Annotated in this window: 440 protein-coding genes, 5 tRNA genes, 1 pseudogene and 2 riboswitches (1 of these 448 cut by a window edge); of the genes and pseudogenes, 129 read left to right on the top strand and 317 right to left on the bottom strand. The window is 71.0% G+C overall.

The features are described 5' to 3' along the window. Positions 1–287: 287 nt before the first annotated feature. Positions 288–1211: a LysR family transcriptional regulator gene (locus tag KSO98_RS00005; protein ID WP_225282713.1), complete on the bottom strand. Its 924-nt coding sequence runs from the start codon at positions 1209–1211 to the stop codon at positions 288–290. 75 nt (positions 1212–1286) lie between these two features. Between KSO98_RS00005 and KSO98_RS00010 the strand changes: the two genes are divergently transcribed. Then, a complete protein-coding gene (locus tag KSO98_RS00010) occupies positions 1287–2621 on the top strand; it encodes an FAD-dependent oxidoreductase (RefSeq protein WP_225282714.1) in 1335 nt (444 codons plus the stop codon). A gap of 101 nt (positions 2622–2722) precedes the next feature. On the opposite strand, the gene KSO98_RS00015 is transcribed toward KSO98_RS00010, so the two are convergent. Beyond that, entirely contained in the window at positions 2723–3562 is an 840-nt protein-coding gene (locus tag KSO98_RS00015; RefSeq protein ID WP_225282715.1) for an SMP-30/gluconolactonase/LRE family protein, read from the bottom strand. A gap of 67 nt (positions 3563–3629) precedes the next feature. Beyond that, on the bottom strand, positions 3630–4643 hold the full coding sequence (locus KSO98_RS00020; protein WP_225282716.1) for a hypothetical protein: 1014 nt from the start codon (positions 4641–4643) through the stop codon (positions 3630–3632). 65 nt (positions 4644–4708) lie between these two features. Between KSO98_RS00020 and KSO98_RS00025 the strand changes: the two genes are divergently transcribed. After that, on the top strand, positions 4709–5323 hold the full coding sequence (locus KSO98_RS00025) for an FMN-binding negative transcriptional regulator (protein ID WP_225282717.1): 615 nt from the start codon (positions 4709–4711) through the stop codon (positions 5321–5323). Between the two features lie 164 nt (positions 5324–5487). On the opposite strand, the gene guaA is transcribed toward KSO98_RS00025, so the two are convergent. The 21 genes from guaA to KSO98_RS00130 form a co-directional block, all read right to left on the bottom strand. Further along, complete coding sequence (gene guaA, locus KSO98_RS00030) at positions 5488–7077, bottom strand: glutamine-hydrolyzing GMP synthase (RefSeq protein WP_225282718.1); 1590 nt, start codon at positions 7075–7077, stop codon at positions 5488–5490. A 368-nt stretch (positions 7078–7445) separates the two neighbouring features. Continuing rightward, a complete protein-coding gene (locus tag KSO98_RS00035; RefSeq protein WP_225282719.1) occupies positions 7446–9191 on the bottom strand; it encodes a GMC oxidoreductase in 1746 nt (581 codons plus the stop codon). Beyond that, positions 9184–10800, bottom strand: coding sequence for a succinic semialdehyde dehydrogenase (locus tag KSO98_RS00040; RefSeq protein WP_225282720.1), 1617 nt, complete (start codon positions 10798–10800; stop codon positions 9184–9186). The genes KSO98_RS00035 and KSO98_RS00040 overlap by 8 nt, the downstream gene beginning before the upstream one ends. An 83-nt stretch (positions 10801–10883) precedes the next feature. After that, complete coding sequence (locus KSO98_RS00045; protein WP_225282721.1) at positions 10884–12116, bottom strand: type II secretion system F family protein; 1233 nt, start codon at positions 12114–12116, stop codon at positions 10884–10886. 3 nt (positions 12117–12119) lie between these two features. Continuing rightward, entirely contained in the window at positions 12120–13259 is a 1140-nt protein-coding gene (locus KSO98_RS00050; RefSeq protein ID WP_308012716.1) for a type IV pilus twitching motility protein PilT, read from the bottom strand. Then, positions 13246–14883 carry a GspE/PulE family protein gene (locus tag KSO98_RS00055; RefSeq protein WP_225282722.1) on the bottom strand — a complete coding sequence of 546 codons (1638 nt, stop codon included), beginning with the start codon at positions 14881–14883 and terminating at the stop codon, positions 13246–13248. Before KSO98_RS00055 ends, KSO98_RS00050 begins: the two co-directional genes overlap by 14 nt. 14 nt (positions 14884–14897) lie before the next feature. After that, a complete protein-coding gene (locus KSO98_RS00060) occupies positions 14898–15488 on the bottom strand; it encodes a hypothetical protein (protein WP_225282723.1) in 591 nt (196 codons plus the stop codon). Further along, positions 15485–16189 carry a hypothetical protein gene (locus tag KSO98_RS00065; protein ID WP_225282724.1) on the bottom strand — a complete coding sequence of 235 codons (705 nt, stop codon included), beginning with the start codon at positions 16187–16189 and terminating at the stop codon, positions 15485–15487. Before KSO98_RS00065 ends, KSO98_RS00060 begins: the two co-directional genes overlap by 4 nt. Then, a complete protein-coding gene (gene pilM, locus KSO98_RS00070; RefSeq protein ID WP_225282725.1) occupies positions 16186–17193 on the bottom strand; it encodes a type IV pilus biogenesis protein PilM in 1008 nt (335 codons plus the stop codon). The genes KSO98_RS00065 and pilM overlap by 4 nt, the downstream gene beginning before the upstream one ends. Positions 17194–17220: 27 nt before the next feature. Beyond that, the gene (locus KSO98_RS00075; protein WP_225282726.1) at positions 17221–18012 is read right to left on the bottom strand and encodes a prepilin peptidase; all 792 of its coding nucleotides are present in this window, start codon (positions 18010–18012) and stop codon (positions 17221–17223) included. Then, entirely contained in the window at positions 18000–19766 is a 1767-nt protein-coding gene (locus KSO98_RS00080) for a hypothetical protein (RefSeq protein ID WP_225282727.1), read from the bottom strand. The genes KSO98_RS00075 and KSO98_RS00080 overlap by 13 nt, the downstream gene beginning before the upstream one ends. 47 nt (positions 19767–19813) lie before the next feature. Beyond that, a complete protein-coding gene (locus tag KSO98_RS00085) occupies positions 19814–20353 on the bottom strand; it encodes a type II secretion system protein (protein ID WP_225282728.1) in 540 nt (179 codons plus the stop codon). Further along, positions 20350–20793, bottom strand: a complete 444-nt coding sequence (locus tag KSO98_RS00090; protein WP_225282729.1) for a prepilin-type N-terminal cleavage/methylation domain-containing protein — start codon at positions 20791–20793, stop codon at positions 20350–20352. The genes KSO98_RS00085 and KSO98_RS00090 overlap by 4 nt, the downstream gene beginning before the upstream one ends. Further along, positions 20793–21164, bottom strand: a complete 372-nt coding sequence (locus KSO98_RS19015) for a prepilin-type N-terminal cleavage/methylation domain-containing protein (protein ID WP_225282730.1) — start codon at positions 21162–21164, stop codon at positions 20793–20795. The genes KSO98_RS00090 and KSO98_RS19015 overlap by 1 nt, the downstream gene beginning before the upstream one ends. Before the next feature lie 139 nt (positions 21165–21303). Continuing rightward, positions 21304–23043 (bottom strand): glycerol-3-phosphate dehydrogenase/oxidase, encoded by a 1740-nt coding sequence (locus KSO98_RS00100; protein ID WP_225282731.1) that lies wholly within the window; start codon positions 23041–23043, stop codon positions 21304–21306. Between the two features lie 93 nt (positions 23044–23136). Beyond that, on the bottom strand, positions 23137–24363 hold the full coding sequence (locus KSO98_RS00105) for an acyl-CoA dehydrogenase family protein (RefSeq protein ID WP_225282732.1): 1227 nt from the start codon (positions 24361–24363) through the stop codon (positions 23137–23139). A 13-nt stretch (positions 24364–24376) separates the two neighbouring features. Next, complete coding sequence (locus tag KSO98_RS00110) at positions 24377–25402, bottom strand: phosphotransferase family protein (protein ID WP_225282733.1); 1026 nt, start codon at positions 25400–25402, stop codon at positions 24377–24379. Then, the gene (locus KSO98_RS00115) at positions 25399–26064 is read right to left on the bottom strand and encodes an HAD family hydrolase (RefSeq protein WP_225282734.1); all 666 of its coding nucleotides are present in this window, start codon (positions 26062–26064) and stop codon (positions 25399–25401) included. The genes KSO98_RS00110 and KSO98_RS00115 overlap by 4 nt, the downstream gene beginning before the upstream one ends. Continuing rightward, a complete protein-coding gene (locus KSO98_RS00120) occupies positions 26061–27044 on the bottom strand; it encodes an NADPH:quinone oxidoreductase family protein (RefSeq protein WP_225282735.1) in 984 nt (327 codons plus the stop codon). Before KSO98_RS00120 ends, KSO98_RS00115 begins: the two co-directional genes overlap by 4 nt. Beyond that, positions 27041–27820: an SDR family NAD(P)-dependent oxidoreductase gene (locus tag KSO98_RS00125; RefSeq protein ID WP_225282736.1), complete on the bottom strand. Its 780-nt coding sequence runs from the start codon at positions 27818–27820 to the stop codon at positions 27041–27043. Before KSO98_RS00125 ends, KSO98_RS00120 begins: the two co-directional genes overlap by 4 nt. Next, on the bottom strand, positions 27820–28578 hold the full coding sequence (locus tag KSO98_RS00130; RefSeq protein WP_225282737.1) for an SDR family oxidoreductase: 759 nt from the start codon (positions 28576–28578) through the stop codon (positions 27820–27822). The genes KSO98_RS00125 and KSO98_RS00130 overlap by 1 nt, the downstream gene beginning before the upstream one ends. Before the next feature lie 121 nt (positions 28579–28699). Here KSO98_RS00130 and KSO98_RS00135 point away from each other — a divergent pair, with 121 nt between their 5' ends. Beyond that, positions 28700–29302, top strand: a complete 603-nt coding sequence (locus tag KSO98_RS00135) for a TetR/AcrR family transcriptional regulator (protein WP_225282738.1) — start codon at positions 28700–28702, stop codon at positions 29300–29302. Here the strand turns inward: KSO98_RS00135 and KSO98_RS00140 are convergent. From KSO98_RS00140 to guaB, 3 genes are all read right to left on the bottom strand, one after another. After that, the gene (locus KSO98_RS00140; RefSeq protein WP_225282739.1) at positions 29299–30405 is read right to left on the bottom strand and encodes a GuaB3 family IMP dehydrogenase-related protein; all 1107 of its coding nucleotides are present in this window, start codon (positions 30403–30405) and stop codon (positions 29299–29301) included. The genes KSO98_RS00135 and KSO98_RS00140 overlap by 4 nt on opposite strands. Positions 30406–30452: 47 nt before the next feature. Continuing rightward, on the bottom strand, positions 30453–30797 hold the full coding sequence (locus KSO98_RS00145; RefSeq protein WP_225282740.1) for an MmyB family transcriptional regulator: 345 nt from the start codon (positions 30795–30797) through the stop codon (positions 30453–30455). A gap of 122 nt (positions 30798–30919) precedes the next feature. Continuing rightward, on the bottom strand, positions 30920–32419 hold the full coding sequence (gene guaB / locus KSO98_RS00150) for an IMP dehydrogenase (RefSeq protein WP_225282741.1): 1500 nt from the start codon (positions 32417–32419) through the stop codon (positions 30920–30922). A gap of 82 nt (positions 32420–32501) precedes the next feature. Between guaB and KSO98_RS00155 the strand changes: the two genes are divergently transcribed. Together KSO98_RS00155 and KSO98_RS00160 are read left to right on the top strand one after the other, a co-directional pair. Then, positions 32502–33083, top strand: a complete 582-nt coding sequence (locus KSO98_RS00155) for a SigE family RNA polymerase sigma factor (protein WP_225282742.1) — start codon at positions 32502–32504, stop codon at positions 33081–33083. Further along, positions 33080–34300 carry a hypothetical protein gene (locus KSO98_RS00160; protein ID WP_225282743.1) on the top strand — a complete coding sequence of 407 codons (1221 nt, stop codon included), beginning with the start codon at positions 33080–33082 and terminating at the stop codon, positions 34298–34300. The genes KSO98_RS00155 and KSO98_RS00160 overlap by 4 nt, the downstream gene beginning before the upstream one ends. Positions 34301–34391: 91 nt before the next feature. On the opposite strand, the gene KSO98_RS00165 is transcribed toward KSO98_RS00160, so the two are convergent. Beyond that, the gene (locus tag KSO98_RS00165; protein WP_225282744.1) at positions 34392–35075 is read right to left on the bottom strand and encodes a type 1 glutamine amidotransferase domain-containing protein; all 684 of its coding nucleotides are present in this window, start codon (positions 35073–35075) and stop codon (positions 34392–34394) included. Between the two features lie 82 nt (positions 35076–35157). Here KSO98_RS00165 and KSO98_RS00170 point away from each other — a divergent pair, with 82 nt between their 5' ends. Then, positions 35158–36066: a LysR family transcriptional regulator gene (locus tag KSO98_RS00170; protein WP_225282745.1), complete on the top strand. Its 909-nt coding sequence runs from the start codon at positions 35158–35160 to the stop codon at positions 36064–36066. Between the two features lie 7 nt (positions 36067–36073). Here KSO98_RS00170 and KSO98_RS00175 read toward each other — a convergent pair whose 3' ends face one another. Further along, positions 36074–36967, bottom strand: a complete 894-nt coding sequence (locus tag KSO98_RS00175; RefSeq protein WP_225282746.1) for a GNAT family N-acetyltransferase — start codon at positions 36965–36967, stop codon at positions 36074–36076. Between the two features lie 97 nt (positions 36968–37064). Between KSO98_RS00175 and KSO98_RS00180 the strand changes: the two genes are divergently transcribed. Then, positions 37065–37784, top strand: a complete 720-nt coding sequence (locus tag KSO98_RS00180) for a CPBP family intramembrane glutamic endopeptidase (RefSeq protein WP_225282747.1) — start codon at positions 37065–37067, stop codon at positions 37782–37784. Here the strand turns inward: KSO98_RS00180 and KSO98_RS00185 are convergent. The 4 genes from KSO98_RS00185 to groES all read right to left on the bottom strand — a co-directional run bounded on the left by KSO98_RS00185 (position 37781) and on the right by groES (position 42005). After that, complete coding sequence (locus tag KSO98_RS00185; RefSeq protein WP_225282748.1) at positions 37781–38698, bottom strand: NAD(P)H-binding protein; 918 nt, start codon at positions 38696–38698, stop codon at positions 37781–37783. The two genes, KSO98_RS00180 and KSO98_RS00185, sit on opposite strands and share 4 nt — an antisense overlap. Next, a complete protein-coding gene (locus KSO98_RS00190; RefSeq protein WP_225282749.1) occupies positions 38695–39975 on the bottom strand; it encodes a flavin monoamine oxidase family protein in 1281 nt (426 codons plus the stop codon). Before KSO98_RS00190 ends, KSO98_RS00185 begins: the two co-directional genes overlap by 4 nt. Before the next feature lie 114 nt (positions 39976–40089). After that, a complete protein-coding gene (gene groL, locus KSO98_RS00195; RefSeq protein WP_225282750.1) occupies positions 40090–41712 on the bottom strand; it encodes a chaperonin GroEL in 1623 nt (540 codons plus the stop codon). Continuing rightward, entirely contained in the window at positions 41712–42005 is a 294-nt protein-coding gene (gene groES, locus KSO98_RS00200; RefSeq protein ID WP_225282751.1) for a co-chaperone GroES, read from the bottom strand. The genes groL (KSO98_RS00195) and groES overlap by 1 nt, the downstream gene beginning before the upstream one ends. A gap of 188 nt (positions 42006–42193) precedes the next feature. On the opposite strand from groES, the gene KSO98_RS00205 reads away from it, so the two are divergent. Both KSO98_RS00205 and KSO98_RS00210 read left to right on the top strand, forming a co-directional pair. After that, positions 42194–43393, top strand: a complete 1200-nt coding sequence (locus KSO98_RS00205) for a THUMP-like domain-containing protein (protein WP_225282752.1) — start codon at positions 42194–42196, stop codon at positions 43391–43393. A gap of 108 nt (positions 43394–43501) precedes the next feature. After that, positions 43502–45625, top strand: coding sequence for an MMPL family transporter (locus tag KSO98_RS00210; protein WP_225282753.1), 2124 nt, complete (start codon positions 43502–43504; stop codon positions 45623–45625). 115 nt (positions 45626–45740) lie between these two features. Here the strand turns inward: KSO98_RS00210 and tsaD are convergent, their stop codons facing one another. After that, positions 45741–46790: a tRNA (adenosine(37)-N6)-threonylcarbamoyltransferase complex transferase subunit TsaD gene (gene tsaD / locus KSO98_RS00215; RefSeq protein ID WP_225282754.1), complete on the bottom strand. Its 1050-nt coding sequence runs from the start codon at positions 46788–46790 to the stop codon at positions 45741–45743. 142 nt (positions 46791–46932) lie between these two features. Between tsaD and KSO98_RS00220 the strand changes: the two genes are divergently transcribed. Then, entirely contained in the window at positions 46933–48912 is a 1980-nt protein-coding gene (locus KSO98_RS00220) for an HAD family acid phosphatase (protein WP_225282755.1), read from the top strand. Here the strand turns inward: KSO98_RS00220 and rimI are convergent. From rimI to glmS, 8 genes are all read right to left on the bottom strand, one after another. Beyond that, complete coding sequence (gene rimI / locus KSO98_RS00225; RefSeq protein ID WP_225282756.1) at positions 48909–49352, bottom strand: ribosomal protein S18-alanine N-acetyltransferase; 444 nt, start codon at positions 49350–49352, stop codon at positions 48909–48911. The two genes, KSO98_RS00220 and rimI, sit on opposite strands and share 4 nt — an antisense overlap. Positions 49353–49362: 10 nt before the next feature. Continuing rightward, a complete protein-coding gene (gene tsaB / locus KSO98_RS00230; protein ID WP_225282757.1) occupies positions 49363–49992 on the bottom strand; it encodes a tRNA (adenosine(37)-N6)-threonylcarbamoyltransferase complex dimerization subunit type 1 TsaB in 630 nt (209 codons plus the stop codon). After that, a complete protein-coding gene (tsaE, locus tag KSO98_RS00235) occupies positions 49989–50942 on the bottom strand; it encodes a tRNA (adenosine(37)-N6)-threonylcarbamoyltransferase complex ATPase subunit type 1 TsaE (protein WP_225282758.1) in 954 nt (317 codons plus the stop codon). Before tsaE ends, tsaB begins: the two co-directional genes overlap by 4 nt. Further along, entirely contained in the window at positions 50939–51988 is a 1050-nt protein-coding gene (locus KSO98_RS00240; protein ID WP_225282759.1) for an alpha/beta fold hydrolase, read from the bottom strand. The genes tsaE and KSO98_RS00240 overlap by 4 nt, the downstream gene beginning before the upstream one ends. Positions 51989–52082: 94 nt before the next feature. Then, a complete protein-coding gene (alr, locus tag KSO98_RS00250; protein ID WP_225282760.1) occupies positions 52083–53216 on the bottom strand; it encodes an alanine racemase in 1134 nt (377 codons plus the stop codon). 12 nt (positions 53217–53228) lie between these two features. Continuing rightward, positions 53229–54632 carry an NAD(P)H-hydrate dehydratase gene (locus tag KSO98_RS00255; protein ID WP_225282761.1) on the bottom strand — a complete coding sequence of 468 codons (1404 nt, stop codon included), beginning with the start codon at positions 54630–54632 and terminating at the stop codon, positions 53229–53231. A gap of 40 nt (positions 54633–54672) precedes the next feature. Continuing rightward, on the bottom strand, positions 54673–55026 hold the full coding sequence (locus KSO98_RS00260; protein ID WP_225282762.1) for a holo-ACP synthase: 354 nt from the start codon (positions 55024–55026) through the stop codon (positions 54673–54675). A gap of 55 nt (positions 55027–55081) precedes the next feature. Beyond that, positions 55082–56926 (bottom strand): glutamine--fructose-6-phosphate transaminase (isomerizing), encoded by a 1845-nt coding sequence (glmS, locus tag KSO98_RS00265; protein ID WP_225282763.1) that lies wholly within the window; start codon positions 56924–56926, stop codon positions 55082–55084. Between the two features lie 66 nt (positions 56927–56992). Here glmS and coaA point away from each other — a divergent pair, with 66 nt between their 5' ends. After that, positions 56993–57976 (top strand): type I pantothenate kinase, encoded by a 984-nt coding sequence (gene coaA, locus KSO98_RS00270; protein WP_225282764.1) that lies wholly within the window; start codon positions 56993–56995, stop codon positions 57974–57976. A gap of 86 nt (positions 57977–58062) precedes the next feature. Here the strand turns inward: coaA and glmM are convergent, their stop codons facing one another. From glmM to rplM, 3 genes are read right to left on the bottom strand one after another with little or no spacing between them, the layout of a single operon-like run. After that, positions 58063–59424 carry a phosphoglucosamine mutase gene (glmM, locus tag KSO98_RS00275; RefSeq protein WP_225282765.1) on the bottom strand — a complete coding sequence of 454 codons (1362 nt, stop codon included), beginning with the start codon at positions 59422–59424 and terminating at the stop codon, positions 58063–58065. Positions 59425–59442: 18 nt separating this feature from the next. Beyond that, positions 59443–59952: a 30S ribosomal protein S9 gene (gene rpsI / locus KSO98_RS00280; RefSeq protein ID WP_225282766.1), complete on the bottom strand. Its 510-nt coding sequence runs from the start codon at positions 59950–59952 to the stop codon at positions 59443–59445. 17 nt (positions 59953–59969) lie between these two features. Beyond that, the gene (rplM, locus tag KSO98_RS00285; protein WP_225282767.1) at positions 59970–60413 is read right to left on the bottom strand and encodes a 50S ribosomal protein L13; all 444 of its coding nucleotides are present in this window, start codon (positions 60411–60413) and stop codon (positions 59970–59972) included. 216 nt (positions 60414–60629) lie between these two features. Here rplM and KSO98_RS00290 point away from each other — a divergent pair, with 216 nt between their 5' ends. From KSO98_RS00290 to KSO98_RS00315, 6 genes are all read left to right on the top strand, one after another. After that, positions 60630–61919, top strand: a complete 1290-nt coding sequence (locus KSO98_RS00290) for a citrate synthase (protein WP_225282768.1) — start codon at positions 60630–60632, stop codon at positions 61917–61919. Positions 61920–61960: 41 nt separating this feature from the next. Then, complete coding sequence (locus KSO98_RS00295; protein WP_225282769.1) at positions 61961–62563, top strand: HAD family hydrolase; 603 nt, start codon at positions 61961–61963, stop codon at positions 62561–62563. Positions 62564–62637: 74 nt separating this feature from the next. Next, the gene (gene wecB / locus KSO98_RS00300; RefSeq protein ID WP_225282770.1) at positions 62638–63807 is read left to right on the top strand and encodes a non-hydrolyzing UDP-N-acetylglucosamine 2-epimerase; all 1170 of its coding nucleotides are present in this window, start codon (positions 62638–62640) and stop codon (positions 63805–63807) included. 8 nt (positions 63808–63815) lie between these two features. Continuing rightward, complete coding sequence (gene wecC, locus KSO98_RS00305; RefSeq protein WP_225282771.1) at positions 63816–65057, top strand: UDP-N-acetyl-D-mannosamine dehydrogenase; 1242 nt, start codon at positions 63816–63818, stop codon at positions 65055–65057. Between the two features lie 32 nt (positions 65058–65089). Beyond that, the gene (locus KSO98_RS00310; RefSeq protein WP_225282772.1) at positions 65090–66022 is read left to right on the top strand and encodes a hypothetical protein; all 933 of its coding nucleotides are present in this window, start codon (positions 65090–65092) and stop codon (positions 66020–66022) included. 8 nt (positions 66023–66030) lie between these two features. Further along, positions 66031–68187 (top strand): glycosyltransferase, encoded by a 2157-nt coding sequence (locus KSO98_RS00315; RefSeq protein WP_225282773.1) that lies wholly within the window; start codon positions 66031–66033, stop codon positions 68185–68187. 33 nt (positions 68188–68220) lie between these two features. Here KSO98_RS00315 and KSO98_RS00320 read toward each other — a convergent pair whose 3' ends face one another. Next, positions 68221–69540 carry a M1 family metallopeptidase gene (locus tag KSO98_RS00320; protein WP_225282774.1) on the bottom strand — a complete coding sequence of 440 codons (1320 nt, stop codon included), beginning with the start codon at positions 69538–69540 and terminating at the stop codon, positions 68221–68223. A gap of 113 nt (positions 69541–69653) precedes the next feature. Here KSO98_RS00320 and KSO98_RS00325 point away from each other — a divergent pair, with 113 nt between their 5' ends. Then, positions 69654–70325 (top strand): hypothetical protein, encoded by a 672-nt coding sequence (locus KSO98_RS00325; protein WP_225282775.1) that lies wholly within the window; start codon positions 69654–69656, stop codon positions 70323–70325. A gap of 59 nt (positions 70326–70384) precedes the next feature. On the opposite strand, the gene KSO98_RS00330 is transcribed toward KSO98_RS00325, so the two are convergent. Further along, on the bottom strand, positions 70385–74218 hold the full coding sequence (locus KSO98_RS00330) for a Pls/PosA family non-ribosomal peptide synthetase (RefSeq protein ID WP_225282776.1): 3834 nt from the start codon (positions 74216–74218) through the stop codon (positions 70385–70387). 126 nt (positions 74219–74344) lie between these two features. On the opposite strand from KSO98_RS00330, the gene KSO98_RS00335 reads away from it, so the two are divergent. From KSO98_RS00335 to KSO98_RS00350, 4 genes are all read left to right on the top strand, one after another. Further along, complete coding sequence (locus KSO98_RS00335; protein ID WP_225282777.1) at positions 74345–75829, top strand: S1C family serine protease; 1485 nt, start codon at positions 74345–74347, stop codon at positions 75827–75829. A gap of 70 nt (positions 75830–75899) precedes the next feature. Next, positions 75900–77270 carry a dihydrolipoyl dehydrogenase family protein gene (locus KSO98_RS00340; RefSeq protein WP_225282778.1) on the top strand — a complete coding sequence of 457 codons (1371 nt, stop codon included), beginning with the start codon at positions 75900–75902 and terminating at the stop codon, positions 77268–77270. Between the two features lie 11 nt (positions 77271–77281). Beyond that, positions 77282–78208, top strand: a complete 927-nt coding sequence (locus KSO98_RS00345) for an alpha/beta hydrolase (protein WP_225282779.1) — start codon at positions 77282–77284, stop codon at positions 78206–78208. A 52-nt stretch (positions 78209–78260) separates the two neighbouring features. Continuing rightward, on the top strand, positions 78261–79577 hold the full coding sequence (locus KSO98_RS00350) for a cytochrome P450 (protein ID WP_225282780.1): 1317 nt from the start codon (positions 78261–78263) through the stop codon (positions 79575–79577). Here KSO98_RS00350 and KSO98_RS00355 read toward each other — a convergent pair. Beyond that, positions 79574–80224 (bottom strand): class I SAM-dependent methyltransferase, encoded by a 651-nt coding sequence (locus KSO98_RS00355; RefSeq protein ID WP_225282781.1) that lies wholly within the window; start codon positions 80222–80224, stop codon positions 79574–79576. The two genes, KSO98_RS00350 and KSO98_RS00355, sit on opposite strands and share 4 nt — an antisense overlap. Beyond that, positions 80221–81060 (bottom strand): tRNA pseudouridine(38-40) synthase TruA, encoded by an 840-nt coding sequence (gene truA, locus KSO98_RS00360; RefSeq protein ID WP_225282782.1) that lies wholly within the window; start codon positions 81058–81060, stop codon positions 80221–80223. The genes KSO98_RS00355 and truA overlap by 4 nt, the downstream gene beginning before the upstream one ends. Before the next feature lie 188 nt (positions 81061–81248). On the opposite strand from truA, the gene KSO98_RS00365 reads away from it, so the two are divergent. Next, positions 81249–81824, top strand: coding sequence for a hypothetical protein (locus KSO98_RS00365; protein WP_225282783.1), 576 nt, complete (start codon positions 81249–81251; stop codon positions 81822–81824). A gap of 66 nt (positions 81825–81890) precedes the next feature. On the opposite strand, the gene KSO98_RS18355 is transcribed toward KSO98_RS00365, so the two are convergent. From KSO98_RS18355 to rpsJ, 33 genes are all read right to left on the bottom strand, one after another. Further along, positions 81891–82925, bottom strand: coding sequence for a methyl-accepting chemotaxis protein (locus KSO98_RS18355; RefSeq protein ID WP_308012717.1), 1035 nt, complete (start codon positions 82923–82925; stop codon positions 81891–81893). A 202-nt stretch (positions 82926–83127) separates the two neighbouring features. Further along, positions 83128–83685 (bottom strand): 50S ribosomal protein L17, encoded by a 558-nt coding sequence (gene rplQ / locus KSO98_RS00375; RefSeq protein ID WP_225282784.1) that lies wholly within the window; start codon positions 83683–83685, stop codon positions 83128–83130. A 114-nt stretch (positions 83686–83799) separates the two neighbouring features. Next, a complete protein-coding gene (locus KSO98_RS00380) occupies positions 83800–84816 on the bottom strand; it encodes a DNA-directed RNA polymerase subunit alpha (RefSeq protein WP_225282785.1) in 1017 nt (338 codons plus the stop codon). 115 nt (positions 84817–84931) lie between these two features. After that, a complete protein-coding gene (rpsD, locus tag KSO98_RS00385; protein WP_225282786.1) occupies positions 84932–85540 on the bottom strand; it encodes a 30S ribosomal protein S4 in 609 nt (202 codons plus the stop codon). Between the two features lie 32 nt (positions 85541–85572). Further along, a complete protein-coding gene (gene rpsK, locus KSO98_RS00390) occupies positions 85573–85980 on the bottom strand; it encodes a 30S ribosomal protein S11 (protein ID WP_225282787.1) in 408 nt (135 codons plus the stop codon). A gap of 77 nt (positions 85981–86057) precedes the next feature. Then, positions 86058–86435 (bottom strand): 30S ribosomal protein S13, encoded by a 378-nt coding sequence (rpsM, locus tag KSO98_RS00395; RefSeq protein ID WP_225282788.1) that lies wholly within the window; start codon positions 86433–86435, stop codon positions 86058–86060. Between the two features lie 171 nt (positions 86436–86606). Further along, complete coding sequence (rpmJ, locus tag KSO98_RS00400) at positions 86607–86720, bottom strand: 50S ribosomal protein L36 (RefSeq protein ID WP_004008316.1); 114 nt, start codon at positions 86718–86720, stop codon at positions 86607–86609. 102 nt (positions 86721–86822) lie between these two features. After that, a complete protein-coding gene (gene infA, locus KSO98_RS00405; RefSeq protein ID WP_026145687.1) occupies positions 86823–87044 on the bottom strand; it encodes a translation initiation factor IF-1 in 222 nt (73 codons plus the stop codon). A gap of 205 nt (positions 87045–87249) precedes the next feature. Next, entirely contained in the window at positions 87250–88287 is a 1038-nt protein-coding gene (locus tag KSO98_RS00410; RefSeq protein ID WP_225282789.1) for an LLM class flavin-dependent oxidoreductase, read from the bottom strand. Between the two features lie 44 nt (positions 88288–88331). Continuing rightward, the gene (gene map, locus KSO98_RS00415) at positions 88332–89144 is read right to left on the bottom strand and encodes a type I methionyl aminopeptidase (protein ID WP_372457758.1); all 813 of its coding nucleotides are present in this window, start codon (positions 89142–89144) and stop codon (positions 88332–88334) included. An 11-nt stretch (positions 89145–89155) separates the two neighbouring features. Beyond that, positions 89156–89731, bottom strand: coding sequence for an adenylate kinase (locus KSO98_RS00420; RefSeq protein WP_225282791.1), 576 nt, complete (start codon positions 89729–89731; stop codon positions 89156–89158). Then, positions 89731–91035, bottom strand: a complete 1305-nt coding sequence (gene secY, locus KSO98_RS00425; protein ID WP_225282792.1) for a preprotein translocase subunit SecY — start codon at positions 91033–91035, stop codon at positions 89731–89733. The genes KSO98_RS00420 and secY overlap by 1 nt, the downstream gene beginning before the upstream one ends. 152 nt (positions 91036–91187) lie before the next feature. Continuing rightward, positions 91188–91628 carry a 50S ribosomal protein L15 gene (rplO, locus tag KSO98_RS00430; RefSeq protein WP_225282793.1) on the bottom strand — a complete coding sequence of 147 codons (441 nt, stop codon included), beginning with the start codon at positions 91626–91628 and terminating at the stop codon, positions 91188–91190. Position 91629: 1 nt separating this feature from the next. Further along, positions 91630–91812 carry a 50S ribosomal protein L30 gene (gene rpmD, locus KSO98_RS00435; RefSeq protein ID WP_225282794.1) on the bottom strand — a complete coding sequence of 61 codons (183 nt, stop codon included), beginning with the start codon at positions 91810–91812 and terminating at the stop codon, positions 91630–91632. Then, positions 91812–92435 (bottom strand): 30S ribosomal protein S5, encoded by a 624-nt coding sequence (gene rpsE, locus KSO98_RS00440; protein WP_225282795.1) that lies wholly within the window; start codon positions 92433–92435, stop codon positions 91812–91814. The genes rpmD and rpsE overlap by 1 nt, the downstream gene beginning before the upstream one ends. A gap of 32 nt (positions 92436–92467) precedes the next feature. Further along, positions 92468–92851 (bottom strand): 50S ribosomal protein L18, encoded by a 384-nt coding sequence (rplR, locus tag KSO98_RS00445; protein WP_225282796.1) that lies wholly within the window; start codon positions 92849–92851, stop codon positions 92468–92470. Then, positions 92851–93390, bottom strand: a complete 540-nt coding sequence (gene rplF / locus KSO98_RS00450) for a 50S ribosomal protein L6 (RefSeq protein ID WP_225282797.1) — start codon at positions 93388–93390, stop codon at positions 92851–92853. The genes rplR and rplF overlap by 1 nt, the downstream gene beginning before the upstream one ends. 28 nt (positions 93391–93418) lie before the next feature. Then, entirely contained in the window at positions 93419–93826 is a 408-nt protein-coding gene (rpsH, locus tag KSO98_RS00455) for a 30S ribosomal protein S8 (protein ID WP_225282798.1), read from the bottom strand. A gap of 74 nt (positions 93827–93900) precedes the next feature. Beyond that, positions 93901–94086, bottom strand: a complete 186-nt coding sequence (locus tag KSO98_RS00460; protein ID WP_225282799.1) for a type Z 30S ribosomal protein S14 — start codon at positions 94084–94086, stop codon at positions 93901–93903. 1 nt (position 94087) lies between these two features. Then, positions 94088–94657, bottom strand: coding sequence for a 50S ribosomal protein L5 (gene rplE, locus KSO98_RS00465; RefSeq protein ID WP_225282800.1), 570 nt, complete (start codon positions 94655–94657; stop codon positions 94088–94090). A gap of 1 nt (position 94658) precedes the next feature. Next, positions 94659–95021: a 50S ribosomal protein L24 gene (rplX, locus tag KSO98_RS00470; protein WP_225282801.1), complete on the bottom strand. Its 363-nt coding sequence runs from the start codon at positions 95019–95021 to the stop codon at positions 94659–94661. Further along, complete coding sequence (rplN, locus tag KSO98_RS00475) at positions 95021–95389, bottom strand: 50S ribosomal protein L14 (protein WP_225282802.1); 369 nt, start codon at positions 95387–95389, stop codon at positions 95021–95023. Before rplN ends, rplX begins: the two co-directional genes overlap by 1 nt. Before the next feature lie 197 nt (positions 95390–95586). Beyond that, positions 95587–95859, bottom strand: coding sequence for a 30S ribosomal protein S17 (gene rpsQ / locus KSO98_RS00480; protein ID WP_225282803.1), 273 nt, complete (start codon positions 95857–95859; stop codon positions 95587–95589). Continuing rightward, the gene (gene rpmC / locus KSO98_RS00485) at positions 95856–96101 is read right to left on the bottom strand and encodes a 50S ribosomal protein L29 (protein WP_225282804.1); all 246 of its coding nucleotides are present in this window, start codon (positions 96099–96101) and stop codon (positions 95856–95858) included. The genes rpsQ and rpmC overlap by 4 nt, the downstream gene beginning before the upstream one ends. Then, on the bottom strand, positions 96101–96520 hold the full coding sequence (gene rplP / locus KSO98_RS00490; RefSeq protein ID WP_225282805.1) for a 50S ribosomal protein L16: 420 nt from the start codon (positions 96518–96520) through the stop codon (positions 96101–96103). The genes rpmC and rplP overlap by 1 nt, the downstream gene beginning before the upstream one ends. A 5-nt stretch (positions 96521–96525) precedes the next feature. Beyond that, positions 96526–97344 (bottom strand): 30S ribosomal protein S3, encoded by an 819-nt coding sequence (gene rpsC, locus KSO98_RS00495; protein ID WP_225282806.1) that lies wholly within the window; start codon positions 97342–97344, stop codon positions 96526–96528. Then, positions 97344–97766: a 50S ribosomal protein L22 gene (rplV, locus tag KSO98_RS00500; RefSeq protein ID WP_225282807.1), complete on the bottom strand. Its 423-nt coding sequence runs from the start codon at positions 97764–97766 to the stop codon at positions 97344–97346. Before rplV ends, rpsC begins: the two co-directional genes overlap by 1 nt. Then, entirely contained in the window at positions 97763–98044 is a 282-nt protein-coding gene (gene rpsS, locus KSO98_RS00505) for a 30S ribosomal protein S19 (protein ID WP_107700753.1), read from the bottom strand. Before rpsS ends, rplV begins: the two co-directional genes overlap by 4 nt. Before the next feature lie 5 nt (positions 98045–98049). Next, a complete protein-coding gene (gene rplB / locus KSO98_RS00510; protein ID WP_225282808.1) occupies positions 98050–98886 on the bottom strand; it encodes a 50S ribosomal protein L2 in 837 nt (278 codons plus the stop codon). Continuing rightward, complete coding sequence (rplW, locus tag KSO98_RS00515) at positions 98886–99188, bottom strand: 50S ribosomal protein L23 (RefSeq protein ID WP_225282809.1); 303 nt, start codon at positions 99186–99188, stop codon at positions 98886–98888. The genes rplB and rplW overlap by 1 nt, the downstream gene beginning before the upstream one ends. Next, positions 99185–99859 carry a 50S ribosomal protein L4 gene (rplD, locus tag KSO98_RS00520; RefSeq protein WP_225282810.1) on the bottom strand — a complete coding sequence of 225 codons (675 nt, stop codon included), beginning with the start codon at positions 99857–99859 and terminating at the stop codon, positions 99185–99187. Before rplD ends, rplW begins: the two co-directional genes overlap by 4 nt. 2 nt (positions 99860–99861) lie before the next feature. Next, positions 99862–100518, bottom strand: a complete 657-nt coding sequence (rplC, locus tag KSO98_RS00525) for a 50S ribosomal protein L3 (protein ID WP_225282811.1) — start codon at positions 100516–100518, stop codon at positions 99862–99864. A gap of 10 nt (positions 100519–100528) precedes the next feature. Beyond that, a complete protein-coding gene (gene rpsJ / locus KSO98_RS00530) occupies positions 100529–100837 on the bottom strand; it encodes a 30S ribosomal protein S10 (RefSeq protein WP_008360994.1) in 309 nt (102 codons plus the stop codon). A gap of 569 nt (positions 100838–101406) precedes the next feature. On the opposite strand from rpsJ, the gene KSO98_RS00535 reads away from it, so the two are divergent. The 3 genes from KSO98_RS00535 (at position 101407) to KSO98_RS00545 (ending at position 104734) form a co-directional block, all read left to right on the top strand. Beyond that, positions 101407–102780, top strand: a complete 1374-nt coding sequence (locus tag KSO98_RS00535; protein WP_225282812.1) for an ABC transporter substrate-binding protein — start codon at positions 101407–101409, stop codon at positions 102778–102780. A 95-nt stretch (positions 102781–102875) separates the two neighbouring features. After that, complete coding sequence (locus KSO98_RS00540) at positions 102876–103820, top strand: carbohydrate ABC transporter permease (RefSeq protein WP_225282813.1); 945 nt, start codon at positions 102876–102878, stop codon at positions 103818–103820. Then, complete coding sequence (locus KSO98_RS00545; protein ID WP_225282814.1) at positions 103817–104734, top strand: carbohydrate ABC transporter permease; 918 nt, start codon at positions 103817–103819, stop codon at positions 104732–104734. Before KSO98_RS00540 ends, KSO98_RS00545 begins: the two co-directional genes overlap by 4 nt. 98 nt (positions 104735–104832) lie before the next feature. Here the strand turns inward: KSO98_RS00545 and KSO98_RS00550 are convergent, their stop codons facing one another. The 6 genes from KSO98_RS00550 to trmB form a co-directional block, all read right to left on the bottom strand. Beyond that, positions 104833–106233, bottom strand: coding sequence for a GH1 family beta-glucosidase (locus tag KSO98_RS00550; protein WP_225282815.1), 1401 nt, complete (start codon positions 106231–106233; stop codon positions 104833–104835). After that, entirely contained in the window at positions 106230–107069 is an 840-nt protein-coding gene (locus KSO98_RS00555; protein ID WP_225282816.1) for a carbohydrate ABC transporter permease, read from the bottom strand. The genes KSO98_RS00550 and KSO98_RS00555 overlap by 4 nt, the downstream gene beginning before the upstream one ends. Continuing rightward, entirely contained in the window at positions 107069–108046 is a 978-nt protein-coding gene (locus KSO98_RS00560; protein ID WP_225282817.1) for a carbohydrate ABC transporter permease, read from the bottom strand. Before KSO98_RS00560 ends, KSO98_RS00555 begins: the two co-directional genes overlap by 1 nt. Continuing rightward, complete coding sequence (locus KSO98_RS00565; protein ID WP_225282818.1) at positions 108046–109404, bottom strand: ABC transporter substrate-binding protein; 1359 nt, start codon at positions 109402–109404, stop codon at positions 108046–108048. The genes KSO98_RS00560 and KSO98_RS00565 overlap by 1 nt, the downstream gene beginning before the upstream one ends. A gap of 170 nt (positions 109405–109574) precedes the next feature. Next, positions 109575–110615: a LacI family DNA-binding transcriptional regulator gene (locus tag KSO98_RS00570; protein WP_225282819.1), complete on the bottom strand. Its 1041-nt coding sequence runs from the start codon at positions 110613–110615 to the stop codon at positions 109575–109577. A 19-nt stretch (positions 110616–110634) separates the two neighbouring features. Then, positions 110635–111351, bottom strand: a complete 717-nt coding sequence (gene trmB / locus KSO98_RS00575; RefSeq protein WP_225282820.1) for a tRNA (guanosine(46)-N7)-methyltransferase TrmB — start codon at positions 111349–111351, stop codon at positions 110635–110637. A gap of 72 nt (positions 111352–111423) precedes the next feature. Here trmB and KSO98_RS00580 point away from each other — a divergent pair, with 72 nt between their 5' ends. Continuing rightward, a complete protein-coding gene (locus KSO98_RS00580) occupies positions 111424–112236 on the top strand; it encodes a LamG domain-containing protein (RefSeq protein WP_225282821.1) in 813 nt (270 codons plus the stop codon). A 102-nt stretch (positions 112237–112338) separates the two neighbouring features. Here the strand turns inward: KSO98_RS00580 and tuf are convergent, their stop codons facing one another. The 6 genes from tuf to KSO98_RS00610 form a co-directional block, all read right to left on the bottom strand. Continuing rightward, the gene (gene tuf / locus KSO98_RS00585; RefSeq protein WP_225282822.1) at positions 112339–113532 is read right to left on the bottom strand and encodes an elongation factor Tu; all 1194 of its coding nucleotides are present in this window, start codon (positions 113530–113532) and stop codon (positions 112339–112341) included. 73 nt (positions 113533–113605) lie between these two features. Further along, a complete protein-coding gene (gene fusA / locus KSO98_RS00590) occupies positions 113606–115729 on the bottom strand; it encodes an elongation factor G (RefSeq protein ID WP_225282823.1) in 2124 nt (707 codons plus the stop codon). A gap of 74 nt (positions 115730–115803) precedes the next feature. After that, complete coding sequence (gene rpsG / locus KSO98_RS00595) at positions 115804–116274, bottom strand: 30S ribosomal protein S7 (RefSeq protein ID WP_225282824.1); 471 nt, start codon at positions 116272–116274, stop codon at positions 115804–115806. A 1-nt stretch (position 116275) separates the two neighbouring features. Further along, a complete protein-coding gene (gene rpsL / locus KSO98_RS00600) occupies positions 116276–116647 on the bottom strand; it encodes a 30S ribosomal protein S12 (RefSeq protein WP_225282825.1) in 372 nt (123 codons plus the stop codon). Between the two features lie 88 nt (positions 116648–116735). Continuing rightward, positions 116736–118052: an MFS transporter gene (locus KSO98_RS00605; RefSeq protein WP_225282826.1), complete on the bottom strand. Its 1317-nt coding sequence runs from the start codon at positions 118050–118052 to the stop codon at positions 116736–116738. After that, complete coding sequence (locus KSO98_RS00610; protein ID WP_225282827.1) at positions 118049–118489, bottom strand: MarR family winged helix-turn-helix transcriptional regulator; 441 nt, start codon at positions 118487–118489, stop codon at positions 118049–118051. Before KSO98_RS00610 ends, KSO98_RS00605 begins: the two co-directional genes overlap by 4 nt. A gap of 67 nt (positions 118490–118556) precedes the next feature. Between KSO98_RS00610 and KSO98_RS00615 the strand changes: the two genes are divergently transcribed. After that, a complete protein-coding gene (locus KSO98_RS00615; protein WP_225282828.1) occupies positions 118557–118802 on the top strand; it encodes a DUF2530 domain-containing protein in 246 nt (81 codons plus the stop codon). Here the strand turns inward: KSO98_RS00615 and KSO98_RS00620 are convergent, their stop codons facing one another. Further along, positions 118803–119579, bottom strand: coding sequence for a DUF3027 domain-containing protein (locus KSO98_RS00620; RefSeq protein WP_225282829.1), 777 nt, complete (start codon positions 119577–119579; stop codon positions 118803–118805). Between the two features lie 291 nt (positions 119580–119870). Between KSO98_RS00620 and KSO98_RS00625 the strand changes: the two genes are divergently transcribed. Continuing rightward, positions 119871–121289, top strand: coding sequence for an MFS transporter (locus KSO98_RS00625; RefSeq protein WP_225282830.1), 1419 nt, complete (start codon positions 119871–119873; stop codon positions 121287–121289). 55 nt (positions 121290–121344) lie between these two features. On the opposite strand, the gene KSO98_RS00630 is transcribed toward KSO98_RS00625, so the two are convergent. The 3 genes from KSO98_RS00630 to KSO98_RS00640 form a co-directional block, all read right to left on the bottom strand. Then, positions 121345–121743 (bottom strand): cold-shock protein, encoded by a 399-nt coding sequence (locus tag KSO98_RS00630; RefSeq protein ID WP_225282831.1) that lies wholly within the window; start codon positions 121741–121743, stop codon positions 121345–121347. Between the two features lie 64 nt (positions 121744–121807). Beyond that, entirely contained in the window at positions 121808–122509 is a 702-nt protein-coding gene (locus KSO98_RS00635; protein WP_225282832.1) for a M50 family metallopeptidase, read from the bottom strand. Next, a complete protein-coding gene (locus tag KSO98_RS00640; protein WP_225282833.1) occupies positions 122506–123162 on the bottom strand; it encodes an HAD family hydrolase in 657 nt (218 codons plus the stop codon). The genes KSO98_RS00635 and KSO98_RS00640 overlap by 4 nt, the downstream gene beginning before the upstream one ends. Before the next feature lie 56 nt (positions 123163–123218). On the opposite strand from KSO98_RS00640, the gene lepB reads away from it, so the two are divergent. Further along, complete coding sequence (gene lepB / locus KSO98_RS00645) at positions 123219–123956, top strand: signal peptidase I (RefSeq protein ID WP_225282834.1); 738 nt, start codon at positions 123219–123221, stop codon at positions 123954–123956. 12 nt (positions 123957–123968) lie between these two features. Here the strand turns inward: lepB and KSO98_RS18365 are convergent, their stop codons facing one another. Next, the gene (locus tag KSO98_RS18365) at positions 123969–125462 is read right to left on the bottom strand and encodes an FHA domain-containing protein (protein ID WP_308012718.1); all 1494 of its coding nucleotides are present in this window, start codon (positions 125460–125462) and stop codon (positions 123969–123971) included. A gap of 24 nt (positions 125463–125486) precedes the next feature. On the opposite strand from KSO98_RS18365, the gene KSO98_RS00655 reads away from it, so the two are divergent. The 3 genes from KSO98_RS00655 to KSO98_RS00665 all read left to right on the top strand — a co-directional run bounded on the left by KSO98_RS00655 (position 125487) and on the right by KSO98_RS00665 (position 129657). Further along, complete coding sequence (locus KSO98_RS00655; RefSeq protein WP_225282835.1) at positions 125487–127469, top strand: helicase-associated domain-containing protein; 1983 nt, start codon at positions 125487–125489, stop codon at positions 127467–127469. Between the two features lie 97 nt (positions 127470–127566). Continuing rightward, positions 127567–129216, top strand: a complete 1650-nt coding sequence (locus tag KSO98_RS00660; RefSeq protein ID WP_225282836.1) for a DNA repair helicase XPB — start codon at positions 127567–127569, stop codon at positions 129214–129216. Between the two features lie 168 nt (positions 129217–129384). Beyond that, a complete protein-coding gene (locus tag KSO98_RS00665; RefSeq protein WP_225282837.1) occupies positions 129385–129657 on the top strand; it encodes a hypothetical protein in 273 nt (90 codons plus the stop codon). 36 nt (positions 129658–129693) lie between these two features. On the opposite strand, the gene KSO98_RS00670 is transcribed toward KSO98_RS00665, so the two are convergent. Further along, positions 129694–130251, bottom strand: coding sequence for a hemerythrin domain-containing protein (locus KSO98_RS00670; RefSeq protein ID WP_225282838.1), 558 nt, complete (start codon positions 130249–130251; stop codon positions 129694–129696). Positions 130252–130292: 41 nt separating this feature from the next. On the opposite strand from KSO98_RS00670, the gene KSO98_RS00675 reads away from it, so the two are divergent. Beyond that, a complete protein-coding gene (locus KSO98_RS00675) occupies positions 130293–131258 on the top strand; it encodes an alpha/beta hydrolase (RefSeq protein WP_225282839.1) in 966 nt (321 codons plus the stop codon). Between the two features lie 25 nt (positions 131259–131283). Here KSO98_RS00675 and KSO98_RS00680 read toward each other — a convergent pair whose 3' ends face one another. Further along, positions 131284–131958, bottom strand: coding sequence for a SprT family zinc-dependent metalloprotease (locus tag KSO98_RS00680; protein ID WP_225282840.1), 675 nt, complete (start codon positions 131956–131958; stop codon positions 131284–131286). Between the two features lie 74 nt (positions 131959–132032). Here KSO98_RS00680 and KSO98_RS00685 point away from each other — a divergent pair, with 74 nt between their 5' ends. After that, entirely contained in the window at positions 132033–133043 is a 1011-nt protein-coding gene (locus KSO98_RS00685) for a YihY/virulence factor BrkB family protein (protein ID WP_225282841.1), read from the top strand. A 55-nt stretch (positions 133044–133098) separates the two neighbouring features. Next, entirely contained in the window at positions 133099–133560 is a 462-nt protein-coding gene (locus KSO98_RS00690; protein ID WP_225282842.1) for a DUF4383 domain-containing protein, read from the top strand. Positions 133561–133635: 75 nt separating this feature from the next. Here KSO98_RS00690 and KSO98_RS00695 read toward each other — a convergent pair whose 3' ends face one another. Beyond that, the gene (locus tag KSO98_RS00695; protein ID WP_225282843.1) at positions 133636–134421 is read right to left on the bottom strand and encodes an endo alpha-1,4 polygalactosaminidase; all 786 of its coding nucleotides are present in this window, start codon (positions 134419–134421) and stop codon (positions 133636–133638) included. Positions 134422–134447: 26 nt separating this feature from the next. Between KSO98_RS00695 and KSO98_RS00700 the strand changes: the two genes are divergently transcribed. Then, positions 134448–135026: a hypothetical protein gene (locus KSO98_RS00700; protein ID WP_225282844.1), complete on the top strand. Its 579-nt coding sequence runs from the start codon at positions 134448–134450 to the stop codon at positions 135024–135026. Positions 135027–135210: 184 nt separating this feature from the next. Here KSO98_RS00700 and KSO98_RS00705 read toward each other — a convergent pair whose 3' ends face one another. From KSO98_RS00705 to KSO98_RS00715, 3 genes are all read right to left on the bottom strand, one after another. Continuing rightward, positions 135211–136353, bottom strand: a complete 1143-nt coding sequence (locus tag KSO98_RS00705; RefSeq protein WP_225282845.1) for an adenosylhomocysteinase — start codon at positions 136351–136353, stop codon at positions 135211–135213. Positions 136354–136697: 344 nt separating this feature from the next. Beyond that, complete coding sequence (locus KSO98_RS00710) at positions 136698–137540, bottom strand: hypothetical protein (protein WP_225282846.1); 843 nt, start codon at positions 137538–137540, stop codon at positions 136698–136700. A gap of 76 nt (positions 137541–137616) precedes the next feature. Continuing rightward, complete coding sequence (locus tag KSO98_RS00715) at positions 137617–138552, bottom strand: nuclease-related domain-containing protein (protein WP_225282847.1); 936 nt, start codon at positions 138550–138552, stop codon at positions 137617–137619. Positions 138553–138755: 203 nt separating this feature from the next. Between KSO98_RS00715 and KSO98_RS00720 the strand changes: the two genes are divergently transcribed. Then, positions 138756–139007: a helix-turn-helix domain-containing protein gene (locus tag KSO98_RS00720; protein WP_225282848.1), complete on the top strand. Its 252-nt coding sequence runs from the start codon at positions 138756–138758 to the stop codon at positions 139005–139007. Then, the gene (locus tag KSO98_RS00725; RefSeq protein WP_225282849.1) at positions 139007–139969 is read left to right on the top strand and encodes a YDG/SRA domain-containing protein; all 963 of its coding nucleotides are present in this window, start codon (positions 139007–139009) and stop codon (positions 139967–139969) included. Before KSO98_RS00720 ends, KSO98_RS00725 begins: the two co-directional genes overlap by 1 nt. Before the next feature lie 330 nt (positions 139970–140299). On the opposite strand, the gene KSO98_RS00730 is transcribed toward KSO98_RS00725, so the two are convergent. Together KSO98_RS00730 and nrdR are read right to left on the bottom strand one after the other, a co-directional pair. Further along, complete coding sequence (locus KSO98_RS00730; protein ID WP_225282850.1) at positions 140300–143170, bottom strand: vitamin B12-dependent ribonucleotide reductase; 2871 nt, start codon at positions 143168–143170, stop codon at positions 140300–140302. A 135-nt stretch (positions 143171–143305) separates the two neighbouring features. Continuing rightward, positions 143306–143770, bottom strand: coding sequence for a transcriptional regulator NrdR (nrdR, locus tag KSO98_RS00735; protein WP_225282851.1), 465 nt, complete (start codon positions 143768–143770; stop codon positions 143306–143308). A 264-nt stretch (positions 143771–144034) separates the two neighbouring features. Between nrdR and KSO98_RS00740 the strand changes: the two genes are divergently transcribed. Continuing rightward, a complete protein-coding gene (locus tag KSO98_RS00740) occupies positions 144035–144391 on the top strand; it encodes a hypothetical protein (RefSeq protein ID WP_225282852.1) in 357 nt (118 codons plus the stop codon). Here KSO98_RS00740 and KSO98_RS00745 read toward each other — a convergent pair. Continuing rightward, positions 144333–144719, bottom strand: coding sequence for a LysM peptidoglycan-binding domain-containing protein (locus KSO98_RS00745; protein ID WP_225282853.1), 387 nt, complete (start codon positions 144717–144719; stop codon positions 144333–144335). The two genes, KSO98_RS00740 and KSO98_RS00745, sit on opposite strands and share 59 nt — an antisense overlap. Before the next feature lie 224 nt (positions 144720–144943). Between KSO98_RS00745 and lexA the strand changes: the two genes are divergently transcribed. From lexA to KSO98_RS00780, 7 genes are all read left to right on the top strand, one after another. Continuing rightward, positions 144944–145672 carry a transcriptional repressor LexA gene (lexA, locus tag KSO98_RS00750; RefSeq protein ID WP_225282854.1) on the top strand — a complete coding sequence of 243 codons (729 nt, stop codon included), beginning with the start codon at positions 144944–144946 and terminating at the stop codon, positions 145670–145672. Positions 145673–145789: 117 nt separating this feature from the next. Beyond that, positions 145790–146575, top strand: a complete 786-nt coding sequence (locus KSO98_RS00755) for a phosphatase PAP2 family protein (protein ID WP_225282855.1) — start codon at positions 145790–145792, stop codon at positions 146573–146575. Beyond that, entirely contained in the window at positions 146572–148092 is a 1521-nt protein-coding gene (locus KSO98_RS00760) for an MXAN_6640 family putative metalloprotease (RefSeq protein ID WP_225282856.1), read from the top strand. The genes KSO98_RS00755 and KSO98_RS00760 overlap by 4 nt, the downstream gene beginning before the upstream one ends. Continuing rightward, positions 148089–150023 carry an ATP-dependent DNA helicase gene (locus KSO98_RS00765; protein WP_225282857.1) on the top strand — a complete coding sequence of 645 codons (1935 nt, stop codon included), beginning with the start codon at positions 148089–148091 and terminating at the stop codon, positions 150021–150023. Before KSO98_RS00760 ends, KSO98_RS00765 begins: the two co-directional genes overlap by 4 nt. Before the next feature lie 227 nt (positions 150024–150250). Further along, positions 150251–151453: a phosphoglycerate dehydrogenase gene (gene serA / locus KSO98_RS00770; RefSeq protein WP_225282858.1), complete on the top strand. Its 1203-nt coding sequence runs from the start codon at positions 150251–150253 to the stop codon at positions 151451–151453. A 113-nt stretch (positions 151454–151566) separates the two neighbouring features. After that, on the top strand, positions 151567–152745 hold the full coding sequence (locus KSO98_RS00775) for an MFS transporter (protein ID WP_225282859.1): 1179 nt from the start codon (positions 151567–151569) through the stop codon (positions 152743–152745). Positions 152746–152767: 22 nt separating this feature from the next. Next, a complete protein-coding gene (locus KSO98_RS00780) occupies positions 152768–153112 on the top strand; it encodes a DUF8819 family protein (protein WP_225282860.1) in 345 nt (114 codons plus the stop codon). 14 nt (positions 153113–153126) lie between these two features. Here the strand turns inward: KSO98_RS00780 and KSO98_RS00785 are convergent, their stop codons facing one another. After that, positions 153127–153804: a GntR family transcriptional regulator gene (locus tag KSO98_RS00785; RefSeq protein ID WP_225282861.1), complete on the bottom strand. Its 678-nt coding sequence runs from the start codon at positions 153802–153804 to the stop codon at positions 153127–153129. Between the two features lie 129 nt (positions 153805–153933). Here KSO98_RS00785 and KSO98_RS00790 point away from each other — a divergent pair, with 129 nt between their 5' ends. Further along, positions 153934–154557 (top strand): alpha-ketoglutarate-dependent dioxygenase AlkB, encoded by a 624-nt coding sequence (locus tag KSO98_RS00790; RefSeq protein WP_225282862.1) that lies wholly within the window; start codon positions 153934–153936, stop codon positions 154555–154557. Positions 154558–154566: 9 nt separating this feature from the next. On the opposite strand, the gene KSO98_RS00795 is transcribed toward KSO98_RS00790, so the two are convergent. From KSO98_RS00795 to KSO98_RS00825, 7 genes are all read right to left on the bottom strand, one after another. Then, the gene (locus tag KSO98_RS00795; RefSeq protein ID WP_225282863.1) at positions 154567–155478 is read right to left on the bottom strand and encodes an exonuclease/endonuclease/phosphatase family protein; all 912 of its coding nucleotides are present in this window, start codon (positions 155476–155478) and stop codon (positions 154567–154569) included. A 37-nt stretch (positions 155479–155515) separates the two neighbouring features. Further along, positions 155516–156076 (bottom strand): LemA family protein, encoded by a 561-nt coding sequence (locus KSO98_RS00800; RefSeq protein WP_225282864.1) that lies wholly within the window; start codon positions 156074–156076, stop codon positions 155516–155518. 23 nt (positions 156077–156099) lie between these two features. After that, a complete protein-coding gene (locus KSO98_RS00805) occupies positions 156100–157884 on the bottom strand; it encodes a DUF2207 domain-containing protein (RefSeq protein ID WP_225282865.1) in 1785 nt (594 codons plus the stop codon). Positions 157885–157975: 91 nt separating this feature from the next. Beyond that, positions 157976–158677 carry an SRPBCC family protein gene (locus KSO98_RS00810; protein WP_225282866.1) on the bottom strand — a complete coding sequence of 234 codons (702 nt, stop codon included), beginning with the start codon at positions 158675–158677 and terminating at the stop codon, positions 157976–157978. 4 nt (positions 158678–158681) lie between these two features. Next, positions 158682–159545, bottom strand: coding sequence for an FAD binding domain-containing protein (locus KSO98_RS00815; protein WP_225282867.1), 864 nt, complete (start codon positions 159543–159545; stop codon positions 158682–158684). Further along, a complete protein-coding gene (locus tag KSO98_RS00820; protein ID WP_225282868.1) occupies positions 159542–162046 on the bottom strand; it encodes a xanthine dehydrogenase family protein molybdopterin-binding subunit in 2505 nt (834 codons plus the stop codon). Before KSO98_RS00820 ends, KSO98_RS00815 begins: the two co-directional genes overlap by 4 nt. Next, positions 162043–162528 (bottom strand): (2Fe-2S)-binding protein, encoded by a 486-nt coding sequence (locus tag KSO98_RS00825; protein ID WP_225282869.1) that lies wholly within the window; start codon positions 162526–162528, stop codon positions 162043–162045. Before KSO98_RS00825 ends, KSO98_RS00820 begins: the two co-directional genes overlap by 4 nt. A gap of 89 nt (positions 162529–162617) precedes the next feature. On the opposite strand from KSO98_RS00825, the gene KSO98_RS00830 reads away from it, so the two are divergent. Genes KSO98_RS00830 through KSO98_RS00840 form a run of 3 tightly spaced genes read left to right on the top strand, consistent with a single transcriptional unit; the run spans position 162618 to position 165549 of the window. Continuing rightward, positions 162618–163478: a tryptophan 2,3-dioxygenase gene (locus KSO98_RS00830; RefSeq protein ID WP_225282870.1), complete on the top strand. Its 861-nt coding sequence runs from the start codon at positions 162618–162620 to the stop codon at positions 163476–163478. Beyond that, positions 163475–164338 (top strand): amidohydrolase family protein, encoded by an 864-nt coding sequence (locus KSO98_RS00835; RefSeq protein WP_225282871.1) that lies wholly within the window; start codon positions 163475–163477, stop codon positions 164336–164338. Before KSO98_RS00830 ends, KSO98_RS00835 begins: the two co-directional genes overlap by 4 nt. After that, positions 164335–165549, top strand: a complete 1215-nt coding sequence (locus KSO98_RS00840; RefSeq protein ID WP_225282872.1) for a kynureninase — start codon at positions 164335–164337, stop codon at positions 165547–165549. The genes KSO98_RS00835 and KSO98_RS00840 overlap by 4 nt, the downstream gene beginning before the upstream one ends. A gap of 6 nt (positions 165550–165555) precedes the next feature. Here KSO98_RS00840 and KSO98_RS00845 read toward each other — a convergent pair whose 3' ends face one another. The 3 genes from KSO98_RS00845 to KSO98_RS00855 all read right to left on the bottom strand — a co-directional run bounded on the left by KSO98_RS00845 (position 165556) and on the right by KSO98_RS00855 (position 170641). Next, a complete protein-coding gene (locus tag KSO98_RS00845) occupies positions 165556–166788 on the bottom strand; it encodes a helix-turn-helix domain-containing protein (RefSeq protein ID WP_225282873.1) in 1233 nt (410 codons plus the stop codon). A gap of 83 nt (positions 166789–166871) precedes the next feature. Beyond that, complete coding sequence (locus KSO98_RS00850) at positions 166872–170036, bottom strand: glucan 1,4-alpha-glucosidase (RefSeq protein WP_225282874.1); 3165 nt, start codon at positions 170034–170036, stop codon at positions 166872–166874. Positions 170037–170161: 125 nt separating this feature from the next. Beyond that, positions 170162–170641 (bottom strand): hypothetical protein, encoded by a 480-nt coding sequence (locus tag KSO98_RS00855; protein WP_225282875.1) that lies wholly within the window; start codon positions 170639–170641, stop codon positions 170162–170164. Positions 170642–170717: 76 nt separating this feature from the next. Between KSO98_RS00855 and KSO98_RS00860 the strand changes: the two genes are divergently transcribed. Beyond that, positions 170718–171167: an SRPBCC family protein gene (locus tag KSO98_RS00860; RefSeq protein WP_225282876.1), complete on the top strand. Its 450-nt coding sequence runs from the start codon at positions 170718–170720 to the stop codon at positions 171165–171167. A gap of 4 nt (positions 171168–171171) precedes the next feature. Continuing rightward, the gene (locus KSO98_RS00865) at positions 171172–172755 is read left to right on the top strand and encodes a phytoene desaturase family protein (RefSeq protein WP_225282877.1); all 1584 of its coding nucleotides are present in this window, start codon (positions 171172–171174) and stop codon (positions 172753–172755) included. A 90-nt stretch (positions 172756–172845) separates the two neighbouring features. Here KSO98_RS00865 and groL (KSO98_RS00870) read toward each other — a convergent pair whose 3' ends face one another. The 3 genes from groL (KSO98_RS00870) to KSO98_RS00880 all read right to left on the bottom strand — a co-directional run bounded on the left by groL (KSO98_RS00870) (position 172846) and on the right by KSO98_RS00880 (position 176426). Next, a complete protein-coding gene (gene groL, locus KSO98_RS00870; RefSeq protein ID WP_225282878.1) occupies positions 172846–174474 on the bottom strand; it encodes a chaperonin GroEL in 1629 nt (542 codons plus the stop codon). Positions 174475–174679: 205 nt separating this feature from the next. Next, the gene (locus tag KSO98_RS00875) at positions 174680–175759 is read right to left on the bottom strand and encodes a sensor histidine kinase (protein WP_225282879.1); all 1080 of its coding nucleotides are present in this window, start codon (positions 175757–175759) and stop codon (positions 174680–174682) included. Next, positions 175752–176426 carry a response regulator transcription factor gene (locus KSO98_RS00880; RefSeq protein ID WP_225282880.1) on the bottom strand — a complete coding sequence of 225 codons (675 nt, stop codon included), beginning with the start codon at positions 176424–176426 and terminating at the stop codon, positions 175752–175754. Before KSO98_RS00880 ends, KSO98_RS00875 begins: the two co-directional genes overlap by 8 nt. Before the next feature lie 87 nt (positions 176427–176513). Between KSO98_RS00880 and KSO98_RS00885 the strand changes: the two genes are divergently transcribed. Both KSO98_RS00885 and KSO98_RS00890 read left to right on the top strand, forming a co-directional pair. Beyond that, the gene (locus tag KSO98_RS00885) at positions 176514–177185 is read left to right on the top strand and encodes a D-alanyl-D-alanine carboxypeptidase family protein (protein ID WP_225282881.1); all 672 of its coding nucleotides are present in this window, start codon (positions 176514–176516) and stop codon (positions 177183–177185) included. Then, a complete protein-coding gene (locus KSO98_RS00890; RefSeq protein ID WP_225282882.1) occupies positions 177182–177748 on the top strand; it encodes a VanZ family protein in 567 nt (188 codons plus the stop codon). Before KSO98_RS00885 ends, KSO98_RS00890 begins: the two co-directional genes overlap by 4 nt. Here KSO98_RS00890 and KSO98_RS00895 read toward each other — a convergent pair. The 6 genes from KSO98_RS00895 to napA form a co-directional block, all read right to left on the bottom strand. After that, positions 177735–178274, bottom strand: a complete 540-nt coding sequence (locus KSO98_RS00895) for a GNAT family N-acetyltransferase (RefSeq protein WP_225282883.1) — start codon at positions 178272–178274, stop codon at positions 177735–177737. The genes KSO98_RS00890 and KSO98_RS00895 overlap by 14 nt on opposite strands. Before the next feature lie 20 nt (positions 178275–178294). Further along, on the bottom strand, positions 178295–179227 hold the full coding sequence (locus KSO98_RS00900) for an SGNH/GDSL hydrolase family protein (protein WP_225282884.1): 933 nt from the start codon (positions 179225–179227) through the stop codon (positions 178295–178297). Positions 179228–179453: 226 nt separating this feature from the next. Next, a complete protein-coding gene (gene thrC / locus KSO98_RS00905; RefSeq protein WP_225282885.1) occupies positions 179454–180728 on the bottom strand; it encodes a threonine synthase in 1275 nt (424 codons plus the stop codon). Between the two features lie 9 nt (positions 180729–180737). After that, positions 180738–180877, bottom strand: a riboswitch (SAM riboswitch). Positions 180878–180963: 86 nt separating this feature from the next. After that, positions 180964–181806, bottom strand: a complete 843-nt coding sequence (gene otsB, locus KSO98_RS00910) for a trehalose-phosphatase (protein WP_225282886.1) — start codon at positions 181804–181806, stop codon at positions 180964–180966. A 41-nt stretch (positions 181807–181847) separates the two neighbouring features. After that, on the bottom strand, positions 181848–182357 hold the full coding sequence (locus KSO98_RS00915; RefSeq protein WP_225282887.1) for a LytR C-terminal domain-containing protein: 510 nt from the start codon (positions 182355–182357) through the stop codon (positions 181848–181850). A 2-nt stretch (positions 182358–182359) separates the two neighbouring features. Further along, complete coding sequence (gene napA, locus KSO98_RS00920) at positions 182360–182653, bottom strand: nucleoid-associated protein NapA (protein ID WP_225282888.1); 294 nt, start codon at positions 182651–182653, stop codon at positions 182360–182362. A gap of 116 nt (positions 182654–182769) precedes the next feature. Between napA and KSO98_RS00925 the strand changes: the two genes are divergently transcribed. Together KSO98_RS00925 and KSO98_RS00930 are read left to right on the top strand one after the other, a co-directional pair. Continuing rightward, positions 182770–183831, top strand: a complete 1062-nt coding sequence (locus tag KSO98_RS00925) for a Gfo/Idh/MocA family protein (RefSeq protein WP_225282889.1) — start codon at positions 182770–182772, stop codon at positions 183829–183831. 44 nt (positions 183832–183875) lie between these two features. After that, positions 183876–185300 (top strand): alpha,alpha-trehalose-phosphate synthase (UDP-forming), encoded by a 1425-nt coding sequence (locus KSO98_RS00930; RefSeq protein ID WP_372457754.1) that lies wholly within the window; start codon positions 183876–183878, stop codon positions 185298–185300. Here the strand turns inward: KSO98_RS00930 and KSO98_RS00935 are convergent. Further along, positions 185297–186844: an FMN-binding glutamate synthase family protein gene (locus KSO98_RS00935; protein ID WP_225282891.1), complete on the bottom strand. Its 1548-nt coding sequence runs from the start codon at positions 186842–186844 to the stop codon at positions 185297–185299. The genes KSO98_RS00930 and KSO98_RS00935 overlap by 4 nt on opposite strands. 65 nt (positions 186845–186909) lie before the next feature. Here KSO98_RS00935 and KSO98_RS00940 point away from each other — a divergent pair, with 65 nt between their 5' ends. Next, positions 186910–188136, top strand: coding sequence for an alpha/beta fold hydrolase (locus tag KSO98_RS00940; RefSeq protein ID WP_225282892.1), 1227 nt, complete (start codon positions 186910–186912; stop codon positions 188134–188136). On the opposite strand, the gene KSO98_RS00945 is transcribed toward KSO98_RS00940, so the two are convergent. Next, a complete protein-coding gene (locus KSO98_RS00945; RefSeq protein ID WP_225282893.1) occupies positions 188126–189124 on the bottom strand; it encodes a TIGR03560 family F420-dependent LLM class oxidoreductase in 999 nt (332 codons plus the stop codon). The genes KSO98_RS00940 and KSO98_RS00945 overlap by 11 nt on opposite strands. Positions 189125–189219: 95 nt before the next feature. Here KSO98_RS00945 and KSO98_RS00950 point away from each other — a divergent pair, with 95 nt between their 5' ends. The 3 genes from KSO98_RS00950 to pdxY are packed head-to-tail and all read left to right on the top strand — an operon-like array spanning position 189220 to position 191563. Next, a complete protein-coding gene (locus tag KSO98_RS00950; RefSeq protein WP_225283417.1) occupies positions 189220–189873 on the top strand; it encodes a uracil-DNA glycosylase in 654 nt (217 codons plus the stop codon). Positions 189874–189914: 41 nt separating this feature from the next. Continuing rightward, positions 189915–190691, top strand: coding sequence for a dioxygenase family protein (locus tag KSO98_RS00955; RefSeq protein ID WP_225282894.1), 777 nt, complete (start codon positions 189915–189917; stop codon positions 190689–190691). 23 nt (positions 190692–190714) lie between these two features. After that, positions 190715–191563 (top strand): pyridoxal kinase PdxY, encoded by an 849-nt coding sequence (pdxY, locus tag KSO98_RS00960; RefSeq protein WP_225282895.1) that lies wholly within the window; start codon positions 190715–190717, stop codon positions 191561–191563. Between the two features lie 6 nt (positions 191564–191569). Here pdxY and KSO98_RS00965 read toward each other — a convergent pair whose 3' ends face one another. Both KSO98_RS00965 and KSO98_RS00970 read right to left on the bottom strand, forming a co-directional pair. After that, the gene (locus KSO98_RS00965; protein ID WP_225282896.1) at positions 191570–192142 is read right to left on the bottom strand and encodes a dienelactone hydrolase family protein; all 573 of its coding nucleotides are present in this window, start codon (positions 192140–192142) and stop codon (positions 191570–191572) included. A 37-nt stretch (positions 192143–192179) separates the two neighbouring features. After that, positions 192180–192255, bottom strand: a tRNA-Thr gene (locus KSO98_RS00970). Positions 192256–192313: 58 nt separating this feature from the next. On the opposite strand from KSO98_RS00970, the gene KSO98_RS00975 reads away from it, so the two are divergent. After that, positions 192314–194086 (top strand): glycoside hydrolase family 13 protein, encoded by a 1773-nt coding sequence (locus KSO98_RS00975; protein ID WP_225282897.1) that lies wholly within the window; start codon positions 192314–192316, stop codon positions 194084–194086. A 68-nt stretch (positions 194087–194154) separates the two neighbouring features. Continuing rightward, the gene (locus KSO98_RS00980) at positions 194155–195366 is read left to right on the top strand and encodes a DUF4032 domain-containing protein (protein WP_225282898.1); all 1212 of its coding nucleotides are present in this window, start codon (positions 194155–194157) and stop codon (positions 195364–195366) included. Here the strand turns inward: KSO98_RS00980 and KSO98_RS00985 are convergent. The 5 genes from KSO98_RS00985 to KSO98_RS01005 form a co-directional block, all read right to left on the bottom strand. Next, a complete protein-coding gene (locus KSO98_RS00985) occupies positions 195347–196903 on the bottom strand; it encodes a metallophosphoesterase (protein WP_225282899.1) in 1557 nt (518 codons plus the stop codon). The genes KSO98_RS00980 and KSO98_RS00985 overlap by 20 nt on opposite strands. A 2-nt stretch (positions 196904–196905) precedes the next feature. Next, positions 196906–197892: a 23S rRNA (guanosine(2251)-2'-O)-methyltransferase RlmB gene (rlmB, locus tag KSO98_RS00990; protein ID WP_225282900.1), complete on the bottom strand. Its 987-nt coding sequence runs from the start codon at positions 197890–197892 to the stop codon at positions 196906–196908. 1 nt (position 197893) lies between these two features. Further along, positions 197894–199321, bottom strand: a complete 1428-nt coding sequence (gene cysS / locus KSO98_RS00995; RefSeq protein ID WP_225282901.1) for a cysteine--tRNA ligase — start codon at positions 199319–199321, stop codon at positions 197894–197896. A 151-nt stretch (positions 199322–199472) separates the two neighbouring features. Beyond that, complete coding sequence (locus KSO98_RS01000; protein WP_225282902.1) at positions 199473–200213, bottom strand: hypothetical protein; 741 nt, start codon at positions 200211–200213, stop codon at positions 199473–199475. 87 nt (positions 200214–200300) lie between these two features. After that, positions 200301–201803, bottom strand: coding sequence for a molybdopterin-dependent oxidoreductase (locus KSO98_RS01005; protein ID WP_225282903.1), 1503 nt, complete (start codon positions 201801–201803; stop codon positions 200301–200303). A 55-nt stretch (positions 201804–201858) separates the two neighbouring features. Between KSO98_RS01005 and ispF the strand changes: the two genes are divergently transcribed. Further along, the gene (gene ispF, locus KSO98_RS01010; protein ID WP_225282904.1) at positions 201859–202392 is read left to right on the top strand and encodes a 2-C-methyl-D-erythritol 2,4-cyclodiphosphate synthase; all 534 of its coding nucleotides are present in this window, start codon (positions 201859–201861) and stop codon (positions 202390–202392) included. Continuing rightward, on the top strand, positions 202389–203060 hold the full coding sequence (locus KSO98_RS01015) for an IspD/TarI family cytidylyltransferase (RefSeq protein ID WP_225282905.1): 672 nt from the start codon (positions 202389–202391) through the stop codon (positions 203058–203060). The genes ispF and KSO98_RS01015 overlap by 4 nt, the downstream gene beginning before the upstream one ends. Before the next feature lie 30 nt (positions 203061–203090). On the opposite strand, the gene KSO98_RS01020 is transcribed toward KSO98_RS01015, so the two are convergent. Next, entirely contained in the window at positions 203091–203621 is a 531-nt protein-coding gene (locus tag KSO98_RS01020) for a 2-C-methyl-D-erythritol 4-phosphate cytidylyltransferase (protein ID WP_225282906.1), read from the bottom strand. 26 nt (positions 203622–203647) lie between these two features. After that, positions 203648–204133 (bottom strand): CarD family transcriptional regulator, encoded by a 486-nt coding sequence (locus tag KSO98_RS01025; protein WP_225282907.1) that lies wholly within the window; start codon positions 204131–204133, stop codon positions 203648–203650. A gap of 202 nt (positions 204134–204335) precedes the next feature. Here KSO98_RS01025 and KSO98_RS01030 point away from each other — a divergent pair, with 202 nt between their 5' ends. From KSO98_RS01030 to KSO98_RS01040, 3 genes are all read left to right on the top strand, one after another. Next, positions 204336–205058 (top strand): UbiA family prenyltransferase, encoded by a 723-nt coding sequence (locus KSO98_RS01030; RefSeq protein WP_225282908.1) that lies wholly within the window; start codon positions 204336–204338, stop codon positions 205056–205058. A 93-nt stretch (positions 205059–205151) separates the two neighbouring features. Beyond that, positions 205152–205799 (top strand): hypothetical protein, encoded by a 648-nt coding sequence (locus tag KSO98_RS01035; RefSeq protein ID WP_225282909.1) that lies wholly within the window; start codon positions 205152–205154, stop codon positions 205797–205799. Continuing rightward, positions 205799–206554 (top strand): phosphoglyceromutase, encoded by a 756-nt coding sequence (locus KSO98_RS01040; RefSeq protein ID WP_225282910.1) that lies wholly within the window; start codon positions 205799–205801, stop codon positions 206552–206554. The genes KSO98_RS01035 and KSO98_RS01040 overlap by 1 nt, the downstream gene beginning before the upstream one ends. Positions 206555–206734: 180 nt before the next feature. Here KSO98_RS01040 and phoU read toward each other — a convergent pair whose 3' ends face one another. Beyond that, the gene (gene phoU / locus KSO98_RS01045) at positions 206735–207385 is read right to left on the bottom strand and encodes a phosphate signaling complex protein PhoU (RefSeq protein ID WP_225282911.1); all 651 of its coding nucleotides are present in this window, start codon (positions 207383–207385) and stop codon (positions 206735–206737) included. Between the two features lie 122 nt (positions 207386–207507). On the opposite strand from phoU, the gene KSO98_RS01050 reads away from it, so the two are divergent. Beyond that, positions 207508–208686: a sensor histidine kinase gene (locus KSO98_RS01050; protein WP_225282912.1), complete on the top strand. Its 1179-nt coding sequence runs from the start codon at positions 207508–207510 to the stop codon at positions 208684–208686. Beyond that, entirely contained in the window at positions 208683–209360 is a 678-nt protein-coding gene (locus KSO98_RS01055) for a response regulator (protein ID WP_225282913.1), read from the top strand. Before KSO98_RS01050 ends, KSO98_RS01055 begins: the two co-directional genes overlap by 4 nt. Positions 209361–209444: 84 nt before the next feature. Here KSO98_RS01055 and fgd read toward each other — a convergent pair whose 3' ends face one another. Beyond that, on the bottom strand, positions 209445–210452 hold the full coding sequence (fgd, locus tag KSO98_RS01060) for a glucose-6-phosphate dehydrogenase (coenzyme-F420) (protein WP_225282914.1): 1008 nt from the start codon (positions 210450–210452) through the stop codon (positions 209445–209447). A gap of 47 nt (positions 210453–210499) precedes the next feature. Here fgd and KSO98_RS01065 point away from each other — a divergent pair, with 47 nt between their 5' ends. Then, complete coding sequence (locus KSO98_RS01065) at positions 210500–211618, top strand: CaiB/BaiF CoA transferase family protein (protein WP_225282915.1); 1119 nt, start codon at positions 210500–210502, stop codon at positions 211616–211618. A gap of 104 nt (positions 211619–211722) precedes the next feature. Here KSO98_RS01065 and typA read toward each other — a convergent pair whose 3' ends face one another. Next, positions 211723–213615, bottom strand: coding sequence for a translational GTPase TypA (gene typA / locus KSO98_RS01070; protein ID WP_225282916.1), 1893 nt, complete (start codon positions 213613–213615; stop codon positions 211723–211725). A gap of 113 nt (positions 213616–213728) precedes the next feature. On the opposite strand from typA, the gene KSO98_RS01075 reads away from it, so the two are divergent. Genes KSO98_RS01075 through KSO98_RS01085 form a run of 3 tightly spaced genes read left to right on the top strand, consistent with a single transcriptional unit; the run spans position 213729 to position 215492 of the window. Beyond that, entirely contained in the window at positions 213729–214187 is a 459-nt protein-coding gene (locus KSO98_RS01075; RefSeq protein WP_225282917.1) for a PPOX class F420-dependent oxidoreductase, read from the top strand. Between the two features lie 40 nt (positions 214188–214227). After that, complete coding sequence (locus KSO98_RS01080; protein WP_225282918.1) at positions 214228–215220, top strand: M4 family metallopeptidase; 993 nt, start codon at positions 214228–214230, stop codon at positions 215218–215220. Then, on the top strand, positions 215217–215492 hold the full coding sequence (locus tag KSO98_RS01085; protein ID WP_225282919.1) for a protealysin inhibitor emfourin: 276 nt from the start codon (positions 215217–215219) through the stop codon (positions 215490–215492). The genes KSO98_RS01080 and KSO98_RS01085 overlap by 4 nt, the downstream gene beginning before the upstream one ends. A gap of 9 nt (positions 215493–215501) precedes the next feature. Here KSO98_RS01085 and KSO98_RS01090 read toward each other — a convergent pair whose 3' ends face one another. Together KSO98_RS01090 and KSO98_RS01095 are read right to left on the bottom strand one after the other, a co-directional pair. Beyond that, positions 215502–216200, bottom strand: coding sequence for an aspartate/glutamate racemase family protein (locus KSO98_RS01090; RefSeq protein ID WP_225282920.1), 699 nt, complete (start codon positions 216198–216200; stop codon positions 215502–215504). A gap of 108 nt (positions 216201–216308) precedes the next feature. Beyond that, a complete protein-coding gene (locus KSO98_RS01095; protein ID WP_225282921.1) occupies positions 216309–217052 on the bottom strand; it encodes an SDR family NAD(P)-dependent oxidoreductase in 744 nt (247 codons plus the stop codon). Positions 217053–217172: 120 nt separating this feature from the next. Here KSO98_RS01095 and mshA point away from each other — a divergent pair, with 120 nt between their 5' ends. Continuing rightward, entirely contained in the window at positions 217173–218414 is a 1242-nt protein-coding gene (gene mshA, locus KSO98_RS01100; RefSeq protein ID WP_225282922.1) for a D-inositol-3-phosphate glycosyltransferase, read from the top strand. Beyond that, positions 218411–218902 (top strand): type III secretion system chaperone family protein, encoded by a 492-nt coding sequence (locus KSO98_RS01105; protein WP_225282923.1) that lies wholly within the window; start codon positions 218411–218413, stop codon positions 218900–218902. The genes mshA and KSO98_RS01105 overlap by 4 nt, the downstream gene beginning before the upstream one ends. A gap of 72 nt (positions 218903–218974) precedes the next feature. Here KSO98_RS01105 and KSO98_RS01110 read toward each other — a convergent pair whose 3' ends face one another. Next, on the bottom strand, positions 218975–219853 hold the full coding sequence (locus KSO98_RS01110) for a DMT family transporter (protein ID WP_225282924.1): 879 nt from the start codon (positions 219851–219853) through the stop codon (positions 218975–218977). Between the two features lie 89 nt (positions 219854–219942). Here KSO98_RS01110 and KSO98_RS01115 point away from each other — a divergent pair, with 89 nt between their 5' ends. Next, positions 219943–220434 (top strand): MarR family winged helix-turn-helix transcriptional regulator, encoded by a 492-nt coding sequence (locus KSO98_RS01115; RefSeq protein ID WP_225282925.1) that lies wholly within the window; start codon positions 219943–219945, stop codon positions 220432–220434. Here KSO98_RS01115 and KSO98_RS01120 read toward each other — a convergent pair. Continuing rightward, complete coding sequence (locus KSO98_RS01120) at positions 220422–221192, bottom strand: GTP pyrophosphokinase (RefSeq protein WP_225282926.1); 771 nt, start codon at positions 221190–221192, stop codon at positions 220422–220424. The two genes, KSO98_RS01115 and KSO98_RS01120, sit on opposite strands and share 13 nt — an antisense overlap. Before the next feature lie 132 nt (positions 221193–221324). On the opposite strand from KSO98_RS01120, the gene icmF reads away from it, so the two are divergent. Together icmF and KSO98_RS01130 are read left to right on the top strand one after the other, a co-directional pair. Continuing rightward, positions 221325–224432, top strand: a complete 3108-nt coding sequence (icmF, locus tag KSO98_RS01125; protein WP_225282927.1) for a fused isobutyryl-CoA mutase/GTPase IcmF — start codon at positions 221325–221327, stop codon at positions 224430–224432. A 30-nt stretch (positions 224433–224462) separates the two neighbouring features. Beyond that, positions 224463–225218 (top strand): helical backbone metal receptor, encoded by a 756-nt coding sequence (locus tag KSO98_RS01130; protein WP_225282928.1) that lies wholly within the window; start codon positions 224463–224465, stop codon positions 225216–225218. Here KSO98_RS01130 and KSO98_RS01135 read toward each other — a convergent pair. The 3 genes from KSO98_RS01135 to KSO98_RS01145 are packed head-to-tail and all read right to left on the bottom strand — an operon-like array spanning position 225211 to position 227326. Then, positions 225211–225990, bottom strand: coding sequence for an enoyl-CoA hydratase-related protein (locus KSO98_RS01135; RefSeq protein ID WP_225282929.1), 780 nt, complete (start codon positions 225988–225990; stop codon positions 225211–225213). The two genes, KSO98_RS01130 and KSO98_RS01135, sit on opposite strands and share 8 nt — an antisense overlap. After that, entirely contained in the window at positions 225987–226544 is a 558-nt protein-coding gene (locus tag KSO98_RS01140) for a dihydrofolate reductase family protein (RefSeq protein WP_225282930.1), read from the bottom strand. The genes KSO98_RS01135 and KSO98_RS01140 overlap by 4 nt, the downstream gene beginning before the upstream one ends. Further along, positions 226541–227326: an N-acetylmuramoyl-L-alanine amidase family protein gene (locus tag KSO98_RS01145; RefSeq protein WP_225282931.1), complete on the bottom strand. Its 786-nt coding sequence runs from the start codon at positions 227324–227326 to the stop codon at positions 226541–226543. Before KSO98_RS01145 ends, KSO98_RS01140 begins: the two co-directional genes overlap by 4 nt. 38 nt (positions 227327–227364) lie before the next feature. Between KSO98_RS01145 and galE the strand changes: the two genes are divergently transcribed. Further along, on the top strand, positions 227365–228345 hold the full coding sequence (gene galE / locus KSO98_RS01150; protein WP_225282932.1) for a UDP-glucose 4-epimerase GalE: 981 nt from the start codon (positions 227365–227367) through the stop codon (positions 228343–228345). 13 nt (positions 228346–228358) lie between these two features. Here the strand turns inward: galE and KSO98_RS01155 are convergent, their stop codons facing one another. From KSO98_RS01155 to KSO98_RS01170, 4 genes are all read right to left on the bottom strand, one after another. Beyond that, positions 228359–228643 carry a DUF2516 family protein gene (locus tag KSO98_RS01155; RefSeq protein ID WP_225282933.1) on the bottom strand — a complete coding sequence of 95 codons (285 nt, stop codon included), beginning with the start codon at positions 228641–228643 and terminating at the stop codon, positions 228359–228361. A 104-nt stretch (positions 228644–228747) separates the two neighbouring features. Continuing rightward, positions 228748–229221: a hypothetical protein gene (locus tag KSO98_RS01160; protein WP_225282934.1), complete on the bottom strand. Its 474-nt coding sequence runs from the start codon at positions 229219–229221 to the stop codon at positions 228748–228750. Then, complete coding sequence (locus tag KSO98_RS01165; protein WP_225282935.1) at positions 229221–229613, bottom strand: helix-turn-helix domain-containing protein; 393 nt, start codon at positions 229611–229613, stop codon at positions 229221–229223. Before KSO98_RS01165 ends, KSO98_RS01160 begins: the two co-directional genes overlap by 1 nt. Before the next feature lie 91 nt (positions 229614–229704). Beyond that, positions 229705–230637, bottom strand: coding sequence for an asparaginase (locus tag KSO98_RS01170; protein ID WP_225282936.1), 933 nt, complete (start codon positions 230635–230637; stop codon positions 229705–229707). A 31-nt stretch (positions 230638–230668) separates the two neighbouring features. Here KSO98_RS01170 and cysC point away from each other — a divergent pair, with 31 nt between their 5' ends. Further along, positions 230669–231655: an adenylyl-sulfate kinase gene (gene cysC / locus KSO98_RS01175; protein WP_225282937.1), complete on the top strand. Its 987-nt coding sequence runs from the start codon at positions 230669–230671 to the stop codon at positions 231653–231655. A gap of 46 nt (positions 231656–231701) precedes the next feature. Then, the gene (locus KSO98_RS01180; protein WP_225282938.1) at positions 231702–232646 is read left to right on the top strand and encodes a sulfite exporter TauE/SafE family protein; all 945 of its coding nucleotides are present in this window, start codon (positions 231702–231704) and stop codon (positions 232644–232646) included. A 2-nt stretch (positions 232647–232648) separates the two neighbouring features. On the opposite strand, the gene KSO98_RS01185 is transcribed toward KSO98_RS01180, so the two are convergent. The 10 genes from KSO98_RS01185 to KSO98_RS01230 form a co-directional block, all read right to left on the bottom strand. Next, complete coding sequence (locus tag KSO98_RS01185; RefSeq protein WP_225282939.1) at positions 232649–234397, bottom strand: glycoside hydrolase domain-containing protein; 1749 nt, start codon at positions 234395–234397, stop codon at positions 232649–232651. Between the two features lie 57 nt (positions 234398–234454). Next, positions 234455–235873 carry a glycoside hydrolase domain-containing protein gene (locus KSO98_RS01190; protein WP_225282940.1) on the bottom strand — a complete coding sequence of 473 codons (1419 nt, stop codon included), beginning with the start codon at positions 235871–235873 and terminating at the stop codon, positions 234455–234457. A gap of 123 nt (positions 235874–235996) precedes the next feature. Further along, a complete protein-coding gene (locus KSO98_RS01195; RefSeq protein WP_225282941.1) occupies positions 235997–237064 on the bottom strand; it encodes a UDP-N-acetylmuramate dehydrogenase in 1068 nt (355 codons plus the stop codon). Beyond that, positions 237057–237449, bottom strand: a complete 393-nt coding sequence (locus KSO98_RS01200) for a MaoC/PaaZ C-terminal domain-containing protein (protein WP_225282942.1) — start codon at positions 237447–237449, stop codon at positions 237057–237059. The genes KSO98_RS01195 and KSO98_RS01200 overlap by 8 nt, the downstream gene beginning before the upstream one ends. Then, on the bottom strand, positions 237446–237847 hold the full coding sequence (locus tag KSO98_RS01205; RefSeq protein WP_225282943.1) for an FAS1-like dehydratase domain-containing protein: 402 nt from the start codon (positions 237845–237847) through the stop codon (positions 237446–237448). Before KSO98_RS01205 ends, KSO98_RS01200 begins: the two co-directional genes overlap by 4 nt. Positions 237848–237996: 149 nt before the next feature. Then, the gene (rpmG, locus tag KSO98_RS01210; RefSeq protein ID WP_225282944.1) at positions 237997–238167 is read right to left on the bottom strand and encodes a 50S ribosomal protein L33; all 171 of its coding nucleotides are present in this window, start codon (positions 238165–238167) and stop codon (positions 237997–237999) included. A 36-nt stretch (positions 238168–238203) separates the two neighbouring features. Then, positions 238204–238280: transfer RNA gene (locus tag KSO98_RS01215), tRNA-Met, on the bottom strand. A 57-nt stretch (positions 238281–238337) separates the two neighbouring features. Then, positions 238338–238410 (bottom strand) — tRNA-Thr (locus tag KSO98_RS01220). Between the two features lie 73 nt (positions 238411–238483). Then, entirely contained in the window at positions 238484–239881 is a 1398-nt protein-coding gene (locus KSO98_RS01225) for an amidase (protein WP_225282945.1), read from the bottom strand. Positions 239882–239909: 28 nt separating this feature from the next. Continuing rightward, on the bottom strand, positions 239910–241076 hold the full coding sequence (locus tag KSO98_RS01230) for an ROK family protein (protein ID WP_225282946.1): 1167 nt from the start codon (positions 241074–241076) through the stop codon (positions 239910–239912). Positions 241077–241161: 85 nt separating this feature from the next. Between KSO98_RS01230 and zwf the strand changes: the two genes are divergently transcribed. The 4 genes from zwf to KSO98_RS01250 all read left to right on the top strand — a co-directional run bounded on the left by zwf (position 241162) and on the right by KSO98_RS01250 (position 245837). Further along, positions 241162–242634, top strand: coding sequence for a glucose-6-phosphate dehydrogenase (gene zwf, locus KSO98_RS01235; RefSeq protein ID WP_225282947.1), 1473 nt, complete (start codon positions 241162–241164; stop codon positions 242632–242634). After that, positions 242634–244490 carry a phosphogluconate dehydratase gene (gene edd, locus KSO98_RS01240; RefSeq protein WP_225282948.1) on the top strand — a complete coding sequence of 619 codons (1857 nt, stop codon included), beginning with the start codon at positions 242634–242636 and terminating at the stop codon, positions 244488–244490. The genes zwf and edd overlap by 1 nt, the downstream gene beginning before the upstream one ends. Then, on the top strand, positions 244483–245106 hold the full coding sequence (gene eda / locus KSO98_RS01245) for a bifunctional 4-hydroxy-2-oxoglutarate aldolase/2-dehydro-3-deoxy-phosphogluconate aldolase (protein ID WP_225282949.1): 624 nt from the start codon (positions 244483–244485) through the stop codon (positions 245104–245106). Before edd ends, eda begins: the two co-directional genes overlap by 8 nt. A gap of 173 nt (positions 245107–245279) precedes the next feature. Then, a complete protein-coding gene (locus KSO98_RS01250) occupies positions 245280–245837 on the top strand; it encodes a DNA-3-methyladenine glycosylase I (RefSeq protein ID WP_225282950.1) in 558 nt (185 codons plus the stop codon). A 48-nt stretch (positions 245838–245885) separates the two neighbouring features. Here the strand turns inward: KSO98_RS01250 and KSO98_RS01255 are convergent, their stop codons facing one another. The 5 genes from KSO98_RS01255 to KSO98_RS01275 form a co-directional block, all read right to left on the bottom strand. Further along, positions 245886–246884 carry a pirin family protein gene (locus tag KSO98_RS01255; protein ID WP_225282951.1) on the bottom strand — a complete coding sequence of 333 codons (999 nt, stop codon included), beginning with the start codon at positions 246882–246884 and terminating at the stop codon, positions 245886–245888. Further along, on the bottom strand, positions 246881–248143 hold the full coding sequence (mptB, locus tag KSO98_RS01260; protein ID WP_225282952.1) for a polyprenol phosphomannose-dependent alpha 1,6 mannosyltransferase MptB: 1263 nt from the start codon (positions 248141–248143) through the stop codon (positions 246881–246883). Before mptB ends, KSO98_RS01255 begins: the two co-directional genes overlap by 4 nt. 179 nt (positions 248144–248322) lie before the next feature. Beyond that, the gene (locus tag KSO98_RS01265) at positions 248323–248970 is read right to left on the bottom strand and encodes a hypothetical protein (RefSeq protein ID WP_225282953.1); all 648 of its coding nucleotides are present in this window, start codon (positions 248968–248970) and stop codon (positions 248323–248325) included. A 1-nt stretch (position 248971) separates the two neighbouring features. Beyond that, on the bottom strand, positions 248972–250201 hold the full coding sequence (locus tag KSO98_RS01270; protein WP_225282954.1) for an NRAMP family divalent metal transporter: 1230 nt from the start codon (positions 250199–250201) through the stop codon (positions 248972–248974). After that, a complete protein-coding gene (locus tag KSO98_RS01275) occupies positions 250198–250662 on the bottom strand; it encodes a hypothetical protein (RefSeq protein WP_225282955.1) in 465 nt (154 codons plus the stop codon). Before KSO98_RS01275 ends, KSO98_RS01270 begins: the two co-directional genes overlap by 4 nt. 89 nt (positions 250663–250751) lie before the next feature. Between KSO98_RS01275 and KSO98_RS01280 the strand changes: the two genes are divergently transcribed. Then, positions 250752–252893, top strand: coding sequence for a catalase (locus KSO98_RS01280; RefSeq protein WP_225282957.1), 2142 nt, complete (start codon positions 250752–250754; stop codon positions 252891–252893). Between the two features lie 99 nt (positions 252894–252992). On the opposite strand, the gene KSO98_RS01285 is transcribed toward KSO98_RS01280, so the two are convergent. The 7 genes from KSO98_RS01285 to KSO98_RS01315 are packed head-to-tail and all read right to left on the bottom strand — an operon-like array spanning position 252993 to position 260990. Next, a complete protein-coding gene (locus tag KSO98_RS01285) occupies positions 252993–253190 on the bottom strand; it encodes a CDGSH iron-sulfur domain-containing protein (RefSeq protein WP_225282959.1) in 198 nt (65 codons plus the stop codon). Next, a complete protein-coding gene (locus KSO98_RS01290; RefSeq protein WP_225282961.1) occupies positions 253187–254137 on the bottom strand; it encodes an iron-containing redox enzyme family protein in 951 nt (316 codons plus the stop codon). The genes KSO98_RS01285 and KSO98_RS01290 overlap by 4 nt, the downstream gene beginning before the upstream one ends. After that, on the bottom strand, positions 254137–254304 hold the full coding sequence (locus KSO98_RS01295; protein ID WP_225282963.1) for a hypothetical protein: 168 nt from the start codon (positions 254302–254304) through the stop codon (positions 254137–254139). Before KSO98_RS01295 ends, KSO98_RS01290 begins: the two co-directional genes overlap by 1 nt. Positions 254305–254342: 38 nt before the next feature. Next, positions 254343–256091, bottom strand: coding sequence for a malto-oligosyltrehalose trehalohydrolase (treZ, locus tag KSO98_RS01300; RefSeq protein ID WP_225282965.1), 1749 nt, complete (start codon positions 256089–256091; stop codon positions 254343–254345). Next, entirely contained in the window at positions 256088–258439 is a 2352-nt protein-coding gene (treY, locus tag KSO98_RS01305) for a malto-oligosyltrehalose synthase (RefSeq protein ID WP_225282966.1), read from the bottom strand. Before treY ends, treZ begins: the two co-directional genes overlap by 4 nt. Next, positions 258439–260616, bottom strand: coding sequence for a glycogen debranching protein GlgX (gene glgX, locus KSO98_RS01310; protein WP_225282968.1), 2178 nt, complete (start codon positions 260614–260616; stop codon positions 258439–258441). The genes treY and glgX overlap by 1 nt, the downstream gene beginning before the upstream one ends. A gap of 56 nt (positions 260617–260672) precedes the next feature. Further along, positions 260673–260990, bottom strand: coding sequence for an STAS domain-containing protein (locus KSO98_RS01315; protein ID WP_225282970.1), 318 nt, complete (start codon positions 260988–260990; stop codon positions 260673–260675). A 95-nt stretch (positions 260991–261085) separates the two neighbouring features. On the opposite strand from KSO98_RS01315, the gene KSO98_RS01320 reads away from it, so the two are divergent. Then, entirely contained in the window at positions 261086–261979 is an 894-nt protein-coding gene (locus KSO98_RS01320) for an oxygenase MpaB family protein (protein WP_225282972.1), read from the top strand. Between the two features lie 15 nt (positions 261980–261994). Here the strand turns inward: KSO98_RS01320 and KSO98_RS01325 are convergent, their stop codons facing one another. Beyond that, positions 261995–262876 carry a serine protein kinase RIO gene (locus KSO98_RS01325; protein ID WP_225282974.1) on the bottom strand — a complete coding sequence of 294 codons (882 nt, stop codon included), beginning with the start codon at positions 262874–262876 and terminating at the stop codon, positions 261995–261997. A 260-nt stretch (positions 262877–263136) separates the two neighbouring features. Here KSO98_RS01325 and KSO98_RS01330 point away from each other — a divergent pair, with 260 nt between their 5' ends. The 3 genes from KSO98_RS01330 (at position 263137) to KSO98_RS01340 (ending at position 265789) form a co-directional block, all read left to right on the top strand. Continuing rightward, positions 263137–263979: an alpha/beta fold hydrolase gene (locus KSO98_RS01330; RefSeq protein ID WP_225282975.1), complete on the top strand. Its 843-nt coding sequence runs from the start codon at positions 263137–263139 to the stop codon at positions 263977–263979. A gap of 101 nt (positions 263980–264080) precedes the next feature. Further along, on the top strand, positions 264081–265127 hold the full coding sequence (locus tag KSO98_RS01335; RefSeq protein WP_225282976.1) for a lysylphosphatidylglycerol synthase domain-containing protein: 1047 nt from the start codon (positions 264081–264083) through the stop codon (positions 265125–265127). A gap of 182 nt (positions 265128–265309) precedes the next feature. Continuing rightward, a complete protein-coding gene (locus KSO98_RS01340; protein ID WP_225282977.1) occupies positions 265310–265789 on the top strand; it encodes an endonuclease in 480 nt (159 codons plus the stop codon). Here KSO98_RS01340 and KSO98_RS01345 read toward each other — a convergent pair. The 3 genes from KSO98_RS01345 to KSO98_RS01355 all read right to left on the bottom strand — a co-directional run bounded on the left by KSO98_RS01345 (position 265770) and on the right by KSO98_RS01355 (position 267573). Next, positions 265770–266651, bottom strand: coding sequence for an NAD(P)H-hydrate dehydratase (locus KSO98_RS01345; protein ID WP_225282978.1), 882 nt, complete (start codon positions 266649–266651; stop codon positions 265770–265772). The two genes, KSO98_RS01340 and KSO98_RS01345, sit on opposite strands and share 20 nt — an antisense overlap. Continuing rightward, positions 266648–267373, bottom strand: a complete 726-nt coding sequence (locus tag KSO98_RS01350; RefSeq protein WP_225282979.1) for a histidine phosphatase family protein — start codon at positions 267371–267373, stop codon at positions 266648–266650. Before KSO98_RS01350 ends, KSO98_RS01345 begins: the two co-directional genes overlap by 4 nt. 116 nt (positions 267374–267489) lie before the next feature. Next, a tRNA-Tyr gene (locus KSO98_RS01355) sits at positions 267490–267573 on the bottom strand. Between the two features lie 85 nt (positions 267574–267658). Here KSO98_RS01355 and KSO98_RS01360 point away from each other — a divergent pair. Beyond that, complete coding sequence (locus KSO98_RS01360; protein WP_225282980.1) at positions 267659–268150, top strand: YajQ family cyclic di-GMP-binding protein; 492 nt, start codon at positions 267659–267661, stop codon at positions 268148–268150. A 24-nt stretch (positions 268151–268174) separates the two neighbouring features. Here KSO98_RS01360 and KSO98_RS01365 read toward each other — a convergent pair whose 3' ends face one another. Beyond that, a complete protein-coding gene (locus KSO98_RS01365) occupies positions 268175–269674 on the bottom strand; it encodes a GDSL-type esterase/lipase family protein (protein WP_225282981.1) in 1500 nt (499 codons plus the stop codon). Between the two features lie 148 nt (positions 269675–269822). On the opposite strand from KSO98_RS01365, the gene KSO98_RS01370 reads away from it, so the two are divergent. Then, positions 269823–270791, top strand: a complete 969-nt coding sequence (locus KSO98_RS01370) for a hypothetical protein (RefSeq protein ID WP_225282983.1) — start codon at positions 269823–269825, stop codon at positions 270789–270791. A 47-nt stretch (positions 270792–270838) separates the two neighbouring features. After that, on the top strand, positions 270839–271297 hold the full coding sequence (locus tag KSO98_RS01375) for an RrF2 family transcriptional regulator (protein WP_225282985.1): 459 nt from the start codon (positions 270839–270841) through the stop codon (positions 271295–271297). Between the two features lie 97 nt (positions 271298–271394). Here the strand turns inward: KSO98_RS01375 and KSO98_RS01380 are convergent, their stop codons facing one another. Genes KSO98_RS01380 through KSO98_RS01395 form a run of 4 tightly spaced genes read right to left on the bottom strand, consistent with a single transcriptional unit; the run spans position 271395 to position 275176 of the window. Beyond that, complete coding sequence (locus KSO98_RS01380; protein ID WP_225282987.1) at positions 271395–272351, bottom strand: sulfate/molybdate ABC transporter ATP-binding protein; 957 nt, start codon at positions 272349–272351, stop codon at positions 271395–271397. Then, positions 272348–273271 carry a sulfate ABC transporter permease gene (locus tag KSO98_RS01385; RefSeq protein WP_225282988.1) on the bottom strand — a complete coding sequence of 308 codons (924 nt, stop codon included), beginning with the start codon at positions 273269–273271 and terminating at the stop codon, positions 272348–272350. Before KSO98_RS01385 ends, KSO98_RS01380 begins: the two co-directional genes overlap by 4 nt. After that, the gene (cysT, locus tag KSO98_RS01390; RefSeq protein WP_225282989.1) at positions 273264–274151 is read right to left on the bottom strand and encodes a sulfate ABC transporter permease subunit CysT; all 888 of its coding nucleotides are present in this window, start codon (positions 274149–274151) and stop codon (positions 273264–273266) included. Before cysT ends, KSO98_RS01385 begins: the two co-directional genes overlap by 8 nt. Beyond that, on the bottom strand, positions 274148–275176 hold the full coding sequence (locus tag KSO98_RS01395) for a sulfate ABC transporter substrate-binding protein (RefSeq protein WP_225282990.1): 1029 nt from the start codon (positions 275174–275176) through the stop codon (positions 274148–274150). The genes cysT and KSO98_RS01395 overlap by 4 nt, the downstream gene beginning before the upstream one ends. A 197-nt stretch (positions 275177–275373) precedes the next feature. Here KSO98_RS01395 and KSO98_RS01400 point away from each other — a divergent pair, with 197 nt between their 5' ends. Next, positions 275374–277272, top strand: a complete 1899-nt coding sequence (locus KSO98_RS01400; protein ID WP_225282991.1) for a 2-oxoacid:acceptor oxidoreductase subunit alpha — start codon at positions 275374–275376, stop codon at positions 277270–277272. Beyond that, entirely contained in the window at positions 277272–278372 is a 1101-nt protein-coding gene (locus tag KSO98_RS01405; protein WP_225282992.1) for a 2-oxoacid:ferredoxin oxidoreductase subunit beta, read from the top strand. Before KSO98_RS01400 ends, KSO98_RS01405 begins: the two co-directional genes overlap by 1 nt. Positions 278373–278431: 59 nt before the next feature. Here the strand turns inward: KSO98_RS01405 and KSO98_RS01410 are convergent, their stop codons facing one another. The 5 genes and pseudogenes from KSO98_RS01410 to KSO98_RS18760 all read right to left on the bottom strand — a co-directional run. Then, positions 278432–278935 carry a hypothetical protein gene (locus KSO98_RS01410; RefSeq protein ID WP_225282993.1) on the bottom strand — a complete coding sequence of 168 codons (504 nt, stop codon included), beginning with the start codon at positions 278933–278935 and terminating at the stop codon, positions 278432–278434. 233 nt (positions 278936–279168) lie between these two features. Further along, positions 279169–279921 (bottom strand): hypothetical protein, encoded by a 753-nt coding sequence (locus KSO98_RS01415; protein ID WP_225282994.1) that lies wholly within the window; start codon positions 279919–279921, stop codon positions 279169–279171. Then, the gene (locus KSO98_RS01420; protein WP_225282995.1) at positions 279918–280640 is read right to left on the bottom strand and encodes a hypothetical protein; all 723 of its coding nucleotides are present in this window, start codon (positions 280638–280640) and stop codon (positions 279918–279920) included. The genes KSO98_RS01415 and KSO98_RS01420 overlap by 4 nt, the downstream gene beginning before the upstream one ends. Before the next feature lie 110 nt (positions 280641–280750). After that, positions 280751–281632 (bottom strand): EamA family transporter RarD, encoded by an 882-nt coding sequence (gene rarD / locus KSO98_RS01425; protein ID WP_225282997.1) that lies wholly within the window; start codon positions 281630–281632, stop codon positions 280751–280753. Between the two features lie 592 nt (positions 281633–282224). Then, positions 282225–282767: pseudogene (locus KSO98_RS18760) on the bottom strand (FAD-binding oxidoreductase); the annotation flags it as partial. Between KSO98_RS18760 and KSO98_RS01435 the strand changes: the two are divergent. After that, entirely contained in the window at positions 282716–283156 is a 441-nt protein-coding gene (locus KSO98_RS01435) for a helix-turn-helix transcriptional regulator (RefSeq protein WP_225282999.1), read from the top strand. The pseudogene KSO98_RS18760 and the gene KSO98_RS01435 sit on opposite strands and share 52 nt — an antisense overlap. A 40-nt stretch (positions 283157–283196) precedes the next feature. Here KSO98_RS01435 and KSO98_RS01440 read toward each other — a convergent pair whose 3' ends face one another. From KSO98_RS01440 to KSO98_RS01520, 18 genes are all read right to left on the bottom strand, one after another. After that, positions 283197–284195, bottom strand: a complete 999-nt coding sequence (locus tag KSO98_RS01440; protein ID WP_225283001.1) for a polyprenyl synthetase family protein — start codon at positions 284193–284195, stop codon at positions 283197–283199. After that, a complete protein-coding gene (nuoN, locus tag KSO98_RS01445) occupies positions 284192–285778 on the bottom strand; it encodes an NADH-quinone oxidoreductase subunit NuoN (protein ID WP_225283003.1) in 1587 nt (528 codons plus the stop codon). Before nuoN ends, KSO98_RS01440 begins: the two co-directional genes overlap by 4 nt. Next, positions 285775–287238, bottom strand: a complete 1464-nt coding sequence (locus tag KSO98_RS01450) for an NADH-quinone oxidoreductase subunit M (RefSeq protein WP_225283005.1) — start codon at positions 287236–287238, stop codon at positions 285775–285777. Before KSO98_RS01450 ends, nuoN begins: the two co-directional genes overlap by 4 nt. Beyond that, positions 287235–289106 (bottom strand): NADH-quinone oxidoreductase subunit L, encoded by a 1872-nt coding sequence (nuoL, locus tag KSO98_RS01455; RefSeq protein WP_372457755.1) that lies wholly within the window; start codon positions 289104–289106, stop codon positions 287235–287237. Before nuoL ends, KSO98_RS01450 begins: the two co-directional genes overlap by 4 nt. Beyond that, entirely contained in the window at positions 289103–289405 is a 303-nt protein-coding gene (gene nuoK / locus KSO98_RS01460; RefSeq protein ID WP_225283007.1) for an NADH-quinone oxidoreductase subunit NuoK, read from the bottom strand. Before nuoK ends, nuoL begins: the two co-directional genes overlap by 4 nt. Further along, complete coding sequence (locus KSO98_RS01465; RefSeq protein ID WP_225283008.1) at positions 289398–290120, bottom strand: NADH-quinone oxidoreductase subunit J; 723 nt, start codon at positions 290118–290120, stop codon at positions 289398–289400. Before KSO98_RS01465 ends, nuoK begins: the two co-directional genes overlap by 8 nt. Beyond that, a complete protein-coding gene (gene nuoI / locus KSO98_RS01470; RefSeq protein ID WP_225283009.1) occupies positions 290117–290638 on the bottom strand; it encodes an NADH-quinone oxidoreductase subunit NuoI in 522 nt (173 codons plus the stop codon). Before nuoI ends, KSO98_RS01465 begins: the two co-directional genes overlap by 4 nt. Then, positions 290638–291924, bottom strand: a complete 1287-nt coding sequence (gene nuoH, locus KSO98_RS01475) for an NADH-quinone oxidoreductase subunit NuoH (RefSeq protein WP_225283010.1) — start codon at positions 291922–291924, stop codon at positions 290638–290640. Before nuoH ends, nuoI begins: the two co-directional genes overlap by 1 nt. Further along, a complete protein-coding gene (locus KSO98_RS01480) occupies positions 291921–294146 on the bottom strand; it encodes an NADH-quinone oxidoreductase subunit G (protein WP_225283418.1) in 2226 nt (741 codons plus the stop codon). The genes nuoH and KSO98_RS01480 overlap by 4 nt, the downstream gene beginning before the upstream one ends. 32 nt (positions 294147–294178) lie before the next feature. After that, positions 294179–295465 carry an NADH-quinone oxidoreductase subunit NuoF gene (nuoF, locus tag KSO98_RS01485; RefSeq protein WP_225283011.1) on the bottom strand — a complete coding sequence of 429 codons (1287 nt, stop codon included), beginning with the start codon at positions 295463–295465 and terminating at the stop codon, positions 294179–294181. Next, a complete protein-coding gene (locus tag KSO98_RS18375) occupies positions 295462–295590 on the bottom strand; it encodes a hypothetical protein (protein ID WP_263642196.1) in 129 nt (42 codons plus the stop codon). Before KSO98_RS18375 ends, nuoF begins: the two co-directional genes overlap by 4 nt. Beyond that, positions 295583–296269: an NADH-quinone oxidoreductase subunit NuoE gene (gene nuoE / locus KSO98_RS01490; protein WP_225283012.1), complete on the bottom strand. Its 687-nt coding sequence runs from the start codon at positions 296267–296269 to the stop codon at positions 295583–295585. The genes KSO98_RS18375 and nuoE overlap by 8 nt, the downstream gene beginning before the upstream one ends. Positions 296270–296324: 55 nt before the next feature. Continuing rightward, positions 296325–297662: an NADH-quinone oxidoreductase subunit D gene (locus KSO98_RS01495; protein WP_225283014.1), complete on the bottom strand. Its 1338-nt coding sequence runs from the start codon at positions 297660–297662 to the stop codon at positions 296325–296327. Positions 297663–297816: 154 nt separating this feature from the next. Beyond that, entirely contained in the window at positions 297817–298509 is a 693-nt protein-coding gene (locus tag KSO98_RS01500) for an NADH-quinone oxidoreductase subunit C (protein WP_225283015.1), read from the bottom strand. Beyond that, entirely contained in the window at positions 298506–299060 is a 555-nt protein-coding gene (locus KSO98_RS01505) for a NuoB/complex I 20 kDa subunit family protein (RefSeq protein WP_225283017.1), read from the bottom strand. Before KSO98_RS01505 ends, KSO98_RS01500 begins: the two co-directional genes overlap by 4 nt. A gap of 9 nt (positions 299061–299069) precedes the next feature. Beyond that, positions 299070–299426 (bottom strand): NADH-quinone oxidoreductase subunit A, encoded by a 357-nt coding sequence (locus KSO98_RS01510; RefSeq protein WP_225283019.1) that lies wholly within the window; start codon positions 299424–299426, stop codon positions 299070–299072. 170 nt (positions 299427–299596) lie between these two features. Then, on the bottom strand, positions 299597–300286 hold the full coding sequence (locus KSO98_RS01515) for a demethylmenaquinone methyltransferase (RefSeq protein ID WP_225283021.1): 690 nt from the start codon (positions 300284–300286) through the stop codon (positions 299597–299599). Between the two features lie 7 nt (positions 300287–300293). Next, the gene (locus tag KSO98_RS01520) at positions 300294–300911 is read right to left on the bottom strand and encodes a hypothetical protein (RefSeq protein WP_225283023.1); all 618 of its coding nucleotides are present in this window, start codon (positions 300909–300911) and stop codon (positions 300294–300296) included. A gap of 93 nt (positions 300912–301004) precedes the next feature. Between KSO98_RS01520 and KSO98_RS01525 the strand changes: the two genes are divergently transcribed. After that, positions 301005–302318 (top strand): isochorismate synthase, encoded by a 1314-nt coding sequence (locus KSO98_RS01525; protein WP_225283025.1) that lies wholly within the window; start codon positions 301005–301007, stop codon positions 302316–302318. 11 nt (positions 302319–302329) lie between these two features. On the opposite strand, the gene KSO98_RS01530 is transcribed toward KSO98_RS01525, so the two are convergent. From KSO98_RS01530 to KSO98_RS01560, 7 genes are all read right to left on the bottom strand, one after another. Further along, a complete protein-coding gene (locus tag KSO98_RS01530; protein ID WP_225283027.1) occupies positions 302330–302608 on the bottom strand; it encodes a YciI family protein in 279 nt (92 codons plus the stop codon). Next, on the bottom strand, positions 302608–303243 hold the full coding sequence (locus tag KSO98_RS01535) for an MBL fold metallo-hydrolase (protein WP_225283029.1): 636 nt from the start codon (positions 303241–303243) through the stop codon (positions 302608–302610). The genes KSO98_RS01530 and KSO98_RS01535 overlap by 1 nt, the downstream gene beginning before the upstream one ends. 42 nt (positions 303244–303285) lie before the next feature. Next, positions 303286–303468 carry a DUF5999 family protein gene (locus KSO98_RS01540; protein WP_225283030.1) on the bottom strand — a complete coding sequence of 61 codons (183 nt, stop codon included), beginning with the start codon at positions 303466–303468 and terminating at the stop codon, positions 303286–303288. Positions 303469–303630: 162 nt separating this feature from the next. After that, positions 303631–305511 (bottom strand): Na+/H+ antiporter, encoded by a 1881-nt coding sequence (locus tag KSO98_RS01545; protein WP_225283033.1) that lies wholly within the window; start codon positions 305509–305511, stop codon positions 303631–303633. A gap of 27 nt (positions 305512–305538) precedes the next feature. Next, entirely contained in the window at positions 305539–307197 is a 1659-nt protein-coding gene (menD, locus tag KSO98_RS01550) for a 2-succinyl-5-enolpyruvyl-6-hydroxy-3-cyclohexene-1-carboxylic-acid synthase (protein ID WP_225283035.1), read from the bottom strand. Beyond that, positions 307178–308128 carry an o-succinylbenzoate synthase gene (locus KSO98_RS01555; RefSeq protein ID WP_225283038.1) on the bottom strand — a complete coding sequence of 317 codons (951 nt, stop codon included), beginning with the start codon at positions 308126–308128 and terminating at the stop codon, positions 307178–307180. The genes menD and KSO98_RS01555 overlap by 20 nt, the downstream gene beginning before the upstream one ends. After that, positions 308125–309135, bottom strand: coding sequence for an AMP-binding protein (locus KSO98_RS01560; RefSeq protein WP_225283039.1), 1011 nt, complete (start codon positions 309133–309135; stop codon positions 308125–308127). The genes KSO98_RS01555 and KSO98_RS01560 overlap by 4 nt, the downstream gene beginning before the upstream one ends. Before the next feature lie 35 nt (positions 309136–309170). Here KSO98_RS01560 and KSO98_RS01565 point away from each other — a divergent pair, with 35 nt between their 5' ends. Then, positions 309171–310469: an MFS transporter gene (locus KSO98_RS01565; protein ID WP_225283040.1), complete on the top strand. Its 1299-nt coding sequence runs from the start codon at positions 309171–309173 to the stop codon at positions 310467–310469. 15 nt (positions 310470–310484) lie between these two features. Here the strand turns inward: KSO98_RS01565 and KSO98_RS01570 are convergent, their stop codons facing one another. The 8 genes from KSO98_RS01570 to hemL all read right to left on the bottom strand — a co-directional run bounded on the left by KSO98_RS01570 (position 310485) and on the right by hemL (position 317723). Beyond that, the gene (locus KSO98_RS01570) at positions 310485–311357 is read right to left on the bottom strand and encodes a 1,4-dihydroxy-2-naphthoate polyprenyltransferase (RefSeq protein WP_225283041.1); all 873 of its coding nucleotides are present in this window, start codon (positions 311355–311357) and stop codon (positions 310485–310487) included. A gap of 185 nt (positions 311358–311542) precedes the next feature. After that, positions 311543–311818, bottom strand: coding sequence for a DUF4229 domain-containing protein (locus KSO98_RS01575; RefSeq protein WP_225283042.1), 276 nt, complete (start codon positions 311816–311818; stop codon positions 311543–311545). Next, the gene (gene ccsB, locus KSO98_RS01580) at positions 311815–312828 is read right to left on the bottom strand and encodes a c-type cytochrome biogenesis protein CcsB (RefSeq protein WP_225283043.1); all 1014 of its coding nucleotides are present in this window, start codon (positions 312826–312828) and stop codon (positions 311815–311817) included. Before ccsB ends, KSO98_RS01575 begins: the two co-directional genes overlap by 4 nt. Next, a complete protein-coding gene (gene resB / locus KSO98_RS01585) occupies positions 312825–314381 on the bottom strand; it encodes a cytochrome c biogenesis protein ResB (protein ID WP_225283044.1) in 1557 nt (518 codons plus the stop codon). Before resB ends, ccsB begins: the two co-directional genes overlap by 4 nt. Then, entirely contained in the window at positions 314378–315136 is a 759-nt protein-coding gene (locus KSO98_RS01590; protein WP_225283045.1) for a cytochrome c biogenesis CcdA family protein, read from the bottom strand. Before KSO98_RS01590 ends, resB begins: the two co-directional genes overlap by 4 nt. Next, positions 315129–315722 carry a TlpA disulfide reductase family protein gene (locus KSO98_RS01595; protein WP_225283046.1) on the bottom strand — a complete coding sequence of 198 codons (594 nt, stop codon included), beginning with the start codon at positions 315720–315722 and terminating at the stop codon, positions 315129–315131. Before KSO98_RS01595 ends, KSO98_RS01590 begins: the two co-directional genes overlap by 8 nt. 1 nt (position 315723) lies before the next feature. Continuing rightward, positions 315724–316398, bottom strand: coding sequence for a histidine phosphatase family protein (locus KSO98_RS01600; protein WP_225283047.1), 675 nt, complete (start codon positions 316396–316398; stop codon positions 315724–315726). Next, positions 316395–317723 (bottom strand): glutamate-1-semialdehyde 2,1-aminomutase, encoded by a 1329-nt coding sequence (gene hemL, locus KSO98_RS01605; RefSeq protein WP_225283049.1) that lies wholly within the window; start codon positions 317721–317723, stop codon positions 316395–316397. The genes KSO98_RS01600 and hemL overlap by 4 nt, the downstream gene beginning before the upstream one ends. A 254-nt stretch (positions 317724–317977) precedes the next feature. On the opposite strand from hemL, the gene KSO98_RS01610 reads away from it, so the two are divergent. After that, entirely contained in the window at positions 317978–319231 is a 1254-nt protein-coding gene (locus tag KSO98_RS01610; RefSeq protein WP_225283050.1) for a lytic transglycosylase domain-containing protein, read from the top strand. Between the two features lie 128 nt (positions 319232–319359). Here KSO98_RS01610 and hemB read toward each other — a convergent pair whose 3' ends face one another. The 6 genes from hemB to KSO98_RS01640 form a co-directional block, all read right to left on the bottom strand. Beyond that, the gene (gene hemB / locus KSO98_RS01615) at positions 319360–320346 is read right to left on the bottom strand and encodes a porphobilinogen synthase (protein WP_225283051.1); all 987 of its coding nucleotides are present in this window, start codon (positions 320344–320346) and stop codon (positions 319360–319362) included. A 108-nt stretch (positions 320347–320454) separates the two neighbouring features. After that, positions 320455–322089, bottom strand: coding sequence for a bifunctional uroporphyrinogen-III C-methyltransferase/uroporphyrinogen-III synthase (locus KSO98_RS01620; RefSeq protein WP_225283052.1), 1635 nt, complete (start codon positions 322087–322089; stop codon positions 320455–320457). Between the two features lie 85 nt (positions 322090–322174). Beyond that, complete coding sequence (hemC, locus tag KSO98_RS01625; RefSeq protein WP_225283053.1) at positions 322175–323119, bottom strand: hydroxymethylbilane synthase; 945 nt, start codon at positions 323117–323119, stop codon at positions 322175–322177. After that, positions 323116–324402 (bottom strand): glutamyl-tRNA reductase, encoded by a 1287-nt coding sequence (locus tag KSO98_RS01630; protein WP_225283054.1) that lies wholly within the window; start codon positions 324400–324402, stop codon positions 323116–323118. The genes hemC and KSO98_RS01630 overlap by 4 nt, the downstream gene beginning before the upstream one ends. Positions 324403–324484: 82 nt before the next feature. Next, positions 324485–325144 carry a redox-sensing transcriptional repressor Rex gene (locus KSO98_RS01635; protein ID WP_225283055.1) on the bottom strand — a complete coding sequence of 220 codons (660 nt, stop codon included), beginning with the start codon at positions 325142–325144 and terminating at the stop codon, positions 324485–324487. Positions 325145–325251: 107 nt separating this feature from the next. Beyond that, a complete protein-coding gene (locus tag KSO98_RS01640; RefSeq protein WP_225283056.1) occupies positions 325252–325488 on the bottom strand; it encodes a glutaredoxin family protein in 237 nt (78 codons plus the stop codon). Between the two features lie 210 nt (positions 325489–325698). On the opposite strand from KSO98_RS01640, the gene KSO98_RS01645 reads away from it, so the two are divergent. The 3 genes from KSO98_RS01645 (at position 325699) to KSO98_RS01655 (ending at position 328910) form a co-directional block, all read left to right on the top strand. Further along, positions 325699–326607, top strand: a complete 909-nt coding sequence (locus tag KSO98_RS01645) for an HAD family hydrolase (RefSeq protein WP_225283057.1) — start codon at positions 325699–325701, stop codon at positions 326605–326607. A gap of 154 nt (positions 326608–326761) precedes the next feature. Then, on the top strand, positions 326762–327547 hold the full coding sequence (locus tag KSO98_RS01650) for a sigma-70 family RNA polymerase sigma factor (RefSeq protein ID WP_225283059.1): 786 nt from the start codon (positions 326762–326764) through the stop codon (positions 327545–327547). 127 nt (positions 327548–327674) lie between these two features. Then, a complete protein-coding gene (locus KSO98_RS01655; RefSeq protein WP_225283060.1) occupies positions 327675–328910 on the top strand; it encodes a DUF5667 domain-containing protein in 1236 nt (411 codons plus the stop codon). Here KSO98_RS01655 and KSO98_RS01660 read toward each other — a convergent pair whose 3' ends face one another. The 17 genes from KSO98_RS01660 to KSO98_RS01740 all read right to left on the bottom strand — a co-directional run bounded on the left by KSO98_RS01660 (position 328911) and on the right by KSO98_RS01740 (position 342318). Further along, the gene (locus tag KSO98_RS01660) at positions 328911–330050 is read right to left on the bottom strand and encodes a lysophospholipid acyltransferase family protein (RefSeq protein WP_225283061.1); all 1140 of its coding nucleotides are present in this window, start codon (positions 330048–330050) and stop codon (positions 328911–328913) included. It lies immediately after the preceding gene. Continuing rightward, the gene (locus KSO98_RS01665; RefSeq protein WP_225283062.1) at positions 330043–331080 is read right to left on the bottom strand and encodes an NAD-dependent epimerase/dehydratase family protein; all 1038 of its coding nucleotides are present in this window, start codon (positions 331078–331080) and stop codon (positions 330043–330045) included. The genes KSO98_RS01660 and KSO98_RS01665 overlap by 8 nt, the downstream gene beginning before the upstream one ends. Positions 331081–331113: 33 nt before the next feature. Continuing rightward, positions 331114–331215: a 30S ribosomal protein bS22 gene (locus KSO98_RS01670; protein ID WP_017933175.1), complete on the bottom strand. Its 102-nt coding sequence runs from the start codon at positions 331213–331215 to the stop codon at positions 331114–331116. Positions 331216–331321: 106 nt separating this feature from the next. Continuing rightward, positions 331322–331528 (bottom strand): helix-turn-helix domain-containing protein, encoded by a 207-nt coding sequence (locus KSO98_RS01675; RefSeq protein ID WP_225283063.1) that lies wholly within the window; start codon positions 331526–331528, stop codon positions 331322–331324. Positions 331529–331701: 173 nt separating this feature from the next. Then, complete coding sequence (locus KSO98_RS01680) at positions 331702–332883, bottom strand: acetoin utilization protein AcuC (RefSeq protein ID WP_225283064.1); 1182 nt, start codon at positions 332881–332883, stop codon at positions 331702–331704. Positions 332884–332900: 17 nt separating this feature from the next. Continuing rightward, a complete protein-coding gene (gene proC / locus KSO98_RS01685) occupies positions 332901–333701 on the bottom strand; it encodes a pyrroline-5-carboxylate reductase (protein ID WP_225283065.1) in 801 nt (266 codons plus the stop codon). 19 nt (positions 333702–333720) lie between these two features. Further along, positions 333721–334461, bottom strand: coding sequence for an ABC transporter permease (locus KSO98_RS01690; protein ID WP_225283066.1), 741 nt, complete (start codon positions 334459–334461; stop codon positions 333721–333723). Then, the gene (locus tag KSO98_RS01695; protein ID WP_225283068.1) at positions 334458–335153 is read right to left on the bottom strand and encodes an ABC transporter ATP-binding protein; all 696 of its coding nucleotides are present in this window, start codon (positions 335151–335153) and stop codon (positions 334458–334460) included. The genes KSO98_RS01690 and KSO98_RS01695 overlap by 4 nt, the downstream gene beginning before the upstream one ends. Next, a complete protein-coding gene (locus KSO98_RS01700; RefSeq protein WP_225283070.1) occupies positions 335150–335926 on the bottom strand; it encodes a sugar phosphate isomerase/epimerase family protein in 777 nt (258 codons plus the stop codon). Before KSO98_RS01700 ends, KSO98_RS01695 begins: the two co-directional genes overlap by 4 nt. An 18-nt stretch (positions 335927–335944) precedes the next feature. Beyond that, positions 335945–336889, bottom strand: a complete 945-nt coding sequence (locus tag KSO98_RS01705) for a Ppx/GppA family phosphatase (RefSeq protein ID WP_225283071.1) — start codon at positions 336887–336889, stop codon at positions 335945–335947. A gap of 36 nt (positions 336890–336925) precedes the next feature. Then, positions 336926–338053: a sensor histidine kinase gene (locus tag KSO98_RS01710; RefSeq protein ID WP_225283073.1), complete on the bottom strand. Its 1128-nt coding sequence runs from the start codon at positions 338051–338053 to the stop codon at positions 336926–336928. Then, positions 338050–338730, bottom strand: coding sequence for a response regulator transcription factor (locus KSO98_RS01715; RefSeq protein ID WP_225283074.1), 681 nt, complete (start codon positions 338728–338730; stop codon positions 338050–338052). The genes KSO98_RS01710 and KSO98_RS01715 overlap by 4 nt, the downstream gene beginning before the upstream one ends. Further along, positions 338705–339151: a hypothetical protein gene (locus tag KSO98_RS01720; RefSeq protein ID WP_225283075.1), complete on the bottom strand. Its 447-nt coding sequence runs from the start codon at positions 339149–339151 to the stop codon at positions 338705–338707. The genes KSO98_RS01715 and KSO98_RS01720 overlap by 26 nt, the downstream gene beginning before the upstream one ends. Further along, positions 339151–340323: a molybdopterin-dependent oxidoreductase gene (locus tag KSO98_RS01725; protein ID WP_225283076.1), complete on the bottom strand. Its 1173-nt coding sequence runs from the start codon at positions 340321–340323 to the stop codon at positions 339151–339153. Before KSO98_RS01725 ends, KSO98_RS01720 begins: the two co-directional genes overlap by 1 nt. Beyond that, positions 340320–340970, bottom strand: a complete 651-nt coding sequence (locus KSO98_RS01730) for a class I SAM-dependent methyltransferase (protein ID WP_225283077.1) — start codon at positions 340968–340970, stop codon at positions 340320–340322. The genes KSO98_RS01725 and KSO98_RS01730 overlap by 4 nt, the downstream gene beginning before the upstream one ends. Further along, entirely contained in the window at positions 340967–341644 is a 678-nt protein-coding gene (locus KSO98_RS01735) for a TIGR04282 family arsenosugar biosynthesis glycosyltransferase (protein WP_225283078.1), read from the bottom strand. Before KSO98_RS01735 ends, KSO98_RS01730 begins: the two co-directional genes overlap by 4 nt. After that, a complete protein-coding gene (locus tag KSO98_RS01740; RefSeq protein ID WP_225283079.1) occupies positions 341641–342318 on the bottom strand; it encodes a glycosyltransferase family 2 protein in 678 nt (225 codons plus the stop codon). The genes KSO98_RS01735 and KSO98_RS01740 overlap by 4 nt, the downstream gene beginning before the upstream one ends. 112 nt (positions 342319–342430) lie before the next feature. Between KSO98_RS01740 and KSO98_RS01745 the strand changes: the two genes are divergently transcribed. After that, complete coding sequence (locus tag KSO98_RS01745) at positions 342431–343762, top strand: hypothetical protein (RefSeq protein ID WP_225283080.1); 1332 nt, start codon at positions 342431–342433, stop codon at positions 343760–343762. Between the two features lie 3 nt (positions 343763–343765). On the opposite strand, the gene KSO98_RS01750 is transcribed toward KSO98_RS01745, so the two are convergent. Then, complete coding sequence (locus tag KSO98_RS01750) at positions 343766–344818, bottom strand: NAD-dependent epimerase/dehydratase family protein (protein ID WP_225283081.1); 1053 nt, start codon at positions 344816–344818, stop codon at positions 343766–343768. Continuing rightward, positions 344818–345642 carry an S-methyl-5'-thioadenosine phosphorylase gene (locus tag KSO98_RS01755; protein WP_225283082.1) on the bottom strand — a complete coding sequence of 275 codons (825 nt, stop codon included), beginning with the start codon at positions 345640–345642 and terminating at the stop codon, positions 344818–344820. Before KSO98_RS01755 ends, KSO98_RS01750 begins: the two co-directional genes overlap by 1 nt. Positions 345643–345745: 103 nt before the next feature. Between KSO98_RS01755 and KSO98_RS01760 the strand changes: the two genes are divergently transcribed. From KSO98_RS01760 to KSO98_RS01770, 3 genes are all read left to right on the top strand, one after another. After that, positions 345746–346507: a DUF3109 family protein gene (locus tag KSO98_RS01760; protein ID WP_225283084.1), complete on the top strand. Its 762-nt coding sequence runs from the start codon at positions 345746–345748 to the stop codon at positions 346505–346507. A gap of 72 nt (positions 346508–346579) precedes the next feature. Further along, positions 346580–347236, top strand: a complete 657-nt coding sequence (locus KSO98_RS01765) for a VOC family protein (protein ID WP_225283085.1) — start codon at positions 346580–346582, stop codon at positions 347234–347236. Positions 347237–347238: 2 nt separating this feature from the next. Next, a complete protein-coding gene (locus tag KSO98_RS01770; RefSeq protein ID WP_225283086.1) occupies positions 347239–347928 on the top strand; it encodes a class I SAM-dependent methyltransferase in 690 nt (229 codons plus the stop codon). Between the two features lie 3 nt (positions 347929–347931). On the opposite strand, the gene disA is transcribed toward KSO98_RS01770, so the two are convergent. Together disA and radA are read right to left on the bottom strand one after the other, a co-directional pair. Then, on the bottom strand, positions 347932–349014 hold the full coding sequence (gene disA / locus KSO98_RS01775; RefSeq protein ID WP_225283087.1) for a DNA integrity scanning diadenylate cyclase DisA: 1083 nt from the start codon (positions 349012–349014) through the stop codon (positions 347932–347934). 113 nt (positions 349015–349127) lie between these two features. Beyond that, complete coding sequence (gene radA, locus KSO98_RS01780) at positions 349128–350540, bottom strand: DNA repair protein RadA (RefSeq protein WP_225283088.1); 1413 nt, start codon at positions 350538–350540, stop codon at positions 349128–349130. Positions 350541–350680: 140 nt separating this feature from the next. On the opposite strand from radA, the gene KSO98_RS01785 reads away from it, so the two are divergent. Together KSO98_RS01785 and KSO98_RS01790 are read left to right on the top strand one after the other, a co-directional pair. After that, positions 350681–351709, top strand: coding sequence for a LacI family DNA-binding transcriptional regulator (locus KSO98_RS01785; protein WP_225283089.1), 1029 nt, complete (start codon positions 350681–350683; stop codon positions 351707–351709). A 1-nt stretch (position 351710) separates the two neighbouring features. Next, positions 351711–352196, top strand: coding sequence for a nitroreductase/quinone reductase family protein (locus tag KSO98_RS01790; RefSeq protein ID WP_225283090.1), 486 nt, complete (start codon positions 351711–351713; stop codon positions 352194–352196). Here the strand turns inward: KSO98_RS01790 and KSO98_RS01795 are convergent, their stop codons facing one another. After that, complete coding sequence (locus tag KSO98_RS01795; protein ID WP_225283091.1) at positions 352197–352967, bottom strand: hypothetical protein; 771 nt, start codon at positions 352965–352967, stop codon at positions 352197–352199. A 74-nt stretch (positions 352968–353041) separates the two neighbouring features. On the opposite strand from KSO98_RS01795, the gene KSO98_RS01800 reads away from it, so the two are divergent. After that, positions 353042–353911 (top strand): HhH-GPD family protein, encoded by an 870-nt coding sequence (locus KSO98_RS01800; protein WP_225283092.1) that lies wholly within the window; start codon positions 353042–353044, stop codon positions 353909–353911. A gap of 142 nt (positions 353912–354053) precedes the next feature. Here KSO98_RS01800 and KSO98_RS01805 read toward each other — a convergent pair whose 3' ends face one another. The 9 genes from KSO98_RS01805 to KSO98_RS01845 form a co-directional block, all read right to left on the bottom strand. Beyond that, entirely contained in the window at positions 354054–356612 is a 2559-nt protein-coding gene (locus KSO98_RS01805; RefSeq protein WP_225283094.1) for an ATP-dependent Clp protease ATP-binding subunit, read from the bottom strand. A gap of 200 nt (positions 356613–356812) precedes the next feature. After that, entirely contained in the window at positions 356813–357151 is a 339-nt protein-coding gene (locus tag KSO98_RS01810) for a histone-like nucleoid-structuring protein Lsr2 (RefSeq protein ID WP_225283096.1), read from the bottom strand. 93 nt (positions 357152–357244) lie between these two features. Further along, positions 357245–358024: a type III pantothenate kinase gene (locus KSO98_RS01815; protein WP_225283098.1), complete on the bottom strand. Its 780-nt coding sequence runs from the start codon at positions 358022–358024 to the stop codon at positions 357245–357247. Positions 358025–358028: 4 nt separating this feature from the next. Beyond that, a complete protein-coding gene (nadC, locus tag KSO98_RS01820; protein ID WP_225283100.1) occupies positions 358029–358940 on the bottom strand; it encodes a carboxylating nicotinate-nucleotide diphosphorylase in 912 nt (303 codons plus the stop codon). Next, positions 358937–360589, bottom strand: a complete 1653-nt coding sequence (locus KSO98_RS01825) for an L-aspartate oxidase (protein WP_225283102.1) — start codon at positions 360587–360589, stop codon at positions 358937–358939. The genes nadC and KSO98_RS01825 overlap by 4 nt, the downstream gene beginning before the upstream one ends. 22 nt (positions 360590–360611) lie before the next feature. Further along, positions 360612–361037, bottom strand: a complete 426-nt coding sequence (panD, locus tag KSO98_RS01830; protein WP_225283104.1) for an aspartate 1-decarboxylase — start codon at positions 361035–361037, stop codon at positions 360612–360614. 1 nt (position 361038) lies between these two features. After that, positions 361039–361911, bottom strand: a complete 873-nt coding sequence (gene panC, locus KSO98_RS01835) for a pantoate--beta-alanine ligase (protein ID WP_225283105.1) — start codon at positions 361909–361911, stop codon at positions 361039–361041. Then, the gene (locus tag KSO98_RS01840) at positions 361908–362819 is read right to left on the bottom strand and encodes a Rossmann-like and DUF2520 domain-containing protein (RefSeq protein ID WP_225283106.1); all 912 of its coding nucleotides are present in this window, start codon (positions 362817–362819) and stop codon (positions 361908–361910) included. The genes panC and KSO98_RS01840 overlap by 4 nt, the downstream gene beginning before the upstream one ends. A 140-nt stretch (positions 362820–362959) precedes the next feature. Further along, positions 362960–363997: a sulfotransferase family protein gene (locus tag KSO98_RS01845; protein ID WP_225283107.1), complete on the bottom strand. Its 1038-nt coding sequence runs from the start codon at positions 363995–363997 to the stop codon at positions 362960–362962. Between the two features lie 63 nt (positions 363998–364060). Between KSO98_RS01845 and KSO98_RS01850 the strand changes: the two genes are divergently transcribed. After that, a complete protein-coding gene (locus KSO98_RS01850; RefSeq protein WP_225283108.1) occupies positions 364061–365476 on the top strand; it encodes a bifunctional cytidylyltransferase/SDR family oxidoreductase in 1416 nt (471 codons plus the stop codon). Positions 365477–365724: 248 nt separating this feature from the next. After that, positions 365725–366561, top strand: coding sequence for a sulfotransferase family protein (locus tag KSO98_RS01855; protein WP_225283109.1), 837 nt, complete (start codon positions 365725–365727; stop codon positions 366559–366561). Positions 366562–366633: 72 nt separating this feature from the next. Here the strand turns inward: KSO98_RS01855 and KSO98_RS01860 are convergent, their stop codons facing one another. From KSO98_RS01860 to KSO98_RS01875, 4 genes are all read right to left on the bottom strand, one after another. Further along, positions 366634–367614 (bottom strand): sulfotransferase family protein, encoded by a 981-nt coding sequence (locus tag KSO98_RS01860; RefSeq protein ID WP_225283110.1) that lies wholly within the window; start codon positions 367612–367614, stop codon positions 366634–366636. Positions 367615–367685: 71 nt separating this feature from the next. Next, on the bottom strand, positions 367686–368801 hold the full coding sequence (locus tag KSO98_RS01865; RefSeq protein ID WP_225283111.1) for a hypothetical protein: 1116 nt from the start codon (positions 368799–368801) through the stop codon (positions 367686–367688). A gap of 10 nt (positions 368802–368811) precedes the next feature. After that, a complete protein-coding gene (locus KSO98_RS01870; RefSeq protein WP_225283112.1) occupies positions 368812–372387 on the bottom strand; it encodes a bifunctional glycosyltransferase/CDP-glycerol:glycerophosphate glycerophosphotransferase in 3576 nt (1191 codons plus the stop codon). Between the two features lie 40 nt (positions 372388–372427). Beyond that, on the bottom strand, positions 372428–375037 hold the full coding sequence (locus KSO98_RS01875) for a bifunctional glycosyltransferase/CDP-glycerol:glycerophosphate glycerophosphotransferase (RefSeq protein ID WP_225283113.1): 2610 nt from the start codon (positions 375035–375037) through the stop codon (positions 372428–372430). Between the two features lie 46 nt (positions 375038–375083). Here KSO98_RS01875 and KSO98_RS01880 point away from each other — a divergent pair, with 46 nt between their 5' ends. Both KSO98_RS01880 and KSO98_RS01885 read left to right on the top strand, forming a co-directional pair. Continuing rightward, positions 375084–378119 carry a bifunctional glycosyltransferase/CDP-glycerol:glycerophosphate glycerophosphotransferase gene (locus KSO98_RS01880; RefSeq protein ID WP_225283115.1) on the top strand — a complete coding sequence of 1012 codons (3036 nt, stop codon included), beginning with the start codon at positions 375084–375086 and terminating at the stop codon, positions 378117–378119. A 64-nt stretch (positions 378120–378183) separates the two neighbouring features. Continuing rightward, positions 378184–378531, top strand: coding sequence for a phosphomannose isomerase type II C-terminal cupin domain (locus KSO98_RS01885; RefSeq protein WP_372457756.1), 348 nt, complete (start codon positions 378184–378186; stop codon positions 378529–378531). A 41-nt stretch (positions 378532–378572) separates the two neighbouring features. Here KSO98_RS01885 and KSO98_RS01890 read toward each other — a convergent pair whose 3' ends face one another. From KSO98_RS01890 to folP, 8 genes are all read right to left on the bottom strand, one after another. Next, a complete protein-coding gene (locus KSO98_RS01890; protein WP_225283116.1) occupies positions 378573–379982 on the bottom strand; it encodes a hypothetical protein in 1410 nt (469 codons plus the stop codon). Continuing rightward, the gene (locus tag KSO98_RS01895; RefSeq protein WP_225283117.1) at positions 379982–382576 is read right to left on the bottom strand and encodes a bifunctional glycosyltransferase/CDP-glycerol:glycerophosphate glycerophosphotransferase; all 2595 of its coding nucleotides are present in this window, start codon (positions 382574–382576) and stop codon (positions 379982–379984) included. Before KSO98_RS01895 ends, KSO98_RS01890 begins: the two co-directional genes overlap by 1 nt. Before the next feature lie 9 nt (positions 382577–382585). Beyond that, the gene (locus KSO98_RS01900; RefSeq protein WP_225283118.1) at positions 382586–384682 is read right to left on the bottom strand and encodes an acyltransferase family protein; all 2097 of its coding nucleotides are present in this window, start codon (positions 384680–384682) and stop codon (positions 382586–382588) included. A 67-nt stretch (positions 384683–384749) separates the two neighbouring features. After that, positions 384750–385331 (bottom strand): hypothetical protein, encoded by a 582-nt coding sequence (locus KSO98_RS01905; protein WP_225283119.1) that lies wholly within the window; start codon positions 385329–385331, stop codon positions 384750–384752. Positions 385332–385341: 10 nt separating this feature from the next. Continuing rightward, complete coding sequence (locus KSO98_RS01910) at positions 385342–385812, bottom strand: DUF3180 domain-containing protein (protein ID WP_225283120.1); 471 nt, start codon at positions 385810–385812, stop codon at positions 385342–385344. Further along, entirely contained in the window at positions 385809–386378 is a 570-nt protein-coding gene (gene folK / locus KSO98_RS01915) for a 2-amino-4-hydroxy-6-hydroxymethyldihydropteridine diphosphokinase (protein ID WP_225283121.1), read from the bottom strand. The genes KSO98_RS01910 and folK overlap by 4 nt, the downstream gene beginning before the upstream one ends. Next, complete coding sequence (gene folB / locus KSO98_RS01920) at positions 386375–386740, bottom strand: dihydroneopterin aldolase (protein WP_225283122.1); 366 nt, start codon at positions 386738–386740, stop codon at positions 386375–386377. Before folB ends, folK begins: the two co-directional genes overlap by 4 nt. Beyond that, positions 386737–387531, bottom strand: a complete 795-nt coding sequence (gene folP, locus KSO98_RS01925; protein WP_225283420.1) for a dihydropteroate synthase — start codon at positions 387529–387531, stop codon at positions 386737–386739. Before folP ends, folB begins: the two co-directional genes overlap by 4 nt. A 126-nt stretch (positions 387532–387657) precedes the next feature. Between folP and KSO98_RS01930 the strand changes: the two genes are divergently transcribed. Further along, positions 387658–389853, top strand: a complete 2196-nt coding sequence (locus tag KSO98_RS01930) for a methyl-accepting chemotaxis protein (RefSeq protein WP_225283123.1) — start codon at positions 387658–387660, stop codon at positions 389851–389853. Between the two features lie 75 nt (positions 389854–389928). Here KSO98_RS01930 and folE read toward each other — a convergent pair whose 3' ends face one another. The 7 genes from folE to dacB all read right to left on the bottom strand — a co-directional run bounded on the left by folE (position 389929) and on the right by dacB (position 397501). Continuing rightward, positions 389929–390567 carry a GTP cyclohydrolase I FolE gene (gene folE, locus KSO98_RS01935; protein ID WP_225283124.1) on the bottom strand — a complete coding sequence of 213 codons (639 nt, stop codon included), beginning with the start codon at positions 390565–390567 and terminating at the stop codon, positions 389929–389931. After that, positions 390512–392572, bottom strand: coding sequence for an ATP-dependent zinc metalloprotease FtsH (gene ftsH / locus KSO98_RS01940; RefSeq protein WP_225283125.1), 2061 nt, complete (start codon positions 392570–392572; stop codon positions 390512–390514). Before ftsH ends, folE begins: the two co-directional genes overlap by 56 nt. 122 nt (positions 392573–392694) lie before the next feature. Next, complete coding sequence (gene hpt, locus KSO98_RS01945; RefSeq protein ID WP_225283126.1) at positions 392695–393246, bottom strand: hypoxanthine phosphoribosyltransferase; 552 nt, start codon at positions 393244–393246, stop codon at positions 392695–392697. Between the two features lie 265 nt (positions 393247–393511). Continuing rightward, a complete protein-coding gene (locus KSO98_RS01950; protein ID WP_225283127.1) occupies positions 393512–393931 on the bottom strand; it encodes a globin domain-containing protein in 420 nt (139 codons plus the stop codon). A gap of 39 nt (positions 393932–393970) precedes the next feature. Further along, a complete protein-coding gene (gene tilS / locus KSO98_RS01955) occupies positions 393971–395017 on the bottom strand; it encodes a tRNA lysidine(34) synthetase TilS (RefSeq protein ID WP_225283128.1) in 1047 nt (348 codons plus the stop codon). Further along, positions 395014–396072, bottom strand: coding sequence for an Rv3626c family coenzyme F420 biosynthesis-associated protein (locus tag KSO98_RS01960; RefSeq protein ID WP_225283129.1), 1059 nt, complete (start codon positions 396070–396072; stop codon positions 395014–395016). Before KSO98_RS01960 ends, tilS begins: the two co-directional genes overlap by 4 nt. A gap of 10 nt (positions 396073–396082) precedes the next feature. Continuing rightward, positions 396083–397501 carry a D-alanyl-D-alanine carboxypeptidase/D-alanyl-D-alanine endopeptidase gene (dacB, locus tag KSO98_RS01965; protein WP_225283130.1) on the bottom strand — a complete coding sequence of 473 codons (1419 nt, stop codon included), beginning with the start codon at positions 397499–397501 and terminating at the stop codon, positions 396083–396085. A 76-nt stretch (positions 397502–397577) separates the two neighbouring features. Between dacB and KSO98_RS01970 the strand changes: the two genes are divergently transcribed. Next, entirely contained in the window at positions 397578–398069 is a 492-nt protein-coding gene (locus KSO98_RS01970) for an inorganic diphosphatase (protein ID WP_308012721.1), read from the top strand. 124 nt (positions 398070–398193) lie between these two features. Here the strand turns inward: KSO98_RS01970 and KSO98_RS01975 are convergent, their stop codons facing one another. The 11 genes from KSO98_RS01975 to KSO98_RS02025 all read right to left on the bottom strand — a co-directional run bounded on the left by KSO98_RS01975 (position 398194) and on the right by KSO98_RS02025 (position 409475). After that, positions 398194–398760, bottom strand: coding sequence for a hypothetical protein (locus KSO98_RS01975; protein ID WP_225283131.1), 567 nt, complete (start codon positions 398758–398760; stop codon positions 398194–398196). Beyond that, the gene (locus KSO98_RS01980; protein ID WP_225283132.1) at positions 398760–400685 is read right to left on the bottom strand and encodes an acyl-CoA dehydrogenase family protein; all 1926 of its coding nucleotides are present in this window, start codon (positions 400683–400685) and stop codon (positions 398760–398762) included. Before KSO98_RS01980 ends, KSO98_RS01975 begins: the two co-directional genes overlap by 1 nt. Positions 400686–400731: 46 nt before the next feature. Continuing rightward, entirely contained in the window at positions 400732–402045 is a 1314-nt protein-coding gene (locus KSO98_RS18765) for an NlpC/P60 family protein (RefSeq protein ID WP_225283133.1), read from the bottom strand. Positions 402046–402166: 121 nt separating this feature from the next. Then, a complete protein-coding gene (locus KSO98_RS01990; protein WP_225283134.1) occupies positions 402167–403225 on the bottom strand; it encodes a phosphatase PAP2 family protein in 1059 nt (352 codons plus the stop codon). Between the two features lie 10 nt (positions 403226–403235). After that, entirely contained in the window at positions 403236–404246 is a 1011-nt protein-coding gene (locus tag KSO98_RS01995) for an ABC transporter ATP-binding protein (protein WP_225283135.1), read from the bottom strand. Beyond that, positions 404243–405889, bottom strand: coding sequence for an ABC transporter permease (locus KSO98_RS02000; RefSeq protein WP_225283136.1), 1647 nt, complete (start codon positions 405887–405889; stop codon positions 404243–404245). Before KSO98_RS02000 ends, KSO98_RS01995 begins: the two co-directional genes overlap by 4 nt. Beyond that, entirely contained in the window at positions 405853–406953 is a 1101-nt protein-coding gene (locus tag KSO98_RS02005; RefSeq protein ID WP_225283137.1) for a thiamine ABC transporter substrate-binding protein, read from the bottom strand. The genes KSO98_RS02000 and KSO98_RS02005 overlap by 37 nt, the downstream gene beginning before the upstream one ends. Further along, positions 406943–407050, bottom strand: a riboswitch (TPP riboswitch). (Overlaps the previous gene by 11 nt.) 8 nt (positions 407051–407058) lie before the next feature. After that, entirely contained in the window at positions 407059–407490 is a 432-nt protein-coding gene (locus tag KSO98_RS02010) for a DNA/RNA non-specific endonuclease (RefSeq protein WP_225283138.1), read from the bottom strand. A 148-nt stretch (positions 407491–407638) separates the two neighbouring features. Further along, positions 407639–408694: an MBL fold metallo-hydrolase gene (locus tag KSO98_RS02015; RefSeq protein WP_225283139.1), complete on the bottom strand. Its 1056-nt coding sequence runs from the start codon at positions 408692–408694 to the stop codon at positions 407639–407641. Further along, complete coding sequence (locus tag KSO98_RS02020) at positions 408691–409119, bottom strand: hypothetical protein (protein ID WP_225283141.1); 429 nt, start codon at positions 409117–409119, stop codon at positions 408691–408693. The genes KSO98_RS02015 and KSO98_RS02020 overlap by 4 nt, the downstream gene beginning before the upstream one ends. After that, positions 409116–409475 (bottom strand): hypothetical protein, encoded by a 360-nt coding sequence (locus tag KSO98_RS02025; RefSeq protein ID WP_225283143.1) that lies wholly within the window; start codon positions 409473–409475, stop codon positions 409116–409118. Before KSO98_RS02025 ends, KSO98_RS02020 begins: the two co-directional genes overlap by 4 nt. 16 nt (positions 409476–409491) lie before the next feature. Between KSO98_RS02025 and KSO98_RS02030 the strand changes: the two genes are divergently transcribed. Further along, positions 409492–410238, top strand: coding sequence for a putative protein N(5)-glutamine methyltransferase (locus tag KSO98_RS02030; protein WP_225283144.1), 747 nt, complete (start codon positions 409492–409494; stop codon positions 410236–410238). Positions 410239–410422: 184 nt separating this feature from the next. Here KSO98_RS02030 and cds1 read toward each other — a convergent pair whose 3' ends face one another. Both cds1 and KSO98_RS02040 read right to left on the bottom strand, forming a co-directional pair. Beyond that, positions 410423–411523, bottom strand: coding sequence for an L-cysteine desulfhydrase Cds1 (cds1, locus tag KSO98_RS02035; protein WP_225283145.1), 1101 nt, complete (start codon positions 411521–411523; stop codon positions 410423–410425). Between the two features lie 18 nt (positions 411524–411541). Then, positions 411542–413164 (bottom strand): AMP-binding protein, encoded by a 1623-nt coding sequence (locus KSO98_RS02040; RefSeq protein WP_225283146.1) that lies wholly within the window; start codon positions 413162–413164, stop codon positions 411542–411544. Between the two features lie 107 nt (positions 413165–413271). On the opposite strand from KSO98_RS02040, the gene mqo reads away from it, so the two are divergent. Next, on the top strand, positions 413272–414786 hold the full coding sequence (gene mqo / locus KSO98_RS02045) for a malate dehydrogenase (quinone) (RefSeq protein WP_225283147.1): 1515 nt from the start codon (positions 413272–413274) through the stop codon (positions 414784–414786). 70 nt (positions 414787–414856) lie between these two features. On the opposite strand, the gene KSO98_RS02050 is transcribed toward mqo, so the two are convergent. Both KSO98_RS02050 and KSO98_RS02055 read right to left on the bottom strand, forming a co-directional pair. After that, on the bottom strand, positions 414857–415645 hold the full coding sequence (locus tag KSO98_RS02050; protein ID WP_225283148.1) for a sigma-70 family RNA polymerase sigma factor: 789 nt from the start codon (positions 415643–415645) through the stop codon (positions 414857–414859). Between the two features lie 105 nt (positions 415646–415750). Beyond that, the gene (locus tag KSO98_RS02055; RefSeq protein ID WP_225283149.1) at positions 415751–416347 is read right to left on the bottom strand and encodes a response regulator transcription factor; all 597 of its coding nucleotides are present in this window, start codon (positions 416345–416347) and stop codon (positions 415751–415753) included. A 27-nt stretch (positions 416348–416374) separates the two neighbouring features. Between KSO98_RS02055 and purU the strand changes: the two genes are divergently transcribed. From purU to KSO98_RS02070, 3 genes are all read left to right on the top strand, one after another. Continuing rightward, on the top strand, positions 416375–417223 hold the full coding sequence (purU, locus tag KSO98_RS02060; protein ID WP_225283150.1) for a formyltetrahydrofolate deformylase: 849 nt from the start codon (positions 416375–416377) through the stop codon (positions 417221–417223). 90 nt (positions 417224–417313) lie between these two features. Beyond that, a complete protein-coding gene (locus KSO98_RS02065) occupies positions 417314–418126 on the top strand; it encodes an alpha/beta fold hydrolase (protein WP_225283151.1) in 813 nt (270 codons plus the stop codon). Beyond that, positions 418123–419634, top strand: coding sequence for a flavin-containing monooxygenase (locus KSO98_RS02070; RefSeq protein ID WP_225283152.1), 1512 nt, complete (start codon positions 418123–418125; stop codon positions 419632–419634). The genes KSO98_RS02065 and KSO98_RS02070 overlap by 4 nt, the downstream gene beginning before the upstream one ends. Here KSO98_RS02070 and KSO98_RS02075 read toward each other — a convergent pair. The 7 genes from KSO98_RS02075 to hutH form a co-directional block, all read right to left on the bottom strand. Next, positions 419631–420461: a hypothetical protein gene (locus tag KSO98_RS02075; RefSeq protein WP_225283154.1), complete on the bottom strand. Its 831-nt coding sequence runs from the start codon at positions 420459–420461 to the stop codon at positions 419631–419633. The two genes, KSO98_RS02070 and KSO98_RS02075, sit on opposite strands and share 4 nt — an antisense overlap. Before the next feature lie 61 nt (positions 420462–420522). Continuing rightward, positions 420523–421809: a Glu/Leu/Phe/Val family dehydrogenase gene (locus KSO98_RS02080; RefSeq protein WP_225283155.1), complete on the bottom strand. Its 1287-nt coding sequence runs from the start codon at positions 421807–421809 to the stop codon at positions 420523–420525. Positions 421810–421904: 95 nt separating this feature from the next. Continuing rightward, a complete protein-coding gene (hutI, locus tag KSO98_RS02085) occupies positions 421905–423077 on the bottom strand; it encodes an imidazolonepropionase (protein ID WP_225283157.1) in 1173 nt (390 codons plus the stop codon). Continuing rightward, positions 423074–424396: a formimidoylglutamate deiminase gene (locus KSO98_RS02090; protein WP_225283159.1), complete on the bottom strand. Its 1323-nt coding sequence runs from the start codon at positions 424394–424396 to the stop codon at positions 423074–423076. The genes hutI and KSO98_RS02090 overlap by 4 nt, the downstream gene beginning before the upstream one ends. Next, a complete protein-coding gene (locus KSO98_RS02095; protein ID WP_225283161.1) occupies positions 424393–425619 on the bottom strand; it encodes an allantoate amidohydrolase in 1227 nt (408 codons plus the stop codon). The genes KSO98_RS02090 and KSO98_RS02095 overlap by 4 nt, the downstream gene beginning before the upstream one ends. A 5-nt stretch (positions 425620–425624) precedes the next feature. Then, positions 425625–427316: a urocanate hydratase gene (gene hutU, locus KSO98_RS02100; protein ID WP_225283163.1), complete on the bottom strand. Its 1692-nt coding sequence runs from the start codon at positions 427314–427316 to the stop codon at positions 425625–425627. Next, on the bottom strand, positions 427313–428869 hold the full coding sequence (gene hutH, locus KSO98_RS02105) for a histidine ammonia-lyase (RefSeq protein WP_225283164.1): 1557 nt from the start codon (positions 428867–428869) through the stop codon (positions 427313–427315). The genes hutU and hutH overlap by 4 nt, the downstream gene beginning before the upstream one ends. Positions 428870–428995: 126 nt before the next feature. Between hutH and KSO98_RS02110 the strand changes: the two genes are divergently transcribed. From KSO98_RS02110 to KSO98_RS02120, 3 genes are all read left to right on the top strand, one after another. After that, positions 428996–429745: an IclR family transcriptional regulator gene (locus KSO98_RS02110; RefSeq protein WP_225283165.1), complete on the top strand. Its 750-nt coding sequence runs from the start codon at positions 428996–428998 to the stop codon at positions 429743–429745. A 149-nt stretch (positions 429746–429894) separates the two neighbouring features. Continuing rightward, positions 429895–431313 (top strand): purine-cytosine permease family protein, encoded by a 1419-nt coding sequence (locus tag KSO98_RS02115; protein WP_225283166.1) that lies wholly within the window; start codon positions 429895–429897, stop codon positions 431311–431313. Positions 431314–431393: 80 nt separating this feature from the next. Beyond that, positions 431394–431912, top strand: coding sequence for a HutD/Ves family protein (locus KSO98_RS02120; protein ID WP_225283167.1), 519 nt, complete (start codon positions 431394–431396; stop codon positions 431910–431912). 136 nt (positions 431913–432048) lie between these two features. Here KSO98_RS02120 and KSO98_RS02125 read toward each other — a convergent pair. From KSO98_RS02125 to topA, 6 genes are all read right to left on the bottom strand, one after another. Next, a tRNA-Thr gene (locus KSO98_RS02125) sits at positions 432049–432124 on the bottom strand. Between the two features lie 75 nt (positions 432125–432199). After that, a complete protein-coding gene (locus KSO98_RS02130) occupies positions 432200–433756 on the bottom strand; it encodes an alpha/beta hydrolase (RefSeq protein ID WP_225283168.1) in 1557 nt (518 codons plus the stop codon). Further along, a complete protein-coding gene (locus tag KSO98_RS02135; protein ID WP_225283169.1) occupies positions 433753–434883 on the bottom strand; it encodes a DNA polymerase III subunit delta' in 1131 nt (376 codons plus the stop codon). Before KSO98_RS02135 ends, KSO98_RS02130 begins: the two co-directional genes overlap by 4 nt. Then, positions 434880–435539 carry a dTMP kinase gene (tmk, locus tag KSO98_RS02140; RefSeq protein WP_225283170.1) on the bottom strand — a complete coding sequence of 220 codons (660 nt, stop codon included), beginning with the start codon at positions 435537–435539 and terminating at the stop codon, positions 434880–434882. Before tmk ends, KSO98_RS02135 begins: the two co-directional genes overlap by 4 nt. Before the next feature lie 10 nt (positions 435540–435549). Then, the gene (locus tag KSO98_RS02145) at positions 435550–436389 is read right to left on the bottom strand and encodes an alpha/beta hydrolase family protein (RefSeq protein ID WP_225283171.1); all 840 of its coding nucleotides are present in this window, start codon (positions 436387–436389) and stop codon (positions 435550–435552) included. Further along, on the bottom strand, positions 436386–439085 hold the full coding sequence (topA, locus tag KSO98_RS02150; RefSeq protein ID WP_225283173.1) for a type I DNA topoisomerase: 2700 nt from the start codon (positions 439083–439085) through the stop codon (positions 436386–436388). The genes KSO98_RS02145 and topA overlap by 4 nt, the downstream gene beginning before the upstream one ends. Before the next feature lie 109 nt (positions 439086–439194). Between topA and KSO98_RS02155 the strand changes: the two genes are divergently transcribed. Next, positions 439195–439857 carry a hypothetical protein gene (locus tag KSO98_RS02155; protein WP_225283174.1) on the top strand — a complete coding sequence of 221 codons (663 nt, stop codon included), beginning with the start codon at positions 439195–439197 and terminating at the stop codon, positions 439855–439857. A 12-nt stretch (positions 439858–439869) separates the two neighbouring features. On the opposite strand, the gene KSO98_RS02160 is transcribed toward KSO98_RS02155, so the two are convergent. Together KSO98_RS02160 and KSO98_RS02165 are read right to left on the bottom strand one after the other, a co-directional pair. Then, a complete protein-coding gene (locus tag KSO98_RS02160; RefSeq protein ID WP_225283176.1) occupies positions 439870–441360 on the bottom strand; it encodes a DUF7059 domain-containing protein in 1491 nt (496 codons plus the stop codon). 116 nt (positions 441361–441476) lie between these two features. Continuing rightward, positions 441477–441815: an anti-sigma factor antagonist gene (locus KSO98_RS02165; protein ID WP_225283177.1), complete on the bottom strand. Its 339-nt coding sequence runs from the start codon at positions 441813–441815 to the stop codon at positions 441477–441479. A gap of 179 nt (positions 441816–441994) precedes the next feature. On the opposite strand from KSO98_RS02165, the gene sftH reads away from it, so the two are divergent. Both sftH and KSO98_RS02175 read left to right on the top strand, forming a co-directional pair. After that, a complete protein-coding gene (gene sftH, locus KSO98_RS02170; RefSeq protein ID WP_225283424.1) occupies positions 441995–444289 on the top strand; it encodes a DEAD/DEAH box helicase in 2295 nt (764 codons plus the stop codon). Between the two features lie 9 nt (positions 444290–444298). Beyond that, positions 444299–444595 carry a hypothetical protein gene (locus KSO98_RS02175; RefSeq protein WP_225283179.1) on the top strand — a complete coding sequence of 99 codons (297 nt, stop codon included), beginning with the start codon at positions 444299–444301 and terminating at the stop codon, positions 444593–444595. A gap of 19 nt (positions 444596–444614) precedes the next feature. On the opposite strand, the gene KSO98_RS02180 is transcribed toward KSO98_RS02175, so the two are convergent. The 7 genes from KSO98_RS02180 to ssd all read right to left on the bottom strand — a co-directional run bounded on the left by KSO98_RS02180 (position 444615) and on the right by ssd (position 449430). Continuing rightward, positions 444615–444974 (bottom strand): Rv3654c family TadE-like protein, encoded by a 360-nt coding sequence (locus KSO98_RS02180; protein ID WP_225283180.1) that lies wholly within the window; start codon positions 444972–444974, stop codon positions 444615–444617. Then, positions 444971–445333 (bottom strand): TadE family type IV pilus minor pilin, encoded by a 363-nt coding sequence (locus tag KSO98_RS02185; protein WP_225283181.1) that lies wholly within the window; start codon positions 445331–445333, stop codon positions 444971–444973. The genes KSO98_RS02180 and KSO98_RS02185 overlap by 4 nt, the downstream gene beginning before the upstream one ends. Positions 445334–445339: 6 nt before the next feature. Next, positions 445340–445522, bottom strand: coding sequence for a DUF4244 domain-containing protein (locus KSO98_RS02190; protein WP_225283182.1), 183 nt, complete (start codon positions 445520–445522; stop codon positions 445340–445342). 188 nt (positions 445523–445710) lie between these two features. Further along, a complete protein-coding gene (locus KSO98_RS02195; RefSeq protein WP_225283183.1) occupies positions 445711–446451 on the bottom strand; it encodes a type II secretion system F family protein in 741 nt (246 codons plus the stop codon). Next, a complete protein-coding gene (locus KSO98_RS02200) occupies positions 446448–447218 on the bottom strand; it encodes a type II secretion system F family protein (RefSeq protein WP_225283184.1) in 771 nt (256 codons plus the stop codon). The genes KSO98_RS02195 and KSO98_RS02200 overlap by 4 nt, the downstream gene beginning before the upstream one ends. Further along, positions 447218–448381 (bottom strand): TadA family conjugal transfer-associated ATPase, encoded by a 1164-nt coding sequence (locus KSO98_RS02205; RefSeq protein ID WP_225283185.1) that lies wholly within the window; start codon positions 448379–448381, stop codon positions 447218–447220. Before KSO98_RS02205 ends, KSO98_RS02200 begins: the two co-directional genes overlap by 1 nt. Next, a complete protein-coding gene (ssd, locus tag KSO98_RS02210; RefSeq protein WP_225283187.1) occupies positions 448378–449430 on the bottom strand; it encodes a septum site-determining protein Ssd in 1053 nt (350 codons plus the stop codon). The genes KSO98_RS02205 and ssd overlap by 4 nt, the downstream gene beginning before the upstream one ends. Positions 449431–449551: 121 nt before the next feature. Here ssd and KSO98_RS02215 point away from each other — a divergent pair, with 121 nt between their 5' ends. Further along, positions 449552–450361 (top strand): HAD family hydrolase, encoded by an 810-nt coding sequence (locus tag KSO98_RS02215; RefSeq protein WP_225283188.1) that lies wholly within the window; start codon positions 449552–449554, stop codon positions 450359–450361. A 253-nt stretch (positions 450362–450614) separates the two neighbouring features. Here KSO98_RS02215 and KSO98_RS02220 read toward each other — a convergent pair whose 3' ends face one another. After that, positions 450615–451343, bottom strand: coding sequence for a Fic family protein (locus KSO98_RS02220; RefSeq protein ID WP_225283189.1), 729 nt, complete (start codon positions 451341–451343; stop codon positions 450615–450617). Between the two features lie 35 nt (positions 451344–451378). Between KSO98_RS02220 and KSO98_RS02225 the strand changes: the two genes are divergently transcribed. Continuing rightward, positions 451379–452338 carry a class I SAM-dependent methyltransferase gene (locus KSO98_RS02225; protein ID WP_225283191.1) on the top strand — a complete coding sequence of 320 codons (960 nt, stop codon included), beginning with the start codon at positions 451379–451381 and terminating at the stop codon, positions 452336–452338. Here the strand turns inward: KSO98_RS02225 and KSO98_RS02230 are convergent. Beyond that, positions 452322–452788: the 3' portion of a sirohydrochlorin chelatase gene (locus KSO98_RS02230; protein WP_225283192.1), read on the bottom strand. 247 nt of this gene lie beyond the right edge of the window; only the last 467 of its 714 coding nucleotides appear in the window; the start codon falls outside the window, past its right edge; the stop codon is at positions 452322–452324. The genes KSO98_RS02225 and KSO98_RS02230 overlap by 17 nt on opposite strands.

Genomic DNA, 452788 nt, shown 5'->3' on the forward strand with positions numbered 1-452788 from the left:
CAAAATTAATTCGTCGACTATTTGACACACTGTTGAGTTCTCAAGAATCACACGCGCACCGTGGCTCGAGCCGCTACTTGCTGCTCTCCCCTGCGGGGCTTATGTCTGAACTTTATCCCAGCCCCTCGTTTCCACCAATTCGGCGGACCCGATCAAGCCTTTCGATAAAGTGCCATCCGCAGGATCGGGACCCTTCCGGATCCCTGCCCCGCTCGTGGCGACTCGGAGAACAGTACGCACGCGGCGCACACATGCCAAATCGCGACGGCGGCCCGCGTGAGCCACGCTCAGGCGGGGTGATCAGCGGCCCAGGAGACCAGGTCGCGCGCTGCTCCGTACGGGGGTTGTACCCCTCCGCGCCAGACGGCATGCAGGCGTCGGGTGAGATCGAGGCCCGCGACGTTGATCTTCACCAACCGCCCCAGGGCGAGGTCCTCGCGGATGGCGTGCGCGCCGACGGCTGCCGGACCCGCACCGGCGGCGACGGCGGCCCGCACGGCGGCCGTGCTCGAGAGCTCCAGCGCCGGGCCGACCGTGCCGAGGTCCTGCAGAGCGCGGTCGAGCACCATCCGCGTGCCCGACCCCGGCTCGCGTACGACGAGAGGGGTGGCGGCGAGGGTGGTCGCGCTGACTCGGCGGCTCGGCTTGGTCACCCAGGGGTGCTTGGGCCCGACCACGACGACGAGCGTGTCGGTGCCGACCAGGCGGTGGTGGAGGTCGGCGGGGGCGTCGGGACCCTCGACGAAGCCCAGGTCCACCTCCCCCGTACGCACGAGGCTCTCGACGCGCTCGCTGTTGGTCGCGGTCATCGTCACCTCGGTGGGCGTGAGTCCCGCATGGATCTGGCGCGCGCGCAGGGCGACCAGCCAACCCGGCAGCAGGTGCTCGGCGATGGTGAGACTCGCAGCGATGGTGAGGTGACCGCGTCGATCCGCCCTGAGGGCGGCGATGCCGGCGTCCATCTGAGCAGCGGCCGCGAGCACGGCGCCCGACCACTGCACCAGCAGCTCACCGGTCGGGGTGAGGAGCGAGCCGCGCCGGCTGCGATCGACCAGAGAGGCGCCGACGAGCGACTCCATCGTGCGCAGCCGCGAGGAGGCCGCCTGCTGGGTGATGCCGAGCTCGGCGGCCGCGGCGCTGAGGCTCCCCGTCTCCGAGACCAGCACGAGCAGCTCGAGCGCGCGCAACTCGGGAACATGGGGGCCCAACATGGCACAAGGCTACCTTGTGACCCCACAACCACAACCTCGTTCTGTGGAGAACCATCCATACGAGAGAATGAGTGCATGAGCATTCGAGTAGCCATCGTCGGCGGCGGTCCGGCAGGCATCTACGCAGCAGACATCCTCACCAAGTCTGAGGCGGACGTGTCGGTCGACATCCTCGAGCGGCTGCCCGCCCCGTTCGGCCTGGTCCGGTACGGCGTCGCCCCGGATCACCCGCGCATCAAGGAGATCATCAAGGCCCTGGACCGCGTCCTGGCCAAGGACGAGATCCGCTTCCTCGGCAACGTCAACTACGGCGTCGACGTGAAGCTCGACGACCTGCGCGAGTTCTACGACGCGATCGTCTTCTCCACCGGCGCCAAGGCCGACCGCGAGCTGGGCATCCCGGGCGAGGAGCACTCGATCGGTGCGGCCGACTTCGTCTCCTGGTACGACGCCCACCCCGACGACGCCCCCACCTGGGACTTCGAGGGCGCGACCTCGGTCGCCGTCGTCGGCGTCGGGAACGTCGCGCTGGACGTCGCCCGCGTGCTGGCGAAGACCGCCGAGGAGATGCTGGTGACCGACATCCCGGTCCAGGTCTACGAGGGTCTCAAGGCCAAGCAGATCACCGACGTGCATGTCTTCGCCCGTCGCGGCCCGGCGTACGCGAAGTTCTCGCCCCTGGAGCTGCGCGAGCTCAACCACTCGCCCAACGTCGAGGTGATCGTTCACCCCGAGGGCTTCGACGTGGACGAGCACGGCATGGAACACATCGGCAAGCACAAGGCCCAGAAGATGGTGCTCGACACCCTCGCCAACTGGGTGGGTCGCGACGAGGTCGGCAAGCCGCACCGCATCCACCTGCACTTCGCCGAGGCGCCGGCCGAGATCGTCGCCGTCGACGGCAAGGTCACCGCGTTCAAGACCGAGCGCACCCACTCCCCCAACGCCGACGGCAACGTCGAGGGCACCGGCGAGATCACCGAGTGGCCCGTCGGCCAGGTCTACCGTGCCATCGGCTACAAGTCCGAGGCGCTGCCCGGCCTGCCGTGGGACCCCCGCAACGCGGTCATCCCCAACGACGGCGGCAAGGTCCTCGACCTGGACGGCAACCACATCCCCGGCCTGTTCACCACGGGCTGGATCAAGCGCGGCCCGGTCGGGCTCATCGGCCACACCAAGAGCGACGCCGCCGAGACCGTCGGCCACCTCCTGGCGACGACCACCGAGACGGCGCCGCAGCGCTCCCCCGAGGCGGTCGACGCCTACTTCGCTGAGCGCGGCGTGAACGTCTTCACCCACGAGCACTGGGTCACGCTCGACGCCCACGAGATCGCCACCGGCGAGTCGCAGGAGCGCGTACGGGTCAAGGTCGCGACCCGCGAGGCGATGCTCGAGGCCGGTCAGGGCTGACCAACGGGCCGCGCGAAGCGCGCCCGGCCTGACCTCCCCGCCCGAACACGAGAGCGCCCCGGACACCGAGTGTCCGGGGCGCTCTTCGGTGTGCGGGGGAATCAGGCGAACGCGTGCACCGGAGCGCCGGCGACGCCGACCTCGACCGCCAGCACCTGGCCGGCGTGCTCCTCGGGCTGCGGCCGGTCCTTCTTCGAGGTGGTGATGAAGAGGGTGCGCCCGTCCGGGCCGCCGAAGGCGCAGGACGTGGGGTTGGCGACGCCGACCTCGATGACCTCGACGAGGGTGCCGGCCGCGTCGAAGTGGCGGACCTGCCCGCCGGACCAGACCGCGACCCACAGGCCCCCGTCCTCGTCCATCGCCATCCCGTCGGGGTAGCCCGACTCGAGCTGGATGTGGACCACGCGCTCGCCGAAGGCGCCCGTGACCGGGTCGACCTCGTAGGCGTAGATCTGCTGGTGCGGGCTGTCGGCGTGGAAGGCCGTACGGCCGTCAGGCGTCCAGACCAGGCCGTTGGGGATCGAGACCGGGTCGCGGACCACGTCGACGCTCAGGTCGGTGTTGAGGCGGTAGAGGGTGCCGCCGTCGATGCGTTCGTCGTAGTTCATGTTGCCGACGTACAGGCGACCCGAGGGGTCGACGCCGCCGTCGTTCATCCGCCGCTGGGGATCGTCGGAGACCGGGATCTCCTTGAGCGGGCACAGGTCCTCATCGAGGAGTGCGAAGCCGCGCTCGAACGCCATCACGTAGCCGCCCTCCGCGCGGGCGCGGATCACGGCCGCGACGTCACTGACGTGGGTCTTCATCCAGTGGGAACCGACGACGGTGTGCACGTCGCCACGGGTGATGTCCACGTAGCGCAGCGCGCCGATGCTCAGGTCCCAGAAGGAACCCTCACCGTGGTAGACGGACGGGTCGCCGAGCCAGGTCTGGGAGGTCACGAGGCAGCACGATAGAACGCTCTCAGGAGCGTGCGCGAACCCCGGTGCGGCTACTGGCGCGTAGGTCTCAGCCCTCGAGGAGGGCGCGCGCTGCAGGAGACCCGTAGAAGGCTGCGAGACGGGGCCGGACGAGCTCGTCGAGCAGTCCCGCCCGGTCGAGACCGGCGATGAGCGACGGCACGAACCGCTCGGCCTCCTCGACCAGATCGGCCCGGTCGAGCCCGAACTCCGCCAGCAGCTCGGTCACGGGCATCGCGCCGTAGGTGTCGAAGAAGTGATCGATGCCGGCCTCCACGACGGCGGTGATGTACGGCGAGGTCCGCAGATCGAGCCAGACCGCGTACAGCGCCGAGCAGAGGTCGATGAGCTGCTCGTCGGAGATGGCGCCGGTGAGCGCCGCGACCGGCTGCTCGGCCATCGCGTCCCAGATCTCGAGGACCGCCGCGCGCAGCTCGTCGTCGTCGAGGGTGGCACGGTCCCCCAGGTAGCCGAGCAGCGCGGCCGCGCCGTGCTCGGCGAGCTCCCGGCTGCGTCGGTCCAGTCCCTCGACGGCCCCGCCCGCGACCCGCTCGCCGATCCCGATGCCGGCGGCGATGCCCGGCAGCCTGCGACCGATCCGCAGACCCTGCCGCACCCCACCCGTGGCGATGCCGTGGACCAGGCCGCCGACGCCGGCCTGGAGACCCGGGGCCGCGACCAGGCTGCGCAGCAGCTGGGTGCGCAGCGTGCGGAGCTCGGAGACGACCGTGACCAGCTCCGCCACCTGGCGACGATCGACGAGGTCGCCGAGTCGCGTCTGGTTGGCGGGGTGCGCACGCACGCGCCCGGCGATCTCGGCGGCGACGTCGGGGATCGCGCCGGGGAGTCGATGCTCGGCGACGTACTTGCCCGCGACGCCCTTGACCTGGTCGCGCTGGACGACGTCGTCGAGCCGTACGGCGTCCGCCGGACCCAGCACGCGATCGATCGCCTCGACGGCGAGTTCGAGACCACGCTCGCGCAGCGCCGTCACCTCGAAGGCGACGTGCGCCTCCAGGAGTCGCCCTGCCAGGTCCTGCTCCGCCCCACGCGCCTCGCTCATGCGGCGACCATAGACGAGATCAGGAGGCTGACCCGCGACGTGTGCGACCTGGGATGATGCGCCCTATGTATGTGCCACGCTTCAACGCCGTCACCGACGAGGCCGAGATCCGGGCGCTGGTGGCCGACGTCGGCGCGGGTGAGCTGATCACCGTCGGGCCGGACGGGTTCCCGATGGCGACCCGGCTGCCGTTGATCTGGCGCGAGGACCGGGTGCTCCTGCATCTGGCCATCGCCAATCCGCACTGGCGCGCGATCTCGGCCGGCCAGCCGGCGCTGATGGTGGTGACCGGGCCGGAGGCGTACGTCTCCCCGTCGTTCTACCCCTCGAAGGCGGAGCACGGCCGGGTCGTGCCGACCTGGAACTACTCCGCCGTCCATCTCACGGGGCGTCTGACCGTCCACACCGACCCCGCGTGGCTGCGTGAGCAGGTCGGGCTCCTGACCGACGCGAGGGAGGCCTCGAGCAGCGAGCCGTGGAAGGTCGCGGATGCCCCGGCGTCCTTCATCGACCAGCAGCTCAAGGCGATCGTCGGCCTCGAGATGGCCGTCGAGCGGGTCGAGGGCAAGGCGAAGCTGAGCCAGAACCGGTCAGCAGAGGACCGGGTCGGCGTGATCGCCGGCCTGCGCGCCTCAGGCGCGCGCCGCGACGCCGCCGTCGCCGACGCGATGGACCGCTGACATGCGGAGCGCCGCGGTCACCTGGTGACCGCGGCGCTCACCGCACGAGCCGGCTCGGGGTCGCGGCCTCGCTCACTCCCATGCGCGCTGCGCGCGCTGCTCGCTCGCTCGGCACACGAGACCGAGGACACTCGCTTCGCTCGGCCCTCGTCTCGCGGCCTCGCTCACTCCCATTCGATCGTGCCCGGGGGCTTGGAGGTCACGTCGATGACCACGCGGTTGACCTCGGCCACCTCGTTGGTGATGCGGGTCGAGATGCGCTCGACCAGCTCGAAGGGGAGGCGGGCCCAGTCCGCGGTCATGGCGTCCTCGGAGGTGACCGGGCGCAGCACGATCGGGTGACCGTACGTACGGCCGTCGCCCTGCACGCCGACCGAGCGGACGTCCGCGAGCAGCACGACCGGCATCTGCCAGATCTCATGGTCGATGCCGGAGCCGGCCATCTCCTCACGGGCGATCGCGTCGGCCTGGCGCAGGATGTCGAGACGCTCGCGGGTGACCTCGCCGATGATCCGGATGCCGAGGCCGGGGCCCGGGAAGGGCTGGCGCTGGACGATCTCGGTCGGCAGGCCGAGCTGGTCGCCGACCGCGCGGACCTCGTCCTTGAAGAGCGTGCGCAGCGGCTCCACGAGCTCGAACTCGATGTCGTCCGGAAGGCCGCCGACGTTGTGGTGCGACTTGATCGTGGAGGTGCCGGTGCCGCCACCCGACTCGACGACGTCGGGGTAGAGCGTGCCCTGGACCAGGAAGCCGACCGTGGTGCCCTCCGGGGCGCTGCGGATGATGTCGGCCTGCGCGCCCTCGAAGGAGCGGATGAACTCGCGACCGATGATCTTGCGCTTGGTCTCGGGGTCGGAGACGCCGGCCAGCGCGTCGAGGAACTGCTTCTCGGCGTCGACGACGACCAGCTTGGCGCCGGTGGCGGCGACGAAGTCGCGCTCGACCTGCTCGGACTCGCCCTGCCGCATCAGGCCGTGGTCGACGTACACGCAGGTGAGGCGGTCGCCGATGGCCTTCTGCACGATCGCCGCGGCGACGGCGGAGTCGACCCCGCCGGACAGGCCGCAGATGGCGCGACCGGTCTCGCCGATCTGCTCGCGGATCCGCTCGATCTGCTCCTCGGCGATGTTGCCGATCGTCCAGGTCTGGCGGCAGCCGGCGATGTCCCAGAGGAAGTGCTCGAGCACCCGCTGGCCGTGCTCGGAGTGCAGCACCTCGGGGTGCCACTGGACGCCGGCCAGGCCCTTGTCCACGTTCTCGAAGGCCGCGACCGGGGTGACGGTGGTGGAGGCGAGGACGTCGAAGCCCGCCGGAGCCTCGGTGACCGAGTCGCCGTGCGACATCCAGACGTTGTGCTCGGCCGGGATGCCGGAGAGCAGGGTGCCGCCGGCGGAGATGCTCACCGGGGTGCGGCCGTACTCGCGGGCGCCGGTCGCCGACACGGTGCCGCCGAGGCCCTTGGCCATCAGCTGGAAGCCGTAGCACATGCCGAACACGGGGGTGCCGGCCGTGAAGAGCGCGTCGTCGATCGCGGGGGCGCCGTCCTCGTACACCGAGGAGGGGCCGCCCGACAGGATGATCGCCTTCGGCTGCTTGGCGAGCATGTCGGCCACCGACATGGTGTGCGGCACGATCTCGGAGTAGACCCGCGCCTCGCGGACCCGTCGGGCGATCAGCTGCGCGTACTGCGCGCCGAAGTCGACGACGAGGACCAGGTCGTGCTCATGCTCGGCCAGCGCGAGGGCGTCAGTCATGAGCGGATCCTACCGAGGCGGGCGCACCGCGCCGAACCGTCGACGACGCCCGGACGTAACCACCGGCCGGGGTGGGCGTCTCGTGGTGCGTGCGGCCCCAAGGCCGAGGAGCGAGGCCGATCTTGGGAGCGGAGCGATCGGCGATGCGACGAGAACGCCGGGGACGCTCCACCACGAGGCACCCACCAAATGCACCAGGACCCGGCCGGGGAGGGAGGGTGGCCGGGTCCTGATCGTCCACGCAACTGATGGACAGCGCCTGGACCTAAAGACCCGGACAGTTAAGGGAGGGAGCAATCCGGGTCTGCTGCTCCAACGAGGCGCAGCAGACCCGGTTACGGACTGATCCGGAATTTCTGAAAAGAAAATCAGCTGATGCCGACGATGGGCAGTCGCAGGGCTGCCGGGGCGCTCGGCGGGACCGCCGGACGGTGCGGGTTGACCGGGTCGATCCGGCGGTAGTCGGTGCCCAGCACCGGCCGGGTGTCGCTCTCGCCCTTGTTGGGCCAGAAGGCCATCGCCCGCTCCGCCTGGGCGGTGATCGTCAGCGACGGGTTCACCCCGAGGTTGGCCGAGATGGCGGAGCCGTCGACCACGTGGAGGCCGTCGTACCCGTACAGGCGCTGGTAGGGGTCGACCACGCCGCTGGCCGGGGAGTCGCCGATCGCGCAGCCGCCGATGAAGTGCGCGGTCATGGGGACGTTGAACGGCTCACCGATGGTGCCGCCGGCGTAGCCCTCCCCCGCCTCGGTCGTCATGTGCTTGGCCATCATCCGGGCGCCCTCGTTGGCGGCGGGGATCCAGGTCGGGTTCGGCTCACCGTGGCCCTGCTTGGAGGTGAGCTTCCAGCCGAGCGCCGACTTCTTGGGGTAGACGGTGATCGAGTTGTCCTTGGCCTGCATGACCAGCAGCACGACCATCCGCTCCGACCAGTGCTTGAAGTCGTAGAGCTTGGTGAGGTTGCCGGCCATGAGCTGCTTGCCCATCTCCTTGACCCAGCGCGCCTTGCGGCCGGGGCCGCCGTCGGTGAGGACGGTCTGCAGCAGCGACATCGCGTTCGAGCCGTGGCCGTAGCGCACCGGCTCGAAGTGGGTCTCGGCGTCGGGGTGGATCGAGGAGGTGATCGCCACGCCCTCGGTGTAGTCGATCTCGAGGTCGGGTGCGATCGCGCCGAGGATCGCCTCGGAGTTGGTGCGGGTCAGCTCACCGAGCCGGTCGGAGATGAGCGGCAGGTCGCCGGTCGCCTTGAGCTTGTGCAGCAGCTTCTGGGTGCCGATCGCGGCGGCGCTGAACACGACCTGGTCGGCGGTGAAGACCTTGACGGCCGTACGACGCGAGAGCTTCGCCTTGGTCCAGCGGGTGTGCACCTCGTAGCCGCCGCCGGCGCGCGGGACGACACGCGTGACCGTGGTGAGCGGGTGGATCTCGGCGCCGTTCTTCTCCGCCAGGTGCAGGTAGTTCTTCACCAGCGTGTTCTTGGCGTTGTGGCGACAGCCGACCATGCACTCGCCGCACTGCGTGCAGGTCGTACGGGTCGGGCCCTCACCGCCGAAGAACGGGTCGGCCACGTCGGTGCCGGCGGGGACGCCGTCCTCACCGAAGAAGACCCCGACGGGCGCCTGGTGGTAGGTCTCGGAGACCCCCATGTCCGCAGCGACCTTCTGCATGATCCGGTCCGCCGGGGTGATGTGCGGGTTCACCACCACGCCGAGCATCCGCTTGGCCTGGTCGTAGTAGGGAGCGAGCTCCGACTTCCAGTCGGTGATGTGCGCCCACGACTTGTCGTTGTAGAAGGGGTCGAGCGGCTCGTACAGGGTGTTGGCGTAGACCAGCGAGCCGCCGCCGACGCCGGCACCCGCGAGGATCAGGCAGTCGCGCACCAGATCGATGCGCTGGATGCCGTAGCAGCCGATCGCGGGGTTGAAGAGGAACCTCTTCAGGTCCCACGAGGTGTCGGCGAAGTCGTCGTCGTCAAGCCGCGCCCCGGCCTCCAGGACGCCGACCGAATAGCCCTTCTCGGTCAGGCGCAGCGCGCTCACCGAGCCGCCGAAGCCGGAGCCGATGACCAGGACGTCGTAGTGCTTGCCGCCCTTGTTGCTGACCGCCTCAGGCACGACCCACCGCCTTGAGGGCGCGCAGCGACGAGGTCATGAGCTTGGCGTACGCCTCGTCGGACATCCCGAACATCGGGCTCATCCGGACGAGCCGCTGAGTGGCGACCGACTGGGTCTCGGTGTAGCGCAGCAGGCCCTCGGCGCCCTGGCGGCGACCGGTGCCGGACTCGCGGAAACCGCCCATCGGGGCGTCCAGGCTGGCGAAGGTCGCCGCGAACGCCTCGTTGATGTTGACGGTGCCGGCCTTGACCCGGGCCGCGAGGCGGCGGGCGCGGGCGGTGTCGCGGCTGTAGATCGAGGCGTTGAGGCCGTACTCGCCTTCGTTGGCGCGATCGACCGCCTCCTCGTCGCTCGTCACGCGGTAGATCGAGACCACCGGGCCGAAGGTCTCCGTGCCGAAGCAGGTCATCGCGGGCGTGACGCCCTCGAGGATGGTCGGCTCGAAGAAGTACGGGGACAGGTCGGGACGGGCCTTGCCGCCGGTGAGGACCGTGGCACCCTGGGCGACCGCGTCATCGACGTGCGCGACGGCGTTGTCGAGCTGGTCCTGGCTGATCAGGGAGCCCATGTCGTTCTCCCACGACAGGGTCGCGCCGAGGGTCATCGCCTGCGTACGGGCCACGAAGCGCTCCACGAAGCGGTCGTAGATCGCGTCGGCGACGTACATCCGCTCGATCGAGACGCACAGCTGACCAGTGTTGGAGAAGACGGCCCGGGTGGCACCCTCGGCGGCCTTCTCGATGTCGGCGTCCGCGAGCACGAGCATGGCGTTCTTGCCGCCGAGCTCCAGGGAGCTGCCGATCAGGCGCTCGGCGCACTGCTTGCCGATGATCTTGCCCGTCGCGGTCGAGCCGGTGAAGCAGATGTAGTCGGCGCGGTCGATGATCGAGGTGCCGACCTTGGAGCCGGGACCCGCGACGACCATCCACAGGTCCCGGGGCAGGCCGGCCTCCTCGAGCAGCTCGGCGCCGAGGAGCGCGGTGAGCATGGTCTGGGAGTCGGGCTTGGCGACCACGGCGTTGCCGGCGGCGATCGCGGCCAGGCCGTCGCACAGGCCGAGGGTAAACGGGTAGTTCCACGGCGAGATGATGCCGACCACGCCCTTGGGGACGTGGTTGACGTCGATCCGGGTCAGCGCCGGGAAGACACCCGGGCGACGCTCGGAGCGCAGGTGCTTGGCGGTGGTGCGCCCGTAGTAGCGCGCGGTGAGCGCGATGTGCAGCGGCTCGTCGAAGGCGTGCTTGCGTGCCTTGCCGGTCTCCAGCACGATCAGGTCGAGGATCTCCTCCTGGCGCGCCAGCACCAGGTCGTGGAGACGGAGCAGGACACGCTCGCGGTCCTTGACGGGCGTACGCGCCCACTTCTCCTGCGCGACGCGGGCGCGCGCGAAGGCCTCCTCGACGTCGGCGTCGCTCGACTGCGGGATGTGCGCGAGCGGTGCGCCGTCGAGCGGCGAGAGCACCTCCTTGGCCTCACCGGTGGTCGCCAGCACGCGGGCGGTGAGGCGGGCGACGTAGCCCGGGTCCAGCGCGTAGGTCGCCGCCGGGTCGTGCTCCGGGTCGCGCGGACCCTCGACGAGCGGCTGGTGATCGGGGTTGGGGGCACTCATGTACCGAGAGTATGTGAAGCTCGGCACGCGTGGCTACTGGTTGGTAGGAACACGCTGTCGCGGATATCTCGGCCGGGCGCCGGTCACTGCTGCTGCAGGTGGGAGTAGAGCGAGAACAGCGGCAGGTAGAGCGCGATCACCATGCCACCGATGACCACGCCGAGGACCACGATCATCAGCGGCTCGATGGCTGCGGAGAGCTGGTCGGCGGCCGTCTCGACCTCCTTGTCGTAGAAGTCGCCGATCGAGTCCATCATCGCGGCCAGCGATCCGGACTCCTCGCCGACCGCGGCCATCTGGGCGACCATGCTCGGGAAGATCGGGTGGTCGGCCAGCGGCGCGGAGAAGGACCGGCCGCGGGCCATGGAGGCGCGCACGTCGTCGACCGCGTCGGCCACGACCGTGTTGTTCGCGGCCTGTCCCACGACCGCCAGCGCCTGGAGCATCGGCACGCCGGCCGAGAGCATCATCGACAGGTTCCGCGCGAAGCGGGAGATGGCGATCTTCCGGTTGAGTGGGCCGAAGACCGGCAGGCGCAGCTTGAGGGGATCCATGCGACGCCGGACGGCGTCGTCGTAGCGGTGCCGCGCCCACCAGATCCCGCTCCCGACGCCGAGCACGACCAGGAGCGGCAGCAGCCACACCGTGCTGTGCGAGGCCGTGATGAGGATCCGGGTCGGAAGCGGCAGCGCGGCGCCCATCGAGGTGAACATCCGCTCGAAGACGGGGACCACGAAGAGCATCATCACGACGACTGCGACCGCGGCGACGCCGGCGACCACCACCGGGTAGGTCATCGCACCGCGCACCTTCTGACGGAGCTCGACCTCGGCGGCGAAGGTGTCCGCGACCGAGCGCATCGAGCGCGCGAGGAAGCCACCCATCTCGCTGACCCGGACCATGTTGACCATCAGGGGCGGGAACACTCGGTGATGTCGGGCGAGCGCTCCGGAGAACGAGGCGCCTGCCTCGACGTCGGCATGCACGGTGGCCAGCGCCTGACGCAGCCGGTCGTCCTCCGTCTGCTCGACCACCACGGCAAGGGCGCGCAGCAGCGGGAGGCCGGCGTCGAGCAGGGTGGAGAGCTGGCGGGCGAAGACCGCGAGGGCCTTCGGCTTCACGCCGCCCTCGAGGCCGGGGATCCGGATCTCCATGTTGAGCCCGGTCTTCGAGACCGGGGCGACGCTGAGCGGGATCAGCCCCTGGTTGCGCAGCTTGTGCGCGACCGCCCCGGGACTGGGCGCCTCCATCGTGCCCTTGATCGACGAGCCGCCCGCCCTGGTGACGGCCTCATAGGTGAACTCCTGGGTGCTCATCACTCACCAGCGCGAGGACGGGTCCGTGGTGGTGATCGGCTCGGCCCACTCGTCGCCGTACGCGGCGCTGGCGCGCCCGCCCATCCCGAGCAGTGCGGAGGCGTCGACCATCACCGCGGCGGCCTCGGTGCGATCGACGCGCCCCTCCCCCACCAGTCGGCGCAGGTCCTGGTCGAGGGTGTGCATCTGATAGGCCGAGCCGGTCTGCATCACCGAGTACAGCTGAGCCACGTCGCCCTCGCGGATGAGATTGGCGACCGCCGTGGTGCGCACCAGCACCTCGGTCGCCACCACCCGCCCGTGCCCGCCGGCGTGCGGCAGCAGCGTCTGGCTGATCACGCCCTGGAGGGTGTCGGCCAGCTGGATCCGGATCTGGGCCTGGTGGTCGCCGGGGAAGACGTCGATGATCCGGTTGATCGTCGAGGCGGCGCCCTGGGTGTGCAGGGTGCCCAGCACCAGGTGGCCGGTCTCGGCGGCGGTCAGCGCGATCTCGATGGTCTCGCGGTCGCGCAGCTCGCCGATCAGGATGACGTCGGGGTCCTGGCGCAGGACCCGGCGCAGCGCCTCGGCGAACGAGCGGGTGTCGCTGCCGACCTCACGCTGAGTGACCAGCGCCTTCTTGCTGCGGTGCAGGTACTCGATGGGGTCCTCGATCGTGACGATGTGGACCGCCTTCTCCCGGTTGACGATGTCGACCATCGCGGCCAGCGTCGTCGACTTGCCCGAGCCGGTCGGGCCGGTGACCAGCACCAGCCCGCGCGGATGGAGTGCCAGCTCGCGGGCGATCTCGGGCACGCCGAGCTGCTCGAGGGCGGGCAGGCTGGTCGGGACCAGTCGGAACGCGGCCGCCACCGTCCCGCGCTGGCGGTGCACGTTCACCCGGAATCGGCCGACGCCCGCGAGGGAGTACGGCATGTCGAGCTCGCCGGAGTCCACGTACTCCTGGCGCTGGTGGTTGGTCATCACCCCGATGAGCTGCTCCTCCAACCAGGCCGGCTTGAGGGGCTCCTCCTCCCACCCCCGGACGGGGGCGAGGGCGTTGTTGAGCCGTACGAGGGGCGGTGATCCGGCCACGAAGTGGACGTCGGAGGCGCCCTCCCGTGCGGCCTCGGCCAGGACCCGGTCCAGGTCAGTTTGCGACACGGAGAACCTCCTCGAGTGTGGTGATGCCGGCGAGCACCTTGGCGAATCCGTCCTCGCGGAGCGGGACCATCCCCTGCTCCAGGGCCGTGCGGCGCAGGTCGGCCGCTGCCGAGCGCAGCACCGCGAGTCGTTCGATCTCAGGGCTGACGGTCATCACCTCGTGCAGGGCGACCCGCCCCCGGTAGCCGGTGCCGGAGCAGAAGCTGCACCCGACGGCGCGATAGAGCGCGAGCTCGCCATCGCTCGGGACCGGCAGGCCGACGGCCGCGACCACCTCCCGCTCGGGGACGTACCGCTCGCGGCAGCGCACGCACAGCCGCCGGGCGAGCCGCTGGGCGACCACCGCGTTGAGCGCGGTGCCGACCAGGTAGGGCTCGACCCCGATCTCGGTCAGGCGGGTGATCGCGCTGGGCGCGTCGTTGGTGTGCAGGGTCGACAGCACCAGGTGGCCCGTCAGCGAGGCCTCGACGGTGATCGTCGCGGTCTCGCGGTCGCGGATCTCGCCGACCAGCAGGATGTCGGGGTCGGCGCGCAGGATCGCGCGCAGCGCGTTGTCGAAGGTGAGGCCGGCCCTCGGGTTGACCTGCATCTGGTTGACCCCGGCCAGGCGGTACTCGACCGGGTCCTCGACGGTGATCGCGTTGAGCTCGGGCTTCGCGATCTCCGCGAGGGTCGTGTAGAGCGTGGTCGACTTGCCGGACCCGGTCGGCCCGGTCGCCAGGATCATCCCGAAGGGCCGGGTGATCGCCTCGGTGTAGCGGCGCAGGTTCGTCGGCGAGAGCTGGAGGTCCTGGAGCCGGCGCGACTCCGCGGAGTGGTCGAGGATCCGCATCACGACCTTCTCGCCCCACACCGTGGGCAGGGTGGCGACCCGCAGGTCGACCGTACGGCCCTCGTGCTTGACCGACATCCGCCCGTCCTGCGGCTTGCGGCGCTCGGCGATGTCGAGCTCGCTCATGATCTTCAGGCGGCTGATGACGCCGTCCATGATCGAGCGGTCGGCGCTCTGCATCTCGTGCAGGACGCCGTCGATGCGCAGCCGGACCTTCAGGTCGGAGCCGGTCGGCTCCACATGGATGTCGGAGGCCCGGTCGGCGATCGCCTGGCCGATGAGGAGGCTGACGAAGCGCACCACCGGGGCGTCCGGGTCCTCGGTCTCCTCCCCCTTCGCACTGGGCGCCGCCGACTGCTCGAGGGCCGCGGAGATCTGGGAGAGCTCGCTGTCCGAGCGCAGGTAGCGGTTGATCGCCTGGGTCATCGCCACCTCGGTGACGACCGCAGGGCGCACGATCAGGCCGGTCACGCTGGCCACGTCGTCGATGGCGAGGATGTCGCCCGGATCCGTCATCGCCAGGGTGAGCCGGTCGCCGGTGCGCGCGAGCGCCATCACCCGCCGGCGCCGGCACAGCGCCGGCGGCACCACCGCCACGATCTGCGGGTCGAGGGTGAGCGCGCCGAGATCGACGAAGGTGAGTCCGTGCTGCTCAGCCAGGGCCTGCGCGAACTGCTGCTCGGTGATCCGGCCGTGCCCGATGACCTGCTGGCGCAGCCGGTCGCCCTCCCCGTACTGGCGGACCAGCTCGTCGAGCTCGTCGGGGAAGAGCAGCCCACCGCGGCGGAGCACCTCGGCGACGCCTCTCACCCGGTCGCCCCCATCATGAAGACCCGGCCCTCGACCGTGAGCGTCGCGACCCCGCCCTGGGCCGCGCCCGGCTCGAGGGTCGCGTGATCGATCGCGAGCAGGCGGGGACCGGCCCGCAGCTTCTGCAGGACCTGGGCGGCATCGGCCGAGCGGCCCAGCGCGACGACCATCGTCACCGGGACCGACTGGAAGCCCGTGGTCGCCGCCTGGCCGGACGCCGGGGTGGGTTGCGTGCCGGCGCCGGCGCCCGGCGTGCCGTCACCGGACTCACCGGGCGTGATCGAGACCAGCACGGCGCCCCCGGGCAGCCGTGAGGCCACGTCGATGAGCTGCTCCAGGTGAGGTCCGGAGGCGATCTGCTGCTTGAGGTCGGCGACCTCGGACTGGAGCGCGGGCAGCTTCGACCGCTGCTGGGCGTAGGCCGCGATCAGCGCCTGCTGGGTGTTGTTCTGGATGGCGACCGAGTCCCGTTCCTGGCGACTCTGGCTCGCCTGGTCGAGCCGCGGCAGGACGCCCAGAAGGATCCCGGCGAGGAGGACGGCAACGGCGAGGACCGCGCCGAGCAGGGTGATGGTCTGCTTGGTCATCGGCTCGTCCCGTCGTAGGCATGCGATAACACGCTGTCGTCGAAGTAGACCGATGTCGTCGAGACGTAGCTCGCGCTCGAGGACGAGGCGAGGTTGGACATGTCGGCGCCGAGGACGCCGGGCACATGGGTGAAGCTGCCGATGATCGCTCGCTGGTCCAGCGGCTGCATGCTCGTCACCTTGACCGTCACGCCGACCCTGGCGGCTGCCGGGACCGCCGGCGCGAGACCGGCCGCCCCGTCCGTACCGGCCCGGGCCGCCGCGATGCTGCTCGCGTCGCCGACGACGGCGTCGAAGCCGCCGATGCGGGCGCCCCGGGGAAGGACGGCCTGCAGCGCACCGACCACCCGCACCCAGTTCACGTCGTCCTTCATCCCCTCGGCACGCTTCGCCTCGTACGTGGCCTTCTCGCCGGTCGCGGTGGCGACGTCCTGGTAGGCGGCGACCTGCCCGGCCAGCGCGGTGGTCCGGCTCCGCTCGGCGTCGAGGTCGCTCTGCGCCGAGCGCTCGAGCAGGACGGCGGCCAGCACGGCGACCAGGACCACGGCCACTGCGGCGACCACCACCACGGTCCAGCGCCGGGCGAGCAGTGCCTGCTCGCGGCGGGCGCGCTCGGCCGGAGGGAGCAGGTTGACCTGCGGCACGGCGCCGTAGACGAGTGCGGGCGCCCGGTTGCGTGTGCGCGTCAGGGTCATGCTCATGACCGGCTCCTCAGGGCCAACCCGACGGGCGTGACGAGGCTCAGCAGGCCGGTGCCGTCACGCGGCGAGCGCTGCGTCCCGATCACGTCGCCGACGGTGAGGTGCTTGCTGGGGATCCCGACGATGCGGTCGAGCGCGGGCAGGATCTGGTCGTGGCACGCGCCCTCGCCGCAGAGGTAGAGCTCGTCGAGGGTCTCGTCGGGATGGCGACCGACGTAGAACTCCACGGTGCTGCGCACGCGCAGCGCGAAGTCGTCGACCAACCGGGCCTCGGCGGCCGCCTCGGGGCTGCCGGCGCGCGGGCCCCCGAGCATCGGAGCGTCGTCCGGCTCGGCCCGATGACGGCCGAGCTCGCTGTCACGGACGGGGACCCCGCCCGGCACGATCCGTACGAGCAACGGAGCACCGGCCCGCATGACCACCAGGTAGCTGGTGTGGGCGCCGATGTGGGTGACCAGCACGGTCCGCTCGGGGTCGACGTGTCGGCTCGCGGCACGGACCAGGCCGAAGGGAGCCAGATCGACCGCGTCGACGGTGAGGTTGGCCCGGCGGACGGTGTCGATCAGCTCCGTGATCATGTCGGCGACGGCCACCACGAGCAGGCCGCGGACGTCTCCGCCCTCGTCACCGTCGGGGGCGACCGGATAGAAGTCAAGGACCGCCTCGTCGACCGGCACCGGCAGCATGTCCTGGACCTGGAACGGCAGGGCGCGCCGGATCTGCTCGAGGGCGAGTGCCGGGACCTTGTGGTCGCGGACCAGGATGCGGCGGTTGCCCAGGCCGAGCACGACCCGCTTGGTGGAGAATCCGGCATCGGTCCACAGCTGACGCAGCGCGAGCGCGACGGCATCGGCGTCGATGATCTCCGAGTCGCCGGCGGCGCCGGGCGGGAGCGGGACCTCGCCGTACCGGACGAGGGTCGGGTTCTTGGCCGAGGGGCGCCGGATCTCGGCGGCCCGGACGCACTCCTCGACGATCGTCAGTCCCACGACGGTCTCAGCCACGCCGCCTCCGCTCCTGGTGTCCGGTGTTCACGCCAGCCCGCTCACCTGCAGGTAACCGGTTGCCACAGGGGTGCCCAGCAACAGCCCGACCCATCCCCCCGCGAGCATCCACGGCCCGAACGCCAGGCCGCTGTGGCGGCCCGCACGGCCCGTGCTGATCAGCGCGATGCCGTACCCGCCGGCAAGCACGAACGCCGCGAAGCCACCCACCACCAGCGCGGCCCAGCCGACGTATCCGGTGACGAGTCCGATCAGGCCGGCCAGCTTCACGTCGCCACGCCCCATGCCATCGGGGCGCACCCGGTGCACGAGGTAGTAGCCGCCGCCCAGCAGCACCAGACCGGCCAGCCCGCGGACGAGGGGGCGCAGGTCCCCGGTGGTGGCGGAGGCGGTGGTGAGCAGGACTGCCGCGATGACGTACGAGGGGCCGACGATCGCGTCAGGAAGACGATGGGTGCGCACGTCGATCACCGCGAGGGCGATGCTGGCTGCGGCGAAGAGGCACAGGGCGGCACCGAGCGCACCCGGCCCGGCCCAGGCGGTCACGGCGACGAACGCGAGCGCGGTCGCCATTTCGATGAGCGGGTAACGCGGTGGGATCGGGGCACGACAGTCGTGGCAGCGGCCGCGCAGCAGCAACCACGACACCACCGGCACGTTGTGCCGCGGCCGGATCCGGGCGTCGCAGTGCGGGCAGTGGCTCGCGATGAGCAGCGACTCCCCGCGGGGCACGCGCACGATCACGACGTTGAGGAAGCTGCCGACGGCCAGCCCCAGGAGGCCGGCCACCGCGCCCGAGAAGACCGCTAGGGCGTCCATCGCGGCTCCGTCTGTCGGTTCGCGCTGTCCGCGACGGTGGTCGAGGGCACCAGCACAGGAGGGACGACCGGCCCGGGGATGGTGACGGGCACCGTCCCGCCTCCGGTGACGGTGGAGCCGGGCACGCCGATCGGGGTGTAGGTGATGGTGTTGTTGCCGCCGGCGGGATCGGGGTAGCCGGCCACGATCTGTCCCGCCCAGGACACCGTGCCGATCGCCAGCGTGCACGGGGTGTAGGCGATCCCGGTGACGCCGAGCCCCAGCGTCGCGCCGTAGATGGTGGAGCCGGTCGGCCCCGACGGACAGGTCGGGGCGTTGTCCGAGGAGGTGGGGTCCGGGACGATCAGGTTGAACGTGCGGGTCCCGGTGCCGGCCACCTTCGCGGTCAGGCTCTGCGCGGCGTACGCCTTCGCGATGAAGGTGACGTCGGTCTTGAGGGTGAAGGTGACGCCGTACAGGTTGATGCCGCTGGGGCAGGCCGTGGCGTCGATGACCGTCGGCTGGGTCAGGTTGTTGATCGCGGTGACCAGGGACGCCTTGTTCTGGTAGTCGCAGTCGCTGGTGCTGGCCGTGGCCACCGTCCAGCCGGTCTTCGTCCAGGCGCTCGGCGCCCATGGGACCTCCAGCCAGCTCGCGAAGCCCGCCTCGGGCGGGTCGGTGAAGTCGACGGCCGCCAGGCCCTTGACCCCGGTCTTGGGCACGGGCGTCGCGGTGCAGGGCGAGCAGGTGCCGGCGAGCTGGATCGAGGTCGCCTTCACGGTGCCGACGCCGCCGATGGAGGTCTCGCCCGTGCCGGTGGCGATGATCGAGCCGGTGACCGTCGTCAGATCGACCTGGCACAGCGCGCCCCCGATGCGCACGTTGCCGCCCACGGTCTTGCTGCTGGAGCTGCTGCCGGTGAACGCCGACCCGGTGGCGCCGCTGCCCTTGCAGTCGATCGCGCCGTCGCCGCGTGCGACCACGTCACCGGTGACCTTGACGCTGTTGTTGAGCTGGACGCCCCCGTCGGCCTTGATGCTGCCGCCGACCTGGGCGCCCTCCACCCGGACGGTGCCGGTCGTCGAGACGACGTCGCCACCGACCTGGTTGGTCAGGTTGTGGATGTAGACATCGCCCTTGGCGACGATGCTGCCGGTCACGCGACACTGGTTGGACAGGTCGACGCTGCCGTTGCCGACGATGAGGTCGCCGTCGATGACCGAGCTGCCGTTGCAGTTGAAGCTGCCCGCGCCGAGGACGACGTCCCCGGTCACCTTCACGTTGGGGATGCTGATGCTGTTGTTGCCGCCCTCGAGGATCGCGCCGTCGATCGCGGTGAGCGTGGTCGTCGACGTGGTGCTGCCGCCGGTGGGCGTGAGGGTACGGGTGAAGCGGTACCAGGCGAGGACCGACTTGGTGGCCGTGCCGGCGGTGCCCAGTGAGGCGATCCCGACGTAGCCGTCGGTCGCGCCGGCGACCGGCGGGCATCCGGTCGATGCGGGCGGGCTGGTGGGCAGTGTCGACGGATCAGTCGTCGCGACCCAGAAGGTCTGGGCGCGGAAGGAGCCGGTGGAGACGCTGCCGGGGTAGACGTAGCCGGGCGTGGAGTTGCACCCGCCGCCGCGCACCTTGGCGTAGGTGTCGTCGCGGCCGGCCTCGGCTGCGGAGAGCGCTTGGAGCTGGAACTCGTCCTCTCCGGTCTGCTTGCTGCCGAAGATGCTGGCGGTGGCGACGGCACCCATCACGGTCGCGCAGAGGACCACGAGGATAACCACGATCACCAACGCTGCGCCGCGCTCAGAGGTGCGCTGGTCGGTCCGGGTCACGGGCACGCCACCCCCGCTCCACCCGATGCCCGGCGATACACGCTGCTCACCAGGTCCGTCGCGCCCTTGGTGCTCCGCATGGAGAGGCTGTAGCGAACACCGGTCGTGGTCCCGCTCGCGGGGAGGGGGGCGAAGTAGTTGGCCGAGCCGATCGGCGCGACCCACACGTCGCTCTCCGAGGTGAGGTTCGCAGTGGTGCCGCCGGCCGTGAGCTGCAGCTCGTCCCGGCCAGAAACGGTTCCGACCGCGAAGGTCTTGCAGGCCGACGACGCACCGCTGCCGACCCGCAGCGTGACGGTGCGAGGGTCGACGACCTTGATCCACGACGCACCGCGTACGGCCTGCTCGAGGGCGGTCGTGAACGCACGCCCGCGGGTCGCGGTCTTGGTCGCTCCGACGACCTGGTCCTGGCTACGCAAGGTGTTGATGAGGGTGAAGGCGGAGATCACCGCGACGATGCCGGTCAGTCCAGCAACGACGATGAGTTCGATGAGCGCCACGCCGCGCTCTCTGTGCTCGACGGCAGTCATCGTCATCCGGTCATGTAGATGAGCGTCGAGGCGGTCGCCAGACAGCCGTCGGGCAGCGGATGCACGCATCGCGCCGGGTCGGTGCCGACTCGGACCGCCCACACCGTGACGCTCGCGGTGAACTGTGCCGTGCATGGTCCGGCGAGAGTAAGGACGAGCTCCATGGTCGGCGAGGTCGCCGGGTAGGGCGTCCGGTTCGCCTGGAGCCCGGCGAGGTTGCGGCACGACGGCGTCGCGCGCGCCTGCTCCAGCAGCGCCGAGACCTGGCGGGTCGCGGTCGCGCGCACGACACTCGCCGAACTCGCCCGCACTCCCTGGAGCAGCATCGGGAGCGTTGCGAGCGCCAGGATGGCGAGCAACATCATCGCGATCACGACCTCGACGAGGGTGAACCCGGCGTCCGGCCGGTCGGGCGCGATGCCCGCCGTCCGGGCGACGCGTGGCATCAGCAGCCGGGGCCCGAGGTGCCGGTCTTGGAGTCCTTGACCGCCTTGACGCACATGTCGTTGAGCGTCGTCCCGGTGACCGTCACGGTGGCCCCGCTCTTGACCGAGGTGCTGACGGTCGCGGCGGCCGGGGTGGCGGCGTCGCCGTTGGCGACCGCAGCTGCTACCTCGCTCGCGGCGTTCGCCGCGATGGCGTTAGCGGCGTTCTGCTTCGCTTTGTCCTGGATGTTGTTGTAGACGGGAATCGCGATCGCCACCAAGATGCCCAGGATCACGATGACGATGATCAGCTCGATGAGCGAGAAGCCGCGCTCGGCGTCCCGACGTCGGTTGAGGCGGCTGAGTGAGTCGGTGAACGATGCGTCATGCATGGTGCTTCTCCTCGAATGCGGGCCCGGTCCCTGAATTGCGGAGCCATGTGTGAGCGGCAAGTACCCCATTTTGGGTAGATACCATTCCCGACCGACCCGCGTTCCCCACGCGGCATGGTGCGCGGCCCCGCGCCCGGACTCAGACCAGGTCGTCGACCCGACGGCGGGCCTCGTCGGCCTCCTCGTCGGTGACCATCGTCTGGCTGGCGCGCTCGGCGGCGACGCGGTGGAGGTACCACTCCACCTGGCGGTCGACCTCGGCCTTGTCCCAGCCGAGGTGCGCGGCCATCAGCCGCGCGACGCCCGGGGCGGCGCCCACGCCGCGGTCGAAGGACTCGATCGAGATGCGCGTCCGTCGGGCGAGGACGTCCTCGAGGTGGCGCGCGCCCTCGTGGGTGACGGCGTAGACGACCTCGGCGGCGAGGTAGTCCTCCGCGCCCTCGAGCGGCTCGGCGAGCGTGCGGTGGGCCTGGATGAGCTCGAGGATCTCGTCGATCAGGCCGCCGTAGCGGCGCAGCAGGTGATCGATCCGGGCGACGTGCAGCCCCGATCGACGGGCCAGCAGCACCCGCTGGTTGGAGCGGGTCTCGAAGCCGTCGGCGCCGAGCAGCGGGACCCGGTCGGTGATCGACTCCTGCACGTGCAGCTCGGTGGTGGTGCGCAGCGAGTGCACGGCCGCATCCACCGCGTCCTTCGCCATCACCCGGTAGGTGGTCAGCTTGCCGCCGGCGATCATCACGAGGCCCGGCACCGGGGTGACGACGGTGTGCTCGCGCGAGATCTTCGAGGTCGGCTCGGACTCGCCCGAGAGCAGCGGCCGCAGGCCGGCGTACACGCCCTCGACGTCCTCGTGGCCGAGCGGCTCGCGCAGGATCGCGTTGACGTGGTCGAGCACGTAGTCGATGTCGGCCTTGCTGGCGGCCGGGTGCGCCAGGTCGTACGTCCACGGGGTGTCGGTGGTGCCGATGATCCAGTGCCGGCCCCACGGGATGACGAAGAGGACCGACTTCTCGGTGCGCACGATGAAGCCGGACTCGCTGCGGATCCGGTCGCGGGGCACGACGAGGTGGATGCCCTTGGACGCCTGGACGTGCAGCGCGCCGCGGCCGCCGACCATCTCCTGGATGTCGTCGGTCCATACGCCGGCGGCGTTGACGACGGTCTTGGCGCGGATGGTGTGCGTGGTACCGCGCTCGAGGTCGATCGCGGTCGCGCCGACGACCCGCTCCCCCTCGCGCAGGAAGCCGGTGACGCGCATCCGGGTGGCGACGTGCGCCCCATGTCGAGCAGCGGTGCGCGCCAACATCATGACGAGGCGCGCGTCGTCGACCTGCGCGTCGTAGTACTGGATCGCACCGGTGATGGTGTCGGTGCGGAAGTCCGGCGCGATCCTGCTGACGCTGCGCCGGGTGAGGTGGCGGTGCCGCGGGACGCCGGTGGACCCGCCGGAGAGGAGCGAGCCGGTGAAGGCCATACCGTCGTAGAGCGCCAGGCCGCTGCCGATGTAGCCGCGCTCCCAGATCGGATGGGTGAGCGGGTAGAGGAACGGCACCGGTCGGACGAGGTGCGGCGCGAGGCGGGTGAGCAGCAGACCGCGCTCCTGGAGGGCCTCGCGGACCAGCGCGAAGTCCATCATCTCCAGGTAGCGCAGGCCGCCGTGGATGAGCTTGGAGCTGCGCGAGGAGGTGCCGGAGGCGAGGTCGCGCTGCTCGAGCAGGCCGACCGAGAGGCCGCGGGTGACCGCATCGAGCGCCACTCCGGCGCCGACCACTCCCCCGCCGACGACGAGGACGTCGAGCTCGTGCTCGCCGCGGGCGCCCGTCATGGCGGCGAGCGCGTCGCTACGGGCGTCGGGACTGAGCACTCCGGGCGCGGTCATGCGCCCAGTCTGTCAGCCGACCGGGCCTTGTAACGCGGTGTTCGCCGCTCTTGTGCGGTGTTGCAGCACCGCAGAAGAGCATGTAACACCGCGTTACAAGGAACGCCGTGCCTGCTGCCGCCGCAGCTCGGCCTTGGCCAGCGCGTTCTTGTGCACCTCGTCGGGGCCGTCGGCGAAGCGGAGCGTCCGGATGCCGGCGTACGCCTTGGCCAGCGGGAAGTCCTGCGAGAGGCCGCCGGCGCCGTGGGCCTGGATCGCCTTGTCGAGGATCCACTGCACGGTGGCCGGGGTAGCGATCTTGATCGCCTGAATCTCGGTGTGTGCGCCCTTGTTGCCGACGGTGTCCATCAGCCAGGCGGTCTTGAGGACCAGCAGGCGCAGCTGCTCGATCCGGACGCGCGACTCGGCGATCCAGTCGCGGATCACGCCCTGCTCGGCAAGCGGGCGCCCGAACGCCACCCGGCTCTCCACCCGGGCGCACATCAGCTCGATCGCCCGCTCGGCCAGGCCGATGGAGCGCATGCAGTGGTGGATCCGGCCGGGGCCGAGGCGGGCCTGCGCTATCGCGAAGCCCATCCCCTCCGCGCCGATCAGGTTGGCGGCGGGGACGCGGGCGTCCTCGAAGACGATCTCGGCGTGGCCCCCGTGGTCGTGGTCGTCGTAGCCGAAGACCTCCATCCCGCGCGTGACGGTGACGCCGGGGGTGTCGCGCGGGACGAGGATCATCGACTGCTGCCGGTGGCGTTCCGCGGTGGGATCGGTCTTGCCCATCACGATGAAGATCGTGGCGTTGGGGTTCATCGCCCCGGTGATCCACCACTTGCGGCCGTTGAGGACGTACGCGTCGCCGTCCTGGGTGATCGAGGTGGCGATGTTGGTGGCATCGGACGAGGCGACGTCCGGCTCCGTCATGGCGAACGCGCTGCGGATCTCGCCGGACAGCAGCGGGGCGAGCCACTGCTCCTTCTGCTCCTCGGTGCCGAAGTCGTGCAGGAGCTCCATGTTGCCGGTGTCGGGCGCGGCGCAGTTGAAGACGGCCGGGGCGAGCGCGCTGCGGCCGGTGATCTCTGCGAGCGGCGCGTACTGCAGGTTGGTCAGGCCCGCACCCTCCGCACCGGGGAGGAAGAGGTTCCACAGCCCGCGCGACTTCGCCTCGGCGCGGAGGTCGCCGAGGATCGCGGTGCTGTCCCACGCCCAGGGGTTGTCGAGCGCGGCGAGCTGCTCCTCGAAGACCGCCTCGGCGGGCTCGATGTGGCTGGCCATGAGGTCGAGCAACGTGGAGCGCAGCTCCTCGGTACGGGCGTCGTGCGCGAAGTCCATGATCTCTCCGTAGTCAGTTGTCGAGCGCGTCGAGGCCGGCGGCCAGCAGCGGGTGGATCGCCTCGCCGATGTGGTCGAAGCCGGGGCCCACGGTCTGGCCCTGCAAGTAGCGGTAGTGGATGCCCTCGAGGATCGCGGCCAGCTTGAAGGCGGCCAGCCCGAGGTAGAAGCCGAAGTGGGTCAGGTCGCGACCGCCGCCGGCCGCGTAGCGGGTGAGGATCTCGTCCTCGGTGAGGTAGCCCGGAGCCGCGGCGACGTCGGAGACGAGCGCGCCGGCGGCGGCGCCGAGGCGCTGGTAGAGCAGCATCAGCGCCAGGTCGGTGAGCGGGTCGCCGAGCGTGGCCATCTCCCAGTCGAGCACGGCGGTCAGCCGGTCGCCACGCTCGGGTGTCGCGTCGATGAGGACATTGTCGAGCCGGTAGTCGCCATGCACGATCCCCGGCGCGGACTCCGGCGGCACCCCGGCGGAGAGGCGCGCGTACAACTCCTCGGCAGCCGGCAGGTCGCGCGAGTGCGAGGCGTCGAGCTGCTTCTTCCAGCGCGCCACCTGGCGGGCGAGGAAGCCCTCGGCCCGGCCGAAGTCGCCCAGCCCGACGGACACCGGGTCGATCCGGTGCAGCGCCGCGAGCGTGTCGACCAGGCGGGTGGTGATCGCGCGGACCCGCTCCGCGCCCAGCGGCGCGAGCTCCTCTGCCAAACGGTACGGCGTGCCCTCGACCCGGTCCATCACGTAGAACGGAGCACCCAGGATCGCCAGGTCCTCGCACAGCGCGTACGTGGTCGGCACGGGCACCTCGGTGTCGCGCAGCGCCGTCATCACGCGGTACTCGCGGGCCATGTCGTGGGCGGTCGCGAGCACGTGGCCCAGTGGCGGGCGGCGCACGATCCAGCCACGGGCACCGTCGGTGACCTGGTAGGTCAGGTTGGACTTGCCGCCCGCGATCAGCGTTGCGCTGAGCCCGCCCGCGAGCGGGCCGACGTGGTCGGGCCACCAGGCGGTGAGCGCGGTGAGGTCGAGGCCGGGCAGGTCCTGGGTCATGCGGAGGCCTCCGAGGTCGGGCTCAGGTCGGGGATCAGGGCGGCGAGGGCCGTACGGGTGGTGGCGGCATCGGTGTGAAGCAGACCGCGCATGCCGATCGCCTCGGCGCCCTCGATGTTCGGCCCGGCGTCGTCGATGAACACCGCGGTGGCGGGGTCGGTGATGCCGAGGCGCTCGAGGGTCATCCGGTAGATCTCCGGGCCGGGCTTGCGCAGCCCGACCTCGCCGGAGATCACCACGACGTCCATCAGCGCGGTGAGCCGCTCGCGCGGGTAGGTGTTGCCCCAGCTGTTGGACAGCAACGCGGTGCGGACACCGGCGGCGCGCAGGTCGGCGACGAGCTCGTACATCCGCTCGTCGTCGCCCATGGCGGCGAAGAGCCGCCGCAGGACCCCGGTCGGCTCGACCGGGGTGCCGTCGAAGGTGGTCAGCCGGGCCGCGAGCAGGGCACCGAACTCCTGCGCGGAGAGCTCGCCGGTCTCGAGGCGGTGGATCGGGGTGCCGTCCTCGGCGTTGCGGCCGAGCCACTCCTTCAGCGCGGCGGACAAGGAGTCGGGACGGATCCCGTCCGCCGCCAGCCAGGCCGTGATCGAGTCTGCGACCGGGGTGGTCAGGACGCCGCCGTAGTCGAAGACGACCGCGTCGATGACGGGATCGGTCACGGGACGAACACCACCCTGCCGACGGTCTCGCCGTCGGCGAGCCGTTGCACGCCGTCGGCCACCTGGTCGAGGCCGAGGCGCTCGCTGACCAGCGGCTTCACCAGGCCCTGGGCCGCGAGGTCGGTGAGGTCGTCGTGGCACCGGCGCACCAGCGCGGGGTCCATCGCGTTGTAGAGACCCCAGTGCAGCCCGACGATCGCGTAGTTCTTGATCAGGGCGTGGTTGAGCGCGGCCTGCTGGATGGTGCCTCCGGCGAAGCCGATCACCAGGATCCGCCCCTCGAAGGCGATGCACTTGGTGGAGCGGTCGTACGTCTCGCCCCCGACCGGGTCGTAGATGACGTCGGCGCCGCGGCCGCCGGTCTGCTCCTTCACCACCTGCACGAAGTCCTCGGTGTGTCGATCGACGACCACGTCGGCGCCCAGCGCGCGGGCGACCTCGGCCTTGGCCGGCCCACCGACGACGCCGATGACCTTCGCGCCGGCCGCCTTGCCGAGCTGGATCGCGGCACTGCCGACGCCCCCGGCGGCGGCATGCACGAGCAGGGTCTCCCCCGCCTGCAGGCGAGCGCGCCGGTGCAGCGCGAACCACCCGGTCTGGTAGCCGATGAAGAGCGACGCCGCCTCCGCGTCGTCCAGCGCCGCCGGCGCGGGGAAGGCCATCGAGGCCTCGAGCAGGGCGAGCTCGGCGAAGCCGCCGTACGGGAGCGTCGGGGCGCCGATCACCCGGTCGCCGACCGCGAGCCCGGTGACGCCCTCGCCGAGGGCGACCACCTCGCCGCACAGCTCGATGCCGGGGGTGAACGGCAGCTCGGGGCGCACCTGGTACAGACCGCGGCACATCAGCGCGTCGGGGAAGTTGGCCGGCACCGCGAGCACGCGCACCAGCACCTGGCCCTTGCCGGGGGTGGGGTCGGGCAGTTCGAGCCGCCGCAGCACGTCCATGGGCTCGCCGAGCTCGGCGACCTGCCAGGCCTTCATCGCTGGGCCCCCTCGATCTTCTGCTGGAGGCGGTTCATGCCGCCGAGCCACGCGTCGGTGTTGGTCGCGCGAGCGGCGTAGTAGCCGCCCACCTCCGGGTGCGGCAGGACCAGGAAGCGGTCGTCGCCGAGCGCCTCCCAGGTCAGCTCCGCCACGGCCTCCGGCTCGATCGCGCTGTCGCGCGACAGCAGCGCCTCGAGGTCGCCGGATCGGGCGAGCATGTCGGTCCGTACGCCCTGGGGGCAGATCGCCTGCACCACGATCCCGCGGTGGCGGTAGGTGATCGAGAGCCACTCGGCGAAGGCGAGCGCGCCGTGCTTGCTCACCGAGTAGGCCGGGGCGCCGATCATCGTCAGCAGGCCGGCGGCCGAGGCGGTCACGACGAAGCGGCCCGAGCCGCGCTCGATCCACTCCGGCACCAGCAGCCGGGCGGCGCGTACGTGAGCCATCACGTTGAGCTCGTGGGTGTCCGACCAGTCCTGCTCGCTCATCCCCAGGCCCCGCCCGCGGTCGATGCCGGCGTTGCCGAACCATGCGTCGATGCCGCCGAGCTCGTCGCGGGCGACCTCGATGAGCGCCTCGATCCCGGCCTCGGTGGCGACGTTCGCCGGGACGGCATGGGCGCCGATCTCGTGCGCGACCTCGGCCAGCTCGGCGCCGTCGCGGTCGTTGATCACGACCTGGCAGCCGCCCTCGACCAGCCGTACGGCGAGCGCGCGACCGATCCCACGGGCAGCACCCGTGACGACGACCCTGGACCCGGGGGCCAGGCTCATCAGATCGCGCCGGAGGCGACGGTGACGCCGCCGTCGACGGTCACCAGCTGGCCGGTCATCCAGCCGGCGTCGGCCGAGAGCAGGAAGGACACCACGCTCGCGATGTCCTCCGGGACGCCGAGCCGCTTGAGCGGGTAGGGCGCCGAGACCTCCTCCTCGCGGCCTTCGTAGAGCAGCTTCGCGAAGTCGGTCTTCACCACGGCCGGCAGCACGGCGTTGATCCGGATGTTCGGACCGAGCTCGACGGCGAGCTCCTGGGTGATGTAGTTGAGCATCGCCTTGCTGGCGCCGTAGAGCGCGATCAGCGGCGTGGGGCCGAGACCGGCGACCGAGGAGACGTTGACGATCGCGCCACCGTGCTCCTTCATCCAGGCGCGGCGGACCTGCTGGACCAGGGTGACCCCGGCGAAGCAGTTGACGTCGATGGTCTTGCGGGCCGACTCGAGGTCCATCCGGAGCAGGCCACCGGCGACCGGGTTGATGCCGGCGTTGTTGACAAGCAGGTCGGCGCTGCCGAAGGACTCGATCGCGCGGGCGACGACCTCGACCTGGTGGTCGGTGTCGTCCACGCGGCCGGCGATGCCGAGCGCGTGCTCGGGTCCGCCGAGTGCGGCCACGGCCTCGTCGAGGGTGTCCTGTTTGCGGGCGGTGATCACCACCCGCGCGCCGTCGGCCACCAGCCGCTGCGCGATCCCGAACCCGATCCCCCGGCTCGCCCCGGTGACGATCGCCGTCCTGCCCTCGAACCGTGCGGCCACGCGGCCCTCCTTCGTGGATGGTCATCTGACTAAGCGCTCGCTTAGGATAGCCACGATGCCCCACCACAAGGCGCGGGGTCAACACCCAGATGCACCCCGGCCGACGGGGTCAGGAGGACCGATGAGCGCGTTGCCGGAGAGCGCCGGACGGGGCGATGCCACCCGCGCCCGCCTGCTCGACGCGGCGGTCGAGGCGTTCGGCGCGAAGGGCTTCCACGGCACGACGACACGCGACATCGCCAGCGCCGCCGGGATGAGTCCGGCGGCCGTCTACGTGCACCACCGCTCCAAGGAGGAGCTCCTGCACGTCATCTCCCGCGACGGGCACCAGACCACCCTCGACCTGGTCCGCGCGGCAGCCGGCATCGCGGGGTCGCCGAGCGAGCGGCTGGCCGCGATCGCGCGCGACTTCGGGCGCCACCACGCGGAGGGGCATACGTGGGCGCGGATCGTGAACTACGAGCTCGAGGCGCTCTCCCCGCCGCACCGCGAGGAGATCCGCGGGCTGCGGATCGCCATCGAGGAGGAGGTGCGCGGTGTCATCGAGGCCGGCGTGGCCACCGGCGAGTTCGACGTGGCCGATGTCGGCATGGCGACGACCGCCGTGCTCTCGCTCGGCATCGACATCGCCCGCTGGTACCGCGACGACGGCCGGTGGACGCCCGACGACGTCGGCGTCCACATGGCGGCGCTGGCGCTCCGCCTCGTCGGCGCCGGCCGCTAGGCCAGGACGACCTCGACGCGCTGGAACTCCTTGACGTCGGTGTAGCCGGTGGTCGCCATCGAGCGCTTGAGGGCGCCGATGAGGTTCATCGTGCCGTCGGCGACGTGCGAGGGACCCATCAGGATCTCCTCGAGGCTCCCGACGGTCTCGAACTCGACGCGCGCACCGCGCGGCAGGTCCTGGTGGTGCGCCTCGGCACCCCAGTGGAAGCCACGGCCCGGCGCGTCGGAGGCGCGGGCGAACGGCGAGCCGACCATGACGGCGTCCGCGCCGCAGGCGATCGCCTTGGCGATGTCGCCGGAGCGGCCGATGGAGCCGTCGGCGATGACGTGGACGTAGCGGCCGCCCGACTCGTCGAGGTAGTCGCGGCGGGCAGCGGCGACGTCGGCGACGGCCGAGGCCATCGGGACGGAGATGCCGAGGACCGTACGGGTGGTGTGGGCGGCGCCGCCCCCGAAGCCGACGAGCACGCCGGCCGCACCGGTGCGCATCAGGTGGAGCGCGGCCTGGTGGGTGGCACAGCCGCCGACGATCACCGGGACGTCGAGCTCGTAGATGAACTCCTTGAGGTTGAGCGGCTCGGCGTGGCCGCTCACGTGCTCGGCGGAGACGGTGGTGCCACGGATGACGAAGAGGTCGACGCCGGCGTCGGTGACGGTCTTCGCGAACTCCTTGGTCCGCTGCGGGCTCAGCGAGCCGGCGACGGTGACGCCGCTGGCGCGGACCTCGCGCAGGCGCTCGGTGATGAGCTCGGCCTTGATCGGCTCGGTATAGATCTCCTGCAGGCGACGCGTCGCGTCGGCCCCACGCAGGTGGGCGACCTCCTCGAGCAGCGGCTCGGGGTTCTCGTACCGCGTCCAGATGCCCTCGAGGTTGAGCACGCCCAGGCCGCCGAGCTGGCCCATCCTGATCGCGGTCGCCGGCGACATCACCGAGTCCATCGGCGCGGCCAGGACGGGGATGTCGAAGCGGTAGGCGTCGATCTGCCAGTCCGTGCTGACCTCTTCGGGGTCACGCGTGCGGCGGCTCGGCACGATCGCCACGTCGTCGAAGGAGTAGGCCCGGCGGGCGCGCTTCGCGCGGCCGATCTCAATCTCGGTCACCGGGGCAGTCTAATGAGCCGGTACGGCTCACGCCCCATCACCGACTTTCAGCCGCGCGCGAGAAGGGCGAGACCGTCGGCCGTGGCCGAGCCCGGCGCCGCGGTGTAGAGCACCATCCGCTGGCTGCTGTCGGCGATCAGCAACGCCTCGTAGGAGAGGTCCAGCCGTCGGACGACCGGATGGGCGAAGCTCTTGAGTCCGTAGCCGCAGTCGAACACCGGGTGCTCGGTCCCAAGCGTTGCGAACCAGCTGCTGCGCTGGGCGAGCTCGCCGACCAACAGGCTCAGCTTCCGGTCGTCGGGGAAGAGACCGTCGCCCTGCCCAGCGTCGGAGCGGGCCTCGGTTTCGGCGGCGGGCCCGTACGCGCTGACACCACCCGAAATCGAAGACACGCACCGGACCAACGTGGTCCGGTGCGTGCGATCGCAAGGCGGAGGAGCGAAGGCGGCCTCGAGCGAAGCGGGCCGTCGAGCCACGACGACGCAGCGAGCGTGCGTGCCGGGCCGCGTTGGGGTCAGCCGTGGTAGTTCGGGGCCTCTACTGTGACCTGGACGTCGTGCGGGTGGCTCTCCTTGAGCGAGGCGGAGGTGATCCGCATGAAGCGGCCCTTCTCCTGCAGCTCGGGGATGGTGCGCGCGCCCACGTAGAACATGGTCTGGTGCAGGCCGCCGACGAGCTGGTGGGCGACGGTCGACAGGTTGCCCTTGAAGGGCACCTGACCCTCGACGCCCTCGGGGACGATCATGTCGTCGCTGGTGACCTCGGCCTGGAAGTAGCGGTCCTTGGAGTAGGACTTCTTGCCGCGCGAGGACATCGCGCCCATCGAGCCCATCCCGCGGTAGGCCTTGAACTGCTTGCCGTTGATCAGGAGCAGGTCACCCGGCGTCTCGGCGACACCGGCGAGCATCGAGCCCAGCATCACCGACTCGGCGCCGGCGACGATGGCCTTGCCGATCTCGCCGGAGTAGCGCAGGCCACCGTCGGCGATGACCGGGACGCCGGCCGGCTTCGCGGCGAGGCTCGCCTCGTAGACCGCGCTGACCTGCGGGACGCCGACACCGGTGACGACGCGGGTGGTGCAGATCGAGCCCGGGCCGACGCCGACCTTGATCGCGTCCGCGCCCGCGTCGACGAAGGACTGCGCGCCCTCCTTGGTCGCGACGTTGCCGCCGATGACCTGGACGTGCCGGGTGGCCGGGTCGGTCTTGAGGCGCTTGACCATGTCGATGAGCATCCGGACGTTGCCGTGCGCGGTGTCGGCGACGAGCACGTCGACGCCGGCCTCGATCAGCGTGGTCGCACGCTGCCAGGCGTCACCGAAGTAGCCGATCGCGGCACCGACGAGCAGACGACCGTCGGCGTCGTACGAGGCGTTGGGGAACTGCTCGCCCTTGACGAAGTCCTTGACCGTGATCAGGCCGGTGAGCTTGCCGTCGTCGTCGATCAGCGGGAGACGCTCGCGCTTGTGCTGGCGCAGCAGCGCGGTGGCGTCCTCTCGCGAGATGCCGGCGGGGCCGGTGAACAGCGGCATCGGGGTCATGATCTCGCTGACCTTGGTGCCGGCCCACTCCGCGACCGGGGTGAAGCGCAGGTCGCGGTTGGTGATGATGCCGAGGAGCTTGTTGCCGGCGTCGACGACCGGGAGACCCGAGACCCGGAACTCACCACAGATGCGGTCGAGCTCCTCGAGCGTCGCGTCGGGCCCGATGGTGACGGGGTTGGAGATGATCCCGGTCTGGGTCCGCTTGACGAGGTCGACCTGGTAGGCCTGGTCCTCGATCGAGAGGTTGCGGTGCAGGACGCCGATGCCGCCCTGGCGCGCCATCGCGATCGCCATCCGCGACTCGGTGACGGTGTCCATGGCGGCGGAGATGAGCGGGACCTTCAGCGAGATCTCGCGGGTGAGGCGGCTCGTGGTGTCGATCTCGTCCGGGGCCAGGTCCGAGTAACCCGGCAGCAGCAGGACGTCGTCGTAGGTCAGACCGAGGGTCGCGAACTTCTCCGGGAGCTCCATGACGAAATCCTACGGGCGCAGCCCATCACGCAGCGAAACGACGAGAATGCAACCTGCCGCACATGAAATGCGTGTGATGGGCATGAAGCAGCATGTGGAGCTCGAGTCGCGGGAGGTGAGCATGCGCCGACCCCGGACGGACACGGCGGCCGCCGACTTCACGGCCTGGGTCGCGGCGCGCCACCCCGCCCTGCATCGCACCGCGTACCTCCTGTGCGCAGGCGATGCGCACAGCGCCGACGACCTCACCCAGCAGACCCTCGCGAAGCTCTACCTCGCCTGGGGCCGGATCCAGGACCGCACGCAGATCGACGCGTACGCCCGCCGGATCATGGTCAACGAGCACCGCTCGACCTGGCGGCGCGCGTGGAAGCGGCGGGAGGTGGTCTCCGAGCAGCTCCCCGAGCGGCCGGTCCCCGGGCGGGAGTACGACGGCCAGGGCGATGCGGTCTGGCGGCTGGTCCAGACGCTGCCACCGAAACAGCGCGCCGTGGTCGTGCTGCGCTACTACGACGACCTGAGCGAGGCCGAGATCGCCGCCGCGCTCGGCATCTCGCCGGGCACGGTGAAGTCCCAGGCCTCCCGGGCGCTGGCCACCTTGCGCCAGCGCGTCCCCGACCATCCCCAGATCGACACTCCTGACGACAGGAGGGAGGCACGATGAACGACCGTCTCGAGGACCAGCTGCGCTCCTCGCTCAACCGCACCGCCGACGCCCGCCCGGCCTCGGCCCCCGACCTGGGCGACGTCTTCGGCCGTGCCCGCACGATCCGGCGCCGCCGGACGGGACTCGTGGCCGGCGTGGCCGCCGCCGCCGTGCTGGCTGTGGTCGTCCCGACCGCGGTCATCATGAGCAGCGACGACAGCGGCCAGCACGGGATCGCGCCATCCACCTCGACGCCCGACCCGTCGCAGGTCTCGACCCCGACCTCGGAGCCCAGCGCCACGGCCGCCACCGATGCGCCGACGGGTCTGGGCATCGGCGGTGTGTCCATCGGCGAGCACACCGCGTGGAGCTATCTCGACCCGCAGCAGCATCTGCACGCGGGCGGCGCCTCCATCCCGGCCGGGCTGCTCAAGCATGACGGGGCACCCCTGCAGGGCTTCACGCCCTACCACGGCGGCTGGATCACGACGTACGACCTCGCGACGGTGGTCTCCGACAACACCGGCAAGATCCTCCAGCAGGGCAAGGGCGGCAGTCTCGCGGTCTCCTCCGACGGCACCCGCGCGGCCTGGCAGATCGGCAACACGGTCACTGCCGGCATCGCCAGCGGGATGAGCGACGCCGAGTCGACCTGGCACCTGAAGCAGGATGAGACCCTGCAGGGCTTCCTCGGCGACGGCCCCGTGGTGAGCGCCGGCAACGGCTCCTTCACCGTGCTGGGCCCGCAGGGCAGGCGCACGACTATCGCCTCCGAGGTGCTGACGACGACGGCGTCGGACGCGGCGGACCTCGTCGGCGGCGTCCTCGGCAGCCCGGCGACCACGTACGAGGGGGCGGTCGCCGACGGCACCACGGGGCAGACCCTGTGGCACAACGAGTGGCGGCCGATGGCGTTCAGCCCCGACGGGAGGTACGTGGCCGCGGTGCCGGTCGGCGACAACGGCGACCCGTCCGCGTACGCCATCCTGGACGCCCGCAGCGGCGCGGTCATCGCGCAGACCCCTGACTCGATCGCCAACAAGGTCTACCTCGGCTGGCAGGTCGTCTGGGAGAGCGACGACTCGATCCTGTTCCAGGGCTTCGAGGCCGGCGGCGAGCGCCGCGCCGCCCTGCTTCGCCTCACCACCGACGGCCTGTTCAACCAGGCCAGCGAGCCGCTGAAGCCCGTGACCACCGACCAGGGCGAGGTCAGCTTCGTCCTGATGACCCCCTGAGGTCGAGAGGTCACTTCCTGCGGGTTGAGAGGTCACTTCTCGGGCATCGAGAAGTGACCTCTCGAGCCACAAGAAGTGACCTCTCGACGGATCAGGCCAGGGCGTCGACGAGGAGCTTGCCGACGCTCTCGCTGGACTGCGGGTTCTGGCCGCTGATCAGGTTGCCGTCGACGACGACGTGGTCGCCCCACGCGTCGCCGACCTCGACGTCGCCGCCGCGCTCCCGCAGCGAGCTCTCGAGCAGGAACGGCGCCTTGTCGGCGAGGCCGCCCTGGCGCTCCTCCTCGTCCGAGAAGGCGGTGAAGCGGCGACCGGCGAAAGCCCAGGTGCCGTCGGCGCGGTCGGCCGACAGCAGCGCAGCGGCACCGTGGCACACGACCGCGAGGGGCAGACCCGCGTCGAGCGCGCTGATGAGCACCTTGCCGGAGGCCGGGTCGGTGGCGAGGTCCTGCATCGGGCCGTGGCCGCCCGGGTAGTAGACGGCGCCGAAGGCGGTCGCGTCGACGCCGGCCAGATCGATCGGGTGGGTCAGCGCGTCGATCGCGGCCAGCTCGGGGCGGACGTCGACGCCGCCGGTGTAGTCGGGTGCCAGGCTCGCCTCGTCGACGACCGGGACGACAGCGCCCGGGGTCGCGACGACGACGTCGTGGCCGGCGGCGACCAGCGCGCGGTACGGCGCCAGCACCTCCTCGGCCCAGTAGCCGGTGGCGTGCTCGGTGCCGTCGTTGAGCGTCCAGGTGCGGGCGCCGGTGATCGCGAAGAGAACGGTGGACATCTGCTTCCTCCAACTGTGTCTGTGGTGCGGTACGTGGTGCTCAACGGCGCAACAGCGCCGCCTACTCCGATACCTTGTCGATATGAGCGATAGGAGAACCGATGGGTTGGACGACCTGACCCGCTGGCGTACCTTCCTTGCCGTCCACCAGTCGCGCTCCATCTCCGGGGCCGCCAGGGCCCTGGGTCTCGCCCAGCCCTCGGCCAGTGCCCAGATCAGCGCCCTGGAAGCCGCTCTCGGTCAGCCGCTCTTCGAGCGGCACGCCCGCGGGGTGGTCCCCACGGCGTACGCCGATGAGCTCGCCGGCCGCCTGGCCGCTCCCTTCGCCGCCGTCGGCTCGGCGCTGGTCGACACCCTCGGCCCGGTGCTCGGCGGCGCCGCGCACCCGCTGCTGCGCCTGGGCGGTCCGGCCGAGCTCCTCGCCGAGGTCGCCGCCCCGGCGCTCGCTCCCCTGGTCCGCGACGGCGTGCAGCTGCAGATCACGCCCGGATTGACCGACGACCTCCTCGACGCCTTGCGCGACGGCCGGCTCGACCTGGTGATCGCCACCTCGCGCCCGAAGGGGCGGAGCCTGCGCGCGGAGCCGCTCGCGGACGAGGAGCTGGTCCTGGTCGGCCCGGCGGGCGGCTCGCTCACCGAGGTGCGGTCGCCGGCGGACCTCGCCGGCACGGCTCTGATCGCGTACGCGGCCGACGTGCCCCTGCTGCGCCGCTTCTGGCGGCACGCGTTCGCGGTCCGCCTCGAGGTCGCCCCGTCGCTGACGGTCCCCGACCTGCGGGCCGTGCGCGCCGCGGTCGTGGCCGGCGCGGGCGTCTCGGTCCTCCCCCGCTACCTGGCGCAGCGCGACCTCGTCGAGGGGCGGCTGCTCGACCTGCACCCGAGCGACGACCCGCCGATCAGCACGACCTATCTGGTGACGCGTGGCGACCCGCCCGCGGCCACCCGGTGCGCCGCCGCGGCCCTGCGCGCCGCGACCCGTACGTGGGGCTGAGCCGGACTCAGCGCACCAGCGGCTTGAGCCGCGCCACCGGCACCCGGACGGTCAGCTCGTCCGAGCTCAGCCGGATGAGGCCGCGCAGCCCGGCAGCCAGCACGAGCGGCAGGACGGCGGGGTCCTCGGCGGCGGTGGTGATGACGAGCGCCTCGGCGCCGCGCCCTCGCGCCAGCCGCGCCGCGTCGACGAGGAGCTGGGTGCCGATCCCGCGCCGCCGCCACGCGGGCTCGACGATGAGCGAGATGCCGTACGTGATCTCGTCGTCGCCCTGGGGCCCCGAGATCAGCGTGACCCGACCGACCGCGTCGTGGCCGGCGTAGGCGGTCACCGCGGTCCCGTCGACGATGTACTCCAGGCTGGTCGTACCCGCCTGCGCGGGATCCACCGCATCGCGGCCCGCGGAGCGCCGCAGGGAGTCGCTGACCAGGTCGGCGAGCGCGGCGCCACGGGCGTGCTCCGTGGCGGTGAACGGCGTCCGGCGGCGGACGTGCACCACCATCTCGCCCACCGTCATCTCCATGACGTCGAGCTCCTCGTCGTCACCGCCTCGCGGCTCGGCCGCGGTGTCGAACAGGCGCGAGACCACCTCGGGGAAGGACATCGGACGCTCGATGATCATCTGTGCGGCCCGGATGTAGCGGGTCGGCTGATCCATCAGCGCCGCCTCTCGCGAGGGCAGCACGACCGTACGGCTCCCGCCGCTCTCGTCGACGAGCTCGATCAGGCGCGGCGCCTCCCAGCCGTACGGGGTCCGCACGATCAGCTCGTCGGTGACCTCCCCGATGCCGGGGAAGACCTGGAAGCCGAGGATGTTGACGCCGGCGTCGCCGCATCGCCGGGCGAGTGCGGCCAGGGTCCCGGGCCGGTCGGGGAGGGTGGTTCGTACGCGCCAGAGCATGGCTCGATCCTTCCGGGCCGTTGTTGCGACGATGTTTCTCCCACGCAACGCATCGGGAAGCGCATCGGGAACGTCCCTGCGGTTAACCTCCCCGGGCATGGGTGCTGTCCTCTCCTGGCTGCGCCGCTCCCTGTGGGAGACGGTGCCCCGCGACCACCGCGAGTCGCGGGCACGGCTGCGCCGCCGGCAGTGGGTCACCGCGATCTTCGCGCTCCTGGGGGCAGTGGTGCTGGGCGTGACCCTGCGCATCGAGCCCGGGAGCCCCTGGTTCTATCCCGCCACGCTCGCGCTCGCCGCGGTCTGGGTCGGGGGCGCCTTCGCCTCGGGACCGCTCCACCTGGGCCGCATCGGGACGCGACGCGGAGCCGGGCACGGACCCGACCGAGCTCTGGGCCGACCCCTGCTCGCCCCGGCGGTCGTCGGCCTGGGACTGGCGGGGGTCTTCACCGTCGGCGCGCTCGTCGTACGCGAGATCCCGTACCTGGGCGACCGGGTCGCGGGAGTGCTGGACTACACCGGCGAGGGATCGCTGCCGATCCTGATCGGCGTGGCTTCCCTCAACGGCGTGGCCGAGGAGCTCTTCTTCCGCGGCGCGCTCTACGCCGCGGTGACGCGCCGACCGGTCCTGTGGACCACGCTGGCCTACACCGCGGTCACGCTCGCGACGGGCAACGTCATGCTCGCGCTCGCCGCCGCGATCCTCGGGGTCGTGGTCGGACTGGAGCGTCGTGCCTCCGGCGGCATCCTGGCGCCGGTCGTGACCCATGTGAGCTGGTCGCTGATCATGCTGCTCGTCCTGCCGCCGCTGTTCGGCTAGGGCTTCTCCCCCGCCCGCAGCCGCTCGCCGAGCGCGAGGCGCACCGCCTCCCGATAGCCCAGCGGCTCACCCGGGACGAGGTCGCGGATCGAGGTGTCGTTCTGCAACACCTCGTTGCGCATCGAGTCGATCAGGTTGCGTGCCGTGGTGGGATCCACGTCGGTCACCAGCGAGATCCAGTACGAGGACAGCCGCGGCGTGAGCACCGGCACCTCCACGATCGGCAGCGGTGAGCCGTTGATCTCCTCCGCCGCCTGCTGCAGCATCGCGGTGTAGGTGAGCCGATCGGCGCCGCCGATCTCGAAGGTGCGCCCGTACGCCTCGGCGTTGCCGACGACGCCGACCAGGTAGCGGATGACGTCGTCGATGGCGATCGGCTGGGTGCGGGTGGTCGCCCAGTGCGGCACCACCATCGCGGGCAGGTTCTTGACCAGCTGCCGGGTCAGCTCCCACGAGATGCCGCCGGCGCCGACGATGATCGCCGCACGCAGCACGGTGAGCGGCACCTCGGTGGCGGCGAGCAGGCCTTCGACCTCCCGCCGCGAGCGCAGGTGTGCCGAGAGGTCCTTCTCGCCGCCGAGTCCGCCGAGGTAGACCAGCTGCTGGATGCCGGCCTCCTCGGCCGCGGCCGCGAAGGCGCTCGCCGCGTCGGCGTCGCGCTGCTCGAAGTCGGCCTCGCCGAGCGAGTGCACCAGGTAGAGCGCCACGTCCACGCCGTCGAGCGCGGCGCGCAGGGAGTCGGGCTGGCCGACGTCGCCGTAGACGGCCTCGCCGGCACCCGTGTAGTCGTCGGGATGGCGCGTCATCGCGCGGACGCGGCGGCCGGCCTGCTCGAGCGCAGGCGCGAGTCGGCTGCCGACGAATCCGGTGGCGCCGGTCAGCAGGACGCTCAGCCCCTCGGCCGGCGCGCTCACGACGCCCGCCCCAGCGAGGCCAGGACCGCACGGGCCGCTCGTGCGCCGCTCACCAGCGCGCCCTGGGTGGAGGCGGTGTCGCGGTGGTCGCCGCACACCAGCGTCACCTCGTCCACCTCCTGTGGGGCACGTACGCACAGCGGTGCCGGTTGGGCGGGCAGAGCGTGTGGCACCGCGTCTCGGCGCAGCAGCGTCAGCGCGCTCCCGGTGGTGCCCAGCATCGTGGCGGTGTGCCGGCGGATGTCCGGCTCGGGCACCGGGTCCGATCCCGGTGGCAACAGGCTCGTGGCCTGGACGAGGTGGCGCCCCGCGGGCGCATAGCTGGGCGCCGCCGCGGAGACGACGCAGGCGTTGACCGCAGGACCCCTGGTGCTGCGCACGTCGAGATGCAGGATGCCCGTGTCCTCCGGCCGCTCGTCGGTGGCGTACCAGTCGGTGACCAGGCCCTTCGCGGCCGGCGCGGCGAGCCTCTCCCTGCCCAGGAGCGCCTCGGCCGCCCACGCGTCGGTCGCCACCACGACCCGATCCGCGGTGACCGTGCCGACCGCGGTGCGTACCCGGGCGCGCGTCCCGTCGCGTTCGATCTGCTCGACCCGCGCGCCGAGGCGGACCCGGTGAGCCAGGGGTTCGGCGAGTGCCTGCGGCAGGGCCTGCATGCCGTCCCGGGGCAGTCCGGGGGTGCCGCGGGCGAAGCTGCGCAGGAGCATCAGCACGAAGGCCGTGGAGGTCTGCCCCTCGTCCTCCAGGATCACGCCCGCCAGGTAGCGCTGGAGGGTCGCGCGCAGCAGGCCGCGGGCGCCGGCGCGATCCAGCGACTCCTGGAGCGACACGTCGGGCCGGGCGGCGAGGAGATGCGCGGCGAGACCGTGCTCCTTCGCGATACCGGTGGCCAGGGGCGCGGCCCAGCGCCCGAGGGCCCAGAGCTCGGTCGGCCTCGGCAGCACGGCGAGCGCGCTCGGAGCGGCGAGCCGCGGTGCGCGCAGCGGGTCGGCGAGGGTGCGCACGCCGTCGTCGCTGAGCACCCGCGCCCCGGCGGGGAACGACTGAAGCGCCAGCGCCTCGACGTCGAGGGCCGCGCGGAGTGCGGGGTAGGCCGGGTTGGCGACCTGGAACCCGCGGTCGAGCAGGAATCCGTCGACGCGGTCGGTGCGGACCCGGCCCCCGACGCCGTCATCGGCCTCCAGGACCGCCACGTCGATCCCCGCCGCCTGCAGCAGGCCGGCGCAGCGCAGTCCGGCCATGCCGGCGCCGATCACGATCACCTCGACGTCGTCCATGAGGAGGCTGTGCCCCGGCCGGGCCCCGGCCACACCTCACGCGGCGAAGTCACTCCGGACGGACGAACGCCCCGACTGCCGAGGCAGCCGGGGCGTCCGGGTGGAGCTGGTGGATCAGTGACCGTGGCCGTGACCGTGACCGGTGGCCGCAGCGGGCTCCTCGTCCACGGGCTTCTCCACGATCAGCGTCTCCGTCGTGAGCAGCATCGCGGCGATGGAGGTCGCGTTGATGAGCGCCGAGCGGGTGACCTTGACCGGGTCGATGACGCCCTGGGCGACCAGGTCGCCGTACTCGCCGGTGGCGCCGTTCCAGCCGTTGCCGACGCCGGCCTCACGGACCTTGGAGACCACGACGTAGCCGTTCTCGCCGCCGTTCTCCGCGATCCAGCGCAGCGGCTCGTCGACCGACTTGCGCACGATGCGCACGCCGGCAGCCTCGTCGCCCTCGAAGCCGAGGTCACCCTCGAGCACCGAGACGGCGTGCACCAGAGCCGAGCCACCGCCGGGGACGATGCCCTCCTCGATCGCGGCGCGCGTCGCGGAGACGGCGTCCTCGATCCGGTGCTTCTTCTCCTTGAGCTCGACCTCGGTGTGAGCGCCGACCTTGATCACGCAGACGCCGCCGGCGAGCTTGGCGAGGCGCTCCTGGAGCTTCTCGCGGTCCCAGTCGGAGTCGGTGTTCTCGGCCTCGGCCTTGATCTGGTTGACGCGACCGCTGACAGCGGCCGGGTCGCCGGCGCCGTCGACGATGGTGGTGTTGTCCTTCGTCGCCACGATGCGACGGGCCTGGCCGAGGTGCTCCAGGCCGACCTGGTCGAGCTTGAGCCCGACCTCGGGCGCGACGACCTGACCACCGGTCAGGACGGCGATGTCCTCCATGATCGCCTTGCGGCGGTCACCGAAGGCGGGGCTCTTGACCGCGACGGCGTTGAACGTGCCGCGGATCTTGTTCACCACGAGGGTGGACAGGGCCTCGCCCTCGACGTCCTCAGCGAGGATGAAGAGCGGCTTGCCGGACTGCATGACCTTCTCGAGGACCGGGAGGAGCTCCTGGATCGAGGAGATCTTGCCCTGCACGAGCAGGATGTACGGGTCGTCGAGGACCGCCTCCTGGCGCTCCGCGTCGGTGACGAAGTACGCCGAGATGTAGCCCTTGTCGAACTGCATGCCCTCGGTGAACTCCAGCTCGGTGGCGGGAGTGTTCGACTCCTCGACGGTGATGACACCGTCCTTGCCGACCTTGCTGAACGCCTCGGCGAGCAGCTCGCCGATGTGGCTGTCACGGCTGGAGATGGTCGCGACGGAGGCCATGTCGGACTCGTCGTTGACCGGGCGGGCCGCTGCGAGGAGCGCCTCGCTGACCTTCGCCGCGGCGGCGTCCATGCCGCGCTTGAGACCCATCGGGTTGACGCCCGCGGCGACCGCGCGCAGACCCTCGTGGACCATCGCCTGGGCGAGGACCGTCGCGGTGGTCGTACCGTCACCGGCGACGTCGTTGGTCTTGGTGGCGACCTCCTTGGTGAGCTGCGCACCAAGGTTCTCGAACGGGTCGTCGAGCTCGATCTCGCGAGCGACGGTGACACCGTCGTTCGTGATCGTCGGCGCGCCCCACTTCTTGTCGAGGACGACGTAGCGGCCCTTCGGGCCGAGCGTCACCTTGACGGCGTTGGCGAGGGCGTCGACGCCGCGCTCGAGGGCGCGGCGGGCGTTCTCGTCGAACTCGAGGATCTTCGGCATCAGCCGATCACCGCGAGGATGTCGCGGGCGCCGAGGATGAGGAACTCCTCGCCGGCGTACTTGACCTCGGTGCCGCCGTACTTGCTGTAGATGACCTTGTCACCGACAGCGACGTCGAGCGGGACGCGGTTGCCGTTGTCGTCGACACGACCGGGGCCGACAGCGAGGACCTCGCCCTCCTGCGGCTTCTCCTTGGCGGTGTCCGGGATGACCAGGCCGGAGGCGGTGGTCTGCTCGGCCTCGACCTGCTTGATGACGATGCGGTCCTCGAGCGGCTTGATGTTGATCGACACGATGTCGACCTCCCCTTCACACAGATGTATGGGTGATGAACGTCTGTGCCTGCGGCTCCCGGCCACGCCGTCGCGGGGGTCGTGTCCGTGTCGCAGGCGCTGGCACACTCGATGCGAGAGTGCCAGGCACGACGTTAGCACTCAGCTATAACGAGTGCCAGAGTCGGGCTCACTGCGAGAATGTGCGCGTGGACCTCGACGCCTTCGACTGGCTGCTCACCGATCCCGGCCAGCAGGTCCTGGCCCGCGCCGTGGCGCTCGGGACAGAGACGCGCGGGGATCCTCTCAAGGCTCAGTCCGCGCTGAGACGGGAGTTCGCCGACGTCGAGGCGTCGTACGTCGCGGTGGCGATGAGCCAGGCTTCGCTGCGGGCGAAAGCGGTGGCGAAGTTCGGCGACCTCGCGGCGTCGATGTACTTCACGCCGGACGGGCTCGAGCAGGCCACCCGGCTCCCGGTCGCCGAGCACCGGGCCGCGCGGCTGGTCGCCTTCGAGGCCGCCTCGGCGATCGACCTGGGCTGCGGGATCGGCGGCGACCTGGTCGCGATGGCGCGGGCCGGCATCACCGCCGCGGGCGTGGACCTCGATCCCGAGCGGGTGGCGGTCGCGCGCGCCAACCTCGCCGCCCTCGGCCTGTCGGGCGCGGTGATGGTGGCCGACGCGACCGAGGTCGACCACTCCCCCTTCGCGGTCGCCTTCGCCGATCCGGCCCGGCGTACGAACAACCGCTCCCGCGGGCGGGTGATGGACACGGAGGGCTGGACGCCGCCGTGGCCGTTCGTCCTCGAGCTCCTCGCCCGCGACGCGTGCGTGAAGGTCGCGCCGGGCGTCCCGCACGAGCTGATCCCGGCCGGTGTGGAGGCAGAGTTCGTCAGCGACCACGGCGAGGTCAAGGAGGCCGCGCTGTGGTCGGGGAGCCTGGCGACCGTACGCCGGCGCGCCACCGTGCTCGGCGACGGCGGGCTCGCCACCCTGACCGACGAGGACGACCCGGGCGCCGAGGCGGTCGGGGTGCGCGCCGTCGGCGAGTTCCTCTACGAGCCCGACGGTGCCGTCATCCGCGCCGGCCTGGTGACCGCCGTCGCCGCGGGGGTCGGGGGCGGCCTGCTGGACGAGCAGATCGCCTATGTCACCGCCGACGAGGCCTTCCGTACGCCCTTCGCCCGCGGCTATCGCGTGGTCGAGGAGCTGCCCTATCGCGAGCGGGCGCTCCGTGCGGCGCTGCGCGAGCGGGGCGTCGGGCGGCTGACCATCAAGAAGCGGGGGGTCGCGATCGTGCCCGAGGAGCTGCGCCGACGGCTCTCCCCGCAGGGTCCGAACGAGGCCACGATCGTGCTGACCCGGGTCGCCGACGAAGGCACCTGCCTGCTGGTCCAGCCGCTTACGTGACACATGTCAGGGGGCCCGCGTGAGGTTGGTCCTGAATACCCCTGAGTGACCCCTGAGATCCCCCTGACTCGGAAGTGATTGTCGCCTGACTCCATTAGGTTTGGGCGCATGTTCGGAGCTCTAGGACGCCTTGCTGCGCGTCGACCCTGGTACATCATCGCCTCGTGGGTGGTCCTCACGGTCCTGGTCGTGGCGTTGGCGCCCGGCCTGAAGTCCACGACGGACCAGTCCGACTTCCTGCCCAGCCACTACGAGTCGATCCAGGCCACCAACCTGATGACCGACGCCTTCCCGCAGCACAACGACTCCGGCGCGACGATCGTGTTCTCACGTACGGACGGCGTGGCGCTGAGCGGGGACGACCTCACCAAGGCGGGCACCATCGCGAAGGGTCTCGACCTGGGCTCCGACTTCACCGACGTCGGTGAGGTGACGCCCTCGCCGACCAAGCAGGTCGCGATCGTCAACATCGGCATCGGTCGCAACGTGACCGGTCAGGACCAGCGCGACTTCGACCAGGTCGTGGACATGCGCAAGCAGCTGACGAAGGCCACCGACGGCACCGCTCTCAAGGCGCAGACAACGGGCACGCTCCCCCAGTCGTACGACCAGTCGCAGTCGGGCAAGAGCGCCGAGGCGATCGTCATGCTCGCGACGATCCTGCTGATCCTGATCCTGCTCGGCGTGATCTTCCGCAGCGTCCTGGCCGCGATCACCCCGATCGTCATCGTCGGCGTCGTGTTCGCCGTGGCCAACGGCTTCATCGGCATCGCCGCCGAGCTGTTCGACCTCAAGGCCGACAGCTCGCTGACCGTCATCCTCGGCGTCGTGCTCTTCGGCATCGGCACCGACTACTTCCTCTTCTACCTCTTCCGCTTCCGCGAGCTGCGCCGCAAGGGCGCCGACCACAAGGAGGCCATCCTCGGTGGCGTGGAGCGCGCCGGAGAGGCGATCGCCTCCGCCGGTGGTGCCGTCATCGTCGCGTTCCTGACGCTCGCGCTCTCCTCGCTCGGCATGTTCCGCTCGATGGGTCCGGCGCTCGCGATCGCCGTCGCGGTCATGCTCGTCGCGGCGCTGACGCTGGTCCCCGCGGTCGTCAACGTGCTCGGCAAGGCGTTCTTCTGGCCCTCGAAGAAGTGGGCTCAGGAGCCCAAGGACAACAAGGGCTTCTCCGCCATCGGCCAGTCATTGGGCAAGCGCCCGGCCCGCTTCGCGCTCGTCTCGGGCGGCCTGCTGGTGATCCTCACGCTGTTCATCAGCGGCTTCAACCCGAGCTTCGACCTCGGCTCCTCGCAGTCCGCTGCGAACGTCGAGTCGGCCCAGGCGACCAAGACGATGGAGGACGGCGGCCTCTCGGCCGGCGCCACCCAGCCGACGCCCGTCCTGCTGACCTCTGACAGCAAGCTCGACCCGGCCACGTTCCCCGCCTTCTCCGCGGCACTCGCCAAGGTCCCCGGCGTCGCCGCGGTGGCTCCGCAGGCCCTCCCCTCGCCCGACGGCAAGACCACGATGTTCATCGTGACGCTGAAGGCCGACCCGTCGTCCGACGCCGCGATCTCCACGGTGAAGGACGGGCTGCGTCCGGCCGCCCACGACGCCGCCCCCACCGGCACCACCGCGAAGGTCGGCGGCATCACGTCGGTATTCGTCGACTTCCAGGCCGCGATGAACCGCGACTACCGGGTGGTCTTCCCGGTCGCCGCGATCATCATCATGCTGATCCTCGGCCTCGTGCTCCGCTCGCTGGTCGCGCCGTGGTACCTCATGCTGTCGGTCGCGCTGGGGTTCGGCGCGACCCTCGGCTCGGCAGTCATCGTCTTCCAGCACATCAAGGGCGACGAGGGCCTGCTCTTCATGCTGCCGATCATGATCTACCTGTTCGTGGTCGCGCTCGGCACCGACTACAACATCCTCATGCTGACCCGACTGCGTGAGGAGGCCCGCGAGGGCAAGGATCCCCGCGAGGCGGCGGCCGAGGCCGTCAAGCACGCCGGCCCGACGATCGCCGTGGCCGGCCTGATCCTGGCCGGCACGTTCGCCTCGCTGATGCTGGGCGGCAACAGCTTCCTGCTGACGCTCGGCTTCTCGATCGCCTTCGGCATCCTCATCGCCGCGTTCGTCATGGCGATGTTCTTCACCCCGGCGATCACCGCGCTCCTGGGTCACCGCGCCTGGTGGCCGGGTCACGCCGACGAGGCGAAGCACGAGGAGAAGGAGCTGGTCGAGGCCTGAGCCTCGCCGCACCCCGCCGAGATCGAGGCGTCACCTTCGGGTGGCGCCTCGATCCCTTTGTCCGCTCGCCCCGCAGAAAGTGACCGCTCGAGCCTCGAGAAGTGACCTCTCGACGTCAGGCCAGGACGTGGGTGACCGGCTGGGAGGAGTCGGCCGGGAGGTCGAGCGCGGAGGGCGTACGGCCGCGGGCGACCATCTCCGAGCCGAGTGCGGCGACCATGGCGCCGTTGTCGGTGCACAGCCCCGGGCGCGGGACCCGGATCCGGATGCCCAGCTTGCTCGCCCGCTCCTCGGCCAGCACACGCAGGCGGGAGTTGGCGGCGACGCCGCCCCCGATCACGATCTCGTCGATGCCCTCCGAGGAGGCGGCATCGAGCGCCTTGCGGACCAGTACGTCGCAGACCGCCTCCTGGAAGGAGGCGGCGACGTCGGCGACCGGGACCGGCTCACCAGAGCGCTCGCGGGCCTCGACCCAGCGGGCGACGGCGGTCTTGAGGCCCGAGAAGGAGAAGTCGAAGCGGTGCCGCTCGAGGTCCTTCCTGGTGGTCAGCCCACGCGGGAAGTCGATCGCTATCGAGGAGCCGGAGACGGCCGTACGGTCGATGACCGGCCCGCCGGGGAAGCCGAGACCGAGCAGCCGGGCGACCTTGTCGAAGGCCTCCCCCGCGGCATCGTCGATGGTGGCACCCATCGGCTGGATGTCGCCGGTGACATCGCCGACGCGCAGCAGCGAGGAGTGGCCGCCGGAGACCAGCATCGCCAGGCAGGGCTCGGGCAGCGCGCCGTGCTGGAGCTGATCGACGGCGACGTGGGCGGCGAGGTGGTTGACGCCGTACAGCGGCTTGTCGAGACCGATCGCGAGCGCCTTCGCGGCCGCGACGCCGACCAGCAGCGCGCCCGCCAGGCCCGGTCCGGCGGTGACGGCGATCGCGTCCACGTCGCGCAGCGCGATCCCGGCCGTGTCGCAGGCCCGCTCGATGGTCGGGACCATCGCCTCCAGGTGCGCCCGGGAGGCGACCTCGGGCACGACGCCGCCGAAGCGCGCGTGCTCCTCGACGCTGCTCGCGACCGCATCGGCCAGCAGCGAGTGGCCACGGACGATGCCGATGCCGGTCTCGTCGCACGAGGTCTCGATGCCGAGGACGAGCGGTTCGGAGGAGGCCATGAGGACCATTGTGCCGATGCGCCCGCGCAACGGCGCGATCGGCCGTCATCAATCGTGACCCTTGTGACGCACGGCCGTCACATGGTGTCTTTACTGTCAGCGAATTCACCTCGCGTTCATCTCGGCCACCACGGAGGCATTCATGAGAGTCACCCGTCCCGCCGTCACGATCGCCGCGTGCGCGGCGCTCGTGACGACGATGGTCACCGGAGCGCCCGCGCACGCCGCGGATCCGCTCAGCCCTGCGACCAGCTTCAGCTTCACCGTCAACCAGGACGGCACCGTCGTGGCGCCGACCGACGGCGGTGCCATCCCGAACATCGACTCCGTCAAGTCGACCCTCCGGGCGTACTACGGCACCGGCACCACCAAGGTGGACGACCCGGCGTACGTCTTCGCCACGGATGGACTCGACGGTGACGACGTCTCCACCGTCCCGCAGAAGACGTACCTGCCGAACCTGGACACCTCCCCGTACGCCACGAACACCAAGGCGGTGGCCGACGCCATCGACGCCGCACTCCCGGACGCGCCCGCGGCCAACACGGCGGTCGTGTTCGACGTCGACTCCACGCTGCTGAGCGACTACGGCAACGAGGAGGACATGAGCTTCAACTACTCACCCGCGGTCAACGCGATCTGGGTCAATCACGAGCTCTTCCCCGCAGTGGCGGGGATGCCGGCGCTGCTGCGGAAGCTCGCAGGCCAGGGCTACAAGATCTATGGCATCACCGGTCGGCCCGCGGCGCAGGAGACCCACACCCTCGGCAACCTCGTCAAGGCCGGCTACACCAGCGACGGCACCGCCACCGGCACGCCGTTGTTCGACGGCGACACGCTCTTCACCAAGGACCTGGCCAACCAGCCGTGGGTCGACTGCACCGCCGACGGCAGTGCTGCGACCGCATGCTCGACGGTCGAGTACAAGGCGCTGACCCGCAAGCACATCCAGGACACCGACGGCGTCACGATCGCGATGAACGTCGGCGACCAGTGGAGCGATCTCGAGGGCGGCTACGCCGCGAAGTCCCAGAAGGTGCCCAACCCGAGCTACTTCCTGCCCTCGGCCGACATCACCGGCGCCCCGGCGGGCGACAGCGCCATGGTGCTGCCGAAGATGTACACGATGGCCCCGGACGGCTCCGGCGGCCCGACCGCGACCGACGGTGACGCGATCCCCAACGAGGGTGCCGTGGTCAGCCTGATCCGGGCGTACTACAACGCACCGTCCTCCGGCGCGAACAAGGGCATCGCCGACAAGACGACGTCGCCGTACATCACCCAGCTGACCGCCCTCGAGGCGAGCTGGACCCCGAAGATCACCACCGCATGCCAGCAGGGCGTCGCCACGGCGGCCGCGACCCGGCTCGCCGGCTCCAAGGCGACGGCCGCGCTCACCACTGACACCCGCGCCGTCACCAAGGCGACGAAGGCGGTCGCCCGCGCCGTGCGCCAGCTCAAGCAGGCCAAGCGGCACCACACCGGTGCGTCGCACGTGGTGAGGCAGAAGAAGAAGGCTCTCGCCAAGGCCCGCCGCGCGCTCACCAAGGCCCGGGCGACCCTCGCCGCCGACCGCGCCGCGATCGCCGCCGCGAAGGTGGTCAAGGACCCGGCCGTGGTCTTCGACGCCGACGACACCACCCTGTGGACCTACGACATGGAGGACGGGGCGATGGGCTTCGCCTTCAACCCCGCGCTGCAGGACGTCTGGGTCCAGGGCAAGAAGTTCGCCGCCACGCCGGGCATGCCGGCGCTGGCCAAGGCCGTCGCCAAGGCGGGTTGCACGGTGATCGGCCTGACCGGTCGCAACACCGCCCAGGAGGACGCCACCATCGCGAACCTCACCGAGCAGGGGTACGTCGACGCGGCCGGCAAGCCGCTGTTCACCGCCGCGAACTACTACACGAAGTGGGTGAGCCCCGCGACGCCGCCGGCGTACATCACCTGCGCCGACCCGGCGAAGTGCACGACGATCGAGTACAAGTCCGGCACGCGGAAGTACCTGGAGTCGCAGAAGGGCCTCGACATCGTGGCCAACCTGGGCGACCAGTTCTCCGACCTCATCGGTGGCGCCGCTGACGCCACCTACAAGCTGCCGAACCCGACGTACTACCTGCCCTAGAGCTCCATCTGCAGGATGATCGCGGTGGTCCCGTCACGGTAGTAGCGGGGCCGCCGGTCGATCTCGACGAAGCCGGCGCGCTCGTAGAACGCGAGCGCGCCGGTGTTCGTCTCGCGCACCTCCAGCAGGAGCCGCTCGGCGCCCTGGCGGGTCGCCTCGTCCCGTACGGCCGCGAGCAGCTCGCCGGCCACTCCCCTGCGTCGCAGCGCCGGGGTGACCGAGATCCGCTGCAGCTCGGCGATCTCGAAGACGATCGAGGTGATCGCGTGCCCCACGATCACACCGTCATCATCGACCGCGACGTGCAGGACCGTGCCGTGCAGCAGGCCCTCGACGCCCTCGCGCAGGTAGCCGGCCGGCCAGGAGTCCGCTGGGAACGACTCGGCCTCGAGATCGGCGATCGCCTCGACGTCGGCCGTCTCGGCGAGCCGGATCCTCATCGCTGGGCCCTCACCTCTGGGCGGCCGCGACCGCGTCCGGGCGGCGCAGGTACAGCGGCTCGGGATCGATCAGCTCGACGAGCTCCTCGCTGACCGCGACGGCCATCCAGGCGGCGCTCGGCCGGGTGGGACCGAAGGCGTTCGGGAAGGCGCCGGGATAGAGCAGCGCGCCCTCGCCGGCCGTCGGCTGGTCGGTGGCGGCGTCGGCCGGGCGGATCACCTGCGGCCCGTCGAGACGGCGCCCCAGCTCGTCGTACGTCGCGAGGTAGACCTCCTTGCGGCGCGCGTCGGTGGCGACCGTGAACGGCCCCGCCACGCCGGAGGCGACCGCTTGGGCCGCGATCACGTCGAGCGAGCAGACGGCGTACACGGGGATGTCGAGGACGAAGCCGAGCGTGCGGGCGGTGACCAGCCCGACCCGCAGGCCGGTGAAGGGCCCCGGACCGGTGCCGACCGCGATCGCGGTGAGGTCCTGGCGGACCGCCCCGGCCTGCGTGAGCGCCTCGGCGATCAGCGGCGCGAGCTGCTCGCCGTGCTTCATCGCCCGGTCGGAGGTCAGCTCGACGATCACCTCCTCACCGTCGTGGAGGGCCACGCTGACCTGGGGGGTCGCGGTGTCGAAGGCCAGCAGCAGGGTCATGAGCGCTCTCCGGTGAAGTCGTCGAAGTGCAGGTCGTGCCAGCGCGGGCCGACGGGGGTGATCTCCACGCGACGCGGATCCTCGTCGCCCTCGAGCTCGTCGATGGTCAGGGCGCGCACGATCCGGATCTCCAGGCGGGACTCGGCCAGTCCCTCGGCCAGGCCGGCGCCCCACTCGACGACCGTCACCGCGTCGTCGAGGTCGGTGTCGAGGTCGAGGTCGTCGAGCTCGGCCATCCCGCCCAGGCGGTAGGCATCGACGTGCACCAGATCGGGTCCGCCGATCTCGGAGGGATGGACGCGGGCGATGACGAAGGTCGGCGACGTGACCGCGCCACGCACGCCCAGCCCCTCGCCGAGGCCCTGGGTGAAGGTGGTCTTGCCGGCGCCGAGCTCGCCGCTGAGGACCAGCAGGTCGCCCGCCCGGAGCTGCTTGGCCAGAGTACGGCCGAGGTCGCGCATCTCCTCGGCGTCGCTGACCTCCTCGACGTGCGTGCGCAGCGGGCGGCGCAGCTCGACGTACGGGGTGCGATGCGCGATCTCGCGGAAGCCGGCGCGCTGCCAGAAGCGGACGGTGCGCGGCAGCTCCTCGCGGGCGACGACGGTGAGGTCGTCGAAGCCGTCCGAGGCCGTGACAGCGGTGTTGATCATGACGTGGGCGATGCCGTGGTGCTGCCGGTCGGGCAGGACGGCGAAGCGGCGCAGGAAGACGGTGCGGCCGACCGGGTCGAAGATCAGGGTGCCGGCCGGCTCGCCGTCGACCTCCGCGATGAGGCCGCCGTGCGAGGCGAGCTGGATCGCGATCGACTCGACCGTCTCGTGCAGCGCGTCCGCGGGTGGATCCAGCGGCGGGCGCTCGCCGAACGCGGCGAGCACGATCCGCAGCACGTCGGCAGCGGCCTCGGGGCCGACCCGGCGTACGGTCACCTCGACATCGGGCTGGTGGCTCACGCCTGCTCCGCCCGGGCGAGGAGCTGGTCGAGCGCGGCGTTCACCTGGCCGTGGCGCTCCATGATCACCATGTGGCCGGCGTTGGGGCACTCGACCAGCGTGGAGCCGGGGATGCGACTCTGCAGCTTGCGACTGTGCCCGATCGCGGTGAGCTTGTCGCTGGTGCCGCAGATGATCGTCGTCGGGATCGCGCCGAGGATGCCGACGTACTCGAACTTGTCCATGTCGCGGAATCCCGGGAAGAACTGCGCGACCACCTGGAACGGCGTCATCGCGATCATGTCGTTGACGAACGCGACGTAGCCCTCGGGTACCTCGTCGCCGAAGGCGAAGGTGTCGGTGACCACGCTGGCGAGGTTGGCGCCGACGCGTCGGACGCCGTCCACCGCCTTGTGGCCGCGGGCCAGCGTCTTGACCGCGCCGTCGGTGAGCCCGGCACCGACCTTCGCCGGGATCATCGGCAGCAGCACGCGGGCCGGGTCGAGCCCGCCGGCCGTGGTCGAGATCAGCGCGGCGCCGACGATCCGGCCGCCCTGACTGAGCGGCTTGAAGAGATCCGGGTGTTGCTCGGCGAGCGCGACGATCGTCATGCCGCCCATCGAGTGACCGACCAGCACGACCGGCCCCTCCGGGACGAACGCGTCGATCACCTGCTTGAGGTCTCGCCCGACCTGGTCGATGGTGGCGTTCTCGCTCGACGAGCGGCCACTGCGGCCGTGCGAGCGCTGGTCGTAGTAGACGCTGCGGACGAGGCCGCGGTAGGCGGCGCGCTGGAAGTGCCAGCAGTCCAGGTTGAGCGTGTAGCCGTGCACGAAGACCAAGGTGAGGTCCGACTCGGCCTCGTCGATCTCGACGTGCAGGTCGACCCCGTCATCGGTGACGAGGTGGCGCGGCGGGGTGTTCAGGGAGCCGAAGATCGTCTTCTTCGCGGCCCCGCGCCGGGCGACGAGAGCGCGCCGGCGACGGGACACGTCGAGCACGCCCCCCACGGCGGCCGCGCCCGCGGCTCCGGCCGCGATGGCAGCGATCCTCTTGGTCATGCTCATCGACGTACTCCCCACATCGAGTGGCACAGCGCTCCGTGCGCCGATGAGGCGGCACACCATGCACTGTCGTGGACTTCTCGCTCGCTGCGCTCGCTCATCGCTCAGTCTCCCTCTGGCTGTCGATGTGGCGCCGGCTGAGCCGGCCCCCGAGTCGGGTCACGATCTCGTAGCTGATCGTGCCCGTCGCCTGCGCCCACTCCTCCGCGGTGGGCTCGCCGCGCGTGCCCGGCCCCCACAGCAGAACCTCGCTGCCGGGAGCCGGCGTGTCGCCGCCGAGATCGACCACGAACTGGTCCATGCAGATCGTGCCCCTGATCGGCCGGCGGCTGCCCTCGATGAGCACCTCCGCGCCGGGCGAGGCGCGGCGCGCGACGCCCTCGGCGTACCCGATCGGGACCAGCCCCAGGGTGGTCGGCTCGGCGGCCGTCCACCGTCGGCCGTACGAGACCGCGGCTCCCGCCTCGACGTGCTTGACCAGCGCGAGCTCGGCACGCACGGTCATCGCCGGGATCAGCTCGACCTGGTGCAGGCCGGGCGCTGGGTCGAGGCCGTACGACGCGATGCCGCACCGGACCAGGTCGTAGCGGCTGCTCGGGCGCAGGATCGCGGCGGCCGAGTTCGCCAGGTGGCGCACCTCCGGCTCGAGCCCGCCGTCGGCGGCGATCGCGAGGGCCTCCTCGAAGACCTTCTCCTGCTCGTCGTTGGCCGGGTCGTCGGGGACCTCGCTGCTGGCGAAGTGGGACCAGATGCCGGTGATCCGCCAGGTGCCGGCCTGCTCGCCGGCGCGGGCGCGGGCCACGACGTCGGGCCACTCGGCGAGGGTGGCGCCGCCGCGCGAAAGACCGGTGTCGACCTTGAGCTGCACCCGGTACGGAGCCCCGCCGGCGCGGGCGGCGGCCTCGGCGATCCGGTCGAGCTCGGCGACGGTGTAGGCGGTGACGTCGATGTCGGCGGCGAGCACCGGCGCCAGATCGTCGGCGGGGACGGTGAGCCAGCACAGCATGCGGCCGGTGTCGCCCGTGGCGCGCAGCGCGAGCGCCTCGTCGAGGGTCGCGACGCCGAGCCAGTCGGCTCCGGCCTCGCGAGCGGCGCGGGCCGACTCGAGCATGCCGTGGCCGTACCCGTCAGCCTTGACGACCGTCATCATCGCGACCCCGGCCATCGCCTTGAGGGTGGCGACGTTGCGGCGGATCGCGGCGAGGTCGACGACGATCTCGGCCCGGGTCATGGGGTCAGTCTTTCATCCCCGGGTCAGGCCGCGGATCACCGAGGGGAGGTGACGGGCGACATCCCCGGCGACGATCGGGCCGCCGTCGCCGGCCAGAGTGGCCGCCGCGCCGTGTAGCCAGGCGCCGGCGCCGGCCGCGTCGAACGGGTCGAGGCCGGCCGCGAGCAGCGCCCCGATCAGCCCGGCGAGGACGTCGCCGGCACCGGCGGTGGCGAGGTAGGGCGTGCCGGTGGTGTTGATCCGCGCGCGGCCCTCCGGCGTGGCGACGACGGTACGGCGGCCCTTGAGCAGGACGACGACGCCGTACGTCGCGGCCGCGTGCCGGGCGAAGTGCAGCGGCCGGGCCTCGATCTCCTTGCGGTCCGCCTGGAGCATCGCCGCGAGCTCGCCCGCGTGCGGCGTGAGCACGTGGCCCTTCCCGGCGAGCGTGGCCCGCACGTCGGCCTTGTCGAGATGCGCGAGCGCGTCGGCGTCGATCACGACCGGCACCTCGTCGGCGAGGGCGTCGCGCAGGTGCTGCTCGGCGTCGGTGTCGGTGCCGGAGCCCACGACCCAGGCCTGCACCCGCCCGGCGCCGACCACCTCGGGGTGCTGCTGCTTCACCGGGTCCCCGGCGGAGCCGACGTAGCGGACCATCCCGGCCAGGCCGGTGGCGGCACCGCTGATCGCCAGCAGGGCTGCGCCCGGGTAACGGTCGCTGCCGGCGCGGACACCGACGACGCCGCGTGTGTACTTCTGGGCGTGTGCCTGCGGCCGTGGCACCAGTCGGGCGACGTCGGCGGCCTGCAGGCTCTCGACCGGTGCCGGCGGCAGCTCGAGCCCGAGGTCGACGAGCTCGACCACGCCGCAGTCAGCGGCGGAGGGGTCGGCCAGGTGGGCGATCTTGTGGGTGCCGAAGGTGACCGTCAGGTCGGCCTGCAGCGCCATGCCGTGGCGCTCGCCGGTGTCGCAGTCCATCCCGCTGGGGATGTCGACGGCCACGAACGGGATCGAGCGGTGGATGGGGATGACGGCCTCAGCCACCTCCGGCGGCAGACCGGGGCGCCCGCCGATGCCGAGCACGCCGTCGACGACCACGTCGACACTCGCCGCGGACAGCGGGCGAGGCTGGCGCACCCGCCCACCGGCGCTCCGGAGGGCGGCGAGTCCGCGCTCGTGGGCCCGGCCGAGCAGGATCCACGCCTCGACGTACGCGCCGCGACGGGCCAGGTGCGCGCCCGCGTAGAGCGCGTCCCCGCCGTTGTCGCCCGGCCCGACGAGCAGCACGACCCGGCGCCCGTAGACACCGCCGAGCAGCTCCTCGATCGCGTACGCCAGGCCGGTCGCGGCCCGCAGAATCAGCGCGCCCTCCGGCAGCGTCGCCAACAGCGCCGCCTCGGCGGCTCGGACCTGCTCGACGGTGTGCGCTGACCTCACGGGCCCAGCGTGTCAGACGCGTGCTCGATCATCGAGGCGGTCAGCCTTCGAGCAGCACGTACGCCGTCGCCAACCCGCCGTCGTGCGACAGCGAGACGTGGACCGAGGTGACGCCCTTCGCCTCGGCGGCGGCGGCCACCGAGGCCCGCAGCACGAAGGTCGGCTGACCCGACGCGAGCGAGACGACCTCGGCGTCGTGCCAGGCCAGCCCGGCAGGAGCACCCAGGGCCTTGGCGAGCGCCTCCTTGGCGGCGAAGCGCGCGGCGAGCGAGGCGGCCGGACGACCGACCTCGTCGCCGACGAAGAGTCGCTCGGCCAGGCCGGGCGTGCGTGCCAGCGACTCCTGGAAGCGGGCGATGTCGCAGACGTCGATGCCGACGCCGACGGTGCTCACGGCCGGCTCGACCGCGCGCGAGGGCCGACTCGGCGGTGCCTGGAGGCCACCTCGATCACTCGACGGTGACGGACTTCGCCAGGTTGCGCGGCATGTCGACGTCGTGGCCCATCAGGGTGGCCAGCTCACAGGCGAAGAGCTGCAGCGGGACGGTGGCGACCAGCGGCTGGAGCAGCACGGGGACCTTCGGCAGGCGGATCAGCACGTCGGCGTACGGCTCGATGGCGGTGTCGCCCTCCTCGGCCAGGCAGATCGTGCGAGCACCGCGGGCGCGCACCTCCTGGATGCCGGAGACCATCTTCTCGTGCAGCTGGTCGCGGCCGCGCGGCGGCACGATGCACCAGATCGGCAGGCCGTTGTCGACCAGCGCGATGGGGCCGTGCTTGAGCTCGCCGGCAGCGAAGCCCTCGGCGTGGATGTAGGCGAGCTCCTTGAGCTTGAGCGCGCCCTCGAGGGCGACCGGGTAGCCGGCGTGGCGGCCCAGGAACAGGACCGACGGCGTGCCCAGGTACTCCTTGGCCATCGCGTAGACCTCGTCGGCGTGGCTGAGCACCGTATCGATGTGGGCCGGCATCTCCTCGAGCTGGTCCATGATCTGGTTGATCTCGTCGCCGAAGCGGGTGCCCTTGACCTGCGCGAAGTAGAGGCCGAGGAGGTAGCAGGCCACCAGCTGGGTGAGGAAGCCCTTGGTCGACGCGACGCCGATCTCGGGGCCGGCGTGGGTGTAGATGACCGCGTCGGACTCGCGCGGGATGGTCGAGCCGTTGGTGTTGCAGATCGCCAGCACCTTGGAGCCCTGCGAGCGCGCGTGCCGGATCGCCTGGAGGGTGTCGGCGGTCTCGCCGGACTGCGAGATCGCCACCACCAGGGTGCGCTGGGTGAGGATCGGGTCGCGGTAGCGGAACTCCGAGGCCAGCTCGACCTCGACCGGGACGCGGCACCAGTGCTCGATGGCGTACTTGGCGACCATGCCGGCGTAGAACGACGTGCCGCAGGCGATCACGATCACCTTGTCGATCTCGCGCAGGTCCTCGTCCGAGAGCCGCACCTCGTCGAGCTGCAGCCGACCGGACGCGTCGCGGCGACCGAGCAGCGAGTCCGCGACGGCGCGCGGCTGCTCGAAGATCTCCTTGCGCATGAACCAGTCGTGGCCGTCCTTCTCGGCGGCCGACAGGTCCCAGTCGACGTGGTAGCGGGTGCCCTCGGCGGGCTCGCCGTCGAACGTCGACACCGCGACGCCGTCGCGCGTGATCGTGACGACCTGGTCCTGGCCCAGCTCGAGCGCCTCGCGGGTGTGCTCGATGAAGGCGGCGACGTCGGAGCCGAGGAAGTTCTCCCCCTCGCCCAGACCCACCACCAGGGGGGAGTTGCGGCGTGCGGCCACGACCCGGTCGGGGTCCTGGGAGTCGACGGCGACGAGGGTGAAGGCGCCCTCCATCTGGCGGCAGGCCGCCTGCATCGCGACCGTCAGGTCGACGCCCTTGTCGAGCTCGCGCTCGATGAGGTGGGCGGCGACCTCGGTGTCGGTCTCGGAGAGGAGCTCGTGGCTCTCGGCCTCGAGCTCGGCCCGGATCTCGGCGAAGTTCTCGATGATGCCGTTGTGCACCAGCGCCAGCCGCTGCTCGCGGCCCAGGTGCGGGTGGGCGTTGCGGTCGGTGGGCGCGCCGTGGGTGGCCCAGCGGGTGTGACCGATGCCGATCGTGGAGGCCGGCAGGGGGCTCTCCTCGATCGCCTTCTCCAGGTTGGCGAGCTTGCCGGACTTCTTGTCGCTGGCGATCGTGCCGTGGTCGACCAGGGCGATGCCGGCGGAGTCGTAGCCGCGGTACTCGAGCCGTCGCAGGCCCTCGATGACGACGTCCTGAGCCGAGCGCATGCCGACGTATCCCACGATTCCGCACATGGCCGCGGAGTCTACCGGCGTGGACCGCTGCACACCTCCGCGGCGCGGGCTGCCAGAATCGACGCCATGTCGAGCTCTGGGCACTCGGGCGCCACGTCGCATGGCGGGGCCCAGGAGGCGTCGCCCTATCTGGAGCTGGACCGCGAGACCTGGGCGGCACTCGCCAAGGAGACGCGCAACCCGCTCACCGCCGAGGAGATCGCGAGGCTGCAGGGCCTCGGTGACTCGATCGACCTGCGCGAGGTCGAGCAGGTCTACCTCCCCCTGTCGCGGCTGCTGAGCCTGCGCGTGGAGGCGGCCGGCCGGCTGCACCGCGAGCAGGAGCACTTCCTCGGGCGCGACATCCCCGCCCGTACGCCCTTCGTGATCGGGCTGGCCGGATCCGTGGCGGTCGGCAAGTCCACCACCGCGCGCGTGCTGCAGCAGATGCTCGCGCACTGGCCCGAGCACCCCAACGTCGCGCTGGTGACCACCGACGGGTTCCTCTACCCCAACGCCGAGCTCGAGCGCCGTGGGCTGATGCAGCGCAAGGGCTTCCCCGAGTCGTACGACCGGCGCGCACTGCTCAAGTTCGTCGTCGACATCAAGTCCGGCAAGGAGGAGGTCGAGGCCCCGATCTACTCCCACCTCGTCTACGACGTGCTCCCCGACGAGAAGGTGACGATCAAGCGACCCGACATCGTGATCGTCGAGGGGCTCAACGTCCTCCAGCCCGCACGGGCTCGCGAGGACGGCCGTACGGGCCTGGGTCTCTCGGACTTTTTCGACTTCTCCGTCTACGTCGACGCCGGCACCACCTGCATCCAGGAGTGGTACGTCGAGCGCTTCCTGCGACTGCGCGAGACGGCGTTCCGCAACCCGTCGTCGTACTTCGCGAAGTACGCCTCCCTCACCCACGAGGAGGCGATCGCGGAGGGCAACCGGATCTGGGAGACCATCAACGGCCCCAACCTGATCGAGAACGTCCTGCCCACCCGCTCGCGCGCGACCCTGGTGCTGCGCAAGGACCGCGACCACTCGGTGCGCTACGTGCGGCTTCGCAAGCTCTGATCCCGGGCAGCGCTGCGCGCGCCCGGCGGACGGGACGCCGGGTCGCGAGGAGCCGCACACCGGTGCTCGCCCGGCCGGGTGGGTCCTCAGAGCGCCAGACGCTGCTTCACGACGTCGGCGAGGCGCGCGGCGATCGCGTTCGCGTCGGTGGCGGTGGCCGCCTCGACCATCACGCGGACCAGGTTCTCGGTGCCGGAGGGACGCAGCAGGATCCGCCCTGAGTCGCCCAGAGCGGCCTCCTCGGTACGGACCGCGGCCATCAGCTCCGCGTCGTCGCAACGGCTCTTGTCGACGTCCTTGACGTTGACCAGCACCTGCGGGAGGCGGGTGACGACCCGCGCCAGCGAGGCCAGCGAGGAGCCGGTGACGGCCATCCGCTGCGCGACGTGGAGCGCGGTGAGCGTGCCGTCGCCGGTGGTGGCGTGGTCGGTCATGATCACGTGCCCGGACTGCTCGCCGCCGAGCGAGTAGCCGCCGGCCTTGAGGTCCTCCAGCACGTAGCGGTCGCCGACCGCGGTCTGGCGCACGGTGATCCCGGCCTCGCGCATGGCGCGGTGCAGGCCGAGGTTGCTCATCACGGTCGCGACGAGGGTGTCGTCGGCGAGCCGGCCGGCGTCGCGCAGGGCGATCGCGACCATGCCCATGATCTGGTCGCCGTCGACGACCTCGCCGTCCGCGTCGACCGCGAGACAGCGATCGGCGTCGCCGTCGAAGGCGAAGCCGGCGTCCGCGCCGTACGCGACGACGGCCTTGCACAGTCCGTCGAGGTGCGTCGAGCCGACGCCGTCGTTGATGTTGAGGCCGGTCGGCTTCTCGTTGATCGCGATCACGCTCGCCCCGGCGCGCTCGAACGCGAGCGGGGCCGACTCGTGCGCGGCGCCGTTGGCGCAGTCGAGCACGATGGTGAGACCCGCGAGCGGGAGGCCCTCGGCCGGGGAGGTGAGGGTGCTGAGGAGGTGGTCGACGTAGTCGTCGATGCCACCGTGGTAGGAGCTGATCCGGCCCACGCCCGCACCGGTGGGGTGCTGCCAGGGCTGGCCCAGGCGGTCCTCGATCGCGTCCTCGAGGGCGTCGTCCAGCTTGACGCCGCCGCGGGCGAGGAACTTGATGCCGTTGTCCGGCATCGGGTTGTGCGACGCCGTGATGACCACGCCGAGATCCGCCTCGAGCGAGCCGGTCAGGTACGCGATGCCGGGGGTCGGGACCACACCGAGGTGGAGGACGTCCACGCCGGCGGAGGCGAGACCGGCCGAGACCGCCGCCTCGAGGAACTGTCCCGAGACGCGGGGATCGCGACCGACGACGGCGCGGGGCCGGTGACCGTCGAACTGGCCGGCGTCGGCGAGGACCTGAGCGGCAGAAACAGCGAGGTCCAGGGCCAGCGAAGCGGTGAGGATCTCACCGTTCGCCAGGCCCCGGACCCCGTCCGTGCCAAAGAGGCGAGCCATAGAAGGCAGGATGCCAGATCAGCGCTTGCTGAACTGCGAAGCCTTGCGGGCCTTCTTGAGACCGGCCTTCTTGCGCTCCACGACGCGGGCGTCGCGGGTCAGCAGACCGGCGCTCTTCAGCGTCGCGCGGTAGCCCTCGGTGTCGACGTCGTTGAGCGAGCGGGCCACGCCGAGGCGCAGCGCGCCGGCCTGGCCGGTGATGCCGCCGCCGTGGATGCGGGCGATGACGTCGAAGCGGCCCTCGAGCTGGAGAGCGGCGAAGGGCTCGTTCGCGACCTGGCGGTGCAGGGCGTTCGGGAAGTAGTCCTCGAAGGCGCGGCCGTTGATCGTCCACTGGCCGGTGCCCGGGACGATGCGAACGCGGGCGACGGCCTCCTTGCGGCGACCGGTGGCGCGGGCCGGAGCGACGGTGGCCGGGCGGGCCGGCGTGTCGATCGAGGCCTCGGACTCAGAGGTGTACGCAACGCCCTCGGCGTTGGTCTCGAAGGTCTCCTCGACCTCGGCCGAGACAGCAGCGTTCTCAGTCATGTCGGTGTTCTCCTGGCTCACTGGGCGATCTGCTTGATCTCGAACGGAACGGCCTGCTGGGCCTGGTGCGGGTGGGTCGGGCCCGAGTAGACCTTCAGCTTCTTGATCTGCTGGCGGCCGAGCTTGTTCTTCGGGAGCATGCCCCAGACGGCCTTCTCGATCGCCTTGCGAGCGTCCTTCTCGAGGATCTCGCCGATCGGCGTCGCGGTCAGACCACCCGGGTAGCCCGAGTGACGGTAGGCCAGCTTGGTCTTCGCCTTGTCGCCGGAGAGGGAGACCTTCTCGGCGTTGATGACGATGACGAAGTCGCCGGTGTCGGCGTTGGGGGCGTAGATCGCCTTGTGCTTGCCACGGAGCAGGTTCGCGACCTGGACCGACAGGCGACCCAGGCGGACGTCAGCCGCGTCGATCACGTGCCAGGCGCGCTCGATGTCGCCGGGCTTGGGAGCGTAAGTGCGCACGGAAGTGCCTCTTCGTTCGTTTCGGCCTCCGCGGCGGGCGCCGGCAGAGGTTGGTGCTTCGCCTCGAATCTGACGAACACGGCCGGCTCCCCTGCACCCTGACGGGCGGCAGGACCGGGCTACCCCCTCACGGGAGCGGCAGAATCGAGACTGACCAAGGCTACGGGCGGACCCCGAAGCGGTCAAAACGAGGGCGTGCGGTTACCGTTGCCTACCGTGACTGAATCTCTCACCGTGCGTGACAACCGCACCGGGATGGAGTACGACGTCCCGATCGTCGACGGCACCATCCGCGCCGCCGACATCGGGCAGATCAAGGCCGCCGACGACGCACCTGGCCTGGCCGTCTACGACCCCGGGTTCGTGAACACCGCTTCCTGCCGCTCCGCCATCACCTACATCGATGGCGACAAGGGCATCCTCGAGTACCGCGGGTACCCGATCGAGCAGCTCGCCGAGAAGTCGAGCTTCCTCGAGGTCGCGTATCTCCTCGTCTTCGGCGAGCTGCCCACCAAGGAGCAGTTCGACAAGTGGGTCCACGCGATCACCTACCACACCTTCGTGCACGAGAACATCAAGGGCTTCATGCAGGGGTTCCGCTACGACGCGCACCCCATGGGCATGCTGATGGCCTCGGTCGGCGCCATGTCGACGTTCTATCCCGACGCGGGTCTGATCGGTGACGCGGACAACCGCCACCTGCAGGTCGTGCGGATGATCGCGAAGATGCCGACGCTGGGCGCCTGGTCGTTCCGGCACGCGCAGGGCAAGCCGTACGTCTACCCGGACAACGACCTGTCCTACACCGAGAACTTCCTCTCGATGCTCTTCAAGATGAGCGAGCCGAAGTACGCGGCCGACCCGCGGATCGTGAAGGCTCTCGACACGCTCTTCATCCTGCACGCCGACCACGAGCAGAACGCGTCGGCCAACGCCGTGCGCGCCGTCGGCTCGACCCAGGTCGACCCGTACTCCGCGGTCTCCGCCGGCATCGGCGCCCTGTTCGGCCCGCTGCACGGCGGCGCCAACGAGGCCGTCCTGCGGATGCTCAAGCGGATCGGCACCGTGGAGAACATCCCGGCGTTCATCGAGGGCGTCAAGGCCGGCAACGAGCGCCTCATGGGCTTCGGGCACCGGGTCTACAAGAACTTCGACCCGCGCGCCAAGATCATCAAGAAGGCCTGCGACGACGTCTTCGAGGTCACCGGGGTCAACCCGCTCCTGGCCGTCGCCAAGGAGCTGGAGCGGATCGCGCTCGAGGACGAGTACTTCATCAAGCGCCGCCTCTACCCGAACGTGGACTTCTACTCGGGCCTCATCTACGAGGCGCTGCAGTTCCCGCCGGAGTTCTTCACCGTCCTGTTCGCGATCGGCCGTACGCCGGGCTGGCTGGCCCAGTGGCTCGAGCTGACCACGGACAAGGAGCAGAAGATCGCCCGCCCGAAGCAGATCTACACCGGTCCGCGGACGCTCGACTTCGTGCCCGCCTCCGAGCGCTGGGCCTGACCCCAGCGATGACGAACCACGAGACGACCCCGGACACTGCCGTGTCCGGGGTCGTGTTCGACTTCGGCGGCGTGCTGGTCGACTGGGACCCGTTCCCGGCGGTCGCGGCCGGCGTGGGACCGGAGGAGGCCGAGCGCTTCCTCGCCGAGTTCGACTTCATGTCCTGGAACCACGAGCAGGACGCGGGCCGCGCCTGGCACGACGCCCTCGCCGAGCTGGAGCGGACCCACCCGCACTTCCTGCCCCACGGCCGCGCCTACGGGGACAACTTCGGCCTGTCACTGCCGGGCGCCGTTCCCGGCACCCCGCAGGTCCTGAAGGAGCTGCACGCCGCGGGCGTACCGCTGCTCGGCCTGACGAACTGGCCCCACGAGTTCTTCTACGGCTATGCGCCGGAGAAGTTCGAGTTCTTCCACCTCTTCCCCGACATCGTCGTCTCCGGGACCGAGAAGCTCGCCAAGCCCGACCCGGCGATCTACCACCTCGCGGTCGAGCGCATCGGACTGCCGGCCGAACGGCTGGTCTTCATCGACGACCGGCAGATCAACGTCGACGCCGCTATTGCCGTCGGGATGCACGGCCTCCTCTTCACCGACGCCGACACGCTCCGTGCGGACCTGGTCACACTCGGCCTGCTGCCGTAGCGAGCCGGTTAGGTCCGTCCCCCGCGGTCGATAGACTGCGGCCGGCCATATCCGACCCCCACCCGAAGGCAGGCATGACCACCTCCGCCACCGCCCGCCGCGTCGCCGCGATCTACGGCACCCGGCCCGAGGCGATCAAGATGGCACCCCTGGTCTCCGGGCTCCAGAGCCACGACCTCATCGACGCGATCGTCGTCGTCACCGGCCAGCACCGCGAGATGCTGGACCAGGTCAACGAGCTCTTCGCGATCAAGCCCGAGCACGACCTCGACCTGATGGTCCACGGCGCGACCCTCGCGGACCTGTCCAGCCGCGCGCTGCAGCGGGTGAGCGAGCTTCTCGAGCAGGAGCGTCCCGACGCGGTCGTCGTCCAGGGCGACACCAGCACCGCGTTCATCGCAGCGCTGGCGGCCTTCTACCAGGGCATCCCGGTCGTGCACCTCGAGGCGGGCCTGCGCTCGGGCAACATCACCTCCCCGTTCCCGGAGGAGGCCAACCGGCGCCTGGTGGCGCCGCTGGCGAGCCTGCACCTGGCCCCCACCTCGACCTCGCGGGCCAACCTCCTGGCCGAGGGCATCGACCCCGCGATCGTGGCGACCACCGGCAACACCGTGATCGACGCGCTCCGGGAGGCCCTCACCACGCCACCGCGCTTCGCCGACGAGGCCGTCGAGGACCTCGTCCGTGCCGGTCGCCGCTTCGTCCTCGTCACCGCGCACCGCCGTGAGTCGTGGGGTGAGCCGATGCGCCAGGCGATGCTGGCCCTGCGCGACATCGCCGAGGCCGAGCCGGAGCTGGCCTTCGTCGTCCCGATGCACCGCAACCCGGTCGTGCGCGACGTCGTCCGCGAGGTGCTGGGCGACCTGCCCCAGGTGCTGCTCACCGAGCCCTTCGACTACCACGAGTTCTGCCACACCATGCGGGCCGCCGAGCTCGTGATCAGCGACTCCGGCGGCGTCCAGGAGGAGGCACCCAGCCTCGGCAAGCCGGTGCTGGTGATGCGTGAGAACACCGAGCGTCCCGAGGCCGTCGACGCGGGCACCGTCCGCCTGGTCGGCACGGACCGGGCCACGATCCGCGACAGCGCACTCACCCTGTTGCGCGACCCCGCCGCGTACGCCGCGATGGCGAACGCGGTCAACCCGTACGGCGACGGCCACGCCGGTCCGCGCGCCGTCGCCGCCATCGCCGAGCTGCTCGGCGTCGGCGAGCGCCTCCCCGACTTCAACCCTCTCGGCACGTAGGAGCAACCATGTTCGATCGCGGAGTGTCCGTCATCGGGCTCGGCTACATCGGCCTGCCCACCAGCGCAGTGATCGCCGCCCAGGGCGTACGCGTCCACGGCGTCGACGTCAATGCCGCGACCGTGGAAGCGGTCAACGCCGGCAAGGTCCCCATCGTGGAGCCCGACCTCGACGTGGCGGTGGCCGGAGCGGTCGCCCGCGGCTACCTCACCGCGGCGACCGCGGCCGCCCCGGCCGACGTCCACATCCTCGCGGTGCCGACGCCCTTCCGCGAGGGACACCAGCCCGACCTGAGCTACGTGCAGGCAGCCGCGGAGGCCGTCGCGCCGCACCTCCAGCCCGGCGACATCGTCATCCTCGAGTCGACCTCCCCGCCGGGGACCACCTTCAAGGTGAGCGAGTGGATCGCGGCCCAGCGCCCCGACCTGCGGATGCCGCACGTGGACGCCGAGAACCCCGACATCCACGTCGCGCACTGCCCCGAGCGGGTGCTGCCCGGCCGGATCATGGTCGAGCTGATCACCAACGACCGTGTCGTGGGCGGCCTGACTCCGGCCTGCGCGACACGTGCCGCCGAGCTGTACGCCCTCTTCTGCAAGGGCGAGATCCTGCTGACCGATGCGGCCAGCGCCGAGATGGCCAAGCTGGTCGAGAACTCCTTCCGCGACGTCAACATCGCCTTCGCCAACGAGCTGTCGAACATCTGCGAGCGGCTGGGCTTCGACGTCTGGGAGATCATCCGGCTCGCCAACCGCCACCCGCGCGTCAACGTGCTCAACCCCGGCCCCGGCGTCGGTGGGCACTGCATCGCTGTCGATCCGTGGTTCATCGTCGCTGCCGCCCCGGAGGAGGCCGTCCTCATCCGGCACGCCCGGGAGACCAACGACGCCCGCCCCGCCGGCGTCGTGCAGCGGATCCGTGAGGTCACCCGCGCCGGCGAGGCCGTCGCCTGCCTCGGCCTGGCCTTCAAGGCCAACATCGACGACATGCGCGAGAGCCCGGCCGTCCACGTCGTCGCCGAGCTGGCCGCTGCCGAGCCCGACCGCACCATCCTCGCCGTCGAGCCGCACGTCAGCGCGCTGCCCAAGGAGCTGGCCGGGCTGCCCAACGTCCGCCTGGTCGGCCTGGAGGAGGCGGTCGCCCAGGCCGGCACGATCGCGCTGCTCGTCGACCACCAGGCCTTCAACGCCGTCGACCGCACCGACCTCGACGCCAAGAGCGTCGTCGACACCCGCGGCTTCTGGCGCTGACCGGCCGTCCCGGGTAGCAGAGGAGAGATCGAGTGAGCCAACGACGTCACGCCGTGGTCTTCGCCGACGAGGCCCGGGAGGGCGGCCGGATCTACGGCTCGCTCTTCGACCACGTCCGCTTGGAGACGTACGACGCCCTGAGCCAGGTCCTGACCACGCCCCCCCTGGTCCTGGCGCTGACCGGGAGCGGCATGGACGCGGCGCTGGGCACGATCCTCGCGCGCCGGCCCGCGGGGCTCGCCGAGCTGCACCTGCACGTCGACCACGTTACCTCTCCGATGATCGCCCGACGTCTCGCCGAGGCACCGGGCTGGACCGTGACCGACCTGGGGCGTGCCGGTGACGGCAGCGCGGTGCTGGTCGTCGAGCAGGTCGCGTCCGGCGAGGACGCCCCTCGTACGGAGGCGGCACTGACGCTCTCACTCGAAGCGCTCCGCCCGCAGGAGCTCGCACCGGCGTGGCCGGAGGCGCTCAAGCTGCGGCCCGCCCCCCGCCCGAAGCAGGGGCCCGCGGAGCCCGCCGCCGCACCGGCACGTGGCGCGCTCTCGGGCTGGCGCACGATCCTGGGCCTGACCGCCGGCGCGGCGGTGCTCGTCGTGGTGCTGCTGGTCGTGCTCGCCGTCGTCGGCGGCTTCGAGGCCGTGGTGATCGGCCTGCTGGTCGGCATCGCCATGCTGCTCCTGGTCGCCACGGCCGGGGTCGCGTACGCCGTGAGCCTGCTGCGCCGCGCAAGCGTCGAGCGCGGCTCGCACGCCGCGGGCCTCGCCACGGAGCTCACCCAGCTGCGCGCCGTGTCCGACAACCTCCTGCGGCGCCAGCGGAAGATCCACGAGCACGCCCGCCGCGCCGACCGGACGACGACCGCCCTCGCGGCCAAGCAGGCCGGTCTCGAGGAGTACGTCGCGGAGTTCGCCGGCCAGTTCACCGCCGCCCAGGCGGCGGCAGCCGAGCGTCACACGGACTGAGGCCACCCATGCCCGATCAGCACCCGGCCCCCGGGGCCGCGCAGCGACCGCTCGTCTCCGTCATCCTGGCGACCTATCAGGGCGCCGACCGGATCGGCACCTGCCTGGACTCGCTGCTCGCCCAGTCCCTGCCCGCCGAGCACTTCGAGATCATCGTGGTGCAGAACGGCCCGGCGTGTGCCACGCCGTCGGTCGTCGCGGCCGTCCAGGAGCGATCGCCGGCCCACACGCTGCGCCTGATCGAGACCACCGAGGCCGGCGCCGCGAACGCCCGCAACCTCGGCCTCGACGCCGCCCGTGGCCGGTTCATCACGATCGTCGACGACGACGACTGGGTCAGCCCCGGGTTCCTGCAGGTGCTGCTCGAGGAGGCGCGGTCACACCAGGTGCCGGCCGCGCTGATGTGCGACATCGCCCCGGATGCGGCGCCCGGCTCCACCGAGGGAAGCCTCGCCAACTACTACAGCAGCCGTCTGCTCGCGTACGCCGGCGAGGCCATCGAGCCCGCCGAGGTGCCCACGACGATGAGCCTGCACGCCGGCAAGCTGCTGCCCGCCGACCTGTGCCGACGGGTCCGGTACGACACCGAGCTGCGCAGCGGGGAGGACTTCGTCTTCCTCGCGAGTCTGCACGCGGCGAGCCCGCACCGCGTCCGCGTCCTCGGACCGGAGTCCGGTGCGCTCTACTACCGCTCCCTGCGCGCCGACAGCGTCTCGCGTCGGGACCTGACCTACGACTTCGCCGTCACCGAGCGGCTCGACTGCATCGCCGCGCTGGGCCGGATCACCGCCGGCGGGGGCCGCCCCCTGCACGACACGTCGATCCAGGTGATCGACGCCCTCGTACGGGCCCAGGCCACCTTCTGCGCGCGCTATCTCGAGGAGAACCCCGACGACCGTGAGCGGGTCGTCGCCGACGCCCGGGGTCGAGCGATCCGCGAGCCGATGTTCTGGTCGACGATCAACCGCGGCCAGGCCCGCGAGATCTCGATGCTCTACCTCTTCCCGCCCTACCAGGACACCAGCGCCCTGGTCGCGGCACGGCGGCTGCGCGCCCACGGGCGGATCACCGACGTGATCAGCCAGGCGACGGACCACAACCGCGACCTGGACCGCTCCTCCCTCCAGATCGCCGCCCGCTTCGTGGGCCAGCACGTCGTGCTGCCCGGCACCGGCGCGGCCCAGTCCTCGTGGTCCCCGACCGTGCGGTGGGCCGAGGACGCCGTGGCCCGCGCGGAGAAGATGGCCAAGGCCAACGGGCGTCCGTACGAGCGGCTCTACACCCGCGCGATGGCCCCGCAGTCGCACTTCGCCGGCGCGTTGATGAAGCTGCGCCACCCGGACATCCGCTGGAGCGCGGAGTTCTCCGACCCGATGCACTACAACGCCTACGGCCAGACGAGGGTCGGGGACATCGGCGAGGCGGGCCAGGACCCGCTGCGCACAGCACTGACCGAGCGCATCGTCGCGGCCGGCTTCGCGCCGCCGAGCACCGACCGGCTCTTCGAGTGGTCGGAGATCGTCGCGTACGCGCTCGCCGACGAGATCGTCTTCACCAACGAGAACCAGCGCCGCTTCATGCTCGACTACACCAGCGACCGGGCCCTGGCGGCGCGCGCCGAGGCGATCTCGACGGTGAGCCACCACCCCACGCTGCCGCCGGAGTTCTACGAGATGGCGGCGTTCGCCGAGGAGCTCGAGCCGGGGACGATCAACATCGCCTACTTCGGCGCGTTCTACCTCACCCGCGGGCTCACCGAGGTCACCACCGCGTTGCAGCACCTGACCTCGGCGGAGCGCCGTGCTGTCCGGCTGCATGTCTACACCGCCGACCCGGCGGCGCTGCGCCTCGAGGCGCTCAGGAGCGGGCTGGCCGACGTGATCCGGCCGCACCACTACCTGCCGTTCCTGGAGTTCCTGGCTGCGACCACGCACTTCGACGGCCTGATCGTCAACGACGCCGCGACGCGGCAGCACCACGACATCAATCCGTACCTGCCCTCGAAGATCTCCGACTACCGCGGGAGCGGGACGCCGATCTGGTCCATCGTGGAGCCGGGAAGCGTGCTCAGCACCCTGCCGACCGCCTATCGCAGCACCTTGGGCGACGTCGAGGGTGCGCTGCGGGTCATCCGCGAGGTCATCGCCGCCGGCCCGCAGCACTGACCGGTCCACAGCACCGCGCGGCCCGCCGCACGGCTAGGGGACCGGCAGCTCGGGCAAGGAGAGCTCGCGCAGCCAGGCGTCGAAGAGCGGCGTCAGGTCGCGGCCGGTGAGCTCGGTGGTGAGCTCCTCGAAGTCGGCCGTCGTCACCGTGCCGCCGTCGTGGCGCGCCACCCAGGTCCGCAGCAGGTCGAAGAACGCCTCGTCGCCGAGTTCGCCGCGCACGGCGTGCAGGGTCAGCGCGCCGCGCTTGTAGACCCGGTCGTCGAACATGTGCTCCGGGCCGGGATCGGCCAGCAGCAGGTCCTGCGGCAGGTCCGCGAGCCGCTCGTGGTGACGTCGGGCCTGGACGTCACAGGTGTCGTAGCCGCCGGCCTCCGACCAGAGCCACTCCGCGTAGCAGGCGAAGCCCTCGTGCAGCCAGATGTCCTTCCACTCGCGCAGGGTGACGGCGTTGCCGAACCACTGGTGGGCCAACTCGTGCGCGACCAGTCGCACTTCGGACCACTCACCGGTGAGGAAGTTGCGCCCGAAGGTCGACAGCGACTGCGACTCCAGCGGGATCTCGAGGTCGTCGTCGGTCACCACGGCGGTGTAGCGGGGGAAGGGATACGGCCCGAAGGCCTCGCTGAAGTAGTCGAGCATCTCGCGCTGGCGGTCGAAGGAGCGCGCGTAGTCGGCGCTCGCCTCCTCGTCCTCGGGGATGGCCCCGTAGATCGGGACGCCGTCCCCGGCGTCCGGCACGAGCCGGTAGCGACCGATCTGCACGGTGGCCAGATAGGTGGCCATCGGCTCGTCCTGCTCGTAGTGCCAGGTCTCCCCGCTCCCCCGCTGCCGGCGGCTGACCAGGGTGCCGTTGGAGACGACCGCGTAGTTCTGCGCCGTGCTCACCCGGATCGAGTACGGCGCCTTGTCGCTGGGCCGGTCGTTGCACGGGAACCAGGACGGGGCGCCGTGCGGCTGACCGGCGACGATCACGCCGTCGGTGAGCTCCTCCCAGCCCGCGTCGCCGTGGTGCGCGAGCACGATCTGGCGCGGCCGGCCGGCGTACCTCACCTGGATCGTGAACGACTGCCCGGAGCGCAGCGCGCGCTTGAGCGTGAGCACGAGCCGGTGGTCGCGGTGGACCCACTTCGCGGGCGCCCTGCCGTCGACGGTGACCTTGGCGACCTGCAGGTAGGCCAGGTCGAGCACGACCCGGTCGGTGTCGGTGTCGGCGACGGCGGTGATCGCCGCCGTCCCGGCGAGCCGGTTGCTCTCCAGGTCGTAGGAGAGGTCCAGGTCGTAGTGCGTGGCACTCCAGGCGAGATCGCCGTGGCCCGGGAGGTACGCGTCGGCGGTCGGCAGGGAGGTCATGGCGCGCCCAGGCTATCCGGACGGCTGGCTAGACCAGTCCGACCCGCCGGTTTCACCGCTCCGGGACCGGGGAAGGTGCACAACACCTGATCCGTCTTTACCTGGGAGTGTCCATGAACATCCGCTCGACGCTCGTCCGCATCGCAGCGCTGGCGCTGGTGGCGGCACCGGTCGCGGTGCTCGCCCCGGCCCCGGCCGCGCATGCTGCCGAGACCCTGACGACGACCACCACCCTGACGCTGTACTACAACCGGACGGTCGCCTACGGCGACACCGTCGATCTCGTCGGCAAGGTCGTCGGCTCCGACACCTACTCGGCGTACGACGGGACCGCCCAGCTGCAGGCGTCCCCGTACCCCTACACGAGCTGGACGACCGTGGCGACGCAGGAGGCCTCCGGCTTCATGCTCTTCAACGACCTGAAGCCGTCGATCAGCACGCACTACCGCCTCGTCTACGGCGGCTTCACCGCGACGGACACCTACTCCGACTCGTACACGCCCTCGACCAGCGCCGTCGTCTCCCAGGCCGTCTCGCGCAAGCTCATCGTCCACAACCACCGGCTGCACCTGTTCGGTGCGGTGAAGCCGGGCGGGCGACTGAAGCTGGTCTTCGCGCGCAAGGCGCACGGCAAGTACCGGCACTGGTTCACCACCAAGACCAAGAAGAACGGCAAGTGGGAGCACACCATCCACGGTGCGATCGGCACCAAGGTGCGCATCAGCGTGCCGGGCGGCCCCGGCTACGCACCCGCCTACCAGTTCGGCTCGATCGTCGCCGGCTGATCCACTCCCCTGTCCCATCGGCCCCTGGTCCCGAGTGAGCCGACCCGCGCGGAGCACGGCTACTCGGCCCAGGGGCCGATCGGATTCCCGATCCATAGCGTCTTGTCGGGCAGGGACTCCCCGCGCATCACCAGCGAGACCGGGCCGACCACGCTGTGCCGCCCGATGGTGGCGGCCGGCAGGATCACCGAGTTCGGTCCGAGGGTCGCGCCGCGCCGCAGCGTGACGGTGTCCAGCGCCAGCATCCGGTCGTGGAAGAGGTGGGTCTGCACGACGGTGCCGCTGTTGACGGTGGCACCGTCGCCGAGGACGACCAGGTCGGTCTCGGGCAGCCAGTGGGTCTCGATCCAGACGCCCTTGCCGATCTGCGCCCCCATCAGGCGGAACCACAGGTTCAGGACCGGGGTGCCACCGACCGCGGCGGTGAACCAGGGCGCGGCCAGCACCTCGACGAACGAGTCGGCCAGCTCGTTGCGCCAGACGAACGAGCTCCACAGCGGGTGCGTGCCCGGGTGCATCCGGCCGACCAGGAGCCACTTCGCGATGACGGCCAGCGCCGCCGCGACGGCGCCGGCCACGGCCAGCAGCGGTCCGGTGAGCAGGAGCGCCACCGCGAGACCGGAGCCGTCCCAGATCCGCAGGAGGGCGTACGCGACGCCCGCCGGCAGCAGCGCACCCAGCGTCGCCGGGACCAGGCGGCACAGCTCGATCAGCGCTCGGAAGAGACGCAACCGGAAGGGCGGGCGGTACGTACGACCGGCGTCGCTCTTCTCCGCCGTCCGCCGCAGCGGCGCGGGCGGGGAGCCGAGGTAGCTCTCGCCGGCGTGCGCCTTCTTGCGTCGCGGGGCGGCGGAGAGGACGGCGACCAGCGACGCCTTGGGCACCTTGCGGCCCGGTGCGGCCATGCCGGAGTTGCCCACGAAGGCACGCTTGCCGATCTTGACCCGCTCCACGCGGACCCACCCGCCGTGCAGCTCGTAGCCGCCGATCAGCGTGTCGTCGGCGAGGAACGCCTCGTCGTTGACCTGGGTGAGGCCGGGGATCATCAGCACGGTCGAGGCCTCGACGTCCTTGCCGACCCGGGCGCCGAGCAGGCGCAGCCAGGTGGGGGTGAGCATCGAGGAGTAGAGCGGGAAGAGCCACGTGCGGGCGTCGTCGAGCACCCGCATCGTCGTCCACACCGCGACGCCGGTGGCGCTGCGGACCGGGTGCACGCCGGGCTTGATCAGCAGCCCGGCGACCCGGACCTCGAGCAGGACCAGGAGGGCGAGGGTGAGGTAGCCGACGAGGACCGCGACCGGGCTCCAGGCGAGGAGGCCGGAGGTGTCGCCGAGGTCGGCCGGGCGGCCGGCGAGCCCGACGGCGGCCACGGTGCCGGCCACGATCGCGACGGCCGGGAGCAGCGCCAGCTCGAGCGCCATCAGGCCGTAGACCACGGCCCACAGGGGCGTACGCCGGGCCCGCTCCTGCCACGGGCCGCGGGCGGCGCGGTTGCCGCGTACGGCCGGCGACCCGGACCAGTACTCGCCGGCCGGCACCGTGCCGAAGACGGCCGATCCGGCCCCGATCTCGGCGTCGGCGCCGATGTCGGCACCGGGCAGGAGCATCGAGCGCGCGCCCACGCGGGCGCCGGTGCCGACGCGGACCTTGCCGAGGTGGACGACGTCGCCCTCGATCCAGTAGCCCGAGAGGTCGACCTCGGGCTCGACCGAGGCGCCTTCGCCGAGCCGGAGCATGCCGGTGACCGGCGGGATGCTGTGCAGATCCACGTTGTCACCGATCCGCGCGCCGAGCAGACGGGCGTACCAGGTCATCAGCGGGGCGCCGGCTAGGCCGAGCGCGCCGATCTCGTCCACCGCGTGGGTGGCCAGCCACAACCGCAGGTGGACCTTGCCGCCGCGCGGATGGTCGCCGGGCGTGATGCCGCGCAGGATGATCCGGGCGGCTGCCGCGGCGAGCAGCATCGTGCCGGGCGGACTCAGGAACAGCAGGATCGCCGGTACGAGCAGCCACCAGCTCGCCCGGGGCAGCGCGGCGACACCGGCGGCGTGCGCCACCGTCGCCGCGAGCGCGGTCCAGGTCAACCAGCGCGGCGCGGCCAGGCAGCGCAGCAGCAGGGTGGCCACGATCTGCCCCACCTGGGTCTTGACCGGCACGACCGGGATCTCCCGGTCCGAGGTGGCGCCGGAGGCGCCCATCGCGTCGAGGTAGGCGGCCAGGTCGCCGAGGCGCGGGTGGTCGTACACGTCGCCCATCGCCATCTCGGGGTGGCGGGCACGGATCAGGGAGACGAGCTGCGCGGCGCTCAGGGAGCCGCCGCCCAGGTCGAAGAAGTCGCCCGCGGGGTCGGTGACGCCGGCGCCGAGGATGTCGTTCCACAGCGCGGCGAGCCAGGTCTCGGTCTCGGTCAGGCCGACGGCGACCTCGGCGCGCGCCGGCAGCGGCCACGGCAGCTGGTCGCGGTCGACCTTGCCGCTGATCCGGGTCGGCAGCTCGTCGACGATCGCGATGCGCGGCACCAGCGCGGCCGGCATCCCCGTGCGCAGCGCCGTGGTCGCGGCCGCCTGGTCGAAGCCGTCGGCGACCGTGACGTAGCCGACCAGCAGGCTGTTGCCGGCCTTGCTCCTGCGGACCGCGGCGGCGGCGCTGATCACGCCGTCGAGCTGGAGCAGCGCGGAGTCGATCTCGCCGAGCTCGATACGGCGGCCGCCGAGCTTGACCTGGTCGTCGGCGCGGCCGCCGAAGAGCAGGCCCTCGGGGTCGTTCACGACGAGATCGCCCGAGCGGTAGGCGCGCTCCCAGCCGAGCGTCGGCATCGGGGCGTACTTCTCGGCGTCCTTGGCGGGGTCGAGGTAGCGGGCCAGGCCGACGCCGCCGATGATCAGCTCACCGGTCTCGCCCGTCGCGACCGGCTCCCCGGACTCGGGATGGACCACGGCCAGGTCCCAGCCCGCGAGCGGCAGTCCGATCCGTACGGGCCCCTCGCCGGTCAGCCGTGCACCGCAGGCGACGACGGTGGCCTCGGTGGGGCCGTAGGTGTTCCACACCTCGCGGCGCGGCGTGACGAGACGTGCGGCGAGCTCGGCGGGGATGGCCTCGCCACCGGTGATGAGCAGGCGCACCCGGTCCAGGGACGCGGGCGGCCACAGCGCGACCAGGGTGGGGACGGTGGAGACGATGGTGATGTTGTTGGCGACCAGCCACGGGCCGACGTCGACGCCGCTGCGGACCAGCGCGCGGGGTGCCGGCACCAGGCAGGCGCCGTAGCGCCAGGCCAGCCAGATCTCCTCACAGCTCGCGTCGAACGCGACCGAGAGGCCGGCCATCACCCGGTCCCCCACGCCGATCGGGTCGTCCTGGAGGAACATCTGCGACTCGGCGTCGACGAAGGCGGCCGCGTTGCGATGCGTGACCGCGACGCCCTTGGGCGTGCCGGTGGACCCGGAGGTGAAGATGACCCACGCATCGTCGTCCGGCGTCGGGTCCTGGGGCTCGACGGGCGACCCGGGTCGCAGCACGGCGATCTGCAGGTCGTTGCCGATGATCGCGGCGACCCGGGCCTCGCCGAAGACGAGCCGGGCCCGCTCCTCCGGGTCGTCGGCGTCGACCGGGACGTACGCCGCACCGGCGAGCAGGATGCCCAGGATGGCGGTGTAGAGCTCGGTGGTGCCGCTCGCGATCCGCACGCCGACCTTGTCGCCGCGCCCGATGCCGGCGTCGTTGAGCTCGGCGGCGACCGCCTCGGCCGCCTCCTCCAGCTCCGCGTAGGTGAGCAGCCCGTTGGCGGCGTCGAGGGCGGGCTCCGCACCGGCCTGCGCGACCGTCGCACGCACGATGTCGACCAGGGTGCGGGGAGCGGGCGCCTCGGCGCCGCGCAGGAGGGGCTCAACCACAGGCGGACCCTTTCGCTCCCAGGTGAACGGCTGGTGACGAAACTAGTGGGTGAGACGGCTTCGGTTTTCGGATCCGCGCAGCACACTTTCAGGGAACCATCAGAGACCGAAGGCAGAGTAAGGCCCATGAGCGACTTCCCTCCCCCGTCGAACGAGCAGCCCCCGGCCGGTGAGCCGACGGGCGAGCCGACCCAGCCTCTCTACGGCGGCCCGTCCTCGCCGCCGCCCCCGCCGCCGACCCAGCACCTCTTCGACGGTTTCGGCACGTTCGCCGCGCAGCAGCCGGCTCCGGCCGCCGCGCCCAGGAAGAAGCGCGGGAAGCGGGCCGGCGCGGTGGCCGGGATCGCGGCCGCAGCCGTCCTGCTCGGCGGCGGCGCCGGCTACGGCGGCGCAGCGCTCTACCACCAGACCAACGACGACGGGGGCGGCAGCGTCTTCGCCTCGACCGGTGACACGTCGAACATCTCCAACCAGACCGCCGCTGCGGACGGCAGCGTCGAGGCCGTCGCCAAGAAGGTGCTCCCCTCGGTGGTCAAGATCGAGGTCGAGGGCTCCTCGGAGGCGGGCTCCGGCTCGGGCATCATCCTCAGCACCGACGGCCTGATCATGACGAACAACCACGTGGTGGAGATCGCCGGCAAGGACGGCACGATCAAGGTCAACTTCAACGACGGCACCCAGGCCGACGCGACCGTGGTCGGCACCGACCCGCTCACCGACACCGCCGTGATCAAGGCATCCGGCGTCTCCGATCTGACCCCGGCCACGATCGGTAAGTCCAGCAACCTCTCGGTCGGTCAGGGTGTCGTGGCGATCGGCTCGCCGTTCGGGCTGGAGTCGACGGTCACCTCCGGCATCGTCAGCGCGCTGGACCGGCCGGTCAACGTCGGCTCCGACAGCGCCGGTAACGCGACCGTGTACCCGGCGATCCAGACCGATGCCGCGATCAACCCCGGCAACTCGGGTGGCGCGCTCGTGGACATGAACGGCAACGTCGTGGGCATCAACGCCTCGATCCGCTCGACCACCTCCTCCAGCAGCGAGGAGGCCGGCTCGATCGGTCTCGGGTTCGCGATCCCGATCGACGAGGTGATGCCGATCATCGAGCAGATGGCGAAGGGCCAGACCCCGACCCACGCGCGTCTCGGCATCTCGGTCTCGAACGTCCCGGCGGCCGGTACGAGCGGGGGCGGCTCGGACAAGAGCCAGCAGGGTGACGGTCAGCAGGGCCAGCAGGGCCAGGGCCAGGGCCAGGGCCAGGGCACGATCCCGGGCTTCCCGGACTTCCCCGGTTTCGGCGGGCAGCAGCCGCAGGGCGGCCAGGGCCAGGGCGGCGGCCAGGGCGATGGTCAGGACGAGTCGGTCTTCACCACGCTCGGCGCGCTGGTGAAGAAGGTCAACGACGGCTCGGCCGCGGCCGACACCGGGATCAAGGCCGGCGACATCATCACCAAGGTCGACGACCACCTCATCATGGGCTCCGACTCGCTGGTCGCGACGGTGCGTGCGTACCGCCCCGGCGACACCGTCACCGTCACCTGGACCCGCGACGGGAAGACCATGACCGGCAAGGTCACCCTCGACTCCGACGCCGAGTCCTCCAGCAGCTGATCGCTCGCAGCTGCACCGCAGCGGCCCGCACCCCGTACCACGGGCTGCGGGCCGCTGCTAGTTTTCCTGCATGGATGCTGACCTCGTCGTCATCGGAACCGGCCCCGGCGGCGAGACGTTGGCCAACCGCGCCGCCACCGCCGGCCTGAAGGTCATCGTGGTGGAGAAGCACCTGGTCGGCGGCGAATGCCCCTACTACGGCTGCATCCCCTCCAAGATGATGCTGCGGGCCGCGCATGCGCTCACCGAGGCGCACCGCGCCGGCGAGCTGGCCGGCACCGTCACCATCGAACCCTCCTTCGCGCCCGTCGCGAAGCGGGTCGCCGAGCAGGCCACCGACCACTGGGACGACACCGTCGCCGTCCGGCGTCTGGAGGATGCCGGCGCCACCGTCATCCACGGCACGGGCCGACTCGACGGCACCCGGCGCGCCGTGATCACGCCCGCCGACGGCTCCGCCGAGATCACGGTCGAGGCCCGGATCGGCGTCGTGCTCAACCCGGGCACCCGCCCGGCCGCACCGCCGATCGACGGGCTCGAGGGCACCCCGTACTGGACCAATCGCGAGGCGCTGCAGGCCACCGAGGCCCCGGCCGAGCTGATCGTCATCGGTGGCGGCCCGATCGGCTGCGAGCTGGCCCAGGTGTTCAGCAGCTTCGGCACCCGCGTCACCATCGTCCAGCGCGGACCTCGGCTCCTGCCCGCCGACGAGCCCGAGGCGAGCGCGGTGCTGGCGAAGGCCTTCGCCGAGGAGGGCGTCCGGGTCCTCACCGACGCCGAGTCGACGAGCGTCTCGTACGAGGACGGCCGCTTCACCCTCACCCTCGCCGACGGGCAGACCGCCACCGGCGACCGGCTCCTGGTCGCCGCCGGCCGCACCCAGAACACGGACGGCCTCGGTCTCGAGTCGGTCGGCATCGACCCGCGTGCCATCGCCGTCGACGAGTGGATGCGAGCCGGGGGTGACGACGCGGGTCTGTGGATCATCGGGGACGTCACCGGGCACGGCGCCTTCACCCACATGTCGATGTACCAGGCCGACATCGCGTTCCGGTCCATCACCGGCGCCGGCGGGTTCACGGCGGAGTACCACGCCGTCCCACACGCCACCTTCACCGATCCGGAGGTCGGCGGCGTCGGCCTCACCGAGGCGGCCGCCCGCGCGGCCGGGCTCGCCGTCCGTACGGGCAGCGCCGACCTCGGTGCCTCCTCGCGGGGCTTCACCCACGGGCCGGGGGCGGTCGGGCTGATCAAGCTCGTCGAGGCAGACGGCGTCCTCGTGGGCGCGACCGCGGTCGGTCCGGCCGGCGGGGAGATCCTCGGGCTGCTCGCGCTGGCGGTCCACGCCCGCATCCCGACCACGACGCTCGCCTCGATGATCTACGCCTACCCGACGTTCCATCGCACCATCTCCAGCGCGATCGACGACCTGCACTCCTGAGGAGCCCCGAGATGCCATTGGACCCCGAGCTCGCCACCCTGCTCGCCTTCCTGCAATCCGCCGGCACCCCGCCGATGTCGCAGCAGACGCCCGCGGAGGCGCGCGCCGGCTTCCGGACGCTCAGCGTCGACCTCCGCGACCCGTCTCTGCTCCCGGAGATGGCGAAGGTCGAGGACAGCACCGTGCCCGGCCCGGCCGGCGAGATCGCGATCCGGATCTACCGCCCGATCACCGACAAGCCGGCCCTGCCGACCGTCGCGTTCTTCCACGGCGGCGGCTGGGTGATCGGCGACCTCGACACCCACGACCTGACCTGCCGCACGATCGCGCGCGACAGCGAGACGGTGGTGGTCTCGGTCGACTACCGCCTCGCGCCGGAGCACCCGTACCCGGCTGCGGTCGAGGACGCCTTGGCCTCGGCGAGCTGGATCGCCGAGCACCTCGCCGATCTGGGCGGCAACGACGTCCTCGGCGTCGCGGGCGACTCGGCCGGTGGCAACCTGTCGGCGGTGGTCGCGCAGGAGCTGCGCGACCGGGTCAGTGCTCAGCTGCTGATCTACCCTGCGACCGACGTGCCCGGCGAGTACGCCTCGCGCACCGAGAACGCCGAGGGCTTCTTCCTCGACCTCGACTCGATGATGTGGTTCGTCCAGCAGTACGTCCCGGCCGACGCCGACCTCACGGCCGCGCGGCTCTCGCCGCTCTACGGCGACCTGACCGGTCTCGCACCGGCCGTCGTCGTGGTCGCCGAGCTCGACCCGCTGCGCGATGAGGGCAAGGCGTACGCCGACGCCCTCGCGGCCGCCGGGGTGCCTGTCACCCTGCGCGCCTTCGACAGCCTCATCCACGGCTTCATCGACATGGGCCGCCACTCCCGGGCGGCCCAGGCGGCCGTCGCCGAGACGTGCGCCCTCTTCCGGGAGCTCCTGCATCCGTGATCAGGGACAACCCCCATGGAAATCGCCAGGTGGGGCAGGGAAGACTGGCACCATGGTGACGGTGGGGATCAAGGAACGGGTCCGCAAGCTGGCCTTGCGCTGGGCGATGCGTGGCAAGAGCTCGGTGATGCCCGACATCACGACCCTGCGCAAGGTGCCCGAGCACATCACCTACCCGCTGCGGCGTGAGGGCGCCGACCCCGTGCCCGCGCTCGCCGAGGCCCGGGAGCAGGGCCCGGTGACGCTGCTGGGCAACGTACTCGGCCTCGACATCTTCCTGGTGACCTCGTACGCGGCGGCCAAGAAGGTGCTCGCCGACTCGAGCGCGTACTCCAACGACATGCGTCACCTGCTCGGCAGCAAGCCGCGCAGCGAGGCCGACGAGATCGGTGGCCTCGGCTTCACCGACGCGCCCGACCACACCCGGCTGCGGGGTCTGCTGACGCCGGAGTTCACCATGCGCCGCCTGCAGCGCCTGCAGGAGCCGATCGACCGGATCGTCGAGGAGGCCCTGGACCGGATGGCCGCCGGCGGCACCGGACCCGACGCGGTGGTCGACCTCGCCGACTCCTTCGGCTTCGAGGTGCCCTTCCAGGTCATCTGCGAGCTGCTCGGCCTGCCGACCGATGTCCGCGACGAGTTCCACGCCCTGGGCGCGGCCCGCTTCGACATCAGCGAGGGCGGCGTCGGGGCGTTCGGCGCCACCGCCGGCACCCGTACGTTCCTCATCGACCAGGTCCGCCGCCAGCGCACCCACCCCGGCGACGGGCTGATCGGCGAGATCATCCGCACCCGTGGCGACGAGTTCAGCGACCTGGAGCTCGGCGGCCTGGCCGACGGCGCGTTCATCGGCGGCTACGAGACCTCGGCGGCGATGCTCTCGATGGGCACCTACGTCCTGCTCCAGCGCCCCGAGATGTACGAGCTGCTCCGCACCGGGGACGCCGACGCGGTCAACAGCATCATCGACGAGCTGCTGCGCTACCTGTGCCCGGTCCAGATCGCCTTCCCGCGCTTCGCCCGCGAGGACCACGACCTCTTCGGCACCCACGTCGCCAAGGGCTCCGTCGTGGTCGTCTCGCTGTCGGGGGCCAACCGCGACCCCGAGGCGATGCCCGCCCCCGAGGACTTCGACCTGCGCAACCGCGCGACCTCGCACCTGGCCTTCGGCCACGGCATGCACCGCTGCGTGGGCGCGGAGCTGGCGCGGATGGAGATGCGCGCGGCGCTGACCGCCCTCTCGCGTCGCTTCCCCAACCTCGCGATGGCGACCGACGACCCGGGCGAGCTCGGCTTCCGCGACCTGTCGATCGTCTACGGCCTCGACCGGCTCCCGGTGGCGCTCGACCGCAGCAACGTGTCGGTCTAGGCGCTTCGCGCCTGACGCCGCGTCTCCAGCACCCGGAAGCCCTTCGCCGAGGCGATCCGAGTGGTCGGGTAGCCCTGCTCCCCCAGCCAGCGCTGGAGGCTGTCGGCGCCGAGGTTCTTGCCGACGACCATCACGGCGCGCCCCTCGGGTCGCAGTCGCGGCAGCCAGGTCAGCAGCAGCTCGTGCAGTGCCTCCTTGCCGATCCGGATCGGCGGGTTGCTCCAGATCTCGTCGTACGTGTCCGCAGGGTCGATCTGGCCGGGCGTAGCGGCCCGGTAGCGGTCGGCGACCGCGAGCCTCTCGGCGTTCTCGTTGGCCAGCAGCACGGCACGCTCGTTGACGTCCACAGCAGTGATCTCGGCGTCGAGGACGACCTTCGCGATCGCCAGCCCGATGATCCCGTAGCCACAGCCCAGGTCGAGGATGCGCCCGGGGGACGGCGGCTCGGTCTCCCGGAAGAGGATCGCGGTGCCGACGTCGAGACGGCCCTTGGCGAAGACACCGGAGCCGCTGGTCAGCCGCAGCTCGGTGTCCCACACCTCGGTCTCGACCGGGATCCGCTCGAAGGGGACGCTCGGATCCGCGGAGAAGTAGTGCTCCCCCGGGGTCTCGGTCTCGTCCGCCCCGGAATCGTGCTCAGTGCTCACGAGAGCTCGCTCTCCTGTCGTCGGTTGCGGGTGATCAGCAGCCTGCCCTCGAGCTCGTCATCGCTGGGGTAGCCGACCTCCTCGAGCGTGAGGCCGCGCGGTGAGGCGATGTGGATGTCGGAGGAGCGGATGGCCTTGGCCAGCATCTCGCCGGCCCAGGTGACGTCCTTGCGCCCCTCGCCGATCGCGATCAGGCATCCCACCAGCGAGCGCACCATCGAGTGGCAGAACGCGTCGGCGAGCACCGTCATGGTGGCGATCCCGACGTCGTCGCGCTCCCACGTCAGCCGCTCGATGCGGCGGATGCTGGTGGCGCCCTCCCGGTGCTTGCAGAAGCTGGTGTAGTCGTTGAGCCCGATCAGGTCGGCCGCGGCGGTGTTCATCACGGCCAGGTCGAGTGGGCGCGGCCAGTGCAGCACGTGGTTGCGGGTGAGGGGGTCGTACGCCGCCGGGCCGTCCGCGACCCGGTAGGCGTAGCGACGCCAGAGCGCGGAGAAGCGGGCATCGAACGCCTCGGGCGCCACGCGCACCGCATGCACCCGTACGTCCGCATCCAGGATGCCGTTGAGCTTGCGCACCAGCGCTGCCTCAGGGGTGGCGGCCGCGCGGCCGGCCGCCTTGAGGAAGACGGCCTCGTCGAGATCGAGGTGGATCACCTGACCGCGGGCGTGCACCCCGGTGTCCGTACGGCCCGCGCAGGTCACCCAGACCTCGTCGAGGCGCAACGCCATCGCGAGCGCCCGGTGCACCTCACCCTGCACGGTGCGGAGGTCCGGCTGGAGGGCCCAGCCATGGAAGCTGGTCCCGTCGTACGACAGGTCGATCCGGATCCGCACGCCCCGATCCTCCCATCCCCCCACCATCTGATGGATCACAGGGCATCGAGCCCCTACTCCAGGGGTTGGCGTTCCTCCTCTTTTCGCGGCATGCCTGTAACGCCCCGGCCATCTCGCGACAGGCCCGAGTGCCAGGCAGGACCGGGCGAGGCCCGGTCCTGCACCGTCTCGATCTTGGGAGACAGCACATGAACAAGTTCACTCGCGTTCTCGGCACCACCCTGGCCGGCGCCGCACTCGTCGGCGGCTCGGCCGTCGCGGCCGACGCACACGGCGCGCACCGCGACGGCTTCGGGGGCCACCACTCGGCCCCGGCCTCCGGGCCGTTCAGCGCCGCGCAGGCCTACCACCAGTTCGCCGGCTTCTCGCGCCACCACGGTGACGGCGAGGGCCGCTTCAACCTCGGCCCGAGCTTCAACCACCGCTGGTTCCACAAGCACTACGGCGGTCACCGCCACCACGCCTGGTCGTTCGCGGATCGCCAGGCCGCCATCGTGGCGAAGCTGACCCGGGCCGACGATCGGCTCACCCGTCTGATCGGCTACCTCAGCGACCAGGCCGCGGCCGACCCGCAGGGCTGGGAGGCCGCCGTGCTGCCCTCCCTGCAGGCGCAGCAGACCAGGCTCGAGACGCTGATCGACGCCGTCAAGGCCGCGACCAACGACGACGAGCTGAAGGCCGCCTTCCAGGCAGCCTTCCCGAAGCCGACCCCGCCGACCACTCCGACGCCGTCGCCGGCGCCCACCACGGCGCCGACCGTCTGACGATCGGCCGGTAGCGCGCAGAAGCCCTCCCACGCTCGGCGCGGGAGGGCTTCTGCGCCTCTGGGGTCAGGCAGATGCCGGCGGCCGCTGCTCGATCACGCCGTACCAGCCCAGCCCCGCGTAGGTCTCGTAGCCCAGTGTGAGGGCGTAGCCCACCATCGCTCCCCCGGGTCGCTGGAAGACGCCGCGCTCGCGTCCGCCGTCGCGGCGCAGGTCGATGCGCTCGGTGAGCAGACCGGCGCCGTCGGAGGCGGCGATCACGGTGAGACGGTGGTCGACGAGCATCACCCTCGTCCGGGCGGCGTCCTCGGGGGTCAGGTCCATCGACGTGACGATGCCGTGGGCCTGCGGGGCGAAGTCGAAGAAGATGCCGAGGGCGCCGATCACCTCGCCGTCCTCGCGTCCTGCCTTGCGCACCGCCGTGGAGTAGGTCGCCACCGTGGCGCCACGCAGCCGCTGGTTGGTGGCGACGTCGACGACGGCGAACTCGGTGCCGTCGGAGGTCGCGATCGCGTCCCGGAACCAGGGCTCACCCGACACGTCGGCGCCGAGCACGCCGGGGTAGGCCTCCGGACGGCCGCTGGCGATCACCCGACCGTGCCGGTCTGCGATCCACAGGTCGAGGTAGACGGTGTAGGAGCCGAGGATCGTGGCGAGACGCTCGCTCGCGTACGCGGTGGTCTCCGGGGTCGGTTCGGCACAGGCCTCGACCACCGCCGAGTCGGTCGCCCACCAGCGCACGTCGCAGGAGCGCTCGTACAGGTTGCGGTCGATCAGGTCGATCACGTGCAATGCGAGGTCGGAGAGCCGGGTGCCGCGCACGTGCCAGACCAGCTGCTCACCGAGCTGCTCGAGCTCGGCCACCAGCGGCGCGAGCTCGGCGTCGAGCTGCGCGGAGAGATCCTGGACGGTCGAGGCGACGCTGGAGACCTCTTGCGCGACGACCCCGAAGCCGCGGCCGGCCTCCCCGGCGCGCGCGGCCTCGATCTTGGCGTTGAGCGCCAGCATCTTGGTCGCCGCCGCGACCCGGCTGACGCTGCCCAGCTTCTCCTTGGTCAGCTCGGCGACGGCCCCGGCGATCTTCTGCACGCGTTCTGGCATGCACAGAAGGTAAAGATCGATTGTTACGGCGACGTTGTGGGCTCGTTGAGACCCCGAGACCGTTGCGCCGCACATGACACGAGGCCCGCCACCCAGTGGGTGACGGGCCTCGCAGGCGATCAGGATCGCTCAGACCGGCGTCGCTTCGCGACGCGCCTTCCGTTCCTCGGCGTCACGAACAAGTTCGTACGCCTCGGGCGCGTCAGGCCTCGGGCGTCTCCTCGGCGGCGGCCTCAGCGGCAGCCTCCGGGGTCGCCTCGTCAGCGATCGCGGCAGCCTCGGCGCCGTCAACGGCCTCGAGCTCCTCGACGGCGTCCGCCGGGGTCTCCTCGACCGGAGCCTCGGCCTGGGGGGCCTCGGCCTTGGCCGGAGCGGCCTTCTTGGTGGCCGGCTTCGGGTTGTACGCCTCGGTCACCAGCTCGATCACGGCCATCGGCGCGTTGTCACCCTTGCGGGGGCCGATCTTCGTGATGCGGGTGTAACCACCGGGACGCTCCGAGAAGGTCGGGGCGATCTCGGTGAAGAGGACGTGGACGACACCCTTGTCGCGGACGGTCTTGAGGACCTCGCGACGGTTGTGGATGTCACCCTTCTTCGCCTTGGTGATCAGCTTCTCCGCCAGCGGACGAAGGGTGCGAGCCTTCGCCTCGGTGGTGGTGATGCGACCGTGCTCGAACAGGGCCGTGGCCAGGTTCGAGAGGATCAGCTTCTGGTGGGCCGGGCTACCGCCGAGGCGGGCGCCCTTCTTCGGAGTAGGCATGACGCCTTCCTTTCGTATCCGGCCGTGTCAGGTACCGGGTCGACCGGGGAGATCCCCGGATTTGTTGCCCGGGGCGGCGGTCGCCGCCCCGGGATCAGGCTGGTGATCGAAAGATCAGTACTGCTCGTCCTCGACGAACGCGTCGTCGTCATCGTCGCCGTAGGCGGCGAGGGCGGCGGACGGGTCGAAGCCCGGAGCGCTGTCCTTGAGGGACAGGCCCATCTCGTGCAGCTTCGCCTTGACCTCGTCGATCGACTTGGCACCGAAGTTGCGGATGTCGAGCAGGTCCTGCTCCGAGCGGCTGATGAGCTCACCCACGGTGTGGATGCCCTCGCGCTTGAGGCAGTTGTACGAGCGGACCGTGAGCTGCAGGTCCTCGACCGGCAGGGCCAGGTCGGCGGCGAGCGCCTCGTCCACCGGCGAGGGGCCGATGTCGATGCCCTCGGCCTCGACGTTGAGCTCACGGGCGAGGCCGAAGAGCTCGACGAGGGTCTTACCGGCCGACGCGACGGCGTCCGACGGACGGATCGACGGCTTGGTCTCGACGTCGATGACCAGCTTGTCGAAGTCGGTGCGCTGCTCGACTCGGGTGGCCTCGACCTTGTACGACACCTTCAGCACGGGGCTGTAGATCGAGTCGACCGGGATGCGGCCGATCTCGTTGTCGGCGCCCTTGTTCTGGACCGCGGAGACGTAGCCGCGGCCACGCTCGACGACCAGCTCGAGGTCGAGCTTGCCCTTGTCCGAGAGGGTGGCGAGCTTCAGGTCGGGGTTGTGCACCTCGACACCGGCCGGCGGCGCGATGTCCGCCGCGGTGACGTCACCGGCACCCGACTTGCGCAGGTACATGGTGACGGGCTCGTCGTGCTCCGAGGAGACGACCAGGCCCTTGAGGTTGAGGATGATCTCGGTGACATCCTCCTTGACTCCCTCGATGGTGGAGAACTCGTGGAGCACGCCGTCGATCTTGATGCTGGTGACGGCGGCACCCGGGATCGAGGAGAGGAGGGTACGACGAAGGGAGTTGCCCAGCGTGTAACCGAAGCCCGGCTCGAGGGGCTCGATCACGAAGCGCGAGCGGAACTCGTCGACGGTCTCTTCCGACAGGGTGGGGCGCTGTGCGATAAGCACTGATTCTTTCCTTCCCGGACCTACCCGCTATTTGACAGGCCCGAACTTCAAAGGGTGACGGAAGTGGAGTTGCCGCCGCCCCGGACAAGACTATCCGGGACGGCGGCGAGGTACATCAGAGCTTCGAGTAGTACTCGACGATGAGCTGCTCCTGGACCGGGATGTCGATCTGCGCCCGGACGGGAAGCGAGTGCACGAGGATCCGCATGCGGTTCGGGAAAGCCTCGAGCCACGCCGGAACGACGCGCTCGCCGTGGGTCTCGCGAGCCACGAGGAACGGGGTCATCTCCCACGACTTCTCCCGCACGTCGATGACGTCGTGCGCCTCGACCTGGTAGGAGGGGATGTTGACCTTCTTGCCGTTGACCAGGAAGTGGCCGTGGACCACGAGCTGGCGGGCGTGACGACGCGTACGGGCGAAGCCGGCGCGGTAGACCACGTTGTCGAGGCGACCCTCGAGCAGCGCGAGCAGGTTGTCACCGGTCTTGCCGTCGCGGCGCTTGGCCTCGGCGTAGTAGTTGGCGAACTGCTTCTCGAGGATGCCGTAGGAGTAGCGAGCCTTCTGCTTCTCCTGGAGCTGCGAGCGGTACTCGCTCTCCTTGATGCGGGCGCGGCCGTGCTGGCCGGGCGGGTAGGGACGCTTCTCGAAAGCTGCGTCGCCACCGACGAGGTCCACGCCGAGACGGCGGGACTTCTTGCTCATGGGGCCGGTGTAACGGGCCATGTCTCAGTCTCCTTTTTCAGTCTCGGTAGGGATCAAACGCGGCGGCGCTTGGGCGGGCGGCAGCCGTTGTGCGGGGTCGGCGTGACGTCCTGGATAGTGCCGACCTCGAGGCCGATGGCACCCAGCGAACGGATCGCGGTCTCGCGGCCCGAACCCGGACCCTTCACGAAGACGTCGATCTTCTTCATGCCGTGGTCCATCGCACGACGACCAGCGGCCTCAGCGGCCATCTGAGCGGCGAACGGGGTCGACTTACGCGAACCCTTGAAGCCGACGGTGCCGGCCGACGCCCACGAGATGACGGCACCCGTGGGGTCCGTGATCGTGACGATCGTGTTGTTGAACGTGCTCTTGATGTGGGCCTCGCCCTGAGCGACGTTCTTCTTCTCCTTGCGGCGGATCTTGGTCTTCGCCGCAGCCTGACGGCTCTTCGGAGGCATGCATTAACTCCTGTGTTGGCTGGTCTATGAGATCTGCTTGAAGAAAGCTCTGTGATCAACGTCCTGAGGACGTCAGATCACTTGGCCTTCTTCTTGCCGGCGACGGTGCGCTTCGGACCCTTGCGGGTACGAGCGTTGGTCTTGGTGCGCTGGCCGCGGACCGGAAGGCCCATGCGGTGACGGCGACCCTGATAGCTGCCGATCTCGATCTTGCGGCGGATGTCGGCCTGAACTTCACGACGGAGGTCACCCTCGATCGTGAGGTTGCGACCCTCGATCTCGCGCTGAAGCTTGACCAGCTCTTCCTCGGAAAGCGCGTGGACGCGGGTGTTGCCATCAACACCGGTCGCGGCCAGGAGCTCCTTGGAGGTGGTACGGCCGATGCCGTAGATGTACGTAAGGGCGATCTCCACGCGCTTCTCGCGCGGAAGGTCGACACCAACGAGGCGTGCCATGGTGTTCCTTCTCTGTTATCGCCAGAGGTGTCGGTCGACGTACGTCTCGGGGTGGCGCCCCGGGCTCCGGCCTCTGGTCCGAAGGTGATTCGGATCCCGACTCGCGTCGGGTCCTAGTACGTCGATGAGATTCAGTTGTGTTGCGAGCGAGCCAGGGCCGAAGCCCTGTGCTCAGCCCTGCCGCTGCTTGTGGCGCGGGTTCTCGCAGATCACCATGACGCGGCCGTGGCGACGAATCACCTTGCACTTGTCACAGATCGGCTTGACGCTCGGGTTGACCTTCATGTCAGCCCTTTCTGATCGTTCCGGCTGGGACGTGCGCTCTGCGCACACGGCTCCCTCGCTCGGCCAGTACGAGCAAGCTCGCACTCGACCTCGCTCAGTCGCCTACTTGTACCGGTAGACGATCCGACCGCGGGTCAGGTCGTAGGGGGAGAGCTCCACCACCACACGGTCCTCGGGGAGGATCCGGATGTAGTGCTGTCGCATCTTGCCGCTGATGTGGGCGAGAACCTTGTGGCCATTGCTCAGCTCGACGCGGAACATGGCGTTAGGCAGGGCCTCCGTGATGGTGCCCTCGAGCTCGATCACGCCTTCTTTCTTCGGCATGCCCTCTGCAATCTGTTGGTGGGATCGTTCTTCTACCGTGTGGCCCGGGAACCTCTCGACGGTGTCGAGTGGACCTCGTGACCCGCTCGCCGCGCCCGATTCCCCCCATCAGATGAGGGCAGCCGTTGGACACGACGAGACAGACCCACGTTGGGCCGACACATCAGTCTAGGCCGCTGCGCAACCGATCGCCCAATCGACGTCCCTACCAGATGGCGGAGGCGAGGAGGCGCAAGGTCTCCTCGCGCGCCGGGGAGGTCGCCGGGTCGGTGCCGGCGACGGCACTGCTGATCGGGTTGACCATCACCTCGTCGACGCCGTACGTCGTGGCGAGCTCCTGGATTTGGGCGGCGGCCTGCGCCGGCGTGCCGATCACCCAGCGACGCTGCATCGACTCGCCCAGGAGCCGGTGCTGGCCGGGGATCTCCACCGCAGCGGCCTCCTCGACCGTGCGGAGCGGACCGAGCGGCTGGCCGGTGCGCAGGGCGATCATGCTCAGCAGCTGCGGACGGGCCAGGCGGACGGCCTCCTCCTCGGTCTCGGCGACCGCGGCGTTGACCGTCAGGAACGTCTGCGGCTCGGCCAGATCCTCCGAGGGCCGGAACTGCGAGCGGTAGAGCTCCAGCGCCTCCGCGGTGCCCGATCCGGAGAAGTGGTGCGCGAAGACGTACGGCAGGCCCTGGGCGGCGGCGAGCTGGGCGGAGAAGTCCGAGGAGCCGAGCAGCCACACGACCGGCTCGGTCCGGGCCGCGGGCGTGGCGCGCAGCTCATGGCTGCGACCGCTCACGGCCAGCGCGACGCCGTCGCGGCTGAGCATGGCGCGGATGTTGTCGACGTACTCGGGGAAGTGCTGGGCCGCGTCCTGCTCGACCGGTCCACCGTGGCGCAGCGCCCAGGAGGTGACCGGGTCGGTGCCCGGCGCGCGGCCCAGGCCCAGATCGATCCGCTCCGGGAACGCGGCCTCGAGCAGCGCGAACTGCTCGGCGACGACCAGCGGGGCGTGATTGGGCAGCATCACTCCCCCGCTGCCGACGCGGATCCGGCTGGTCACGCCGGCGACGAGCGCGATCAGCACCGGCGGGTTGGTCGAGCCGACCGCCGGCATGTTGTGGTGCTCGGCCAGCCAGTAGCGGGTGTAGCCGAGCTCGTCGGCCGTACGGGCGAGCCGCAGGGTCGCGGCGAGCGCGTCGGAGGACGACTGGTCGGTGCGGACAGGGACGAGGTCGAGAACAGACAAGCGCACCCAGGGTCAACGTGGACCCGGGGTGCGCTTGTTCCGTACGGAGCTCAGATGGCGCCGAAGGGGACGCCCAGGGAGCCGAGCATCTGCTCGCCGCCGTCGAGGGCGGTCAGCACCCAGACACCGTTCTTGGTGACGGTCATGGTGTGCTCGAAGTGCGCGGCCCAGGAGCTGTCCGTCGTGATGACGGTCCAGTCGTCCTCGAGGACGTTGGTCTCCTTGGTGCCGAGCGTGATCATCGGCTCGATCGCCAGGGCGAGGCCCTCGACGATCTTGGGGCCCTTGCCGGCCTTGCCGAAGTTCGGGACGTTCGGCGGCTGGTGCATCTGCGAGCCGATGCCGTGGCCGACGTAGTCCTCGAGGATCCCGTAACGGCCGTTGCGCTTCACGAAGCCCTCGACCGCGTGCGAGATGTCGGTGACCCGGCCGCCGAGACGGGCAGCGGCGATGCCGCGCCACATGGCGCCCTCGGTGACCTCCATCAGCTTGGTGACCTCCGGAGCGACCGTGCCGACCGCGACGCTGATGGCGGAATCACCGTGCCAGCCGTCGACGATGGCGCCGCAGTCGATCGAGATGACGTCGCCCTCGGCGAGCACGCGCTCTCCGGGGATCCCGTGCACGACCTCGTCGTTGACCGACGCGCAGATCGAGCCCGGGAAGCCGTGGTAGCCCTTGAAGGACGGTGTCGCGCCCTTGGTGCGGATGGAGTCCTCGGCGATCGCGTCGAGCTCTCCGGTCGAGATGCCGACGCGCACCGCGGCGCGCAGGACCTCGAGCGTCTCACCGACGACGAGACCGGCGCGGCGCATGGCGACGATCTGCTCGGGCGTCTTGATCTCGACGCCCCGGTCCAGCAGGCCCAACGGACTCAGCTCTCGCTGGTCTCGGACAGCGAGGCGAAGATCCGCTTGGTGACGTCGTCGACCTCGCCGAGACCATCGACCTCGTGGACCAGGCCACGTGCCTTGTAGACCTCGATCAGCGGGTGGGTCTGCTCGGCGTAGACCTCCTGGCGGCGACGGATGACGTCCTCGGTGTCGTCGGCGCGGCCCTCGATCTCGGCGCGCTGCAGCAGGCGCTGCACGATCTCCTCGGAGTCGACCGTGAGCACCACGACGGCGTCGAGCTGGTGGCCGGTCTGCTTGATCATCCCGTCGAGCTCCTCCACCTGCGCGAGGGTGCGCGGGTAGCCGTCGAGCAGGAAGCCATGCTCGGCGTCGGACTCGACGATCCGGTTGCTCACCATCCGGTTCGTGACCTCGTCGGGCACGTACTCGCCGGCGTCCATGTAGCGCTTGGCCTCGACACCGAGCGGGGTCCCTTGCGAGACGTTCGCGCGGAAGATGTCGCCGGTGGAGATCGCCGGGATGGAGAAGTGGTCGGCGATGAACTTGGCCTGGGTGCCCTTGCCCGCACCCGGCGGGCCCATGATCAGCAGCCTCATCAGCGGAGGAATCCTTCGTAGTTGCGCTGCTGGAGCTGGCTCTCGATCTGCTTCACCGTGTCCAGCGCGACACCCACCATGATCAGGATGGAGGTGCCACCGAACGGGAAGTTCTGGCTGGCGCCGATCAGCGCGAGCGCGATGAGCGGGATGAGCGCGATCAGACCCAGGTAGAGAGCACCGGGCAGCGTGATGCGGGACAGGACGTAGGACAGGTAGTCCTCGGTCGGCTTGCCCGCCCGGATCCCGGGGATGAAGCCGCCGTACTTCTTCATGTTGTCGGCCACCTCAGTCGGGTTGAAGGTGATCGAGACGTAGAAGTAGGTGAAGAAGACGATGAGCAGGAAGTACGCGATCATGTACGCCGGGTGGTCGCCCTTCACGAAGTACGTGTCGATCCAGGTGACCCAGCGCGACGAGCTGTTCTGGTTGAACTGGGCGGCCATGGCCGGCAGGTACAGCAGCGAGCTGGCGAAGATGACCGGGATGACGCCGGCCTGGTTGACCTTGAGCGGGATGTAGGTCGAGGAGCCGCCGAACATCCGGCGTCCGACCATCCGGCGGGCGTACTGCACCGGGATACGGCGCTGCGCCTGCTCGATGAAGATGACCGCGGCCATGATCGCCAGACCGATGATCATGACGAAGCCGAAGGTGTACCAGCCGTGCTGCTGGCGCACCGACCACAGCGTGGTCGGGAAGGTCGCGACGACCTGGGTGAAGATGAGGATCGACATGCCGTTGCCGATGCCGCGCTCGGTGATGAGCTCGCCGAGCCACATGATCACGGCGGTGCCGGCGGTCATGGTGACGACCATGACGAGGAACGTCTTGGTGCCGTTCGAGTGCAGCAGCGGCTGCGAGCAGCCGTTCAGCAGGTTGCCGGACCGGGCGAGCGCCACGATGCCGGTCGCCTGGAGCAGCGCGAGGCCGAGGGTGAGGTAGCGGGTGTACTGGGTGATCTTGGTCTGCCCGGCCTGGCCCTCGTTCTTGAGGGCCTCCAGCCGCGGGATCACGACCACTAGCAGCTGCAGGATGATGCTCGCGGTGATGTACGGCATGATGCCGAGCGCGAAGATCGTCAACCGCAGCAGCGCGCCGCCGGAGAACAGGTTCACCAGGTTGTAGAGCCCGGCGCCGGAGCCCGACTTCGTCAGGTCGATGCACTCACGCACGTTGTGGACGTTGACGCCCGGAGCGGGGATCTGCGAGCCGGCCCGGAAGATCACGATGACCAACAGGACGTAGAACAGCTTGCGACGCAGGTCCGGGGTGCGGAATGCGTTTACGAACGCGCCAAGCACGAGTAGTTCCTCTTTCGACAACCAGCTAGGGGGCCCTCTGCAGGCACGCCGCGGAAAACCCCGCAGAGCCTAACAGGCCTCATGACAACTCGAGCGCGGCAGGGGCTGTCGTATGACAGACCCCGGCCGCGCTCGCGTTAGGAATCAGTACCTCAGAGAACCGTGACGGTTCCGCCGGCGGCCTCGATCTTCTCCTTGGCGGAGGTCGAGAACGCGTTCGCGGTGACCTCGACCTTGACGGTCAGGTCGCCCTGGCCGAGAACCTTCACCGGCTGGTTCTTGCGAACCGCACCCTTGGCGACGAGGTTCTCGGGAGTGACGGTGCCACCCTCGGGGAACAGCTCGGAGAGCTTGTCGAGGTTGACGACCTGGAACTCGATCTTGAACGGGTTCCGGAAGCCCTTGAGCTTCGGGAGCCGCATGTGGATCGGCATCTGGCCACCCTCGAAGGCGACCGGAACCTGGTAACGGGCCTTGGTTCCCTTGGTACCACGGCCGGCCGTCTTACCCTTCGAGCCCTCACCACGACCAACGCGGATCTTGGCCTTCTTGGCACCCTTGGCGGGACGCAGTTCGTGCAGCTTGAGCGTCATGTCAGTCGACCTCCTCGACCGTCACAAGGTGACGGACGGTGTTGACCATGCCGCGGATCTCGGGGCGGTCCTCCTTGACGACCACGTCGTTGATCCGCTTGAGACCGAGCGTGCGCAGGGTCTCGCGCTGGTTCTTCTTCAGGCCCACGAGGCCCTTGTTCTGGGTGACCTTCAGCTGAGCCATCAGGCCGACACCTCCGCCGCGGCCGGAGCCGCCGTGGCCTCAGCGCGCGCCTTGAGCAGCGCGGCCGGGGCGACGTGCTCGACGGGCAGACCACGACGAGCCGCAACGGCCTCGGGCTGCTCGAGCATCTTGAGGGCCTCCACCGTCGCGTGGACGATGTTGATCTGATTCGACGAACCGAGCGACTTGCTCAGGACGTCGTGGATGCCCGCGCACTCCAGGACGGCGCGCACCGGACCACCGGCGATAACACCGGTACCGGGAGCGGCCGGACGAAGAAGAACGACGCCAGCCGCCTTCTCACCCTGGACCGGGTGCGGGATCGTGCCCTGGATGCGGGGAACGCGGAAGAATGCCTTCTTCGCCTCCTCGACACCCTTGGCGATCGCCGCGGGAACTTCCTTCGCCTTGCCGTAGCCGACGCCGACCAGACCCTCACCGTCACCGACGATCACGAGGGCGGTGAAGCTGAAGCGACGACCACCCTTCACGACCTTCGCGACACGGTTGATCGCAACGACGCGCTCGATGTAGGCGGTCTTCTCGGCACCCTGGTTGCCGCGACGGTCGTCGCGGCCCCCACGGCGCTCGCCACCACGCTGTCCGCGCTGGGCTCCGCTCATGAGACTTTCCTCTACTCTCTCTGCTCTTGCGATCAGAAGGACAGGCCGGACTCGCGCGCGGCGTCAGCCAGCGCCGCGATGCGACCCGTGTACTTGTTTCCGGCACGGTCGAAGACGACCGCCTCGATGCCCGCGGCCTTGGCGCGGGATGCGACCAGCTCGCCGACCTGCTTGGCCTTGGCGGTCTTGTCGCCCGCCGCGGCACGCAGGTCCGCCTCCATGGTGGAGGCGTACGCGATGGTCTTGCCGACCTGGTCGTCGACGACCTGCACGCTGAGGTGCTTGGCCGACTTGGTGACAACCAGGCGCGGCTTCTCTGCCGTACCGGAGATCTTCTTCCGACCGCGGACCTGGCGCTTGAGACGCGCCTTGACCTTGGCAGCGGTGTGCTTGTTGTTCGACAGCGAGATGGCCATCACTTACCAGCCTTTCCGACCTTGCGGCGGACGTTCTCGCCGGCGTAACGAACGCCCTTGCCCTTGTACGGCTCAGGCTTGCGCAGCTTGCGGATGTTCGCGGCGACCTCGCCGACGAGCTGCTTGTCGATGCCCGCGACACCGAACTTGGTGGCGTTCTCAACGCTGAAGGTGATGCCCTCGGGCGCCTTGAACGTGATCGGGTGGGAGTAGCCCAGCTGGAACTCCAGCTCGGTGGGGCTCTTCGGGATGACTCGGTAACCGACACCCACGATCTCGAGCTTCTTCTCGTAGCCCTCGGTGACGCCGATGACCATGTTGTTGACCAGCGTGCGGGTCAGGCCGTGAAGGGCCTTGCTCTTGCGCTCGTCGTCGGGGCGGTTGACGTCCAGGACGCCCTCACCCTTCTCCACGGTGATCGGCTCGGCAACGGTGTGCGACAGCGTGCCCTTGGGGCCCTTGACGGTCACAACCGGACCGTCGAGCTGTACGTCGACGCCAGCCGGGACCGCGACGGGGAGCTTGCCAATGCGCGACATGCTTTGTTTCTCCTATCTCGGTCTCAGGTCACCAGACGTAGGCGAGGACTTCGCCGCCCACGCCCTTCTGGTTCGCCTGGCGGTCGGTCAGCAGACCCTGGCTCGTCGAGATGATCGCGACGCCCAGGCCGCCGAGCACCTTCGGCAGGCCGGTGTGCTTGGCGTAGACGCGCAGACCGGGCTTGCTGATCCGGCGGACGCCGGCGATCGAGCGCTCACGGTTGCGGCCGTACTTCAGGGTGATGGTCAGCGTCTTGCCGACCTCGCCCTCGGCGGGCTCAGCGACCTCGAACGAGGTGATGTAGCCCTCCTGCTTGAGGATCTCGGCGACGCCCTGCTTCAGCTTGCTGTAAGGCATGGACACCGCGTCGTGGTACGCCTGGTTGGCGTTGCGCAGACGAGTAAGCATGTCTGCGATCGGGTCAGTCATCGTCATGATGTGTGTTCTTTCTCGAAGCGGTTTCGCGCCCCTCGCTGGGAACGCGACCTTCAACGGTTAGTGGTGAGAGGTCACCAGGAGGACTTGGTCACGCCGGGGAGCTCGCCGCGGTGGGCCATCTCACGCAGGCAGATACGGCACAGGCCGAACTTGCGGAACACAGCCTTCGGGCGGCCGCAGCGCTGGCAGCGGGTGTAACCGCGGACAGCGAACTTCGGCTTACGCTCGGCCTTGACCTTGAGCGCGGTCTTCGCCATGTCAGTTCTCCTTGAACGGGAAGCCGAGCGCCTTGAGCAGCGCGCGACCCTGGTCGTCGTTGGTGGCCGTGGTCACGAGGGTGATGTCCATACCCCGCGGACGGTCGATCTTGTCCTGGTCGATCTCGTGGAACATGACCTGCTCCGTGAGACCGAAGGTGTAGTTGCCACGGCCGTCGAACTGGTTGCCGTTCAGACCACGGAAGTCGCGGATGCGCGGGAGGGCGGTCGCCAGGAGGCGGTCGAGGAACTCCCACATCCGGTCGCCACGCAGCGTGACGTGGGCGCCGATCGGCATGCCCTCACGCAGCTTGAACTGGGCGATCGACTTCTTCGCCTTGTTGACGAGCGGCTTCTGACCCGTGATCGCGGTGAGGTCCTTGATGGCGCCCTCGATCAGCTTCGAGTCGCGCGCGGCCTCGCCGACACCCATGTTGACCACGATCTTGGTCAGACCGGGGACCTGCATGACGTTCGCGATCTCGAACTGGTCCTTCAGCGCGGGAGCGATCTCCTCGCGGTACTTCGTCTTGAGACGCGGGGTGGAGCGCACGATGGTGGACTCGCTCATCTCAGATCTCCTTCCCGGTCTTGCGCGACACGCGGACGCTGCGCTCGGCGGCGTACGTGGAGCCGTCGGGGCGACGCTTGGTGACGGCGACGCGCTTCGAGCCCGTACGGACCGGCTTGCCGTCCTCGAGAAGCATCACGTTGGACACGTGGATCGGGGCCTCGGTGGTGATGATGCCGCCGGTGGTGCCGGCGCGACCGCCCTGGTCCTGGACCTTGGTGTGCTTCTTGATGCGGTTGACGCCCTCGACGACGACTCGCTCGTCCTCGATGAAGACGGCGATGATCTTGCCCTCGGCGCCCTTGTCCTTGCCGGCGATCACCTTGACGGTGTCGCCCTTCTTGACCTTCAGACCCTTAGCCATCACAGCACCTCCGGAGCCAGCGAGATGATCTTCATGAACTTCTTCTCGCGCAGCTCGCGGCCCACGGGGCCGAAGATGCGGGTTCCACGGGGCTCGCCGTCGTTCTTCAGAATGACAGCGGCGTTCTCGTCGAACTTGATGTAAGAGCCGTCGGGACGACGACGCTCCTTGACGGTGCGAACGATGACAGCCTTCACGACGTCACCCTTCTTGACGTTGCCGCCCGGGATCGCGTCCTTCACGGTGGCGACGATGGTGTCACCGATGCCGGCGTAGCGACGCCCAGAGCCACCGAGTACGCGGATGCAGAGGATCTCCTTCGCACCCGTGTTGTCGGCGACCTTGAGTCGCGACTCCTGCTGGATCATTGTTTCTCCTTGTCGAGCTGGTTCTCATCCGCAGACATGGCAGATGAGCCTGGCCGAACTGATGTGGATTGGTGGGCGATGGCCCGAGGATCAATGATCCTCGGGCACTCACCCGTTGGTCAATTTGGCGTCACCGCGAGGCGACGCCGTGACAAGGCCGTACGGCGGCCCACTGCGGGGCCGCCGTACGGCGCAGATCACTTGGCCTTTTCGAGAATCTCGACGACGCGCCAGCGCTTCGTCTTCGACAGCGGCCGGGTCTCCATGACCAGAACGCGGTCGCCGATGCCGGCCTCGTTGTTCTCGTCGTGGGCCTTCAGCTTGGAGCTGCGTCGCATGACCTTGCCGTAGAGCGCGTGCTTCACGCGGTCCTCGACCTCGACCACGACGGTCTTCTCCATCTTGTCGCTGACGACCAGACCCTCGCGGACCTTACGGTCGTTGCGCTGCTCAGCAGTCTGCTCGCTCATGCGGCACCATCCTCGTTGCTAGCACCCGGCGCCGTACGGATCCCGAGCTCGCGCTCGCGGAGGACCGTGTAGATCCGGGCGATGTCCTTCTTGACCGTACGGAGACGGCCGTGGCTCTCCAGCTGGCCGGTGGCCGCCTGGAAGCGGAGGTTGAACAGCTCCTCCTTGGCCTCGCGGAGCTTGGCCTCCAGATCGGAAGCCGTGAGCTCGTCGAGCTCGTGAGCCTTCAGCTCGTTCGCCATCAGAACTCACCTGCCTCTCGCGTGATGAAACGGCACTTCATGGGGAGCTTGTGGATCGCGCGGCGCATCGCCTCGCGGGCCACGTCCTCCGGAACACCGGAGAGCTCGAACATGACACGGCCGGGCTTGACGTTGGCGACCCACCACTCCGGGGAGCCCTTACCGGAACCCATGCGGGTCTCGGCCGGCTTCTTCGTGAGGGGGCGGTCCGGGTAGATGTTGATCCAGACCTTGCCGCCACGCTTGATGTGACGGGTCATGGCGATACGAGCCGACTCGATCTGTCGGTTGGTCACGTAGTGACCCTCGAGCGCCTGGATACCGAAGTCACCGAAGGCGAGCGACGTGCCGCCCTTGGCAGCGCCGGAGCGCTTCGGGTGGTGCTGCTTGCGGTGCTTGACGCGACGGGGCATCAGCATGACGGTCAGGCCTCCTGGCTGGTCGTCTCGGCAGCGGCAGCCTCAGCAGCCGGAGCCTCGGTGGCAGGGGCCTCGGAGCGCTCGCCGCGAGCCGGGCGGGAGCCGCCACGGTTCGGACGGTCACCGCCGCGGCTCGGCCGGCCGCTGCGGCCGGGGACACCGGCGCGCGCAGCCTGCTGAGCCTGACGCTCGGCACGGGTGCCGGCGACCTCGCCCTTGTAGATCCAGACCTTCACGCCGATGCGGCCGAAGGTCGTACGGGCCTCGTAGAAGCCATAGTCGATGTCGGCACGCAGGGTGTGCAGCGGAACGCGGCCCTCGCGGTAGAACTCGGTGCGCGACATCTCGGCGCCGTTGAGTCGACCGGAGCACTGGATCCGGATGCCCTTGGCACCCGAGCGCATCGTGGTCTGCATGGCCTTGCGCATGGCGCGACGGAACTGCACGCGACCGCTGAGCTGCTCGGCGACACCCTGGGCGACCAGCTGAGCGTCGACCTCGGGGTTCTTGACCTCGAGGATGTTCAGCTGGACCTGCTTGCCGGTGAGCTTCTCGAGCTCGCCGCGGATGCGGTCGGCCTCGGCGCCACGGCGACCGATCACGATGCCGGGACGCGCGGTGTGGATGTCCACACGGACGCGGTCACGGGTGCGCTCGATCTCGACCTTGGAGATGCCGGCCCGCTCCATGCCCTTGGAGAGCAGCTTGCGGATGGCGACGTCCTCGCCGACGTACGACTTGTAGAGCTTGTCGGCGTACCAACGGGACTTGTGGTCCGTCGAGATGCCGAGGCGGAAGCCGTTCGGGTTGATCTTCTGACCCATTACTTGCCACCCTTCTTGGCCGCCACGACCTCAGCCGGCTGAACGGCGAGGGTGATGTGGCTGGTGCGCTTGTTGATCCGCGTCGCACGGCCCTGGGCACGGGGGCGCCAGCGCTTCATGGTCGGACCCTCGTCGACACGGGCGACGGAGATGACCAGCGTGCCGCGGTCGAGACCCTCAGTGGTCTCGGCGTTGGCGATGGCGCTCTCCAGCACCTTGTAGACGGTCTCGGAGGCCGCCTGCGGCGCGAACGCCAGCAGGGACAGCGCCTCGTCGACGGGCAGGCCGCGGACCAGGTCGACGACCCGGCGAGCCTTCATCGGCGTGATGCGCTGGTAGCGGGCGACCGAGAAGGCGCCGACCTCGTCGCCGAGGAGCGACTGGCGGCGGTCGCTGGTCTTAACGCGCTCGGTGGCGGTCATCGACGCTTCCCCTTCCGGTCTTCCTTGACGTGACCCTTGTACGTGCGGGTCGGAGCGAACTCGCCCAGCTTGTGACCGACCATGGAGTCGGACACGAACACCGGGACGTGCTTGCGACCGTCGTGCACCGCGATCGTGTGTCCGATGAAGGACGGCAGGATCATCGAGCGGCGCGACCAGGTCTTGATGACGTTATGGGTGCCCTTCTCGTTCTCGGCGTCCACCTTCTTGAGGAGGTGGCCGTCGACGAAGGGGCCCTTCTTCAGGCTGCGAGGCATGTCAGTTACTTCCTACCCTTGCCGGACTTGCGACGGCGGATGATCATCGAGTCGGAGGCCTTGCGCTTGCGCGTACGGCCCTCGGGCTTGCCCCACGGGGTCACCGGGTTACGACCACCGGAGGTCTTACCCTCACCACCACCGTGCGGGTGGTCGACCGGGTTCATCACGACACCACGGACGGTCGGGCGGACGCCCTTCCAGCGCATACGGCCGGCCTTGCCCCAGTTGATGTTCGACTGCTCGGCGTTGCCGACCTCGCCGATCGTCGCGCGGCAGCGCACGTCGACGAAGCGCATCTCGCCCGAGGGCAGACGCAGCGTGGCCTTCGTGCCCTCACGGGCGATCAGCTGGGCGGAGTTGCCGGCGGAGCGAGCCATCTTGGCGCCACCGCCGGGGCGGAGCTCCACGTTGTGGATCGTGGTACCGACCGGGATGTTGCGCAGCGGGAGGTTGTTGCCGACCTTGATGTCAGCGCCAACGCCCGACTCGACGACCTGGCCCTGCTCGATGCCCTTCGGCGCCACGATGTAGCGCTTCTCGCCGTCGAAGTAGTGCAGGAGCGCGATGCGGGCGGTGCGGTTGGGGTCGTACTCGATGTGAGCGACCTTGGCCGGCACGCCGTCCTTGTCGTAGCGCTTGAAGTCGATGATGCGGTAGGCACGCTTGTGGCCACCACCGATGTGGCGGGTGGTGATACGGCCCTGGTTGTTACGACCACCGGTCTTCGGCAGCGGAACGGTCAGCGACTTCTCCGGCGTGGTCCGGGTGATCTCGACGAAGTCGGCCACGGACGAGCCACGACGGCCCGGCGTAGTCGGCTTGTACTTACGGATAGCCATCAGGCCTGCCCTCCGAAGATGTCGATGCGGTGACCCTCAGCCAGGCTGACGATCGCGCGCTTGGTGTCCTTGCGCTTGCCAAGGCCAACGCGCGTCTGGCGGGCCTTGCCCTTGCGGTTGATCGTGTTGACCGAGGTCACCTTGACGTTGAACACCTTCTCGACCGCGATCTTGATCTCGGTCTTGTTCGCGTCCGGGCGGACGATGAAGGTGTACTTGTTGGCGTCGAGAAGGCCGTAGCTCTTCTCCGAGACCACGGGCGCGAGCAGGATGTCGCGCGGGTCGTAGTGCAGGGTGCTCACTTCTCGTCCTCCGACTCAGCAGCGGCGGCCTTCTTCGCAGCCGTCTTCTTCGCAGCGGTCTTCTTGGCGGGAGCGGCCGCGACCTCGACGCCGGTGAAGGCGGAGTAGGCAGCGGTCGAGAAGACCACGTCCTCGGCGTTCAGCACGTCGTAGGTGTTGAGCTGGTCAGCAGCAACGATGTGCACCCGGGGAAGGTTGCGGAACGACAGCCAGGCAGCGACCTCGGCGCGGTCCAGGACCACGAGGAACTTGGTGCGCTCGGTCAGACCGGCCAGGCCAGCAGCAGCGGCCTTGGTGGACGGCTTCTCGAACACGAAGTCCGCGACGTGGATGCGACCGTTGGCAGCGCGGTCCGAGAGGGCGCCCTTGAGAGCGGCGGCCTTCATCTTCTTGTTGGTGCGCTGGCTGTAGTCACGCGGGGTCGGGCCGTGGACAACGCCACCGCCGCGGTGCTCCGGAGCGCGGACCGAACCCTGACGGGAGCGGCCGGTGCCCTTCTGCTTGAACGGCTTGACACCCGAACCGGAGACCTCGCCGCGGTTCTTGGTCTTGTGCGTGCCCTGGCGAGCAGCAGCCAGCTGGGCGACGACGACCTGGTGGATCAGCGGAACGCTGACCGGAGCCTCGAAGATCTCGGCGGGCAGGTCGACCTTGACAGTGTTGAGAGCCATGATCAGGCCTCCGTCTTCTTCGCGGCCGAGCGCAGGACCACGAGACCACCCTTGGGGCCGGGAACGGCGCCCTTGATGAGAATGAGGCCCTTCTCGGTGTCGACGGCGTGCACGGTCAGGTTCTGGGTGGTGACGGTGTCAGTACCCATCTGGCCGGCCATGCGGACGCCCTTGAACACGCGACCGGGGGTGGCGCAAGCGCCGATCGAGCCCGGCTTGCGGTGGTTGCGGTGGGCACCGTGGGAGGCGCCGACGCCGGAGAAGCCGTGGCGCTTCATGGTTCCGGCGAAGCCCTTGCCCTTGCTGGTGCCGGTCACGTCGATCTCGGCGCCCGCGGCGAAGGTGTCGACCGGGAGCTCCTGGCCCACGGTGTACGACGACGCGTCGGCGGTGCGGATCTCAACGAGGTGGCGGCGCGGCGTGGTGCCGGCCTTGGCGAACTGGCCGGCCTGCGGCTTGTTCACCTTGCGGCCCTCGATCTCGCCGAACCCGACCTGAACGGCGTTGTAGCCGTCGGTCTCGGGGGTGCGGATCTGGGTCACCACGTTGGTGTTCGCCACGATGACGGTGACCGGAACGACCTTGTTGTTCTCGTCCCAGAGCTGGGTCATGCCGAGCTTGGTGCCCAGCAGGCCCTTCACGTTACGTTCGAAAGTCATCTCAACAACCTCAGAGCTTGATCTCGATGTCGACACCGGCCGGCAGGTCGAGGCGCATCAGCGAGTCGACCGTCTTCGGGGTCGGGTCGATGATGTCGATGAGGCGCTTGTGCGTGCGCATCTCGAAGTGCTCGCGGGAGTCCTTGTACTTGTGGGGCGAGCGGATGACGCAGTACACGTTCTTCTCGGTCGGCAGCGGCACCGGGCCGGCGACCTTGGCACCCGTGCGGGTGACCGTGTCCACGATCTTGCGCGCCGAGGTGTCGATCACCTCGTGGTCATAGGCCTTGAGCCTGATGCGGATCTTCTGTCCCGCCATCTGTCTCTCTCGTCCTTCTCGTCTGCGTTGCCGCGTGCGTACTCAGGACGTCCTCGGGGTTGAGTCAGTCCAGCCCGGTTACTCACCGCCACCGCAGACCTTCGACCCCCGAGGTCGGGCGTGTCGCGCTTTTCGGCTTACGCCACGCGACACTGGCCTTGACCAGGATCTCCACTCTGCGGTTGTTTCGGCAGCCCCCGACAGGTTCGTCAGGTGCGAATCGGACTCCCCGTGCGGCGCGGACATGACTGACCACCGACCGACACCCGGGCCCACGAGGGGCCCTCAACGGGAGAAGCGATTCAGTAATCAAGATGTGCCGCACCCCGGCAAGTCCACCGGAGCAACCAGAGAATCTTGTCAGAGGATCACCCGCTGACCAAATCCAGCGGATGCCCCCTCTCCTGAGAGCGTTCCCACGCCGTTGTGACCTGCGTTACCCAACTGTTATTCCTGAGAGCGCCCTGAGTCTTGACCTGAGAGTTTCCCGACGCTTGCATCAAGGGGGACGAAGAGGGAGCGACGGAGCCGAGGGTCCGGACGCTCCATCAATGAGGAGAGGCAAAGAGATGCGAGTAGGCAAGATCCGTCGCGGAGCGGCTACGGTCGCTGCGCTGGCGAGTGCAGCGCTGGTCGTCGCCGGCTGTGGCAGTAGCGACGACGAGAACGGCACCGCCGGAGGCACCTCGCCGGGCGAGGGCAAGGCAGAGTGCGCGCAGCTGACCAGCTACGGCGACCTCACCGGGCGCGAGGTGCACGTCTACACCGGCATCGTCGAGCCGGAGGACAAGGCCCAGAAGGACAGCTACAAGCTGTTCACCGAGTGCACCGGCGCCACCGTCAACTACGAGGGCTCGAAGGACTTCGAGGCCCAGGTCGTCGTCCGTGCGCGCGGCGGCAACGCCCCGGACATCGCCTACGTCCCGCAGCCGGGCCTGCTCAAGACCTTGGTGCAGACCAAGGCCGTCAAGCCGGCCCCGCAGGCGGTGGCTGACAACGTCGACAAGTGGTTCGGCGAGGACTGGAAGTCGTACGGCACCGTCGACGGCACCTTCTACGCCGCGCCTCTCGGCGCGAACGTGAAGTCGTTCGTCTGGTACTCCCCCAAGATGTTCAAGGCCAACGGCTGGACGGTCCCGACCACCTGGGCCGACCTGATCAAGCTCTCCGACGAGGCCGCGGCCAAGGGCATCAAGCCTTGGTGCGCCGGCTTCGAGTCCGGCGAGGCGACCGGCTGGCCGGGCACCGACTGGCTCGAGGACATGGTGCTGCGCACCGCGGGCCCGGACGTCTACACCAAGTGGCTCAACCACGAGATCCCGTTCAACGACCCGCAGATCGCGACCGCGCTCGACCGGGCCGGCAGCATCCTGAAGAACCCCAAGTACGTCAACGGCGGCATCGGCGACGTGAAGTCGATCGCGACCACCGCGTTCCAGGAGGGCGGCCTGCCGATCCTCGACGGCAAGTGCGCGTTCCACCGCCAGGCCTCCTTCTACGCGGCCAACTGGCCCGAGGGCACCAAGGTCACCGCGGACGGCGACGTGTTCGCGTTCTACCTGCCGGGTGACGACGCCTCGTCCAAGCCGGTCCTCGGCGGTGGCGAGTTCGTCGCGGCGTTCAACGACAAGCCGGAGACGCAGGCCTTCCAGACCTTCCTCTCCAGCGACACCTGGGCCAACGAGAAGGCCAAGGCCACCCCTGACGGCGGCTGGGTCAGCGCCAACAAGGGCCTGGACGTCAACAACCTGACGAGCCCGATCGACAAGCTCTCCGCCTCGATCCTCCAGGACCCGAACGCGGTCTTCCGCTTCGACGCCTCCGACCTGATGCCGGCCGAGGTCGGCTCGGGATCCTTCTGGAAGCAGATGGTCAACTGGATCACCGGTCAGGACACCAAGACCACCCTCGACGAGATCGAGAAGAGCTGGCCGACGTCGTGACGTGACCGATGGCCGGGCCGTAGCGCGCAGCGAGCGCGGTGCGGCCCGGCCGTCGTCTCGTCTTCCCGTCATCCAGAACTGCAGGAGGGGGACCCATGTCCACAGGAGAGAAGCTCCTTCAAGCCCTGATCGTCGTCGCGATCTTCTTCGCGGTCGTCACGCTCATCCTCACGCTCACCTCGCGCGTCCGCTCGCGCGCCGGTGAGCTGATCCAGTCCATGGCCTTCGTCCTGCCCGCCGTCGGGCTGGTCGGCGTGGGCCTGCTGTATCCGGCGATCAACTCGATCAACCTGTCCCTCAAGGACAAGTACTCCACCAAGTACGTCGGCTTCGACAACTACAAGACCATCTTCACCGACGCCGACCTGCTGCGCGTGCTCGGCAATACCGCCCTGTGGGTGGTGGTCACGCCGATCGTCGCCACGCTCATCGGCCTGATCTACGCGGTGCTCACCGACCACGCACGCTTCGAGCGCACGGCGAAGGCCATCATCTTCCTGCCCATGGCGATCTCGCTGGTCGGCGCCTCGCTGATCTGGAAGTTCGTCTACGACGACCGCATCGGCCTGCTCAACGCCTTCACCGACACGGTCGGGCTGGGCCGGCACCACTGGCTGATCAACAGCCCCTGGAACAACATCTGGCTGATCGTCATCCTGATCTGGGTGCAGGCGGGCTTCGCGATGACGGTGCTCTCGGCCTCGATCAAGGCGATCCCGACCGACATCATCGAGGCGGCCAAGCTCGACGGGGTCGGCGGGCTGAAGATGTTCCGCTTCATCACCGTGCCGAGCATCCGACCGACCCTGATCGTCGTGCTCACCACGATCACCATCACCACGCTCAAGGCCTTCGACATCGTGCGCCAGACCACCGGCGGCAACTACAAGACCAGCGTGTTGTCCTACGAGTACTACCGGCAGTCCTTCCAGTCCGCGAACTGGGGCCTGGGCTCCGCGCTCGCGGTGCTGATCTTCGTCCTGGTGCTGCCGGTGGTCATCTACAACATCCGTCAGATGCGCAAGCTGGAGGCCCGATGACCGTCACCCCGATCGCCCAGGTCCCGGTCGCCGAGAAGCTGACCGCGCCTGCTGCCGCGAAGAAGACGCTCACCTCGCCATGGGCGTCCCTGGCCGCCTTCGTCATCGCGGTCTTCTGGACCGTGCCGACGGCCGGCCTGCTGATCTCCTCGTTCCGCCCCGAGCACGACGTGAAGACGACCGGGTGGTGGCACATCTTCACCCACCCGAGCTTCACGTTCGAGAACTACCGGACGGTGTTCAGCGGCACCGGCGAGACCGGCCTGTTCCCGTTCATCGTCAACTCGATCGCGATCACCGTGCCTGCGGTGATCATCCCGATCTTCTTGGCGACGATGGCGGCGTACGCGTTCGCGTGGATGAGATTCCCGGGCAAGGACCTGCTCTTCATCATGATCTTCGCGCTGCAGATCGTGCCGATCCAGGTCACCCTGGTCCCCCTGCTCAACCTGTACGTGAAGCTCGGGCTGCAGGGCCAGGACGCACCCGCGGGAGGCTTCTACTCCCTGTGGCTCTCGCACACGATGTTCGCGCTGCCGCTGGCGATCTTCCTGCTGCACAACTTCATGCGGGAGATCCCCGGTGAGCTGATCGAGTCGGCGCGCATGGACGGGGCGACCCACGTGCAGATCTTCCTGCGCGTGATCTTCCCGCTGATGATGCCCGCGATGGCCGCCTTCGGCATCCTGCAGTTCCTGTGGGTCTGGAACGACCTGCTCGTGGCGCTGGTCTTCGGCGGCTTCAAGATCTACCCGATCAACGCCCAGCTGGCCGCCCTGGCCGGCACCCGCGGCTCGGACTGGCACCTGCTCGCCTCGGGCGCGTTCGTGTCGCTGATCATCCCGCTGATCGTCTTCCTGTCGCTGCAGCGGTTCTTCGTACGGGGTCTGCTCGCCGGCTCCGTCAAGGGCTGAGGAGCGAGGCCGCAACGCCGAGCACCTCTCTCTATACACAGAGCGGCCCGCCATCCCTTCGGGGATGGCGGGCCGCTCTGCTCACGCTCCGCGGGCGATCAGACCGCCAGCGCGTTCGCCTTGATGACGTCGGAGTAGAAGAACGCCGAGTCCTTGGGGTGCCGGCTCTGCGTCGGGAAGTCGACGTGGATGATGCCGAACCGCTTCGCGTAGCCCCAGGCCCACTCGAAGTTGTCCATCACCGACCAGGCGTAGTAGCCGTTGACGTCGACGCCCTTGTCGATGGCGTCGAGCAGGGCGCCCAGGTGGTCGCGCAGGTAGTTCACGCGCTGGGTGTCGTGCACCGCGACCGTGGAGTCGTCGGCGGCAGCGTCGGCGACGGCCTGCGGGTCGAGGAGCTCCTCGCTCGAGATGCCGTTCTCGGTCACCTGCAGCGGCACGCCGTAGTCGTTGTGCAGCCGCACCAGCAGATCGGTCAGACCCGAGGGGACGATCGGCCAGCCCATGATGGTGGTCTCGACCTCGGGACCGTAGCCGATGCTGGCGGCCTTGTCGGTGCCCGGGAAGGTGACCTGGCCCGGCGTCGGCGCCGCGATCCGCTGGGGGTTGTAGTAGTTCACACCCAGGAAGTCGATCGGCTGGTGGATGTCGGCCTCGTCGCCGTCCTTGATGAAGGACCAGTCGGTGAGGTGACTGGTGGTCTCCAGCAGCTCGGCCGGGTAACCGCCCTTGAGCATCGGGTCGAGCCAGATGCGGTTGGCGACCAGGTCCAGGTGCTGGGTGGCGGCCAGGTCCTCAGCGGAGTCCGAGGCGGCCTCGAGCTGGTGGATGTTGAGCGTGACCGAGACGCCGGTGGTCGCCGGCAGCACCGAGCGCAGCGCCTGGACGGCCTTGCCGTGAGCCAGGTTGAGGTGGTGCGCGACCGGGTAGCACAGCGAGTTGTCCGTCAGACCCGGCGCGTGCTCGCCGCTGCCGTAGCCGAGGTAGGCCGAGCACCACGGCTCGTTCAGCGTGGTGACGGCGCTGAGGCGGTCACCCAGCCGCTCCCCCACGACGCGAGCGAACTCGGCGAAGTGGTCGGCGACCGTACGGTCGAGCCAGCCGTAGCTGCCGCCCTGGTCGAGTGCCTGCGGCAGGTCCCAGTGGTACAGCGTCGCCAGCGGGTTGATGCCGCGGGCGAGCATGCCGTCGACGAGGCGGTCGTAGAAGTCCAGACCCTCCTTGTTGAGCGTCTTGCCGTCCGCCATGACCCGCGGCCACGCGATGGAGAGCCGGTAGTTCTGGAAGCCGAGCTCGGCCATGAGGTCGAGGTCGGACTCCCACCGGTGGTAGTGGTCGCAGGCCACGTCACCGGTGTCGCCGCCGACGACCTTGCCGGGGGTGTGGGAGAAGGTGTCCCAGATGCTCGGGCCGCGACCGCCCTCGGTCGCACCTCCCTCGATCTGGTAGGACGCCGCGGCGACACCCCATACGAAACCTTCGGGGAAATTCCTGGTCATCCCTTGACCGCTCCTTCCATGATGCCGCCAACGATCTGGCGTCCGAGTAGGGCGAAGACGATGAGCACCGGGATGGTGCCGTACAGCGTCCCTGCCATGATGATCGATTGCTGCGGCGCAAAGCCACTGGCAAGACTCTGGAAAGCGACCTGAATGGTCGGATTGCCCGAGTTGAGGGTGATGAGCGGCCAGAAGAAGTCGTTCCAGGCCGTCAGGAAGGTCAGCATGCCGAGGACCGCCATCGCCGGACGCACGGCCGGGACGACGATCTGCAGGAAGACCTTGGTGGTGCTGGCGCCGTCCATGTAGGCGGACTCGATGAGCTCGTCCGGGACCGCCTTGGAGATGTACTGGCGCATGAAGAAGACGCCGAACGCGGTGACCAGGGTGGGCAGGATGACCGAGGTCAGGTGACCGGCCAGGCCCCACTTCGCCATCAGCATGTAGAGCGGGATGACGCCCATCTGGGTCGGCACCATCATCGTGCCGATGCAGATGCCGAGCAGGACGTTGCGGCCCTTGAACCTCAGCTTCGCGAAGGCGAAGCCGGCCAGGGTGCACAGCGCCACGGTGCCCGCGGTGATGCAGCCGGAGACGATGATCGAGTTGATCAGGCCCTTGTTGAGCGGGGCCATCTCCAGCGCCTTGTGGATGTTCCCGAAGAACGAGGTGTTCGGGAACATCGGCGGCGGGCTGGCCGCCATCTCGGCGTTGGTGTGCGACGCCATCACGATCGTGTAGTAGAGCGGGAAGATCGAGACGATCGCGACGAGAGCCACCAGCACGTACGTGCCGGTGCCCGCCTCGAGCGTCGCGTGCAGCTTCTTGCGGGCCATCAGCCGGCCTTCCTCTCGCGACGACGCGAGATGACCAGGTTGACCAGGACCGCCGCCAGGATGATCACGAACATCGACCACGCGGTCGCCGAGGCGAGACCGAGGCGGTCGTTGGCCCAACCCTGCTGGTACATCAGCAGGCCGAGCGTCTGGTACTGGCCGGCACTGCCGCCGTCCGGGAGACCGCCGTGGTACAGCAGCGGCTCACCGAAGAGCTGCGCCGAGCCGATGGTGGAGACCACGATGGCGAAGATGATCGTCGGGCGCAGGCCCGGCAGCGTGATGTGACGGAACTGGCCCCACTTGCCGGCTCCGTCGACCGACGCGGCCGCGTACAGCTCCTGGTCCACGGCCTGCAGGCCGGCCAGGAAGATCAGTGCGTTGTACCCGGTCCAGCGCCACATCACGATCGAGGCGATCGCGAACTGCGCCGGCCACTTCGAGTTCTGCCAGTCGACCTTCGGCAGGTGCGCGAGGTCGAGGAACCAGTTGATCAGGCCGTACTGCGGGCTGTAGAGCTCGAGGAAGATGACCGTCGCGGCCGCGAGGCTGGTGGCGTACGGCATCAGGATCGCGACGCGGAAGAACGTCCGACCGCGCAGCTTGTGGTTGAGCAGGTGGGCGATACCGAGGGCGATCGCCAGCTGCGGCACCGCGGAGATGACGCCGATCGTGAGCGTGTTCCGGAACGCGTTCCAGAAGAAGTGGTTGGTCAGCAGGTCCTTGTAGTTGGCCAGGCCGACCCATTCCCGCTGGTCGTACGTCGACAGGCGGACGTTGTGCAGGGAGATCCATGCCGTGTCCAGCCATGGATAGACGCTGAACGCCGCGAAGACGAGGAAGAACGGGAGGATGTAGACGTAGGCGATCCGGCTACCCGCACTGCGTCGCCCCTGGGGCGCCGCGCTGGGGGTACGCCGGGGCCGGCGACGGGAGAGATCTCCCGCCGCCGGCTCCGTGGTGAGCGTTGACGTCATCAGCCAGTGATCTGCTTGATGGCGTCGAGGGCCGACTTGAACGCGTCGTCCGGGTTGGTGCCCTTGGTCTCGACGTTCGTCAGCTGAGCGTTGACGGCCGTCTGGATCTGGGTGTCGAACTGGCCGGTCGGCGGGATGGTGATGTTCTTGGCGATCTCGCCGTAGATCTTGCCGATGTTCTGGCCGGGGCCGAAGTAGTCCGAGGTCGCAGCGCCGACGGTCGGGTCCTCAGCGGCAGCCTGGTTCGACGGCCAGTGACCACCGTTGGTCCACATCGTGACCTGGTTCTCCTTGGTGGAGAGCCACTCGACGAGCGCGATCGCGGCGGCCTGGTTCTTGGAGGCCTTCGGAACGCCGAGCCACGAGCCGCCCCAGTTGGCGGAGCCACCCGGGGTGACCGGGGCGACAGCCCACTTGCCCTTGCCCGCGTCGCCGGCCTGGCTGGTGATGTAGCCCATCATCCAGGTCGGGCAGGACAGGGCGGCGAAGGAGCCGCTGGCGAAGCCCTTGTTCCAGGCGTCCTGCCACTGCGGGAGACCCGCGGAGATCTTGGCGTCGGCGGCCTTGGTGGCGAGCGCCCAGGCGGACTTCACGCCGTCGCTGTTGGCGACGTCGGGCTCGTTGGAGCTGTTGTCGTACGCCTCGGTGCCCTGGTAGACGGCACCGTTGAAGATGGAGTTGACCGAGTCGATGAAGTGCGAGTCGGCCGGCTTGGTCGCGGAGGCCTCGTACTTCTTGCCCAGCTCGATGACGCCGTCCCAGGTCGCGAACTCCTTGGCGAGGGTCGCGTCGTCGGTCGGGAGGCCGGCCTTCTCGAACAGGTCCTTGCGGAAGCAGATCGACTCCGGGCCGATGTCGGTGCCGAGACCAACGGTCTTGGCGCCGTCGGAGGTGGACGCCATGTCCCACTTCCACGGGTAGAACTCGGCCTTGTCGGCAGCGGCGTTCGGAACCTCGTTGAAGTTCACGAACTGGTCGGCGTGGTTCTTCACGACGTCACCGATGAAGCCGATCTCGAGGCCCTGGACGTCGTCCAGGCCGCTGCCCGAGGCGAGGCGCGTCTTGAGCTTGGTCCAGTAGTCGCCGGACTGCTCGACGTCGTTCTCCTTGATGGTGATGTTGGGGCAGACCTGGTGGTACTTGTCCCACAGGCCCGCCTCCTTGAAGCCGAAGGTGCCGAAGAGGCCGACGTTCAGCGTGACGTTGTCCTTGGTGCCACAGGGGCCAGCGTCGGCAGCCGGGGCGGCCGAGTTCGAGTCAGAGTTGTCGCTGCCGCAGCCGGTGAGGGCCAGCGTGCCAGCGGTCACCAGCGCGGCGACGGACGCCATCGCTCGGCGACGCGTGTTGTTGAGACGCATTCATCCACTCCTGAATTCATACCAGTCGGTGAGAGCGCTCTCACACCGCGAATGGAATACTGGAGGTGAAGGCCGTCACATGTCAACAGCTACCGTGAGATCGCTCTCACAGCGTTACCAGAACGTGACCTTGAGACGGACGTCCAGGATGTGAACGCTCGAGGCCTGGTTCAGGCGGAGGTACGGACGACCAGCTCGACGGGCAGCATGACCCCGCGCGGCTCCGTCTCCGAGCCGTCCAGTCGGCCCAGGAGCACCGCGGCCATGGTCGCGCCGAGGTCCTCCATCGGCTGACGGATCGTGGTCAGCGGCGGGTCGTTCTCCGCGGCCTCGCGGAAGTCGTCGAAGCCCACCACCGCGACGTCCTCGGGTACCCGGCGTCCGGCGTGCAGGACCGCTCGGATCACGCCGATAGCGGCCAGGTCGGAGCCCGTGACGATCGCGTCGACATCGGGGCGGCGCGCCAACAGCCGGGTGGCGGCCTCGTAGCCCTCGGAGGTCGCGAAGCCACCGGGCTCGATCAGGTCCTCCGCCACCGGGAGGCCGGCCTCCTCGATCGCCGCCCGATAGCCGGCGAGGCGGTCCTGGCCGGCGGTGAGGTCGAGCGAGCCGGTGACGGTGGCGATGGTGCGCCGGCCGTTGGCGATGAGGTGTTGGGTCGCGAGCCGTCCGCCGCCGACGTTGTCGGCGTCGACGAAGAAGACCGGCGCGCCGGAGTAGGGCCGGCCGCTGAGCACCGTCGGGACGCCGGCCTTCTCGAGCCGGACCTGGAGGTCGTCGTCGCCGTGGACCGAGAGCAGCAGGACGCCGTCGACGTGTCCACCGCTGGCGTAGGCCAGGAAGCGGTCACGCTGCTCGGCGGTGGACGCGATCGCGAAGTTGAGCTGCAGGCCGCTGTCGGTGACCGCCGCCTGACACGAGCGCAGCATCGCGAGGAAGAACGGCTCGGTGAAGAGTCGCTCCTCGGTCTCGTTGACGAGGAAGGCGATCGAGTCGCTGCGGCCGGTGACCAGTGACCGGGCGGCGAGGTTGGGCGTGTAGTTGATCTCCGCCGCGGCCCGCTCGACGGCCTCGACGGCCTCGGGGCTCACATTGGTGGCGCCACGGAGCACCCGGCTCGCGGTCGCGCGGGAGACGCCGGCCAGCCGGGCGACCTCCTCGAGGGTCGCTGGGCGCGGCCCCTTGGTCTGCCCCTTGGACGGCTCAGTCACGACCGCAGTGTTGCATGCCTCAGACGCGGATGTAGGTGAGGTCGGTGATGACCCGGCCCTTGGCGACGCCCTTGCGCTCGAACTTGGTGTGGGGACGCTCGTCCCAGCGCTCCACGACCCCGCCCTGCAGCAGCGGCTCGGCGTCGAGCACCTCGACCATCTGCTCGGCGTAGTCGGCCCAGTCGGTGGCCAGACGCCACGTCCCGCCGACGGCGAGTCGCGAGGCCACGAGAGCCGCGAAGTCCGGGTTGACCAGGCGGCGCTTGTGGTGACGGGCCTTGTGCCACGGGTCGGGGAAGAAGGTCCACAGCTCGGCGAGCTCGCCGGGCGCGACCGTGTGCTCGAGCACCCAGACCGCATCGACGCTGCACATCCGGACGTTGTCGATGCCCGCCTTGTCGAGGCGGCGCAGGGTGTCGGCGACGCCCGGCTTCCAGACCTCGATCCCGATCACGTTGTGCTCCGGGCGAGCGATGCTCGCAAGCGCCTCCCCCACACCCGAGCCGATCTCGATCAGGTACGGCGCGTCGCGGCCGAACCGGGCCGCCCAGTCGAAGTCGTCGGCGGCCACGTCAGCCTCCGGCACGACCCACTCGGCCGCACGCGTGTCCCAGGCCTGCTGCTGCGGGGTGGTGAAGCGCCCGCCGCGGCGGGTGTAGCTGACCACCTCGCGCAGGGGCCGGCCATCCTCGGTGAGGCGGATACCGGGGCGGGCAGGATCGACGGCGCCAGACATGCCGCCATTGTCCCCGTCCCCGGTGCCGCATCCTGAATTGGCGATCGTGGAGGCGTCACCTACGGTGTTTCGATGATCTCGGTCCCCCGCCTGTCCAGTCGCGTCGCCCTCGCGGCGACCTGTCTCGTCACCGGCCTGCTCGCCGCCCCCGCGGCGCACGCCGAGGATCCCGGCCCGATCCACGCCGGCAACACGTTCGGGTGGTACCCCACCGCGGAGCGCTACGAGTTCGAGCGCTGGGGCGACCCGAAGCCGCTCACCCACGAATGGCAGACCCACGGCCACTCCACCGAGCAGGGCGGTCAGCTCACCCTGACCGCGTACAACGGCCACTCCACCACCGTCACGCTGCGCGGCGCCGGCCACCGCAAGGGTCGCTGGGAGATCCGCATGCACGGCTACGACCTGCGCGACGCGGCCAACCACTACCGCCTGACCAGCTCGTTGATCCCGGCCGCCGCCTCCGAGCGGCGCTGTGGCCCGGAGATGACCTTCGCGGACATCACCCTGCCGAAGAGCCGGGCCGGCTTCTCGCTGCGCCCTGGTGACGGCAGCGTCTACTCCGCCTCGACCGTCTCGCGCGGCGAGTCGTTCGGCGGTCGCGAGCACTGGCACACCTTCGCCGTCGAGGTGACCGGCAAGCGGATCTCGTGGTTCGTCGACGCGCACGTGATCGCCACCCAGGCCCGGCCCGCGGCGATGGCGCACGTGCCGTTCACCGTCCAGCTCCGCCTCGCGTCGACTCGCGACGCCGGCAAGGGCGCCATGTCCCGCATGCAGCTGGACTGGCTGCGCTACTGGTCGCTGCGCAAGCCCAACAGCCGTTCGGTCGCAGCGCCGGCCCTGCACCGCACCAAGGCGCCGGCCGCCCGCTCCGCCTGCTGATCCATCTCCTTCTCTTCCCAGAGCCGGAAATGAGAAGAACCCCCGAGCCCTAGGGCTCGGGGGTTCTTCTTCGACCTAGGTCAGATCACAGGTGAATCAGATTCACTTGGTGATCTTGGTGACGCGGCCGGCGCCGACCGTACGGCCACCCTCGCGGATGGCGAAGCGCAGACCCTCGTCCATGGCGATGGGCTGGATGAGCTCAACGACCATCTCGGTGTTGTCGCCCGGCATGACCATCTCGGTGCCCTCGGGCAGCGTGACGACGCCCGTGACGTCCGTGGTACGGAAGTAGAACTGCGGGCGGTAGTTGTTGAAGAACGGCGTGTGACGGCCGCCCTCCTCCTTCGAGAGGATGTAGACCGAGGCCTCGAAGTTGGTGTGCGGGGTCGTGGTGCCCGGCTTGATGACAACCATGCCGCGCTCGATGTCCTCGCGCTTGGTGCCACGGAGGAGCAGACCGACGTTCTCGCCCGCCTGGCCCTCGTCGAGCAGCTTGCGGAACATCTCGACACCGGTGACGGTCGACTTCTGGGCGACCTCGCGGATGCCGATGATCTCGACCTCCTCACCGACCTTGACGATGCCGCGCTCGATACGACCGGTGATGACGGTGCCACGACCGGTGATCGTGAAGACGTCCTCGACGGGCATGAGGAACGGCTTGTCCGTCTCACGCTCGGGGGTCGGGATGTACTCGTCGACAGCGGCCATGAGCTCGAGGACCGACTTGCCCCACTTCTCGTCACCCTGAAGGGCCGGGAAGGCAGCAACCTTGACGACCGGGATGTCGTCGCCGGGGAACTCGTACTCGTTGAGGAGCTCGCGCACCTCCATCTCGACGAGCTCGATGAGCTCCTCGTCGTCGACCATGTCGCACTTGTTGAGCGCGACCACGAGCGCCGGGACGCCGACCTGGCGAGCAAGCAGCACGTGCTCACGGGTCTGCGGCATCGGGCCGTCGGTGGCGGCGACCACGAGGATCGCGCCGTCCATCTGAGCCGCGCCGGTGATCATGTTCTTGATGTAGTCGGCGTGGCCGGGGCAGTCGACGTGCGCGTAGTGACGCGACTCCGTCTGGTACTCGACGTGCGCGATGGAGATGGTGATACCGCGCTGGCGCTCCTCAGGAGCCTTGTCGATCTCGTCGAACGCCGAAGCGGCGTTCAGGTCCGGGTACGCGTCGTGCAGGACCTTCGTGATGGCCGCCGTCAGCGTCGTCTTACCGTGGTCGATGTGACCGATGGTACCGATGTTGACGTGCGGCTTGGTCCGCTCGAACTTCGCCTTAGCCATTACTGGCTCCTCCTGGTGTGTTTTTTAACGTGACTCGTACTGAAAGGTGGTGCTGCCGAAAGCCAGGGCGAGATTACTCGCCGCGGGCCTTCTTGATGATCTCGTCAGCGACGTTCGTGGGAACCTCTGCGTACGAGTCGAACTCCATCGAGTAGGACGCCTGACCGCTGGTCTTGGACCGGAGGTCACCGACATACCCGAACATCTCGGACAGCGGCACGAGGGCCTGGACGGCGATGTCGCCGAACCGGTCCTCCTGCGCGCGGATCTGGCCACGACGGGAGTTGATGTCACCGATGACCGTACCCAGGAACGACTCCGGGGTGGTCACCTCAACGGCGAACATCGGCTCCAGCAGGACCGGCTTGGCCATACGGGCGGCCTCCTTGAAGGCCTGGTTGCCGGCGATCTTGAACGCGAGCTCCGAGGAGTCGACGTCGTGGTACGCACCGTCGTCGAGGGTGACCTTCACGTCGACCATCGGGTAGCCGGCGAGGATGCCGAACTGCATGGCCTCCTGGGCACCCTGGTCGACCGACGGGATGTACTCCTTCGGCACGCGACCGCCGGTGACGGCGTTCACGAACTCGTAGCCGGCACCGAGGCCGGTCTCCGGGTCGATGTTGGGCTCGATGTTGATGAGCACCTTGGCGAACTGACCCGTACCACCGGTCTGCTTCTTGTGCGTGTAGCTGTGACCGATGACCGCCTGGCGGATGGTCTCGCGGTAGGCGACCTGCGGCTTGCCGACGGTGGCCTCGACCTTGAACTCGCGCTTCATGCGGTCGACGAGGATCTCGAGGTGGAGCTCACCCATGCCGGCGATGATGGTCTGGCCGGTCTCCTCGTCGGTCTTGACGACGAAGGTCGGGTCCTCCTCGGCGAGACGCTGGATGGCGACGCCGAGCTTCTCCTGGTCGGACTTCGTCTTCGGCTCGATGGCGACCTCGATCACCGGGGCCGGGAACGTCATCGACTCGAGAACGACCTGGTTCTGCGGGTCCGAGAGCGTGTGGCCGGTCTTGGTGTCCTTGAGACCCATGACGGCGACGATCTGGCCGGCGCCGACCGACGCGATCTCCTCACGCTTGTTGGCGTGCATCTGGTAGACCTTGCCGATCCGCTCCTTCTTGCCGTTGACCGAGTTGACCACGGTCGCACCGGCCTCGAGCTTGCCCGAGTAGACCCGGACGTAGATCAGCTTGCCCAGGTGCGGGTCGGAGGCGATCTTGAAGGCCAGGCCGGCGAACGGCTGGTCGTCGGAGGGGAGACGCTTGATCTCGTTCTCCGGGGTCTCCTCGGCGTTGGGCTTGTGGCCGATGATCGCCTCGACGTCCAGCGGGGACGGCAGGTAGTCGATGATCGCGTCGAGGAGCGGCTGGACGCCCTTGTTCTTGAAGGCGGTGCCGGTGAGGATCGGGTTGAGCTTGTCGGCGAGGGTCGCGCGACGGATGGCGGCCTTGAGGGTCGGGACGTCGAAGACGTCGCCCTCCTCGAGGTAGACCTCCATGATCTCGTCGTCGGCCTCAGCGAGGGTCTCGACGAGCTTCTCGCGGTACTCGGCTGCCTTGTCGGCCAGGTCCGCGGGGATCTCCTCGACGACGTAGTCCTCGCCCTGGGCGGTCTCGCCGCGCCACACCTTGGCGTTGCCCTCGACCAGGTCGACGACGCCGATGAAGTCGCCCTCGGAGCCGATCGGGATCTGGAGGACCAGCGGGGTGGCGTTCAGGCGGTCGATGATGGAGTCGACGACGCGGTAGAAGTCAGCACCGGTGCGGTCCAGCTTGTTGACGAAGCACATCCGCGGGACGGAGTACTTGTTCGCCTGGCGCCACACGGTCTGCGACTGGGGCTCGACACCGGCGACACCGTCGAAGACGGCGACGGCGCCGTCGAGGACGCGCAGCGCGCGCTCGACCTCGACGGTGAAGTCGACGTGACCGGGGGTGTCGATGATGTTGATCTGGTGGTTCTTCCACCAGCAGGTCGTCGCGGCCGACGTGATCGTGATGCCGCGCTCCTGCTCCTGCTCCATCCAGTCCATGGTGGCTGCGCCCTCGTGAACCTCACCGATCTTGTACGAGATACCGGTGTAGAACAGGATGCGCTCGGTGGTGGTGGTCTTGCCGGCGTCGATGTGCGCCATGATGCCGATGTTGCGGACGGACTTGAGGTCCGTGGTGATGTCGACAGCCACTGTCAGCGTTCCTTAGAAGTCTTGGTTGGAGCAGGTGGAGCGGGGACCCCATGGTCGGAGTCCCCGCCCATAGGTCACCAGCGGTAGTGCGCGAAGGCCTTGTTCGACTCGGCCATCTTGTGGGTGTCCTCACGCTTCTTCACAGCGGCACCGAGGCCGTTGCTGGCGTCGAGGATCTCGTTCATGAGGCGCTCGGCCATCGTCTTCTCGCGGCGGTCCTGGGCGTAGCCCACGAGCCAGCGCAGCGCGAGCGTGGTGCCACGCGTGCCCTTGACCTCGATCGGGACCTGGTAGGTCGCACCGCCGACGCGGCGGGACTTGACCTCGATGGCCGGCTTGACGTTGTCCATCGCGCGCTTCAGCGTGAGGACCGGGTCGGTGCCGGTCTTCTCGCGGCAGCCCTCGAGGGCGGTGTAGACGATGCGCTGAGCAACCTGCTTCTTGCCGTCCTGGAGGACCTTCGAGACGAGCTGCGTTACCAGCTGCGAACCGTAGACCGGGTCGACGTCGATCGGGCGCTTCGGAGCGGGACCCTTACGAGGCATGTCACTTCTCCTTCTTCGCGCCGTAGCGCGAACGGGCCTGCTTGCGGTTCTTCACGCCCTGCGTGTCGAGGGTGCCGCGAATGATCTTGTAGCGAACACCGGGGAGGTCCTTCACACGACCGCCGCGGACGAGCACGATCGAGTGCTCCTGAAGGTTGTGGCCAACACCCGGGATGTAAGCGGTGACCTCGACGCCGGACGAGAGGCGCACACGGGCGACCTTACGCAGGGCGGAGTTCGGCTTCTTCGGGGTGGTGGTGTAGACGCGGGTGCAGACGCCACGGCGCTGCGGCGATCCCTTGAGGGCGGGCGTCTTGGTCTTGGACGCCTTGTCCTCACGGCCCTTGCGGACCAGCTGGTTAATGGTGGGCACCGGGTGGTTCCCTTTCTGATCGACTCTCACGACGCAGCGACTTGCCGCGAAGGATGATGTTCGTGGTGGATGGTGCTGGACCCAGCCGCTAGACACCCGAGGTCGGGCGTGTCGTGACGCGGGCCTGGTCCTTCCAGACACGGTTCCCCAGGCTACCGGGCGGGTAGTAGGGGGTCAAAACGCTGGCCAGGCCTCCGCGCAGGCGGGCGAGCAGCGTGATAGCGAGCGCGACTCCCACCAGCACCATGACCCCGCCCAGCCACAGGGTCCAGCGGGCACCGGCGGTCTCGCCGATCCATCCGATGACCGGGGCGCCGATGGGCGTACCGCCTTGGACGACGGTCATGTAGAGCGCCATCGCGCGCCCCCGCATCGCCGGGTCGGAGGTGAGCTGGATGGTGGCGTTCGAGCTGTTCAGCAGCGTGATGGTGCAGAACCCGATCACCGGGGAGAAGAGCGCGAAGACCAGATACGAGGGCAGGCTGCCGGCGATGATCTCGGCGACGCCGAAGCCGGTCGCGGCGAGGACGAGCAGCCGCAGCGGGATGGTGACGCGGCGCGCGGCGAGCAGCGCGCCGGCCAGGGAGCCGACGGCGAGCGCGGAGCCGAGGATGCCGAACTCGCCGGCGCCCTTGCCGAAGACCTCGGTGGCCATCAGCGAGGAGGTCAGCTGGAAGTTCATCCCGAAGGTGCCGGCGAAGAACACCAGGACCAGGACGAAGAGCATCGTCGGCTGGGTGCGGACGTACCGGACGCCTTCCCGCAGCGCGCCCGGGCCCCGGGCGCGCATCGGCGCGATCCGCAGGAGGCTGACGTCCATCCGCTGGAGCTGGACGATCACCGCGAGGTAGGACAGCGCATTGAGGGCGATGACGATGCCGGTCGCGGCCGCTCCCCCGCCGAAGGCGGCGATGAGCAGGCCGGCGAGCGCCGGGCCGATGATCCGGGCGGTGTTGAAGGCCGCGGAGTTGAGGCCGACCGCGTTGGTCAGGTCATCGGGGCCGACCATCTCCGAGACGAACGACTGGCGCGCCGGGACGTCGAACGCGGCGCCGATCCCGAAGACGAAGGCCAGGACGTAGACCATCCAGATCTCGGCGGCACCGCTCAGCGCGAGTGCGGCCAGCAGCAGGGCGGCCACCGCCATCGCGAGCTGGGTGATCTGGAGCAGGCGCCGCTTGGGGACGCGGTCGGCGACCACCCCGGCGTACGGGGTGAGGAGCAGGACCGGGAGGAACTGCAGCGCGGTGACGATGCCGAGGTCGGTGCCGCCGCCGTGCAGCGGCTTGAGGACGAGCCAGTCCTGAGCGGTGCGCTGGAGCCACGTACCGGTGTTGGAGACGACGCTCCCGACCAGGTAGAGGCGGTAGTTGGGGTTGCGCAGGGCTCGGAACGTGGGGCTCACTCGTTGGCGATCCTCTCGAGGATGGGTGCGGCGGCGCGCAGGGTGGCGCGCTCGGTGTCGGTCAGCTCGCCGAGTCGTCGGGCGAGCCATTCGGTGCGGCGGGCGCGATCCGCGTGGACGGTGCGTAGGCCCTTGTCCGTCAGGCTGATGACGACCTGGCGGCGGTCGGTCTCGCTGGGCAGGCGGCTGATGTAGCCGCCCTCCTCCAGGCAGTTGACGGTGCGGGTCATGCTCGGCGGCTGGACACGCTCGCGCTGGGCGAGGGCGCCCAGGGTCATGTCGCCGTTGACCTCGAGCCCGGCGAGGACGGCCATCGACCCGATCGAGAGCTCGTTCTCCGGGTCGCGCTCGCCGACCAGTCGGCGGCGCAGTCGCATCACCGAGAGCCGCAGCTCGCTCGCCAGGCCCGCGTCGTCGGAGATGGTCCGTTCCGTCATATCGTTAGCATAACTCATTAACCATGCTAACTAATTCCCGCCGGACGCGCGGGCATAGGCTGTGGCCGTGCAGCAGGAGAAGCGACCGGCGGTCGCCGAGATCGAGCCGATCGACGTCGACGGTGTCCGCGCAGTGGAGATCGGCACCCTGCTCTGGCTGATCGCCTTCGTCGGGATGCTGCCGTTCTACGGGCGTCTCAGGGACGACGGCCGCGGATGGTGGCTGTGGACCTGCCTGGCCGGCTTCGGGCTGGGCGCGCTCGGCGTGGAGTACTGCCGCCGACGACGCGCCCGCCGCCAGGCCGCCGACTGACTACAGCGCGTCGAGCTCGTCGGTGATGGTGTCGATGACGTGGTCGGGGATCGGCTGCGTCTCCTGCTTCTTCGACAGCCGGACCTCGGAGTGCGCGCCACAGCCGTGATCCATGCTGACCACGCGACCGTCGTCGTTGGCGTCGCCGTTGGCGCAGACGCCGAACGACCCGGCGAGGTGGCCGGCGATCCGGACCAGGAAGCCACAGCTGTGGCAGTGGTGCGGCGCGGACTGCGCGATCGGGGCCTGCGGGCCGCCGATGCCGTCGTACCAGCGCTCCGCGGCGAGGTCGTAGCCCTCCGGGCTGAGCGTGCGGGCACGGCCGAGGCCGAGATCCTGCGCGACCTGGCGGACCTGCGCCTTGGCGTCCGCGTCGAGCGGGTCATCGCCGAAGGAGTAGGTCGGGACCAGGCGGGCATCGTCGTCGCCGACGGGCAGCAGGTCGCCGGGGCCGAGGTCGCCGGGCTTGATCCGCTCGCGGTAGGGCACCCAGGCCGGGGCGACGATCGCCTCGTCGCCGGGGATGAGCACCAGCTCGTCGATCGTGACGGGGCCGCCCTCGACGTGGGCGACGGTCACCGACCAGCGCCAGCCGACGTACCCCTTGCGGGTGCACGCGAAGAGGTGGGTGACGACGCCGTCGGCCTCCACAAGGTGGCCGAGGTGGTCACCGACATCCTGGGCGTCCCGGCCGAGGTCGGCGACGAGGGCGGCGCGGGCCTCCTCGACGGCGGCGAGGGCGGCCGGATCGGCGTACGGCGTGGCGGTGCTGGTCACCCGCGCATCCTAGACGAAGCGAGCGAGGCCAGCGAGCTTGCTCGTCTGTGCCGAGCGAGCGAGTCCTGAGGGCGAAGCCCGAGACGAAGCGAGCGAGGCCAGCGAGCTTGCTCGTCTGTGCCGAGCGAGCGAGTCCTGAGGGCGAAGCCCGAGACGAAGCGAGCGAGGCCAGCGAGCTTGCTCGTCTGTGCCGAGCGAGCGAGTCCTGAGGGCGAAGCCCGAGACGAAGCGAGCGAGTCCACAGTGCGAGGCGCCCGCGCGCGGCGCGGACCACCGGGAACAATGGGAGCCATGACCCCGGACGACCAGCCCTGGCCCGACGCGGACGACGAGCACGCCGCCGGGGCCTCCAAGGTCGCCGGCGCCGCGCGCGCCGCCGGGCGTGGCGCGGCCGCCACCGGGCGCGGGATCGCGGCGACCGGGCGTGGCATGGGTCGGTTCGGCCGGTACGCCTTCGTCCAGGCACGGCGGGCCGCCGACGCACAGGGCGCCGACCGCTCCGGGCTCAGCCGACTGCTGGAGATGCACGCCTTCAACACCGCGGCCGACGCGGCCGTGGCGATCTCGCTGGCCGGCTCGCTCTTCTTCTCCGCCGACGACGCCGCCAACGGCGCGTCCTGGAGCGCCCGCGGGCACGTCGCGCTCTTCCTCGGCCTGACGATGATCCCGTTCGCGGTGGTCGCACCGCTGCTGGGCCCGCTGCTCGACCGGTTCTCCCACGGCCGGCGCTGGGCGATCGGCACCACGATGGCCGCCCGGGCGTTCCTGTGCTGGATCCTCGCCGGCGCACTCCCCCACCAGGGCGTGATGATGTATCCGGCGGCGCTGCTGGTGCTGGTGTTGTCCAAGGCGTACGGCGTGACGCGGGCCGCCGCGACACCACGCCTCATCCCGCGCGGCTTCACGCTGGTGAAGACCAACGGGCGGGTGTCGATGGCCGGCATGGTGGGCGTCGCGGTCTCCGCGCCGATCGCCGGGCTGTGCACGCTGGCCGGCGTCGAGTGGGTGCTGCGCTGGGCGACCGTGCTCTTCGTGGTCGCGACCGTGCTCGCGATCCGGCTGCCCGAGCAGGTCGACCACAGTCAGGGCGAGCGCCAGATGACGTTCCTCGGCAAGGACGGCGGTGCCGGCGGGAAGCTGCGGGTGCCGTCGTCGGTGGCGTATGCGCTGCGGGCCAACTGCGGGCCGAAGTTCCTGTCGGGCTTCCTGCTGATGTTCATGGCGTTCCTGCTGCAGGGACCGCATCACCCGGTGCCGTCGTGGAACACCTCGCTCGTGCTCGGGCTGGTCGCCGGCGGTGCGGGCGCGGGCAACTTCCTCGGCACCGTGCTCGCCTCGCTGCTGCGCCGGGTCAATCCGCAGATCACGCTGGCGTCGGTGCTCATCGTCGGCTGCGCGGCCGTCCTGGTGACGGCCTGGACCGCCAACGCGATCACCCTGTTCGTGCTCGGCCTGGCGGCCGGCGGCGGGGCGGCGCTGGCGAAGTTCGCGCTGGACTCGAGCATCCAGGCCGACGTGCCGGCTGCGGTGCAGACCTCAGCCTTCGCCCGCTCCGACACCACCTGCCAACTGGCGTGGGTGATCGGCGGGTTCGTCGGCATCGCCTTGACGCCGCACCAGCTCACGGGGCTGTATGCGGCCGCGGCGATCCTGATCGTGTGGGCGGTCTACGTGCTGTCGCACCGCCCGAAGCGCGTCCTGCCGGCGTGACGTCGTACGTCGCCCACCGCGGGTGGGCACCGAACGGATGACGTCGCGCCGCGGCTCAGAGCTCGAACTCGTCGGCGATGTTGCGCAGCGCGGGAGCGACCTTCTTGGCCAGGTCGCGCGTCGGCGGACGGCCGTGCTCGTACCCCTCGCGGATGTCCTCGAGGAGCTTGATGACGTTCTCGACGATGAGGACCATCTCCTCGGGCTTGCGGCGCTGCGCGGCGCGCTGGTTGCGCGCGACCGACGGCGACGACTCGAGGATCTTGACCTGCAGGGCCTGGTCGCCACGGCGGCCCTGGGCGATGCCGAACTCGACACGCGTACCCGGCTTGAGGGACTTGGCGACACCGTCAGGAAGGGCGTCGGCGTGGACGTAGACCTCGGGCCCGCCGTCCTGCGACAGGAAGCCGAAGCCCTTGTCGACGTCGAACCACTTCACCTTGCCAGTAGGCACCGGAACCAACCTTCTCGTCTCATGCGTACGTCGAAAGGCCCGCGTGAGCGGGCTGCTTAAAACCCTACAGCCGGGGCACCAGCGTCGCGCCACCCACAACCAGGCCGGTGAGATTGGCCGCCAGCAGGACGACGATCCACAGGGCTGCCGGCAAGTGGGTGAGACGCGCGAGCTGGTCGGGGTCGGAGCCACGTCGCTGCGCCCGTGAGCGGCGCAGCAGGTCGACGAGCGGGCGCGGGGCGGCGAGCAGGAGGACCCAGGCGACTAGCGTCGCGATCACCGACTGGGTCTGCGCCGAGGCGTAGTGGGTCGCGGCCGCGAGGGCTGCGCCGAGCACCAGGACCGTGAGCAGGCCGTACCCGTTGCGGACCCACACCAGGACGCCGACGAGCACGGCGATCAGCAGCCACAGCAGTGCGAGGGCGTGCCCGTGCGTGAGCAGCAGCGTGGCGCCGAGACCGAGCGCGGCCGGCGCGAGGTAGCCGGCCATCAGCATGACGACCATGCCCGGGCCGCTCGGGCGCCCGCGCGAGACGGTGACCCCCGAGGTGTCGGAGTGGACCTTGATGCCGGCCAGCCTGCGCCCGACCAGGACGGCGACCAGGGCGTGCCCGGCCTCGTGCACGACGGTGACGGCGAGTCGGATCCACGGCCAGGTGCGGTGGTGGCTGACGAGGATGAGGGCGGCGACGCCGGTCGCGATCACCCACCGCACCTCGGGTACGGGCTGGGTGGCGCTGACCTGCTGCCAGAAGCGCTCGATCACGCGGTGGTGCTGGCGGGCGTACGGAGGTGGTCGGTGAGCCAGTCGGGGAACTCGTGCAGCGTCTCGAGGACGACGTGGGTGCCGGCGTCGAGCAGCTCCGCGGCGGAGCAGCCGCCGGTGAGGACGCTGACGCTGGTGGTGCCGGCGGCGAGCGCGCCCTCGACGTCGTGGATGTGGTCGCCGACGTAGATGCTGGCGCCCTCGCGGCGCAGGATGTCGGCCTTGCCGACGCCCCAGACCTCGCCCTCGAGGTGATCGGCGGGCAGCTGGAGGTGGTCGAGATGGAGCTGGGCGTTGCGGGTGAACTTGCCGGTCACGACCAGGGGCCGCCCGCCGCGCTCGGCGACGGCGGCCAGCGCCTCGTGGGCACCCCCGAGCACGGGGATGGCGGGCACCGCGACCGGGTAGAGCTCGCGGAAGCGCTGGACGGCGTACGGGATCTGCTCGGCCGGCAGGTAGGGCCGCAGGTTGTGGTCCAGCGGCGGGCCCAGGCGCTCGGTGAGCTTGTCGATCGGCAGGTCGACGCCGAGCTCGGCGGCGAGCGCGGCCAGCACGGGGCGGAAGCCCGGGACCGTGTCGATCAGGGTCATGTCGAGGTCGAAGCCGACCACCAGCCGCCCGTCAGGGGACGCTGGCGCGGGCGGGATCGACATGCCGACAGAATATCTGTGGCGTGGTCGCCAACCACGCGGCGGATATCGTCCCGGACGTGACACGAGACGAAGCGGGGAAGTCCGGGCCGATCCGAGTCGTGCTCGAGACCGGCGTACTGGTGCTGGTGGCCGTCGTGCTGGCAGTGGTGGTCAAGACCTTCTTCGTCCAGGCCTTCTACATCCCCTCGGGCTCGATGGAGCCGGGGCTCCGCGGCGGCCCCGGGTCGCCGGTCAACGACCGGATCCTGGTGGAGAAGCCGTCGTACTGGGGCAGCGCCGGCCCGAGTCGCGGCGACATCGTGGTCTTCAAGGACCCGGGTGGCTGGCTGCCTGCCGAGGAGGACGCCGGCCCGACCGGCGGCGCCTCGTCGTTCCTGGCGAAGATCGGGCTCTACCCGAGCGGCGGCCACCTCGTGAAGCGGGTCATCGGTCTGCCCGGTGACACCGTCGTGTGCTGCGACGACCAGGGCCGGATCAGCGTCAACGGCCACGCGCTGGACGAGGACTCCTACATCGCGCCGCAGACCCAGTGCAACGGCCCGATGGCCGGCTGCGGCGGCTGGACCGCGACCGTGCCGAAGGGCCGGATCTTCGTGATGGGCGACAACCGCGGCGAGTCCGCGGACAGCTCGTGGCACCTGTGCAAGAGCGACGCCCCCGCCGACTGCGATCCCAGCGGCGCGTTCGTACCGCTCTCCGACGTCGTCGGGAAGGTGTTCGCGGTGGTGTGGCCGGCCAGTGACGCCAAGTGGATCCACCGGCCGGCCGACTTCAAGACGATCCCCAGCCCGTAGGCCCTCAGGGCCTCACGGCTGGGTGACGCGGATCGTCATCCCGTCACCGAGATCGATCATCGCGCCCGGCGTGAGCGGGACCGGTACGCCCGGACGCAGCTCCTCGGGGCCGAGACCCGGCTGGACCACGACCGTCCCATTGGTCGAGCCCAGGTCCGTGACCACCGCGGAGCCGTGGTCGACACCGGAGCCGGGACGGATCTCGATGTGGGTCGAGGAGATCTCCTGGTGCGGGCTGGGCACCGCGACCAGGCGCGGCTGCTCGGCCTGGGAGAACCGGCCGGCCTCGGGGGCGCGGCCGACGATGACGACGCGGTCGACGTCGACCCGCTCGCCGTGGGCGAACTCCAGGCGGGCGACGCTCTGCTCGGCGGCGGCCGGGACGGACGGCTGCTCCAGCTCGGGCTCACCGACCGGCGTCAGCCCGTCGTGGCCGCCCTGCGGCGCCGGCGGGGCGAGCGGCGCAGGCGGGACCGGCGCGGCCTCCGCGATCGGGGGCACCGGCGGGAACGGCGGCGGAGGCGGTACGGAGGCGGGGAGGCCGTCGCCCGGCGCGGACGGAGCCGGCGGGGTCCAGGCCGGCGGCGCGGCGGTGATCGGCCCGGTCGGCTCGTCGGCATCGGCGGCGGGCACGACCGGCAGGACACCGGTGGGCTCGTCGGCCCAGGCCTCGTCGTCCTCGGCGCGCTCCTCGGCCTCCTGGTAGTCCTCGGCCTGGTCGGTCAGCGGGTCGCTGGACGCGAGCCACTCCGGCACGTCGAGCTCATCGGAGGACTCGTCGGTGTCCTCGGGCTCGGGCTCGCCCTGGGGTTCCGGCGCCGGCTCGGGAGCGTGCTCCGGCTCGGACGGGGCGCCCAGGTCGCCGAGGCCGAGCGGGTCCGGGTCCAGGCCGAGCGGGTCGGCGGCCGGCGGGGCCGGGAACGACGGCGGCGGGGGCACGACCGGCGGGGCGGGCACACCGGCCGGGAAGGGCAGCACCGCGGCGTACGGGCCGGACGCCTCGGGCTGCGGGGCGAGCTGGATCGGGGCCGGGGCCGGCGCCGTGGTGATGGGGGCAGCCGGAGCGGCGGGCGCGGCCGGCCCGGCGGCGGGCATCGGCGAGACCAGCGATGCGACCCGGACCAGGCCGCTGTTCAGCGCCATCAGCGGCTCGTCGCTCTCCTCGAGCACCACCGAGAGGCCGGTGACGTCGCGCAGGGTCTTCTCGACCCAGGTGGCCGACGCCGAGCCCTCGACCACGGCCTCGCCGCCGAGGGTGTCGAAGGTGGCGCGCGAGGGGCCGCGGACGACGATCCTCGTCGTCGAGCCCTCCTCGGTCAGCAGGACGAAGCCGGGCAGCGCGCGCAGGCCGTCGGCCAGGAGCGCGTCGAGGACCTCGTCGAAGCCCGCGCCGTCGTCGATGAGGACCCACAACGAGCCCGCGCGGGCCTTCTCCGAGGGCGGGAGCAGCACGGTGGCGTGCTCGCCGACGATGCCGAACCAGGTACCAGGGCGGTAGGAGATCACGATCGGACACTATCTTGACCAATCATGGAGACGTGGTACCGCTCGCTCGCCGATCAGCTGCGTGCCTGGTCCGATGAGCAGCTGGCGCGTCTGCTAGCGGCCCGTCCCGATCTCACGACCCCCGCTCCGCTCGACTCTGCACAGCTCGCCTCGCGGGCCGCGACGCGCTCGTCGCTGCTGCGGGCACTCGACGGCCTGGACCTGCTCTCACTCGCCGTCCTGGACGCGCTGGTGCCGGACGGAGCTCCCTCCGCGGAGGCTGCGGTGTCGCGGGTCGAGGCAGGCGCTGAGGCAGCGGGCGCAGCGCTGCGACGGCTCCAGGAGCTCGCGCTGGTGTGGGAGTCGACGGCCGGGCTGCGCTGCGTCAGCGGGGTCGCCGACCTGCCCCGCGTGCCGCAGGGCGTGTCACTGGCCGCCCCGGGCGACGGGCCGCCGGACCTGGTGAGCTCGCCGCGCGATGCGGCGCTGGTCGACCGGGCTGCGGCGGGGGCCGCGTTCGAGGCCGTACGGCGCGTGGAGCTCCTGCTCGACGGCTGGGGCGCCGTGCCCCCGGCGGTGCTGCGCTCGGGTGGCCTCGGGGTGCGCGACCTCAAGGCCGTCGCGGTGCGGCTGCACGTCGACGAGCCGGGAGCGGCGCTGCTGATCGAGGTCGCGGCCGCGGCCGGGCTGCTCGCCGCCGGGCCCGACGAGGACGGCAACCTGGCGTGGCTGCCGACGGCCCTGTACGACGGCTGGATCGAGCGGCCGGTCGCCGAGCGCTGGACCGTGCTGGCGCGCGCGTGGCTCGCCACGGCGCGTACGCCCGGGCTGGTCGGGCAGCGCGATCCGGCGGGCAAGGGCTGGAACGCGCTCGTGACCGAGCTGGTCTCCTCCACGATCGCCGAGGCCCGGCGGATGACGCTCGCGGCGATGGCGTCGTTGCCGCCCGGTGAGGTGCTGGCGGCAGGGACGGGTGGTCCGTCGGTCCTGGCTCACCTGCAGTGGCTGCGGCCGCGCCGTCCGCAGACCCGCTCGCACGAGATCGCGTGGACCTTCACCGAGTCGGCGGTGCTCGGGCTGACGGCGCTGGGCGGGGTGGCGTCGTACGCGCGCCTGCTCCTCTCCGGTGACGACGTCGCAGCGACCGACGCGCTGGCCGGGATGCTGCCCGAGCCAGTCGACCACATCCTGCTGCAGGCCGATCTGACCGCGGTCGCCCCCGGCCCCTTGGAGACCTCGCTGGCGCGCCGGCTCGGGATCGCGGCTGACGTGGAGTCGCGCGGCGGCGCGACCGTCTACCGCTTCACGCCGGCGTCGGTGCGGCGTGCGATGGACCTCGGCTGGTCGGCGGTCGAGCTGCACTCCTTCGTCGCGGCCGTGTCGCGCACGCCGGTGCCGCAGCCGCTGACCTACCTGATCGACGACACCGCGCGCACGTTCGGGGTGGTGCGGGTCGGCCTCGCCGAGGCGTACCTGCGCGCCGACGACGAGCAGTCGCTGATCGAGGTGCTGCACCACCCGGCCGCGGCCTCGCTGGGGCTGCGCCGGCTGGCGCCCACCGTGCTGATCTCGACCACTCCCCTGGCCGTGCTGCTGCCGCGGCTGCGCGAGGCGGGGATCGCGCCGGTCGTCGAGGCGGCCGACGGGTCGGTGCACGTGGCTCGGCCCGACGCCCAGCGGGCTCGGGCACCCCGCCGCGCGGCGGAGGGTGCCGGGGTCGCCCGCGAGGCGGCCCGGGTCTCCGCGGTGGTGGCGGCCGTGCGCGCCGGCGACAAGGCGGCCGCGTCCCGACCGCCGTCTGCATCGGCGGTCGCGCTCGACCCGGGTGGCGCGCTGGCCGAGCTGCGCGAGGCCATCGACGCCGGCGCGGACGTGGTCATCGGGTACGTCGACAACCACGGTGTCCGCGCGGACCGGGTGATCCGGCCGCTGTCGGTCGAGGGCGGCCAGCTGCGCGCGTACGACGTCCGCGCCGACGACGAGCGGCTCTTCGCCGTCCACCGGATCTCGTCGGTCCGCCCGGCCTGACGGCCGATCCGGATGCGCGCTACGCGCGCGATGGCTTGCTCGCTCGGCGCGCACGAGCAAGCTCGGCGGCCTCGCTCGTGGCGCCTATCCTTGCCGGGTGAATGACGGCCCGCTGATCGTCCAGTCGGACAAGACCCTGCTGCTGGAGATCGATCACGCCCGCGCCTCGGACTGCCGCAAGGCGATCGCGCCGTTCGCCGAGCTGGAGCGCTCGCCCGAGCACGTGCACACCTACCGCCTCACGCCGCTGGGGCTGTGGAACGCGCGCGCCGCCGGCCACGACGCCGAGCAGGTGATCGACACCCTGCTGACCTTCTCCCGCTACGCGGTGCCGCACGCGCTGCTGGTGGACATCGCCGAGACGATGGCCCGCTACGGGCGACTGCGACTCGAGAAGCACCCCGTCCACGGGCTCGTGCTGGCGTCCTCGGACCGGGCCGTCCTCGAGGAGGTCATCCGCGCCAAGAAGGTCGCCGGCATGCTCGGCGCGCGGCTCGACGACGACACCGTGGCGGTGCACCCCTCCGAGCGCGGCAACCTCAAGCAGGCGCTGCTCAAGCTCGGCTGGCCGGCCGAGGACTTCGCCGGCTACGTCGACGGCGAGGCGCACCCGATCGCGCTCGAGACCGACGGCTGGTCGCTGCGGCCCTATCAGATCGAGGCGGCCGAGTCGTTCTGGCACGGCGGCTCCGGGGTGGTCGTCCTGCCCTGCGGCGCCGGCAAGACCCTGGTGGGTGCGGCCGCGATGGCGCACGCCTCCGCGACCACGCTGATCCTGGTCACCAACACCGTCAGCGCGCGGCAGTGGAAGGACGAGCTGGTCCGTCGTACGTCGCTGACGGCCGACGAGATCGGCGAGTACAGCGGGACGTCGAAGGAGGTCCGGCCGGTCACGATCGCGACGTACCAGGTGCTGACCACGCGCCGGAAGGGTGCGTACCCGCACCTGGAGCTGCTCGACGCGCGCGACTGGGGCCTCATCGTCTACGACGAGGTACACCTGCTGCCCGCGCCGATCTTCCGGATGACCGCGAACCTGCAGGCGCGGCGGCGCATCGGGCTGACCGCGACCCTCGTCCGCGAGGACGGCCGCGAGGGCGACGTGTTCTCGCTGATCGGGCCCAAGCGCTACGACGCGCCCTGGAAGGACATCGAGTCGCAGGGCTGGATCGCGCCCGCCGACTGCGTGGAGGTGCGAGTCTCGCTGCCGTCGTCCGATCGGCTCACCTATGCCACCGCCGAGCCCGAGGAGCGCTACCGGCTGGCGTCGTGCGCCCGGGAGAAGGTGTCGGTCGTACGACGCCTGGTGGAGAAGCACGCGGGCGCGCCGACCCTGGTGATCGGGCAGTACCTCGAGCAGCTGCACGAGCTCGCCGCCGACCTCGACGCGCCGGTCATCTCCGGGGAGACGCCGGTCAAGGAGCGCCAGCGGCTCTACGACGCCTTCCGCTCGGGCGAGGTGGGCCTGCTGGTGGTCTCGAAGGTCGCCAACTTCTCCATCGACCTGCCCTCGGCCGAGATCGCGATCCAGGTGTCGGGTTCCTACGGGTCGCGCCAGGAGGAGGCGCAACGGTTGGGTCGCCTGCTGCGCCCCGGCACGCCCGGCCCCGACGGGACGCCGAAGACCGCGCACTTCTACACGGTGGTCTCGCGGGACACGGTCGATGCCGACTTCGCCGCGAACCGGCAGCGGTTCCTGGCCGAGCAGGGCTACGCGTACCGGATCGTCGACGCCGACGATCTCTGAGCCTGGGCGGGATCCCCCCGCCGGATCCCGCGCAGGCTCCCCGGAGTGCTGACCGACGGACCCGTGGTCCCGGATCAACCCTCCGGACAGGTCATTCGCGCTGTCCGTCCGGGCCGCTGTCGGGCGAAGGCGGCGCGAGCACCGGAGCACGGCCCTAGCGTGACGCGCATGTCTCTTCGCATACTCGTCGCCTCGACGCTCAGCGCGGTCGCGCTCGCCGGCGGCGGCGCCGCGGGTCCGGCGGTCGCCTCGCCCACCCACGCCTCAGGCGCCGTCGATCTCGCCGCGCGCTACTCCTGCACGCTCACCTCGTCGCACACCTGCATCCGCGGCGGGCAGTTCTGCCCGCAGGCGTCGTACGGCCGCTCGGGCTGGGACGCGGCGGGCAGGCGCTACGTGTGCAAGGGCGACCGCCGCCACCCGCACTGGATGAAGCCCTGAGCCCCCGGGCCGCCGCCACCTACCGCTGACGCCGGGTCACTCGCCGGACTCGTCGAGGACGCCGGCCTTCTTCGCCTGCTCGACGATGCGTCGGACGTTGGAGATGGCGCCGCAGTTCTGATCGATCAGCTCGTTGCGGCGGGCGGCCCACTTCTCGCCCAGGTCGCGGCGTACGCGCTCGGCGACCTCCGTGCGTGCAGGCGCGAGGATGGTGAGCTCCTCCTCGGCGATGTGGTGGGTGACGAGGTTGCTGAGCTCCTCGACCGCATCGGCGAAGGCCTGCGAGGTGGTGCCCTTGAGCTCGAGGACCGCGAGCAGCGCCTCGTTGCCCTCGGCATGCTCCTCCTCGCCGTGCTCGACCTCGTGCTCGCCGACGTCCTCAGCCTTGCGGCGCAGGATCGGGTAGACGAGCTCCTCCTCGGCCTCGCCGTGCGCGATCAGCACGTCGGCGAACGCCTTGCGGACCGTGTCGCGGTCCTGGGTGGCGTCACGGAGCTGGCGCAGGAGCTGCTCGAAGAGCCGGTGGTCGTCGACGATGAGGTCGATGACATCGCCGGACGTGGGCCGGCCGAGGTCGACTGTCGTGGAGATCATGGTGCTCAGTTGCCAGACCGGGCCGGATTCATTCCGGCACAATGCGCTGCGTGCCCGAACCCCTTGCTCCTCGTACGCGCGCCTTCGCCTTCGTGCTGCGCCGGATCGCTCCCGAGCCCGCCGACGGCACCGAGATGATCGCCCTGCGCGGGCGGCGTGACCGGCTGCGCGAGACCTTCCTCGGGCGGCAGGTCTTCGGCACGCTCGCCCCCGGTGTGGACGAGACCGTACGCAACGTGCGCATCAACGGCGGCACGCAGCGGATCCTGATCCATCGGCGCACCGGAGCGCGCGACGGCGCGCTGCTGCCGATCGTGGTCAACTTCCACGGCGGCGGCTGGTGCCTGGGCGCGCCGGAGCAGTCGGCGTGGCTCGCCTCGCAGGTGGCCGCCTCCACCGGCGCGGTGGTGGTCTCGCCGTCCTACCGGCTGGCGCCGGAGAACCCCTATCCGGCCGGGGTCTCGGACGCCTGGGAGATGCTGCAGTGGGTCGCCGCACACGCTGAGGACCTGGGCGGCGACGCCTCGCGGATCGCCGTGATGGGCGACTCGGCCGGCGGTAATCTCGCCGCGGTCTGCGCGCTGAAGGCACGCGACGCCGGGATGGACCTGCGGGCGCAGGTCCTGATCTACCCGGCCGTCGAGATGTACGAGCGGTATCCGTCGGAGGAGGAGTTCGCCGAGGCGCCGGTGCTGACGCAGAAGCAGATGCACAAGTTCGGCCGGCTCTACATGGGCGAGCGTTACGGCGACGAGGACTGGGAGGCCTCGCCGATCCGGGCGGCGTCGCACGCCGGGCTGCCGCCGACGCTGATCGTCGTCGCGGGCCACGACCCGCTGCGCGACCACGGGATGCGCTACGCGCAGGTGCTGCGCAAGGCCGGCGTGGAGGTCGCGGTGCGACGCGACGGACCCGGCATCCACGGCTACCTGTCGCTGCCCGGCGTCGTGCCGGTGGCGAAGGACGCCGCCGAGCACATCGGCGCCTTCCTGCGCGCGGCGCTCTGAGCGGTCGGGATCTCGAGCTCGTTCCTCACGTGGCCGCTTCGACGTAGGCGAACGGCACGGTGACCACGCCGCCGCGGATCCGCACGTGATAGCGGGTGCGGCCGCGCTTGACCACCGTGCCGACGGTGTCGTGGAAGCGGCCACGCGCGGTGATGCGGATGGCGGCACCGACGTCGACGCGGGCGGGCCCCGTCGCGACCGCACGGATCCGGGCGAGCTCGGCGGTGTACGCCGGGTGCATGGGAGCGATCTGGCCGCGGAAGCGCCACTCCAGGATGTGGTCGGGCGAGAAGCCCCTCGGCTCGCACTGGACGCAGGAGCGGACGCGCTGGGGGCTGCGGTGGAGGTCGACCGAGTGGCCGTACGCGCAGGTGCCCACCCACGCGCCGGCGACCCGGGGCGCCTCTTCGGAGACGCAGCGCTCCCCCGTCGAGCCGATCCGGTGTGCGATCGCGCGCCACTTCGGGCCGTGCTGGGCGCGCGGCCCAGCCAGCGCGTGCGCGATCTCGTGCAGGACCGTCTCGCGCACCTCGGCCTCGTCGTAGAGCCGCATCAGCGGCGCCGAGAGACCGATGACCTTCTGCTCATAGCGACAGATTCCCGCCCGCCGCCGCGCCCGGTCGAGCTCCAGGCGCCACCCGACCAGCCCGTGCTCAGCGATGAGCGCCAGGCCGAGACGGCGGACGTCGGCGAGCTCCATGGCGAAGACCTTAAAAGAAGGCACCGACAGCTCCGGCAGGGCATCCCGTGCTGCGTGCTGGGCACCGTGACCGGGTGGAAACCGTCGACAAGCCCGATTCACCGACCGACCTGCGCAAACCGTCCTGGCGCTACGTCCTCAGGCGGACGTTCCGCGAGTTCAGCACCGACCAGTGCACCGATCTGGCCGCGGCGCTGACGTACTACTCCGTCCTCGCGCTCTTCCCCGCGGTGATCGCGACCCTGTCGCTCATCGGCCTGGTGGGTCAGGGCCCGAAGACCATCAACGCGATCGTCGACATCATCCGCCAGACCGGGATGAACTCCGTGGCCGACAACGTGGAGCCGCTGCTGCGCGAGCTCAGCGGGTCCGGGGGCAACGGGCTCGCCCTGATCCTCGGTCTGCTGGTCGCGCTGTGGTCGGCCTCGGGCTACGTCAACGCGTTCGGCCGCGGGATGAACCGGATCTACGGCTTCGCCGAGGGTCGCCCGATCTGGAAGCTGCGCCCGATCATGCTCGCCGTCACCGTCGTCACCGTCGTGCTCTCGGCGCTGGTGCTGCTCGGCCTGGTCGTCACCGGCCCGGCGGCGCAGGCGGTCGGCGACCAGATCGGTCTGGGCAGCACCGCGGTGCTCGTCTGGAACATCGCCAAGTGGCCGGTGATGCTCGCCATGGTCATGCTCATCGTGGCGCTGCTCTACTGGGCCACCCCCAACGTCAAGCAGCCGAAGTTCCGCTGGATCAGCGTCGGTGCCGGCATCGCGATCCTGGTCTGGGTGCTCGCCTCGGCCGGCTTCGCCGCGTACGTCGCGGGCTTCAGCAACTACGGGCGCACGTACGGATCCCTGGCCGGCGTGATCGTGTTCCTGCTGTGGCTGTGGATCACCAACCTGGCGCTGCTCTTCGGTGCCGAGCTCGACGCCGAGCTCGAGCGCGGTCGCGAGCTGCAGGCCGGCCTCCCGGCCGAGGAGTACATCCAGCTCGATGCGCGCGACGAGCGCGGGCTGCGCAAGGCGGAGCGCAAGCGCGCCAAGGACATCGAGCTCGCGCGCCGGCTGCGGGAGAGCCACGGCGAGGAGGAATGAGTCTGTGGCCCGGTTGGGTACCTGGGCGCCACTCGCTTCTACAGAAAGTCGACCGATGACCTCTCACCACGCCCACCACACCCACCCGGACTCCGACTTCCCCCGCAAGATCGCGCTGCTCTTCGGCGTCGTCTTCCTCGTGGTCGGCATCGCCGGCTTCATCCCGGGGATCACCACGAACTACAGCGACCTGAAGTTCGCCGGGCACATGAGCGACGCGAAGCTCCTCGGCATCTTCGAGGTCTCGATCCTGCACAACATCGTGCACCTGGCCTTCGGTGTGGCCGGCATCCTGCTCTCGCGCGCCGCCCGCTCGGCCGCGATGTACCTCCTGGTCGGGGGCCTGATCTACGCCGTCGTGTGGATCTACGGCGTAGCGACGGGCGAGGACAGCACCGCGAACTTCGTACCGCTCAACACGGCCGACAACTGGCTGCACTTCCTGCTCGCCCTGGCGATGATCGTCCTGGGCGTCGTCTCGCTGCGCAGCCTGCGCACCGTGCGCGCGCACGCCTGATCCTTCCTGCCTTCCGCGACCCGGGACCGCACGCCGCGTCCCGGGTCGCGGTGCGTCCGGGTGGTCGCACGAAGGTCAGGAGCACCAGCGGCGCACGCTGTCGGCGCTGAGGTCGCGATCGCGCAGCACCACGTTGAGCTGGTCGCCGTAGCGCCGACAGTCGGCGGCCAGGTCGCGGCGGCGGTACTCGACGGCGAGCACGGCGCGGCCGTAGTGCCTCCGGTACGCGTCGCACTCGTCGTAGCGCCCGCACTCCTCCGCGATCGCGAAGTCGTAGCCGACCCGGCGCCCGTCGAAGCCGGCGAGGTTCTTCTGCCCGGCGGCCAGCCCGACCCGGTGGGCGCCCCGGACGAGCGCGCGGGCGTACCGGACGGCGTCAGCGCGACGGAGCAGGCCGTGGGAACGGGTGAAGGAGTCGAGGTTGTCGAACTCGACCGCCTCGAAGCCGTGGCGGGCGCAGCCGGCCGTCCAGCGGTCGACGATCGCGGCGAGCCGGTGCCGCTTCCCCGCGGTGCCGATGTCGAGCAGCCACTCCTCCCAGGCGCTGTCCACGACCGGCCTTCCTCCGCGGTGCAGGACCAGGTCGTCGTGGCGGCGCCAGAAGCGCAGCTGGCTGGCCTGGGTCTGGAAGCCGTTGACGTAGCAGATGTTGTAGTGCCCGGGCAGCGGCGGCGCGGTGCGATCACGTACGACGATCCCGACATCGCTCGGCACGTCCCGTACGCCGCCGAGCTGGTAGTCGAAGCGGGTGCCGGTCGGCAGCGGGTCCACCGCCGCGGCCATGGCCGCGGCGTCGGCAAGGAACGACGCGGCGAGGACGGCGAGCACGACGATCAGCCGGGTGCGGAGGAGCGAACTCATCACGCGATCAACGCTAGCGTCGTCCCATGACCACCGGTGAGATGCCCGACGAGGCGACGCTCGATGCCTGGCAGTTCGACCTGAGCGGGCAGGAGCGGATCGACGCGTTCGGCAACCACGCCGCGACGATGGCGCCCGGTGTCTCCGGCCGCGCGGAGCTGCTGACCCTGCAGGCGGAGTTCCTGGCCCAGGCCGGGCGGCTCGAGGAGTCCCGTACGGTCTTCGCCGCGGCGCTCGAGGACGGCGGCTGGACCACGCTGCACCCCAAGATCGGGCTGCTGGAGATCGCGCTGACGCTCGGCGAGGAGGCGTCGGCCGACGAGTTGCTCGCCGACCTGCTGCAGCTCTATCGCGAGGAGCAGCTCATGCCCGACGCCTGCGTCGAGGTCGGCGAGGCGCTGGAGGAGGCGGGCCGGCTCAAGCAGGCCCACCGCTGGTTCACCATGCCGCTGCGCGAGATCGACCCCGAGGAGCTCGAGGACGGCGACTTCCTCCTGCTCGCCGGCCGCTACCGCGTCCGCCGCGCCCTGGGCCTGCCGATGGATGCCTTCGACGAGGAGACCGACGCGATGCGCGAGGACGCGGAGGACGACGAAGACGCCTGAGCCAGATTTCCTGCTCAGCACGGTGTGGCTCACCCGCTCGGACCATGGCACGACCGGAGCCCCATGACCACGTGGTCGGCACGGCTTCGCCGGAGCACGTCCGCGCCTTTGCCGACAGACGCCGGACGCCCCGGCCGGATCTCTCCGGCCGGGGCGCGATCGACGAGCAGACGGTGCTTGCTGGTTAGGCGCGCACTCCCGTACGGGCCGCGACGAACGCGGTCGCCACAGCACGGTCGATGTCCGACGGGACCGGCTGGACCCCGGGAGCCAGGCCCCCAGCGGCGACGGCAGCCAGCGAGCGGACCTGCAGGGTGAGCCCGAGGTCCATCGCCTCGATCGGATTACCGAGGGCGGCAGCGAGGTTGATCATGCGAGCACCGGCGAGTACGGCGACCCGGCGTCCGTCGGGGCGGCGATGGACGCGATGGTAGGCGGCCGAAGACTCGACGGGCCCGAGCAGGGCCTGGTCCAGCTCGTGGGGGAAGTGGCTCACACCGGCCACCACCACACCATCAGGGAGCAGGGCGACCTCAGCCTCACCGAGGACATCGCGCGCGCCGGTGGCCAAGAAGAGCAGGCTGGTAGCGGGCAGCGCGGCGGCCAGCGGTGAGACCTCGAACCCCTCCATCACCGCCTCCAGCGCACGATAGGGATCGATCTCGACGACAGTGACGCGGGCACTCAGCTGCCGCAGCGTCTGGGCGACGCCGCGACCGCACGGTCCGTAGCCCACCACGGTCGCACGAGAGCCCGGCAGCATCAGGTTGGTGGCGTTCATGAACCCCTGCACGACCGACTGACCGACGCCGTACCGGTTCTCCACCATCAGCTTGAGCTCGCCGTCATTGATCACCACCACGGGGAAGTCGGGCGGCGTCTGACGCGCGCGCAACACGTGCCCGCCGGTCGTTGTCTCCTCGGTGCCGCCGAGGAAGTGGTCTCCGTGGCCGCGGCGCAGGAGGGCCGTGGTGAGATCGCCGCCATTGTCCAGCAGCAGGTGTGGCTCGATCGCGAGCACGCGGTCGATCTGCGGTCCCTCGTCGTCGACGTCGGCATGGACGTTCACGCCCTCGGCCACCAAGGCAGTGACGGTGTCGGGTCGTGTCGACCCCGGTGACCCGGTCAATGCCACGGTGGCACCGTAACGCACGAGGAGTCGGCACATCACTGCGGTCTTGGGCTCGATATGCAGACAGATCGCGATCCGCAGACCGTCGAAGAGGTGACCGACCTCGGCGAAGGCGTCGTGCAAGAGCGGCATATGGCCGGCGACCCAGTCGACGCCGGGCGCGGGCAGGGCAGGGTGATCCAGGGCAGGGTGCATCTACGTGTCCGATCAGAAGTGGGATGGGTGACTACCAGCAGGAGCAGGGCTCGGACTACTGGTAGAGATCCGATCGGTACGAGTGGTCACCGAAGATCACCGTCGGCAGAGCCGACCCGGTGGACGCAACGGTGACCATGCCTCACAGCGTAGGCGATGGGCGGCGCCGGTGCTCCGGATGACGAGAGAACCCGGCCGCGTCCTGAGCAGTGCCCCCGCCTTCACGAGCAAGGCCCGCTGCGTCCCGGCGTGAACCGGATACCAGCGGGCCTGTCGTAGCTGGTGCCGGGCAGCTCCTCCCCGACGCGTGCCTCGAGGTCGGCGGGACGGACAGCTCGACTGACTCAGTCGACGTGGCAGAGGAACTCCGGGTCGGAGACAGCCGGCTGCGCGAGCGGAGTCGTCGTCTTGGCCCCACTCGTCACCGGCGCGCTGGTGTTCTCACCCAGGATCGAGAAGCGGTACGGCGACGCCAGGCTCAGCGACACCGGGACCGTTTTGCCGGGGACAAGGGTCGGCGACTTCCAGATCGCCTTCGGGATCCCGGACGAGTCGATCGCCGAGAACGTGATCGTGCCGGTAGCGCCGTCGGCCGACCCGTCGGCGAGACCAAGCAGGGCGTGAAACGACCGGCACCGTCCTGGCATCGTGACGCGATATTCAGCGCTGTCGCCGGCGTATTGGAACCAGCCCCCGGATGACCTTCCCGCGAGCGAGAATCCGACGTACTGGCTCCCGCTGCCAACGCTGTAATAGCTGCTGGATGGAAGTCCGACCCAGTGCCAGTAGTTCACTCGCCTCGCTCCACTCAGCGCTGAGTGCTTCCTCCCGCGATAACTGACGCGCACCCGGAAGGTGTACTCGCGCGACGTGTCCGCCTGCATCGGGAACCTCAGCGTTCCGTGGCCCTTCACCTTCATGCTCTTGAGCACGGTCCACTGGTTCACCGACTCGAAGCTGTATCCACCAGCTTTCTGATACTCGAGCGTCGCGGCAACAGCCTTCTTGGGCGACGGCACGTGCACATTGACCGAGTAGCGAGTGCCTTCAGTGACATCCAATGGGACGGAGACGCCAATGTGCTTTCCGGAGCGTGTCACCACGCCATCCTGCGCGTGAGCCTGGGCGACCCCCGAGAGGACCACTAATCCGACAACACCCGCAGCAAGGGCAGCACCGATCTTCATGCTCTGACGGTAAAGGCGATCGAACAGGCGCGGGTCAGAACGCCAAGGCTCACAGGAAGCCGGAGCATACAAGGGGTCAGCGCGGAGCCCGTACGTATCCCGAGGCGGCAGCATGGGCCGCGTCCAGGAAGCAGCGATCGGCCCGCGCCTTTGCGTAGTTGCTCGAGCTCACGTCCCGATAGACCCGCACGCCTGCTGCATTCGTCCACGCCTTCACCGCGTGATCCGGAGGGCAAGAGCCATCGGCCCGGGCAGGCATATCGCGAGCGGACGGGTCATTGCCCAGGATCTGAGCGACGATCGCGCCGCCCATCGTGATCGCCACGACCGAGACCATCAGTCCAACGAACGCAGGCACGCACCCACCCCGCCGACGACGAGGCTGCGGATGAGCTCGAGGCGCAACCGGGCGCGGTCGGGGCGCGGCGCGCTTCGGCGTCGGCGCCGAGACCCGCTCCGTCGCAGACCTCAGGGCGGCGTCGAGCTCCAAGGCGACCATCCGTCGTAGGTCGTCGCTCAGCACCGGCGCCCGCGAGGTGAGCATCTCTACGAGGTTGCTGGTTGAGCAGAGCATCGCGTCTCGCGCCCACCCAGCGATCGGCTCGTCGCGTACGAAGCACATGACGGGGTGGACTTGAAGCGGGCTGACGCTCCGTGCCAAGCCGCTTACCGCCATCGCCGCCTCAGCGGCGCCATGGACGGCCGTCTCGCGCGCACGACCGTTCTGCCGCAAGACATTATCGACGACAGTGATCGAACCTGTCCAATTCTTGGAGTCGATGACATAGATGCCAGGAGGCCCAACCGCGATGTGATCGACGTTCGCGAACTTCCGACCCGGCCAGCGCAGGTCGTGAAAGAGCGTCCACTGGTCCGCGGGCAAGCCAGCCAGCGCAGCCGCTGTAGCTTCCTCGCCCTCAGCACCGCGCTCGAACATCGCGGCAACCCGCGCCTGCCGCTCCGCCTTCTCGCGCAACCGCTTCGCCGATTCCCGCGCAGACTCACCAGCCATCGCAGACCTCCGGCATCGAAGGTAAACGCGCTTGTCGGGCCGTGGGGACAGAACGGCGAGGCTCACAGGAATTGGGGATACCCGCGTGTGCGACGCGTGCCGTTGCGTCGACCTGTCGCGACCCCAAGGTCGCACCTTCCCCTTGCCCCGAGAGGAACATTTATGTTCTCGCACGGCGCCCACAGACCGTCAAGGGTTTATGGGTGCCGAACACCAAGACCGGAACCCACCGGCCCCTGCCCCCAGAGACCGCGAAGGCACTGGCCCGCGCGCTGCGCCACCGTCGCGAATCGTCCCAACTTACACAGGAGGACGTCGCCTCTCGCGCTGGAGTTTCCGTCCAGATGGTCCGCCGTTTGGAAGCTGGCACAAGCAATCCCACGCTCGGCACCCTTCACGCAGTCACCACGGCACTCGACATCATGTGGACCGACCTCTTCATCGAGGTCGAGTAGTGCCCGGCTACTTCTTCGGCGAAGTCGCTGGCTATCCGGTCGGTGCTGAGTTCGCCGACCGCAAGGAAGCCATGCTTGCAGGCCTGCACGACAACTGGGTCCCAGGTATTTCTGGTCGGCCGAACATCGGCGCCGATTGCATAGCGGTCAATCGCGGCTACGTGGACGATGAGGATCACGGGGACTGGCTTCTCTACACCGGCGCCGGCGGGAACGACCCCTCGACCAAGCGGCAAATTTCCGATCAAGACATCCAGCACCGCCATAACGCAGCGTTGGTGTACTCCGAAGAGAATGGTCTGCCGGTGCGGGTCCTGCGCGGACCGAGGGGCGAAAAGCCGTTCGCGCCGAAGATCGGCTACCGCTACGACGGTCTATATAAGGTGATCCGACACTGGTCCGAGACCGGACGAGACGGGTTCCGCATCTGGCGATTTCACCTCGTCCGGCTCGCGCCCGACGAAGCGCGGCCGTGGACTCCTGACGACCAGACGCCTGCGGCCGTTCCGGCCTGGAGAACACCTCGGTTTGACTTTGCGGACACAGAAATCGCATATGAGCCCCCGAATGGAGCACCCGCGGGCAATGCCGAGCCAGAGCGCGCGACCGGCATCGTGCAGCGCATCGTTAGATCAAGCAAAGTCTCCCAACACGTCAAGGAGCTCTACAACCACACCTGCCAGATATGCGGTATCAAGCTCGACCTGCCCGTCGGCAGTTACAGCGAGGGCGCTCACATTCGGGGGCTTGGGGCGCCACACGATGGTCCCGACACGGTCGGCAACGTTCTATGCCTATGCCCCAACCACCACGTCCTCTTCGACAAGGGTGGGATCTTCCTCAGCGACGAACTAGTCGTGTACGACCACACCGGTAATAGTCGGGGTCGCCTCGAAGTTCACGCGTCGCACGCGATCAACATCGAATGCGTACGACATCACCGAACGCACCACGGATACTGACTGACGCCATCGTGCGAGTGAAGATGGTGCACCGTCCTCATTGACTCTCGGACTCGAACGATCGACTCAGGATTCAGCCCCATGCACGGAACCGGAGCACGAGGCCGACGAACTGATGGGGTCGGCTTCCCGCGCCGCCTATGGAGCACGGAGGCGAAAAGCGCGGCGGACCCGTGCTGAGCTGAGGTGGGTGCATCCTGCCCGCAGATTCTGCGGCCGTTCACCCTACGAGCACCGAGGGCCCCGGCCGGATCTCTCCGGACGGGGCCCTCGCGTGTATTCAGTGACTCAAGAAGTGACTACTCGAGCCACAAGAAGTGACCTCTCGACTCAGCTGCAGCCGCTGGTGGAGCCGCAGCCCTCGCAGACGTAGCAGGAGCCGGCGGGGCGCATCTTGGTGCCGCAGGTGAAGCAGAGCGGGCTGTCGACGGCCATGCCGGAGATCTGCTCGAGCAGCTCGGCGGTGGTGCGGGCGGTCTTGGTCTCCGCAACCGGGGCGGCGGGCGCCTCGGCGACGACCTCGACCTCCTCGACCTCCTCGACCTCGGGGGTCGCGATGAGCTCGGCGGCGCCGCCGGTCTCCTCGACCAGGTCGTAGGAGCCCGTCTCGAGGTAGCGCTGGCGCTCGTCGGCGGAGTAGATGCCCAGCGCGGCACGGTCCTCGAAGGACAGGTAGTCCAGCGCCAGGCGGCGGAAGATGTAGTCCATGATCGACTGCGCCATCCGCACGTCGGCGTCGTCGGTCAGACCGGCGGGCTCGAAGCGCAGGTTGGTGAACTTCGAGACGAAGGTCTCCAGCGGCACGCCGTACTGCAGGCCGATCGAGGTGGCGATCGAGAAGGCGTCCATCACGCCGGCCAGGGTCGAACCCTGCTTGCCGAGCTTCAGGAAGACCTCGCCGAGGGTGCCGTCCTCGTGCGCACCGGAGGTCATGTAGCCCTCCGCGCCGCCGACCGTGAAGGAGGTCGTCCGGGAGACGCGCGACTTCGGGAGGCGCTTGCGGGTCGGGGCGTAGACGACCTTCTCCACGACCTTCTCGACGACCTGGGCAGCAGCGGCGGCGTCGGCCTTGTCGGCCGCGTCCTTCTTCGCCTTGCCGCCACCGTCGGCCAGCGGCTGGCCGACCTTGCAGTTGTCGCGGTAGACGGCCGTCGCCTTGAGGCCGAGCTTCCAGGACTGCATGTAGATGTCCTCGATCTCCTCGACGGTCGCCGTCTCCGGCAGGTTGACCGTCTTCGAGATCGCGCCCGACAGGAAGGGCTGGCAGGCCGCCATCATCAGGACGTGGCCCATCGGCTTGAGGGCACGCGCACCCATCGCGGTGTCGAAGACCTCGTAGTGCTCCGGCTTGAGGCCCGGTGCGTCGACGACGTGACCGTGCTCGCCGATGTAGGCGACGATCGCCTCGATCTTCTCCTCGTCGTAGCCGAGCTTCTTCAGCGCCCGCGGGATCGTCTGGTTGACGATCTGCATCGAGCCGCCACCGACGAGCTTCTTGAACTTGACCAGCGAGAAGTCCGGCTCGATGCCGGTCGTGTCGCAGTCCATCATGAAGCCGATGGTGCCGGTCGGCGCGAGCACCGAGGCCTGGGCGTTGCGGAAGCCGTTGGTCTTGCCGAGCTCGACGACCTTGGCCCACTCCTCGGTGGCCAGCTTGTGCACCTGGGCGTCGGCGACGTGCAGCGGGCGCACCTCGTCGTTGGCGGCCTGGTGCTTGCGCATGACCTTCTGGTGCGCCTCGGCGTTGCGGGCGTAGCCGGCGTACGGGCCGACGATCGCGGCCAGCTCGGCCGAGCGACGGTACGAGGTGCCGGTCATCAGCGAGGTGATGGTCGCCGCCATCGCGCGGCCGCCCTCGGAGTCGTAGCCGAGACCCATCGCCATCAGCAGGGCGCCGAGGTTGGCGTAGCCGATGCCGAGCTGGCGGTAGTCGCGGGTGGTCTCGCCGATCGGGTCGGTCGGGAAGTCCGCGAAGCAGATGGAGATGTCCATCGCGGTGATGATGAACTCGACGGCCTTCGCGAAGAGCGGGGCGTCGAAGGTGTCGTCCTCCTTGAGGAACTTGAGCAGGTTGAGCGACGCCAGGTTGCAGGACGAGTTGTCCAGCGACATGTACTCCGAGCAGGGGTTGGACGCGGTGATGCGGCCGGTCTCGGGGTTGGTGTGCCAGGCGTTGATGGTGTCGTCGTACTGCAGACCGGGGTCGGCACAGGCCCAGGCGGCCTCGGAGATCTTGCGGAACAGCGAGCGGGCGTCGACGGTCTCGATGACCTCGCCGGTGGAGCGGGCGCGGAGACCGAACTCCTTGCCGTCCTCGACGGCGCGCATGAACTCGTCGGTGACGCGGACGGAGTTGTTGGCGTTCTGGTACTGCACGGACGTGATGTCCTTGCCGCCCAGGTCCATGTCGAAGCCGGCGTCGCGGAGGGCGCGGATCTTGTCCTCCTCGCGCCACTTCGTCTCGACGAACTCCTCGATGTCCGGGTGGTCGACGTCGAGGACGACCATCTTGGCCGCGCGACGCGTGGCGCCGCCCGACTTGATGGTGCCGGCCGAGGCGTCGGCGCCGCGCATGAAGGAGACCGGGCCCGAGGCGGTGCCGCCGGACTTCAACAGCTCCTTGGAGGAGCGGATGCGGGACAGGTTGAGGCCGGCGCCGGAGCCGCCCTTGAAGATGAAGCCCTCCTCCTTGTACCAGTTGAGGATGGAGTCCATCGAGTCATCGACCGAGAGGATGAAGCACGCCGAGACCTGCTGGGGAGAGGTCGTGCCGACGTTGAACCAGACCGGGGAGTTGAAGGAGAAGTACTGGTTGGCCAGCAGCCAGGTCAGCTCCTCCTCGAAGATCTGCGCGTCCTTGTCGCTGGCGAAGTAGCCGTGCTCCTTGCCGGCGGCCACGTACGTCAGGACGACGCGGTCGATCAGCTGCTTGAGACCGGTCTCGCGCTGCGGGGTGCCGACGGCACCGCGGAAGTACTTGGTCGTCACGATCGTGGAGGCGTTGACCGACCAGAAGTCGGGGTACTCGACGCCGCGCTGCTCGAAGACGGTTTCGCCGGTCTTCCAGTTGGTCTGGACGACGTCGCGCCGCTCCCAGGTGATCTGGTCGTACGGGTGCACGCCCTCGGTGCTGAACACCCGCTCGAGCTGGAGCCCCCCGGTGCGAGCCTTACGGCCCGAACCGCTCACCGTCTCGGTCATTGCCTTGTCCCCTTGTCGCAGAAATTTCATCGGTCTCTTCGGTCGAGCATGTGCTGCATCGCTGCTGCTGGTGGCCCGGACATGCACGCTTCCCCACGGCATGCCCGGGCTGTCTGTGGTGTTATCCCTGAAGTGTCAGCCGATAGGGCTGAGGTCACGCTCGGCGCGCAACTTGGCGATCTCGTCCTCGAAGTCGTCGGCCGACTCGAACTGTCGGTAGACCGACGCGAAGCGCAGGTACGCGACCTGGTCGAGCTTGCTCAGCGGCGCCAGGATCGCCAGGCCCACCTCGTGGGCCGGGACCTCGGCATAGCCGCTCGTACGGAGCGTGTTCTCGACCTCCTGGCCCAGGCAGGCCAGCTGGTCCTCGGTGACCGGTCGGCCCTTGCAGGCCTTGCGGACGCCGGCGACCGCCTTGTCGCGGTTGAACGGCTCGGTCGCGCCCGAGCGCTTGAGCACGGTGAGTTGCATCAGCTCGACGGTGGTGAACCGCTTCTCGCAGCCCTGGCACTGGCGACGACGACGGATCGAGCCGCCGTCCTCGGCCACCCGGGAGTCGAGGACCTTGGTGTCGGTGTGCCGGCAGTACGGGCAGTGCATCGCGGTCCTCCCGTCCTGGGGGTGTGGATCCCCCTGTGGAGGAAACCGGTTTGGCTGTGGAAAACGAGTCGTGACCTGTGCAACAAATCCGCTCAGGTGTGAACTAGATGTGGATAACTACATCCTTGTAACTACTAGATGTAGTGGTGACTCTATGCCCCGGCCGCAAGGCGTGCAAGTGCTTGCGCAAAGCTGGGCGTGCCGCCTCGGCGTGTCGCGCTCAGAGGGCGCGAAAGAGGCGCGTCTCAGGGGAGAATGTGACCCGTGGGGCAGGAGAACAGCGGCAAGCGCAAGGGTGCACGCAAGGGCGCTCGGCCGCCGCGACGGTTCCGCAGGGACGTCTTCGCGCTCGCGTCGGGCGTGACGATCGCCCTGATCGCGTGGGGCTACCTGGTCTTCGCGGCGATCGACTTCGGCAAGGATGCGCGCGACGGCGACGGGGCCGGGTGGGTCTTCCTGCTGCTCGCGGCGATCGGTGCCGCGGCGTGCCTCTTCGTGGCGCTGCTGCTCGGCGCGCGAGTGATCCGGGCGCTCAGTGGCGCGGCGCCCGGCCCCTCCGGCGTCAGTTCGGGATCCGGAGCGTCTGACCGGCCGACAGGCTCGCACCAGCGAGGCCATTGATCTTCTCGATGTGGTCGATCATCGATCGCACGTCGCCGTCGGCGCCGGCGGCCTCGGTGGCGAGATCCCACAGGGTGTCGCCGGGCGCGACGACGACCGAGTGGGTCGACTCCGGGGTGCCGGCGTGCAGTGCCGCACCCGCACCGTTGGAGATCAGCAGGCCCATGCCGAGGAGGACGAGCAGGCCGGCGACGAAGACGACCACCCGGCCGCGGCGGGTGAGCCGCACCGTCGAGCGAGGGCGCACCGGGCGCGGCGTCGGGCTGGCCGCCCGGACGGGGGCCGTACGCGTCGTCTCGAACAGCTGGTCGAGGGTCATCGTGCTCATGTCAGTCTCCTGGGGAAGGCGGGACCTGGTGTGTCCGGGACGATGTCTATCCGCGACCCCTGACAGTTTTGGCGAGCCAGCCGTCGGGGACCGTTCGATCAGACGTTCGATCGAACACATGAGCGACTGTAGAACATCCGTTCGAATCGATCAAGTGTTCGATTCCGACACGCCGATCGAACATCTGTTTGAATCCGCACCCCTGCAGCACTAGCGTGAGCGGCATGAGCGACAAGCAGGAGCCGAGCAATCTCGCCGAGCTGCCCGACGGCCCACCGGACGCGACCGGGCTGACCTATCGCCAGCAGCGCATCCTGGGTCACCTGCGTGACTGCATCGAGGCACGCGGCTACCCGCCGAGCATGCGCGAGATCGGCACCGCCGTCGGCCTGACGTCGACCAGCTCGGTCGCCCACCAGCTCAAGGTGCTGGAGCAGAAGGGGTTCATCAAGCGCGACCCCCACCGCCCCCGCGCCCTCGAGGTCTTCCTGCCCGAGGTGCTCAAGGCGCGCCGCGCGATCACCAACGTGGACGACTCGGTCGACTACGACGAGACCGGCATCGGCGACACCCGGCCGGCCGCCAAGTACGTACCGCTGGTCGGCACCATCGCCGCGGGCGCGCCGATCCTGGCCGAGGAGCAGACCGAGGCGGTCTTCCCGCTGCCGCGCGAGCTCGTCGGCGACGGCCAGCTCTTCCTGCTCAAGGTCAAGGGCGACTCGATGATCGAGGCCGCGATCTGCGACGGCGACTACATCGTCATCCAGCAGGCGCAGACGGCGAACAACGGCGACTTCGTGGCCGCGCTGCTCGACGGCGAGGCGACCGTCAAGGAGTTCCGTCGCAAGGACGGCAAGCTCTGGCTGCTCCCCCACAACTCGGCGCTGGAGCCGATCGACGGCACCCACGCCACGATCCTGGGCAAGGTCACCGCGGTCCTGCGCAGCCTGTGAAATGTCATGGAATAACCGCACGAAATATCCGGGAACATTTCAGGCGGGCCTCGGCTTAGGATCGATGGGATCGGGCACGCCCGGTCCCATCGGGCTTTTTCTCAGGAGGCAGAGGACGTGCAGGAGAACGCGATCGCCGGGGACGAGGCGGTCATCGCCCCGCCGGTGACGCCGCCGTCCCTGCGCCAGCGTCTCGCGCCTGTGAGCGCCGGCGTACGCGAGCTGCTCCTCATCACCGCCCTCTACATCGCCTATACCTCCTCGCGCCTCCTCGCGAGCAACGACGAGCAGGCTGCGGTCCACCGCGCCAAGGTGCTGCTGCGCATCCAGAAGGCCGCTCGGCTCAACTGGGAGCACGTGGTCAACGGCTTCTTCGTCCGCCACGACGCGATCGGCATCTTCGCCTCGTTCTGGTACGCCAGCGCGCACTACATCGTGACGCTGAGCGTGCTGGTCTGGCTCTACTTCAAGGGCCGGGACGCGTACCTGCCCGCGCGCCGCGCGCTGATGGTCGCGACCGTGCTGGCGCTGTCCCTCTACCTCATGCTGCCCACCGCCCCGCCGCGCTTCCTCGAGGGCTACACCGACGTCCTCTCACTGCACTCCGACGTGGGCTGGTGGGGCGCCGACGCGTCCGCTCCCAAGGGCCTGGGCCACCTCACCAACGAGCTGGCCGCCTTCCCGTCGCTGCATGCCGGCTGGTCGCTGTGGTGCGCCCTCGTCCTGCAGCGACACGCCCGGTGGCGGATCGTGAAGATCTTCGGCTGGCTCGGAGCCTTCGTCACCGCTGCCGCCGTGGTGGGCACCGCCAACCACTGGGTGCTCGACGTCCTGGTCGGCTGGATGGTCACCATCGCCGGCGTCGTGGCGGTTTGGGAGTTGGCACCTAAACTGCCGGAGTGACGCGCCCTCTTCGCCGCCCCGCCGCCGCTCTGACGACCCTCGTGATCGTGGTGACGTCGCTGCTGATGGTGTCCGTCGCGACGCCCGCTCAGGCGCGCGATCACGCGCCCCAGGACTCGGCCGTACGACTGCCCGCGGCGAGCTCGCTGGCCGCCGGCGAGGACGCCTCGATGTACCTGCGCCGGCTCGCGCTGAGCAAGCCCTCCCTGCGCGGCTCCGCCCGCAAGCAGGCGGACGCGCTCACCGCGCGCCCGCGGCTCTACGGCGAGCGGATCATCTGCTCGGCCACCGCGCCCATCTGCGTCCACTACGCCTCCGCGGGCGCCGACGCCCCGAGGACCAGCGCCATCACCCCGCAGGTCGTGCTGAGCAACCTCGAGCACATCTACGCGGTCTACCAGAGCTCCGGCTACCGGATGCCCGAGGCCGACCACACCACCGGCGGCGGCACGACCCAGGTCAACGGCCTGCCTGTGCCCGCCGACGACGTGGACATCTACCTGGCCAACATCGGCAGCCACGGCTACTACGGCTACTGCGCCCCCGAGCCGCTCGCGACGTCGCCGAACGCCCACCACACGCCGGCGTTCTGCGTGCTGGAGAACGACTTCGCCGAGTTCCACGACGGCACCGCGCTGTCCAACCTGCAGGTGACCGCGGCACACGAGTTCTTCCACGCGGTGCAGTTCGCCTACGACGCCTCCGAGGACCCGTGGTTCATGGAGTCCACCGCGGTGTGGGTCGAGGACCAGGTCTTCGACAGCATCAACGACAACACCCAGTACCTCCCGTACGGCCCGCTGGGCAAGCCGTCGCTCTCGCTCGACAAGAACACCACCTTCGGCGTGTACGGCGGGTGGATCTTCTTCCGCTGGGTCACCGAGCACCGGCCCGCGCTGGTCGGCAAGATGCCCGGGATCATCCGCTCGATGTGGGAGCGCGCCGCCGCCGGCAGCCATGACCACTACTCCCTGCAGGCGGTCGCCGGGGCCCTCAAGGCCGCCGGCCTGCCCCTGCGCACGGCCTTCGCGCGCTTCGCGGCGGACAACCGCGCGCCGCGCAGCGCGTACTCCGAGGGTCGCGCCAACCGCTACCCGATCGCCGCCCCCGCCAACCGGTACCGGCTGAGCGGCGCCCGTACGGTCACCGGCACCTCCCGGGTGAGCCACCTCGCCGCCGCCACCGAGCGGTTCACGCCGCGGGGCCGCCACCTGCGCGGCAAGCACGCCCGGCTGCGCCTGACGATCAACATGGACGACACCGCGCGCGGCAGCGCCGCCATCGTCACGATCTACCCGCGCCACGGCCACCGCACGGTCCGTACGGTGCACCTCAACCGCCGCGGCGGCGGCTCCACGTCGGTGCCGTTCAGCTCGCGCCGGATCAAGCGCGTCGAGCTGACGATGAGCAACGCCAGCACCCGGATGCAGTGCTGGGTCGGCGCGCGCTACTCCTGCCAGGGCCAGCCGCGAGACATGCGCGTCAAGGAGAGCTTCGCCGCCCAGGTCCGCCCGTGACGACGCCCGTCTCCGAGCTGCTGGCCGACGCCGTCGACGCCCTCGGCGGCAGCACCCGTGAGGGCCAGGTGCAGATGGCCGAGGCGGTCGCCGATGCCTTCGGCGCCAAGCAGCACCTGCTCGTCCAGGCCGGTACGGGCACCGGGAAGTCGCTCGCGTACCTCGTGCCGGCGCTGGTGCACGACAAGCGCGTCGTGGTCGCGACCGCGACCCTCGCGCTGCAGCACCAGCTCGTCGAGCGCGACCTGCCGCGACTGGTCAAGGCGCTCAAGGGCCGCAAGCTCGACACCTCGTACGCGGTCCTCAAGGGCCGCTCGAACTACGCATGCCTGCACCGGATCCGCGAGGGCGTCCCGGACGACCAGGGCACGCTGACGATGGACATCGCCATGGGCGACATGGCCAAGAAGGTCCTCGAGCTGCGCGAGTGGGCCGACGAGGAGGCCAACGACGGCGGGACGGGCGAGCGCGACAACGCGCCCCGGCACACCGACCGCGAGTGGCGCCAGGTCTCGGTCACCTCACGCGACTGCCTGACCGCGGCCAAGTGCCCGTTCGGCCAGGAGTGCTTCCCCGAGCGGGCGAAGGAGAAGGCCGCCAAGTCGCACCTCATCGTCACCAACCACTCGCTGCTCGCGATCGATGCGATCGAGGGCATCCCGATGATCCCCGAGTACGACGCCGTGGTGATCGACGAGGCGCACGAGCTGGTCGCGCGGGTGACCCAGGCGGCCACCGGCGAGCTCACCTTCACCGATGTCGACCGGGCCGCGCGTCGCTCCAACCGGCACGTCGACGGCACCGAGGCCGACGACCTGGCCGACGCCGGCGACGCACTGAAGGCCGCGATGCAGGAGACGCGGGCCGGGCGCCTGGAGACGCTGCCGCTGGATCTCGCGGACGCGCTGATCCTGGTCCGCGACGCGGCCCGGGCGTGCCTGTCGGCCTACCCGAAGCAGTCGTCGGAGGACGGCGCCGACCCCGGGCTGACCCAGGCCAAGGGCAGCGTGCAGGAGGTCTTCGAGATCGCCGAGCGGATGGCCGAGCACAAGGAGTCCGACGTGCTCTGGCTCGCCGAGGGAACCGAGCGGATCCCGCCGCGGCTGTGCATCGCGCCGCTGCAGGTGTGGGCGCAGATGCGCGAGCGGCTGCTGACGGACAAGACCGTGGTCTTCGCCTCGGCGACGCTGAAGCTGGGCGGCGACTTCGGCGTCGTCGCCGGCTCGCTCGGGCTGCGCAAGGACGACGAGGAGCTCCCGTGGCGTGGTCTCGACGTCGGCTCGCCGTTCGACTACGGCAAGCAGGGCATCCTGTACGTCGCCCGCCACCTCCCCCAGCCGGGCCGCGACGGGATGGCGCCGGCGGTCCTCGACGAGATCGTCGAGCTGATCGACGCCGCCGACGGTCGGGCGCTGGGCCTGTTCTCCTCGCGGCGGGCGGCCGACGCGGCCGCGGAGGCCGTACGCAAGCGGCTGCCGCACCTGACCACGCTGGCGCAGGGCGACGCGCAGCTGCCCGAGCTGGCCGCGCAGTTCGTCTCCGACCCGCACACGGTGCTCTTCGGGACGCTGTCGCTGTGGCAGGGTCTCGACGTCCCGGGCGACACCTGCCAACTGGTGATGATCGACCGGATCCCGTTCCCGCGCCCCGACGACCCGCTGATGAGCGCGCGCCAGCAGGCCGCCGACAAGGCCGGCGGCAACGGCTTCATGCAGGTCGCGGCCACCCACGCCGCGCTCCTGCTCGCGCAGGGCACCGGCCGCCTGATCCGTACGACCTCGGACCGCGGCGTCGTCGCCATCCTCGACCCGCGCCTGGCGACGGCGCGCTACGGCGGCTTCCTCAAGGCCAGCCTGCCGCCGATGTGGTCGACCACCGACCCCGCCATCGCCCGCCAGGCGCTCAAGCGGCTCGCCGCCGCGGCGAAGTAGCGACACGGCACGCGGCCCTTGTAACGCGGTGTTACAGGCTGTTCTGCGGTGCTGCAGCACCGCACAACACGGTGTAACACCGCGTTACATGCCAGCGGCGGCGGACGCAGCCGCATCGCACCATCGCCTCGGCGACAACGACGCCGTATCAACGCCCGGCCCGTGTCCCGTCCCACCAGGCGTCGACGACTGAGCCCCATCAGCGGCGGCCCCCTAGAATTCACGGTGTGAAGGTGCTGCTGCTTGAGAACATCCATCAGGTCGCTGTCGAGAACCTCGAGCGAGCCGGCTACGAAGTCGAGCTCCGCCAGGCGAGCATGTCCGAGGACGAGCTCATCGCCGCGCTGCCCGGAGTCGCGATGCTCGGCATCCGCTCCAACACCCACATCACCCAGAAGGTCCTGGACAACGCTCCGGACCTGCTGGCGATCGGGTGCTTCTGCATCGGCACCAACCAGGTCGACCTGGCCGCCGCGGCGGCCAAGGGCGTCGCGGTGTTCAACGCGCCGTACTCCAACACCCGCTCGGTCGTCGAGCTCGTGATCGCCGAGATCATCAGCCTCGCGCGCCGCCTGCCGGACAAGACCCAGAAGATGCACGCCGGCATCTGGGACAAGTCCGCCAAGGGCAGCCACGAGGTCCGCGGCCGCACGCTCGGCATCGTCGGGTACGGCAACATCGGCACCCAGCTCTCCAACCTCGCCGAGGCGCTCGGCCTCAACGTCATCTTCTTCGACGTCGCCGACCGGCTGCGCCACGGCAACGCCCGCCGGATGCCGTCCCTCGAGGCGCTCCTGGCCGAGGCCGACGTCGTCTCGCTGCACGTCGACGGGCGCCCGGGCAACGCCGGCATCTTCGGCGACGAGCAGTTCCGCCTGATGAAGCCGCGCTCGATCTTCATCAACGCCGCCCGCGGCATGGTCGTCGACACCACCTCGCTGCGCGAGCACATCCTGTCCGGCCACATCGCCGGCGCCGCGCTCGACGTGTTCCCGGTCGAGCCGAAGGCCCAGGGCGACGAGTTCGAGTCGCCGCTGCGCGGGCTCGACAACGTCATCCTCACCCCGCACGTCGGTGGCTCGACGCAGGAGGCGCAGGAGGAGATCGGCTACTTCGTCTCCAACAAGCTGCGCGACTTCGACCAGCTGGGCTCGACCGCACTGAGCGTCGACCTGCCGGCCGCCCAGGCGCCGGAGCTGACCGAGGGCCACCACCGGATCGCCTACCTGCACATCAACGTCCCCGGCGTGCTGGCCGAGGTCAACAACGTGCTGGCCGCCGAGGGCGCCAACGTCACGGGCCAGTACCTCGCGACCAAGGGCGAGCAGGGCTACGTCGTCACCGACACCAGCGAGCCGGTCTCCGAGGCCGCCCTCAGCAAGCTGCAGGACTCGCCGCACACGATCTGGCTGCGTTCCTACAGCGCCTGACGCGCCACGCTCCACCCTCGGCCGGAGGATCCATCGCGGATCCTCCGGCCGATCTCTTTCGTACCCGAACGACGATTGGGTCTTTGCCATCGTGGCCCCGGATGATCTGACCCGTGAGTCTGGGGAACTACGCCGCGCTGATGCGCAACCCGACCGTGCGCAACATCCTGGTCCTCGGCTTCGTCATCCGGGTCCCGATCTGGGCCTGCAACATCGCGATCACGCTGCACGTGGTCAACCACCTGCACCGCTCCTACACCCAGGCCGGCGCGGTCACGATGGCCTCGGCCCTGGCGTTGGCGCTCAGCAACCCGTGGCGCGGCCGGCTGGTCGACCGGATCGGCGTCCGCCGGGCGATCGCGCCCTCCCTGGTGGTGACCGCGCTCGCGTGGGGTGTCGCCCCCTGGGTGGGCTACTGGCCGATGCTCGTGCTGGTCGTCGTCGCGGGACTGTTCGCGGTGCCGACCTTCGCGATCGTGCGCGCGGTGCTCATCTCCAGCGTGAGCGACCAGCAGCGCACCTCAGCACTGGCCATCGACTCGGTCGTGACCGAGGCCTCCTACATGGTCGGCCCGATCCTGGGCGTCATGGCAGCGACCTACCTGCCGACCACCTGGGCGCTGCTGCTGTGCCAGGCCGCCTCCGTCGCCGCGGCGGCCCTGCTGTGGCTGAACAATCCCTCGGTGAGCGGTGACGCGATCGCCGAGGAGGAGGCACAGCACGCCCCGGTGCGCAGCTGGCTGACGCCTCAGGTGGGCCTGATCCTGGTCGCCAGCGCGGCCGCGACCCTGATCCTGACCAGTGAGGAGCTCGGCTCCGTCGCGGCGATGCGCTCGATGGGGCACAGCGGCTGGCTCGGCTGGGAGCTCGCCCTGTGGGGCGCGGGCTCGGCGATCGGCGGACTGACGTACGGCGTCCTGCATCGCCATCCGCCCACGGGCGTCCTGCTCGCGCTGCTGGGCGCCACCACCGCGCTGGTCGCGGTCGCCCCGAACACGACGTGGTTCACCGTGCTGCTCTTCCTCAGCGGTGTCTTCTGCGCCCCCACGATCACCGCGACCGCCGACGACCTGTCCCGGCTGGTGCCGCGCGCCGTGCGCAGCGAGTCGATGGGCTGGCACGGTGCCGCTCTCACCCTGGGCAGCGCCGTCGGAGCGCCGATCGTCGGGTGGGTGATGGACGAGGGCGGCTGGGCGCGCGGCTTCCTCGCCGGCGGCCTGGCGGGGCTCGCGATCGCCCTGCTCAGCCTCGGCGCCGTCGCCCGGCACACCAGCAGCCAGGCGCGTGGTTGAACGGTTTGGGAGGATGGGGGCGATGGATGCCGCTCACCTGCTCGACGCCCGCGCTCGCGTGCTCGCCGACCTGACCGCCCGCAACCTCGCCGGCCCCGTCGCCGTCTCCGCTCTGGAGGACGCGATCTCCGAACGGGGATGGTGGGTCGATCAGTGGCCGGCGGGCGTCCAGTACGTCGCCGGGCTGATCGCCCAGGACGTCCAGGACGCCCTCTTCGCCGACGTCGGGCGCTGGCCGGTGTGCGAGCACTGCCCCGCGGAGGCGCCGGTGCACTCGCTCTTCATCTCCCCCGACCTCGGCGGGCCGGACCCGGTCTGGGTCTGCGAGGAGAGCGGTACGGAGATCGCGCCGCTCGGCGGTCTCTGACCGCGCCGCGCGGACTACTCGCTCTGGCCGAGCTGCAGCCGCAGCGTGAACCGGTCGGCGCGGAAGGTCGAGCGGGAGACCTCGACGACCTTCTCCTCGGCGAAGGCGCGCCGCTGCTGACGCAGCACGGGCGCACCGGCGTCCACCTCGAGGTGCACGGCCTCCTCCTCGGTGGCGAGGTCGGCGTTGACGTTGTCCTCGGCCCAGGTCGGGCGCATGCCGCGGTCGCCGAGCTCGTCGTACAGGGAGACCGGCATGCCGCTCTGGAGGAAGCCGGGCAGGAGGATCTCGTTGAGGTACGCGTCCTCGATGCACATCGGCATCGCGTCGGCGCGACGCAGACGCCGCCAGTGGATCACCGCGTCGCCGGGGGTGAGGCCGAGGGCGCGCGCGACGCCGGGGCCGGCCTGCTCGAGGCGGGCCAGCAGGGTGACCGACTCGGGCAGCATCCCGCGACGGCGCATGTCCTCGCTGAAGCTCAGCACCGGGGTGGGCGCGCGGCGGGGCCGGGCGACGAAGGTGCCGCGGCCGGGGATCCGCTCCAGCAGACCCTCGACGACCAGCGCGTCCATGGCCTGCCGGACGGTCATCCGGGCGACGCCGAAGAGGTTGACGAGCTCACGCTCCGAGGGGGCGGCGGACCCGGGGATGCTGCCGGCGACCAAGGCCCGGACGTACTCACGCACTTTCACGTGCTTGAGTGACTGCGCCCCCACGCTTACCCCTTCCATGACGGACCCACGGTAGGACGGCACGACACGCCGCGTCCCGGGAATGGGGAAGTTCGAACGTCTGTTCGACGGGCGGAGTACCGTGGAGCCATGGACTTCCAGAGCACGCTCTTCGCCGCCGAGGTCACCACCGGGGACGCCAGCCCCCGCTGCGACGGTCTGGTCCGCACGACGCTCAGCGACGGCGCATGGATCGACGTCGCGCGCGGCTGGCTGCCCGCCGCGGACGACGTCTTCGACACCCTGCGCAGCGTCGTGCCGTGGCGCGCGGAGCGCCGCCAGATGTACGAGCGGATGGTCGACGTACCGCGGCTCGTGCACACCTACCTGGCCGGCGACGAGCTCCCCCACCCGATGCTCGTCGCCGCCAGGGAGTCGCTCAGCGAGCACTACCTGCCCGAGCTGGGCGAGCGGTTCCGTACGGCGGGGTGCTGCTTCTACCGCGACGGCAACGACTCGGTCGCGTGGCACGGCGACAAGATCGGCAAGGGCCGCTCCGCGGACACCATGGTCGCGATCGTCTCGCTCGGTGACCCTCGCCGGCTCGCCCTACGCCCCGTCGGCGGAGGTGCCTCGATCAGCGTCGAGATGGGGCACGGCGACCTGGTGGTGATGGGCGGCAGCTGCCAGCGCACCTGGGAGCACGCCGTGCCGAAGGTCGCCCATGCCGGGCCGCGGATGTCGGTGCAGTTCCGACCGCTGAACGTCTTCTGAGCCGCGCCGCTACGGCACGTTGTAGGACGACAGCAGCGGGTAGTGCTGCCCGATGTCGAAGCGCGACTGGCGCAGCACCCGCACCGACGCGGCCGGCTGCAGCGCGTAGATCGCGTCGAGGTAGGAGCCGTTGCCGGTGGACGTCCCTCGACCCGGCTTGATCCGGCCTCGCGTCTCCCAGGAGGCCACCAGGTGGTGGCGGTGCAGGTGGGAGTAGGCGAGCGCACGGCGGTGCAGCTCCTTGTCCGCCATGTAGTTGTCGTTGAAGTCGCCGAGGACCCAGACGCGGCCGCCGGACCAGCTGCGCTCGGTCGCGATGATCCGGTCCAGGCCCTTGACCTGGTCCTTGTACATCCGGACCCGGCGCGGCACGCCCTTGACCGGCTTCCCCTTGTCGACCGCCTGGTGGAGCATGTGCACGTCGATCACCGACAGCACCTGGCCGGTGGCGCGGTTGCGCAGCCGGGCCACCGTGGCCTTCTTGGTCGGCTGCCAGATCGTCCCGCGTCCGGTCGGGGCCTCGACCCTGCGTCCTGCCGCCATCGGCGCGGAGCGGCCGCCCACCAGGCTGTAGAGGGAGTCGTTCCACAGGATCGGGTCCTGGGTGTGCCGCGGGACGTAGCTCCCGATCCCGGGCAGCCCCTCCAGGACCTCCTTCTTCGCCTTCCCGGCGACCTCCTGCATGCCGGCGATGTCGGTGTACGGGAGGAACTGCCCGACCGCGGTGCGCCAGGTGTCGAGCGGCACGTCGGCGTCGAGGTTGAAGGTGCCGATGCGCAGCGCCGTCGAGCGGGCGTGGGCCTGGAGCGGTGCGGGATCGGCTGCGGCCGCGGAGGCCGACGGCTGGCCGGAGAGCAGCAGAGCACTGATCCCACCAGCCAGCAGGACGGATCGCAGCACCGAGAAGCGTTGAGTCGTCATGGATCGATGATGACCACAGACGGCGTCGTACGACGAATCAGAACTGCACGGTCGGGGCCTGCTGCTGGCCGGCGGGCGCCTGGTAGAAGTCGCGCTTGCCGACGCCGGCGACGCCGCTGAAGAGCATCCACGGGATCGTGACGACCAGCTTGTTCAGCGTCGCGACGGCGTCGTTGTAGAACTGGCGCGCGAAGGCGAGCTGGTTCTCGGTGTCGGCGAGCTGCTTCTGCAGCTCCAGGAAGTTCTGGTTGGCCTTGAGGTCGGGGTAGGCCTCGGCGGTGGCGTTGAGCCTCACCAGCGCGCCCTGCAGCTCCGCGTCGGCGGCGGCCTTGGCGGGCACGTTCGAGCCGGCGGCCGCGGTGGCGACCGAGGCACGGGCGCGCGTGACCTCCTCGAGCACCTCGCGCTCGTGCGCGGCGTACCCCTTGACGGTCTCGACGAGGTTGGGGACCAGCTCGGCGCGGCGGGTGAGCTGCACGTCGATGCCGCCGAGCGCCTCCTGCGCGGCGACGTCACTGGTGCGCAGCCTGTTGAAGCCGACCACGCCGAAGAGCGCGAGCAGCACCACGACGACGATGACGATGATGGCGATGACCATGTTGTTGTCCTTGTTCTCGAGGGTTACCAGGAGCCGCCGCCACCGCCCCCTCCGCCACCACCGCCGCTGAACCCGCCCCCGCCGGAGGACGAGTGCTGGGTCGCGGTGTAGGAGGAGATGGCGGAACTCACGGTGCTGTTGAAGTCGTGCACCATCGCGTCGGCGAAGTTGCCGCCGTGCGCGCCGGTGTAGCCGGCGAAGAAGAACGGGACGGGCGGCTCGGAGCCGGTCTCCGCGCGATACTTCTTCGCCCACTCCTTCGCGCAGCCCATCGCGACCGCCCACGGGATGTAGGCGGTGTAGAGCTCCTGGCGCCCGGAGAAGTCGAAGCGCTGCTCGCTGCTCGGAGTCGACAGGATGCGCTTGAAGCCGCCGACCTCCGACCAGAGCCGGCGCCCCGGCGTGGTGCGCTTCGTACCGGCACCGGTGCGGGCCATCGAGATGCCGCAGATCGCGAACGCGCCGGGGATGATGCCGAGCATCGACATCCCCAGCGGGCGCAGGAAGAGACAGACGCCGGCCAGGACCAGCCCGGCGATCACGAGGATGCCGCCGAACGGCCCGACGCCCGTACGGGAGAGGTTGCCCGAGCGGATGCCCCAGTCCTTGACCTCCTTCTCGAAGCTGTCGATGACGGACTTGAGGAACTGTCCATCGGTGACGTTCTTGCGGGTGATCGTGGTGGTGCTGTGGGGAGCGGCGCCGACGAAGCGGTCGATCAGGTCGAGCGTGACCGGATCCAGGTCGCGGCCGTCGGTCAGGCGGGTGAGGGTCCAGGCCTTGTCGTTCTGCTCCATCCGGATCGCGCCGCGCTCGGCGGCGTGCAGCAGCGAGCCGACGAAGGCCTCGCGCGGGATCCGCTCGTCCATCACGTAGACCGCCTGCGCCGGCCCGAGGCCGGCGGGCGGGACGTAGAGGATCTGGTACGCCGGCCTGCGCTCGCAAGCGTTGGCGCCGAGCGCCCCTCCGCCGATGGCCGCGCCGATGCCGACCACGACGACCATAACCAGCAGCGCCGGGCTGGTGCCGAAGACCGGGTCGAGGCGGGCCGTCCAGGGCAGGTGGTTGCCCTCCGCAGGCGTGTCGATGCCCATTCCGGCCTGGATGGTGACCGGCGTACGGGCGTCGAGGTGGTCCAGGTGCAGCGCGAGCCGCTGGGTGCCGTCGCCGTCGACCTGGCACGGCGCGGCGGCGTCACCCCAGCCGACCAGGCAGCCGGTGCGCCCCTCGGCGCTGGGCAGCACGGCGGCGGAGGGCAGCGTGACGTCGACGTCGACGTCGTCCATCTGCTGCTGCCAGCCGCCGGGGACGACGTTCCAGTAGAAGAGGCTGCCGCCGGCGCTCTGCTCCCAGGACGGGTCGCGGTCGCCGGGCAGCAGCACGCCGGGGATCGTGTAGCTGATCGTGTAGTGGTGCGTGCCGATCGACAGGGTGCGATCCGCCGAGCCGATCTTGAGCACGGTGTAGCGGCCGAGGCCGCGGCTCTGCTTCTCGTACGGCTCCGGCTGGCCGTCGCGGGTGACCGAGATGGCCGCCGGGTCGCGGCGTGCGTGCGGGGCGTTGCCGTCGTTGCGGTCGAAGAACCGGAAGATGCCGTGCCGGTCGCCGGTGCTGACCTGGAGGTCGATCTGCTCGACAGCGGTCAGCTCGCCGTCGGCGGCGACGTCGAACGCCGCGTGGTAGCTCGTGATCCGCGTCGGCTCGTAGCCGCCGTCCCCCTCGCCGCCCATCCCCCAGAAGAGCGCGGGCGCGCAGAGCACCGCCGCGATCAGGAGGATGCCGAGGATGTACGCCGGGACACGGGTCACGCTCGAACACTAGGCGATCAAGCGAGCGGCAGCGCGAGCGAGGGACGAGCTCAGGCGTTGTCCGCGAGCGCGGGAGCCAGCCGCGAAGCGGCTAGGGTCGGCGGCCCCGGCGGCGCCACAGGATGAGCACAAGAACCAGCGCGCCGAGCCCCGCCGCGGCCTGCTTGCCGTACGACTTGAGCAGCACCGGCAGGACGGTCGCACCCAGGTCGATGGCGTCGTCCCGCGGGGGCTGGGTCCGGACCGGCGCCGTGGGCAGCGACGGGGCTGCGACGGGTGCGGGCGCGGCGGCCCCAGATGCAGAGTCGGCGGCCGCTGGTGCCGGTTCGGCGGCGTGCTCCCCCGATTCGGCGGAGCGGTGCTCGAGGCAGGCGACGAACTGGGCGAGCAGCTTGTCGGAGACGTCCTGCATCACCCCGCGGCCGAACTGGGCGGGCTTGCCGGTGATCGTCAGGTCGGTGTCGATCCGCACGTCGGTGCTGGTGCCGTCGGCCGTCGCCGCCATCGTCGCGTTGACGATCGCGCCGGCGGTCCCGTTGCCACGCTTGTCGCGGCCCTTGGCCTCGACGGTGAAGGTGTGCGCGGCCGGGTCCTTGGCGACGAACGCCCCTGAGCCGGCGTAGACCAGCGCGATCGGCCCGAGCTTCACCTTCACGGTGCCCTCGAAGGTGTCTCCCTCGGCGGCGGTGACCTGCGCGCCGGGGAAGCAGGTCGCGAGGTCCGCGATCTCGCCGAAGCGCGCCCAGGTCTCCTCGACGGTGCCCGGCACGGTGAAGCGGTGGCTCAGCTCCACGCCCTCACCCCTCCCCGAGCCCGGCAGCGGCCGCGAGCGCGCGCCGGGTGAGGACCTGGGCCAGGTGGAGCCGGTACTCGGCGCTGCCGTTGAGATCGGTCGGCGGGTTGGTGCCCTCGACGGCGCGGCCCGCCGCGGCCGCGAACGACTCGGCGCTCGCCGGCTGCCCGACCAGCGCCTCCTCGACACCGCGGGCACGGATCGGGGTGCTGCCCATGTTGGTCAGCCCGACCCCGGCGCCCGTGACCGTGCCACCCTCGACCCGGACCGTCGCGGCGACCGCGCAGATCGGCCACTGGTGCTCGACGCGGACGAACTTCTCATAGCGCGAGCCCCAGCCGGTGTGCTTGGGGATCCGGACCTCGACGAGGATCTCGTCCTCGCCGATCGCGGTCTCGAAGAGGTCCACGAAGAAGTCGTCGGCGTCCACCTGGCGCATGCCGCCGGCGCCGGCGATGACGAAGACCGCGCCCAGCGCCCGGGCCGGCCCGCCCAGGTCACCGGCCGGGTCGGCGTGCGCGAGGGCCCCGCCGAAGGTGCCGCGGTGGCGTACCTGCACGTCGGCGAGCCGCTCGACGGCGGCGCTGATGAGGCCGGCGTGCTGCGCCACGAGCGGGTCGTTGCCGACCACGCTGTGGGGCGTCATCGCGCCGATCACGATCGCATCGCCCTCCTCCCGGATCCCGCGCAGGGAGTCGATGCGGCCCAGGTCGATGATCCACTCGGGGGCGTTGAGCCGCATCCGCAGCACCGGCAGGAGGCTCTGGCCGCCGGCGAGGATCTTCGCCTCATCGCCGTGCTCCCGGAGCGCGGCGAGGGCCTCATCGAGGGAGGTCGGGGCGACGTAGTCGAAGGGTGCGGGGATCACTGGTCTGCTCCTGTCGTACGGTCCACGGTCCCGGACATCCCGGTCGACTCGTCGAAGTGCGGTGCGGCCGCACCGGGCGTCTCGCCACCGGCGCCACCGCCCTGGATGGCCCGCCAGACCCGCTCGGGCGTGCAGGGCATCGCGACGTCGTGCACGCCGTAGGGCCGCAGCGCGTCGACCACGGCGTTGACGACCGCCGGCGTCGAGGCGATGGTGCCCGCCTCGCCGACGCCCTTCGCGCCGAGGCTGTTGGTGGTGGCCGGCGAGGTGGTGTGGTCGATCTGGAAGCTGATCGTGTCGGCCGCGGTCGGCAGGAGGTAGTCCACGAAGCTGCCGGTCACCAGGGTGCCGCCCTCGTCGTGCACGGCCTCCTCGAACAGCGCCTGCGCGATGCCCTGGACCAGGCCGCCGTGCACCTGGCCGGCGACGATCAGCGGGTTGATCACCACGCCGATGTCGTCGCAGGCGACGTAGGAGCGCATCGTCACCTTGCCGGTCTCGGTGTCGACCTCGACCGCGCACAGATGGGTGCCGTGCGGGTAGTTGAAGTTCACCGGGTCGAAGGTCGCCTCCGCGTCGATCGAGGGCTCCATCCCGTCGGGCAGGTTGTGCGCGGCGAAGGTCGCGGTGGCCAGGTCCTGCAGCGCCACCCCGGCGTCGGTGCCGCGCACCCCGAAGCGGCCGTCCTTGAACTCCAGGTCCTCGACGCTCGCCTCGAGCAGGTGCGCCGCGAGCGGGCGGGCCTTCTCGATCACCTTGTCCGCGGCCCGTACGACCGCCTCACCGCCGACGACGAGCGAGCGCGAGCCGTACGTGTCGAGTCCCTTGTGGGCGATCTGGGTGTCACCGTGCAGCACCTCGACGTCCTCGAACGGCACCCCGAGCCGGTCGGCGACGATCTGGCTGAACGCCGTCTCGTGGCCCTGGCCGTGCGCGCTGGCGCCGGTGACGACCTCGACCTTGCCGGTGGCGAGCATCCGGATGCTGGCGTGCTCCCAGCCGCCGGCGCCGTAGTCGAGACTGCCCAGCACGCGGCTCGGCGCGAGCCCGCACATCTCGGTGAACGTCGAGACCCCGATGCCGAGCTGGACCTTGTCGCCGGACTCGCGGCGGCGCTGCTGCTCGGCGCGCAGCTCGTCGTAGCCGAACATCTCCTTGGCGCGTGCGGTGGCGGCCTCGTAGTTCCCGGAGTCGTACTCCAGGCCCGCCACCGTGGTGAACGGGAACTCCTCGTGCGTGATCCAGTTGCGCTGGCGGATCTCGAGCGGGTCGACGCCGACCTCGGCGGCGAGCTCGTCCATCAGCCGCTCGATCGCGAAGGTCGCCTCGGGCCGGCCGGCGCCGCGGTAGGCGTCGGTCCAGGTCTTGTTGGTCAGCACCGTCTGGCAGGCGAAGTGGTAGGCCGGGAACTTGTAGATGGCGTTGAACATGAACGCGCCGAGCACCGGCACGCCACCGCCGACGATCGCCACGTACGCCCCCAGGTCGGCGAGCAGCTCGACCTTCAAGCCGGTGACCCTGCCGTCCCTGCCCGCGGCCAGCGTCAGCTTCTGCCACTGGTCGCGGCCGTGGTGGGCGCTCATCAGGGACTCGGAGCGGGTCTCGGTGTACTTCACCGGCTTGCCCAGGCGACGGGCCAGCGCGAAGACGATCATCTCCTCCGGTGTCTGCTGCAGCTTGCCGCCGAAGCCGCCGCCCACGTCGGGGGCGATCACCCGGATCTTCGACTCCGGCACGCCGGTGGTCGCGGCCAGCGCGAAGCGCAGGATGTGCGGGATCTGGGTGGCCGACCACATCGTGATCTGCTCCCCGGTCGGGTCGACCACGGTGCTGCGCGGCTCCATGAAGGCCGGGATGAGGCGCTGCTGGCGGTACTCGCGCTCGAGCACGATCCCGTCGGTGCGCGCCGCGGCGATGGCCTGCTCGACGTCGCCGCCGGTGCCGGCCTGGCCGCTGTCGAAGACCCAGTACGCGCTCTTGTTGGTGCCCAGGTCGGGGTGCGCCAGCGCTCCGCCGTTCTCCGCGGTGGCCGCAGCCGCCTCCTTGAGATCCAGCGCGGCCGGCAGCTCGTCGTAGTCGACCTCGACCAGCTCGGCGGCGTCGCGCGCCTCCGCGGCCGTACGGGCGACCACGACCGCCACGATCTCGCCGGCGAACGCGGCCCGGTCCGACGCGATCGGCGCGTGGCCCGGCGTGACCTGCTCGGGGGTGATCGGCCAGGCGTTGATGCAGACGCCGAGGCTCTCGTCGAGATCGGCGGCGGTGACGACGTCCACGATGCCGGTGGCCTGCTTGGCCGCGGTCGCGTCGATGCCGGTGATCCGCGCGTGGGCGAAGGGGCTGCGCACCATCGCCAGGTGCAGCATCCCGGGCAAGGTGATGTTGTCGGTCCAGCGGGTGCGACCGGTGATCAGCCGCGCGTCCTCCTTGCGGCGGCGATCGCGCCCGATCTCCTTCTCCAGGGCGGGAGCCGGGGACGCTGACTCTTCGACGGCGGTCATGCGGTCACCTCGTTCGGTGCGACGGGTTGGCCGCTGGCGTGCTGCACCGCGCGGACGATGTTGTGGTAGCCCGTGCAGCGGCAGAGGTTGCCCTCGATGCCGAGCCGGATCTCCTCCTCGGTCGGCTTCGGGTTGTCCTTCAGCAGATCGACGCTCTGCATGATCATCCCCGGCGTGCAGAAGCCGCACTGTAGGCCGTGGCACTCGCGGAAGGCCTCCTGCACCGGGTGCAGCTGTCCGTTCTGGGCCAGCCCCTCGATGGTGGTGACCTCGCTCCCGTCGGCCTGCACGGCCAGGACGTTGCACGACTTCACCGACCGGCCGTCGAGGTGGACGGTGCAGGCACCGCAGTTGCTGGTGTCGCAGCCGACGACGGTGCCGGTCTTGCCGAGCTTCTCGCGCAGGTACTGCACCAGCAGCATCCGCGGCTCGATGTCATCGGCGACCCGCATGCCGTCGACGACGAGGTTGATCCGGGTCATGGGCTCTCCCGTGGGGCGCTCCGATATGGTCCAGATCACAGTAGGGACGCGAGGGTTGGTCCCTGGTTGGTGCACCTGGGAGGCGCGTGATGAGCACGGACGACCGTACGGAAGACGCCGGGCTGCGCCCGCTCGAGGAGGGCGTACGGACCGACCTGGCGGCGGAGATGACCTACGCCGACTATCTGGGGCTCGAGCGCCTGCTGAGCGCGCAGCACCCGCTCAGCGACCACCCCGATGAGCTGCTCTTCATCATCCAGCACCAGACCACCGAGCTGTGGTTCACCCTCGTCCTGCACGAGCTGCGGGGCGTGCGCCGCTACCTGGACGAGGACGACGTGTCGCGGGCCCGCAAGGGGCTGGCGCGGGTCAAGCACATCTTCCGCACGCTCACCGAGCAGTGGTCGGTGCTGGCGACGCTGACCCCGACGGAGTACGGCGAGTTCCGCGGCGTGCTGGCCTCCGCCTCGGGCTTCCAGTCGGCGCAGTACCGAGCGGTGGAGTTCCTGCTCGGCAACAAGCACCCGGGCATGCTCAAGGTCTTCGAGTCGGATCCGCCGGCACACGCGATGCTCGCCGAGCTGCTCGACTCCCCCACCGTCTACGACGCGTTCCTACGGCAGCTGGCCCGTCAGGGTCACCCGATCCCGGCCGAGGTGCTCGAGCGCGACGTCAGCCGGCCGTGGGTGCAGCAGGCGGCGCTGGTCCCGGTCTTCGCGGAGATCTACGGCGACACCGAGACCCACTGGGCCGCCTATGCGACGTGCGAGGACCTGGTCGACCTGGAGGACGCCTTCCAGCTGTGGCGCTTCCGGCACCTGCGCACGGTGCAGCGCACCATCGGCTTCAAGACCGGCACCGGCGGCTCCTCGGGCGTCGGCTTCCTGAAGCGGGCGCTGGACCTCACGTTCTTCCCCGAGCTCTACGAGGTCCGTACGGTGTTGGGATGAGCGCGACGATGACGCGCCTGCCGGGCGTGATCGACCGGCACGTGCACCTGGGACTGGTCGATCACGCCCCGCTGACCAGGTCGCCGCTGGTGGAGGTGCACGACCTGGGCTGGTCGCCCACGGCCGCCGCCGCCTGGCGCGCGTCGCCTCCCGGCGACCTGGTGACCGTCCGGGCGGCAGGGCCGTTCCACACCGCCCCCGGCGGCTACCCGACCGGGCGGTCCTGGGCGCCGGGCGACGCCGTCCGCGCGGTGCCCGACCCTACTGCGGCCCGGTCCGCCGTCGCGACGCTGGTCCAGGAGGGCTTCGACGCGGTCAAGATCACCCTGCACACCGAGATGCCGCTGCTCTCCTACGCCGCGCTGCGGGCGCTGGTCGAGGCCGCCCACGACGCCGGGCTGCCCGCGCTCGTCCACGCCGAGGGCGAGGGTCAGGCCGCACGGGCGATCGATGCCGGCGCCGACGTCCTGGTGCACGCCCCCTGGACCGAACGGCTCGACGACGAGGTCCTGGCGCGAGGCACGTCGATGACCTGGATCTCCACGCTCGCGATCCATGACGAGGCACACCGGGCCATCGCCCTCGACAACCTGCGCCGCTTCCGCAAGCACGGCGGAACGGTCGTGTACGGCACCGACATGGGCAACGGGCCGACGCCGGTCGGCCCGAACCCCGACGAGATCCGGCTGCTCGGCGCCGCGGGCCTGGTCGGCGACGACCTGCTCGTCGCGGTGCTCGGGCCACTCGAGGACCCCGCTCCCGAGCGGACCCTGGTCTCCTCCATGCCGCGTCCGCGCGGCGCCGAGGACCTGATCGCCTGGCTGGCCTCCGCCACCCGACTCACCCTGGAGCAACCGTGACCGACCTCGACGCCCGGGCCAAGGAGCTCGACGCCGCCGACCCGCTGGCGCACCATCGCGACGCGTTCGTCCGTACGGAGGGCGTGACCGCCTACCTCGACGGCAACTCGCTCGGCCGGCCGCTGCACGCCACCGGAGCCGCGCTCGCGGACTTCGTCGGGACGACGTGGGGCGACCGCCTGATCCGGGCCTGGGACGAGGAGTGGATGGACGCCCCGACCGTGCTCGGCGACCGGATCGGCCGGGTCCTGCTCGGCGCCGCCGCCGGACAGACCATCGTCGGCGACTCGACGACGGTGATGCTCTACAAGCTGGCGCACGCCGCTCTCACCGCACAGCCGGACCGCGACGAGGTCGTCGCGTGTGCCGACGACTTCCCCACCGACCGCTTCATCCTGGAGGGACTGGCCGCCGAGCGGGGTCTGACGATGCGCTGGCTGAGCGTCGACCCGCGCACCGGGGTGACCCTCGAGCAGGTCGAGGGAGTGCTGTCGGAGCGGACGGCGCTCGTCCTGCTCAGCCACGTCTCGTACCGGTCGGCGTGGATCGCCGACATGGCCGGCATCACCGCGGCCGCCCACCGGGTAGGCGCGCTGGTGCTGTGGGACCTCTGCCACGCGGTCGGCGTCCTCGACCTCGCCCTCGACGCGCTCGGCGTCGACCTGGCCGTGGGCTGCACGTACAAGTACCTGAACGGCGGTCCCGGCGCCCCCGCGTTCGGCTATGTCGCCACCGGCCTGCACGAGCGGCTGCGTCAGCCGATCCAGGGCTGGATGGGTGCGGCCGACCCGTTCGCGATGGGCGAGCGGTACGAGCCCGCGAGCGGCATCCGGCGCTTCATCAGCGGCACCCCGCCGATCGTCGGGATGCTGCCGATGCGCGGCATGCTCGACCTGCTGGAGGCGGCCGGCATCGCGTCGGTGCGGGCGAAGTCGGTGGCGCTGACCGAGCTCGCGATCGAGGTGCACGACGAGCTGCTCGCGCCGCTCGGCGTCGAGCTGGCCTCGCCCCGCGACCCCGCGCTACGCGGCGGTCACGTGACCCTCGATCACCCCCGCTTCCGCGAGCTCACCGTCGGCCTGTGGGAGCGCGGCGTCATCCCCGACTTCCGCCCGCCGCACGGCCTGCGCATCGGGCTCTCCCCGCTGAGCACGAGCTTCACCGAGGTCGTGATCGGCCTCACCGAGGGCGCCGCCCTCCTGGAGCGGTAGTCCGCGCTATCGGGCGGCGGCCAGCCTCGCCTTGAGCAGCGGTACGGCCGGGTGCGGCCGCCCGGCGAGCGACCGGAGCGCCGCCTCCACGACCGCGGTGTCGTGCGGGGCCAGCTCGGCGTAGCGCAGCACCGCATCGGGGTCGGGCTGCGCGATCAGCGCCTCGCGCAGCGCCACCGCGACGTACTCCCCCAGCTCGGCCAGTGCCGGGCTGTTGGTGCCGGGCAGCAGGTCGCCCCCGTACGCCTCGACGGCCGTCGCCACCTGGCCGCGGCGCAGCAGCGCGAGCACGTGCTCGACGTCGGTGGCGGTCGGCATCAGCAGCCGGTAGGGGCGCGAGGCGAGCTGGCCGCCGAGCGTGTGCCGCAGGTGCGAGACCTCGGCCTTCAACGTCGAGAACGTGACGGCCTCGTCGCCGTAGAGCATCGCGTGCAGCTGCTCGAGGGAGAGCCCCTCGGGGTGCAGCGCGAGCAGGGCGAGGATCTCGCTCTGGCGCCGGTTGAGCAGCAGGCGCTGGCCGTCGAAGCGGGTCTCGGCGGTGCCGAGCAGGGTCATCACCAGCCCCGAGCCCACTCCACCCGTCAGCTCCGCGTCACCGCGCGGCGGCGGCACGGTCCGGCGCGGCAGCGCCGACTCGATCAGGCGCGCCATCACCCGCGCCGTGGCCAGCCCGATCGGGTGGGTGCGGTTCCATGTGGTGGAGAGGTCGATGACGCCGAGCTGATCCCCGGTGACCGGGTCGTGCACGGGCGCGGCCCAGCACACCCAGTTGTGCACCACCTCGGCGTAGTGCTCGGCGCTGAACACCATCGCCGGCGCGTCGGTGCGCAGCGCGAGGTCGAGGGCGTTGGTGCCGACCGACTCGTCGTCCCATCGCCCGCCGGGCACGAAGTTCACCGTCTCGGCCTTGCGCCGCATCACCCGCCCGCCGTACGTCCACAGGATCCGGGTGTCCGGGTCGGTGACCGCGATGACGAGGTCGCCGTCCTCGGCCGTGCGGCGCAGGTCCTCCTCGACGCACTCGACCGCCGCCTGCAGCGGCGACTCGCGCCAGTAGGCGGCCGTCTCGGCCTCGTCGGCCAGCGGCGCCTGGCGTACGTCGGCGGCGATGCTCGCGCCCGACCGGGTCCAGCTGCTCAGCAGCTCCGGGCGCACGGCGGCGGTGTCGCCCTCGGAGACGAAGGCGGTCCAGGCGCGCAGGGCATCGATCCGACGGGCCTGCAGCTCCGCGTGCGCCATGCGCCCACGCTAACCGTGGATGTGATCCCTGTCACTGCCTCGCGCCAGGGTGGTCACCTCCCCGTCAGCGTGGGCGCACCCCCTCACCCGAGCCCGACGTACGGCAGCACGACGGGCGATCCGGAGCGCCAGTCGAGCACCGAGGACTGGGCGGTGCCGCTCGGGGTGAGGATGTCCAGGACGTTGGGGTCGGAGCTGTCGGTGTCCTTGGCCGCGTTGTCGCCGGTCCACTCCCCGGCACCGCCGCCGAAGCGGTAGTCGTGGATCCAGCTCATGCCGGTGCCCACGGTGCTGTCCCAGTAGGCCTGGGAGTAGACCGGCCGGATGCCGCCGATGCCCTCCCCGCCGGCCTCGTCCGCGTGGCCCATCATGGTCAGCGCGTACGTGGCGTGCGACAGATCCGCGGGCAGCAGGTCACGCGGCACCGAGACCACCACGGTGTGCGTCTCGGGGATCGCTGCCTGGGTCGGAGCGCCGAGGTTGGCGCCGGATGCGTCGTGGATCGCGGCGTTCCAGCCGTCGGCGGAGACCACCAGGTCGTACGGTGCCTCGAGCTCGGCGTTGGTGCCCGGCAACGCCGGGACCGCTCCCGTGCCGGAGCCGGTGCGGACGTAGATGTCGAACCGCTGCAGTGACACCGCGTTGCCGCCCCACGGGCTGGTCAGCGCGCCGTCGATGGTGACGGCGAAGTTGACCTGCGTCGGGTCCTCGTACGCCGCCAGCCTCGTGACGTCGAAGGCGCCCGGGGTGAAGTCGGGGCTGGCCGGGTAGACGTAGCTGCCCGGGCCGTGGTCGTCGCCCGCGGGGTCGCTGACCGACCCGAGGGGCGTGCCGAGGTTGGTCGAGATGACGGTGCGCTGGGCCAGCGCCGTGCCGCCGGCCGCGCTCGCGGCCGCGACGGTGATCACGTTGCGCCCTCGGGCGACGTCGACCGTCGCGCTGAAGGTGCCGTCGGCGGCGACCGGGACGCTGGTGGTGGTCGTGCCGACGTGGACGACGACCTGGGCGGCGTCGGTCGTGCCGGTGACCTCCACGGTGGCGGCGTCGGTCTGGGCGCCGTCGTCGGGGCCGGTCAGGGTCAGCGTCGGGGCGGCCGGGCGCGCCCCGGCGTAGCGGTCCTCGACGACCTGCGGCGTCTCGACGGGGTGGCCGGCGTCGATCGACTGCGCCAGCCGGACGAACTGCGCCATCGACCACGACAGCGGGGTGGCCGAGCCGGTGCCGCGCCCGATCCGGTCGCCGGTGTCCCAGACCTGCTCGGGGATCATGTAGCCCGCGTTGGCCGCGCCCGCCATCGTGCGCAGGTAGCCCATCGCGTCGGTCCTCGAGGCACCGGCCGCCAACGCGTACTCGCCGCGCTCGCCGGAGAGCAGCGGCCACAGCCGCCCGACGCCCATCCCGTCGTACGGGCTGCCGTCGGCCTTCTCGCCGTACCCGTCGTGGTTGTAGCGGTACCACATCGGGCCCTCGGGGGTGTCGACCTTGATGGTCGAGTCGATCTCGGGCAGCGAGGCCAGCACGTCGGGGTCGTTCGCCGGGAGCACGCCGAGGCGGACCAGGTCGAGGAAGCCGGCGTCGACGATCGAGCGCTCGTCGTGGGTGCCGCCGCCGTTGTTGAGGTCGAGCGGGTGGCCGTCGTTCGGGTTGCCGTTGTCGTCGATCCGCTCGAAGTAGCGGCCGTCGCCCAGCGGGCCGGTGGTGGTGAAGGTCTGGTCCTTCACCTGCGAGCGCCAGTGGTCGGCGGTGGCGAGGTAGAGCGTGGCCGAGGCGGCGTCGCCGGCCTGCCTGGCCAGGTCCGCGGCGGCGACCAGGCCCGCGATCTCGGCGGCGATGGTGGAGGGTGAGTAGCCGCTCTCCTCCTCCCAGCGCTCCTGCGGCGTGGACGGGCCGCGCCCGACCAGGAAGTCGGCGGCGCGCTTCACGTTGTCCCAGCGGTCCGTACGGCCGAGCTCATCGGCGAGCACGATCGGGAACGCGACCTCGTCGAGCTGCAGGCTGCCCCAGTACGGGGTGCCGTTGAGCCGCGTGTTCTGCGGGAAGGAGCCGTCCGGCTTCTGCTGCACGTCGAAGAGGTAGTCGAGGCTGCGGTCGGCCGCAGCGGTGTCGCCGACGGCGATCTGCGCCGAGGCGATCTGGTACAGGTCGCGCGCCCAGACCAGGTGGTAGCCGCCCACGCCGGGCTCGTCGGCGTTGCTGGCCTCGCCCCACGGGACGGTCAGGGAGGCGATGTTCGCGCCGCGGTAGGTCTTGTCCTCGTGCGCGCGCAGGCTCATGACCGCGACGTCGTACTGCGTCAGCAGGCCGGCGTCGTGGCGCACGCTGTCCGGCGCCCGGTCGATCGAGCGCAGGTAGCGCGACCAGCCCTTGTCGTAGTCGCGGCTGGCGCGGTCGAAGCCGGTCCGGAGGGATCCGCCGACCGCCCGCTCGGCGGCAGCGGTGTCAGAGCCGAAGCCGAGCGCGATGGTGGCGTGAGCATCGCCCCGCCTGTCGCTCGCCAGCCGGCCGATCTGGACGACGTTGCCGTCGGGGGCCGAGGCGTAGTGGTGGTCGAGCGTGTGGTCGCTCGCCAGGTCGGTCCAGCCGTCGCTGCTGCCGGCGTACCCGCTCGAGACCGCTGTGAAGGCCGGCTCGGCGCGCAGCGCGCTCGCGACCGGGGTGTCGGTGGTGGCGTCCTCGGCGAGCAGGGTCGCGCCGTCGGTGGTGGCGGTGTCGTGCTTGCCGGAGTTGGCCAGCGACGGGTCGTAGAGGACGTAGGCGCTGTAGTGGCCGCCATCGAGGCTCTGCACCGCCACGTCGGCGAGCACGGTGTCGCGCTCCGGGTCGGTGGTGTACGTCTTCGTGATCCGGTAGCGGCCGTCCTTGTCGGTGTCGACCTGGCGGTAGCTCAGCGACTCGCGATCCAGCAGCCGGATGCTGTGGGTGGTGTCGGTGTCCTCGCGGTCGGTGAACGTCCTCCCGTCCGTGACGACCAGCTGCAGGCTGGTCACGTTCGCGACGTCCACGCGCGGGTAGTAGACCTCCGACATCGCGCCCTCGGTGAGGCTGAACCACACCTTGGAGGCGGTCCCCGCGCTGGTGCCGATGCCGTCCTTGGCGCCGGTCGTCCAGTGCGACCCCGCCCCCGGCCCGTCAGGCGCGGTACCGCTGGCGGCCGGCGACGCGGGCGGTGCCGGCGGTGCGGCCTGCGCCCAGCCGCTCCACGAGGCCAGCACGAGGGCGGATGCCCCCGCGATGACGGTTCCGGACATGACTACACGCCGCATGGCGCCCTCCCGAGATGCTTGTGAGCCCGATCACACTGGGCTCACACCCTAGACCCCGGCGGGGGTCCCCAGGCAAGAGGTCTCTCGGGGCAAGGCGCCTCGGGTGAGGATCAGCCGAAGGCCTTCGCGTACAGCTCCTCCAGCTCGGTGTCGGAGGCGCCGCTGAGCCCGCAGCCCGCGAGCTGGTTGTCGGCCGCGATGGCGAGCAGATAGCTGTGGCCCTGCACGAAGGCCGGCAGGGAGGTGTCGGCGGTCGCCAGCTGCGAGGCCGGGAGGCGGACGGTGATGAGGCCGATCTGCGGGCCGGCCAGGACGTTCTGAACCCGCAGGTCGACGGCCTGGTCACCGACGGCGGTGACCTCGGCGCGTACGGCGGTGGGGAACTGCGAGAGCTGCTCGGCGGACGGGACCGCGCACCGGCCGACCTGGGTCGGCACGGAGACGCTGAGGTTGCTGGTCGCGGCCGAGGGCTTGAGGTCGTCGTGCCCGGCGATGACGTGCACCACGATCGCGCCGATCAGGATGCCGGGGATCAGCAGCAGCCACAGCAGCCGCAGGTCCATCTGGTCGTTGTCTTCCACCGTGCTCACGGCACCATCTTCCCCGTCGTACCTGAGAACCGGGTGAGCGGGGTTTCGGCGGTGCCCGGTTCGGACACCTCCTATCGTGATCCGAGTAGAGCGCCACGTGGCGGCAACACCTCAGGACGTGTGGGCGGTGCTCGCCGACGGCTGGCTCTATGCGCTGTGGGTGGTCGGCGCGACCTCGCTCCGGGACGTCGAGGAGTCCTGGCCCGCCGAGGGGGCGCGCATCCACCACTCGGTCGGCGCCTGGCCGGCGGTGGTGCACGACGCCACCAAGGTGCTGGAGGTCGAGCCCGAGCGGATGCTCTACCTGCGCGCGGCCCTCTGGCCGGCGGGCGAGGCGAACGTACGGATGACGCTCGCGCCCGACGGTGACGGCACCCGGGTGGTGATGGAGGAGGAGGTAGCGTCGGGACCGATGGCACTCATCCCCAAGCTCGCGTACGGGCCGCTGCTCAAGTGGCGCAACGTCGAGAGCACGCGCCGCTTGGCCAACCTCGCCGAGAACGGCGCAGCGCGACGCAGCGGCTGAGCCCGTGACCCCGCACGCCTACGACGCGGTCGTGATCGGCGCCGGCCCCAACGGGCTGGTGGCGGCCAACCACCTCGTCGACGCCGGCCGATCGGTGCTGGTGCTCGAGGCGCAGTCCGAGCCCGGCGGGGCCGTGCGCAGCGACCGCGAGCTGCATCCCGACTTCGTGCAGGACACCTTCAGCGCGTTCTACCCGCTGGCCGCGGCCTCCCCCTGGATCCAGGGCATGCGCCTCGAGGAGCACGGGCTCGTCTGGCGGCACGCGCCCGCGGTACTCGGCCACCCGCTGCCCGACGGCCGCTGGGCGCTGCAGCACCGCGACCGCACGATCACCGCGGCCCTGCTCGAGGCGCAGCAGCCTGGTGACGGGGACGCCTGGCTCGGCCTGTGCGAGCAGTGGGACGTGATCGGCGAGCACCTCGTCGGCGCACTGCTCACCCCCTTCCCGCCCGTCCGGCACGCGGCCGGGGGCCTGCTGCGCCTGCGACGGGCCGGCGGCGCCGGCTTCGTCCGCGACCTCCTCACCCCGTTGACCGACTTCAGCCGCATCCGCTTCGAGGGCGACGCACCGGCGCTCCTGCTCGCCGGGAACGCCGGCCACGCCGACATCCCGCTCTCGGCGCCCGGGTCGACCCTGTTCGGCCTGTTGATGACGATGCTCGGGCAGACCGTCGGCTTCCCGGTGCCCGAGGGCGGCGCGGGCCAGCTCATCGCCGCGCTCGCCCGCCGCCTGGCCGCGAAGGGCGGGCACCTGCGCTGCGACAGCGAGGTCGTACGCATCGAGGTCGAGGGCGGTCGCGCCGTCGGCGTCCGGCTCGCCGACGGCGAGCGGATCGCGGCGCGCATCGTGGTGGCGGACGTGGTCGCGCCGACCCTCTTCGGCGGCCTCGTCGCCGAGGCGGAGCTGCCGAGCCGGGTCGCGAAGGGGATGCGCGGATTCCAGCTCGACCCGGGCACGGTGAAGGTGGACTGGGCACTGTCGGGGCCCATCCCGTGGGCCTCACCGCCCGCGTACGCGCCCGGGACCTTCCACATGGCCGACTCCCCCGAGCAGCTGGCCATCGCCCTGCAGCAGGTCGCGGCGCGGACGATCCCGGACAAGCCGTTCCTGCTGGGCGGCCAGATGACGACCTCCGACCCGACCCGCTCCCCGGCCGGGACCGAGTCGGCCTGGGCCTACACCCACGTACCGCAGGACGTGGCGCACGACGCCGGTGGCGACGGCCTCACCGGCCGTTGGGACCGCGACGAGTGCGAGCGGTTCGCCGATCGGATGCAGGGCAGGATCGAGGCGCTGGCTCCGGGCTTCGGCTCCCGCGTGATCGCGCGGCGGGTGCTCGGCCCGCACGAGCTGCAGGCGCGCGACGCCAACCTGCTGGGCGGCGCCATCAACGGCGGCACGGCGCAGCTACACCAGGAGCTGATCTTCCGGCCGGTGCCGGGCCTCGGCCGGGCGGAGACGGGCATCAAGGGTCTCTACCTGGGCTCCGCGTCCGCCCACCCCGGCGGCGGCGTGCACGGCGCCCCCGGCATGAACGCCGCGAGGGCCGCACTCCTCCACGACCGGCTCCGGCTGCGGCGCCGCTGAGCGGATCATCCTCCGGCCCACGGCGGGAGAGATGCGAAGCGCCCCGGTTGCCGAAGCAACCGGGGCGCTCTGCGTCGTGCAGGACAGGACTCAGAAGTCCATGCCACCCATGCCACCGGACGGGTCGCCCATCGGGGCGGCCTTCTCCGGCTTGTCGGCCACGACGGCCTCGGTGGTGAGGAACAGCGCGGCGATCGACGCGGCGTTCTGCAGCGCCGAGCGGGTGACCTTGGCCGGGTCGATGATGCCCGCGGCCAGCAGGTCGACGTACTCGCCCGTGGCGGCGTTGAGGCCGTGGCCCGGCTCGAGGCCGGCGACCTTCTCCGCCACGACGCCGCCCTCGAGGCCGGCGTTGATGGCGATCTGCTTCAGCGGGGCCGAGATGGCGACGCGGACGATGTTCGCGCCGGTGGCCTCGTCACCCTCGAGGTCGAGCTTCTCGAAGGCGACCTTGCCGGCCTGGACCAGGGCGACGCCACCGCCGGCGACGATGCCCTCCTCGACGGCAGCCTTCGCGTTGCGAACGGCGTCCTCGATGCGGTGCTTGCGCTCCTTGAGCTCGACCTCGGTGGCCGCGCCGACCTTGACGACGGCGACGCCGCCAGCCAGCTTGGCGAGGCGCTCCTGGAGCTTCTCGCGGTCGTAGTCGGAGTCCGACTTCTCGATCTCGGCGCGGATCTGGTTGACCCGACCCTCGATCTGGGCCTGGTCACCGGCACCGTCGACGATGGTGGTCTCGTCCTTGGTGATGACGACCTTGCGGGCCTGGCCGAGCAGCTCCAGACCGGTGGTCTCGAGCTTGAGGCCGACCTCCTCGGAGATGACCTGGCCGCCGGTCAGGATCGCGATGTCCTGCAGCTGGGCCTTGCGGCGGTCGCCGAAGCCCGGGGCCTTGACGGCGACGGACTTGAACGTGCCGCGGATCTTGTTGACGACGAGCGTGGACAGGGCCTCGCCGTCGACGTCCTCGGAGATGATGACGAGCGGCTTGCCCGACTGCATGACCTTCTCCAGCAGCGGGAGCAGGTCCTTGACGTTGGAGATCTTCTGGTTGGCCAGGAGGACGTACGCGTCCTCGAGGACCGTCTCCATGCGCTCGGTGTCGGTGACGAAGTAGGCGGAGATGTAGCCCTTGTCGAACCGCATGCCCTCGGTGAGCTCGAGGTCGATGCCGAAGGTGTTCGACTCCTCGACCGTGATCACGCCCTCCTTGCCGACCTTGTCCATCGCCTCGGCGATGGCGTCGCCGACGGTGGTGTCGCCGCCGGCGGAGATGGTGGCGGTGGCCGCGATCTGCTCGCGCGTCTCGACGTCCTTGGCCTGGGCCAGGAGCTGCTCGGAGACGGCCGAGACGGCGGCCTCGATGCCGCGCTTGAGACCCATCGGGTTCGCGCCGGCGGCAACGTTGCGCAGGCCCTCGCGGACCAGCGCCTGGGCGAGGACGGTGGCCGTCGTCGTGCCGTCACCGGCGACGTCGTCGGTCTTCTTCGCGACCTCCTTGACGAGCTCGGCACCGATCTTCTCGTACGGGTCCTCGAGCTCGATCTCCTTGGCGATGGAGACGCCGTCGTTGGTGATCGTGGGCGCACCCCACTTCTTCTCCAGGACGACGTTGCGGCCCTTGGGGCCGAGGGTGACCTTGACGGCGTCGGCGAGGGTGTTCATTCCTCGCTCGAGACCGCGGCGGGCCTCCTCGTTGAAAGCAATCAGCTTCGGCATTACCGGCGATCCTTCACGTGGGAAGTTCGTGTGTTCGGGCCCGATGGGTTGCCCGCGACGGACGACACCGATCCTCCGGCGAACCCTTTCTCGCCGGACTCCGGTGCCTCAACGCCACCAGCCCAGGTTTGTCACTCTCATGGTACGAGTGCCAGCCTCATGTTTAGCACTCGACCCCGACGAGTGCAAGAAATCTGAGCGAGCCTCACCAACCGCTCGGGCCGCGACGGGGCAGCGTGACCATGGTCTGGAGACCGCCCTCGGGACGCGACCGCAGGACGAGCTCGCCGTCGTGGGCCTCGGCGATGCGGCGCACGATCGCCAGGCCGAGGCCGACGCCGGCCTGATCGGAGCTGACGCGCTCGGTCCCCCGCCGGAACGGCTCGGCCAGGGTCCGCACGAGCTGCGGGGCCAGCAGCTCGCCGGTGTTCTCGACGACGAGGCTCACCGTCGCGTCGGCAGTGCCGGTCCAGACCCGGATCGAGCCGCCGTGATCGAGGTTGTGGACGACCGCGTTGTGCACGAGGTTGGCCGTGAGCTGCCGCAGCAGGGCCGGCGAGCCGAGCAGGTGGGCCGGGTCGCCGGACACCTCGAGGCTGATCCCGCGCCGCTCGGCGAGCGGCAGGAGGGTCTCCCCGGCCTCCTCGGCGAGCAGCGACAGGTCGACGGGCTCGCGGACGAAGCCGCCCTGCTCCGCGCGACTCAGGACCAGCAGCGCCTCGGTCAGGTCGATGGCGCGGGCGTTGACCCGATGCAGCCGCTCCAGGAGCTCCGCCTCGTCGTGGCCCGGGTCCTGCTGGGCCACCTCGAGCAGGGTCCGGGTGATCGCCAGCGGCGTCCGCAGCTCGTGCGAGGCGTTGGCGGCGAAGCGCCGCTGCTCGGCGAGGTGCGCGTCGAGCCGGGCGAGCATCGCGTCGAAGGCATCGGCCAGCTCCCGGAACTCGTCCTGGGGTCCCTCGAGGTCGATGCGGTGTGCGAGCGAGCCGGCGGCGGCCCGCCGGGTGGCCTCGGTGATCCGCTCGAGCGGTGAGAGCATCCGCCCCGCCAGGATCCAGCCGCCGACGAGGCCGAAGACGAGCAGGAACATCATCACCACCACGGCGGTGGGCGCGAAGGACCGCACCAGCTCGGCGTGGCTGCGCACCACGAAGGTCACGCCCGGATGGAACCCGCGGGAGAGGGAGAAGTAGCCGGCGGTGAGGAGGACGGCACCGGCGAGCATGAGGAAGCCCGCGTAGCTCAGCGTCAGCTTGAGCCGGACGCTCGGGCCGGGAGGCCTACTCATCGCCGCCGACCGGCTCGAGGCGGTAGCCCACCCCGGCGACCGTGACGATCGGGGACGGCTCCCCCAGTCGCTTGCGCAGCGCCGAGATCGTGATCCGGACGGCGTTGGTGAAAGGGTCGGCGTTCTCGTCCCACGCCCGCTCCAGGAGCTCCTCGGCGCTGACGACGCCCCCGCCGGCGGCCATCAGCACCTCGAGCACGGCGAACTGCTTGCGGGTCAGCGCGACATAGCGTCCCGCCCGGAAGACCTCGCGGCGGAACGGGTCCAGGCGAAGGTCGCCCGCCTCCCGTACGGGCGGCCGGTTGTGCGCGCGCCGCCGGTCCAGCGCTCGCAGCCGCAGGACCAACTCGCGCAGCTCGAACGGCTTGGTGAGGTAGTCGTCGGCGCCGAGCTCGAAGCCGGACTCCTTGTCGTCGAGCCGATCGGCGGCCGTGAGCATCAGGATCGGCGTCCCCGTGCCGGAGGCGACGATCCGGCGCGCGACCTCGTCGCCGTTCGGGGCAGGGATGTCGCGGTCGAGCACCGCGATGTCGTACTCGTTGACGCTCAACAGCTCGAGCGCAGCCTCCCCGTCGCCGGCGACGTCGGCAGCGATCGCCTCGAGGCGCAGGCCGTCACGGATCGCGGCCGCCATCAGGGGCTCGTCCTCGACGACCAAGACACGCATGCCCCGATCGTAGGGAGCCGGCGCGTATCGCGGGCGTATCGAAAACCGGATACGCCCTCACAACACGCGCTCGCGTTGCCTGGTCGCATGCTCCGAGAACCTCGCCCCGGGTGGCTGCCCACCGCACTCGTCACCGCCCTCGTCACCGCCCTCGTCACCGCCCTCGCGGCCTCCCTCACCGGCTGTGGCGCGGCGGCCGGCACCGCGGGCGGTCATCACCTCGCTGAGGTCGATCACCCGCTCCAGCGGACCATCGCGGCCGGCGTCCCCGGCGAGATGCCGCAGCGGGCGTCCGCGCGGGGAGTGACCCTCGCCGACGGCGAGGTCCCCGCTGGCACCACGGTCCTCGACGACTCGGTCCCCGCGGTGGCGAGGCTCGACCCCGCCCTGGAGAGCGCCCTGCGTGAGGCCGCCGCCGATGCGGCCCGCGACGGCCTCGAGCTCGACGTCAACAGCGGGTGGCGCTCGAGGGCGTACCAACAGGAGCTCTTCGCCCAGGCGATCCGGAAGTACGGCTCGGAGGCGGCCGCTGCGCGATGGGTCGCCCGCCCCGGGACGTCGGTCCACGAGGCCGGGCAGGCCGTCGACCTGGGGCCGGCGACGACCACGTCATGGCTGGCCGAGCACGGGGCCTCGTACGGCCTGTGCCGGACCTACGCGAACGAGCCCTGGCACTTCGAGCTGCGTCCTGCGGCTGCCACGGACGGCTGCCCGGCCAGGTACGCCGACGCGGCCCACGACCCGCGGACGCAGCGATGACCGGGCGCGGGGTGATCATCAACGGCCCCTCGCCACAGGACTGGCTCACCACCTACGCGGTCGTGGTGCTCGTGACGCTGGCCGCGTTCCCGGTGGCGCTCCTCGCCGCGAGCGGGCTCACCCGGTGGCGCCGTCACCGCGGCCACTCCTGCGCGGCGGCGCGGCGCCGATCGGTGGCCGAGGTCGGCCTGGTCTACGGCACCGCGCCGTGGCTGTGGCTCACCATGCTGCCGGCGAGCAGCACGCCGGGCCACCGGGCGGCGAGCCTGGTGCCGCTGCGCGACCTGGCGACGATGCCGACCTACCAGGTCGTGGGCAATCTGCTGGTCCTCGCCGCCGTCGGCCTCTTCGGGCCCCTCCGCTTCGGCGCGCTCGCCTCGCTCCCGCGCGTCGTGGCGCTCGCGGCGCTCGCCTCGACGCTCATCGAGGTCACGCAGTACGCCCTCGCGCTGGGCCGGGTGGCCTCCATCGACGACGTGCTGCTCAACACCGCCGGCGCCACCGTCGCCGCGCTGCTGTCCTGGCCGGCCTGGCGCGGCCGGGCAGCGCTCAGAGCTGCTTGACGAGCAGCTCGAAGGCCAGGTCGTCGACCTGCGGGAGCCCGAAGCGCTCGTCCTCGTACGGGAACGGGCTGATCCGGCCCGTGCGCCGGTAGCCGCGCCGCTCGTAGTAGGCGATCAGCTCCTCGCGCTGCACGATCACCGTCATGTGCAGCTCGGTCGCGCCCCAGCCGCGCGCGATCCGCTCGGCCTCGGCGAGGACCTGCTTCCCGATGCCGCCGCCCTGCTCCTCGGGACGGACCGCGAACATGCCGAAGTAGCCCGCGGCGCCATCGGCGCCCCCGCGCTCCTCGAGCTGGCAGCAGGCGACGAGCTCGGGCCCCTCCTGCCCGGCACGCTCGGCGACCATGATCCGGCTGGCCGGGTGCGCGATGACCGCGGCGACCGCATGCGCATCGGTGCGCTGGCCGTGCAGCAGGTGGGCCTCGGTGGTCCAGCCGGCGCGGCTGGAGTCGCCGCGGTAGGCGGACTCGATCAGCGCGACGAGGGCATCGACGTCGGCGCTCGTGGCATCGCGGAAGGTCAGCACGAGCCGGAGCGTAGTCGGGCCTACGGCGTCCGGCTCGGCAGCGAGCCGCGGACCCGCAGGACCGTGCGGCGGGTCGCCGCGACCACGACCTCCTCCGCGGCATCCGCGAAGACCGGCGCCTGGTGCCCGAACGGCAGGTCGTCGCGGATGCCGAGCGCGGCCAGGATCGAGGGCAGCAGCGCCTTGGCGGTGCGCTTGTAGCCGACCGCGCTCGGGTGGAAGCGGTCGAGGCTGAACATCTCGTCGGGGTTGGTGACGAAGAACGGCCCGACCACGTCGGCGAGCGAGACGACGTACGCGCCCGCCTTGTGCGCGGCGTCGGCCTGCGCGGCGGCGAGCTGGCGCGAGGCGCGCCCGCCGAGGGAGCGCAGCGGCTGTGGGACCGGCTTGAGCGCGCTCAGGTCCGGGCAGGTCCCGACGACGACGCTGGCGTCGAGCGCGTGCAGCGCCTCGATCGTCTCGGTGAGGTGCTTGACCGAGTCCGCGACCGGGACGCGGTGGGTGACGTCGTTGCCCCCGACGATGACGACCGCGACGTCGGGCCGGTAGTCGGGCAGCTGGCTGGCGAGCTGCTCGGGCAGCTGCCACGACTCGCTGCCGACGATGGCCGCGGTGGTCAGCCGCACCGAGCGGTGCGCCTTCTTGGCGATCCCCTTCGCCAGGCGTGCGCCCAGGGTCCCGTCGCCGTCCTCCGCACCCAGACCCGCGGCGATCGAGTCACCCAGGATCAGCAGCTCGACCGGGTCGCCGTAGGACTTCTTGTAGACCTTGTCGGCATGCGGGGCGACCTCGCCGAGCGGCTTGCCGATCAGCGCCCGGGCCTGGGCGGCCTGGCGCTTGAGCAGCACCACGAACCCCGCCCCGGCGCCGGCTCCGATCGCACCGACCACGCCCGCGACCCCCGCTCCCGCGGCGATCCGGCCCAGCCGTCGTGCTTCCTCGCGTCCGCTCATGGTGGCTGTGTAGCCGAGGCAGGTGAACACGCCGGGAACGGCGGTCCACCAAAGCGTCACCGTGACTGTTTGGGGCGAGAGTGACCGTTCAAAGGGTCACCCTCGTCGCAAAAGGTCACCGTGACGCTTTGGGGCGAGAGTGACCGTTCAAAAGGTCACCCCCGCACGCAAAAGGTCACCGTGACACTTCGGAAGTGTCACGGTGACCGTTTGGAGTGATCGGGCCTCAGTCCTGGGCGAGCCCGGCGGCCTCGAAGGCGTCGTACGACGGCGCGATGGTGGCCCGGGGGCTGACCAGGCCGCTGATCGCGTCGAGGGTCTTGAGGCCGTGACCGGTGTTGATCAGCACGGTCTCGAGCGTCGGGTCGAGCTGGCCGGTCTCGACGAGCTTCTTCGTGACCGCGACGGTGGTGCCGCCGGCGGTCTCGGTGAAGATGCCCTCGGTGCGGGCCAGCAGGACGATCGCCTGGCGGATCTCGTCGTCGGTGACCTCCTCGACGGCCCCGCCCGTACGGCGGGTGGAGTCGAGGACGTAGATGCCGTCGGCCGGGTTGCCGATCGCGAGCGACTTGGCGATCGTGTCCGGCTTGACCGGGCGGATGGCGTCGACGCCGGCCTTGAAAGCGGTGGCGACCGGGTTGCAGCCGGTGGCCTGGGCGCCGAAGATCCGGTACGCCTTGTCCTCGACCAGGCCGAGCTTGATCAGCTCCTGGAAGGCCTTGTCGACCTTGGTCAGCTGCGAGCCGGAGGCGACCGGGATGACGATCTGGTCGGGGATGCGCCAGCCGAGCTGCTCGGCGATCTCGTACCCGAGGGTCTTGGAGCCCTCGGCGTAGAACGGGCGGACGTTGACGTTGACGAACGCCCAGCCGTCCTCCTCGGCCGCGATCTCCTGAGCGAGCTTGTTGACGTCGTCGTAGTTGCCGTCGACGGCGATCAGGTTGTCGGTGAAGATCGCCGAGTTGATCTGCTTGGGCTGCTCGAGGTTGCTCGGGATGAAGACGACGGTCTTGATCCCGGCGCGGGCACCGGCGGCGGCGACGGCGTTGGCCAGGTTGCCGGTCGAGGGGCAGGCGAAGACCTTCGCACCGAGCTCGGTCGCGGCGCTGAGCGCACAGGCGACGACGCGGTCCTTGAAGGAGTTGGTCGGGTTGGTGGAGTCGTCCTTGACCCAGAGCTTGGTCAGGCCGAGCTCGCGGGCGAGGTTGTCAGCCTCCAGGAGCCGGGTGAAGCCGGGCTCGGTGTTGGGGCTCTGCTCGATGTCGGCCGGGACCGGCAGGAGCGCCTTGTAGCGCCAGATGTTGGCCGGGCCGGCCTCGATCTCCGCACGCGTCACCGTGGGGAAGTCGTAGGCGACCTCGAGAGGACCGAAGCACTCCGGACACGCGTAGTGCGGGCCGAGCTCGATCTTGTGGCCACACTCGCGGCAGGCGAGGGCGGTGGCGTTGCCGAAGGCGCCGTCCCGCAGGGTCTTCTTCTGCTCAGCAGTGTCAACGCTCATGAGTCCTCCTCCTCATCTTCCCCGAACACGACCTTCGCGCTGGGACGGATTTAGCACCTGTCCCCGCGACCAACCCACAGGTGGGAGGAGGCTCGCGGTCGGTTGCCGGGACTTCACTGGGCCGTACCCTCAGTCCCTCTCGATGAGCAAGACAGATCGTACGGGTGCGAAGGGCCGATCGCCGAAACGATTGCCCGAATGTCGAGACCAGTGTCTCACTATTCGGGCATCACGCTCAGGAAGAGGCGTGGGCGAGGCTGCGGAAGAGGGCGATGACACCCTCCGGGCCGTCGACGACGACGTCGGCGAGAGACTGCAGAGCGCTCTCCCCGGCATCACTGGGCGAGAGCGAGCAGACCTTGAGGGTCACCAGACCCTCCGCCGCCCACGCGTCGAGCGCCTCGAAGGCCTCGATGTCGCCCAGGTCGTCGCCCGCGAAGAGGATCGCCTTCGCCCCGAGGGTGTCGACGAGCCGGTCGATCACCAGGCCCTTGTCCATACCCGGGGCGCGGACCTCGATCACCTGCTTGCCGGGCTCGACGGTCAGGTCGTGTGCCTCGGCGGCCGCGCGCATCGGCTCGAGGAGCCGCTCGAACGTGGCCTGGGGGTCGCTGACGCGGCGGGTGTGGACGGCGACGGCGAGTCCCTTCTCCTCCACGTACGCCTCCGAGGCGCCGTGGTCGCGCAGCAGCTTGGGCAGCTCGCGCAGGAAGGTGGCCAGCCCGACCGGCGGGCGCGGGCCGATGATGGCGCGGTGGCTGGAGGTCCAGTGCTCGTTGCCGTACTGGCCGTGCACGAGCAGCTCGGTGCCGGAGGCGGCGAGGCGGTCGGCGACCTCCTCGAGGCCGCCCAGGGCGAGCACCTGGCGGGCAGGCCGGCCGGTGACGACGGCGAGCGCCTTCACCTTCGGGGCCAGCTCGATCAGCACGTCGGCCGCGTCGGGGTGGATGTGTGCCTGGGTCGGGTCCTCGACGATCGGCGAGACGGTGCCGTCGAAGTCGAACGCGATCACCGCCTCGGCCAGCTGGGCGGCGAGGGTGGCGTACTTCTGCTCGGCCTCGGCAGATGCGAACTGCATGGCCCTAGCCTGTCACGCCGTGGGTGAACGGCGACAAAACGTCAGGAGAGGGGTGCGGTGAGGATGAGGGTCAGCCGGTCCATCTTCATGGGGTCGACCGCCAGCGCCGTGCGGCGGATGCCGAGGTCGAGCGCGAGCTGCTTGCCCGCACCCTTGAGCCGCGCCGGGTAGTAGACCGTGGTGGCCGGGATCGAGCCGTACCAGTTGTCCGCGCCGACGACGTTCCAGCCGGCCTTGGCGGCCTTGTCGCCGACGGTGGCGGCCAGACCCTTGACCCGGGAGTTGTTGAAGACCTCGACGTTGACCTTGCCACGCTTGATCGGGGCGGGCTTGTGCGTCGCGGGCGCGGCCGGAGCCGACGTGGTCGCGGCGGCGGTCGGCGAGGTGGAGACCGCGGCGGTCGGGATGACCTTCTCCTCGCCCTGACCGTCGCCGCGGGTCACGACGAAGGCGATGAGCGCCATCGCGACGGCGACGATGCTCAGCAGGACGACGGGCGACGGCAGGGCGATGCCGCGCTGGTCACGCATCCAGATGCGGTTGTCAGGCATGGTCAGATCTCGAATCCGAGGCGGCGGGCGGAGCGCTGGCGCTGGCGGGCGGCGCGCAGACGGCGCAGCCGGCGTATCAGGAGGGGGTCGTGCTCGAGGGCCTCGGGACGATCGATGAGGGCGTTGAGCACCTGGTAGTAGCGGGTCGAGGACATGTCGAACTGCTCGCGCACAGCCGCCTCCTTGGCGCCGGCGTACTTCCACCACTGACGCTCGAAGGCGAGGATGTCCTGGTCACGCTCGCTCAGACCCGGCGTGTTGCTCACATCGCCGTTGGGCAGGGCGCTGGCGGCCATTCGTCGATCCCCCGATCTCGTGCGTGTCTCTGACACGCCCACTGTAGACGAGGAATCACACGCATGTGATTCGTTCTGGCGGGCGTGGCGCTTCCTCTGGGGCTACGGTTACCGCTGTGACCAATGAGACCGCTCTCACCCCGATCCGCTGGGGAATCCTCGCCACCGGCAAGATCGCCCACGCCTTCGCGGCCGACCTCGCGCTGGTGCCCGGCGCCGAGCTGGTCGCGGTCGGATCGCGCCGCCTGGAGTCTGCGCAGGCCTTCGCCGAGCAGTACGGAGCGGCCCACGCCTACGGCTCCTACGAGGAGCTCGCCGCCGACCCGGACGTCGACGTCATCTACATCGCGACCCCGCACTCCCTCCACCTCGAGAACGCCCGGCTCTGCTTCGAGGCCGGCAAGCACGTGCTCTGCGAGAAGCCGCTGACCCTGTCGATCGCCGACAGCGAGCAGATGGTCGCCCTCGCCCAGGAGCACGGGCTCTTCCTGATGGAGGCGATGTGGACCGCGTGCAACCCTGCCATCCGCGCGCTGCAGCGGCGCCTCGCGGCCGGCGAGTTCGGCACTCCCCGTCACATCCACGCCGAGCTGGGCTTCGTCGTCAACGCCGATCCCAGCGACCGGATGCTGAACCCCGACCTCGGCGGCGGGGCGCTGCTCGACATGGGCATCTACCCGCTCACCTTCGCCCACCTCATGCTCGGCCGGGCGCGCAGCCTCACCGCCCAGGCGGAGCTGCTGGTCTCCAAGGGCACCGAGTCGGGCAAGGAGGGCGCGATCGACCTCTCCATCGCGATGACCGGGGCGTACGACAACGGCGCGCTCGCCACCATGACCGCGTCCATGACCTCCTGGTCCTCGGGCGACGCCGCGATCGCCACCGAGCTCGGCCGCATCGACGTCACCGGCTTCCACACGCCGAGCTCGATCGTCTTCACCCCGATCGGACAGAAGGCCGACTGGACCGACGAGGACACCGTCCTCGAGCCGGTCGTGATCGAGCCCGACGAGCCCGTCCTCGGTCGCGGGTACGGCAACGAGGCCGCGGAGGTCGGTCGCTGCCTGCGCGCCGGCCTGCTCGAGTCGCCGTTGGTGCCCCACGAGCAGACCCTGACGCTGATGCGTCAGATGGAGGAGATCAGGAACACGACCGGAATCCGCTACCCGGGCGAGTGAGTCCCGCCCTCAGCGGGAACTGGGACCCCGATATGGTCAACAGCATGCAGGCCGACCTGGTCATCGTCGCCAACCGTCTTCCCGTCGATCGTGTCGAGCTGGCCGATGGGACCAAGACGTGGCGTCGCTCGCCCGGCGGGCTCGTCACCGCGCTGGAGCCCGTCCTCCGGGCCAACGATGGCGTCTGGATCGGCTGGCCCGGCGGCACCGAGCAGGATCTCGAGCCGCTCGAGGACGACGGCATGCGACTGCTGCCGATGTCGATGACGGCCGAGGAGATCGAGGGCCACTACGAGGGCTTCTCCAACGGCACGATCTGGCCGCTCTACCACGACCTGGTCGCCAAGCCGGCGTTCCACCGGGAGTGGTGGGACGCCTATCGCGCGGTCAACCAGCGCTTCGCCGACAAGGCCGCCGAGGTGACCGCACCCGGCGGCACGGTGTGGGTCCAGGACTACCAGCTGCAGCTCGTGCCGGAGATGCTGCGAGCGCTGCGACCCGATCTCAAGATCGGCTTCTACCTGCACATCCCGTTCCCGCCGGCCGAGCTCTTCCAGCAGCTGCCGTGGCGCCGCCAGATCCTCGAGGGCCTGCTCGGCGCCGACGTGGTCGGGTTCCAGCTGCCCGGCGCCGCGCAGAACTTCATCCGCCTGGTCCGCCAGCGGGTGGGCCACAAGACGCACCGCGACTCGGTCTACCTCCCGGACGGTCGTACGGTGAAGGCCGCCGCTTTCCCGATCTCCATCGACGCCGCCGGCTTCGAGGAGCTGGCCCGCTCCGAGGGTGTCAACGCCCGCGCCAAGGAGATCCGCGAGGCGCTCGGCAACCCCACCAAGATCTTCCTGGGAGTCGACCGGCTCGACTACACCAAGGGCATCTACGCGCGCCTGCGCGCCTTCTCCGAGCTGATGGCAGAGGGTCACTTCGACGTCGACGACGCCGTCTTCGTCCAGGTCGCGGTCCCCTCGCGCGAGCGGGTGGAGGAGTACCGCGTGCTCCGCGACGACATCGAGCGGCTGGTGGGCCGGATCAACGGCGACCTCGGCCGGATCGGTCGCCCCGCGGTCTCGTACCTGCACTCCTCCTATCCCCGCGACGAGATGGCGGCGCTCTACCGGGCCGCCGACGTCATGGTCGTCACCCCGTACCGCGACGGCATGAACCTCGTCGCCAAGGAGTACGTCGCCTGTCGGTACGAGAACGACGGCGCGATGGTGCTCTCGGAGTTCGCCGGCGCCGCCGACGAGCTGCGGCAGGCATGGCTGGTCAACCCGTACGACCTCAACGGGATGAAGTCCGCGCTGCTGGAGGCCTACCAGGCCGACCACCGCGAGCAGACGCGCCGGATGAAGGCGATGCGCAAGACGGTCGCCACCAACGACATCGACGCGTGGGCCGCCTCGTTCCTCGGCGAGCTCGCCTCCGTCCCGTCCTCCCACGGCAAGAAGGTCCGGCCCGCGACCGACTAGGCCGTGACCGGTTTCTCGTTGAACTCGCTGCGCGTGCTCATCAGCCTCAGCAGGTCCTCGCGCAGCTGCGGGCCGAGCTCGCCCCAGCCGTCCTTGTAGCCGTAGACGCCGCCCAGCGAGCGGGCCTCGTAGTCGCCGTTGAAGATCTCCACGTCAGCGGCGGTGATCAGGCCGGGGTGGGCGACCCCGACCGCGGCGGAGACCTTCATCAGCTCCTTGCGCAGCACCCGCAGGTAGACGGCGGCGCGCGCGCCCTTGTCGGTGGGGTCGAGTCCGTGGGCGAGCCAGGCGTTCTGGGTGGCCACCCCGGTGGGGCACTTGTCGGTGTGGCACTTCTGCGACTGGATGCAGCCGATCGAGAGCATCGCCTCGCGGGCGACGTTGATCATGTCGGCGCCCAGTGCGAAGGCGACCACCGCGTTGTCCGGCAGGCCGAGCTTGCCCGAGCCGATGAAGGTGAGCTGGTCGGTGAGGCCGAGCTCGGCGAAGGTGCCGTACACCCGGGAGAACCCCATCCGGAACGGCAGCGACACCGCGTCGGTGAAGGTCAGCGGCGCGGCCCCCGTGCCACCCTCGCCACCGTCGATCGTCACGAAGTCGACGCCGCGCTCGCCGGGCGACATCAGCCGGGCGAGCTCCTGCCAGAAGCCGACCTCGCCGACGGCCGACTTGATCCCGACCGGCACGCCGGTCTCGGTGGCGATCAGCTCGACGAAGTCGAGCATCGAGTCGACGTCGGTGAAGGCGGCGTGGCGCGAGGGCGAGGCGCAGTCCTTGCCGACCGGGATGCCGCGGATGGCGGCGATCTCCTCGGTCACCTTGGCGCCCGGCAGCAGACCGCCGAGGCCGGGCTTGGCCCCCTGGGAGAGCTTGATCTCGATCGCCTTCACCGGCGCCGAGGCGACGGTCTCCTTGAGCCGCTCGAGGTCGAAGGAGCCGTCCGCGTCGCGGCAGCCGAAGTAGGCCGTACCGATCTGGAGGACGAGGTCCGCGCCCTGGCGGTGGTACGGCGAGAGGCCGCCCTCGCCGGTGTTGTGCAGCGTGCCGGCCGCCGCCGCGCCCTGGTTGAGCGCGGTGATCGCCGCACCCGACAGGGAGCCGAAGCTCATCGCGGAGATGTTGACCACCGAGCCCGGCCGGAAGGCGTGCGTACGCCCGCGCGGGCCGCCGAGGATCTTCGCGCTCGGCAGCCGGGCGCTCTTGTCGTGGTCGTCGGGCAGCTCGGAGGCGAAGGTGCGCTGCTTGATGTAGGCGTGGCCCTGGACGTGCTCGACGTCCACGTCGGTGCCGAACCCGAAGTAGTTGTTCTCCTCCTTCGCGCTGGCGTAGATCCAGCTGCGCTGGTCGCGACTGAAGGGCCGCTCCTCCTCGTTCGAGGTGACGATGTACTGGCGCAGCTCGGGACCGATGGTCTCCAGCCAGTAGCGCGCGTGCGCCAGGACCGGGAAGTTGCGCTGCAGCGCATGCTTCTTCTGCGTCAGGTCCCTGATCGCCAGGGCGCCGACCGCTGCCCCCGCGGCCCCCACCACGTGCTTCAGTCTCATGGCCCGTTCCTATCCGCCGTGGACGGCCGTGGCAAGAGATCCCCGGTGAAGGTAGTTTGCCGGGCATGGTGTCGCTGCCCGCGTTGCTCCCCGCGAAGCTGCCGTCGTTCATCCCCGCCCCCGCGATCGCCTCGGCGGCGGGCAATGTCGCGCACAAGGTCCTGTACGGCGGACTCGCCGACATCCGGCCGATGCCGCGCACGCTCATCGACGAGGGCGTGCTGCGCGAGGTCTACCGCTACCGGCCGGCGAAGGACGTGCCGCAGCAGGGCGACCCGATCCTGCTGGTGATGCCGCTGGCCGCACCCTCGAGCTGCTACGACCTGCGCCGGGGCTGCTCGCTGGTCGAGCACCTGGTCGCCGAGGGGCGCCCGACGTACCTGGTGGAGTACGGCGAGGTCTCCTTCGCCAACCGCAGCCTCGGCGTGGAGCACTGGGTCGAGGAGGTGCTGCCGGCCGCGATCCGGGTCGTCTCCGAGGACGCGGGCGGGCGTCCCGTGCACGTGGTCGCCTGGAGCCTCGGCGGGATCTTCGCGTTGCTCTCGGCCGCCGCCCATCCCGAGCTCCCGATCGCGACCCTGGGCATCTTCGGCAGCCCGGTCGACGTCTCCCAGGTGCCGTTGATCGCGCCGCTGCGCCCGATCGTGCAGTTCACCGACGGCCGGATCATCGGCGGTGCCGTGCGCATCCTCGGCGGTGCCCCGAAGCCGCTGGTGCGCTGGGCCTTCCAGGTGACGGCGGCCCAGAAGATGGTCACCAAGCCGATGGCCCAGCTCACCCATCTGGCCGACACCGACTTCCTGGCGCAGCTCGAGGCGGTCGACCGCTTCACCAAGGGGATCATCGCCTATCCGGGCCGTACGTTCGGCCAGCTCTACCACCGGTTCCTGGCCCGCAACGAGCTCAGCGACGGCACCTTCGACGTCGAGGGTCGCGAGGTGCGGCTGGCCGACATCACCGTCCCGGTGATCGTCTTCGGCGGCGCCACCGACGGCATCGCACCCAGCGCCTCGGTGCGTCCGCTGGTCGACCTGCTCTCGAGTGCCGCGGAGGTGCGGTTCCACGAGGTCCCCGGCGGACACCTCGGCATGCTCACCGGCCGCGCCGCACGTACGACCTCCTGGCCGCTGCTCGACGCCTGGATGCGCCGCCACGACGCGGTGCCCGGCCAGGTGCTGGGTGAGGTGGTTGGCGACGCGTCCGCGGCGCGCCCCGCGCAGAAGAAGCCGGCGATCGGGGCGAACCCGACCCGCCGCTTCTCCTCGCAGAGCTCGCGCGACCTCAGGCGTTGATCGCGGGGATGACCTGCTGCTCGAAGAGCTCGATGCTCGAGCGGTCGTAGGCGGCGTCGCCGAAGTACGTGATCGCGTACGTCATGCCGAGCCGCTCCATCTCCTGCAGCTTCTCCACGATCTGCTCGGGCGTGCCGACGAGTCCCTGGGTGGTCGCCCGGCGGGCGGCCTCGGGGCCGCCGCCCTCACCGAACGCCTTGGTGAGGTGGTCGGTGTACCAGTCGATGTGGTCCTGGACGTCCTTCTCGGTCTCCCCGATGAAGACGCTGTAGAGCGCCGAGCGGGTGATCTCGCCGAAGTCGCGGCCGAGGGTCTTGCAGTGGTCCGCCAGCAAGGCCGACTTGGCCGCGAAGCCCTCCGGCGAGCCGTCGAAGTTGGTGTAGTCGGCGTACTGCGCTGCGATCTTGAGCGTGACCTTCTCGCCGCCGCCGGCGATCCACAGCGGGATGCCGTTCTTGGCGTTCTGCAGCGGCAGCGGCTGACAGATGGCGCCGTCGACCTGGTAGTACGTCCCGTCCAGCGACGAGACGCCCTGGGTCCAGGCCTGCTGGAAGATCTGGACGCCCTCGCGCAGCATGCCGAGGCGGTCGCGCGGCTCGGGGAAGCCGTAGCCGTAGGCGCGCCACTCGTGCTCGTACCAGCCCGCACCGATGCCCATCTCGATCCGGCCGCCGGAGACGTGGTCGATCGTGGCGGCGACCTTCGCGAGGTAGGCCGGGTTGCGGTAGGCCATGCAGGTGCACATCTGGCCCAGGCGGATCCGGTCGGTGGCGGCGGCGAAGGCGGCCATCAGGGCCCACGCCTCGTGGGTGGCCTGGTCGGAGGGCTCGGGTGTCGTGTGGAAGTGGTCGTACACCCACGCGCTCGACCAGTCGGGGTTGCGGTCGGCGGCCTGCACGAGGTCGCGCATCGTGGCCCACTGCTGGGCCGGCTCGATGCCGACGAGGTCGAAGCGCCAGCCCTGGGGGATGAACAGGCCGAACTCCATGTCTTGCTCCTTCATTCACGCACCCGGATCGTTGTCGTCGTCACGCTAACGTGCCGGTCGTGGAGACGCTCGCGGGATTGGTCGAACGACGGTTGATGGCTGAGGACTGGGCGGCCGCACTGGCCCCGGTGGAGCCGCGGATCGAGGCGCTCGGCGTCTACCTGCGCGAGCAGCTCGCGCTCGGTCGGCCCTACCTGCCCGACGGCGATCGGGTCTTCGCCGCGTTCCGCCGCCCACTGGCCGAGGTGCGCGTGCTGATCGTCGGCCAGGACCCGTATCCCACGCCGGGGCACCCGATCGGCCTGTCGTTCGCTGTCGAGCGACACGTACGGCCGCTGCCGGCGTCGCTGCGCAACATCTACCGCGAGCTGGCCTCGGATCTCGGCGTCACGCCCCCGGAGCACGGCGATCTGAGCGCGTGGTCCGAGCGGGGCGTGATGCTGCTCAACCGCGCGCTGACCGTACGGCCCGGCGCGCCGGCCTCCCACTCCGGCAAGGGCTGGGAGGAGGTCACCGGTGCGGCCATCGAGGCGCTCGCGGCGCGGGGTGGTCCGCTGGTGGCCGTCCTCTGGGGTCGACACGCCCAGTCCCTGCGACCGTTGCTGGGCACCGTGCCGTGCGTGGAGTCGGTCCACCCCTCTCCGCTGTCGGCACACCGCGGCTTCTTCGGCTCGCGGCCGTTCTCCCAGGTCGACGACCTGCTGGTGGCGCAGGGAGCGGCGCCGATGGACTGGTCGCTCCCCGACTGACGCCCGGGAATAGATTGAATGATCAATCAGTTAGGGATGTCATGACGGATCGGATGCCTGCGCTCTACATCGGCCACGGTGCGCCGCCGCTGCTCGACGACCCGGTGTGGTCGGGGCAGCTCGCCGCGTGGGCCTCTGACCTGCCGCGCCCGAAGGCGATCCTGATCGTGTCCGCGCACTGGGAGTCGGCGCCGGTGATGCTGTCCGCACCCGCGGGCGCACCGCTGGTCTACGACTTCGGCGGCTTCGCCGAGCGCTACTACCGGATGACGTACGACACCCCCGACTCCACCTGGCTCGCGCAGCGGGTCGCGGCGATGATGCCGGCCAACGAGCCGGTGCATCAGTCGACCACCCGCGGGCTGGACCACGGCGCCTGGGTGCCGCTGCGGATCATGTTCCCCGAGGCCGACATCCCGGTGCTGCAGATGTCGCTGCCGACCCAGGACCCGACCCGGCTGCTGGTACTCGGCGAGCGCCTCAAGCCGCTGCGCGACGAGGGCGTGCTGATCATCGGCTCGGGCTTCCTCACCCACGGCCTGCCGTTCCTCACCGACTTCCGGCTCAACGCTCCGGCTCCCGGCTGGTCGACGGACTTCGACGCCTGGGCCGGCGAGGCGCTCGCCCGCGGCGACGTGGACGCGCTGGCCGACTACAAGCACCAGGCGCCCGGCATGCCGTACGCCCACCCGACCGTCGAGCACTACACGCCGCTCTTCGTCACCCTCGGGGCCGCGACCACGCCGGACGAGCCGGGCATCCAGGTCATCGACGGCTTCTGGATGGGCCTCTCGAAGCGCTCGCTCCAGGTCGCCTGACCTCGCCTGGAAGGATGGGCGGCATGCAGCTGCTCTCCATCCAGTCCCACGTCGCGTACGGCTATGTCGGCAACTCCGCCGCCGTCTTCCCGCTGCAGCGACTGGGGCACGAGGTGTGGCCCGTCCTGACGGTGAACTTCTCCAACCACACCGGGTACGGCGAGTGGCGCGGGCCGGTGCAGGATCCGGCCGATGTGGCCGCGGTGATCTCGGGGATCGAGGAGCGCGGCGCGCTCGCAGGGATCTCGGCGGTGGTCTCGGGCTACCAGGGCAACCCGGCGGTCGGCGCGGTCGTGCTCGACGCCGTCGCCAAGGTGAAGGCGGCCAACCCCGATGCCGTCTACGCCTGCGACCCGGTGATGGGCGATGTCGGCCGCGGGATGTTCGTGCTGCCCGGGATCCCGGAGTTCCTCCGCGACCAGGTCGTGCCGCACGCCGATGTGATCACGCCGAACCACTTCGAGCTCAACTTCCTCGCCGGCACCGAGGCGACGCCGCGGCTCGCCGACGTGCTGGTCGCGATCGACGCGGTGCGCGCCACCGGCCCGCGCAACGTGCTGGTCACCTCGGTGATCACCGACCGCTCCAACACGCTCTCGCTGGTGGCCGTCGACGAGACGGGCGCCTGGCGGGTGACGACCCCCAACCTGCCGATCACGCCCAACGGCAGCGGTGATGTCACCTCCGCGCTCTACACCGCCCACCTGCTCGCGACCGGCTCCACCCCGATCGCGCTGGAGCGCACGGCCAACACGATGTTCGCGATCCTCGAGCGCACGCTCGCCTCGGGCCGTCGCGAGCTCGAGCTGATCGCGTCGCAGGACGACATCGCCGCTCCACCGACCCGCTTCGAGGTCGAGCAGCTCCGCTGAACCCGGTCAGCCGAGGTCGGCCAGCCAGGCGAGGATGCGCTCGGTGGCCTGGGCGGCGATCTCGGGGACGTACTCGTCCGTGCTGTCGTCGAGGAAGAGGTGCTGGTCGCCGGGGTAGTCGACGATCTCGCCGTGGGGCACGCCCGTGCGGAAGCCCTCGTCCTCGGACGCCTCGCGCCACGGGTCCTCGAGGGTCTGCAGCGCGATCGCGGGCAGATCGGCGGGCCATTCGGTCTCGAACCACTTCGGGTCGGGGGCGCCGTAGAGGAAGAGCATGCCCTTCGCGCTCCCCGGCTTCGCGACGAGCGCGAGCCACCCCGCGACGCCGCAGCCCATCGACATGCCCGCGTAGACGATGCCGTCGGGCAGGCCCGCCGCCGCGGCCGACGCGCGCCGCATCAGCGTCGCCTCGCCGAGCTCGTTGCGATGGACGACACCGCTCTCGGTGTCGGCGAACGTCACGCCGTCGTAGAGATCGGGGGTGTGGACCACATGCCCCGCAGCGCGGAGCGTCTCGGCGAAGTGCAGCACCCCCGGCGTCAGGCCGCGGGCGTGGTGGAACAGCAGGATCTCGGCCATGGAGCCACGCTACTCAGGACGACCGACAGTCTGCTGCTGGAGCCGGTGACAGGAATCGAACCCGCGACCCTCTTATTACAAGTAAGACGCTCTACCAACTGAGCTACACCGGCGTGCATGCGCCGGGCGCAAGCGATGGTCATCCTAGACAGCGCCTAGTTAGATGACTGCATGAGCCTGCTCGAGCAGCCCCATCACGACGGATCATCCTTCTACGTCAGCAACCCCTCGCCCACCCTCGGCGAGGACGTCACCGTCAGCCTGCGCGTCAGCGCCTCCGACCCGGCACAGCGGGTCTGGCTCAGGACCACGTACGACGCGGAGCCGACGTTCCACGAGTGCGCCGCGGTGGATCGCCAGGACGGCAGCCGGTGGTGGCAGGGCGCCCTGCCGATCCACAATCCGGTCCCGCACTACCGCTTCCTGATCGAGGACGCCGACGGTGGCCAGCGGTGGGTGAGCGCCAACGGCACCGTCGACCACGACCCGAGCGACACCTTCGACTTCCGCCTCAGCGTCCACCACGCCGCACCGGAGTGGACCGCCGACACCGTCGTCTACCAGATCTTCCCCGACCGGTTCGCCCGCAGCGCGGCGGCCGACGCCCGGCCCATCCCCGGCTGGGCCAAGCCCCAGGAGTGGGACTCGCTGCCCTCCTACGAGGGCACCGACGACCGCACCTGGCTCGGCTACTACGGCGGCGACCTGGACGGCATCGTCGACCACCTCGACCACATCGCCGCGGTGGCAGGAGAGCGCGCGACCGTCTACCTCACGCCCGTCTTCCCGGGCGAGAGCAACCACCGCTACAACGCCTCCACGTTCGACGCGATCGACCCGCTGCTCGGCGGCGACGAGGCGTACGTCCGGCTCTCGGAGGCCGTCCATGAGCGGGGCTGGCGCCTGCTCGGCGACCTCACCGCCAACCACACCGGCGACACCCACGAGTGGTTCCAGCAGGCGAGCGACGGCGGGCCCACCCGCGGCTGGTACTACTTCCACCCGGACGGCTCCTACGAGTGCTGGATGGGCTACGACACGCTGCCGAAGCTGAACCACACCGATCCGGCGATGCGGCTGGCCATGACCGAGGGACCGGACTCGACCGTGGCGCGCTGGCTGCGGGCGCCGTACTCGCTCGACGGCTGGCGCATCGACGTCGCGAACATGAGCGGACGGCTCGGCTCCGTCGACGTCAACCACGACGTCGCCCGCACGATCCGGACCACCGCCACGACGGTCAACCCCGAGGCGTGGGTGATCGGCGAGCACAACCACGACGCGTCCGGCGACATCGACGGCGACGGCTGGCACGGCACGATGAACTACTCCGGCTTCTCCTGGCCGGTCTGGTCGTGGCTGCGCGCCGAGCAGACCGATGCGCGGCCCTTCGGTCGCCCGGTCGCCGTCCCCCGGCGCCCCGGCACGGCACTGGTCACAGCACTCCAGGAGTGGCGGGCGAGGTACGGCTGGCGGGCGGCGCAGCAGTCCTGGAACATCTTGTCCTCGCACGACTCCGCCCGGATCCGCACCCTCGTACGCGACCCCGCGGTCCACCGGGTCGCCGCCGGCCTGCAGTTCACCCTCCCCGGCGTGCCGATGGTCTTCGCGGGCGACGAGATCGGTCTCGAGGGCGTCCTCGGCGAGGACGGCCGCCGCACCATGCCCTGGGCGAGCCGGGACGCCTGGGACACCGCCACCCTCGAGACGTACGGCGCCCTCGCGCGCCTGCGCGCCGAGCACCCCGCGCTCACCGGCGGGTCGCTGCGCTGGGCCTACGCGGACGACGACGCGATCGCCTACCTGCGTGAGCACGACGAGGAGACCCTCGTGGTCGTCGCTCGCCGCACCTCCGGCCCGGATCCCGTACCGGACCTCGGCACCACCACCCTTCTCACCACCGGGTCCCGGGACACGGCGTGGCTGGAGGTCCGCGCCCTCTGACCCCGACGATCCGATCCACCCGATCCACCCGGGCCGCGCATCGGGCGGCGGCTCGCTAGGGTTCCCCCATGGCATTGCGCATCGTCGCCAGCCGTCCCGATCCGGCGATCGTGACGCTGCCCTGGTCGACGCCTCTGGAGGAGTGGTCGACGGAGTTCGTCGTGCCCCTCGCGCGGGGTCTGTCGCGGCACGTCGTGCGCATCGTCCGGCTCGGCCACCGCATCTACGCGGTCAAGGAGACGCAGGAGCCGATCGCGTTCCGGGAGTACAAGATGCTGCGCGAGCTGCAGCGCATGGGACTGCCGTCGGTGGTCCCCCAGGGCGTCGTCACCGGCCGCACCGACGAGAACGGCGAGGAGCTGCCCGCCGCGCTGATGACCGAGCACCTGCGTTTCTCGCTGCCGTACCGGAGCCTCTTCGAGCACGGCCTGACCGCCGAGTCCCTCCCGACGCTGATCGACGCCCTGGTCGTCCTGCTGGTGCGCCTGCACCTGGCCGACTTCTACTGGGGCGACGTCTCGCTCTCCAACGTCCTCTTCCGCCGCGACGCGGGCGGCTTCGCCGCCTACCTGGTCGACGCCGAGACCGGTGAGCTCAAGCCGTCGCTGTCGGACCAGCTGCGCGAGTACGACCTCACCGTGGCCGGCGAGAACGTCTATGCCGAGATCCTCGACCTCATCGCCAGCGGGGCACTGCCCGACGACTTCCCGGTCGACGCCGTCCACACCCGACTGCACCAGCGCTACGGCGCGCTGTGGGAGGAGCTCACCGCCGAGACCCGCTTCCCGGCCCACGAGATGTGGCAGATCGAGCAGCGGATCGAGCGGCTCAACGACCTCGGCTTCGACGTCGAGGAGCTCGACATCGTCACCGACTACGACGGCGACACCGTCCGGCTGCGTCCACGGGTCGTCGAGGCCGGTCACCACAGCCGTACGCTGCGTGGCCTCACCGGCATCCAGGCCGAGGACGCCCAGGCCCGCCGCATGCTCAACGACATCGCCGCCTACACGGCCTCACGCGACCTGGGCGGACTCCCCCGCGAGGTCGTCTCGCAGCGCTGGATGAAGGAGATCTACGAGCCGATCGTCGCGATGATCCCCGACGACTTCCGCAGCAAGCTGGAGCCGGCCGAGGTGTTCCACGAGATCCTGGTGCACCGCTGGTTCCTCTCCGAGCAGGCCGGTCACAGCGTCAAGCTGCTCGACGCGGCGGGCGACTACATGGGCGCGATCCTCCCGGAGCGTCCCGAAGAGGCGATCACCGGACCGGTGGAGTAGGCGACCGGTCACCCTCGCTGGCGGGGCCGTACGTCAGCGGGATCCAGGCGTCGACGACGAAGGTGCCGTTGGTCTCCAGCCGCACCGGCTGGATCCCGACCGGGCGCCCGCCGGCGTAGGTGATCAGCGAGATCTCCGCCTCACGGCGCGGCTTGCTGCCGAGCGCGAAGGCGTACGCGGCTCCGCCGGTGGTGCCGGTGGTGTAGCTCCAGCCGGTCCGGCCGTTGGCGCCGACCACCTTGTCCGGGCCGACCTGCAGGTGCAGGTGGCCCGCGACGACGAGGTCGACGCAGCCCCGGCGCAGGGCCTCGCGCCCGAGGTTGGCGTCGTGGACCATCAGGGTCGCCACCCGCTCGTCGGCGGCGCAGACGTCGTCGGCGATGTGCTGCTCGACCTCGCTGAAGCTGAGGCCCGTCTCGTCGCGCCAGTTGCCCAGGCCGCTCGAGCGCGGGTCGGCGACCCCGGCGAGCGTCGATCCGCCCGGCCCGTCCACGACGTCGCCATCGAGCTCGGACCAGCCGCGATCGGCCAGGTAGCCGGCCACGAAGGACCCGTGGTCGTGGTTGCCGGCGATGGCCCAGCGGTCGTCGTACCCGTCGAACGCCTCGTCCAGGGAGTCCAGCGAGAACGCCTCCCAGCTCGACCCGGTCGACGTGTCGTCGCCGGCGTCGAGGACGCTCGTCGCCCCGGCGGCGTCCCCGACCGCGCGGGCGACCGCGTCCATGCCGATGTTGTCGTGCCGGTCCGCGACCAGCACGGCGACCGTCTCGCCGGCTCCCGGCTTGCGCAGCGGGAGCCCGGCGGCGCTCGCCGCGGCGGTCGAGTAGAAGACCTTGCTGCTGTCGTACGTGCTGATCGCGCTTGCGATCAGGCGCCGCGTCTCCGCGGTGGTGACGTCGCCGCGCACCTCGAGGTCGGCCAGGTCGGCGGGCATCGGCACGGTGCCCAGGAAGTCCCGCAGCGAGATCCAGCTCGCGGCGCCGACCGGCGCCTCGTCGTCGGCGGTCCCCGGCTGCCACAGCGCGAGCAGCAGCGCCGCGACGGCACCGAAGACGACCAGTCCCTCCGGGCGCCGGGCGCGACGCAGCAGCTCCTGACTGCGGGCGGCCCCGACCAGGAGCCACACCAGCACCGGCACGGCGCCGAGGACCAGCCCGCGCAGCACGGCGCGGATCGCGAGCCCGGTCACCGCAGAGGTCACCTTGGCGATCTGGCCCTCCGGCGCGCCGGCCAGGACGGCGTAGCGCTTCACCAGAGCGGCAGTGGTGGTGGCGTCGGTCTTGCCGAGCGTGACGTCGACGCCGACGCGACCCGGCGCCGGCATCCGTACGTCGGGCAGCACCGGACCGGTGTGCACGACGACCTCGCCCGGCCCCGACCAGGTCAGGGTCGGGCGCAGCTCGGCGTCGTGCGAGGCGAGCGTGATCTCGGCGCTGCTGCCGAGGAACAGGGCGAGCGCGGCGAGGGTGGAGACGACGAGCCACACGGCGCCGCCCGCCGCGATACGGAGGAGGCGGCGCCGTGTGTCAGCGTGCATGCTCAGCGCGCGGTGCGCGCCTCGGCGATCGCGTAGAGCGTCACCGACGCCGCGACTCCGGCGTTGAGGGACTCGACGGCGTTGGCCATCGGGATCGAGACGATCCGGTCGCAGGTGGCCGCGACCAGGCGCGACAGACCGCCGCCCTCGGCGCCGACCACGACGACCAGCGGACCGTCGGCGACCTGGCCGATGTCGCGCAGCTCGAGGTCACCGCCCATGTCCAGGCCGACGACCTGGCAGCCGGCGTCCTGGTACTCCTTGATCACGCGGGTCACGTTGACGGCCTGCGCGACCGGGATGCGGGCTGCGGCGCCGGCCGAGGTCTTCCACGCGGCGGCGGTGACGCCGGCGGCGCGACGGTCGGCCACGACGACGCCGTGGGCGCCGAAGGCGGCCGCGGAGCGGATGACCGCCCCGAGGTTGCGCGGGTCCGTGACGTGGTCGACGACGACGATCAGGGCGTCCTGGGCCATGTCGGCGGCGCGGTCGAGCAGATCGGCCGGGTGGGCGTACTCGTACGCCGGGACGCGCGCGGCGAGACCCTGGTGGCCGTTGAAGCCGGTGAGGCGGTCGAGCTCGGGCTTGGGCACCTCGAGCAGGCCGACGCCCAGCTCGGCGGCGAGGCCGAAGGCCTCGCGCAGCCGGCCGTCGCGCTCGGCGCCCTCGGCGACGTAGACGGAGTTGACCGGCACGCCCTCGCGCAGTGCCTCGACGACCGCGTTGCGCCCGATGATCCACTCGGCGTCGCCGGCGGCACGCTTGCGGCTGCCCGCGGGGGTACGACCACCCGTACGAGCGCCGCCGCGCTTGGCGGCGGCCCGCTCGGCGAGCTGCTTGTTCTTGTACGCCTTGTGGTACTCGCGGTCCTCGGCCTTCGGCGTCGGGCCGCGGCCCTCGAGCGAGCGCCGGGGCTTGCCGCCGGAGCCGATGGTGGCGCCCTTCTTGCTCTTCGCGATGGCGCCGCGTCGCTGGCTGTTTCCGGCCATGTCAGTTCACACTCCAAGTCGGTCCGGAAGGCGAGTCGGCGATCTCGACGCCCGCCTCCTTGAGCTGGTCGCGGATCGCGTCCGCGGCTGCCCAGTCCTTCGCCTCGCGCGCGGCTGCGCGCTGGTCGATCAAGCTCTTCACGAGGACGTCCACCGCGTGATGCAGCTTCTCGTCCCCTCCTGCAGGCGCACCCCACGCCTCGTCCGCAGGGTTGAGACCGAGGACGTCGAGCATCAGGGTCACCTCGCCCAGGATGCGTTGCACGCTGGCGGTGTCGTTGCCGGCGAGCGCGGTGTTGCCTTCACGAACGCGGTCGAAGAGGACCGCGACCGCGCCGGGCGTGCCGAGGTCGTCGTTCATCGCGTCGGTGAACTCCGGCGGCATCGTCGCGAGCCAGCCCTGGTCCGCGCCGAGGGCCGCCGACGCGCGGGCGAGGAAGCCCTCGATCCGCTGGAACCCGACCGCTGCCTCCTCGAGCGCGTCGAACGAGAACTCCACGTGCGAGCGGTAGTGCGCCGACACCAGGTAGTAGCGCAGCTCGATCCCGCGGAACCGCTGCAGCACGGAGGGGATCGTGAGGGAGTTGCCCAGCGACTTCGACATCTTCTCGCCGGCGGTGGTGATCCAGGCGTTGTGCATCCAGTACGCCGCGAACGGCTTGCCGGCCGCACGCGACTGGGCCTGCTCGTTCTCGTGGTGGGGGAAGCGCAGGTCGAGGCCGCCGCCGTGGATGTCGAAGGCCGGGCCGAGGTACTTGCCCGCCATCGCCGAGCACTCGATGTGCCAGCCCGGGCGGCCGCGGCCCCACGGGCTCGGCCAGCTCGCGGTCGCCGGCTCGGTGGGCTTGGCGCCCTTCCACAGCGCGAAGTCACGGGGGTCGCGCTTGCCACGCGGGTCGGCGTCGGCGGCCGCCTCCATGTCCTCGACGGCCTGGCCGGTCAGCTCGCCGTACGCCTTCCAGGAGCGGACGTCGAAGTAGACGTCGCCCGAGCCGTCCGCAGCGGCGTACGCGTGTCCGCGCTCGATGAGGAGCTCGATCAGCTCGAGCATCTCCGGGATGTGCCCGGTGGCCAGCGGCTCGTACGTCGGCGGAGCGACGTTGAGGGCTGCGTACGCCTTCGACAGCTCGCGGTGCATGATCTGCGCGTGCTCGTACCAGGCGCGGCCGGCGGCCTCGGACTTCGCGACGATCTTGTCGTCGATGTCGGTGACGTTGCGGATGAACGTGGTCTCGTAGCCCGAGTGCCGTAGCCAGCGCTGCAGGACGTCGAAGTTCACGCCGGAGCGGACGTGGCCGACATGCGGCTCGGACTGGACGGTGAGACCGCAGACGTAGAGGGACGCCTTGCCGGCCACGAGGGGCACGAAGTCACGCACTTCGCGGGCCGCGCTGTCATAGATGCGCAGCGTCGATCGGGTCGGGGTCACCCGCCGATTCTGCCAGCAGTCGCGGAAACGCCGAAGCCCACGCGACGGCGGGCCCCGAGGCCGACCCACGGGCGGACGCGTAGGACGGCCCCGGCACTCCGCCAGTGGGGGGACGCGGAGGGCCGGGGCCTGGAGGGAGGGAAGGGGTGAGTCAGCTGCCGAGGCGGTAGCCGAAGTCGAGCGTGTCGGTGAGGTGGCCGGCGACGTTCGCGGAGACGAGGTCGCCCAGCACCGCGGCGTTCATGGCGAGGTCGGTGCTGACCTCGACGTGCAGCTGGCCACCCTTGGGGAGCGCTGCGACCGGCACGGTGAAGGCGACCGAGCCGTCGGCGTCCATGGTGGCGTCGTCGCTGGCGAAGGTCCCGTCGCCCGACATGGTGCCCGTGGCGCTGTACACGGTGGCGCCGCCTGCCGCGTGGATCGCCAGGTGGTAGGCCTCGGTGGCGCTCAGGTCGACCAGGCCGGGCACCATCAGCCCCTGCTCGCCGGTGAAGTCGCGAGCGGTGTCGTAGCTGATCTCGAGGTCGCTGCCGTCGCGGGTGACGGTGGCGCCGGTCAGGTCGGCGTCGCCTGCGGCGGCGCCGTCGGCGGTGACCGTACGACGACCGGCGCCGGGCAGGCGGCGCAGCAGCGAGCGGGAGGTGGCGACATCGCCGCGGGCATCGACGAACGCGGCGACGCGGGCCTTCTTCTGGTGACCCGCGTGATGCGCCTGGTGATGCCCCCGGTGACCGGGGGCGGCGTCGGCGCCGGCGGGAGCGACGGCGAGGAGCATGCCGGCGGTGACGACGGCGGCGCTGAGGCGACCCAGCCGCAGCACGTGCTCACGGGAGAGGGCGGTTTCGCCGTGCGGACGTCGGGGCTGGGGGATGATGGGGAGGGAGCTGTTCATGCCGACGTCTTCGACCCCGGGGCATGACGAGTTGACCCCCGGGATGTGTGATGAATCACACCCGTAACTCGCCGCGCGGAGCGTCGTTTACGACGCCTCGAAATCCACCCGGTGCCAGCCGGTGGCACCGTCCGGCACCACGTCGCGCCGTACGGGCGTCTGGGTCTCGCCGCGCGCGTTGACCGCGCGGACCTGCACCTGGTGGTGCCCCTTGGTGAGCGGTACGACGGCCCGCCACTGCACCCAGGTCGCGTCGCTCGGCACCTTCCCGAGCTCGGCCTGGACCCACGAGCCGCCGTCGACGGAGACCTCGACCTTGACGATGCCGGTCTCCTGCTGCCAGGCGACTCCGGCGATCGTGTAGTCACCGGTCTGGACCACCTCGCCCGACGTCGGACGATCGATCCGGCTGGCCAGCTTGACCGGCCCCTCGACGGCCCAGCCGAGCGGGATCCAGTACCCGACCGCCTTGTCGATGGTGGTGACCTCGAGGTCGACGACCCATTTGCACGCGCTGACGTAGCCGTACAGCCCCGGCACGACGGTCCGGACGGGGAAGCCGTGGTCGATGGGCAGCGGCTCTCCGTTCATCGCCACCGCCAGCATCGCGCCACGGTCGTCGGTCAGCGCGTCGAGTGGGGTGCCGCACGTCCAGCCGTCGGCGCTGGTCTGCAGGACCGCGTCGGCGCCCGGCTTCACGCCGGCCTCGGCGAGCAGGCTCTTCAGCAGCACGCCACTCCACCAAGCGTTGCCGATCAGGTCGCCGCCGACCGGGTTGGAGACACAGTTGAGCGTGATCCAGGCCTGCGTGCGCTGGCGGGCGAGCAGCTCCTCGAACGTGAGCGTCAGCTCGCGCTCGACCTGACCGTGGATCCGCAATCGCCAGTGCGCCGGGTCCACCGCGGGCGGCGACAGCGTGGTGTCGATCCGGTAGAACCGGCCGGTCGGCGTGGCCCATGGCTGCGCGAGCCCGAGGTCGGCCCCGCTCGGCGCGACCGGCCGGGTCACGCCGCTCAGCCGCAGCCGCGTACGGGCCTGATCGACGGCCCGTCGCCCCCGCCCGACGTAGGGCGCGGCCACGCCCACGACGACCGCGGCGCCCGCGACCAGCCCGATCCGCAGCAACGCCCGGCGATCAGCCGCGGGCTCTCGTCCGTCCTCAGGCAGGAGGAAGACCCACGCCCCCATCCACGTGACGAGGCCGACGATCACCGCGATCTGCCCGTGGCCGCCCTGCGCACGCTCGTCGGCGACGGCCAGGCCCCCGATCACGGCGAGCACCAGGAAGCCGATGAGCGGGATCCACCATGTCCGCCGTCCGGCCGCGCCGAGGCCCGCGAAGAGCAGGGCGAGCAGTGCCAGGATGACGGCGACGAGGACCGGCTTGTCGTGGTGGCCGAGCCGCTGGATGGCGGTCTCGGCCACGCCGCCCGGGGTGTGCCGGATGACCCATTCGGCCACCGCGACCAGCGGCCAGGCGCGTACGTGCAGCGCGTTCGACGCCAGCCAGCTGGTGCCGAGCCCGGCTCCCCCCGAGACCAGCCCGGCGAGGGGCCACAACCAACCCGCGGTCCGCCCGTTCGCGCTCACCTGGCTAGTCTCCCCCGTGATTCTGAGTCCGGCCTGAGTCCGGCATGATCAGAGCGTGCAGCTGCCACTGATCGGGATCGGAACCGACGTCCACCGTCTCGCGCCGGGCGTGCCCATGCACGTCGCCGGCCTGGCCTGGCCGGACTCCCCGGTAGGCCTGGAGGGGCACTCGGACGGCGATGTCGCGGCGCACGCGGCGTGTGACGCACTCCTCTCCGCTGCCGGGCTCGGCGACCTCGGCGCCCACTTCGGCACCGCCGAGCCGCAGTGGGCCGGTGCGGCCGGCACGACCCTCCTGGCCGAGACCGCACGCCGCGTACGGGAGGCGGGCTTCGCGATCGGCAACGTCGCCATCCAGGTGATCGGGAACGTGCCCAAGATCGGTCCGCGCCGCGCGGAGGCCCAGGCCGCGCTCGGGGCGGCGCTCGGCGCACCGGTCACGATCAGCGCGACCACCACCGACGGGCTCGGCCTGACCGGTCGCGGCGAGGGGCTGGCCGCGATCGCGACCGCGCTCATCGTCCGCGAGACCGCCCCAGAGAGCACCCCACAGAGCACCCCGCAGGGCACCCCAGGGGCCGCGCGGTGAGCGCTGCGATCGTGCTGCTGGCCGGAGGCTCGGGCTCCCGCGTCGGCGCCGGGTTGAACAAGGTGCTGCTCCCGCTGGGCCCGACCACGGTCCTCGGTCGCTCGATGGCCACCGCGCTGGAGGTGGCGGGCGTCGCCCGGATCGTCCTGGTCGTGCGACCCGGGGAGCAGGCGGCGGTCGCTGAGGCGGTCGTCCCGCTGCTCGGCGAGCGCGAGGTCGCCGTCGTGGCCGGCGGCACCACCCGGCACCAGTCCGAGTGGCAGGCGATCCAGGTGCTCGCCGCCGACATCGAGAGCGGCGCGATCGACGTCGTCGCGATCCACGACAGTGCGCGCCCGCTGGCTTCGGCACTTCTCTACGAGGCCACGTTCGAAGCCGCCCGCGAGCATGGCGGGGCCATTCCGGCCGCCCCGATGGGCCACCTGCTGACCACGGCGCTCGCCCCGGTGGACGGCACGCTGGTCGGGGTGCAGACCCCGCAGTCCTTCCGCGCTCCCGACCTGCTGGCGGCCTACCGCTCCGCCGCCGCCGACGGCAGCGAGTTCACCGACACGGCCGGCTGCCTGGAGCGCTACGGCAGCGTACGGATCGCGGCCGTGGCGTCGACGCGGCTCAACCTGAAGGTGACGTTCCCGGAGGACATCGCCGTCGCCGAGGCACTCGGCTAGAGCACGCCGAGCCGGCTGCCTCGTCGCGGGCTATCGGGCTGTCAGCGCCTCGAGGACGCGTACGTCGTCCGGGTCGGCGACGCGACGCGCCTCCGGCGGAGCGACCACGGAGATCACCGGATAGCGGGCCGCCAGGGCGGCGGCCAGCTCGGCGAAGTCGCCGCCGGGTGCCGACTCGAGGGCCACGACGACCGACGCGGGCAGCACGATCGGCGAAGCGACCTCGACCAGCGCATCGCGGTCGAGGGTGTCGCCCACCAGCCCGTCCTCGACGGTCTTGACCGTGTCGGTCACGGGCCGGACCGCGACCACGACGGCGTCGCGCTCGACGGCGGTCCGCACGCACGCGGCGATGAAGGCCGCCGGCGTCATCGGGCACAGCGGGTCATGCAGGACGTACGCCTCCCCGCTCTCACCCGAGGCCTCGACGACCGCTGACCAGGGCACGGTGAGGTCGGTCGCGGTGACCCCGGCCTCGTCGAGCGCCCAGGTCGCGCAGGCGATCAGGGGCTCACCGTGAATGAGCGCGAACGGCAAGGAGCCGCGGTCGGACTCGACCACGGCTCCCAGCGCTGATGGTGCGTCGTTCAGGACGCCAGCACCTCGTCGAGGAGGGCCTCGGCCTTGTCCTCGTTCGTGTGCTCGCACAGGGCGAGCTCGGAGACCAGGATCTGGCGGGCCTTGGCGAGCATGCGCTTCTCGCCGGCCGACAGGCCACGGTCCCGCTCGCGACGCCAGAGGTCACGCACGACCTCGGCGACCTTGTTGACGTCTCCCGAGTGCAGCTTCTCGAGGTTGGCCTTGTATCGGCGCGACCAGTTGGTCGGCTCCTCCACGTGAGCAGCGCGAAGGATCTCGAAGACGCGGTCGAGACCATCGCGGTCCACCACGTCACGCACTCCGACGAGGTCGAGGTTGTTGGCCGGAACCCGGACGACCAGGTCCTGCTGAGCGATGATCCTCAGCACGAGGTACTGTCGCTCCTCGCCCTTGATGGTCCGCATCTCGATGTCCTCGATGACAGCGGCCCCGTGGTTCGGATAGACGACGGTCTCGCCGACGGTGAAAGTCATGTGTCAGGTACCCCTTCCTAGACCACCAAGTCTACCACGTTCCGGATCTGAGTGATTTCGCGTTTTCCCAGGTCAGAGGCCATGAGGACGCCTTGACAGATCGACTAGGCCTGTGCCCGGGACCGTGGGGGTGCCCCAAACGAGGCGTTCGACACGCCCTCTTAACCTTCCTGTCGCCTGACCGGTTCGGGATACTGCCCGCATGTCGAAGTCGCGTCGGATCCGGGACTGGTCGCCGTTCCTGCTGGCCCGGGCCGCGCACCCGCGGCAGGCGGTGCTCACGGCCGTCCTGCTCGCGGGGGCCGCAGCGCTCGACGGCCGACCCGACCGCGAGCTGCTGCTCGTCCTCGGCACCGTGCTGGTCGGGCAGGTGGTCCTCGGCTGGCACAACGACCTCGTCGACCAGCTCGCCGACCGTGCCCACGAGCGCACCGGCAAGCCGATCGCCGACGGCCGACTGGCCCCCGACACGGTCTGGTTCGCGCTGTGCTGCGCGGTCCTGCTCGTCGTACCGCTCGCGATCGCCCACGGCGTCACCGCGGGCCTGTGCTACCTCGGCTCGCTCGCCATCGCGATGATCGGCAACGTCGTGCTGCGACGCGGCCCGCTCTCCTTCCTGCCGTGGGCGGCCTCCTTCGCGCTCTACCCGGCATTCCTCTCGTACGGCGGCTGGGGCGGCGGCAGCCACGGCGGAGAGCCGCAGCCCGCGCTCGTCGGGCTCAGCGCCCTGCTCGGCGTCGGCGTGCACTTCCTGACCGCCCTGTGGGGGCTGGTCTCCGACAACGCCGACGGCTGGACCTACCTGCCGCTGCGACTCGGCCTGCGCCTGGGCGCCACCCGGCTGCTGATCGTCGTCTCCGTCTACCTCGCCGCCGTCACCGCGGGGCTGCTCGTCGTCGCCTACGAGCTGGGCCTGCGCCGCTGATCGGGCCCCGCCCCGGTGTGATTTGCGCCCGCGGCCCGTCCAAGACCCTCCCTGGGGAGCACAGCAGGACCTTCGGCCGCTAACATGGCGGCCGTGACGACGCCTCTTCGACGCAAGCTCGCCCTCGCCGCCGGCCTGGTGACCCTCGGCGCACCGGTGCTGAGCTCCTGCGGGTTCGACTACGCGACCGACCGACCGAACGTGATCGCCCACGGCGGCTTCCACGTCGATGGCGACGGCATGCGCGTGCTCGCCACCCGCATCGTCGCGGCCGACAGCCACGCCGGCGTCTTCATCGCGACGATCGCGCTCAACCCGACCGCCAACGCCGCGACCGACGCCGCCAACGCGCCGACCCTCACCGGTCTGAGCGCGCGGGGCGACAGCGACTACGACGTCCAGGCCGGCGACTTCAAGCCGGTCGCCGTCGGTGACACCGGAGCGGTCAACCTCGCCGACCCGAGCATCGGCGGCATCCCGGTCACCGGCGACTTCAAGGCCGGCTCGTCCATCCCGCTTACGCTGACCTTCAGCGACGGCGAGAAGATCTCGATCCAGACCCCTGTCGTGACCCAGTGCCACGAGTTCGCCGACGTCGCGCCGCAGGCCGGCGGCAAGAAGGCCGGCGGCAAGGCGACCGCGTCCGCGTCCCCCAGCGCGGAGCCGGACAGCACCGCGTCCAGCGCCGCGAGCGCCCCGTACGACTGCTCCTTCCCCGACGCGACGACCGCGGCCGAGTGATGGCTGCGACCCTGATCCTGCTCCGCCACGGCGAGAGCGAGTGGAACGCGCTCAACCTCTCCACCGGCTGGGTCGACGTCCCGCTGAGCGACAAGGGCCGCGCGGAGGCCGTCAACGGCGGCACGCTGCTCGCCCAGGCCGCCGCCGACGGCAAGGTAGAGCTGCCCGACGTGGTCCACACCTCCCTGCTGCGCCGCGCGATCAACACCGCCGCGCTCACCCTCGATGAGGCCGACCGCCACTGGATCCCGGTGAAGCGCGACTGGCGCCTCAACGAGCGCCACTACGGTGCACTGCAGGGCAAGAACAAGTCCGAGACGCTGCAGAAGTTCGGCGAGGAGCAGTTCAACCTCTGGCGCCGCTCGTACGACGTCCCGCCGCCGCCGATCGACCCCGACGACGAGTTCTCCCAGGCCCATGACGTCCGCTACGCCGACATCGAGGTCCCCGCGACCGAGTGCCTCAAGGACGTCGTCGAGCGCCTGATCCCGTACTGGGAGCAGGAGATCGCCGCCGACCTCAAGGCCGGCAGGACGGTCCTCGTCACCGCCCACGGCAACAGCCTGCGCGCGTTGGTGAAGCACCTCGACGGCATGTCGGACGAGGCCGTCGCCGGCCTCAACATCCCGACCGGCCAGCCCTTGGTCTACCGCCTCGACGACGACCTCAAGCCGACCGTCGCCGGCGGTGAGTACCTCGACCCCGAGGCCGCCGAGGCCGCTGCTCTCGCCGTCGCGAACCAGGGCAAGGCGTAGCGAGCGACACACAGAACAACCACGTCGAGCCCGCCGGAGAGATCTCCGGCGGGCTCGGCTGCTTCTGGCTCAGGCGAACGCCTGAGATGACGCGCGCGGCGCCAAGGCGGAGGAGCGAAGGCGGTCTTGGGAGCGGAGCGACCGCCGAGCGACGACAACGCCGGCGACGCGCCGTCAGGCTCAGGCGTTGATGCGGGACTGGCCGGTGACGACGAATACGACCCGTCCCGCGACCGCGACCGCGTGATCCGCGATCCGCTCGTAGTAGCGCCCCAGCAACGCGAGATCGACCGCCGCCTCCACCCCACCGGTCCACTCATCACTGAGCAGCTGGGTGAAGCTGGAGCGGCGCAGCTGATCCATCTCCGCGTCGTCGCGACGGACCTCCTCGGCCTGGTCGACGTCGCGCTCGTCGATGATGACGGCGACGCGGGCGACCATGTCCTCGGCGACCTCCGCCATCCGCTCGACCGTGCCGCGGGCCTCGTCCGGGACAGCGCAGTGCGGCATCCGGAGGCGGGCGATCTTCGCGACGTGGACGGCGAGGTCGCCCATCCGCTCGAGCTCGCTGACCATCCGCAGGGCGGCCACGACCGTACGCAGGTCGCCGGCGACAGGGGCCTGGAGCGAGAGCAGCTGGAGGGCGGTCTCCTCGACGCGCTCGCGGGCGGCGTCGATCTCGGCATCACCGCTGATGACCTGCTCGGCGAGCTCGACGCGCCCGTTCAGCAGCGCCTCGGTGGCGAGTCGGACGGCAGTCTCGACCTGGCGGCAGATCTCGGCAAGGTCACTGAAGACGCCGTCGAGCTGGTCATGGAACGCGTAACGCATGCCTTCGAGCCTACGCAGGGTAGATGACAGGGCGGGGCGATCGGGTGAACCGTGCGTGAACGTTCCCTCTCGGAGCGTCCAGATCGCGAAACCTAGGTGAAGTCGAGCCTTACGCTGTGCGGGTGGACCCAACGACGCAGGCGTTCCTCGCCGCCCTCCTGGGGGCCGTCGTCGCCACCTCCGCGATGGTGGCCTGGTATATCAGCGAGGATCGGCAGCGCCGTCTTCCGCACGTCGAGGAGCCCGTGGTCCCGCCGGAGGTCGCCACCGTCCTGTCGGTGCTGCGCTCCAGCGCGGTCGTGGTCGACGACGACGACACCGTACTGAAGGCCTCCGCACCGGCGTACGCGCTGGGCCTGGTCCGGGGCACCTCCCTGCTCTCCGGCGAGCTGGCGGACCTGGTCCACCAGGTCCGCCGCGACGGTCAGATCCGCGAGACCGAGCTGGTGATGAGCCGTCCGGGCGTGCCGGCGCGGCACGTCACCGCCCGGGTCGCGCCGCTGGGATCGCGCTTGGTGCTGGCGCTGGTCGAGGACCGCACCCGGGAGCGCCGGGTCGAGGCCGTGCGGCGCGACTTCGTCGCCAATGTCTCGCACGAGCTCAAGACCCCGGTCGGCGCGATCCGGGTGCTGGCGGACGCGGTCACGGAGGCGGCCGAGGACCCCGAGGCCGTACGCCGCTTCGCGGGCCGGATGCTCACCGAGAGCGACCGGCTGACCCAGCTCGTGCTGCAGATCATCGAGCTCTCCCGGCTCCAGGGCGACGAGCCCCTCGAGGCGCCGGAGGCCGTGGACGTCGACGAGGTGATCAGCACCGCTGTCGACACCAGTGCGATCGACGCCGACAAGAAGGGCATCAGCGTCCACACCGGCGGCGTCGAGGGCCTGCAGGTCTTCGGCAACGAGGACCAGGTCCTGGCCGCCGTCGCCAACCTGATCTCCAACGCCGTCGCGTACTCCGACCCCGGCTCGACCGTCTCGGTCACCACCCGCGCCGACCAGGGCTCGGTGGAGATCGCGGTCGTCGACCAGGGCATCGGCATCCCCCAGGACGAGATCGACCGGATCTTCGAGCGGTTCTACCGCGTCGACCCGGCCCGGCACCGCTCCACCGGCGGCACCGGTCTCGGCCTCTCCATCGTCAAGCACGTCGCCGCCACCCACGGTGGCGAGGTGCGCGTCTGGTCCGTCGAGGGACAGGGCTCGACGTTCACCCTCACCCTGCCCCAGCATCTGCCCAGCGCCGAGCACGGGGCCAACTCGCTTGTCACCACCCCCACTCACAAGGAGGACCGCCCGTGACCCGGGTACTCGTCGTCGAGGACGAGGAGAGCTACAGCGAAGCGCTCTCCTACATGCTGCGCAAGGAGGGCTTCGAGGTCGCGATCGCGGCTGACGGCGACACCGCGCTGAAGGAGTTCGACCGCAACGGCGCCGACATCGTGCTGCTCGACCTGATGCTTCCGGGCATCTCGGGCACCGAGGTCTGCCGCCAGATCCGGACCACGTCCGCGGTCCCGGTCATCATGGTCAGCGCGAAGGACGACGAGGTCGACAAGGTGGTCGGCCTCGAGCTGGGCGCCGACGACTACGTCACCAAGCCGTACTCGCCGCGCGAGCTCGTCGCCCGCATCCGCGCCGTGCTGCGCCGCGGGACCGAGCCGGACCTGGCGCCGGCGACGCTCGAGGCCGGCCCCGTTCGGATGGACGTGGAGCGCCATGTCGTGACCGTCGGCGGCAGCGAGCAGCGTCTCCCGCTCAAGGAGTTCGAGCTCCTCGAGATGTTCCTGCGCAACCCGGGCCGGGTGCTGACCCGCGGCCAGCTCATCGACCGGGTCTGGGGCTCCGACTACGTCGGCGACACCAAGACCCTGGACGTGCACGTGAAGCGACTGCGCGCCAAGCTCGAGCCGGACCCGAGCGAGCCGAAGTTCCTCGTCACCGTGCGCGGGCTGGGCTACAAGCTCGATCTCTGAGGCCGTTGAGAGGTCACTTATTGCGGGTCGAGTGGCCAGGTCGCTGGACACTCGATGCGCAGGAAGTGACCTCTCGACCTCGTTTCAGAGCGCGCGGATCGCCGGCACGACCTCGTCGGCGAAGCTGCGCAGGAAGCCGGCCTGGTCGTCGCCCGGCGGGTGGAAGACCAGGTGGTTGAAGCCCTGCTCGACGTACGGCTTCAGCCCCTCGAGGACCTCCTCGACCGAGGTGGCGACGATCCAGCGCTTCGCGACCTGCTCGATCGGCAGCTCGTCGGCGAGACGCTGCATCTCCGAGGGGTCGTGCACCGAGTGCTTCTGCTCCGGCGTCAGCGCGAGCGCACCCCAGAACCGGGTGTTCTCCAGCGCCTCCTCGCGGGTGTGGGCGTAGGACAGCTTGATCTCGATCATCTTGTCGATCCCGGCGACGTCCTTGCCGGCCGCCTCCGCGCCCTCGCCGAGCGCGCTCAGCAGCGACTCGTACAGGTCCGGGCCCTTGCCCGAGGTGCAGATGAAGCCGTCGGCATGGCGCCCGACCGTCTTGGCCATCTGCGGGCCGCCGGCAGCCATGTAGACCGCGATCGGCTCGCCGGGCTTGTCGTAGATGGTGGCGTCCTTGGTCCGGTAGTACTCGCCCTCGAACGTGACCCGGTCCTCGGTCCACAGCCGGCGCATCAGCGCGATCGACTCGCGCAACCGCCCCGAGCGCTCCTTGAAGTCGGGCCACTCCCCCTCGTTGGGGACCGAGCCGACAGCGATCTCGTTGAGCGCCTCACCCGAACCCACACCGAGTGCGATCCGGCCCGGGTAGAGCGAGCCCAGCGTCGCGAAGACCTGCGCCAGCACCGCGGGGTTGTAGCGGAACGTCGGGGTCAGCACGGAGGTGCCCAGCAGGACCCGGGACGTACGCTCGCCCACCGCGGCCAGCCACGGCAGAGCCTGCGGGGCGTGGCCGCCCTCGTGGCGCCAGGGCTGGAAGTGGTCACTGATCCAGACGCTGTCCAGACCCACCTCCTCAGCGAGGACGGCGTACTCCACCAGGTCGCGGGGGCCGAACTGCTCGGCCGAGGCCTTGTATCCGATCTTCAGCACGTGGACGACGCTACCGGTGAGAACAAGTTCTCGGCATGATGCCCTCCATGACTGGACCCCTTGCTGGCCTGCGCGTCATCGAGTTCGCAGGCATCGGACCCGGCCCGTACGCGTGTCTCCTGCTCGCCGAGCTCGGGGCGGAGGTGATCCGGATCGACCGGCCTACCTCCGGCGGCCTCGACACCGCCGTGCTGCGCCGTAGCCGCCCCAGCATCGCGGTGGACCTGAAGAACCCCGATGGCATCGAGGCCGTGCTCAAGCTCGTCGAGACGGCCGACGTCGTCGTGGAGGGCCTGCGCCCCGGCGTGATGGAGCGGCTCGGCCTGGGGCCCGACGAGTGCCTCGCGCGCAATCCGAGGATCGTGTACGGCCGGATGACCGGCTGGGGCCAGGACGGCCCGATGGCCGAGCGGGCCGGCCACGACATCACGTACGCCGCTCTGACGGGCGCGCTGCACGCCACCGGCTCGGCCGACAAGCCGCGCAACGCCATCAACCTGGTCGCCGACTTCGGCGGCGGCACGCTCTTCCTGGTGATGGGCATCCTGGCGGCGCTGCACGAGCGCACGGTGTCGGGGCAGGGCCAGGTCGTCGACGCCGCGATGGTCGACGGCGCCGCCTCGCTGATGACGATGGTCTACGGCATGAAGGCCGAGGGCTTCTGGCACGACAAGCGCGAGGCCAACCTCCTCGACGGGGGCACTCCGTTCTACGACACGTACGAGTGCGCCGACGGCAAGCACGTCGCGGTCGGGGCGCTGGAGGGCCAGTTCTACGCCGAGCTGATGGCCGGCACCGGGCTCTCGTTCGAGCAGTACGACTTCGCGAGGTGGCCCGAGATGCGCGCCGCGCTGACCGAGACGTTCAAGTCGAAGACCCGCGACGAGTGGGCCGCCATCTTCGACCCGACCGATGCCTGCGTCGCCCCGGTGCTCTCCCTGGAGGAGGCCCCGCAGCACCCGCACAACGTCGCGCGCGGCATCTTCGCGCCGTACAAGGACGGCGTCGCGCCCCGCGTCGCACCGGTCTTCTCCCGCACCCCGGCGCTGCCGCCGGGCGACATCCACGACGCCGGGCAGGACACCACCCAGGTCCTCGAGCGGGCCGGCTTCCCCGCCGACGAGATCACCACCCTGCTCGACAGCGGCGCGGTCGTCCAGCGGTAGCCACCGGCGCAGACGCCGAACGCCGGCCCCGTCGTCGACGGGGCCGGCGTTCGTGCGTGCGGACCTGGATCAGCCCTGACGGGCCGGCCGACCTGCGGTCAGCGTCACTTGTTCGCCTTGCGCAGACGCGAAGCGGTCTTCGCGCGCTCGTTGGCGTCCAGGACGACCTTGCGGATGCGGACCATCTCGGGGGTGACCTCGACGCACTCGTCGTCGCGGCAGAACTCCAGGCACTGCTCGAGCGAGAGCTCGCGCGGCGGGGTGAGCTTCTCGAAGTTGTCCGACGTGGCCGAGCGGATGTTGGTCTGCTGCTTCTCGCGGGTGATGTTGACGTCCATGTCGTCCTGGCGGGAGTTCTCGCCGACGATCATGCCCTCGTACACCTCGGTGCCGGGCTTCACGAACAGGACGCCGCGCTCCTGCAGCGAGGTCATCGCGTGCGCGGTGACGGCACCGGAGCGGTCGGCGACCAGCGAGCCGTTGTTGCGGGCGCGGATCTCGCCGGCCCACGGGATGAAGCCGTCCGAGATCGACGACGACATGCCGGTGCCGCGGGTCTCGGTGAGGAAGTCCGTACGGAAGCCGATCAGGCCGCGGGCCGGGACGGTGAACTCCATCCGGATCCAGCCGGTGCCGTGGTTGGTCATGTTCTCCATGCGACCCTTGCGGTTCGCGAGGAGCTCGGTGATCGCACCGAGGAACTCCTCCGGCGCGTCGACCGTGAGGCGCTCGAGCGGCTCGTGGACCTTGCCGTCGATCTCCTTGGTGACGACCTGCGGCTTGCCGACGGTCATCTCGTAGCCCTCGCGGCGCATCTGCTCGACCAGGATGGCGAGCGCGAGCTCGCCACGGCCCTGGACCTCGAAGGCGTCCGGACGCTCGGTCGGCAGGACGCGCAGCGACACGTTGCCGATGAGCTCCTGGTCGAGGCGGTCCTTGACCATGCGCGCGGTGACCTTGGAGCCCTTGACCTTGCCGACGAGCGGCGAGGTGTTCGTACCGATGGTCATGGAGATGGCCGGCTCGTCGACCGTGATGAGCGGCAGCGCGACCGGGTTCTCGGCATCGGCGATCGTCTCGCCGATCATGATGTCCGGGATGCCGGCGATGGCGACGATGTCGCCCGGGCCGGCGTACTCGCCGGGCTCGCGGTTGAGGCCCTTGGTGACCAGGAGCTCGGTGATCTTGACGTTCTTGATCGTGCCGTCGGCCTTCATCCACGCGACCTGCTGGCCCTTGCGGAGCTCGCCCTCGTGGATGCGGAGCAGCGCGAGACGACCGAGGAACGGCGAGGCGTCGAGGTTGGTGACGTGGGCCTGCAGCGGCGCGCCCTCGGTGTACGAGGGGGCCGGGATGGTGTCCAGGATGGTCTTGAACAGCGGCTCGAGGTTCTCGCCCTCGGGCAGCGTCGCGTTCTCCGGCTTCACCGTCGAGGCGATGCCGGCCTTGCCGGAGGCGTAGACGATCGGGAAGTTGATCGCGTCGGGGCTGTGCGAGTCGTCGAGGAGGTCCATGAAGAGCTCGTAGACCTCGTCGGTGACCTCGTCGATGCGGGCGTCGCCGCGGTCGACCTTGTTGATCACCAGGACGACCGGCATGTCGGCGTTGAGCGCCTTGCGCAGCACGAAGCGGGTCTGCGGGAGCGGGCCCTCGGAGGCGTCGACGAGCAGCACGATGCCGTCGACCATCGACAGGCCGCGCTCGACCTCGCCACCGAAGTCGGCGTGGCCCGGGGTGTCGATGATGTTGATGGTCATGCCACCGGCGGGCGCGTGCTCACCGTTGTAGTAGATCGCGGTGTTCTTCGCGAGGATGGTGATGCCCTTCTCGCGCTCGAGGTCACCGGAGTCCATGACGCGGTCTTCGGCGGACTCCAGGTCGTGGGCGCTGAAGGCGCCGCCCTGCCGGAGCATGGCGTCGACGAGGGTGGTCTTGCCGTGGTCGACGTGCGCCACGATGGCGACGTTGCGCAGGTTGGCAAACTTGCTTTCAGACATGCGTGAGCACTCGACTTTCGCGATTTTGGGATTCCCTCTCAGGGTATCGGCGCGAAGCCCTTGACCACGCATCGTGAGCGTGCCTGTGACGCCCGTCTACTAACGTCGGCCACGTGCCCAAGATCGCCACGAATACCCGTGTCAGCCGTGAAGAGCTCCTCGACTTCATCCGCCCGCGCCACCGGATGATCCTGGTGACCACCCGCTCGGACGGGCGCCCGCAGCTGTCGCCGGTCTCCGGCGGCGTCGACGAGCAGGGCCGGATCGTCATCTCCACGTACCCCGACCGGGCGAAGGCCGTCAACGCCCGTCGTACGCCGCACGCCTCGGTGCTGGTCCTCTCCGACGAGTGGGACGACGCGTGGGTGCAGGTCGACGGCGGGGCCGAGGTGCTCGACCTGCCGGACTCGGTCGAGCCGCTGGTCGACTACTACCGCTGCATCGCGGGCGAGCACCCCGACTGGGACGAGTACCGCGAGGCGATGGTGCGCCAGGGCAAGTCGCTGATCCGCATCACGCCGGCCTCGTGGGGCCCGATCGCGACCGGAGGGTTCCCCGCTCGGCTGGCGTGAGCCCCGTGAAATCGTCGGTGGTGAGGTGTTTGCTGGTGCCATGACGACTCGGGTCTGCCACTTCATCCCGCCGTACCTGCTCGAGCGGCTCCAGCCGCACCTGACCGACGTCGACCGGGCGTTGCGCGCCCGGCGCGAGGCCGGCCCGCATCCCGTACGACAAGGCGCGGCCGGGGCGCCGGCGTGGGTCGTGCACACGTGCCACAACGGCGCCGACCTGCCCGGTGACGTGGTCCGCTCGGCCGGTCAGCCCGCCTCGGGCGACGACGCCGTCGACGAGGCCGCCGCAGGCATCTCGGCGACGCTCGACCTCTATCGCGAGGTGTACGACCGCGCGTCCTTCGACGGCGAGGGCGCCCCGGTGTCGCTGTCAGTGCACTACGAGAGGGGCTACGACAACGCCTACTGGGACGGCACCCAGCTGGTCTTCGGCGACGGCGACGGGAAGGTCTTCGGGCGATTTACCAAGCCGGTCGACGTGCTCGGGCACGAGCTCACCCACGCCGTCACCGAGCGCACCGCCGGCCTGACCTACTCCGGGCAGTCCGGCGCCCTGAACGAGTCGCTCTCCGACGTCTTCGGCTCCTGCGTGAAGCAGCGGCTGCTGGGCCAGAGCGCCGCGCAGGCCGATTGGCTGATCGGCGAGGGCCTCTTCCTGCCCGCCGTGCAGGGCCGAGCGTTGCGCGACATGGCCCACCCCGGCACCGCGTACGACGATCCGCAGCTCGGCAAGGATCCGCAGGCGCCCGACATGAGCGGCTATGTCGACACCACCGACGACAACGGCGGCGTCCATACCAACTCCGGCATCCCCAACCGGGCGTTCTACCTGGCGGCCGTCGCGATCGGCGGCAACGCCTGGGAGGGGGCCGGCCGGATCTGGTACGACGCGCTCACCGGTCCGGATGTCAGCGCCGGCACCGACTTCGCGGGCTTCGCCGCGGCGACCGTCGCCGCCGCCGGCGCGCACGCCGACGAGGTCACGGCGGCCTGGAAGACCGTCGGGGTCGGGCCGGGCGGGAGTGCCTCATGACCCGCCTGGTCTCGGTGCGTCGTACGGGCGGCTTCACCGGGATCACCCGGACCGGCGAGGTGGACCTCGACAGCGACGACGACCGCGCTCCGGTCCTCAGCGATCTCGTCGCGGCGGTGGACGCCGGCGGGATCGAGACGCCGCCGGCGAGGCCGCGGCCGCGGCCGGACAGCTTCGTCTACGACTTCGACCTGTGCGGCAGCACCTGCCAGGTCCACGAGCACAGCCTCACGCCCGACCTGCGCCGGATCGCGGAGCTGCTGCTCGACTGAGGCGGGTGCTTACTCCGCGTCGGCGAAGGCACGCTCGAGGGCGGCCTCGACGTGCACGGTGATGACGTCGAGGACGGGGACCTCCACGTCCTCGGGGCGCACGAGCAGCGAGAGCTCGGAGGCGCCGAGGATGACGCCCTGGGCGCCGCTGTCCCACAGCTCGTCGACGATGGTCGCGATGCGACGGCGCGACCCCGGCTCGACGGTGCGGAAGACGAGCTCGTTGTAGATGATCGAGTCGATCGTCTCGATGTGCAGCGAGTCCGGCAGGTTCACGTCGAGGCCGTGGTCGGAGATCCGCTGGGCGAAGAACTCGTTCTCCATCGTGTACGCCGTCGACAGGAACCCGACGGTGGTGATGCCGAGTGCCTTGCACTTCTCCGCGAGCACGTCGGCCAGGTGGATCACCGGCACGGAGACGGCGGCCGCGACGGTGTCGTAGACCTGGTGGAACGTGGTGGCGCACAGCAGGATGAAGTCGGCGCCGGCCTTCTCCAGTCCCTGCGCGGCCTCGGACAGGATCGCGCCCGCGCGGTCCCAGTCACCCGACTGCTGGCACGCGGTGACCTCGGCGAAGTCGACGCTGGCGAGCACCGTCTTCGCGGAGTGGAGCCCGCCGAGCCGAGCCTGGACGCCCTTGTTGAGGCCCTCGTAGTAGGCGGCGCTGCTCTCCCAGCTCATGCCACCGATGAGTCCGATCGTCTGCACGTTTCGAGTGTGGCATCGGAGACGTTTTGAGACGCAATCGCCGAAGTTAACTCCAGGTAGACCTGAACGATCGGTCCATGACGGCCGGGTCGGCCCGGCTTCCCGGGCTCAGCTCTGGCGATGCACCTTGTGCGCGGCGGCCTGGGCGCGTGGCTTGATCACGAGGGAGTCGATGTTCACGTGCGCCGGCCGGGTGACCATCCAGGAGATCGCGTCGGCGATGTCGTCGGCCACCAGCGGGTTCGCGACGCCGGCGTAGACCGCGGCCGCGCGCTCCTCGTCGCCGCCGAACCGGACGACGGAGAACTCGTCGGTGTGCACCATGCCCGGGTCGATCTCCATCACCCGGACGGGCTGGTCGAAGAGCTCGAGACGCAGCGCCTCGGTGACGGCCCGCACGCCGAACTTCGCGGCGTTGTAGCCCGCGCCGCCCTCGTACGCGACGTGCGCCGCGGTGGAGCCGACGTTCACGATCGCGCCCGCGCCGCTCGCGATCAGGGCCGGCAGCAGGGCCTGGGTGACGCGGGCCGTGCCGAGCACGTTGATGTCGTACATCCGCTGCCAGGCGTCGAGGTCGGCGCCGGCGACCGGCTCGAGACCGAAGGCGCCGCCCGCGTTGTTGACCAGGACGTCCAGGTGACCGCCGATGACGTCGGCCAGCTTCTCCACCGACTCCTGGTCGGTGATGTCGGTGGGCACGGACGTGGCGCCGATCTCCTGGGCCAGGATCTCGATCCGCTCGACGCGGCGGGCGGCGAGGAAGACGTGGTAGCCGGCGGCGCAGAGGGCGCGGGCGGTGGCGGCGCCGATCCCGCTGGAGGCTCCGGTCACGACGGCGGTCTTCTGAGTCATGGGCGACAGCCTAGGGCGGCTGGAACTCCAGGTATTCGGGAACATGCGGGACACTGGCGCGGTTGAGGCTTCGGAGGAGTCCGGCACGGCGTCCGGCAGTGCATACGAGAGGCGGCGGGTATGAAGCGGGTGGCGATGATCAGCCTGCACACCTCCCCTCTCGACCAGCCCGGCACCGGCGACGCCGGCGGGATGAACGTCTACGTCCTCGAGCTGGCCCGCCGCCTGGGCCAGCAGGGCGTCGCCGTCGACATCTTCACGCGCGCGACCTCCTCGCAGCAGGCTCAGATCGTCGAGGCCTTCGAGGGCGTCTCCGTGCGCCACATCCCCGCCGGCCCGTACGAGGGCCTCACCAAGACCGAGCTGCCCGGCCAGCTGTGCACGTTCGCGCGCGAGGTGCTGCGCGCCGAGGCCGCTCACCCGGTGGGCCACTACGACGCGGTGCACTCCCACTACTGGCTCTCCGGCCAGGTCGGCGCGCTGGCCCGCGATCGCTGGGGCGTGCCGCTGGTGCACTCGATGCACACCATGGCCAAGGTGAAGAACGACGCGCTCGCCGAGGGCGACTGCCCCGAGCCGAGCGCGCGCGTGATCGGTGAGGAGCAGGTGGTCGCTGCCGCGGACGTGCTGATCGCGAACACCGATCTCGAGGCCAAGCAGCTCATCAACTTCTACGACGCCGACCCCGGCCGGGTCGAGGTCGTGCATCCGGGTGTCGACCTCGATGTCTTCGCGCCCACGTCGACGGCCGCCGCCCGGGCCGCCCTCGGCCTGCCGGCCGATGCCACCGTGCTGCTCTTCGCCGGCCGGATCCAGCCGCTCAAGGCGCCCGACGTGCTGCTGCGCGCCGTCCAGGTCCTCCTCGCCCGCGATCCCTCGCTGCGCCATCGGCTCGTGGTGCCGATCGTCGGCGGCCCGTCCGGCAGCGGCCTGGAGCACCCCGAGTCGCTGGCCGATCTGGCCCGGGCGCTCGGCATCGCCGACGTGGTGCGATTCGTCCCGCCGGTCTCGCAGGCGATGCTCGGGCAGTGGTACGCCGCCGCGACCCTGGTCGCGGTCCCCTCCTACAACGAGTCCTTCGGCCTGGTCGCCGTCGAGGCCCAGGCCTGCGGCACTCCCGTGGTCGCGGCGGCGGTCGGTGGGCTGACGACGGCGGTCCGCGACGGCCGCAGTGGGCTGCTCGTCGACGGTCACCGATCCGAGCAGTGGGCCGATGCGCTCGGCCGGATCGTCCGCGACCCCGCGCTGCGTGAGTCGCTGGCCCTGGGCGCCCTGATGCACGCCCGCGAGTTCACCTGGGAGGCGACCGCGCGGCACACCCTGGAGACCTACGAGCGAGCACGGGAGCTGGTGCGGGCATGAGCGACGCGTACGGGCAGGTGATCGAGCAGTGGCTCGACGCCAACGAGATCGAGTGGACGCGTGCCGGCGAGAGCTGGTCGTTCGCACTGCCGGGTGAGAAGAAGCTCCAGACGCCCGTACGGCTCGACCTCGGTCCGCACGCCCTCGGCGTGCACGCGTTCGTGTGCCGCAAGCCGGATGAGAACTTCGAGGGCGTCTACCGCTGGCTGCTCGAGAAGAACATGCGGATGTACGCCGTCGCCTTCGGCCTCGACCAGCTCGGCGACATCTACCTCGACGCCCGCCTGCCGCTCACGACCGTCGCCGTCGAGGAGCTCGACAACCTGCTCGGCTCGGTGCTGGCCTACGCCGACGAGTCGTTCAACACGATCCTCGAGCTCGGCTTCGCCACCTCGATCCGCAAGGAGTGGGAGTGGCGCAACCTGCGCGGTGAGTCGACCGCCAACCTCGAGGCCTTCCGCGGCTGGCTCGAGCGGGAGCCCGGGTAGGACTCGGGCGCGCCTGTCCCCCGTGTCCGACCGAACGGCGCCGCCGCGCTCCCGTGCCGCGTCGGCTGAGGGTCAGGCTGGACGCCGCCGCGCGACGGCGACACCGAGGAGCGCGAGCGCGCCGCCCACGTACGCCAGCCCCGGCGGCGTCTCGCCCAGCCACGCCCACGCGAGCAGCACGGTGATCACCGGCACCAGGTAGGTCGTGATGCCGAGGGAGGATGCGCTCATGTGGCTCAGCGCGTAGCCGTACGTGGTGAACGCGATCGCGGTCGGGAAGACGCCGAGATAGATCACCCACAGCGTCGCCGAGAGCGGCGCGTCTCGCAGGTCGCTGATCAGCTGCCCGGCGAACGGCAGGCAGACCACCGCGCCGATCGTGCAGGCCAGCCAGGTCACCTGGACCGACGCGAGCCGGCTCATCAGCGGCTTCTGCAGGATCAGCGAGATCGAGTACGCGACCGCCGAGACGAGGCACAGCACCACGCCGAGGAGGTCACGACCACCGTCGCTGCCGTGTCCGGCGAAACTGATGAGGATCACGCCGCCGAAGGCGAGCGCCAGGCCGAGCACGATCCATCGGGTGAACCGCTCGTCGAGGAAGATCGCGGCGAGCACCGCGATCAGGATCGGCGAGAGCTGGATCAGCATCGCGGCCGTGCCGGCATCGATCCGACGCTCCCCCGCGTTGAGCGCGACCATGTAGAGGGCGTACCAGAGCACGCCGATCGCCAGGATCCGCCACCAGTCCGCGCGGTCGGGGCGCACCAACACGGGCCGCCGGCGCAGCGCGACGACGCCCAGGCACAGCGCTCCGACGGCGAGCCGGCCCAGGGCCATCGCGCCGGGGCGCACCTCGTCGGCGAGGTCGCGGATCGCGACGAACGCGCTCGCCCACAGCAGGAGGGTCACGCCGACGGCGATCAGGGGCAGCGAGCGGCTCGGGGTCACGGGGCGACGCTATCGGTCGTTCTTTTGCCTGGACGAGCGAGTTTCGGACTTGGCGTCCGCCGAGGCCCGCGCACCCTACGATCGTCGCCATGTCCGATCCGATCATCGAAGCGCGCCGCCAGTGGATCGCGCACGGCTGGGCCGACGCGGCCGACGGGATGGCGCTGGTGACCTCCGTCGTCCGGGTGCACCAGCTGCTGATGGAGCGGATCGATGCGGTGCTGCGTCCGCTCGACGTCACCTTCGCCCGCTACGAGGTGCTGCGTCTGCTGGCCTTCACCCGCGAGGGCGCGCTCCCCATGACCAGGCTCGGCTCCCTGCTGCAGGTGCATCCGACGAGCGTCACCTCGGCCGTCGACCGGCTCGAGAAGCAGGGGTACGTCACCCGCTCGCGCGGGGAGTCCGACCGCCGCGTCGTGCTCGCGGCCATCACCGAGGAGGGCCGAGCCGTGGTCGAGCGCGCCACCGATGGGCTCAACGGTGAGGTCTTCGCCCAGCCCGGCATCGACGCCGGCCAGGTCGCGGACCTGACCGCGCTGCTGCACTCGCTGCGCGCCGCCTCCGGCGATCAGATCGACTGAGCCGACGGCTCGTCGCCGTCCTGGTCGCCCTCGTCCTGGTCACCCGTTGCAGCCGGCGCTGCCGAGCCGCGCAACGACTCGCGCAGATCGCTCATCCGCTGGTCGAGCTCGTGCGCGACGCTGGCGGCCTCGGCGAGCTCGTCGCCGAGCGCGGAGGGGATCTCCTCGCGGAACTTGTAGTAGATCTTGTGCTCGACGCTCGCCCAGAAGTCCATCGCGACCGTACGGACCTGCAGCTCGACACAGACCTCGCGGATCGAGTCGGACAGGAACACCGGGATCTGCACGATCGCGTGCAGGCTGCGATACCCGTTGGGCTTCGGGTTCGCGATGTAGTCCTTGATCTCGACGACCTTGACGTCGGGCTGACTGGTCAGCATCGAGAGCACCCAGTAGGTGTCCTCGAGGAAGCTGCAGACGATCCGGATGCCGGCGATGTCGAAGATCTGGTGGCCGATGGCGTCGGAGGTGACCTCGCAACCGATCCGACCGGCCTTCATCCGGATGCTGTCGATCGACTTGAGCCGCGAGCTGACGTGCTCGATCGGGCTGCCGTCGGGCCGGAAGCTCAGCTCCTCGCGGATGATGTTGATCTTGGTCAGCATCTCCTCGAGCGCGAACCGGTAGGGCATCAGCAACTGGCTGATCTCCTGGGCGGCCTCCGACAGCGCGACGCTGTGCGGGTCGAGCTCGGCGGCAGCCACCAGCTGAGAGATGGTCCCCAGCTCTGGCGGACCGTCCTGCTCCAGGTCGGTCATCGACTCACGTCCTCCTCGACTCGGCGTCGCTCGGGTAGGAGGACGACGGTAGCGCCATCCTGGTCGCAAAGATTGCATGGATGTCCTAGTATCTATTACTAGGACATCCAACTAATTCTGACGGGGAGCGCCATGACCGAGTTGCACACGCCCGAGCACCACGTCCGTGTGGTGACCGCCAGCGCGCTCTTCGACGGCCACGATGCCGCGATCAACATCATGCGGCGGATCTTCCAGTCCCAGGGCTGCGAGGTCATCCACCTCGGGCACAACCGGTCGGTGGCCGAGGTCGTCGAGGCGGCGATCGAGGAGGACGCGCACGGGATCGCGATCTCCTCCTACCAGGGCGGTCACGTCGAGTACTTCGAGTATCTCGTCGCCATGCTGCGCGAGCGCGGCGCCGGCCACATCAAGGTCGTCGGCGGCGGGGGCGGCGTCATCATCCCCGCCGAGATCGCCCGGCTGCGCGAGTCGGGGGTCACCATCTTCTCCCCCGAGGACGGGCAACGGCTCGGCCTGGTCGGGATGATCAACAGCGTCGTCGCCGACCTCGATCACGATCTGCTCGCCGAGCACGGCGCCGACCTCGAGGCCGTACGGGCCGGCGACCGGCTCGCCCTCGCTCGCGCGATCACCGCCGCCGAGCAGGGCCGCCTTCCCCATCCCCCCGAGCCCACCACCGGTCCCGTCGTCCTGGGCATCACCGGCACCGGCGGATCCGGCAAGTCCTCGCTCACCGATGAGCTGCTGCGCCGCCTGCGCACCGACCAGGCCGACCGGCTGCGGGTGGCCGTGCTCGCGATCGACCCGACCCGGCGTCGTGGCGGCGGGGCCCTGCTGGGTGACCGCATCCGGATGAACGCCCTGGGCGAGCAGACGTTCTACCGCTCCTTGGCGACCCGCGGCGCGCACGAGGTGCCCGAGCACCTCACCGATGTCATCGACACGGTCAAGAGCGCCGGCTTCGACCTGATCATCGTGGAGACCCCCGGGATCGGGCAGGGCGACGCCGCGATCGTGCCGTACGTCGACGTCAGCCTCTACGTGATGACGCCGGAGTTCGGGGCGGCCAGCCAGCTGGAGAAGATCGACATGCTCGACTTCGCCGACGCGGTCGCGATCAACAAGTTCGAGCGCCGCGGCGCCCTCGACGCCCTGCGCGACGTCAGCCGGCAGCTGGTCCGCAACCGCGAGGCGTTCAGCTCCGCACCCGAGGAGATGCCGGTCTTCGGCACCTCGGCCGCGACCTTCGGTGACGACGGCGTCACCGCGCTCTACCAGCACCTTCGCGGCCTGTTGGCCGGGCGCGGCCTGCCGGTGGAGGAGCCCGGCGCGCTCGCCCCGGTGAGCGTGCGGCACTCGAGCGGCATCCGCCCGGTGCTGCCGGGCGAGCGGGTGCGCTACCTGGCCGAGATCACCGACACCGTCCGGGCGTACCACGCCGAGACCGAGCGGCTCGCCGCCCTCGCCAGCCGCGCCCAGGCCTACGCCACCGTCGCCGGCGAGATGGACTCGATCGACGTCGGCACGGCCGCGGCGAAGGCGCACAGCGACGTGCCGGCCGCGGTCCACGAGCGGATCGAGTCGTGGCCCAAGACCGTCGAGGAGTACGCCGCCGACGCCGGCAAGATCTCGCTCAGCGGCACCCGGGTGCCGCGCGTCGCCGTTCCCCGCACGACCGATCACGGCGAGCTCGTCCGGTACTGGCGCCGCGAGAACCTTCCCGGCGCGTTCCCGTTCACCGCCGGCGTCTTCCCGTACAAGCGTGCCGACGAGGACCCGGCGCGGATGTTCGCCGGCGAGGGCGACCCGTTCCGGACCAACCTCCGGTTCAAGCTGCTGTCCGAGGGCCAGCCCGCCACCCGGCTCTCCACCGCCTTCGACTCGGTCACCCTCTACGGCCGCGACCCCGACGAGCGACCCGACATCTACGGCAAGGTCGGCACCTCGGGCGTCAGCATCGCGACGCTGGAGGACATGAAGGCGCTCTACGACGGCTTCGACCTGCTCTCGCCCTCGACCAGCGTCAGCATGACGATCAACGGCCCGGCCCCGACGATCCTGGCGTACTTCCTGACCACCGTCCTCGACCAGGCCGCCGAGCGCGGGATCGACGCGGCCACGGCGCTCGCGACGGTGCGCGGCACGGTCCAGGCCGACATCCTCAAGGAGGACCAGGGCCAGAACACCTGCCTGTTCTCCACCGAGTTCTCCCTGCGCTGCATGGCGGACATCCAGGAGTGGTTCATCGAGCACGGCGTGCGCAACTTCTACTCCGTCTCCATCTCCGGCTACCACATCGCCGAGGCCGGGGCGAACCCCATCACGCAGCTCGCGTTCACCCTCGCCAACGGGTTCACGTACGTCGAGGCCTACCTCGCGCGCGGGATGGCGATCGACGACTTCGCGCCCAACCTGTCGTTCTTCTTCAGCAACGGCATGGACCCCGAGTACACCGTCATCGGCCGGGTCGCGCGACGGATCTGGGCGGTCGCGATGCGCGACAAGTACGGTGCAGGAGAACGCAGCCAGAAGCTGAAGTACCACGTCCAGACGTCCGGGCGGAGCCTGCACGCGCAGGAGATGGCCTTCAACGACATCCGCACCACGCTGCAGGCGCTGTGCGCGATCTACGACAACGCCAACAGCCTGCACACCAACGCCTTCGACGAGGCCGTCACCACCCCCAGCGCCGACTCGGTGCGCCGGGCGCTGGCGATCCAGCTCGTGATCAACCGCGAGTGGGGGCTGGCGATGAACGAGAACCCGCTGCAGGGCTCGTACGTCCTCGACGAGCTCACGGATCTGGTCGAGGAGGCGGTGCTGGCGGAGTTCGAGCGGATCAGCGAGCGCGGTGGCGTGCTGGGTGCGATGGAGACCGGCTACCAGCGCGGCCGGATCCAGGACGAGTCGATGCTCTACGAGCACCGCAAGCACTCCGGCGAGCTGCCGATCATCGGCGTCAACACCTTCCGGGCACCCGATGCCGAGCCGGTCGAGGCCCATCTCGAGCTGGCCCGCGCGACCGAGGCCGAGAAGGAGTCCCAGCTCGCGCGGGTGCAGGCCTTCCAGGAGGCGCACCGCGACGACGCGGCCGCGGCGATCGCCCGCCTCAAGGAGGCGGCCGTCAACGGCGAGAACACCTTCGCCGCGCTCATGGACGCCGCACGGGTCTGCTCCCTGGGGCAGGTCACCGAGGCGTTCTTCGAGGTGGGCGGCGCCTATCGCCGCAACGTCTAGGCCGGGTGATGGCGTCGATCCGGTCGAATGATGAGCTCCTCCCCGTCGAGTGACGGGGCCGTCCCCGCCGATCGGCCGATCCGCCGGCCGGCGAGGCGGGTGGTCTCGCTCGTCCCCTCCCTGACCGAGGCCCTCGCGTCGGTCGCGCCCGATCGGATCGTCGGCGCGACGGACTGGTGCACGCACCCGGCGGATCTCGCCTGCACGCGGGTCAGAGGAACGAAGAACCCGGACGTGGCCGCCATCGTCGGGCTCGCCCCCGACGTGGTGATCGCCAACAAGGAGGAGAACCGCGAGCTCGACGTACGCCGGCTGCGAGCGGGCGGCGTCCCGGTCTGGGTCACCGACATCCGCACCGTCCCCGGTGCCATCGCCTCGATGGAGCGGCTCTTCGACGGCCTCGGATGGGATCGCCCGGCGTGGCTCGGCACGGCTCGCGAGCTGTGGTGCGGACCGCCGCGCCCGACCACCCGACGCGTCGCCGTGCCGATCTGGCGTGACCCCTGGATGGTCATCGGCGCCGACACGTTCACCGGCGATCTGCTGCGCCGCCTGGGCTGGGCCAACGTGTTCGACGACGCACCCGGCCGCTATCCCCACATCGGCGTCGAGCAGATCGAGGCCGCCGCGCCCGACGTCGTGCTGCTGCCCGACGAGCCGTACCGCTTCACCGCCGACGACGGCCCGGAGGCCTTCGGCGCCACCGCCACGGAGCTGATCAGCGGGCGGCTGATCACGTGGTACGGCCCGAGCCTCGTCGAGGCCGCCGACCTGGCGATCAGCTGAAGCTGGGACGCTCCTTCGCCAGGAACGCGCGGACGCCCTCGGCGAAGTCGGGGCCGTTGTAGACGGCGGTGAGCCGCTCGTACTCACCGTCGGGGATGGGCTCGGAGACCGACGCCCGGAAGCCGAGCTGCTGCTTCGTGGTCCGGATCGTCACCCGCGAGAGCGGCAGGATCTGGGAGACCAGCTCGGCGAGCGTGTCGTCCAGCGTCTCGGTGACGGCGGTCAGTGCCCCGACGCCGTACGCCCGCTCGGCGGACTGGAGCCGGGCGGTGAGCAGCATCTCGCGGGTGACCGCCTCGCCGAAGACGGCGGCGCAACGGAAGAGGACCGGCGACGACAGCGCGTTCCCGAGCGTCTTGGCGATCGGGTAGCCGAAACGCGAGTGGGGCGTCGCGATCCGGACATCGCAGTGCGTGGCGATCGCGAGCCCGCCGCCGACGCAGACGCCGTCGATCGCGGCGATCGTGACCTGCGGCAGCGCGAAGAGCGCGTCGAACATCGACCGGATCTCGGCCTCGTACGGCACCTGGTCCTGGGCGAGGAAGTCCTCGATGTCGTTGCCGGCCGCGAACGCCTTCCCACCGGCTCCGCGCAGGACCACGACCTTCACGTCCTCGTCGGCGGCGAGCTCGAGGAAGAGATCGCGCAGCTGGAGGTACATCCCACGGGTGAAGGCGTTGAACTTCTCGGGGCGGTTGAACGTCACGGACACCACGGAGCCGTGGTCCCCGTTCCCGGAGTCGCGGCGCTCGATCAGCAGGTCGTCAGTCACCCACGGGAGACTAGCCAACGCGCGAGTAACGTCCCGTCGGCCTCCACCAGGGAAGACAGCGTGAGCCGTACGTCGAGCGGCGCACCGTCGACCAGCCGCTTGCCCGGGCCGCCCACCAGCTGCGGCGTCGTGGTCAGGCACAGCTCGTCGACCAGGTCGGCCTCGAGCAGCCCGGCGAGGAGGGTCGGGCCGCCCTCGCACAGGATCCGGCGGTGCCCCTCGGCACGGATGCCCTCGATGATCTGCGGCAACGGCCCCGACGCCAGCCGGACGTTGTCGGCGCCCTCGAGCAGCACCGGAAGGGAGTGTCCGACGACCACGATCGGGGTCTTCGAGGGCTTGTACTCCTCGGCCCGCGCCGTGCCCGCCCCGACCAGGATCACGTCCGAGGTGCGCCGCAGGGCAAGGAACACCTGCTTGTCGACCTCGTTGTTGATCGTGCCGCTGCGACCGTCGCTGCCCTGCGCGGAGCCGTCGACGCTGGCGACGAAGTTGACCCGCAGCCACGGGCCCTCGGGCCAGTCCCAGGTGCCGTCGCCGAAGAGCGTCCTCATCCTGCGGCCTCCGTACGGTCGTGCTGCGTCAGGTAGTGGCGGGCCGCGCGCACCAGCGCGCCGGCGTACCGGGCCTCGCCGCGGCTCGAGCGCATCCGGCCGGCGTCGCCGGCGTCGCGCATGTTGCCGCACTCCACCATCACGGTGGCCATCTGCGACAGGTTCAGCGTGCCGAGGTCGGAGCGCACGTCGAGCCCGTCACCGCCGGCGATGTAGGTGGCCCGCCGGAAGCCGGCGTGCTGCATCGCGGCCCGGGTGTCGAGCGCGAGCGCGTGCGAGCGGCGGAACGTGTCCTGGGTGAGCCCGCGGTCCGCCGCGTAGATCACGTGGAAGCCGTGCGCGCCGCGGGCGTAGCTGCCGTCGCCGTGGATGCTGATCTTGAGATCGGCGTGTGCCCTGTTCCCGCGGCGGCCGCGCTCGTCGACGCAGGGACCCCAGGCGCCCTGGCTGTTGGAGTCGCGGGTCATGATCACCCGCGCCCCGAGGGCCTCGAGGCGATGCTCCATCCGCCGGGCGACGCGCCAGGCGAACGTCGCCTCGGGGAAGCCGCCGTCGGTCGCGGTCCCGGTGGTGTTGCACTGCCTGCGTCCGTTGCCGATCCAGACGGTGCGGTTGATGCGCGACGCGTGCCGCGCGTTGCCCAGCTGGTGTCCGGGATCGATCACGACCGTCCGGCCCGCCAGCGGTTCGGACCCGGCGCCGGCGTCCGCGGGAGCGTCGCCCACCGGACCGGGCAGCATCCCGGCGAGGGCGAGGGCACAGGCGATGAGGGCGTACGGCACGCGCTCCACCCTAACCACGCTCCCCTATGCTCCACCGCATGACTTGGTTGGTCACCGGAGGTGCTGGATACATCGGCTCGCACGTCGTCGCGGCGCTGCAGGAGGCTCAGATGGGTCCGGTCGTCCTCGACGACCTCTCGTCGGGCTTCGAGCAGTTCGTCCCCGAGGGCGTGCCGTTCGTGCGCGCGACCCTGCTCGACCGCGACGCCGTCGAGCAGGCGCTGCGCGAGCACGACGTCACCGGCGTCATCCACCTCGCGGGCTTCAAGTACGCCGGCGTGAGCGTCCAGCGCCCGCTGCACACCTATGCCCAGAACGTGACCGGCACCGCCACCCTCCTGGAGGCCATGCTCGCCGCCGAGGTGAAGAGCCTCGTCTTCTCCTCCAGCGCCGCCACCTTCGGCACCCCGGACGTCGACCTGGTCACCGAGCAGACGCCGACGAACCCGCAGAGCCCGTACGGCGAGTCCAAGCTGATCGGCGAGTGGCTGATCGCCGACGTCGCCCGGGCGCACGACCTGCGCCACACCAGCCTGCGCTACTTCAACGTCGTGGGATCCGGCTCCGACGACCTTTACGACACCAGCCCGCACAACCTCTTCCCGCTGGTCTTCGACGCGCTGGCCACCGGGCGCACCCCGCGCATCTACGGTGACGACTACGCCACCCCCGACGGCACCTGCGTGCGCGACTACGTCCACGTCGCCGACCTGGCGGTCTCGCATGTCGCGGCCGCTCGCAAGCTGGCCGCCGGCGAGACGCTCGAGCCCGTCTACAACCTCGGCTCCGGCGAGGGCGCCAGCGTGCGCCAGATCATGGACACGATCCGCGACGTCACCGGCGTGGACTTCACCCCCGAGATCCACCCGCGCCGTCCCGGCGACCCGGCCCGGATCGTCGCGACCGGCGAGCTGGCCACGCGCGACCTGGAATGGAAGATGCGCCACACCCTGCACGACATGGTGTCCTCCGCGTGGTCCGCTCGGCAGGCGGCGGGCGCCGACTACCCCGGCGCCTGAGCGCGGCGCGCGCTCAGCGCCGACGCGTGAGCGAGCTGAGCGCGGGCCGTACGTCGGCCAGGAAGACCAGGGCGGCGATCAGCATCGCGATGCTGATCAGCTGACTGAGCGGCACGAACTGCAGCACCACGCCGAGGCCGAGCACGATGGACCAGCCCTGCTTGCTCCACTTGCCGGCGGCACGGTAGGCCTCGGCCGAGTACATGAGGCTCGCGACGAAGGCGAAGATGGTGACGGCCAGAATGGCCAGGTTCACCAGCAGCATGATGGTGCTCTGCACCGCGAAGACGCCTCCCATGGGGTTCACCTTACTGGGAGATCACGAAGGCCCCACGAGCAGTGCTCGTGGGGCCTTCGCTTCGTACCGCTGCGTGGTTGCCGCTGCGTGTCAGTGTGGCTGGATCAGGCCTTGGGGGCCGGAGCCTTCTTCGCGGCCGGGGCCTTCTTGGCCGGAGCCTTCTTCGCGGCCGGAGCCTTGGTGGCGGTGGCCGTGGCGGGCTTGGTCGCCGGGGCCTTCTTGGCGGCGGTCTTGGTGGCCGGAGCCTTCTTGGCCGCAGCCGGCTTGGCGACGGCCGGCTTGGCCGGGGCAGCCTTCTGGCCGCGGAGCTTGGCGACGACGGTCTTGGCGTCGAGCGAGGTCACGGCCGACTTCACGCCGGCGACGGTCGGGAGCTCGACCTTGGGCAGGTCGAACTTCGGCAGCTCGATCTTCTTGAGCTCGATCTTGCGGAGGTTGGCGAACTTCGGCAGCTCGACCTTGGGCAGCTCCACCTTGCGGAGCTGGGTGAGCTTCGGGAGCTCGACCTTCTTGAGGTCGGCGAGCTTGGGCAGCTCCACCTTGGGGATCTCGATCTTGGGCAGCTCGAGCTTCGGCATCAGATTTCTCCTTGAGTCTCCGCGTCGTCAGCGACGCGATTGTTGAGGGCGAGGAACGACGCGTAGACATCGAGCAGGGACCGCTTCTGTCGTTCCGTCAAACGGGTGTCCGCCATCACCACGGCCTCCACCGAGCCGCCACGCTCCGAGTCGGAATCGAGGATCCCGGCACGCACGTAGACCTGCTCCGCGGAGATCCGCAGGGCCTTGGCGATCTGCTGCAGGACCTCGGCAGAGGGCTTGCGCAGGCCACGCTCGATCTGGCTGAGGTACGGGTTGGAGACACCGGCCTGGTCGGCCAGCTGACGCAGCGACAGCTGCGCAGCGACCCGCTGCTCTCGGAGGTAGTCCCCCAAGGACCCAACGGTCTTGCCGACCATGCTCTTGACCATGGGCACCATCCTGCTTGCAATTGCTAGCAGATTGCAAGCAGAGCAAGCACGACGTGCATCACATGGGTAAAAAGGCAGGTCGGAGGGGGACTCAGAAGGTGGCGCGCAGCTCGCCCACGACGACGCCCCCGCCGTATACGAGGGCTCGCCCGGTGGCGGCGACCTCCTCGGAGTCGATGCCCAGCCGGGCGAGTGCGGCCGCCATCGCCACCGGCCGGGCGCGCTCGGCACCGTCGTCGATCTTCAGCGCGACCGTGCGCCCGTCGGGCAGCGCGACCACGTACACCGCCTCGGCACCGAACTTCCCGATCGCTCCGGGGATCGCCGAGAGCAGCCGGTACTCGTCGCGGGTCGTGCCCGAGACCATCTCCGGGTGGCGGCGGATCGCCTCAGCCACCCGCCACGCATCCCCGTCGGTGGCCAGGGCGAGCAGCTGATAGGCGCGGGCGAGCCCGACCAGGGAGGCAGAGAGGACAGGGGCGCCGCAGCCGTCGATGGCGACCTGGGCCGGCTCGCCGGTGAGCATCTCGAAGCGCCGCTGGATGCTGAGCTGGAGCGGGTGGTCGGGCTCGAAGTAGCCCGAGAGCTGCCAGTCGCGCTCGACACAGGTGGCCACCATCGCCGCGTGCTTGCCCGAGCAGCACTGACCCAGCTTGCTCGGCTCGCGGCCGTCCCGGATCCATGCGTCGCGGATCTCGGGCGCCAGGGGATAGTCGGCGACGTTGCCCAGGGCCATCTCGGCCAGTCCCGCATCCGACAGGATCCGCCGCACGCCATCCAGGTGGATCTGCTCGCCGCTGTGTGAGGAGCAGGCCAGCGCGAGGAGCTCGGGCTCGAGGTCGAGACCGAGGCCGAGCATGGCGAGCGCCTGCAGGGGCTTGTTCGCCGACCGCGGGAGGATCTGGCCGGTCGCGTCACCCAGCGACCACTCCACGGACCCGTCAGGGGCCAAGGCGACCACCGAGCCGTGGTGGTGGCCCTCCACGAAGCCGGAGCGGATGATCTCGACGAGCGGCACGGACATGGCGACCAGGGTACGTGGGAGACTTTCGGCCGTGCCGACGCCTCAGATCCATCCCACCGCCCGCGAGCTCGACGACCTCGAGCTGATCCTCGGCGGAGCCCTGCCGGGCCCGTTGGCGATCGCCCTGCCCGACGGCATGACCGAGGCCGAGCTGGTCGACGCCGAGGGTCTCCCCCTCGCTCGCGTCACCGCCGGCGGTGAGGTCACGCAGCTCGCCCGGCCTGCGTACGGGCCGTTCCGCCGGCTCTACCTGACGCCGGCCGAGGCCCGCGAGCAGCACCCCGAAGGCTTCACGGTCGTCTTCGTCGGCGGCGTCGCGGATCGCCCGGCTGTCCTGCGCGAGGCGCTGGCCGCTCACGGTGACGTCGTCGCCGTGCCGCTGGCGGCCGACGACGCCCGCCGCGAGCAGGTCCTCGCCGCGTACGGGAACCCGCTGGTCGCAGACGTGACCGCGCCGGCGGTGGCGCGCGGTGAGCAGGGCCTGGTGCTCTTCTTCACCGGCCTGTCCGGATCCGGCAAGTCCACCCTGGCGCGCGCGCTGATGGACAAGCTGCTCGAGACCGGCGAGCGCACGGTCACCTCGCTGGACGGTGACGTGGTGCGGCGCAACCTGTCGGCCGGGCTGACGTTCTCCAAGGAGGACCGCGAGACCAACATCCGCCGGATCGGCTGGGTCGCCGCCGAGATCTCGCGGCACGGGGGCGTCGCCGTCTGCAGCCCGATCGCGCCGTTCGACGCGACCCGCCAGGACGTGCGCGGCTATGTCCAGGAGGCCGGCGGCGCCTTCTTCCTGATCCACGTCGCGACGCCGCTCGAGGAGTGCGAGCGACGCGACCGCAAGGGGCTCTACGCCAAGGCCCGCGCCGGGGAGATCCCGGAGTTCACCGGCATCTCCTCGCCGTACGAGGAGCCGCAGGACGCTGACGTACGCGTCGACACGACCGGCCGCACGATCGAGGCCGCCCTGGACGACGTGGTGCTTGCGCTGCATGCGGCCGGATACCTGGACCTGCGTTAGTCTCTGGATCCAACAAACTGACTCGACAAACGAGAGAAGTCGTAGGGTGCACGATCTCCTCACCACGTCGGCGCTGGAAGTGCTGCTCGTCAGCTTCGGCATCGGCATCGTCGTCGGCCTGACCGGCATGGGCGGCGGGGCGCTGATGACGCCTGCGCTGATCCTGCTCGGCATCAACCCGACCACCGCCGTCGCCAACGACCTCGTCGCGGCCTCGGTGAACAAGTCCGTCGGCGCGGCCGTGCACTGGCGGCACGGATCGCCGAACCTGCGGCTGGCGGGCTACCTGATCGTCGGGTCGGTGCCGTTCGCGTTCCTCGGCACGTTCGTGACGCGCTGGGTCGGCGACCAGGAGGCGTTCCTCAAGACCGCCCTCGGGTACGCGCTGCTCTTCGCCGCGACCACGTACACGCTGCGGATGTACCTCCAGCTGCGGCTGGTCACCAGCGGGAACACCGCTCCCGAGACCGAGCCGAAGATCCGCCCCGTGCTGACGATCGCGATCGGCGCCGTCGGCGGTCTGCTGGTGGGCATCACCTCGGTCGGCTCCGGCTCGGTGATCATGATCGCGCTGCTGCTCCTCTACCCGACGCTGTCCGCGGTGAAGCTCGTCGGCACCGACCTGGTCCAGGCCGTGCCGTTGGTCTTCTCCGCGGCCGTCGGCCAGGTGCTCAACCACGGCGTGGAGTGGGCCGTGCTCATCCCGCTCATCCTCGGCGGCTCCCCCGGCACGCTGCTCGGCTCGCGGATGGCGCGCTGGGTCTCCCAGTCGGTGATCCGCCGCGGCATCGTCATCGTGCTCACCATGTCAGGCGCGAAGATGCTCGGCGCGGGCGCCGACGCGCTGCTGATCATCGCCGGCGCGATGCTCCTGCTCGGCCCGCTGGCCTGGGGCTTCATCCGCCAGACTCGCGGCATCCCGGCCTTCGACAACAACTCCGGCGCCTGGCGGCACGACCGTCCGGACGTGAGGGAACCCGCCGAACGCTGACCTCAGCTTCGCGGCTCGGCCGCGAGGACGTACGCGTCGACCGTGACCTTCTTCGCCGTCGCGGTGGTCAGCGTGACCTTGCCGGCGCGCGGCACGGTGAGCGCGCGGATGCCGGTGCCACCCAGGACGCCGACCTTGCGGCCGTCGACCCTGACGGCGAGGGGTCCGCGGCCGCTGCGGACGACGCCGAGGCGGCTGCCCGCGGTCGCGGGACCGAGGGTCAGCACGGCGCCCTTCCTCGAGGCCGTCGAGAGCGTGTGGGCGTACGCGCCGCCGTGGCGGGACCTCTTCCAGCCGGCGCCCGCCTTCGCGGCGCGGTCATCGGCGAGCCGGGCACTGCACGACGGTCGACTCCAGGCGGAGCGGTTGCCGGCCCGGTCGACGCCGCGCACCTCGATGCAGACGCCCTCGCCGGGCTTGAGCGCGGTGCGCGTCTGAGCGGCACTCGCCATCGTCGAGGCTCCGCTCCAGGGACCGGGCTTCCGACCGCGGGGCGCCCGACTGCTGCGCAGCTCGTAACCGGCGACGCCGGAGTCGGCGTCGAAGCCGGACCAGGTGAACGCGGCACTCGTGGCACGCGTCAGCCAGGAGCCGCTGACCGCCGACACGGTCGGTGCGGCCGTGTCCCAGATCGACCAGTCGAACGAGGTCTCATCCACCGGCACGGCGATGCCGGCGTAGGTGCGCTGCACGCCCAGCAGGTACTGGTTCGCGATCTTCCACGGCTCCGAGGAGAGCCCGGGGACGCTGGTCGAAGGCAGCCGGTTGTCGGTCGCCGCCCAGATCACGTCGGGCAGGACATAGGTCGGATCGGCGCTGCGCGCGGCGACGAGGTCCGGCACGACCGACTTGGTGCTGCCGTAGACGCCGGCGCGCCAGTCGAGGGCGTGCAGCCGTGCGCTCCAGGCGCCGAGGTAGGCGCGTATGGCGCCCGCGCAACCCGCGGTGTACGACTCGATGTCGGCCATGATCGGCGAGGTGCGCGCGATGCCGAGCTGTCCGGCGGTCGTCGCGGCGCTCTCGGCAGCAGCCTTGCCCTGGCTCGCGGCCTGTTCAGGGATCGGGTCCATCCCGACGAAGCGCCCCGACTGGCATCCGTCCGGGGCCTGCAGGCCGACGTGGATCGGCACGACGTGCCACGGCCGGGCGCCGCCCTGCACGCCGCTCACCCAGCCGGAGCTGAGCAGGTTGCTCTGCACCTTGTCGTGCCGGTTGTCGACAGCGGGGTCGGTCGGGATGTAGACCCCGATCGCGGAGTACGGGGCACCGGCCGCGCGCCACGCGTCGACGGTCTCCAGCGACGGGGCCGTCGCGGTGTCGATCATCAGCCCGGTGCCGGCGGCCGCGCGCGGCGCGGTCGGCGTGTGGTTGATGGCGATCGTGGCGGTGGCGGTGTGCTTCGCGACGTCGGTGAAGGTGAAGGCGTACGTGCCGTACGGATCACCCGAGGTCCACGGCCAGAACCACGACCCTGTCCCGGACTCGGTGATGTTGCGGGTCCTGTCGTACGACAGGGCGTAGGGCGCGCCGTTCACCGTGATCGCGAGCGTCACGGAGTCGGTGCCGGGCTGGAACCCGGCGACCGTGAGGGTGTAGCCGGCCATCTCGTCGTGCACCGCACTCGACGCTGTCACCCGCGCGCTCGGGCTCGGGCCCGGATTCACCATCGTCGTGGCATGCGCCGGCGACGCAGCCAGCACACCACCGACTGCGAGCGAGAGCGCGACCGCGCCGATCCACCTCCGAGACACCCTGTGAGGGTAACTCCGGAAGTTAAGACTGGCAGGGAGTTTGCTCGTGTCCTCCGCTCAGTGGCGTACGACGACGGCGTCGATCGCGACCCGCTTGCGCGAGACGGTGCGCAGGTGCAGCACGCCGTGACGCTGGCGCGCCAGCTGGAGCCAGTGCAGACCGCGGCCGGAGACCCGGCCGACCACGTGACCGCCGATCCGGACCTCGACGGTGCCGTCGCCACCCAGCAGCACGCCGACGGAACGCGCGAGGATGCGGCCCGCCGTCAGCTCGCGGTGCTTGGCGCGCGCGACCGAGAGCGAGTGGCCGTACGCGGCCTTGAGCCGCAGGTGGCGCCACCCCTTGCCGGCATGCAGGGCCTTGTCGTCGAGGTAGCGCGCCGTGCAGGCCTTGTGCCAGTGGGTGACGTTGCCGGCGTGGTCGATGGCGCGGACCTGCAGGCAGGCCTGCTGGCCGCCGGAGAGCGAGATCCGGCGATGGGGCGCGTAGACGGTCGAGACCTTGCTCCAGGCACCCGAGCGCCGGCCGAAGGCGGCGTGGCGGCTGCGGACCTGGTAGCGGGCGACACCGCTGCCACCGCCGTCGGTGGCGGACCAGGTCACGGTGACCCGGTCGCGGGCCACGGCGGGCGCGAGCGTCCCCATCGAGAGTGCCGGCGCAGTGGTGTCCCAGACGTAGTCGTCGACCGCGCTCTCGTCGATGTTCAACGAGGCGCCGCCGTACCTGCGCGTGACGCCCAGGTTGAACTGGTTGAGCCGGTAGCCCCGGTAGGTGCCGTCGACCAGCGGCGGCAGCGAGGTGGTCTGCGCCTTCCCGCTCGCGGTGGCGACCCAGACGGAGTCGGGCGTGGCGAAGCCGTGGGAGCCGAGCGAGGCGACGTCGGCGATGGTGCTGTTGCGCGAGCCGTAGATCGCCGACATCCGGCCATGCGCGTGCAGCTGCGTGGTCCAGGCGCCGAAGAACGCCTGCATCGCCTTGGTGGCGCAGCCGGCGGTGTAGGCCTCCATGTCGAGGACGATCGGTGCGCCCGCGCTGAGGCCGAGCGCCCGGGCCGAGGAGTCGGCATCGTCCGCGGCGGCGCGCCCCTGGGCGGCCGCCTTGGTCGGGTCGGCGTTGATGTAGTGGAACGTACGGCTGGTGCACTTGTTGGGCGCCTGCCGACCGACGTAGATGGGCAGCACGTGCCAGCCCCCGTGCTGGACGGCCGCCACCCACGACGGCGTCAGGTTGGCCTGGACCTTGTCGTAGCGATCGTCGACGTCCGTGTCGACGTCGATGTAGACGCCGATCGCGGAGTAGGGGGACTTCGCCTGCCACGCCTGGACGGTGGCCAGCGAGGGGGCGGAGGCGGTGTCCATCATCAGGTGGGCGCCCGGCGCCGGAGCGGGTGGTCCGGCGGCGAAGGCGGGCTGGGCGAGGGTCGCGCTACCGAGGCCGATCAGGCAGGCGGTAGCGACGGCTGTGCTGGGGCGCATGAGGACGGAGCAGGTCCTTCCGGGGTTCCGAGATGTGATCCCACGGTGCCCTATACACCTGTCAAGCACACTATCGACGCCCTGAGTTACTGCTGTGGACCCAGGGATCGGCCGCGGCTCATCTCAGAGGGCGACGCCCACCGTCACCGGCTCGTTGACCAGCTCGATGCCGAACTTCTTGCGTACGCCGTCGCGGATCTCGCGGGCGAGCGCGAGCAGGTCCGCGGTGGTCGCGTCGCCCCGGTTGGTCAGCGCGAGCGTGTGCTTGGTGGAGAGCGTCACCGGCCCGGAGCCGGGGTAGCCCTTGCCGTAGCCGGCCTGCTCGATCAGCCACGCCGCCGACGTCTTCACGGTGCCGTCCGCCTGCGGGTAGGCCGGGGCGCCCTCGGGCAGCTGCTCGGCGTCGACGAACGGGTTGGTGAAGAACGAGCCCGCGCTCCAGGTGTCGTGGTCGGTCTCATCGAGGACCATGCCCTTGCCGCGGCGCAGGTCGAGCACCGCCTGCCGGACCGCGGCGAGCGGTGCACGCTTCCCGACCTCGACGCCGAGGGCGCGAGCGAGCTCGGCGTACGCGATCGGCTCGCCCAGGGTGCCCTGGCGCAGCTGGAAGGTGACGCTGAGGACGACGTGGCGATCGGGGTCGGCCTTGAACCGGGAGTGCCGGTAGGAGAAGTGGCAGTCGGCGGCGGCGAAGGTGCGGATGCCGTGCAGGGTGCGGTCCCAGACCCGCACCTGGGCGATGGTCTGGCCGACCTCCTGCCCGTACGCGCCGACGTTCTGGATCGGGGTGGCGCCGACCGATCCCGGGATGCCGGAGAGCGCCTCGACGCCGATCCACGCACGCGCGGCGGCGTGCGCGACGAAGTCGTCCCACCGCTCCCCTGCGGCGACGGTCACCATCGCGCCGCCGCACGTGGGATCGTCCGGGCCTGCTCCGATCTCGCAGGACGCGCCGTCGGGGCCGTCGACGTCGGCCGCGATGCCGCGGGTGGCGACCTCGACGACCGTGCCGTCGAAGCCGTCGTCGGCGATGACGAGGTTGCTGCCGCCCCCGAGGATGAGGACCTGCTCGCCGGCGGAGTCGGCGGCGGAGACGGCCTCGATCAGCTCGGCCTCGGTCTGCGCCACCACCCAGTCGCGCGCGGGGCCGCCGAGGCGCAGGGTCGTGTGGTCCCGGAGAGACTCAGGCACGCACGGTCGCCTTCGGCATCCCGAGCACCTTGGCGTCTCCGCAGCGGACCTCCATCGCGATCGTCATGAGCCCATTGTCGCTGCTGACCTTCGTCGCCGCGACCTCGACCACGACACCGCCGTCGTCATCGGGTACGACGACCGGGGCGGTGAACTTCGCGCCCAGCTCGACGACCTCGGCGTCGCCGGTCCAGGCCGCGATCGCGGAGCCGACCAGGCCGAGGGTGAGCATGCCGTGCGCGATCACGCCGGGCAGGCCGACAGCGCCGGCCACGCGGTCGGACCAGTGGATCGGGTTGAAGTCGCCCGAGGCGCCGGCGTACCGGACGAGGTCGGCGCGGGTGAGGGTGAACCGCTGCGGCTCGAACGGGGTCTCCGCGCTCATGCTGCACCCTCCTCGGTGGCGCCGCTGTGGACGAGCGTGGCCTTGGCCTCGCAGACGACCTGCCCCGAGGCGTCGGTGATCGTGGAGACGGTGCCGATCACGTCGGCACCCCCGAGTGCGCGCAGGCTCGCCACCCGCAGGGTGGCGGTGAGCTCGTCGCCGACCACGATCGGACGCTGGTAGGCGAAGCGCTGCTCGCCGTGCACGATCCGCTCGAGCGAGGCGCCGACGTCGGCCAGGAAGGCCAGCATCGCGTCGTTGAGCAGGAGGATCGGGAAGGTCGGCGGGACGCCGGCGCCGCGCCACTGGGTGGCGGTGGCGAACTCGGCGACCTTGGCCGCCGAGACGACGTAGGGCCCGACCGGGGCGAACGTCCGGTCGACGATGGCGGGATCCATGACCGCGACGCTAACGGTTACCGATGGGTCCCAGAAATGGGCTCCGGGATGCGGCCGGAAAAATGCGCAACGACCCCGACCGTCGCCGGCCAGGGTCGTGCGGTGGTTACGAGACGGGGCCTAGCGGCCCCTCTCGACCAACGAAGGGTTCAGCGGGTCTCGCGGTGCGCGCGGTGGCAGCGGCAGCGCGGGCAGAACTTCGCGAGCTCGAGACGGTCGGGGTCGTTCCGACGGTTCTTCTTCGTGATGTAGTTGCGGTCCTTGCACTCCACGCACGCGAGAGTGATCTTCGGGCGAACGTCGCTGCTCTTGCTGGCCATGATGGAGTCCTTCGGTCGAAACTGTCTGCGAGATGCTGGTAGCGAGGGCGGGACTCGAACCCGCGACACCACGATTATGAGTCGTGTGCTCTAACCACCTGAGCTACCCCGCCAGGGCAAGGCATGAGGAATGCCCGCCGGATCCCTCCGGCGGGCTTCCTCTTACCCAGAGCCCCTTTACGGAATCGAACCGTAGACCTTCTCCTTACCATGGAGACGCTCTGCCGACTGAGCTAAAGGGGCGAACGACGAGAACAGTACAGACCCCTCAACGCCGTGCCAAATCGAGGGCCGTCCACCCCGGATCGGCCCGGATTCACGCTTGGATCGACGCGAAACCGAGCTCTTCCTCCAGTTCGTAGGCGAGCCCCAGGAGCTGCCCCTCGTACCCCGTGGCCGCCCCGAACATCATCCCCTGCGGCATCCCGGACGCGGTCGTCTGGAGAGGCAGGGAGATCGCCGGCTGACCGGTGATGTTCTGCCACGGCGTGAACGAGACCCAGGCCATCAGCCGCTCGAGGATCTCCTCGAAGTCCTGCGTCGGGTCGAAGTGGCCGACGAGCGGCGTCTCGGCCGCCACGGTGGGCGTGAGGATCACGTCGTACGTCTGGTGGAACTCCTCCGCAGTGACCCGTGCCTGCTGCAGGCGGCGGATCGCGCCGGGCAGGCGACGCACGCTGCGCGTCGAGTAGTGCGCGAGTCCGAGGGTGAGGTTGTCGAGCTTGAGCGGATCCCAGGTCGGGCCATGGGTGGCCCCGCTGCGCACGATGAGGTTCGCGAGCAGGCTCCAGTACGTGATGAAGTCCACACCGATGCCCGCAGGCACCGGCGGGTCGACCTGCTCGACGCGGTGGCCGAGCTCCTCCAGGTGGCCCGCGGTCTTGAGCGTGAGCTCGGTGACCTCCGGACTGGCGGAGCGGCCATCGGCGGAGGTGCAGACCGCGATCCGCAGGCGGCGCCGGCTCGGGCCGCCGATGTCGCCGATCGGACGCAGGCCGCCGGCGGGCTTGATCAGCTCCGCCTCACGCAGGAACGCGGCCGTGTCACGCACCGTGCGGGTCAGCACGCCGTCGGAGACGATCCGCAGGGGCAGCAGCCGGAAGAGCGCGTCCTGGGCGACGCGGTCACGGCTCGGCTTGAGACCGACCAGACCGTTGACCGACGCCGGGATGCGGATCGAGCCGCCACCGTCGTTGCCGTGGGCGAACGGGACCGCCCCGGCCGCCACCAGGGCCGCGGAGCCGGCCGACGAGGCGCCGGCGATGCGATCGGTGTCCCACGGGCTGCGCACGGCGCCCAGACGGGGGTGCTCGGCGGCTCCGGAGAAGCCGTACTCCGACAGCTGGCTCTTGGCGATCGGGATGGCGCCCGTCTTGAGGAACATGTGCGCGAAGTCGCCCGTACGCCGGGCGTTGGAGGCGACGTACGCATCGGTCCCGCTCTGGGTCGGGAAGCCGACCAGGTCGACGTTGTCCTTGATCAGGGTGGGCACGCCGCTGAAATAGCCTGCGCGCGGGTGCGCGGCGAGCTCACGGGCGCGGTCGTACATCTCCAGCGCGATGCCGTGGAGCTGGCCGTCGACCTGCTGCACGCGCGCGATCGAGGCCTCCAGGGCCTCAGGAGCGCTGATCTCCCCTGCGGCGATCGCCTCGGCGACGCCGACCGCGTCGAGCGACCCGAGGGCGTCATCGGTGAAGGCATGCAAGCGCGACATGCCGGTCACGCTACCCGCGAATCAGTGCTCACTCATCGGAGATCTCTCCGAGGCGCTGGTCGACGCTGCCGGGCGCCAGGATGTGGTCGATCGCGAGGGCGGCGCAGCCGACCAGGCCGGACGAGTCGCCGTGGATCGAGGGCACGAAGCGCAGCTCACGCGTGGCGAGCGCGGTGGAGCGGGCGTACACGCTCTCGCGCAGACCCGCGGTGTAGAGATCGAACGCCTGCCCCATGTCACCGCCGACGACCACGACCTCGGGGTTGAGCAGGTTGATCGCGATCGCGAGCAGCTCACCGACGTGGCGCCCGGACTCGCGCAGCAGGCCGCGGGCCACCGCGTCGCCGGCGAGGGCCGCGGCGACGAGGTCGCGGACGTGACCGGCCGGGACGCCGGACGAGACCAGCTTCGCGGTCATCGCCCAGCCGGCGGCGATCGTCTCGAGGCAGCCGTTGGACCCGCAGCGACAGGGCAGGTCTCCTGCAGCGTCGAGGCGGGTGTGGCCGATCTCGCCCGCTGCGCCGATCGCGCCGGTGAGGATCTGGCCGTCGGCGATCACGCCCAGGCCGAGGCCGGTCGAGGCCTTGAGGATGAGCGCGTTGCGGGGCTTCTCCCCCGGGCCGAACATCTCGGAGTAGGCCAGCACGTCCGCGTCGTTGGCGAGGAAGAGCGGAGCGTCGGCGACCTCGGCGAAGTAGGGAGCCAGCTCGACGCCGTCCCAGCCGCCCATGACCGGGGAGTCGACGCTGACGCAGCGCTGCGGGTCGACCACACCGGGGAGGCTCATCCCGATCCCGAGAACGGGCACCGTCACCTCAGCGAGCATCGTCTTGAGCCGCTCGGCGAGCATCGGCATCAGCTTCTGCGCGGAGATCCCGACACCGTGGTCGCGGGTGTCACCGGCCAGCTCACGGCCCTGCAGGTCGAAGATCGCCAGCTGGCTGCGGCTGCGCCCGACCGCGACGCCGAGCACGACGCCGGCGTCGTGGTTGAACACCAGCGCCCCCGGCGGGCGGCCGCCCGTCGAGGCGAGCTCCTCGCCGACCAGGAGCAGGCCGGCGTCCAGCAGCGCGGAGACGCGCGCGACCACCGCCGTACGGGAGAGGCCGGTGATCCGGCGCAGGTCGGTGCGGGTGCTGGCCTGACCGGAGCGGACCAGCTCCAGCAGCTCCCCAGCAGTTGCCATTTCGGACATGACGGGGATCATAGGGGCAGGCTTATGTCCAAAAAAAGCCTTTGTAGTGCTTGTATCGATCCAAAATAGATGGGACTCTGGTCACATGCACTTCCCTGAGGCCTGCGACTTCGTCGTTTTCGGCGGCACCGGTGATCTCGCGCTGCGCAAGCTCCTGCCGGCGCTCTACCACTGTGACCTCGAGGGACGGCTGCCCGCGGACACCCGCGTCATCGCGGTCTCGCGCAGCGAGCTCGACGACGACGGCTACCGCGCTGAGGCGCGCGCCGCGCTGGCCGAGCACGTCGCCGCCGAGTTCCAGGACCTCGCCGCGGTCGAGCGGCTGCTCGAGCGGGTCCACTACGTGACCGTCGACGTCCAGGACCCCGGCTCCTGGCAGCCGCTCTTCGACACCCTCAAGGACCGCGAGAACGCCGACGAGGCCGTCCGCGTCTTCTACCTCTCCGTCGCGCCTTCCCTCTTCGGCCCCATCTGTCACGAGCTCGGCGTCAACGGCTTCGCCGAGGCCCCGGCCCGCGTGGTCGTGGAGAAGCCGATCGGCACCGACCTGGCCTCGGCCAAGGCGGTCAACAACACGATCAGCGAGTTCTTCGACGAGTCGCAGATCTTCCGCATCGACCACTACCTGGGCAAGGAGTCGGTGCAGAACCTGCTGGTCACCCGCTTCGCCAACACGTTCCTGGAACCGCTGTGGAACAGCCACTCCATCGACCACGTCCAGATCACCGTCGCCGAGACCCTCGGCACCGGCAACCGCGCGGGCTACTACGACCGTTCCGGCGCGATGCGCGACATGGTCCAGAACCACCTGCTCCAGCTCCTGTGCCTGGTCGCGATGGAGCCGCCGATCGAGATCGGCGGCGGCCGCGAGGACGTCCGCGACGAGAAGCTCAAGGTCCTCCAGGCGCTCAAGCCGATGACCCCGGCCGACGTCGACCGGGACACCGTCCGCGGCCGCTACACGTCCGGCTGGGTCGCCGGGAAGCCCGTCGAGGGCTACGTGGAGGAGCTCGGCCACGAGTCGATGACCGAGACCTTCGTCGCGATCAAGGCCGAGGTGCAGAACTGGCGCTGGGCCGGCGTCCCCTTCTACCTGCGCACCGGCAAGCGCCTCGACCGACGCGTCAGCGAGATCGTGGTCGTCTTCAAGAACGCCCCGTACGACCCCTTCCGCCAGCGCGAGGGCGTCACCGAGCCCAACCGGCTCACCATCCGCGTGCAGCCCGAGGAGGGCATGCAGATCCACCTGAACGCCAAGGAGCCCGGCCCGGGCGGGTACCGGCTGAAGCCGGTCTCGCTGGACCTGTCGTACGCGAACGCCTTCGACAAGCGCTCCCCCGATGCCTACGAGCGCCTGCTCATGGACGTCATCCGCGGCAACATGACCCTCTTCATGCGTCGCGACGAGGTCGAGGCGGCCTGGGCCTGGTGCGAGCCGATCCTCAAGCACTGGGAGTCCGCGGCTCTCACCCCGAAGTCCTACCCGGCCGGCTCGGCCGGACCGACCGCATCGTTCACGCTCATCGAGCGTGACGGCCGATCCTGGCAGGAGTCCTGATGACCACCCTGAACCCGACCCTGGAGGCGGTGACCGAGCGCCTCATCGAGCGCTCCGCCGCGACCCGCACGGCCTATCTCGAGCGCCTCCGCGCCGCTCGCAACGAGGGCCCCGCCCGCGGCGACCTCGGCTGCGCCAACCTCGCGCACGGCTTCGCCGCCTCGGAGGCCTCCGAGAAGGCCCAGCTCAAGATCACGACCCGGGGCGGCGCCAAGCCCAACCTCGCGATCGTGACGTCGTACAACGACATGCTCTCGGCGCACGCGCCCTACGAGAACTACCCGCGGGCGCTGAAGAAGGCCGTCATCCGCGCGGGCGGTCTCGCCCAGGTCGCCGGCGGCGTGCCGGCCATGTGCGACGGCATCACCCAGGGCCGCGCCGGCATGGAGCTCTCGCTCTTCTCCCGCGACGTCATCGCCATGTCCACCGCGATCGCGCTGTCACACGACATGTTCGACGCCGCGCTGATGCTCGGCGTCTGCGACAAGATCGTCCCCGGCCTGGTCATCGGCTCGCTCGCCTTCGGCCACCTGCCGATGGGCTTCGTGCCCGCCGGCCCGATGGCGTCGGGTCTGCCGAACAAGGAGAAGGCGCGCGTCCGCCAGCTCCACGCCGAGGGCAAGATCGGTCGCGAGGAGCTGCTCGAGGCCGAGGCGGCCTCGTACCACTCCCGTGGCACCTGCACCTTCTACGGCACCGCCAACTCCAACCAGCTGGTGATGGAGGTGATGGGCCTGCACCTGCCGGGCGCGTCCTTCACCAACCCCGACACCACGCTGCGCGAGGCCCTGACCGACGCCGTCGCGGCCCAGGTCACCGCGAACGCGCTCGCCGGCGCCCCGGGCATCGGCGAGCTCGTCGACGAGCGCGTCATGATCAACGCCTGCGTCGCGCTGCTCGCCTCGGGCGGCTCGACCAACCACACCATGCACCTGGTGGCGATGGCCCGCGCGGCCGGCATCCAGCTCACCTGGGAGGACCTCTCGGACCTCTCCTCGGTCGTCCCGCTGGTCGCCCGCGTCTACCCCAACGGCTCCGCGGACGTGAACCACTTCCACGCCGCCGGCGGCATCGGCTACCTGATCCGCACGCTCCTCGAGGCGGGCCTCCTGCACGAGGACGTCGACACGATCCTCGGCCGCGGCCTCTCGCGCTACACCCAGGAGCCGCGCCTCACCGAGGACGGCGGCGTCGAGTGGGTGGACGGCCCGACCGAGTCCGCCGACCTCGAGGTGCTGCGCCCGGCCTCCGCGCCGTTCCAGGCCGACGGCGGACTGCGGGTCCTGCACGGCCCGCTCGGCACCGCGGTCATCAAGACCTCGGCCGTCGCGCCCGAGCACCGCGTCGTGACCGCCCCGGCCATGGTCTTCGACGACCAGGCCCACTTCCTGGCCGCCTTCGCCGACGGCACCTGCCACCAGGACCTGGTCGCGGTCATCCGCTACCAGGGCCCCTCGGCCAACGGCATGCCGGAGCTGCACAAGCTCACCCCGGGCCTCGGCGTCCTGCAGGACCGCGGTCACAAGGTCGCGATCGTCACCGACGGCCGCATGTCGGGCGCCTCGGGCAAGGTCCCGGCGGCCATCCACATGACCCCGGAGGCCGCTCTCGGCGGTCCGCTGGCGCGGGTCCAGAACGGCGACATCATCACCGTCGACGCCGTGAACGGCACCGTCACCATCGACGTCGACCCGGAGGAGTTCGCCCGTCGCGAGTCCACCGGCTCGGCCGACCTCGGCGTCACCGGCACCGGTCGCGAGCTCTTCGCCTCGTTCCGCGCCTCGGTCGGCACCGCCGACACCGGCGCCTCCGTCTTCCCGCTCATCACCCCTGTCCAGGAGATCTCGCATGTCTGAGCTCGGCTCGCTGCTCACCCTGTCCCCCGTCGTCCCGGTCGTCGTCGTCGACACCGCCGAGCAGGGTGTCGGGGTCGCCAAGGCGCTGGTCGCCGGCGGCATCAAGGTCATCGAGATGACGCTGCGGACCCCGGCCGGCCTCGAAGCGATCCGCGCGATCGCCGACGAGGTCCCCGAGATCGTCGTGGGCGCCGGTACGGTCACCACGCCGCAGCGCGCCGCCGACGCCGCCGCCGCCGGCTCGCAGTTCCTGGTCTCCCCGGGCCTCACCCCGTCGCTGCTCGCGGCGATGAAGGACACCGGTCTGCCGTTCCTGCCGGGCACCGCCACCGTCTCGGAGGTCCTGTCGGTCCTCGAGGCCGGCATCACCGAGATGAAGTTCTTCCCGGCCGAGCAGTCGGGCGGTGCGCCGTTCCTCAGCGGCCTCGTCACCGTCACCCCGGACGCGCGCTTCTGCCCCACCGGCGGTATCCGCGTCAACACCGCGCCCGACTACCTGAAGCTGGCCAACGTCGGCTGCATCGGCGGCACCTGGCTGACCCCGGCCGACGCCATCGCCGCGGGCGACTGGGAGCGGATCACCAAGCTCGCTGCAGAGGCCGCCGCACTCGGCTGAGTCCTGCAGCTCAGCGGGCGACCCCCGCTGACTCGAGATCGAACGGCCCTGATCGCCCACCCGCGATCGGGGCCGTTCGGCGTCCGGGTCGAGGAGTCACTTCTCGTGGCTCGAGAAGTCACATCTCGCGGGTCGAGGAGTCACCTTCGGTGCACGCGCGGCAGGATGGCGCCATGGAGCCTGTGACCGGTGAGGACGGTGTCCTCCGTTGCCTGTGGGCCGGCGGCCCGGGCCCGATGCGCGACTACCACGATCGCGAGTGGGGCGTGCCCGTCCGTGGCGAGGCCGCGTACCTCGAGCGGCTGACGCTGGAGGCTTTCCAATCGGGACTCTCGTGGTCGACGATCCTGGCGAAGAGGCCTGCCTTCCGTACGGCCTTCCACGACTTCGACGCCGAGGCGATCGCCGCCTTCACCGAGGAGGATCACGCCCGTCTGATGACCGACGTCGGGATCGTGCGCAACCGGCTCAAGATCAGCGCCACCATCACCAATGCCCGGGCGACGGTCGCACTGCGCGAGGCCGAGGGCCTCGAGGCGCTCATCCTCAGCCACGCCCCGACCGGCCCCCTCGATCACACCGCGACCACCTCGCCGGAGTCGGTCGCGCTGTCCAAGGCGCTGAAGAAGCGCGGTTTCGTCTTCGTGGGGCCGACGACGATGTACGCGCTGATGCAGGCGATCGGACTCTTCGATCCCCATCTCCCGGGCTGCTTCCGCCATGGGAAGTGACCCCTCACCCCGCAAGAAGTGACCTCTCGAGCCGCGAGAAGTGACCTCTCAACCTCGGGGGCGGAGCTTGGCGGTGCCGGGCAGGGGCGGGGCGGGGATCGGCGGGAGGTGCTCGCCGTCGACGCGGCCGAAGCGGCCCATCGCGACCCGGGTGCCGTCGTCGACGACCTCGCCGGAGGCGTCGATGATCTGGGCCTGCCAGGCGTCGCGATAGGTGACGATCTCCTCATGGCTCCGGCCGACGAAGTTCCACCACATCACGATCTGCTCGCCGAACGGTGGCCCGCCGAGGAGCAGCAGCCGGGTGTCCTCGGCGGCGACGAGGGTGCGGCTGGTCGAGCCCGGCGGCAGGTAGGCGAGCGCGTCCTTCTCGACCGGGATGCTGTCGACGCTGACCAGGCCGGTGTCGACGAGGACGCCGTGCTCGAAGTCCGGGTCGAGCGGGATCGTGAGCGCCTCGCCCGCCCGGAGGAGGATCTCGGCGCCGAGCAGGCGGGTGAAGGTCGCGACCGGCGAGGTGGAGCCGAGCAGCGAGCCCAGGAAGACCCGCGCCTCCCAGCCCGCGCCCGTCACCGGGGCCGGCGCATAGTGCTCGAAGGCGGGTGCCGTGTCGCGGGCGGCCTCAGGCAGGGCGACCCAGAGCTGCGCGCCGTGCAGGGTCGCGGTCTCCGGCGTGGAGATCTCGGTGTGGCTGATGCCCTGTCCGCCGGTCATCAGGTTGACCTCCCCCGGCCGGACGATGGCGTGGTGGCCGGCGCTGTCACAGTGGACGATCTCGCCGGTGAAGAGCCAGGAGACGGTCTGCAGGCCGGTGTGCGGGTGGGCGGCGACGACCATCCCGCCGGAGTCGGCGACCCGGTCGGGGCCGTAGTGGTCCAGGAAGCACCAGGCACCGATCAGCGTGCGGGCCCGGGAGGGCAGCGTCCGGCGTACGTTCATCGCGCGCGGCCCGCCGAGCGGCACGTCGCGCGGCGTGATGATCTCGATGCCGGCGGCGCGCGCGGCCTCGCAGACGACCTCGTCGGGCCGGGACTCGGTGTTGCTCACAGCAGAACGGTACGGCGCGGCTGCCTCCAGGGCCCGACGCCGGCCCGGAATCCGAGCACGAGGACGCCGACGACCGCCGCGCCGGTCCAGGTGACGATGCCGAACGGCAGCGTGCTCATCGGGGAGATCGCGCCCATCACCACCGCACCGCCGACCACCGCGACCTCCGCCTGCGGCGAGAGCCGGACGGCGGCGAGGAAGGGCAGCGGCCACAGCAGGTACCAGAGACGAACGGCCGGCAGCGCGGCCACCGCGGCGAGGTAGAGCACCCCGACGGCGAGCAGCGCCCGGTCCGCGCGACCGGTCGGGACCTTGAGCAGCACGATCGCACCGAGGACCGGCGGGAGCAGCGTGCCGATGACACGGCCGGGCATGCCGAGCATGGCCGTCGGGGAGAAGGTCGTCACCATGAAGGGCACGCTGAGCGCACTCACCCAGCCGTGCCCGAGCCCGGTGACCACGCCGGTGGCCAGCAGGACGACACCGGCGAGCGCACCGACGCCGACCGTACGCCGGGTGCGGACCAGCAGGCCGGCGCCGATCGGCAGGCTGAGCAGGATCACGCCGACCGCCACCATCCCACCGGAGACCTTCACGGCGGCGGCCAGGCCCGCGAGCGCGGCGCCGAGCATCCAGCCGTGCGGCAGGCGCGGCGTCAGCGCGAGCGCCGCAGCCATCAGCCCGACCATGAGGATGTCGTTGTGGAGCCCGGCCACGCCGTTGACGACCACGGCGGGCGAGGCGAGCAGCAGCGCGCTCGTCCGGGCCGGGTCGACGCCGCCGAGCTCGGCGAGTCTGGGCGCGCTCAGCCCGAGCAGGAGGATCCCGGCGACCGCCAACAGACGGTGTCCGTACACCAGCAGCAGAGGACTGGCGAGGTGGTGCGCGAGCAGGTCGCCCCACCACAGCGGGAGCGGGCCGTACGGCGCGGGCGTGTGTCGCCACAGGGGGTCGACCGCCTGCTTCACCGTCCCGGCCAGCAGTGCCGGGCCGTGCCGGTAGGGCGAGATGCCGAGCGCGGCCAGCGTGCCCTGGGCGGCGTATGACCAGGCATCGCGGCTGAAGAGCGGCGGCGCGAGCATGAGCGGCGCGCTCCACAGCAGCGCGGTCACACGCACCAGGGCGAGCCGGCCGCGGCAGGAGCGCCACAGCCGGATCCAGGCCTGGACCAGCAGCACCATTCCGCCGAGGGTGAGGAGGAGGCCCACGACGGGCCCCGGGCGCGAGTCGCGGGCGGCACCGAGCGGGGTGACGTGCACCAGCCACAACGAGCGCGGGAGCGAAGGCGGTCAGCCAGCCGCCGATCATGACGAGCAGGCTGCCGACGACACCGCGCGCGATCACGGTCCGGACGCTAGGTCAGCTCATCCTCCGCTCCGGTGAACACGGGGCGGCTGTCGCGGCAACGTTGGATGTGGGTCCGCCCGCGGACGAGCAGTCAGGCCACCCGGACCCGATGCTGCTCCCAGTCGATCCTGACCTGCCCGAAGGGCACCTCGCGGGCGTGGCGGTGCAGCGCGCGCACGATCGCCCGTACGAGCGCCGGACCCTGGTTCGCGGGCCGGCCCTCACGCTCGTCGTAGCCGAGCATCGCGCCGGGCCGGCCGTGGCCGATCACCAGCGAGCGCACCCGGTGTCGCTCGTCGAGCCGGACGTCGAGGATCCGCCGCTTGCCCTCGGGTGCCTCGACCTCCATCTGCAGGAGATCGCCCAATCGGTGCCGGACCGGGCCCTCGTCCTCGCCCGGCGTCCGCACCAGCAGGCCGTGCCGCGGGCGCGTCAGCGTGACCGCGCTGGTCAGCTCCGCCACGAGCGCGAAGTCGATCCGGTACGGCAGTCGCCGGTCGGCCTGCTCATCGCCCATCCGCGCCCAGTACTCCCGGACCACCGAGCCCAGGCGCCCGCCGAGGCGGGGCAGCAGCGCTGGCGACCCGGCGAGCAGCGCGGTCGCGACCAGGGCGCCCTCGCCGGTCTCGGCGAGCTCGAGGTCGTCGACCTTGCAGACCAGCAGGCCGTCCCTGTCGATCACCTGGCGATCGAGGAGATGCAGGACGGCGTCGTACGGCTCGTGGAACCGGTCGCCCATGTCAGGCCCCCATCCTCGTCCAGATCATCAGCGGGATCGCGGCCAGCGCCACGACCGTCAGCACCACCATGAAGAACATCGCCAGCACGTTCAGCACCCGGCCGTTGACGTGCTCGCCCATGTAGTCGCGGTCGTTGGCGACCACCAGGATCGGGAAGTACGTCAGCGGCAGCGCGAGGGCGCTGAAGACCACCGAGGCCTCGGTCACCTGGACCGGGTCGATGCCGGTGGCCAGGACGCCGAGCGCGATGACGGTGGACAGCAGCAGGACGAGGTGGAAGCGGGCGGCGACGTCGGTCCGCACGAACTTGCCCCACTGCCAGCCGAAGTACTGTGCGATCGAGTAGCCCGTGGAGAGTCCGGTCTCGCAGGCGGCGCCGAAGGTGGCCGCGACGAACCCCAGCAACGCGATCGCCAGACCGATCTTGCCCAGCGCGATCGCGACCGGCAGCCCGACCTGGCCGAGGGTGTCGACGCTGGCGCTGAGCGGGTTGAAGACGACGTAGGTGCAGGCCGCGATCGCCACCGACAGCACGCCCCCGAGCGGGAAGCCGAGCAGCACATTGGTGCGCATCACTCCGATGTCCTTGACGCCCCACTTCTCCTCGACGCCGCCGGAGGAGAAGAAGAAGACCTCATACGGGGTCATGGCCGCACCGAAGAGCGCCACCGCGTAGTAGGCCCACGTCGACCAGGCCTCCGGCTTCGGCGGCTGGAACGAGACGGCGCTGTGCCCGAGCTGGGACCAGTCCGGGCCGAGCTTGAGCAGCGCGACGACGAAGACGATCAGCGCGAGCCCGAGCAGGCCGAAGAGGTTCTCGATCACGGAGAACTTCGCCCGCCACAGGACCAGCCAGACCAGCGCGCCGACGAACGGGAAGAGGAGCAGGTAGTCGACGCCGCAGATCAACTGGAACGCGAGCGCGACGCCGCCGATCTCCGCGACATAGGTCAGCAGGGTGACGCCCATGGAGCCGAGGAGGTTCGCCATCCCCATCGCCGGCCCGAGACGCTCGCGGACCAGGTCGAAGGTGGCCCGGCCGCTGACCGCCGCGATCCGGCCCGACATCTCGGCGAAGACGATGATGCCGACCACACCGAGGAGGGTCACCCAGGCCAGGGAGAGACCGAACCGGGCGCCGACCTGCGCGTTGGTGACCAGGTCACCGATGTCGACGAAGCCGCCGATCGCGGTGAGGACACCGAGCGCGACGTTGAGGAGCTTCTTCACGGCCGGCTCCGATCGTCGGGCAGGGCCCTGATCCGATCCTCGATGCGGGAGAGCCGGTCCCCGGTCCTCTTGAGGCGTCGGACGAGATCGGCGTAGGCGGCACTGTCACGGCGCACGACCGCGATCCGCGCGTCGGTGAGCAGCGACTCCGCGTCGTCGAGCGCGCTGGTGACGGTGTCGGAGCGGCCCTGGTAGGGCTCCGGCGGCTGGACCGCGGACAGCTTGGTGGAGGCGGTGCCCGCGGCGTCCTCGGCCTGGACGGCCACGGTCTGGAGATAGGGACCGAAGAGGCGGTCATGGTGCTGCAGCGCGAGCTGCACGCTCGACACCGAGCTCGACACGTCGCCGATCGAGCGCAGTGCGTCCACTCTCCAGGAGTCCTCGTCCGGCGTACCGGGTGCGCAGGCGGACAGGATGATGGCCACCAGCACCACCGGGACACCTCGTGCGTCCCGCCTCATGACCAGGCATTACCCGCGGCGGACATGCGGCATGCCGCGGGGGGTACGGGCAGGTCGACCCAGTCATCTCACCGACGGAGGCATCCCCCATGCCCGACCAGAACGTGCCCGGCGCGCCCGCTCCCGAGCCGCCGTCGCTCGAGGAGCCCACGACTCCGCGCGAGCCGCTCGCGCCCAAGCCCGACCAGACCGGCCCCGAGGTCCGTACGGCCTCCGGCGTGCTCGCCTCGGCCGAGCAGGCGGTGAACGCCCAGCAGGGCGAGTTCCTCACCACCTCGACCGGCGCGCGGGTCCGCGACACCGACCACTCGCTGAAGGCCGGCTCGCGCGGGCCGACGCTGCTGCAGGACCACCACCTGCGCGAGAAGATCACCCACTTCGACCACGAACGGATCCCGGAGCGGGCCGTGCACGCGCGGGGTGCCGGCGCGCACGGGGTCTTCGTCGGCTACGGGACGGCGGGCGAGGTGACCTGCGCGGCCTTCCTGGAGAAGGACGTCGAGACACCGGTCTTCACCCGCTTCTCCACCGTGCTGGGGTCGCGTGGATCGGCCGACACGGTGCGCGACACCCGGGGCTTCGCGACGAAGTTCTACACCTCCGACGGCGTCTTCGACCTGGTCGGCAACAACATCCCGGTCTTCTTCATCCAGGACGGGATCAAGTTCCCCGACGTCGTGCACGCCGCCAAGCCGCACCCGGACCGCGAGATCCCGCAGGCCCAGTCGGCGCACGACACCTTCTGGGACTTCGTCTCGCTGCACACCGAGGCGCAGGCCCACACGCTGTGGAACATGTCGGACCGCGGCATCCCGCGCTCGTACCGGATGATGGAGGGCTTCGGCGTCCACACCTTCCGGCTGATCAACGCGGCCGGCGAGACGTCCCTGGCCAAGATCCACTGGAAGCCCCGTCTCGGCGCGCACGCCCTGGTCTGGGAGGAGGCGCAGATGGCGTGCGGGTTCGACCCGGACTTCCACCGCCGCGACCTGGCCGATGCGATCGAGGCCGGCGCCTACCCGGAGTGGGAGATGGGCCTCCAGGTCTTCCCGGACACCGAGGACCAGATGTTCGAGGGCATCGACCTGCTCGACCCGACCAAGCTCGTGCCCGAGGAGCTGGCACCGGTGCAGCCCGTCGGCCGGCTGGTGCTCAACCGCAACCCGTCCAACTACTTCGCGGAGACCGAGCAGGTCGCCTTCCACCCGGGCAACCTGGTCCGCGGCATCGACGTCACGAACGACTCGCTCCTGCAGGCCCGGCTCTTCTCGTACATCGACACGCAGCTGACCCGGCTCGGCGGCCCGAACTTCAACCAGATCCCGATCAACCGGCCGCACGCGCCGGTCAACGACAACCTGCGCGACGGCTTCCACCAGGACGCCGTGCACCGCGGGGTGGCGCCGTACCGGCCCAACTCGCTGGACGGGGGCTGCCCCTTCCACGCGTCCGGCGTCGACGACCGGGCCCTCATCGAGGCGCCGGTGGAGGTGGCGGCCGGGCCGAAGGTCCGCGAGCACGCGGCGTCCTTCGACGACCACTTCAGCCAGGCGCGGCTCTTCTGGCTCTCGATGACGCCGGTCGAGCAGAGCCACATCATCGACGCGTACGCCTTCGAGCTGGGCAAGTGCTACGAGACGGTCATCCGCGAGCGCCAGCTGCAGTGCCTGGCGAACATCGATCCCGAGCTGTGCGCGGGCGTGGCCGCGAAGCTGGGCCTGCCGGCGCCCGAGCCGACGCAGCCGCTGGCGGATCCGGAGCCGAGCCCGGCGCTGGCCATGGTCGGCGAGACCTGGCCGATCGATGGGCGGCTCGTCGGGGTGGTGACCTGTCCCGACTGTCCGCCCGAGGAGATCGCCGCGATCCGTACGGCCGTCTTCGACGCGGGCCTGCTGCCGCTGCTGATCGGCCCGACCGGCGGCACGCTGCCGGACGGGACTCCGCTGCAGCGCTCCTTCGACACCGCCCGCTCGATCGAGTTCGACGCGGTGCTGCTTGCCTCCGGGATAGCGGCGCACGCCGCGGATCCGAAGGTCTCACTGCTGCTCACCGAGGTCTTCCGGCAGGCGAAGGCGATCGGCGCCTGGGGCGACGGGGTGGCCGCGATCGAGGCCGCCGGGCTCGCCGCGACGGCACCGGGCATCGTCGTCGGCGAGACCGGTGAGCAGGTCTTCACCGAGGTCGCCGGGCTGCTCGCCAGCCACCGGGTCTGGGAGCGCCAGGCCGGCTGAGCGCGCTATACAGATGAGCACACGTCTGCGGCGGCGGGCGTGTGCTCATCTTTATAGGCCCCTATACGGATGAGTACGTACTCATCCGTATAGCGCCGGTCAGGGCCGGAGCTTCTCCGGGATGACCTTGTGGGTGCCGTCGCACCACGGCTTCGTGGCTGACTTGCCGCAGCGGCAGACCGCGGAGATCGGGCGCGTCGTGCGGTGCTCGACGCCCTGGTCGTCGGCGACCAGGTGGTCACCGCGCAGCAGCATCGGCCCGCCCGGGCACAGGACGACGTCCGGGGTCTCGCTCATGCCGCACCCCACTGCTCGAGCAGCCGGTGCGCGATCCGAGCCTCCAGGTCCAAACAGCTCCACGCGCCGAGCCAGACGTCGTCCTCGGTGTCGGGCTCCGCGGCGATGAGCGGCTCGCAGATCAGCCGAACGGCGAGTTGCTCGTGGACCGCGTCGGCCTCGACGTGCTCCTCGTAGTAGGCCCGGATCTCCGCCGGCAGGCCGAGCCGCTCCAGCCCTTGCGCCATCTTGCGGCACGGCAGCGAGCTCGTCGCCTCGAAGGCCGCGAGGTGACCGACCGAGGCGCCGCGCAGCCGCCGGTTGAGGCCGAAGAGGCTCATCGCGTTGTTCTGCTCGAGGACCTCCAGCGGCGCCTCGTCCACGTAGCCGCCCTCGGTCGCGTCCAGGCCCATCGCTGCCATCCCCTCGGCGAAGAGATGGGCATGCAGCCTCTCCGGCCGGCCACCGCCGTACTCGTCGTACTGGAGCTCGGCGAGGGCCGCGCGGGGCGCGGCGGCCAGCCGGGGCAGGGTGAGCGCGACCGGGTCGGACTCCTTGAGGTGGTAGAGCGAGCGGTGCTGCAGCAGCTCGACGACCTGGTCGTGGGTGGCGTCGCGCTGTACGAAGCGGGCGAGCGAGGGGCCGTCGTCGGCCTCGATCATCGCGAAGAACGCCGCCGCGAAGCCCTGCTCAGCCTCGTATGCCGGCCGTCCTGGCCAGCGCTGCCGCAGCCGCTGCTCGAGGTCGTCCTCCAGCCTCCGGCGCAGCCGGACGAGCTCGGGATCGAACTCGAGACGGTCGTCGACCTCGTGATAGCCCCGGTAGGAGAGCTCGTACAGGATCCACAGGCTCAGCGCGCCGTCCTCGGCGCTGCCCTGGTCCGGGTACGCGACGTCCGTCCTGCCGCTCACCAACGCCGAGAGCAGCACCTCGCTCAACGGCCCGCGGGGCTTGGGCAGCGTCGCCATCAATCCTCCTCCGACCACAGGTGCAGGACGCCGCGGCAGTCGACGAAGCCGTCAGGCGGCATCTCGGCGGAGGACTCGGGTGCAGAGGTGGCCTGTCGGGGCGTGCGCGATCCGTCGATCAGCGCCAGCAGGTCGCGCAGATCGCGGAAGTGAGGCAGCGTCTTCATGCCGCCCGGTACCCCGGAACCGGCACGGGCGTGCACGATCAGCCGTGGATCACCGCACCGGCGTGACGCGGCAGCCACAGCACCCCGCCCTGATATGTCGCTGCGGACGGCGTGGTGAAGAGCAGGTCCCCGGTCCCGGGGTCCAGGGACAGCTCGGCCGGCGAGCTGCCGAAGTTGACCGCCACCAGGGTGTCGCCGCGCTGCATCGTGAAGAGGCCGTCGCTGTCGGCGGTGCACTCGACGTGGGTGAAGCGCGGGTCGGTGAGGTCCGGCAGGCGGCGACGCAGCGCCGCGAGCTCGCGGTAGATCGCGAGCAGTCGACGACCGCGCTCGCCCTCGACCTCCGACCAGTCGAGCTTCGAGCGCCGGAAGCTCTCCGGATCCTGGGGATCGGGCACGGCGGCGGGGTCCCAGCCGTGCTCGGCGAACTCCGCGATCCGTCCTTCGGCGGTCGCCCGGCCGAGCTCCTCCTCCGGGTGGGACGTGAAGAACTGGAACGGCGTCGAGGCGCCCCACTCCTCGCCTTGGAAGAGCATCGGTGTGAAGGGCCCGGCCAGGGTGAGCAGGGCCGCACAGGCGAGCTGGTCGTCGTCCAGATGGGCGGTGAGCCGATCGCCCTGGGCCCTGTTGCCGATCTGGTCATGGTTCTGGCTGCAGACCACCAGCCGCCAGGTGGGCGTGGTCGCGCGGTCGATCGGTACGCCGTGGGGACGATCGCGGAAGGAGGACCAGGTGCCGTCGTGGAAGAAGCCTCGCTCGCAGACCTTGGCCAGCGCCTGCAACGGGGCGAAGTCGGCGTAGTAGCCCTGGGTCTCCCCGGTGAGCGCGACGTGCAGGGCGTGGTGGAAGTCGTCGCTCCACTGCGCGTCCAGCCCGTACCCACCGGCCTCCTTCGGCGTCACCATCACCGGGTCGTTGAGGTCCGACTCGGCGATGAGGGTGAGCGGTCGGCGCTGGTGCGCGGAGAGCGCGGCCACATCGGTGGCCAGCTGGGCGAGCAGGTGGGGGCGCGAGGAGTCGACCAGGGCGTGCACGGCGTCGAGCCGCAGCCCGTCGACGTGATAGTCCTCGAGCCACATCCGGACGTTGTCGCGGATGTAGCGGCGGACCTGCGAGGAGCCCTCGGCGTCGAGGTTGAGCAGGTCGCCCCAGGTGTTGCGGCCGTCCTTGAGGTAGGGCCCGAAGAGGGGCAGGTAGTTCCCCGAGGGGCCGAGGTGGTTGTACACGACGTCCTGGATGACCCCGATCCCGGCGGCGTGACAGCCGTCGACGAATCGCTGGTAGGCCTCCGGGCCGCCGTACTCCTCCTGCACCGCGAACCAGGCGACTCCGTCGTAGCCCCAGTTGTGGATGCCGTTGAACGCGTTGACCGGCAGCAGCTCGACGAAGTCGACCCCGATCGAGCGCAGGTGGTCCAGCCGGCCGAGCGCCGCATCGAGCGTGCCCTCCGGCGTGAAGGTGCCGAGGTGCAGCTCGTAGATCACCGAGCCGGCGAGCTGACGCCCGGTCCAGCTGTCGTCGGTCCAGGCGAAGGCGCCCGGATCGTACGTGCGCGAGCGCTGGTGGACGCCTCCCGGCTGGCGCCGCGACCGCGGGTCGGGGCGGGGAGTGTCGTCCCCGTCGATCAGGTAGCCGTAGTCGACCCCCTGCGCCGGATCGGGGACCGGACCGGTCGGCGTCCACCAGTCGCCGGGGCCCTTCGCCATCTCGACGACCTGGTCCCCCACCGAGAGGCTGAGCGTCTCGGGTCGAGGTGCCCAGACCTCGTACGGTCCGTGGTGGGTCATGACTCCTCCTTCACCAGGAGCGCGACGGGGTAGGTGGCGAGCAGGTCGGCGAGCAGGACGGATCCGCTGGTCGAGGTGGGCGTGTCGAATCCTGCGGCGCCGCGCCAGCTGCCGGCCGGCAGCTCGAGGCGGGTGTCGCCCCAGCCGCCCCGCGCGGCCAGACCCACCGGCAGCCGGGTCACCACCGTGATCGCGCCGCCGCGCGAGAACGCCAGCGCGTGCTCGGCCGCCTCACCCTCGATCCGGACCGGCTCGTACGTCGAGAACAGCTCGGGCCGGTCCCGGCGCAGCGTCAGCGCGGCCCGGGTGAGGAGCATCTTGGCGGCGCCGCGGTCGCCGAGCCCGTGCGGGGCGGCCGCACCCGCGCCGGCAGCGATCGCACCGACCAGGTCGGCTCGGTCGTCGAAGTCGACCGGTCGACGGTTGTCGGGGTCGACCAGGCTCTGCTCCCACAGCTCGCTGCCCTGATAGACGTCGGGCACGCCCGGCATCGTCAGCGCGATCAGCTTGGCGGCCAGCGCGTTGCTCCAGCCGGGCTCCACGATCTCGTCGAGGAGCTCGCGGAAGGCGCGGGCGACCTGCTCGTCGTCGTAGAGCGCGTCGACGGCGGCGTGCACCGCGGCCTCGTACGCGGCATCGGGCTCGGTCCACGTGGTGCGGTCGCCGGCCTCGCGCATCGCCTTCTCGGCGTATGCGTGCAGCCGCTCACGGCTGATGGGCCATGCCCCCAGCGCCGCCTGCCACAGCAGCGCGGCGAAGCCGGGATCGGGCACGGGAGCGACCGCGAGCAGGGTCTTCAGCGTGCGCGTCCACGCCTGCGGCAGCTCGGCCAGCACGGTGATCCGCGCCCGGACGTCCTCCCCACGCTTCGTGTCGTGGGTCGACGTGGTCGTCATCGCGTGCGGCCAGGTCCGCTGCCGCTCGGCCGACGCGTCGTGGAAGGCGTCCACGTCGACGGCGAAGATCGACGGATCGCCACCGACCTCGTTGAGCGAGGTGAGCCGCGACCAGCGGTAGAAGGAGCAGTCCTCGACGCCCTTCGCCATCACCATCCCGCTGGTCTGCTGGAACCGCTTGCTCGCCGCCAGGTCCGGGTTGCCCAGCCAGCCGACGAGCGCGTCGAACGTGCTGGCGAGGTCGGGACGACGCTCCCGGGCGATCGCGAACGCCTCGTCGAGGTGCTCGCGGCCCTCGGGCAGGTACGAGCGGTAGACGGGGAAGCAGGCCAGCAGCTCGGCGACCGCGTCCTCGGCACGGAACGCGGGCACCACGGGCAGGTGGCGGCGCAGATCGCGCACGATCCGCTTGACCTCCGAGCGCAGGATGCCGTCGGCGACCTCGCGCTTGCGATCGTGGATCATCGACGCCCAGTCCACCGGCTCGGAGCGCAGCTGCGTCTCCAGGTCATCGAGGGGATCGCGTCCGGCGGGGTCGGTGAGCACCCGGTCGATGAGTCCGAGCACGTCGTACCCGGTGGTGCCCGCGGTCTGCCACGAGGTGAGCAGTGCCTCTCCGGGCTCCAGGATCTTCTCGACGAGCACGTACGCCCCGCCCGTGAGCGCGGCCAGGTCGTCGAGGTAGCGGCGCGGGTCGCGCAGCCCGTCGGGGTGGTCCACCCGCAGCCCGTCGACCAGACCCTCGTCGAACCAGCGCCGGATCTCGACGTGGGTCTCGGCGAACACGTCCGGCTCCTCGACGCGCACTGCGGCGAGGGTGTTGACCGCGAAGAAGCGGCGGTAGTTGAGCGCGTCGTCGGCGGCGCGCCACGAGACCAGCTCGTAGTGCTGGCGGGCGTGCACCTCGTCGGGATCGGCTCCGTCGTCCGCCGTGCCCGGCGCGATCGGGTAGTGGTTGTCGTGGTAGACCAGCTCGGGTCCGTCGTCGCCGGCCACCACCGCGAGATGGGCGATCCGGCCGGTCGGGAGCAGGTCGTCGTCGCCGACGACCGGGATCCGCAGCCGCTCGTGACCCGCATGCCAGTCGATGTCGAAGGCGGCCGCGTGCGGGGAGTCGCGACCGAGCCGGAGCACGTCCCACCACCAGGGATCGGCGCTCGGGGTGGCGATGCCGACGTGGTTGGGCACGATGTCGACCAGGACGCCCATGCCGAGTCGGCGCGCCTCGGCGGACAGAGCGGCCAGGCCGGCCGCCCCGCCGCGTGACTCGTCGATGTGGTCGTGGGCCACCACGTCGTACCCGTGGTCGCTGCCCGGCTCGGCGGCCAGCAGCGGCGACAGGTAGACCCAGTCGACCCCGAGCTCGTGCAGGTACTCCAGCCGGCTCGCGGCGGCGAAGAGGTCGAAGTCAGCGGTGATCTGGAGACGGTAGGTGCTGACCGGGATCCGCATCAGTCGGAGCTCCGCTGATCGAGCCGGTCGAGTCCTGCTGCTACTGATGCCGCGACGGAGTGGTCGGGCGTCGTCTCCGGCGCGCGGTGCTGGCGCAGCACGACCACGCTGCGCGAGGCGATCTCGATGCTCGAGCCGGCCGCGATCTCCTCCTGCCCGACGGCCCCGTCCACACCGGTGTCGATCACCACGTCCCAGGCCGCGGCGTACTCCGCGCCCGGGAGGGTCGCGGTCGCCGGGCCGTCGGCGTTGAAGTAGAGCAGGAAGTGGTCGTCGACGACCCGTTCGCCACGGGAGTCGGTGCCGGGGATGCGCTCGCCGTTGAGCCACATCCCGACCGCCTGGCTGTCGGGTGCGTCCCAGCCGGCGTCGCTCATCGGCTCCCCCGACAGCCGCAGCCAGACGATGTCGTCGAGCTGGTCGGGATCGGGGTCGATGCCGGTGAAGAAGCGGCGCCGGCGGAAGGTCGGGTGCGAGCGGCGCAACCGGATCGCGGCCGCGGTGAACTCCAGGAGCGGCAGGTCCGCCGCCTCCCAGTCGATCCAGCTCAGCTCGTTGTCCTGGGCGTACGTGTTGTTGTTGCCCTGCTGGGTGCGGCCGAGCTCGTCGCCGTGCAGCAGCATCGGGACGCCCTGCGAGAGCAGCAGCGTCGCGATGAGGTTGCGCTGCGTCCGCGCGCGGGCGGCCAGGATCTCCGGGTCGTCGGTCGGGCCCTCGGCACCGTGGTTCCAGGAGCGGTTGTGGCTCTCGCCGTCGTTGTTGTCCTCGCCGTTGGCGTCGTTGTGCTTCTCGTCGTACGACACGAGGTCGCGCAGGGTGAAGCCGTCGTGGGCGGTGACGAAGTTGATGCTCGCGAACGGCTTGCGACCGGAGTTCTCGTACAGGTCGCTGGAGCCCGAGAGCCGCGACGCGAAGTCACCGAGCGACGGCTCGCCGCGCCAGAAGTCGCGGACGGTGTCGCGGAACTTGCCGTTCCACTCCGTCCACAGCGGCGGGAAGCCGCCGACCTGGTAGCCGCCGGGGCCGACGTCCCACGGCTCGGCGATCAGCTTCACCTGGCTGACCACCGGGTCCTGCTGGACCAGCTCGAAGAAGGTGGAGAGCCGGTCCACGTCGTAGAACTCGCGGGCGAGGGTCGCGGCCAGGTCGAAGCGGAAGCCGTCGACGTGCATCTCCGTCACCCAGTAGCGCAGCGAGTCCATGATCAGCTGCAGGCTGTGCGGCTGACGCACATTGAGGGTGTTCCCGGTGCCGGTGTAGTCCATGTAGTACTGCCGGTCGTCCTCGACGAGGCGGTAGTAGGCGGGGTTGTCGATGCCCTTGAAGCTCAGCGTCGGACCGAGGTGGTTGCCCTCCGCGGTGTGGTTGTAGACGACGTCGAGGATCACCTCGATGCCGGCCGCGTGCAGGGTCTTCACCATCTGCTTGAACTCCTGCACCTGGCCGCCCGCGATGCCGCGCTGGCTGGCGTACTCGGCGTGCGGCGCGAAGAAGCCGAGGGTGTTGTAGCCCCAGTAGTTCCGCAGGCCCTTCTCGCTCAGCGTGCTGTCCTGGACGAACTGGTGCACCGGCATCAGCTCGATCGCGGTGATGCCGAGCTTCTGCAGGTGCTCGATCACGGCCGGGTGCGCGATCCCGGCGTACGTCCCGCGCAGCTCCTCGGGCACGGCCGGGTGTCGCTGGGTCAGACCCTTGACGTGGGCCTCGTAGATGACCGACTCGCTGTAGAGATAGCCCGGCTGCCGGTCGCCCTCCCAGTCGAAGTACGGGTTGACGACCACGCCGAGGGTCATGTGGGCGGCGGAGTCCTCGTCATTGCGCGAGTCCTCGTCGCCGAAGGTGTAGCCGAACAGGCTCTGGTCCCAGTCGATCTCGCCGCTCGTCGCCTTCGCGTACGGGTCGAGGAGCAGCTTGTTCGGGTTGCAGCGCAGCCCCTCGCCGGGGTCCCACGGCCCGTGCACCCGGTAGCCGTACCGCTGCCCGGGCTGCACTGCGGGCAGATAGCCGTGCCATACGTAGGCGTCCACCTCGGTCAGCTCGACCCGAGTCTCGTTGCGCTCCTCGTCGAAGAGGCACAGCTCCACACCCTCCGCGATCTCGCTGAAGAGCGCGAAGTTCGTCCCATTGCCGTCGAAGGTCGCCCCCAACGGATAGGGCTGTCCCGGCCAGATTTCCACGTCGTCTCCCCCTGCGCGCTGCATCGGTCGCCGACTGGTACCCGGCAACGGCAGGATCAGTCCGACGGCTTCCGCGGCTGCACGGCCATACCCGAGCGCGCCAGCACCCGCCCGGCGGCAGAACCCTGCGCGGCCACCAGCTCGAGGCGGTTGAAATGAGCCCGCATGTTGGCGCGAGCGGCGGCGATGACGCCGACCGCGGTGCTGGGCAGGGAGCCGACCGAGCTGAGGTCCATCACGAGATCGCGGGCCTGGCGGGTCAGCGCCGCGAGCCACTCCCCCAGCTCCAGCGCGCCCGAGTCGTCGAGGTCGCCGGAGAGCGTGAGCATGCCCGCGTCCTCGTCGTAGGCAACGGTGAAGGGGGTGCGGGCCATAGCCCTCTTTTCCCCGTGGGAAGCGACCTATGCGCAGGTCAGTCGTCCAATTTTCCCCCTGGTCGCCGGCCGCGCGGGCCGTTACCGTCGAACGCATGCCCACGCCGCTGCGCAATGCCGACCTGGATCCGCAGACCGAGTACGTCCGGATCTACCGCGAGCTGGGGCAGTACGAGTTCCCGTGGGACTTCAACCAGTCGCTGTCGTTCGCGCTGTTCCGCACGTACGCGGTGCCCTCGATCGGGCGACTGCTGGACGAGACGCACGAGTTCACCGAGCGGACCCAGAAGCGGTACGACGACACCGCGCTGCTGCTCGACGAGGTGATCAACAAGGGGTTCGACTCCCCCGACGGCCTCGCGGCGGTGCGCCGGATCAACGGCATGCACCGGATGTACGACATCTCCCACGACGACATGCGCTACGTCCTGTCGACCTTCGTGGTGGTGCCGAAGCGCTGGATCGACAGCTTCGGCTGGCGCGCGCTGACGCCGAGCGAGGTGACGGCGTCGGTGCGCTACTACCAGGACCTCGGCCGGCACATGGGGATCAAGGAGATCCCGGAGACGTACGAGGCCTTCGCCGACCTGATGGACTCCTACGAGCGCGCGCACTTCGCCTTCGACGAAGGCGGGCGTCGGGTGGCCGACTCGACGCTCGACCTGCTCACCACGTTCTACCCGCGGCCGCTGGCGCCGGTCCTGCGGGTCTTCAGCAAGGCGCTGATGGACCCGCCACTGATCGAGGCGTTCGGGTACGACGAGCCGGGTGCGCTCGCGCGCCGGCTCTCGGAGGGCGCACTGCGCGCCCGGGCGCGCTTCGTCCGGCTGCTGCCGGCGCGCCGCAGGCCGGTGACCGTGGAGAGCCTGACCCGGATCAAGAGCTATCCCGACGGGTTCTCCGTACGGGAGATGGGGACGTTCGCGCCGGGCTGCCCGGTGCATCACCGGGCAGCCCCTGACGAGACTGCCTCGACCGCGTCCGCCTGACCCGGCCCGTCGCACTCAGAAGGCGTGCGCCATCAGCTCGCCGAAGAGCTCCTGCTCGTCCACCTCCAGCCCGCGCGAGCGGAACCACGCGCACACGTTGGCGCAGTCGCGCAGCAGCAGATCGAAGCCCGCGCGGTTGCCGACCAGGTCCACGATCTGCGGCAGGTCGATGATCACCAGCCGCTCGCCGGCGGCGAGGAGGTTGTACGCCGAGAGGTCGCCGTGGACGAGGCCTGCCTCGACCATCGTCGCGAGAGCGTCGCGCAGCTGGTCGAAGTAGGACGCCAGCAGCTCGGGTGAGGGACGGGTCTGAGCCAGCCGCGGCGCCGTGCGGATGCCGTCCTCGGCCTCCACGGAGATCCACTCCATCAGGATCTCGGTGCCGTCGACCTGGACCGGATAGGGCACCGGCAGGCCGAGTCGCCAGCACCGTACGAGCGCGTTCCACTCCGCGGCCGCCCACTCCCCCTTGGCGACCTCGCGGCCGAAGGTGGACTTGCGGTTGAGCGCGCGCTGGTCGCGTGACCGCTTCACCGCGCGTCCCTCCGTGTAGACCGCGGCGCGGTGGAAGCTGCGGTGCTCGCCGTCGCGATAGCGCTTGGCGACCATCACCACCGACTGCTCGCGATGGTGGGGATCGGTGCGGTCGAGCAGGAGGGCGTCAGCCTCCTTGCCGGTCTTGAGGACGCCGAGCTCGGTGTCGATGGCGCCCTGCGAGGTCACCACCCAGTCGGGTCGTGGCTCGGGTCCGCGGTGCAGGGGCTCGACGGCGAGCCAGGTCGACCAGCGCTGGTCGGGGGCGAGGTCGTCGTCGTAGGCGACGTAGTCGAAGGCGCTGTGCTGGATGTCGGGGAAGTGATCCGTCGTCGGATCAGGAGCGAAGAGCTCCTCGGTCATGTGGTGCTCCAGGGGTGAGAGAGATGTGGTCTGCGGACAGGCCGAGAACAGTGGGTCGCATGTCACTGCTCCTCTCTCACGCCGGGCGCGCGGTCGCGCTCGTGGGCCTTCAGTGTGGGCCGCACCGCCGGCGCGGACAACCGAATTATGGGAGGACAAGATTTTCCGCTTGACAAGGAGAACGCTCGTTCTCTAGTGTTCTCGACATCGGAGAACGACCGTTCTCCAGGTCGTTCGGAAGAAGAAGAAGAGGGATCCTCATGGGCTTCATCAAGGTCGGCACCGAGAACACCACGGACATCGAGCTGCACTACGAGGACCAGGGCGCCGGCCAGCCGGTCGTGCTGATCCACGGCTACCCGCTGGACGGCGACAGCTGGGAGCTCCAGTCCCGCGAGCTGATCGCTGCCGGATTCCGCGTGATCACCTATGACCGCCGCGGCTTCGGCGGATCGTCCAAGGTCGGTACGGGCTACGACTACGACACCTTCGCCGCCGACCTCAACGCCCTGCTCGAGACCCTCGACCTGCGCGACGTGATCCTGGTCGGCTTCTCGATGGGCACCGGCGAGCTCGCCCGGTACGTGAAGAACCACGGCCACGAGCGCGTCGCCAAGCTCGGCTTCCTCGCGTCCCTGGAGCCGTTCCTGCTGCAGACCGACGACAACGCCGACGGCGTTCCCCAGGACGTCTTCGACGGCATCGCGACCGCCGCCCGGACCGACCGCTACTCCTGGTACACGCAGTTCTACCAGGACTTCTACAACCTCGATGAGAACCTCGGCAGCCGGATCAGCCAGGAGGTCGTCACCGCCAGCTGGAACACGGCCGTCTCCAGTGCTCCGGTCGCCGCCTACGCGGTCGTCCCGGCCTGGCTCGAGGACTTCCGCGGCGACGTCGCGGCCGTCCGGGCGACCGGCAAGCCGTCGCTGATCCTGCACGGCACCACCGACCGCATCCTGCCGATCGACGCCACCGGACGCCGGTTCCACGAGGCGTTCCCGGAGGCCGAGTACGTCGAGATCGAGGGTGCGCCGCACGGCCTCCTCTGGACCCACGCCGCCGAGGTCAACGAGGCCCTGTTGCGCTTCGTCCAGGCCTGAGTCGACCGGGAGGGGTGAGCGGCGCGCGCCGCTCGCCCCTCCTTCGCGTACGGCCCCCCGATGGCCGCCGCCGAGCGGTAGTGGCGTGGTTAGATGGCACCGTGCTGGGCCCCCGGACGCGCGCGTGGCTCCTCCGCATCGGCCTGATCGGCCTGATCGCGGTCCTCGTCGTGATCGCCTTCCGGTTGATCGGCGAGGTGGACTGGCACGCGGTCTGGTACGGCCTTCGCTATCTCGACTGGTGGCAGGCGCCCGCACTCTTGGGCCTGTTCGCGGTGCGTCAGATCTTCAACTCCACCCCGCTGGTGCTCTTCGTACCCGGGCTCAAGTTGATGCCCGCGGTGATGAACGACCAGGTCGGCACCATGGTGGGCACGATGATCCCGACCCCGAGCGATCTGGTCTTCCGCTCTGCGATGTTCAGCTCGTGGCAGATCCCGGTCGGCAGAGGCGTCGCCGGCACCCTCCTGCACAAGCTCTGCTTCTACATCGTGCGCTACGGCATCCCCATCGCCGGCCTGTTCATCCTGCTCTTCAGCGGCCACGACCTCCGGTTCGCGCTCTGGGACCTGGCCTCGATCGCGCTCTCGGGCGGGATCCTCGCGATGCTGCTGATGGTGATGCACTCGACGCAGCTGGCCGAGGCCTGTGGGCTGCGCGCGGGCCGGTTGGTGCGACGAGTGCGCGGCAGCGTCGACCCGGAGAGCTGGTCGACCGCGTGGGGCGACTTCCACGACGACATGGCCGAGCTCTTCTACCACGGCTACGTGTACGCCTTCCTGGCGCTCTTCGCCATGCTCGCGGTGGACTCCACCATGGTGCTGGCGAGCATGCGCTTCGCCGGGGTGCCGTCGTCCGACGTGTCGGCGTCGCTGATCGTCGCCGCCTACCTGATCGCCTATCCCCTGACACTCTTCCCGTTCTCCGGCATCGGCCTGATCGAGGCGGCCGTGGTGGCGATGGTGGTGGGGACCGGTGGTCACGGCGTCGAGGCCGCGGCGATCGCCGGCATGATCGTCTGGCGGGTCTTCGCGCTCGGCGGCCCGCTCATCGCCGGCCTCCTGTCGCTGCTGATCTGGCAGCGAATCTGGGGCCGCGAGACGAAGTTGTGGCAGCTGGTCCGTACGCGGCAGAAGCCCGTCGGCTGAGCCCGCTGAGCGGGTACTGCGGTGTCCGCGACACCGACACGCGTGCTCCGGGCCCTCCTCGACCGGCACGGGACGACCTTTGCCGAGGACGCGGGATCGACCTGGCCGACGATCCCGCAGCGCTGTGGCAACTGCTGGCGCTGACGCTGCTGTTCTCCACCCGCATCCGATCCGGGGTCGCCGTGGCGGCCGCTCGTGAGCTGTTCGCCGCCGGCTGCCGGACACCGGAAGCCACCAGGCGTACGTCGCGCAGCAGCCGGGTGGCCGCGCTGGGCCGCGCCGGCTACCGCAGGTACGACGAGCGCACGGCGACCCGGTTGCACGACCTCGCCGAAGCCGTCCGCGAGGCCTACGGCGATGACCTGCGTCGCCTCCCCCACGGCGACGGGCAGGAGCTGGAACAGGCCCTTCGGCGGTTCACCGGGATCGGCCCGGTGGGTGCGGCGATCTTCTGCCGGGAGGTGCAGGGGGTGTGGCCGGGACTCGCGCCGTACCTCGACGACACGGCGATCGAGGGCGCCCGCCGTCTGGGGCTGCCCGCCTCGGCCGACGAACTCGCCGCACTGGTCGCCCCCGCCGACCTCCCCCGGCTGGCCGCGGGCTGCATCCGCGCCGCCCGCTCGACGGCACTCGTCGAGGAGCTCAGCCGATCTCCGCGATGACGCGCGGAACGACAGCCGGCAGGTCCCGCGCCAGGTAGCCGACCCGGCCCACCGCGGCGGCCAGGTGCTCGCCGGCGCGGGCATGCACGAACCCCGCCCAGACGGCCGCCTTCGCCGGTGCCTCGCCCCGGGCGAGGAGCCCGGCCGCGATGCCCGCCTGGACGTCGCCGGAGCCCGAGACGCCGAGCCCCGGACCACCGCCCTCGATCGTCCAGCTGCGACCGTCGGGGCCGGCGATGTGCTTGATCGCGCCGCCGGCGACCACGACCACCCCGGTGCGCTCGGCCAGCTCGCGGGCCGCATCGAGGGCATGCTCGTCGACCTCGTCGGGGTCGCGCTGTAGCATCCGGGCCAGCTCGCGGATGTTGGCGGTCACCAGTGCCGAGGCGGTCAGATGCTGGAGGCCCTCCGGATACTGGGTCAGGTACGCGGTCCCGGGTCCGTCGAGCATCACCGGACATGCGATCTGCGGCAGGACCGCCTCGAGGAGGCGTACGGACGCCTCGGGATCGACGAAGCCCGGGCCGATCAGGACGGCATCCGCGCCGCCAGCGGCCTCGACGATCGCGGTGGCCGCGTCCGCCGCGAGGGAGCCCTGCCGATCCTCCGGGAGGCGCAGGACCCGCGCCTCCGGGACCGCGACGGCGAGCGGCGCGACGACCGAGGCCGCGGTCGCGATCGCCAGCTTGCCGGCACCCGCACGCAGCGCCGCCTCACCGGCCAGGCGGACGGCGCCCGGCGTGGTGGCGCTGCCACCGACCACGAGGATGGTGCCGCGGGACTCCTTGCCGACGCCCGGCTCGGACAGCGGCCACGCCCGCAGCACGGCCGGGGTGACGAGCTCGTCGCTCGCGCCGGTCACGGGCTCTCCTCCTCGGTCACGACCGAGTGCTTGCTCACGGCCCGGGTGTCGGCGAAGGCCTCCAGCCCGAACCCGTCGCCGGAGCGCTCGAAGCGGGTGAAGGAGGCGTTGGGGATCTGGATCTCGCGATCGATCTCCAGGAGGCGCTGCTCGTCGAGCCCTTCCAGGACGTAGCGGAACGACATGATCACCGCCTGGTGGGTGAAGACCCAGACCCGCTCGCCCTCGTAGCCATGGCCGAGGTCCGTGAGGAAGCTGCGCACCCGCAGCGCGACGTCGGCCCAGCTCTCACCGCTCGGCGGCTGGTAGTAGAACTTGCCCACCTTCTTGCGCCGCGCCGCCTCCTCGGGATGTCGCGCCCGGATCCCCCGACCGGTGAGCCCGTCGTACGCGCCCAGGTCGCGCTCGCGCAGGCGCTCGTCGGCAACGATCGGGACGTCGGCGTCGCCGAGTGCCGTACGGGCCGTGTCCGCTGCTCGTCGGTAGGGGGAGGTGACCACCAGCGTCGGGCGCCAGTCCTCCGGCGCGTCGGCCAGCCACCGCCCGACCGCCGATGCCTGATCGCGGCCCAGGTCGGAGAGCTCGACGTCGGCGTCGCGCTCGTGCAGATCGAGCTCCTCCGAGGAGGCCGCGCGCGCTGCTTCGTCCGCCTGGTTGCCCATGCTCTCGCCGTGACGGACAAGCGTCAGCGAATGGGGTCGGCTGCACCATCGTGGTTCCACGCGGCCTTGTACCCACCCGACGCGGCGGGAGAAACCCAGGTGCAGCGATCAGCCGCCACCGGGCCGACACGTGCCGAGGAACCAAGAAGGCCCCGAGTCGGAGACTCGGGGCCTGTTGGTGGCAGGTGAAGGATTCGAACCTTCGAAGCTTTCGCGACGGATTTACAGTCCGCTCCCATTGGCCGCTCGGGCAACCTGCCATGTCGTCGGCCCCGACTAGGCGGGACCACCAACGGTTCGGAAGAATAGCCGAAGCAACGCCCCTAGGAGAAAACGGAGACCGTCATGGCCGACTCGTCGTTCGACATCGTCAGCAAGTTCGACCGCCAGGAGGTCGACAACGCGCTCGGCCAGACCGCGCGGGAGATCGCCACCCGGTTCGACTTCAAGGGCACCGGCGCCACCATCGAGTGGCAGGGCGAGAACGCCATCGAGATCACCGCCTCGGCCGACGACCGCGCCAGCGCCGTCCTCGACGTCTTCCAGGGCAAGCTGATCAAGCGCCAGCTCTCGCTGAAGATCCTCGACGCCGGCGAGCCGCGCCAGTCCGGCCAGGTCTCCAAGATCGGGATCACCCTCAAGGAGGGCATCTCCACCGAGGACGCCAAGAAGGTCGCCAAGCTGATCCGCGACGAGGGCCCCAAGTCGGTCAAGACCCAGATCCAGGGCGACGAGCTGCGCGTCACCTCCAAGTCGCGCGACGACCTGCAGGCCGTCCAGGCGCTCGTCCGGGGTGAGGACTGGGACTTCGCGGTGCAGTTCCAGAACTACCGCTGAGCACCGGCCTGCTCCCGGCCGGGATCAGCCGGCGTCCGCTGCCTCCGCGGCGCTGACCGCGGCGAAGACCGGAGCTGCGAGCCGGACCATCCCGACACCGGTGGGGTGGAACGGGTAGGCGTCCGCCAGACCTTGTAGGTCGGCCCCGACCTGGGTGTCGGTCGGTTCGCACAAGGTCTTGAGGTGAGGGACCACGAACGCGTCCTGGTACGCCTTCGCCCCGGCCGAGAGCACGGCGTTGAGCTGTGCGTTGCGCTGGGCCAGCAGCGCCAGGTTGTGCGAGTTGAGCCCGGGGACCGCGGCCGGCCCTCGCGTGTCGCCGCAGTCGGCGTCGGGGCCGAAGACGTCGTACGAGCCGACCACCACGATGTGGGGGTGATCCGGCAGCGCCGAGAGGGCGGCCAGCAGATCCCCGTACGAGCGGTCGAACGCATCCAGGCGGTAGTCGAACTGTCCGTCGGAGACCCGGTCGTCGCAGCGGGTGACGGCGTAGCAGTACTTCAGGAAGTCCGTCCAGGCGAGGTCGTTCGGTCCGACCATGACGACGACGAACCGCAGTCCTGCGGTGCCGAGAAGGCGGGACACCTGCGGTGCGATCGAGCGCTGCCCGCGATGTTGGAGGCCGATCAGGCCCTGCGCGATCGTCGCCCCCGAGCACGCCAGGTTGGCGACGCGCTCCCCCGGAGACAGCGTCTGGAGCTGGGCTGCGAGCGAGTCTGAGGAGCGCTTGCAGGCGCGGTCGTCGCTGGAGGGATCGACGAGCAGTGGGCCACCGAGCCGGGCGGCCCGGGAGTCGCCGATGACGGCACCGCTGTAACCGGTCAGCGGGTCCCCCTTGGCACGGAGGTGGACGGGTGCCGCGCCCACCAGCTCGCGCGGCGAGGTGATCGAGCCGAGTCCCGCCTTCGTGTCGTGCAACGCCAGGCCACCGGCCACCACCCAGGACGCGGCCGCCGCGGCAAGCGCCACCGTCGCGGCCAGCCGGATCCGTCGGGCGAGCAAGTACCAGACCGCGGCGACGGTGGGCCGGTGCTCGTGTCGGCTGGCGCGTGCCAGGGCGATCCAGATCCACACGCTGGAGAAGACGGCGATGAGCCCGAGCACGACGAAGGCGAGCATCAGGGTCGCGGCGAGGTACCAGCGGAGGAACGCATGGGTAACCGCGTGGAACGCGTCGTCCCGCTCCTCGCGGCCCTTCCTGGGATCGAGCAGCTCACCGAGGTCCTGTTGGCGCACGAGCGGACCGAGCTCGAGCTGGGGGCGCAGTGGTCCGCGGACCTGGAGAGGGGCCAGCTCCACCACGGTCTGGCCGATCTGTCTCAACGTCGCCGTTCCGCGTCTGCCGTCGAGCCAGCCGGTCGGCGGTGTGGTCGCCCGGACATCCACCTGCTGGCCGGCCACGATCGTGCTCTGGGCCGGCGTCAGCGCGATGGCCACGGGGACCGCCACGAAGACGCCGAGCAGGGCCAGCGCGAGGCTGGGAGCGCTCGCGCGTACCCAGCCCCGAAGGCGGGCGTCGCTCACATCGCCTCCTGATCCCGCGCGGGCAAGCCGGTCACGCCGCCAGTAGACACCACCGCGCCGAGACATGCCTCGCGATGCTGGTGAGCGTTACCTGATCGCCATCCCGGACGCTCACATGCCCCGCTGACCGTGGGGGTATCGGGAGCGGGTGTCCGAAGCCCCGGAGATCTCCACCGGCCAGGATCGCCTGACCGAGGCCGTCGCACGGCTGCGCGAGCGGCCTGAGGAGGCTGCCTCGATGAACCGTGCACATCTCGTCCGTCCCCGCCGGGTCTGGTCCGGACTCGCTCTGGGTCTGCTAGGGGCCGGCCTGTTCGCGCTGTGGACCGCCACCTGGCGGCCGGCGGCCGGCATCGCGGGGGTCGCGCTGATGCTGCTCGGCGCGGGCGTCGCCTGGCGCGGCGGCATCCTGTATGACACCCGTGGCTCCCACGACCCGCACGGATCCCCCGGAGCGAGCCAGGAGCTCGCCGATCTGGCGCGCAACCGCGTGCACCGCGGCACAGCGCCCGGCGATATGGTCATCGATCCGCGGCTGCGGGCCGAGGCGGCCGCGACGAACCGCCGGACCGCGGCGCTGATCCGTGCCTCCGAGGCGACCCCACGTCCCACCTTCGACACCGCTGCGGCGGCCCTCCTGCTCGGCGCCGCGATCGCCCTCGTCGCGATCCAGGGCGTCTACCCGCACACCACCACCGGCCAGAGCAACGGCCTGCGCAGCCTGCTGCTCGCCGTGGTGATCGCGCTATCCGCGTTGCGCCTCCTGGTCGGACAGCGGCCGGGCCGCGCCCCCTCCGCCATCGCCGGGCTGTGCGGGGTGGTCCTGATCGCCTGCGCGCTGCTCGTCGACCACGACCGGCCGGTGACGGTGGGGCTGGAGATCGGTATCGGCGCGTGGGTGGTGCTGATGGCGCTGCTCTCCCTCGACCGCCCGCCGCGGGTAGAGCGGGCTCGCCAGGACACTGCCGCTCATGCGCCCCGCGGCCCGCGCCGCGCGCGGACGTGGCCCGAGAACGTACGGATCATGGTGGTGAGCCTGCTGATCGGCGCGACGGCGCTCGCGGTCGGCGGCCTGGCCCGCCGCCTCTCGGCCCTGATCGGGCGCACCACGCGCTGAGGCGCGTATGTCGAGTGATCTGATCGCTCATCTGGGACACTAGGCCCGTGCGAGTCTCTGCGAAGTCCGATTACGCGCTGCGTGCGCTCATCGAGATGGCCTCCCGTGAGGACGGGAAGGCCGTCTCCGCCGAGGAGCTCGGCCGCCTGCAGGAGATCCCGCACGGGTTCCTGCAGGCGATCCTGGCCGACCTCCGCAAGTCCGGCGTCGTGATCTCCCAGCGCGGTCAGTCCGGCGGCTGGCGGCTGGCCAAGTCCGCCACCGACGTCTCGGTCGCCGACGTGATCCGGGCCGTCGACGGCCCGCTGGTCAGCGTGTACGGCCTGCGGCCCGAGGCGGTCACGTACAACGACCGCGCCGACGTGCTCCAGCACGTCTGGATCGCCGCCCGCGACTCGCTGCGTGAGGTCTTCGAGAAGGTCTCCATCGCCCAGCTCGCCACCCGCAGCCTGCCCGACGAGGTCACGTCCCGTACGGCCGACGAGGACGCCTGGCAGCCGCACTGAGCCACGCACCCCAAAAGGTCACCGTGACCGTTTGGCTCGAGCGTGACCCTTTGTAAGGGTCACACTCACCGCCAAGGGTCACGGTGACCCTTTCGCGTCAGACGCGCGTCGCGCCCAGCACGGCGTTGAGGTAGACGCGCGAGCCCTCTGCGATGCCGAGGCGACGGGCGTTCGTGCGCGTCAGCTCGACCGTGACGACCTCGCCCACATCGGTGAGCACGGTCAGCCGGACCTCGAAGCCGATCCGCAGCACCCGCGAGACCGAGCCCTCGATCGCACCCGGCTCGCCCGGCGTCACGTCGACCTCGATGTCGTGCGGCCGGATCAGCTCGCCGCCGAGCGTCGTCACGTCACCGAGGAACGACATCACGAAGTCGTTGGCCGGCGCGTCGTACAGCTGGTCGGGGGTGCCGACCTGCTCGACGCGACCCTGGTTGATCACCACGATCTCGTCGGCGACCTCGAGGGCCTCCTCCTGGTCGTGGGTGACGAAGACCGTGGTCACGTGCACCTCGTCGTGCAGCCGGCGCAGCCAGTCGCGCAGCTCCTTGCGGACCTTCGCGTCGAGCGCGCCGAACGGCTCGTCGAGCAGCAGCACCGTCGGCTCGACGGCGAGCGCGCGCGCCAGCGCCATCCGCTGCCGCTGCCCACCGGAGAGCTGCGCGGGCAGCCGGTTGGCGAACTGCGACAGGTGCACCAGGTCGAGCAGCTCGTTGACCTTGCGCTCGATCTCCGGCTTGGGCTTCTTGCGGATCTCCAGGCCGAAGGCGACGTTCTTCGCCACCGACATGTGCTTGAAGGCCGCGTAGTGCTGGAAGACGAAGCCGATGTTGCGCTTCTGCGGCGGCAGGTGGGTCGCCTCGGTGCCCTCGATCGAGATCGAGCCCGAGTCGGCCGAGTCGAGCCCGGCGATGATCCGCAGCAGGGTGGACTTGCCGCCACCGGAGGGACCCAGCAGCGCGGTCAGCTGGCCGGTCGGCAGCGAGACCGACACGTCGTCCAGGGCGACGAAGTCACCGAACCGCTTGTTGACGTTCTTAACCTCGATGCTCATCGAGACTCCTTTGAGGCCTTCGGCCGCAGCAGCGCCACCACGATGAGGCAGAGCACCGCTGCGAACGCGAGCAGGAACGAGACGGAGTACGCCGTCGTCTGCTCGAAGTTCTGATATTTCTGCTGGACGAGGACGGTCGCGGTCTGGGTCTCGCCGGCCACGTTGCCGGCCACCACCTTGACCGCACCGAACTCACCCAGGGAGCGCGCGAGCGAGAGCACGACGCCGTAGACGATCGCCCAGCGGATGCCGGGGACCGTGATCCGCCAGAAGGTCTGCCAGCCGCTCGCACCGAGCGATCGGGCCGCCTGCTCCTGGTCGTCGCCTATCTCCTCGAGGACGGGGACGACCTCGCGGATGATCAGCGGCAGCGCCACGAAGCAGGTTGCCATCACCATGCCCGGCCAGGAGAAGATGATCTGGATCCCGTTGTCCTCCAGCCACGGGCCGAACCAGCCGTACCGGCCGTTGTAGACCAGGACGAGCGCGAGTCCGACCACGACCGGGGAGACCGAGAGCGGCAGATCGATCAGTGCCGAGAGCACGCGGCGGCCGGGGAAGTCGTAGCGCACCAGCAGCAGCGAGACCCCCACGCCGAAGACCAGGTTGATCGCCACCGCGAGCACCGAGACCTCGGCGGTGAGCAGCAGCGCGTGCTGCACGTCCGGATCCTGGAGCGCGGTCTGGATGCCGGTGAGCCCGTCGGCGAAGGTGTGCTGCACGACGTACCAGCTGGGCCAGAGCACCAGCATGAGCAGGTAGCCGACCACGAGGAACCGAAGCCCCCAGGTCAGCGCCGGGTTCCGCCGCCCGACGGCGGCGCTGTGGTGAGCGCGCTGCGCGCGCTTGCTCCTGCGCTCGCGGCCAGCGCTGGAGCTCGTTCCTCGCTCGCGCCGTCGCTCGCTTAGTCGCTTAGCCATTGCGACCATCCCTCCGGGCGACGCGGCGGGCGATGATGTCGAGCGAGACGATCGCGAGCAGCGCGACCACCAGCAGGACCGTCGCCACCGAGGCGGCGGCCGCGGTGTCGCCGCCCTCGAGATACGACATCACCCGTACGGACGTCACCTCGGTGCGGTGCGGCAGGTTGCCCGACAGCAGCACCAGCGAGCCGTACTCGCTGATCCCCCGCGCGAACGAGAGCGACGCGCCCGCGAAGATCGCGGGCACGAGGGTGGGCAGCACGACCCGGCGGAACGTGACCGCGCGCGAGGCGCCCAGGGAGGCGGCGGCGTCCTCGACGTCGGTCTCCATCTCCTCGAGCACCGGCTGCACCGTGCGCACCACGAAGGGCAGCGTCACGAACGCGATCGCCAAGAAGACGGCCGAGCGGGTGTTGGCGAAGTGCAGGCCGAGCGGGCTGTCCGCGCCGTAGAGGGAGAGCAGCACGAGACCGGCGACGATCGTGGGCAGCGCGAACGGGATGTCGATGACCAGGTCGAGCAGCGCCTTGCCGGGGAACCGGTCGCGGACCAGCACCCAGGCGATGATCGTGCCCATCACCATGTTGAGCGCGGTGACCAGCAGGGAGGTGCCGACGGTCAGCTTGATCGCGTCGAGGGTCTGGCTGTTGCTGAGCGTGTCGGCGTACGTGTGCCAGCCGCCGCCACTCGCCTTGACGATGATGGCGGCGAGCGGGATCAGGACCAGCAGGCTGAACCAGATCATGGCCACCCCCAGGCCGAGGCCCGAGGTGGCGTTCAGAGTCCGGGAAGCGGACCGGCTCGGCCGGCGCCGGCGAACGCGCTTGCGCGGTTCACCGACGTCCGGCCGAGCCTCCAGGACGGGCGTAGACGTCACTTTCCTGCCGCGGCCTGGAGCTTGGTGAGGACGCCCTTGTCGGCATCGAAGTACTTCGTGTTGGCGTCGGCCCAGCCGCCGAAGTCCTGGTCGATCGTGAGCAGCTTCGCCGGGGCCGGGAACGGGTCGGCCGAGTTCTCGACGCCCTTGACGTCCACGTCGCCGACCTGCGAGGCGACCGAGTCGAGCGGGCGGTAGCCGGTCTCCTCGTACAGCTTCTGGCCGTCGGCGCTCTTCTGGAAGTCGAGCCACTTCTGCGCGACCGGGGCCGCGTCCTTGGTCACCGCGCACGGGTTCTGGATGAGCAGCGAGCTGTCCGGGACGACGTAGTCCAGGTCGGTGCCGCTCTGGCGGGCGAGGATGACCTCGTTCTCGTACGAGAGCAGGACGTCGCCGGTGCCGCCGGTGAAGGCGGTGGTGGCGTCGCGGCCGGAGTCGGGCATGGCCGCGACGTTGGCGAAGAACTTCTTCATGTACGCGGCAGCACCGGCGTCGCCGCCGTTGCCCAGCGCGGAGCCGTACGCGGCCAGCAGGTTCCACTTGGCCGAGCCCGAGGACGCCGGGTTGGGCGTCACGATCTGGACGCCGGGCTTGGTCAGGTCAGCCCAGGTCTTGATGTTCTTCGGGTTCCCCGGACGCACGCCGAAGACGACGATCGACTGGGTGCAGATGCCCTTGGTGGCGTTGTTCTTCCAGTCGTCGGCGACGATGCCGGCGTCGACGAGCTTCTGCACGTCGGGCTCGAGGGAGAGGTGGACCTCGTCGGCCTTGGCCCCGGCGAGCACCGCGCGGGACTGGTCGCCGGAGGCGCCGTACGACTCCTTGAACTCGACGTTCTTGCCGTCGGCGGTCTTCTCGAACGCCGCCTCGACGCCCTTGTTGGCCTGCTGGAGCACGGAGTAGCCGACGACGTTGATCGTGTCGGCACCTCCGCCTGCGCTGGAACCGGAGTTGCTGCCGCATCCGGTCAAGGCCAGCACCCCGGCAGCGGATACAGCCGCAACCGTGACCTTGATCGACTTCATGAGAGTTCCTCGCTTCTACGTGGGATCGAAGGTCGAGCGACCTCCGTAATTCAGTAATGTCACGTAGAGTAGTGGACTTAATGCTTCTTGTCTTGTTCCGCCCAGAGTGTGGCGCGTCACATGGCGCTTGTGAGGGCAGCCACTACCGTGGGAAGGACCAGCCACGGGCGAAGGGGCGCAGGACGTTGTCGAACGGCGTGTCGAAGCAGGTCAAGCAGCTTGATCGTGTGGTCATCCGGTTCGCCGGGGACTCGGGTGACGGCATGCAGCTCACCGGTGATCGGTTCACTCAGGAGTCGGCCGTGTTCGGCAACGACCTGATGACGCTGCCGAACTTCCCCGCCGAGATCCGCGCACCCCAGGGCACCATCCCGGGGGTCTCGTCCTTCCAGGTCCACTTCGCCGACCACGACATCATGACCGCGGGTGACGCCCCCGACGTGCTGGTCGCGATGAACCCCGCCGCGTTGAAGGCCAACCTCGGCGACCTGCCCAAGGGCGCGACGATCATCGTCGACACCGCCGACTTCACCACCCGCAACCTCGCCAAGGCCGGGTACGACACCAACCCGCTCTCCCTGGTGGGTGACGCGAACGACCCGCTGGGCTCCTTCCAGGTGTTCCCCGTCGACCTGACCGGCATGACGGTGGAGGCGGTCAAGCAGTACGGCCTGTCGCGCAAGGACGCCTCGCGGGCGAAGAACATGTTCGCCCTGGGCCTGCTGTCGTGGATGTACGGCCGCCCGACGTCCTCGACCATCGCGTTCTTGGAGAAGCGGTTCGCGAAGGTCCCCGACATCCGCGACGCCAACATCACGGCGTTCAAGACCGGCTGGAACTTCGGCGAGACCACCGAGGCGTTCGCGGTCTCCTACGAGATCAGGCCGGCGCCGGCGGCGCCGGGCACCTACCGCAACATCACCGGCAACCTCGCGCTCGCGTACGGCCTGATCGCCGCCGGTGTCCGCTCGGGCCTGCCCCTGTTCCTGGGGTCCTACCCCATCACCCCGGCCTCCGACATCCTGCACGAGCTCTCGAAGCACAAGGCGTTCGGCGTCACCACCTTCCAGGCCGAGGACGAGATCGCGGGCATCGGCTCGGCGATCGGCGCCTCGTACGCCGGGTCCCTCGGCGTGACGACGACGTCGGGGCCTGGCATCGCGCTCAAGAGCGAGGCCATCGGCCTGGCGGTGATGACCGAGCTGCCGCTGCTGGTGGTCAACGTCCAGCGCGGAGGCCCTTCGACCGGCCTGCCGACCAAGACCGAGCAGTCCGACCTGCTCCAAGCGATGTTCGGGCGCAACGGCGAGGCTCCGATCCCGATCGTGGCGCCCTCGACACCCGGCGACTGCTTCTCCGCCGCCGTCGAGGCGGCCCGGATCGCGGTCACCTACCGCACCCCGGTGATGCTGCTCTCCGACGGCTACCTCGCCAACGGCTCCGAGCCCTGGCAGATCCCGTCCGTGGACTCGCTGCCGCAGATCGACCCCCGGTTCGCCGTCGCCGTCGAGGGTGAGGAGTTCATGCCGTACGCCCGCGACGAGGCGACCCTGGCACGACCGTGGGCGATCCCCGGCACGGCGGGGCTGGAGCACCGCATCGGTGGCCTGGAGAAGGGCGACGGGCACGGCAACATCTCCTACGACCCGGCCAACCACGAGCTGATGGTGCGCACCCGGGCCGCGAAGATCGCCGCGATCGCCGACTCGCTGCCGCCGCTCGAGGTCGACGATCCGTCCGGCGAGGCGAAGGTCCTGGTGATCGGCTGGGGCTCCACGTACGGGCCGATCGGGTCGGCCATCCGGCACGTCCGCAAGGCCGGGCACCACGTCGCGCAGGCCCACCTGCGCCACCTCAACCCGTTCCCGAAGGATCTGGGCGAGATCCTGAAGCGGTACGACAAGGTGCTCGTGCCGGAGATGAACCTCGGTCAGCTGCGAATGCTGCTGCGCGCCGAGTATCTGGTCGACGCGCACGGGTTCAACGTCGTCCGTGGCCTTCCGATCAAGTCCAACGAGCTGGCCGAGGCGATCGCCCGCCTCGTCGGCGAGGCCGAGGGCGTCACCGTCACCCTGCAGAACGACGAGGAGCTGTGATGAGCGTTGATCTGAACCTGCCGACATACCGCTCCGGCACCGACCTGGTCCCGTCCCTGGACGAGGGCGAGACGCAGACCGGGAAGGACTTCACCTCCGACCAGGAGGTCCGCTGGTGCCCGGGCTGCGGTGACTACGCCGTGCTCAAGGCCGTGCAGGGCTTCCTGCCCGACCTCGGCCTGCGCCGGGAGAACATCGTCTTCATCTCCGGCATCGGCTGCTCCTCGCGCTTCCCGTACTACCTCGACACGTTCGGGGTGCACTCGATCCACGGCCGCGCGCCGTCGATCGCGACCGGTCTGGCGACCGCCCGTGAGGACCTCTCCGTGTGGGTCGTCACCGGCGACGGCGACGCACTCTCGATCGGCGGCAACCACCTGATCCACGCGCTGCGCCGCAACGTCAACATGACGATCCTGCTGTTCAACAACCGGATCTACGGCCTCACCAAGGGCCAGTACTCCCCCACCTCGGAGACCGGCAAGGTCACCAAGTCGACGCCGGCCGGCTCGATCGACCACCCGTTCAACCCCGTGTCGCTGGCGCTGGGTGCCGAGGCGTCGTTCGTCGCCCGCACGATCGACTCCGACCGCAAGCACCTCACCTCGGTGCTCGCCGCAGCGGCCGCCCACCGCGGCACCTCGCTGGTCGAGATCTACCAGAACTGCCCGATCTTCAACGACGGCGCCTTCGACGGCCTCAAGACGAGCGGCCAGCAAGGCTCTGACGATGGTGGCGCGATCATCCCGCTGGTCCACGGCGAGCCGATCGTCTTCGGCACCGACGGGGCGAAGGGGCTGATCCGCGACGCCGTCACCGGCGGGGTGAAGGTCGCCCCGGTCGCCGACGTGGGTCTGGACGCGGTGATCGTGCACGACGCCCACAACCCGGACCCGACGACCGCCTTCGCGATCTCGCGGCTCACCGATGCCGGGGTGCTGCACCAGTCCCCCATCGGCATCTTCCGCCAGGTCGCGCGACCCACCTACGACGACCAGGCCCGCGACCAGATCGCGAAGGCGCAGGGCGGCGTCTCGGGTTCGCCCGAGGACCGCCTCGCCGCCCTGCTCAACGCCGGCGACACCTGGAGCGTCGCCTAGCGCCGAGTTCGTACGGAGGACCGCCGAGTTTGCACGTGGTGCAGCTCGGCGGTCTGTCGTCAGCGGGCGATCGAGACCGTGATCGGCTCGACGCTGCGGTCGGTGAGGTCGACAACGCGCGCCGAGACCCGCCGGGACGACACCAGGTGACGCACTGCGCTCACCGTCAATCGGAACCGACCGGAGGCGACGCGTTCGACCACGCGGCGCGCGACCGAGCCGTCACGGCGGACGACGGTGAACGTGCCACGGTAGCGATCGCCCTCCCGCGCGCTCGGCAGGTCGACACGCACGACCGAACGGTCATCGTTGACGTTGAGGTTCGCCTCGGCACTCGAGACGATGTAGCCGTCGGGTTGCGGGATGAGTGCGAGGGAGCAGTCGTCTCCCGAGTCTGCGCTGAAGTCTGCCTCGGGACCGAGGTAGTCGCCCTTCGGGCCGTGCGCGCTCGCGGTGATCCGGCCCCCGTGTGCGACGTACCTCTTCATCTGGAGCACGTCGACCGAGTCGTACTGCCCGTCCGCGCCGATGAGCTCGATGATGCTCGCCGCGGTCGGGCCCATGTCGACCGACCCGAGCCAGACCCGGGGTCCGACACCGCTCAGCTGCGCAACAGCTCGAACGCCTCCGGAGTCGGCTTGCCGGACCGCGAACCGGATGTTTCCCGGCCCGAGACACGAAGCGGAACCGACTACGTGATTCCCGAACGCCGGCGCCGCAGCGGTGGCCGGCGCGCGCAGACCGAAGGCGAGGGCACCAGTTGCAGCAGCCGCGAGGAGTCGCGTCGTGCGCACCATCAGCGTGCGATCGAGTACCGCTCGACCGGCGTCCGCACGGTCAGGTCGGTCATCGCGACCGACGCCTCGGTGAAGCCGGAAAGACCCTTGATGTCGCTGACCACGTAGCGCAGCATGTCGAGCGAGCCGGCGGTGCGGACCACGGTGCGGTGCTGGACGCCCGCCGCGGTTCGGACGGTGAACGCGAGCCGGTAGCGGTGGTGGCTCACCGCGGAGAGGATCGCCTGCATCGCGGCCCTGTGCCCCGTACGCACGACGAGCCCGTCGCCCATCGCGCCGGTGACCGCGTACTGACCGGCGTGGCTGATCACACCGACCGAGCACAGGGTGAGCGACGCGCTGGTGAACGACCCCGTGGCGTCGAGCGAGCGCGAGTCGCGCAGCTTGGCCGAGGCCGCGAACCGGCCGTGCTTGGCCACGAAATGCTTCCGCGGGCCGCCGAGCAGGGCGGACAGCTCGCTGTCGGAGAGGTCGCCGTCGGCGGTCGCGGCCGCCAGCGCGGCGTACGGGTTGAGCTGGAGACCGCCGCTCCACCGGACGCTGGTCACGCCCGTGACGGTGACGTGGCCCCGCTGGGTGCCGGTCCGGTCGACGCTGCTGACCAGGCGCGCCTGGCCCTCGTCGCACGTGGCGGTGCCGACCAGGCGACCGCTCGCCGCGGCGTTGGCGGCGTGCGCCGGGGTAGCCATCAGGCCGAGGGAGAGGGCACCTGCGGCCGCGGCCGCGAGGAGAGAGGTCGTACGCATGGTCATCGGCCGATCGAGTAGGTGAGGGGCTGGGTCTTGCGGTCGGTCAGATCAGTGACCGTGAGGGAGACCTTCGAGAAGCGGGCGAGGCGCTTCACGTGGCGCTCGACGATGTCGAGGACGCCCTTGCGCTTCGCGGTCTTCTCGCGGGCAAGGTGCTGGGTTCGGCCTGCGCCGGCGACGGTGAAGGTCGCGCGGTAGCGGTGGTGGCGCTCGGCCGTGATGCTCGCGTCGACCGCAGCGCGCGTACCGGCTGCGACCGCAAGGCCGCCGGTCATCGTGGCGTCACCGACGAGGTACTGCGTCCCAGCTTGGACGACCAGCGCGCTGCAGGTGGAGCGCAGGTTCGAGGACATGAACAGAGCGACCGCGTTCGCCGACGACGCATCGGCGCGGGTCGCGGCTGCGGTGAAGGCGCCGTGGTGAGCCGTGAACTGCTTGGTCGACTCCGCCGCGTCGCCGACCGACATGTCCAGGGTGTCGTCGACGCCGGCAACGACCTCGCCCAGCCATCGCTTCGTCGTGACGCCGGAGACCCTGGCGACCGCCTTGGCCGTACGGTCCGCGTCGATGCTGGTCGCGAGCCGGATCGTGCCCTCGTCCGCGCAGCTCACCGTGCCGACCACCGTCGGGGTGGGCGCAGCGGCCTGGGCGGCCGGTGAGATGAGACCGACGGAGATGACACTCGCCGCGGCGGCAGCCGCGAGCACGGCAGTACGCCGCATGATTCCCTCCCGAGAATGCGCAAGGATGGCCGCCCTCCGCGACCCGAAGCGAATCAGACCACGAAGTTGCTTTACTCGTGTTGGTTTTGCAAGAAAACGGTCCGAAGGGATCAGGCGGAGCTGACCCGGCGGGCCCTGATCGAGTCGGCGGTGAACGCGGCGAGCGCAAGCCAGACGATGCCGAACCCGATCCAGCGCCCCGTCGACATCGCCTCGTGGAAGTGGAAGACGCCGAGGGCGAACTGCAGGATCGGCGCGAGGTACTGCAGCAGCCCCAACGTCACCATCGGGACGCGCACCGCGGCGGCACCGAAGAGGATCAGCGGTACGGCGGTGACGACGCCCGACGACATCATCAGCGCGGCGTGCCCCGGCCCCTCGGTGCCGAAGTGCGACTGCCCGCGCAAGGCCAGCCCGAGCACGAAGACCAGCGCGAGCGGCGCCATGATCGCGGTCTCCAGTGCCAGCGACTCGAACGCGCCCGCACCGGCGAGCCGCTTGGCCAGCCCGTACGTGCCGAACGAGAACGCGAGCAGCACCGCGATCCACGGCACGCGGCCGTAGTCGATCGTCAGCACGGCCACCGCGACGCCGGCGACGCCGACCGCGGCCCACTGCAGTGGGCGCATCCGCTCGCGCAGCACCAGGACGCCGAGCAGCATCGTGACCAGCGGATTGATGAAGTAGCCGAGCGACGCCTCGACGACGCGGCCGTGGGTGACGCCCCAGATGTAGCCGGCCCAGTTGCAGGTGATCGTGACCGCGGCGAGGGTGAGCAGGCCGAGCTGGCGCGGGCTACGGGTCAGCGCGACGAACTGGGTGGCGCGCCGCAGGACGATCACCAGGACCGTCATCACGACGAGCGACCAGATCAGCCGATGGGCCAGGATCTCGAACGCTCCTGCGGGCTCGAGCAGGGGCCAGTAGAGCGGGAAGGCACCCCAGATCAGGTACGCGCCGATGCCGAACAGGACTCCACGCGACCGCTCCACCCCCGAAGGTTAAACGGCCTGCAGCTCGATGCCGATTCCGGCGAGCTCGGTCCGGTCCAGACCGCGGTGGGGGCGCACCCGGCGCCACAGAGCCCCGGAGGTCGGGCCTGTCAAGACGGGTCTCGGCTCCGAAGAGCTCCTCGCCGCAGCGCGAGTGCTCGGCGAAGTTGAGGTACTGGCGATCCGAGGACCACGGCGCCATCGCGAGCTGGACCGCGCGCACCTCGGAGAGGGTCGAGACCGCCTCAACGACCGCGAACGACGGGCCCCGGATGACCTCCGGCAGGTCGGGCAGTGGCGGGAAGCGCAGCAGCCGGCCCACGCACATGACCTCATCGGGCAGGTCGCGGGAGACCTGCGCCCAGGTGTGCAGCACGGTTCCGGCCCGCTCGATCGGGAAGAACAGGACGCCGGCATACACGGTGCTGATCGGGTAGAGCTCCAGCTCGATCGCGGTGACCACTGCGAAGCTGCCACCCCCACCGCGCAGCGCCCAGAACAGCTCCGGGTCGTGGTCGGCGTCGATGAGCCGGTGCTCGCCGTCTGCGGTGACGACCTTGAGCGAGAGCACGCTGTTGGCCGCGAGCCCGTGGGACCGCGCCAGCCAGCTGATGCCGCCGCCGAGGGTGTAGCCGGCGACGCCGACGTCGTGCGATGAGCCGGCGAGCGCCGTCCAGCCGTGGGCGGCGGCGCGCGGAGTCACGTCGCCCCACTGCGCCCCGGCCTCGACCCGCGCACGGCCGTGCTCGGCGTCGATCGTGACGCCGCGCATCCGCGCCAGCGACAGCAGGATGGTGCGGGCGAGCGGTCCGAGCGGCATCGCGTTGTGGCCGGTCGCCTGCGGCGCGACGCGCAGTCCGAGCCGACCGGCGGCGCGGACGATCGTCTGGATGTCCCGCGCGGACTCGGGCAGCGCGACCGCGGTCGGAGCCTGGTCGACGGTGAGGTTCCAGGCCGCGCGGGCCTGGTCCCAGTCGGTGTCGGTCGGACGGACGAGGCGCCGTCGAGATCGAGGGCGAGTGCCTCCAGCCCCTGCTCCAGGGACTCCATGGTCTGCGTCATCCCGGCCCCAACACCTCGATCGTGTGCGCGACCGTCGCCCTGGCGCTGCCGCGCGGATCGGGCTGCTCCGCAGGAGCGGCGTCGGCCCGCCTGCGGACCGCCGCCGGCCGCTGGCTGGTGCTGCACACCTCCTGCCTCACATCACCCGAGGGCGAGCCGTCGATGATCGCGCTGACCGTGGGGCCGGCGAAGTCGTCGCGGATCGCGCCGATCGTGGTCGAGGCGTACGGCCTCACCGCCCGTGAGCGTCAGATCACCGAGGGCGTCGCCCGCGGGCTGTCCAACGGCGAGCTGGCCGAGCAGCTGTTCCTGTCGCCCTACACGGTGCGCGACCACCTCAAGGCGATCTTCTGCAAGGTGGGGGTCGCCTCCCGAGGCGAGCTCGTCGCGAACGTCTTCTCCGAGCACTACGGCCCGGCGCTGCACGACGCCGACCGTCCGGCGGTACACGCCTTCTTCTGAGTCGCCCGACGGGCGAGCTCGGCGGGTTCCTCCGGGGGTGTCAGGTGGAGCGGACCGCCACCACGTCGGCGAACCTCTCCAGCGCCTCGCGGACCGGACCCTGGGGCAGCGCCGCGAGAAGGGCCTTGGCCTTCTCGGACTCGGCGACGACGTAGGCGCGGGCCTCGTCCATCGCGGGGTGCCTGCGGATCAGGTCGAGGCACTCGGCGAGGGCGGCGTCGTCCGACAGGTCGGAGTCGAGCAGCTCGAGCAGGCGGGCGTCGGCCGGGTCGGCGGAGCGGCGGGCGAAGAGGACCGGGAGGGTGGGGATGCCCTCGCGCAGGTCGGTGCCGGGCGTCTTGCCCGACTCGTCGGACTCGGAGGCGATGTCGAGGATGTCGTCGGAGATCTGGAAGGCGACCCCGACGATCTCGCCGTACTCGGTCAGTGCCGCCTCGATCTCCGGCGAGGCGCCGCCGAAGCGCGCGCCGTACTGGGCCGAGAGGGCGATCAAGGCGCCGGTCTTGCCGGCGATCACGTCGAGGTGGTGCGCGACGGGGTCGTCCCCGGCGCTCGGCGCGACGCCCTCGAGGATCTGACCCTCGACGAGGCGGGCGAAGGCGCGCGCCTGGATCCCGACCGCGTCGGCGCCCAGCTCGGCGGTGAGCTCCGAGGAGCGGGCGAAGAGCAGGTCGCCGGTGAGGATGGCGATGTTGTTGTCGAAGCGGGCGTTGGCGGAGTCGGCGGCGCGTCGTACGAGCGCCTCGTCCATCACGTCGTCGTGGTAGAGCGAGGCGAGGTGGGTGAGCTCCACGACGCAGGCCGCGCTGATCACGTCGTCGGACTCGGCGCGGTCGCCACACTCCGCGGCGAGCAGCACCAGCAGCGGCCGGAACCGCTTGCCGCCGGCCGCGAGCAGGTGCGTGGCCGCCTCGGTGATGAACGGCGACCGGCTCCGCACGTGGCCCGCGAGCTCCTTCTCGACGAGCGCCAGCCGGGCGCGCAGGCGTCCGGCCAGGGCCTCATCCGAGACGGGCAGGGCAAGGTCAGCAGTGCTCACCTGATGAATGATCCCGCATTCTCGATCAGTTGGAGAACAGGGTCCGGAACCACGCCGAGCAGGACGGTGGCCAGGGCGCAGGCCCCGATGACCACGATGCTGCCCCAGGCCGGTACGGCGACGACCGCCGTGGTGGTGCCCTCGCCGCCCGTCACGACCTCCTTCTGCGCCTGGGTGAAGAACAGGAGCAGCACGAACCGGACGTAGAAGAAGACCGACACGATGCTGGCCGCGATCGCCACCACGACCACCGGCCAGTAGCCGGCCCGCAGGGCGACGGTGAAGACCTCCCACTTCCCGATGAAGCCGCCGGTGAGCGGCAGGCCCGCCATCGAGAACAAGAAGAGGGTGAAGAGCCCCGCCACCAGCGGCGATCGCTTGCCCAGTCCGGTCCACTTGCCGAAGTCGGTCGCCTCGCCGTTGCTGTCGCGTACGACGCTCACCAGCGCGAAGGCGCCGATCGTGGCGACCGAGTAGGCCAGCAGGTAGAAGAGGATCGCGTGGGTCGCATCGGTGCCGTCGCCGTCACCGGCCGTGAAGCCGATCATGCCGGTGAGCAGGAAGCCGGTATGCGCGATGGCGCTGTAGGCCAGCATCCGCTTGACGTCGGTCTGCACGACCGCGATCGCGGCGCCGAAGAGCATCGTGGCGATCGCGACCGCGCCCATGACCGGCTGCCAGGTGAGTCGGTCGTGACCGAACGCGACCACGAAGAGCCGCAGCAGCGCCCCGAAGGCGGCGACCTTGGTCGCGGCGCTCATCCAGGCGGTGACCGCGGTCGGGGCGCCCTGGTAGACGTCGGGCGTCCAGCTGTGGAACGGCACCGCGCCGACCTTGAACAGCAGGCCGACGGCCATCAGGCCCATCCCCGCGATCAGCAGGCCGTGGTTCGCGCCGCCGTGTTGGACGACGTCGCCGATCCCGGCGAGGTCCATGGTGCCGGCGTAGCCGTAGACCAGCGAGATGCCGTAGATGAAGAAGCCGGAGGAGAAGGCGCCGAGCAGGAAGTACTTGAGCGCGGCCTCCTGCGACAGCAGGCGCCGCCGGCGGGCGAGCCCGACCAGCAGGTACAGCGGAAGGCTCAGCACCTCGAGGGCGACGAAGAGCATCAGCAGGTCACCGGCGACCGGGAAGAGCATCATGCCGCCGACCGCGAAGAGCAGTAGCGGGTACACCTCGGTGTGGTCGAGGCCCTGCTGTGCGGCGGTACGCTCCGCGGCCGTGCCGGGCAGCGCTGCGGCCTGACCGGCGAAGGCGGAGACACCGGTGTCGAGCTGGCGCTCGGCGAAGAGCAGCACGCCTGCGATCGCGACCACGAGGATGACGCCCCACAGGAAGACCCCGGGGCCGTCGACGACGAGTGCCCCCTCCGCGACGGTGCGTGGCGTGACGTCGACGCCGATGATGATCACCCGGACGAGGGCGATCACCAGACCGATCAGGGTCAGCGCCACCTGGGTGGCGTAGCGGCGCTCGCGCGGGGCGAACGCCTCGACCAGGATGCCGACGCAGGCGACGCCGAAGACGACGAAGATCGGCCAGAGCAGGCTGTACTCGAGGTGAGGGCTCACGAAGCCGTTCATCGGGTCACCGCCGCGATCACCGGGTTGGCCAGGTCGAGCAGCGGCGCCGGGTAGAAGCCGAAGAGGACCAGGGCGATCATCAGGGGAGCGACGATCGCTACCTCCGTACGGGTGAGGTCAGCGGTGGCGGCTCCGCCTACCGACACGGGGTCGGGCGGGCCGGTCATGGTCCGCTGATACATCCACAGCACGTAGATGGCCGCGAGCACGACCGCGGTGACCGCGATGGCGCCGACCCACCAGTGGTAGGCGAAGGCTCCGATGATCACCAGGATCTCCGAGACGAACTGCGACAGGCCGGGCAGGCCGGCGGTCGCGAGGCCGGCCACCAGCAGGAGGCCGGCCAGGACGGGCGCCGACCTCTCGACCCCGCGGATCGCCCGGATGGAGGCGCTGCCCTTGCGCTCGATGAGGTAGGCGGCGACGAGGAACATCGCCGCGGTGGCCACGCCGTGGTTGACCATGTAGATGATCGCGCCGGACGCGCCCTCGGCCGAGCCGCCCCCGGTCGGGGTGAGCACGAAGATGCCGAGCGCGATGAAGCCGAAGTGGCTCAGCGAGGTGAGGCCGATGAGGCGCAGGAGGTCGTCCTGGCCGATGGCGAGGAAGGCGCCGTACACGATCGAGATCAGGCACAGCGCGACCACGACCGGGGTGGCCCAGGCACTCGCCTCGGGCAGCAGGCCCAGGCAGAAGCGCAGCATCCCGAAGGTGCCGATCTTGTCGAGCACGCAGACCAGCAGGACCGAGGTCTGCGGGGTCGCGCTCTCGGAGGTGTCGGCCAGCCAGGTGTGGAACGGGAACAGGGGTGCCTTGACCGCGAAGCCGATGAAGAAGGCGACGAAGATCCAGCGACCCGCCACCGTGCCGATGTCGGCGTGCTGCAGGTCGGTGAGCAGGTACGAGGGGCTGTCCGGCTGCACGGCGTAGAAGCCGATGACGCCACCGAGCAGCACGAGTCCGCCGCCGAGCTGGTACATCAGGAACTTCAGCGCTGCGAAGGAGCGCTGGGGGCCGCCGTGGCCGCCGATCATGAAGTACGCCGGGATGAGCGTGGCCTCGAAGAAGACGTAGAACAGGAACAGGTCGGTGGCGCTGAAGACCACCAGCGCGAAGCTCGTCAGCGCGAGCGCCCAGGCGAACCAGCCGTAGGTGTGGGAGCGCAGCGCGGTCAGCATCACGATCGGCACCAGCGCCGCGGTGAGCAGGATCAGCAGCAGCGCCATCCCGTCGAGGCCGAGCGCGAGGTGCACGCCGATGCGCGAGATCCAGTCGACGCTGTACGTCTCCTGGAAGCCCGAGCCGCTCCGATCGAAGCGGAACGTCGCGACGATCGCCACGGCCAGGGTGGCGAGCGCGAAGGCGATCGCCACCTGGCGGGCCGCCATGTCGCTGCGACGGCCGACGAGTGCGGAGCACAGCGCTCCGATCAGCGGGACCAGACACAAGGTCGCGATCACTGCCAGTTCACCACCATCAGGGCGAGGACGACGACGACAGCGCCGCCGAGGACGGAGAGGGCGTACGAGCGGACGAAGCCGTTCTGGGCCTTCCGGAAGATGCCGGCGAACGCACCGACCGCGACCGGGCCGCCGGTCATCAGCCCGTCCACGCCGTACTTGTCGATCTCGAGCAGCGCCCCGGTGAGCTTGCGGCCGGGCAGGATCACGAAGGTGTCGTTGATCTCGTCGCCGTAGAGGTCCTGGCGTGCGACCGCCACCGGCCAGCGCACGTCGGTGGGCGCGGTGTCCGGTACGGGCCGCCTGCCGACCAGGAACCAGGCCAGTGCCACCCCGCAGGCGACGACGAGCACGGCGAGCAGCGAGATCAGCCAGGCCGGAGCGCCCGACGACTCCTCCGGTGGCTCGCCGACGATCGGCGCCAGGTAGTCCTGGATCCAGCTGCCGAGCAGCATCACGCCACCGAGCACCGACAGCGCGGCGAGCACGACCAGCGGGCCGGTCATGATCGACGGCGACTCGTGCGGATGCACGCCATCGCGCCAGCGCTTCTCGGTGAAGAACGTCATCAGCATCAGCCGGGTCATGTAGAACGCGGTGATGCCGGCGCCGAACAGCGCCAGCGCGCCGATCCACCAGTGCTCGTGCCAGGCGGCGTCGATGATCTTGTCCTTCGACCAGAAGCCGGAGAAGCCCGGGAAGCCGATGATCGCGAGGTAGCCCATCGCGAAGGTCAGGAACGTGACCGGCATGGCGCGGCGCAGCGCACCGTAGTGCCGCATGTCGACGTCGTCGTCCATCGCGTGCATCACCGAGCCGGCGCCCAGGAACATGTTGGCCTTGAAGAACCCGTGCGTGAGCAGGTGGAAGATCGCGAACGCGTAGCCGGCCGGGCCGAGGCCGGCGGCGAGCATCATGTAGCCGATCTGACTCATCGTGGAGCCGGCCAGCACCTTCTTGATGTCGTCCTTCGCGGTACCGATGATCGCGCCCCACAGCAGCGTCACGGTGGCGACCACGACCACGGCCGTACGGGCGACGGGCGCCGCGTCGAGGATCGCGTGCGAGCGGACCATCAGGTAGACGCCGGCGGTGACCATGGTCGCCGCGTGGATCAGGGCCGACACCGGGGTCGGGCCCTCCATCGCGTCGAGCAGCCACGCCTGCAGGGGGACCTGCGCGGACTTGCCGCAGGCACCCAGCAGGAGCAGCAGGCCGAGCCACGTCATCGTGGTCTCACCGGCGTGCTGGGCGCCGGCGTTGACCACGTCGAAGCTCGTCGAGCCGAAGGTGGTGAAGCACAGCGCGATCGCCAGCGAGAGGCCCATGTCGCCGACCCGGTTCATCACGAACGCCTTCTTGGCGGCCGCGGCGGCCGACGGCTTGTGCTGCCAGAAGCCGATCAGGAGGTACGAGGCCAGGCCGACGCCCTCCCAGCCCAGGAAGAGGACGAGGTAGTTGGCGGCCAGCACGAGCGTGAGCATCGCGGCGACGAAGAGGTTGAGGTAGCCGAAGAAGCGCCTCTTGCGCTCGTCGTGCGCCATGTAGCCCAGCGAGTAGACGTGGATCAGCGACCCGACGCCCGTGATGAGCAGCAGGAACAGGCTGCTGAGCTGGTCGTAGAGCAGGTCGGCGCCGACGTTGAGCTTGCCGGCCTCGAACCACGTCCACAGGTGCACCGACTGCGAGCGGGCGTCGTCGGGCTGGCCCAGGGTGTGCACGAAGAGGACCAGCGCGCAGACGAAGGACGCGATCGGCAGGAGCGTCGCGAGGTACGGGCCCCAGGAGTCCGTACGGCGACCGCCGATGAGCAGGACCGCGGCCCCGAGGAGCGGCAGCGCGATGACGAAGGGCAGGACGTTGCTCACCACTTGAGGAGACTCGCGTCGTCGATGGAGGCCGACCGGCGGCTCCGGAAGATGGTCATGATGATGGCCAGCCCGATGACGACCTCGGCGGCCGCGACGACCATCACGAAGAAGGCGGTCACCTGGCCCTCGAGGTTGCCGTGCAGGTTGCTGAAGGAGACGAGCGACAGGTTGGCCGCATTGAGCATCAGCTCGATGCACATGAAGACCACGATCGCGTTGCGTCGGATCAGCACGCCCGTGGCGCCGATCGAGAACAGGACCGCACTCACGATGAGGTACGGCGTCACGTCAGTCATGGTTGGCCTCGATCGCAGTGCCGTTCTTCGGGTGGCCGTGCAGGCCGGCGGGGATGCTCTGCTTGGCGTGGCTGCCGTCGGGCAGCAGCGCCGGGGTGTCGACCGCGTTGTGGCGCGCCAGCGTGCCGGGGGCGGGCAGCGGGCCGAGGTGCAGACCGCTCTCCCCGTACGCCCGGACCCGCTCGCGGGCGAGCTCGGCCTGGGTGGACCTGGGCTCGGTCCGCTCGCGGTGGGCCAGCACCATCGCGCCGACCGCCGCGGTGATCAGCAGCGCGCTGGTCGCCTCGAAGGCGACGACGTAGCGGCTGAAGAGCAGGTTGGCGAGCGCCTCGAGGTTGCCGCCGGCGTTGGCGGTGGCCAGGCCCTTCATGGTGCCGAGCGAGAGCTGGCCGATCATGGCGAGCACGATCACCGCCAGGATCAGCCCCATCAGCAGCGAGGCGACCTTGTGACCCCTGATGCTCTCGGTGACCTCGTCACTGACGTCGACGCCGACGAGCATCAGCACGAACAGGAAGAGCATCAGCACGGCGCCGGTGTAGACGATGATCTGCACCGCGAACAGGAACGGCGCGTCCAGGCTGGCGTAGACGAAGGCCAGGTTGATCATCACCACGGCCAGCAGCAGCGCGGCGTGGACGGCCTTGCGGACCACCAGGATGCCGAGCGCGGCCAGGATCATCAGCGGCGCGGTGACCACGAAGGTGGCCGTCATCGGATGATGCCTTCCGGCGCGTAGTAGGACTGCTCGTCGTCGCCCAGCCGCATGGGGTGCGGCGGGTGCTCCATGCCCTCGCTCAGCGGGGCGAGCAGGTCGGACTTCTCGTAGATGAGGCTCTCGCGGGAGGTGTCGGCCAGCTCGTACTCGTTGGTCATCGTCAGCGCCCGGGTCGGGCAGGCCTCGATGCACAGGCCGCACAGGATGCAGCGCAGGTAGTTGATCTGGTAGACGCGGCCGTACCGCTCACCGGGCGAGTAGCGCTCCTCGTCGGTGTTCTCGGCGCCCTCGACGTAGATCGCGTCCGCAGGGCAGGCCCAGGCGCACAGCTCGCAGCCGATGCACTTCTCCAGGCCGTCGGGGTGACGGTTGAGCTGGTGCCGGCCGTGGAAGCGGGGAGCAGTGGGGGCCTTCTCGAAGGGATACTGCTCCGTCACCGGCTTCTTGAACTGCGTGGTGAAGGTGACCGCGAACCCGGCGACCGGGTCCCACAGGTTCTCCTTGATCGTGCCCATCAGGAGGCCTCCTCGATCGAGCGCGTTGCCGGGATGGACGCGGGGAAGGTGAGCGGGGCGGCGGCGCCGCGGACGGCGCCGCCGGCCGGCATCGCCGGGGTCGGGAAGGCGCCCTGCGCCTCGAACACCGGCAGGACCGGTGCCTTCGGCCCGCTGAGCAGGTAGCCGACCATCCCGATGGTGAAGAGCACGGACGGCACCGCGAGCCAGCGCGGGTCGAAGCCGTTCTCCAGCGCGACGACCCGCACGGTGGCGACGATGCAGATCCAGACCAGCGAGAGGGGGATCAGCCGCTTCCAGCCGAGGGCCATGAACTGGTCGTACCGCAGGCGCGGCAGCGAGCCGCGCAGCCAGATGAAGATCCAGATGAAGGCGAAGAGCTTGCCGAAGAACCACAGCACCGGCCAGTAGCCCTCGTTGGCGCCGGCCCAGACGTGGTCGATCCAGAACGGCACGTGCCAGCCGCCGAGGAACAGGGTGGTCGCGATCGCGGAGACGGTGGCCATGTTGACGTACTCGGCGAGGAAGAACAGCGCGAACTTCAGCGAGCTGTACTCGGTGTGGAAGCCGCCGACCAGCTCGCCCTCCGCCTCGGGGAGGTCGAACGGCGCGCGGTTGGTCTCACCCACCATCGAGATCGCGTAGATGAGGAAGCTCGGCATCAGCACCAGGCCGAACCACAGGTCGCCTTGGGCGGCCACGATCGCGCTGGTCGACAGGCTGCCGGAGTAGACGAAGACCCCGACGAGGGCCAGGCCCATCGCGACCTCGTACGAGATCATCTGCGCGCTGGAGCGCAGACCGCCCAGGAGCGAGTACGTCGAGCCGGAGGCCCAGCCGCCGAGCACGATGCCGTAGATCCCGATGCTGGCGATCGCCATCACGAACAGGACCGCGACCGGTAGGTCGGTGAGCTGGAGCGGTGTGCGCTGACCGAAGAAGTCGACCACCGGGCCGAACGGGATGACCGAGAAGGTCACGAAGGCCGGGATGACCGCCAGCACGGGCGCGGTGACGAAGACGACCTTGTCCGCGTTGGTCGGCGTCAGGTCCTCCTTGAGGGCCAGCTTCACGCCGTCGGCCAGCGATTGCAGGAGGCCGAAGGGGCCGTGCACGTTGGGTCCGATCCGGTGCTGCATCCGGGCGACGACGCGGCGCTCCCACCAGATGTTGAACAGGGTGAGGACGACACAGACGACGAAGACGAGGAGGACCTTGATGAGGATGACCCACCACGTGTCCTGCCCGAAGTCCGCCAGGGTGCCGCTCGTGTCGAGCAGAGTCATGCGTGGCTCACCTCCACCATCGAGCCGGGCGAGGCCAGGTCGGCGAGGATGCCGCGGCCGATGCTGTTGCTCGGGAACCAGACGACGTCCTCAGCGACGTCGGCCTCCTGCGCCGGCACGGTGATCGCGCCACGGTCTCCGGTCAGCGTGACCGTCGTGCCGTACTTCAGCAGGTTGTCGCGCGACATCAGGGCGACAGCGGGCCGGGCGGTCGCCAGGTACGACTTGTCGCCGGCCTGGAGGCTGCCGTTGTCGATCATCAGCTTCCAGGTCGAGAGGCGGAACGTGCCGGCGACCGACGGGGTCCGGACACGACCCGACGCGCTCGTCGAGGAGGCGTCGCGCGGTAGGAGCGCGGCCGTATCGACACCGCGGAAGCGCTTGGCGATGTGCCCGAGGATCTCGGCGTCGGAGTACGTGGCCGGCAGGTCGAACGTCTTCGGGAAGCTGCGGTGGCGGCCCTCCCAGGTGACGAAGGTGCCGGCCTTCTCGGTGACCGCCGCGACGGGGAGGACCACGTCGGCGCGCTGGGTGACCGCGGACTCCCGCAGCTCGAGGCTGACGACGAAGCCGGCGGCGTCGAGGGCCGCGAGGAAGGCGGCCGGGTCGGCGGTGTCGTCGGGGTCGACGCCGCCGACGACGAGTGCGGTGATGTCACCGCTGAGGGTCGCCTCGACGATCTGGTCGGCGTCGCGGGTGTGGGCGTCGAGCGGGAACGCGCCGGCCTCGACGGCACCGCGGTCACCCGCGCGCCGCGGGACCCAGCCGATCCGCGCACCGGACGAGGCGGCCAGGGCCGCGACGGCGTCGAGCGCACCGGGCGAGGTCGCGAGCCGCTCCCCCACCAGCAGGATCGCACCCGCACCGGGATCGAGGCCGCCGATGACGTCGGCCTCACCGCCAGGAGCACAGCGGACGAGCTCGGCACCGAGCTTGTGCGACCCGGCGGACAGCAGTGACGCGACCGTTCGGATGCGCTTGCCGTCCCGGACCGCCCGGAGGCGCAGGAAGATCGTGCCGGCCTCGTCCTCGGGCTCGAGACCGAGGAGCACGACCTCGGAGGCGGCGTCGAGATCGGCGTAGGTGACCGGGGACGCGCCGCGTACGTGGGTGGCGAGGAAGCGGGTCTCCTCGGCCGACAGCGGGCGGGCACGGAAGTCGACATCGGCACCGCCGAGGGTGTCGCGGGCGAAGCCGGCGTACGCCTGGGCGTCCTCGAGCGTCACGCGGCCACCGGGCAGGACGCCGACACCGCCGGCGGCGGCGAGGCCACGCGCGGCGAGCTCGAACGCCTCGATCCAGGAGGCCGGTCGGAGCGATCCGTCCTCGTCGCGGACCTGGGGATAGCGCAGCCGGTCGAAGGCCTGCGCGTAGCGGAACGCGAACCGGTCCTTGTCGGTGATCCACTCCTGGTTGACCTCGGGGTCGTTGCCCGCGAGACGACGCATCACCTTGCCGCGACGGTGGTCGATCCGGATCGCGGCACCGCAGGCGTCGTGCTCGGCGATGCCCGGTGTGGAGACCAGGTCGAAGGGGCGCGACCGGAAGCGGTAGGAGGCCGAGGTCAGCGCCCCGACGGGACAGATCTGGATGACGTTGCCGGAGAAGTAGGAGGAGAAGTCGCGGCCCTCGGCGATGCCGATCTGCTGGCGCGCGCCGCGCTCGATCAGCGCGATGCCCGGGTCGCCGGGGATCTCGGCGGCGAAGCGGGTGCAGCGCTGGCACACGATGCAGCGCTCACGATCGAGCAGCACGTTGGCCGACAGGCTGATCGGCTTCTCGAAGGTGCGCTTCACGCCCTCGAAGCGGGTCTCGCCCTGACCGTGGCTCATCGCCTGGTTCTGCAGGGGGCACTCCCCGCCCTTGTCGCAGACCGGACAGTCGAGCGGGTGGTTGACCAGCAGGAACTCCATGATGCCGGTCTGTGCCTTCGCGGCGGTGGTGTTGCTCGTCTCGACGATCATGCCCTCGGCGACCGGGATGGTGCAGGAGGCCTGCGGCTTGGGGAAGCCGCGGCCGTTGCCGGCGTCGGGGATGTCGACCAGGCACTGGCGGCACGCGCCGACCGGGGCGAGCAGCGGGTGGTCGCAGAACCGGGGGATCTGGGTGCCGATCTGCTCGGCTGCCCGGATCACCAAGGTGCCCTCGGGCACCGTGACGACGGTGCCGTCGATGGTCAGCGTGACGGTCTTCTCGGCCGTCTTGTCAGGCGTGGTGGTCATGCCGGGGCCAGCGCTCGCTCCGCCGTTGTCGCTCACTTGGTCGCCTCCTGCGCGAAGAGGGTGGACGCCGCCGGGTCGAACGGGCAGCCGCCGTGGTCGAGGTGATCGAGGTACTCCTGGCGGAAGTACTTGATCGACGAGGTGATCGGGCTGGTGGCGCCGTCGCCGAGCGCGCAGAACGAGCGACCCAGGATGTTGTCGCACTGGTCGAGGAGCAGGTCGAGGTCGGACGCGCTGCCCTCGCCCCGCTCGAGCTTCGCGAGCACCTGGGCCAGCCAGTACGTGCCCTCGCGGCACGGCGTGCACTTGCCGCAGGACTCGTGCTTGTAGAACTCCGTCCACCGCAGCACGGCGCGGACGACGCAGACCGTCTCGTCGAAGATCTGCAGCGCGCGGGTGCCGAGCATCGAGCCGGCCGCGGCGACCGACTCGAAGTCGAGCGGCACGTCGAGGTGTTCGTCGGTGAACAGGGGCGTCGAGGAGCCGCCCGGGGTCCAGAACTTCAGCCTGCGGCCGTTACGCATCCCCCCCGCGAGCTCGAGCAGCTCGCGCAGCGTGATGCCGAGCTCGGCCTCGTACTGGCCGGGGCGGGTGACGTGACCCGACAGCGAGAAGATGCCGACACCGTTGGACTTCTCGGTGCCCATGTCGGCGAACCAGTCCGAGCCGTGGCGCACGATGGCGGGCACCGAGGCGATCGACTCGACGTTGTTGATCACCGTCGGGCTGGCGTAGAGGCCGGCGACGGCGGGGAACGGCGGACGCAGGCGGGGCTGGCCGCGGCGGCCCTCGAGGGAGTCGAGGAGCGCGGTCTCCTCACCGCAGATGTACGCGCCCGCCCCGGCGTGCACCGTGATCTCGAGATCGCCGAGCAGGCCGGCCTCGCGCGCCTCGCGGGCGGCGGCGAGGAGGCGGCGGTAGACGTGCAGCACCTCTCCGCGCAGGTAGATGAAGGCGTGCTGGGCGCGGATCGCGTGCGAGCTGATGGCGACGCCCTCGATCAGGGTGTGCGGGCTCGCCATCAGCAGCGGGATGTCCTTGCAGGTGCCCGGCTCGGACTCGTCGGCGTTGACCACGAGGTAGCGCGGCTTGCCGTCCTCGAGCGGGGGCAGGAACCCCCACTTCATGCCGGTCGGGAACCCGGCGCCGCCACGACCGCGCAGGCCGCTGCCCTTGACCATCTCGACGACGGCCTCCGGCTCCATCGCGCGGGCCGTCTCCAGCGCCTCGTACCCACCCGAGGCGCGGTAGCCGTCGAGGGTCCAGGCGCGCTCGTCGCCCCAGGTGGCACTCAGGACCGGCGTCAGCGTGGCGCTCATGCGTCCTCGTCCCTCATCTCGTCCTCGACCTCGTGCTGCAGCTCTTCGGGCGTGAGCCCGCCGGCCGGGACGACCGGGTCGGCCAGCTCGACGCTCGGGCGATGCTCCTCGGGCGACTCAGTCATCGCTGTCCCCCTTCGCACCGACACCCGCGCCCGCGGGGGTCCACCCCTGATCACGGGCGATCTCCAGGCCGACCAGCGAGGCCGGGCCGGCGGCCGGGCCCTCGTCGGCGAGGCCGTCCTCGAAGCCGGCGAGCACCCGCTCGGCCTGCTTCCAGGTGCAGATCCTGGGCCCGCGGGTGGAGGCGACGGGGTGGCCGGCGCGGAGCGCCTCGACCGTACGGACGAGGCCGTCGGGGGTCTGGTTGTCCAGGAACTCCCAGTTGACCATCACCACGGGCGCGTAGTCGCAGGCCGCGTTGCACTCGACCCGCTCGACGCTGACCGTGTACTGGTCGCCCTGACGCTTGTCGGCGATCTCGTCGGGGCCGACGTCGAGATGCTCGGTGAGCCGCTGGTGGATCGCGTCGCCGCCCATCACCGCACAGAGCGTGTTGGTGCAGACGCCGACGTGGAAGTCACCGACGCGGTGGCGCTTGTACATCGTGTAGAAGGTCGCGACCGCGCTCACCTCGGCAGGGGTCAGACCCAGCACCTCGGCGCAGGCATCGATCCCGGCCGGGGTCACGGACCCCTCGGTCGACTGCACCAGATGCAGCATCGGAAGCAGGCCGGAGCGGGCCTGCGGGTAGCGAGCCGCGATCTCGCGCAGCTCGCCGTACGTCTTCTCGTCGATGCTCATGCCGTCTGGACCCCTCGGTCGCTCGCTCGTGCCTCGCTCGTCCCGGTCGGCGTCATCATCGGTCGACGCCTCCCATCACGGGATCGATCGAGGCGATCGCGACGATGACGTCGGCGACCATGCCGCCCTCGGACATCACGCTGGTGGCCTGGAGGTTGGTGAACGACGGGTCGCGGAAGTGCACCCGGTACGGGCGCGTGCCGCCGTCGGAGACCACGTGCGCGCCGAGCTCGCCGCGCGGCGACTCGATCGCGGCGTACGACTGACCGGCCGGCACGCGGAAGCCCTCGGTGACCAGCTTGAAGTGGTGGATGAGGGCCTCCATCGACTCGCCCATGATGTGGCGGATGTGGTCGAGGCTGTTGCCCATCCCGTCGGTGCCGATCGCGAGCTGTGAGGGCCAGGCGATCTTCTTGTCGGCGACCATCACCGGAGCGCCCTCGAGCCGCGAGAGCCGGTCGGCGGCCTGCTCGACGATGCGCAAGGACTCGTCCATCTCGGCCAGGCGCACCCGGAAGCGGCCGTAGGAGTCGGCGGTGTCCCAGGTGATGACGTCGAAGTCGTAGTCCTCGTACCCGCTGTAGGGCTGCGTCTTGCGCAGGTCCCACGCATAGCCGGTCGAGCGCAGGATCGGGCCGGTGATCCCGAGCGCGAGGCAGCCCTCGAGGTCCAGGTGGCCCACGCCCTCGAGGCGGCCACGGAAGATCGGGTTGGCGTTGCAGAGCGCGGCGTACTCGGGCAGGCGCTTGCGCATCAGCGCGATGAAGTCGCGGATCTCGTCGAGCGCGCCCGGCGGGAGGTCCTGCGCGACGCCGCCCGGGCGGATGAACGCGTGGTTCATCCGCAGGCCGGTGATGAGCTCGAAGAGGTCGAGGACCAGCTCGCGCTCGCGGAAGCCGATCGTCATCACGGTCAGGGCGCCGATCTCCATGCCGCCGGTCGCGATCGCGACCAGGTGGGAGGAGATGCGGTTGAGCTCCATGAGGAGGACCCGCATGACCTGGGCCTTCTCCGGCACGTCGGCCTCGATGCCGAGGAGGCGCTCGACGCCCAGCACGTACGCGGTCTCGTTGAACAAGGGCGCCAGGTAGTCCATCCGGGTGACGAACGTGGTGCCCTGCACCCAGGAGCGGTACTCCATGTTCTTCTCGATGCCGGTGTGCAGGTAGCCGATGCCGCACCGGGCCTCGGTGACGTTCTCGCCCTCGAGCTCGAGGATCAGCCGGAGCACGCCGTGGGTCGACGGGTGCTGCGGGCCCATGTTGACGACCACCCGCTCCTCGGGGGTCTCCTTGAGGAGGTCGCTGAGCTGGTCCCAGTCCTGGCCGGTGGCCGTGAAGACCGTGCTGCCCGGAGCATCGAAGTCCGCGGCCGTGTCGTGTGAGGTGCTCATGCGAGCATGCCCCCTTCTGTGGCGCCGTCGCGAGCGGCGTCATGGGCGTGTGATGGCAAGGCGGAGGCGGGAGCCGTGGCGGAGCCACGGCGACCGACGACAACGAAGCCAGCGCGCGGCCAGGGCGTCGCGTAGCAGGCGTCCACGGAAGAGGTCATGCGTAGGTCCTCCTCTGGTCCGGCGGGGCGATGGTGGCGCCGTGGTAGTCGACCGGGATGCCGCCGAGCGGGTAGTCCTTGCGCTGCGGGTGGCCGACCCAGTCGTCGGGCATGAGGATCCGGGTCATCGACGGGTGACCGTCGAAGATCAGGCCGAACATGTCGTACGTCTCTCGCTCGTGCCAGTCCAGCGTCGGGTAGACCGACACCAGGCTCGGCACGTGCGGGTCGCTGTCGGGGGCGCTGGTCTCCACCCGGACGCGACGGTTGAAGGTCATCGAGAGCAGGTGGTAGACCGCGTGCAGCTCGGCACCGGTCTGCTCGGGGTAGTGCACCCCGCTGACGCCGCTGCACAGCTCGAAGCGCAGCCGGGCGTCGTCGCGCAGCTGCTGCATCAGCGCGGCCAGCTGCTCGCGGCGCACGATCAGGGTGAGCTCGCCGGCGTGCAGCACGACGCGCGGCTCCTCGCCCAGGGAGTCGGTGACCGCGTCGGCCAGCTGGTCGTACCACTCGCCGTACGGACGGGTGGCCAGCGGCGGGAGGGCGACCGTACGGACCAGGCCGCCGTAGCCGCTGGTGTCCCCGGAGCCGGTGACGCCGAACATGCCGACGCGGGCACCGATCTCCCCGGAGCCGGGGAAGCCGGTGGTCGACTCGGTGGTCGCCTCGGGCAGGGTGTCGTCGCTCATCGGAGCAGTCCCGTCTGATCGATCAGCGGGAGCTGGCGCAGCGCGTTGTTCTCGCGCTCCTCGACCAGCGCGGCCGCGTTGGGGCCGAGCTTGGCGCCCTGGATCTGGTCGTGCAGCTTGAGGATCGCGTCGATCAGCATCTCCGGGCGCGGCGGACAGCCGGGGAGGTACATGTCGACGGGGACGACGTGGTCGACGCCCTGCACGATCGCGTAGTTGTTGAACATCCCGCCGGAGCTGGCGCAGACGCCCATCGCGAGCACCCACTTGGGCTCGGGCATCTGGTCGTAGATCTGGCGAAGGACCGGGGCCATCTTCTGGCTCACCCGGCCCGCGACGATCATCAGGTCGGCCTGACGCGGGGAGGCGCGGAAGACCTCCATGCCGAAGCGGGCCAGGTCGTACTTGGGGCCGCCGGACGTCATCATCTCGATGGCGCAGCAGGCCAGGCCGAAGGTGGCCGGCCAGAGGCTGGCCTTGCGCATGTAGCCCGCGACGCCCTCGACGGTGGTCAGCAGGACGCCGCTCGGGAGCTTCTCTTCGATACCCATGTCAGTGCCTCAGTCCCACTCGAGCCCACCGCGTCGCCACACGTACGCGTAGGCGACGAAGACGGTGAGGATGAAGAGCCCCATCTCGACCAGGCCGTAGACCCGCAGCTGGTCGAGGTAGACGGCCCACGGCAGCAGGAAGATGATCTCGACGTCGAAGACGATGAAGAGCATCGCGATCACGTAGTACTTCACCGGGAAGCGGCCGTCGAGCGCCTGCGGGGTGGGGTCGATGCCGCACTCGTACGCGTCCGCCTTGGCGCGGTTGTGGCGCCTCGGGCCGACCAGGGCGCTCATCGCCACCGAGCCGATCGCGAAGGCGGCGGCCAGTGCGAGCAGCACCAGGATCGGTGCGTACAGATGCATCGCTCTCCTCCTCCCGGCCCACCGTCATTTGAGACTTTGTGAATTCGTTCACGTGTGGCCCGGCTCACATATTGCCACTTCTGTCACAGATGGCAAGACCAAAATGCAAAGCGCCCCGACCTGTCTCATCGACAGGACGGGGCGCGTGCGTCCGCGGGCCTCGGAGAGGGTCAGGCGCGGCCGTGGTGGAGCGCCACGATGCCGCCCGACAGGTCGGTCCAGCCGACCTCGGACCAGCCCGCCTGCTGCACCAGCGCGGCCAGCCCGGCCTGGTCGGGCCAGGCACGGATCGACTCGGCGAGGTAGACGTAGGCGTCCGGAGAGGAGGAGACCGCTCGGGAGACCGCCGGGAGCGCCTTCATGAGGTACTCCATGTACACGGTGCGGAACGGCTTCCAGGCCGGATGGGAGAACTCGCAGACCACGAGCCGCCCGCCCGGCTTGGTCACCCGGCGCAGCTCGCGCAGGCCCGCGACCGGGTCGACGATGTTGCGCAGCCCGAAGGAGATCGTCACCGCGTCGAAGGTGGCGTCCTTGAACGGCAGCTTGGTGCCGTCACCGGCCGTGAAGGGCAGCTGCGGCTTGGCGGCCTTGCCGACGGTCAGCATGCCCAGGGAGAAGTCGCACGGAACCACGGTGGCGCCCGCGTCGCGGAACGGCTGGGAGGACGTACCGGTGCCGGCGGCGAGGTCGAGGACCAGCTCGCCGGGCTGCGGTGCGACCGCCGCGATGACGCGCTTGCGCCAGCGGCGGTCCTGGCCCATCGAGAGGACGTCGTTGGTCACGTCGTAGCGACGGGCGACGGCATCGAACATCCGGCGGACCTCGCCGGGCTGCTTGCCGAGATCGGCGCGGGTCACGCCGGCCTCAGCCGATCTGGTCGAGGACCAGAGCGGTGACCTTGGCGACGTCCGAGGCCGCGACCGACGGCGCGCTGACCTGGACGGTGAGCTCACCCTTGCTCTGCTGGCACTTGGTCTGGGCCGGCTGGACCTGGCCGCCGGTGGCGACGGTGCCGGTCACGATGCAGGTGGCCTTGCCGACCTTCACCAGCTGGTCCACGGTCGAACCCTGCTGGAGCTTGGCCGGGTCGGAGATCTCACCCGGGGAGACCGCGCCGCCCGCGGCGCGGAAGGCCTGGGCGAAGAAGATCGACTGGCCGCCGTCCTTCAGGTAGATCGCGTTGCCGAAGCCACCGCCGGTGGTCTTCTTCAGCTGGGTGTCGCCGAAGTCGATCTCCGCCTGGACGGCCTTGACGACCTGGGCCTCCTGGCCGGCCATCGACGGGTTGCCCTTCCATGCCTCGACGTCGGTGGCGGACTTGTAGCCGCCGGGCAGCGTCGTGGGCATCGTGATCGCGGAGGCGTTCGCGGTGTCGCCGACGGCCTTCGGCAGGAAGACCGCGAAGAGGACGACGAGCGCCAGCGCGACGGCGCCGAACGCAATACCGGTCAGGGGAACATCACTGTTACGGGTGTCGCTCACGGTCTCTCCTCATTCGTGGTCGCAGTCACGCTACCGGGCGCGCGGTGAGTGGCCACAACCGGGCCGCGTGACGGACCGGGCTACTCTCAGCGGGTGCCCTTCGCTGTACCGGCCCGTGATGAACCGGCCTTCGACGTGCCGGCCCTGATCGCACGCACCGCCGTGGTCGACGACTCTCGTCGCCTCAGCGCGCTCCTCGAGCTCCTGCCCGCGTCCGAGGCCGGCTCCGACCTGGTCTCATGGGTGCGGCGGGGCGAGGGCCTGGTCGGCTGGGGCACCGCCGCGCTCGTCCGGACCGCCGGACCGACCCGCTTCGCCGACGCCGCGAAGTGGTGGTCTGAGGTGGTCGCCCGGGCGACCGTGACCGACGAGGTCGGCGAGCCCGGGACGGGCCTGGTCTCGTTCGGCTCCTTCGCCTTCTCCGACGCGCCGGGCGACTCCGTCCTGGTCGTGCCGTCGATCGTGGTGGGCCGCCGGGGCGCGACGACGTGGGTCACCACCATCGAATCTGCACCTGCAACCGCCGAGGCGGCAGCTGTGCCCGCCGCGTCCGCACGGGCGTCCGCACCCGGTGCAGACGCGACGGCCCTCGGTGCGAACTCGGCGCGCTTCTCGGAGTTCGACGGCGAGCGCTGGATGGCCGTGGTCGCCGACGCGGTGGAGCGGATCAACCGGGGCGACCTGGAGAAGGTCGTGATCGCCCGCGACCTGATCGCCACGCTCGCCGAGCCGATCGACGTCCGGGCGCCGCTGACCCGGCTGGCCGACGCGTACCCGATGTGCTGGACGTTCCACGTCGACGGGCTCTTCGGCGCGACGCCGGAGCTGCTGGTCCGTCGCGAGCGCGGCCTGGTCACCTCGCGCGTCCTGGCCGGCACGATCCGTCGTACCGGCGACGACGAGCACGACCTGACGCTCGCCGCCACGCTCGCCCGCTCCTCGAAGGACCTGGAGGAGCACGAGTACGCGGTCCGGTCGGTCGCCGACGCGCTCGACCCGCACTGCTCCTCGATGAACGTGCCGGAGTCACCGTTCGTGCTGCACCTGCCGAACGTCATGCATCTGGCCACGGACGTCACCGGCGTGGCCCGCGACGACCGCACCTCGCTCCAGCTCGCCGAGGCGCTGCACCCCTCCGCCGCCGTCGGTGGCACGCCGACGGCGGACGCCGTCGCGCTGATCGCCGAGATCGAGGGCATGGAGCGCGGCCGCTATGCCGGGCCGGTCGGCTGGATGGACGCGACCGGCGACGGCGAGTGGGGCATCGCGCTGCGCTCGGCCGAGATCGTCGACCCCACCACCGTCCGGCTGTTCGCCGGCTGCGGCGTGGTCGGCTCCTCGGTGCCCGCTGACGAGCTGGCGGAGTCGAACGCCAAGCTCATCCCGGTCCGCGAGGCCCTGGCCTAAGCGCTTCGCGTCTAGAGGCCGAGCTTGTCCTTCCAGGAGCCGAGCCCGATCGTCCACTCCGTGACGACCCGGTGCGCGACGGTCCCGGCGGTCCAGAACGGGTCGTCGTTCAGCCAGGCCTCGAGCTCGGTCGGCTCGGCCTCGTAGACGATGACGGCGCCGCCGGCGGCGGTCGGGCCGCTCAGCACCAGGTCGCCGCGCGAGTCCAGGAACTCCCGGTGCGCGGGCCGCAGCTCATCGCGCTTGGCCGCGCTGCCCTCGGCGTAGTCGTAGAGAACGACACTGAGCATCAGAGGTCCTGCCCGTCCTTGAGTCGCTTGAGCTCCTGGCCGGTCTTGGGCAGGAACATGCCGAGCAGGTTGTCGACCACACCGTGGCCGGCGTCGCTGTAGATCCGGTCGTGGATCGCGATGCTGGTCGGCGCCTTCACCTCGCGGATGAAGTCGATCAGCTCCGAGGCCCGCGCCCACGGCGCGGATGCCGGCGCGAACAGGACGTCGATGTCGACGCCCGGGCCGGTCAGTGCGTCACCGGGGTGGAACACCTTCTTGTCCCCCAGGGTGAAGAGGTAGCCGGAGTTGTGGAACCGGGGCAGCTCGGGGTGGATCACGGCGTGCAGCTCGCCGACGGCCGTCACGGGGACGCCCACGTCGAAGGTGTCACCGGGAGCGACGACCGTGGTCCGCTCGAAGACCTCAGGGGCGTCCTCGCGGATCTTCGCCGCCACCGCGTCGATCGTCCACACCGGGACATCGACGGCCCTGAGGTGGTCGGGCAGGTAGTGGTCGACGTGCTCGTGGGTGATCAGGATGGCGTCAGCGCCGTCGAGCGCCTCGCGATCGGTGAAGACACCGGGATCGAGCACCACCGTGGTGCCCTCGTGCTCGATCCGGACGCAGGCATGGCCGAACTTCGTGATCCGCATACCGCCACTGTAGAGGGAGCCGGCGCGGCGTCGAGCGCGGGTTTACGCCGCGAGGTGCGGCACCTGGGCGACGGTGCCCTCAGGGGTCAGGTAGGCCCCGTCGTCGAAGAGGATCACCCCGTTGCAGAGCACCTCCCAGCCCTGCTCACTGTGGTCTGCGACGACGTGGGCGCTGCAGCAGTCGGGCGCGGTGGCGTCCGGGCAACGCGGCGTGTGGTGACACATTGCGATTCCCCCTGGGAAGCTCGGTCCGGGGCGGGTGTGCCCCGATGGTGATCCGGTACCTCCGATCATGCGCCTCTTCACCGACAGAATCAGGACACTCGGCCCGATCTGTGGAAAAAGTCGCCGGTCGATGTCCCGACACCACCCGGACGGGCTATGCGATCACGCGGTCTGATGGTGCACATAGCACCAGCGCCAGTCCTCGCCGGGCTCTGCGGACTGCATCACCGGATGGGTCGTGTCGTGGAAGTGCCGGGTCGCGTGCCGCCGCGGGGACGAGTCGCAACATCCGATGTGACCGCACTCCAGGCAACGCCGCAGCGCGACCCACCGGGTGCCTTCGGCGAGGCAGCCCTCGCAGGCGAGCAGCTTGGCGGCGTCGTCGCCGAGCACCGGCACGGCCGGGTAGCGCGCGAGGTCGGCGCAGCTGTCGTTCAGCACGCGGCGCTCACGGTTCGCCTCGCCGATCTCGGCACGCTCGGCCTGCGCGACCTCCAACATCGACTCCTCCACGTCGAGCGCGGCCAGGACGTCGGCCACCACGTCGGACGGCACGGTGCCCTCGCTGCGGATCTCCAGCACGCGGGCGCGCTCCGCGTCGATCATCGTGCAGCGCACGCGGCTGTACAGATCGCTGGGAGACTCCACCCCCGGCGCGGTGCCGAGCCGCTCCCACGCGGCGAAGTTGCGCAGCTCCACGCGCTGACGGATGGTGTCGACGACGCCGTGCGGATCGTCGTACTCGAGCCTCTCGAGCACCTCCATGCCCGCCTTGCTGGCCTGCTGGAGCAGGGTCGCGCGAGCCAGCGCGTCGTCCACCGGATCGGGTGACGGCACCCGCAGGACACGGGCCAGCCACGGCAGGGTGAGCCCCTGCACGAAGAGGGTGCCGGCCACCACCGTGAACGCGATCAGCAGCAGCACCTCCCGGTGCGGGGCCGTGCGCGGGATCAGGTACGCGGCCGCGAGGGTGACGACGCCACGCATCCCGGCCCAGCCGAGGATCACCGAGCCGGCCCATCCGGAGCGCTGGCCCGTGAAGGGATCGGGACCCGGCTTGACCAGCAGGTAGCCGACCACGAAGACCCACACCATCCGGATCACGATCACCCCGATCAGGGTGGCGAGGCAGACCTCGATGATCCGTCCTGCGGAGAGCCCGCTCATCCGGACGTCGTCGAGCAGCCAGTCGAACTGCAGGCCGATGAGGAGGAAGACGGTGTTCTCCAGGACGTAGGCGATGGTGCGCCAGTTCATCCGCTCGGCGATCCGCGACTGCGCGGTCTGCAGGATGGGTGCGCGGTGCCCGAGCAGCAGGCCCGCGACGACGACCGCGATCACGCCGGAGGCCTCGACCTTCTCGGCGCTGATGTAGGCCGCGAACGGGACGACCAGCGACATCCCGGTGTCGAAGACCGGGTCGGTGACGTGCTTCCTCAGGTAGCCGACGACCAGGTAGAACGCGACGCCGATGATCACGCCGCCACCGGCCGCACGGACGAAGTCGAGGCCGACGTGCCAGGCCTCGAGTCCGCCGGCGAGCGCCAGGATGGCGGTGCGCAGCGAGACCAGGGCGGTGGCGTCGTTGAGCAGCGACTCGCCCTCGAGGATGGTGACGATGCGCCGCGGCAGGCCGATGTCGCGGGCCACCGCGGTCGCCGCGACCGCGTCCGGCGGGGCGACGACGGCGCCGATCGCGAGACTCGCCGGCCAGCCGACGCCGGGCAGGAGGGCATGCACGATGACGCCGATGCCGAAGGTGGTGGCCACGACCAGGCCGACGGAGAGCAGCAGGATGGTTCGCCGGTTGGCGTTGAAGTCGACCAGCGAGGCCTGGATCGCGGTGGAGTAGAGGAGCGGCGGCAGCAACCCGAGGAGCACCACCTCCGGCTCGAGGTGCACCTGCGGCATCGCCGGGAGGTACGAGACGACGATGCCCGCGGTGATCAGCACGAGCGGCGCGGGCAGGTTCAGCCGGCTCGAGAGCGCCGTCACCGCCAGGACGCCGACCGCGAGCGCCGTCAGGAAGATCGCGATGTCCACGGGGACATCATGTCGCCCCGGCGGGCATCAGGGACGAAGCGCCCGGATCCGCTGGTCCAGTCCCCGTCGATCGGCGCGGCCGACGACCGCCTCGATCACCTCGATGCCACCGTTGGGATTGGCCAGCGCCTGCTCGAGCTCCGTCTTCGAGGTCACCTTGAGGTGCGGCGTACGGGTCGCGGCGCACAGCGCGGCGATGTCGACGTGATGGGGTGTGGCGAAGAGCCGCTCGAAGGCGTCCGCGTACTGTTCCGCGCCCTGCTCCAGGGTGGCGAAGATCGAGCCGCCGTCGTCGTTGACCACCACGATGGTGAGGTCCGGGCGCGGCTCGTCGGGCCCCAGGATGAGTCCGTTGGCGTCGTGCAGGAACGTGACGTCGCCCATCAGCGCGAGATCGCGGGTGGAGCCGTCGTGCCGCCCCAGGGCGGCGCCGATCGCGGTCGAGACGACGCCGTCGATCCCGGCCAGGCCGCGGTTCGCGATCACCTTGCGGCGCGCGCCGACGTCGTAGCGCGGCACCATCAGGTCGAGGTCGCGGATCGGGTTGGACGGACCGACGACGAGCTGGCCACCGCCCGGCAGCGCCCGGGCGACCGCGCCGGCGACCTCCAGCGGCGTCAGCTCCGGCTTCTCGGCGAGCAGGCGATCCAGTTGCCGGCCCACCGACCGATCAGCGTCCTTCCACTCCCCCAGCCAGCCGACCTGGCCCTCCGGCGTCGCCGACTCGTCCCTCGCGCCGACGATCGGGCGGGTCGTCAGGAGCCGGCGGTCGACCCGGTGCGCCGGCAGGGCCCAGACGCCACGGGCCGGCGCCGCGATGACCTCGACGTCCGTGCGTGCGAGCAGGCGCGCCACCGGGCGCGACAGGGTCGGGTGCCCGAAGACCACGACCCGCTCGATCCGCTCGGCGAGCTCGGTCCCGAGCAGGAGGCGATAGGTCCGGATGGCGTTGTCACCCGTACGGGATCCGCTGGACGGCTCCGCGAGCAGCGGCCAGCCGCCCGCCTCGGCGAGCTGGCGGGCCGGAGGCCCGGCGTCGTCACCGGCCACGACGACCGTACGGCGATCGGTCCCGATGGTCTCGGCGATCACCGGCTCGGCCCCTGCGGGAGGGCCGACTCGACGGTGCGCGAGGGCCGGGTCGGCGGTGTCGGAGGGCCGGGTCGGCGTCCAGCGGTCTGTCGGGGTCAGGGGGTCGTCGAGCTGCACGTTGGCGTGGAACGGCCCGCGCGCCTGCCATACCGCTGCTGCGAGGTCGGCGGGCATCTGCGCGAAGTCGGCGGTGGGGATGAGCGGGCCGAAGATGCCGACCTGATCGGTGGTCTGGTTGGCGCTGGTCTCCCGCAGCCGGGCGGGACGGTCCGCGGTGAGCAGCACCAGCGGGACACCGGCGTGGGCGGCCTCCAGCGCGGCCGGGTGGAGGTTGGCGACCGCGGTGCCCGAGGTGCAGAGCACGGCGGCGCGCGAGCCGTTCTTCGACAGGCCCAGCGCGACGAAGCCGGCCGAACGCTCGTCGATCCGGGTGTGCAGGCGCAGCAGACCGGCCTGCGCGGCGTCGTACGCGGCGAACGAGAGCGGCGCGTTGCGCGAGCCGGGCGCGATCACGATCTCGCGCACGCCGGCCTCGACCAGCGCCGCGATCACGGCGCGCGCGGTGGCGGTCGCATCAGTCGGCGAGGAGCTCACTGACCCTCTTCACCCGGTCGGTCCACCAGGCCACCCTGTCAGCCTCCGGTTCCGCGGCGGCGAGCGACCCAGGGGTCACCCTGATCCCGACGACCTCGAGCGCGCCGTCGATGACCGTGAGAGGCGTGTCGACCAGGTCGCCGGCGAGCAGCTGCCCGGTGGCCAGCCCACACGCGTATGGCAGCTCGGGCAGCGCCGCCGCGAGCGCGACCCCCGCGGCCAGCCCGACCGAGGACTCGAGCGCCGAGGAGACGACCACCGGCAGCCCGATCTCCTCGGCGATGCGCAGGCACGCACGGACTCCACCGAGCGGCTGCACCTTGAGCACCGCGATGTCAGCGGCCTCGAGGTCACGCACCCGATAGGGATCCTCCGCGCGGCGGATCGACTCGTCGGCGGCGATCGGCACCCCAGTCCTGCGACGCAGGGCGGCGAGCTCCTCGACCGTCGCGCACGGCTGCTCCACGTACTCCAGACCGCCGGCGGCCCGGTCGAGCACCGGCAGGTCGGCGAGCGCCTGGTCGAGGGTCCACAGCCCGTTGACGTCGATCCGGATGCGGCCCGACCGGCCGAGCGCGTCGCGTACGGCCTCCAGGCGGGCCTGGGCCTCGGCGAGCGACTGGCCGGGCTCGGCGACCTTGACCTTCGCCGTCGTGCATCCGTGCGAGGCGAGCACGATCTCGCGGGCCCGGTCCGGCCCGACCGCGGGCACGGTGACGTTGACCGGGACGTAGCGGCGCAGCGGGGTCGGCCAGTCGTGACGAGAGGCCTCGCGGGCGCTGGCGAGCCAGGGCACGGCGGTCGGGTCGTCGTACTCGACGAACGGGGAGAACTCCCCCCAGCCGTGATCGCCCTCGAGCAGCACCCCCTCACGCACCGTGATCCCCCGGAAGCGGGTGGTCATCGGGATCGACCAGACGTGGAGCCTCATCCGGCCTCCATCACCAGGGCCCGGAGCGCGAGCCGATCGGTCTTGCCGTTGGCGAGCAGCGGGAGGTGCGGCAGCACGACAAGCTGGCGCGGCGCCCACGCGCGGGGGTGCGCCTCGCCGACCCAGCCGCGGGCCTCGTCGAGCGAGAGCGCCCCCTCGACGAACGCGACCAGGCGGTTGCCCCACTCCTCGTCCGGTACGCCGAGCACCTCGGCGCCGTGCACCGCCGGGTGCTCGCGCAGCCGCCGGGCCACCAGCGCCGCCGGCACGTTGAGGCCGCCGGTGACGACCATGTCGTCGAGCCGCCCGAGCAGCTCGAGCCGGCCGTGCTCGTCGATCCGTCCGGCGTCGGAGGTCAGGAACCAGCCGTCGACCAGGGACTCGCGGGTCAGGGCCGCGTCGCCGTCGTAGCGCGAGAAGAGCGTGGGGCCGGACAGCCGGACCCGGCCGCCGGCGTCGATCTTGAGGCGGACGTCGTCGAGAGGCAGCCCGTCGTAGACGCAGCCGCCGCAGGTCTCCGCGGAGCCGTACGTGGCGACCACGTGGACCCCGGCCTCGGCCGCCCGCGCCCGCAGCGACGGGTCCATCGGACCACCACCGAGCAGCACGGTGTGGAAGCCGGCGAGCGCCGCGGCGTCCTCGCGGGACGCGAGGAGACGCTTCAGCTGCGTCGGCACGAGCGAGACGAAGCCGCCCTCGCCGAGCTCGCGGGCCGCGTCGGTGAAGGACGCGTGCTCCTGCAGCAGCACCGGGAACTCCCCGGCGGCCAGGGAGCGGGTGATCACGTTGACGCCGGCGACGTAGAAGCCCGGCAGCGCGAGCAGCCAGCGGCCCGTACCGCCGAGGCGTCGCCCGGAGAGCGCGACGGACGCCTCGACCGCCGCGCGCTGCAGGACGACCCGCTTCGGGCGTCCGGTCGAGCCGGAGGTCTCCACGATCCACGGGGACTCGTCGCCCGCCGACCACCAGCGCGCGAGGGCGTCGAGGGTCGCCGGGGCGTTATCCATGTGACGAAACCTAGCCGTTGTGGTCCGATGCAGGCATGCCCTCCCCACGGATCTCGGGCCGGAGGCTGGCCGGCGTGGTGCCACCGCCCGGCTTGACCCGCCACCTCTGGTCGCAGGCGGTGCTGTTCAAGGCCGGCGACGGCCTCTTCCTCACCGGCAGCGCGGTCTTCTTCGTCAAGGTCGTCGGACTCACCGCCTCGCAGGTCGGTCTGGGTCTGGCGATCTCGGGCGGCATCGCGCTGGCGACCGCCATCCCCGCGGGTCGGCTCGCCGACCGGATCGGCACCAAGCGCGTCTGGGCCCTCGGTGACCTGCTGTGCGCCGTCATGTTCCTGGCGTGGCCCTTCATCGGCGGATTCACCGCGTACGTCGTGATGGTCACGGCCTACTCCGTCGTCGAGAACACGGCCGACGCCGCCCGGCGCGCGTACACGCTCGACGCCCTCCCGCCCGCCGACCGGATCACGAGCCAAGCGCTCATCTACTCCGGCATGAACGTCGGCTCCACGCTCGGTGCGCTCGGCGGCGGCATCGCGCTCGCGTTCGACAGCCTCACCGTGATGCGCTGGATCCCGCTGCTCACCGCAGCGCTCTTCGCGATCAACGCCGCCTTCGTCCTCCGTCTCCCCGCGGCGCCGCACGAGCGGGCGGCCACGGCCGGCGGCCCGGACCGGGAGCGGGTACGTCCGCAGGGCCCGCCGGCGCTGCGCAACCGGCCCTATCTGGTGCTGCAGGCGTGCATGGGCTCGCTGTGGACCAACCAGACGCTGCTCAGCGTGCTGATCCCGCTGTGGCTGGTGACCGAGACCGACTCGCCGCACTGGTTGCTGGCGTGGCTGTTCGGGACGAACACGGTGCTGTGCATCTTCCTGCCGCACCTCACCTCCGCCGGTGTCGTGGATGTCGACGACGCGCTGCGCCGTGTGCGCTGGTCGGCGGCGTTCTTCATGCTCTCGTGCCTCATCACGATGGCCACCCACTCGACCACGGGCCTGCTGACCGGCTCGCTGGTCCTGCTCGGCCACCTGACCGTGACCGCCGCGGAGCTGGCGACCGGCTCGGCGGGCTGGGTGTTCCAATCGCAGCTGCAGGACCCCCGCCGCCGCGGCGAGTACGGGTCGGCCGGGCAGCTGCTCAACGGCCTCGGCGGCCGCTGGGCCCCGGCGCTCTACACCTGGCTGGCGATCTCGTGGCACCACCTCGGCTGGATCGTCATCGGCCTCATCGTGGTGGCCGCGGCCGCAGCGGCCCATCCGGCCGCCCGCGCCGCGGAGCGCTTCGCGGAGCGTGAGTTCCCGGCCGAGGAGGAGCTCGGCGCGCTCACGGCCTCCTGAGCCCCGCGCCGCGGCTCAGACGACGAACAGCGGCACCGCGACGAGCAGCGCCCAGAGCAGCTCGGCCACACCGGTCTTCTGCAGCACGGGGATCAGCGCCGGGCCGACGGCACCGCCGGTGACCAGGCGTACGCCCTGGAGGCCGACGGCCAGGAAGCCGAGGCCGACCAGTGCCCACCAGGTCGTGACGACCGCGACGCCCACCACGGCGAGTGCGGCGACCACGATCAGCACCGCGTAGAGGGTGCGCGTCCCGGCCTCCCCGAGCCGCACCGCGAGCGTCACCTTCCCGGCGACCCGGTCGGTCGGGATGTCGCGCAGGTTGTTGGCGACCAGGATCGCGCAGGCCAGCGCGCCGATGCCGACGGCGGCCCACAGCGCGGCCCACTCCCAGGTCTGGGTCTGCACGTAGACGGTGCCGACCACGGCCACGAGGCCGAAGAAGACGAAGACCATCACCTCGCCGAGACCCGCGTAGCCGTACGGGCGCGATCCGCCGGTGTAGTACCAGGCGGCGAGGACGCACAGGACCCCGACGGCCACCAGCCACCAGGCGGTGGCCGCGGCGAGCGCCAGGCCGGCGACACCGGCGACGCCGAAGGCGAGGAACGCCGCGCGCTTCACCGCGCCCGGCGTGGCCAGGCGGGAGCCGGTCAGCCGCAGGGGCCCGACGCGCTCGTCGTCGGTGCCGCGGATGCCGTCGGAGTAGTCGTTGGCGTAGTTGACCCCGACCTGGAGCGCCAGGCTGACGACCAGGGCGAGCAGCGCCCGCCACCAGGTGAAGCCGTCGAGGTAGGCGGCGACGCCGCTACCGGCCAGGACCGGGCTGATCGCCGCGGGGAGGGTGCGGGGTCGAGCCCCTTCGAGCCACTGCGCAGGTGTCGCCACAGGCCGAGACACTAGACGAGCGAGCGAACGGCAGCGCGAGCGAGGTACGAGTTTCTGGCGCTGGCCGTGAGCGAGCGAGACAGCCGCGCAGCGGCTAGACGAGCGAGCGAACGGCAGCGCGAGCGAGGTACGAGTTTCTGGCGCTGGCTGTGAGCGAGCGAGACAGCCGCGCAGCGGCTGGACCCTCAGCCCTGGCGCTCTTCCTTCTGGTCCTCCTTGGCCTTCATCTCCTCGAAGGCGGTGACCGTACGGGCGGCGCGCTCCTCGACACGAGCGGCGAAGGCCGCCCGCGGGCCGTTGAGCAGCTTGTACGAGAGCAGCCCGCTGATCACGATCGCGATGATCGCCGGCCAGACGATGTTGAAGCTGTCCGTGAAGAGCGCCCAGATGCCGGCCACGATGGCGAACGTGGCGAGCAGGACGACCAGGCGCAGCAGGGTGTAGACGACGAACTCCTTCACGCCGTCACCGTACCTCCGGCCGCGGGGCCGTCCACGATCGCCGGCGCGTGCGACGGCACGCTCGCGTACGAGTGCGCCGAGGTGGTGGAGAAGTAGTTGATCCCGATGAAGTTGAACCACAGGGTGGCCAGGCCGACGATCGCCAGGATGGCGGCGTTGCGGCCCTTCCAGCCGGCCGTGGCGCGGGCGTGCAGGTACCCGGCGTAGACGACCCAGGTGATGAACGCCCAGACCTCCTTGGGGTCCCAGTTCCAGTAGGAGCCCCACGCCTGGTGCGCCCAGATCGGCCCGGTGATGAGCACCGCGAAGGTCCACAGCACGAAGCCGAAGGCGTGGATCCGGTAGGCGGTCCGGTCCAGCGAGGCCAGCGACGGCACCCGCGACATCCAGCCGGAGTCGGCGTCGGGATAGCGCCGCTTGATCAGGTAGATGATCGAGGCGATGCCGCCGAGGGTGAAGGCGCCGGTGGCCAGCGAGGCGGCGAAGACGTGGATGACCAGCCAGTACGAGTTGAGGGCCTCGGTCAGCGGCTCGACCGGCGCGTAGAGCGCCAGCACGCCGACCATGAGGAAGACCATCACGAACGCGACGACGGCGGGCGCCATCCAGGAGAGCTTGAGGCGGCGGTAGAGCGCCACGTAGGCCACCGCGACGATGCAGGTGCCGGTGACGGTGAACTCGTACATGTTGCCCCACGGCACCCGGCCCGCGGCCAGGCCGCGCGAGACCACGGCGGTGAGATGCGCCAGCGCGGCGATGCAGGTCAGGAGGTAGCCGAGGCGGCCGAACATGGCGACCCGCTCGGAGCGGTCCTCGTCGGGGGTCTCGAGGCCGCGCGCCTCGACCGCGGGCGCGCCGGCACCCACGAGCTCGCGCTCCTCGACGTCCGCGCGGCGACGCCCGATCAGGGCGGACCACTCCACCAAGTGGCTGAGCAGCGCCAGGAAGTAGACGACCGCAGCCGTCGCGACCGCGCGATTGCTCAGCAGCTCGTACGCATGGGTACTCACGACATTTCCTCCACTTCACGACCCTGCAGCTGTGCCACCAGGCCGGAGACCACGGCATCGACCTCGTCGTTGCCCGAGCGGTCGAGGACGGCCACCTCGACCAGAGTGCCACCCGCGGTCTCCCGGGCACGAACCCAGACCCGTCGCGGACGGATGAAGAGCGAGCCCATCAGGCCCAGCAGCGCCAGCGAGACGCCGCCGAGAGCGACGTGCTTGAACGGGGTCTGGCTGATCTGCAGCTTGTTCCAGCGGACCACGTCGTCGAACGTGATCGTGCCCAGGCCATCGGGCAGCTTCGCGGTCTGACCGACGCGCAGGTTGAACGCGCGGCCGCCGGTGTCGTTGACCTTGGTCATCCGCGAGGTGTCGAGCGTGTAGACCGACTGCTCGCTGTCCTGCATGCCGTTGTCGCCCTTCCAGACCTGGAGCGACAGCATCGCGGCGGACTTGTCACCGATGTCGCCGGTGATGTTCTGCGGGACGCCGCCGAGGGTGACCTCGGCGGGGTAGAACAGGCCCTGCGCGGAGATGTTGCCGGCGGCGGGCTTGATCACGCCGAAGGACAGGAAGCTCTGGTTCTCCGGCAGGAAGACCCGCGGACCGGAGGCGACGATGTCGCCCTTGCCGTCGCGGATCGTGACGACGGGGGCGTACCCGTGGCCGATCAGGAAGACCTCGGTGCCGCCGATGTCGAGGGGGTGGTTGACCGCGAGGTCGTACGACTTGCTCGGGCTGCTGGGGCCGTCCTCGTACTGGACCTCGGACTTGAAGCCCTTCGCCATCCCCTGCCGCGGACCCGACGTCAGCCAGTCGACGTGGAAGTCGTGGATGTGCAGGTCGAACCAGTTGAGCTGGTCGGGCTTGAAGAGGCTGCCGGGCGCGAAGTCGTCGTACTGGGTGAGCTCGTTGGAGAAGCCGTACTGGTCGCCGACCAAGACGATCACGCCGCCCTTGTAGCCGAAGAGCGAGCCGACGGCGAAGCCGACCAGGACGATGATCACGGCGCAGTGGAAGAGCAGGTTGCCCGCCTCGCGCAGGTAGCCCTTCTCGGCGGCGACCTCACCCGCGGCGCTTTCCCGGCGCAGCCGGTAGCGTTTGCGGCCGAGCACCGCGTTCGCGCGCGCGACGACCTCCTCGACGGACTCGGCGGTCTCGTACGAGGTCGCGGCCGGCATCCGCAGCAGGTTGCGCGGAGCGGCGGGCGGCTGGGCGCGCAGGCCGCGCCAGTAGACGAACAGGCGCGGGATGATGCAGCCGATCAGCGAGACCATCAGCAGCACGTAGATCGCGGCGAACCACGGGGCGCCGTAGACGTCGAACAGGCCGAGCCGCCGGTAGATCGGGGTCAGCGTGGTGTGCGCGTCCTGCCAGTTGGAGACCTTGACCGAGTCGAGGTTCTCCTGCGGGATCAGCGACCCCGGCACCGCCGCGATGGCGAGCAGGAGCAGCAGGATGAGGGCCGTACGCATCGACGTGAGCTGGCGCCACGACCACCGGGCCAGCTCGCGCGCGGTCATCTCGCGAGGCGTCGCCTCGCGGGGGGATCCGGTCACAGGGTCACTCCAGACCAGTGGTCGACGAGGTGGATCTGCAGCCAGTCGAGCGCGTACTGCCACCAGCCGGTGAGCAGCGCCAGGCCGACCAGGATCAGCATCACGCCGCCGATGCGGGTGACCCACCGCTGGTGACGGCGCAGGAAGGTCAGCGCGCCGAGCGCGCGGCGCCACAGCACCGCGAAGAGGATGAACGGCAGTCCGAGGCCGAGGGAGTAGAACGCCAGCAGGACGCCGCCGCGGGCGGCGGTGCCGGAGGTGGCGGCCAGCCCGTCGATCACGCCGAGCGTCGGGCCGACGCACGGGGCCCAGCCGAGGCCGAAGAGGAAGCCGAGCAGGGGCGCGGCGGCCAGGCCGACGGCCGGCACCTTGTGCACCCGCAGGTCGCGCTGGAACCACGGCAGCACCCCGAGGAACGCCAGCCCCATCACGATGGTGAAGACGCCGAGGATCCGGTCGATGAGCACCTGGTGCTCGAGGTACCAGTAGCCGAGCGAGCCGGTCGCGACGCCGAGCGCGACGAAGACGACCGAGAAGCCGAGGACGAAGAGCACCGAGCCGAGCAGCATCCGGCTGCGCCGGACGTCACCGGAGGCGAGCTCGGCGCCCGAGAGGCCGGTCGCGTACGAGAGGTAGCCCGGCAGCATCGGCAGCACGCACGGCGACAGGAACGACGCCAGCCCGGCCACCACCGCGACCGGCACGGCCAGCACCATCGAGCCGGAGCCGGCGGTGTCGGAGAACCAGTTACTCAAAGCCCTTGCACCCCTGGGCCTTGGGATCGGCCACGCACTGCACCGTCTCGGTCAGCGTCAGCGCCGAGGGGATGACGCCGCGGATCATGGCGGCCACCCGGCCCTGACTGTCGAGGATGGCGGTCGCGGGCACGGAGCGCGGCGCGAACTTCGGCGGGAAGGCGAGCACCGCCTTGCCGTCCGGCGAGTAGATCGAGGGGTACGTCGCGTCGTACTTGCGCTCGAAGGCCAGCCCGTCGGCCGCCGAGGAGTCGCGGATGTTGATCCCGACGACCGTCGCCGTGTCGCCGAGCTTCTCGGAGGCCTGCTGGAGCATCGGCGCCTCCTTGTTGCACGGCCCGCAGCCCGACCACCAGGTGTTGAGCACGACCGGCTTGCCGCGGTCGGCCGCGAGGTCGTACGGCTTGCCCTCGAGGGTCGTGCCGCTCAGGTCGATCGGCTCGCCGCGGTCGGCGACGGCGACGGGCTCCACCTGGCTGTTGCCGGTGATGTAGCTGCCCTGGTTGGTGCCGTTCATGCCGCAGGCGGAGAGCCCGAGAGCCAGCGCCGCGAGGAGCAGCGGGCGTACGTGGGAAGGGGTGCGCATGTCAGGGACGCAGCTCCTCCGGAGCATCGCCGGCCGAGAACGGCGCACGCCGGTCCTTCTCCGGGATCATGTCGCCGGCGGGCTCGCTGTAGGAGATCCGGTCGAAACGGTCGTCGACGAAGTGGAACGACGTCAGCGAGCACAGCGTGCACTGCCGCTTGCGCGGGTCGTGCAGGAAGCTCTTCTTCTCCGCCGCCAGCCGGGTGGTCCAGATGGGCAGCTGGTGGGAGACGATGACGGCCTCGTGGCCCTCGGCGGCGTCGCGCGCGTCGTGGACCGCGGCCATCATGCGCTCGACGATCACCTTGTACGGCTCGCCCCAGCTCGGCTTGAGCGGGTTCCACAGCTTGATCCAGGCGCTCGGGTGACGCAGGGCGTTGTCGCCGGGGCTGAACCGCTTGCCCTCGAACCAGTTCTCCGACTCGATCACGCGGGCGTCGGTGACGATCTCGACGCCGCGGGCCTTGGCGAGCGGGCGGGCCGTCTCCTGGGCGCGCTCGAGCGGGCTGGAGACGACGTGGGTGATGTCGCGACCGCCGATGACCTCGGCGACGCGCTCGGCCATCGCCGCACCACGCTCGGAGAGGTGGAACCCGTCGCGGCGGCCGTAGAGGATGCCCTCGGGGTTGTGGACCTCGCCGTGGCGCAGCAGGTGGACGATCGTCTCGGTGCTCACTTGTTCTCCTGGGTCGCAGCGGCGGCACGGGCCGCGGTCGGCAGCGCGTCGATGATCTGCTGGATGGCCTTGTCGTCGTGCGCCGAGGAGAGGAACCACGCCTCGTACGCGCTGGGCGGCAGGTAGACGCCCTGGTCGAGCATGCTGTGGAAGAGCGCGGCGTACGCCCTCTCGTCGGTGCGCTTGGCGCCGTCGAAGTCCGTCACCGGCGCGTCATCGAGGAAGACCGAGAACATCGTGCCGGCGCTCTGGATGACGTGCGGCAGGCCGGCGGCGGTGAAGGAGTCCGCGATCGCCGCCTTCACCTGCTCGGCGGCGTGCGTGATGTGGGCGTAGACCTCGTCGGTCGCGAGTCGCAGCGTGGTGAGACCTGCGGTGGTGGCGATCGGATTACCCGAGAGGGTGCCGGCCTGGTAGACGGGGCCCTCCGGGGAGAGGCGGCGCATCACGTCGGCACGACCGCCGAACGCGGCCGCCGGGAAGCCGCCGCCCATCACCTTGCCGAAGGTGACCAGGTCGGGGCGCCACTCCTCGTGCAGACCGTCGATGCCCCAGTAGCCCTCGCGGCTGGCGCGGAAGCCGGTCATCACCTCGTCGGAGATGAAGAGCGCGCCGTGCCGGGTGCAGATCTCGGAGAGGAACCGGTTGAAGCCCGGCAGCGGCGGGACGACGCCCATGTTGCCGGGGCTGGCCTCGGTGATGAGGCAGGCGATCCGCGGGCCGTGCTCGGCGAAGACGGCCTCGACGGCGGCGCGGTCGTTGTAGGGCAGCACGAGGGTCAGCTCGGTGCTGGAGGCCGGCACGCCGGGCGTGCCGGGGACGGCGAAGGTGGCCAGGCCCGAGCCCGCCGAGGCGAGCAGCGAGTCGACGTGACCGTGGTAGTTGCCGGCGAACTTGATCACCACGTCGCGGCCGGTGAAGCCGCGGGCGAGGCGGATCGCGGACATCGTCGCCTCGGTGCCGGAGGAGACGAAGCGGACCTCCTCGACGGGGGCACGGCGGACCAGCTCCTCGGCGAGCTCGACCTCGGGCTCGGTCGGGGTGCCGTACGAGGTGCCGCGGGCGATCGCGGCGCTGACCGCGGCCATCACCTCGGGGTGCTGGTGGCCCAGCAGCATCGGGCCCCATGAGCAGATCAGGTCGACGTACTCGTTGCCGTCGACGTCGGTGAGCCAGGCACCCTTCGCCGAGCGGATGAAGCGCGGGGTGCCGCCGACGGCGTTGAACGCCCGGACCGGCGAGTTCACCCCACCGGGCGTCACCGCCTTCGCGCGCGCGAAGAGAGCCTCGGAGGCGGGCAGGGAGCCGGACGGGTCGTAGGACACCGCGTCATTGTCACCCAGCAACCTGAGAGCAGCCCAACCGGGCCATGCCCGGCTGACCGATCGGACAGAGGTGCCGAAAAGCCCGTCATGACCGCCCGCCGCGCGCGTCTCCTGGATACACGCGTGCCCGCCGGGGAACCGGCCCGAAGAAACGTGACGTCCGTAACTAACTCGCGGGTAGGCTCGTTGGGCCGGTCACGTGAGGGAGCACGTAGTCGTACGAGCCCGTACGGCGGATCAGGGGGAAGAAAGAGATGACTGCTCGATTCGGCAAGGCCCAGAAGGCCGCTGCGCTCGTGCCGCTGGCGGCCCTGTCGGCTGCCTGGACCATCAGCCTGACCGGCCTCGGCGCCGGCTCGGCGGAGGCGAGCGGCAGCCCGACGAACGGCTCGGGCGGGATCCTGGTGCCCGCCGACGAGATCGCCGACGCCGCGAGCATCGGCTCGGGCATGGGTGGCGGCACGGATGTCGCCCCGGGCCTCGGCCAGCAGATGATCCAGACCGCTGACAGCTCCGGCATCCCCGCGGCCGCCCTGGCGGCCTACCAGCGTGCCGCGAACGTCATCGACAAGGCCGACCCGGCCTGCCACCTGTCGTGGCAGCTGATCGGCGCGATCGGCCGGGTGGAGTCGAACCACGGCCGCGCCGACGGGAACACCCTCAGCGCCCAGGGCGTCGCCACCCCCGGCATCCTCGGCCCGGTCCTCGACGGCTCGGCCGGCACGAGCGAGATCGCTGACACCGACGCCGGCGCGTACGACGGCAACACCAGCTTCGACCGCGCGGTCGGCCCGATGCAGTTCATTCCCTCGACCTGGGCGGTCGTCGGCGTGGACGCGGACGGCGACGGCCAGCGCAACCCGCAGGACATCGACGACGCCGCCCTCGCGACCGCGGTCTACCTCTGCTCGGGCAGCGGCGACCTGTCGACGATGGCGGGCGAGGAGCGCGCGGTCTACCGCTACAACCACAGCCAGTCGTACGTCGACACGGTGCTCGGCGTCGCCAACGCCTACCTGGCCGGCGACTACTCCTCGGTGCCCAACTACACGGTCCCGGCGGCCTACCTGACGCCGTCGACGTCGATGGGTGGCGGCCGTCATCACGCGGTGACGAAGCACCACAAGCCGGTCACGACCCGCACGACCGCCACCGGTTCGACGGCGCCGAGCGCGGCCCCGGCCGCTCCGGCCGGCGGCTCGACGAGCGCTCCGGCCCCCAAGCCGACCAAGTCCGCCGACCCGGCCGAGCCGGTCAAGCAGGCGATCGAGCAGCCGGTCAAGGCCGTCACCGACACCGTCGCCTCGGTCGCCCAGCTCACCCAGGTCTGCACCCAGGCCTTCGCCGCCACGACGGCCCAGGAGCCGGCCTCCGCGCTGACCACCTGCGTCAACGAGCTCACCGGCAAGACCCTGCCCCAGGCGCAGAAGAGCGTCACGGGCGTCGTCTCCGGCCTCGCCGGAGCCGTCACCGGCATCGTCGGCGGCCTCCTCGGCGGCGCGAAGTAACAGCACCGCCACCCAGCTCAGCACCACAGCAGCCCCGGCCACCAGGCCGGGGCTGTGCTGCTTCCCCGGCAAGCCGCCGGCCGCACGTGCGGGCGACCGCACGTGCGGGCGGCCGGACGGCGGCCGCCTCAGCGAGCGAGAAGCTGAGCAGCCTCGATAGCCCAGTACGTCAGCACGATGTCCGCGCCGGCCCGTCGGAACGCCGTCAACGACTCGAGGATCGCCGCCTCGCGGTCGATCCAGCCGCGCTCCGCAGCCGCTTCGACCATGGAGTACTCACCGGAGATGTTGTAGGCCGCGACGGGCACGTCCACCGCGTCGCGGACCTGCCGGAGCACGTCCAGGTACGGCAGCCCCGGCTTCACCATCACCATGTCGGCGCCCTGCTCCACGTCGAGCAGGGGCTCCCGTACGGCTTCGAGGGCGCTGGCGGGGTCCTGCTGGTTGGTGCGCCGGTCGCCATGGAGCGAGGAGTCGACGGCCTCGCGGAAGGGGCCGTAGAACGCGGAGGCGTACTTGGCGGAGTAGGCCAGGATCGCGACGTCCTCGTGGGAGGCCGCGTCGAGCGCGGCGCGGATCACGCCGACCTGGCCGTCCATCATCCCGGAGGGACCGACGATGGTGACGCCGGCCGCGGCCTGGGCACGCGCCATCTCGGCGTAGACGGCCAAGGTGGCGTCGTTGTCGACGCGACCGCGGGCGTCGAGGACGCCGCAGTGGCCGTGGTCGGTGAACTCGTCGAGGCACAGGTCGGCCATGATCGGCAGCGCGTCCCCGACCTCGGCCACGCAGTCCGCGATCGCGACGTTGAGGATGCCGTCCGGGTCGATGGCGCCCGAGCCGGCGGCGTCCTTCGAGGTCGGCACGCCGAAGAGCATCACACCACCGATGCCCAGCTCCGCGGCCTGGGCCACGGCCGCCTTGAGCGAGTCGCGCGAGTGCTGCACGACGCCGGGCATCGAGCTGATCGGGACCGGCGCGTCGATGCCCTCACGGACGAACACCGGGAGCACCAGCTGGCGCGCCTCGACCGAGGTCTCGGCGACGAGCCGGCGCAGGGTCGGGGTGGCGCGCAAGCGGCGCGGACGGACGACAGGTCGCTGGATCTCGGGCATCTGCTTCTCCGATCGATGCTGGGTCTCGATACGACCTCGCCTGGCGCTCGGTCTCCTCGACGAGTGGTCCGCTGGTCGAGGAGCGAGCGCCGGCGAGCGTATCCGCGACTACTTGGCGCGGGCGCGACGCCCGGTCGGCTTGCGCTCGCTGGGCTTGGTGACCGGCTGGCCGGCCTCCAGCATCGCCGAGCGACGGGCGGCACCGAAGTCGGCGAGCGCCTCGGTGAGCGCCTCCACCGACGGCGACGCGGCGAGGACGTCGACGCGCAGGCCGTGCTCCTCGGCGGTCTTCGCGGTGGCCGGGCCGATCGCGGCGATGATCGTCGAGGCGTGCGGCTTGCCCGCGATGCCGACGAGGTTGCGCACCGTCGAGGACGACGTGAAGACGACCGCGTCGAACTTGCCCGTCTTGATCGCGTCGCGGGTCGGCGCCGGCGGCGGGGCGGCCCGGACGGTGCGGTAGGCGGTGACGTCGTCACACTCCCAGCCCAGGTCGATCAGGCCGGCGATGAGGTTCTCGGTGGCGATGTCGGCGCGCGGCAGGAAGACCCGGTTGATCGGGTCGATCAGCTCGTCGAACTCGGGCCACACGTCGAGCAGGCCGGCGGCGGACTGGTTCTCGGCGTCCGGCACCAGGTCGGGGCGCAGGCCCCACTCGAGCAGCGTCGCGGCGGTCTTGTCCCCGACCGCGGCGATCTTGAGGCCGGAGAAGGCGCGGGCGTCCAGGCCGTACTCGTCGAACTTCTCCTTGACCGCCTTGACCGCGTTGGCCGAGGTGAAGGCGATCCACTCGTAACGGCCCTCGACCAGGCCGCGGACGGCCTTGTCCATCTGCAGGGGGTTGCGGGGCGGCTCGACCGAGATGGTCGGCACCTCCTCCGGCACCGCGCCGTAGGCGCGCAGACGCTGGGAGAGGGCGGGGGCCTGCTCCTTGGTGCGGGGGACGAGCACGCGCCAGCCGAAGAGCGGCTTGGTCTCGAACCACGACAGCGTGCCGCGCAGGTCGACGACCTTGCCGATGACGATGATGGCCGGCGGCGCGATCCGGGCCGCGCGGACGTCGGCGGCGACGTCGGCCAGCGTGGAGGTCAGCGTGACCTGCTCGGTGGTGGTGCCGACGCGGGTGATGGACACCGAGGTCTCCGGCTTGCGGCCGGCGGCGACGAGCTCCGCGGCGATGTCGCCGATCAGACCTACGCCCGAGAGCAGGACGAGGGTGCGGTCGTCGCCGTAGCGGCTCCAGTCGATCTTCTCGCCGCAGGTCACGACCGCGATCTCGCGGTTGTCCTTGGTGGTCAGCGGGATGCCGGCGTAGGCGGGCACGGCCACGACCGAGGAGACGCCGGGGACGATCTCGAAGCCGATGCCGGCCTTGGCGCAGGCCTGCGCCTCCTCCGGGCCCGAGGCGTAGAGGAACGGGTCGCCCACCATCAGGCGGACGATGTGGCCGCCCTTCTTGGCGTGCTTGACCACCACCTTGGCGCGCGCGGCGTGGGTCAGCGGCTGGCCGTCCTCGCCGAAGCCGCCGTCGACGAACTCGGGGCCGCCCTCGGCGTCCTCGGTGAGGCCGAGCAGCACCCGTACGAGGGGCTCGTGCTCGGGGGCCTCGGTGACGACGACGTCGGCCTGCCGCAGCAGCTCGACGGCACGGACGGTCAGCAGGTCCGGGTCGCCCGGGCCGCTGCCGACGAACGACACCCAGCCCGGCTCGCTGGTCCCACTCTTGGGAGTCTTGTTGGTCATGCGCTGTGCACCATTCCCTGCTCGGGAGCCTCGACGCCGGATGCGCCGCTGCCCATGCTCTTCACGTCGTTCGTCGCGGCGGCCATCACTGACCTGCTCGCAACTGGTCCGCCCCGTCGGCAAGCATCTCCTGTGCGAGCCGCTCCCCCAAGCCGACGGCGTTACCGACCGGTCCGGAGGCGGAGCGCCGGATGGCCACGGCGCCGTCGTCGGAGAGGACGACCGCGCGCAGCCACAGCTCGGCGGCGTCCTCGCCCTCGACGACCTCGCCGAGTGCGCCGATCGGTGCGGCGCAGCCACCCTCGAGGGTGGCCAGGACCTGGCGCTCCGCGGTGACGGCCGCGCGGGTGGGCGCGTCGTCGAGGCCGCCCAGCAGCGCGATCAGCTCGGCGTCGTCGCTACGGCACTCGATCGCCAGCGCGCCCTGACCGGGGGCCGGCAGCACCTGGATGGGGTCGAGGACCTCGGTGATCTCGTCGAGCCGCTCGATCCGGGCCATCCCGGCCCGGGCCAGCACGACCGCGTCGAACTCGCCGCTGGTGACCTTGCCGATGCGGGTGTCGACGTTGCCGCGCACCCCGCTGATCGCCAGGCCGAGGCCGAGCGCGTGCAGCTGGGCCGCGCGGCGCGGGGAGCCGGTGCCGACGCGGGCGCCGGCGGGCAGCTCGCCCAGCGTGAGGCCGTCGCGGGCGACGACCACGTCGCGCGGGTCCTCACGCGGCGGGATCGCGGCGAGGGTGACGCCGTCGTACGGGTAGGTCGGCAGGTCCTTGAGCGAGTGCACCGCCAGGTCGATCTCGCCGGCCAGGAGGGCGTCGCGCAGGGCGCTGACGTAGACGCCGGTCGGGGTGGAGGCGGTGATCGGAGTGCCGGCCTCCTGGGTGCGGTCACCCTCGGAGACGATCTCGATCAGCTCGACCTCGCGCCCCAGGGCGCGGATCATGTCCGCGACGTGGCCGGACTGCGTCATCGCCAGCTTCGAGCGACGGGTGCCGAGACGCAGTGCTCGGTCTGCCGGACGCGCGGTCACTTCTGCACCTCGCCGATGCCCGGGCGGGTAACCGCGGAGACGGCTTGCGGGTCGAGCGCGAAGAGCTCGGCCAGGGCGCGCTCGTAGGAGATCGCCCCGCCGTCGTTGGCCAGCTCCTTGACCCGGACGGTCGGCTCGTGGAGGAGCTTGTCGGCGACCCGGCGCACGGTGCGCAGCACCTCGTCGCGGGTGGCTCGGTCGAGGCCGGGCAGGCGCCCGTCGAGACGGGCCATCTCGGCGTCGACCACGGTGGTGGCCATGGAGCGCAGCGCGACCACGGTCGGGGTCACCTGGGCCTGGCGACGGGCCGCGAGGAAGGCGGTCACCTCCTGGGAGACGATGCCGCGCACGGCCAGCACCTCCTGGCCGGCCTCGGAGGCGTGCAGGTCGGTGGCGAGGGTGGCCAGGTCGATCAGCTCCGCGCCCGGGACGTCGTCGCAGGCGGGGTCGATGTCGCGGGTGAGCGCGAGGTCGATCAGTGCGACCGGCTTGGCGCCGATCATGTCGGGGGTGACGAGGTGGCCGCGGGCGCCGGCGCCGGCGATCACGATGTCGGCCTGCGCGATCTCGGCGGCGAGGGTGTCCATGGAGGCGGAGCGGGCGCCGTACTCGGTGGCGAGGCGCTCGGCCCGGTCGGCGGTGCGGCTGAGGACGACGACCTCGCCGGCGTTCATCCGGGAGACGGTGGCGGTGGCCAGACCGGCCATCGCGCCGGCGCCCAGGACCACCACGCGCAGCCCTGCGACCGGGCCGACGGTGGCACGGGCGCGCTCGAGCGCGGCGGTGACCAGGGAGGGCGCGGCCTTGTCGATGTCGGTCTCGGCATGGCTGCGCTTGCCGACCCGCAGGGCCTGCTGGAAGAGGGTGTTGAGGGCCGGTCCGACGGTGCCCAGCTCCTGGCCGAGCTGGAGCGCGGCGCGCGCCTGACCGAGGATCTGGCTCTCGCCGACCGCCATCGAGTCGAGGCCGGCGGTCACCTTGAACAGGTGCGAGACGGCGCCGTCGTCGTAGTGGACGTACAGGTGCGGCAGGACGTCCTCGACGCGCAGGTCGGCGTGACCGATCAGCAGGCGGGAGAGCTCCTCGACCGAGCCGTGGAAGCGGTCGACCTCGGAGTAGACCTCGAGCCGGTTGCAGGTGGCGATGACGGTGGCCTCGGTGACGTGCTCGGTGTGCGAGACCTCCTGGACGAGCTTGTGCAGCCCGTCGTTGTCGATCGCGAGCTGCTCGAGCAGCTGCACGGGGGCCGAGTTGTGGGAGATGCCGACGACGAGGACGCTCACAACATTGTTCCGTTCGCTCGCGCTGCCGCCGCTAGGGCCAGGTCCGATGTGCGCTGCGGTCCGCAGCGGCGGAAGACTTCGCTCACAGTGCCTGCACCGCCTTCCGCTGCTCGTGATAGGCGAGGATCTGGAGCTCGATGGAGAGATCGACCTTGCGCACGTCCACGCCCTCGGGGACGTTGAGCACGATCGGGGCGAAGTTGAGGATGCTCGAGATGCCGGCGTCGACCATCGCGTCGGCGACGCTCTGCGCGGCGACCGCCGGCACGGCGATGACGCCGATCGCGACGCCGTGCTCGGCCGCGATCGCGGGCAGGTCGGCGAAGGGGCGTACGGGGATGCCGGCGACGCTCGCCTCGGCCATCGCCGGGTCGGCGTCGAGCAGGCCCACGACGCGGAAGCCGCGGCTGCGGAAGCCGGAGAAGTTGGCCAGCGCGTGGCCGAGGTTGCCGATGCCGACGATGACGACGGGCCAGTCCTGGGTGCCGCCGATCTCGCGGGCGATCTGGTAGCGCAGGTAGTCGACGTCGTACCCGACGCCGCGGGTGCCGTACGAGCCCAGGTAGGAGAGGTCCTTGCGCAGCTTCGCGGAGTTGACCCCGGCCGCGGTGGCGAGCTCCTCGCTGGAGCAGACGCTGATCCCCTGGTCGGTCAGCGCGACGAGGGCACGGAGGTAGACCGGGAGTCGTGCCACGGTCGCCTCCGGGATGTCCCGGTTGCCGTCGCTGCTACGTGCGGTCACAGGTGTGCGCTCTCTACTTGCCACGCCACGGGTGGGGGCACATCACGGCCCGGGTTCGCCCAGCGGCCAGATCACTGTAGGAGTTTGTGAACGTGAGAACAAAACGCTCAGGAGAGCGCGGCACGCAGTCTCGCCTCGTCGACGCGCCAGAAGTCGTGCTGCCTGCCGTCGACCAGTGTGACGGGAATCTCCTCACCGTACCGCTCGCGCAGTGCGGGATCGTCGTCGATGGAGACCTCGGCGAAGCTCTCGCCCAGGTCGGCGCAGACCCGCTCGATGACGGCGCGGGCGTCGTCGCAGAGGTGACAGCCGGGGCGGGAGTAGAGGGTGATGCGTGCAACCACCCTCACAGTCTCCCCCACGCCCACACTCCCTCCCCCAGGCGCTGCGCGCCTGGCTCCCTCGCTCGCGGCCGACACCGGAGCTCGTTCCTCCCTCGTGCCGTCGCTCGCTCGGTCCCCTAGTCTCGTCGGCATGAGCGAGCGCAGCGAGCGAATCATCCAACGCAGCGCCCCTTGTGCCTCATGCGCGCACGGAGCGAAGCGAGTACGTGCATGAGTAGCGCTCGCGATCGCCAGCGTCGCCGTGACGAGCTGCGCCGCAAAGACCTGCAGCGCCGCTCCGTTCTTGCCGGGGAGGCCTCCGCGGCGGCCGCCGAGGTCGAGTCGGCACTGAGCACCTCGACCGGTCCGGCGAGCACCGCCGCCGCCTTCTTCGACGTCGACAACACGGTCATGCAGGGCGCCTCGATCTTCCACCTGGCGCGAGGTCTGCACCGCCGCAAGTTCTTCACCACCCGCGACATCGTCGGGGCGGCCTGGAAGCAGGCGTACTTCCGCTTCGTCGGGGTCGAGAACCCCGAGCACGTCGAGGCCGCCCGCAACTCCGCGCTCAGCTTCATCGCCGGTCACACCGTGCAGGAGCTCCAGGAGGTCGGCGAGGAGATCTTCGACGAGGCGATGGCGGACCGGATCTGGCCCGGCACGCGCGCACTGGCGCAGATGCACCTCGACCGCGGCGAGCGGGTCTGGCTGGTCACGGCCGCCCCGCTGGAGATCGCCCAGATCATCGCGCGTCGGCTCGGCCTGACCGGCGCGATGGGCACCGTCGCCGAGCACGTCGACGGGGTCTACACCGGGCAACTGGTCGGCGAGATGCTGCACGGCAGCGCGAAGGCCGAGGCCGTCAAGGCGCTGGCCGCCCGCGAGGGCCTCGACCTGAGCCAGTGCTCGGCCTACTCCGACTCCGCGAACGACCTTCCGATGCTCAGCCTGGTCGGGCACGCGACCGCGATCAATCCCGACGTCAGGCTGCGCCACCACGCCAAGGCCAACGGCTGGCAGATCCGCGACTACCGCACCGGCCGGAAGGCGGCGCGCGCCGGCTTCACCGCCGGCCTGATCGGCGGCGCGGCGGCGGGCGGCCTGGCAGCGGCGTCGGCCCTGCGCGAGAAGCGTCGCTGAGAAACCCTCCGGTTTGCGTCGGCCCTCGGGTACGCATGACACTCGGCCAGATCCGCATGGTCCGAATGGGCCAGATGATGGCCGGACCCCTGACAGACCTTGCACGGAAACGTAGAGTGACCTTCGTCCCAGGGGAATGACGGGGAGGGACCAGATGGCGCCGCGATACGGCACGGAGGTTGAGCGCGGACTCAACGCGCTTCGTGCTGCCGTCGCGGCCCTGCTGATGGAGCCGGCCACCGCCGGCGTTCCGGCGGGGATGCTCTGGTCCGAGGCCGCCACCGAGAAGGACGGCGCCGACCCGGCCAACCTACGCCCCCGGGATCCAGCCGACGACGAGGGCCCCGACGACGAGGCGCTCGCCGCCTCCTCCGAGGTCTCCGCGGCCGAGCGCACCCGGCTGATCGCCCTCGTCGAGCTGGCCCGCAAGGGCGACACCGATGCGTTCGGCCTGCTCTACGACCACTACCACACGGCGGTGTACCGCTTCCTCTTCTACCGCACGCGCTCCTCGACGCTGGCCGAGGACCTCACCTCGGAGACGTTCTTCCGGGCGCTGCGCTCGATGACCGGCTTCCGCTGGCAGGGCAAGGACTTCGGCGCCTGGCTGATGACCATCGCCCGCAACCTCGCCACCGACCACTTCAAGGCCGGCCGTACGCGCCTGGAGATGGCCACCGAGGACATGGGCCAGCACGACGACGCGACCGAGGGCCCCGAGTCCGCGGTGCTCGCCAGCCTGACCAACGAGGTGCTCCTCAAGGCGCTCGCCAAGCTCCCGGACGAGCAGCGCGACTGCGTCGTGATGCGCTTCCTGCAGGGTCTCTCGATCGCTGAGACCGCCGCCGTCCTCGGCCGCAGCGACGGTGCCGTCAAGCAGCTGCAGCTCCGGGGCGTGCGCAATCTGGCGAAGCTGATGCCGGAAGGGCTGCGTGGGTGATGCGACGCACGGAAGTTAAGTCTTCAACAACCGTAACCTTCGGGCTCCGGGAAACGTTATCGGTGTGGAACGGCACCACCCCGCCCGTTCCGCACCTGACCCACTTCACCCGAGTAGGACCACTGCGATGAGCCCGGCGTTCACCACACGCCGCCGCGCTGAGGAGTTCGACCGCCTGGTCGAGAGCACCTTGAGCGGCGCACCCGTCACCGAACCGGTGTCGGCCGACCTGGCCGAGCTGGCCGGCTTCGCTGCTGCGCTCAGCGCCGTGCCGGAGATCCAGCCCCGCCCCGCCTTCTCCGCTGCTCTGCGAGAGCGCCTGATGACCGCGGCGGTCACCGAGCTCGCCGCCGGCGGCGGCGACGCGATCACCGATCGCCTCACGGTCCGCAACAACCCGGTCCGCCGCAAGCACGAGCGCCGCATCACCGTCGGGCTGGCCTCGCTGGCCATCGTCGGCGCCAGCACCGGCACCGCGCTCGCCTCGCAGGGCTCCCTGCCCGGCCAGCCGCTCTACCCGGTGAAGCGCGCGATCGAGAACGTCCGCACCGGCTTCACCCCCAGCGACAGCGGCAAGGCCAGCGCCTTCCTCAGCGACGCCGACACCCGCCTCGACGAGGTCGCCCAGCTCTCCCGTGGCTCGGACGACGACGTCGCCCGGATCAACGACACCCTCAACAGCTTCGCCGACCAGGCCAAGAAGGCCTCCGACATCCTGCTGAGCGACTACCAGGAGCACCAGGACGCCGCCTCCATCGAGAAGCTGCACGCCTTCACCTCAGACAGCATCGACCAGCTGACCGTCCTCGAGCCGTTGCTGCCTGCCGGCGCCAAGGACGCGCTGACCGCGGCCGCCCAGGCGGTCCTGATGATCGACACCGCGGCCAGCAACCTCTGCCCGACCTGCGCGGGCAACCCGATCACCTCGATCCCCGAGACGCTGCTCGCCGCGACCTCCGACACGATCGGCACGATCGCGAAGTCGCTGCAGCCCCCGGCCGGCACCGGCAGCAGCACCGGGTCCGGCACGACCGGCGGCGGGAAGACGTCGCCCACGCTGCCCCACGTCCCGAGCAACGTCGGCCCGGCGAACGTCCTCCCGTCGCTGCTGCCGACCATCGGCAAGAGCGGCTCCGGCACGAGCACGGGCCAGGGCAGCACGCGGCCCACCTCGAAGCCCAGCACGATCGGCGGCGTCGTCCAGGGCGTCACCGGCGGTGTCGGGGACACCCTCGACGGGGTCACCGGCGGGCTGACCAACGGCCTGACCGATCAGCTCGACAACACGGTCGGCGGCGTCACGGGCGGGGTCGACGACCTCCTCGGCGGCCTCCTCGGCTCGACGAAGACCACCGCTCCCTGATCAGCGGAAGACGGACTGGCGCTGCATCAGCAGCGAGTAGAGCGTCTGCTGGATCGTCTCGCGCACCTGGTCGGTGACGTTGAAGACCAGCATCGGGTCCTCGGCCGCGCTGGCGTCGTACTCGTCGGTGCGGATCGGCTCGCCGAACTCCATCAGCCACTTCGACGGCAGCGGGATCGCACCCAGCGGGCCGAGCAGCGGGAAGAACGGCGTGATCGGCAGGTACGGGACGCCCATCGCCTTCGCGAGCGCGGGGATGTTGCCGACCAGCGGATAGATCTCCTCGGCGCCGACGACCGACAGCGGCACGATCGGCACGCCGGTCCGCAGGGCGGAGGAGACGAAGCCGCCGCGGCCGAACCGCTGCAGCTTGTAGCGCTCGCTATAGGGCTTGCCGATGCCTTTGAAGCCCTCCGGCCACACGCCGACGAGCTCGCCGCCGCGCAGCATCCGCTCGGCGTCCTCGGAGCAGGCCAGGGTGGCGCCGCCCTTGCGGGCCAGGGAGCCGACGATCGGCAGCCGGAAGACCAGATCCGCACCGAGCGGGCGCAGGGAGCGTCCGGCCAGGTCGTTGAGCATGACCATGGTCATCAGGCCGTCCATCGGCAGGGTGCCGGAGTGGTTGGAGACCACCAGCGCGCCACCCTCGGCCGGGACGTTCTCGAGGCCGCGGACCTCGATCCGGAACCACTTCTGCGCGACCGGGCGCAGCAGGCTGACCAGGAAGCGCTGGGTGAGCTCGGCGTCGAAGCCGTACTCGTCGACGACGTAGTCGCCGGTGACGCGGCGGCGCAGGAAGGCGAGGAAGCGGGCCAGCTGCGGCTCCCACTCCTCACCGAAGATCTCGCGCGCGGCGATGTCGAGCGCGGCCTGCCACTCGGCGAGCGGGATGTGCTTCAGCGGACCTCTGTCCTGCGTGTACGCGGGCGCCGCGGCCGCGGCGGGGGCAGCCTCAGCGGGCTCGATCACCGGCGCGGTCTCGCTCCCGGCCTCGGCCGGGGACTCCTCGACCGGATCGGGCGCGGGTGCGGGGCGCGCCTTCGGCTTCGCGAGCGCGCGCGCCGCGGCAGAGGGCGCCTGGCCGGTGCCCCGTCCAGGGCGGCCCCGGGTGCCGATCGGGATGATCTCGGCGTCACCCATCGAGACTCTCCTGCAAGGCGTGTTGAGCGCGTACGGAGGGCAGCTGCGCCTCGAGGGTGGCGAGTGCGCGGTCGACGCGGCCGCCGGTGGGGACGAGGTCCTGGGCGAAGTCGTCGAGCGCCGCAGCCGTGGAGTAGGTGGGCTCGAAGCCGAGCACCTCGCGGGTGCGGGTGGTGTCGATGCCGCGACCGAAGGTGAGCAGGGCGCGCAGCTCGGGCGAGACCTGAGCGACGTGGGCCGACTTGAGCAGGCCCAGCCCGAAGGAGGGCACCGGGAGCATCGGGCGCTGCAGGCGGCGGACCACCTGGGACAGCGGCATCACGCCGTCGCCGGCGAGGTTGAAGGTGCCGGCGACCTCCGAGCGCAGCACGTGGCCGAGTGCGCCGTAGAGGTCGTGCTCGTGCAGGAACTGCAGCCGCGGGTCGTAGCCGAGCCGGCGCGGGATGAGCGGCAGCCGCAGGTAGCTCGTCATCGGGCTCGTCACCTTGGGCCCGATGACGTTGGCGCAGCGCAGCGTCGTCACGCAGACGTCGGGGCGCCGGCGGGCGAAGCCGCGGACGTATCCCTCGATCTCGGCGACGTCCTTGGCGTAGCCGCCACCCGCGCGCCTGGTCTCCGAGGTCTCGGTGAACATCGCGGGGTCGCGGCTGCTGGCGCCGTAGACGTGGGCGGTCGACTTCACCACGAGGCTCTTGACCGTCGCCGACTTCTGGCAGGCAGCGAGGAGCTGCATGGTGCCGATGACGTTGAGCTCCTTCATCATCGATCGACCGCCACCGACGAGCGGGGTCGAGATGATGCTGAGGTGGACGACGGTGTCGACGTCCTCCTTGGCGATCACCTTGGCGATCACCGGATTGCGGATGTCGGCGCGGACGAACGACATCCCGCCGATGTCACCACCGGGCGGGACCACGTCGACGCCGATCACCCGGTCGACGTTCGGGTGAGCCGCGGCCGCGCGCGCAAACCTGCGACCGAGGTCTCGAGAGACCCCGGTGACGAGAACAACCCGCCCTGCGCTGGCCACTGGCTCTAACGCGAGATCAGTTGGATCCGAGCGTCACTTGCCGAGCTTGCGACGGGCAACACGCGTCTTCTTGAGCAGCTTGCGGTGCTTCTTCTTCGCCATCCGCTTGCGACGCTTCTTGATGACAGATCCCACGGAACAACCTTTCGACTGCACCGACGACCTTCGCCGGCGCCGGCGGATGCGACTCCACCGGTCGGGCCAGCCTATCGGGCGTGGCCAGAGGTGGCGGAATCGGGGATCAGCCGGCGTTGTAGAAGGAGTTCTTCAGGTAGTCGTTGGCGTCCTCTTCACGGACACGGAAGGAACGGCCGACGCGGACGGCCGGCATCTCGCCGCTGTGGACGAGGCGGTAGACGGTCATCTTGGAGACGCGCATCATCGCTGCGACCTCAGCAACCGTCAGGAACGTGCTGTCGGAGATGTCACCGGGCTTGTTGGCAGCCATCGTTTCCACGCTTTCTTCGCAACGCGCCATCGGCTTCCCCACCGATGAACATCACGCTGCACTGAGCGTGAGGTTAGTGCCCCCTGTGACTCGTGGGGAAGAGGAAACGGATGGTAATTTATCGCGTACGGCGTGTCGACTTGATTTCGTGGCGATTCGGGCCCATCGCCACCTCAGGGCAGCGGGTCGAGGCCCAACAGGGGGAAGACCGCCATACGGGTGGCGTTGACCTGCCGGTCCAGCCAGGTGTTCGGGTCGTAGCCCCTCGACCAGTCCCGATAAGCGGGCACCTTACCGTCGGTCATCAGCCTCGGCGCCTCCACCCCGGCCAGTTCCCGGACGTGCTCGCGCCATGCGCCCGGAACCTCGGTCGACGGGTCCACCGGCTCCCCGCTCGCGACCGCGAGCAGGTGGGTCCAGGCGCGGGGCACCACGTCGATCACGGCGTAGCCGCCACCGCCGAACGCGACCCACTTGCCCCCGCACACCTCGTGCGCGAGCGCGTGCAGCGCGACGTACGCGGCCCGCTGACCGTCGACGCTGAGCATCAGGTCGGCGAGCGGGTCCTCGGCGTGGGAGTCGCAGCCCTGCTGGGTGACCAGGATGTCGGGCTTGAACTCGCGGATCAGGTCCGGGACGACCGCGTGGAACGCGCGCAGCCAGCCGTGGTCTGCCGTTCCGGGCGGCAGCGCGACGTTGGCGGCGCTGCCCTGCGCGTCGCGCCCACCCACGTCGTCGGCGAAGCCGGTGCCCGGGAAGAGCATCTGGCCGGTCTCGTGCAGGCTGATGGTCAACACCCGTGGGTCGTCCCAGAAGACCCGCTCGACGCCGTCGCCGTGGTGGACGTCCACGTCGACATACGCGACGCGCTCCGCGCCGTGGTCGAGCAGCCACTGGATGCCGACGGCGACGTCGTTGTAGATGCAGAACCCGCTGGCCTTGCCGGGCATGGCGTGGTGCAGCCCGCCCATCGGGTTGACTGCATGGACGTTCTCGCCCGCCCAGACCCGGCGGCAGGCCTCGATGCTGGCGCCCACGATGTGGGCGCTGGCGTGGTGGATCTCCGGGAAGAGCGGGTTGTCCTCGGTGCCGAGGCCGAACTCGAGGTCGGGGCGCATGCTGGCGCCGGCCCGCTCGACGGCCTCGATGAACTGCGGGTCGTGCACGGTGACCAGCTGGTCGAGGGTCCCCATCGGGGCGGGGGCCACCTCGAGGCGGTCGAGGACGCCGAGGTCGCCGGCGAGGCGCATCGTCAGCGCCACCCGGACCGGTGCCATCGGGTGGGAGGGTCCGAAGTCGTACTCCCCCAGGCTGGCGTCGTAGACGACCGCCGCGCCCCCGGTGCACCCATCCATGGGGCTGACGGTACCTGTCACTCCCCGCGGCCGATCTCCCGCGAGCGGTCGCGGTTGGCCCGGGTGGCGTCGAGCAGGATCCCGCGCAGCCCGGCGCGCTCGAAGACGCGCAGCGCGGCGGCGGTGGTGCCGCCGGGCGAGGTGACGTTCTCCCGCAGCACCGCCGGGTGCTCGCCGGTCTCGCGCAGCATCAGCGACGAGCCGGCCAGGGTCTGATTGACCAGCTGGGTGGCGACCGCCCGGGTCATGCCGAGGTGCACGCCGGCCTCGACGAGGGACTCCGCGATGTAGAAGACGTAGGCCGGGCCCGAGCCGCTGATCGCCGCGGCGGCGTCGATCTGCGACTCGGGGACGATGACGACCTGACCGATCGCGGCCAGGATCTCCTCGGCGCGAGCGACCTGCTCGGGACGCGCATGCGAGCCGGCCGCGACCACCGACATCCCCTCCCCGATGAGGGAGGGCGTGTTGGGCATGACCCGGACGACGCCGACCCCGAGCGGCAGCGCGGCCTCGATCGAGGCGGTGGTCAGGCCCGCGGCCAGCGAGATGATCAGCTGCTCGGGGCGGATCGTGAGACCGGCCAGCACGTCGACGACCTGGTAGGGCTTCACGCCGAGGATCAGGACGTCGGCCTCGGCGGCCGCGCCGGCGGGGTCGAGCGCGGCGATGCCGTACGTCTCGGCGAGCTCGGCCGCACGCTCGGGCCGGCGGACGCCCGCCACGACGGTCTCGGGCGCGTGGCCGGCCTTCAGCAGCCCGGCCAGGACGGCCTCACCCATGTTGCCGACGCCGATGATCGCGATCGTGGAAGTCACACGCGAAGGTTAGCCGCGATCAGGGTGTACGGCGGCGCAGTGTCGCCGCGCCGAGGATCAGCAGAGCGACGGCGTACCCGAGGACGACCAGCAGATCCTGCGCGACCGCGGAATCGGCGGAGCCGACCGTGAGGTGCTGCATCGCGTCCACCGCGTAGGAGAGCGGCAGCACCTCGGAGATCGCGTGCAGCACACCCGGCAGCTGGTCGCGGGGCACGAAGAGACCGCACAGGAGGATCTGCGGCACGACGAGCGCGGGCATGAACTGGACCGCCTGGAACTCGGTGTTCGCGAACGCGGAGACGAACAGGCCGAGGGCCGTGCCGAGGACCGCGTCGGCCACCGCCACCACGAGCAGCACGCCGACCGAGCCGTGCACCTCCATCCCGAGCAGGCCGACCGAGACGCCGACGGCGGCGCCGGACTGCACCGCGGCGAGCAGCCCGAAGGCGAGCCCGTAGCCGAGGAGGAAGTCGAGCTTGCCCAACGGCATCGCGAGCAGCCGCTCGAGCGTGCCCGAGGCGCGCTCGCGCAGCGTGGTCACCGAGGTGATCAGGAACATCACCACGAACGGGAAGATCGCCAGCAGCGCCGGGCCGGTGCGGTCGAACGGCGAGGGGCTCGGCACCTCGCGGAACATCCACCACAGCAGCGCCATCAGCGCGCAGGGGATGACGACGAGCATGGCCAGGGTGCGCGGGTCGCGGCGCACCTGCTGCAGCACACGCAGGGCGACGGCCAGCGTGCGGGTGGGGGTCACGACTCCACCAGCGTCAGGAACGCCGACTCGATGTCGGCGGTGCCGGCGTGCTGCTTGATCGCATCCGGGGTGTCGGCGGCGATGATCGCGCCCTCGCGCATCAGGAGCAGCTGATCGCAGCGGTCCGCCTCGTCCATCACGTGGCTGCTGACCAGGACGATCGCACCGTCGTCGGCGAGCCGGTGGAAGAGCGCCCACAGGTCACGGCGCAGCACCGGGTCCAGGCCGACGGTCGGCTCGTCGAGGACCAGGACGTCGGGGCGGCCCAGCAGCGCGACGGCGAGGGAGGCGCGCGAGCGCTCGCCGCCGCTCATCCGGCCGACGACGTGGTGGCGCTGGGCGCCGAGGTCGACCGCCTCGATGACGCGGCTGGTCTCCTCGGGCGCGACTCCGAGCACGCGGGCGAAGAAGCGCAGGTTCTCCGCGAGGGTGAGGTCGTCGTACACGCTGGCGGCCTGGGTGACGTACCCGATCCGCCGGCGCAGCGCCGCCGACCCGGCCGGCTCGCCGAGCACCGTGACCGTGCCGCCGTGGATGCGCTGGACGCCGACGATCGCGCGCAGCAGCGTCGACTTGCCGCACCCGGACGGGCCGAGCAGGCCGGTCACGCCCGGACCGACGTCGAGGCCGAGGCCGTCGAGCACGGCACGGCCCCCACGCCGTACGACCAGGCCCGCGATCTCGATGGTCATGGTCGGAAGTGCTCGCGCGCGAACTCCAGCGACTCGCGCAGGTCGGCCTCGCGCTCGGCCTTGGTGGCTGCCTTGCGGGTGTTGATCTCGAGCACGATCTCGCCGTCGAACCCACTGGTGGCGAGGTGGCGCAGGAAGGCGGCGGCGTTCATGTCGCCGCGCCCGGGGACCAGGTGCTGGTCCTTGGCGCCGTCGGTGCCGTCGGTCAGGTGGATGTGGCGCAGGGTCGGGCCGAGCCGCCTGGCCATCTCGATGACGTCGTCCTGGGCGATCGCGGCGTGCGAGAGGTCGATCGTGGTCGACGCGTAGTCCTCGGTCGAGGGGTCCCAGTGCGGGAGGTACATCTGCATGGAGCGCTTGGAGGCGCGCCACGGGTACATGTTCTCGACGGCGAAGTAGAGGCCGGTGTTGGCCTCCATCTTCGCGATCCCCTCGACGAAGCCGGCGGCGTACTCGCGCTGCCAGCGGAACGGCGGGTGCACCACCACGGTGCCGGCACCGACGGCGTGCGCCATCTCGGCCGAGCGCTCGAGCTTGCCCCACGGGTCGGTGCCCCAGACCCGCTGGGTGAAGAGCAGACACGGTGCGTGCACCGCCGAGATCGGGACGCCGTGGTGGTCGCTGAGCTGCTGCACGGCCGAGGTCTGCTGGGACAGCGCATCGACGCCGACCATCACCTCGACGGCGTCGTAGCCGACGGAGCGGGCGTACGCGAACGCGTGCGCGGTCGACTCCGGATAGACCGAGACGGTGGAGAGGCCGATGCGGGTCATCACTGTCCTTTTCGGTGCCTAGCGGAGGCGGACGCTCATCTGGTCGAGCCGTTCCAGGATGACGCCCTCACGCAACGCCCAGGGACAGATCTCCAGCGCCGGGAGGTCGAAGATGTCCATGCAGGCCTCCGCGACGAAGGCGCCCGGCAGGATCTGGTGGGCGCGGTCGGCGCTGACGCCGGGCAGGTCGGAGAGCTCGCGGCGCGACATGGCGACGAGCTTGGGGATCCAGGTGCGCAGCTCGGCCAGGGGCAGCTGGCGCGGCACCAGCGGGCCCTCGCCGCTGGAGGCGGCGCCGCAGATCCGGGCCAGGCTGCGGAACGTCTTGGAGGTGGCCACCGCCTTGTCCGACGACCCGGCGCGGATCAGGTGGCCGGCGTCCTGGGCGATCGAGGCGCGGATCCGCTTGCGCAGCTCCTTGATGACCTCCTCGTTCGGCGCGTGCTCGGCGTCGGCGAAGTAGGTGGAGGCGAGGCGGGCCGCACCCAACGGGAGCGACCACGCCACGTCCGGGGCCTCGTCGGCGCCGCCGGCGAGCTCGAGGGAGCCGCCGCCGATGTCGAAGACCGCGAGCCGGCCGGCGGACCAGCCGAACCAGCGGCGTACGGCCAGGAACGTCAGGCGGGCCTCGTCCTCGCCGGCCAGGACGTCGATGGTCACGCCGGTCTGCTCGCGGACGTGGTCGAGGACCTCGTGGGAGTTGACCGCCTCCCGGACGGCCGAGGTGGCGAAGGAGAGCATCTCCGCGCAGCCCTTGTCCTCGGCCAGGCTCAGCGAGTCGGCGGTGAACCGGGTGAGGGCGTCGATGCCCGCCTCGGTGACCGCGCCGCTCTCGTCGAGGTGCTCGGCGAGGCGCAGCGGCTGCTTGTAGGAGTGCGCCGGAAGGGGGGCCGCGCCGCCGTGCGCATCGACCACGAGCAGGTGACCGGTGTTGGAGCCGATGTCGAGCACACCCAGACGCATGGGTGCCACGCTACCGGTCGCGGCGGTTCTCGCCCGTCACACCGGCAGCGTCACCAGGAAGCGGCAGCCCGCCGCGCCGCTGAGGTTGTGCACCTCGACCCTGCCCCGATGCGCCTCGACGATGCCCTTGACGATGGCGAGGCCCAGGCCGGCGCTCTGGCCGGCCAGGTCGGTGCTGGGCGTACGAGCGCTCGATCCGCGCCAGCCCAGATCGAAGACCCGCTCCATGTCGCCGGGGTCGAGACCGCCGCAGCCGTCGCTCACGCTGAGCTCGATGCCCGCCGGTACGGTCCGGGCGCTGATCTCGACCGTGCCGTCCGCCGGCGTGTGCCGGATCGCGTTGATCAGCAGGTTCGACACGACCCGGGAGAGTCCGGCGGGGTCCGCCGTGACCTGCAGCCCGACGTCGATGCGTCCGCCGATCCGCACGCTGCGCCCCTCGGCCAGCACGTCGGCGCCCGCGATCGCCTCGCTGACCAGGTCCCCCACGTCGACGGTCTCGGGCGTCAGCTGGAAGACGCCGGCATGGATGCGGGAGAGCTCGAAGAGGTCGTCCACCATCGCGGCCATCCGGTCCACATCCGCCCTGATCTGCCGGTGGAAGCGCGACGGGTCGGCCGCGATGCCGTCCTCGAGCGCCTCGGCCATCGCCCGCAGACCGGCCAACGGGGTGCGCAGGTCGTGCGAGACCCAGGAGACCAGCTCCCGGCGGGACTCCTCCAGCCGCAGCGCGCGCAACCGGCTCTCCTCCAGCCGCTGCTGCGCCTCGGCGAGCTCGGCCGAGAGCACGCGCAGCTCGCGCGGCACCTGACCCGGCACCACCGGCGTCGCGCCCGGCCCGAGGGCGCGGACCTGTTCGCGCAGCCCGCTCGACCAGACGCCCACCGTCCGGCCGACCACGAGAGCGACCAGGATGCCCACCACCGCGGAGACGCTGCTCACCACCGTCATCACCAGCAGGTCGTGGGAGGAGAGGAACATCAGGCGGGCGATGGCCAGGGCGCCGGCGTAGCTGCCGAGGGCGGCCACCGCTGCGACGACCAGCACGTGCCAGGTCAGCGAGCGGCGGCGGATCGCCCACGCCAGCGCGAGGCCGGCGGCACCGACGGCCACCGCGCACAGCGCTGCTACCCAGATGATCTCCCAGACGTCACCGGCTGTCATGGACTCGCCTCCCAGCGGTAGCCGACGCCCCAGACGGTGACCAGCCGCTCGGGACGCGTCGGGTCCTTCTCGATCTTCTCGCGCAGCCGCCGCACGTGGACCGTCACGGTCGAGCGGTCGCCGATGGTCCATCCCCAGACGTGCTGGAGCAGGTCCTCGCGGGTGTAGGCCACCCCCGGGTGCGCGAGCAGGAAGCGGAGCAGCGCGAACTCCCGGACGGTCAGCGCGAGGGGTGCACCCGCCAGCGTCGCCGCGTGCTGATCACCGTCGACGACCAGGTCACCGTCACGGACCACCCCCGCGGAGACCGTGCCGCCGGCGGTGCGGCGCAGCACCGAGTCCACCCGCAGGGCGAGCTCGCGGGGGCTGAAGGGCTTGCCGACGTAGTCGTCGGCGCCGAGCTCCAGACCCATCACACGCTCGGTCTCTCGGCCCAGCGCGGTCAGCATGATGATCGGGACGTCACCGCTCACCCGCATCCGCCGCGTCACCTCCAGACCGTCGATGCCCGGGAGCATCAGGTCGAGCACCACGAGGTCGGCACGGCGCGCCGCCATCAACCGCAGCGCCTCCTCCCCGTCCCCGGCCTCGACCACGTCGTGGTGGTGGGCGCGCAGGTAGGACGTCAGCACCTCGCGGACGGTGACGTCGTCATCGACGACCAGGACCAATGCCATCGCGCCACCTCCCCCGTGCTCGGCCGATCCGAGCAGCCATCGCGCCGACGCCGTACGCCAGCACGATCACGATGCTCGCACCGAGCCAGCCTGACACGTAGTCGCGATCGAGCAGGGTGTGGTTGAGGCCCCCGTCCCCGGAGCGACCGAGGACGGCGAAGCCGCCCACGGTCAGGGAGACCAGCACGATGCCGAGGCTGGCCAGCGCCGTCGCCACCGCCTGGGGGAACAGTCGAGACACGAGCCATCCGAGCGCCGCCACCAGCGGCGCGAAGATCGCGTCGTGCAGGATGAGGCCCACGAGCGCCCAGGTCGCCGCCTGGCGCAGCTGGGCGAGGGTCTGCCAGTGCTGGAGCAGCCAGGCGCCGTACCCCAGCAGACCCGCGCCGAGCAGCACGAGGACCACCCGTGTCGTGCGCATCAGAGCACCTCGATCCGGGAGATCCACTTGGTCTGCAGCGTTCCCGGGCTGTTGGGCGAGATGATGCGGGCCGGGTAGCCGTGATCGAGCGAGAGCGTCTGACCGTCGAGCATCAGGGCCACCAGGGTGCGATCGTCATCGACGAAGGGGGCGTGCAGCACGACGTGGCGGTCCGGTCCGCGCTCCTGCAGCGAGGTGATCTCGACGGCGTGTCCCCGGGGCGCGCCGACGTGATCGAGGAGAGCCCGCAGCCGGACGCCCGTCCACGTGCCGTCGGCGCTCCAGCCCTCGACGCACGCGATCGGCAGGGTGTGCGTCGACTGCGGGAGCGCGGCGAGCTCGCCACGCGCGAGCCTCGTCACCTGGCTCCCCACCACCACCTCGCACCGGTAGTCGGCGCTGGTCGCCGCGGCGACGACGTCGACCTGTCGGGCGGTGCGGTTGATCGGGATGCCGGAACGGCGCGAGCGTGGGGAGAGCACGGCAAGGCGACCCAGGCCGCGGATCGTGCCGGCCGAGGTGGTGCTCGCCACCACGGTCACGGCGGCGGCCAACCACGTGCTGCGCAGCAGGGCGCGCCGGCTCAGCATGCCGGGATGGCGTGCCGAGGGACGGTCCGCGGCGGTCTCGTCGACGTCACCGGCGAGGACGCTGCGTACGAGCGGGAGCTTCACCCCGAGGTGGACCAGCAGGGCCCCGATCACGACCCAGGCGAGCCCGTAGTGGATCCGTTTGAAGTTGAAGTCCCAGGCGTACCACTGAGCCACGTTCATCACCCCGATCCCCAACTCGAGGATCGCCCCGGCGACGAGCACGCCGATCGCGGCGCGCTCGAGCAGCACCGGTACGAGCAGCCGGAGGCGCCGTTGCGGCCAGGGCTGGAACAACCGCGGATAGACCGACCACAGCTTCACCAGCAACAACGGGACCGCGGCGGTGCCGGCCACCACGTGCACAGCCTGCGTGACGCGGTATCCCCAGGCCGGCCACGGGCCCAGCGGCACCGGCTGGTGCGGCGCCTGCGCGTAGTGACTGATGATGCCGGTGACGAAGGCGAGGCCGAAGCAGATGCCGAGCCACACGCCGACGCGCGTCGCCACCGCGGCGCTGCGCAGCCGGGAGCCGAACCAGTCCTCGCTCGGCCGCGGCACCCGCCAGCGACGCGCGCTCATCGGTCCCGCTCCTGCAGCACGACCACCCAGCGCTCGCGATCGAGGCGATGCCGGCCGATCTCCACCAGCCCCGCGGCCGCGGCCACCGGGGCCACGTCGCCCAGGCCGAGGATCGCCCACGGGAAGTGACCGCTGGCCGAGCAGTCGCACTCCAGGCGCGCCAGGAGACGGGTCGAGCGCACGTGCTCGGATGCCACCTCGACGACCACCCGTCCACCGGCGCCCACCAGGCGCCGCACGCGAGCCAGCAGCGTCACCGGATCGCCCCCGATGCCGACGTTCCCGTCGGCCAGCAGTGCGGTGTCCCAGCGCCCCTCGCCGGGGAGCCGGTCGAAGAGGTCGCGTCGCAGCGCGACGCCACCCCGGCGACGGGTCTGCAGGACCGCCTCGTACACGACGTCGACGCCGAGTACGCAGTGGCCGCGCTCGCCCAGCTCCACCGTCAGCCGGCCGGGGCCACATCCGAGGTCGATCGTGGCGCCCTCGCACAGGTCGAGCATCGCCTGATCCCCGTCGTCGACCGGCCGGGCCCACTCCTCGATCGGCACGCGGAGCGGATCCTGTCCGGGAGCCGTGAAGAAGCAGGCCTCGCCCCGCAGTGCGTGCGCGAAGACCTCGGCCACCTCGATGCGCGGCAGGGTGCTCATGCCACCGCCTCCCACGGCGCGGTCAGCGCACAGCGGCTCCAGGGCGCCTGCTCAGCGACCGCGACCAGGTCCTCGAGCCGGTCGACGTCGGTGAGGACCTCGCCGACGCCCACGCTCAGCCCGGCACCGAGGAGCGCCGTACGGGTGTCGCGGTAGGTGTGTGGCGTCGACATCTCCACGTCCCGCAGCACTGCGGCGACACGGCCGGTGCGGAGTGCGAGTGCCCACCAGCCGCCGTCGGCGGCGGGTGCCAGGACCGCGTCGCTGCTCGCCAGCCCTGCGGCGGTGCGGTGCAGCAGGTCGGCCGTGAGCTGCGGGGTGTCCATGCCCACCTGCAGCACCGGTCCGGTCACGTCCGCGTGGGCGCGGGCGAGCCGCTCGCCCAGACCCCTCCCGCGTTGCGGCACCACGGTCCAGCCGCTCAAGGCGTCGCGGATCTCGGCACCCCTCACCGCGCCCCGCAGGTCGCCCTCCAGGGCGAGGCGGCAGGAGGTCGCCCCGACGGTGGCGACGCAGGCGTCGATCGTGTCGAGCAGTGCTGCCGCCGCCACGATCGCGGCGGCGTCGTGCCCGCCGCGCAGGTCGGCCGCGAGCCGGGTCTTGACCCGGCCCGGCACCGGCGCCTTGGCGAGCACCAGCAGCGTGAGGCCCGCCGCCTGTCCCGTCGTCGTCATGCCAGGACCCGCCAGAAGTCGCGGGCGGTCCGGAGCGTCCCGCGTACGGACCCCGACACCTTCGAGCGGGTGCCCGCCGTGCGCGGGTGGTAGGCGATGTCGACCTCCTCGATCCGCCAGCCCGCCCGGGCCGCCCGATCCAGCAGCTCGACGGGATAGCCCATCCCCCGGTCCACGACGCCGAGCTCGAGAAGTGCCTCTCGACGCGCCACCCGCAACGGCCCGATGTCGCGGACCGCGAGCCCGAGCCGGCGACGCAGCCAGGCCAGCACGAGCACGTTGCCGAGCCGGGCGTGCCACGGCCACACGCCGCGCCGCGTCGGCACCCGCCGGCCCATGGCGAGGTCGACCGCGCCGTCGCGGACCAGGGCGAGCAGCGGCTCGATCGCGTCCGGGTCGATCGAGCCGTCGCCGTCGAGCACGGCGACATACGGAGCGCTCGCCGCGACCAGCCCGGCGTGGACGGCGGCGCCGTACCCCCGTTGCGGCTCGCTGATCACGCGCGCGCCGGAGGCGGCCGCGACCGCGGCGGTGTCGTCCCGCGAGCCGTTGTCGACCACGATCACGCGGGCGGTCCCCGGCATGCGCGGCAGCAGCAGCCGGAGCGCAGGGCCCTCGTCGAGGCACGGCAGGACGATGTCGCAGTCGCGGAGATCAGTGCGGGAATCGGGCATGTCCTCACCGTAGGAACGCCGACGGCCGTACAGGGCCGGCAATCCTTACGGTCCGATGACGGCCCCTTCGCCAGGCCCGTGAAGGGGCGTCGCCGTCCCTAGGGTCGCTGTCATGGACGTGAACGACGAGCGGTCGCACGGGCGGGCCGCCTGGATCGGACTGGCCGCGACGCTGATCCTGGTCGCCGCCGCCGTCGCGGTGCCGCTCGCCACCGGCTGGCACGTGCACGCCCGCGCGCACACGAGTTCGGGGATCGCGCCGCTGCACTCGCTGTGGGATCCGACGGTCGGGCCGGGCACGGCGCCTGCGGCGCTCATCGCGGTGCTGGGCGTCGTCTGGATGCCGAGCCTCGCCGAGCGGCTGAGCTGGCGACGGCTGCTCATCACCGGGTACACGGTCGGCGCCGGCTGGCTGCTGAGCCTCGCCCTCGTCGACGGCCCCTCGGGGCTCTCCCGTGTGCTGGGCAACCCCGACGAGTACCTGCGCACCGCCCGCCAGGTGGACGACGTCCCTGCGCTGCTGAGCGAGTACATCAGCCGCATCCCCCTGCACGCGAGCGGCCACTGGCCCGTCCACGTCGCCGGGCACCCACCCGGGATGGTGCTGTTCTTCGTGGCGCTGGTGCGCGTGGGCCTGGGCGGCGATCTCGCCGCCGGCGTCGTGGTCACCCTGATCTCAGCGACCCTGCCGCTGGCCGTCGTGACCACGCTGCGCGCCCTCGGCCAGGAGCCGGCCGCGCGTCGGGCGATGCCGTTCCTGGTCCTGACGCCCGCGGCAGTCTTCCTGGCGGTCTCCGCCGACGCGGTGATGGCGGCGGCGGTCGCCTGGGGCCTGGCCTGCATCGCCGTCGCCACTTGCCGCGGGCCCGCGCGCGGCTGGCCGTGGGCCGTCCTGGGCGGCCTCCTGTACGGCGCTGCCGTGATGATGTCGTACGGCCTGCCGCTGGCGGCCCTGTTGGTGCTCGCCGTGCTCCTGGCCGCCCGGTCGTGGTGGCCGCTGCTGCCGTCGGCGGCCGCCGGGCTCGCCGTCGTCCTGGCCTTCGCCGCGGCAGGCTTCGCCTGGTGGTCGGCCTACCCGGTGCTCGCCACCCGCTACTGGGACGGGATCGCGTCCGCGCGACCGGCGGCGTACTGGCTGTGGGGCGACCTCGCGGCGCTCGCCATCAGCGCCGGGCCGGTGGTGGGTGCCGGCGTGGCGACGGCCTGGCACCGCCGGCGCGACGAGACCGCGGTGGCGCTGCTGGTGGCGGCGGCCGTCCTCGCGGTGGCGCTGGCCGACCTGTCGCGGATGAGCAAGGCCGAGGTGGAGCGGATCTGGCTGCCGTTCGTGCCGTGGCTGACGCTGGGGCTGGCGATCCTGCCGGCCGCCTGGCGGCGACCGGCGCTCGCCGGACAGGTCCTCACCGCGCTCGTGGTCCAGCACCTGCTCTACACGAGCTGGTGAGCCTCACGACCGCAGCGGTGCGGTGGCGAACTCCGGGATCCCGTCCTCGGGCGCGATCTGGGCGGTGAAGCCCAGCTCGGCGGCGGCGCGGTCGGCGGAGGCGACGATGTGCCGGACGTCGCCGGGCCGGTAGGCACCGGTGACGGTGGGTCCGATGCCGGTGCCCCGACCCAGGAGACGGGCCACCTCGGCGATCGTGATCGGCCGCCCGGAGGCCACGTTGTACGCCGCCACGTGCTCCGCGGGGGCGGCCGCGACGGCCCGCAGCGCCGCGACGTTGGCCCGCGCCACGTCCTCGACGTGGACGAAGTCACGGGTCTGGTCGCCGTCCTCGAAGACCTGCGGCGACTCCCCGCGCTCCAGCGAGGAGCGGAAGATCGCCGCCACGCCGGCGTACGGGGTGTCGCGAGGCATGCCCGGGCCGTAGACGTTGTGATAGCGCAGCGCGACCACCGCGGAGCCCGCCTGGCGGGCCCAGGCGGAGGCGTAGTGCTCCTGCGCGACCTTGCTCGCGGCGTACGAGCTGCGCGGCTCCAGCGGCGCGTCCTCGGGCACCACCTCCCAGGCGAGCGGGCGAGCGCAGACCGGGCACGGGTTCTCGAACCGACCGGCGTCGAGCGCGGCGAGCGGGCGCGGCGCCGGGTGCTGGCGGCCGTGCTCGGCGCAGGTGTAGCGGCCCTCGCCGTACACGACCATCGAGGAGGCGAGGACCAACCGATCCACCCCTCGCGCCGCCATCGCGGCCAGCAGCGCCGCCGTCCCCAGGTCGTTGTGCGACGCGTACGACGGGAGGTCGGCAACCGTCACCCCGGCACCGACCACCGCCGCCTGGTGGCAGACCACGTCGACGCCGTCGAGCAGCCGCGCCCAGGCCGGCTCGCCGGCCGTGCGGACGTCGAGCTGGTGCGTGCCGGGCGGCGCCGTACGCGCTCCGTGCGCCTCGGGCAGCATCAGGTCGACCCTGATGATCTCGTCGACCTCGTCGTCCGCCTCCTCCAGCGCCCGCGCCACGGCCGATCCGATGAAGCCGGCCGATCCCGTGACCAGCACCCGCATCAGGCCGCTCCGCCCGGGATGTCGTACGCCAGCGAGAGCCCGTCGGCCCAGGTCCCGCAGGGGCAGCCGGTCGGGTCGGGCAGGTCCGCGACGGCCGCGGTCAGCACCGCGCCGAGACGCTCGAGGTTCTCCCGGAAGCGGGCGTAGACCTCGGCCTCGCCGACGCCCTGGCCCGTCGCGGCACCGGCGTCGAGGTCGGTGACCAGGGCGAGCGGGGCGTAACACATCCGTAGCTCGCGAGCGAGGGCCGCCTCGGGCGCTCCGGTCATGTTGATCAGGTCCCACCCCTGCGCGGCGTACGCGCGTGACTCGGCGCGGGTGGAGAACCGCGGCCCGTCGATGACCACCATCGTGCCGCCCCCGCGGACGTCGTCGCTCGCGCCCACCAGGGCCGACGAGATGCCGGCGCAGTACGGGTCGGCGAACGGCACGTGGGTGGCGCCGGACTCCACATAGGTGCCGGCCCGACCGGAGGTCCGGTCGACGAGCTGGTCGGGCACGATCAGGTCACCGGGCGCCACCTGGTCGGCACGCAGGCCGCCGACCGCGCACGGTGCGATCACCTGCCGCACGCCGAGGGAGCGCAGCGCCCACAGGTTGGCGCGATAGTCGATCCGGTGCGGTGGGTGCTCATGGCCCACGCCGTGACGGGGCAGGAAGGCGACCCGACGGGCGGCCACCTCGCCGACGGTCACCGGCGCGGACGGCATGCCGTAGGGCGTCTTCACCTCGTACGTGGTCGCGCCGGCGTCGCCGAGCCATGCGTAGAAGCCGGTGCCACCGATCACGGCGATCTCGGCGGCGGGCTCCGGGGTGGTCTGCATACCCGCCACGCTGCCAGCAGCAGGCCCGCCGGGACACCGGTGCGACGGGATCGTCACCGATCGGTAAGAACTCGGCTCCCGCCGGGTGCGTACGCTTCGGCGCATGCCCGAGGTACCCCCGGACTTCCCGCGCGCATGGGTCGAGTTCGTCAACCCCGACGACGTCGACGAGGTGCTGCGCTGCGACCTCACCTGGCTGACGTCCTCGTACACCTGCATCTTCGGGTCGGGCTGCGCCGGCATCTACGCCTCCGCGCCCGACGTCGGCTGCTGCACGCTCGGGGCGCACTTCGCCGACGCGGACGACGAGAAGCGGGTCGCGGGCTTCGTCGAGCAGCTCACCTCCGAGGTCTGGCAGCACCGTCCGGCCCGTATGGTCAAGGAGCGCGACTGGATCGAGACGGATGACGACGGCGAGCGCAAGACCCGCACGATCGAGGTCGACGGGCAGCAGGCCTGCGTCTTCCACAACCGGGTCGGATTCGCGGGGGGCGCCGGCTGCGCGCTGCACATCCTGGCGCTGCACCAGGGCCGCAATCCGCTCGAGACGAAGCCGGACGTGTGCTGGCAGCTGCCGCTGCGGCGTACCTTCCGCGACGTGGAGCGCCAGGACGGCACGACGTACACGGAAGTCTCCATCGGGGAGTACGACCGGCGCGGTTGGGGACCGGGGGGCCATGACCTCGACTGGTACTGCACCGGCAATCCGGTCGCCCACGTGGCGGCCGAGCCGCTCTATGTCACCAGCAGGGCCGAGCTGGTCGCCCTGATGGGCGAGGGCGCCTACGCGGAGCTGGCCCACCACTGCGAGGCGCACATCCGATCGCGGTCCGCGCTCGCGATCCACCCTGCCGACCCGCGCTGATTCAACTTCTCGACATCAAGACACATCGACCCCCGTGTTGGCAGGCAAAAAGGGTGTGTTCAGAATCAAGGCATGCGCCTGGACCACCTTTCCTACGCCGCCGGCCCTGACGGCCTCGTGTCGACCGCGAAGCGGCTCGGCGAGCTGCTCGGCCAGGACTTCGTCGACGGCGGTGTGCACCCCCGCTTCGGCACCCGCAACATGACGCTGCCGCTGCGCGGCGGCATCTACCTCGAGGTGGTCGAGGCACTGGAGCACCCGGCCTCCGACAAGGCCCCCTTCGGCCAGGCGGTCAAGGCGCGCTCCGCCCTCGGCGGCGGCTGGATGGGCTGGGTCGTCTCCACCGGCGACATGGCCTCGGTCGAGGAGCGGCTCGGCCGCCCGTGGGTCGACGGCAACCGTCACCTGCCCGACGGCACCGAGCTGCTGTGGAAGCAGATCGGCATCAACGGCCTGATCGCCGACCCGCAGCTCCCGTACTTCATCCACTGGATCACCCGCGACCTGCACCCGGGCAACGCCGGCTCCGACGTCACCCTGCGCAGCATCGAGATCTCCGGTGAGCAGCAGCGCGTGCGCGAGTACATGGGCGCCGACTTCAAGGAGCGCACCGACCCGTGGACCGGCCGTCCGGCCGAGGACGTCGAGCTCGTCTGGGTCGCCGAGCACGGCACCCCGGGTCTGCTGGCGGCCCAGTTCAGCACGCCGCTCGGCGACGTCCGCATCTGACCATGCTCGCCGGGGCCGTTCCCAGCCCCAACATCTGGCACCACACCGCCACCTACGAGCTGGAGAACCGCGCCGCGGACCCCGACGGCCGGCTCTGGTCCGCGATGGCGGACGCCGTGTTGTGGGCCGGGCGCGACGTGCTCGACCTCGGCTGCGGCACGGGCTTCCACCTGCCCCGCTTCGCCGAGACCGCCCGCTCGGTCGTCGGCGTCGAGCCGCACCCCGACCTGGTAGCGCTCGCACGGCGGCGCACGCGCCGGCTCGCGCACGTGTCCGTGGTGCAGGGTGTCGCCCAGTCGATACCGCTGCCGGACGCCTCGGTCGACGTGCTGCACGTGCGCTGGGCGTACTTCTTCGGTCCCGGCAGCGAGCCTGGACTGGCCGAGGTCGACCGGGTGATGCGACGCGGGGGCACCGCCCTGATCATCGACAACGACGCCACCCGCTCCACCTTCGGCGGCTGGTTCCGCCGGAGCTATCCGAACGTCGACCCCGAGGCGGTCGCCCGGTTCTGGTCGACCCGCGGCTGGACGCGCACGCCGGTCGAGATGGGCTGGCGGTTCGGCGCGCGCCCCGAGCTGGAGTCGGTCGTACGGATCGAGCTGACCGGGCCGGTCGCCGAGGCGGCGCTCGCCGAGCACGAGGGTCTCGAGGTCGACTACGCGGTCAACCTCTGGACGAAGACGTACTGACCGCTAGACGTAGCGCTCGAGGATCGTCGACTCGGCGAGACGGGAGAGCCCCTCGCGCACCGAGCGGGCGCGCAGCTCACCGACGCCCTCGACGGCCTGGAGGTCGTCGATCGAGGCGGAGAGGAGCTTCTGCAAGGTGCCGAAGTGGTCGACGAGACGGTCGACGACGGCGCCGGGCAGGCGCGGCACCTTGGCCAGCAGGCGGTAGCCGCGCGGCGTGACAGCGCCGTCCAGCGCGTCGCCGCTGGACAGGCCGAGGACCTTGGCCGCGGCGGCCGGGTCGACCAGCTCGGTCGAGGAGAGCGCCTCCAGCTGGGCGAGCAGCTCCTCGGGGCTCTTGGCGCGCTTGCCGCGCGGCAGGTAGTCGCGGATGACGAGCTCACGCTCGGTGTCGACGCCGGTGACGAGCTCCTCGAGCTGCAGCGCGAGCAGACGACCGTCGGTGCCGAGCTCGACGATGTAGTCCTCGATCTCGCGCGCGATGCGGGTGACCATCTCGAGGCGCTGCGCCACCACCGCGACGTCGCGCACCGTGACGAGGTCCTCGATCTCGAGGGCCGAGAGCGTGGAGGCGACCTCGTCGAGGCGCATCTTGTAGCGCTCGAGGGTCGCCAGCGCCTGGTTGGCGCGGCCGAGGATCTGGCCGGTGTCCTCGAGCACGTGGCGGGTCTCGCCGACGTACGCGGCGATGATCTGCATCGACTGCGAGACCGAGATGACCGGATAGCCGGTCTGCTGCGCGACCCGGTCGGCCGTACGGTGCCGGGTGCCGGTCTCGGTCGAGGGGATGGTGTGGTCGGGCATCAGGTGGACCGCGGCCCGGATGATCTTGTTGATGCCGGTGTCGATGATGATCGCGCCGTCCATCTTCGCCAGCTCGCGCAGGCCCGTCGCGGTGAACGGCACGCCGAGGTCGAAGCCGCCGGTGGAGATCCCGTCGACGACCTTGTCGAAGCCGAGCACGATCAACGCGCCGGTGCGGCCACGGAGGATGCGCTCGAGACCGTCACGCAGCGGCGTGCCGGGAGCGATCAACGCCAGCGTCTCGCGCAGGCGCAACGACTCCTCGGGGCGCTCGGTGGCCACGGCGAATCCCTTCGTTGACCTGCAGAGAACGGGTTTGACTGCAACGCAGTCTAGCCAGGCGGAAGGCCCGAGACTCGCATTAGCCGCTGCGCGGTCGGCTTCCGCTCCGTCTCCTAACGGTCCGTGCTGGATCCCGTAAGTCGCAGCAGCGAGATCGCGGTGGCCAGGTCGTGCACCTCGTAGACCTTCATCCCGTCGACGGTGCGCTCCTTCGGCCGGGCGTAGGCTCCGTGCTCGCCGCGCTCAGCGAGTGGCACCACCGCGACCGCGAAGCCGAGCCGGGCGGCCTCGGAGAGCCGCTCGTCGAGGCCGCGCACCCGGCGCAACTCGCCGGCCAGGCCGATCTCGCCCATCGCGACCACTCCCTTGGGCGTCGGGCGCCCGGTGGCGGCCGAGGTGATCGCGACGGCGACCGCGAGGTCGCTGGCGGGATCGACCAGCTTGGCGCCGCCGACGGTGGAGACGAAGACGTCGTGCTGGTGGAGGTCGAGCCGGGCGTGCCGCTGCAGCACCGCCAGGATCATCGCGAGCCGGGAGCCGTCGACGCCCGAGGTGGTGCGCCGCGCCCGGTCCGTCGCCGAGGCGACCAGGCCCTGGACCTCGGCGAGCATCGGGCGCCGACCCTCGAGCGTGACCGCGACACAGGTGCCGGGCACCGAGACGTGCTGGGTCTCGATGAACAGACCGGTCGGGTCGGTGACCGCGACGATGCCGTCTGCGGACAGGTCGAAGCAGCCGACCTCGTCGATCGGGCCGTAGCGGTTCTTCATCGCCCGCACCATCCGGAAGCGGGAGTCGCGCTCGCCCTCGAAGTGCAGGACCACGTCGACCAGGTGCTCCAGGACGCGCGGGCCGGCGATGGAGCCGTCCTTGGTGACGTGCCCGACGAGCACGGTGGTGATGTTGCGGGTCTTGGCCATCCGCACCAACGCGGCCGCGACCTCCTTGACCTGGGTGACGCCGCCCGGCACCCCGTCGGTGTCGGCCGCCCCGATCGTCTGCACGGAGTCGACCACGATCAGCTCGGGCCGGACCTCCTCGATGTGCGTGAGCACCGCGCCGAGATCGGTCTCGGCGGCGAGATAGAGCTCGTCCTGGATCGCGTTCGTACGGTCGGCGCGCAGCCGCACCTGGGAGGCCGACTCCTCGCCGGTGACGTAGAGGGTGCGCCGCTTGCCCTTCGCGGTCTGGGCCGCCACCTCGAGCAGCAGCGTGGACTTGCCGACCCCGGGCTCGCCGGCGAGCAGGATCACCGCGCCGGGCACGAGCCCGCCGCCCAGGACCCGGTCGAGCTCGGGGACACCGCTGACCCGGAAGCCGGCCTCGACGACCGACACCTGGCCGATCGGCACGGCCGCGGCCGAGACCGGTGCCGCCGCCGTCCGTCCGACCGGGGCCGCCGCCTCGGCGACCGATCCCCAGGCCTGGCACTCGCCACAACGACCGACCCACTTGGCCGTCTCCCAGCCGCACTCGCTGCAGCGATAGGCCGGTCGGGTCGCTCTGGCGGCGGTGCGGGGAGGCATGCGAGACACGGTAGGCGAGCCGCCTGACAGTTTCGGCGAACGAGGTCCTCGCGCGCGCCTGCCGGGCGAGCCTCTATGCTGTCGGAAATCGAGCCTGTTGGATCGATCCAGACTTCGATGACCACCCGGAGGTGCGCGCGATGAGCCGAGTGATCGGTCGCCTGGCCGCGCCGCCGACGCTCGCCGACGTGGCTGAGCTGGCCGGCGTCTCGCGCCAGACGGTCTCCAACGCGGTCAACAACCCCGACCTGCTGCGCGAGGACACCCTCGCCCGGGTGCAGGCGGCGATCGAGGAGCTGGGCTATCAGCCCAACCGGGCGGCGCGGAGCCTGCGCACCCGCTCCTCGCGTCTCATCGGCCTGCGCATCCCGCCGGTGCAGGAGGGGACCGCCAACGCGCTGATCGACCGGTTCGTGCACGCCCTGGTCGACACCTCGGCCGACGCCGGCTACCACATCCTGCTGTTCCCGGGCGAGGCCGGCGACCCGGTCGCCGGCTACGACGAGCTGCTCCGCTCGACCGCCGTCGACGCCTTCATCGTCACCGACACGCTCCAGGGCGACTCGGTCTCCTCCTGGCTGCGCTCGCGACGGGCTCCGTTCGTCGCGTTCGGCCGGCCATGGGAGAACCCGGAGGGCGCGACCCATCCGTGGGTCGACATCGACAGCGCTGCCGGTGCGGCGCTGGCGACCGAGCACCTGATCGAGAAGGGCCACACCCGGATCGCCTGGATCGGCTGGCGCAGGGAGCACCTCGTCGGCGAGGAGCGCCGCTCCGGCTGGAGCCGGGCCATGCACGCGCACAGCCTGCCGACCACCGGGCTCGCCTCGCGCGTCGAGGACACCATCGCCTCGGGCCGCGCCGCCACCGCCGCCCTGCTCAACGAGGCCGCGCCGACCGCCTTCGTCTGCGCCTCCGACACCCTCGCCCTGGGCGTCCTGCACGAGCTCCACGCCCGCGGCCTGCGGCCCGGCGAGGACATCGCGGTCACCGGCTTCGACGACTCGATCGCGGCGCAGACCGTGCCGCCGGGCCTCACGTCGGTGCGTCAGCCCCTCGAGGACGCGGCGGCCGAGCTGGTCAAGGCGCTCGAGGGCCTCCAGGGGCCCGTGGGCTCACCCGAGGGCATCCTGCTGCAGCCGACCCTGGTCGCGCGCGGCAGCTCCTGACGTGGGGCGCCCGAGCCCGCTGCGCTGGGTCCGCGCGCTCGTCGCGTGGACGTCCCGTACCAGGCCCTTCCGCGCGTACGGCCCCCGACTGGTGCCGCGGATCGAGGCCGCGATGCGCCGCCTCACCGGCGGTCGCATCACCGCCGCCGGGCTCATCGTGCCGGCGCTGACGCTGCACTCCGTCGGCGCACGCAGCGGACTCGAGCGCGACAGCGAGCTGATGTGCGTCCCCGACGGCGACACCTGGCTGATCACCGGCTCCAACTTCGCCGGCGACAAGCACCCGGCGTGGACGTACAACCTCATCGCGCACCCCGAGGTGGAGATCACCTACCGGCGCCGGCGCATCGCGGTGCGGGCCGAGCTCGTCGGCGACGAGGACCGCGAGTCGGTCTGGGCCTTTATCGAGCGGCAGTGGCCGGGCTATCGCGGGTACGAGCGGGCGAGCGGCCGTACGCTCCGGATCTTCCGGCTCACCCCGCGCTGATCAGTCGACGACGCGGTGCTTCGTCGCCGCGGCGGTGGGCTTGGCCGTGGCGGTCGCCTTCGTCGTCGGCTTCGCGGTGGGAGTCGGGGTCGGCGTGGGCGTCGGCTTCGGGGGCGGCGCCGGGAGGCTGAGCTCGAAGGACGCCTCATCCGGCTGGCCGCCGAGCGCGACGCCGGCGACCTGGTAGGTGCCGGGCTTGGCCCAGTCGGTGTGGGTCGAGCAGGTGTCGTCCGCCAGGCGGGAGGACCACGTGGCCGTCACCGCGGTGGGCTGCTCCTGGTAGAGCGTCACCGTGCTGTTCGGCAGTGCGTTCTTGCACTGGATGGTCGACCAGACGTCGGTGCCACCGGCGGTCACGATCTTGACCTGCATCGTCTTGTGACTGACCTGCCAGGTGCAGGCAGGCGTGTTGAAGGTCTGCAGGGTGAGCAGGACGGCCACGTCCGAGCCGGCGTCGGCATTGGTCACCGAGGGGGTCACCGAGACGTCACTGGGCGCGCAGGGGCCGGTCGGGGTCGGCAGTGGCGCCGGTGTGGGGCTCGGTGTAGGGGTCGGCGTGGGCGTGACGGACGGGGTCGTCGTGACCGACGGCGTCGGGCTGGCCACGGCGCCGCTGATGTCGGCGACCGTCTTCGCCTTCTGTGTCGGACTGTCGCCGCCACCGAGGAGGTGGGCGATCACCCAGATGAGCACGATCGCGACCGTCAGCACCACCAGCCGACGGCGCCAGTACACCGACGAAGGGAGCGGTCCCCGGGTCATCGCTGCCATGCGGACACCGTAATCAGTCGTGCGGCTCGGATCCGGATGCCACTCCGCGTGGCGGCTCAGCGACAATCATCTCGATGAGCCGCCTGCACGAGCCCCTGCTCTCCTGGTACGACGAGAACGCCCGCGACCTGCCGTGGCGCGGCGACGGGGCGACGCCCTGGTCGGTGATGGTCAGCGAGTTCATGCTGCAGCAGACGCCGGTGGTCCGGGTGCTGCCCGTGCACGCCGCCTGGATGGAGCGCTGGCCGACGCCGGCGGATCTGGCCGAGGAGCCCCCGGGCGAGGCCGTACGGGCGTGGGGCCGGCTGGGCTACCCGCGCCGGGCGCTGCGCCTGCACGCGGCCGCCGTGGCGATCGTGGAGCAGCACGGCGGCGAGGTGCCCTCGTCGCACAGCGACCTGTTGGCGCTGCCGGGTGTGGGCGAGTACACCGCCGCCGCGATCGCGACCTTCGCCTTCGGGCAGCGCCACGTCGTGCTCGACACCAACGTTCGCCGGGTCCTCGCCCGGGCGGTGAGCGGTGCGGAGCTCCCGGCCGCCTCCGTCAACCGGGCCGAGCGCGAGGTGGGCGCGGCGCTGCTGCCCGAGGACGAGCCGACGGCCGCCGCCTGGTCGATCGCGGTGATGGAGCTGGGCGCCCTCGTCTGTACCGCGAGCCGCCCGGCCTGCGAGCGATGCCCGCTCGTCGCCCAGTGCGCCTGGTCGCTGGCCGGACGCCCGGCGTACGACGGCCCGCCGCGCAAGGTGCAGACCTGGGCCGGCACCGACCGCCAGTGCCGCGGGCGGCTGCTCGCCGTCCTGCGCGAGGCGCACGCGCCGGTGCACCGCAGCGCTCTCGACGTCGTCTGGACCGACGCGGTCCAGCGCGACCGCGCCCTGGCCGGCCTGCTCGCCGATGGCCTGGCCGCCCAGGTCGGTCCCGACACGTACGCCCTGCCGGGTTAGCGACTCCCGGTCTCGCGGGGCTCAACGCGGTGCCGCTCGCCAGGTGGCCGACGCCGACGTGTCACGGTGACCGTCGGGAGCTCCTCTCGCGAAATGGAAAGCGGCCCCGCAACCATGACGGTTGCGGGGCCGCTTGCTTCGATCACTCGGAGGCCGGGGGCTCCTCGCTGGGAGCCGCAGCCTCGGCGTCACTGACACCGGCCGCCTCGAACGGCGGAGCGTCGGGCAGCGCCTCGACCTTCTGGCCCTTGAACGTGAACGTCGCGCCCGGGCCCTCGCCCTCGACGTCGACCAGCACGATCTGGCCCGGACCGACCTCGCCGTAGAGCATCTTCTCGGCCAGGACGTCCTCGATCTCGCGCTGGACCGTACGGCGCAGCGGGCGAGCACCGAGGACCGGGTCGAAGCCCCGCTCGGCGAGCAGGTTCTTCGCAGCCTGGGTGAGCTCGATGCCCATGTCGCGGTCCTTGAGGCGCTTCTCGACGGCGGCGACCATGTTGTCGACCATCGAGATGATCTGCTCGCGCGACAGCGGCGGGAAGACGATGATCTCGTCGACACGGTTGAGGAACTCCGGGCGGAAGTGCTGCTTGAGCTCCTCCGACACCTTCGACTTCATCTTCTCGTACGTCCCCTGGGCATCGGAGGCATTTCCGAAGCCGAGGCTGACGCCCTTGGAGATATCACGCGAGCCGAGGTTGGTCGTCATGATGATGACCGTGTTCTTGAAGTCCACGACCCGGCCCTGGGAATCGGTCAGGCGACCTTCCTCAAGGATCTGCAGCAGGCTGTTGAAGATATCGGGGTGGGCCTTCTCGACCTCGTCGAAGAGCACGACCGAGAACGGCTTGCGGCGCACCTTCTCGGTGAGCTGGCCGCCCTCCTCGTAACCGACATATCCCGGCGGGGAGCCGAAGAGCCGCGAGACCGTGTGCTTCTCGCCGAACTCGGACATATCGAGCTGGATGAGCGCGTCCTCGTCACCGAAGAGGAACTCGGCCAGCGTCTTCGACAGCCACGTCTTTCCGACACCGGACGGGCCGGCGAAGATGAACGAGCCACCGGGACGCTTCGGGTCCTTGAGGCCCGCACGCGTACGGCGGATCGCGCGGGAGAGTGCCTTGACGGCCTCGTCCTGCCCGATGACGCGCTTGTGCAGCTCGTCCTCCATCTTGAGCAGTCGGGTCGACTCCTCCTCCGACAGCTTGACGATCGGGATGCCGGTCGCGACCGCGAGGACCTCGGCGATGAGCTCCTCGTCGACCTCGGCGACCTCGTCCATGTCGCCGGAGCGCCACGACTTCTCGCGCTCGGCCTTGGCCAGCTGGAGCTGCTTCTCCTCGTCACGCAGGCGCGCGGCGGCCTCGAAGTCCTGGCCGTCGATGGCGGCCTCCTTGCGCTGGCGCACGTCGGCGATCTTGTCGTCGAACTCCCGCAGGTCGGCCGGTGCCGTCATCCGGCGGATGCGCAGGCGCGAGCCGGCCTCGTCGATGAGGTCGATCGCCTTGTCCGGCAGGAACCGGTCGGAGATGTAGCGGTCGGCCAGGGTCGCCGCGGAGACCAGGGCCTCGTCGGTGATCGTGACGCGGTGGTGAGCCTCGTAGCGGTCGCGCAGGCCCTTGAGCATCTCGATCGTCTCGGCGATGGAGGGCTCGGGGACCTGGATCGGCTGGAAACGGCGCTCCAGGGCGGCGTCCTTCTCGAGGTACTTGCGGTACTCGTCGAGGGTGGTCGCGCCGATGGTCTGGAGCTCGCCACGGGCCAGCATCGGCTTGAGGATCGAGGCCGCGTCGATGGCGCCCTCGGCCGCACCCGCACCCACCAGGGTGTGGATCTCGTCGATGAACAGGACGATGTCGCCGCGGGTCTTGATCTCCTTGAGCACCTTCTTCAGGCGCTCCTCGAAGTCACCGCGGTAGCGGGAGCCGGCGACGAGCGCACCCAGGTCGAGCGTGTAGATCTGCTTGTCCTTGAGCGTCTCGGGGACGTTGCCCTTGACGATGTCCTGCGCCAGGCCCTCGACGACCGACGTCTTGCCGACGCCGGGCTCGCCGATGAGGACCGGGTTGTTCTTCGTACGGCGCGACAGGACCTGCATGACGCGCTCGATCTGCTGCTCGCGCCCGATGATCGGGTCGAGCTTGCCCTCACGGGCGTCCTGGGTCAGGTTGCGGCCGAACTGGTCGAGCACCAGCGACGAGGACGGCGCCTCGCCGGCCCCGGTGCCCGCCGTGGCCGATGCGGCCTGGCCGGACTCCTTGCCCTGGAAGCCCGACAGCAGCTGGATGACCTGCTGGCGGACCCGGTTGAGATCGGCGCCGAGCTTCTGCAGCACCTGGGCGGCGACGCCCTCGCCCTCCCGGATCAGGCCGAGCAGGATGTGCTCGGTGCCGATGTAGGAGTGGCCCAGCTGCAGGGCCTCGCGCAGTGAGAGCTCGAGAACCTTCTTGGCGCGGGGGGTGAACGGGATGTGGCCCGACGGCGCCTGCTGGCCCTGGCCGATGATCTCCTCGACCTGGGCCCGGACGGCCTCCAGGGAGATGTCCAGCGACTCCAGTGCCTTGGCGGCGACGCCCTCCCCCTCGTGGATCAGGCCGAGCAGGATGTGCTCCGTGCCGATGTAATTGTGGGAGAGCATGCGGGCCTCTTCCTGGGCCAGCACGACCACCCGACGAGCTCGGTCGGTGAACCGCTCGAACATGCGCATCGCTCCTTGTGCTTCGGGGTGGATCTTCACCGCTCCGCGGGAGGATCCGTCGAGGGTTATAACCCTGCAGACAGCCTACGCGTTCCGCGGTAGGGCGGGTTTCCCGTGCGCTGACAGCGAACACGTGGAGAAATGACACAGCGGATACGCCGCCGTGCGGCGCATCCGCTGGGTCGGATCGAACAGGCCGTGGATCAGTTGGCCGCCTCGTACGCGGAGCGCACGTCGGCCGGGATGCGGCCGCGCTCGGGCACGGCGTGGCCGTTGGCGTGGGCCCACTCGCGGATCTCCTTGGCGCTGGCGCCGCCGATCGCCGGGGAGGCGGCACGGCGCCCGGCGCCACGGCGGGCGGCACCGTTGGTCACCTTGCGGCCGTAGCCGACGAACGGCGCGAGCGCGGAGCGCAGCCGGTCGGCGTTGCCGTCGTTCAGGTCGATCTCGTAATGGGTGCCATCGAGCGAGAACGTCACCGTCTGCGTGGCCTCGCCACCGTCGATGTCGTCCTCGAGAACGATCTGGACCTTCTGCGCCATGCGAATTCCCCTTTGAGATCACCGAATTGATGAATTGGCGCTCACATCAAACCACGGGTCGCGTCCGGATGGGAACGCGGCAAAGTCCAAGAATCAGGAATTACGCTGAAAAACGAGCTCGAGGCCCAGCAGCGTCAGATCGGGAGCGTGATCGGTGAAACATGCGCATTCCCCGGCGACGATATCGGCGAGATATCCGGTCGAGATCACGCGGACCTCATCGGCCGGCGCCTCCAACACGGCGATCATGCGCGCGACAATGCCCTCGACCTGGGCGGCCATGCCGAAGACCATGCCCGATTGCAGGGCCTCGACGGTGTTCTTCGCTATCACCGAGCGCGGGCGCGTCAGCTCGACACGACGCAATTGCGCGCCCCGTCGTCCGAGCGCCTCGAGCGATACCTCGAGGCCGGGCGCGATCGCGCCGCCGATGTATTGGCCCTGGGGCGAGATCACCTCGAAGGTGGTGGCGGTCCCGCCGAAGTCGACGACGATCGCCGGACCGCCGTAGAGGGTCACGGCGGCGAGTGCGTTGACGATCCGGTCGGTGCCGACCTCGCGCGGATTGTCCATCAGGATCGGCACACCCGTACGCACACCCGGCTCCACCACGACGGCCGGCATGCCCGCGAAGTGCCGGGCGAGCATGTCGCGCCACTCGTGCAGCACCGACGGGACCGTGGCACACACCGCGATGCCCACGACGTCGTCCGCCTGATCACCGAGCAGGCCGAGCACCAGCACCTGCCACTCGTCGGCCGTGCGCCGCTGGTCGGTCGAGACCCGCCAGACGGCCTCCACCGCACCGTCGCGGACCAGGCCGAGCGTGGTGTGCGAGTTGCCGATCCGGGCGCACAGGAGAGGGCCGGTCATGGGCTCACCCCTCGCGCAGGTCGAGGCCGAGGTCGAAGACGCGCACCGAGTGGGTCAGCGCACCGACCGAGATCCAGTCGACGCCGGTCTCGGCGACCGCGCGCGCCTTCTCCAGGGTCAGCCCGCCCGACGCCTCGAGGACCGCGCGGCCCGCCGTGATCTCGACGGCCTCGCGCAGCGTCTCGGGGGACATGTTGTCGAGCAGGATCCGCTCGCAGCCGACCTCGAGCAGCTCGCGGAGCTGGTCGAGGGAGTCGACCTCGACCTCGACCGGCACCTGCGGGAACCGCTCACGCACGGCGCGATAGGCCGGCACGACGCCCCCGGCGGCGACGACGTGGTTGTCCTTGATCAGTGCCATGTCGACCAGGGAGAAGCGATGGTTGTGACCGCCCCCGCAGCGCACCGCGTACTTCTGCAGCGCGCGATAGGTCGGCAGGGTCTTGCGGGTGTCGAGGACCTTCGCGTGGGTGCCCTCGAGCGCCTCGACCCAGCGCGCGGTCGCGGTGGCGATGCCGGACAGGTGGGTGGCGTAGTTGAGCGCCGTGCGCTCGGCGGTGAGCAGGCCGCGGGTGGGCCCGGACACGGTCAGCACGGTGTCGCCGGGCTTGACCCGGGTGCCGTCGTGGGCACGGCCGGTGATGACGACGTCGTCGCCCAGGACCGTACGGAAGACCAGCTCGGCCACCACCAGGCCGGCGATCACGCCCGACTCGCGCGCGCCGAAGACCGCGACGCCCCGGGCGTCGGCGGGGATGGTCGCGGCCGAGGTGACGTCGACGTCGTGCGGCTCGGGCAGGTCCTCACGCAGCGCCTGCACGACCTCCAGGTAGAGGGTGTGCGGGTCGAGGCCGGTGTGGCGCAGCTCGGAGAGCAGGCCTGCGGGCAGCTCGTCGTAGGCGGTGAAGGCGCTCACGCGTGCGCTCCGTCCGTCGCAGGGGATGGGATGAAGTCGACGTCGAGGGCACCGTCCGGCCCGACCGTCACGTCGCAGTGACCGGCCCAGCGCGCGTCGTCACGCTCGGGGAAGTCCTCACGCCAGTGCGAGCCGCGGGTCTCCTGGCGCAGCAGCGCCGACTGGGTCAGCGCGGTGGAGATGGTGATCAGGTTGGTCGTCTCCCACGCGTCCGGACCCAGGGCGGTGGCATCGACGCCGGCGAGCTTGTCGAGATCGGCGAGCGCCTCCCCCAGGCCGGTCGCCGAGCGCAGCACGCCGGCCTGGAGACTCATCGTCTCCTGCAGCTCACGGCGGCCGGCGCCGGACAGGGCGCCGACCGTACGGAGGTCGGCGGCGGGCTCGGCCAGCGGGCGCAGCTCACCGGGCAGCACCTCCGCGACGCGGCGCGAGAAGACCAGCCCGTCGAGGAGCGAGTTGGAGGCGAGCCGGTTGGCGCCGTGGACGCCGGAGCAGGCGACCTCGCCGGTGGCGTACAGACCCGCGACGGAGGAGCGGCCCCACAGGTCGGTGTGGACGCCGCCGGAGGCGTAGTGGCAGGCCGGCGCGACCGGGATCAGGTCGGTCGCGGGGTCGATGCCGTGGCTCTCGCAGGAGGCGAGGATGGTGGGGAAGCGGCGCTCCCAGAACTCCCGGCCGAGGTGGCGGGCGTCGAGCCACATGTTGGGGTGCCCGGTCTCGAGCATCCGCTGCATGATCCGCTTGGCGACCACGTCGCGCGGCGCTAGGTCGGCGAGCTCGTGCACGCCCTCCATCAGGCGCGAGCCGTCCCAGTCGACCAGGAACGCGCCCTCACCGCGGACTGCCTCGGAGATGAGCGGCTGCTGGCCATGGGAGTCGGGGCCCAGGTACATCACCGTCGGGTGGAACTGGACGAACTCGAGGTCGCGCAGCCGGGCGCCGGCACGCAGCGCGAGCGCCATCCCGTCGGCGGTGTTCACCGCGGGGTTGGTGGTCTGGGAGAAGACCTGGCCGAGGCCGCCGGCGGCCAGCAGCACCGCCCGGGCACGGACCAGGCCGACGCCGTCGCGCTCGCCCTCGCCGACGACGTGCACGGTCAGCCCGGCGACGCCGCCGTCCTCGGCGAGCACCAGGTCGAGCACCATGGTGTGCTCGTAGACCAGGATCTCGGGGGCGCGCCGTACGGCCTCGTTGAGCGCGCGCTGGATCTCGGCTCCGGTCGCGTCGCCGTGGGCGTGCACGATCCGGTCGCGGTGGTGGCCGCCCTCGCGGGTCAGCGACAGGTTGCCGTCGGGATCGAGGTCGAAGTTGGTGCCCCACGAGATCAGCTCGCGGACCGCCTCGGCGCCCTCCTGGACGAGCACCCGTACGGCGTCCAGGTCGCAGGCGCCGGCACCCGCGACGAGGGTGTCGACCTCGTGCTGATCGGGGGTGTCCCCCTCGCCGAGCGCGGCCGCGATGCCGCCCTGGGCCCACTGGGTGGAGCCGTTGCCGAGGATGTCCTTGGTGACGACCAGGATCCGGTCGACCTGGTCGCGCAGCCGGAGGGCGGCGGTCAGCCCGGCGATGCCGGAGCCGACGATGACGACATCGACGGTCTCGGTCCAGCCAGGCTCACCGGCGTCGAGCCGGCCTGGGAGCGTGTGCATTGGCTGAGGGTATTACCTCAGGTCACCAGCCTGCGGTCACGAGGTCGCCGCGCAGCTGGTCGCTGCCGGGCACCGGCTCGCCGCGGTCGCTGCCGAGGGCCACGATCTCGTTCTTCTCGTTGACGTGGACGACGTGCGGGGCCAGCTCGCGGGCCTCCTCGCTGGTCATCTGCTGGTAGGCGATCAGGATGACCAGGTCGCCGGGGTGGACCAGGTGCGCGGCCGCGCCGTTGATCCCGAGCACGCCCGAGCCGCGCGGGCCCGCGATCGTGTACGTCTCCAGGCGGGCGCCGTTGGTGATGTCGACGATCGAGACCAGCTCGCCGGGCAGGATGTCGGCGGCGTCGAGGAGGTCCTCGTCGACGGTCACCGAGCCGACGTAGTGCAGGTCGGCCTGGGTCACCACCGCGCGGTGGATCTTGCCGGTCATCATGGTGCGCAGGGCCATGTCAGTTGCTTCCGATCGTGAGGCTCATGTTGTCGATCAAGCGGGTGGTGCCGACGCGGGCGGCGACCAGGATGCGGGCCTCGGTGCCGGACGGCACGTCGTCGGGCAGCTCGCCCAGGTCGGTGGCGGTGATCTCGAGGTAGTCCACGTCGACCGCCTTGGCGCGCCGCAGCTCGGCGCGAGCGGCGTCGAGCGCCGCGTGCGCGCCGGACGCGGCCGCCTCCTGGGCCGCGAAGAGCGCCCGGGAGAGGTGCAGGGCCTCCTCGCGCTGCTCGGCGTCGAGGTAGCGGTTGCGGCTGGAGAGGGCCAGGCCGTCGTGCTCGCGCTGGGTGGGGGCGCCGACGATCTCGATGCCCATGCTGAGGTCGTCGACCATCCGACGGATCAGGGCCAGCTGCTGGTAGTCCTTCTGGCCGAAGACCGCGACGTCCGGGCGGACCAGGCCGAAGAGCTTGGCGACGACGATCAGCATCCCGGCGAAGTGACCGGGCCGGGTGCGACCCTCGAGGATCGCGCCGAGCGGGCCCGGCTCGATCGAGATCTGCGGCTGACCGCCGACGTAGACCTCATCCACCGAGGGGGCGAAGACGATGTCGACGCCCTCCTTCTCGGCGATGACCAGGTCGGCGTCCAGGGTGCGGGGGTAGCGGTCGAGGTCCTCGCCGGCGCCGAACTGCAGCGGGTTGACGAAGATGGAGACGACGACCTTGCCCTCCGCGCCGACGCGCTCGCGCGCGACGGCCATCAAGGAGGCGTGGCCCTCGTGCAGCGCGCCCATCGTCGGGACGAAGCCGACGCGCCGGCCGTCGCGGCGCGCCTCGGCCAGCAGCTCGGCGAGCTCGGCCCGCGTCGACGCCAGGATCGGAGCGGTCACAGGTGGATCTTCTCCGAGGTGCGCGGCGCGTCGTAGCGCGCCAGGATGCGGGCGATCTTGTGGGCACGCATGCCGGTCAGCCGGCCGTCGGCGACGGCACGGTCCAAGGTGGCGTGGGCCAGTGCGAGGTACGAGCCGAGGGTCTGCGGCGCGTTGGCGCTGATGTCGGCCAGGTGGGCCTCGACGGTGCCGGCGTCACCGCGCACGATCGGGCCGGTGAGCGCCGCGTCGCCGTGGTCGAGCGCGTTGTCGAGCGCGGCGGTCAGGAGCGGGCGCAGCGTGCCGGCGGGGTCGACCGCGCCGGCCGCCGACAGGATCTCCATCGCCTCGGTCACGAGCGTGACGAGGTGGTTGGCACCGTGGGCGAGGCCGGCGTGGTAGAGCGTGCGCATCTCCTCGGGCACCCACATCGGGCGACCACCGAGGTCGGCCACGAGCTGCTCGGCGAGCGCCCGGTCGGGGGCGGTCGCGGTCAGGCCGAAGACGATGCCGCCGCCGGCCGAGAGCCGCGGCAGGTCGAGCGCGGTGCCGGTGAAGGTCATCGCGGGGTGCAGCGCGACCGGGTGCACGCCGACCTCGGCGGCCGGCGCGAGGATCGCGAGGCCGTGGCGACCGGAGGTGTGCACGACGTACTGGCCCTCGCGGAGGGCGCCCGCGTCGGCCATGGTCCGCACGACGTTGCCGAGCATGTCGTCGGGGACGGTGAGCAGGAGCAGGTCGCAGGCCTTGGCGACGGCCGTCGGCTTGAGCACCGGCACGTCGGGGAGCAGGGCGGCGATCCGGCCGCGCGAGGCGTCGGACTCACCGGCGACCGCGACGATCTCGTGACCGGCGGTGCGGAGGGCTGCTGCGAGGACGGCTCCGACGCGACCCGCGCCGACGACGCCCACCCGGAGGCGGTTCTGCATGGTGGTGACCTTTCGTTCCAGTCCCTCCGACCACCTCCTCGCGGAGGCCGGTGTGGGTACCAGACGTGTGTTCACTGCTGAGTGACCACCACGCTACGCCGGTCCCTGGCGCGGCGGAACGCGCGCTGCGGTGGTCTCGATCACAGGCGAGCGGGGCGCAGCCGGCGCGCGGCGCGCCGTCCCACCTCGCGCAGGAGGTCGCGACCGCCGGCCTCGCTCACCAGCGGACCGCCGGCCTGCTCGGTGCGCGCCTCGGCGGCGCCCTCGCGCCGCGCGGCGATGCGGCTCTGCTGCAGGAGGTCCTGGTTGATCGCGGTCGCGTCGGCGTACAGCTCGGCGTAGCGGGCACTGCATCGGTCCAGCTCGGCCATCGCCGCCGCGTCGTCCGGGCGCTGCTCCAGGACGACCAGGCCCGCCCAGATCGACTCGGCCAGCTCGACCAATGGCGCGGGCACGCTGAGACCCTCCCAGCTCACGCTGTGGCGGCGCAGCGCGGGCTCGATGAAATCGTCGACCGGGTGGTGCTCCCCCGGCGTCAGGTCGGTGTTGAAGGTGAGCCCGAGCTCCTCGCGCAGGCGCGCGGCGACGGGACGCCAGTCCTCGAGGAGGTCCGTGTACTGCACGAAGACCCGTGCACGGCCGCGCGTCTCCCGCTCGGAGACGAGCTGGCTGTTGATCCAGCGCACGGTGCTGAGGATCTCGTACGCGCGGCGGCGCTCCTCGCTGCTGCCCTCCGCGACGTAGTAGGTGCTGCGGCTGCCGATCGACTCGGCGGGGTGACGCAGCATCGAGAGATAGCGGATGTCGCGGCCGACCTGGGCCGCGGCGTCGCACCACAGCTGCTGCGCCCAGACCGAGCGCGGGTCCTTCACCACGACCTGGTCGTCGGCGGCCCAGCGCTGCAGGCGAGCGACCAGCTGGGCCCGGAGCTCGACCGTGGCGGCCCGCCGCGCGTACGACATCGCCTGCGGCCGCGCGTCGAACTGGTCGATCCCGGCGGCCTCGGCAAGGCGCTTGTGGAAGCGCACCGCCCAGCGCGACTCGAAGAAGCCCTTGGGGTTGGACTCGTTGGCGCCGAAGTGCGGCCCGGGCACCGACAGGCCGAGGTGGTGCAGCGTCCCGGACATCGTGCTGGTGCCGCTGCGGCCGGTGCCGGTGATCAGAACGAGGGTCGCCACGGAGCGTGACCATACCCTCGGTGTGCGAAACTGCCCCGTCGTCCCCGATCCACGAGGAGTGAGATGTCGAAGCTGCGCAACGTGGCCGTCCTGCTGGCCGGAGGTGTCGGCTCGCGCGTCGGTCTCGACCTGCCCAAGCAGCTGATCAAGGTGGCCGGCCTGCCGATCATGGAGCACACGCTCGGCATCCTGGACGCCCACCCCGAGGTCGACGAGATCATCATCATGATGACGCCGGGTCATCTCGACGCGGTCCACACGATGACTCGCGACGGCCGCTATCCGAAGGTCACCAAGATCCTCGAGGGCGCCGCCACCCGCAACGACACCACCCAGAACGCCCTGGCCGCCCTCGGCGCCGGCGACTGCAACGTCCTGCTGCACGACGCGGTGCGCCCGCTGCTCTCCGCGCGGATCATCAGCGACTGCTTCAAGGCGCTGGAGGACTACCGCGCCGTCGACGTCGCCATCCCGAGCGCCGACACCATCATCGAGCTCGCCGACGACAACACCATCTCCAACATCCCGGACCGCTCGCGCCTGCGCCGTGGCCAGACCCCGCAGGCCTTCCTCGCCTCCACGCTGAAGGCGGCGTACGTCGAGGCGAACAAGGACCCCCACTTCACCGCGACCGACGACTGCTCGGTGGTGCTGCGCTACCTGCCCGACGTCAAGATCTGGGTCGTCGCCGGCGACGAGCAGAACATGAAGGTCACCGAGCCGATCGACGTCTATCTGGCCGACAAGCTCTTCCAGCTCAACGCCCACCAGCCGCTGCCGGACAACACCGAGGCCGACTACCGCGCCGCGCTCGAGGGCCGCACGGTCGTCATCTTCGGCGGCTCGTACGGCATCGGCGCCGACGTCGCCTCGCTCGCGGAGGGGTACGGCGCGAACGTGGCGTCGTACTCCCGCTCCTCGACCGGCACCGACGTGGCCCGGCGCGCGGACATCGCCGCGGCGGCCCAGGACGCGATGGAGCGCTTCGGCCGCATCGACTACGTGGTGAACACCGCCGGGATCCTGCCGATCAGCAACCTCGCCGAGACCTCCGAGGAGGAGGTGTGGGCCGCGACCGAGGTCAACTACCTGGCGCCGATCATGATCGCGCAGGAGTTCCACCCGCACCTCAAGGCCACGCAGGGCTCGCTGCTGCTCTACACGTCCTCGTCCTACACCCGCGGACGCAAGGGTTACAGCCTCTACTCCTCGGCGAAGGCGGCCACCGTCAACCTCACGCAGGCGCTGGCCGACGAGTGGGCCGAGGACGGCGTCCGGATCAACGTGATCAACCCCGAGCGCACCTCCACCCCCATGCGGACCAAGGCGTTCGGCGAGGAGCCGGCCGACTCGCTGCTGCAGTCGGAGGCCGTGGCCAGCGCGTCGCTCGACACCCTGATCGGCCGGGGCACCGGCCACGTCGTCGACCTGCGCCGCCTCGACCCGATCGCCGCGGCCCTCGCCAGCGGCCTCGAGTGACGGGACCCGCGAAACAGGTTGGCAACAGGCAACTGCCAGGTTCTTCGATTAGTGTCGGCGCGATGAATACCTCACCCCGGCGATCTCTACGACCGAACCGGTCGCGAGGATCGGCACCGGCCGGCGGTGCCACCGTGGAGACGATCTCCACCCCCGGGGGGTGGGTCGTTCCGCGGGTTCTCTCCTCCGATCCCATCGAGAACCTCCGGCTACGACGCCTGGCGGCCCTCGAGCAGGCTCCGTACCGGGTGCCTGTCGACTACGCGATCGTCGGCGTCCAGAAGGCCGGCACGAGCACTCTCCACTCCCTGCTGTGCGAGCACCCGAACGTCGCGAGCGGGCCCGAGAAGGAGATGCGCGTCTTCATGCTCCCGGACCCGCCGACGTCCCGCGCTCAAGCCGACGACTACGCACGCCCAGCTCGCAGCGCCGAGGTGGTGCGTGCAGGCGACGCGACCCCCACGTACCTCTTCTGGCCGGGCGCACTGGAGCGGCTGCAGGCGTACGACGCCGCCATGCCACTCATCGCGATGTTCCGCGATCCGATCGAGCGGGCCTTCTCCCAATGGGCGATGCAGCGACGTCGCAGCGCCGGCTTCCCCGACCTCGGCGAGACCATCGCGCAGTGGGCCGAGATGCCGCTCCCGACCTCGGTCCCCGAGGGCCTCACGCCCGGACAGCTGCGTCGGCGCTCCCTCTATGTGCGCGGGCTGTACGGCCAGCAGCTCCAGCGCGGGTTCGCCCTCTTCCCTCGCGAGCAATGGCTGCTTCTCGACATCCGCGAGCTCGCAAGCGACCAGAACGCCGTCCTCGACCGGGTGACGGACCATCTCTCGCTGCCCCGGTTCACGACGTACCCGGAGCCACGGCGCCGCGGCCATGTCCCCGAGACGCACCAGGGCCCCGCGCCCACGGTTGCGGATGTGCAGCGCCTCGTCGATCTCTATGCCGAGGATCTCGCGCTCTTCGCCGACCTCTCCGGCCTGGACGTCAGCCGCTGGTCAACGGTCCGGGTGCGGGACGGCCACCTGGCCGCACGCGAGCTCCGGGACACGCTCGCGGGTCGGCTCGGGCTGAGCATCTGAGGAGCGACCCCGCCTCTGCCTAGGAGGACCGAGAGACGACCCTCGGCCCTTCCGGCGCGCTCGGCAACAGTCTCAGGCGCGCCGCAGACGGTCGCGCAGCGTACGACGGGCGGGTGTCTCGGACCCCCCAGGAGCCTGGTTCGGCTGGACGTCCTCGGCCGCATCGGCCGCTGCGGACTTCCTCATCCGGCTGTGCCGCGAGCGCGACATCTCCAACGCCGCCTCGTACGTCTCGTTGTACTCGGCCGACAGTGCGTCGGTCACGCCGTGGTCGGCGGGCTCACCGCTGTCGGCGATCGCCTTCAGGGCGTCGAAGCTGCGGTCGGCCAGGTCACGCATCCACCCCGGCACGACGACGCCGTCCCAGCCGCTAGGCATCCGGCGCAGCGACGGGTCGAGGAACCCATCGACGGGGTGCGGGTGCTCCTCGAGCGACGGCTCGAGGTCGAGGCCGAGCAGACCGTCGACGCGTCGGAACTCTCGGCGCCAGTCACCGAGCAGGTCCGGATAGTGCACGAAGGCACGGTCCGACCCACGGGTGAGACGCTCGGTCATGAGTGCGACGTTGATCCAGCCGGTGACGGCTCGCACGTGCTCGGCGTTGTAATAGGTGCTCCGGCTCGAGGAGACCTCGGACGGGTGGCGCAGCATGATCAAGAACTTGAGATCGAAGTCGAGCTCGGTCGCCAGCTCGGCCCACAGCGGCTGGAACCAGATCATCCGGGGGTCCTTGAGGACGAGACGCTCCCCGGTGGCCAGCTGCTCCTCGACCCAGGCACGCAGCCGCGCCTTGGAGTCGGTCCCCTCCAGTGAGGAGAGCAGGGCGTCCAGGGCCGCAGGGTCCCGGTCGAGCGTCCCGACATTCGCAGCCTTCAGCCGCTGCTTGTCGAACGCGACCAGCCAACGGGGCTCGTAGAAGCCGCGAGGATTCGACTCGCCGGCCTTGATCGCGTCGGGAACGTGGTAGCCGCTGTGCGCCAAAGACCCGCTGACGGCGCTCGTGCCGCTGCGTCCGGGGCCGACGACGAGCAGGACCTGCGGACGCGGGGACATGTCAATAGCGGTCACAGAACGGCGCTCCAGGGGCTCGGTGAGAAGGACGGTGGGCAGGACGTTCCAACGATTCAGTCATCGGAGCTCCGCGACTGCGCTTTGTAGACGCCCATCGCGACGGTGGCCGCGAGCGCGGGCGTGACCTGGGTCGGAGCCCCCTCGGCGGTCCGCAACGCGTCTGCGGCGGGAACCGCGCGCAGGAGGTCGATGTCGCCGATGACCCGGACGCCGCTCGCGAGGACGTTGTCGACGATCTCGTTCGCCAGCGCGCTCACCCGCTCGCTCGCCCCTGACGGGAGCAGCATCTTGCGCTCATCGACGCCGGGGGTGCGGAGTTTGACATAGCGCCAGGCGGCGAGGCGGTCATCCACGGTGAAGCGGCGCGGCTCCTTGCCCGCGGCGCGCCGGCGGGCGTTCTCGTCCTCGAACTCAACGTTGAAGGCGCGGATCGCCTCCGCCTCGTCCCAGGTCAAGGAGCGGTTGGTGACCTCGGCGGCGGGGACGAGCAGGCCGTCGGGCAGGCCCAGCATGGCAGCGAACTCGCGGGTGAGCTGACTCTTGTCCCGGGGGTCCATCGCGATCACCGTGAGGTTCTCGGGGCCGACGATCCCGGCCCAGCGACGCACGAGCTCGTCGTGGCGGTGACGCCGCCAGAACAGGGCTACCGACCGCGGCTCGGGGGCGTGCGTGAGCACTGCCTCGGTCCACTCCTCGAGCGAGAGGGTCGTGCCGGACTGGACGAACTGCTGCCACTGGGAGGGGAACATGCTGGCCAGCGGACGCAGCGTCACGACGACACGGGTGTCGTCACGGCCACCCAGGCTGTCCACGATGCGCTCGGCGACCGCGTCGTCGGCCTCGCACAGGAACTCGCTCGAGATGACCGCCTGGCGGGCGCCGCTGTGGCGCGCCTGCTCGGCGAGCTCGGCCCAGCGTCGCTGTCCCGCCTGCTGGGCCTCACCCGAGCTGCCGACGCCCGTCATGGCCTTGACGGCCTGGGTCGGCTGCAGCCGCGCGCCGATGTAGTGGATGCCGTGCTCGGCCAGCGCCTCGCGGTTGCGGTGGAAGGCCGACTGCACCGTGGTGGTGCCGGTCTTGAAGGGTCCGATGTGGATCAGACGCCCCGGGAGCGGGGTCGGATCCGCGGTGCGAGCCGCAGAACGATCGAACATCTTCTTGAATGCCACGGCCGCGATCCTACCGTCCGGCCTCGGTGCCGACGGCCGGTGCGTCGCCCCGCGGAACCATCACCTGATCGACGAAACGAGCGGCGGCGTGACCGTCCTCGAGGTCCAGGTAGTCCTGCCGGAAGCGCTCGTACGCCTCCGCGTACCGGCCCCGCACACCCTCCAGGTCGAGGAGCGCGTCGACGACCTCGTCGGTGGTGTCCAGCAGCGGTCCCGGGGCGGTCGGCTCGAAGTCGAACAGCCAGCCACGGGTGTCGCGGTAGCGCTGGACGTCGGGGACGTGGAAGAGCATCGGCTTGCCGGTCACCCCGAAGTCGAAGCGCAGCGAGGAGTAGTCCACGATCGCCGCGTCGGCGGCCAGGTAGAGGTCCGCGACCTCCGGGTAGTCCGTGACGTCGACGACGCCCTCGACACGGGTGCGCTGGTTGACCCGGGCGTTGAACGCGTGGCCCCGCACGAGCAGGACGAACTCGTCACCGAGCCGCTCGTGGGCGCGGGCGAAGTCGAAGAAGTCGACCATCGCCGCCCGCATGTCGTCGGGCGAGAGGTAGTCGCGGAACGTCGGCGCGTACAGCACCGCCGTCTGGTCCGCACGGATCCCGAGGCTCGCGCGCACCTCGGCGCGCAGCGCTCCGGCCTCCTCCGAGAGGAGGACGTCGTTGCGCGGGTAGCCGATCGGGAGCATCGACCCCTCGGGCGCACCGAACTCGCGGGCCAGGAGCGGGGTCGCGTACGTGGCCGGCGAGACGACGTAGTCCCACTCCGAGGCGCGGCGGCCGTACGAGACGACCAGGTCGGGGTCGAAGCCCTGGTGCGCCCAGTGGCTGCGCCCCATCTGCTTGAACGGGTAGCCGTGGAACGTCTCGACGATCACCTGACCGGCCTGCTTGTGCAGGTAGTCGGGCTGGAACATGTTGTCGACGTAGTAGGTGACCGAGCGCAGCAGGTCGTACCACTCCGGGGTGTTGACCACGACCGGGATGCCGCCCTCGGGGACGGCGATCGAGTGGTCCTGGACCGCCCAGTAGCACGGGATGTCGGCGCCGCGGCGCTTCAGCTCGGCCTGGATGGCGAGGCCGTTGTCGGTGGCCTTCTCGCCGAAGTAGCTGCGGAAGAGGATGCCGGGCTGCAGCGGAGGGGCCGCGGCGGCCTGGAGCTGCGCCTGCCGGAAGCGGCCGGCGGCCGCCCCGATCGGACGCACCAACGTGATGCGGACGTCCGCCTTCGGGCCACGCAGCACACGACCCTCGAGGCGCTCGGTGTCGATGGCGACGGGGAGGCTGTCCGACAGCACGGGAGCGACCCGCAGGACCGTCTCCACCGGGTCGGGGCGACCGGCGACCTGGAGCCGGGCGACGACGTCGTGGTCGCCGTGCGGCAGCGGGAGCTGCCCGAAGCGGTAGACGGGGCGGCGTAGCGGCAGGTGGGCGACGAAGCGGCCGTCCGCGTCGGGGACGACCGGAGCGGCGGTGGCGCTGGTGGCCCGATGGCGGGTCACCAGGGTCAGGCTCTCGATCGCGCCGAGGACGCGTCCCTCGACGATGAGCTCGTCACCGTCGTCGGTCGTCGCCACGGTGACCTTGTCGGCGGTCGCACCCGCGGGCCAGTCGTGGACGATCGGCTCGTCGCGGTGGTCGCCGTCGATCAGCAGGTCGCGCGAGCCGATGGACTCCCGGACGTGGATCGGGACGACCCGGTCGGCCAGGTCGCGCCCCGTGAGGTGCCAGCCGACCGGCGTCAGGGAGTCGTCGTGCGCCGGGAGCTCGAGGGAGAAGGCGCCGTTCGCGACCCTGGCGGCCACGTGGGTGCGGCGGTGACCGGCGACGACGCGGGCGTAGCGCTCGGCACCGGCGCCCACCAGCCGGCCGCTGATCGTACGGCCGGCGATCGCGAGGTCCGCGACCTCGACCGCGCCGTCGATGAGGCGCAGGATGACCGGCTCCTGCAGCGACCAGTCGACGAAGACACGACGCTGGTCGGCGAGACGGCCCGCGCGCAGGCCGCCCGGCTGACCGGCCCGCGCCATCTGGCTGATCGCACCGGTGACGGTGAAGCCGGCGCAGGTCACCCGCAACAGCAGGTGCAGCGGCGCGTCGCCGTACTGCTTGACGAGCTCCTCGACCGGGACCTCGGCGGCGAAGGTGCCGAGCCGTGAGTCGTTGGTGGCGTCCTCGGTGGGCTGGGCGAACCGCGGCGGCGCGTCGGGACCCTGCGCGAGCGCCGGGTAGACGTGCTCGGCGCCGCCCTCGCCGTCGATGCCGCCGCCCGCACGGACGACGACCTCGACGGTCTGCGGGTGCTCCGTGAGGTCGATCTTGCCGAGGTAGGCCCAGCCGGTGAGGCGGGCGGTCAGACCGCCCTCGCGCTGGGTCCAGCTCAGCTCCTCGACCATGTGGCGCAGCTTCAGCTGCTCGCGCCGGATCAGGAAGAGCTCGTCGGGCAGGCGCGGGTCGCCGTAGACCGGATACTTGAGAAGGACGCCGTCAGGGCGGACCTCGCTCGGGGTGCTGTCGGCGGACATCGAGGCGTCCTCGGCCATCTTCGCCATCGCCCGGACGTCGTCGCGACGGTCCTGCCGGGTCAGCTCGAGCACGACGCGGCGCAGCGGCATCGCCTTGTCCCAGACGGACTGGTGGGCGTCGCGGGTGAGCTCGACGACGACGTCGCGGATCTTGGCCCAGTACGCGTCGTCCTCGATGCCGGGCGACATGAGGTACCAGTGGAAGTGGGCGTCGAACAGCGTCTGCAGCCACGCGTCGTACAGGTCCTCGCGGCCCTCGGCACGCAGCGCCTCGTCGGTGAGCCGGAAGGCGGTGATGCGGGCGTCGAGGTCCTTCATGGAGGCGGTCTGCTGGCTGATCGAGGAGGCGTCCTCGCGCTGGCGGTAGCGGTAGACGACCTCGGGGACCACATCGATCTTCGGCGCCCGGCAGAGCATCTGGGTGACGATCGGCTGGTCCTCGTAGGAGCCCTCGCGGAACCACAGCCCCTGCTTGTCCCAGAAGCGGCGCTCGTAGAGCTTGTTCCAGGTGTAGAGGTTGCGCAGGATCGCCGGGAACTCGGTGACGTTGGTGGCCAGGCGGCGGGTCGACTGCACGTCGTTGACCCAGATCGGGCGCCAGTCGCGCTCCTCGTCGAAGCGGCGCACCGAGCCGGCGACGATCTGCGAGCCGGTCTCGCGGGCGCTGCCGACCAGGATCGCCAGGGCGTGCATCGGCAGGACGTCGTCGGAGTCGACGAACGTCAGGTAGCGCCCGCGCGCGGCCTTCACCCCGGTGTTGCGGGCGGCGCCGAGGCCGCCGTTGGGGCGGGTGACGAGGCGTACGCGCGGGTCCTTGGCGACGTACTGCTCCGCGATGGCGCGCGAGCCGTCCGTGGACCCGTCGTCGACCAGGACGAGCTCGAAGTGGACGAAGCTCTGCTCCAGGATCGACTCGATGCAGGCCCCGATGTAGGCCTCGACGCCGTAGAACGGGACGATCACGCTGACGGTCGGCGGCCAGACCTTGCGGCCGGCCTCGCTGTCGCGGAACTTCCGGGCGGCCCGACGGGCGACGCCCCGCATCCGGGTGACGATCTCAGCCACGCTCACTCCTCACGACCACCCGCGACAGGTTAGTGGAGACTCAGCGAGGGGCGAGATTCCACCGCCCGGCCAGCTCGTCGACCACCCGAGCGGCCGCGCGGTCGTCGCGATGCGGATGGAACCGGTCGTTGAAGGCGGCGACGTCGGCGGCGGTCCGGGAGCGGAGCCCGGTCGCACCGTCCAGGTCGCGCAGCTGCTCGACCACCTCGGCGGTGGTGGCGACCAGCGGCCCCGGAGCGGTCTCGACGAAGGGGTAGAGGAAGCCGCGCTTGCTGCTTCCGTACGACTCGAGGTCGGGCACCAGGAAGACCTGCGGGACCTCGGCGAAGGCCAGGTCGAAGCGGATCGAGGAGTAGTCGACGACCGCCGCGTCGGCGGCCAGGATCAGGTCGTTGACCTCGGGATGGTCGGTGACGTCGATGATCCGGGCGCCGCGGGCACTCACCTGGGGCAGCCGGTGGAAGCGGTGGCCGCGCAGCATCAGGACGTAGCCCGGGCCCAGGTCGCGGGCGGCCGCGGCGACGTCGAGGTGCAGCGCCGCCTCCGCGGAGCGCCAGTCGGTGGCGAGGTCGTCGCGCCACGTCGGCGCGTAGAGAACGGCCCTCTGCTCGGGCGCGATCCCGAGGCCGGTCCGTAGGCGGGTCCGGGTGGCGGACGCGTCGGGGGCGACCAGGGCGTCGTCGCGGGGGTAGCCGACGCTGAGGATCGGCCCGTCGTACGCGTACTGCTCGCGGTAGTGCGCCGCCATCTCCTCGGTGGGCGTGAGGATCAGGCTCCAGGTCTCGCGGGCCCGGTCGGTCTCCCAGGCGATCCGGCGATCGCCGTACCCCTTGGCGCGCCACATCATCCGACCCATCGCCTTGGACGGATAGCCGTGGAACGTCTGGAGCAGCAGCTGTCCCTCGCGACGGACGAACCAGCGATCGGGGTCGGCGTTCACGCACAGGTAATGGGCAGTGGCCATCGTGCGGTGCCACGCTCGCGAGCCGATCACGACCCCCTCTGCGCCCTCCGGCAGGGGTACGTCGGGCCCTGCGACGCCCCAGACGAGCCGCAGGTGCGGGAAGCGGCGGCGCAGCTCGACGTGCAGGGCGCGCTGGGAGTCGGTGGCGTGGTGGCCGCCGTAGGACTGCAGATAGAACAGGTGCGGCTCGATCGGCTCGCTGGTGCGGCGCGCCGCCTCCTGAAGTGCTCGCTGGTGGTACGGGCCGGCCTCGTCGTCGGCGAGCGGACCGGGGTTGGCCGGCAGCGGGCGGTCCGGGCCCCCGAGGTCGAGCACCAGCTCGCCCTGACGGGTGACGCCCTGCGTGGTGAGCACGACCTGGACGCCGACCCGGTCGGTCGATCCGGCCGGCGCGTCGAAGGAGAGCGTGAAGGCGCCGTGTGCGACGTCGTGGCAGGGACGGCGGTCGCCGTGGTTGGCGCTCGGGTCGTGCCGCTGAGCGATGGAGACGGGCGGAGTGAGGGTGAGGTGCGGCGCGGACGGCAGGCCGAGGTGGTCGATCCAGCCGACGACCTCGGCGGTGACGCGCCCCGACGGCGTCCGGGTGAGCGCGCGTACCTCCAGCCGCAACGGCGTCTCGGCCTCGCTCATGGTGAGCAGGTCGGCGGGGACGTCGGGCGGGACCGGGAGCTCGGCCACCACCTCGCCGTCGACCACGCGGGTGGGCTGGTCGGCGCCCTCGAAGGTGCGGGCGAGGACGAGGTCGGCCAGGTCGTCGCGGCGGTCCTCGGTGGCGAGCCACAGCTTGACCCTGGCCTCGGCGCCGATCGCCGCCGGCAGCGGCGCCGCGGAGAGCTCCGCGATGACCCGGCGCAGCAGCGCCCACTGCTCGGGCGTCGCGCGCTCGGCGTCGTCGAGGAAGGTCTGGAGATGCGTGTCGAGCAGGGCCCAGCGCCGCCAGCCGGACGCCTCCTGCGCGCTCTCGGCGAGGGCGGCCAGGAGCTGCTGCTCACCGGCCCACCACTCCTCGAGGACGGCGAGGCTGTGCGGGCGTGCCCCGAAGACGACGTCGTCGCGGCGCCCGGCTCGCAGGTAGGTGACGTCGGGCAGGAGGTCGAACGTGCCCGCCAGGCCGGCCAGCGGGCCGGCGGGCCGCCAGGCCCGGCGGGCGTAGAGCCGCGCGCCCGGCGTCAGGTCGGCGACCGCCTCCGGCGCGGCGGCGAGGGTCGTCGCGAGCCGCTCGGTCCGGTGCGCGACGCCGTACGCGGTGGTGGCGACGGCGTAGCCCTGCCGCGGGACCGCGACCCGGCCGACGGCGGCGTCGCTGCCGGAGCGCTCCGCAGCGCCGACCAGCGTGGCCAGCGCGTCGCGTGGCAGCAGGTCCCCGGCCGCAGGGGCGATGACGTAGCGGGCCGGGCCGAGGCTCGCGCCGGCCAGCGCGGCGGTCGCGTCGGCGGCGTCGTCCCCCATCACCCGGATCCGCCAGTCCTCGCCGGCGTGCCGCTCGGCGATCGCGCGTACGGCCTCGGAGCGGCCCCACGGCGCGACCACGATGTCGAGGTTGTGGTGGGTCTGAGCGCGCAGGCTGTCGAGCAGCGGCCCGATGCGCCTGGTCTCCTGGTCGCTCGCGGCGACCACGACCGTGACCCGCGGGCCCCGGAAGCGGCGGCGGAGCGGACGCGTCGCCCGTCCCACGATCCGCCGCATGCCCGCAGACTACCGAGAGCGACCCACGGCCCTAGGATCTGCTCTGATGAGCGCCACCTGGGAACGTCTCCGTCGGCGGCTGCGCCGACCCGTCGTGTCGCTGGTCGTGCCCGTCTACAACGTCGAGCCCTATCTCGCGGAGTGCCTCGACAGCCTGCTGGAGCAGACCCTCCCCGACCTCGAGGTGATCGCGGTCGACGACGGCTCCACCGACGGCTCCCCGGCGATCCTGCGCGCGTACGCCGCCCGCGACCGGCGGGTGCGGGTGATCACCCAGGGCAACGCCGGGCAGGGCGCCGCCCGCAACGCCGGCGTCGAGGCGGCCCGCGGCGAGTTCCTGATGTTCGTCGACAGCGACGACATGGTGCCGCGAGGCGCGCTCGCCGCCATGGTGGCGACGCTGCGGAGCACGGGATCGGACTTCGTCGTCGGAGCGGCGCAGCGCTTCAGCCATCGCCGCAACCTCGAGGTGGCCTGGGGTGACACGGTGCACGACCGCGACCGCCTCGCGACCACGCTCGACGAGTTCCCCGACGCGATGCTCGACATCATCGCCTGCAACCGGCTGTTCCGCACCGAGTTCTGGCGCCGGAGCGTGCCCCCGTTCGAGGCCGGCATCGCGTACGAGGACCACGTGCCGATGCTGGCCTCCTCGGTGCTCGCCACCCGCTTCGACGTGCTCGCCCGGGTGGTCTACCGCTGGCGGATCCGTACGGACGGCAGCTCGACCAGCCAGCAGAAGGCGCAGCTGCGCAACCTCGAGGACCGGATCGCGGTCAAGGAGCAGGCCCATCGGCTGCTGCAGGAGCACGCCTCGCCGCTGGTCTTCGACGCGTGGGTCGCGCGCACCATCGACATCGACTTCCAGCAGTACCTGCGCTTCGCTCTCAGCGCCGACGACGTCTACCGCGAGCGCCTGCAGTCCGCGCTCCGGACCGTCTTCGAGCGCGCCACCGACCGGGCCCTGGACCGGATGCGCTTCGCACCGAAGGTGCGCGCCTGGCTCGGCGCCCAGGGCGACTGGGCCGCCGTCGAGCGGGCCGACGCGTGGTTCCGCGCGCACGGCTCGCTGCCGCCGAGCCGGGTCGCCGGCGACCGGATGCTCGCGACCTTCTCCCCGCTGCCCGACTTCCTGGCCTCCGTACCTGCCTCGATGCTCACCCTGTCCGCGAGCGAGACGCCGCTCGTGGCGACGCTGCGCAGCGCCCGCTGGGCGGGGTCCCGCCTCACGCTCGAGGGGTACGTCGTGGTGCGCGGGCTGGACGCCGGCGAGCGCACCCCCGACGTCGCGGCCTGGCTCGTCGCGTCCGACGCCCCGGAGACCCGGGTGCCGGTCCCGCTGAGCCTCGCCGCCGACGACAGGGTCGACGCGTGGGCCGACGACGCCGCGATCAGCTACCGGCACGGCCGGTTCTCCGTGGAGGTCGACGTCGCGCGCCTGCCCGGGACGGGCGAGCGCACCTGGCACCTGAGGCTGCGCGCGAGCGAGGACGGGCTGGTCCGCGAGGGCGGTGTGCACCGGGTGCTCGACGGCTCGGCCGTCGCCCAGGTCCCCGGGATCGTCGCGACGCCGAACGGCCCTGGGATCCGGGTCCCCGCCGCGACGAGCTCCGAGGAGGAGCCCGCTGCCCAGCGGATCGGGGTGCATGGGGTCGACCTGGACGGGCGGCGACTCATCCTGAGCGTGGACGCCGTCGGCTTCTCCCGCGACGAGCTACGGGGCGCGGTGCTGCAGGGCGACGCGGCCGTGATCCCGCTCGCCGCTTTCGAGGAGGGGCGTCTCACCTTCGAGCTGGCGGTGGAGCGCTGGGGTCTGGCGGCGACGGCCGCCCCGCGCGGCGGTTACCGGCTCACCGTCGGCGGCGTGATGGCCCGCCCCGTCGGTCCGCTGCCGCCCCAGCTGCCCTACGTCCAGGTCGACGACCACGTACGCGTCACCGCGCGGATGCGCGCCAACGGCACGTTGGGGCTGCAGGTCGCGGCGCCGCTGAGCGACGCGGAGCGCTCCGCGGCCGGACAGCTGCGGCTGCGCACGCGGACCCACGCCCAGCCGGATCCGGGCCTCGTCCTCCTCCAGTGCGGGTCGGGCGACCGGCTCGACGGCGACCCGCTCGCTCTCGACGCCGCGCTGGCGCGGCTGCGCCCCGACCTGCGCCGGGTGTGGGGGATGCGCTCCGGCGAGGCCGTCCCGGCCGGTGCGGAGGCCGCCGTGGTGGGCAGCGAGCGCTGGCACCGCCTGCTGCGGAGCGCCACGACGATCATCTCCGACGGCGAGATCGGCGAATGGTTCGAGCCTGCCGGCTTCCAGCGCTGGGTGGTCACGGGACAGGGCCACCCGGCCAAGTCCATGGCCGCCGACGCCCGGACGGGACGCCACCGCGCCTGGACCCACCTCCTGGCCGCGTCACCGGACGCCGAGCGGCTCTACCGGGCCGATCTGGGCTTCACCGCACCGGTCCTCACCCTCGGTCAGCCGCGCACCGACCTGTTGCTCACCCCGGATGCCGACGCTGTCCGCGCCGGGGTCCGCGCGCGGCTCGGGATCGACCCCGACACCACCGCGGTGCTGTATGCGCCGACCTATCGCGACGCGCAGGTCGGCCGGATCCGCTCGGCGCCGCTGCCCCGCGACCTCGATCTGGCCGCGATCGACGCGCTGCCGGGCACCTCGGTCCTGCTGCGTGCGCACCCGTACGACGCGCCCGACGCGGCGGCCTGGGCCCGGGCGTCGGGCGTACCGGACCTGACCGACTACCCGCGTCAGGCCGACCTCCTGCTCGCGGCCGACGTGGCGATCCTCGATCACTCCGCGCTCCGCTTCGACTGGGCACTGACCGGCAAGCCCACGATCTGCTTCCTCCCAGATCGGGAGGCCTACGAGTCGCTCCGCCCCCCGCTGATCCCGTACGAGGAGACCGCGCCGGGCCCGATCGTCACCCGCAGCGACGAGGTGGTCGCGCTGCTCAGCGACCTGCCGGCCCTGCGGGCCGCATCGGCGCCGTTCGCCCGGGCCGTCCGAGCGCGGTTCGCGGCGCTCGACGACGGGTCGGTGGCCGAGCGGGTCGTCGTCGCGCTGTTCTGATCCGCATGGCAGGATCGTCGTCGCCGCGCGACCGCACGCACGTACCGCTGAGAGGCAAGCAGAGATGATTGGTGAGTCGGAGAACCGCCCCTGGGGTAGCTGGCGCGTCCTCGACGAGGGCGAGGGCTACAAGGTCAAGCAGATCGAGGTCCTCCCCCACTCCCGCCTCTCGTACCAGACCCACGCCCACCGCTCCGAGCACTGGGTCGTGGTCTCCGGGACGGCCACCTCGATCATCGACGGCGAGACGGTCGTCACCGGCCCCGGCGAGTACGTCGACGTCGCCGTCGGGGTCCCGCACCGCATCGTCAACGCCACCGACCTGCCCCTGATCATCATCGAGGTGCAGCGCGGCTCCTACACCGGCGAGGACGACATCGTGCGCCTCGAGGATGACTTCGGCCGCAACTAGCGCGAACCGCGGTCAGTCGTCGGCGCGGAAGAAGAGCGGGCTCAGCCACCACGGTGGCCGGTGGTCGTTGAGCGGGGTGTCCACGAGTGCGGCGGGGAAGCGGACGAGGACCTGACCCTGCGGGCCGAGGAGGACCGAGGCGTGGGGTGCCCGGTGCCGCGCGTAGCGGACCAGCGGCGCGCAGTCGGTGCACACGCCCGAGACCTCGATGCCGGTGCGCTGCTGGAGACCGTTGCCGAACTGCTGCGCGGTCTGCAGATCCACGCTGTTCTCGGCGTACGTGGTCCGGGGCACCAGCACGATCGGCCGCTGTCCACGCTCGGAGAGCGTGACCGCCCGCGCCCGGATGTGATCCATCGCCGACTCGAACCGCTGGTGCGCCCGCACCTGGGTCGCGGCGTAGAGCGCCCCCAGGCAGCGAAGGCGATCAGCGCCAGGCCCGCGATCAGCCTGGTGGACCGTGGCCCGGTCCGCAGCGTCCAGGCGATCGCGATCACCCCGAACGGCCACGTCCAGCTGACCGACCGGATCGGCAGCCCGACCCCGTTGACCACCGTGGTGGCACCGCTGAGACCCCACGCGAGGACGAACGCGGCAGCCAGGACCAGCCAGCGTCGGTCCGCGCCCGCGCGCGGGGCGAGCACGACACACACCGCCACGGCCAGCAGGGGCAGGACCGTGAACCGCGCGACCTGAAGGTTGTCGTGGAGGACCATCACCAGGTTGTGCGCCAGCGATCGTGGTCCGTGCACGGGATGGGGCGCACGCCAGGCCTGGATCTCCATCCCGAAGACCCCGAACCGGATGTCGTTGAGGACGTAGACCAGCAGGATCGCACCCACGTAGCCGGCCGCGAGGGTCCCACCCACGAGCGCCAGCCGTCGCCACGAGGCCTCCCGGTGGAGCACGGCGAGGAGCGGAAGCAGGAGCAGCGCGAACGGCGGGTAGCCGAGGGCGAGGGCGAGCACCGCGACACCGAGCAGCGCCAGGTGCAGGCGCGGACGACTCCTGGTGGCGGTCAGCGCGATGCCGGCGGCCGCCAGGACGAGCATCGCCAGCATCAGCGTCGCCGGCCAGTACGAGATCTGGGTGATCATCGGCGAGGCGAAGACGGCCACGGCGATCGGGACCGCCCACCAGTCCCGCGCGAGCAGCCGCGTCAGGGTCGCGGTGGCGAGCGACCACCCGAGCCAGAAGCCGAGCGTGACCACGTGCGATCCCAGGTGCTGGGAGCCGAGGCGCCACCACCAGTAGTTCAGCCAGCGACCCTCGTGCAGCACCCGGGAGGCGTGGTCGAGCACGAAGGGGCTGCCGTCGGGCAGCAGCATGTCCCAGTCGTCGTGCTCGAGCACCGGATGCAGCACGGTCACCCAGGTCAGCGTGACGGTGATCGCCACCAGGACGCCGACGGCGGTCGGGACCAGCCGCGCCGCCCGGATGCGGGCGAGCATCAGGCGAGGTCCGCCGTGCTCCTCGTACGCGGGGCGACGGAGTCGACGATCGCCTGGTAGACCCGCTCGCAGCACTGCCCGTCGCGGACGGGGAAGGCCGCCGAGACCCGGCTGGCGTACGGCTCCTGCGGCGCGCGGCCGGCGTCGAGGGTCCCGCCGATCTCCTTGAGGGTCTGCTCGACCGTGTCGGTCACCGGGCCGAACCCGTCACGCCGGTAGTCGAAGTAGCCGCTCTGGCCGACGTGGCCGCCACCGAAGAAGCGCTCGGTGTCGAACTGGAAGTAGACGACCGGACGGTCGATGTAGGCGGCGTTGAACGCCACCGACGAGTAGTCGGTGACCATCACGGCAGCGCGGGCGAAGATCTTGCGGACGTCGTTGCCCTCGTAGGTGAGCGGCTCGACCCACTCCGGCAGGTCGAGGCCCGGCAGCGCGGCCTGGAGATTGGGGTGCGGCAGGAAGCCGACCGTGAGGCCGTGCCGGTCGGCGATCGCCTTGAGCTCCGGCGAGCGCAGCACGCCCATCCACTCGGTGATGAACTCGGACTCGAAGAACTCCTTGCCCGGCGCGGCCCGCTTCTGGGAGTTGGGCTCGACGAACTCGGTGGTCAGCCAGCTGCGCCAGGTCGGCACCAGCAGGATCAGGTCGCGCTTCTCCGGCGGCACCGCCAGACCCTCCGCGCGCAGCCGGTCGAAACGCGGCAGGCCCGTGAGCACGACTTCCTTCGGCGTGTAGCGGTAGTGGTTGTGCTCGCCGGCGATCGAGTCGTACTCGGCGCGGGTGCTGGTGACGAAGACGTCGATCGGCTTGCTGTTCAGCCAGCCCGAGAGGTCGTCCTTGATGACCCCGTGCTGGAGGAAGGCGAAGCGCCAGTTCATCGCCTCGGGGAAGGTCAGCCCGTACGGACGCACGGTCGGGATGTCGGCGTGCGAGGAGATCAGCTGGGCCGCGTTGACCATCAGCGAGCGCCACTCGTCGGAGCCGTGGGCCACCAGCCGCTTGACGCCGGCCCGCTTGAGCCGGTTCCAGTCCGCGGTGCCCTCCTGGACCACGAACCAGGCGTTGACCTCGGGGTGGTGCTCGCGGACGTGGTGGAAGAGGTGCTCGGCGCTGTCGTCGGCGTCGTGGATGCGGTCCATGAAGACCCACGCGTCGCGGTAGCGCCGCAGCGAGCGCCGGGTGGAGGCGCGGCGCAGGATCTCGAGCTGCTCGGGCGAGGGCACGCGCTGGTCGCCGCGCCACGCCCGCGCCACCGTGTACGACGCCAGCGCCGTCGGGGCCGGCGGCTCGCTGCGCGCGTCGAGCGCGACGTCCTCGCCGTTGAGAGTGAGGTGGATCGTGCCGTCGAAGGGCACCCAGACGATCCGCTGCCGCACCGGGATCCGGTCGAAGAGCACGACGTCGCGCACGGTCCCGTACCGGGCGGCGACGGGCTTGCCCCCGACCTCGATCAGCTCGTCGGGCCGCTCGCCGGTGTAGTAGTAGGACAGCTGCGCCAGGCCCTGCTTGTCGTCGATCCCGATGATCCCGACCGGCTCCTGGTGCCAGTCGGTCTCGTCGTACCCGTGCTGCAGGATGACGCGGGTCTCGCGGTCGAGCGGGCGGGCGTTGAAGGTCGCCAGCACCTTCGGGTCGATGTGGCTCATGATCTCGCGGACGAGCGCATGGAACTCGTCCGCGACCGCGCCGCGGGCCGCGGTGGCGTCGCCGCGCATCACCCCGGAGCTGATGTACCAGGAGAGCTCGTAGGTGAGATAGCTCTGGAGCCAGCGCGGGACCGCGCCGTACTTCTCCACCGCGCGCCGGATGACGTCGAGGTAGCCGTGCCGCGGGACGTCGGTGAAGCGCCGGACGTCCTGCATGCTGTTCTGCAAGGTCGAGCTGCCGTCACTGCGGCGGCGGTAGTTGTACCGGGCGGTGCGCACGAAGCCGACCACCGGGTCGTCGCACGCCAGCAGGTACCGGACGCAGAAGTGGCCGTCCTCGAAGTTGGGTCGCACCCGGTCGTCGAAGCGCAGCTGGAGCGCCTCGAGGCGCTCGCGGCGGAACAGGGCGCTGGGGGCCGACCCGGCGAAGTAGTCCGGGTGGGCGTCGAGACGCCGGGCCACGTTGCCGTCGCGGAAGTGGCTGCGCAGGGGGTGCGAGTTCGTGTAGCGCCCGCTCTTCTCGTCGTGCACCATCAGCCGGCTCGCGACCATGTCGGTCTCGGGGTGCGCGTCGAGGAACCTGGCCACCATCGTGAAGTAGCGCGGCCCGAGGGTGTCGTCGGGGTCGGTGAACGTCACCCAGTCGCCGGTCGCATGCGTCATGCCGAGGTTGCGCGCGCTGCCCTGACCGCCGTTCTCCTTGGTCACCACGACGATGTCGAGCTTGCTCTCGCGCTGCCAGCGCTGGAGACGCTCAAGACTCTCGTCGGTCGAGCCGTCGTCGACCGCGACGACCTGGATCAGGTGCCGCGGGTAGGTCTGCTCCTCGATGGAGGTGATGAAGTCGTCGAGGTAGCGGGCGACGTTGTAGACAGCCGAGACGATCGTGAACGTCGGCTTGGGGGCCGCTGCCTCACGGGGCGTGGTCGCGTCATCAGCCGAGTGCATCGGGCGATTCTATCCACCTGTACGGCGCAAAGCCTGAACCAGCGCTGGAGCGACGTAGGGCGCCAGGGTGGTCGCGTACGTCGCGGTGAGGTGCGAGGCGTCGAAGTAGACGATCACCCCGCCGACGACCGCCTGGCAGGTCTCGCCCGGGCAGATGCGGTCAGTGAGGTCGAGGGTCCGTACGAGCGGGCTGGTCGACGCCTGCGCCGCCGCGAAGCCGGGATCGGCGGGGAGCCAGGTGGAGCGGGGTCCGGAGCAGGCGGTCGCGTAGTCGTGGGGGTGGGCGCCGACGCAGTCGGGGATCGGCTGCATCCCGCCGTCCCCGGGTGCCGGGGTGTCGCGCAGCACGAGCACCGGGATGCCCGCGTCGGCCCACCGGCCGAGGATGCGGGCGATGCCGCTCTGATAGGCGGGCTGGCTGGCGGCGATGCTCGTCGTACCGGCTTCCGGGACCGAGACGCGATTCGTCATCACGACCAGATCGGGGTGGGAGGCGGCGATCCGGGTGGCGGTGCGCCGGCCCCAGGCGCGACAGGCGTCCGAGTACGCGGGGGTGTCGAAGGACTGCGCCACGTCGGCCATCGCGCACTGCGAGGCGAGGTAGGTGGTGATGTGCCAGCGCTTCTCAGCGGCCACCCGCTGCAGGGCCGGGAGCCACTGGCCGGCGTGGGAGTTGCCGACCAGCGCGATCCGGACCGACGCCGCGCGGGCGCCGAAGGAACAGGTGACCGTGCGGAAGCGCGGGAGGTAGGACCAGCAGTCGCGTCGATGCGAGACCGCGCCGTAGGCGTCGGACTTGTCCATCGCGGCCAGCGCCGGGGAGGGCACCGGCGGCCCCGACGGCGGGGCGCACGTACGCGACGGGTCGGTGGCGCCCGCCCCGAGGCACGGGTCGTGCGCGCGCAGCGCCGCCGCCAGCCGGCCGCGGTCCTCGTCGACACGCGCCTGCGCCTGGACCGTGACGGCGGTGCACAGCGCCACCACGACCACCATCCCGGCGGCACCGGCGGCGTAGGTGGGGACCAGGCGCCGGTTCCAGCGGGCCGTCCGGAAGGCGTCCTCGATCCACCGCTTGCTGGCCGCGGCCAGCGCCAGGGTGAGGACGACGACGAGGACGTCGTCGAGCGCGTCGCGGTTGTGGTGGCGCGCGGCGGGCAGCAGCACGATGAGCGGCCAGTGCCACAGGTACACCGAGTAGGAGATGTCGCCGAGCCACTGGACCGGGCGCGTCGCCATCAGCCGTACGGGTGGCGACGCCAGCGGCGCGTCGGCCAGGATCACGAGCGCCGTGGCCAGCACCGGGAGGGCGGCCCGCCAGCCGGGGAACGGCGTCGCCTCGTCGAAGGTCAGGGCGACGACCAGGACGCCGAGCAGTCCGCCCACGGCGAGGGCGGCCCGTGCCGGCGGGCGCAGCGCTGCGCGCGGGATGACGCCGGCCGCGACCGCGGTGAGACCGCCGATGCCGAGCTCCCAGATCCGGGTCTGGCTGACGAAGTAGGCGGCCGCGGGGTCGGAGGCGGTGTCGCGGAGCGACCAGACGAAGGAGCCCAGCACCACCGCACCGAGCCCGAGGGCGTACCAGAGCACGGGCCGGCGGCGGGTGAGGTACGCCAGCAGTCCCAGCAGCAGGATCAGGATCGGCCAGCCCAGGTAGAACTGCTCCTCGACCGACAGCGACCAGAAGTGCTGGACCGGCGAGGCGGCGGCGTCCTGGGCGAGGTAGTCGACGGCGTCGTGCGCGAGGCGCCAGTTGACGAAGTAGAGCGCTGCGGCGCGGACCTGCGCGCTGGTGCTCTGCCAGCGGCTGTCGGGCAGCAGCGCCCACGACGCGACCATCGTCACGGCGAGGACGAAGAGCGAGGCGGGCAGCAGCCGCCGGATCCGGCGTCCCCAGAAGGCGAGCAGATCCCCTCTGCTGCGCGGCGCGTGCCCGATGAGGTGCGAGGTGATGAGGAAGCCGGAGATCACGAAGAAGACGTCGACGCCGACGAAGCCGCCGGTGAGGCGGGTCGGCCACAGGTGGTAGACCACCACCATCGTGACCGCGACGGCCCGCAGCGCCTGGATGTCCACGCGGAGACCGCGGCGTGCGGTCGGATCAGGCATCCAGGGACTCCTCAGGGTCGGTCGAACGACCGCCGAGGCTACCTGCTCCTACGGGTCCGGCCGAAGATCAGGCGGTCTGCGAACGCCGCCAGGCCGTCTGCGCCTCGAGCTCGTCGGTGGCCTTCTTGAGCGCGACCTTGGCCGCCTCCAGCTCGGCACGGGCGACGTCGAGGTCGCGCTCGAGCTCGGCGACGCGAGCGAGGGCCTCGGTGGCACGCTGGGTCTCCGAGGCACGCGACTTGAGCGCCTCAGCGGCCCGCTGGTGGGCCGCGGTGAGCGCGGACTCCAGCTCGGCGACGGTCTGGGCGGAGGCGTTGCGCTCCTTCTCCGCCTGCTCGGCGAGGTGCGCCTCGTGCTTGCGGTTCTCGGCGATCCGCTCCTGGGTCAGGGCGACGTACGCCTTGGCCTGAGCGGCACGGTCGCGGTTGGCCTCGCGGCGGGCGTCCTGCAGCTCGGTCTGGGTGATCCGGGTGGCGCCGGCGCCCAGGACGACGGCGCCGATCGCGGCGGCGATCAGGAGCAGGACGGTGTGCGCCACGATCGCGCCGACGACCAGCAGGGCCGCCACGACGAGCAGCGCGACAGCGACGGTCAGACGGGTGCTCCGCTGCCGGCGACGTGTGACGGATGTTGCTGCTGGGGAAGTCATGGACGTCACGTTACGGCTTGGGACCGTCCTGACGGACCCGACACGCGCGCTCCAGGAGCAGACCTGTGACACATACCGCAAGACCCAGCGCTGCCGCGATGGCCGACCGCAGCGCGCGCTGGCCGGCCAGCGGATCGCCGTCGATGCCCAGCCAGCTGAGCGCATAGCCGGCGTACCCGCCGGCGATCAGAGCCCCGACGAGCGCGCACGCACGGCCGAGGACCAGCCGGTTCACCGCGTACAGCGGCGCGATGCGCTCGCCCTTGCCCGCGATCGAGCGGCGGGTGGACCAGGCGGTCACGCCGATGATCAGGACGGCGAGCAACAGCGCGAGCGGCTGCAGCCACGTGACGACCGGGGCGGTGCCCCACCACGACTCGGCGACACGGCGCAGCAGCCAGCCGCCGACCAGGCCGACGACGCCCCACAGGGTGAGAGCCCCGCCCGAGATCGGCCGGAGCCGCTCCCGGGGCTCGGTCACTCTGCTTCGAGCACGAGGTCGTCGCGGCGCACGACGCCGCGCTCGCCGGTCTTGGCGAGCAGGTCCGTGATCGGGCCGTGGCCCGGGATCTCGGCGCCCGGCTCGATGTCGACCCAGGGGCGCAGCACGAACGCGCGCTCGTGGGCGCGCGGGTGGGGCAGGATCAGCTCGGGGTCCTCGCTGATGCGGTCGCCGACCACGATCACGTCGACGTCGAGCGTACGAGGAGCATTGGTGACGTCCGAGCGCTCCCGGGCGTACGCGTCCTCGATCGCCAGCGCACGGTCGAGCACGCGCGCGGCGGAGAGGGTCGTGTCGGCCAGGACGATCGCGTTGAGGAACTGACCGGCCTCCTCGGGGCTCTCGACCGGGTCGGTCTCGTAGACCGGCGAGACGGCGGTGACCCACACGTCCGGGGTGTCCACCAGTGCGGAGACGGCGCCCTGCAGGCTGGCCAGCCGGTCGCCGAGGTTGGAGCCGATGGCGAGCACGATCCGGCGGATCGGACGCATCTCACCCGTGAGGGTGTCGGCGTCGATGATGTGGGGGTTGGGTACCTCGGTCACGCATCTGCCCTTCTCGTGATCGTCAGCGCGACATCCCGAAACGTCGCGTCGATGGGCGCGTCCGGCTTGTGGACCGTGACGCGTACCCATTGAACACGGTTGTCCAAGAGACAGACATCCGCTATCCGCTGGGCGAGCGTCTCGATCAGGTCGACCGGGTCGCGCTCCACACTTGCTTTGACCTGCGCCACGAGACTTCCGTAGTCGACGGTGTCTGACAAGTCGTCCGAGGCCGCTGCCGGCGAGGTGTCCAGGCCGAGGACCAGGTCGATCAGGAAGACCTGCCCCTCCCGGCGCTCGAAGTCGAAGACGCCGTGGTGGCCGAAGCACTCCACGCCCAGGATCGCCAGCTCGTCGGTCATCCGTACATCCTCTCGGTCACGGCGAACGCGTCGCGCGTCGCTCGTACGTCGTGCACCCGGGTGCACCACACTCCGGCCCGCGCGAGCTCGACGACGACGGCCGTGTGGGCGCTCTCGCGCTCCCCCACGGGGCGCGGCCGGCCCTCGGCGTCGGCGAGCAGCGCTCCGAGGAACGCCTTGCGGCTCGCGCCGATCAGGATCGGTCGCCCCAGGTCGGCGATCCGGTCCAGGCCGCGCAGGAGCTCCCAGTTCTGCTCGGCGGTCTTGGAGAAGCCGAGGCCAGGGTCCAGCACGATCCGCTCGAGCGCGATGCCGGCGCGCGTGGCCGCCTCGACCCGGGACTCCAGCTCGGCTCGGACGGTCTCGACGACGCCCGCGGGATAGTCGGTGAACTGCTGCATGGTGGCGCCGTGCGCGCGCCAGTGCATCGCGGCGTAGTAGGCCTCCGAGTCGGCGACGACGCGCAGGATCCTCGGATCGGCCAGGCCGCCGGAGACGTCGTTGACGATCCGGGCTCCGGCGCGGATCGCGGCGCCGGCGACCTCGGAGCGCATCGTGTCGACCGAGATGACCGCCCCCAGGGCGGCGAGCTCCTCGATGACCGGGACCACGCGGGCCAGCTCGTCGGCGACCAGCGGACGGGTCGCTCCTGGCCGGGTGGACTCGCCGCCGATGTCGAGGATGTCGGCGCCGTCCGCGAGCAGCTCCCGGCCGTGGCTGACCGCGTCGTCGGTCGCCAGGTACCGGCCCCCGTCGCTGAAGGAGTCGGGGGTGACGTTGACGATCCCCATCACGCGAGGACGGGTCAACGGCGTGAGCAGGTCGGTCACAGGCATGAACCTATCCGCCACCGCCCCGAACGCCCACCTGAGTGAATTTCGGATCAGTTCTCGCTCTGTGCCGCCGATCACACGGGTATGACAGCCCTGCACGACCCGCTCCCCGCACCGACGGAGCCGCTGGACCTCTCGCCCGATCCCGACGGCCACCCGGAGACCACCCACGAGGTGGAGCCTGCGGAGGCTGTCGAGGCGCCGGCGAAGGTCCGCCGCCCGCGCAAGGGTCCGCGCGTCACGATCGTCCAACGCCTGTGGGCGATGATCGCCCTCGGCGTGATCGCGCTCGCCGTGGTCGGCAGCGTCGGTGCCCTCAAGGTGGCGAACGTCGTGCGCATCACCGGCGAGAACAAGACCACGGCGCAGATCAACAGCAAGATCAACGCCGGGTACGAGGAGTGGCTGCTCCAGCGGGCCGCCACCGGCCAGTACGCCACGATCCTGCTCTCGGACGGCCAGGTCCTCAGCCCGGCCGCGACGACGTCCTACGGTGTCGCCGAGTCGCACTACAAGACCGCGCTCGAGAAGTACCAGGCCGCGCTCGACCTCGACACCGCAGGCACCGCCCACAAGTCGATCCAGGGGCTGCTCGACAGCACCCAGAAGTACCACTACTTCCTGCAGCAGATCCACGACGCCGCCGAGGCCGGCCGCACCCAGTCGTTGGCGACGATCACCGCGTCCGCCAACGGCACGGCCGCCGACGCCATCGACAACCAGTTCAACGACGCCGACGACTTCACCGACGGCATGGTCGACGCCCAGGTGCTGGCGATCAACAAGTCGGTCAGCGACCTGCGCTCGATCACGCTGATCGTCTCGATCGCGGGTCTGCTGCTCTTCGTCGTCTCCGGTCTGCTGCTGGTGCGCGCCGTCGCTCGTCCGCTGCGCAAGGTCGTCACCGCGCTGCGCGCGATCGCCGAAGGCGACCGGACGACCCGCGTCGACCACCGGCGTCGCGACGAGATCGGCGCGATCGCGATCGCCGTCGACCAGGTGGTCGACGCCCTCGACGCCGGCGACGAGGACCGCCGCCGGGCCGAGGCCGAGCGGATCGCCCGCGACGAGCAGGACCGCCGCGACGCCGAGGAGCGGGTCGCCGCCGAGCGGGCCGCGGCCGAGCGGGAGGCCGAGCTGGAGCGTCAGCGCGAGGCCGAGCGCCGCGAGGCCGAGCAGGCCCAGCAGGCCCGCGAGCTCGAGCAGGAGCGCCGCCTCGCCGAGGAGCGCGCCAAGGCGGAGCAGGAGCGCTACGAGGCCGAGCGGGCCCGTCAGCAGGAGATCGCCGAGGCGGAGGCCGCCCGCGCCCGCGAGGCCGCCGAGGCGGCTGCGGAGACCGCCGAGCGGGTCGCCGTGATCAAGGACTACCTGTCGATCGTCGCGAGCGGCGACCTCACCCAGCAACTCGCGCTGGCCGGCGACGACAACGTCGGCGAGATGGCCGACTCGGTCCGGGCGCTGGTGGACTCCCTGCGCGCCAGCATGAGCCGGATCGGGCAGAACGCCGCGTCGGTCGCCAGCGCGTCGGAGGAGCTCAGCGCGGTCAGCGCCGACATGGGCCGCAGCACCGGCGACACCGCCGCCCTGGTCGGCAGCGTCTCGGAGGCCGCCGGGCACGTCTCGGGCAACGTCGCCACGGTGGCCAGCGCCGCCGAGGAGATGACCGCGAGCATCGCCGAGATCGCCCGCAACGCATCACACGCCTCGTCGGTCGCCTCCGACGCCGTGGAGCGCGCCCGCGCCGCGACCGGCACCATCGAGGCGCTCGGCACCTCGTCGGCCGAGATCGGCCAGGTCATCAAGGTGATCACCGCGATCGCCGAGCAGACCAACCTGCTGGCGCTCAACGCCACCATCGAGGCGGCTCGGGCCGGCGACGCCGGCAAGGGCTTCGCGGTCGTCGCCAACGAGGTCAAGGAGCTCGCCGCTCAGACCGCCAGGGCCACCGAGGAGATCGGGCAGCGGATCGACGCCATCCAGCGCGACAGCGCCGGCGCCGCCACCGCGATCAACGAGGTGGGCGAGGTGATCAACTCGATCCACGAGATCCAGGTGACCATCGCCGCCGCCGTCGAGCAGCAGAGCGCGACCACCAGCGAGATCGCCCGCTCGGTCACCGAGGCCGCCAACGGCACCACCGGCATCGCCGACTCCACCGCCTCGGCCGCCTCCTCGGCCGCCGCCGCCCAGTCCGGTGCGGCCAGCACCGCGGAGGCGGCCTCCGCCCTCGCCGGCCTGGCCACCGAGCTCGACGCCCTGGTCCGCCAGTTCTCGGTGTAGCGAGCACGAACCAGGAAGGCCCGGCTGCTGTGCAGCCGGGCCTTCCTGTTGTTCACGCCTCCCGCGGGTGGCGAGTCAGCGCACGGGGCGGTTGATCAGCGCCATCGCCTCGGCGCGCGTCGCGGCGTTGGACCGCATGGTCCCGCGGACGGCCGAGGTGATGGTCCGTGCGCCGGCCTTGCGGACCCCGCGCATCGTCATGCACAGGTGCTCGGCCTCGATCACCACGATGACGCCGCGCGCCTCGAGGATCTCCATCAGCGCGTCGGCGACCTGCGTGGTGAGCCGCTCCTGGACCTGCGGCCGCTTGGCGTAGACGTCGACGAGACGCGCCAGCTTGGACAGGCCGGTGATCTTGCCCGAGTCGGCCGGGATGTAGCCGACGTGCGCGACGCCGGTGAACGGCACCAGGTGGTGCTCGCACATCGACCACAGCTCGATGTCACGCACCAGCACCAGCTCGTCGTGGCCCAGGTCGAAGGTCGTGGTCAGGACGTCCTCCGGCTCCTGGTGCAGCCCGGCCGTCAGCTCCTCGTAGGCCCGCGCGACCCGCGCGGGGGTGTCGAGCAGGCCCTCACGGTCGGGGTCCTCACCGATCGCGAAGAGCAGCTCGCGAACGGCCGCCTCGGCGCGCTCGCGGTCGAAGGCCGCCACCGGCTCAGACCTGAGGCGGCTGCGCGCCGCCCGCCGAGGGGAGCACACCCGGGTCGCCATGCACGTCGCCACCGGAGCCGGGCGGGGTGAGCACCGCGCCGGCGCTGCCGGCGTCCGCCTGCTTGCCGTTGCCGTTGAGCGCACGGTCGCGGATCTCCTGCGGGATCTCGACGGCGGGGATCTCGGACGGCCTGCGGTTCGGGGAGCCGGTCCAGGCCGGGCGCTGCGGACGGCGACGCAGGGCGGTGAAGATCTCGGCGATCTCCTCCTTGTTCAGCGTCTCCTTGTCGAGCAGCGCGAGGACCAGCGAGTCGAGGACGTCGCGGTTCTCCTCGAGGATGTCGAAGGCCTCCTGGTGCGCGGTGGCGAGGAATTTCTTCACCTCGTCGTCGACGATCGCGGCGACGTCCTCGGAGTAGTCCCGCGAGTGGCCAAGGTCGCGGCCCAGGAACGGCTCGGAGCCGGAGGAGCCGAGCTTGATCGCGCCGAGTCGCTCGGTCATGCCGTACTGCGTGACCATCGCGCGAGCCAGGTTGGTGGCCTTCTCGATGTCGTTGCCGGCACCCGTGGTCGGGTCGTGGAAGATCATCTCCTCGGCGGCGCGGCCACCGAGCATGTACGCCAGCTTGTCCAGCATCTCGCTGCGGGTCTGGCTGTACTTGTCCTCGTCGGGCATGACCATCGTGTAGCCGAGGGCGCGGCCGCGCGGCATGATCGTGATCTTGTGCACCGGGTCGTTGTGCGGCAGGGCCGCAGCGACCAGGGCGTGGCCGCCCTCGTGGTAGGCGGTGATGAGCTTCTCGTGGTCGCTCATCACGCGGCCGCGCTTCTGCGGGCCGGCGATGACGCGGTCGATCGCCTCGTCGAGGGCGTGGGCGGTGATCAGCTTCGCGTTGTTGCGAGCGGTGAGCAGCGCAGCCTCGTTGAGCACGTTCGCCAGGTCGGCGCCGGAGAAGCCCGGCGTACGACGTGCGACGTTGAGCAGGTCGATGTCGGTGGCCAGCGGCTTGCCGCGGGCGTGCACCTTGAGGATCGCCTCGCGGCCGAGCAGGTCGGGGACGTCGACCTGGATCTGGCGGTCGAAGCGGCCCGGACGCAGGAGCGCGGGGTCGAGGACGTCGGGACGGTTGGTCGCGGCCAGCAGGATGACGCCGCCGCGGGTGTCGAATCCGTCCATCTCGACGAGGAGCTGGTTGAGGGTCTGCTCGCGCTCGTCGTGACCGCCGCCCATGCCGGCGCCGCGGTGGCGCCCGACGGCGTCGATCTCGTCGATGAAGACGATCGCCGGAGCGTTCTCCTTGGCCTGCTCGAAGAGGTCGCGGACGCGGCTGGCGCCGACACCGACGAACATCTCGACGAAGTCCGAGCCGGAGATCGAGTAGAACGGGACGCCCGCCTCGCCGGCGACGGCGCGCGCGAGCAGGGTCTTGCCGGTGCCCGGAGGGCCGTACAGCAGGACGCCCTTGGGGATCTTGGCGCCGACCGCCTGGAACCGGGCCGGCTCCTGGAGGAACTCCTTGATCTCGGAGAGCTCCTCGAGCGCCTCGTTGGCGCCCGCGACATCGGCGAAGGTGGTCTTCGGCATGTCCTTGGTGATCAGCTTCGCCTTGGACTTGGCGAACTGCATGACGCCGCGACCGCCGCCGCCCTGGACGCTGTTCATCATGAACAGGAAGAGCACCACGATGAAGATGAAGGGCAGCAGGAAGCTGAAGATCGAGCCGATCAGGCTCGGCTGCGACACCTGCGCGTTGTAGGTGTCGATCTTGTGGGCGTCGACCTGCTCCTGGACCTTCGCGACCAGCGCGGGCTGCGCGCCGTCGACCCAGTGGGTGGAGACCTTGTCGCCCGCGTCCCGTACGCCGTCGCGCAGCGTCGCGCGGATCTGCTGGTCACCGTCGACGAAGGTGATGTCCTGGACATCGCCGGCGTCGATGTACTTGACCATCTGGGACGTGGTGATCTCGTCGCCGCCACCTCGCGGAGCGAGGTACTGCAGGGCGAGCAGGACGCCCACCACGGCAACGAGGATCCAGAGCCACGGGCTCTTGACGAAACGCTTCACAAGGCTTCTCTCGGACGCGAGGAACAGATCTGACGTGGACTACAACGACTCAGCACGCGGGATCGTGCCGGGTCGTACGCCCACATTCTCCCCCAGGATGGAAAACACCTGGGAGAGTCCCATCAGGAGTAGACGTGGGGCGCCAGCGTGCCGATGTCACGCAGGTTGCGGTAGCGCTCCTTGAAGTCGAGGCCGTAGCCGACCACGAACTCGTTGGGGATGTCGAAGCCGACGTACTTCACGTCGACCGGCATCCGCTGTGCCTCGGGCTTGCGCAGCAGGGTGGCGATCTCCACCGAGGCCGGGTTGCGCGAGGCCAGGTTGGACGTCAGCCAGGTCAGGGTGAGGCCGGTGTCGATGATCTCGTCGACGATCAGGACGTGCCGGTCGCTGATGTCCGCGTCGAGGTCCTTGAGGATCCGTACGACGCCGCTGGACTGGGTGCCCGAGCCGTACGAGGAGACGGCCATCCAGTCCATCTCGACGTGGCTGGTGAGCGAGCGGGCCAGGTCCGCCATCACCATCACGGCGCCCTTGAGGACTCCGACGATCAGCAGGTCCTTGCCTGCGTAGTCGGCGTCGATCTGAGCGGCCATCTCACGGAGCCGGTCCTGGATCTGGTCTTCGGTGTACAGCACCTTGACGAGGTCGTCACCCACGTGCGCGGAATCCATGCCGTCACCCTAGACGACCGAGCGAGCGCCAGCGCGAGCGAGGCACGAGCTCGGGCGCTGGCCGCGAGGGAGGGAGGCAACGCGCGCAGCGCGCGTGAGACGACCGAGCGAGCGCCAGCGCGAGGGGACCGAGTGAGCGGCGGCGCGAGCGAGGCACGAGCTCGGGCGCCGGCCGCGAGCGAGGGAGCCGGCCGCGAAGCGGCCTGCGAGGCACGAGCTCGGGCGCTGACCGCGAGGGAGGGAGGGAGGCAGAGCGCGCAGCGCGCTAGACGTGGTTGAACGGCATCTCGCCCGCCACGAGGTGCGGGCCGTCGGCGTAGGCGTCCATCGCGTACGTCGCGCGGCGGAAGTACGCGCCGAGGCGGGCACCGGGCTCGCCGGTCATGCCGACCTCCGCGAGCGCGCGCTCGAAGGCGGCCACGGCGGCCTCGTCGAGCTCGCGGTGGACGCCGTTGCCCGCGTGCAGGCGCAGCATGGAGCTCTCGTCACCGAACCCGGCGGTGTACAGGCGCGGACCGCCCGTGGCCTCGGCGAGGTAGGCCGCGAGCCGCTCGTCGTGGAACGGGTGGATCGGCGCGGCCGTGAACGGGTGCGCGGCGAGCGGATCGTCGAGACAGAGCTCGTGCCACCGGCGGCACAGCCGGAGGAGGGCGTCGAAGCCGCCGAGGTCGTCGTAGAGCGTCACCGGTCCAGTACACGCTCGTCGGGCGTGCCCGGGCAACGGTCAGCCGGAGGCCGTACGACGGAAGGCGAGGGTGTTCGGGCCGTCCCGGTAGGCGGTGACGTGACCGGGCAGCTGGATCTGGCGCTGGCCGGCGTCGAACATCAGAAGATCGGCCACGGCGTTGATGTGCACGGCGAAGAGCTCGTCGGCAGGACACCCCGCCTCGAGCGCGGCGAGCCGGGCGACCCGCGTCTGCATCGCCCAGCCCATCGGATGGACCTTCGAGGTGGTGACCCGGACCCCGAGCCCCTCGGTGCCCGGCTCGCGGGCCTCGCCGAAGAGGCGCTCGGCGTAGTCGTCGAGGAACTCCATGTCGGGCCGGAGCTGCTCGGCGGTCCGGGCGAGCGTGGCGGCGACACCGGGGCCGAGGTGCTGCTCGAGCACCGGCATCACGTCGTGGCGCACCCGTGAGCGCAGGAAGCGCGGGTCGCTGTTGTGCGGGTCGACCCAGAAGTCGAGGCCCTCATGCCGGCAGGCGGCCTCGGTCTGCTCGCGGGTGACGTCGAGGAGCGGACGCAGGAAGGTGCGGTCGCCGCGGTTGAAACCGCGGCGCATGCCCGCGATCGAGCGCCCCCCGCTCCCCCGCGCGAGTCCGAGGAGCACGGTCTCGGCCTGGTCGTCGCGGGTGTGCCCGAGGAGTACCTCGGCGGCGTCGAAGTGGGTGGCCAGCTGGGCGAGTGCGGCGTACCGCGCCTCGCGGGCTCCGGCCTCGACGCCGATCGCGGTCGCGTCGACCTGGACCCGGATCGACGCCGTCTCGGACGCGCCCATGGCCGCCATCTGCTGGACGACCCGAGCGGTGTGCTCCGCCGAGTCCTCCTGCAGGCCGTGGTCCACCACGACACCGATGACCTTGGTGGGGCTGCGCTTCAGCTCGAAGATCGCGGCGCTGAGCAGCGCCAGCGAATCGGCGCCCCCTGAGCAGGCGACCAGGATCGGCCGGCCGGTGGCATCCGGCACCCCGACGCCACCCTGACCGTCCGGGCGGATGGTCAGTGCGCGGCGGACGCCTTGTCGTACCGCCGCGACCGCGGGCGGGAGCGTCACAGGACGCGCTTGATCCACTCGTCGGGCGCGTAGATCTCGTCCTTCGACGGCAGCGTCTCCGGCCCGGTCCACACGGTGTTGAACCGCTCCATGCCGACCTTGTCGATGACGGCACGGACGAAGATGGCCCCGTCGCGGTACTGCGCCATCTTCTGCTCCAGGCCCAGCAGCCGTCGCACGATCCGGTCGAGCGAGCCGGTGCCCTTGCGGCGCTTGTCGAAGGCCTCGCGGATGGTCGCCACGGTCGGGATGACGCTCGGACCGACGCCGTCCATCACCACGTCGGCGTGACCCTCGAGCAGCGACATCATGCCGGTGAGCCGGTCCATGATCTCGCGCTGCTCGGGAGAGGAGATCGCCTCGAGGAGGTTGCCATTGCCCTTGATCGCCTCGCCGATCCGGCTGAGGCCGTCGCTGAGCAGGGTCTGCGCGTCCATGGTGGCGGCGAGCGCCTCGACCTCGCTGAAGACGTGGCCGCGCAGCCAGGGGTTCGCAGTGAACTGGACCCGGTGGGTCTCCTCGTGGAGGCAGACCCACAGCCGGAAGTCGGTCGGGTCGACGCGCAGGTCGCGCTCGGCCTGGACGATGTTGGGCGCGACCAGCAGCAGACGGCCGTACGGACCGTCGGCGGTCTGCGCGAAGGGATCGAACTGACCCAGCACCTTGCTGGAGAGGAAGCCGAGGAGGCCGCCGACCTCGGCGCCGGTGACCTTGGCGCCGACGCTGCGGGCGATGCCGCCGGGGCGGTGGGTGATCACCTTGTCGATGACCGGAGTCATGACGTGGGCGAAGGCATCGGCGTTCGCCTGGACCCAGCCGGCACGGTCCACGACCAGGACCGGGGCGTACTCGGCCGGGGTGACCAGGCCGGTGAACTCCTTGACCAGCGGGGTCGCCTTGGCCGCGTCGGCGCGCAGCTCGGCGACGACGGCGGCCGCCTCGGCACGCCCGATGCTCGGTCCGTCGCCGGCCAGGCCGGAGCCGACCCGCACGGCGAAGTCCCAGTCGACGATCTCGCGCGTGCTGTCGCCGGCACCGTCCGCCGCAGAAGTCATGGGCCCGAGATTATCCGCAACGGCAAACGGTCAGGGCGGTCGCCAGCGAGTCGAGCTCGTGACGGGCCTCGAGCGTGTCGGTCACGGCGACCCGGTCGGCCATGATCGCGAAGACGACCGGAGCACCGTTCGCGTCCTGGGTGTAGCCGGCCAGCGCGTCGACCCCGGTGAGCGTGCCGGTCTTGGCGCGGACCAGGCCGCGCCCCGCCCCCGTACGGCCGTCGGCGTCGTCGAAGCGGTCGGAGAGCGAGCCGCTGAACCCGGCGACCGGGACCGAGCTGACGATGGGGGCCAGGCGCGACTGGGCCGCGGCCTGCTGCAGGACGCCGACCAGGGTGGCCGGCGCGATCCGGTTGGCGCGGGAGAGGCCGCTGCCGTCGTCGAGGACCAGGCCGGCGGTGTCGACGCCGAGCTTGCCGAGGGCGGCACGGACGGCCGCGGCACCGCCCGCGAAGCTGCCGCCGTCACCCGATGCGAGCCCGGCCTGGTGGGCGAGCACCTCGGCACCCTCGTTGTCGCTGACCTGGAGGACGTGATCGACGATCTCGCGCAGGGGCGGGCTGTCGACGTGGGCCAGATCAGCCGAGCCGGCGGGCGCGGGTCGCTCGCTGACGCGCCCGTGGATCCGGACGCCGGCGGAGCCGAGCGCCGTCGCGAACGCGGCGGCCGCGCCCTTCGCGGGGTCGGCGACCCGGCCGGTCGCCTCGTTGTCGGCGACCGTTCGACCTTCGTCGACCCACAGGGGGCTGATCGGCGCCACCACGCCCTCGGCGAGGTAGCTCTCGGGCCAGGTCGGCGCCACGTCGGGGCCGGTGAACAGCGAGGTGTCGTAGCGCAGTCGGATCGAGGTGACGCCGTGCGCGCGCAGGGCCGAGGCGGTCTGCTTCGCCAGCGTGGTGAGGTCCGCGACGTGCGGGTAGTCGCCCACCGCCGGCGGGCCGGCCGCGAGCAGCGGATCACCGCCGCCGACGAGGGTCACCGTGTCGGCGCCGGCGGAGTCGGTGAGCACCGTCCGAGTGGTGAAGCGCTTCTCCGGACCGTCCAGCGCGAGGACGGCGGCCGCGGTGAGGAGCTTGGTCGTGGAGGCCGGGATGGCCGCCCCGCTCCCCCGGGAGGCGACGAGCGGTCCGGTGAGCCCGGCGACCGCGGCGACGACGTGGCGACCGAGCGCGCTCCTGCCGGGCGCGGCCAGGACCTGCCTGATCCGCGCGGCGCGGAGGGCTCCGTCGGCGGGCGCGGCGATCGGCGACGACGCCGCCGGGGTGGGCAGCCTCACTGCCAGCGCGCGCGGCTCCGGGGTCGCTGCGACCCGGTCATGACCCCGCCAGTGATCGACCCACCCGAGACCCCACAACGCCGATCCCGCCAGGAGGACGAGGGCGAGCGGCGCGACCACGGCGAGGAGCCGCCTGCTACCCGTACGTGACACTGTTGACCCTCCCAGAAGCGGCTGTCCGGGTCATTGTGGTGGACAATGTCGCGTCAACACACCTGGAGGAACACCCATGACGCTGACGTTCGACGTCCTGATCGAGGTCCCCAAGGGCTCGCGCAACAAGTACGAGGTCGACCACGAGAGCGGCAAGCTCCGCCTCGACCGCGTGCTCTTCACCTCGATGGTCTACCCGGCCGACTACGGCTACATCGAGGACACCCTCGGTGGCGACGGCGACCCGCTGGACGCGCTCGTCCTGCTGCCGTTCCCGATCCACCCGGGCATCCTCGTCGAGTCGCGTCCGGTCGCGATGTACGTGATGGAGGACGAGAAGGGCCAGGACGAGAAGGTCCTCTGCGTCCCCACCGACCCGCGCTTCGACCACATCCAGGACCTGTCTGACGTGCCGCCGGACGTGCTCGACGAGATCAAGCACTTCTTCGAGCGCTACAAGGACCTCGAGCCGGGCAAGTCCGTCAAGGGCTCCGACTGGGTCGGCCGCGAGGCGGCGATCAAGGAGATCGAGGACTCGATCGAGCGGTTCAAGACCTCCGGTCACTGAGTCTCCTCAGCACGCGAGCAGGGCGCTTCGGCTTCGACCGGGCGCCCTGTCTGCATTTCTGCCGACTCGGCCCTCCCGCACCGCCGACTCGGCCCTCCCGCACCGCCGACTCGGCCCTCGAAGCTCACCCGAGCCAGATGGCGAACGCGCGGATGAAGGCGGCGTGGGCGCCGGCGGTGGCCTGGCGGGCGCACCAGCCGCCGGTGACGGTGAGCGAGTGGTCGGCGCGTGGGAGCTCGACGATCTCCCCGGGCAGCGAGCGCGCGACCGAGGAGATCCAGTGGTCGTCGGCCGTGCCTCCGACGAGGAGCTGGCGGGCGGCGTTCGCGGCGATGCCCTCGACGACGTCCGGGCGGCCGAGCAGGGGTGTCAGCCAGCAGGACGGGTACGCGGCGGCCGCGGCGACGGGGGCGGTGAGCGAGCCCAGCGACTTGGCCAGCACCCGGACCGGGAGGTCGCCGGCGTCCGCGTCGGCGACGGCCGCGACCAGCTCCGCACCCGCCCAGTCGGACGTCACCGAGGCGGGCGGGCGCCACCAGAGCTGCCGCACCCGCCAGCCCGCGTCGACGGCAGCCTCCGCGGCGATGGCGAGCAGTGGCTTGTCGGGGTGGTAGCCCTGGCCGGGCACGACGACCAGGAGCCCGCGGGCATCGCGTGCGTCCGGCCCGAGATCGACGTAGCGCTGTGCCATCAGCCGATCAGATCCTCGGCACGCAGCAGCTCGTCGGGGACGCCGAAGGCGTTGACCAGGTCCACCGCGGAGGTGCGCAGCTCGCGGCAGAGCGCGCCGACCTCGCGCGAGATCGCCTTGGAGCGCTGGATGGTGAGCCGGCCGTGCTCCATGAACCACGCGCGATCGCGCTCGATCTCGGCCAGGGCGTGCAGGGTGCAGACCTGGGCGAGCAGCTCCCGCGCGGGGCCTTCGGCCATCTTCTCCACCCGCGCCACGAAGGCCTCCAGCACCAACCGCTCGACGTGCGCACGGGCGGAGGCGATGACGTGGTCCTGCACCGCCGAGAAGACCTCGGCGGCGTCCCCGCCGTTGTCGACACCACGCTTGAGTCGGCGCGCCACCCCGCCGAGCATGTGCTCCTCGCGGAAGCGCAGCATCGCGAGGTGATACTCCGGGTCGCGGATCTCGGCCTCCTGGTCCCAGGAGTCGCCACCGGGCAGGAGATCGCGGACCCGCTCGAGGAGCTTGTGGGCAGAGGTCCGCTCCAGCACGGTGTCGACCGCCATCCCGGCGACGAAGCGGACCATCCCCAGCTGGTCGAGGTCCTCGAACGAGCCGGCGTAGTCGGTCAGCAGCCCCTTGGCGACCAGCTGCAGCAGGACGGTGTTGTCCCCCTCGAAGGTCATGAAGACGTCGGTGTCGGCCTTCAGCGCGGCGAAGCGGTTCTCGGCGAGGTAGCCGGCACCGCCGCACGCCTCGCGACACTCCTGGATCGCGCGGGTCGCGTGCCACGTGGCGAGTGCCTTCGTACCGGCGGCGCGGGACTCGAGCTCGCGACGGCGGTGCTCCTCGACGGTCTCCGGGTCGGCGCTGAAGATCTCGTGCAGCTGCTCGCGCAGCTCGTCCTGGGCGAACGAGAGGGCGTAGGACCGCGCGATCAGCGGGATCAGCCGTCGCTGGTGCTGGCCGTAGTCGAGCAACAGCATCTCCTCGCCCTCACCGGTGCCGAACTGGCGGCGGCGCGCCGCGTACCGGGTCGCGATGGCGAGCGCCGCCTTCGAGGCCGTGATCCCCGCGCCACCGACGCTGACCCGGCCCTGCACGAGGGTGCCGAGCATGGTGAAGAAGCGCCGGTTCGGGTTCTCGATCGAGGACTCGTAGCGCCCGTCGTCGGTGATGTCCGCGAAGCGGTTCAGCAGGTTCGCACGCGGCACCCGCACCTCGTCGAACCAGAGCCGGCCGTTGTCGACGCCGTTGAGCCCCATCTTCGGGCCGTCGTCGGCGATCCGTACGCCGGGCGCGGGCGATCCGTCGACGCGGATCGGGACCAGCACGGCGTGCACGCCGTGGCTCTCGCCGCCCACGACGAGGTTGGCGAAGACCGCAGCCATCTGCCCGTGTGCCGCGGCGTTGCCGATGTAGTCCTTGTAGGCGTCGGGGCCGCTCGTGGTCACGACGAGCTCGTCGGTCTCCGGGTCGTACGTGGCGGTGGTGCCGAGCTCGGCGACGTTGGAGCCGTGTCCGTGCTCGGTCATCGCGAAGCAGCCCAGCAGGCGGCCCGCGACCACGTCGGACAGGTAGGCGTCGTGGTGCCGCTTCGTGCCGAGGTGCAGGATCGCACCGCCGAAGAGCCCGAACTGCACGCCGGTCTTCACCAGGACCGACAGGTCACCCATCGCGAGGGTCTCGAAGGCCGCGATCGAGGCGCCGATGTCGCCGCCTCCGCCGTACTCCGTGGGGAAGCCGAGGCCGGTGAGACCCGTGCCGGCCGTCTCGACGAGGACCTCACGCACCCGCTCGCGGTAGTCGGCGCGGGAGAGCTCCTCGACCTCGGCGAGCATCCCCGCGCGCGGGACGAGCTCGTCCCGTACGCGCCCGCGGATGTCCGCGTGGCGACCATCGAGTACAGCGGCGATCTCGGCAACGACAGCGGCGGTGTCCATGCCCCCGACGGTATCCCCGCCGGGCCCTCCGGCAACCCGTGCGTCGCTACGGGCGGGCGAAGAAGTTGGGCGCGGTCCAGGTGTACATCGAGACCTCCTCGACGTACGCCCCCGTGTGCGGGGCCTGGACGATCATCCCGTTGCCCGCGTAGAGCGCGACGTGGTGGATGGACGACGGGTTGTCCGTCGTGCCCCAGAAGACGAGGTCCCCGGGGCGCAGGTCGTCGTAGGAGATCGGCGTGGACTGCTCGTACTGTGCGATCGAGTAGTGCGGCAGCGAGATCCCGCCGCGCGCCCACGCGGCCATCGTGAGGCCGGAGCAGTCCCAGCTGTTCGGGCCGGTCGCGCCCCACACGTACGGGTCGCCGATCTGGCTGCGGGCGAAGGCGAGGGCGGCGGCGACACCGCCGGCCGAAGCCGGCGGGGCACTGACGGGAGCCGGGGCGTACGAGTCTCCGGAACCCTGCAGCTGCCCGGTGCGCGCGCCCTGTGCGGCCGCCGACTTCTCGTTGCGCTGCGCCGCTGCGGCAGCGTCGTCGCGGGCCTTCTTCTGCGCGGCCGCCTCGGCGGCGGCCTTCACGGCGGCTGCGGCCGCCGCACGCTGCTGGGCGCGCTCCTCGAGGGCGGCCTGGCGCTTCGCGGCGACCCGGACGCTGACGTTCTTGAGGCGGGCCAGCTGGTGGATCAGCTGGCTCTTCTGCGCTGCGATCTCGCCGGCCGCGGCCTGGGCCTGGGCCTGGGCGGCGGTGGCGGCGTCGCGCTTGGCCTTGGCGTCGGCCTCGGCGGCGACCGCCTTCTTCTCGGCGTCGGAGGCCTGGCGCGCGGTGACGGTGGCCAACGCGGCCGAGGCCTGCACCCGGCCGTACTGGGCGTTGAGTGCCTTCTGCGCGGTCTCCATGGCCTGGCTCTGCTGCTGGACCTGGTCGATGCCGTTGGCCTTGGCCATGCCGGCGAGCGCGGTCACCTCGGGCGCGGCCTGGTAGTTGCCGACGACGCCGGCGGCGTACGCCGTGCGCTGGGTCTCCTGCGCGGCCTTCGCCGCGGCGGCTGCCGCGCGGGCCTTGTCCGCGGCGGCGCGGGCCTGGTCGGCGGCCCACTGGGCCCCGTTGTAGGCCTCGGAGGCGGTCTCAGCCCTGTCGCTGGCCTGCTGCAGCCGGACGTTGGCCGCGGCGAGCTCAGCCTGCACCTGCGCCACCTCGCCGCGCTTGCTGGTGACGGCCTGCTGGGCCTGGGCCACGTCCTGCTTGCTCGGCACCGGATCGTGCGGGCTGGCGAGCGCCGAGGACGCGATCAGGCACGTCGACGCGAGGCCGAGCGAGAGGACGGCAGCGGTTCCGAGAGTCCGCTTCGAGGTAGGCACGTCGAGTGACGTTAATGCTCAGGAGTCACATCCAGCAACAAAAACCCCAACTTTCACAGGAGTCACCGGCGTGTCGCGTTGACAATTACATTGATGTGATTCTCGAACTACACACGTGTGATTAGGTGCGCGCGGCGATCTCCTGGGCCTCGATCTGCGCGCCCTCGACCTCCAGATCGCGCTCGCCCTTGCGGACGAACTTCTGCCCGGTCGCCAGGCCGGCGACGTAGAACGAGACCAGCGCGATCATCACGCCGGCGATGTCGTCCGACAGCGAGTGCCAGCCGAAGTAGAGGGTCGCGAGCGCGGTGATGCCGAAGTTGCACCAGAAGAAGATCCGGATGAGCCGGTTCTGCACGGTGAACTGCACCATCAGCGCGGTCAGCATGGTGATGCCGCAGTGCAGCGACGCGAAGCCCGCCACCGACTGGACCGCATCCACGATGCTGTCGCTCCAGCGGATGTTCTGCCGTCCGTGGACCAGGGAGTCCATCAGCTGCTTGGCGGGCGTGTTCGGCTCGGTGGCGTAGTACCAGGGGTAGGCGATGCCGGGCCCCAGCGTCGGCAGCGCGTAGTAGGACACCGTGCCGAGCGTCCACGCGATGGTCTGCGATCCGACGAACCAGTAGCCGTACGCGAGGTTGCGCGACCAGACCAGCCAGATGGTCACCGCGATCGGGACCAGCGGCAGGAACCACAGGTAGACGTAGGAGAAGAAGTACGCCATGAAGCTGTCGCCGAAGATGTTCTGCATCACCACACCGGGGTGGTGGCCGAAGAGGATCGCGGTGTCGATCAGCTCCAGGTCGCGGTCGTACTTCGTCGAGATCACGAACGGCAGGGCCGACTTCATGTTCCGGTAGCCGACGTAGACGACGTAGAAGCAGATGACGCCCAGCGCGACCAGGGTGAGGCGGTCACGGGTCCAGTGCGTGCGGATGCGCTCCATGAAGACCGCCCGCATCTCCTTGGGCTTGAACCGCGAGACCCACAGCGTGCGCGGGATCAGGTCGGCGCCGATCGCGCCGCCCAGCAGGATCGGCAGCCGCAGCCACGACGGGCCGAGGAAGCTGCCCTCGGGGTCGACCAGGCCGTGCCCGCTCACCCGGGAGAGAACGATCGCACCCGTGCCGACCAGCAGGGCCATACCGATGAGCAGGAGCTGGGCGCGGCGATACATGCGTCGCAGTTTAGGGAAGGATGCTGAGACGAGCCTGGTCCACGCGCAGCCGCACCCGCTCCCCCGGTCCGACGTGGGCGACCGAGGCCGCGACGGCGTCCACCTCGCCGACGCCGTCGACGTCCACGACCAGGCGCAGCTGGTCGGGTGTGGCGCGGGCGGCGACGACCTCGCCGGCCAGCGGGCCGGTGTCGTCGAGGACGATCGCGCTGCGGCGCACCGCCAGCGGGCGTACGGTCGTGGAGGTGCCCTCCTGCGGGTCCAGGCCGCCGGCAGCGGCCACGATCACCGCGGCGGTGCCCTCCAGGACACGGGCGTAGCCGAGGAACAGCGCCGTCTCGGCGTCGGCCGGGTGGGCCCAGACGTCGCCGACGGGGCCCTCCTGGACCAGCCGGCCGTCGCGGACGACGGCGAGCCGGTCGGCGACCGCGTACGCCTCCTCCTGGTCGTGCGTGACCAGCAGCGCGGTGGTGCCGGCGGCGACCAGGATCCGGCGCAGGTCGGCGGCGAGCCGCTCGCGCAGGCTCGCATCGAGCGCCGAGAGCGGCTCGTCGAGCAGCAGCAGCCGAGGCTCGACGGCCAGCGCGCGGGCCAGGGCGACGCGCTGGCGCTCACCGCCGGACAGGGTGCCGGGCAGCCGCCTCTCGTACCCGGTCAGGCCGACGAGGTCGAGCAGCTCGCTCACGCGCTCGCGGCGGGCGGCGGAGGCGACGTGGCGCAGCCGCAGCGGGTAGGCGACGTTGGCGGCGACGGTGAGGTGGCCGAAGAGCTGGCCGTCCTGGAACATCAGCGCGAAGCCGCGCTTGTGCGTCGGGATGTGGGCGAGGTCCTGGCCGTCCCACGCGATCGTGCCGCTGGTCGTCGGCTCGAGCCCGGCGACCGCGCGCAGCAGGGTGGACTTGCCCGAGCCGGAGGGGCCGAGGACGGCGAGCACCTGCCCGTCGGGCAGGGTGAGGTCGACGTCGGCGATGGCCGGCGCGCCGTCGTACGAGACGCTGACCGAGCCGAGCTCGAGACTCACAGGACTCCTCCCAGGAGGGGCGCACGGACCCTCTCCACGACCAGCATCACGGCCGCGGTGGTCGCGGCCAGGACGCAGGACGCGGCGAGTGCCATGCCGTAGTTCATCGGGCCAGGGTGGCCGATGAGCCGGAAGATGACCACCGGGAGGGTGGCGTTCTCGTCGCGAGCCAGGAAGCTGGTCGCGCCGAACTCCCCGAGCGAGACCGCGAACGCGAAGCCGGCCGCGGCGAGGACGGGCCGGAAGAGCACCGGCACCTCCACCACGACCAGTCGGCGCAGCGGGCCGGCGCCGAGCGACGCGGCGGCCTGACGCTGCCGGTCGTCGATCCCCTGGAGGGCGGGCACGAGCGTGCGCACGACCAGCGGCAGCGCGACCAGCGCCTGGGCGATCGGGACGAGCCAGGGCGAGTCGCGGAAGTTCAGCGGGGGGCGGCCGAGGGTGACGAGGAAGCCGAACCCGAGCGTGACCGCCGACACGCCGAGCGGCAGCATGAAGAGCGCGTCGAGCGCTCCTCGTACGCGCCGCTCGGCCCGGGTGTGCGCGCGCCGGGTGACCGACAGCGCCACCAGCAGGCCGAGGAGCACGCTGAGCAGCGTCGCGTCGATCGCGATCCGCAGGCTGAGGTCGAGGGCGGTGGTGACGGGCTCGACGAGCGCCTGGTGGGTGCCGAGCGTGTTGAGCGCACGGTAGTTGGCCATCGTCCAGTGGCCGTCGGCGTCCTTGAGGCTGCCGACGACGAGGGCGAGGATCGGGGCGGCCACGAAGGCCAGCAGCGCGACGGTGACGAGGATCTGAGGCAGGTCCGCGAGCCGGGGGCGGCGCGGGCGGGGTGGCACCCGCGTGACGGCGGTCGGGGTCGGCCGCAGCCGGGCGCCGATCGCGAGCAGCAGCGTGACGACCGCGAGCTGGAGGATCGAGAGCGCCGCGGCGCCCTGGAGGTCGAGCAGGTTGGTGGTGAGGAGGTAGATCTCGGTCTCGACACTGGCGTAGCGCAGCCCGCCGAGGGTGAGCACGACCCCGAAGGCGGTCGCGCAGAACAGGAAGACCACCGACGCCGCTCCGACGATCGCCGGCCGCAGCGCGGGGAGGGTGACCGTACGGAACACCGCCCACGGGCCGGCGCCGAGCGCGGCGGCGGCCTCGGCGGGGCGGTGGTCGAGGCTCTCCCAGGCCGCGCCGACCGCGCGGATCACCACGGCCACGTTGAAGAAGACCAGGCCGGCGATGATCGCCGCGGGGGTGCCGTCGAGGTCGAGCCACGCGAGCGGGCCGGTGAGGAGCTCGCGGAAGGCGACGCCGACGACGACGGTCGGCAGCACGAACGGCACCAGCAGCGCGGCACGGACCAGTCGCCGCAGGGGAAAGGCGAGCCGGTGCAGGACGTACGCCGCCGGCAGGCCGAGCACCAGGGTGAGTGATGTCGCGACCGCCGAGCTCCAGACGGTGAACCACAGGACGCGGTGCACCCGCGGGCGCTTGAGGACGTCGAGGACGCCCACGAGGTCCCAGTGCCCCTCGGGTCGGAAGCCGCGCCCGACCATCCCGGTCACCGGCAGGACGAAGAAGATCGCCAGGACGGTGACCGGGATCGCGGCGAGCGCGATCAGCGCGAGGTGACGTCGCTCCACTGCTGCAGCCACTTCTCGCGCTTGGCGTCGATGTCGGTCGGGCTGACGGCGAGGGGCTCGGTCGGCATCACCGCGAACTTCGCCCAGGCCTTCGGCAGGGGCGTGCCGGCGACGACCGGGAAGACGTACATCGAGTCGGGCAGCGCGCTCTGCACGGCGGGGGTCAGCAGCCAGTCGACGAACGCCTCCGCGCCGGGCACGTTCTTCGCGCCGTTGAGGACCCCGGCGTACTCGTTGGAGCCGAAGCAGGTGTCGAGCAGCGCCTGGGTCGTCGACGTGCCGTCCTTGACGGTGAACGCCGGCGAGGAGTCGTACGACAGGACGATGGGCTTCTTGCCGTGGCCGCCGCCCTGGGTGAAGTCGACCTCGTAGGCCTGGTCCCAGCCGTCGGCGATCTCGGCGCCGTTCGCCATCAGCTTGGTCCAATAGTCGGGCCAGGCGTCGCCGTAGGTCGCGATGGTGGCGAGCAGGAACGCCATGCCGGGGCTCGACGTGGTGGCGCCGGGCGTGACGAACAGGCCCTTGTACGCCGGGTCGACCAGGTCGTCGAGCGTCTTGGGGGCCGGAAGATGGTGCGCGGCGAACCAGGTGGTGTCGACGTTGACGCAGACGTTGGCGTGGTCGATGGGCGTGAGGTGCTGGCCGTCGTCGCCCTCGACGTCGTAGTCGCTGACGCCGGGCGGGACGGTGGCCGGGGTGTAGGCCGCGAAGACGTTGTTCGTCAGCGCACGTGACGCGAACGTGTTGTCGATGCCGAAGCTGACGTCGCCGGTCGGGTTGCCCTGGGTCAGGACGAGCTTGTTGGTCAGCTTGCCGGCGTCGCCGCTGGCGCGCACGACGAGGTGGTAGCCGGTCTGCTTCTCGAACTGGGCGATCAGCTTCTTCGGCAGGAACCAGCTGTCGTGGGTGACCAGGACGACGTCCCTGATCTTCGCGGCGCCCCCGCTCGCGTGGCTCGTCGGCGTGCCGGTCGCGGCGGCGTTGCTGTCGTCGTCCTTCGCGGACACCGAGCACCCCGTCACGCTCAGTGCGAGTGCGGCCACGGCCGCGGCCGAGATGAATGCATGCTTGCGCATCTGGACTCCCTTCGCCGGTGTTAGCCGGAGCAGGTTCGGAGGGTCTGCGCTCGGTGTGCGCACTCTCAGCCCGGAGGGGGCTCCCCTGTCGTGGTGGCGCTGATCCTAGGCGATCGGGATCAGCATCGACGGATCCCCGCCGTCATCCGAGATCGCCGCCCGCACGGCCTCGGCCTGCGCCTCGCTGAGCCGGAACGCCGCGCTGGTCCCGGTGTCGTCGGCGCTCCAGATGAGGTGACCCCTCACATCGAGCCCGGAGCCACCGATCGTGTACGGCGCGAGCGCGACCGCGACCGCGACGGATTCGTCGTCGCGAGGGTCGGCCCGGAATGTATCCGGCGAGCGGAATCGCCGGTTCCCGATGCGCTCCCGAGCGGCGTCGACCGCCCACGTCACCTCGCCGGGCCATGGCTGGTCGGACACCACGTCGATGGCGAGGTGGCCGAGATGCGACGCGAGCGCGGTCAGCGCAGCGCGGATCGCTGCGACACGCGTCGTGTCGTCGGCGCCTTCCGCGACGGTGTATGAAGCCTCCACACCACAGACCGTACGCAGCCTCGGCCCACCGTGGACAACGAATGAACGGTCATTCGCTCCCCATCACCGTCGCGCGCTCAGCGGGCCAGGCGTTCGAGCCGCTCCACCGGGCCACGCTGACATGTGGCGATGTTGCCTGCAGTTGAGCTCAGATCGCGGTGAAGGTGTCGCCCTCATCGCCCTGCCCCGGGGTCGGGCTCTTCCGGACGGCGAGGCCGCGCGAGACGAGGACGTCGAGGTGAGCGAGCGTCTCGAGGGCCGCGAGGGTCCCGTTGAAGACGTCGAGGGTGTCGAAGCGGTGCTCGTGGCGGGTCCAGGGCAGGTCGCCGGCCACCTCGTACGCGGTGCGGGGCCCGCCGGTGATGGCGTCCAGCGACAGCGCGAGGCGGTGCTCGTGGTGCTCGAGCAGCTCGTCGACCCGGGCGTGGACCGAGGGCGCGATCGGGCCGTGGGCGGGCAGGAGCCGCAGATCGGGCAACGAGCGCATCTTGGTGAGCGAGGCCAGGAAGTCGCTGAGCGGGGAGGCCACCGCGGCCGGCTCGAAGCCCACCGAGGGTGTGATCGTCGGCAGCACGTGGTCGCCGGCGAAGAGCAGCCCGGCGGCCTGGTCGGCGTAGACGTAGTGCCCCTGGGTGTGGCCGGGGGTGTGGATCGCGTCGATCGCCCGCTCACCCACCTCGACACGCATGTCGCCCTCGAGCCACACGTCGGGCGTACGCCAATGCGTCGGGTCCGGAGCCGGCGGCAGGATCGCGCCCCAGTCGGCGAGCAGCCGCTGCGCTCCTGCGGTCCGGAGCAGCCTCTGGGTCGAGCCGTGCTCACCGGAGGCGACGATGTCGAGGGTCGCCTTCTCGGGAGCGCCGAGCGCGATCTTCGCGCCGACCTCGCCGGCCAGCACCGAGGCGAGCGTGTAGTGGTCGCGGTGGACATGGGTGACGAGGACGTCGGTGATGTCCCCGACGGCGGCGCCGATCTGCTTGAGACCGAGCTCGAGCGCGTCGCGCGCCTCGGGCACCGCCCAGCCGCCGTCCATCAGCGTCAGCCCGGACGGCGTCTCGACGGCGTACACGTTGACGGCCTTGAGGCCGTCCATCGGCAGCGGCAGCGGGATCCGGTGGATGCCCTCATCGACCTGCCACGCTCCGGGCTCGGCCCAGTGCACACCCGAGTCCGGGGAGATCGCCTTGCCGGTGGAAACTGTCACGCCGCGCGCTCCTCGGTGTCCTGCTTGTCATGGGTCCGATGCAGCCAGAGCAGCGCCGCGATCGGCAGCACTGCCGGTACCCAGCCGTACCCGCCACCGTAGTAGGACCAGACCGACGCGTCCGGGAACCAGTCCTTCCTCACCACCGACAGCGTGCCGATGATGACCACCCCGGCGAGCTCGACCCACAGCATCACCTCGGCCAGGCGCGGCCTGCCGTGGGCGGCGCGGCGGATCGCGAACCAGCCGACGACGTACGTCACCGCGGCGACCGCGGAGAGGACGTAGGCGAACGGCGCGACGTGGAACTGGGTGGCGATCTGCACGATCGCGCGGCTGCCGGAGGCGAGGATGAACAGGGCGTAGCAGGCCATCAGCACCAGGTGCGGGCCGCGCTTGGGGCGTGGGCCGATCGGCCGGTTCATCGAGTCACCATCAGTCGCACCGCGACCACCACCGTCGCGACGGCCGCGACCGCCACCACCCCGCTCGACCACGACTCCCGCTCCTCACGCATCGACAAGATCGCCACCGGCATGATGCAGACGAGCGCGGCCAGGTAGCCGATGTGGGTCTCCATCGACGGCGGTCGGTGCCCCTGGAGCAGCGAGCCGAGCGCGCCGAGGCCGAGGACGACGCAGATCAGCTCGAGCATCCACGCCATCTGGTCGAGCCAGCGCGGCCGTGGCGCCCGGAGCACGACGCCCACGCCGGCGGCGATCGCCACGATCGCTCCGTACCCGACGACGATCCAGGCGATGGGTGCGAGCGTGCCGTGCATGCGAGCATCTTGGCCCATGGACCTCTTGGTGACGCGATTGCGGTCGGCGGGCTGCGTCTTCGCCGAGGACGAGGCCGCCGCCCTGCGCGAGGCGGCTGGCTCGCCCGAGGAGCTGGAGACGATGGCCGTGCGCCGCATCGCCGGCGAGCCGCTGGAGCAGGTCCTCGGCTACGCCGACTTCGCCGGGCTGCGCCTCCGCGTCACCCCCGGCGTGTTCGTGCCGCGTCTGCGCAGCACCCTGATGGTCGACCTCGCCGCCGCGCTGCTCCCTCCGGGAGCCGCCGTCATCGACCTGGGCTGCGGCACCGGCGCGATCGGAGCCGCCGTCGCGGCCCGCGTGGCACAGGCCGAGGTGTGGGCGGTCGACATCGACCCGGCCGCCGTCGCCTGCGCGAGGCTCAACCTCCCCGCGGACCACGTCCTCGAGGGCGACCTCTTCTCGCCACTGCCGCCCGACCTGAAGGCGGACGTCATCTGCGCCAACGCTCCGTACGTCCCCACCGCCGCCATCGCCACCATGCCGCCGGAGGCGAGGGACCACGAGCACCGGGTGGCCCTCGACGGCGGACCCGACGGCCTCGACATCCAGCGACGGCTCATCGCCGCCGCACCCCCCTGGCTCGCCCCCGGCGGCACCCTCCTCGTGGAGTCCAGTCGCCAGCAGGCGGAGACGACAGCGACCCTCATGACCGCAGCAGGCCTGAAGCCACAGATCCACACCGACGCCGCACGCGACGGCACGGTCGTCTCAGGACAGTGCTGACGCGGACCGACGGACGACCACGCCGACGCAGGGGCGCGCGGTCCGTGGTCGCGCCGCGATCCACGACAAGGACGAAGATCGTCCACCCCCCACCGGTGGACGACCTTCGCAAGGAAGTGACGCAGCACCGTTGGATCCGTGACGGGGTTTTACCGGAAATATTGCCGAGCGAGGTGCCGCCCGACTAGACCGACCAGGAGCCGGCCGCGTCGAACTCCGCGAGCGCTGCGCTCCACGGTCCGAGGTCGATCCCGCGGCCGGCGATCCACTCGTCGTCGTAGTAGGTGGAGCGATAGCGCTCGCCGCCGTCACACAGCAGCGTGACGACGCTGCCCTGCTCCCCCGAGGCCCGCATCCGCGCGATCTGCCCCAGCGCGGCCCAGACGTTCGTCCCCGTGGACGGGCCGACGGTGCGGCCGAGCCGGGTGGAGACCCAGCGCATGGTGGCGATCGAGGCCGCGTCGGGGACGCAGACCATCTCGTCGACGACGCCCCCGATGAAGGACGGCTCGACGCGGGGCCGGCCGATGCCCTCGATCCGCGAGCCGTGCGCGGTCACCTCGCACGAGTCGGTGCGCCAGCCCTCGTAGAACGCGGAGCCCTCGGGGTCGGCGACGAGCAGCCGGGTGGGGAGCCGCTTGTAGCGCAGGTAGCGGCCGATGGTGGCCGACGTGCCGCCCGTACCGGCGGACGCGACGATCCACGACGGCAACGGGTGCGGCTCGCGCGACATCTGCTCGAAGATCGACTCGGCGATGTTGTTGTTGCCGCGCCAGTCGGTCGCACGCTCGGCGTAGGTGAACTGGTCGAGGTAGTGCCCGCCCACCTCCTCGGCGAGCCTCCGGGCGACGTCGTAGACCTCCGAGGCGGACTCGACGAAGTGGCAGCGCCCGCCGTACCACTCGATCAGCTCGATCTTCTCCGGCGAGGTGCTCGCGGTCATGACCGCGACGAAGGGCAGGCCGATCAGACGGGCGAAGTACGCCTCGGAGACGGCGGTCGAGCCCGAGGACGCCTCCACCACCGTCGAGCCCGCGTGCAGCCAGCCGTTGCACAGCGCGTAGAGGAACAGGGAGCGGGCCAGCCGATGCTTGAGCGAGCCGGTCGGGTGGACCGACTCGTCCTTCAGGTAGAGGTCGATCCCGGCCCAGGCCACCTCGGTGGGCAGCGGCACCTGGTGCAGGTGGGTGTCGGCGGAGCGCTGGGCGTCGGCCTCGACGCGGCGCACCGCCTCGTCGATCCACGCGCGGTGCTTCTCCATCTCCTCGGCACTCAGCTGCGGCATGCGGCGAGCCTAGGCGAGTCAGAGACCCAGCAGCTCGGTGGAGCGCGCCCGCATCTCGATCTTGCGGATCTTGCCGGTGATCGTCATCGGGAACTCGTCGACGACGAGCACGTACCGCGGGATCTTGTACGAGGCGAGCCTGCCCGTCGAGAACGCGCGGACGGCGTCCGCGTCGATCGGCGCCGCGCCCGCGCGCAGCCGGATCCAGGCACAGAGCTCCTCGCCGTACTTCGGGTCGGGGACGCCGACGACCTGGACGTCCTCGATGTCGGGGTGCGTGTAGAGGAACTCCTCGATCTCGCGCGGGTAGATGTTCTCCCCTCCGCGGATGACCATGTCCTTGATCCGGCCGACGATGTTGCAGTACCCGTCCTCGCGCATCACCGCGAGATCGCCCGTACGCATCCAGCCGTCGTCGTCGATGGCCTCGGCGGTCCGCTCCGGGTCGTCCCAGTAGCCGAGCATCACCGAGTAGCCGCGGGTGCAGAACTCGCCGGGCTCGCCCCGGGGCACCGTCCTGTCGGTGACGGGGTCGACGATCTTGATCTCGACGTGCGGCGCCGCCCGGCCGATGGTGGACGTACGGCGCTCGAGGTCGTCCTCGACGCGTGTCTGGCAGGAGACCGGGGAGGTCTCGGTCATGCCGTACGCGATCGAGACCTCGCTCATGTGCATCTCCTCGACGCACCGCCTCATCACCTCGACCGGACAGATCGAGCCGGCCATGATCCCGCTGCGCAGGGAGCTGAGGTCGTAGTCGCCGAAGCCCGGCAGGGCTTGCTCGGCGATGAACATCGTCGGCACGCCGTAGAGCACCGTGCAGCGCTCGTCCTGGACCGCCTGGAGCGTCAGCGCCGGATCGAACGCGGGCGCCGGGATCACCATCGTGGCGCCGTGGGTGGTGCAGCCCAGGTTCGCCATCACCATCCCGAAGCAGTGGTAGAAGGGCACCGGGATGCAGAGCCGGTCCGCAGCGGTGAGCTTGATGGTCTCGGTGGTGAAGTAGCCGTTGTTGAGGATGTTGCGGTGCGAGAGCGTCGCGCCCTTGGGGAAGCCGGTCGTCCCGGACGTGTACTGGATGTTGATGGGGTCGCTCGGCGACAGCGTGGCCATCCGCTCCGCCAGGGCCTCGTCGGGCAGATCCCGCCCGCCCGCGACGAGGTCGGCCCAGTCGGCGGTGTCGAGATAGATGACCCGCTCGAGCGCCCACGCGTCGCCGGTGGAGCGCAGCTCGTCGATCATGGCTCGGTAGTCGGAGGTCTTGAACGAGGTCGCCGCGATCAGCATCCGCATCCCGCTCTGGTTCATCACGTACGCCAGCTCGTGGGTGCGGTAGGCCGGGTTGACGTTGACCAGCACCACGCCGGCCTTCGCGGTGGCGAACTGCGCGATCGTCCACTCGGCACAGTTGGGCGCCCAGATGCCGACCCGGTCCCCGGCGCCGAGGCCGAGCGCCATCAGCCCCCGGGCCACCTCGTTGACGGCGTCGTCGAACGCCCGCCACGTCCAGCGTCTGCCGGTGGCCACCTCGACCAGCGCCTCACCGTCGGGGTTGCGGGCGACGGTGGCCTCGAGGTCCGCCCCGATCGTCACCTCCAGCAGGGCCGGCTCGTTATCACCGGCGGCGTACGACTCGGTCATGCCTCATCACTACACCATGCGTGAATCCGGTCACAGGATCACGCGGGGACGATTCCGGGAACCGGCCCGCAAATGGCGTCCAACTGTGATCACAACATAATGAGAAGGTGGCCACTGAAGTGAGCATCAGCCCTGCCAGCCCCCGCGACATCGTCCTGATCGGCGGCGGCATCATGTCCGCCACCCTCGGCGTCCTGCTGCAGGAGCTCGAGCCGACCTGGAACATCCGCGTGCTGGAGCGCCTGGACGCGCTCGCCGAGGAGTCCTCCGGCCCCTGGAACAACGCCGGCACCGGCCACTCCGCGCTGTGCGAGCTCAACTACACCCCCGAGAACGCCGACGGCTCCGTCGCGATCGGCAAGGCGGTGCAGGTCAACGAGCAGTTCCAGGTCTCGCGTCAGCTGTGGGCCTTCCTCGTCGAGAACGGCCGGATCCCGGACGCCTCGGCCTTCATCCGCACCACGCCGCACATGAGCTTCGTCTGGGGCGCTGACAACGTCGCGTACCTGAAGGCCCGCTACGAGGCGCTCAAGGACCACCCCCTCTTCACGGGCATGGAGTACAGCGAGGACCCGGAGCAGATCCGGGCCTGGGCACCGCTCCTGCTCGAGGGCCGCACCGCCGAGTCGCTCGCCGCCGAGCCGATCGCGGCGACGTTCCACGCCGCCGGCACCGACGTCGACTTCGGGGCGCTCACCAAGCTCCTCACCGCGACGATGGAGCAGAAGGGCGCCGTGATCGAGTACGGCACCCAGGTCAAGGACGTGCACCAGACCAACGACGGCGTGTGGCACATCCAGGGCAAGAACAAGGGCGGCCGCTTCCACTACACCGCCGACTTCGTCTTCGTCGGCGCCGGCGGCTACGCGCTGCCGCTGCTGCAGAAGTCGCGCATCGCCGAGATCAAGGGCTTCGGCGGGTTCCCGGTCTCCGGCGAGTTCCTGCGCACCTCCAAGCCCGAGCTGGTCGCCCAGCACCACGCCAAGGTCTACGGCAAGGCCGCCGTCGGCGCGCCGCCGATGTCGGTGCCCCACCTCGACACCCGGGTGGTCGACGGCCGGCAGCACCTCATGTTCGGCCCGTACGCCGGCTGGACGCCGAGGTTCCTCAAGGCCGGCTCGTGGCTCGACCTCTTCCGCTCGATCAAGGCCAGCAACCTGCTGCCGATGGTCAAGACCGGCCTGAAGAACGTGCCGCTGACCGTCTACCTGATCAAGCAGGTGCTCGCCGGCTCGCCGACCAAGAAGACCAAGTTCAAGGACCTGCTCGACTTCTTCCCCGACGCGAACAGCGCCGACTGGGAGAAGCTCACCGCGGGCCAGCGCGTCCAGGTGATCCGCCCCGACGGCACCCTGCAGTTCGGCACCGAGGTCATCACCGCCAAGGACGGCACCATCGCCGGCCTGCTGGGCGCCTCCCCGGGCGCCTCGACCGCACCGCCGATCATGCTCGAGGTCCTCGAGCGCTGCTTCGCCGACCGGTGGGCCGACTGGCAGCCGACGCTGCAGACGATGGTGCCGAGCTTCGGCGTGCCGCTGTCGAACGACCCGGCTCAGGCGGCCGCGATCATGACCCGTACGGCCGACACGCTGGGGATCGTCGCCCCGCCGGTCCACGCCTGATCGAGCGCGACTGATCCGAGAACGACGAAACGCCCCGCCTGTCGGCGGGGCGTTTCGTACGTGGCGGGGGTCAGGCGGTGGCGCGCAGCGGCGCGGTGTCGTCGACGCCCAGCTGCTCGCGGAGCTTGGCCATCACCTTCTTGAGCAGGCGCGAGACCTGCATCTGGGTGACGCCGATCTGCTCGCCGATCTCCTCCTGGGTGAGGTCCTCGACGAACCGCAGGCGGACGATGAGCCGCTCGCGCTCGGTGAGCGAGCGCAGGGCGGGCCCGAGCATCAGGCGCGCCTCGGAGGCGGAGTGCTCCGGGTCCTCGCCGGCGAGGAGGTCACCCAGCGAGGCGGCGTCCGACTCGGTGCTGACCGGAGCGTCGAGCGAGAGGGGCGAGAAGCAGCCCTTGAGCTGCTGCGCCTCGATCACCTCGGCCTCGGTGACACCGATCGCCTGGGCGAGCTCGGCGGGGTCGGTGCTCTCGGAGCGCATGACCTCGGCCTGGAGCTCCTGCACCCGGCGCGGCGGGCGAACGGTCCAGCCGTGGTCGCGGAAGTAGCGCTTCACCTCCCCCCGGATGGTCGGCACCGCATAGACGAGGAAGTCCTCGGCGAGGCGGCCGTCGAACTTGTGCGCAGCGCGGACAAGGGCGAGGTAGGCGACCTGCTCGAGGTCCTCCTGGGCGATCCCACGATTGGAGTAGCGCGCCGCGATGGCGCGGGCCACGGAGGTGTTGATGACGATCACCTGGTCGATCAGGGCGTCGCGCTCCTCGCCGGCGGCAACCGCCGCCTCTTCGAGGAGACGGGTGGTCTCAGAGCGTCGGACCTCGCGGGGCAGGTCCTGCTGGAGTGTCGCGGTCGGGCTCATGACTCGACCGTCCCCCCGATGCCCCACGGGGTAACCGAACGAATGTGGAAATGGCCCCTCGGGGTGAGGATAGGCCTCGTACAATCCCACCCCTAGGGGTGAGTCTCAGTCGGGCGGAGCGAAACCGTTCTGGAGCGCCCAGCCGACCGCCTGGGCCCGTGAGGTCGCCCCCACCTTCTTGTACGCCTGACGGATGTGGCTCTTGAGCGTGTTCCCGCTCAGATGCAGCTTCTCGGCGATCTCCAGGTTGGAGTGGCCCTGGGCGACCAGCGCCAGCACCTCGACCTCGCGCGGCGAGAGGCCGACCCCCTGGCCGAGCCTGTCCTCCTGATGAGGCAGCGGCTGGCCGGCGGCGACCAGCTCGATGGCCTCCACCAGCTCCTTGGCCCGGATGGACATCGACACCCACGCGCGGCACCCGTGCGCGTACGCCCGCGCGCGAAGGTCGGGCCGCATGTCGCGGCTGAAGATCAGGACCTTGGCCCGGGTGTTGTGCAGCAGGTGCTCGAGCTCGGCCCCGTCGTTGCCGTGCAGACCGAAGGTGTCGTACAGGACGACCTCCACCCCCACGGCCTTGGTCCACACCGTCGGCAGCGACGTGACGATCACGCGCTCGGGGTAGTCGGCCAACATGGCCGTCAGACCGCGGGCGACGACCTCCTGGCGGCTGACGATCGCGAGCCGTACCGGTTGATCGCGCATAGAGGTGATGGTGTCATCCTTCTTCCCATGCAGCGCTATGTGATGACCCTCAGGTGCCCCGATCAGCCCGGCATCATCAGGGCCTTCGCCGAGGGAGTCGTCAACGCGTCCGGCAACATCGTGGACAACAAGCAGTTCTCCGACCCGGACTCTGGCACCTTCTGCATGCGGACCGAAGTCGACTCGCCGCTGGGCTCCGCCGAGGAGGTCGAGCAGCACCTGCTCGCGGCCCTGGCCGGCTTCTCCCCCTCGCTCACCGTCCGCCGGGAGTCCGCTCACCGCAAGATGCTGGTGATGGTCTCCAAGTTCGACCACTGCCTGGTGGACCTGCTCTACCGCCACGAGACCGGCGAGCTGCCCGTCGAGATCCCGCTGGTGGTCAGCAACCACGAGGACCTGCGCGGCCTGGTCGAGCACCACGGCATCCCGTTCGTGCACCTGCCGGTGACCAAGGAGACCAAGGCCGATGCCGAGGCCGCGCTCCTGGACCTGGTCGAGAAGCACGAGATCGACTTCGTCGTGCTCGCCCGCTACATGCAGGTCCTCTCCGACGACCTGTGCCGCGCCCTCGAGGGTCGCGTGATCAACATCCACCACTCGTTCCTGCCGGGCTTCAAGGGCGCCAAGCCCTACCACCAGGCGTACGCGCGCGGGGTCAAGCTGATCGGCGCGACCGCCCACTACGTGACCGCCGACCTCGACGAGGGCCCGATCATCGAGCAGGAGGTCACCCGGGTGACCCACGCCGCCTCCCCCGAGGCGCTGGTGGCGCTCGGCCGCGACACCGAGCGGCTGGCGCTCTCGCGGGCGGTGCGTCAGCACGCCGAGGACCGGGTGCTGCTGATCGGCTCGCGGACGGTGGTGTTCAGCGCGTAAAGAGTGTGACGGCCACCTCAGGAACCCTTGTTCCATACCGAAAGTATCTGATACAACGTGTATCACTAACTTTTGCAAGCAGGAGGCCTCGTGCTCGCGTACGAACGATTCGGTCATGGTGACCCGCTGGTCCTGATCCACGGGATGGGCCATCGGCGTCAAGCGTGGTACCCCGTCATCGACCGGCTCGCCGCTGAGTTCGACGTCATCATCCCGGACCTGCCCGGCCACGGCGCCTCCGCGCCGCTCGACAGCTCGGTCGGCCCGAAGGACGCGATGCGGGTGGCCCTCGAGGAGCTCTTCGACGGTCTCGGCATCGAGGGCCCGCACGTCGCCGGCAACTCGCTGGGCGGCCTGATCGCGCTCGAGCTCGGCAACGACGGCCTCGCTCGCTCGGTCACCGCCCTCTCGCCGGCGGGCTTCTGGGCCGGGCCCCGCGACTTCCGCTACATCACCAGCCTCTTCGGCTCGGTGATGACCGCGGCCCGTGCCTCCGCACCCGTCGCCGGGCGACTGACGAAGTCCCCGACCGGTCGGATGGCGATGATGGGCTGGCTCTACCAGCACCCGGAGAACCTCAGCCCGGAGATGGCGCTGGGCGACCTGCGCAACATGCTCGCGGCGCGTCGTACGGTCAACCACCTGCTGAAGAACGCGTACACGTTCACGCCGGTCGCCAACGACGTGCCGGTCACGATCGCCTGGGCCGACCACGACAAGGTGCTGCTGCCCTACCAGGCGCGGCGGGCCCGGCGGCTGATGCCGGCCGCGCACCACGTGTGGCTCGATCACTGCGGACACGTGCCCATGCCCGACGACCCGGCGCTCGTCGCCGACACCATCATCGCGGGCGCCCACGCCGTGCCCGTCCCGACCGTCTCCACCGCTGGGAGCGCCGCATGACCACGACCACCCCGACCCGCGACCTCGACGTCCTGATCATCGGCGCCGGGCTCTCCGGCGTCGGGATGGCCTGCACCCTGTCGACCGATCACCCGGAGCTGTCGTACGCCGTCCTCGAGCGCCGCCAGGCGATCGGCGGCACGTGGGACCTGTTCCGCTACCCCGGCATCCGCTCGGACTCCGACATGCTCACCTTCGGGTACGGCTTCCGGCCGTGGGTCGGCACCAAGATCCTGAGCGACGGCCCCGGGATCAAGGAGTACGTCACCGAGACGGCGCAGGAGTACGGCGTCACCGACCACATCACGTTCGGCCGCAAGGTCGTCCGCTCGGAGTGGTCGACCCTCGCGGGGCGCTGGACCGTCACGGCGCTCGACGAGGCCACCGGCCTCGAGGAGACCTGGACCGCCAAGCACCTCGTCGCGGCGACCGGCTACTACTCCTACGACGAGGGCTACCGCCCGACCTGGACCGGCGAGGAGCGCTTCGGCGGACAGTTCGTGCACCCGCAGTTCTGGCCCGAGGACCTCGACTACGCCGGCAAGAAGGTCGTCGTGATCGGCTCCGGCGCGACCGCCATCAGCCTCGTACCGGAGATGGCGAAGACCGCCGCGCACGTGACGATGCTGCAGCGCTCGCCGAGCTACATCATGACCGTGCCCGCGGAGGACCCGGCCGCCTCGATCCTGTCGCTGACGCGGATGCCGCAGATGGTCGGCTACAAGACGGGCCGCGCCCGCAACATCGCGCTCCAGCGCGCGATCTACACGTTCTGCAAGGCGGCGCCGTCGGTCGCGCGCCGCGTGCTGCTCGGCGCGGTGAAGGCCCAGATCGGCCGCAAGGTCTCGCTCCAGCACTTCACGCCGTCGTACAACCCGTGGGACGAGCGGCTGTGCGTGGTTCCGAACGGCGACCTGTTCCGCACGTTCCGCCGTGGCGAGGCGACCATCGTCACCGACCACATCGACACCTTCACCGAGACCGGCATCGAGCTGGCGTCGGGCGAGACCATCGAGGCCGACATCGTCGTGACCGCGACCGGCCTGAAGATGCAGCTGATGGGCGGCTCCGCGGTCTACGTCGACGGCGAGGAGGTCGTCGTGCGCGAGAAGCTGCTCTACAAGGGCGTGCTCATCGAGGGCGTCCCCAACTTCGCGGCGGTCATCGGATACACGAACTCCTCGTGGACCCTCAAGGCCGACCTGGCCGCGACGTACTTCTCCCGGCTGCTCGACTTCATGGCGACCTCCGGCTACACCACCTTCGTCGCCGAGGGCACCGACGAGGACCGCGACGACGTGTCGGTGCTCGGCGCCTCGATGCGCTCGGGTTACATCGCCCGCGGTGACGCGGTGATGCCCCGCCAGGGCAAGCGCGGCCCGTGGGTGATCCGCAACGACTACTTCCGCGACCTGCCGATGCTCAAGCACGCCCGGATCGACACCCCGGAGCTGCACTTCGACACCCGCCGCCCGGTCGCGACGCCCGCGGATGCGGCGGCGAGCTAGGCCCGACGCCTGCCCGTAGCGCACGCGCGATCGCGCTCGGGGTCCATGAGATCGATCGTCTGGAGCACCCAGAAGACGGCGAAGAGGCCCAGGAGCGCGATCTCCAGCACGAGCAGCGTGTGGGCCGGGTGCCAGCCGAGCCAGGCGACCCCGGCTGCGAGCGCGGCCGCGGCCATGCCGGCGACGATCAGCCAGTACGCCGCGTCGAACCGGGTGCGGCTGGCGGACGCCTCACGGGCGATCACGCGCACGCCCCAGTCGGTGTTGAGCACCACGACGCCGGCGAACGGCAGGAAGGTGAAGACCGCGGCGAGCGTGTGGGCGTGGGCCGCGAAGCCGGCGCGATCGGCCAGCAGCCAGACGACGCCGACGACCCAGGCCGCCGCGGTGGCCACCAGCCCGATGAAGCCCCACCGGGTCGGCCACTCCTCACCGCGCCGCCGACGCCGCAGCCCCACGACGAGGGTGACGACGTACCCGACCGCGAGCGTGGCCAGAAAGGTGCCCGCGTTGTTCGCGATCGCGTGGACGTCGGGGTGCTTCCCCGCGACCGGCGTCGGCACGAACGCGACCATCGGCGCCGAGATGCCGGCGAGGTCGAGGCAGACCTCCTCGGCGTCGGTGAAGCCGCGCAGTGCCACCAGACAGACCCCGAGCGCGACCAGCACGCCGATGAAGACCGGACCCGCCGCGGTGTAGTAGTAGCCGCTGACCGACGTCTGCCACCCCGTACGCACCGTCTCCGCGCCGATCGAGACGGCGAGCGCGAACAGCAGGGCGAGCATCGCGAGGCGCAGCGAGCGGTACGTCGTCACCTCCGGCGGCATGGGTCGAACATAGGGCGTCCGCCCGCCCGCTGGGTGGTGGCGCGACGAGCGACGCCGACGCCTAGGGGTACAGCCCGCGCACCTCGTGTGCTTCGTAGACGCGCTCGACGGCCATGCAGGTGGCGGCGAGCCGCAAGGAGAGTCCACGCTCGGTGGCGTAGGCCAGCACGTCGCGCCAGGCCCGGGTCATCCGGTCGACGAGCTTCTCGTTGACCTCGGCCTCGCTCCACCAGTACGACTGGTTGGCCTGGACCCACTCGAAGTAGGACACCACGACGCCTCCGGCGTTGGCCAGGATGTCGGGCACGACCAGGACGTCGCGCTCGGCGAGGATCCGGTCCGCCTCGGCCGTCAGCGGCCCGTTCGCACCCTCGACGATCACCCGGGCGCCGACGGCCGCGGCGTTGCCGGCGTGCACGACACCCTCGACGGCCGCCGGCACGAGCAGGTCGACCGCGCTGGTGAGCAGCTCGTCGTGGCCGATGGGCGCCGAGCCGGGGAAGCCGACGACGCTGCCGGTCGCCCCGACGTACGCCTCCAACGCGGGCAGGTCGAGACCACCCGGATCGTGCACCGCACCGTCCACGTCGCTGACGGCCACGACCCGCAGGCCCTCGTCCGCCAGGAAGCGCGCGGCACCGCGACCGACCTTGCCGAAGCCCTGCACCGCCGCGGTCGCCCCCTGCGGCCTGATGCCGAGGTGGCGCAGCGCCTCCAGGGCGACGGCCACGACCCCGCGTGAGGTGGAGGCGGCGCGGCCCTGGGACCCGCCGAGGGCGATCGGCTTGCCGGTCACCACACCGAGCACGGTGTGGCCGCGTCCGACGGAGTAGGTGTCCATCATCCAGGCCATGGTCTGCTCGTCGGTGCCGACGTCGGGAGCCGGGATGTCGTGCTCGGGACCGATCAGCGGTGCGATCTCCGAGGTGTAGCGCCGGGTCACGCGCTCGAGCTCACGTGAGCTGTAGCGGCGCGGGTCGATCCGGACGCCGCCCTTGGCGCCGCCGTACGGGACGTCGAGGAGGGCGCACTTCCACGTCATCCACATCGCGAGCGCGCGCACCTCGTCGAGGTGGACGCCGGCGTCGAACCGGACGCCGCCCTTGCCGGGCCCCCGGGAGTAGTTGTGCTGCACGCGGTAGCCACGCAGCACCTCGATCGAGCCGTCGTCGCGGCGCAGCGGGATGCTGACGCTGACCTCGCGGCGCGCTTCGGCGAGCATCGCGTGCACCTCGGGTCGCAGACCGAGGATCTCGACCGCCTGGGCCAGCTGGTCCTGGGCGTCGTCGAGGACCGTGCGCACGGCGGTGGGCGCATCGGCGGGGGCTGGTGGTGTCTGGACTGTCACGCTTCCTTGTTCTCCTGGTCGGCGACGCCGTTGTCGCTTCGTCGTGGCGGGGTGGTGCGGTGGAGCGGGTGCGGTGGCACGGGTGGTGGAGCGGGTCAGCGGGCCGGAGCCTGGCCCTGCCCGGCGACCCAGACGGCGGCCACCAGCGGTACGCCGGGGCGGTAGGCCAGGTGCACGTGGGTGGGCGCGTCGAGGAGGACCACGTCGCCGCGACGGCCCGGGATCAGGGCGCCGACGTCGTCGCGGTCGAGCGCCGCCGCGCCGCCGGCGGTGGCGGCGTACACGGCCTCGGCAGGGCTCATTCCCATCTCGCGTACGGCCAGGGCGATGCACAGGGGCAGCGAGCTGGTGTAGCAGGACCCGGGGTTGCAATCGCTGGCGAGGGCGACCTTCACGCCCGCGTCCAGGAGGCGGCGCGCGTCCGGGTAGGGCTGGCGCGTGGAGAACTCCACGCCCGGCAGCAGTGTCGCCACGGTGCCTGCCTCCCGCAGCGCGTGCACGTCGGCGTCGCCGAGGTGGGTGCAGTGGTCGACCGCGACCAGGCCGAGCTCGGCGGCGAGCTGCACACCGGGGCCGGGGCCGAGCTGGTTGGCGTGCAGGCGCCCGGCGAGACCCGCCGCGGCACCGGCCTCGAGCACGGCACGCGCCTGGTCGGCGTCGAAGGCACCGCGCTCGCAGAACGCGTCGATCCACCGCGCGTGCGGGGCGGCCGCCGCCAACATCGGTCCCGTGACGAGCTCGACGTAGCCGGCCGGGTCGTCGGCGTACTCGGGCGGGACGACGTGCGCGCCCAGGAAGGTCGTGTCGTCGGTGAAGCGCCGCGCGATCCGCAGCGAGCGGGCCTCGTCCTCCACCGAGAGGCCGTAGCCGGACTTGATCTCGACACTGGTGGTGCCCTGCCGTCGCATCTCCTCGACGTGCCGCGCCACACCGGCACCGAGCTCCTCGTCGCTGGCGGCGCGGGTGGCGGCGACCGTGGTGCGGATGCCGCCCGCGGAGTACGGCTCCCCCGTCATGCGGGCCTGGAACTCGCGGGCCCGGTCGCCGGCGAAGACGAGGTGGCTGTGGCTGTCGACGAACCCGGGCAGCACCGCGCGTCCCTCGGCATCGACGACCTGGTCGGCGGCGGGCGCCTGCTCCGCGGAGCCGACCCAGGCGATCTCGCCGTGGTCGATCACGAGGGCCGCGCCGGTGCGGATGCCGAGCAGGTCCTCGGCCGACGGGTCGTTGGTGACGAGCTCGCCGATGTTGGTGATGAGGAGGCTCACGCCCAGATCCTTCCGATCTTCTCGCTCAGGCTCCGCCCGACGCTGCGGTGGTCACCGTCGAAGACGACGCGGCCGTCCACGACCACGCGCGTCACGTCGGCGGCACCTGCGGCGAACACGGCGGTGTGCTCGTCGGCCCCGGTGCCGGCGGTGCGGGTGGAGGCGAGGTCGATCGTGACCAGGTCGGCACGCCGTCCCACCGCGATCTCCCCCGCATCGGCGAACCCCAGGCTGCGGTGTCCGTCCACCGATGCCGCGGTGAGCAGCTCGGCGGCGCTCCAGTGGCCGCGAGCCTGGGTCGCGAGACGTTCGTCCAGCTCCAGCGCCCGCATCTCCTCGAACGCATCGATGACGGCATGGCTGTCGGACCCGAGCGTCACGACGGCTCCGGACTCCTCGAGGCGGCGACTCGGCCCGATCCCGTCGCCGAGATCGCGCTCAGTGGTCGGGCAGAACGACGCGAACGTGCGGGCCTCGCCCAGCAGACGGATGTCCTCGTCGGTCAGATGGGTGGCGTGCACCGCGCTGGTCATCGGCCCCAGCACGCCATGCTCGGCGAGCAGGCCGGCGGGGGTCAGGCCGTACGCCGCCAGGCAGTCCTCGTTCTCCTTGACCTGCTCGGAGAGGTGGACGTGCACCGGCAGGCCGGCGTCCACGGACGGCGTGAACGCCTTCAGCGCCGCCGCGGGGACGGCCCGCACCGAGTGCGCGGCCACCCCGATCCGCGCCCGGTCGCCCGCACCGTCGGGGATGCGCAGCGCGGCCACCCGGTCCTGCCACGCCTCCGCGCTGCCGTCGTCGAAGCGACGCTGCACGCCCTCGGGAGCCGCACCGAACCCGCTCGAGAGGTAGAGGGTGTCGAGCAGGGTGATCCGGATGCCGGCGTCCTGCGCGGCCGCCAGCAGCGCCGAGCCCATCGCGTTGGGGTCGGCGTACGGCGTCCCGTCGGGCTGGTGGTGCAGGTAGTGGAACTCGCCCACTGCGGTGTAGCCGGCGGCGAGCATCTCGACGTAGACCGCGCGGGCGAGCTGGTAGTAGGAGTCCGGGTCGAGGCGGCCGGCCACGGCGTACATCTGCTCGCGCCAGGTCCAGAACGTGCCACGGTCGGACTGCGTCCTGCCGCGCAGCGCGCGGTGGAAGGCGTGACTGTGGGTGTTCGCGAAGCCGGGCAGCGTCAATCCCCCGACCCGGTCGGCGCCGTCCGCGGCGTCAGCGGCGTCCGGCGTCACCCGGGTGAAGCGGCCGTGCTCGATCTCGACCAGGACGGCGTCGCGCACCCGGCCCTCGATCCAGGCGTGCTGCAACAGGTGGACGCTCACGCCACCAACCCGGTGAGCGCGTCCGCCAGCGCCTCGACCCCGGCGAGGCAGTCGGCGGTCCCGGCGGTCTCCGCGGGCGAGTGCGAGACGCCGCTCGGGTTGCGGACGAAGAGCATCGCCGAGCGGATGCCGGCGTCCTGGAGGATGCCCGCATCGTGCCCGGCCTGCGTCGGCAGCACCGGGACACCGCCGAGCGCTGCGACGACCTCGTCGCGCAGCGCGCCGTCGAAGGCGACCTCACCGCTCACCGACTCGGCGCTGACCGAGAGGCGCGTCCCGTCATGCCCGGCGCGGTCGCCGGCCTGCCGCTCGATCGCACCGACCAGCTCCGCGAGCGCGGCGTCGGACTCGGCACGGGCGTCCAGCCAGGCCGTGACGTGCGACGGTACGGCGTTGGTGCCGTTCGGCCGTACGTCGATCCGCCCGAAGGTGGCGCGCTGACCGGTGCGCCGGGCCTCGTCGTTGGACGCCAGGACCGTCATCGCGTAGGTCAGCATCGGATCGGCCCGGTCCTCCATCCGGGTGGTCCCGGCGTGGTCCGCGCGACCGGCGATGTCGAAGCGCCAGCGGCCGTGCGGCCAGATCGCGCTCCCGACGCCCACCGCCGCGTCGCGATCGACCAGGGCGCGGCCCTGCTCGACGTGGAGCTCGACGTAGGTGTCCACGTCGGCCAGCAGGGTGGAGGTGCCGCCTTCGACGACGTCACCCAGCCGGGTCCCGTCGCGGTCGGTGAGCTCGCGGGCGTCGGCCCACGAGGTGGCTCCGACCGCGAGTCGGGACCCGAGGCAGGCCCGGCCGAAGCGCGATCCCTCCTCCTCGACGAACGCGGCGATGCCGAGCGGGCGGGCAGGGGCCACGCCGCGCTCGCGCATCAGGTCGAGCGCTGCGAAGGACGACACCACGCCGAGCGGGCCGTCGAAGGCGCCGCCGTCGAGGACGGAGTCGAAGTGCGAGCCGGTCAGGACCCGGCCTCGGGACCCGGTGCCGGTGCCGGTGCCGACCGCGGTGTCGACCCCGGTGGCGGGATGCCACCACGCCACCAGGTTGCCGAACGGGTCGTCCTCGACCTCGAGCCCCCGGGCGGACGCAGCCTCGCGGAACCACGCCCGCAGCTCCAGCTCCGCGGAGAGCCACGGCTGGCGGAAGTAACCACCCGAGGACGCGGAGCGACCGATCGGCGCGAGGTCGCGCCAGCTCTGCTCGAAGTCGGCCAGGTCCGTCACCGCGCTCAGCCCTCCTGCATCGGGATGCGGACGCCGCGCTCGGTCGCGACCTCGGCGGCCCGCTCGTAGCCCGCGTCGACGTGCCGGATGACGCCCATGCCCGGGTCGTTGGTCAGCACGCGCTCGATCTTCTGCGCGGCCAGGTCCGTGCCGTCCGCGACGCAGACCTGGCCGGCGTGGATGGAGCGGCCCATGCCGACGCCTCCGCCGTGGTGGATCGAGACCCAGGTCGCGCCCGAGGCGGTGTTCACCAGGGCGTTCAGCAGCGCCCAGTCGGCGATCGCGTCCGAGCCGTCCAGCATCGCCTCGGTCTCACGGTAGGGCGAGGCGACCGAGCCGCAGTCGAGGTGATCGCGACCGATCACGATCGGCGCCTTCAGCTCGCCGTTGCGCACCATCTCGTTGAACTTCAGCCCCGCGAGGTGACGCTCGCCGTACCCGAGCCAGCAGATCCGCGCCGGGAGGCCCTGGTAGTGCACCCGCTCCTGCGCCATCCCGATCCACTTGTGCAGCCGGGCGTTGTCGGGGAACAGCTCGAGGATCGCCTCGTCGGTCTTGCGGATGTCCTCCGGGTCGCCGGACAGCGCCGCCCAGCGGAACGGGCCCTTCCCCTCGCAGAAGAGCGGGCGGATGTACGCCGGCACGAAGCCCGGGAACTCGAAGGCCCGGTCGTAGCCGCCCTTGCGCGCCTCGTCGCGGATCGAGTTGCCGTAGTCGAACACCTCGGCACCGGCGTCCTGGAACTCGACCATCGCGCGCACGTGCACCGCCATCGAGGCCTGGGCCTCCTTGGTGAAGCCCTCCGCGTCGCGCGCCGCCCGCTCGTGCCACTCCTCGAACGGCACCCCGGCCGGGAGGTAGGACAGCGGGTCGTGGGCCGAGGTCTGGTCGGTGACGATGTCGATCGGCGCCTTGCGCTCCAGGAGCGCCGGGAAGACCTCGGCGGCGTTGCCGAGCAGGCCGATCGACAGTCCGCGCCGGGCGTCGCGCGCCTCGACGGCCAGCTCGAGGGCGTGCTCGATCGAGTCGGCCTGCACGTCGAGGTAGCGGTGCTCGAGGCGGCGCTTGATGCGGGACTCGTCGACGTCGACGCAGATCGCGACGCCGTCGTTCATGGTGACCGCGAGCGGCTGGGCGCCGCCCATGCCGCCGAGGCCGGCGGTCAGGGTGATGGTGCCGGCCAACGTCCCGCCGAACCGCTTGTCGGCGACCGCGGCGAAGGTCTCGAAGGTGCCCTGCAGGATGCCCTGGGTGCCGATGTAGATCCAGGAGCCCGCGGTCATCTGGCCGTACATGGTCAGGCCGAGCTCCTCGAGGCGGCGGAACTCCTCCCAGTTGGCCCAGTCGCCGACCAGGTTGGAGTTCGCGATCAGCACCCGGGGCGCCCACTCGTGGGTGCGCATGACGCCGACCGGCTTGCCGCTCTGGACCAGCATCGTCTCGTCCGGCTCGAGGTCGCGCAGGGTGCGCACCAGCGCGTCGTACGCCTCCCACGAGCGCGCCGCGCGGCCGGTGCCGCCGTAGACGACGAGGTCCTCGGGACGCTCGGCGTTCTCCGGATCGAGGTTGTTCATCAGCATCCGCAGCGGCGCCTCGGTCTGCCACGACTTCGCGGTCAGGTCGGTCCCGGTGGCGGCGTGGATGGGCAGGCGCGGGTTGTCGTGGCCCGCGTTCGCGCCGGCGGTGGTGGTCGTCATGCGAGTTCTCCGATCACGTCGGCGACGGCCGCGGTGACGCGGCGGTCGACGACAAGCTGGTGGGCGATGTCGATGTCGGGGGCGAGGAAGCGGTCCGTGCCGGGTCCCTCGACGCCGGCGTCGCGCAGCAGGCGTACGACGGCGGCGGTGGCGGGGCTGGGCGTGAGCGGAGCCCGCAGGTCGAGGGCTCGCGCGGCGGTCATCAGCTCGATGCCGAGCACCCGGGTCAGGCCGTCGATCGAGCGACGCAGCTTGCGGGCGGCCGACCAGCCCATCGAGACGTGGTCCTCCTGCATCGCCGAGGACGGGATCGAGTCGACGCTGGCCGGGTTGGCCAGGCGCTTGAGCTCGGAGACGATCGCGGCCTGGGTGTACTGCGCGATCATGAGGCCCGAGTCCACGCCGGGATCGTCGGCGAGGAACGGCGGCAGGCCGTGGTTGCGCGCGGCGTCGAGGAAGCGGTCGGTACGACGCTCGGCGATCGAGGCGACATCCGCGGCCACGATGGCGAGGAAGTCCAGCACGTACGCGACGGGGGCGCCGTGGAAGTTGCCGTTGGACTCGACCCGGCCGCTCCCGTCGGCGGCGGTGAGCACCACCGGGTTGTCGATCGCCGAGGCCAGCTCCCGGCCCGCGACGGTGGCGGCGTGGGCGACGGTGTCGCGGGCGGCGCCGTGCACCTGCGGGGAGCAGCGCAGCGAGTAGGCGTCCTGCACGCGGTGACAGTCGGGCCCGCGGTGCGAGGCGACGACGCCGGAGTCGCGCAGCAGCGACGTGAGGTTCGCGGCCGAGAGCGCCTGACCCGGGTGCGGCCGGATGGCCTGCAGCTCGGCGGCGAAGACGCGATCGGTGCCGAGCTGACCCTCCACCGACATCGCAGCGGTGATGTCGGCGACCTTGAGCAGCTCGGTCAGGTCGTCGATGGCCAGGGCCAGCATGCCGAGCATGCCGTCGGTGCCGTTGATCAGCGCCAGGCCCTCCTTCTCGGCCAGCTCGACGGGCGCCAGGCCGGCGGCCGCGAGCGCCTGGGCCGCCGGCATCGGGGCGCCCTCGGCATCGAGGACCTCGCCCTCGCCCATCAGCGCCAGCGCACAGTGCGCGAGCGGTGCGAGGTCTCCGGAGCAGCCGAGCGAGCCGTACTCGCGCACCACCGGGGTGATGCCGGCCGAGAGCATCGCGGCCATCAGCTGGGCGGTCTCGCGGCGGACGCCGGTGCGACCCGTGGCCAGCGTGGAGAGGCGCAGCAGCATGAGCGCCCGGACGACCTCGCGCTCCACGGAGGGCCCGGAGCCGGCGGCGTGCGAGCGAACCAGCGAGCGCTGCAGCTGGGCGCGCAGGTCACCGGGGATGTGCCGGGTGGCCAGAGCTCCGAAGCCCGTGGAGACGCCGTACACCGGCGTGGCCGACGCGGCGAGCGCGTCGACGACCTTGCGGGCCTCGTCGATGGCGGCGAGCGCCTCGCCACTCAGCTCCACCGCTGCGCCCCTTCGGGCGACAGCGACGACCTCGTCGATCGAGAGCGGTCCGACGCCGACCGTGATGTGTTGAACCATGGGTCTATTGGAGCCCTCCGCGCCCCGTCGGCACCAGCGTCACAGCCCGGCTCTTGTCTCAGATACGAGACCTTCAGGCGTCTTGGATCCGAGACTCTGCCGCGGCCCGCATGAGAGGTTGGAGGCATGAGCCAGGTCCCCGCCGCGACGCGCGCCCTCCGGGTGCTGCGCTTCCTCGCCACCCAGGCCGACCCGGTCCCTCTGGAGACGCTCATGCGCGCGTGCGACCTGCCCCGCAGCACCGCCTACCACCTCGTGAACGCGATGATCGAGGAGGGCTTCGTGGTCCACCTCGCCGACGAGCGCCGGTACGGACTGGGCGTGGCCGCGTTCGAGGCCGGTAGCGGCTACACCCGGCAGGCACCGCTGCAGCGGCTCGCCCGGCGCCCGCTCGCGCAGCTCGTCGACCAGGTCGGGCAGAGCGCGCACCTGGCCGTCCTGCACGGTCGCGACGTCCTCTACGTCGTCGAGGAACGAGCCCCGGGGCGGCCCCCGCTCGTGACCGATGTGGGCGTACGGCTGCCCGCACACCTGACGGCGAGCGGTCGCTCCGTGCTCGCCCACCTGCCGGCCGCCCAGGTGACGGCCCTCTACCCGGACCGCGCGGCCTTCACCGACCGGACCGGCGTCGGGCCGGGCTCGCCGGCGGCGTTGCGGACGCTGCTGGGACAGACGCGCCGGCGTGGGTATGCCCTCGAGGACGGCGAGGTGACCGAGGGCCTGGCGAGCGTGGCCACGGCGGTCCTCGACCACAACGGGCACCCGGTGGCCGGGCTCGCGGTCACCTTCCCGCGGGACGGAGCCGATCCCGATGCCCTGGCCCACGCGTTGACCCGCACGGCGGCGACGCTGTCGCGACGCCTGAGCGGCCGCTGACCCGGAGACGGCGGCGGCAACTGTCTCGGATCCGAGACAATATGTGATCTGCGCCACTCCTCACGGCGCAGGGATTCGACTGGACTACCTCCGCGGAAGCTTCATTCATCAGGTCCGAGCGGAGGTCAGGCTCGGGATCGGAGGACACCTTGCCCAGCACCATCACCGTCGAGCGGCGCTCGATCGACGTCATCCCGGCGTCCGAGCGACACGGCTCGCCCAGCAATCAGCTCACCTTGTGGCTGGGTGCCAACCTGCAGATCACGGCCGTCGTCGACGGCGCGCTCGCCGTCGTGTTCGGAGCCGACGCGCTCTGGGCCATCATCGGCGTCCTGGTCGGCAACCTCATCGGCGGCGTCGTGATGGCGCTGCACTCCGCGCAGGGCCCGCGCCTGGGCCTGCCCCAGATGATCTCGAGCCGGGCCCAGTTCGGGGTGTACGGCGCCGTCATCCCCCTGCTCCTCGTGATCGTCATGTACCTGGGCTTCACAGCCACCGGGACGGTGCTGGCCGGTCAGGCGATCAACGCCTTCCTGCACGTGGACACGGCGGCGGTCGGCATCGTGCTCTTCATCGCCGTCGTGGCCGTCATCTCCATCGTGGGCCACAACCTGATCCACCGGGTGGGCCGGATCGCCTCGATCCTCGGCGTGATCGGCTTCGCCTACCTCGCCGTCCGCCTCTTCACCCAGCACGACGTGTCCGCCTCCTTCGGCACGCACTACGGGACCGTTCCGTTCCTGCTCGCCGTCTCGCTGGGCGCCGGATGGCAGCTCACCTTCGGCCCCTACGTGGCCGACTACTCGCGCTACCTGCCCGAGGACACCCCCGAGCGCAGCGTCTTCTGGGCGACCCTCGCCGGCACCGTGATCGGGTCCCAGGTGTCGATGACGCTGGGTGTGCTGGTGGCCGCGGTCGCGGGCGACGCCTTCCTGGGCAGCCAGGTCGAGTGGCTGGGCGGACTCGCCGGACCGGCCGCGGTCGCGGCCGTCATCTACCTGGTGATCGCCGCTGGCAAGCTCACCGTCACCTGCCTCAACGCCTACGGCAGCTTCATGTGCGCCAGCACCATCGTCACCGGCTTCACCGGCGCCCAGCGGGTCGGTCGTCGCACGCGCGTCGTCTTCATCCTCGCCATGCTGCTGGTCTCGATGCTCATCGCGCTGTGGGCCAGCGCCGACTTCCTCAGCAACTTCAAGAACTTCGTGCTGCTGCTGCTGATGGTCTTCACCCCGTGGAGCGCCATCAACCTCACCGACTACTACCTGGTCGCCAAGGAGCGGGTGGACCTGCCGGCGCTGTACGACCCCGACGGCCGCTACGGGCGCTGGAACGCCGCAGCCATCACCACCTACGCCGTGGGCATCGCGGTGCAGGTGCCGTTCCTCGCGCAGACGATGTACACCGGGCCCCTCACCGACAAGCTCGGCGGCGCCGACATCTCCTGGATCATCGGGCTCATCCTGCCGGCCGTCATGTACTACCTGTGGGCGTCGCGCAGCAACGTCGCGCCGAGCGAGATCATCCGGATGCCCGCCGCCGAGACCCCGATGCCCGTCGGCCGGTGAGCAGCACGCCGGGCCGGCGCGAGGACGGGATCGGCCCCGGCGTCACGCATCGGCAGGCTTCGAGAGGCAGGGTTTCGACGATGGACGCGCGCCCCGTACGGGTCGAGGAGGCTGATCACACTCTTCGTCCCGATCGGGTGCGCCCCGAGCTCTGGCGAAACGGCCTCGGGGCCACCCGGGAGCTCGCCTCCGGCGCGGACGCCGCCGGGAGGATCGTGTGGCGGATCAGCGTCGCCTCCTTGGACGGCCCCGCCCCGTTCTCCGCCTTTCCCGGGATCGATCGGCTGTTCGTGGCGCTCGGGCCGGTCCGCTTGATAGTCGACGGCGAGAGTCGTTCGTTGGCGCCCGGCGAGGAGTGGCGCTTCGCTGGCGAGGCACACGTCGAGTGCTCCGTCGACTCGCCCACCCAGGCCCTGAACGTCATGACGCAGCGCGGCGCGGCCCGAGCCGGCGTCGTCATCCGCCGCCGTGATCGGCGTGGGACCTCAGCCGACTTCACCGTCGACCTGGGAGACGTCGCGGCAGACATACGGATCGACGTGGCGAGCGGGAGCGGCTGGCATCCCGCCACCACGCGAGGCGTGGACGCGTCGCAGTAGTCACCTGGTGGCCGCGTGCCCGCCGGACGCCGGCGCTCATCCGGCACGACCAGCGGACTGCCGAGCGCATCAGCGCTCACCGATGAACGGCGAAGGGCCTCTCCCCTGGATGTCTTCCCAGGTGAGAGGCCCTTGGTGGAGCCGCCTATCAGAATCGAACTGATGACCTGCTCATTACGAGTGAGCTGCTCTACCGACTGAGCTAAGGCGGCGTGTCACGTGACGGATCAAGCGACGCGCAGAGTCTAGCCATCGCCGGGCCGAGCCGCGAAACCGGCGCGACCTGATCAGCAGGAGAGGCCGTTCTGAGGGACCGTGCCCTCGAGCAGATAGCCCTCGACCGCGTCGTCGACGCAGTGGTTGCCGGCGTGATCGCCGGTGTGGCCGTCACCGTCACGGGTGACGAGCACACCGGAGGAGAGCAGGGTGGCGAGGTGCTGGGCCCAGGCCAGCGGGGTGGCCGGGTCGCGGGTGGTGCCGATGACGACGATCGGGTTCGCGCCGGGGGCGCCGTACGGCGGGGTCGGCTCGTCGGCGTGGACCTTGAAGTAGGCGCAGCCGGTCAGCCCCCACGCGAAGACGTCGCCGAAGGTGGGCGAGGCCTTCTCGAACTGCGGCAGCACGCCGGCGACCTGGTCGGGGCGGATGGCCGACGGGTCGTCGAGGCAGCTGATCGCGATCAGTGCCTCCATCGAGTTGTCGGAGAAGCCCGTGGCGGTGCGGCTGGTGTAGAAGTCCGCGAGCTGCAGCAGGATCGACCCGTCGCCCGCGAACGCGGCCTTGAGCGCCTGGCTGAGCACGATCCACGACTCGCGGCTGTAGAGCGGCGTGAGGATGCCGTAGAACGCCGATCCCGCCGTGAGCTCACGCCCGCCGATGCCGGGCAGCGGGTGCGCGCTGATCTGGTCGTACAGCGCCTTGATCCGCGCGAGGCCCGCATCCACGCTGTCGCCGAGGAAGCACCGCTGCGTCGTCTCGACGCAGTTGCTCACGTAGGCACGTAGCGCGGTCTCGAACCCGGCCGCCTGCGCAAGGCTGGTCTGCTTGTTGTCGAGCGTCGGGTCGACTGCGCCGTCGAGGACGAACCGCCCGACCCGGGTCGGGAAGAGGTCCGCGTACGTGCTGCCGAGCTTGGTGCCGTAGGAGGCGCCGAAGTAGGTCAGCTGCTTCTCGCCGAGCGCGGCGCGCAGGACGTCCATGTCGCGGACCGCATCGACCGTCGCGATGTGGGCGCCGATCGGGGAGGCCGCGCAGCCCGCGGCCATGATCCGGTTCCACTTGGCGTAGGTGGCGATCTGCGCGGGCGTGGTGGGCGCTGGGTTCTGGGCGATCGACTCGTCGAGTTGCGCGTCGGGGATGCAGTCGATCGGGTCGCTCTGGCCGACGCCGCGCGGATCGAAGCCGACGATGTCGTAGCGCTCGCGGACCGGCGCTCCGAAGGCGTCCTTCGCACTCGCGGCGTAGTCGAGCCCGGAGCCGCCGGGCCCGCCGGGGTTGACCACCAGGGAGCCGAGCTTGTGCTCCTGGTCGGTGGCCGCGACGCGGAGCAGGGCGAGCTTGATGGTGTCGCTGCCGGGGTGGGCGTAGTCGAGCGGCACCGTCAGGGACGCGCACTCGGCGCCCTTGCGGCACGGCGCCCAGGTGAGCCTCTGGTGGTAGTAGGCCGCGAGGTCGGGCGCCGGCGGCTCCTGGGAGCCGGGCTCGGGGGCCGCCGAGACGACGCCGGGCTCGGGCGCCTGGCCCTGGTGGTCCTCGACGACCTGGATGACCAGGCCGACGGCGCCACCGAGGACGAGGGTGGCCACGGCGATGATCGCGACGATCCTCTGCCACTGCCCGCTCATGACTTGAGGGCGACCATCATCGACTCGAGCGCGAGCGCGGGCGGGACGTTGAACTCCATCAGCTGCTCGCGGGCCTCGAAGATCCAGCCGATCCGGCGCAGGTTGAGCTCGGGGGTGGAGCTGCGAGCGAGGTCGGCGATCGCGGGCCTGATCTCCTCGTTGACGAGCTGCTCGGGCGCGCCGGAGGCGAGCGCGATCGCGTCGCGATAGACGCTGACCAGGTCCATCAGGCCGCGGTCGATGACGTCGCGCTGGCGCCGCGTGGCGCGGCGCTTCTGGTCCTTCTCCAGGGCGGACAGCGCCGGGGCGTACTCGCGCGGGCGGCGGCCCCGCTCCACCACGCCGTACGCGGTGTCGAGATCGGCCTTCTCCTGTGCGTCGAGCTCGATGGTGACGGCGTCGGCCTCCGCCTTGCTCACCTCGGTGAGGTGGGCGGCGGCGCGCATGCACGCCCCGAGCGAGTCGAGCCCGCCGGCGATCGAGACGATCTCGCTGCGCCGCTTGCGGGTGGCCTCGTCGCGGGCGAGCGCCTTGGCCCGGCCGATGTGGCCCTGGCTGGCTCGGGCGGCGTACGAGGCGAGCGCGGGGTCGACGCCGTGGCGCTCGACCAGGAAGGCGGCGACATCGGCGGTGGTCGGCGTGGACAGCGTGACCAGACGGCAGCGGCTGCGGATGGTGGGCAGCACGTCCTCGACGCTGGGGGCGCAGAGCATCCAGACCGTGCGCGCGCCAGGCTCCTCGATCGCCTTGAGCAGGGCGTTGTTGGCCTGCTCGGTGAGCCGGTCGGCGTCCTCGACGACGAGGATCTGCCAGCGGTCACCGACCGGCGAGAGCGCGGAGGTACGGACCAGGTCGCGGACGTCGTCGACCCCGAGGGTGAGCTTCTCGGTGCGGACGAGCTTCACATCCGCGTGACTGCTGGCCAGGACGGTGTGGCACTCGTGGCACGTCCCGCAACCGCCCTGCGGGCACTGGAGGGCGGCGGCGAAGGCGATCGCGGCATTGGAGCGGCCCGAGCCGGGCGGGCCGACGAAGAGCCACGACTGGGTCATGCCCTTGCCCGCGGCCGCCGAGCGCAGGGTGTCGATGACGTGGCGCTGCCCGACCAGTGAGTCCCAGACGGTCACGGGCGCACCTTCCGGGCGGCCAGGGCGAGCAGCGGCTCGAGGCGCGTACGGATGGCGTCGTGGATCTCCGCGATCGGGGCGCGGGCGTCGAGGACCAGGTAGTGCTCCGGGTCGTGCTTCGCCATCGCGACGAACGCCTCGCGTACGCGCTGGTGGAACGCGAGGGACTCCCCCTCGATCCGGTCGCGGCCCTCGAACCGGCCCAGACCGGCGGCGGGCTCGAGGTCCAGGACGACGGTCAGGTGGGGGCGCAGGTCGCCGGTGGCCCAGCGGGCCACCTGCTCGACCTCGTCGACGGCCAGGGAGCGGCCGGCGCCCTGGTAGGCCAACGTCGAGTCGACGTAGCGGTCGGTGATGACGACCTCACCGCGCGCCAGCGCGGGCAGCACGAGGGTCTCGACGTGCTCGGCCTTGTCGGCGGCGTAGAGCAGGGCCTCGGTCTTGTCCGCCAGCGCACCCGTCTCGGGCGAGAGGACGATGCGGCGCAGCTCCTTGCCGACCGGGGTGTCGCCGGGCTCGAAGGTGAGCACGACGCCGTACCCGGCCTCGCTCAGCGCCTCGCGCAGCAGCCGCGACTGGGTCGACTTGCCGGAGCCCTCGCCGCCCTCGAGACAGACGAAGACCCCACGCTCGGCGTAGACCCCAGGAGAGCTCATGCGGGCAACCCTACGGGGCGACTCGGACAGTCTTGAGCCAGTCCGTGATCAGCGGCACGACCGGGTCGGTCTGCTTGGCCCACTTGAAGTGATCGATGCCGGGCTCCTCGACGTGCACGCGCGTCACGGTGGCGGCGGCGAGCTTGTCCACCAGGCCGTCGACCGAGGAGATCGGCGCCAGCCAGTCGTCCTCGATCGAGATCGCGAGGACCGGGATCTCGAGGTCGGCCAGGCCGGCGTCGCCGCCCGCGAAGCGGCCCGTACGGGCGAGGTGGCCCCAGTCGCGCATCAGCCCACGCGCCTCGCGACCGGCGAAGTTGAGCCGCTCGCCGGGGAAGTGGCCGACGATGCGGGCGACCAGCGGGAACCCGTACGCGGCGACGAGCAGCTTGCGGCTGAAGTCGCGCCAGTGCGGCGTGCCGGATCCGACGAAGATCAGGCCGGCGAGCGCGTCCGGGCGCCGCGCGGCGTACAGCGAGGCGATCTGACCGCCGAGGCTGTGGCCGAGCACCACCACGCGCGCGCCCGGCAGCTCGGCCCGGACCGCGTCGACGGCCAGGCCGAGGTCGGCGACCAGGTCCGCGTACCCGAACGTGTAGGCGCGGGACGGGAGGCGGCCACCCGTCGCCTCATGGCCGCGCTGCTCGGAGACCGCCGCGTGCACGCCGGCGGCGGCGAGCGCCTCCAGGAGCGGCGGGTAGTAGCGCGCCTTCATGCCCATCGCAGGCTGGACGAGGACCACCGGAGCCGTCGGGCCGGCGTCGACCGCCCGGACGATGGTCACGGTGAAGGACGTGCCCTCCTCGCGCTCGAGGACGATCTCGGTGTGACGCAGGGGTGCAGCGGTCATGCCTTCTTCGCAGCAGCCTTCTTCGTGGTGGTCTTCTTGGCCGTCGACTTCTTCGCTGCCGTCTTGGTGGTCTTCTTGGCAGCCTTCTTGGCCGTCTTCTTCGCCGGGCCCTTGGCGCGCTTCTCGGCGAGCAGCTCGGCGGCGCGCTCGATCGTCATCGTCTCGATGGCGTCGTCCTTGCGCAGGGTCGCGTTGTACTCACCGTCGGTGACGTACGCGCCGAAGCGACCGTCCTTGATCACGACCGGCTGGCCGGAGACCGGGTCCGGGCCGAGCTCCTTGAGCGGCGCGGCGGCCGCTGCGCGACCCCGCTGCTTGGGCTGGGCGTAGATCGCCTGGGCCTCCTCGAGGGTGACCGTGAGGAGCTGCTCCTCGGAGGTCAGCGAGCGCGAGTCGGTGCCCTTCTTGAGGTACGGGCCGTAGCGGCCGTTCTGGGCGGTGATCTCCTCGCCGTCCTCGCCGACGCCGACGACGCGCGGCAGGCTCAGGAGCTTGATCGCGTCGTCGAGGGTGATCGTGTCGAGGGTCATCGACTTGAAGAGCGATCCCGTACGGGCCTTGGCCTTCTTCGGGGCGTCCTCGGGCAGCAGCTCGGTGACGTACGGGCCGTACCGGCCGCTCTTGGCGACGACCTCGAGACCGCTCTCGGGGTGCTTGCCGAGGTGGATCTCCTCGCCGGCGGGGTTGGCGAAGAGCTCCTTGGCCTTCTCCAAAGTCAGCTCGTCGGGCGGCAGGTCGTCGGGCACGTTGGCCCGTACGGTCGCGCCGTCCTCGCCGTCGGGTCCGGGGCCCTCGATGTAGGGGCCGTAGCGCCCGACGCGCAGCGCGATGCCGCTGTCGGGGCCGCCGATCGGGAAGGTCGCCAGCTCCCGGGCGTCGATCTCGCCGAGCTCGTCGACGAGCTTCTTGAGGCCGTCGATCTTGTCGGAGCCGTAGTAGAACTCGTGCAGCTCGGAGACCCGGTCCTTCTGGCCGTTGGCGATCTCGTCGAGGACGGACTCGAGCAGCGCGGTGAAGTCGTAGTCGATCAGCCGCTCGAAGTGCTCCTTGAGCAGGCGCACCACGGAGAAGGCGATCCAGGCCGGCACCAGGGCCGTGCCCTTCTTGTAGACGTAGCCGCGGTTGAGGATCGTGCCGATGATCGAGGCGTACGTGGAGGGGCGGCCGATCTCGCGCTCCTCGAGCTCCTTGATCAAGGTGGCCTCGGTGTAGCGCGCCGGCGGGCGGGTCTCGTGACCCTCCGCGCTCAGGCTGGCGGCGCTGACCGCGTCGCCCTGCTGCAGGTTCGGCAGGCGGGTCTCGGCGTCGTCGCGCTCGGCGTCGGCGGCGTCGGTGCCCTCGACGTACGCCTTGAGGAAGCCGTGGAAGGTGATCGTGCGACCGCTGGTCGAGAAGACGACGTCCTCGCCGCTCGTCGCGGTGCCGCCGAGGCGGATGGTGACGGTGTTGCCGACGGCGTCCTTCATCTGGGAGGCGACGGTGCGCATCCAGATCAGCTCGTAGAGCCGGAACTGGTCGCCGGTCAGGCCGGTCTGCGCCGGCGTGCGGAAGCTGTCGCCGGCCGGTCGGATCGCCTCGTGGGCCTCCTGCGCGTTCTTCACCTTGGAGGCGTAGACGCGGGGGCTGTCGGGCAGGTACTCGGCGCCGTAGAGCTCGCGGACCTGGCTGCGCGCGGCGTCGATCGCGGCACCGGACAGCGTGGTGCTGTCGGTACGCATGTAGGTGATGTAGCCGTTCTCGTACAGGCGCTGGGCGACGCTCATCGTGACGCTGGCGCTCATGCCGAGCTTGCGGCTGGACTCCTGCTGCAGGGTGGTGGTGCGGAACGGGGCGTACGGGCTGCGGCGGTAGGGCTTGGACTCCACCGAGCGGATGTCATACGTGCTTTCGCTGAGCGCGGCGACGAGGGCCTCGGCGCGGGTGCGGTCGAGGTGGACGACATCACTCTTGGCCTTCAGGGCGCCGGTGTTGTCGAAGTCGGTGCCGCGCGCGATGCGGGCGCCGTCGATGCTGTGCAGCTTCGCCGGGAACATCCGCTGGTCCTGCTTGGCGCCGGCGTCGAAGGTGCCCTCGAGGTCCCAGTAGGTGGCCTGGCGGAAGGCCATCCGCTCGGTCTCGCGGTCGACGACGAGGCGGGTCGCGACGGACTGGACGCGGCCCGCGGAGAGGCCGGACATGACCTTCTTCCACAGCACCGGGGAGACCTCGTAGCCGTAGAGGCGGTCGAGGATGCGACGCGCCTCCTGGGCCTCGACGAGGTCCATGTCGAGCTCGCGCGGGTTGGCGGCGGCGGCGAGGATCGCCGGCTCGGTGATCTCGTGGAAGACCATCCGCTTGACCGGGATGCCCTTCTTCGGCTTGAGCTCGTCGAGCAGGTGCCAGGCGATCGCCTCCCCCTCGCGGTCCTCATCGGTGGCGAGGAAGAGCTCGTCGGCGTCCTTCAGGAGGCTCTTGAGCTTGGTCATGTGGGACTTCTTGTCCCGGGGCACGACGTAATAGGGCTCGAAGCCGTTCTCCACGTCGACCCCGAGGCGGCCCCAGGGCTTGTCCTTGATCGCGGCCGGGGTGTCGGCGGCACTCTGCGGCAGGTCGCGGATGTGGCCGATGGAAGCCTCGACGACGTACCCCTTGCCGAGGTAGTCGCCGATCTTGCGCGCTTTCGCCGGGGACTCGACGATCACCAGTTTGTGTGCCACGGAGCGAACGGTAGCGCGTGCATGCCAGATCAAAACTGTCGGAGGCGTCTGGCACGGTCGTCCTCGGACGGCGAGACCCATCCATCGAGCACCACCGGAGGTCTTGCAGATGCACTACTACGACTGCCCCTGCGACGAGTGTCGCCAGGCCAGCGACAGCGCGCTCCACGAGCGCCTGATCACGCTCATCGAACGTCTCGAGCAGGAGCTCGACCGACCCCCGGTCAAGGAGTACGAGCGCGCGCTGGGGTGGCTCGCCGGCGTCTGCGGGAGCTATGACGCGGTGATGGCTCTCGGCACGGGTCCACTGCGCGGAGAGGTGACCCTGCCCGCGGAGCCACGGGTGGGGGAGGTGGCCACGTTGCTGCGCACGCTCGCCGCCGACCTCTTCTGCCCGGAGATGGAGGTGGCGTTCCTGCGCGGCCTCGTCCTCGTCTGGACGCTCGATCCCGGGGCGGTGCTGTCGCCGGTGTCGGCGTCCTATGTCGCGGCCGGGGTGGCGTGGGCGATCGGCGAGGCCAACGGCGTGGTCGGGTCGACCGGGGTGACGTCACCCGCGATCAAGCGGGCGCTGGGCACGCCCGGTGGGGCCGCGATGTACGCCCGGCCGATCCGGCGCGCGCTGATCGGCCTGTGGGAGTGGGGCGATGGCGGAAGCAGGCTGGCCGTCTACGGCGACCCGAGCATCCTCACCTCATCCACCCGACGGGCGCTGATCCGGGTGCGCGATCGTGCGCTGGCCGCCCGGGAGCTGGACAGGGAGGCGGCGTGAGCGCCGTGGGCGTCAGTCCTTGGTCAGGAAGCCCTCGCGGACGAGCTCCTGGGCGACCGGGAGGTACGTCGCGCGGGTCTCCGCGGCGTCGGCCTCGAGGATCTCGGCGAGCGCGTCCAGGATCTGGCCGAGGGTGAGGTCGCCGTCGCAAGCGCCGACGAGGGCCGCCTCGACGGTGTCGGCCTGTCGGGCGCGGCGCAGGCCGCGCTGCTGGCGCAGAACGACGGCCGAGGGGTCCTCGGCGCCCGGAGCGCCAAGGGTCTCCTGCTGGATGTCGTTGGGCCGGACCAGCCGGTCACCGAGACCGACCTCGGCGTGGGCGACCTCGCCCCACGCACCGAGCGCCGGCGCGATGGGCTGCTCGACCTCGTAGGGCCACTCGAGGAAGTCGTGCCGAGCGGTGGAGGCGTTGGACTTGTGGAGGTTGATCCAGCCGAAGCCGACGCCCTCGATGCCCTGCCGCTCGAACCAGTCGAGCCAGGTCTCGTAGCGGTGTCGGTAGTCGTCGATGTGGGCGGCGCCAGTGGACGGATGATGGCCGGCGTCCTTGAGCCACAGCTCGACGTAGGAGGCCGGGTCGAGGATCTCGCGCTGGACGACGAACGCGTCGGCCTGTTCCTCGTTGCCTTCCATCCAGGCGGCCAGGCGCTCGTCCCACGGCATCTCCTTGGAGATGATCCAGTTCGCCAGGATCTGGCACCAGCCGCCGTCGGCGAGCAGGCTCGGCGCGGCACGGACGATGTCCTCGACGACCCGGTCGCCCGGGAGGCCGGAGTCGCGGTAGACCAGCCGCTCGCCGGTGGCCGGCGAGATCACGAACGGCGGGTTGGTCGCGATCAGGTCGAAGCGCTCGTCGGCGACCGGCTCGAAGAAGGAGCCGTCACGGACGTCGATCTTGTCAGCGACGCCGTTGAGAGCGGCGTTGAAGCGGGTGACCCACAGCGCGCGACGGTTGACGTCAGTGGCGACGACCTGGTCGCTGTGGGTGGCGAGGTGGAGTGCCTGGACGCCGCAGCCGGTGCCTAGGTCGAGGGAGCGGCCGACCTGGTTGCGCAGGGTGAGCTGAGCCAGCGACGTGGACGCCGAGCTGATGCCGAGGACGTGGTCGGACCCGACCCGCTGCGGCAGCCCGTCGAGACCAGGGGTGAGGTCGGAGACGACCCAGAGGTGCGTGTCGTCGGCGGCGTAGGGACGTACGTCGAGGCGCGCGGCGACCTCGCCGACCGACTGGGCCAGGATCCCCTCCACGGAGAGCTTGTCGACCAGGCCCGGCAGCGCCTCCTCGGCCTGCTCGTGGCTGACGGGAGTCTGCAGCAGGAAGAGCCGCACGAGCGTCTCCAGCGGGGAGCCGCCGCGGGTGCGGACCAGACCGGGCACGGTCTCGTTGCGCGCCAGCGCGGTGTGCGCCAGCGGGCCGAGCAGCTCGGCGACGCCGTCGTAGGTGAAGCCGGCGCGCTCGAGCGCCTCACGGAGGCGGAGGGGAAGGTCGGTCAGGTCGCTCACGCGACCGAGCCTAGGCGACCGCGTGAGCGGCCGCGCGCGCGAGGCACGGGCTCAGGCGCCGACCGCGAACACGGCGGTCAGCGCGCGGAGCGCGCTCAGCGGCGTGCGGGAGCAGATCAGCCGGCGGCGACGGCGGCGTCGGCGCTCTGGTGGATGTCGAAGACCTTGGCCAGGCCGGTGATCCGGAAGATCTTCAGCAGCCGGTCCTGGGTGCACACCAGGCGCAGCGAGCCGTCGTGGGCGCGCACCTTCTTCAGGCCGCCGACGATCACACCCAGACCGGTGGAGTCGAGGAACTCGACCGCCTCGAGGTCGATGACGATGTCGTAGACGCCCGCTCCGACGAGCTCGGTGATCTTGTCGCGCAGCTTCGGCGCGGTGTAAACGTCGATCTCACCACCGACGGCAACCACGGTCGTCTCGCCGACCTCGCGGGTCGCAAGCGTCAGATCCACGTGTGAGCACTCCCTCGATGAGTCGCCGGCTGCTGTTAGCCGCCCTTATGTAACCACGCAACGGTTGCCTGCGGGTAAAGGTACGAAATACTGCCCAGTAGTTGTGGAAAACTCGGCAACTGGGTCTCTTTTGGCACAATCTGGGAGTGCCGTCCCCTTCTGTCCTGCCCGCATCGCCGATGAGCGTGCTGCTGGAGAGGCTCGCCTCGGCGCCGGGACGCGACGGTCGGCTGACCCACGTCGAGACGCTCGCGCCGCGCGACGCGGTGAGCGCGGAATGGCCCTCCTGGGCGCCCGCCGAGGTGGTCTCCGCGTTCGCCGCGCAGGGCGTGACGGCACCGTGGCGGCACCAGGTGGTCGCGGCCGAGGCGGCGCATGCGGGCCAGCACGTGGTGCTGGCGACCGGTACCGCCTCGGGCAAGTCGCTCGGCTACCAGCTGCCCGGCCTGAGCGCGATCCTCGCCGGCCGGGGCGCACGCGGCGAGCGCGGCGCCTCGGTGCTCTACGTGGCGCCGACCAAGGCACTCGCGCAGGACCAGCTGAGCCGGATCCGCGGCCTGGGTCTGGACGTCCGCGCCACCACCCACGACGGCGACAGCAGCCGCGAGCAGCGCGACTGGACGCGGGAGTACGGCGAGTACGTGCTCACCAACCCGGACATGCTGCACCGATCGCTGCTGCCCGGGCACGACCGCTGGGCGTCGTTCTTCGGGTCGCTGCGCTACGTCGTGATCGACGAGTGCCACCACTACCGCGGCGTCTTCGGGGCGCACGTCGCACACGTCCTGCGCCGACTGCGCCGGGTGTGCGCCTCGTACGGGTCCTCGCCCACCTTCGTGCTGGCGTCGGCCACCGTCGCCGAGCCGGAGGTCGCCGGCGAGCGGCTGACCGGGCTTCCGGTGCTCCCGGTGACGGCCGACGGCTCCCCGCGCGGCACGGTGAGCCTGGCGCTGTGGCAGCCGCCCCTGACGACCTTCGCCGGCGAGAACGGCGCCCCCATCCGTCGTGCCGCCTCCTCCGAGGCCGCGGACCTGCTCGCCGATCTGGTCTCCAGCGACGTGCGCACTCTGGTCTTCGTCCGCTCGCGGGTCGGCGCGGAGCAGGTCGCGATGACCGCGGCGGGCCTGCTCGCCGAGGTCGATCCGTCCCTGCCGGGCCGGGTCGCGTCCTACCGCGGCGGCTACCTCCCCGAGGAGCGCCGCGAGATCGAGGAGCGACTGCGCCGCGGCGACCTGCTCGGCCTGGCCGCCACCAACGCGCTCGAGCTGGGCGTCGACGTCAGCGGGCTGGACGCGGTCGTGCTGGCGGGCTACCCGGGGCGGCGTGCCGCGCTGTGGCAGCAGATCGGCCGCGCCGGACGCGGCGCCGGTGACGCGCTCGGCGTGATGGTCGCCCGCGACGACCCCCTGGACACCTACCTCGTCACGCATCCGGACGCGTTGCTCGGCGCGCCGGTCGAGGCGACGGTCTTCGACCCGAGCAACCCGTACGTGCTCGCGCCGCAGCTGTGCGCTGCTGCCCAGGAGATCCCGCTGACCGAGGCCGATCTGCCGCTCTTCGGCCCGACGGCACCTGAGGTGGTCGCCTCTCTCGAGGCGAGTGGTCTGCTCCGCAAGCGACCCCGCGGCTGGTACTGGACCGATCGTCGCCGCGCCGCCGACCTGGCCGACATCCGCTCGGCCGGCGGCTCACCGGTGCAGCTGGTCGAGGCCGAGACCGGCCGGGTGGTGGGCACCGTCGACGGGGGCAGCGCCCACGGCTCCGCCCATCGCGGCGCGGTCTACCTGCACCGCGGGGAGACGTACCTCGTGCACGACCTCGACCTCGAGGAGCACGTCGCCGTCATCGGCCGGGCCGACCCCGGCTACACCACCTCGGCGCGCGAGATCACCGACATCAGCATCGTCGCCGAGCACCAGCAGCAGCGCTGGGGCGACTGCCGCCTCGCCTTCGGCGAGGTCGACGTCAGCCACCAGGTCGTCTCCTTCCTCAAGCGCCGCCAACCGGGCGGAGAGGTGATCGGCGAGGAGCCGCTCGACCTCCCCGAGCGGACGCTGCGGACCCGCGCGGTCTGGTGGACGGTCCCCGACGTCGTGCTCGAGGACGCCGGGCTGAGCGCGACCGACATCCCCGGGGCCGCGCACGCCGCCGAGCACTGCTCGATCGGACTGCTGCCGCTGATCGCGACCTGCGACCGCTGGGACATCGGCGGCGTCAGCACCGCACGCCACCCCGACACGGGCGTGCTCACCGTCTTCGTCTACGACGGCCATCCGGGGGGCGCGGGCTTCGCCGAGCGCGGCTTCGAGGCCGCCCGGGAGTGGCTCACCGCGACCCTGGAGACCATCGAGGCCTGCGAGTGCTTCGAGGGCTGTCCCTCCTGCATCCAGTCGCCCAAGTGCGGCAACCAGAACAACCCGCTCGACAAGCGCGGCGCGGCGCTTCTGCTGCGCATCCTGCTGGGATCGTCGTAGCCTCCAAGCATGGTGGCCCTGGGTCTGGTCCTCGTCGTCGTCGGTGTTCTCGTCCTGCTCGCGGGCATCTTCACGACCGGAGATGCGGGCGACGCGAGCATCCTCGGCATCCATCTGGGCTCGACCGCGGTCTTCCTGCTCGGGGTGTTCTCCGGGGTCGCGATCCTCTGGGGTCTCGGCATCCTCCGATTCGGGGGCAAGCGCCAGCTGAAGCAGCGCAAGGAGAAGCGCCACCTGCAGAGGATGGCCGCGAAGCTCGAGGAGATGGAGCGCGGCGAGCACAAGGACTCCGGCGAGCAGCTCTGAGGCGACGGAGCGAGCCGCGTCACGTGGGGCCTGGGCCTGCCTTCGCCTGAGCGGCGAAGTCGGCGTGGGCGCCGAGCCAGCGGGGCCCGGGGACGGCCGCGCTGATCGTGACGTCGTACGCCTCGACGGCGCAGCCCGTCAGGATCGCGCCGTTCGCGGTGGCGACCTCGGCGGCTGCCGCGCACGGGTCGTGCGCGTGTTGGATCGCCTGAGCGGCGGCCAGCGCGGCGAGATCCGCCGCCGACTGGGCACGCCGGTGGGCGACCACCATCGCCTCGCCGACCGCCAGCGCTGCCGCCATCAGGACCAGCACCCCCAGCATCGCCACCGCGAGCACCGTAACGGCCCCACACTCATCGCGCCCGTGGCGCCGGCTCATGGGGAGGCCGCCGCGGCCTCGTCTGCGGCGGTCGCGGAGGCGTGCAGATGGGCGCCTGGCAGGAAGCCGAGCAGGCCGCCGGGGCCGTGCACCTCGACGCTCGCGGTCGCCACGACCCGCGTGCCGTCATGGCTGATCGCGATCGTGGTGCCGGCCGGGGCGACCTGCCGCCCACGACCGACCGCTGCGGAATCCTCGTCACCGCGGGCCACGGCCCGGGCGGTCTCGCGGGCAGCGTCGACGGTCCGGGCCTGGGCGATGCCGAGGCTCAGCAGCCACGCCAGCGCCAGCACGACCGCGACCAGCCCCGGCAGCACCGCCACCAGCTCGGCCGTGGCGGCACCCCGCTCGCGTCGCATCCCGGCTCAGATCCCGAGCAGCGACATCACGTGGTCGAAGAGCTTGTGCAGCAGCTCGTCGCCCAGGCCGCCGGTGAGCAGCTTGTAGAGCAGGCCGGCCAGCCCGGCTCCGGCGGCGGTGCCGACCGCGTACTCGGCGGTGGTGATCCCGCGATCGGACTGCGGGCGGTGGATCAGGCGGTGGGACATCGAGCGCTCCTCTTCGTCGGGCCGCGGCGCGGCGTGGTGACTCCAGCCTCGGCAGCGACGGCCACGCCCGCCACGGGCTCCTGAGCGGCTGTGGAAACCGGCGCCCGACGAGTGCCTGTGGGCAGGAAGTGGACGACTCTCGGCCCACAAGAAGTGACCTCTCGAGCCACGAGAAGTGACCTCTCGACTCACCAGGCGATGGTGGTGATCAGTCCACCGACCAGCGGGACGATCCCGATCAGCAGGAAGGCGGGGAGCAGGCAGAGGCCGAGCGGTACGGCGGCCTTCACCCCGACGGCTCGCGCCCGGCGCTCGACCTCGGCGCGCTCGCGCTGGGCCAGGTCGTCGGCGAGCCGGGCGATCGTCGCGGCCACCGACAGGCCGCCGTCCTCGGCGCGGCTGAGCGCACGGCCCAGCGGCGCGAGCACCGGGTCCGCGGCGAGCGCGGCCCAGGCCGCCGCAGGGTCGGCGCCGAGCCGCAGCCTGGTGGCCACCGGCCGGAGCCGGTCGCTCGCCGGGCCGGGCAGGGCCTCGCCGACGATCTCCAGCGCAGCCGCGGGCGGGGTGCCCGCGCTCAGCGCCGTCCCCAGCAGCCGGACCAGATGGGGCAGCTCGCGGGCGACCTGTTCGCGCGCGCGACGCACACCGGCCGGCTCGATCCGTGCGATCGCGACCCAGGTCCCGACCGCCGCGACGGGCGCGGCGAGCAGACCGGCGACGCCGCCCACGAAGGTGAGCGCGCCGACCGCCGCCGACAGGGCCAACAGCACCCGCCAGCGCCGCATCCAGCCGGGATCGGTCACCGGCGCGGTGATCGCCCCGTCGTTGCCTACGGCGCGGGGCGGCGCGACGGCCGGAGCGGCCGGCCGCAGCAGCAGCGCCACCGCTCCCGCAGCACTCAGCCCGGTGGCCCACGCGATGCCGCTCACGGCACGACCCCGGCCGCGATCCGCTCGATCCAGGCGAGCCCGACCCAGCCGAAGACCAGCCCGAGCGCCAGTGACCCGAGCCCGATCGGCGTGCCGAGCAGGAACGACCAGGGATCGCCGCCCACGCCCGAGCCCATCGCCAGCGCCGCCACCGGCAGCAGCCCGACCATCCGGGCCGTGGCCCGGGCCGAGGCGAGCTCGCCGGCCACCACCTGCCGGGTGCCCGCAGCGGCGCGCAGGTCGAGTGCCACCCGGTCGATCGCGGAGGCCAGCCCCTGGCCCGTACGGCTCGAGACCTGCCAGGCCGCGGCGACCAGCCGCAGGTCGGCGGCGCCGGGGAGCTGTGCGGCCAGCGAGCGCCAGGCCGACGGCACATCCGCACCCACGCGGAAGGCCGCTGCGACCGGCGCGAGCGGCGGCCACTCCCCGGCGCACCGGTCGAGCGCCAGCCCGGGCGGCTGGCCCGATGCCAGCTCCGCGGCGAGCTGCTCGCAGATCTCCACCACCCGGCCCGCGACAGCGGTCGCGGCCACGCGGGCGCGACGGGCACGCCACAGCCGTACGCCGCCCAGCACCGCCCCGAGCGCGATCAGGCCGACGGGCGACCAGCGCATCGGGAGCCTGGCGACCCCCACCGCGACGGCGGCGGCCAGGAGCCAGCGCGGATCCGCCGGACGACCGCGCCCGATCATCGGCGGGGACCAGGCCAGCAGCGCCACCGCGATCCCCGCCAGCGCGCCGGCCCACAGCACCGCCCCGGCCGGCATCACGACAGCCGCTCCGACAGGACCCGCGCGGCCGGCCCCTCCCGCACCTGCCCTCCGGCCCACGACACCGCGGTCTCCATCACCACCAGGCCGGAGGGCTCGCGGCGCGGCACGGCGATCTCGACCAGCAGGCGCTGCCCACCGACGCGCTGCAGGTGCAGCACCACGTCCAGGGCCGAGGCGAGCTGGCTGTGGGCGGCCTCGCGGCCCAGCCCGGCGGCCAGGGCGAGCGCCTCGACCCGGGCGGGGACGTCGGCGGCGGAGTTGGCGTGGAGCGTCCCGCAACCTCCCTCGTGCCCGGTGTTGAGCGCCGCGAGCAGGTCCACGACCTCAGCCCCGCGGACCTCACCGACGACCAGCCGGTCGGGTCGCATCCGCAGCGCCTGGCGGACGAGCGTGCGCACCTCGACCAGGCCGGCGCCCTCGATGTTGGCGGGGCGCGCCTCCAGGCCGACGACGTGCGGGTGGCGCGGGCGCAGCTCGGAGGAGTCCTCGACCACGACCAGCCGCTCCTCGGGCGGGGCCAAGGACAGCAGGGCGTCGAGCAAGGTGGTCTTCCCCGAGCCGGTCCCACCCGTGACCAGGAAGGCGAGCCGGCGAGCGACGAGCCGAGTCAGCAGCTCGGCGCCCGGCGCGGTGACCATCCCGCTTGCCACCAGCTCGGCGAGCTCGAAGGCCCGCTGCCGCGGCACCCGCAGCGAGATCGTCGTGCCCGGGCGCGCCAGCGGGGCGAGCACGGCGTGGAAGCGGGTGCCGTCGGCGAGCCGTACGTCCGCATAGGGCGTCGCGTCGTCGAGCCGGCGCCCCGCCGCCGCGGCCAGCCGTTGCGCGAGCCGGCGCACGGAGGCCTCGTCGGGGAAGGAGACCGCGGCGGGCTCGAGCCCGGCACCGCGGTCGATGAAGACCTGCTCGGCCCCGTTGACCAACACGTCGGTGACACCCGGCTCGCGCAGGAGCGGCTCGAGCGGTCCGGCGCCGACGACGTCGCGGCGCAACGTCTCGTAGGCGGCCAGCACGGTCGCGTCGCCCACCGGCCGGCCCGCCGCGCGCAGCGCCTCGGCGACCCGGTGCGGGGTGAGGTGGCCGGGTCTGCGGGCCAGCCAGTCGCGCACCCCCTCGATCACCTCGGGGGCGAGCTCGGGCGGCGCGACCGGGCCGTTCACGCGGCCATCGCCTGGACCCGGCACCGGTCGAGGACGGCGGCGGTCGCGCGCGCCAGCGGGCCGCGCCGCGACCGCAGCGGCCCGAGCCCCAGATCGATCGCCTCGCCCAGCGCGCGCTGGTCGGGCATCGCGGTGAGCACCGGCAGCCCGACCGCGCGCGCGACCGCGTCGGGATCGACGCCACTCCCGCGGACGACCAGGCCGGCACGGCCGGTGTCGATGCCGTCGGCGACCAGGCCGTCGACGAGTCGCGCCGCCGAGGCGACGCCGGTGATCGTCGGCGCGACCACGACGACCACCTCGTCGCAGCGGCTCATCAGCTCGCTCTCGCCGCGCGGCAGGTCGAGCACCACCCGCTGATGGCCGCGCGCGGCCGCCGCCAGGACCTCCCGTACGGCACCAGGGTCGGGCGGCGCGGAGCGGACCTGGCCACCGCTCCAGGCCAGCACGCCCAGGTGACCGCGGCGCGGCAGCGCCTCGCGCAGGGACCGCGAGCCGAGCCGGCCCGACGTGGCCGCCAGCTCCGCCCAGCGCACGCCGGGCTGCTCCTCCATCCCGAGCACCCGGTCCACACCGGGCCCGAGGGGGTCGAGGTCGATGACGACGGTCGGCCCGGTCAGCGCGGCCGCCTGGCCCAGCGCACAGGCGAGGGTGGTCGCGCCGGCGCCGCCCGAGCCGCCGACGACCCCCACGGTCAGCCCGCGACCGCCGGGATCGTCGCCGACGTCGGTGAGCAGGGCGGTCAGCCAGGAGGCGCCCTCGGGCAGCTCGACGACGTGCTCGGCGCCGACGGCGAGCGCGTCCCGGAAGAGTGACTCGCCAGCGGCGCCCCAACCGGCCACGTGCACCGCCCGGCGGCGTGGTGGCCCCATCCGGGCGAGTCCGGCGAGCAGGTCCGCGCCGACCACCACGGCGGGGGCGCGCGACCACGCACGCATCGCGGTGGAGAGGTCGTCGGTCACCTCCGGGGTCAGCCCGGCCGCCGCGGCCAGGCGCAGCAGCTCGTCGAGAAGCAGGTCGTCGGTGGTGATCAGCAGCAATCCGGTCATGTCCGGGAGCGTGCCCGGGCCGATCGCGTCCAGAACCTGCGACCGATGTCCCTGTGGATCAGAGCACCGGACGCCTCAATGTGGACAGAAACTGGACGATGGTGCACTTACCATGAAAGTCATGAACGCGAAGGAAGCGGCCCCGATGCGCGAAGCCGCGTTCTTCGACCTCGACAAGACGATCATCGCCAAGTCGAGCACGCTCGCGTTCAGCAAGCCGTTCCAGGCCGGCGGGCTCATCACCCGCAAGGCCCTGCTGCGCAGCGTCTACACCCAGTTCGTCTACGTGCTCGGCGGCGCCGACCACGACCAGATGGAGAAGATGCGCCAGATGCTCTCCGAGCTGGTCACCGGCTGGGACGTCGCCACGGTCCGCGAGATCGTCGCCGACACGCTGCACAACATCGTCGACCCGCTCGTCTACGACGAGGCCGTCCAGCTCATCGAGCAGCACCACGCCGAGGGCCGCGACGTCGTCATCGTCAGCGCCAGCGGCACCGAGGTGGTCGAGCCGATCGGCGAGCTCCTCGGCGCCGACCACGTGGTCGCCACCCGGATGGAGGAGGCCGACGGCCGCTACACCGGTCAGATCGGGTTCTACGCCTACGCCGAGGGCAAGGCCGAGGCGATCCGCGACCTCGCCGCGACCCGCGGCTACGACCTGTCGCGCTCGTACGCCTACTCCGACTCGATCACCGACCTGCCGATGCTCGACGAGGTCGGGCACGCGTACGCGGTCAACCCGGACAAGGAGCTGCGCCGCATCGCGCGCGAGCGCGGCTGGCCGGTCCTGGTCTTCGTGAAGCCCGTGGCGCTGCGCACCCAGCTGCCCGCGCCGGGTCCGACGCTGGCCGCGATCGCGGTCGGCGGTGTGGTCGCCATCGGCGGCGTGCTGTGGGCCGGGGCCCGCGCCCGTCGCCGCGCCGGGTAGCCCACCGAAAGGCGGATAAGTCAACCCTTGATCCGCTCCCCCATGGGGCGTAGACAGGGGATCAGGACGACAACTTGATCCAACACGTGGCCGGAGTACCCACGCGGCGATCTACCCTCCGTGAGGGTGCCTTTGCCGACGGGCCCAGTCCCGCGACAGCAAGCTGACGATGCACGCTTGGTAGCTGCGGTCCGCGTGTTAGCGGTGGCACTCGATCAACTCGATTGATCGGGTGCCACCTGCATGTGGGTCCCTAGATGGCGTCGCGCCGCAGCGGCGAGGCCTCCGCGCCGGCCGTGTACGCCTCGGCGGCGTAGAGCAGCCACGAGTGCATGCCTGCCTGCTGGCCCGACGCGTAGCCGCGCAGGTTGGACTCGTACTCCGCGCGCAGCGCGAGGTGCCCCGCCTCCGGGACGACCAGCGACGTCGGGTCGACGCCGCGGGCCACCATCACCAGCCGCTCGGCGGCGCGGGCGACGAGGCCGTTGTGCGATGCGAACGGCGCGACCGTGGCCAGGTCGGCATGGACGATCGAGGCGAGGATCAGCGCCGGAGTGGTCTTGTCCGTCGACAGGAGGTCGCCGAGGCCGCGCAGCCGAGCGACCTGCTCCGGTCCGCGTGGTCGACCCAGCTCCTCGGCGGCGAGCGTGCCGGCCGCCGCGATCGCGTGCAGCCGGGCGAACGCCTGCAGCGGCGAGCGCTTCAGCACCGGAACCAGCGAGAGCAGCTCGACGGAGACCCGCACGGCATCGGCAGCGATCGCGTCGCCCGCACCGTCGCGCACCTCGGCCAGCGAGGACACCGAGCCCTCGAGCACCGCCGAGGCGTGCGCGCCGCGCAGCAGTGACTCGCCCGTCATGTCAGGCGAGGTGCGGCGCAGACCGCGGTCGCGCAGCATCACGTCGATGCCGTCGCGCGCCCCGGCGAACGCGGAGTTGACGCCCTCGAGCGACACGAGCCAGGCCAGGGGTCCTTCAGTCACGATTCCGAAGGGTACGCGGCGGTAGGCTGGCCCCGATGACCGATCCCGCCCGCTCGTTCGGAACCGTCGCCGCCTCGTACGACCGCGGCCGGCCGACCTATCCCCGCGAGGCGATCGAATGGGCCCTCGGGTCGCGGCCGCTCACGGTGCTCGAGCTCGGTGCCGGCACCGGCAAGCTGACCGAGGTCCTCATCGAGCTCGGACACGACGTCTTCGCCACCGAGCCCGACGAGCAGATGCTCGACCTGCTCTCCGCGAAGCTCCCCGACGCGCGCGCCACGGTCGGCTCCGCGGAGGAGATCCCCGTCGGCGACCAGACGTACGACGCGGTCATCGTCGGGCAGGCCTTCCACTGGTTCGACCAGGAGGCCGCTCTGGTCGAGATCAGCCGGGTGCTCAAGCCCGGCGGACGTCTGGTCGTGCTGTGGAACGAGCGCGACAACCGGATCCCGTGGGTGCGCAAGCTCTCCGCCCAGATCGCCAGCCAGCGCAGCGACGTCGACCCGACCACGGTGATCGACGACTCCGCGATGTACAGCGCGGTCGAGCAGCACGACTTCCGGTTCTGGCAGATCGTGAACCGCGAGACGATCCAGGACCTGGTGATGTCCAACTCGCACGTCTCGACCCTCCCGGAGGAGCAGCGCGAGGCCAAGCGCCGCGATGTCCTGGCCCTCTACGACGACTACGGCCGCGGCATGGACGGCATGCAGCTCCCGTACACGTGCAAGGTCTTCCGTGCGGTCGTCCTCGAGCATGCCCGACGCCGCGCGCCCGAGCCGGCGCCGCAGCCGCCCCACCAGCCTGCCTCGGCCATCATCATCGGAGAGCCGGTGCACGTGCCGTCCTCGATGCACGACACCGCGATGCGCCTGCCCCGCGTGGTCGTCGACGGCACCGGCACCGGCATCCACCCGCGGCCGCCGGGCAAATCACCGGGCAGATCGCCGGGCGACCCCGACGGCGACGACCTGGTCCTCATCGACTTCCGCTGAGCTCCAAGGCCAGCTCGGCGGCGCGATAGCGCGCCGCGACCAGATCGATGACGCGCTCGTGCACGCCGATCACGTCGGCCACCATCTCCGCACCCGCGGCGCGGGCGCCGTCGGCACAGCGAGTGGCGAAGAAGCCGGCAGCGAGCAGGTAAGGGGAGACGGCGTCGCCGGGGCGCACGACGTCCTCGGGGCGCGGACCCAGGCCGCCGAGGGTCGCCAGTCGGACCGGGCCGCCCCAGGCGCCGGAGAGCAGGTCGGCGGCGCGCTGCAGCTCGGGCAGCGCGGTGGGGTCGTTGGAGCCGGCCGCGACCATTGTCACGGGCTGCCCGCGACGCGCGCCGGCCTGGACGAGCCGCTCGACCTGCGCGGCGGCCAGGAGCGGGTCCGGCCCCAGCGGCGCGGTCAGGCTCGTCGGACCGTACGCACTCGCGACGGCGTCGGGCAGGTCGA

The organism is Nocardioides nematodiphilus (genome assembly GCF_020216525.1).
Taxonomy (GTDB): domain Bacteria; phylum Actinomycetota; class Actinomycetes; order Propionibacteriales; family Nocardioidaceae; genus Nocardioides; species Nocardioides nematodiphilus.

Bases quoted from the DNA above. Each gene is read 5' to 3' on its own strand.
- KSO98_RS01680 (WP_225283064.1), bottom strand. From the start codon at position 332,883: ATGGATGGGTGCACCGGGGGCGCGGCGGTCGTCTACGACGCCAGCCTG.
- rplF (WP_225282797.1), bottom strand. From the start codon at position 93,390: ATGTCGCGCATTGGCAAGCTCCCCGTCGCGGTCCCGGCTGGCGTCGAC.
- KSO98_RS00640 (WP_225282833.1), bottom strand. From the start codon at position 123,162: ATGTCGATCCCGCCCGCGCCAGCGTCCCCTGACGGGCGGCTGGTGGTC.
- KSO98_RS01975 (WP_225283131.1), bottom strand. From the start codon at position 398,760: ATGGCACAGCGCTACGTCGATCTCGGGCCGGACGCACGCGATGCCCGC.
- KSO98_RS00710 (WP_225282846.1), bottom strand. From the start codon at position 137,540: ATGAAGATCGGTGCTGCCCTTGCTGCGGGTGTTGTCGGATTAGTGGTC.
- KSO98_RS01465 (WP_225283008.1), bottom strand. From the start codon at position 290,120: ATGACGGCCACCTTCGTGGTCACCGCGCCGCTGATGATCCTGGCCGCG.
- KSO98_RS01765 (WP_225283085.1), top strand. From the start codon at position 346,580: ATGCGCCTGGACCACCTTTCCTACGCCGCCGGCCCTGACGGCCTCGTG.
- KSO98_RS00965 (WP_225282896.1), bottom strand. From the start codon at position 192,142: ATGGCCGAGATCCTGCTGTTCCACCACGCCCGCGGCCTGACGCCGGGG.
- rpsD (WP_225282786.1), bottom strand. From the start codon at position 85,540: ATGGCCCGTTACACCGGCCCCATGAGCAAGAAGTCCCGCCGTCTCGGC.
- KSO98_RS19015 (WP_225282730.1), bottom strand. From the start codon at position 21,164: ATGCATGACGCATCGTTCACCGACTCACTCAGCCGCCTCAACCGACGT.
- rplV (WP_225282807.1), bottom strand. From the start codon at position 97,766: ATGACCGCCACCGAGCGCGTTAAGACCAGCGACCGCCGCCAGTCGCTC.
- KSO98_RS02120 (WP_225283167.1), top strand. From the start codon at position 431,394: ATGGACGCGCGCCCCGTACGGGTCGAGGAGGCTGATCACACTCTTCGT.
- KSO98_RS01505 (WP_225283017.1), bottom strand. From the start codon at position 299,060: ATGGGTATCGAAGAGAAGCTCCCGAGCGGCGTCCTGCTGACCACCGTC.
- KSO98_RS01190 (WP_225282940.1), bottom strand. From the start codon at position 235,873: ATGCGCCCCAGCACAGCCGTCGCTACCGCCTGCCTGATCGGCCTCGGT.
- KSO98_RS02030 (WP_225283144.1), top strand. From the start codon at position 409,492: ATGGACCTCTTGGTGACGCGATTGCGGTCGGCGGGCTGCGTCTTCGCC.
- KSO98_RS01710 (WP_225283073.1), bottom strand. From the start codon at position 338,053: ATGACAGCCGGTGACGTCTGGGAGATCATCTGGGTAGCAGCGCTGTGC.
- KSO98_RS01885 (WP_372457756.1), top strand. From the start codon at position 378,184: ATGATTGGTGAGTCGGAGAACCGCCCCTGGGGTAGCTGGCGCGTCCTC.
- KSO98_RS01315 (WP_225282970.1), bottom strand. From the start codon at position 260,990: ATGGCCCGCACCCCCTTCACCGTTGCCTACGACGAGGACGCGGGCATG.
- ssd (WP_225283187.1), bottom strand. From the start codon at position 449,430: ATGACCGGATTGCTGCTGATCACCACCGACGACCTGCTTCTCGACGAG.
- rpmG (WP_225282944.1), bottom strand. From the start codon at position 238,167: ATGGCCAGCAAGAGCAGCGACGTTCGCCCGAAGATCACTCTCGCGTGC.
- KSO98_RS00160 (WP_225282743.1), top strand. From the start codon at position 33,080: ATGAACGACCGTCTCGAGGACCAGCTGCGCTCCTCGCTCAACCGCACC.
- KSO98_RS01420 (WP_225282995.1), bottom strand. From the start codon at position 280,640: ATGCGGCGTACTGCCGTGCTCGCGGCTGCCGCCGCGGCGAGTGTCATC.
- galE (WP_225282932.1), top strand. From the start codon at position 227,365: ATGACTTGGTTGGTCACCGGAGGTGCTGGATACATCGGCTCGCACGTC.
- KSO98_RS01650 (WP_225283059.1), top strand. From the start codon at position 326,762: ATGGCGCCGCGATACGGCACGGAGGTTGAGCGCGGACTCAACGCGCTT.
- lexA (WP_225282854.1), top strand. From the start codon at position 144,944: ATGAGCGACAAGCAGGAGCCGAGCAATCTCGCCGAGCTGCCCGACGGC.
- KSO98_RS01740 (WP_225283079.1), bottom strand. From the start codon at position 342,318: ATGCCCGATTCCCGCACTGATCTCCGCGACTGCGACATCGTCCTGCCG.
- KSO98_RS01065 (WP_225282915.1), top strand. From the start codon at position 210,500: ATGACTGGACCCCTTGCTGGCCTGCGCGTCATCGAGTTCGCAGGCATC.
- KSO98_RS01085 (WP_225282919.1), top strand. From the start codon at position 215,217: ATGACCCGCCTGGTCTCGGTGCGTCGTACGGGCGGCTTCACCGGGATC.
- rpmD (WP_225282794.1), bottom strand. From the start codon at position 91,812: ATGGCTCAGCTGAAGGTCACCCAGAACAAGGGCCTCGTGGGCCTGAAG.
- KSO98_RS02185 (WP_225283181.1), bottom strand. From the start codon at position 445,333: ATGCGACGCGAGCGGGGTGCCGCCACGGCCGAGCTGGTGGCGGTGCTG.
- KSO98_RS01480 (WP_225283418.1), bottom strand. From the start codon at position 294,146: ATGACCACCACGCCTGACAAGACGGCCGAGAAGACCGTCACGCTGACC.
- KSO98_RS00670 (WP_225282838.1), bottom strand. From the start codon at position 130,251: ATGATCTCCACGACAGTCGACCTCGGCCGGCCCACGTCCGGCGATGTC.
- rpsS (WP_107700753.1), bottom strand. From the start codon at position 98,044: ATGCCTCGCAGCCTGAAGAAGGGCCCCTTCGTCGACGGCCACCTCCTC.
- treZ (WP_225282965.1), bottom strand. From the start codon at position 256,091: ATGACCCACCACGGACCGTACGAGGTCTGGGCACCTCGACCCGAGACG.
- KSO98_RS00025 (WP_225282717.1), top strand. From the start codon at position 4,709: ATGTATGTGCCACGCTTCAACGCCGTCACCGACGAGGCCGAGATCCGG.
- KSO98_RS02070 (WP_225283152.1), top strand. From the start codon at position 418,123: ATGACCACGACCACCCCGACCCGCGACCTCGACGTCCTGATCATCGGC.
- KSO98_RS00580 (WP_225282821.1), top strand. From the start codon at position 111,424: ATGATCTCGGTCCCCCGCCTGTCCAGTCGCGTCGCCCTCGCGGCGACC.
- rimI (WP_225282756.1), bottom strand. From the start codon at position 49,352: ATGAGGATCCGGCTCGCCGAGACGGCCGACGTCGAGGCGATCGCCGAT.
- phoU (WP_225282911.1), bottom strand. From the start codon at position 207,385: ATGCGTTACGCGTTCCATGACCAGCTCGACGGCGTCTTCAGTGACCTT.
- KSO98_RS00550 (WP_225282815.1), bottom strand. From the start codon at position 106,233: ATGACCAGGAATTTCCCCGAAGGTTTCGTATGGGGTGTCGCCGCGGCG.
- KSO98_RS02040 (WP_225283146.1), bottom strand. From the start codon at position 413,164: ATGACCGAGTCGTACGCCGCCGGTGATAACGAGCCGGCCCTGCTGGAG.
- KSO98_RS01815 (WP_225283098.1), bottom strand. From the start codon at position 358,024: ATGACCGGCCCTCTCCTGTGCGCCCGGATCGGCAACTCGCACACCACG.
- KSO98_RS00345 (WP_225282779.1), top strand. From the start codon at position 77,282: ATGCCATTGGACCCCGAGCTCGCCACCCTGCTCGCCTTCCTGCAATCC.
- KSO98_RS00420 (WP_225282791.1), bottom strand. From the start codon at position 89,731: ATGAGGCTGCTGATCATGGGCCCGCCGGGTGCGGGCAAGGGCACCCAG.
- KSO98_RS00085 (WP_225282728.1), bottom strand. From the start codon at position 20,353: ATGACGATGACTGCCGTCGAGCACAGAGAGCGCGGCGTGGCGCTCATC.
- KSO98_RS01880 (WP_225283115.1), top strand. From the start codon at position 375,084: ATGAGCGCCACCTGGGAACGTCTCCGTCGGCGGCTGCGCCGACCCGTC.
- KSO98_RS00125 (WP_225282736.1), bottom strand. From the start codon at position 27,820: ATGAGCCTGGCCCCCGGGTCCAGGGTCGTCGTCACGGGTGCTGCCCGT.
- KSO98_RS02075 (WP_225283154.1), bottom strand. From the start codon at position 420,461: ATGCCGCCGGAGGTGACGACGTACCGCTCGCTGCGCCTCGCGATGCTC.
- hpt (WP_225283126.1), bottom strand. From the start codon at position 393,246: ATGGATTCCGCGCACGTGGGTGACGACCTCGTCAAGGTGCTGTACACC.
- KSO98_RS00535 (WP_225282812.1), top strand. From the start codon at position 101,407: ATGCGAGTAGGCAAGATCCGTCGCGGAGCGGCTACGGTCGCTGCGCTG.
- KSO98_RS01280 (WP_225282957.1), top strand. From the start codon at position 250,752: ATGCCCGACCAGAACGTGCCCGGCGCGCCCGCTCCCGAGCCGCCGTCG.
- KSO98_RS00730 (WP_225282850.1), bottom strand. From the start codon at position 143,170: ATGACCGAGACGGTGAGCGGTTCGGGCCGTAAGGCTCGCACCGGGGGG.
- KSO98_RS00680 (WP_225282840.1), bottom strand. From the start codon at position 131,958: ATGGAGCTCGCCGACGTCCGCCGTCTCGGCCTGGCGCTCATCGCTGAG.
- KSO98_RS00010 (WP_225282714.1), top strand. From the start codon at position 1,287: ATGAGCATTCGAGTAGCCATCGTCGGCGGCGGTCCGGCAGGCATCTAC.
- KSO98_RS00875 (WP_225282879.1), bottom strand. From the start codon at position 175,759: ATGAGTAGGCCTCCCGGCCCGAGCGTCCGGCTCAAGCTGACGCTGAGC.
- KSO98_RS01530 (WP_225283027.1), bottom strand. From the start codon at position 302,608: ATGCTCAGTGTCGTTCTCTACGACTACGCCGAGGGCAGCGCGGCCAAG.
- KSO98_RS00900 (WP_225282884.1), bottom strand. From the start codon at position 179,227: ATGAGCGGACGCGAGGAAGCACGACGGCTGGGCCGGATCGCCGCGGGA.
- KSO98_RS00610 (WP_225282827.1), bottom strand. From the start codon at position 118,489: ATGACGGAACGGACCATCTCCGACGACGCGGGCCTGGCGAGCGAGCTG.
- KSO98_RS01225 (WP_225282945.1), bottom strand. From the start codon at position 239,881: ATGTCGCGCTTGCATGCCTTCACCGATGACGCCCTCGGGTCGCTCGAC.
- KSO98_RS18355 (WP_308012717.1), bottom strand. From the start codon at position 82,925: ATGCCAGAACGCGTGCAGAAGATCGCCGGGGCCGTCGCCGAGCTGACC.
- KSO98_RS01660 (WP_225283061.1), bottom strand. From the start codon at position 330,050: ATGGGTGACGCCGAGATCATCCCGATCGGCACCCGGGGCCGCCCTGGA.
- infA (WP_026145687.1), bottom strand. From the start codon at position 87,044: ATGCCGAAGAAAGAAGGCGTGATCGAGCTCGAGGGCACCATCACGGAG.
- KSO98_RS01360 (WP_225282980.1), top strand. From the start codon at position 267,659: ATGGCCGACTCGTCGTTCGACATCGTCAGCAAGTTCGACCGCCAGGAG.
- KSO98_RS01405 (WP_225282992.1), top strand. From the start codon at position 277,272: ATGAGCGTTGATCTGAACCTGCCGACATACCGCTCCGGCACCGACCTG.
- rpmC (WP_225282804.1), bottom strand. From the start codon at position 96,101: ATGGCGAACGAGCTGAAGGCTCACGAGCTCGACGAGCTCACGGCTTCC.
- folE (WP_225283124.1), bottom strand. From the start codon at position 390,567: ATGGCGACCCGGGTGTGCTCCCCTCGGCGGGCGGCGCGCAGCCGCCTC.
- KSO98_RS00365 (WP_225282783.1), top strand. From the start codon at position 81,249: ATGAACAAGTTCACTCGCGTTCTCGGCACCACCCTGGCCGGCGCCGCA.
- tsaB (WP_225282757.1), bottom strand. From the start codon at position 49,992: ATGACCCTGCTGCTGGCCTTCGACACCGCGACCCCCCAGGTCAGCGTG.
- KSO98_RS01115 (WP_225282925.1), top strand. From the start codon at position 219,943: ATGTCCGATCCGATCATCGAAGCGCGCCGCCAGTGGATCGCGCACGGC.
- thrC (WP_225282885.1), bottom strand. From the start codon at position 180,728: ATGAGCGTTGACACTGCTGAGCAGAAGAAGACCCTGCGGGACGGCGCC.
- trmB (WP_225282820.1), bottom strand. From the start codon at position 111,351: ATGTCTGGCGCCGTCGATCCTGCCCGCCCCGGTATCCGCCTCACCGAG.
- nuoF (WP_225283011.1), bottom strand. From the start codon at position 295,465: ATGAGCGCCACGCTGACGCCGGTCCTGAGTGCCACCTGGGGCGACGAG.
- KSO98_RS01130 (WP_225282928.1), top strand. From the start codon at position 224,463: ATGAGCTCCTCCCCGTCGAGTGACGGGGCCGTCCCCGCCGATCGGCCG.
- KSO98_RS00940 (WP_225282892.1), top strand. From the start codon at position 186,910: ATGGTGTCGCTGCCCGCGTTGCTCCCCGCGAAGCTGCCGTCGTTCATC.
- KSO98_RS01750 (WP_225283081.1), bottom strand. From the start codon at position 344,818: ATGCGGGTGCTGGTCACGGGATCGGCCGGCTTCATCGGATCGGCCGTG.
- KSO98_RS01720 (WP_225283075.1), bottom strand. From the start codon at position 339,151: ATGCGCACGACACGGGTGGTCCTCGTGCTGCTCGGCGCGGGTCTGCTG.
- KSO98_RS01025 (WP_225282907.1), bottom strand. From the start codon at position 204,133: ATGACTTTCACCGTCGGCGAGACCGTCGTCTATCCGAACCACGGGGCC.
- KSO98_RS00625 (WP_225282830.1), top strand. From the start codon at position 119,871: ATGACCCCGGACGACCAGCCCTGGCCCGACGCGGACGACGAGCACGCC.
- KSO98_RS00690 (WP_225282842.1), top strand. From the start codon at position 133,099: ATGACCTCTCACCACGCCCACCACACCCACCCGGACTCCGACTTCCCC.
- KSO98_RS00835 (WP_225282871.1), top strand. From the start codon at position 163,475: ATGAGCGCGACGATGACGCGCCTGCCGGGCGTGATCGACCGGCACGTG.
- tuf (WP_225282822.1), bottom strand. From the start codon at position 113,532: ATGGCTAAGGCGAAGTTCGAGCGGACCAAGCCGCACGTCAACATCGGT.
- KSO98_RS01695 (WP_225283068.1), bottom strand. From the start codon at position 335,153: ATGACCATCGAGATCGCGGGCCTGGTCGTACGGCGTGGGGGCCGTGCC.
- KSO98_RS00665 (WP_225282837.1), top strand. From the start codon at position 129,385: ATGTCTCTTCGCATACTCGTCGCCTCGACGCTCAGCGCGGTCGCGCTC.
- folP (WP_225283420.1), bottom strand. From the start codon at position 387,531: ATGGGGATCGTCAACGTCACCCCCGACTCCTTCAGCGACGGGGGCCGG.
- KSO98_RS00935 (WP_225282891.1), bottom strand. From the start codon at position 186,844: ATGAGACTGAAGCACGTGGTGGGGGCCGCGGGGGCAGCGGTCGGCGCC.
- rpmJ (WP_004008316.1), bottom strand. From the start codon at position 86,720: ATGAAGGTCAACCCGAGCGTCAAGCCGATCTGTGACAAGTGCAAGGTG.
- nuoI (WP_225283009.1), bottom strand. From the start codon at position 290,638: ATGGGCACGATCAAGGAGAACCTGTGGGACCCGGTCGCCGGGTTCGCG.
- KSO98_RS01705 (WP_225283071.1), bottom strand. From the start codon at position 336,889: ATGCGTCTGGGTGTGCTCGACATCGGCTCCAACACCGGTCACCTGCTC.
- KSO98_RS01895 (WP_225283117.1), bottom strand. From the start codon at position 382,576: ATGCACTCGGCTGATGACGCGACCACGCCCCGTGAGGCAGCGGCCCCC.
- KSO98_RS02055 (WP_225283149.1), bottom strand. From the start codon at position 416,347: ATGCGCGATCAACCGGTACGGCTCGCGATCGTCAGCCGCCAGGAGGTC.
- KSO98_RS01700 (WP_225283070.1), bottom strand. From the start codon at position 335,926: ATGACCCGCATCGGCCTCTCCACCGTCTCGGTCTATCCGGAGTCGACC.
- cds1 (WP_225283145.1), bottom strand. From the start codon at position 411,523: ATGCCGCAGCTGAGTGCCGAGGAGATGGAGAAGCACCGCGCGTGGATC.
- purU (WP_225283150.1), top strand. From the start codon at position 416,375: ATGCAGCGCTATGTGATGACCCTCAGGTGCCCCGATCAGCCCGGCATC.
- KSO98_RS01875 (WP_225283113.1), bottom strand. From the start codon at position 375,037: ATGCGGCGGATCGTGGGACGGGCGACGCGTCCGCTCCGCCGCCGCTTC.
- KSO98_RS02145 (WP_225283171.1), bottom strand. From the start codon at position 436,389: ATGACCGCTGCACCCCTGCGTCACACCGAGATCGTCCTCGAGCGCGAG.
- KSO98_RS02215 (WP_225283188.1), top strand. From the start codon at position 449,552: ATGAACGCGAAGGAAGCGGCCCCGATGCGCGAAGCCGCGTTCTTCGAC.
- KSO98_RS00340 (WP_225282778.1), top strand. From the start codon at position 75,900: ATGGATGCTGACCTCGTCGTCATCGGAACCGGCCCCGGCGGCGAGACG.
- rplN (WP_225282802.1), bottom strand. From the start codon at position 95,389: ATGATCCAGCAGGAGTCGCGACTCAAGGTCGCCGACAACACGGGTGCG.
- KSO98_RS00795 (WP_225282863.1), bottom strand. From the start codon at position 155,478: ATGACGACTCAACGCTTCTCGGTGCTGCGATCCGTCCTGCTGGCTGGT.
- KSO98_RS01770 (WP_225283086.1), top strand. From the start codon at position 347,239: ATGCTCGCCGGGGCCGTTCCCAGCCCCAACATCTGGCACCACACCGCC.
- mshA (WP_225282922.1), top strand. From the start codon at position 217,173: ATGAAGCGGGTGGCGATGATCAGCCTGCACACCTCCCCTCTCGACCAG.
- rplX (WP_225282801.1), bottom strand. From the start codon at position 95,021: ATGGCTAAGGGTCTGAAGGTCAAGAAGGGCGACACCGTCAAGGTGATC.
- wecB (WP_225282770.1), top strand. From the start codon at position 62,638: ATGACCACCTCCGCCACCGCCCGCCGCGTCGCCGCGATCTACGGCACC.
- KSO98_RS00950 (WP_225283417.1), top strand. From the start codon at position 189,220: ATGGCTGAGGACTGGGCGGCCGCACTGGCCCCGGTGGAGCCGCGGATC.
- KSO98_RS00120 (WP_225282735.1), bottom strand. From the start codon at position 27,044: ATGAAGGCCTGGCAGGTCGCCGAGCTCGGCGAGCCCATGGACGTGCTG.
- KSO98_RS01540 (WP_225283030.1), bottom strand. From the start codon at position 303,468: ATGTGTCACCACACGCCGCGTTGCCCGGACGCCACCGCGCCCGACTGC.
- KSO98_RS00545 (WP_225282814.1), top strand. From the start codon at position 103,817: ATGACCGTCACCCCGATCGCCCAGGTCCCGGTCGCCGAGAAGCTGACC.
- KSO98_RS00655 (WP_225282835.1), top strand. From the start codon at position 125,487: ATGGAGACGTGGTACCGCTCGCTCGCCGATCAGCTGCGTGCCTGGTCC.
- KSO98_RS00890 (WP_225282882.1), top strand. From the start codon at position 177,182: ATGACCGGGCGCGGGGTGATCATCAACGGCCCCTCGCCACAGGACTGG.
- KSO98_RS01320 (WP_225282972.1), top strand. From the start codon at position 261,086: ATGCCCACGCCGCTGCGCAATGCCGACCTGGATCCGCAGACCGAGTAC.
- KSO98_RS00695 (WP_225282843.1), bottom strand. From the start codon at position 134,421: ATGAGTTCGCTCCTCCGCACCCGGCTGATCGTCGTGCTCGCCGTCCTC.
- KSO98_RS00790 (WP_225282862.1), top strand. From the start codon at position 153,934: ATGGACTTCCAGAGCACGCTCTTCGCCGCCGAGGTCACCACCGGGGAC.
- groL (WP_225282878.1), bottom strand. From the start codon at position 174,474: ATGCCGAAGCTGATTGCTTTCAACGAGGAGGCCCGCCGCGGTCTCGAG.
- nuoN (WP_225283003.1), bottom strand. From the start codon at position 285,778: ATGAACGGCTTCGTGAGCCCTCACCTCGAGTACAGCCTGCTCTGGCCG.
- KSO98_RS00955 (WP_225282894.1), top strand. From the start codon at position 189,915: ATGACGGATCGGATGCCTGCGCTCTACATCGGCCACGGTGCGCCGCCG.
- rplD (WP_225282810.1), bottom strand. From the start codon at position 99,859: ATGGCTCTCAACACTGTCAAGGTCGACCTGCCCGCCGAGATCTTCGAG.
- KSO98_RS00885 (WP_225282881.1), top strand. From the start codon at position 176,514: ATGCTCCGAGAACCTCGCCCCGGGTGGCTGCCCACCGCACTCGTCACC.
- KSO98_RS00180 (WP_225282747.1), top strand. From the start codon at position 37,065: ATGGGTGCTGTCCTCTCCTGGCTGCGCCGCTCCCTGTGGGAGACGGTG.
- KSO98_RS00800 (WP_225282864.1), bottom strand. From the start codon at position 156,076: ATGGTCATCGCCATCATCGTCATCGTCGTCGTGGTGCTGCTCGCGCTC.
- KSO98_RS01030 (WP_225282908.1), top strand. From the start codon at position 204,336: ATGTCGAAGTCGCGTCGGATCCGGGACTGGTCGCCGTTCCTGCTGGCC.
- napA (WP_225282888.1), bottom strand. From the start codon at position 182,653: ATGGCCGCCAGCGCCCTGCCCAACGGCGATGTGAGCAACACGCCGGGT.
- KSO98_RS02190 (WP_225283182.1), bottom strand. From the start codon at position 445,522: ATGTCCCACCGCCTGATCCACCGCCCGCAGTCCGATCGCGGGATCACC.
- KSO98_RS01595 (WP_225283046.1), bottom strand. From the start codon at position 315,722: ATGCGCACCCCTTCCCACGTACGCCCGCTGCTCCTCGCGGCGCTGGCT.
- KSO98_RS00135 (WP_225282738.1), top strand. From the start codon at position 28,700: ATGAGCGCGTTGCCGGAGAGCGCCGGACGGGGCGATGCCACCCGCGCC.
- KSO98_RS00315 (WP_225282773.1), top strand. From the start codon at position 66,031: ATGCCCGATCAGCACCCGGCCCCCGGGGCCGCGCAGCGACCGCTCGTC.
- KSO98_RS01275 (WP_225282955.1), bottom strand. From the start codon at position 250,662: ATGAGGCGGGACGCACGAGGTGTCCCGGTGGTGCTGGTGGCCATCATC.
- KSO98_RS01980 (WP_225283132.1), bottom strand. From the start codon at position 400,685: ATGGACACCGCCGCTGTCGTTGCCGAGATCGCCGCTGTACTCGATGGT.
- KSO98_RS18375 (WP_263642196.1), bottom strand. From the start codon at position 295,590: ATGACTGAGTCGCCCGAGGAGCATCGCCCGAGCGTCGAGCTGGCCGAC.
- nuoH (WP_225283010.1), bottom strand. From the start codon at position 291,924: ATGACTCTGCTCGACACGAGCGGCACCCTGGCGGACTTCGGGCAGGAC.
- KSO98_RS00060 (WP_225282723.1), bottom strand. From the start codon at position 15,488: ATGACCAAGCAGACCATCACCCTGCTCGGCGCGGTCCTCGCCGTTGCC.
- KSO98_RS01265 (WP_225282953.1), bottom strand. From the start codon at position 248,970: ATGGGCGACCGGTTCCACGAGCCGTACGACGCCGTCCTGCATCTCCTC.
- KSO98_RS00825 (WP_225282869.1), bottom strand. From the start codon at position 162,528: ATGACCCGGATCAACCTCGTCGTCGACGGCATGCGGGTCGCCGATGAC.
- rplO (WP_225282793.1), bottom strand. From the start codon at position 91,628: ATGACGCTCAAGCTGCACGAACTGCGTCCCGCCAAGGGTGCCAAGAAG.
- pdxY (WP_225282895.1), top strand. From the start codon at position 190,715: ATGCAGCTGCTCTCCATCCAGTCCCACGTCGCGTACGGCTATGTCGGC.
- KSO98_RS01860 (WP_225283110.1), bottom strand. From the start codon at position 367,614: ATGTCCCCGCGTCCGCAGGTCCTGCTCGTCGTCGGCCCCGGACGCAGC.
- wecC (WP_225282771.1), top strand. From the start codon at position 63,816: ATGTTCGATCGCGGAGTGTCCGTCATCGGGCTCGGCTACATCGGCCTG.
- KSO98_RS01725 (WP_225283076.1), bottom strand. From the start codon at position 340,323: ATGAGCGCGCGTCGCTGGCGGGTGCCGCGGCCGAGCGAGGACTGGTTC.
- zwf (WP_225282947.1), top strand. From the start codon at position 241,162: ATGCACTTCCCTGAGGCCTGCGACTTCGTCGTTTTCGGCGGCACCGGT.
- rpsK (WP_225282787.1), bottom strand. From the start codon at position 85,980: ATGCCTCCGAAGAGCCGTCAGGCTGCGGCGAAGACCAAGATCCGCCGC.
- rplE (WP_225282800.1), bottom strand. From the start codon at position 94,657: ATGAGCGAGTCCACCATCGTGCGCTCCACCCCGCGTCTCAAGACGAAG.
- nrdR (WP_225282851.1), bottom strand. From the start codon at position 143,770: ATGCACTGCCCGTACTGCCGGCACACCGACACCAAGGTCCTCGACTCC.
- rpsI (WP_225282766.1), bottom strand. From the start codon at position 59,952: ATGACTGAGAACGCTGCTGTCTCGGCCGAGGTCGAGGAGACCTTCGAG.
- KSO98_RS01330 (WP_225282975.1), top strand. From the start codon at position 263,137: ATGGGCTTCATCAAGGTCGGCACCGAGAACACCACGGACATCGAGCTG.
- KSO98_RS01735 (WP_225283078.1), bottom strand. From the start codon at position 341,644: ATGACGACGACGGGACAGGCGGCGGGCCTCACGCTGCTGGTGCTCGCC.
- radA (WP_225283088.1), bottom strand. From the start codon at position 350,540: ATGCCTCCCCGCACCGCCGCCAGAGCGACCCGACCGGCCTATCGCTGC.
- KSO98_RS01295 (WP_225282963.1), bottom strand. From the start codon at position 254,304: ATGAAGACGCTGCCTCACTTCCGCGATCTGCGCGACCTGCTGGCGCTG.
- KSO98_RS01745 (WP_225283080.1), top strand. From the start codon at position 342,431: ATGGACGTGAACGACGAGCGGTCGCACGGGCGGGCCGCCTGGATCGGA.
- typA (WP_225282916.1), bottom strand. From the start codon at position 213,615: ATGTCTGAAAGCAAGTTTGCCAACCTGCGCAACGTCGCCATCGTGGCG.
- guaA (WP_225282718.1), bottom strand. From the start codon at position 7,077: ATGACTGACGCCCTCGCGCTGGCCGAGCATGAGCACGACCTGGTCCTC.
- treY (WP_225282966.1), bottom strand. From the start codon at position 258,439: ATGCGGATCCCGGTCAGCACCTACCGTCTCCAGATCACCGCTGACTTC.
- KSO98_RS00880 (WP_225282880.1), bottom strand. From the start codon at position 176,426: ATGCGTGTCTTGGTCGTCGAGGACGAGCCCCTGATGGCGGCCGCGATC.
- hutH (WP_225283164.1), bottom strand. From the start codon at position 428,869: ATGGTTCAACACATCACGGTCGGCGTCGGACCGCTCTCGATCGACGAG.
- KSO98_RS02005 (WP_225283137.1), bottom strand. From the start codon at position 406,953: ATGCGCAAGCATGCATTCATCTCGGCCGCGGCCGTGGCCGCACTCGCA.
- rplB (WP_225282808.1), bottom strand. From the start codon at position 98,886: ATGGCTATCCGTAAGTACAAGCCGACTACGCCGGGCCGTCGTGGCTCG.
- KSO98_RS00210 (WP_225282753.1), top strand. From the start codon at position 43,502: ATGTTCGGAGCTCTAGGACGCCTTGCTGCGCGTCGACCCTGGTACATC.
- rpsE (WP_225282795.1), bottom strand. From the start codon at position 92,435: ATGAGCGGAGCCCAGCGCGGACAGCGTGGTGGCGAGCGCCGTGGGGGC.
- KSO98_RS01620 (WP_225283052.1), bottom strand. From the start codon at position 322,089: ATGACCAACAAGACTCCCAAGAGTGGGACCAGCGAGCCGGGCTGGGTG.
- KSO98_RS00850 (WP_225282874.1), bottom strand. From the start codon at position 170,036: ATGTCCGGAACCGTCATCGCGGGGGCATCCGCCCTCGTGCTGGCCTCG.
- KSO98_RS00090 (WP_225282729.1), bottom strand. From the start codon at position 20,793: ATGCCACGCGTCGCCCGGACGGCGGGCATCGCGCCCGACCGGCCGGAC.
- KSO98_RS00830 (WP_225282870.1), top strand. From the start codon at position 162,618: ATGAGCACGGACGACCGTACGGAAGACGCCGGGCTGCGCCCGCTCGAG.
- panD (WP_225283104.1), bottom strand. From the start codon at position 361,037: ATGGCCCTGCGCACCATGATGACCGGCAAGATCCACCGCGCGGTGGTG.
- KSO98_RS00540 (WP_225282813.1), top strand. From the start codon at position 102,876: ATGTCCACAGGAGAGAAGCTCCTTCAAGCCCTGATCGTCGTCGCGATC.
- KSO98_RS01200 (WP_225282942.1), bottom strand. From the start codon at position 237,449: ATGAGCGCGGAGACCCCGTTCGAGCCGCAGCGGTTCACCCTCACCCGC.
- KSO98_RS00460 (WP_225282799.1), bottom strand. From the start codon at position 94,086: ATGGCGAAGACCGCGCTCAAGGTCAAGGCCGAGCGTAAGCCGAAGTTC.
- KSO98_RS01250 (WP_225282950.1), top strand. From the start codon at position 245,280: ATGGAGCCTGTGACCGGTGAGGACGGTGTCCTCCGTTGCCTGTGGGCC.
- KSO98_RS00350 (WP_225282780.1), top strand. From the start codon at position 78,261: ATGGTGACGGTGGGGATCAAGGAACGGGTCCGCAAGCTGGCCTTGCGC.
- KSO98_RS00985 (WP_225282899.1), bottom strand. From the start codon at position 196,903: ATGCACGCTGACACACGGCGCCGCCTCCTCCGTATCGCGGCGGGCGGC.
- KSO98_RS02050 (WP_225283148.1), bottom strand. From the start codon at position 415,645: ATGAGCCCGACCGCGACACTCCAGCAGGACCTGCCCCGCGAGGTCCGA.
- KSO98_RS02175 (WP_225283179.1), top strand. From the start codon at position 444,299: ATGGTGGCCCTGGGTCTGGTCCTCGTCGTCGTCGGTGTTCTCGTCCTG.
- eda (WP_225282949.1), top strand. From the start codon at position 244,483: ATGTCTGAGCTCGGCTCGCTGCTCACCCTGTCCCCCGTCGTCCCGGTC.
- icmF (WP_225282927.1), top strand. From the start codon at position 221,325: ATGACCGAGTTGCACACGCCCGAGCACCACGTCCGTGTGGTGACCGCC.
- rplP (WP_225282805.1), bottom strand. From the start codon at position 96,520: ATGCTGATGCCCCGTCGCGTCAAGCACCGCAAGCAGCACCACCCGAAG.
- rpsC (WP_225282806.1), bottom strand. From the start codon at position 97,344: ATGGGTCAGAAGATCAACCCGAACGGCTTCCGCCTCGGCATCTCGACG.
- KSO98_RS00005 (WP_225282713.1), bottom strand. From the start codon at position 1,211: ATGTTGGGCCCCCATGTTCCCGAGTTGCGCGCGCTCGAGCTGCTCGTG.
- KSO98_RS01095 (WP_225282921.1), bottom strand. From the start codon at position 217,052: ATGACTCAGAAGACCGCCGTCGTGACCGGAGCCTCCAGCGGGATCGGC.
- KSO98_RS01960 (WP_225283129.1), bottom strand. From the start codon at position 396,072: ATGACTTCTGCGGCGGACGGTGCCGGCGACAGCACGCGCGAGATCGTC.
- KSO98_RS00320 (WP_225282774.1), bottom strand. From the start codon at position 69,540: ATGACCTCCCTGCCGACCGCCGACGCGTACCTCCCGGGCCACGGCGAT.
- KSO98_RS01840 (WP_225283106.1), bottom strand. From the start codon at position 362,819: ATGCAGAACCGCCTCCGGGTGGGCGTCGTCGGCGCGGGTCGCGTCGGA.
- KSO98_RS00975 (WP_225282897.1), top strand. From the start codon at position 192,314: ATGAGCCTGCTCGAGCAGCCCCATCACGACGGATCATCCTTCTACGTC.
- KSO98_RS01755 (WP_225283082.1), bottom strand. From the start codon at position 345,642: ATGCAGACCACCCCGGAGCCCGCCGCCGAGATCGCCGTGATCGGTGGC.
- KSO98_RS00175 (WP_225282746.1), bottom strand. From the start codon at position 36,967: ATGCTCTGGCGCGTACGAACCACCCTCCCCGACCGGCCCGGGACCCTG.
- KSO98_RS00240 (WP_225282759.1), bottom strand. From the start codon at position 51,988: ATGAGCATGACCAAGAGGATCGCTGCCATCGCGGCCGGAGCCGCGGGC.
- KSO98_RS00715 (WP_225282847.1), bottom strand. From the start codon at position 138,552: ATGGCTGGTGAGTCTGCGCGGGAATCGGCGAAGCGGTTGCGCGAGAAG.
- KSO98_RS01675 (WP_225283063.1), bottom strand. From the start codon at position 331,528: ATGGCTGCCAACAAGCCCGGTGACATCTCCGACAGCACGTTCCTGACG.
- KSO98_RS01715 (WP_225283074.1), bottom strand. From the start codon at position 338,730: ATGGCATTGGTCCTGGTCGTCGATGACGACGTCACCGTCCGCGAGGTG.
- KSO98_RS01565 (WP_225283040.1), top strand. From the start codon at position 309,171: ATGCCCTCCCCACGGATCTCGGGCCGGAGGCTGGCCGGCGTGGTGCCA.
- KSO98_RS01535 (WP_225283029.1), bottom strand. From the start codon at position 303,243: ATGCGGATCACGAAGTTCGGCCATGCCTGCGTCCGGATCGAGCACGAG.
- KSO98_RS01105 (WP_225282923.1), top strand. From the start codon at position 218,411: ATGAGCGACGCGTACGGGCAGGTGATCGAGCAGTGGCTCGACGCCAAC.
- tsaD (WP_225282754.1), bottom strand. From the start codon at position 46,790: ATGGCCTCCTCCGAACCGCTCGTCCTCGGCATCGAGACCTCGTGCGAC.
- KSO98_RS00930 (WP_372457754.1), top strand. From the start codon at position 183,876: ATGCAGGCCGACCTGGTCATCGTCGCCAACCGTCTTCCCGTCGATCGT.
- KSO98_RS00700 (WP_225282844.1), top strand. From the start codon at position 134,448: ATGACCACCGGTGAGATGCCCGACGAGGCGACGCTCGATGCCTGGCAG.
- KSO98_RS00040 (WP_225282720.1), bottom strand. From the start codon at position 10,800: ATGAGTGCCCCCAACCCCGATCACCAGCCGCTCGTCGAGGGTCCGCGC.
- KSO98_RS01230 (WP_225282946.1), bottom strand. From the start codon at position 241,076: ATGTCCGAAATGGCAACTGCTGGGGAGCTGCTGGAGCTGGTCCGCTCC.
- KSO98_RS00075 (WP_225282726.1), bottom strand. From the start codon at position 18,012: ATGGACGCCCTAGCGGTCTTCTCGGGCGCGGTGGCCGGCCTCCTGGGG.
- KSO98_RS01850 (WP_225283108.1), top strand. From the start codon at position 364,061: ATGTCGAAGCTGCGCAACGTGGCCGTCCTGCTGGCCGGAGGTGTCGGC.
- KSO98_RS02130 (WP_225283168.1), bottom strand. From the start codon at position 433,756: ATGAGCGGGCAGTGGCAGAGGATCGTCGCGATCATCGCCGTGGCCACC.
- KSO98_RS01970 (WP_308012721.1), top strand. From the start codon at position 397,578: ATGACGCTGACGTTCGACGTCCTGATCGAGGTCCCCAAGGGCTCGCGC.
- hemB (WP_225283051.1), bottom strand. From the start codon at position 320,346: ATGCCCGAGATCCAGCGACCTGTCGTCCGTCCGCGCCGCTTGCGCGCC.
- edd (WP_225282948.1), top strand. From the start codon at position 242,634: ATGACCACCCTGAACCCGACCCTGGAGGCGGTGACCGAGCGCCTCATC.
- KSO98_RS01730 (WP_225283077.1), bottom strand. From the start codon at position 340,970: ATGAGCACCCTGCCGCGCATCGAGGTGGCCGAGGTCTTCGCGCACGCA.
- KSO98_RS01890 (WP_225283116.1), bottom strand. From the start codon at position 379,982: ATGCTCGCCCGCATCCGGGCGGCGCGGCTGGTCCCGACCGCCGTCGGC.
- KSO98_RS01800 (WP_225283092.1), top strand. From the start codon at position 353,042: ATGAGCCGCCTGCACGAGCCCCTGCTCTCCTGGTACGACGAGAACGCC.
- tmk (WP_225283170.1), bottom strand. From the start codon at position 435,539: ATGAGCTCTCCTGGGGTCTACGCCGAGCGTGGGGTCTTCGTCTGTCTC.
- KSO98_RS01495 (WP_225283014.1), bottom strand. From the start codon at position 297,662: ATGAGCACCTCACACGACACGGCCGCGGACTTCGATGCTCCGGGCAGC.
- KSO98_RS00335 (WP_225282777.1), top strand. From the start codon at position 74,345: ATGAGCGACTTCCCTCCCCCGTCGAACGAGCAGCCCCCGGCCGGTGAG.
- KSO98_RS01000 (WP_225282902.1), bottom strand. From the start codon at position 200,213: ATGAACAGCTCCCTCCCCATCATCCCCCAGCCCCGACGTCCGCACGGC.
- KSO98_RS02200 (WP_225283184.1), bottom strand. From the start codon at position 447,218: ATGCCGGCCGGGGCGGTGCTGTGGGCCGGCGCGCTGGCGGGGATCGCG.
- coaA (WP_225282764.1), top strand. From the start codon at position 56,993: ATGTCGAGCTCTGGGCACTCGGGCGCCACGTCGCATGGCGGGGCCCAG.
- KSO98_RS01170 (WP_225282936.1), bottom strand. From the start codon at position 230,637: ATGTCCGTGCCGCTCGTCGAGATCATCCGCTCCGGCTTCGTGGAGGGC.
- KSO98_RS01655 (WP_225283060.1), top strand. From the start codon at position 327,675: ATGAGCCCGGCGTTCACCACACGCCGCCGCGCTGAGGAGTTCGACCGC.
- KSO98_RS01140 (WP_225282930.1), bottom strand. From the start codon at position 226,544: ATGAGGACGCTCTTCGGCGACGGCACCTGGGACTGGCCCGAGGGCCCG.
- KSO98_RS01785 (WP_225283089.1), top strand. From the start codon at position 350,681: ATGAGCCGAGTGATCGGTCGCCTGGCCGCGCCGCCGACGCTCGCCGAC.
- KSO98_RS01325 (WP_225282974.1), bottom strand. From the start codon at position 262,876: ATGACCGAGGAGCTCTTCGCTCCTGATCCGACGACGGATCACTTCCCC.
- KSO98_RS02180 (WP_225283180.1), bottom strand. From the start codon at position 444,974: ATGAGCCGGCGCCACGGGCGCGATGAGTGTGGGGCCGTTACGGTGCTC.
- KSO98_RS00780 (WP_225282860.1), top strand. From the start codon at position 152,768: ATGGATGCCGCTCACCTGCTCGACGCCCGCGCTCGCGTGCTCGCCGAC.
- alr (WP_225282760.1), bottom strand. From the start codon at position 53,216: ATGACCCGGGCCGAGATCGTCGTCGACCTCGCCGCGATCCGCCGCAAC.
- guaB (WP_225282741.1), bottom strand. From the start codon at position 32,419: ATGGAGCTCCCGGAGAAGTTCGCGACCCTCGGTCTGACCTACGACGAC.
- rplC (WP_225282811.1), bottom strand. From the start codon at position 100,518: ATGACTTTCGAACGTAACGTGAAGGGCCTGCTGGGCACCAAGCTCGGC.
- KSO98_RS00100 (WP_225282731.1), bottom strand. From the start codon at position 23,043: ATGACCGCGCCCGGAGTGCTCAGTCCCGACGCCCGTAGCGACGCGCTC.
- KSO98_RS02020 (WP_225283141.1), bottom strand. From the start codon at position 409,119: ATGAACCGGCCGATCGGCCCACGCCCCAAGCGCGGCCCGCACCTGGTG.
- KSO98_RS02025 (WP_225283143.1), bottom strand. From the start codon at position 409,475: ATGCACGGCACGCTCGCACCCATCGCCTGGATCGTCGTCGGGTACGGA.
- rpsG (WP_225282824.1), bottom strand. From the start codon at position 116,274: ATGCCTCGTAAGGGTCCCGCTCCGAAGCGCCCGATCGACGTCGACCCG.
- KSO98_RS00560 (WP_225282817.1), bottom strand. From the start codon at position 108,046: ATGACGTCAACGCTCACCACGGAGCCGGCGGCGGGAGATCTCTCCCGT.
- KSO98_RS01415 (WP_225282994.1), bottom strand. From the start codon at position 279,921: ATGACCATGCGTACGACCTCTCTCCTCGCGGCCGCGGCCGCAGGTGCC.
- KSO98_RS01810 (WP_225283096.1), bottom strand. From the start codon at position 357,151: ATGGCGCAGAAGGTCCAGATCGTTCTCGAGGACGACATCGACGGTGGC.
- KSO98_RS01120 (WP_225282926.1), bottom strand. From the start codon at position 221,192: ATGACCGACCTGGAGCAGGACGGTCCGCCAGAGCTGGGGACCATCTCT.
- glmM (WP_225282765.1), bottom strand. From the start codon at position 59,424: ATGGCTCGCCTCTTTGGCACGGACGGGGTCCGGGGCCTGGCGAACGGT.
- KSO98_RS00325 (WP_225282775.1), top strand. From the start codon at position 69,654: ATGAACATCCGCTCGACGCTCGTCCGCATCGCAGCGCTGGCGCTGGTG.
- hutU (WP_225283163.1), bottom strand. From the start codon at position 427,316: ATGACGACCACCACCGCCGGCGCGAACGCGGGCCACGACAACCCGCGC.
- KSO98_RS00020 (WP_225282716.1), bottom strand. From the start codon at position 4,643: ATGAGCGAGGCGCGTGGGGCGGAGCAGGACCTGGCAGGGCGACTCCTG.
- KSO98_RS01290 (WP_225282961.1), bottom strand. From the start codon at position 254,137: ATGGCGACGCTGCCCAAGCCCCGCGGGCCGTTGAGCGAGGTGCTGCTC.
- glmS (WP_225282763.1), bottom strand. From the start codon at position 56,926: ATGTGCGGAATCGTGGGATACGTCGGCATGCGCTCGGCTCAGGACGTC.
- KSO98_RS00820 (WP_225282868.1), bottom strand. From the start codon at position 162,046: ATGACCGCCGTCGAAGAGTCAGCGTCCCCGGCTCCCGCCCTGGAGAAG.
- KSO98_RS01805 (WP_225283094.1), bottom strand. From the start codon at position 356,612: ATGTTCGAGCGGTTCACCGACCGAGCTCGTCGGGTGGTCGTGCTGGCC.
- KSO98_RS01205 (WP_225282943.1), bottom strand. From the start codon at position 237,847: ATGGATCCCGCCATCGTCGACCGGACGTTCGCCCCGGTCGGGCCCTAC.
- KSO98_RS00675 (WP_225282839.1), top strand. From the start codon at position 130,293: ATGCGCTGCGTGCCCGAACCCCTTGCTCCTCGTACGCGCGCCTTCGCC.
- KSO98_RS01905 (WP_225283119.1), bottom strand. From the start codon at position 385,331: ATGACTTCCCCAGCAGCAACATCCGTCACACGTCGCCGGCAGCGGAGC.
- KSO98_RS00155 (WP_225282742.1), top strand. From the start codon at position 32,502: ATGAAGCAGCATGTGGAGCTCGAGTCGCGGGAGGTGAGCATGCGCCGA.
- KSO98_RS01760 (WP_225283084.1), top strand. From the start codon at position 345,746: ATGCCCGAGGTACCCCCGGACTTCCCGCGCGCATGGGTCGAGTTCGTC.
- KSO98_RS01285 (WP_225282959.1), bottom strand. From the start codon at position 253,190: ATGAGCGAGACCCCGGACGTCGTCCTGTGCCCGGGCGGGCCGATGCTG.
- KSO98_RS02225 (WP_225283191.1), top strand. From the start codon at position 451,379: ATGACCGATCCCGCCCGCTCGTTCGGAACCGTCGCCGCCTCGTACGAC.
- folB (WP_225283122.1), bottom strand. From the start codon at position 386,740: ATGACCGACGAGCTGGCGATCCTGGGCGTGGAGTGCTTCGGCCACCAC.
- KSO98_RS00945 (WP_225282893.1), bottom strand. From the start codon at position 189,124: ATGGAGTTCGGCCTGTTCATCCCCCAGGGCTGGCGCTTCGACCTCGTC.
- KSO98_RS01385 (WP_225282988.1), bottom strand. From the start codon at position 273,271: ATGGCTAAGCGACTAAGCGAGCGACGGCGCGAGCGAGGAACGAGCTCC.
- KSO98_RS01155 (WP_225282933.1), bottom strand. From the start codon at position 228,643: ATGGGAGGCGTCTTCGCGGTGCAGAGCACCATCATGCTGCTGGTGAAC.
- rpsH (WP_225282798.1), bottom strand. From the start codon at position 93,826: ATGACGATGACTGACCCGATCGCAGACATGCTTACTCGTCTGCGCAAC.
- KSO98_RS00565 (WP_225282818.1), bottom strand. From the start codon at position 109,404: ATGCGTCTCAACAACACGCGTCGCCGAGCGATGGCGTCCGTCGCCGCG.
- KSO98_RS01825 (WP_225283102.1), bottom strand. From the start codon at position 360,589: ATGCACACGCTCCCAGGCCGGCTCGACGCCGGTGAGCCTGGCTGGACC.
- KSO98_RS01900 (WP_225283118.1), bottom strand. From the start codon at position 384,682: ATGCCTGATCCGACCGCACGCCGCGGTCTCCGCGTGGACATCCAGGCG.
- KSO98_RS00915 (WP_225282887.1), bottom strand. From the start codon at position 182,357: ATGCCTGACAACCGCATCTGGATGCGTGACCAGCGCGGCATCGCCCTG.
- KSO98_RS01395 (WP_225282990.1), bottom strand. From the start codon at position 275,176: ATGAAGTCGATCAAGGTCACGGTTGCGGCTGTATCCGCTGCCGGGGTG.
- KSO98_RS01410 (WP_225282993.1), bottom strand. From the start codon at position 278,935: ATGGGCCCGACCGCGGCGAGCATCATCGAGCTCATCGGCGCGGACGGG.
- KSO98_RS00980 (WP_225282898.1), top strand. From the start codon at position 194,155: ATGGCATTGCGCATCGTCGCCAGCCGTCCCGATCCGGCGATCGTGACG.
- KSO98_RS00220 (WP_225282755.1), top strand. From the start codon at position 46,933: ATGAGAGTCACCCGTCCCGCCGTCACGATCGCCGCGTGCGCGGCGCTC.
- KSO98_RS02110 (WP_225283165.1), top strand. From the start codon at position 428,996: ATGAGCCAGGTCCCCGCCGCGACGCGCGCCCTCCGGGTGCTGCGCTTC.
- KSO98_RS00105 (WP_225282732.1), bottom strand. From the start codon at position 24,363: ATGGACTTCGCGCACGACGCCCGTACCGAGGAGCTGCGCTCCACGTTG.
- KSO98_RS01610 (WP_225283050.1), top strand. From the start codon at position 317,978: ATGACTGCTCGATTCGGCAAGGCCCAGAAGGCCGCTGCGCTCGTGCCG.
- KSO98_RS00165 (WP_225282744.1), bottom strand. From the start codon at position 35,075: ATGTCCACCGTTCTCTTCGCGATCACCGGCGCCCGCACCTGGACGCTC.
- KSO98_RS01990 (WP_225283134.1), bottom strand. From the start codon at position 403,225: ATGTATCGCCGCGCCCAGCTCCTGCTCATCGGTATGGCCCTGCTGGTC.
- KSO98_RS01500 (WP_225283015.1), bottom strand. From the start codon at position 298,509: ATGAGCGACGACACCCTGCCCGAGGCGACCACCGAGTCGACCACCGGC.
- KSO98_RS01560 (WP_225283039.1), bottom strand. From the start codon at position 309,135: ATGGATAACGCCCCGGCGACCCTCGACGCCCTCGCGCGCTGGTGGTCG.
- KSO98_RS00705 (WP_225282845.1), bottom strand. From the start codon at position 136,353: ATGCACCCTGCCCTGGATCACCCTGCCCTGCCCGCGCCCGGCGTCGAC.
- KSO98_RS00065 (WP_225282724.1), bottom strand. From the start codon at position 16,189: ATGAGCATGACCCTGACGCGCACACGCAACCGGGCGCCCGCACTCGTC.
- KSO98_RS00110 (WP_225282733.1), bottom strand. From the start codon at position 25,402: ATGACCCAGGACCTGCCCGGCCTCGACCTCACCGCGCTCACCGCCTGG.
- KSO98_RS01795 (WP_225283091.1), bottom strand. From the start codon at position 352,967: ATGGCAGCGATGACCCGGGGACCGCTCCCTTCGTCGGTGTACTGGCGC.
- otsB (WP_225282886.1), bottom strand. From the start codon at position 181,806: ATGCAGTTCGCATCTGCCGAGGCCGAGCAGAAGTACGCCACCCTCGCC.
- rpsJ (WP_008360994.1), bottom strand. From the start codon at position 100,837: ATGGCGGGACAGAAGATCCGCATCAGGCTCAAGGCCTATGACCACGAG.
- sftH (WP_225283424.1), top strand. From the start codon at position 441,995: ATGAGCGTGCTGCTGGAGAGGCTCGCCTCGGCGCCGGGACGCGACGGT.
- KSO98_RS01645 (WP_225283057.1), top strand. From the start codon at position 325,699: ATGAGTAGCGCTCGCGATCGCCAGCGTCGCCGTGACGAGCTGCGCCGC.
- KSO98_RS00745 (WP_225282853.1), bottom strand. From the start codon at position 144,719: ATGAGCACGATGACCCTCGACCAGCTGTTCGAGACGACGCGTACGGCC.
- KSO98_RS00190 (WP_225282749.1), bottom strand. From the start codon at position 39,975: ATGGACGACGTCGAGGTGATCGTGATCGGCGCCGGCATGGCCGGACTG.
- KSO98_RS01080 (WP_225282918.1), top strand. From the start codon at position 214,228: ATGACGACTCGGGTCTGCCACTTCATCCCGCCGTACCTGCTCGAGCGG.
- KSO98_RS02155 (WP_225283174.1), top strand. From the start codon at position 439,195: ATGCACTACTACGACTGCCCCTGCGACGAGTGTCGCCAGGCCAGCGAC.
- rlmB (WP_225282900.1), bottom strand. From the start codon at position 197,892: ATGGCCGGAAACAGCCAGCGACGCGGCGCCATCGCGAAGAGCAAGAAG.
- rplQ (WP_225282784.1), bottom strand. From the start codon at position 83,685: ATGCCTACTCCGAAGAAGGGCGCCCGCCTCGGCGGTAGCCCGGCCCAC.
- KSO98_RS00555 (WP_225282816.1), bottom strand. From the start codon at position 107,069: ATGGCCCGCAAGAAGCTGCACGCGACGCTCGAGGCGGGCACCGGCACG.
- nuoE (WP_225283012.1), bottom strand. From the start codon at position 296,269: ATGAGCATCGACGAGAAGACGTACGGCGAGCTGCGCGAGATCGCGGCT.
- KSO98_RS01555 (WP_225283038.1), bottom strand. From the start codon at position 308,128: ATGAGGCTCCACGTCTGGTCGATCCCGATGACCACCCGCTTCCGGGGG.
- KSO98_RS01380 (WP_225282987.1), bottom strand. From the start codon at position 272,351: ATGAGCATCGAGGTTAAGAACGTCAACAAGCGGTTCGGTGACTTCGTC.
- KSO98_RS01160 (WP_225282934.1), bottom strand. From the start codon at position 229,221: ATGCCGAAGCTCGAGCTGCCCAAGATCGAGATCCCCAAGGTGGAGCTG.
- KSO98_RS01040 (WP_225282910.1), top strand. From the start codon at position 205,799: ATGGCTGCGACCCTGATCCTGCTCCGCCACGGCGAGAGCGAGTGGAAC.
- KSO98_RS00845 (WP_225282873.1), bottom strand. From the start codon at position 166,788: ATGGCGCACGCGGAGCTGCAGGCCCGTCGGATCGATGCCCTGCGCGCC.
- KSO98_RS01165 (WP_225282935.1), bottom strand. From the start codon at position 229,613: ATGGTCAAGAGCATGGTCGGCAAGACCGTTGGGTCCTTGGGGGACTAC.
- KSO98_RS01510 (WP_225283019.1), bottom strand. From the start codon at position 299,426: ATGCATCTGTACGCACCGATCCTGGTGCTGCTCGCACTGGCCGCCGCC.
- rpsM (WP_225282788.1), bottom strand. From the start codon at position 86,435: ATGGCACGCCTCGTTGGTGTCGACCTTCCGCGCGAGAAGCGCGTGGAG.
- KSO98_RS01930 (WP_225283123.1), top strand. From the start codon at position 387,658: ATGACAGCCCTGCACGACCCGCTCCCCGCACCGACGGAGCCGCTGGAC.
- KSO98_RS00170 (WP_225282745.1), top strand. From the start codon at position 35,158: ATGAGCGATAGGAGAACCGATGGGTTGGACGACCTGACCCGCTGGCGT.
- nuoK (WP_225283007.1), bottom strand. From the start codon at position 289,405: ATGACTGACGTGACGCCGTACCTCATCGTGAGTGCGGTCCTGTTCTCG.
- KSO98_RS00045 (WP_225282721.1), bottom strand. From the start codon at position 12,116: ATGAGCACCCAGGAGTTCACCTATGAGGCCGTCACCAGGGCGGGCGGC.
- groL (WP_225282750.1), bottom strand. From the start codon at position 41,712: ATGCCGAAGATCCTCGAGTTCGACGAGAACGCCCGCCGCGCCCTCGAG.
- rplR (WP_225282796.1), bottom strand. From the start codon at position 92,851: ATGGCCATCTCGCTGTCGAACAACAAGCACACCGCTGCCAAGGTCAAG.
- rpsQ (WP_225282803.1), bottom strand. From the start codon at position 95,859: ATGAGCGAGCAGACTGCTGAGCAGCGCAACGACCGTAAGGTCCGCGAG.